Genomic DNA, 403,795 nt, shown 5'->3' on the forward strand with positions numbered 1-403,795 from the left:
GATGCACTGGGCGACGATCACCAAACAGCAGTTCGCAACTGGACCCGGCCTGCGCCCGGGAAGATGGGGGGCTCAGCTCACGCCGCCTCGAACAGCCCGTCCTCACCCAGCACCCGCAGCTTTCCGTCCGCGATCGCGAAGACCGCGCCATGGATGGTCAGCGTCCCGGCATCCACCCGCTCGCGCACGAACGGGAAGGTCAGCAGATTATCGATCGAGACCCGCACCGACTCCTGCTCCAGCATCCGCTGTCCGTCCTCGCCGACGCCGTATTCCGCCACCACCCGCTCGCGCGCGGCGTCGAGCAGCGAAATCCAGTTTGCGACGAACCCTCCTTCGCCGACCTCGGCATCGGCAAGGCTGCGGGTCAGTGCCGCATTGACGCCGCCGCATGCACCATGGCCCAGCACCACGATCTCCTCGACCCCCAGCTTGGTCACCGCGAACTCCAGCGCCGCAGAAACGCCATGGCGGCCCCCGCCGATCTCGTAGGGCGGAACCAGATTGGCCACGTTGCGCACCACGAACACCTCGCCTGGTCGGCTGCCGAAGATCGTCGCCGGATCGACGCGGCTGTCGGAGCAGGCGATCACCATCACCTTGGGCGCCTGGCCGCTCGCCAGCTCCTGCCAGCGTTCGCGCTCCTCCAGCCATTCATTGCCTCGGAATCGGTAATAGCCGTCGATCATGTCGCTGAAGAGCGTCACCCCTGTTACCCCTGCGTTGTTTAACCGCCCCATGCTCGCTATCTGCGCGGGCATGAGTGAGACCCTCCCGGTGGCGAACCCGGTCCGGCAGCGCAAGCCCGACTGGATCCGCGTCAAGGCGCCGACCAGCGTCGGCGTCGGCGAGACCCGCAAGCTGATGCGCCGGCTCGGCCTTGCCACCGTGTGCGAAGAGGCGGCGTGCCCCAACATCGGCGAGTGCTGGACCAAGAAGCATGCCACGGTGATGATCCTGGGGGACACTTGCACACGGGCGTGCGCCTTCTGCAACGTCAAGACCGGGATGCCGCGCGCGGTTGACCCGCTCGAGCCGGAGCATGTGGCGGTGGCCGCCGCCGAGCTCGGCCTCCAGCACATCGTCGTCACCTCGGTCGATCGCGACGACCTGCCCGACGGCGGTGCGTCGCAGTTCGTCAAGGTAATCCAGGCGCTGCGCCGGAACACGCCGTCGACTACGATCGAGATCCTGACGCCGGACTTCCGCAACAAGGCGCAGGCCGCGGTCGAGTCGATCGTCGAGGCGGGACCAGACGTCTACAACCACAATCTGGAGACGGTGCCGCGGCTCTACCCCACCATCCGTCCAGGTGCGCGCTACTATGCCTCGCTGCGGCTGCTGGAGAGCGTCAAGCGGCATGACCCGTCGATCTTTACCAAATCGGGCGTGATGACCGGGCTCGGCGAGCAGCGGCTGGAGGTCCATCAGGTGATGGACGACATGCGCTCCGCGGACATCGATTTTTTGACCATGGGGCAATACCTCCAACCCACCCCACGCCACGCCAAGGTCGCGGAGTTCGTAAGCCCCAAGGCGTTCGACGCCTATGCCGCGATCGCGCGGGCCAAGGGCTTCCTGCTCGTTGCCGCCTCGCCGCTGACGCGATCGAGCTACCACGCGGGCGACGACTTCGCGAAGATGCGGGCGGCGCGCGAGGCACAGCTCGCCCGTGCCTGAGCATCGCGAGACGCGGCATCTGCCGTATTCGGCGGAGCAGATGTTCGACCTGGTCGCCGACGTGAAGCGTTATCCCGAGTTCCTGCCCTGGGTCACCGCGATGCGCGTTCGGCGCGACACGGACACGGAAACGCTCGCCGACATGATCGTGGGGTTCAAGGGGCTGCGCGAGACCTTTACCAGCCGCGTCGAGAAGGAACGCGCGCGGCGCATCCATGTCGATTATGTCGACGGGCCGCTGAAATACCTCCGCAACGACTGGACCTTCCGGCCGGAAGGGCAGGGGTGCGCGGTCGATTTCGCGGTCGATTTCCAATTCAAGAACCGCGTGTTCGAGATGCTGGCCGGGCAGGTGTTCGGCGCTGCGCTGCGCAAGATGATCGGCGCGTTCGAAACCCGCGCCGCGCAGCTCTACGGCAAGGTGGACGGTGGCATCAGCAGCTCCAGCGCGCACAGCGCCGCCTGAAGCCTGACCCCGCCCCGACCGGTGTCGGGGAACGTCTTGCGTTCGGCGTGGACATCGGACGGATCGGCGTCGCGCTCCGCGCGCGCGAACACCACGGTTCCCACCGGCTTGCGCTCACTGCCGCCGCCGGGGCCGGCGACGCCGGTGATCGCCACCGCCACATCGGCCGCCGTCGCGTTCAGCACCGCCTGCGCCATGCTCCAGGCCGTCGCGACCGACACGGAACCAAAGGTTTCCAGCACATCACCGCTGACCTTGAGCACCGATCCCTTGGCTTCGTTCGAATAGGTGACGAAGCCTGCCTCGAATACGTCGGACGAGCCGGGCAGCTCGGTCAGCGCCGCCGACACCAGCCCGCCAGTGCAGCTCTCGGCCACCGCAACCCGCCGGCCGACGGCCCGATTGGCGTCCAGTACCCGGCGCGCGGCGTCGACCAACTCTGCGGGCAGCAGCGTGTCCGTCATGGACACAGCGGCAGCGCCCCGACCGGCCCCTTGGCGTTGGCGGGCTGCTTCTGCAGATGACGTACGGTCGCGACGACCACGCCGGCGGTGTTGCGGGGCGGCAGCGGCTCCAGCAGCGTCACCAGCCGGTCGATCGTGCCGCAATCCTTGACCGCGATCCGCCCGACGATCAGCGGCGTAACCATCGTCGTCAGCACCGGTCGCGCGAAGTCGGAGCCGAGCAGCGCCTGCGCCGCCGGATCGACCAGCTTGCCCAGCGCCGCCCGTGCCGCCGGCCAAGCGCGTTCGGCTTCGGCCTCGTAGCGCCCGAGCAGCGGGCTCTGCGGGCGTCGAAGCAGGCTGGTGGCCGGCAACCGCGCCGCGCAGGTCACGCCGGTCTGGCGCAGGATGTCGGGCAGCGCCACGGCCGCCAGCGCCTCCGCCTCGCTCGCGGTCAGGCACGGCCGCTGCGCCTGCAGGGGCGCCGCCAGTGCCGCGAACATCGCCAGCAGCTTCATCGCATTCCTCCCGGCAGCCGCACCGTCGCAGATGCCTGGCACGCTATCCCCTCACCACGCCCGGTAAAACCCAGCCGCTCCGTCGTCGTTGCCTTGATGCTGACCCGCTCCGCCGCCAGCCCGAGCAGCGCCGCGATCCGCGCCTGCATGGCCGCGCGGTGCGGCCCGATCTTGGGTTCCTCGCAGATCAGGGTCAGGTCGACGAAGCTGACCTCGCCACCCCTGGCTGCGATCAGTGCCGCCGCATGGGTGAGAAAGTGATGCGACGCTGCCCCTTTCCATTGCGGGTCACTCGGCGGGAAATGGGTGCCGATGTCGCCCGCCGCAATCGTGCCGAGCAGCGCGTCGGTCAGCGCGTGCAGCACCACGTCGGCGTCCGAATGCCCTGACAAGCCTTTGTCGTGCGGAACCAGCACGCCGCCCAGCCACAATTCCTCGCCCGTCTCGAGGCGATGCACGTCGAAGCCAGTGGCTGAGCGCCATTCCGATCGCAGCCGCGCCTCGGCCCCAGCGAAGTCCTCGGGATGCGTCACCTTGTCGAGCATCGGGTCACCCTGCACCATCGCCACGGCCTCGCCAAGCCGCCGGACCATCTGGGCATCGTCGGTCGCCTCCTCGCGCGGATCCCAGGCGGCATGGGCGCGGCGCAGCATGGCGGTATCGAAACCCTGCGGCGTCTGAACACGCCACAGTTCGTTCCGTCCCACCGTGTCGCCGAGTACCGCGTCGCCCCGCGCCAGAGTATCCGCCACCGCCAGCACCGGCGTCGCTCCCGGCGCTCCGTCCAGCGCCGCCAACACGCGGCCGATCACAGCGTCAGGGACGAAGGGTCGAGCCGCGTCGTGGACCAGCACCCGCGCCGAGCCGACCACCGCCAAGCCGTTCGCAACCGACTCGCGCCTAGTCGCTCCGCCGATCACCCATCGCACGTCACCGATAGCAGCCCGTGCCAGAGCCTCCTGACCCGGGGCGATTGCTACCACGACCTCGGAAATGCCGGGGTGCGCAGCAAACGCAGCGGCTGAATGCGCCAGCATCGGCTTGCCCGCGAGCGACTGGAACTGTTTGGGCAGGTCGCCCCCGGCACGGCTCCCGGTTCCGGCGGCGACAATCAGGGCGGCAGTCATCGCTTGTCGCTAGCCGGTCGACCTTGCCAGCACCAGCCTACGCGCCTAGTGCCCGTTTTTCAGGCACATGCGCATTCTAGCTCCTCTCCAGATCGGCCCCGTCCGCATCGACAGCCCGGTCATCCTGGCGCCGATGACCGGCGTCAGCGACCTGCCGTTCCGCAAACTCGTCCGCCGCTATGGCTCCGGCCTGAACGTCACGGAGATGATCGCCAGCCAGGCCGCGATCCGCGAAACGCGGCAGTCGCTCCAGAAGCTGGCCTGGGATCCATCGGAGGAACCCGTGTCTATGCAGCTGGTCGGCTGCACTCCGTACGAGATGGGAGAAGCGGCGCGGCTCGCCGAGGATCGCGGCGCCGCGATCATCGATATCAACATGGGATGCCCGGTGCGCAAGGTGACCAGCGGCGACGCCGGCTCCGCGCTGATGCGCGACCTGAAGCTGGCGGCCGCGATCGTCGGTGGCGTGGTGAAGGCGGTCTCCGTTCCGGTCACGCTGAAGATGCGGATGGGCTGGTGCCATGACAGTCTGAACGCGCCCGAGCTCGCGCGGATCGCGGTCGACCTTGGCTCGAAGATGATCACCGTCCACGGCCGCACCCGCAACCAGATGTACAAGGGCAAGGCCGACTGGGGCTTCGTCCGCCGAGTCAAGCAGGCGGTGACGGTGCCGGTGATCGTCAACGGGGATATCTGCGTGCTGGAGGATGCGGAGGCCGCGCTTGACCAGTCCGGCGCGGACGGCGTGATGATCGGCCGCGGCAGCTATGGTCGCCCCTGGCTGCTTGGTCAGGTTATGGAGGGTCTGCGCACCGGCCGCCGCGTGCCGGACCCGTCGATCGACGAACAATACCGCACCATCGCTGTCCATTACGAGGCGATGCTCGACCACTATGGCATCGTCACCGGCGTCAACATGGCGCGCAAGCATATCGGCTGGTACACCAAGGGCCTGCCGGGCTCGGCCGAGTTCCGCAACGCCGCCAACCAGGAACCTGATCCCAACCGCGTTCGAGCGATGTTGGCGGAGTTCTATGCGCCCTGGCTCGAGCGCGCCGCCGCGTGAATCGACCGCAGAGCCCACCTGCTCCTCCGCCGCGGGTCAGGGGAGGGGCAGGGCTGCGGATGAATGCGTTGCCTGGCCAGGGCGGAGATCGGGAGGTCGGGCTCGGATGACCCAGCCAGGCTTCGCCGACTTCTTCGCGGCTCTTCCGGTCGCGGCCATTGCAGTCGACCCGAGCGACCGAATCGCCCATGCCAACGCGTTGGCGGAGCAGCTTCTCAACACCTCCGAACGCCAGATGGTTGGCCAGCCCCTCGCCGCGATCATGCCGCCGCCCGATCAAGGCGCTCCTCGCGATGGTCACGCCTTTGCGGCTTATGACACCGAAATCACGACGCCCCGCGGGCGGCTGCGCGTCGACTTCCACGAGGCACGGCTCCCGGATCATCCCGGTTGGCGGCTGATCACGCTTCACGAGGCCGCCGCCCGCCGCCTCGGCCACTCCGCCAACCGCGCGGCGGGCGCCCGCGCCGCAATAGGTGCCGCGCAGATGCTCGCGCATGAGATAAAGAACCCTTTGTCGGGCATCCGTGGCGCCGCGCAGCTCATCGGCGCGGGCGAATTGCCCGAGCTGATCGTCAACGAGGTGGATCGGATCGCCGCGCTGATCGATCGGATGCAGGACTTCAGCGACACGCGCCCGTTGCCGGTGGAGTCGGCGAACATCTATCCTCTGCTCGACCACGCCCGCAGCCTCGCGTGCGCCGGCTTCGCACGCGCCGTGCCGATCGAAGAGCGGTTCGACCCCTCGCTGCCTGCCGCGCTCGTCAACCGTGACGCCATGACGCAGATCCTGCTCAACCTACTCAAGAACGCCTGCGAAGCGGCGCGCGACACGCCCCGGCCGCGGCTCGCGATCACCACCGCTTACCGCCATGGCATGGCGGTGAGCGCCGGCCTCGGCCGCCCGCGCCGGCCGCTACCGATCGAGATTTGCGTGCTCGACAACGGCCCCGGCGCCCCCGCCGACATCGCCGACCACCTGTTCGACCCGTTCGTGTCCGGCCGCCCGGAGGGACAGGGGCTTGGCCTCGCGCTGGTAGACAAGCTGATGCGCGATATGGGCGGCACGGTCCAATATGCGCGAGAGGGGTCGCCCGAGCAGACCGTATTGCGCCTGCTTCTTCCTCGGGCGCCCGCATGAGCGCGGGCAAGCGCAGCACAGTCCTCGTGGTGGATGACGACGCCGCGATCCGCACAGTGGTGGCGCAGGCGCTCCGCCGGGCCGGGCACGAGGTCGTCACCGCCGACAGCCTCGCCGCCGCCGATCGGGCGCTTGCCGCCGCAACGCCGGACGTGCTCGTCACCGACGTCGTGCTGCCAGACGGCAACGGCCTCGATCACCTCGCCATCGTCGCGGAGCGCCACCCAGCACTCCCCGTGATCGTCCTTTCCGCGCGGAACACGCTCATCACCGCGGTGCGGGCGACAGAAGCCGGCGCGTACGAATATCTGCCCAAGCCCTTCGACCTCGATGCCCTGACCCAGGCCGTGGCAGGCGCGCTTGCCCGCGGCGGCATCGCGGCGCCCAGCGGGGAAGGGGAGGAGGAGGCCGGTCACGACCGGGCGCTGCCGCTGATCGGCCGCTCGCCGGCTATGCAGGACGTTTATCGCATCATTGCCCGTGTGGTTGCCAACGACCTGACCGTGCTCGTCTCCGGCGAGTCCGGCACCGGCAAGGAGCTGGTCGCGCGCGCCATCCACGACCTCGGCCCCCGCCGCGCCGCGCCGTTCGTGGCGATCAACATGGCCGCGATCCCGCGCGAGCTGATCGAGGCGGAGCTGTTCGGCTATGAACGCGGCGCTTTTACTGGCGCTGCGCAGCGCACCGCCGGGCGCTTCGAACAGGCGGCTGGGGGGACGCTCTTCCTGGACGAGATCGGCGACATGCCGCTGGAGGCGCAGACCCGGCTGCTGCGTGTACTTCAGCAGGGCCAATTCAGCACCGTGGGCGGCACCCGCGCGATCCGCGCAGACGTCCGCATCGTCGCCGCCACCAACCGCGATCTCGCCGTGCAGGTCGCCAGCGGAGCATTTCGCGAGGATCTGTTCTACCGGCTGAACGTCGTCCCCATTCAGCTACCCTCGCTGCGCGAGCGCCGCCAGGACGTACCGCTACTCGCGCGTCATTTCCTGGACAACGCCGCGGCGCAAGGCCTGCCCCGTCGCCAGCTGTCCGCCGGGGCCGTCGACGCGCTCGCCGCCTATGACTGGCCTGGCAACGTCCGCGAGCTCGAAAACCTGATGCGCCGGCTCGCGGTGCTCTCGCGCGACGAGGTGATCGAAGGGGACGCCGTTCACGCGATCATCGGCGCCGGCAGGGATGCCGGTTTGCCCGACCCCGGCATGGCCGTCTCCGTCCGTGCCCTGATCGAGCGGATCGCCCGCGAACGAGCCGGCGCGCTCGACGACGGCACGCTCTACGAACGCGTCATCGCGGAAGTCGAACGTCCCTTGATCGAGGCGATGCTGGCGCGACACGCCGGCAACCAACTCCGCGCCGCGCGCGCGCTGGGCCTCAACCGAAATACTTTGAGAAAGCGCCTAGACGCGCTTCGTATTGCTGTGCGGTCGGATGCCAGCGGGACGTGACGCCCGCCTGCTCAGGGGAAAGAGGCTCTTCAGAGATCAGCCTATTCCCGCGCTGACCGGTTGACCCAGGTTCAATATGTGCTTTCCTTGCAACAGGTGACGCTGTAGCGCAGCGGTGATGGCGTCGTCCGTGCTCGCTGAAGTCGATCGAGAGGAGCCCACCGCGCGCTCGCCGCTGACGCCGGTATTCCGCGCGTTAGCAGTCGCGGTAATCATCGCGATCGCCACCGCCAGCTACATCCTCGTCGCGCGACAGGGCAGCGGTACGCAACCATATAACCCTATCTTCATCGCGCTACTGCTGGTCGGTAACCTGATCGCGGGGTCGGCACTGCTGGTGCTGGTGGGTCGAGGCGTTGCGCGCCGGCGCGCGGCGCGTTCACCTTCCGGTGGCAACGGCCAGCTGCATGTCCGTCTCGTGGCGCTGTTTTCCACCGCTGCGGCGGTGCCGCTCGTGCTCGTCACGATCACGGCGTCCTTGCTGTTTCAGTACGGGAGCCAGTTCTGGTCTTCGCCTACAGCCCAGGCGATGCTGGGGAATACCCGGGAGCTGGTGCGCGCCAATTACACGCGCGAAGTCACCAACGTCGCCGCTGAGATGAAGGCCATGACCGGCGATCTTGCCAGCGCGCTGCGTGCGGTGCCGATCGACGACAAGACCTTCGTCGCCTTCCTGTTCGAGCAGGCGTATCGGCGCGAGCTTTCCGAAGCTATGATCGTTCGTCGCGGGGAGAAGGACCCGCTCGCCGTGGTCAATCCCTACAATCGGCCGCTGGTAAACGTTGTGACCCCTGCGATGATGCGGACGCTGGAAGGTGGAGAGCCCTCCGTCACGGTCGAGGAGCGCGATCGCATCGGTGTTTTGGTGAAGTTGGATTATGGTCCGCAAACATATTTGTATGGATCGCGCATCTTCGAACAGCAGCTCGCGACGCAGATGCGGCGCAGTGACGCAATATCGCGTGACTTCCGCGCCCTACAGTCACGTTCGCGTTCGCTCCAGTTGAGCTTCAACGCCGCGCTCCTCGCGACGTCCCTCTTAATCGTGGGCATCGCCGTCTGGATCGCGTTGCGGGTGGCAGATCGCATGATCCGACCGGTGAGCGAATTAGTGGGTGCGGCGAGGAGGGTCGCGGATGGCGACTTGGCAGCGCGGGTCCCCGAAACCGCCGCGCGTGATGAGGTCGGCACGCTGGGCCGCGCGTTCAACACTATGACTGGCCGCATACAACAGCAGAACGCGGCGCTCGACAGCCGCCGCGCGCTGATCGAAGCGGTGATGGCGGGCGTCTCGGCCGGCGTTGTCGCTACCGACGGCGACCGGGTCATCACTATTGCAAATGCGTCCGCCATCCGCCTGCTCGACGGCGCCGCCCTGCCGGGGCAGCCGCTGATGACGGCGGCGCCCGAGCTCGACCTGTTGGTGCGCGAGGGGCAGCGCGAGGCGATCGTGCAGGTGGGCAGGGAGGGGGACGCCGAGCAGCGAACGCTCGCCGTCCGCATCGCCCGTGCAGATGCAACTACCATCCTGACTTTCGACGACATCACTCAGCAGCAGCTCGACCAGCGCCGGGCTGCGTGGGCCGATGTCGCACGCCGTATCGCCCATGAGATCAAGAACCCGCTCACGCCGATCCAGCTCGCCGCCGAGCGCCTCCAGCGGCGGTATGGCGGCAAGGTGGACGCGGGCGACGCCACCTTCCAGAAACTTACCGATACCATCGTGCGTCAGGTCGGCGACCTGCGCCGCATGGTTGACGAGTTCTCCTCCTTTGCGCGGATGCCCAAGCCGGTGTTCCGCGACGAGCCTTTGGCCGACATCGCGCAGCAGACGCTGTTTCTGCACGAGGTGGCGCATTCCGGTATCCGCTTCGAACTCGTCGTTGGCGATCCCGGTCCGCATCTGGTCTGCGATCGGCGGCAGATCGGGCAAGCGCTGACGAACCTCCTCAAGAACGCTGCCGAGGCGATCGAGGAGACCGGCGGTAGCGAAGGTGTCGTAACACTGGCCCTGAGCGAAGCCGCAGGCAAGGTGTGCATCGAGGTGTCCGATACCGGGATCGGATTGCCGCCCGATCGCGACAGCATCGTCGAGCCGTATGTCACCCATCGCGCTCGCGGCACGGGGCTAGGTCTCGCGATCGTTAAGAAGATTGTCGAGGAACATCTTGGAACCATGACCTTCTCCGATCGAGAGCAAGGTGGTGCGACAGTCACCTTGACCTTCGACGCCGCTGCCTTACGCGAACGCGATGGTGGGGCATCTTCGGGAACTTCCGGCGAGGAATTCGCCCAGCTCATGCCAATGCGGACCTGAACTCATGGCGCTCGATATCCTCGTGGTCGACGACGAACAGGACATCCGCGAACTCGTCGCGGGTGTCCTCGAAGACGAGGGCTACGACTCCCGCTGCGCCGCCAACAGCGACGACGCACTAGAAGCGATCGCGGCCCGCCGCCCGTCGCTCGTCCTCCTCGATGTCTGGCTGCACGGCTCGCGGCTCGGAGGTCTTGAGTTGCTCGACGAGATCAAGCGCCGCGATCCGTCATTGCCGGTGCTGGTCATCTCTGGTCACGGCAACCTCGACACTGCCGTGGCGGCCATCCGGCGCGGCGCCGCCGACTTTATCGAGAAGCCTTTCGAAGCGGAGCGCCTGCTCCTGATGGTTGCCCGCGCCACTGAAACAGAGCGATTGCGCCGAGAGGTCGCCTCACTGCGGGCATCCGCCGGCCGGGACGTCGATCTGACCGGCAGCTCGAGCGCGATCAACACAGTCCGCGCGACGCTGAAGCGCGTCGCCGCTACGGGTAGCCGCGTCCTGATCATGGGCCCGGCCGGCGTCGGCAAGGAGGTGGCGGCACGACTGCTCCACGGCTGGAGCCAGCGCGCGGACGCACCCTTTGTCGTCGTTTCTGCCGCCCGGATGACCCCTGAGCGCGTCGAGGAGGAACTGTTCGGCGCCGAGGAGGGGGGCGATATCGTCCGCCCCGGCCTGCTCGAACAAGCGCACACCGGAACGCTTTTTCTCGACGAGATCGCGGACATGCCGATCGCCACGCAGGGCCGAATCCTCCGCGTGCTCACCGATCAAAGCTTCACGCGGGTCGGCGGCACCCGGGTCGTGAAGGTAGACGTGCGGGTCGTGTCCGCGACCGGTCGCGACCTCACCCACGAGATCGCCGAAGGGCGGTTCCGCGAGGACCTTTATTACAGGCTCAATGTCGTCCCGGTCCCGATCCCCGCCCTTTCCGAGCGGCGCGAGGACATTCCTGCGCTGGTCCAATACTTCGGGGCACATTATGCCAACGAGCGGCGCGTACCGACTCCGGAAATCGCGCCGGACGCGATGGTGGCGCTGCAATCCTACGACTGGCCCGGAAATGTCCGCCAGCTTCGGAATGTGATTGAACGTACGATCATTATGGCGCCAGGTGATCGAGTCGGTCGCATCGACCTGGACCTGTTGCCGGCAGAAGTCCTCGGCGACGATGGCTCGTCCGCAGGGGCGGGAGCGATGATGGGTGCCCCACTGCGTGAAGCGCGCGAGACCTTTGAGCGCGAGTATCTTCGCGTTCAGATCCGCCGTTTCTCCGGCAACATCTCTCGCACCGCCAGCTTCATCGGCATGGAGCGGTCTGCCTTGCACCGCAAATTGAAGCTGTTGGGGATCACCGAAACGCGCGAGGATTGATGGACGCGGTGAAGCTCGTAGCTTAGGTTGTCCCTCCCGATCGCACGGGGACAATCCGTCGCCAGGAACCGGCGCAACGCGGGGAAGACCCGCCAAGAACGAAGGGCAGCGGCATGGCCGACAAGCAAGGCTCTCTCCAAGACCTATTCCTCAACGGTGTCCGCAAAACCAAGACGCCGGTGACGATGTTCCTCGTCAAGGGGGTCAAGCTGCAGGGCATCGTCACCTGGTTCGACAACTTCTCGGTCTTGCTGCGCAGGGACGGGCAGTCTCAGCTGATCTACAAGCACGCGATCTCGACGATCATGCCGGCGGGGCCCATGGATGTAGCCGCCATCGTTGACGGCACGGGCGAGGGCAGCCGCAAGCCGCTGTTGCAGGACGTTTTCCTGAATGCGGTGCGCCGGTCCGATGAAAGCGTCACCATGTTCCTCATCAACGGCGTCATGCTGCAGGGATACATCGCGGGCTTCGACTTGTTCTGCATGCTGCTCACCCGTGAAGGCATGGCGCAGCTCGTGTACAAGCACGCGGTCTCCACCATCCAGCCGGCGCGGCCGCTGAACCTAGCGGAGGAGTCGGACGAGGTGGAAGATTGAGCATTGTAGATCAGGGCGGATTCGAGCGCGATCGGGGTGAGTTCGCCCGAGGGGCGAGGGCGCTGGTGGTGCTGCCGGATCAAGGCGACGCGCGGCGCGACGCGGATGCCCGGATGGACGAGACGGCCGGTCTGGCAGCCGCCATCGGGCTCGTCGTCGTTGACAAGGTGGCTCTCCGCGTTCGTCAGCCGCGTGCGGCGACGCTGATCGGCAGCGGTCAGGCGGACGAGTTGGCGGTTCGATGTCGGCAGCACGACGCGCAGTTGGTCGTGTTCGATGCCAGCCTTTCAGCGATCCAGCAGCGCAACTTGGAGACCAAGCTGGAGGCGAAGGTCATCGACCGCACCGGGCTGATCCTGGAGATCTTCGGCGAGCGCGCCGCGACCGCCGAGGGGCGGCTGCAGGTCGAGCTGGCGCATCTCGACTATCAAGCCGGCCGGCTGGTGCGGAGCTGGACCCATCTGGAACGGCAGCGCGGTGGCTTCGGCTTCCTGGGCGGGCCGGGCGAGACGCAGATCGAGGCGGATCGCCGGCTGATCCGCGACCGCATGGCGCGGCTACGTCGGGAGCTGGATCAGGTCAGTCGTACGCGCGGGTTGCATCGTGACCGCCGGCAACGCGCGCCGTGGCCGGTGATCGCACTGGTGGGCTATACCAATGCGGGCAAGTCGACGCTCTTCAATCGGCTGACGGGCGCCGACGTCATGGCGGAGAACCTGCTCTTCGCCACGCTCGATCCGACGTTGCGGCAGCTATCGCTGCCTGGGCTGGACAAGGCGATCCTGTCGGACACCGTCGGCTTCGTGTCAGACCTGCCGACGCAGCTCGTCGCCGCCTTCAAGGCGACGTTGGAGGAGGTGGTGTCGGCCGACCTGCTCATTCATGTGCGTGACGTGGCGCATCCGGATACCGAGGCGCAGCGGGCCGACGTCGAGGCGGTGCTGGATGAGATCGGCGTCAGCTCTGAGACTGCCCGTATCGAGGCATGGAACAAGCTGGACCTGGTCGACGCGGAACGCCGGCAGGCGCTGTTGGCCGACGCGGAGAAGCGGCCGGATGTTGTCGTTCTCTCGGCTTTGAGCGGGGAAGGGGTTGAGGAGCTTACCCGGCGCGTCGCGACCGACCTGACCGCGAGCCATCGCCGCTATACGATCGCGGTGGAAAGCTCCGACGGCGCGGCCGCGGCCTGGCTGCACTCGCATGGCGAGGTGCTGGGCCGTGAAGAGGGCGAGAGTGAGACGAGCTACGATGTACGGCTGTCGCCCGCCGACTATGAACGGTTCAGCCGCCGCTCCGCTTGACTGCGTTCCACAGCGCCTCCTTGCCGTCCAGCGGCAGGGCGGCGAAGGCTGCGCCCGCCTCTGCTTCCATCGCCTGGAAGCGGCGCTCGAACTTGCGGTTGGCGACGCGTAGGGCGGCTTCGGCGTCGACGTTCAGGTGGCGGGCCCAGTTGACCACCGCGAACAGCAGGTCGCCGACTTCCTCGGCCACGGCGTCGCCGGATGCCTCGGCGACCTCCGCTAGTTCCTCGTCGATCTTGGCGCGCGGGCCGGCGGCGTCCGGCCAGTCGAAGCCGACACGAGCGGCGCGCTTCTGCAGCTTCTCGGCCCGGATAAGCGCGGGCAGGCCGAGGGCGACGCCGTCCAGTGGGCCGGTCGCGCCCTTGGCCAGGCGCTCGTCGGCCTTGCTGCGCTCCCAGTCGAGCGCGTCCGCTTCGCCGAAGATGTGCGGGTGGCGGCGCTCCATCTTGGCAGAGATCGCGTCGGCGACATCGGCTAGGGTGAAGGCGCCGGTCTCCTCGGCGATGCGGCTATGGAAGACGACCTGGAGCAGGAGGTCGCCGAGTTCCTCCTTGAGCTCGGCGGGATCGTCGCGGGCGATAGCGTCGGCGACCTCATAGGCTTCCTCGATCGTGTAGGGCGCGATGGTCGACCAGGTCTGGGCGCGGTCCCAGTCGCAGCCGTGGACGGGGTCGCGGAGGCGGGCCATGATAGCAACGAGGCGATCAATCTTCTTCATCTTCTCGCACATCGCCGCAATACCGAAGCTAGTCCGATAATATGCATTATGTTAAGTCTTGCGGGTGGTGCGGGGTGAGGATGAGGGTGCGGCCCTCTACCCGCCAGGATTTCAGGCGTGACAGGAAGTTCATGCCCAGTACGTCGGTGCCGCCGAAGGCCGGCGACACGACGACGGGCAGATCGCGCGCCACGACGTTGCCGAGGCGGAGTTCCACGATGGTCGCGGTCTGGGCGGAGACCTGGCCGTTGGCGGTCTGGATCACCATCGGGAAGATTGGCTTGGCGACCTTCAGGCCTGCCGCAGAGGCGGTACGCGTGGAGAGCGCCGTCACCGTCGCGCCGCTGTCGATCAACAACCGTCGCGACACACCCCCGAGCGTCGCCTTGGCCCAGAAGTGCCCGTCCGGGCTCATCGTGATGCGCACCTCCTTGCCGACCACCTGCTGGTCCGACAGGTTGAGCGCGCTGGCGATCCGCGACAGATAAGGGTCGAAGCGTTCACGCTGCACGAAGACATAGGTCAGCACCAGGAACAGCGCGACCCAAGTGGCGAGCATCGTCACGACCCGCAGGATCGGCACACGCCGCGCGATGAGAGCAGATACAGGCAAAACCAACAACAAAGCGTAAATCAGCGCGTTCGGACCGAGTTGTTCCATCACACCGTGAACTCCTGCCCGTCATAGCCGGGCTCCACGCCCGCGGGCAGCCGGGCCGCTTCGGTGGTGTAGTCCATCGTGTGGTCCATGTGAATGAACGCGGTCCGTCCCGGCCGCAGCTCGTCCACCCAGCCGAGCACCGCCGAGACCGTCGGGTGCGTGGGGTGTGGCGCATGCCGCAGCGCGTCGACGATCCACACGTCCAAGCCGGTGTAGAGTTCACGCATTCCCGATGTCAGGTCGTGGAAATCCGTGGCGTAGCCGATGCTGCTACCCGCCGCCTCAAACCGAAGCCCGGTCGAGACGATGTTGCCATGCGGCTGATCGACGCTGCGGATGGTGAGCCCCCCGATCGTCAGCGTCGCGGGCAACACCTCGCCCGTCACCGTCGCCGGATAACCGTGCCGACCCGCGAAAACATACGCGAAGCGGTCGCTTATCGCCGCCAGGGTGTCCGCCCGCGCGAGCCCGCGCAACGGCCGGCCCGTCGCATGATAGATCTGCCGCACGTCGTCGATGCCGTGACAATGATCGGCGTGATCGTGCGTCCAGATGATCGCATCGACCCTGTCGACATCGGCGGCGAGCAGTTGCTCGCGCATGTCGGGGCTGGTGTCGACCAACACGCGAACGTCGCCATGGTCGACCAGCAGCGAGGCCCGCGTGCGCCGGTTGCGGGGCTCACTAGGATCGCAGGCGCCCCAATCGTTGCCCAGCCGCGGCACGCCCGACGAGGTACCGGAACCGAGAATGCGCGCTTTCACGCCGCCCTCTTCACGCCGGCAGGGTCTTGGCGAACAAGGTGTGGAAGTTCTCGGCCGTGCGCCGGGTCAGTACCTCCACGTCCTCGCCGCGCAGCCCGGCGAGGAAGGCAGCGGTGTCGGCGACGAACGCGGGCTCACCTGGCCGGCCCCGATGCGGAACCGGCGCCAGGAAGGGAGCATCGGTCTCGATCAGCAGCCGCTCGATCGGCAGCCGCGCGGCCGTTTCCTGCAGATCGCGGGCATTCTTGAAGGTCACGATCCCTGAGATGGAGATGTAGAAGCCCAGTTCCAATGCCTTGTCGGCGAAAGCTCCGGTGCCGGTGAAACAATGGATGACCGCGGGATAAGCCCCCTTCCCCAGCTCGTCCGTCAGGATGGCAGCGGTATCGTCCTCCGCATCGCGGGTATGGACGACCAGCGGCAGGCCGGTTTCGCGGGCTGCGGCGATATGGGCGCGGAAGCTCGCTTGCTGGCGGGCGCGGTCGCTGTGATCGTAATAAAAATCGAGACCGCTCTCGCCCAGGCCGACGACGCGCGGGTGGCGGGCGCGTTCGACCAGCTTCGCGGTATCGACATGGCCATGCTGGTCGGCCTCGTGCGGGTGGATGCCGACCGTCGCCCAGACGTCGGGCTCGCGCTCGGCGGTGGCGATCACCGCGTCCCATTCGCTCTCGCGCGTAGCGATGTTGAGCATCGCCGTGACCCCGCGCGCCCGTGCCCGGGCGAGTATGTCCGCCTGCTGCTCGTAGACGCCCTTGTAGTTCAGATGGCAGTGGCTGTCGGCGAGCATCAGGCTTCGGCCGGGAGTTCGAGGCGCGGAAAGGCCCCCGTCGGGGCAGCGATCCGAAAGCCGCTCGCAGCGGTTCGCGCGTACCAGCCTTCGTCGTCCACTGCGGCGTGGTCGCGCGCGCCAGCGTCAGCTGAATCGCCGAGCTGATCCAGCACCTTGCCGGCACCGTCCGGCACCACCGGCAGGATGACGATCGCGAGCATCCGGATCGCGCGCACCAGGGTGCGAAGGACCGCGTGCATGCGTTGGGGATCGGCCTTGCGCAGCGCCCAGGGGGCAGCTGAGTCGATATAGGCGTTGCAGGCGAAGACGCCGCGCATCCACGCCTCGATGCCCTGCGACAGGAGCAGGTCATCGAACGCGGTGCGCAAGCCGGCGCAGGCGACCACCACCTCCTCGATCAACATCGCGTCCGCGTCGTCGGCCCTGCCGGTGTCCGGGAAGGCGCCGTCCAGGTTCTTGGCGATGAACGAGAGCGTCCGTTGCGCCAGATTGCCGAAGCTGTTGGCGAGTTCGGCGTTGACGCGGGTGACGATCGCCTCGGCGGAGTAGCTGCCGTCCTGGCCGAAGCTGACCTCGCGCAGGAAGAAATATCGCAGCGCGTCGACCCCGAACGCATCGGCGAGTGCCATCGGATCGACGACGTTGCCGACCGATTTCGACATCTTCTCGCCGCGGCTGAGCAGGAAGCCGTGGCCGAACACGGACTTGGGCAGCGGCACGCCGGCGGACATCAGGAACGCCGGCCAATAGACGGTATGGAAGCGGACGATGTCCTTGCCGATCAGGTGCAGGTCGGCGGGCCAGAATCGGTTATCCGACGCGGTGTCGGGCCAGCCGGTTCCGGACAGATAACTGGTGAGCGCGTCGACCCAGACGTACATGACATGACCGGGGCTATCGGGAACGGGTACCCCCCAGTCAAAGCTGGTGCGCGAAACCGACAGGTCCGACAGCCCGCCCTCGACGAAGCGCATCACCTCGTTGCGACGGCTGTCGGGGCGGATGAAGTCGGGATTGGCGGCGTAGAGGTCGAGCAGCGGCTGCTGATATTTGGACAGGCGGAAGAACCAGGTCTCCTCGGTGGTCCATTCGACGGGTGTGCCCTGCGGGGACAGGCGTTGATCGCCCTCCCCGGTCAGCTCGCCCTCGTCATAATAGGCCTCGTCGCGGACCGAATACCAACCCTCGTAGCGGTCTAGGTACAGGTCGCCCTTGTCCGCCATCCGCCGCCAGATTTCCTGGCTGGCGCGATGATGCTCCGGCTCGGTGGTGCGCAGGAAGCGGTCATAGCTGATGTTGAGCCGGTCGCACATGGCGCGGAACAGCGCCGACATCTCGGCGGCGAAGGCGGCGGTCTCCTGGCCGGCGGCACGGGCGGCCTGCGCCATCTTCAGGCCGTGCTCGTCGGTGCCGGTCTGGAACCGCACGTCCCTGCCCGCCTGACGCTGGAACCGCGCGATCGCATCGGCGGCGATGGCCTCATAGGCGTGGCCGATGTGCGGGCGGCCGTTGGGGTAGCTGATCGCGGTGGTGATGTAGAAGGGCTCGGCCATGCGGGGCGCGGTAGCAGAGGGTGGCGTGGGGCTGAACCCTTGTTGGCGACGGGCAGATCTGCCTTCCAACCCTCCCCGGCGAAAGCCGGGTCCCAGATGCGATCGTCCTACAGAGCTTAGGTCTTGTTCCCGGCGCGGCCGACTGGGCCCCGGCTTCCGCCGGGGAAGGTAGCTGCTCACTGGCGGCAGTCTTTCACAACTCCGGTTTCGCTCAGCTACGCGGAAGCTCCGCGAGTAGCCCTGCCATCTCCCACACCGTCGCTTGCGGGTCGAGCGACAGGCCAAGTGCGGCGCCGGCGGCGTCGCGGGCACGGGCGTGGGCGTCGAGGGTGCGGGCGAGCGCGGGACCGCTGCGGCGGCGGGCCTGGTGGGCGATATAGGCGGGGACGCGGTCCAGAAACGCCTCGTAGCGCGGCTGGGCGGCCTTGCCCGTTAGGGCGCGCGCCAGCGCGCTGCGGCGCGCATTGTCCGGGTCGCCATCGGCCGCGATCGCGGCGATCGCGGCGTCGAGGCCTTTTACGTCGAGGCCGGCGAGACGCAGCGCGCGGCCGGGGGAGCCCTCCCCTGCCGCGACCAGGGCGGCGAGCTCATCGGCGTCGAGGGTCGGGTCCGCCTGGCGCAACGCAATAGCCATCTCGGCATCGTCGAGCGCGCCGAAGCGGAGCAGGCGGCAGCGCGAGCGGATGGTGGGGAGCAGGCGGCCGGGAGCGTGGCTGACGAGCAGAAAGATCGTGCCGGGTGGCGGCTCCTCCAGGCTCTTGAGCAGCGCGTTGGCGCCGCCGGGCTCGAGATCGTCGACCGCGTCGATGATGACCGCGCGGCGCTCGCCCATCGAGGGGCGGACGGTGAGCGCCGTGCGGAGCCAGCGGATCTGGGCGACGCGGATGCTACGCGCGGGCGGCTCGCCCTCCTTGCGCTCGTCATAGGGAACAAGCTGGTCGGGCTTGGCCCAATGTTCGCGCTCGACGAGCTTGAAGTCGGGATGGGCGCGGGCGGCGATCATCTCGTCGCGGTGGAGACCGCCGCCCACCAGCTCCGCGCCGGCCTGGCGGGCGAAGCTGCCCTTGCCGACGCCTTCAGGGCCGGCGATCAGCCATGCATGGTGGAGGGTGCCGCCCGCCGCCGCGGCGGCGAAGGCTCCTTGCGCGGCGGTGTTGCCGACGAGGCTCAGCCGAACAGACCGGTCAGCCCGGCCCAGGCGCGGCCGAAGAAGCCCGCCTCCCCGACCGCTGCCTCTGCGACCAGCGGCAGGCGCTGTTCGGGCAGGCCGGAGCTGGTGACGACGAGGTCGGCGACGTGCGCGCCCTTGGCGATCGGCGCCTTGAGCGGGCCCTGATAAACGATCCGCGCCTGCATCTGTGGCACCGCGCCGGATGGCAGCGCCACCTTCAGCTCCTTGGGCGCCACCAAGCCGACCTCGCCCTCATCCCCGAGCTGCACCTCGGCCTCGCCGACCCGCTTGCCGGCGCCGACAATCGGCTTCGCCTGCCAGGCGCGGAAGCCCCAGTCCATGAACTTGACCGATTCCTCGATGCGGCCGTTGAAGCTGGTCAGCCCCGCGACGACCATCACCAGCCGGCGGCCATTCTGTTCGGCCGAGCCGGTGAAGCCGTAGCCGGCCTCTTCGGTGTGGCCGGTCTTGAGCCCATCCGCACCCGCGACACGGCCGAGCAGAGGGTCGCGATTGGCCTGGGTGATCGCCGCACCGGCGCCCAGCGTCTTGCCCCAGGTGAATTCCTTGAGCGAATAGAACCGCTTGTAGAGGTCCGGATGGTCGCGGATCGTCGCGGCGGCAAGCGTCGCGAGGTCGCGAGCGCTGACAAAGGTGACGCCGTTGTCGGGCCAGCCGTTGGAATTGCCGAAGTGGCTGTTGGTGAGGCCGAGCCGCTTGGCGGCGTCGTTCATGCGGTCGGTAAAGGTCTGCTCGGTGCCGGAGATGCCCTCCGCCAGCACGACGCAGGCGTCATTGCCCGACAGCGTGACGATGCCCTTCAACAGATTGTCGACGCTGACCTGCTCGTCGACCGACAAAAACATGGTCGATCCCGCCTCCGGCCCGTGCCACCGACGCCATGTTTCGGGGCGGACCGGAAAGGTCTGGTCGAGCTTGAGTTCGCCCTTCTTGAGCATCTCGAAGGCGACATAGACGGTCATCATCTTGGCCATCGATGCCGGCGGGATGCGGCGGTCGGCGTCGCGGGCATAGAGCACCGCGCCGCTCGACAGGTCCTGCATGAACGCGATCGGCGCGGTGCCGGGGAATTGCGGCGCGGCGGCGACCGAGGGCACTGCGAGGAGAAGGGCGGCGAACGGCAACATGCGGGTCATGGCGAGATCCTATGGGGCGACGGCGTCGGCGAGCAGGCCGACCGAGAGCGCGTAGAAGTTGGAGCAGTTATAGTCGAGGATCGCGCGATAGTTCGAGGTCAGGAGATAGGCGGTCGCGCCCTCCCCGTCCGGCTCGATCAGCGTCGCGAGCACGCGGTCGGCGGGCCAGCGGGCGCCCTGTGGCACGATGCCCGCCGCGCGCCACTCGGCCATGCTGCGCCAGCCGGAATGGCGGACGAACACGCGCGGGCAGCGCGGCGCGACGAGGCGGGTGCGCATGCTAATACGGTCGAAGCCGGCGGGAACGCTGACCGCCAGTCCCCAGGGCTCGCCGGCGCGCCAGCCAGCGTCCTGAAGGTAGGCGCCGATCGAAGTCAGCGTGTCGACCTCGCTGGTCCACAGATCAGCGAACCCGTCGCCGTCGCCGTCGCGGGCGAGACGGAGATAGACCGACGGCAGGAACTGCGGCCCGCCGAACGCGCCCGCCCAGCTGCCGCGCATCTTCTCGCGTGGGACGCCACGCTCGAGCATCTTGAGCGCGGCGATGAACTCGCCCGCGAACAGCGATCGGCGGCGGCCCTCATAGGCAAGCGTGGCGAGGCTGCGGAACAGGTCGTAGCGGCCGGTGACGGCACCATAGGCGCTCTCATGACCATAGATCGCGAGGGCAATGGCGGCGGGCACACCGGTGCGGCGCTCGATCTCGGCCAGACGCGACTGCTGGCGTGCGTACACGCGGCGGCCGCCGCCGATGCGGGCGGCATCGACATGGGCTGCCTTGTAGGGGGCGAACGGACTGAAGGTGGTGGTGCTGACCGGCGCCGGTTGCGCGCGGTCGTTGCGGATTGTCTGCGGGTCGAGCGTGAGCGTCGGCAGCACCGCGTCGACCGTCCCGAGCCTCACCCCCGCCGCGATCGCCTCGGCCCGCAAGGTCTGGAGGTACGCCTGGAAGCCGCTCTCGTCGTCCTGCGCCACCGCACCACCCGAGGCGAACAGCAACGCCGCCGCCAGACCGTTCTTCAACCACGCCAACATGGCCGACCTTGTCGCATGGCATGCGGGAGCCGGGAACCCGGTTTGTCGCGCCTCTTGCACGAAGTGGCGCGGTCGCCCTATCGGCAACGGCGCGCGGAGAGGTGGCCGAGTGGTTTAAGGCAGCGGTCTTGAAAACCGCCGTGGGTGCAAGCTCACCGTGGGTTCGAATCCCACCCTCTCCGCCACTATAGAGCCGCCGGCTCTTGCGTAGCCCCCGCTTCGCCAGTGCGACGGGCCACCCAGCGTGCGCGGGCGGCGTTGACCGGGCGGTCGAACCAGCGCCAGACGATGTACGATCCGCTCAGCACGAGCACCCAGCCCGCCAGCAGGTACGGCAGCCGGTTCGCGATGGAGCCGCCGACCGCGCTAAGCCACACGAAGACCGGCCAGTGGGCGAGATAGATGATATAGGACAAGTCGGCCTGCATCCGGTCCGTACGGCCGCTCGGCTGGGCGGTGGTGTAGATCGCGAATGGTATGGTGGCGACCGCCGCGACGATGTTCAGCAATGGGTTCCAGGCGAACAGCGGCGTCGGATTGGCACCGCCGAGCAAGGCTCCGGCCCAGGGGCTGAGCGCGAGCGCAATCAGGCCGAGTACGACCAGCCCGGCCGACACCGTCGCGAGCGCGCGGTTCGGTCGCCAGTCGGCGGCGGAGGCGAGCAGGCCGGCGCCGAAGAAGGCAAGGTAGCTGGGCAGCACCGGGCGGGTCATGGTGAGCGCACCGGCGAGCGAAACGACGGTCAGCCCGGCCGCGACGACCAGCCGGTTGCGCCGAACCAGCACCGCAAGCAGCGGCGCGAGCAGATAATATTGCACTTCGATGTCGAGCGACCAGGCCGGCGCGACAGGAAGATAGTCGAGCCAGCTATAGCCGAAGATGAAGAGACTGGAGAACGCGACGTGCACCAGACGACCCTGCGCAATCGTTCGCCATTCGACGCCGAGCAGCAGGCTGAGCGCGACGACCACCATGCCTACCAGCGCGAAGGTGGGCATCAGCCGCCATGCGCGGCTGAGCAGGTAGGTGAGGTACGGCCGGCGGGCGTGGCGGTAACGCGCCATCCACATGCGATCGACCCAGAAGCCGCTCAGCACGAAGAAGACGTAAACGGCGTACTTGCCGAGCCCCAGCCGCGAACAATGGTGCGCGAACACGAGCAGAGCCAGGAACAGCCTGAACGCGCCGGGACGGTCGGGCATGAACGCCCGTGCCCACGTCGCGCCGCCGAACCGCGCCGTCGCCTTTGCTGTCATCTGGTCGCACCCCTCGGGCGCGCATGGCATGGCCGTGAACGCGTCACAAGATCGGCAGCTGCCCTTTACGGGCAGACCGCCGACGCTCGGCGCGCCCTTAACGGCCCTTGAGCGTGATGCCGCCGCCGAAACGCTTGTTGAAGCGCGCGACCTGGCCGGCCTGGTCGAGCATGGTGCCGCGGCCGCCGGTCCAGGCCGGATGCGCGAGCGGATCGATCTCAAGCGTCATCGTGTCGCCCGCCTTGCCCCAGGTGGAGCGCGTCTCGTACACGGTGCCGTCGGTCATCTGCACCTTGATCAGGTGGTAGTCGGGGTGAATATCGGCCTTCATGGTCATGCTCCGAATATGGCTGGTTCCGACCAGCCTGGAAGAGGCGCGCGCCTAGCGGGCGCGGCCGGTGTTGTCAAAGTCGGCGCTACGCCGGTTTCGGCGGATCGGCGATCATGGCGGTGAAGTTCGCCTCCGCCGCCAACTGGCCGTCGATCGTCGCGCGCCCTGCGAACTTGCAGACGCTGGAACGCTTCTGGACGAACTCGACTTCCAGCCGGAGGAGGACGCCGGGCTCGACCGGCTTGCGGAACTTCGCGCCGTCGATCGCCATGAAGTAGACCAGCTTGCCCGAACCCGCGAGGCCCAGGCTCTCGACGGCGAGGATGCCGGCCGCCTGCGCCATTGCCTCGACGATGAGGACGCCGGGCATGATCGGACGGCCGGGAAAGTGGCCCTGGAAGAAGCCTTCGTTGATCGTCACCGCCTTGATCGCAGTGATCGAGCGGTCGGGAACCAGCGTCTCGACCCGGTCGACCAGCAACATGGGATAGCGGTGGGGCAGTGCGGCCATGATCCGCCCGATGTCGAGCGGACCGATCGCCTCCCTGCCCGCTTCCGCCATCAGCGGCCGCCGGTGCGTGCCGGGGTGGTCGCGGGCGCGGCCGCGGCCGGGCGCGCCGCCTGCTGCTGGCCCGGCTGCCAATTGGCGGGCACGGCGGTGCTCACCGACGGCACCAGCCGGTCGAGCTCGGTCGTGACCGCCGCGGTGATGTCGGCGGTCGGCTGCGTGAACAGCACCGCCTGCGGCGACACCAGCAGGCTGACGTTGCGCTGACGCACGACGGTCTGCACCGCCTCGCCCAGTCGGGCCTGGATCTGCTCGATGGCATAGGCCTGCGCGCGCTCGGCCGGGGCGGTCAGGCGGGCGAGCTCCTGCTGGCCGGCGGTCTGCTTGGCCTGAATCGCCTGCAGCTGCGGACGCAGCGACGCCTCGGTGGCGCCCGGCGCGCGCTGCGCGGTCTGGAACTGCGTCACCAGCGGCTGCAGCTCCGCTTGGATCGCGCGCGAGCGGGCGTCGGCCTGATCGATCTGCGCCTTGTAGGTGGTCTGGATCTGGGTGCGCGCGGCGGCCCAGGCGCGGGTGTTGCCGATCGCGCCCTGCGGATCGGCGACGGCGACGCCGTTCACCTGCGCGGCGGCGGGCGCGACGAGGGCGGCCGGCGCGACCAGTGCGGCGGCGAGAGCGAGCTTGGAAAGAGTGGACATCAGAACTGTGTTCCTACGTTGAAGGTGATGAGCTTCGTGTCGTCACCGGGTTGGGTAATCAGCGCCCTGGCGACGTCGATGCGCAAGGGGCCGAAGGGTGAATTCCAATTGACGCCGAAGCCGACGGAAAGGCGCGGCTTGGCAGAACTGCCGAGGAACCGCTCCAGAAAGGGCTGCGTCCCCGGCGCGACGGTGTTCAGCTCCGCCCCGACACAGGCCGCGCCGGCAGTCGCCGCGAAGCCCGCGGCGCAGGTGGTCAATCGCTGCTGCGGGCCGGTCGAGCCCTCGGGCGTGAAGACGTTGACGAACAGCGGGTTGCCCGCGGCGTCGACCGCCTGCAGCGGCTGCACCACGCCGTTGACGACCGGGAACACGGCGGTGGGCAATGGCCGGGTGATCCCGAACAGGCTGCCAGCCTGCAGGTACACGGACGGCCTTAGGCCGAGCTCGCGCGCGCCGGAGCCGAGCGGGATCTCAAGCTCCAGCCGGCCCAGATAATATGCGCGCCCGCCCAGTGCGTCATCGACGATCCGCGCCTGATCGGTCTGCAGCGTCTGCGCGCCGGTCGTCGGATCGGTGATGTACTCGATCCGCTGCACGCGCGGGCCGACGCCGCGGATGTCGAAGCCGCGGAACTGCGGCTCCCCCAGGTAGAAGCGATCGGTGATGCGAACCCGGTCGATGCCCGGTCCGCGGCTCTTCTCGAGCGAGCGGATGAAACCACCCTCCGCCACCGCCGACGCGATGAAGCCGCCGCCGACCGTCCAGTATTTAGAGAAGTTCGCGGTCGCCCGGACGTATTTCACGTCGCCACCCAGCCCCGCCAGATCGGCACCGAACGAGAAGCGCGAGCCGGCGCTCGGGCGCAGGCGGCTGTTAAGGCTATCGTTGATGATCGAGAAGCCGACCGACGATGTGTAGCGATTGCCGATCGAATCGCAGAGATATCGTCCGGCCTTCAGGGGGTCGCAAAGCCCGGCGGTGAAGTACGTCCCCTCATCCAGTCCGACCTCGTCGTAGGACAGGCCGTAACGCCCTGACAGCGACCAGAACTCGGTCAGCGGCACGCCGAGGCGGACCTGGAACCCTGTCGAGACCTGCGAATAGGTGGTGCGACGATCCTGGCCGGAAAAGCCGAAGGAATTATAATCGCGCCGGAACAGGTCGACGCCGACCGCGATGTTGCGGTCGAACAGATAGGGCTCGGTGAAGCCGAGCTCGAGCGACTTCGAGTAACTGGAATAGTTGACGCCGGCGCGCAGCTCCTGGCCCTTCCCGCGGAAGTTGCGCTGGGTGATGTTCGCCTGGATGATGAACCGCTCAAGGCTTGAGTAACCGGCCGACAGCTGCAGCTCGCCGGTCGACTTCTCCTCGACATTGGCCTCCAGCGCGACGCGGTCTGGCGCGGAGCCCGGGACCTGCTTGATCTCGAACTTATCCTGGAAGAAGCCCAGGCTGTTGATGCGGTCCTGCGAACGCTTGACCTGGAAGCTGTTGAACGCGTCGCCCTCCGCCAGCCGGATCTCGCGGCGGACGACCTTGTCTTGGGTCTGCGTGTTGCCGTTGATGTCGACCCGCTCGACATAGGTGCGCTGCGCCTGCGCGATGTTGAAGTTGAGCGACATCGTCAGCGCTTCGCGATCCGGCACGAACTCCGGCGCGACCTCGGTAAAGGCATAGCCGAACAGCCCGGCCGCCTCGCTCAGCTGGTCGACCGAGTCCTCGACCTGCTTGGCGTTGTACCATTCGCCCTTCTTGGCCGGGATCGCGGCCGCCAGCGCCTTGTTGTCGAAGTCACGGATCTGGCTGTCGACCGTAATGTCGCCGAACTTGTAGCGCTTACCCTCTTCGACGACATAGGTGATGATGAAGTCGCGCTTGTCCGGCGTCAGCTCGGCGACGGCGGAGATGACGCGGAAATCGGCATAACCCTCGGTGAGGTAGAACTGACGCAGCTTCTGCTGGTCGTAGTTGAGCCGATCCTGGTCATAGGAGGTGCCCGACGACAGGATGCGGAACAGGCGCGCCTGCTTGGTCGCCATCTGCCCGCGCAGCTTGTCGTCGGAGAAGACCTCGTTGCCGAGGATGTTGATCTGCCGCACCTTGGACTTGGCGCCCTCGGTGATCTCGAACACCACGTCCACGCGGTTCTGGTCGAGCGTCACCATCTTCGGCTCGACGACCGCGGCGAAGCGGCCCTGGCGACGATACAGCTCGACGATCCGCGCCACGTCCTGACGGACGGCGGTGCGGGTGAAGATCTGGCGCGGCTTGAGCTTGATCTCCTTGTCGAACTTGTCCTGCTTGAGCGCCTTGTTGCCCTCGAAGATTACGCGGTTGATGATCGGGTTCTCGCGCACCCGCAGGACGATATCGCCGCTCTCGACGCCGGAGATCGAGAAGTCCGCGAACAGGTCGGACGCCTGCAGATCCTTCAGCGCCTGGTCGAGCGTCTCGGCGGTATAGGGCGTGCCGACGCGCAGGCGGGTGTAGGACAGCACGGTGTCTGGCTCGATCCGCTGCGAACCCTCGACGCGCAGCGTCTTGATAGTGCGCGCGGCGGCGTCTGTGATCGGCGCGGCCGCGGCGGGCTGCGGCGCGGGCAGCTGCTCGGCGCGGGCATTGGCGGGAACGCCCGGCCGCGTTTGCGCCGGATTGGCAGGGGTCGGAGCGCTCTGCGCCGCCGCCATGCCGGGCACCCCCGCGACGGCGGTGCCGACGAGCAGCAGGGTCGCGAAAGAACGCGCGCCGTTAGGAACCTTGGAAACCGTCACTCGTTAACCCCAACCCGCGTAAAGAGAACCCTATTACGCCCCGAAGAACTTGACGCGCGCCCTGCCCTATCCGGGCTTGGCGATCAACCCGAAGGCCTAGCCGAACAGCCCGCCCAGCCGCTGCCACAAACCCAATGATCCAAGGTCGTTGACCGTCACCAGCAGCATCAGCGCGAGCAGCGCCATCAACCCGCCGCGATAGGCCCATTCCTGCACCTGCGCGCCCACCGGTTTCCGTTGCACCGCCTCGATTGCGTAGAACATCAGGTGACCACCATCCAGCATCGGGACTGGCAGCAGGTTGATGAACCCGAGATTGATGGACACCAGCGCGATCAGCGCGACGAAGGCGTCGAGGCCCAGCGACATCTGCTCGCCCGAGGTCTTGGCGATACGCAGCGGCCCGCCCATGTCCTTGAGCGAGCGGCGGCCGGTGATGATCTGGCCCAGCGTGTCGACCATCATCCGCACGATCTCACCGGTGCGGCGGACCGCGACGACGGGCGCCTCGAGCAGGCCGACCGGTTCGACCGTCGGCCTGACCGGGGCGATCCCGAGCAGGCCGACCTGGAAGCGATTGCCGAAGCGGTCGACCTGCTCGTCGGTGCCGATGGTGGCGGGGAGCGCGCGGGCCGCACCGTTGCGGATAAGGTCGATGCGGACCTGCTCGCCGGGGCGGATCTGGACGTAGCGGGCAAGGTCACCGAACACCGCCACCTCGCGGCCGTTGATCGCGACGATGCGGTCGCCCGGCTGCAGGCCCGCCGCCTGGGCGGCGCTGTTCGGCTGCAGCGCGCCTACGGTCGCCGGCGTGCGGCTGTCGCCATAGGCGAGCGCGAAACCGGCAAGGATCAGGATGGCGAGGACGAGATTCACGACCGGCCCGGCGGCGACGATGATCGCCCGCTGCCACACCGGCTTGGCCTGGAACGTCCGCTGCCGCTCGACGGCCGGGAGCGCCAGCCACTCGGCGCTGGGCTGGCTGACCGCATTCATGTCGCCGGCGAAGCGGACATAGCCGCCGATCGGCAGCCAGCCGAGCTTCCACCGCGTGCCGTGCCGGTCGCTCCAGCCTGCGACCTCGCGGCCCATGCCGATCGAGAAGGCGTCGATCTTCACACCGAACAGTCGGGCAGCCCAATAATGACCCATCTCATGCACAAACACGAGCGGCCCGATCACCGCCAGGAACGCGACGATGGTGAGGAGAAAGCCGGGAGACTCGATCAAGCCATGCAATCCTTGAGGCGTTCTTCCGCCAGTCTTCGCGCCTCCGCGTCGACCGCCAGCACGGCATCGAGCGTCCGGGGCGCCGGCGGATCGTAACGCTCCAGGATATCGGCGACGATTGCGGCGATATCAAGGAAGCCGATCCAGCCCGCCAGGAACGCCGCCACCGCGACCTCGTTGGCGGCGTTGAGGATCGCCGGGCGGGCGCCGCCGGCGTCGAGCGCCGCGCGCGCCAGCCTGAGTGCGGGGAAACGCCCCGGGTCGGGTGCTTCGAAGTCGAGACGGCGGAGCGCGATCAGGTCGAGCGGCGGCAGCGGCGTCGCCAGCCGGTCGGGCCAGGCGAGCGTGTGCGCAATCGGCACGCGCATGTCGGATGGCCCGAGCTGCGCCAGCATCGACCCGTCGACATATTCGACCATCGAATGGACGACCGACTGTTTGTGGATGACGATCTCGATGCGATCGGGTGCGATCGGGAACAGCCGCGCCGCCTCGATCAGCTCCAGCCCCTTATTGAACATGGTGGCGCTGTCGATCGAGATCTTGGCGCCCATGGTCCAATTGGGGTGGGCGAGCGCTTGAGCGGGCGTGACGGCGCGCATCGCCTCGGTCGACCAGTCGCGAAAGGGGCCGCCGCTGCCGGTCAGGACGATGCGGCGGACGCGCTCGGGGCGGTCGCGGTCGAGGCACTGGAAGATCGCGTTGTGTTCGCTGTCCGCCGGCAACAGCGTCGCGCCCGACGCGGCGGCGGCGGCGAGCACCAGTTCGCCGGCGGAGACCAGCGGCTCCTTGTTGGCGAGCACCACCGTGCCGCCGGCGGCGATCGCGGCCATCACCGGCTCTAGCCCGGCGCAGCCGACGATCGCCGCCATCGTCCATGCGGCGCCGGCTGCCGCGTCGATCACCGCCTGCCGCCCGCCCGCAGCACCGATGTTTGTCCCGCGTAGGGCCTCGCGCAGCGCGGGCAGGCAGCTCTCGTCGGCGACCACCGCGAGCTCGGCGCGGGTACGGATCGCCGCCGCAGCCAGACCCGCGACATCGCAGTTGGCCGTGAGCGCGCGGACGCGGAACTGGTCGGGCGCGCGTTCCACCAGGTCGAGCGTCGAGGTGCCGACCGAGCCGGTCGCGCCTAGAATGGTGACGCTTCTCATCCGAACTGGACGTGCAGGTATCGGATCGCCGTCGGCAGCACGACGAGCAGCGCGGCAATCGGGGCGACGGGTACGACCCCGTCGAGCCGGTCGAGCACGCCGCCATGGCCGGGTAGCAGCGTACCCGAATCCTTGACCCCTGCCCGCCGCTTCAACCAGCTCTCGTAAAGATCGCCGCCCTGCGCCAGCACCGCCAGCATCGGTGTCGCGAGCGTCAGGCGCAGCGGCAGCCCGGCGGCGGTGTGCAGGATCGCGGCGAGCACACTGGCGGCAATCACACCGCCGATCAGTCCTGCCCAGGTCTTGTTGGGGCTGATCGAGGGCCAAAGCTTGGGTCCGCCGATCGCGCGCCCGGCGAAATAGGCGCCGATGTCGGTCGCCCATACCAGCGCCAGCGCCCAGAAGGTCCAGATCAGGCCGTCGTCACCGATCTGGCGGCGGATCACGATCAGCCCGAGTACCGGAATGCCGACGTAGAGCACGCCCAGCGCCAGCTCGGGCCTGCGGGTGACGATCACGACGAAAAACGCGGCACCGGCGAGCAGGCCGAGCGTGAAGAAATCGCGAGTCTCGCCCAGGATCCAGGCCGGCGCCATCGTCACCAGCGGCACGAACAGCGCGAACTGCGCCAGCCGCTTGGCTTTGGGTGCCGCCTTGTGGAGGTCGCCCCATTCGGCGATCATCAGCAGGGCGGCGACGGTGACGACCAGCCAGAAAAAGAAGCCGCCAAGGTACAGCGCCGCCACCGCCACCGCCATCAGGCCCGCGCCGACTGCGGCGCGCACCGGCAGGTCCGACCGCGTGCTAGCGGTCACAGGCCGCCGTAGCGGCGCTGCCGCTGCCCAAACGCCGCGACCGCGTGCGCCAACTCGTCACCGCCGAAATCGGGCCACAGAGTGTCGACGAAGAGCAGCTCCGCATAGGCGGCCTGCCACAGGAGGAAGTTGCTGAGCCGCTGCTCACCCGACGAGCGGATCAGCAGGTCGAGCGGCGGCAGGTCGCGCGTCTCCAGCTCCGCCTCGATCGCCGCCTCGTCGATCTCTTCGGGCAAAAGCTTGGCCGCGAGACGTCGCGCCGCCGCCGCGAGCTCGGCCTGCGCGCCATAGTTGAGCGCGATGGCGAGGATTGGGCCAGTGTTGCCGGCGGTCCGCTGCACCGCATCGTCGATCATCGCGGTAAGGTCGGCTGCGAAGCGGCGATAATCGCCCAGCACCTTCAGCCGCACATTCTCCCGCACCATCTCGTCCAGGTCGGAACGGATGAAGAGGCGCAGCAGCCCCATCAGGTCGCTGATCTCGGCCTCAGGGCGCCGCCAGTTCTCCGACGAGAAAGCATACAGCGTCAGCGCCTCGATCCCCATCGTCCGCGCCGCGCGCGAGACGCGGCGCACCGCCTCCACCCCGGCCTTGTGTCCAGCCAGGCGCGGCAGGTGCCGCCGCTTCGCCCAGCGGCCATTGCCGTCCATGATGATGGCGACATGGCGCGGGATCGCGGCCGCCGCGGGCTGTGGCGCGATGGCGGTCGCCAAGCTACTCCCCTCCCGCTTGCGGGAGGGGTTGGGGCAGGGCATGTCTGCCGCAATGGGGACGAGACATCCCCTCCCCTAGCCGCTCCCGCAAGCGGGAGGGGGACAGCAGGGCGCACCCTCCCCTCACTTGCCCAGTATCTCTTTCTCTTTCGCGCTCGCCGCCGCGTCGATCTCGCCGATCGTCTTGTCGGTCAGCTTCTGCAGCTCCGCCTCATGGCGCTTGCGCTCGTCCTCGCCGAAGACGTTCTTCTTCTCGTCCACTTTGAGGCTGTCCATGCCGTCGCGCCGCACATTGCGCGCAGCGATCTTCGCCTTTTCCGCATAGGAACCCGCCAGCTTCGCCAGCTCCTTGCGGCGCTCTTCGGTCAAGTCGGGGATCGGCAGACGCAGGTTGTTGCCGTCGTTGATCGGATTGAGCCCGAGCCCTGCCGAGCGGATCGCCTTTTCGACTGGGCCGACGTTCGACTTGTCCCAGACCTGCACCGACAGCATGCGCGGCTCGGGCACCGACACGGTCGCGACCTGATTCAACGGCATGTGGCTGCCATAGACCTCGACCATCACCGGATCGAGCAAGGTGGTCGACGCGCGGCCGGTGCGCAGACCGCCAAGGTCGTGCTTCAGCGCCTCGACCGCGCCGGTCATGCGGCGCTCCAGATCCGATTTGTCATAGGCCGGCATCGTTATCGCTCCTGGCTTTGCACGACCGTCGATATGCCCTGCCCACTGAGCACGGCGGCGAAATTGCCGTGTTCGCGGATGTTGAAGACGACGATCGGGATGTTGTTGTCACGGCACAGCGCGACCGCGCTTGCGTCCATGACCTTGAGGTTGTTCGACAGCACCGTGTCGTAGCTGACGGTGTGGTAGCGCTTGGCGGACGGCACCTGCTTGGGATCGGCATCGTAGACGCCGTCGACGCTGGTGCCCTTGAACAGCGCGTCGCACTTCATCTCCGCCGCGCGCAGCGCAGCGCCGCTGTCGGTGGTGAAAAAGGGCGAGCCGACACCGGCGGCGAAGATCACCACCCTGCCCTTTTCCAGGTGCCGCTCGGCGCGCCGGCGGATAAAGGGTTCGCACACCGACTGCATCGGGATGGCGGACTGGACACGAGTGTCGACCCCGACCTGTTCGAGCGCGTTCTGTACCGCCAACGCGTTCATGACGGTGGCGAGCATGCCCATGTAATCGGCGGTCGCGCGCTCGATGCCCTTGGCCGCCGCGGACAGTCCGCGGAAGATGTTGCCGCCGCCGACGACGATGCAGAGCTGATAGCCTTGCGCGCGGACGTCGGCGATCTCCTGTGCCACCCGCGCGGTGACGTCGGGGTCGATCGCCAGCCTGCCGTCCCCCATCAGGACTTCGCCGGAGAGCTTCAGCAGGATGCGGCGGAAACGAGGGGCGGTCATCGGGGGAGCGGGTTACGCGGGGAAGGGAGCAGGGGCAACCGTCTGCACGGAAAGAAGATGGGATGAGGTGGCTGGTAGCAGAGTGCAGGTAGCCAGATGCCCAGCCTTAGCGCATCTTCCCCGGCGAAGGCCGGGGCCCAGTTGCCATGAGCTCAGTTGGAGAGGCCGACGCCCCTACTGAGCAGCCCGAAGCTGGACCCCGGCCTTCGCCGGGGAAGATGCTTGGGGCGGAGCTCCTGCTACCTGCTACCTGCTACCTGCTACCTGCTACCTGCTACCTGCTATCTGCTACGCACCCTCACGCCGTCGGCTTGTCGCCATCGGTGGGCTTCTGGGGAACGCCGCTCGCGGCGGCGACCTCGGCGGCGAAGTCACTGGTCTCGCGCTCGATGCCTTCGCCGAGCTGGAAGCGGACATAGTCCTTGAGCACGATGGTATGCCCCGCATCCTTGCCCGCCTTGGCGACCACGTCGGAGATCTTGGTCTTGCCGTCCATCACGAACAGCTGGGAGACCAGCGCATGCTCCTTGCGGTACTTGGCGATCCCGCCCTCGACCATCTTCGCGATGATGTCGGCCGGCTTGCCGCTATCGGCCGCCTTCTCGGTCGCGATCGCGCGCTCGCGCTCGATCTCGGCCTCGTCCAGGTCGGCCTCGTTCAGCGCCTTGGGGAAGGCCGCGGCGATGTGCATCGCCAGCTGCTTGCCCAGGTCCTGTAGCGCCGCCTCCGGCGCCTCGGACTCGAGAGCGACCAGCACACCGATCTTGCCCAAACCCGGCGACTGCTGGTTGTGGACATAGCTGACGACGGCGCCCTGCGACACCTCCAGCCGCCTGGCACGGCGGAGCGACTGGTTCTCGCCGATGGTGGCGATGTTGTTGGTCAGCACGTCCGCGACGCTGGTGCCCGACGGCATCGCAGCGGCCTTGATCGCCTCCAGCTCATCACCGGTCGCCAGCGCAATCTGGGTGACCTCGCGGACGAAATCCTGGAACTGCTGGTTCTTGGCGACAAAGTCGGTCTCGGAATTGACCTCGACCGCCGCACCCCGGGTGCCGGACACGGCGACGCCGACCAGCCCTTCCGCAGCGGTGCGCGACGACTTCTTCTGCGCGGCCGCCAGGCCCTTGGTGCGCAGCCAGTCCATCGCGGCGTCCATGTCGCCCGACGTCTCGCTCAGCGCCTTTTTGCAATCCATCATGCCCGCGCCGCTCTTTTCGCGCAGGTCCTTGACCATCGAAGCCGTGATGTCGGCCATCTCAATATTCCTCATGCAAAACGTCCGTTCGCCCAGAGCGAAGTCGAAGCCTGTCCTGAGCGCCTGCCTTGGAGGCAGACGAAGGGGGCATGTGCTTCGACTTCGCGCAGCACGAACGAGAGTTGGGTAGCTCAGTCCGACGACGGCCCGACGACGTCAGGCGTTGGCCCGCGCGCCCTCCTCGGCGGCCACCGCGGCCTCGACCGGAGTGGGGTCGGTGCCCAGCTCCGGCGCCGCTTCGGCCGCCGGCGCGCTCAGCGCCTCTTCCGCCGGGGGCTCGTCCATCGCGCCGATGTCGTGGCCGCGCGCAGCCTGACCCTGCTGGCCGCCGCGCGTCGCGGCGATGGCGATCGCCTCGCAATACAGGCGGATGGCACGGCTGGCGTCGTCATTGGCCGGCACCGGAAAGGCGATACCGTCGGGCGAGACGTTCGAATCGAGGATCGCGACGACCGGGATGCCGAGCGTGTTGGCCTCCTTGATCGCCAGCTCCTCCTTGTTCGCGTCGATCACGAACATCACCTCGGGTACGCCGCCCATGTCGCGAATGCCGCCCAGCGACATCTCCAGCTTGTCCTTCTCGCGGGTGAGCTGCAGCACTTCCTTCTTGGTCAGGCCGGCGGTGTCACCAGACAGCTGCTCCTCCAGCGTCTTCATCCGCCGGATCGAGTTGCTGATCGTCTTCCAGTTGGTGAGCATCCCGCCCAGCCAGCGGTGATTCACGAAATGCTGCCCGGAACGCTGCGCGGCGTCGCGCACCGCGTCCTGCGCCTGGCGCTTGGTGCCGACGAACAGCACCTTGCCGCCGCCGGCGACACTGGCGCTGACGAACTCGAGCGCGCGGGCGAACAGCGGCACGGTCTGCGAGAGGTCGAGGATGTGGACGCCGTTACGGTCGCCGAAGATGTAGGGCTTCATCTTCGGGTTCCAGCGATGTGTCTGGTGGCCGAAGTGCGCGCCCGTCTCGATGAGCTGCTGCATGGTGACGACTGGAGCCGCCATAGGGATAGATCCTTCCGGTTAAGCCTCTGGGAAGCGGATGACCCACGCGGACGCGGGCACCGGGCTATGTTGCTTCCCATGCGGGGTTGAGGGGCGCCGCTTAGTTGAAGCGGACGCGCAAATCAACCGCTTGACAGCGGGAACATTGCCGGAACATATAGTGTGTGTAGCAGGCACACAATGGTCGCTGCGGAACGACATTGGTATAGATGGCTCTAAACTGGTGCTTTTTCCACAGCTGGTCGGAACCTGTGGATAACTTGACGGTTAACGGACTTGACCGAGGTTCGTTCGCGACTGGGAGGCGGACATGTTTGCAGTGATCGGCACGATGATTTTCATGGGCGCGATGGCGCTGGCTGTGGCGGCGATCTGGCTGTCTGTGGCGCCGCAATGGCGCCGGATTGCCCGGCTCGCCGGTGGGCATGTCGAACAGCCCTTCCAGCCGCTAGAGCGACTGGCGTGTGCCGAGCGTCGCATTGCCGTTAGGCGGTGGGCGTCGGTTCCGACGGGCGTGGTGTCATCTCGGCTGCGCGCTGCCGCCTGATCCGGGCGTAGCCGGCCATGCTGAACGGGATGGCCAACAGATAAAGGACGCTGACGACCGTCAGCGTCTGCCACGGGGCGGTCACAAGTGCCGCTGCCAGCACCACCGCGCCGGCGATTGCCTCGAAACGCATGTGGCGGCGCAGGCGGAACGACTTCCAGCTATAGGTCGCAAGGCTCGACACCATCAGTGTCGCCACGAGCGCGACCCAGGGTGCGACCAGCCAGTGGTTACGCAAGATGGGTTCGCCGCTCCATAGCCATGCGATCAGCGGCAGCATGGCGAGGCCGGCGCCGGCGGGGGCAGGTACGCCGGTGAAATAGCCGGCGGCTTTGCGGGGTTGGTCGTTGGCTTCGATCTGCGCGTTGAACCGCGCGAGCCGGAGCGCACAGAACACCGCCAGCATCAGCGCCGCGATCCAGCCGAGCTGCGGAAAGGTCGTCAGCGACCACAGGTACAGGACCAGCGCCGGCGAGACGCCGAACGAGATCGCATCGGCCAACGAGTCGAGCTCGGCGCCGAATCGGCTCTCGCCCTTAAGCATCCGCGCGACGCGGCCGTCGAGCCCGTCGAGGACACCGGCCAGCACGATCATCGCCACCGCCCGCTCCCACTCGCCCGCGATGGCGAAGCGCACACCCGACAGCCCGGAGCACAGCGCCAGCGCGGTAATGGCGTTGGGAACGACGGCGCGCAGCGGAATGCCGCGCGGGCGGCGTTCGCGGACCGATACGCGAACGCTCAAAGCTTCCCTCCCGCTCGCGGGAGGGGCCACCTGATCTCTCCTCCCGCTTGCGGGAGGGGTTGTCCGATCGGCAGGGTAACACCCTCTCCCCTAGCCTCTCCCGCAAGCGGGAGGGGGACGGCTCCGAGGCTCCTCACTGCGCCACGCCCGTCACCGGCTGACCACCGACGCGGCCCAGCACCGTCTCGCCCGCGATACTGCGCTGGCCGAGCGCCACCTGACACACGCAATCGGGCGGCAGGAACACGTCGACCCGGCTGCCGAAGCGGATCAGCCCGATGCGCTGCCCGGCCGCGACGATGTCGCCGGCCTTGACGAAGCCGAGGATACGGCGCGCCACCAGCCCGGCGATCTGGGTGAAGCCGACGCGGGTGCCGTCATGGCCCTCGACGACGAAATACTGCCGCTCATTCTCCTCCGACGCCTTGTCGAGATCGGCGTTGAGGAACTTGCCCGCGACATAGACGACCTGGCGGACGGTGCCCGAGATCGGCGTCCGGTTGATGTGGACATCGAACACCGACATGAAGATGGACACCCGCACCCGCGGCCCCGCGCTCAGCCCGTTGGGACCGTCGAGCTCGCGCGGCACCGGCACGGTTTCGATCATGGTGATAAGCCCATCGGCCGGCGCGACGATCAGGCCCTGCCCCTGCGGCGTGGTCCGGATCGGATCGCGGAAGAAGGCGGCGACCCAGATCGTCAGCCCGACCATCGGCCAGAACAGCACGTTCCAGACGATCGTCAGCAGCAGCGTCAGCCCGGCGGAGATCGCGACGTATTTATATCCCTCCTGATGGACGGACGGGAAGCGCCACTTGACGGTCGTGGTCGGCAACGGGGTGTGGGGCGGCTTTTCGAGAGAGGCCATTCGGCCGTCGATACCCGCCGCCGCCCGCCAGCGCAAACGCGCTGTCCTACAGCCGCCCGTCCGTGCCAAGGGCTGGACATGGCTCCCACTCCGTCCTCCGCCGGCGCGCGAGCGCGAACTGTGGGGTGCAGATCGGAGGCGGGTGGTGTGACTTTAGTGTGACCTTTCGCCGCCCGCCCGAGCTTGATCGACCTCCCCCCTCCCCCTAGACGCCCCGCAACCCCCTTCTCCCAAGGAACCGGATATGGCCAAGATTCAGGTGAAGACGCCCGTTGTCGAGATCGACGGCGACGAGATGACGCGGATCATTTGGGAATGGATCCGCGAGCGCCTGATCAAGCCTTATCTGGCAATCGACCTCGACTATTACGATCTCGGCGTCGAGCATCGCGACGCCACCGACGACAAGGTGACGGTGGAGAGCGCGCGCGCCATCCAGAAATACGGCGTCGGCGTGAAGTGCGCGACCATCACTCCCGACGAACAGCGGGTCGAAGAGTTCAAGCTCAAGAAGATGTGGAAGTCGCCCAACGGCACCATCCGCAACATCCTGGGCGGGGTCGTCTTTCGCGAGCCGATCGTGATCCGCAACGTGCCGCGCCTGATCCCCGGCTGGACGCACCCCATCGTGGTGGGCCGCCACGCGTTCGGCGATCAGTACAAGGCGACCGACTTCCGGGTTCCGGGCCCCGGCAAGCTGACCATGAAGTGGGAAGGCGAGAATGGCGAGACGATCGAGGAGGAGGTGTTCCAGTTTCCGTCGTCCGGCGTCGCGATGGGGATGTACAATCTCGATGATTCGATCCGCGACTTCGCGCGCGCATCGCTCAACTATGGCCTGGGCCGCCGCTGGCCGGTGTACCTGTCGACCAAGAACACGATCCTCAAGGCTTATGACGGTCGCTTCAAGGACATCTTCGCCGAGGTGTTCGAGAGCGAGTTCGCGGCCGACTTCAAGGCCGCGAAGATCGTCTACGAACACCGCCTGATCGACGACATGGTCGCCAGCGCGCTCAAGTGGAGCGGCGAGTTCGTCTGGGCCTGCAAGAACTATGACGGCGACGTGCAGTCCGACCAGGTCGCGCAGGGCTTCGGCTCGCTCGGGCTGATGACCTCGGTGCTGATGACGCCCGACGGCAAGACGATCGAGGCGGAGGCCGCCCACGGCACCGTCACCCGCCATTATCGCCAGCACCAGCAAGGCAAGGCGACTTCGACGAACCCGATCGCGTCGATCTTCGCCTGGACCGGCGGGCTCAAATATCGCGGCAAGTTCGACGGCACGCCCGACGTGACGCGCTTTGCCGAGACGCTGGAGCGCGTCTGTGTCGAGACGGTCGAGCAGGGCGCGATGACCAAGGATCTCGCCATTCTGATCGGCCCCGACCAGCCATGGATGACCACCGAGCAGTTCTTCGAGGCGGTGCGCCTGAACCTGGAAAAGGAGATGAGCGGCTGGGCCTGAGCGGCGAAACGAGCCGTGGCGGGAACGCCTACGGCCGCTCCCGGTTGTTTCGGGTGAACAACCATGGAGTATGCACATGCGGTTCGTTTCCCTGCTGACCGGCGGCGCCCTTGCCCTTGCCGTCCCGGCACTTGGGCAGACCAACACGACGGCGCCCGCGCAAACCGTGCCGGCGCCACAAGCCACCCCAACGCCGGCTATCACCGCGACGCCGGTCGCACCTGCCGACGCCGCGACCCCCGCGGACACCGGGGCGCCGGCCACCACTGCGACACCGGTGCCCATCCCGCCGACCGTCGGCGCGACCGTCTACGGATCCGCCGGCACACCTGTCGGTACGATCAAGGCGATGGACCCTCAGTTCATCACGCTGACGACGACTCGGGGCGAGGTGCGCTTGCCCGCCGCGGGAGTTGGGCCGGGCCTGAAGGGACCGGTGATCGGTTTGACCGCCGAACAGCTCGACTCCGCGATTGCACAGGCTCAGGCGACGAGTCAGGCGGCTGCGACCAAGGCGACAACGAAGGCAACCAAGAAGCGCTGAGCTGACGCGGTCCGGCCCTGAGTTTCGTGAGCGGGGGTGACAGGTCACCCCCGCTCGCCCTAGCAGTCGAGGATGGCGGGGGAACTCAGCGGCGACGGCATCAGCGATGCTCTGGTGATCCTGGGCGCGGCGGGGCTCGTCATCCCCGCTTTCGCCCGCATCCGGATCAGTCCGGTCATCGGTTTCATCCTAGTCGGCATCCTGGTCGGTCCGGCGGGACTAGGCGGTCTCGTCGCCCGCTTCCCCTGGCTCTACCACATCACGATCACCAATCCCGCCGCGATCCAGCCGGTGGCGGAGATCGGCATCGTCCTATTGCTGTTCTCGATCGGGCTGGAGCTGTCGTTCCGCCGGTTGTGGGCGATGCGCACGCAGGTATTCGGCATCGGCGCCGCGCAATTGCTGCTCTCCGCCGCCGTGATCGTGCTGGCGTTAAGGATGGGCGGCACCGGTTGGCCCGGCGCGCTGGCCCTGGCGCTCGCGCTCGCGCTGTCGTCCACCGCGCTGGTGCTGCCGATCACCGGCACCACCAGCCCGCTCGGTCGGGCCGCTTTTCCCGTGCTGCTGTTCCAGGATCTGGCGCTGGTGCCGATCGTGTTCGTGCTTGGCGCGATCGGCGGCGGCGGCGGCGAGGGCAACCTGCTGCATACCGCGCTGATCGGGATCATCACCGTAGTCGTGATGTACCTGGGCGGCCGCGCCATCCTGCCCAAGCTGTTCGCGCAAGCCGCGCGGACCAAAAGCCCTGAGCTGTTCCTGGCCGCGTCGCTGCTCGTCGCCATCGTCGCGAGCCTGGCTACCGCGGCGGCAGGCCTGTCGCCGATCGTCGGCGCGCTGCTTGCCGGCCTGCTGATCGCCGAGACCGCCTATCACGATGAGGTGGAGGTCATCGTCCGCCCCTTTCAGGGGCTGGCGCTCGGCGTCTTCCTGATCACCGTCGGCATGAGCCTCGACATCAGGATGGTGCTCGCCAACTGGTCGGCGCTGTTGGCGGCGTTGGTGGCGATCGTGGCGGCGAAAGCGACGCTTACCGCAGGGCTGCTGCGCTGGAGCGGTACTCGGTGGAGCGCGGCGGCGGAGGCAGGGTCGCTGCTCGGCAGCCCCGGCGAGACGACACTGATCGTGCTAGGCGTGGCCGTTGGCGCGGCGCTGGTCAGCCCCGCGGACGCCGCTTTCTGGCAGACCGCGACCGCGCTGGGGATGACGGTCACCCCGCTGCTAGCGCGAATCGCGCAAGCCTTCGCGCGCCGTCTGGACGGTGATATCGTGCCCGAGCTGCACGTCGAGGAGCTGGGGCCGGGGACGGTCATCATCGGCTTCGGGCGAGTCGGGCGGCTGGTGGCGGAGATGCTGCAGGCGCATGACCAGCGTTTCGTCGCGATCGACGCCGACCCCGACTGCGTGGCGGCGGGGCGACGCGACGGGTTTCCCGTGCTGTTCGGCGACGTTGTCCGCGCGGAACTGGTGGAGCGGCTGGCGCTGACCCGCGCGGATGCGCTGGTGCTGACGATGGACGATCCAGCATTGAGCGTGAAGCTGGTGCAGCGGGTGCGCGCGGTCGATCCGGAACAGACCATCATTGCCCGTGCCCGCGATGGTCGCCACGCCGCCGAGCTCTACAAGGCGGGTGTGACCGACGCGGTACCGGAGACACTGGAAAGCTCGCTGCAGCTGTCGGAAGCGGTGCTGGTCGATCTCGGCATCGCCATGGGGCCGGTGATCGCGTCGATCCATGACAAGCGCGAGCAGCTGCGCAACCTCATCCGCCACGAGGCCGACCTGGACCGCGAGCCGCGGATCCGGCGGGTGCGCGGCCGCAGCGAGCAGGTGGGATGATGGCGGGCGAGCGGTTCTTCCGACCCTTTTTTGGACCGGGTGCAGGCACGGCCGGCGATGCGATCGTTCATCCTGGATGAGCTCGCATCGTCCAGTCGCCACTGGCACGGGCTGGTGCATCATGCGCTGATGCTCCGGGCGGTGAGCCGGAGCGGGCATAATGAGGCGGCCAAGCGTAGGCTGGTGCTGGCGACGCTGTTCCACGACATTGTCTATGACTCGACGCGCAGCGACAATGAGGAGGCCTCGGCACGGGTGGCGCACCAATGGTTGGCAGGCGAGGAGGCGGAGGTCGTGGCGGCGCTGATCCTCGCTACCAAGCGCCACGCGCTGGACACGGATCCGGTCACGCGGACGCTGCTGATGGCCGACCTCGCCGTGCTGTGGACGCCGAGTGCGCGGTTGTACGCCTTTTACGCCCGGGGCATCCGCGCCGAGTATGCGCATGTGCCGGATGCCGCTTACCGGCAGGGTCGGATGGCCGTGCTGCGGCAGTTGTGCGCCGCGATCGTCCCGGCGCTCACCATGGCGCAGGCGTCAGACCTTTCGCGCAATCTCGACGGCGAGATCGCGGCTCTGGCGGCGGGTCGCTCCGACCTGGAATTCTAGCCCTCCGCGATTGCTGCTCGGACCGCCGCGACCGCTTCCGCCGCCCTGCCGCCGTCGGGTCCGCCACCTTGCGCCATATCGGGACGGCCGCCGCCGCCCTGCCCGCCCAGCACGGCGACGGCGCGGCGAAGCAGGTCGACGGCGTTGTGGGTCGCGAGCAGATCCTCGCTGACGCCGATTGCGACCGAGGCGCGGCCGTCATTGACCGCGACCATCACCGCGACGCCGGAACCGAGCCGCTGCTTGGCATCGTCCACCGCGCCGCGCAGACCCTTGGCCTCGAAGCCGTCGAGCACCTGACCGATGAAGCCGACCCCGCCGACCTGCTCGAGGCCGGGTGCATCCGCCCTGGCGCCACCGCCGAGTGCGAGCGCCTTTTTCGCGTCGGCTAGTTCGCGTTCCAAGCGGCGGCGGTCCTCCAGCAGCGACACGACGCGGGCGGGCACCTCGTCGGGTGTCGCCTTGAGCGCGGCCGCAGCCTCGCGCAGCTTGTCGTCACGCGCGGTGAGGTAGGCGCGCGCCGCCTCGCCGGTGAGTGCCTCGACCCGGCGCACGCCGGAGGAGACGGCGCCCTCGCCCACCACCTTGAACAGGCCGATGTCGCCCAGCGCCTGCACATGGGTGCCGCCGCACAGCTCGACCGAGTAGCGGCCGCCATCCGTGCCCATCGAGACGACGCGGACCTCGTCGCCATATTTCTCGCCGAAGAGCGCCATCGCGCCCTCGGCGATCGCCTCGTCCGGGGTCATCAGCCGCGTACTCACGGGCGTGTTGGCGCGCACTTGCGCGTTCACGTCGGTTTCGACCTGGGCGAGATCGGCCGGGGTCATCGCGCTCGGGTGCGAGACGTCGAAGCGCAGCCGCTCGGGCGCGACCAGCGAGCCCTTCTGCGCGACATGCGTCCCCAGCCGCTCGCGTAGCGCCGCGTGCAGCAGATGGGTGGCGGAATGATTTGCCCGGATCGCGGCGCGGCGAGCATGATCGACATTCAGGTGGACCGCGTCGCCGACCGCGATTTCGCCCGCGGTGATCGACAGCTGGTGCGCCCAGACGCGGTTGAGGTGCTTGTGCGTGTCGGTGACGGTCGCGCGCAGGCCCTTGTCGGTGGTCGCCACGCCCGCGTCGCCGACCTGGCCGCCGCTCTCCGCATAGAAGGGAGTCTGGTTGACGATAAGCTCGACCGCCTCGCCCACGCCCGCGCGCTCGACCCGCTGGCCGTCCTTGAGCAGCGCGACCACGACTCCCTCACCTTCCTCCGCCGCATAGCCGGTGAACTCGGTCGCGCCGACCTCGTCGGCCAGGTCGAACCATAGCTCGTCGGACGCCTTCGCCCCCGAGCCCTTCCAGGCGGCGCGCGCGGCACGCTTCTGTTCGGTCATCGCGGTGTCGAAGCCGGCGCGGTCGACCGCGAACCCCTGCGCCCGCAACGCGTCCTCCGTCAGGTCGAGCGGGAAGCCGTAGGTGTCGTAGAGCTTGAACGCGGTCTCGCCCGCGAGCGTACCGCCCGCGGTAAGCCCAGTGGTCGCCTCGTCGAGCAGCTTCAGCCCGCGATCGAGCGTTTGGCGGAAGCGCGTTTCCTCCTGCCTGAGCGTGGCCTCGATCAACGGCTGCGCGCGGACCAGCTCGGGATAGGCAGCACCCATCTCGGCGATCAGCGAAGGCACCAGACGGTGCATCAGCGGCTCGGCCGCGCCCAGCAGGTGGGCATGGCGCATCGCCCGGCGCATGATGCGGCGGAGCACATAGCCGCGGCCCTCGTTCGCCGGCAGCACACCGTCGGCGACGAGGAAGCCCGAGGTGCGCAGATGGTCGGCGATGACGCGGTGCGACGCCTGCGTGTTGCCGGTGGTGGCGGTGCGGGTCAGCTCGCCGGACGCGGCGATCAGCGCCTTGAACGTGTCGGTGTCGTAATTGTCGTGGACGCCCTGCATCACGGCGGCGATCCGCTCCAGCCCCATGCCGGTGTCGATCGAGGGCTTGGGAAGGTCCGAGACGATCTCGTTGGCTTCCTGCTCATACTGCATGAAGACGAGGTTCCAGATCTCGACAAAGCGATCGCCATCCTCGTCGGGCGATCCCGGAGGGCCGCCCGCGATATGATCGCCATGATCGTAGAAGATTTCCGAACACGGCCCGCAGGGACCGCTGTCGCCCATCGCCCAGAAATTGTCCTTGGTCGGGATGCGGATGATGCGGTGCTCGGGCAGCCCTGCGATCTTGCGCCACAGGTCGAACGCCTCGTCGTCGGTGTGGTAGACCGTGGCGGTAAGCCTGTCCGCGGGGAGGCCCCAGTCGCGCGTCAGCAGCGTCCAGGCGTGGGTGATCGCCTGTTCCTTGAAATACTGGCCGAACGAGAAATTGCCCAGCATTTCAAAAAAGGTGTGATGGCGCGCGGTATAGCCGACATTGTCGAGGTCGTTGTGCTTGCCGCCCGCGCGGACGCACTTCTGGCTGCTCGTCGCGGTGGTGTAGGGGCGCGTCTCCAAGCCGGTGAAAACGTTCTTGAACGGCACCATGCCCGCGTTGACGAACATCAGCGTCGGATCGTTCTGCGGCACCAGCGGTGCGGACGGCACGATCTGGTGACCCTGCGACCCGAAATAATCGAGGAAGCCGCGGCGGATGTCGTTGGTGGAGGTCATGGTCGGCGGATAGGCGAGCGCGCCTCCCCCCTCAAGCTTCGCGAGTCGGCGACGCGGAAGTTCACGAAGTGCGCGATACGTCGCCTGCGAAAACGCGTCCGGTAGAGCGTATCGCTGCGGATGATGGACTGAGGGTAGTAGCGGATCATCCCGCCAGGCTAGCGGCGGGCAAGCGTGTAGGACAGTGCCGCCTTACACGGGCGCGTCCAAGGAGCGGGGCGGTTCGCTGAACCACTTCGGCCCGCTTGCCGTCATGTGGAAACAATCCTCCAGCCGGACCCCGAACTGACCGGGCAGGTAGATGCCCGGCTCGTCGGAGAAGCACATGCCCACCGCGAGCGGTGTCGTTTCGCCGCGAACGAGGTTGACTGGCTCGTGGCCGTCCATGCCGATGCCATGGCCGGTGCGGTGCGACAGGCCGGGGAGCGTGTAGTCGGGGCCGTAGCCGAGGCCGGTATAGTAGCGGCGTACCGTGTCATCGACCGCCCCGGCGGGGGTGCCGAGTTGCGCGGCTACAAACGCGATCTGCTGGCCGCGCGCGACATGGTCCCAGACGGCGCGTTGCTCCTTGCTGGCGCTGCCGAACACGAAGGTGCGCGAGACGTCGGACTGATAGCCGCCGACGGTGCAGCCGCAATCCATCAGCACCACCTGACCCGGCGCGACGCGGTGGGCCGCCCTGGTGCCATGTGGGTACGCGGACGCCTCGCCGATCAGCACCAGCGCGAACTCGGGGCTGCCGCCGAGCGCCCGGGTGGCGGCGTTCATCAGGGCGCCGATCTCGGTGCCGGTCATCCCGGCTTCGATGCGCGCGAAGGTCCAGCGATAGGCGGCGATCGTCGTCTCGGTCGCGGCCTGCATCAGCGTGATCTCGGCGGGTGACTTGATCATCCGGCAGCCGCGCACGATTGGGTTGGCCGACACGATCGGGCGCCCGGTCGCCTGCGCGAGGCCGTCGCTGATGAAATATCGGGTGGTCTCCTCGACGCCGATCGGGCGGCCGGTGAGGCGCCGGTCGCGCAGGAAGCCACCCATCACCGCGTACGGGCTCTGGTCCTCCTGCCAGACGCGGACCTCGGCCGGGACGGCGAGGCTTTCGCGGACCGAGGGCTCCTCGAAAAAGGGCGTGACGATGCAGGGCTCGCCTTCGACCGGGATGATGACGGCGGTCGGACGCTCGCTGCGCCCCCAGCGCACCCCGGTGAAATAGGCGAGCGACGTGCCCGATTCGACAAGAACGGCGCCGATGCCGTGTTGCCGCATCAGCGCCTGCGCGCGCGCGATCCGGCGGGCGTACTCGGCCGCGGTGATGGCCGGCCGCTTGGGCAATGGTCGCAGCGCCGACAGGTCCGGCTCGGCGGCGCGGAGCAGGCCCGAGGACGCGAGGAGGGGCGCGAACGCGCCTGCGGCGAGGAGCTGGCGGCGGTTCGGCGTCATATCAGGACGATACGGCGCTTGACCGCGCGGCCGCAATCCCCTTCCCTGCCCAGAACACGCACCGGAGTTTTCGATGGCCAAGCGGCTGACCCTCTACATCATGATCGGCCTGGTGCTCGGCATCGTCGTCGGCACGATCATGAACACGACCATGACGCCCGAGGCGATCGCCGAGGCGAACAAGTTCTTCAAGATGATCACCGACATCTTCCTGCGGCTGATCAAGATGATCGTGGCGCCGCTGGTGTTCGCGACGCTGGTGGCGGGCATCGTCCACATGGGCGACACCGCGTCGCTCGGCCGCGTCGGTGCCAAGACGATGGGGTGGTTCATCGGTGCGACCCTGGTGTCGCTGACGCTGGGCATGGTGCTGGTCAACGTGCTGCAACCGGGCGTCGGCGCCGGGCTCGACCTCGCCAGCGCGACGGGCAGCTCGGGCATCGAGACCAAGCATGTCGACATGTACACCACGCTCACCGAGATGGTGCCGAAGTCGATCTTCGAGGCGATGGCGAACACGACGATGCTGCAGATCGTCATCTTCTCCGTCTTCTTCGGCGTCGCGCTGACCGCGATCGGCGAGAAGGCGGCGCCGATCGTGCGCGGCATCGACTCGCTCGTCGAGGTGATGCTGGTCGTCACCAACTATGTCATGCGGGTGTCACCGCTGGCGGTGTTCGCGGCGATGACCAAGGCGATCGCGGCCAACGGGCTGGGCGTACTGGTCACCTTCGGCAAGTTCATCGGCAGCTTCTATCTGGGGCTTGGCATCCTGTGGCTGCTGCTGATCTTTGCCGGTTTCCTGGTGATCGGGCCGCGGATCGGCACCCTGATCCGCTACATCCGCGATCCCATCCTGCTGGCTTTCTCCACCGCCTCGTCGGAGGCCGCTTATCCGCGCACCCTGGAGGCGCTCGATCGGTTCGGGGTGCCGCCGCGGATCGCCAGCTTCGTGCTGCCGCTGGGCTATTCGTTCAATCTCGACGGCTCGATGATGTACATGACGTTCGCGTCGATCTTCATCGCGCAGCTCGCCGGCATCGACCTGACCTTCGGGCAGCAGGTGACGATGCTGCTGACGCTGATGCTGACGTCGAAGGGCATGGCCGCCGTGCCGCGCGCGTCGCTGGTGGTGATCGCTGGCACGATGGCGCAGTTCGGGCTGCCCGAGGCGGGGCTGGTGCTGATCCTGGCGGTGGATCAGTTCCTCGACATGGGGCGAACCGGCACCAACGTCGTCGGCAACGCCGTCGCGACGGCGGTGGTGGCGAAGTGGGAAGGGCAGCTCGACAAGCCCGAGCCACCCGATCAGGAACCACCGCGCGCACCGTCGGGGCACATGCCGCAGCCGCAGCCCGACAGCTTCCACGATTTCGGGCAGGCGTCGCCCAAGGGGCAGGCCTAGCCTTGCCCGTTCGTGCTGAGCGAAGTCGAAGCACCTTTTACAAAGGTTGGAGCTTGGCCCTTCGACTTCGCTCAGGGCAAACGGAGGTTGTACTGTTCACTTCTGGTCACGCGTAAGCGTAAGGTCCGCCCTTCGCGAGCGCGGCCTGGTACGCCGGGCGCGCGTGGACCTTGTCGAGCCAGGCGATCGTGGCCGGGCGGCTCTCGGCTAGTCCCGCGCGGCTGCGCGCGGCTTCGAGCGGGAAGCTCATCATCACGTCGGTGGCGGTGAGTGCGTCGCCGGCAAACCAGGGGCGCTGCGACAGTTCGGATTCTATGAAGTCGAGATGGACGTCGATCATCGGCTGGATCCGCTTCATTGCCAGCTTGCCGAAGATCGGCACGCGGGTCAGCACCAGCTTGACGAGCAGGGGCGGCATGAGCGAGCCCTCGGCATAGTGTAGCCAGAAGCGATAGCGCAGCGCCGCGTCCCGATGCGGCGGCGCGCCGAGGCGACCGTCGGCCTTTTCGACCAGATACTCGACGATGGCGCCGGTCTCCGCCACGACCCGGCCGTCATCCTCGATGACCGGCGACTTGCCCAGCGGATGGACGGCCTTCAGCTCGGGCGGGGCGAGCATCGTCTTCTTGTTCCGCTCGTAGCGGCGGATCTCATAAGGCAGCTCAAGCTCCTCGAGCATCCAAAGGATACGCTGCGACCGCGAGTTCTCGAGGTGGTGGACGGTAATCATCAGTGGTCCGTTCGTGATGGAGGTTCGGGAATCAGCGTCAAGGTAGAGGGCGCGTCCGCTCCGACCAGGCGGAGCTGCCACTGGGTCGAGGTGAGCGACGTGCGACCGCTGCGGTCGAGGGCGGCGAGCAGGTCTGTCCAGCCGGGGCTTTCCTCGTCGGTCCGCAACACCCTGCCGTCGTCGAGGGACGCTATCAGCGCCATGGTGTCGCCGACCAGTTGTTCCTGCCTGGTCGCGACCAGTTCCTCGATGTGCTCGACCACTCCCGCCAGTTCGGCGGCATCGTCCCCCACCCGCGCCGGGCGGATACGGCGCAGCACGGCGTCGTTGATCCGATCGACGATCCCCATCAGCCCCGCGTCCAGCGGAAGCTGGTCACGAAGTCATAGGTCGCGGTGCCCGCCTGTTGGCCGAGCAGCGCACCCAGCCAACCAGCGCCCGCCGCGCCGGCGATGCCGCCGATCAGGCACGCGCCGCCGGTGGTGATCTCGCCGACCACCGGCAGGACCAGCGAGGGCGAGACCAGCAGCGACAGCCCCGCGCAGCCGGCCCATGCGCCCCCTGCGCCCCCGAGCACACCGCCCGCCAACGCACCCGCCTGACCGGACGCGACGCGGTTGCGGTCCTCGGGCGCCGCGCGGGCGATGATGACTGCCGACAGGCCGATCTGGATGACGATCCCCGCCGGGCCCGCGACGCGCATGGTTGCGGCGAAGCCGTTGACCGAGCTCCTGCTGCGCCCGACGCTCGCCAGCACGGCTTCGATACTGCCCTTGCGGGCGACGAGCTGTTCGAGGGTCGGCAGGGTGGAAGTTGGCTTGAGCAGCTCCGAATAGAGCCGGCCCCATGGGCTGAGCCGGTTGCGCATCTGCATCACGAGCGCGTTGCGCTGACCCTCCACCAGCAGCCGGGCCTCGGCCGGGCTGACGTTGCCGCGTTGGATCAGCGCGCGCGCCTGCGCTTGGATGACGTCGTTAGCGTGTTCGTAGCTCTGCCGCATGAACGCGTCCCATGTCTGGGTCGCGCCGACCGCATAGGTTGCGCTGGACGTGGCACGAACCGCGGGACTGTAGAGATAGTCCGCGTCAGAGCGCGGAACGGCGCTGGCCATCGTCTTCTCCTTCGCGACGGGACTAACTCGAACGCTGGGAAACAACCAGCCCGGTGCCCTGTGACCTCAATCCGGTGAACGCCGACCCGTCGCAAACTGAGCCTGGGTCAACGGCCCGCCAGCGCCCAACGAAAAGGGCCCGCCATCCTTGGCGAGCCCTACGTCGTATCGTCGTGACCGGAAGGTCAGATATCGTCGTCCGCGTCCGGCCCAACCATCAGCTCGTCGGCGACCTTGTCGGTGCGCGCGCGGATCGCCTTTTCCAGGCGGTCGGCCATGTCCGGGTGCTCGCGCAGGAAGGTCTTTGAGTTCTCACGCCCCTGCCCGATGCGGACCGAGTCGTACGAGAACCAGGCGCCCGACTTCTCGACCAGTCCCGCCTTGACGCCGAGATCGAGGATCTCGCCGATCTTGGAGATGCCCTCGCCATACATGATGTCGAACTCGACCTGCTTGAATGGCGGCGCGACCTTGTTCTTGACCACCTTCACGCGCGTGGCGTTGCCGGTCACCTCCTCGCGGTCCTTGATCGCGCCGGTGCGGCGGATGTCGAGGCGCACGCTGGCATAGAATTTCAGCGCGTTGCCGCCCGTCGTCGTCTCCGGATTGCCGTACATGACGCCGATCTTCATGCGCAGCTGGTTGATGAAGATCACCATGCAACGCGAACGACTGATCGAGCCGGTGAGCTTCCGCAGCGACTGCGACATCAGCCGCGCCTGCAGGCCGACATGGCTGTCGCCCATCTCGCCCTCGATCTCCGCGCGCGGCACTAGTGCGGCGACCGAGTCGACCACCAGCACGTCGATCGCGTTGGAGCGGACCAGCGTGTCGACGATCTCGAGCGCCTGCTCGCCGGTATCGGGCTGCGACACGATCAGCTCGTCGATGTTGACGCCCAGCTTCTTGGCATAGACCGGATCGAGCGCGTGCTCGGCGTCGACGAAGGCGGCGGTGCCGCCACCCTTCTGCGCCTCCGCGATGACGTGCAGCGCCAGCGTCGTCTTGCCCGACGATTCAGGCCCATAGACCTCGATCACGCGCCCGCGCGGCAGTCCGCCGACGCCGAGCGCAATATCGAGTCCGAGCGAGCCGGTGGAGATCGTCTCGACCTCCATCGACTGCTTGGAGCCGAGCTTCATCGCCGAGCCCTTGCCGAAAGCGCGATCGATCTGCGCCAGCGCGGCGTCCAACGCCTTCTGCCGGTCCGAGCTTGCGGCCGCAGGAGCCTCTTTTGCAGTTGCCATGCCGGAGTCGATCACTTTCAGATTGGCGGCCATCGGGAGCTCCCGTTGCTAAAGCATGCGCGTGATGGGTTCAACGCGGGAACCACCATGTACTCCATCCGTTCCTACGGAACAAGAGCGGAACATCAGTTATTTTGCCGGGGTCGGTGGTTGCGATTAGACAAGAACGGTCGCCATGGTCCACCAGCCGCGTTGGCCTGCCGCCGTGGCCGCCTGGTCGCGAGACGCTTCGTCTTCGAAAAGGGCGAAGCAGGTCGCGCCGGAGCCCGACATCCGGACCAAGCTGCTACCCTGCGCCTCCGACAACATCGCCAGAACCTTTCCAACCGGCGGCGCGGCCCGGGTAGCGGAGGCGGTGAAGTCGTTGCCGGCCTGCCCTGCCCTCTCCAGCACGGTGCCTCCGGTCGAAATCGGCCCGCGATCGATGCCATCCCAGCCGGCGAACATCGGTGCGGTGGCGAGGCCGACACGCGGGTTGACGAGCAGCAGCGGCAGATCGCCGAACAGGGGCAGCGAATCGAGGCGATCACCCCTTCCGGTGCCGAGCGCGGGGCGGCCGAGGAGGCAGGCGGGGACGTCCGCGCCTAGCGCGGCGGCGATGGTGAAGAGATGCGGATGCTGTGGATCAACCGCGTTGAGCTTGGCCAACGCGCGCAGCGTCGCGGCGGCGTCGGCGGAACCGCCACCGATGCCGGACGCGACGGGAAGGCGCTTGTCGAGCTCGATGGCGTAGCGCTGGTCAATAGCAAAGGCAGCGCGGAAGGCGGAGGCCGCCCGGGTGACGAGATTGTCATCTTCCCCGGCGAAGGCCGTGGCCGGGTTTCGAGCACTCGGATGGGCGGGTTCAGCCCTCTCAAACCGGCTTGGCGGCTGCTGGGCCCCGGCCTCCGCCGGGGAAGAAATCACGGACAAGGCAGCTGCGAAAGGCCCGGTGACGGTGAACACGTCCCGCTCCGCCGCGTTTACCGTGACCACGTCGCCGTCCCGGGCAAAGGCGAACAGCGTTTCGAGGTCGTGGTAGCCATCCGTCCGTTTGCGGCGGATGTGCAGCGCCAGGTTGATCTTGGCGGGGGCCGGTTCGACGATCATCGCCGTCTCCTGCTCCGAGCTCAAGGGCGCGGCAAGCGGTCTATTCCTTCACCTCGTCGACGGTCTTGAACCAGACCATGTCCGCCTTCCAGCCATTGGCGGCGGCCTTGGACACGAACTTCTCGAGCCAGTCCGGCCCGCGCGCACCGAGCCCCGGCGCCACCAGAGATTTCTCGAAGGGGCCCTTGCCGGTCAGCAACAGGATACCGGACCAGCCGCTGTGATCCAGCTCCAGCTGCAGGCGATAGCGGTCGGAACCCTGATCGGTGAACATGCCGGTCTTGCGCGCGATGTCCTCCTTCACGGTCTGGCGGCTCGGCACGAGGTCGCTGATGATGCCCGACGGCTCCATCCCGAACAGTGCGAAATCCTGCTGCGGATCACCGATCGCCATGGATACGATCGCGGTCGCCGCGTCGCGACCGGCCCAGGGATGCGGCGCCTGCAGTGTCCGCATCTCGAACTTGGTCTGCGGCACGGTGAGGCGCCGGGCATCGGTGGAGCGGATCTGACGGAAGGCGTTCAACGCCGCGCATCCGGATGGCGTGATGGTCGATACCGCTTCGAAGTCGATATCGGTCTGCGCGACCTTGTTGGCGGTCAGCGCGCGGCTGATCTCGTTCTGCGCCGCGGCCGGGTTGCCGGCCACGCCGGTCAAGGCCACCGCGACCCGGTCCCCGGCCTTTTCGACCTTCGCCATCTCCAGCCAGGTGCACGCCACCGAGGGCAGCGTTGCATCCAAGGTGGAGCGCGCCACCTCCACCGGATCGGCGGAAGCCGCGACCACGCCTGGCGCCCCCGCGCCCCCGGCAGGCGCATCGCCGCCCCTACCGACGAGCAGGAACGCCGCAGCCGCGAGCGCCGCGACGCCGACGCCGGCGCCGACCAGCAATCCCGTCTTCGGCTTGGTGGCGGCAACCGCCTGCGCGACCTTGGGTTCGAGCTCGGCCAGCACCTCGTCCATCGAACGCAGGCGATCGGTGGGGTTGGGCGCCAGCATCTTGTGCAGGATCGGGCGGATGTCCTCGGGCGCGGCCGACAGATCGGGGCCGGCGCGGCGCTTGTCGACCGCGTCGACCAGGCTGCCGCCCATCTGCACATTCTTGCCGAGCGCCACCGCGAGGATCACGAGCGCCAAGCTGTACACGTCGGTCCACGGGCCGATCTCGCGTCCGAAATCGCCGAGCTGCTCGGGTGCGACATAGTTGAGCTTGCCCGCGAAGCCGTCGCCGACGATCGTCTTGGAGCCGGGATCGAGATCCTTGGCGATGCCGAAGTCGATGATCTTGGCCTGCGCCAGTTCGCCATTCTCCAGCAGCACGTTGTCGGGCGACATGTCGCGGTGGATGGCGCCGAGCTGATGCGCGACGCGCAGGCCCGAGGCGAGGCGACGCAGCAGCAGGATCAGGTCGGCGGCGGTCGGCTGCTGCTGGCCCAGTACATCCGCCAAATTGGCCCCGTCGACATATTCGGTGACGATGTAGAGGACGCCGAGCTGCGGCTCCTGCGCCAGCACGCGGTACTGAACCAGCGCCTCGTGCTGCAGCCGCGTCAGCGTACGCGCCTCCTTGCGGAACATGCCGATGACGTTGGGATCGGCGGCGAGCGCCGGCAGCATCACCTTGATCGCGACGCGCTCGTCGGTGTTGACGTTCACGCCCTCGAAGACTTCGCCCATGCCGCCGCGCGCGATGAAGCGGCGAACCTCGAAGATGTGGTTGAGGACATCGCCGACCTGGATGCCCTGCCCCACCTCGCGCGGCGCGAACTGGGTCTGAAAACCGCCCGTGGTCATATTCCGCATCGGCGGCTCGGTCTGCTGGGCGGAGCGGGGCTGCGCCTGCACCGCTGCCGGCGCTTGTTCTGCGCGCGACTCGCCACCGCCGGGGGTGGCGCTGGGCATGAACACCGTCCGGGGCTCGTCGTCGCCGGGGGCCGGGGGTTCGGCAGGGGGCCAGTCGCTCATGGCGTCACCAGATGAGTAGGTTGATTGAGTCGCAACGTGGTGGTCTGCGGGATGCCGACGGTCACTACCGTGACGTTGTCGGGCGCGCCACGCTCGAGCGTGAGCGCCACCAGCTTGGCGACGCGCGCCTCCGCGCCGGGCTGGCTCAGCACGCCTGCGATCTCCGCATCCTCCACCCGCGCCATCAGCCCGTCCGAGCAGAGGAGAAAGACATCGCCCGACTCGATCTCGTCGGTGATGACGTCGACTTCGACGACATCGCGGACGCCCATGGCTCGGGCCAGGATGTGGCCCATGGGGTGGCCTTCGGCGTCTTCGGGCTGGAGGAGGCCGCGGTCGATCATCTCCTGGACCTGCGTATGGTCGTGGCTGATCCGCACCAGTTCGCCGCCGCGCCACAGATAAGCCCGGCTGTCGCCGACCCACAGCACCGCGAAACGGCCGTCGCGGATCAGCAGCGCCACCGCCGTGGAGCCCATCTGCAGGCCGCGCGCCTCCGCCTCGGCGAAGATCACCGCGTTGGCGCGGTGCAGCGCGCCGGCGACGGCGTGGCTCGCCTCCTCGAAGCCGGCGGGCAGCACCACGTCGCGCAGCGCATCGGTGATGGCGGCGGACGCCCACTCGCCATTCTCGTGCCCGCCCATGCCGTCGGCGACCAGGAACAGGCCGTCCTGCGCGCGGACGCAGAAGCTGTCCTCGTTGTTGGTGCGGATTCGCCCCGCGTGCGTGAGCGCCGCGTATTCGAGCGTCCTCACGCCTGCTCCTCCACGGCGAGCGGGGTCAGCATCGTCGTCATCAGGCGGTCGGGACGTGCGCCCACCAGACCGGTCTCCGGGAAGCGTTCGCCCCCCAGCGTCCACCAGCCATCACCGCCCTGCCAGACCTCACCCCCTTTGACCGTGATGCCGGTCGCGGCGGCGTGGAGGCGGTCGGCGTCCCAGCCGCCCTCCAGCGCATCGTAGAGCAGGTTCTCGGCGGCATCGGCGGCGCCTTCAACGGCCTCGCCCGGCAGCCCGTCGAGCGCGACAAGGATCGGATAGCGCCGCCCCACCGCGTCGACGGACAGCGCCATCGCCCCTGCGGTCCAGCGCGCGCCTTCCGCCCAGGCGAAGCGCCATGGCGGTGCCTGTTCGTAATGCGCGTCAAAGGCGTCGCCGAACGCCGCCCGCGCATCGGCCAGCGAGGCGGCTAGCCACTGGTCAAGCGCCTCGCGTGCGTCGGGCGCGATCCCGCGCGCGATGAAGTCGCCATGCGCGGGGAGCTTGCCGAACACCTGCGCGCTCACAGCTTGAGCGGACAGCGGAACGACCATACGCCGCCGCGGCTGAACGGGTTCTGCTCGGTCGGCAGCTTGATCAGGAAGGTGGCGGATTTGGGGCCCTCGCCAAACGTGGCCTTGATCGCCAGCGGCCCGGCATTCTCCTTGGTCGCCAGATCGACCAGCTTGAACAGCGCCCATGGTCCTTCCGCGTCGAAGCGGCGCAGCTCCGCCCCCGCGGCGGCGGCGGCACCAGCGGGCGCGAACAGCACGACTTCAGCCGACGGCACGCCGCCGCTCGCCGACCACAGCAGCGGTTTCTCGGCCGTGTCGGTCTTTGCAAAGCGATAGGTCGCCCCGCCCGACGAGAACTGGACCGAGTCGACTTCGCTGCCGAAGCCCACCACCGCGATCTTGAGCGGCAGGCCGGCGGCGAGCAGGTCGCGGATTTGTGCCGCCTTGCTGAACTGCTCGGGCGATTGCGGATCGAGCGTCGCCGCGATCGGATCGTCCGCGCGCCACCGCCACACCGGACCGGCCACGTCCATCAGCGGCGCGAGTCGCATGCGCTGGAAGCTGTCGAGGGTGCCGCCCATGCCGAAGACCCGGAGCGCATCAGGCACCGCCGCATCCTGCGTTGCTCCACCAAAAAAAGGGTAACGATCCTGTGCCACCTCCTTGCACGCCGGCATGACGGACTGGGCATAGGCGTCGGTGACCGCGCCCTGGACGGCGGAGACCTGCGCCGACGAACCGCCCTTCGCGGCCGCGGCGACAAAGGGCTGGAGCTGCGCGGGCGCGGTCGCCGCGGCGGTGGCGACGGTCGCCATCGCGGTCGCCATCTGCGCCTGCGTCGTGTCCGAGCCGCCGCTGCCGCCGAGCGACTTGGCGGCGATCACCGCCTGCCCGGCGGACTTCAATGCGGCCACGAATTCGTCGATCGGCGCGGGCGACTTGGTGTCGCCGACATAGTCATGGATCGAGCTGAAATAATTGGTGATCTCGTCGCCCGCCGAGAGCCCCAGCGCGCGGCCCGCGTTCATGTCGCCGAGCAGCCTGCCTGCCCGGCTCGACTGGGTTCGTCGCCTCAGCTCCCCCTTCGCCACCGCGCCCGCGCCGCCGGAGAAGATCGTGTTCTTGCGCAGTTCCAGCAACACGCGCTTCAGCGGCGAGGGCGATTTGGTGAAGGCGCCGAACGCGGCGGGATCGTTGAAATAGGCGCCGGGTTGCATCGTCTTGATGACGTTTTCCCATGCCGCGATATAATCCTTGGCATACAACCCTGCGACGCCCGGGCGGACGTTCTGCATCTCCGATCGCACGCCTTCGGTGTCGGCATCGCCGCCGAGCACCCAGAGATCCTTTTTCAGATCCTCCTGCACCGTCGCCAGACCCAAGGTGTAGCTCTTCTCGAAGCCCGGGCGGGTAAAGAAGAACGGTACCTGCGTCGCCATCACAGCATCGGGATTGACGAAGGCGAGCGCATCGCCCTGGCTGAGGATGTTCGCCGCCAGCCAGGGCTCGCCGGCGGTCGCGGCCTTCTGGCGCATCACTGCATAGGCGCGGTCGGCGAGGCTGAGCGTGCCCACGGCCGCGCGGACGCTCGCCACCTGCGCGCCGTTGAGCGGCGCCTTGCGGTCCGGCCAGACGCTGGCCATGTCGCGGTCGGACAGCAGCGCCGTCAGATGCTGGGTCAGCTGCCCACGTTCGGCTTGCGCGTCGGAACCGGGCATCACCTCCGTCGCCCAGTCGGTGGTCACCCAGGCGCGCACCGAGGCAGCGTCCATCGGTCCCTGCGAGCCGAGCATCAGGTAGACCTTGAGCGGTTCGTACAGCTTGAGCGGATCGCCGCTGTTCGCCGCCATATACTGCTCCAGCCGGAGCAGCAGGCGCGGCAGCATCACCCGGCGCAGCGCCTCGCGATAGGTCTGCTCGGCGTCGGCGCTGAGGCCGGACTGGTAAAGCCCCAGCCGCATCAGCAGCGGCGGCCCGCCCGCCTGCACCTGCGCGAAGCCGCGCGGCAGGTTGCGCAAACGGTTGAGGGCGGGAAGTGCGGCCTGCAGGTCGGCGTCGCCGTCGCGCACCTCCTTCAGGTCGACGCCCGACGACTTCAGCGTCTCCTCGGCGCTGGTGGTCTCGGTGAGGAGATCGCCCTGGAAGGCGCGGTTCTTGGCGTAGCTGACGCCCCAGCCGGTGAACACCAGCAGGCACAGCGCGCCGATGCCGGCGAGGGCGCCGACCAGCTGCGACCGCTGCCGGGCGCGCGCGCGCGGGTCCATGGTGACGAGCCCGGCCTCGGGGAACATCACTTCGGTCAGCAAACGGTTGAGGAAATATGCCCTGCCTTGCGACCCGCCCTGCGCCCGCTGCGGGCGATCATAGACGTCGGCCATGCCCGACATGATGCGATCGAGCGGCGTCCCCTCCTGCACGCCCGAGGTCAGGTAGAAGCCGCGCAGCACGCCGCCGGGCTCGTCGCCGGCGACGAAGGCGCCATCGAGGAAGCGCATCAGCCGCGACCGCAGCGATCCAAGCTGCGCGGGAAAGCCGAGCAGCAGCGAGCGACGCGACGCGTCGACCTCGTCGAACAGTCGCTTCGCCTGGCGATCCGCCACCGCTTGCGCCATCTCGTCGAACGCGCGCGCAAGTGCGTCGGCGGTGGGTTTGCCGGCGGTGAAGGGCACGGTCGCGCCGAGCACCGACCTACGTCCCCCGACGTCGAGATCGTCGTAAAATTCAGTGAAGCCGGCGAGCAGGTCCGACTTGGTCAGCATGACGTAGACGGGTGCCGCGACTTCCAGCGTACGGCGAAGCTCGACCATGCGCCGGCGCACCGCGCGCGCGTGGGCGTCGATCTGTGCGCAGTCGGCGCGGATCAGCTCGTCGACCCCGATCGCGACGATGATGCCGTTGATCGGCTGCAGCGGCCGGTTCTTCTTGAGTAGCGACAGGAAGCTGGTCCAGCCGCGCGAATCGACCGCCTGATCGCTGTCCTGCGTCGTGTAGCGGCCGGCTGTGTCGACCAGCGCCGCCTCGTCGGCGAACCAGAAGTCGAGGTTGCGGGTGCCGCCGACGCCTTTCAGCGCCTGGTCACCGATCGGGAAGCGTAGGCCCGAATTGAGCAGCGCCGTGGTCTTGCCGGCGCCGGGCGGGCCGATAATGACGTACCAGGGTTTGGTGTAGAGGTAGTCGCGCTTCTTGGTCGCTGACGAACGCAACGTCGCCAGCGCCTCGGTCATGCGTTTGGCCAAGGCGGCGGACTCGCCGTCGGCGGCGCTCGGCTGCGCCAGCTCGGCCGCGATCGCGTCTGATGCCTTGCGCGCTTTTCGCATGCGCAGGAACACCAGCAATCCCCATAGGCTCGCGACCACGAGGCCGAGCGTTACGCGCACCCACAACGGGCGCAGCGCGGCCACGAACAGCGGCAGCCCCCAGGTGAGCACCAGCCCGAGGATCAGGGCGGCCGTGATCGTGAGCAGCCACCAGTTGCTGAAGAACCGGCCCAAGGCTCGAAAGAAGCGCATGATCAATACTGCCTCGGAACGATGACCTCAACGCGGCGATTGCGGGTCTTGCCCTGCGCCGTGTCGTTGGAGGCGATGGGCACGGTTTCGCCCATGCCCTTGGCGGTGACCCGGCCGGGATCGGCGACGATCCCCTTGATGATCTCCGCCACCGTGTTCGCCCGCGCCTGGCTCAACGCCTGGTTGTCGGGAAAGGCGAGCGAGTTGATCTTGTCGCTGTCGGCATGACCTTCGACCGTGATCGCACCCTTTTCGTTGCGCACCGCCTGGGCGACGCGCTCGAACAGCTGGCGCTGCCCGTCTTCGAGCTGGTCGGAGCCGGACTGGAACAGCTGACCGACCGTGGTGCGGACGCGCACGGTCTGCGCGTCCTCCTCGATCGTCACCTTGTTGCCGTCGATCTCGGGCTTGAGAAAGGTCTGGAGCTTGCCGGCCTGCGCGCTGGGGCCTACCGCGGGTGGGGTGCCGCCGTCGCGCGACAGCCGCAGCCGGTCGTCGGGCATCGCCCCGGCGAGCCGGTCCGCCGGCGCCTCGCCGGCCGACATCAGCAGCAGGCGCAGGACAATATAGACCAGCAGCAACAACGCCGCAGCCGCCGCCGCGGCGATGGCGACATAGGTCCACAGGCCGACCCTGCCGAGCGGCGCCTTTTCGCCACGCCAGGTCGGCGACATTTCCAGCATTGACAGGCCACGGACATGCTCCAGCGCCCCGTGCAGCCGCGCCATGATCTCGTGCAGACGCCGCTTGCCGTCGGGCATGACCCGGAACCGGCCCTCGAACCCCGCTGCCAGGCAGGCGTGGTACAACTCGATCAGATCGCGATTGTCGGACGGGGTACGCAGCATGTCGTCGACCAGCTGCCAGAAGCGGTCACCGCCGATATTCTCGCGGAAGAATTGTACCACCATCGACCGGCGCGCCCACTCGGCGCCGTCATTGCCCATGCCCGGCAGGTTCTGCGCCACGTCGTCGATCGTCGCGCACACCGCGTATTTCGCGCGTTGCCGCATCTCCTCGGGGTACTGCCCGAGCGCGCGTTCGAAGTTGGTGATCGCCTTGGTCGCCTCGCGATGGAACTGCGGCAGCGGCGTACGGATGCGACCGGCGCGCATGCCCGCCGCGAGCGCCAGTACCGGCCCGGCCTCTGCCAGCATGACGTTGCGGACCTCGCGGGCCGTCGAGGGCAGCGGTAGGTCGTCTTCGTTGAGCCGCGAGGGGGCCAGCGCGGCGCCCGATTGCGGCTGATCGCGCGACAACGTCGGCATTGCGTCATAGCCGGTCTGCGGCTGGTACTGCTGTGGTGATGGCGGGGCGCCCCAGCCCTGCTGTTGCTGTTGGGGCGGCGACGGCGCGCCCCACTGGTCGCCGCCCGGAGGGGACGGTGGCGCCCCCCAGCCCTGCTGCTGGGGAGGTGCCGGCGGCTGCGCGCCCGTCTTGCGGCCCTGCAAAGGCGAGGGCCGGAACACCGTCTTGTTGCCGCCGGGTCCGTCGCTCATCGGTTCGCCCTCTTCACGCACCAGAGTTCCATCTTGAGCTGCGGCCAGTCGCTGGCGACATGCAGACCCAGCGCCGGCGCGGTCTGGAAATCGCGCCAGTCGGGAACGCCACGGTCGAGCTCGAAATAGACGAAGCCGGGGAGCACGCGCAGCTGCGGCGGCGGCGTCGGGGTGTGGCGTAGCGGCACGCCGGGCAACGCCGATTCGACGATCTGGCGCATCTTGGTGACCGACCCGAGCTTGGCGACGAAGGGGAAGCGCTCGCGGATCTCCTCGACCGGATTGGCGGCCGAGACCGCGAGATAGAAATAGCCGGTCTTGAATAGATTGTGGTCGGTGATCCGGCTGACATAGGCGCCCGGGCCCGCCGGCTCGAGCGGCAGCTGTACGGCCGAGCGATCGAACACCGCCGACAGCATCGATTGCAGCAAGTCGAATACGGGATCGAAGCAGGTTTGCGGGTTCTCGTGGTCGTAGCGCGGCATCGCCGGCGGCTTGCGCTCGGCGCGGATCATCGTCGCGAGCTCGCCGGCGGCGGCGACCAGGTTCTCGTACAGTCGTTCTGGATGGATCGTCGGCAGGCCCTCCAGATGCTGCAGCACCGGGATCCACTTGTTGAGCGCCTGCAGCAGCAGGAAGCTGGCGAAGGTCTCCGAGCCGCCGTCGGTCGCCTCCACCGCGCGCAAGGCGAGCTCGTCGGCGCGCTGTTCGGCGCGGCCGATGATATCGGTGAGGCCGTGGCTCAGCCGCTCCGCCGCGTCGATGTCCAGCGTCGGGGGGATGTAACGGTCATCGAACATCAGGCGCTTGTTCTGCACCTCGCGCACCCGGACCGCGCCGAGCGTAACGCGGCCGTAGAGCTGGTCGCGGGTGATGCCGAAGCGCAGATTGGGGCGGCCGAATTCGACCGGCTCGGTGGTGCGGTCGTCGGAAAAGGCGTCAGCGATCTCGCTCTCGTCGACCAGGAAGCGGGCGTCGAGCGCCTTGGCATCCGACTCGCGGAATTCGACCGCGCCGATCTGGCTCGCCGGCAGCGTCAGCGCGATCAGCGCGTCGCGCGAGTCGGGGGGGACGTCGAGCGGCTCCGGGGGCGCGAGTTCGTCGGGGATCGAGAACGGCGTACCGTCGGGCATCACGCCGCGCGCGCTGACGATCCCGAATTTGCCAAGCCCGGCAAGGCTTTCGTCGACGGTAAGCTCGGTGAACCCCCAAGGCCAGGGCTGCGCGGTGTCGATCCGCGCGCGCAACTGCGCGTCGAACCAGCGATCCTGCGCCTGAAAGTGCTGCGGCCGAAGGAACATCCCCTCACGCCATGCAACACGGTTCTTGCCCGCCATCCGTTCCCCCAATCCCCGCCCGCGTTTAAGCACAGCTTCCGCTTCGGGCAAAGCCGGGTTATTCGCATCGGCCATGGGGATCGGGGGATGACGCGCGAGGTCGGCGGAAGCGAAGGCGACGTGTCGTTCGACCCGAAAAGCTGGGCTGCGCCGGCCGAAGGCGCGCGCGCGACGAAGCCGGCGGCCAGTGTGCAGCCGGCGGAGGCAACGTTTGACCCAAAATCCTGGGCCGCAGGGACGACGCCCCCTCTCCCGCCCGCCGCGGCGCCGAGCGTGGAGCCGGTGCGGCGATCAACCGCCGGCGCGCCGCCGCTGGTGTTCGCCGGCGTCGCTTCGGCGTTGCTGCTGCTCGGTGGCGGTCTCGCTGCGCACCTGACGCGCGTGCCGATCGCGGCTCCGGCTGCGGTGGACGCGGTTCGGCCTGCCGCCCTGCCGGTGTCGGCGCCGGCCGACGCGGTTACCGCCAGCCGCCGGACCCTCGTGGTGGCGGGGCCGGCGGAGGTCGCCACGACGCTGGCGAGCACCGGCATCGCCCCGGCGACGGCGGCGGCACTGGCCCGATCGGCGGTGTCGGCGCTGGGCGACGCGGCGGGTGAGATCCGCATGGTGCTGGACCTGGTCGGCGCGGAAGGGGCGCGGCGGCTGACCCGGCTCGAGGCGACGCGCGACGACGGCTCCGGCGTGGTGCTGACCGCCGCCGCCGACGGCAGCTTCGCCAGCGAGCCGCGGCAACCCAAGCTGGTCACGCAGGTCAAGGTGGTGCGCGGCGAGATGGATGCGACCAGCTTCTACAACGCCGCCGTGACCGCCGGCGTCACCGACACGCTGATCAGCGACATCGCGAAGGCGCTGTCCTACGACTTCAACTTCGCGACCGACATTAAGGCCGGCGACATCTTCGAGGTCGCCTTCGAGCAGAAGGTCAACCCAAGCGGCGAGGCGGTCGGGGCCCCTGCCCTGCTCTATGTATGGCTGCAGACCTCGACCAAGTCGAAGGCGCTGTATCGCTTTCTGGCGCCAGGCGAAGCTGAACCCGGCTGGTTCGACGGCAATGGGCGCTCCACCGTCACCGCGCTGATGCGCACGCCCGTCGACGGCGCGCGGATCACCTCCAATTTCGGGCCGCGCTTCCACCCGGTACTGCACTACAACCGGCTGCACGGCGGCACCGACTTCGCAGCGCCGGTGGGTACCCCGATCTACTCCGCCGCGGGCGGCACGGTGGTCAGCGCCTCGCCCAGCCGCTGCGCGGGCAACATGGCGATCATCAAACACGATAATGGCTGGGAAACGCGCTATTTCCATTTGTCGCGCTATGCGGATGGGATCGTCGCCGGCGCGCGGGTGACGCAGGGCTTCACGATCGGCCAGGTCGGCAACACCGGCACCTGCACCACCGGCCCGCACCTCCATTACGAGGTGCATATCGACGGCCAGAAGGTCGATCCGATGGGCATCGACACGGGCAGCGGCAAGGTGCTGGGCGGCGATGCGCTGGCGGCGTTCCGCAACGAGCGCGACCGGATCGATCAAAGCCGGGCGGGCGGTCCTATGCGGTAGCCAGAGCCGGTGGCGGTGACGGGGGCAGACGCCACCGACCGAGAACAGCCAGCGGTATGACGATGGCGAGCAGCGCGATCGTCATGCCGATGCTGCCGTTCAACCCCTGCTCCGAGCCGCCCCAAATCGCGGCGCCCGCCAGCTCCTGGTCCCATAGCGCGCCGAAGCTGCCGATGCCGGGGTTCGGGTCGAGGCCCCAGACCAGTTGCTCGGTCGCGTTCCAGGTGAGGTGCGCACCCACCGCCGCCGCCAGTCCGCCGCCGCGCATCGCCAACAGGCCGAACATCAACCCGCCCAGGAACAGGTTGAGGAGGCTGAGCGGTGCCCGCGCGCCGCCGGCGACGTGCAGCGCCGAGAACGCGAGCGCGCCGGCGACAATCGCCGCAGCCGCCCCCCAGCGCGCCGCCAGCGCCGGCTGCAGCCAGCCGCGGAAATACACCTCCTCCGCGGTCGTCTGCAGCGCGATCACGCCCAGTCCCCACAGCAGCATGGCCGGCGCGGCGGCGAGCACGGTGTCCGGCGCGGGTGAGAGGACGCCCGCCAGCCGTGCATAGAGGATGGCGGCGCTGAGCCCCGCGAATGCGACCACCATGCCGAGGCCGAACCCGGCGGCGGGCCGGGCGCCGGGCGCCAACGCGTTGCGACGTTCCAGCAGGCCGCCGCCCATGCCGACGATGATCAGCGGGGCGAAGATCAGTACGTTGAACAACGCCTCGACCGTGGGCGCATCGGTTGCCAGGCGCTCCTGACCGATGAGGCCGCCAATCAGGTCGGCACCCGTGGCCTGGCCGACCGCGACCACCGCCCAGGCGATCGCGATGGCGATGACAAGCAACGTCAGTCCGATCAGTCGTTGCCGCATCTGCCTCCCCGTTCTCCCTGGCCCAGCCGCAGGATGCCGGGCACAGGAATATGCCGCAATCGGCGCCACGACGGACGCCCGGCGAAGCGGTTCCGGCTCAGCGCGCCGCGATCGTCTTGGGCTGGTCCGGTGTCGCCCGCACCTGCCGAGCCGCGCTGCCGGACAGCATCATCTTGGTCGAATCGCCGACGACGAAGTAGGGTCCCCAGTAGAAGGGATGCGAATATTCCGGGTTGGTCATCAACGCTTGTTGCGCGGTCTGCAGCGACCCGCCGATCGTGCGCTCGCGGGCGACGCCGTAGAAGGACTTGATGAACTGGTCGGTCTCGCCACCGGCCGACACCGGCCAGAAGGTCGCCAGCACCGCCCGGCTGTTCGCGGTCAGGAACGCGCGTACCAGTCCCTCCAGTGTCGAGCCGGCCTCTTCCTGGCCCGATCGCCGCGCCAGTGCCTCGTCCTTGACGCCCGACGCGGTGTCGCATGCGGACAGCACGACGAGGTTGGCGTCGAGGCGAAGACGCGCGATCTCGGAGAAGCTGAGCAGCCCGTCCGAGTCGGCGCCGCCGAAGGAGGTGACCAGCGCCGGGGGCGACTTGTTGCAGCCCCACACGCCCTCTTCCAGGCCGTGGGTCGCGAAGTGCAGCACCTCGAAATCGGCGAGGTCGGTCCGTGCCTCCACGGCGGTATCGCTGAACGCCGCGCCGGTGATCTCCGGCGCATCCGGCACGCCGAGCGCCGTGGCGGCGATCACCAGCTCCTTGCGCTCGATCGGCGGAATCTGTCGCGACAGGTCGGCGAGCGTCGAATAGTTGACGGTGCAGCCGAAGCCGACATTGACCTGACGAGGCGCGCCGCCGTCCCCCACTGCGGCCGCATGTTCGCCGAGTCCTAGGAAGGGCTGCTTGGCGGCAGACGGCGGCAGGGCACGGGCGACCAGGAAGGAGCGCGGCGACACGGCCGTCGAGATCGTCGCCTTCGAGGCCAAGAAATTGACCTTGCTGAAGTCGAACGGCGCCGCCTTTGCGGTCGCGCGATAGCGGTCGACGCTGGCCCGGTCGGTGACCAGCACCGACGCCGGCAGGTTCTGCAACGGCCCCGCCGGATCGACGACGAGCGCCGTCGACTTCAGCACCGCGTCGGTCGCCGGGCCCGTCAGCAGCCCGAACAGCGCGTAGGACTCGGCGACCGCGAACGGCACCAGCGAAACCGGCAGCTTGCCGTCGATCGAAGCGCGGATGGATGCCGCGATCGCGTCGAGCGGCGCCTTGGGCAGCGCCACCGGGTAGATCCACGCGCGCTCGGCGTTGATGAAGACGCCATATGCCTTGCGGTTCAGCTGAACGATCTTGAGGAAGCCCTCACCCGGCCGCAGCGCCTGGCGCACGTCGGTGATGGTCGCCGGGCGATCGTCGATGCTGCGATACCGGCCGGAGCCCGCAAGCTCCGCGTCGAGGGCGAGCAGCTTGCCCTCGGCGACCTGGCGCTGCTGGTCGAGCGCGGCGGTCGCCTGCCCCGCCTGCGCGGCGGCGGCGATGTCGTAGCGCAGCCGGGTGATGGTCCGCTCCAGCTCGGACCGGTCGCGCACCTTGACGCCGATCGCCGGGTCGGCGGTGACCACCGCCTGAAGCTGGCTCAACTGTCGCGCGACGGCGGGCTCGCCCACCGCCTGCGCGGCGCGAAAGAATCGCTCATAGGTGTCGGGCGACGGTGCCGCCTCGGCCTCGGCCACGAGCAGATCGAGATACCGCTCGACGCCCGGAGGTAGCGCCCCCGCGCCCGATTCGTTGGCCTGGATCAGCGCGTCGATCGCCTGATTGAACTCGCGGCGCACACGGACGGGATCTCCGCCCTGATCGGCGATGATCGTCGCCCGCTCCAATGCGGTCTCGGCGATCACGGGCTCGTTGCCGGTGCCCGCAGTGTTGACGGCGCCACGCCGCAGCTCGACCAGGGCACGATCGAAACTGGCGATCGCGGCCGGATACTGCTTGCGCCGCGCCTCCAGCCGGCCCTGCTGGCGATTGATATGCGCGCCGAGCCACAGCACCAGCGTCGGGTCGATGCGGTCGGTGATGAGTGGACGATAGGCGGCGGTGGCACGGTCGAGCGCGACTTGCGATCCGGCCGCGTCGCCAAGCGCCAGCAGCGCGACCGAACGCGCCCAGCTGCCCTGTGCGTCGAGCACCAGCTGCTGCAATGCCGCGGTTTCGGGCACCGCGATCGAACTGCTCACGCCCGTTGCGTTGCGCGGCTGGTTGAGCAGGCGGATCACCGCGATGTCCTGCAGCGGTTGGCCGGTCGGGGTGGTGCTCACCAGCCGGTCGAGCGCGGTCAGCGCGGCACGGTACTGTCGCCGGTTGAGCAGGTCGAGCGAACGATACGCATCGCGCTTTCGGGTCAGGAACGGCGATGTACCGGCGGGCGTGTTGGCGAGCAACGCGTCTGCTTCGGCGAAATGCGCGGTGGCAGAGTCGTTGAAACGGATGTTCGAGTCGGCCAGCCCGGCCTCCAGGAACAACTCCGCCCGTGTCGCCGGCGGCGCGCTCGCGGGTAAGCGGCTCAGCGCGTCGTTGAGCACGCGCGACGCCTGCACCCACAGGCCCTTGTAGTTGAGGCTGATGCCGTCCGCGAGCGCCACGGCGGGATCGAAATCGCCGCTGTTCGCGGCCCGGTCGCCGCCGGGTGCCGTGCCGAGCTCGGCGACCTTGATCGCCGACGCCGTGGCGCGTCCGCCGTCATCGGACGGACCTTGGATGCCACCAATCAGCCGCACCGCTTCCTCCGCCGGTCCGAGCACCGTCTCCGCGGCGGACACGATCGTGATCTTGCCTTCGCGGCGGGTCTCGAACACCACGGTGGGCGCGTTCAGCAGGGCGTCGTAGCAGCGGCGCGCCTGGACCGCGCCGATCCGCGGCAGGGTGACGGGACGGGCCTCACCACAGTTGAGCGCCTGGTCGATCGCGGCGCGTCCCCCGGCGCGGCGCAGGACGCGCACCGTGCCCAGCGAACGGCTGGCGGTGACGTTGCGGCAACCGATCGACCAGCTCTGGTCGAACGGATCGGCCACCGCCTGGTCGCGCCAGTTGCGCGTCGCGGTGCACGGCTCGCCCGCGGCGTTGCGGCCGAGGCTATAGCTGTCCGGCTGCGCGATGATGCCGCTACCGGTGGTGGTGCACGCCGCCAGCGACAGGCCCAAGGCGGCGGTGGACACAAGACCGAGGTTGGGAGCAAGTCCGGCGAGGCGCTTCGTCACTTGGGTTGCTCCTTGGCTTGCACGCAGCCCGGATCGGTCGATTCCGGCGTGCACTCGACGTCGATGAGGCTACCGTCGATCAGTCCGACACCGGAGAAAAGCGCCTCGTTGTTGGTACCGACCACCGGATCGAACGGCACCGCCAGATCGTCGCCGGCACCAAACACCTTGGCCCGGCTGCTGTCGAAGATGGCCAGCAACGGCTGGCTCACGACGGCGGTGAGACAGCCGGCGCCCGAGCCGACCAGGCAGCCGTTGATGCGCGTGTTCGCCGGGTCCGTGTTGCTGACCGGCGTGACGGTCGCACCGAGCACGGCGGCGGCATTGCCCTCGATCCCGCCGATCGTCCCGAAATAGGCGAAACCGTTGTTGGCATTGCCTGGGCCCTGCACCACCAGCGTGCCGGGCTGCGGCCCGCCGGCGCTGCCGAGCGTCACGCCCGAGCTGATGCCCGGCACCCCGGTATTCTGGAACAAGGCATAGTCGGTGTAGCGGACGGTCAGACTGCGCGCGGTGACCAAGGCAGGAGCGGTGTAAGCCACCCCCCCGAACGTCGCATCGTACAGCGACGAGTTGGGGTTGCTGATGAAGGTGTCGCTGACCTGCGCCCCCGACTGACCCGTCGCGGTGCCGAAGCCGATCGGGTCGAGGAACCCGGCCGCCTGGCCAACTCCGATGCGGGCACCGCGCAGGTCGAGATCGGCGTCGGCGAACAGCAAGCGTCCGCCGGCGCTCGGTGTCGCGGTGACCCGGATGACGCTGGCCTTGGCGGCCGGGTTGGTCGACCCGCCTAGCCGGAAGGTGCGGCCGGCGCCGGCACCCGAGACCGCCCCGGTCACGTCGAGGCGGCCGGTCGTGAGCACGTCGACCCGCGTCCTGCCGGCGTCGGCATCGAAAGCGAGCGTACCGAGCTCGACATTGCCGCTCCCGGCGTCGATCGTCAGCTGTCCGGCCTCGACGAGGTTCACCTCGTCACTCGACAGGGCGAAGCCGCCGGTGGAGGTGCCGGTGCCGAGCTTGACCGCCGTAGTGGCGGGCGCACGGTTCGTGAAGGTGACGGTGTTCGCGCGCTGGATGCCCGTGATCGTCACGTCGAGCCCGCGCACCGAGATCGTGGATGCCGGTCCGGCGAGCACCTGACCCAGCGTCACGGCGCCCCCTGCGTCAAAGGTCGCATTGCCGCCGGCCTGCGCACCGGCGAGCGTGATGTTGCCCGCGCTCGTCAGGCTCAGCGTCGTGGCGGCATTGGTCTGGCCCGCCGTGATGCTCGCTGCGTTCACCGTCACCGAGGCGAGCGGCACGCCGGCGCCGATCGGGCCGGTGAACTGCGCCGCCCCGCCGGTGCTGACGGACAGCGCCTGCGCGCCGTCGAGCGTGCTGGCCATGGTGATCGCGCCCGGTCCCGCCCCAGCCGCACCGCTGCGCAGCGTGGTCGCGGCGGTCAGCGTCACCGCGTCGCCATAGCTCTGCCCGCCGGCGGTCTCGATCACGCCCGACAGCTCGGTGCGACCCCCTGCCCCAGTGACGAGGTTGTCGATCCCGATGAAGTTGCCGCCGACGCTGCTCGTGCCCGAGTAGTTGAGGGTCAGGTCGTTGCCATTGCCCAGCACGCCGCTCGCGAAAACGCCCGTGGCGCCGGTCAGCACCGTGTCGGCGCCGAGCCGCAGCTGGCCGGTGAAGCTTTGCCCGCCCGTGGTCCTGATTGCTCCGCCATTGGCGACGACCGCGCCGCTGCCGGTGCTGGCGAGACTGCCGAGCGCGGTGCCGCCGCCGACCGCGCCATCGAAAGTGGTCAGGCCGGCGGTGTTCACGCTCAGGGAGCTTGCGCCATTCACCGTGCCGCCGAACCGGATGGAGCCGGCGGCGGTGCTGGCCAACGTCAGGTTGCCGCCGAGGGTCACGGCGTCGCCATAGGTCTGGGCGCCGCTGGTCGATACGCCGGCGTTGAGGATCGTCGACCCGGGCGCGTCCGTGGTCAGCGATGTCAGTCCAGCCAGGGTGGTGTTGAATGTGGTGACCCCGCCGGTGTTGACGATCAACGTCTGCGCGCCCGTCACCGCGCCCAGACTAACCGCGCCGGCGCCGTTGCTGGTCAGCACAACCGGGGCGGCGAGCGCGACCGGCGAGACATAGGTCTGCGAACGCTCGGTCGCGACCGCGCCGTTCAGCGTCGTCGTGCCGGCGCCGTCGATCCGCAGGTCACCGACATTGACAAACGGATTGGCGGCGAGCGCATTGGCGCCGGAGAAGCGCAGCGTCAGGCTTCGCGCCGCGGCGGAGCCGTTGACGTCGCCGCCGAAGGTCGCGCCGCTGCCGATCAGCACCGCATCACGATTGAGGGAGAGCGCGCCGCCATAGCTCTGCTGGCCCGTCGTGGTAACTGTTCGCGTCGCCGCGCCGCCCATCGAAGTCGCGCCGGTGACCGCGAGCGACGTCAGCGGCGCCGTGCCGCCCACGTCTGCGTTGAAGTTGGTGACCTGCGCGCTGGTGCTCAGCGACTGCACACCGTCGACGGTGCCGTTGAAGGTGATCACACTGGTCGCGCCCGCGGTCAGCGTCACAGCGGACGCGAGCGTCACCGCTTCGCCATAGCTCTGCGAACCGGTCGTCGTGATCGCGCCGTTTAGCGTCAGCGTGCCGGCCGCATCCGTGGTCAGATCGCGCACCCCGGTGATCGTGCCGTCGAGCAGCTGCGCGCCGGAGCTGTTGATCGTCAGATCGTTGCCGTTGCCGGTCAGCCCGGCGTTGAACGACGCGGATGAGCCCGAGAGCGTGGTCGCGCCGGTCAGCGAGACCGGGTCGCCGAAAATCTGCGCGCCCACCGTCGTCAGCACGCCGGACACGCTGGTGGTGCCACCTGCGTTCGTCTGGACCGACGCGAGCGCGCTGCCGCCGCCCGGCAGCGCCGTGGTGCCCGTCGCGTTCGCGATCAGCCCACGTGGGCCGTTCAGCGCGGTGAAGCCGACGTTGCCGGCACCTGCGTTCAGCGTCACCGTTCCCGCGCTGGTCCCGTTCAGCGTCGTGGCGGAATAGGCTTGCGACCCCGTCGTCGTGACGCTTGCGCCCTGGATTTGCACGGCTCCGGCGCCGGTCGCAGCGATGCTGGTCAGCGGTGTTGCCCCGACGGTCCCGCCAAAGGTCAGCGTACCCGCGGTCGTCGCGACCAGCGCGCTCGCGCCGTCGAGCGGGCCTGCGAAGGTGATGTTGCCGCCCGTGCCGGTGCCGCTGCTCTGCACCGTCACGGTCGGGCCGCTCAGCGTCACCGCGTCATTGTAGGTCTGGGTGCCGCTGGTCGCGATCGTCCCCACCAGCGTCGTGCCGCCCGCAGGCGCGCCGACCGTATCGGTGGCCAGGTTGCGGACGCCGGTGAGGGCAGCGCCGGTCAGCGTCTGCGCCGTCGAAAAGTTGAGCGCCAGGTCGTTGCCACTCCCCGCGATACCGCCGGTGAAGGTGGCGCCGGTCCCGGTCAGCACGGTGTTCGCGCCCAGGATCAGCTGCTGGCCATAGGTCTGGGCACCGCTGGTGCTCACTGCGCCACCGTTCAGCCGCACCGCACCGGCACCGACCGAACTAAAGCTGGTGTAGCCCGTGATCGGGCCGCCGAGCGTCGTGTCGCCGTTTGTGTTGACGGTGAATGCGCCTGAACCGTTGCCCGCGACCGCACCACCGAAGCTCAGCGAACCGCCGAACATGCGGATATCCACGGTGTTGACCGATGTCGCGCCGTTCACCGTAAAGGCGCCCGGCGCAGCGTTGCTGCCGACGATCAACGTACCCGATGCGAGGGCGGTGGTGCCGCTACCGACGGTGCCGATCGTCACACCCGTGCCGCCATCGATCCTTAGCGAGGTAAGCGGGATTAAGGCTCCTACCGCGCCGGTGATGCTGATCGGGCTGGCGCCGACGGTCCGAAGCGACGCCCGACCGCCATCGATCGACGTGCCGCCGACGGCGCCCGCCGTCTCGATGATCTTGTCGCCAGCGGCACCGAGCGCGGTGAAGCTGATCCCGCCCGTACCACCTGCCAGGGTTAGCGCCCCTGCCAGTGTGCTGCCCTGCACGCTGACCGCAGCGCCAGCGCCGACCGCCGTGACGGTGACGTTGCCCGTGGCCGCGCCTATGTTCGCAATCGTGCCGCCGATCGTCACGCCGGCATTGCCGCGCAGCGTCAGCCCGTCGCCGGTCGCCACCGCGCCGGTTACCGCCAGGGTGCCCGTGGTCGTCACGCTGTTCGTGCCCGATAGCATCAGCGAGCCGGCGGCGACGTTACCTGAGCGATCGATGCCAGCGGTCACGGCACCGGCGGCGATCGTCTGCGACAGAGTGCCCGCGACCACATTGCCGAGATCGACGCCGGTCGTGTTCGTCGCGGTGCGCAGCCGGAACTCGCCCGTGCCCGCGCCGCCGGCGCGCAGCGTCGCTCCGGTTGCGGTCAACGCGGTCGTGGCGGCGCCGCCGACGGTCAGCAGATCGCCGCTGCCGTCGCCGTCCGCGGTCAGCGTCACACCCGACGCGATGGTCACCGCGCCGGCCGTGGCGGTCAGCGTCACCGCGCCGGCCGCAGTCTGCGCGGCGGCAACGGCACCCGCGCCCAGCGCCACCGTCGTGCCGGTGACGGCATAGGCCGCGCCGCTGCTCACCGCGCCGCTGACCGTCACCGCGCCAGTCGCCTCGAGCCTGACCGTGCCCGCGCTCGGCGGCGTCGGCCCGGCACCGACGGGCGTCGCGAAGGCGACGGAGGACACCACCGCGTCCGCGACGTCGCCGGCCATGTTCGCGCCGCCCGTGCCGAGCACATCTGTGCCCACCGCCGCGGTCAGGCCGCCACCCGATAGCACCACGACGCCAGCCGCGTTGACCGTGGCATTGGTCACCGGCGCGGTCACCGACAGCAGCGTGTCGAACGTGTCCTGCGGCTTGATGAGCGCGTACACCCGGTCGCCCACCACGGCGCCGCCAATGGTGCTGCTGGGGAGCTGCGTTCCCGCGTTCAACGTTACGGAGAGCGGGCCGCCCGGCGTCGTCGACAGGCTGACGTCGGTCGCGATCGCGAAAGCGGTAGCGCCGCTGCCTGAATTGAAGTTGATGTTGGTGTCGATCCGGGGCGCGATCAGCGCCAGCACGCCGTTGTTGGTGTTGATGAGCGCAGGCGCCCCCGCGGCGCTGGCGATCGCGGCGGACGAAGCCGCGGGACTGGTGAACTGTACATTGTACGCACCGCCCGACGCCGTGTTGCGAAAAGCGTCGGCGTTGTTGGCATCCATGCCCAGCGCGCTCAGCACCAGGCCGCCGGTGTTGAAGTTGGCGCCTGCTCCCACCAGGATGCCGTTGCCGTTGACGATCCACACCTGGATGTTGCCGGCGCCCTGCGTCACGGACAGATCCGCGTTGCGCGTTCCGGTGGTGACGATGCCGCTGATCTCGGTCGCCGTCGCCCCGGTCACACGGTTCAGCACGGCCTTGCCCGCACTACCGCTCGACAGCGCGTTGTTGAAGCTGACGGTCTTGACCTGCGCCGCGGAGGGGCCCGCCGGCACGTTGAACGACACCCAGTCAATGACCGTGTTGCGCGCGTTGAGGTCGACGTCGAGCCGTTCGCCCGCGGTAGGCGTCTGCGGCGTGACCTGGAAGGTCGGCTGTTGGCTGGGAAGGTTGAAGCCGTCCGCCGCGGTGCTGCCCACGTCGCCGAAGCTGCCCTGCACCTGCGCGGTCGCCCGTCCCGCGAGGACGCAGAGCGTCATTCCCAGCGCGGTGGAGAGCGCGAGCCTGCGGCGGAGCGCGGGAACGGTGGCGGTGCGGGTCATGCGGACTCTCCCGATATTCTTCGTATCAGCGCGCGCGCGGGTCGAACTTGGCGGTCAGCGAGACGAGCAGGCGGTTGGGCGGCGGGCCATCGTCGATGGTCAGCGCACGGTCGCGGGGATGCGCATAAATCACCTCGAGCTGGAGCTGGTTGGCCACCTGCAGGCGCAAGCCGGCACCATAGGAGCGCAGATGGCGGTCGACCTCCGTCGCGTTGCGGTCGAGGTTGGTCAGCCACACCGCATCGTAGAAGGCGAAGACCTGCGTGGTCACGACGGGCGAGTTGAGTGGCAGCTGCGCCGCCACCTCCCCGCGAATGCCGATCGCGCGGTCGCCGCTGTTCGCGCCCGGATCGTAGCCGCGACCGATGGTCAGGTTGCCGAGGCTGAACTCCTCGAAGTTGAGCAGCGGGCGATCCGCATATTGTCCCCGCACCGCGCCCGAGATCGAGAAGATGCGGTTGAGCGCGACGGTTCCGTCGACATCGAGCCGCACCACCGCTGCACGGCTGTCGCCATCGAAGCGCGACGGCAGCGGCCCGGCGCCGGTGAAGGCCCCGACCGGCGACGCGTCGAAGATGCCGAGCCCCTTGCGAACTTCCAGTCCGCCCCGCGCCTGGTAGAAGATCGAACCGTCGCCGCGCCGCCCCGTCGTGTCGCCGCTCAGCCGCGCGAACAGGACACGCAGCTTGTCTAGGTTAAGCGGGGACTTGCCGGCGCCCGTGGTCACCGTCGTCCGCTGATCGACATAGTCGAAGCCCAGCCCGGCGCGCAGATTGGTGGCGAGCGATCGCTTGACCGGCGCGACCAGATCGAAGCCCGCGATCAGCGTCTTGGTCTCGAGCTCGAGCACACCCAGGTCCGGGCGCGACCACGCATAGATGATGCGCGGGCCCAGCGACACGCCCTGCAGCCCCAGCCCGAAGGTATGGCCGGCCTGGACGATCCGCTGCTCTTCGAAGTCGGCGGTCGAGGACACGCCGAGATAGGTCACGTCCTGCAGCCCGGTCAGGCCATAGATCTCGCCGCGCAGATAGCCGACCTCGCGGCCGAGTGCCCGACTGTTGTAGTTTTGCACATTGCCGATGATCGAAAAGGGTCGATAGCTGATCAGCAGGTCGCCGATCACGTCGCCCGATTGCGTGCCCGCCGGCCGCAGCGAGAGTTGCACGTCGAGGCCCGGCACGTCGCCCGCCAGCAGCAGCGCGCGCTCGGCGTCGCGTTCATTGAGAGGATCCAGCGAACGCAATTCGTTGAGCCGGTCCTCCAACGCGGTGCGGTATGGCCCGGGCGTCCCCCGGACGCGGATTTCGGTGATGCGCGCGGTCACCACCTGCAGCGCCAATTCTCCGGTTTCGATGCTTTGCGGCGGGATCTGCACCGATGCGACCCAGCCGTCGCGCCGCAGCGCGTCATTGGCCTGGTCGCGGATGTCGCAGATTACCCGGATCGGCTGGTCGCCGCTGGGGGTGTCCAGCTCGGCCAGGGTCTCCGCGATCGGCGGCTGCAATGGGCTGCCGTCAGGACGGCTGAACCGCACCGCGTTGAGTGACAGGCGGATCGGCGAGTCCTCGAACGGGCAAGCCGCCTGCGTCAACGCCGCGCGCGCATCGACCGATGTCGTCGTGCCGGGGCGCGTGGTCGGCGCCGGCGGCGTGATCTCTTCGCGCGAGGGTACGGCCTGCGGCGGCAACTGAGCCGCCGCGACCGCCGGCCAGACCGACGCGATTGCCAGCGTCGAAGCGAAGCCCAGGCGTATCTGCCTGCTCATCTGTATCCCCCCGTCTCGAAGCGTCCGCGCGATCGGCCCGTCCCCCCGGCCTCTGTCCGCGTGGCTGCCTCTGCCTGCCCGGACGACTCCGCCGCCCTGCGATGGTGCTACCGCTTTTGCTTTTGCTTAGTCAAACGGCCGCACGCCGTTGCGCTGACTGTTACCGCGCGCGCCCGGGGCTATGTTGACGCTACGGCAAGGGCCGTTACCTCCGGCATCGGCCCCATGCCCGCACCTGGGGGCTGGTGGCCGGAAGTGGTGCATGGCAGGGCCGGCAAATGACTGATCTCGCCGTGCTTTACGAACATCCCGCGTGGTTCAAGCCGCTGTTCGCGGCACTCGACCGGCATGGCGTGGAATATATCGCGCTGCACCCCCACGGCGCATGGGATCCGTCGACCCCGACGCCGCCGGCTCCCGTGGTGCTGAACCGCATCGCCATGTCCAGCTTCCTGCGCGCGGACGAGCACCCGATCTTTCACACCATGGCGCTGCTCGATCATTGGCGGCGCGGCGGTGTGCGGGTGGTCAACGGCGCGGACGTGCTGGCGATCGACGCGTCCAAGGCACGACAGCTGTCGTTGATCGCCGGCCTCGGCCTGGCGATCCCCGAAACGCGCGTCGTGCATCGCGCCGCCGACGTGCCGGCGGCGGCCGAGCAGGTCGGCTTTCCGCTGGTGGTGAAGGCTAATATCGGTGGCTCGGGCGCGGGCATTACGCGCTTCGACAACATGGCGGAGCTGCGCTGGGCCGTCGCCGAGCGCCAGCTACCGACCAGCGTCGATGGCGTGCTGCTTGTTCAGGACTATGTACCCGTGCGCGGCGGTGCGATCACGCGGATCGAGACGCTCGACCGGCGCTTCCTGTACGCCATCGAGGTCGCGGGCGGCGGCGCGTTCGACCTTTGCCCGGCGGACGCCTGCGTCGAGGGCTCCGGCATCGCCATGCAGGCGGTGCAGCCGGCACCCGAGCTGATCGAGGCGGCGGAAGCGATCGCCCGCGCGGTCGATCTGGACGTCGGCGGGGTCGAGGTGATGGTCGACGACCGCGATGGCGTCGCCCGCTTCTACGACATCAATGCGCTGTCCAATTTCGTCGCCAAGCCGATGGACGTGCTCGGCTGGGACCCGCACGACCGGCTCGTCGATTATCTGGTCGCGAGAATCGAGGAGGCACGCGCCTGATGCGCTACGGTTACTGGATGCCCGTGTTCGGCGGCTGGCTGCGTAACGTACCCGACGAGGGTATGGAGGCGACCTGGGACTATGCCAAGCGGCTGGCACAGGCGTCGGAACGCTGGGGCTATGACCTCAGCCTGATCGCCGAACTCAACCTCAACGACATCAAGGGCGTCGAGCAGCCCGCGCTCGACGCCTGGAGCACCGCCGCCGCGATCGCCGCGGTGACGCAGACGCTGGAGCTGATGGTCGCCGTCCGCCCCAACTTCCACCACCCCGCCCTGTTCGCCAAGGCGGCGGCGAACATCGACCGCATCGCCGGCGGGCGGCTGGCGCTCAACGTCGTCAGCAGCTGGTGGGCGGACGAGGCCAAGCAATACGGGCTGCAGTTCGACCAGCATGACGACCGCTACGCCCGCACCGCCGAGTGGCTGGATGTCGTCGATGGGTTATGGACACAGGAGCGGTTCAGCTTCGCCGGGCAGTTCTATCGCACCGAGGACGCGATCTGCTCGCCCAAGCCCGTCAAGCGCCCCACCGTCTACGCCGGCGGCGAGAGCGAAAAGGCGAAGGCGCTGATCGCGAACCAGTGCGACGCCTATGTCATGCACGGTGATCCGGCGGACGCGATCGCGCCCAAGATCGCCGACATGGCCGCGCGGCGCGCGGCGACGGGCAAACCGCCGATGCAGTACGGCATGGCCGCCTATGCCATTGTCCGGGACTCCGAGGCGGAAGCCAAGCGCGAGCTGGAGCGTATCACCACCGTCTCCGAGCTACCGGCGGGCTATGCCAATTTCGACCAATGGTTGTCGGGTACGCAGCTGGAGCGCGAGCTCAAGATCCAGGAGTACAGCGTCTCCAATCGCGGGCTGCGGCCCAATCTGGTGGGTACGCCCGAGCAGCTGAAGGAGCGGATCGAAGAGTATGAAGCGGCCGGCCTCGACCTGCTGCTGCTCCAGATGAGCCCGCAGCTGGAGGAGATGGAGCGGTTTTCCCAGCAGGTCATGTACTGATAACGAGCAGCAACCCTCCCCGGCGGAAGCCGGGGTCCAATCGGCCGCGCCGACCCATTAGCAGACCGGTTCGTAGGATGGGCGCATCTGGGCCCCGGCTTTCGCCGGAGAGAGTCGGACAGGCGAGCTCGGCCTCCTCTCCGTCCGATTGCGCTTTACCCGGTGTAGCAATCCACTAAAACAGCACCAACGTTTACGGGAGCCGCCACATGGGTATCTTCGATTTCCTGTCGAAGCAGATGGTCGACGTCATCGACTGGACCGAACAGCCGGGCGACCTGGCGCTGCGCTATCCGATGGCGGATCGCGAGATCCAGAATGGTGCGCAGCTGACGGTGCGCGACGGGCAGCTGGCGCTGTTCTATGACGAGGGCCGCGTCGCCGACTCCTTCCGACCGGGGCTGCACACGCTCGACACCGCGAACATGCCGGTGCTGACCTCGCTCCGGAATTGGCAGACCGGCTTCAAGTCGCCGTACAAGGCTGACGTCTACTTCTTCACGACGAAGGAGCAGACCGGGCTGAAATGGGGCACGCCGCAGCCGATCACGCTGCGCGACAAGGAGTTCGGGGCGCTGCGCATCCGCGCGTTCGGCTCCTATTCCTTCCGCGTCGACGACGTGGCGGTGTTCGCGGCCAAGCTGATGGGCACGCTCGAGCGGCTGACCGTGCAGGACGTGGAGCCGCAGCTGCGCGGCGTCATCAACACCGCGATCGCTTCCGATCTCGGCAAGGGCGAGATCGCCTTTCTCGACCTCGCCGGCAACCAACAGCTGCTGTCCGAGCGCCTGCTTGAGGCGGTCGCCCCCGCCTTCGAGCAATGGGGGCTGAAGTGCACGACCTTCTATGTCGAGAGCGTGTCGCTGCCCGAGAATGTGCAGGAGTATCTCGACAAGGCGAGCTCGATGCGCGTCGTCGGTGACCTGAACCAATATACCCGCTTCCAGACCGCCGACTCGATCGACGAGGCGGCGGGCGCCAGCGGCGGCATGGCCGGCATGGGCGCGGGCATGGCGATCGGCCAGACCATGGGTCAGCAGATGGCGGGCGCGCAGATGGCAGGCGCGGGCGCGGCTCCGCCACCAGCTGCCCCAGTGTCGAGCGAGGATGCGTTCGCGCAGATCGAGAAGCTGCACAAGCTGCTCCAGATGGGCGCGATCACGCAAGGAGACTTCGACGCCAAGAAGGCGGCCTGGCTCGACAAGATGGGCTAAAGCGCCATGCTCGATACCAATTGTCCCAACTGCGGCGCCGCGCTCAGCTTCCGCTCCGCCAATCTGGCGGTGAAGGTCTGTGACTATTGCCGCACTGCGGTGACCCGGCATGGCGATGTGCTGGAGGCGGTCGGCAAGGTTGCCGAGGTGCCCGAGGACGTCAGCCCGCTCCAGCTCGGGGTCCGTGGCCGTGACGGCGCGCGGGCGTTCGAGATTGTCGGCCGGGTTCGCTGGCGCTGGGCGGACGGCGCCTGGAACGAGTGGTGCGTGGTTTATGGCGACGGCAGCTATGGCTGGCTGGGCGAGGCGTCGGGGCGCTTCATGCTGCTGCGCGAGGCCGAGGCGTCGGTGTTCGACGGCGAAGCGGTGGCGCGGCTCGCCGCCGGCCGGCCGGTCGAACCGGGAATGACTGCTACCATCGCAGCACTCGACTATGTCGTGAACGACGTCCAGGCCGTTGAGTGCGTCGGGGCGGAGGGCGAACTGCCGTTCCCCACGCCCATCGGCACCAGGGCGGTCAGCATCGACCTCCAGCGCCCAGACGGCGGCGCCGCGACGCTGCAGAACGATGGCGGCCCGGGGCGAGAGGGCGTGTCTGCCTATGCGGGCCGCTATGTGACGCTGGCGGAGATCGCGGCGACGGGGCTGCGGGACTTTGACGGTTGGCCGAAGCCGAGGTTCGCAGCGTGAAATTCGCGGCTCGGGTGAACGGGACATCTTCCCCGGCGAACGCCAGGGCCCAGCTTCGAGCTGCGGCGTTGTTCACGGTGAAGCCTCTCTACGAGCACCGTTGCGACTTGGCCCCGGCCTTCGCCGCGGAAGATGCAGAAGCAGGCGCGCGTGGCTGACACCATCATCGCGGAACGCGCCGCCTCCACCGTCCGCCCGCTCAACTGCACCAACTGCGGCGGTACCATCGCGCTGCGCGCGGCCGGCAACACCGTGTCGATCGTCTGCGAGCATTGCGGCTCGACGCTGGACGCGACCACCCCCGAACTCCGCCTCGTCGCCCGCGCCAGCGCGGCGATGCGGGTGCCCGAGATCGCGCTCGGCACACGCGGAACGCTCGACGGCAGCGCCTGGGAGGTGGTCGGCTATCAGGAGCGCACCGACGGCGAGGTCGCCTGGGCCGAATATCTGCTGTTCAACCCCTATGAGGGGTATGCCTTTCTGATCGACGATGGCCGCCGCTTCAGTCTCGGCCGGCTGCTCGCTGCCCTGCCGGAGATCGGTTTCGGGGGCGTCGAGCGTTCGGGGGAGGTCAACTGGCAGGGCAGACGCTTCAAGCGCTTCGGCTGGACCTATCCCGTCCACACCAAGTTCGTGGTCGGTGAATTCTACTGGCGCGCCCGGGTCGGCGAGCAGGTGCAGGAGACGGATTATGTCCGCCCCGGCACGATGCTGGTCTGCGAGGAGAATGGCAACGAGCGGACCTGGACGGCGGCAGAGATGCAGGATTGGGGCGTCGTCGAGGCAGCGTTCGGGATCGAGCCCCGCCGCCGCTCCTACAGCGGCACACCCGCGCCGCACGAGCCCTCCCCCTACCGCACCGCAATGCGCGACGCCTTCCTGGTCGCGGCGCTGGCGCTCGCCGCCTGTCTGGTGATCGCGATCGGCACCGCCGGGACGCGCCGCGTGCTCGAGCGTGAGCTCCAGGTTCGCACCGACGGCGCCGAGCAGACCGCCGTGCTCGGCCCGATCACCGTGCCCGGCCGCGAGAAGGTGCGCATCCAAGGTCGCGCGGGCCAGCTGGACAACCAGTGGATCGACCTCGACTACGCGCTGGTCAATCGCGCGACGCAGGCGAGCTACGGCGCCACCGCGACGGCCGAATATTACCGGGGCCGCGACTCCGACGGCAACTGGAGCGAAGGCGACCGCTCACCGACGACGGGCTTCGCCTCCATCCCCGCCGGCACCTATGACCTGGTGGTCGAGGCGAGCGCGCACAAATGGACCGACCCCAAGGCGCCGGCTGCGGTAACCGGCATCTTCGGTGCCGGGGCCCCGGTCGACAGCGGCCCCGCGACGGTTCCGGTCAGCGTTACGGTCGATCGCGGCGGGGGCTTTGCCGGACCCTTCTTCCTGGCGGTGCTGCTGATCGGTATCTGGCCGCTGATCGCGCTGATGCGCCATGCAGGCTTCGAGACGCGCCGCCTGGCGCCGGTGACCGTATCGAGCGACGATGACGAGGATGACGAGGAATGAGCCGTTCGGGTTTGCTGTTCGCGCTGTTCTGCCTCGGCGTCGTCGCGCTCTACTTCCTCGCCGCGCGCAACGGCTATTCGCCCTTCGCGCGTGGTGGCGGAGGCTTTTTCTACGCCGGCGGTGGCTACCGCGCCGGCGGTCCGCAGCACAAATAGGGGGTTCCACATGCTACTCACGCTTTCGGCCGCGGTCACCGGCGTCACCACCAGCGGGCTGCTCTCCGGCACCGTCATCCTCGCGACCTTCCTATATGCCGTGATCGGCATGGTCGTGCTCGCCGGCAGCTTTTGGCTCTGGGACAAGATCTCACCCGTCGATATCTGGGGGGAGATCTGCCGTGGCAATCAGGCGCTCGCGCGGCTCGCCTCGGCGGTCGCGCTCGGTTTGGCGATCATCATCGCCGCCGCGATCGTCGGGTAAATCGTCGAAGTGCACTCTTCTTCCACCCCGGCAAAGGCCGGGGTCCAGGATCGGCGAACGGCGAGGGGTGCATTGCACCATCTGACACCATGGCAATTGGGCCTTGGCCTTCGCCGGGGTGGGTTGCTGCCATGACCGCAATGATTCGAGACACCCGCACCGGCTGGGCGTTGCTGCTCTCCGCCTTCGTCGTCGCGACCTGCGGGCTGGTGTACGAGCTGCTCGCCGGCACGCTCGCCTCCTACCTGCTCGGCGATAGCGTGACGCAGTTCTCGACCGTGATCGGCACCTATCTGTTCGCGATGGGCGTCGGTTCGTGGTGCTCGCGCTACGTCAAGCGTGACGAGCTGCGCGTCTTCGTCCGGGTCGAGGTGCTGATCGCGGCGATCGGCGGCGGCTCGGCGGCGCTCTTGTTCCTGCTGTTCGACCGCGTCGACGATTTCCGCCTGCCGCTCTACGGCCTCGTCCTCGTGATCGGCGCGCTGGTCGGGCTCGAGATCCCGCTGCTGATGCGCATCCTCAAGGACCGGCTTGAGTTCGGCGACCTGGTCGCGAAGGTGCTGACCTTCGACTATATCGGCGCGCTCGCGGCGTCTTTGTTGTTCCCGCTGCTGCTTGTGCCGCATCTGGGACTGATCCGCACCGGCTTCCTGTTCGGCTTCTTCAACGTCGCGGTCGCGATCGCGCTGATCGCGATGCTGCCGAACAGCCGGCTGCGCGGCGAGATGACCGCGGCGCTGATCGTCGCCGCGGCACTGGTGGTGGGCTTCTTCGGCGCCGAACGCGTCGAGCGCGCGGCCGAGGTTGCCGCCTATGGCGACACCATTCTCTACGCCGAGTCCACGCCCTACCAGCGCATCGTCCTGACTAAGCGCGCCGACGACCTGCGCCTCTACCTCAACGGCAATCTGCAATTCTCCAGCCGCGACGAATACCGTTATCACGAGGCGCTGGTACACCCGGCGCTGAGCCGCGTGGCGAGCTTGCGCGACGTGCTGGTGCTCGGCGGCGGCGACGGTCTGGCAGTCCGCGAGATCCTCAAATATCCGCAGGTTCGCTCGGTGACGCTGGTCGATCTCGACCCGGCGATGACGGCGCTGTTCACCCGCTCGGGCCTGCTCAGCCAGCTCAACGGCGAGGCGTTGAGCTCGCCCAAGGTCCGCGTCGTCAACGCCGACGCGTTCGGTTGGATGCGGAGCAATCGCCGCCAGTTCGATGCCGTCGTGATCGACTTCCCTGATCCGAGCAGCTTCTCGATCGGCAAGCTCTACACCGTTACCTTCTACCGCGAGCTCGCCCGCGCGCTCGCGCCCGCCGCGATCGCCAGCATCCAGAGCACGTCTCCACTCGCGGCGCCCAACGCTTACTGGACGGTATCCTCCACCCTCGAGGCCGCGGGCCTGCGCGCGCGCGGGTATCACGCGCTGGTACCGAGCTTCGGCGAATGGGGCTTCGTCCTCGCCTCGCACGGCGACCTGCCCGCCCCTGCCCAGCTGCCGGCCGGGCTGCGCTTCCTGACGCCAGAGACGGATCGCTTCGCGTTTCACTTTCCGCCGGACATGGCGCGGCGGCCGACACCCGTGAATCGGCTCGACAACCAGGCGCTGGTACGAACCTTCGAGGCCGAGTGGGCGAAGGTGGAGGGGTGAGCCGCAGCCCGCACGAGCGCTGTGCAGCTGCGCACGAGACAGACAAGGCCGGCCGGCCCCGGCGTATGCCCCGGCCCGACGTCACGGGATTTACTCCCCTGACGGCCGATGGTGTTGGGCGAACATGACCCTCTCCCGTCGCACCCTGATCGCGGGTGGAGCATCCGCCGCCGCGGTGGCTGGAGCGGGTGCCTTTGCACTGGGGCGCGACGACCTCCCACCCGGCACCCTCGGCGGTGCCGATGCCGCGCGCGGGCACAAGCTGCGCACGGGCAAGTTCCCGCAGCCGACTTCAACGGAGCGCACCCGCGTCGCGATCGTCGGCGGCGGCGTCGCCGGGCTGTCGGCGGCCTGGGCACTGGCCGATGCCGGTGTCGACTTCCGGCTGCTCGAGCTGGAGTACCGCACCGGTGGCAATGCGCGATCGGGGCGCAACGGCGTCTCCGCCTTCCCGCTCGGAGCGCACTATCTTCCCGTCCCCAACCCCGAAGCGAAGGGCGTGCTCCGCCTGCTCGAGCGCCTCGGCATCGTCACCGGCTGGGACGGCGACAAGCCAGCGTTCGACCCCTATCAGGTCGTCGCCGACCCCGAGGAGCGCCTGCTCCATCTCGGCCGCTGGCAGGAGGGGCTGGTCCCCGGCATCGGCCTGACCGATCAGGACCACCGCGATCTCACCGCCTTCTTCGCCGCGATGACGGCCTATCGCGCCCGCATCGGCGAGGACGGCCGCCCCGCCTTCTCGATCCCAATGGCGGGCAGCAGCCGCGACGCCGATCTAGTCGCACTCGACCGGCTGAGCTTCACGGACTGGCTGCACGCGCAGGGCTGGCGCTCGCCGGTGCTGCACGCGCATGTCCGCTACGGCTGCCGTGACGATTACGGGACGGAGCCGCGCCACACCTCCGCCTGGGCCGGCATCCACTATTACGCCGCCCGGCGCGGCGCGGCCGCCAATGTCGATGGCGAGGCGGTGCTGACCTGGCCGGAGGGCAACGCCCACCTCACCGGCCGCATGGCGCAGCGCCTGCGCGCGCACATCATCCCCGACCGCCTTGCCTTCCGGGTCGCGCGGGATGGCGCGGGCGTCGTCGTCGACAGCCTCCGCAGCGATGGCACCGCCGTGCGCACCCAGGCGGACGCGGCGATCCTCGCCACGCCGCACTTCATCACCACACGTCTGCTGGGCCAAGGCGCCCCGCAAGGCTTCGGCTACGCCCCCTGGCTCGTCGCCAACATTACGGTCGACCGCCCGCCCGCCGGCCCTGGCGCCCAGCTCGCCTGGGACAATGTCAGCTGGACCAGCGCCTCGCTCGGCTATGTCGTCGCCACGCATCAGGGGCTGTCGGCGACGCCCGGCCCGACGGTGCTGACCTGGTACATGCCGTTATCGGATCAGGATCCCGCCGCCGCCCGGCGCGAGCTGCTGTCGCGGCCCGTGGAGCACTGGCAGCGGATCGTCCGCGACGACCTGCTCCAGACCAATCCAGACCTGGCCGGCGCGATCCGCTCCATCGACATCTGGCGCTGGGCGCACGCAATGATCCGACCGACGCCGGGCTACTTCTTCGGCGGCGCGCGCGAGGATGCCGCCCGGCCACAGCCGCCGCTGTTCTTCGCGCATTCCGATCTCAGCGGGCTCAGCATCTTCGAAGAAGCGCATTACCGCGGCACCCACGCGGCGGAGGACGCGATGGCCATGCTCGGCGTTCCCCATCGCTCCACACTGGTCTAGGGTCCGTCAGTGTATACGGGCACCCACCTCCTCGCCGATCTCTCCGGCTGTTCGGGCCTGGACGACGCCGCACGCGTCGAGCTGGCGCTGCGGGAGGCGGTCGCGGCCGCCAGTGCGACGCTCCTCGACGTGCGCCTCCATCATTTCGGACCCGGGCAGGGCGTGACCGGCGTCGCGTTGCTGGCGGAGTCGCACATCTCGATCCACACCTGGCCAGAGCATGGCTATGCGGCGGTCGACATCTTCCTGTGCGGCCAGAGCCACGACCTCGATGCGGCGCTGGCGGCGCTGTCTACCCGGCTGGAAGCCGGCCGCTGCGACGAGCGGCGCGTGGCGCGAGGCTATGGCCTGCCGGATTAGCTCTGTCCTACAGGATGCCGGACGTGCAACCTCTCGCAGGTGATCGATCGCCGCCATTACCCACCCGTCCGCGCCGCTCGGGTTGAGCCTCCCCGGATCGACGCCGCAGGTGTGAACTTAGTGTGACCTTTCGTCTGCACGCGATCTCCATGGCTCCGGTGACAGCGGCTGCACCCACCGGGAATAGAGCGCGCCCATGCTCGCCCTTGACCTCCCCGCGCATCCGCGCATCGTCTGCCCGATGCCCCGCACCGTGCTCGTCGTTGACGACGACCCCCATATTCGCCAGCTGCTGGTCTTCGCGCTCGGCAAGGCCGGGCTCGACACTGTCGAGGCGGCGGACGGCGAGGCCGCGCTCGCCGCTGTCGAGGAACACGAGCCGGACCTCGTCGTGCTCGACATCAATATGCCGCGCATGGACGGGCTTGAGGTGTGCCGCCGCATCCGTGCATCTGGCGACTTGCCTATCCTGTTTCTGTCAAGCCGCGACGACGAGATCGACCGCGTGGTCGGTATCGAGCTCGGCGCCGACGATTACGTCGTCAAACCTTTCTCCCCACGCGAGGTCGTGGCGCGCGTCCAGGCGGTGCTCCGCCGCACCGGCGGGCGAGCGCCCGCCGTCTCCGCTCCGGCGATCCGTCACGGCAGGCTGCTGCTCGATCTGGACGGCTGGCGCGCGGAATGGGGGGGAGAGCCCGTCGTGCTGACGCTGACTGAGTTCTCGATCCTGCGGACGCTCGCCGCCATGCCCGCCAAGGTGTTCAGCCGCGACGCCATCATCGACCGGCTGCACGGCCCCGGCTTTGCGATCACCGACCGCACGATCGACAGCCACATCCGCAACCTGCGCGGCAAATTTGCGGCACTGGGCGCGACCGACCTGATCGAGACGCGCGCCGGAATTGGGTATCGGCTCGGCGCCTGCACGGGGTGATCGAACCCGCCAAACAGTGGCTCAAGGCGCGCTGGCCGCGCCTGCGGCTGCGCTCGATCCTGTTTGCGACCTTGTTCTTCGTCGCCGCGCTGCCGGGCGTCGGCGCGGTGTTCCTGCGGGTCTACGAGAACACGCTGGTGCGCCAGACCGAGGCGGAGCTCGTGGCCCAGGCGACGGTCCTCGCCGCCACTGCGAGCCTGATCTGGCCCGGCGCGGCGCCCGACGCACTGCTCTCTCCCACCGACCTTCGCCCCGAGTGGCCACAGATCGACCTCAGCACCACGCCGATCATAGACGAACGCCCTGACCCGCGATTCGCCGGCGCGCCGGTGCCCGCGGCGGAGCGCGTCGCGCGGCGGCTCGGCCCGGTGCTGGCCCGCACCCGCCAGGTCACCCTCGCCTCCCCCTTCTTACTCGACGCAACTGGACGGATAGCTGGGGGGCCATGGATGGGCGGAAACTATGCCGGCCTGCCTGAAGTCCGCGCCTCGCTGGGCGGCCGGCCCGCCACCGTGCTGCGCCGGGCTGGCAGCTATCGGCCGGTCTACGCCTTCGAATGGCTCAGCCGCGCCGCGGCGATCCGCGTCCATCATGCCCGCCCGATCACGGTTAACGGCAGGGTCGTGGGCGTCATCCTGGTCTCGCGCTCCGCCCGTGCGCTGTTCCGCGGCATCTATGAGGATCGCGGCAAGATCGCGCTCGGCATCGTAGCAATCTTCACCACGCTGCTCGGCCTCACCGCTTTGCTGTCGCGCTCCATCGCGCGGCCGATGGAGGCGCTGAGCGCCGTCACCCGCACCGTCGCGGGCGGGCACGGCGTGGTGCCGCCGCCACCGCCAACCGCCGCCATCGAGATCCAGGATTTGTACAGGGACTTCGCGGTCATGGCCGCCGCGATCGACCGCCGCTCGCGCTATCTGCGCGACTTCGCGCACGCCGTCAGCCACGAGTTCAAGACGCCGCTGGCGGGCATCCGTGGCGCGGTGGAGCTGCTCGGCGAGCACGACATGACCGCGACGGAGCGGCGGCGCTTCCTCGCCAACGCCGATGCCGATGCCGAGCGCCTCCAGCGCCTCGTCACCCGCCTGCTCGAACTCGCCCGCGCCGACATGAGCGCCGCGCCGGCCGACGTCTTCACCGACTTGGCACCAGTCATCGCCGCCGTGGCGGACTCGGTGGGCGGCGAGGAATTCGCCGTCAACGTGGACCTTCCCGCCCTCCCCACCGTTGCCGTGCCCACCGCCTCGCTGGAGCGAATCCTGACGACCTTGTTCGACAACAGCCGGCAAGCAGGGGCATCGCGCGCTACGATCTCCGCCCAGGTCGATCACCGATGCGTCCGTCTGCGCATCGCAGATGACGGCGCGGGCATCGCCGCGGGTGACGCGCTGCGGGTATTCGAGCCCTTCTTCACGACCAAGCGTGCCGATGGCGGCAGCGGTCTCGGCCTCGCCATCGTGCGTTCACTGCTCGACCCGGCGGGCGGCGACATCGCGCTGCTGCCCTCCGCCAAAGGCGCAACCTTCGAGCTCAGCCTGCCAATCGCGCGCTAGCTACTGCCTCGCGCACCCGCGCCAGCGCAGCGGCTTCCAACTGTTCGTCCTTCAACGCCCCTGCCCCGCCGGCCAGCGCCAGGTGACAATGCCCGTGGATCGTCGCCAGTATCGACCAACCCAGGGCGCTTACCTCCGGCCCGGCCGGGCTCCCCCGCGCACGCGCAACCTCCTCGATGACGATCCGTGCCAGCATCCCCCGCGGCGCCGTATCGGTGGCAGCCATCGCGACCTCGGGGTGATGGTCATGAACCGCCGCCCAAAGCTGAGGGTGCAGCCGCGCAAAGGCGAAACAGCCGCCGACCAGCGCCGCAATCCTGTCATCGCCCGCCTGCGCCAGCCGCGCCCGCAGGTCCATCGCCCACAGCGTCAGCGTTCGCGCGTTGATCGCCAGCACCATTCGGTCCTGGCCGCCGGAGACGGTGTGCACCGTCCCGATCGAATAGCCGATCCGCTTCGCCACCTCGCGGCCCGAGAAGCGGGCGAGCCCGACCTCCGCCATTAGTGCGTGACCGTGGGTCAGGATGAGCTCCTCGAGCTCGGCACGAGTGTGATCGGATCGACGTCCCATGGCGCTTGGTAACCATAAATAATCGCCGTTCAATTGTTTATCGAACGATGTTCGTTTTGGAGGCAAGCGGAAAGCTTGAGGAGCGGAGCTTCAACTCAAGTGAGTCCGCGGGCGACGACCTCCAGCCGGTGCAGCATGGAAACGAACTGCCGCACCTCCGCAGGATCGAACTGAGCCAGGATGCGCTGCTCCAGCTCCAGCGCCTTCGGCGCCACCTGCGCGTAGAGATCCTGCCCGGCGGGGGTCAGCGTCAGCCGGTGCGAGCGTCGGTCGTCATGGGCGCCGCGCGTCAACAGCCCGCGCCCGACCAGCGCGACCGCGGTGCGGCTCACTGTCACCTTGTCCATGCGCGTGCGGACCCCAACTGCCGCCTGGTTCATCCCGCTCTCCTCCGCCACCACGGCGATGACGCGCCATTCCGGGATGGTGAGGCCGAACAGCGCCTCGTACGTTTGAGCAATGGCATCGCTGACGAGGTTGGACGTGACCGACAGACGATACGGGACGAAGTCGTCGAGCACGAGGCGGGTCATGACCGGGAAGTTGACGCGCAATCCGGTCACGCGCAAGGTGGTATCAACTGATACGATTGGAATGGGTGCGATGGAGCATATGGACGTCAACCCGATGGGGCTGAACGGCTTTGAGTTCGCCGAGTTCACCTCGCCCGAACCGGACAAGCTGGCGGGGCTGTTCGAGCAGATGGGCTTCGTCGCCGCCGCAACTCACCCAAGCCGGGCGATCACGCGCTACAAGCAGGGCCGGATTAACCTTCTGCTCAATCGTGAGGACAGCGGCCACGCCGCCGACTTCCGCGCCGCGCATGGCCCGTCCGCGAGCGCGATGGCGTTTCGGGTGCAGGACGCGCAGGCGGCGTATGACGCAGCGATCGAGCGCGGCGCGAAGCCCGGTACGGACGGCGCGCTGGACGCGCCGGTCTTGGAGGGGATCGGCGGCTCGCTGCTCTACCTGGTCGACCGGCACGGCGATGCCTTCTACGCCGATTGGGAAGCGGTGCCCGGCGCGGCCGAGGCGGAGCAGCAGAACGGCGTCGGCCTCGACCTGCTCGATCACTTGACCCACAATGTGCGTCGCGGGCAGATGCGCACCTGGTCGGCGTTTTATGCGCAGATCTTCGGCTTCGAGGAGCAGAAGTATTTCGACATCAAGGGCAAGGCGACCGGCCTGTTCAGCCAAGCGATGATCGCCCCCGACAAGGCGATTCGGATCCCCTTGAACGAGAGCCAGGACGACAAGAGTCAGATTGAGGAGTTCATCCGTGACTATAACGGCGAGGGCATCCAGCACCTCGCCTTCACCACGGACGACATCTTCGCGACGGTGGAGAAGCTGCGCGAACGTGGCGTCCGCCTGCAGGACACGATCGAGACCTATTACGAGCTCGTCGACAAGCGCGTGCCTGGCCATGGCGAGGATCTGGAACGGCTCCGCAAGAACCGCATCCTGATCGACGGCGATGTCGGCGACGAGGGCCTCCTCCTCCAGATTTTTACCGAGACGATGGTGGGGCCGATCTTCTTCGAGATCATCCAACGCAAGGGCAACGAGGGCTTCGGCAACGGCAACTTCCAGGCATTGTACGAGAGCATCGAGCTCGATCAGATCAGGCGCGGTGTCATCACGGTCGACGCCTAGTCGCTCGTCACCCCGGCCTTGAGCCGGGGTCCCGCTGCCTTGACCCGCACAAGAAGAAGCGGGATTCCGGCTCAAAGCCGGATGACGGAAGGACTTTCGATGGCTCGACCAGCCTACCTCACCGGCTTTGCCAATCATCACGCTACCGAAGCCGTTCCCGGCGCGCTGCCGGTGGGGCGCAACTCGCCGCAGCGAACGCCGTTCGGCCTCTATGCCGAGCAGCTCAGCGGCACCGCCTTCACCGCGCCGCGTGCCGAGAACCGCCGCTCGTGGCTCTACCGTCTGCGCCCGACCGCGCAGCACGCGGCCTTTCAGCCCTATGCCGGTGCCCGCCATCTCCGCTCCGCGCCGTTTACGGAAGTACCTCCCTCGCCCAACCGGATGCGCTGGGACCCGCTGCCGCTGCCGACCGAGCCGACCGATTGGGTCGACGGCCTCGTCACCTATGGCGGCAATGGCGACGCGGAGGCTCAGGTAGGCGTCGGCATCCATCTGTACGCCGCCAATCGAGACATGACGCGCGCCTTCTTCTCGGCCGATGGCGAGTTGTTGATCGTGCCCGAACAAGGCAGGCTGCTGATCGACACGGAGATGGGCCGCATCGAGGTGCCGCCACTCCACGTTGCGTTGATCCCGCGCGGGGTCCGCTTTCGCGTCGCCCTGCCGGACGGCGCATCGCGCGGGTATGTCTGCGAGAATTACGGGGCGCTGTTCCGGCTGCCGGACCTCGGTCCCATCGGCGCGAACGGGCTGGCCAACCCGCGCGACTTCGAAACCCCCGCCGCCTGGTTCGAGGATCGCGACGAGGCGTGCGAAGTCGTGCAGAAGTTCGGCGGCGGGCTGTGGACGACCATGCTCGACCATTCGCCCTTCGACGTCGTCGCGTGGCACGGCAACCTCGCGCCCTGCCGCTACGATCTGCAACGCTTCAACACGATCAACAGCGTCAGCTTCGACCATCCCGACCCATCGATCTTCACCGTCCTGACCGCACCGTCTGAGACTGCCGGCACGGCCAATTGCGACTTCGTTATCTTCCCGCCGCGGTGGATGGTGGCGGAGGACACGTTCCGCCCGCCCTGGTTCCACCGCAATGTGATGAGCGAGTTCATGGGGCTGATCCAAGGGCAGTACGATGCCAAGGAAGGCGGCTTCGCGCCGGGTGGCGCGTCGCTGCACAACCGGATGAACGGTCACGGTCCCGATCAGGCGTCTTACGAAAAGGCGGTGGCGGCTGAGTTGCACCCCCACCGGATCGAAGACACGATGGCGTTCATGTTCGAGACTCGGCTGCCCGTTCGCCCGACCCGCTGGGCAGTCGAGAGCCCGACCATGCAGCTTGACTATGACGATGTGTGGAGCGGTTTCGCGAAGGCGCGGCTGCCATGATCCTGCATGGTTACTGGCGATCGGGGACCAGCTATCGCACCCGCATCGCACTGAACCTGAAGGGGCTCGCCTATGAGCAGGTCGCCGTCGATCTGCGTGCGGGCGATCAGCGCGGGGAGCGGTTCCGCGCGCTCAATCCGCAAGGCATGGTGCCCGCGCTGGAGACTGCCGACGGTGTGTTGACGCAGAGTCCGGCGATCCTCGAGTGGTTGGAGGAACGTTACCCTGACCCGCCGCTGCTACCGCGCGGCGCGAACGACCGCGCCGTGGTCCGTGCAATGGCCGCGACGATCGCGTGCGACATCCACCCGCTCAACAACCTGCGGGTGCTCAAGGCGGTGCGGGCGCTCGACAGCGTGGAAGGCGCCGACAACCGCTGGGCCGGGCGGTGGATCGGGGACGGCTTCGCGGCGCTGGAGGTACAGATCGCGCGCCATGGTCGCGGCTTTGCGTTCGGCGACACGCCGACCTTCGCGGACTGCCATCTGGTGCCGCAGGTCTATTCGGCCGAACGGTTCGAGGTGGATCTGTCGCCCTACTCTCGCCTGACGGCCGCGGCCGAGCACGCCCGTGCCCACCCCGCCATCGCCGCCGCCCACCCGGATCGTCAGCCCGACGCCGACCGGTGACCGAGCGGGTGTATGCGACGCCCGCGGGCGTGACCCTGGGCCGTCTGGACGCGGTCGCCGATGGCGCGGCGCGCAACTTCGTGCTCCAGCTGCGCGCCGGCCGCTTTCATGGCTTCGTCGTCCGCCGTGGCGATGCGGTGCACGGCTATGTCGATCGCTGCCCACATGCCGGCGTGCCGCTGGCCCGGGTGCTCGACGACTATCTGACCCCCGATGGCGACTTCATCGCCTGTTCCTGGCACGGCGCACTGTTCCGGATCGAGGACGGCCTGTGTGTCGGCGGCCCGAGCGTGGGGCAGCGGCTGAGCGCGTGGCCGGTCGGTGTACAGGGCTCGGAGATCGTCACGCTTTGATCAAGCGGACCCCGGCGTACCGGGCTGCCGTTTGACCTCGGGCCCTCCGCGCGACGCTTTCCACGCCAGCGCGCCAAGCAGGATCACGGCTCCGCCCAGCACGGTCCAGAGCACCGTCCGCAGCCGCGCGGGTCCGTTCTCGTCAGCCGCGCTGAGCACCAGTGCCGTGGTAAGGCCGCCGCCTTCCACCCTCGCCGACGCCGCTGCGGCGGTTACTCCCAAGGTTCCTAGGTCGGTGAACACGTCTCTTGCACCGGCGCGGCCTGCCGCCATCGTGAACGGACCGATGCCGGATGCCGCAAACGCGATCGCCTGAGGCGCGAAGCCGATTTCCAGAGCGGGTGGCGCCGAGAAGCCGGAGCCGCGATCATCGGCTTCGATCCGGATGATGCGTCGGGTAGTCGCGCCGGTCGCAAAAGGCGTGCGGTCTGCCGCGGCGATGCCCTTGGCCAAGACAATCCAGGGCTGCTCAGCCTGGTCTCGGCCAAGGATCCGAACGGGTGTGGGTCCATCGCCACTCGCCGGTATCACCTTCAGCGAGGCTAGCGGGGCGGCGGGAGCAAGGAAGTCGAGCGTGTGACCCTCCTTCAGTGTCGGTGCGCGGGCGGGCACGGTGACCGCGCCATGGCTCGCGCCGGAGACGAGGATCGCGCCCTTGATGGTGACCGGTGCGATCAGCGGCGACGTCGCTCGCCAGGTGACGCGCAGGTAGTCGCCATCGAGCCCGGCTGAACCCAGGCCGATCCGCGCGTCGGCAAGGCGGGCTGCGGAACTCCGGTACAACACCCGCTCGCCGAGTGGTCGCCAGCTGTCGAGGTCGCGGCTCGCCTCGATGGTGAGGTGTACGGGCTGGCCGATCGGGAGTTCAGCGTCGAGGTCCAGTTGCTCCGCAGGGCCGACGACCGCGCGTGCATCGAGAAGCACACCGAGCATCGTCGTACCACCAGGTGTGGCTGGCCCGCTCTCGACCTCGGCTATGCGCGCTTGTCCGCGCTCGTCCAGTCGCACTGACACGCGTGCGCCCATGCGCGTTTGGGGAGAGCCGAGGAGCGGCAACGCCGACAGTTGATGCTGGCTTTCCCGCGCGACGGGCGAATGTCGGGCGATGGGTACGAGCCGGTTCCGCGCGTCGAACACGCGGATGTCCGTGCCGTCCCGATTACGCAGCGCGGCGAGGACGGCGGCCGGAAGCTCAAGCCGTTGGACGCCAGCGCCCGGCGCCGGCACGACGCGGAACCGGATCGCATAGCCGCTCGGCTCCCTATCCGACGCCGCCGGGTCGGCCGACGCGAGCAGCATCGCGCTCAGACCGACGGCGTAGACCCTGGTTCTCATCATCCCTCCTTCGCCGCCCGCCGCGGGGGCAACGGGGCCAGATAGCCCACGACCAGCATCAGCGCCCCCACTCCTATAAAGGCGACAATGCGCGCGCCGCCGCCCGAGTTTGTCATGTCCACAAGCAGAAGCTTGACCACCGTCAAGCCGAGAAGTCCCGCGCCGACCAGCCATGGCAGCCGCTGTCCCTTGCGGTGCGCCCAGACCATCAGCACCAGCGCGATCAGCGTCCATAGGATGGCGAGACCGGTCTGTACGGCAAAATCGGCGAGCAAGGCGTCCGCGGTCCAGGGTACGCCGAGCCACCGATGCGCAACGCGGAGCCACACGGTGGTAACGGCAACGAACATCAGCAACCCCATGGCTGCTCCGACCGTAGGCCCGCGCAGGGCCGCCGCGCCAACCGGCAAAGGATCGGCAGCGAGCACCGCGCGTCGCCAGATCAGCAGCGCCGCGATCGCGAGCGCCACGCAAAGATCGACCGGATTGAGGAGCGGCAGATACGGCAACGGCGCGGTCTCTCCCGAGGCGATCAGCGCCGTAAGCAGCGCTCCCACAAAGCCGAGCGCCGCGACCGGCGCCGCGGCGATCCAGCCATAGGCGACGGCGTGCCGATCGAGCGGCCAGTGCCGGCCTCCCCGCCGCAGCGCCGGGCCTGCCCAGAGTGTCAGCGCGATCAGCACGGCCGTGACGCTCGCCGAGAACACGACTCCTGCCCATGACGTATTCCACAGCCGCGCGCGGTCCACCGCCAGCCACAGGCAATCCGCCAGCATCGCGGTCGCCAGCCAGACACCTCCGACGTGGATACCGGTCAGCAGCACCCTGACGCCAGGGCTGTCGAAGTCACGATCATTGGCCCGCAACAGCCATAGGTGCACGGCGATTGCCGCCACCCACAGGATCCAATCGGGCGCGAGTGCGAGATGGCTGCCCTGCGCAAGGGCACCGACGAAGAAGGCCCCCAGCACCGACAGGGTCGTAAAGCTCGGCCAGCTGGCAACGGCCCAGTCCGTGCGACGCCCGAGCGTTCGCGCACCCCAAGCACTGAGCACGAAGGCGAGCATCGGCAGCAGCAGCGCCATGGCGGGATCGAAGACCGGCTTGGCCACGTCGTCGTTGGTGAACGGCGGTAGCCTACGCTGCGCCTCCATGATCCACGCCAGCCACCAGAACCCGAAGCCGGCGAGGAACAGCGGGGCGCCGAGCGCGCGCTCGATGCTGATGTAGCGTCGTGCCAGCCACGAACCGGTTTGGGGAGTTGGCTCGCGCAGCCACCATGCCGTCGCCAGCATGGCACCCGCGATCAACATCGCGCCCACGAACGTCGCGTTGGCAATCGGCAGCATCGCGACGTTCCCCTGCGTTTCGGAGAGGAAGATCAAGGCCGCGACGCCAATCAGCAGCAAACCGAACAAGCGCGGAGCCCAGCGTGCCTGCCGCATGCCGACCCAGAACGCACCCGCGCCTTCGAGCGCCCAAGCCGCGGATGTCCATCGCGCGCCGAGTGCCAGCGGCACGGCCAGCGTCACGAAGCCGACGCCGATCGCCAGCATGGCGTCGTGCAGGACGCGGAACCGTTCTGCGTCGCGCCGCGTCACCACTATGGCCACGGCCAAGTAAAGCGCGGCGAACGCCACGGCCGCGAATGCGGCGCCGAACGGCCTGTCGCCGACCAGCGCGACTTCCAGCCCGAAACCGGCCAGGGCTGGGCCGAACAGTAACGTCGTGTCCACCACCGCGCCGATGCGCCCGGGCGTACGTCGCGCGAACAGCACCGCTGCCGCGAGGTAAATCAGCACGGAGGCCGCGACGAACGCCTGCGTCACCCAGAAGTCGGTGGGCCGGTAACCACCCGCCATCCAGAGCGTGGCGACCCCGAACGTCGCGAAGAAGCCGAGCAGGTTGAGCAGCCGCCAGGCTCGCCGCGAGGCGATGTAGAGCACCGCCAGGTTGAGGATCGAGTAATAGGCGAACAAGCCCGCGACCTGCCCGGCGCCATCGCTCAGCAACATCGGCGTGGCGTATCCTCCCGCAAAGGCGGTGAGCGCCAGTGCCTGGCTCGACTGGCTCAGCGCGAGCGCGCAGCCGAGCGCGCAGACGAGGATCATCATCGCGAATGCGGCCAGCACCGGGAAGTCCGATACCAGCTTCACTGCGGCGAACAGGGTCAGGTACACCACCGCCACGCCAGCGCCCTGCAACGACAAGCCGAACATCGGGCGCGCGATCCGGGAACGAAAACCGAAGGCGAGCAGCGCGACACCCGTGAGCGCGACCGCTGCCAGCCTGAGTTCGATCGGGAAGAGGCCGGCCGCCGCGGCATAGCGGATGAGGAACGTCAGGCCCACGAATAGGATTGCCAGACCCAGCCGCACGACGGTGTTGCCGCCCATCAGCCAATCCTTCGCCGCACTGACGAGACGCTGGATGGGACTGGGTTCGGATGATGCTGGCGCGACGTCGCCGGCCTCAGGCGCTGGCGGCATCGCCGGCGCGGCCTGCCTTATGATCCTGGCGACGGCAGGCCGTGGGACGACCGGTGGATCGCTTGGGGGAAGGAATTCAGGGGCCTCGGCGAGCGGCCGCGGCGAGATGCTGGGCACCCCGGCGTGCCATGCCTCGATGGTACGGCTGACCTCGGCACGCACCGCCGTGCGCAGACCGAGGCCGGCGAGCGCGCCGCAGATGCCGCCGAGCAGAACGCCGTAGTCCTCGAAGTCCGACCAGAGCCAACCGATGAAAGCGCCCACCAAGGCGGCCCAGATCACCATGTCGTCCCGCCCCCGAACCTATCGCCGCGCTGTCAACCGACGGCCGGTTGGAGGTTCATGACGCAGCAAACCGCCGCATGCAATCAGGGGCTCACCTGACAAAGGATTGAGGCCAGCGATCTTGCAGCCGTGTGCTCACCCAGGGTTCCGGACCGAGCACCTTCCCAAGGCAAAGCAGACTGCCTCGTTCGGAGACAGTCTGCTTGTATGCTCCGGATGAAGGGAGGGACGTTCTTCTCCCGCGACGGTCTTAGGTCAGCATCGCTGCAACCTTCGGTGAAGCACCGCTCATCTCGACCGGCAGCCCGCTGCCACGCCGGCGTCCGAGCCAGTCGCGCAACATCTCCGCGACGGTGTGGTCCATCGTCGCCACGCGCGTGAGATCGAGGCGCACGGGTGTTGCGGTCGGCGCGCTCTCGATCGCGGCGGTCAGGCGCGGCAGGGTCAGGAAGGTCGCGGCACCATCCAGATGGATCGCCTGGCCTGCCTCGTCGTTGTGCGTGTCGATCTTGAGGCCGAGCCGCTTCAAATGCGGCAGAAGCTCCAATGCTGACAACGCGATGCCGACCAGCACGCCGGTCAACAAGTCGGTCGCGACCACCATCGTCAGGGTCGCCGCCCAGATTGCGACCGGCAGCAGGCCATAGCCGCGGAAAAGTCGACGGACATGGGAGAGGCTCACCAGCCGCCAGCCGGTGATGACCAGGACCGCGGCCAGCGACGCCATCGGGATCGCCTTCAGCACCCACGGTAGCAACGCCACGAAACCCAGGATCCAGACGCCGTGCAGCATCGCGGACGCCCGGGTCACCGCACCTGCCTGCACGTTGGCGGAACTGCGCACGATCACCCCCGTCATCGGCAACGCGCCGGCCACGCCGCACAGCATGTTGCCGACGCCCTGCGCGCGCAGTTCCTTGTTGTAGTCCGTCCGCACGCCATCATGCATCCGGTCGACCGCAGCGGCTGACAACAGCGTCTCCGCCGAGGCGATGAAGGCGAGCGCCAGCGCCCCAAGGACGATCGACGGGTCGAGCCAGGCTCCGAAGAAGCCAGATCCCGGCAGCACCACTGCGCTTGCGATCGATTCCGGCACGTCCACACGGGTCACGTTCAGGCCCAGCGCGACCGCGACCAGCGTGCTCGCCACCACCGCGACCAGGGCGCCGGGCACCAGCTTCAGCGCGGCGGGCCGGAAGCGCTCCCACCCCACCATCGTCAGGATCGTCAGCAGGCCAATCGCAAAGGCGAGTTCCGCCGCCTCGATGCTCGACATGGAGATCCCGAGCAGGCGGCCCGGCATCGCGACCAGGTTCTCGGGCCCGCTCGGCAGCGGACGCGCGTCGAACAGGACGTGGAACTGGCCCACGACGATCAACACGCCGATGCCCGCCAGCATGCCGTGCACCACCGCCGGCGAGATGGCGCGGAACCAGCCCCCGAGCTTGAGCACGCCGGCGGCGAGCTGGACCAGGCCGGCCAGCAGCAGGATGGGGCCCAGCGCGCTAAGCCCCTTGTCGCGCACCAGCTCGAACACGATCACGGCAAGGCCTGCCGCGGGACCGCTGACCTGCAGCGGCGAGCCGGCCAAGGCGCCGACCACGAGACCACCGATGATGCCGGTGATCAGACCCTTTTCCGGCGGCACACCGGACGCGACCGCGATGCCCATGCACAACGGCATCGCGACCAGGAACACGACGACGGACGCGATCGCGTCGCGCGAGAAGGTGGCCGGGATGAACCGGGTCATGCCGCCACCTCGTCCCCTTGAAGGTCAAAGGCCCGGCGTCGGCCGGCGGCGAGGGCGACGGGCATCGGGCTGCCCTCGCGGATCGGCATGAAACGCCCACTCTCGCCGTCCAGAGCAAGCACGCAACCCTGCTGGATGTCGAAGAACCAACCGTGCAGCGCGATCTCGCCGCGCGCGATGCCGGCGGCGACCGAGGGGTGCGTTCGCAGGTGCGAAAGCTGCACCACCACATTCTCCTGCGCCGCGGCCCGGACGGCGTCCGCACCCTCGAGATCGGGATAAGAGGCATCGACCACGCATTGCGCGGCGTGGCTGTGGCGCAGCCAGGCGGCGACGTTTGGCATGCCGGTCAGCATCGAAGGGTTCATCAACGCCTTCATCGCGCCGCAGTCGGAATGACCGCAGACGATGATGTCCCGTACACCCAAGGCGGCGACGGCATATTCGACGGTGGAGGACACGCCACCATTCTGGGTGGCGAAGGCCGGCACGATGTTACCGGCGTTGCGACAGACGAACAGGTCGCCGGGCGCGGCCTGAAGGATATCCTCGGGCACGACGCGGCTGTCTGCGCAAGAAATCATCAAGGCTTTGGGTGACTGGCCGTGCTGCGCAAGCTGCGCGTACAGCGCGCTCTGGTCCGGGAAGACACGCGACTGGAAATCGAAAACACGTCCGATCAGTTCGTTCACGGGACAAGCTCCTGTTGACGCGGCACGGGCGTGCCGACGGACAGCCAACTAGGAACTCTCTTTTGCTGCAACGCCGCAAAATTGTTATAAAGTGTTGCTGACTCCAACCGGCAGCTCGATCGCGGCCTCGAGGCCACCGCCCGCCCGGTTGGCCAGCGTCAGCCTGCCCCCCTCCAACTCGACCAGCCGGGCGACGATCGACAACCCCAAGCCGAACCCAGCGGTGTCGCGCCCGCGCTCGGGCGTTCCGCGAACGAACGGCTCCAAGACCTTGCCGAGCATCGCCTGCCCGATCCCCGGCCCGTTGTCGGCGACCGCTATGCGGACGCGGCCCGGGCTGCTGGTCAGCGTCACTGACACCTCCGATCCGAAACGCAGCGCATTGTTGACGAGGTTGCCCAAGCACCGCTTCATCGACGATCGCCTGATCCGGAGCGGCAGGTGCTCTGGTCCTTTATATGCGACCTTTCGCCCGTGATCGGCGGCATCGTCCACCAGCGTCGTGCAGATCACTGCCACATCGATAACGGTGGGCGCTTCCGCTTCCTCGCCACCGCCGAGGTAAACGAGCAGCGAATCGATCATGCCCTCCATCTCACCGATATCGGCCTCGATCGCATCGCGGCGGGCGGGATCCGTGATCCCCTCCGCACGTAGCCGTAACCGGGCGAGCGGAGTGCGGAAATCATGACCGACAGCGGCCAACGCATGCGTTCGATCGTCGATCAATGCGTGGATCCGGTCGTGCATGCGATTAAACGCGGCGATGACGCGCGACACCTCGCCGGGCCCGGCTTCGGGCACATGCGCTCCTTCGCCGCTGCCGTCACCGAGGCGGTCGGCGGCAGCAGCGAGATCGCGCAGAGGCATCAGCGCGCGACGCATCAGCAGTCCGCCGACGGCCATCAAGGCCAGCGCCGGAAACAGCGCCAGCAGCACCCGCTCGGTGGCGAGGTTGAGGCCGACCACCGGCTGCAACGTCTGAAAATGCAGCCAAGAGCGGTCCGGAAGGCGTAGCCCGCCGGCGACTCTCGAACGATGCCCCGGCGACACCACATGCAGCCGGAGGTCCGAGCCTCTGAGTGACGGTTCCCAATCGAGGATCTGACGGCGCATACCGTCCATCGACGGCGCCAAGGGAGCGGCGGCGGGGAGGCCCGGTCTCCAAACCAAGGCATAGCGATCCGTCGACAGTTCGGCAGCGGCCGCAGGGCGGCTCACGGACGGCTGTTCCGCGACGAGCCGCCGACTGATCGTCAGATGTTCGGCCAGCCGTCGCGCTTCGTCGTCGCGCACGGAGAACTGGCTTGCCCGTTCGTAGAGGAGGGTGCTGACCCCGAACTCGACCAGCACCGTCATCAGCAGGATCGCGACCAGTTGACCGACCAGCCCGAAACCGGGATGCAGCCCCTTCAAGATCGCTGCACCGGCGCCTTCAGCATATAGCCCACGCCCCGCACCGTGACGACCGGTGCCGGGTGGCCAGCACTGCTCAGCTTCCGCCGCAGCCGACTGATCAGCACGTCAACGCTGCGGTCGGAGCTGTCGCCTAGCCGCGTCCGCGACAGCTCGATCAGACGCTCGCGAGCGATCACCCGACCGTGATGGTCAACCAAGGCGACGAGAAGGTCGAATTCGGCGCCGGTCAGCTCCACATAAGCACCGTCCGGAGACGTGAGCTCCCGACGCGGCAGGTTAAGCGTCCAGCCGTCAAAGGTGACGACGCCCCGTTCGCGCGGACCTTCCTGTCGCTCAAGTGGGGGCCGGCGCAACACCGCCCGAACCCGCGCTACCAGTTCCCGCGTCCCGAACGGCTTGGGCAGGTAATCGTCGGCCCCCAGCTCCAGCCCAACCACGCGGTCCGTCTCGGTGCCGCGAGCGCTCATGAAGATGATCGGGACATCGCTGCCGCGGCGCAGTGCGCGACATAATGCCAGGCCGTCCGTGCCGGGCAGCATGATGTCGAGCAGCACCAGATCGACCGGGCCCTGTTCCAGCGCCAGCCACATCTCTGGCGCCGCGGACGCCGGACGAACGACGAAGCCGTTCTCCTGCAAGGCGCGGGTCGTGAGCGTGCGGAGAGCAGGATCGTCCTCCACCAACACGACGACGTGCGCGGTCGGTGAGGTGAGTTCTAAATGCTGTAGCTGCTGCACGATGCGCAGCGAGGTAGGTCCGTCGTCAGGAACGGTCAACATAGCGCAAGCGAGGCGTGCTGCAGCGGTGGGGTGCCATCATTTGCCGTCTTGTCCCTCCTGTTCAGGGCCGCTGCCGAGCGCTCTAGCTTTCAGGTTGGCGGTAGCGGTGGGACAGATGGCGATGTCGTACGGCCGGGTCGATCGCCCGACCGGCGTGGACTGGCTGGGGCGGCAGGATTCGAACCTGCGAATGGCGGCACCAAAAGCCGCTGCCTTACCACTTGGCGACGCCCCAACGACCGGCGGCGCTATAGCAGCGCCCGCGTGGGCGGGAACCCCTTTCAGCCCAGCGGGTGGCCCCAGCCATGCGGGTCGTCAGTGCGACCACGCTGGATCGCGGTCAGGCGTTCGAGCAGGCGGGCGGTGACCGGCCCGGTCTGACCGTCGCCGATCTGGAAGCCATAGTCCGGTCCCGCCACGCGCCCGATCGGGGTCACCACCGCCGCGGTGCCGCAGGCGAACGCCTCGACACAGGCGCCGCTTTCCGCGTCCGCGCGCCATTGTTCGATCGCATAGGGCTCCTCGCGCACGGTCATACCCTCGTCACGGGCGAGCCGGACCAGCGAATCCCGGGTGATGCCGGGCAGGATGGTACCGGTCAGCGGCGGCGTCAGCAGCGAGCCGTCGGCGCCGACGAAGAAGATGTTCATGCCGCCCAGTTCCTCGATCCAGCGTCGCTCCGCCGCGTCGAGGAACACCACCTGATCGCAGCCCCGCGCGGTCGCCTCCGCCTGCGCCACCAGGCTGGTCGCATAGTTGCCGCCGCATTTCGCAGCACCGGTGCCGCCCGGGGCTGCACGCGTATAGCTGTGCGACACCCAGAGCGAGATCGGCCGGGTGCCGCCCTTCCAGTAAGACCCGGCGGCGGACGCGATCACCATGTACAGGTACTCGCTCGCGGGCTTGACGCCCAGGAACGTCTCGCTCGCGATCATGAATGGCCGCAGGTACAAGGCGCCCTCCGGACCATCCGGCATCCAGTCCAGGTCGGCCGCGACCAGCGCCTCCAGCGAGGCCATGAACAGGTCTTCAGGCAGCTCCGGCATCGCCATCCGGCGGGCGGAATCGCGGAACCGGCGCGCATTCGCCTCGGGCCTGAACATCGCGAAGCCGCCATCGTGCAGGCGATAAGCCTTCAGCCCCTCGAAGATTTCCTGCGCGTAGTGAAGCACCGCGCAGGCCGGATCGACCGTCAGCGGCGCGCGGGCGACCACCCGCGCGTCGTGCCATCCCTGCGCCGTCGAATAGTTCACCACCGCCATGTGATCGGTGAAGACCCGGCCGAAACCAGGGTCCGCGATCAGCACCGCCCGCTCGTCAGCTGCGATCGGACCTGGATGCGCGTCGAGGCGGAATAGCGGCGGGGCGGGCGCGAGCATCGGCGGCGGACCTTGGCAGAAGAAGGGTTGCCGCCGACTAGGACCGGTCGCTAGACGGGTCAACGTGGCTGCCACGGCTCCTTCCGCGTCCCCCTTGTTCCTCCGGGAGCCCGAGTTGCGGCGCGGCATGGAGATGCTGTATTTCGCTTATGGGCATCTGACCCGATCGAGCGATGCCGACCTTGCCGCGCACGGGCTGGGACGCGCGCATCACCGCGCGCTGTATTTCATCGCGCGCAAGCCCGACTTGACCGTCAGCGAACTGCTGGCGCTGCTGGCGATCACCAAGCAGTCGCTGGGTCGAGTCCTGACCGAATTGACGGACCGCTCGCTGGTCGAGACCCGCGCGGGCGAACGCGACCGCCGCCAGCGGCTGCTGCGGTTGACGGCCGCCGGCGCGAAGCTGGAAAGCGAGTTGTTCGAAACAGCGAGGCAGCGCGTCGCCGCCGCCTATGCGCGGGCGGGGCAACAGGCCGTCAGTGGCTATTGGGCAGTGCTGGAAGGGATGATCCCCGAAGCGGAGCGCGCGCATCTGGAGGCGCTGGGGCGTTAGCGGCGGGCCGCTCAACGTCGGCCGAACAGCTTCTCGATATCCCCATGCGCCAGCTTGACCCAGGTCGGGCGGCCGTGGTTACATTGGCCCGACCGCGGCGTCACCTCCATCTCGCGGAGCAGCGCGTTCATCTCGGCGACCGCGAGCACCCTGCCCGCGCGCACCGATCCGTGACATGCCATCGTCGCCGCGACATGGTCGAGCCGCTCCCGCAAGGATAGCGCCTCGTCAAAGGCGGCCAGTTCATCGGCCAGGTCCGTGACCAACCCGGCCGGGTCGCCGCCGCCGAGCAGCGCCGGTGTGGCGCGGACCAGTACCGCGCGCGAGCCGAAACGCTCGATCTCCAGCCCGAACTGCGCCAGTTCGGCGGCGCGTGCCTCCAGTCGGTCGCAGGCGGGTTCGTCCAGCTCGATCACCTCGGGAATCAACAACGCCTGCGACGGCACGACTCCGCCTGCCATCGCCGCGCGCATCCGCTCCAGCACCAGGCGTTCGTGGGCGGCGTGCTGATCGATCAGGACGAGCCCGTCCTCCGCTTCCGCGACGATATAGGTCTTCGCCACCTGCCCACGCGCGACGCCGAGCGGGTGGGCGGCGCTGGAGGGCGGCGGCTCGACCGCCCGCTCCGCTCGCGCCTGTGGCGGCGGGGTGAAGAAGGTCGGGCGCGCCTCACGGACGAGCGTCCCGTAACGCGCCGCCTCCTGCTCCGAACGGCCCTCCTGGGAGTACGGCGCGGTTTCGCTCCGGAACAGGGCCGTCACATCGACCGTCGGCCGCTGGACGCTGCGATGGCCCGCCTCATCCAGTGCGCGGCGCAGGCCGGAGACCACCAGCCCGCGCACCAGCGGCGGATCGCGGAAGCGGACCTCGGTCTTGGCCGGATGGACGTTCACGTCGACGTCGCCCGGCGCCATGTCGAGGAACAACGCCACCACCGCGTGACGGTCGCGCGGCAGCATCTCCGCATAGGCACCGCGGATCGCGCCGAGCAGCAGCCGGTCCTTCACCGGACGGCCGTTGACGAACAGATACTGGTGATCCGCGACGCCCCGGTTGAAGGTCGGCAGGCTGGCGACGCCGCCGAGCAGCATGGTTTCGCGCGCCAAGTCGATGGGCACCGCGTTGTCGGCCAGCGCGCGGTCGGTGAGCGCCGCGACGCGCGCGGGGCGATCCTGCACGCCCGGAACGGTCAACACGCGGCGCCCGTCATGCTCGACCGAGAAGGCGACCTCCGACCGTGCCATCGCCAAGCGACGCACGGCGTCGAGGCAGGCGGCATATTCGGAGCGGCCGGAGCGCAGGAACTTGCGCCGTGCCGGGACGCGGGCGAACAGCGCCTCGACGACGATGCGGGTTCCAGGCGGAACGGCGGCGGGGCCGTCCGCGACCACATGGCCGTTGTCGACGACACGGCGCCAGCCCTCGCCCCCTAAGACGCGGCTTTCGACCGTCAGCCGCGCGACGCTGGCGATGGAGGGCAGCGCCTCGCCCCGGAACCCGAGGGTACAGACCGCCTCGATAGCCTCATCGGGCAGCTTTGAGGTCGCATGACGCTCCAGCGCCAGCGCCATGTCGGCGGCGGTCATGCCGCAACCGTCGTCGGCAACCTCCAGTCGGTCGATGCCTCCGTTCGCCAGCACAATGGCCACGCGAGTCGCGCCGGCATCGAGCGCGTTTTCCACCAGCTCCTTCAACGCGCTGGCGGGTCTTTCCACCACTTCGCCCGCCGCAATGCGATTGACCAGATGCTCGGGCAGGCGGCGTATTGACACAGGGCAAGCCCTAGCCCAATCGGCCTCATCCCGCGACCCCGTTGACGAGGCGCACACCCGAACCGGCGGTGGGCGGGGGATGCGAACGCCCGTTTCATCGGATCAGATCTTGGCCAATCCCTTTTCTCGATTCTTCAAGATCATGTCTCACGACATGGCCATCGACCTCGGCACCGCCAACACGGTGGTCTATGTGCGGGGGCGCGGCATCGTCCTCAACGAGCCATCGGTGGTGGCGGTCGAGACGATCAACGGCGTCAAGCGGGTCAAGGCGGTCGGCGACGACGCCAAGCTGATGATGGGCAAGACTCCGGGCTCGATCGAGGCGATCCGGCCGTTGCGCGACGGCGTCATCGCCGACATCGACATCGCCGAGGAGATGATCAAGCACTTCATCCGCAAGGTGCACGGCCCCCGCCGCTTCGCGCGCTGGCCGGAGATCGTGATCTGCGTACCGTCCGGCTCGACCAAGGTGGAACGCCGCGCGATCCGCGACGCGGCGTCCAACGCCGGCGCCAGCCAAGTCTTCCTGATCGAGGAGCCGATGGCCGCCGCGATCGGCGCCGACATGCCGGTAACTGAGCCGATCGGGTCTATGGTGGTCGACATCGGCGGGGGCACGACCGAGGTTGCGGTCCTCTCGCTGCGCGGGCTCGCCTACACCACGAGCGTACGCGTAGGCGGCGACAAGATGGACGAGGCGATCGTCTCCTATATTCGGCGCAACCACAATTTGCTGATCGGCGAAGCGACCGCCGAGCGGATCAAAATGGAGGTCGGGATAGCCCGGCCGCCTGCCGACGGGATCGGCCAGGTGATTCACATCAAGGGCCGCGACCTCGTCAACGGCGTGCCCAAGGAGATACAGATCAACCAGGGGCAGATCGCCGAAGCGCTGAGCGAGCCCGTGGCGACGATTGTCGAGGGCGTGCGTGTGGCGCTTGAGAACACCGCGCCGGAACTCGCGGCCGATATTGTCGACCAGGGCATCGTCCTGACCGGCGGCGGCGCGCTGCTGGAGGGGCTGGACGAGGTGCTGCGCGACGAGACTGGGCTGCCGGTTACCGTTGCGGAGGACCCGTTGACTTGCGTCGCGCTCGGCACCGGCCGTGCGCTGGAAGATCCGATGTTCCGAGGCGTGCTGTTGACCGGCTAACCTGGTGTCAGTAGTTTTCCGGTAAGCGCCGGAGCCCAGTTGCGAAACGGCCGACAGCGAATGCCCGCCCTCACCTCTTTCAGCCTCCCGAACATGGGCGCCCGCCCGCGTCCGGGTGCCTGCGAGGACGGCTGATGGTCGGCCGCGCCCCGGACCGGCGGATCGGCTTCTCGCGTCGCCGGCAATATGGCGTGTTCGCGGGCTATGTGCTGGCGATCGCGGGCGCGCTGACCGGCGCGGTGCTGCTGGTGCTGTCCACCTTCAACCCGCCCGCCTTCTCGGCGCTGCGTATGGCAACGGCGAGCGTCACCACGCCGGTGTCGTCGGGCCTGAACGCCGTGGTCGGCTTCTTCGCCGGTGTCCCCGGTTCGATCACAGACCATTTCGCGGTCCGGGCAGAGAACCGGGCGCTGAAGGCGGAGATCGCCCGCAACCGCCAACTGCTCAGCCGCGCACGCGTCATTCATTACGACAACCGCCGGTTTCGTGCACTGTTGCAGCTGCGCGATCGCTCGGCCGAGCCGGTGACCACGGCTCGATTGGTCAGCTCCACCGGCTCGTCCGGCAGGCGTTTCGCGCAGCTGAATGCCGGCCGTCTCGCGGGCGTCCTCCCCGGCATGCCGGTGCTCGGCCCCGAGGGCCTGGTCGGTCGCGTCGTGGAGACTGGGCCGGCGGTCGCCCGTGTCCTGCTCATCACCGACGCCGAGAGCCTGGTACCCGTCCGCCGCACTCGCGACGGCCTGCCGGCGATCGCGGCAGGGCGAGGCGACGGCGCGGTCGACATCCGATCGGTCACCACCAACGTCCGCTTCGGCGCGGGCGACGTGTTCGTGACGACCGGCACCGGGGGCATCTATGCGCCGGGAACCTATGTCGCGCGAGTGGAGACGGCGGGGGTTGATAGCGCCCTTGCTCGTCCCTTCGCGCATCCCGACGGGCTCGACTACGCGCTGGTCGAGAAGCCCTTCACGCCCATGCTGCCGCCGCGGCAATGAGCGATACCCGCTCCGCGCCGCTGGCGCCGCCGCCGCCGAGCCCGCCGGTCCGGGCGCTGCCGTGGCTGACCGTGATCACCGGGTCTCTCCTGACCGCTTTGCCGATCGTCGCGACGGTGCCGCTGCTGCCGCCGTTCGGGCTGCTGGTGCTGCTCGCTTGGCGGCTGCTCAACCAGCACGCGCTTCGCCGCTGGGCAGCCGCGCCGCTGGGTCTGTTTGACGACCTCGTCAGCGGCCAGCCTCTCGGCTCCGCGGTACTGCTGTGGAGCTTGGCATTCCTTCTGATCGAGCTGATCGAGCAGCGGCTGGCGTTTCGCGACTATTGGCAGGACTGGGTGATCGCGACCGGGCTGATCGCGTTCTGTGTGATCGGCGGCCGTGTGATCGCGGTGCCGCTCGGCGCGCATGTTGATACCACCATGCTGCTGCAAGGCATCGCCGCAGCGCTGCTGTTCCCGGTCGCGACGCGAGTGGTCGCCTGGGCCGACATCAAGCGGTCGGCGGCATGATGCGCAACGACCGCATCGTCACTGCCGCCACGCAGGCGTACAGCTTCTCGAGGCGCGCCTGGCTGCTCGGCACCGCGCAGGCGGGCATCGGCGCGTTGCTGGCGACGCGGATGGGCTGGCTCGCGATCGCGGAGAACCAGCGCTACAATGATTTGGCGGAAAGCAATCGCGTCAACACGACGCTGATCCCGCCGCGACGCGGATGGATCGTCGATCGCAACGGCGCCGCCATCGCCAACAACCGAACCGACTTTCGCGTCGACATCATTCCGGAGCGATTGGAAGATCCCGAGCGCGTGCTGCAGTCGCTGTCGCGACTGCTGGGACTGCTGCCCGAGGATGTCGACCAGATCAGAACCGATCTGAAACAGGCTACCGGCTTCCAGCCGGTGCAAGTGGCGGAGAATATCGGCTGGGAACGCTATGCGGCGGTGTCGCTGCGACAGCCCGAGCTGCCGGGCGTGGCGCCGTCGCGGGGCTTCTCCCGCGCCTATCCCGCCGGCGCGGCGGTCGCGCACCTCACCGGTTATGTCGGCGCCGCCAATGCCGAGCAGTACAAGGCAACCAAGGACCCCCTGTTCGTCACCCCCGGTTTCAAGCTCGGCAAAGACGGGCTGGAGAAAACGCTCGAAGCCAAGCTCCGCGGCCAGCCCGGAGCCAAGCGCGTGGAGGTGACCGCCCGCGGCAAGCTGGTCGCCGAGCTCGCGACCCGGCCCGATCGGCCGGGCGCCAGCCAGCGCCTGACCATCGACGCCGGCTTGCAGGAATATGCAGCACGACGGCTGGGCGAGGAGTCGGGTTCGGTCACTGTTTTCGACTGCCGCACCGGGCACATCCTGGCGATGGTCTCGATGCCGGCCTACGACCCCAACATGTTCTCGGACGGGATCAGCCGCGGCGAGTGGCGTATGCTGTCGGAGGACGACCATCTGCCGCTGATGAACAAGACGCTGCAGGGGCTGTATCCGCCGGGGTCGACCTTCAAGCCCGCGACCGCGTTGGCGGCGTTGGCGGGCGGGGTCGATCCGGCGCGCGTGATCTATTGCAGCGGCGGCTATCGCCTCGGTAACCGCCGTTTCGGCTGTCTTGCCAGCCACGGGCCGATGACGATGCACACGGCCATCGCGCGCAGCTGCAACACCTATTTCTACACCGTCGGGCGCGAGGTCGGGATCAACCGCATCGCAGTCGCCGCGCGCGCGCTCGGCTTCGGTGCCGAGCACGAGCTGCCCTTCCCGTCGCAACGTTATGGCACCATTCCCGACGAGGCGTGGAAGCTGCGCCGCTACAAGCAGGAATGGACGCAGGCCGATACGCTCAACGCCGCGATCGGTCAGGGGTATGTGCTCGTCAGTCCGTTTCAACTCGCGCTCTCGGCTGCACGGGTCGCGTCCGGGCTTAAGGTTGACCCGGTGCTGCTCTACGGCGCGCCCCGCACATTCCAGCCGCTGCCCTTCCCAACCGAACATCTCGCGATCGTCCGCGCTGGCATGGACGAGGTGGTCAACGGTCACGGCACCGCTGGCGCCTCGCGGCTGCTGCTCGACGGCATCCGCATGGGCGGCAAGACCGGCACCGCGCAGGTCCGCCGCATCAAGGACCGGTTTCGCGGCCAGGGCGGCGAGTGGAAGTACCGCGACCACGGCCTGTTCGTCTGTTTCGCGCCCGTCGAGAACCCCCGCTATGCCGCCTCGGTGGTCGTCGAACACGGCCTCGGCGGCGCACGCGCGGGCGCGCCTGTGGCCAAGGACGTGCTGACTTGGCTGTTCGACCGCGACCAGGCGACCAAGCGCCTCGCGGCGCTGGAGACCGGCTGGGGCGGCGACATCGCAACCCGGATGGCCGCGAAGTCGGAGGCGTGGCGGATCGCGCAGGCCGCCCCTGCCCCGCCGGTTCCGGTGGACCCCGCCGGAGCGGCCGAGAACGCGTCGACCGCCGCCGCCAGCAACCTGGTCGAGGCGACCGAGCGCAACGCATCCGCCCCCGGTGCGGCGGATGTGGCGCCATGAGGGGCGTGGGCCTCGTCCCGGAGCCATTGGCGCAGCTGCCTTGGAGGATCATCCTGCTGGTCCTTGCCATCGGCGGCTTCGGCCTGGTGGTGCTGTATTCGGCCGCCGGCGGGAGCCTGCGACCCTGGGCGCTGTCGCAAGGCATCAAGCTGGTCGTATTCCTCGGCGGCGCCATCGTCGCTTCGCGTGTGCCGGAGAGCTGGTGGAAAGCCGGCGCCTGGCCGGTTTATGCCGGCATCCTGATCGCGCTGATCGGCGTCGAGTTGCTGGGCGCCGTCAAGGGTGGCAGCCAGCGCTGGCTCGACCTAGGCTTCATCCGGATACAGCCATCGGAGCTGATGAAGCCCGCCATCGTGCTCGCGGTCGCGCGCTTCTACGACATGCTGCCGCCCAACGAGATCCGCCGCTGGGGGGCAATCTGGCCCTCGGCGGTGCTGATCGGCCTGCCCTTCGTGCTGGTGATGACCCAGCCCGACCTCGGCACCGCGCTGATGATCGGGGCGGGTGGTGCCACCGTGATGTTCCTGGCGGGCATTCCGTTACGGCTGTTCGCGGGCGGCGCGCTCTCGGTCGCGGTCGCCGCGCCGTTGGCGATCAACTTCCTGCTGCACGACTATCAGCGCAACCGCATCCTGATCTTCATGGACCCCGAGAGCGATCCGCTCGGGACGGGTTATCACATCAGCCAGTCCAAGATTGCGATCGGCTCGGGCGGCGTCTGGGGCAAGGGCTATCTCAACGGCACTCAGAGCCATCTCGACTATCTGCCGGAGGGCCATACCGACTTTGTCTTCGCGACCATGGCGGAGGAATGGGGACTGATCGGCGGCTGTCTGCTGATCCTCGCCTTTATTCTCGTTATCCGCTGGGGGCTGGATGTCGGCCAGCGCGCCGAAAGCCGTTTCGCCCGGCTGACGGCGGCCGGGCTGGCGACGACGATCTTCTTCTATGTGGCGATCAATCTCGCGATGGTGATGGGCTTGGCGCCGGTGGTCGGTATCCCACTGCCGCTGGTCAGCTTCGGCGGCTCGGCCTCGATGACGGTGATGCTGTGCCTCGGTATCCTGATGTCGATCGATCGCCAGAACCGGCGCGCGGGTCGGCGCGGCGGCTTGTAAAAAGAGTTTGCACACGGCGCGCCCGATGCTAACGGCCCGCTTCCGATCGCGGGAGCGGCGCTCCCGATCGATCATGGACGCATAGCTCAGTTGGTAGAGCAGCTGACTCTTAATCAGCGGGTCCTTGGTTCGAGCCCAAGTGCGTCCACCATTGTTCAGCCGGTGTAGAACACCCAGGCGCCGACGCCTCGGCCGAAGCTGGCCAGGGTGGCCCACAGATCCTGAACATGAACGCCTTCATAGGCGATCAGGTCGATCCCTAGGAGCACGATCAAAGCAAAGATCATGGCTTTCATCGCTTGATGTTAGCAGATGAAGGTCAAGCGATCCCCTCTGCTTCCCCCACCGCCTGCCAACCGTTACCCTCGCCGTCGTCATGATGCCCGAGGCTTTAGATGATTGATCAGACCTTTTCGGTCCCTGCCGCTTGGGCCGCCGACGCGCGGGTCGATGAGGCCGAGTATGCGCGGTTGTACGAGCGGTCGGTCAGCAATCCGGGCGCGTTCTGGCTGACGCAGGCGGAGCGGTTGCAATGGTTGCGGCCGCCGATCATCGCGGGCGACTGGTCGTTCGGCCGGCAGGACTTCCACATCCGATGGTTTGAGGATGGGGTGCTCAATGCCTCCGCCAACTGCCTTGACCGTCACCTCCTTGCGCGTGGCGATGCGGTCGCCCTGATCTGGGAGCCGGACGAGCCGACGGAGGAGCCTCGCCGCTTCACCTATCGGGAGCTCCACCGCGAGGTGTGCCGCTTTGCCAACGTCCTCAAAGGACAGGGCGTAGCCAAGGGCGATCGGGTGACGATCTACCTGCCCATGATCCCGGAGGCAGCCTTTGCGGTGCTCGCCTGCGCCAGGATCGGTGCGATCCACTCGGTTGTATTCGGGGGGTTCTCTCCGGAAGCGCTGGCCGGGCGGATGGAGGATTGCGGCTCGAGGATCGTCGTGACCGCCGACGAGGGCCGTCGCGGCGGCAAGCGCATTCCGCTCAAGGCGAATGTCGACGCGGCGGCGGAGCGGGTCGACATTGAGCGCGTGATCGTGGTCCGCGCGACCGGCGCAGCCGTGCCGATCCATCCGCGCGACCGCTGGTATCACGAGGCCGCCGCCGACGTGGCCGACGACTGCCCGCCCGAGCCGATGGCCGCCGAAGACCCTCTCTTCATCCTCTACACCAGTGGCTCCACCGGCAAGCCCAAGGGGGTGATGCACACCACCGCCGGCTATCTGCTCTGGGCCGCCTGCACGCACGAATGGTGCTTCGACTATCGACCTGGCGACGTCTGGTGGTGCGCCGCCGATATCGGTTGGGTGACCGGGCACAGCTACATCCTCTACGGCCCGCTCGCGAACGGTGCGACGACGCTGATGTACGAAGGCCTGCCGAATTGGCCGGACGCCAGCCGCATCTGGCAGATCGTCGATCGCCATCAGGTCCATACCGTCTTCACCGCGCCGACCGCGCTGCGCGCGCTGATGAAGGAAGGCGATGCGCCGGTTCAGGCGACCAGCCGTGCCTCGCTGAAACTGCTGGGCACGGTCGGGGAGCCGATCAACCCGGAGGCGTGGCGCTGGTATCATGCGGTGGTGGGCGAGGGACGTTGCCCCGTGATCGACACCTGGTGGCAGACCGAGACCGGTGCCGCGATGATCGCCCCGCTCCCAGGCGCGACCCCGCTCAAGCCAGGATCGGCGACCCGGCCGCTGCCCGGCGTGGTGCCCCAGATCGTCGACGAACAGGGCGACGTGCTGACCAAAGCGGCGATCGGCAACCTCGTCATCAGCCAGAGCTGGCCCGGTCAGATGCGCGGGGTCTGGGGTGACCCCGACCGGTTCTTCCAGACCTATTTTACCACCTACGAAGGCAAATACTTCACCGGCGACGGCTGCCGACGGGATGAGGACGGATATTACTGGATCACCGGTCGGGTCGACGACGTCATCAACGTCTCGGGGCACCGGATGGGCACGGCGGAGATCGAGTCGGCGCTGGTGCTGCATCGGCAGGTCGCCGAGGCCGCGGTGGTCGGCATGCCACACGACGTGAAAGGTCAGGGTATCTACGCCTATGTGACGCTCAACGCGGGCGTGGAAGCGAGCGAGGAGCTGCGCGGCGAACTGCGGTCCTGGGTGCGCGAGCAGATCGGGGCGATCGCGACCCCGGACGCGCTGCAGTTCGCACCCGCGTTGCCCAAGACGCGGTCGGGCAAGATCATGCGCCGCATCCTGCGCAAGATCGCCGAAGGCGAGATCGAGGGCTTGGGCGACACGTCGACGCTGGCCGACCCGGCGGTCGTGGACGAGCTGGTCGCCAGCCGCATCGGCTAGACAGACGGATCGGTTGCGTTACACAACGCGGTCATGCTTCCAGCCATTTTCGATCGCCTAGCGCTGCCCGTGATCGGGTCGCCCCTGTTCATCATCTCGGGCCCGGAGCTGGTGATCGCGCAATGCAAGGCGGGGATTGTCGGCTCCTTCCCCGCCCTCAATGCGCGGCCGCAAACGTTGCTCGACGAGTGGCTGCACCGCATCACCGAGGAGCTGGCCGCGCACAATCGCGATCATCCTGACCGCCCGGCTGCCCCGTTCGCGGTCAATCAGATCGTCCACAAATCCAATGATCGGCTCGAAGCCGACATGGAAACCTGCGCCAAATGGCAGGTGCCGATCGTCATCACGTCGCTAGGTGCGCGCGAGGACCTGAACACCGCCGTGCACGGCTGGGGCGGCATCACGCTGCACGACGTCATCGACGATCGTTTCTCCCGCAAGGCAATCGAAAAGGGCGCGGACGGACTCATCGCGGTCGCGGCCGGGGCTGGAGGTCATGCCGGTCGGCTTTCGCCCTTCGCGCTAATCCAGGAGATCCGCCAATGGTTCGACGGGCCGCTTGCGCTGTCCGGTTCGATCGCTACCGGCGACGCGGTGCTGGCCGCACAGGCGATGGGCGCGGATTTCGCCTATATCGGCTCGCCTTTCATCGCCACCGAAGAGGCCAATGCGGAGCCAGGCTATAAGCAGGGCATCGTCGAGGGTCGCGCGGCCGACATCGTCTATTCAAACCTGTTCACGGGCGTCCACGGCAATTACCTGCGGGGCTCGATCGAGGCTGCCGGGCTCGACCCCGACAATTTGCCAGAGGGCGACCTTAAGACGATGAACTTCGGCGGCGGTAACAGTTCAAAAGCCAAGGCCTGGCGCGACATCTGGGGTTCCGGCCAGGGCATCGGCGCGGTGGACCGCATCGAGGCGGTCGCGGTCCGCATTCAGCGCCTCAAGCGCGAGTACGACGCCGCGAAGGCGCGACTGCTCGCCCTTTAGAAGGCGAGCGCGAGCCGCTCCTGCATTGACCGCGCCGGGCTGTCGCCAACGATGCTAGGTACCTGCGCAAGGTCGAGCCGAGCCACGCGACGATGGAGGTCTGCGCTCGTCTCGATCAGCGTTTGGGCCCGAGCTGGCAGCACCGCCAACGCGCGACGATCGGACATGGGCGGGTCGCCGAGCCGGCGCGAGGGGTGCAGCGCGTCGCTTGGCAGCAATTCGCCCGCATCGACCGCGCGCTGGGTCAGCAGCCACGCGATGACGTGCATCAGTCGGGTCGTCACCTTCAGCGACTCGCAGGAAAAGCTCACACGGTCGAGCGGGTCGAGTGCTTCGCGCTCGATGCGACCGACCTCCTCGAAATAGCTTCGCGCCTCGTCCGCCAGCAGCATAGCCTCCACATGGAGCGAGTCGATCAGGCGCCGGTGAAGGCGGGTATCGCGGGCTTCGGCGTGCATGGTTGTTGTCTGCCACAAGCCCGAACCGCTCGCCAGCAGGGGACGTCGGGAACATCGTCCCACGGCGGGCCGTCAGGCGATGATGTCGGGGATCAACTGGTCTTCGAGCATAGAAATCTCATCCTTGAGACGGAGCTTGCGCTTCTTCACGCGCGCGATCTGGAGCTGGTCGAGCGCCCCGGCCTGCGCCAATGCCGCGATTGCGGCGTCGAGGTTGCGGTGCTCGGTCTTCGCCGCCTCCAACCGCTGTCTGATCTGTGCCTCGTCCACTCAACCCCCCCACCCCGCCGCCGCCATAGCGCCCCCGCCTGGCGGCGCAAACGGGTCGTCGCACTCAGCGACTCAGGTCGTCGCAAGCCGCGAAAAGGAACGCGACTTTAACCCCCGCTGGTGGTTTATTGGCTTCCCCTAACCGTCAAGCAGGAGACCCTTCCGCCATGCCGACGACCCACCAAGCAGCGCTGGAGACCAAGCACGCCGTTCTCGATCGGCGGATCGCGGAGGAGACGCACCGGCCGCTGCCCGATGGCGCGGTGCTGGCGAGCCTGAAGAAGCAGAAGTTGCGGTTGAAGGAAGAGCTGACCGGCCTGTGATCGATCCGGCCGCGGCGCGTCAGCGTCGCGTCCGCACCATCAACGGTTTTGCGAACGCGGGCGTGGTCTTGCCGACGCCCACCGGCTTGCGCGCGCGAGCCGGGTCGATCGGATGGTCCAGCGCGATGCCGAGCCGCCCCTCGGTCCACCACGCAACGCTGCCGGTCATCTCGCCCAAACCACGCATCTCCAGCGCGACCGGGGTGCCCGGCTCCACCACCTGCTCCAGTTCGGCCATGAGCCCCCCGGAGGACAGGTTACGCACCCGCACCTCGTGGACGACGTCGCTGCTACCGATCCTCAGCCGTGCGGAGAGGAACAGGCTGTCGCGCTTGCGGGCGCGTTTGCTGGTGGCGATATCGACCGCGGCGGCATCGTCCCTCATAAATCGCCGCTGCCGTCCATCGAATCCCGGTTCCGCTCTCGATTGTTCGCAGGAGCGGCATACACGCCGGAAGCTTAGCGAAACGCTAAGCCTGTCGGTGCTTAGTCCTCGCGACTGACCTTTTCGTGCCGTTCGTGACGCTCCTGCGCCTCCACGGTCATGGTGGCAATCGGCCGCGCCTCGAGTCGGCCGAGGCTGATCGGCTCGCCCGACACCTCGCAATAGCCATAGTCGCCCTCGTCGATCCGGCGCAGCGCGGCGTCGATCTTGCAGATCAGCTTTCGCTGGCGGTCGCGGGTACGGAGCTCGATAGACCAATCGGTTTCGCTCGACGCGCGGTCGGTCAAGTCGGACTCCCGCAGCGAGTCCACCTGCAGCTGGCTCAACGTGTCCTGCGACTCGCGCAGGATGCCTTCTTTCCATCGCAACAGCTTGGAGCGGAAATACGCCTGCTGACGCAGGCTCATGAACGGCTCGTCCGGTGACGGGCGATAACCCGGCTCGGCATCGTTGGCAGCGATGAGATCGGTCTTCGAATCAACGCAACTGAACATAGTAGCCATGTTCGCTCTCCCAACGGCCCGCTGGCGGTGATCACGCCACCGCCCGTCAGGCCGCCCCCTGGAGCGCGCCTATAGTCAGGCCTTTACCACCCGACAAGCGAGCTCACACAGATCAACAACTTGCTTTTCCACTGTCTCTACAATGCACCACCGGCGATCTCGACCGCCTGCCCCGCTCGCGAACCGTCCCAGCGTGGTACGTTAAGCCAGATACTGGGCGCGCGGAGGCGCAGAAAACGCGGTGACCCCACAGTATCGTGGTTAACGCGCTTGCACTTAACGGTTCGTTTTGGCCTTCCTTCCTAGCAGTCCCGCATTGCGATGGAGCCGAACCGGCGCAAATCGTCTCGCGGCAACAGGGAAGAGAAGATCATGTCGGTCCGGATGGCTTTGGCAAAACTTTGCGCCTGTGCATGTGGCGGCGCTGTTATCGGCGGCGGCGCGGTGCATGTGGCCGAGCGGCCCCGCGCGGCGGTGGTCAAGCAGAAGACCGTGAAGCACAAGGTCGCCAAGCGGATCGTCAAGCGCACCGAGGTCGCCTCGCGCGCGCCGCGGCGCCGGATCGTCACCACGACGACGACCACGACTTGCCCGCCCGCAATGGTGACGGTGGCGAGCGCGCCGCCCGTGCCGATCCCGGCCGCGATCGGCGAGGGCTTCATCGGCGGCGGCGGCGGCGCGGTCCCGGCGGTCATCGGCGGCGGTGGCTTCTTCGGCGGTGGTGGGTTCGGCGGCGGCTTCGGCGGCGGCTTCGGCGGCAGCGGCGGGTCCAGCGGCAGCATCGTGATCTCGTCGACCTCCAGCGGCGGCTCCACCAGTTCCTCGTCCTCGAGCGGCGGCGCGATCGTCGACGTGGACAACTCGAACTCGAATTCGAACACCAGCAACAATAACAATTCGTCGAACAACAGCTCGACGAACAACAACAACGCGACGAACAACAACACCAACAACAACTCGAACCAGCAGTCGCAGAATCAAAATCAGAACCAAAATCAAAATCAGAACCAGAACCAAAATCAGAACCAGAACCAGAACCAGAACGGGTCCAGCGGCGGCAAGGACGACCATGGTTCTTCGTCCAAGGGTTGGTCCTCGTCGGGTGGCTGGTCGTCGAACGGTTCGTCTTCGACCAGCAGCGGCTCGACCGGCGGCAGCAATGGCGGGAGCAACGGTTCGTCGGGCAGCTCGTCGTCGAGCTCCAGTTCCTCGTCGTCGTCGTCCAGCTCGTCCTCGGGAAGCTCGGGCAGCACCGGATCGAGCGGCGGCCCGCCGGCGCCGGTGCCCGCACCGCCGATGGTGCTGCTGTTCGGCGCCGCTGCCGCTGCCCTTGTGGCGCGCAAGCGGCTCGCGAAGTCCGCGCAGGTCTGATTTCAGGCCAAGCACGACGGAAGGCCCGCCGTTCGGGGGAACGGCGGGCCTTCTTGCTGTAGCGCGCCCCTGAGCAGCAACGCTGCGAGCGAGACGCGCGAAGCGGGCTGGGCTCCGCTTCAGCCGAACTTCGCCGTCACGGCACTCATTCCCGTGACCGCTTCGACGCTGATGACCTGCTTATCCCGCCGCCATCAGCGCCTTTTCGATGTCGGGGATGGTGTGCCCGGTCAGGTCTTTGGCCAGCTCACCGGTCAGCCGCGATTCCACCTCCTTGTGGTAATGCTTGCGTAGCTCGCCCAGCGTCTTGGGCGGGGCCACCACGATCAGCTTGCTGAACTTGCGCGCGAGCGCCCGTTTGCGCAGCATGTCGGCCGCCTCGGCGGCGAAGCGATCCTCTTCCAGCTGGTGGAAGTCGGTCTCCTCGAACGTGCCGCGCGATGGGGCGAAGGCGCCGCCCTGGCCGCCGCCGCCGGTGCTCGACCCATGGGCCGTCATGCCGCCGGTCTGCGCCGCAGCCGGCGCACTCGCACCCATCTGCGTCCCCATCGCACCGCCCGCAGCATCCGTCTTTTGGAACCGATCGGCGGGGTTCGGATGCTCCTCCGCCAATTCGACCTTGAGGTTCAGCGCCTGCGCGTCGCCGTCGTTGCGCAGGAACAGCATCTTGCGCCCGTCGGCGACCAGCACATAGGTGTCGTGCGGAACCTGCATTTTATGTTCTCCTTTGGTTGATGCTCCGACAGGGTAACGCCCCCGGCGCGCGGAGGGTTGCGGCGCCAGGCTTGCGTGGGGTTTGACCCGCCTCCATAGCCTGTGAGATGCACGACATCCGCCTGATCCGCGACGATCCCGCCGCCTTCGACGCCGCGCTGGCGCGACGGGGCGTGGCACCGCACTCGGCGCTGCTGGTCGACCTCGACGAGCAGCGGCGCGGGCGGATCGCGGAGGCGCAGACGGTGCAGGCGAGGCGTAACGAGCTGTCAAGGGCGATCGGCCGCGCCAAGGGGCAGAAGGATCACGCCACTGCCGAGCAGCTGATGGCCGACGTCGCGGACCTAAAGGAACGGCTACCGACCTTGGAGGCGGCGGAGCAGCGGCTCGGCGCCGAATTGGACGCCGCGCTGGCCGCGTTGCCCAATCTGCCCGCTGCGGACGTGCCGGATGGCGGCGGCGAGGACGATAACGTGCTGGTGCACGAGCGCGGTCGGCATCCCGTGTTCGACTTCCCGATCAAGGAGCACGACGCGCTCGGGCCCGCGCTGGGCCTCGATTTCGAGACCGGGGTCGCTATCGCCGGTACGCGATTCACGCTGGTGCGCGGGCATGCCGCGCGCTTGAACCGTGCGCTTGGTCAATTCGGGCTCGACACGCTGACCCGCACTCATGGTTACGAGGAAGTCGTCCCACCGCTGTTGGTCCGCGACGCGGCGATGTTCGGGACCGGACAGCTTCCGAAATTCGCCGAAGACTTGTTCCGCACGACAGATGGTCGCTGGCTGATCCCGACCGCGGAAGTGAGCCTTACCAACATCGTCGCCGGGCAGATCCTCAGCGAGCACCAACTTCCGCTTCGGTTCTCCGCGCTCACCCCGTGCTTCCGTTCCGAAGCGGGCGCGGCGGGCCGCGACACGCGTGGCTTTATCCGCCAGCATCAGTTCGAAAAGGCGGAGATGGTCTCCATTGTCACACCCGACCGGTCAGAGGCCGAACATGAGCGGACGACGGCGGCGGCCGAGGACATACTCACCCGGCTCGACCTGCCGTTCCGCCGGATGAAACTGTGTACCGGCGATATGGGCTTTTCCGCCGCGCGCACCTTTGACCTCGAGGTCTGGCTGCCGGGGCAAGGACGCTATCGAGAGATTTCAAGCTGCTCCACCTGCACCGACTTCCAGGCTCGTCGCATGAACGCGCGTTATCGAGCGGAGGGGGAGAAGGGCACACGCTTCGTGCACACGCTCAACGGCTCCGGACTGGTCGTCGGCCGCATAATGGTGGCGGTGATCGAGAACTATCAGCAGGCGGACGGCAGCGTCGCCGTGCCCACCGTGTTGCAACCCTATCTCGGCGGGCTGAACCGGCTTGAGCCGCGCGGGTCGGCGCCAGCCAAAGCTTGAGCGACTTCGTTCGATCCTTCGTTCAGCGCGCGGCAAGCGTGGATGTCGGCAAAGCTTCTGCTGAGCTATACCGAGGGGGCGGCATGACGGAGAGCGCGATGCGGCTGTTGGGTCTGGTAAGTCTCGCGACGCTGGCCGGGTGCATACCCAGCCTTGATGACCGCAGCGACGATCGCCCGCCGCTCCCGGTGCAGCGCAACGAGCGCGCCGACCGCTACCCCGCCCCCGGCGAGCGCGACTGGCAGCCGCAACGCGGCGACGAGGAGGTCACCGCCCTCCCCGCGCCCCGGCCAGCCTGGGAATCGCGCCCGGTGATCGCCGATGCTCAGGACGTGCCAAGCCTGACCTACACCGTCGCGGCGGGCGACACCCTCAACCGCATCGCGGCCCGCACCGGCGCGAGCGCCGACGCAATCGCGCGCGCCAACGACCTGCCGTCACCTTATGCCGTGCGCGAGGGCCAGCGGCTGTCGATCCCCGGCGGCCGCTATCACCTGGTTCGCACGGGCGAGAGCGGCATCGCCATCGCGCGCGCCTATGGTGTGCCGTGGAGCCGCGTGGTCGAGACGAACGGTCTGGTCGATCCCTTCATTCTGCGCACCGGCCAGCGCGTGCTGATCCCCGACCTTACGCCCGCAGCACCCGGGCTGAGCAGCGCCGCGCAACGAGCGGCGGCGTTCCGGCTCGACATCGACGATATCCTGACCGGCGGCGAACCCGCGCTGGCGAACAACGCGCGGCCGTCGCGGGCCGTCCCCGGCCCGTCACGGGTGCTTCCCGCGACGGCTGCGGTGGCACCGCCCGCCCGCTTTGCCGGCGGCGGCTTCGCATGGCCCGTGCAAGGCCGCCTCCTCAGCCGCTTCGGCCCCGGGCAGACGGGCGAGCGGCGCAACGGCGTGACGATCGCGGTGCCGCTGAACACGCCGATTCGCGCTGCCGCCGACGGCGTCGTCGCCTATGTCGGTACCGGCATCGTGTCACTGGGCGGGCTGGTGATCGTCAAGCACGGCAGCAATTGGACCAGCGTCTATGGCTACGCCTCCAAGCTGCTCGTCCAGCGCGGCCAGGCGGTGAAGAAAGGCCAGACGTTGGCGCTGTCGGGCGAGACCGGCGCGATCGAGCGCCCCGCGCTACTGTTCGAACTCCGTAAGGGCCGCACTCCGGTCAATCCGGAGGATCAGCTCCCGCGGCTCTGACGTCCCTTCCGCTTGCGGGAGCGGCGGGGGGAGGGCATGTCCAAACCCAACCCCGACCCGACATCCACTTCCTAGCCCCTCCCCGCAAGCGGGAGGAGGAGAGACTCGCAATGGCGTACCGGTCCGACCTCCTTCGCCTGCTCGACGAGCGCGGCTATCTTCATCAGCTGACCGATGCCGCCGGCCTCGACGCGCTCGCCAGCCGCGACGTCGTGCCCGCCTACATCGGTTTCGACCCCACCGCGCCGTCGCTTCACGTCGGCAGCATGGTGCAGATCATGCTGCTCCGCCGCCTGCAGCAGACCGGGCACAAGCCGATCGTGCTGATGGGCGGCGGCACCGGCAAGGTCGGCGACCCCAGCTTCAAGGACGAGGCGCGCAAGCTGGCCAATGACGACACGATTGCAGCCAACATCGCGTCCATGAAGACGGTGTTCGCCCAGTTCCTCACCTTTGGCGAGGGCCCTAGCGACGCCGTGATGCTCGACAACGCCGAGTGGCTCGACCGGCTCGAATACATCCCGTTTCTGCGCGATGTCGGCCAGCATTTCTCCGTCAACCGGATGCTCAGCTTCGACTCGGTCAAGCTGCGGCTCGACCGGGAGCAGTCGCTGAGCTTTCTCGAGTTCAATTACATGATCCTGCAGGCCTATGATTTTCTGGAGCTGTCCCGTCGCACGGGGTGCCGGCTGCAGTTGGGCGGCTCGGATCAGTGGGGCAACATCGTCAACGGCATAGAGTTGGCGCGACGGATGGACGCGACCGAAGTCTTTGGGGTTACCACCCCGCTGATTACCACCGCCGACGGCGGCAAGATGGGCAAGACGATGGCCGGCGCTGTCTGGCTCAACGAAGACCAGCTTTCCTCCTACGACTACTGGCAGTTCTGGCGGAACACCGACGATCGCGATGTCGGCCGCTTCCTCCGGCTCTTCACCGACGTGCCGCTCGACGAGATCGCGCGGCTGGAGGCGTTGGGCGGCGCGGAGATCAATGCCGCAAAGGTCGTGCTCGCCAACGAGGCGACCGCGATGTGCCGTGGTGAGGACGCCGCGCTGGCGGCAGCCGAGACCGCGCGGCGGACCTTCGAGGAAGGCGGCACGGGCGCCGCGCTGCCGACCCATACGGCCGACGTCGACAGTATCGCGATCGTCGATGCGCTGCTGCTGCTCGGCCTTGCCGCGTCCAAAGGCGAAGCGCGCCGCAAGCTGAGCGAGGGCGCGGTCAAGGTGAACGACGTGCCGGCTCACGACGGTCAAACTTTGTCGCTCGGGGACGGTGGCGCGCTGAAGGTGAGCCTCGGCAAGAAGCGCCACGCCCTGCTGAAGCGGGTGTAACCATCAGGTAACCTTCTACGTTCGCCATCCGGCAAAGCTTTGGCGGTTAGCCCGGTGGCGACCAAGGGGTAGGGGCAAGTGGCAGCCAGCGCGTTAGGGTGGGTGCAGGAGGAGCGGAGCGAAGCGCGCGACGCGGTACATCACCGCACGCGTGCGGCGCATACGGACGGCCGCCTGCTGCCGATCGTCATCGTCAACACGTCCGTCGGCGGATTGATGGCCCGGTGCGAGGCGTCCTGCGAGCAGGGCGACCGCCTTCGCATCGACTTGCCGATCGTCGGCGCCTTGCCGGTGGAGGTCCGCTGGTCTCTGGGCGGCCGGATAGGCTGCCGGTTCGTCCAGCCGATGCAGCCGGCCGATTACTACACGCTGCTCGGCGCGCTGCGGCGTTAGCCGCCCCTGAGCAGCTGCACCGCCGCGTCCCGCTCGAACAGGTACAACGCGATCCGCGCCGCGTCACCGCGCCGCCCCTCCAGGCCACCGTCGCGCTCGATCAGCAGCCGGGCGTCGTCATGCGCGCAGGCAATCAGATCGGCGAGTTGATCGGGCGGCGCCAGACGAAAGTTCGCTTCCCCGGATTGTCGTGTCCCCAACCACTCGCCGCCGCCGCGCAGGCGCAAGTCCTCTTCGGCGATGCGGAAGCCGTCGTTGGTCTCGCGCATCAACGCCAGCCGCGCGCGTGATGTCTCGCTGAGCGCGCTGCCTCGCAGCAGCAGGCAAATCGAGGTGCCCCCGCCCCGCCCCACCCGACCACGCAGCTGGTGGAGCTGTGCGAGACCGAAGCGGTCGGCATGTTCGATCACGATCAGCCGGGCGTTGGGCACGTCCACCCCGACCTCGATCACCGTCGTCGCCACCAGCACCGAAGTTCGGTTGGCCGAAAAGGCGGCCATCGCCGCGTCTTTCTCCTCGGGATTCATGCGGCCGTGGACGAGCCCGACGCGGTCTCCGAAACGCCGCCGCAGTGTCTCCGCACGAGCCTCGGCCGCCGCGAGGTCCGACTTTTCGCTCTCCTCCACCAGCGGGCAGACCCAATAGGCCTGCCCACCCTCGGACAGATGCCGGCCGAGCGCGTTGACCACTTCGTCCAGCCGCTCCTCGGACACGACGCGCGTCTCGATCGGCTCGCGCCCTGGTGGCATCTCGTCGAGACGACTGACGTCCATCTCGCCATATTGCGCCAGCGTCAGCGTGCGCGGGATCGGCGTCGCCGTCATCGCCAGCAGATGCGGCGCCTTCCCCTTGGCCTGCAGCAACAGCCGCTCGGCGACGCCGAAGCGGTGCTGCTCGTCCACCACCACCAGCCCCAGGTCGCGATACCCGACCGCCTCCTGGAAGATCGCGTGGGTACCGACCAGAATGTCGATCGAGCCGTCCGCGAGACCCATCAGCGTCGCCTCTCGCGCGCGTCCCTTGTCGCGGCCGGTCAACACCGCGATCTCGACCGGCAGCCCGCCGAGTGTACGCTTCAGCGTCTCGCCATGCTGGCGTGCGAGGATCTCGGTCGGCGCCAGCAGCGCGCCCTGCGCGCCTGCCTCGACCGCGATAAGCAGCGCCATTGCCGCGACCAGCGTCTTGCCGGAGCCGACATCGCCTTGCAGCAGTCGCAGCATCGGCGCGGTCTGCGCCAGGTCGCCCTCCACCTCGCGCACGGTCCGCGCCTGCGCGCCGGTCAGCGCATAGGGCAGTTTGAGCATGTCCCGCAGCCGTCCGTCGCCTGCCAGCGCGCGGCCCTTGCGCGCGCGGGTCGACTGCCGAACCAGCGCCATGGCAAGCTGATTGGCAAACACCTCGTCATAGCCGAGCCGCGCGCGCGCCACCGCGTCCGCCGGATCGGCATGGACCCGCGCCAGCGCCTCGCGCCAGTCGGGCCAGTCGCGTCGCTCCTTCAAACTCCGGTCGATCCATTCGGGCAAGATAGGCGCGCGGCCGACCGCCTGATCGGCCAACGTGGCGAGACGCCGGTGGGTCATGCCTTCCGTGAGCGGGTAGATCGCCTCGCGTGCGCGCAGCGACTCGCCCGTCTCCGCCAACTCGGGATGGATGATCTGTAATTCCTGGCCGTACTGATCCAGCCGCCCCGACACCTGCTTCGCGTCGCCCAGCGGCAGCAGCTTCTTCACATAGCCGGAACTGCCGCCGAAGTAGGTCAGGCTGACATAGTTGCCGAGCCGGTCGGTCGCCTGCACCCGCGTGGGCCCCTTGGGCGACCGACCGACCCGGTACTCGCGCGGCGTCAGCACGATCGCGATCGTGCGGCCGACATCGGTGTGCATCAGTTCCTCGCGCGGCAACCGGTCCACCCATCCGGTGGGCAGGTGGAAGGCGACATCCACCACGCGCGTCAGCCGCAACCGCTCGAGGGCCTTGGCGACTGCCGGCCCGACACCGGACAGGACGGTCGCCTCCGCGAACAATGGATTGAGGATATCGGGCCGCATGACTATCTGGCCTCTACCCCGTTCAGCCGACGCGCTCAAAGCCCGTCGGCCATTTGCCGTTGGAGCCTTATGGATCGAGAGACCCGCCTCAAGCGCCTGCGCTATCGCGCATGGCATCGCGGTACGCGCGAGGCCGACCTGATGATCGGCGGCTTCTTCGACGCGCACGCGACCGGCTGGGACGAAGCGGAGCTTGCCTGGTTCGAGACGCTGCTGGAGGAGCAGGACGTCGACATCATGGCCTGGGCATTGGGAACGCTGCCCTGTCCCGAGCGATGGGAGGGCGCCGCGATGCAGCGGATGCGCGCGATGGACTTCGTGCCCCTGCCCTGAACTTCCCCTCCCGCTTGCGCGAGGGGTCGGGAGAGGGCTTGTCGCCCTGCCCGACATTCGCTCGACATTCCCTCCCCCAGCCCCTCCCGCAAGCGGGAGGGGAGCGGAAGTGCCAAGATGCCCGACCTTCAGACCATTCTCGCCGCCAAGCAGCCTCTGACGCTGGCGGGCGCACCGACCGGGTTCCTGCCGTCGCTGCTCGCCGACCTCGCCCGGGCAGCGCCGACGCGCGCGGTCTTTATCGCGCCCGACGATGCCGCGATGCGCGCGATCGCCGCCACCGCGCCGTTCTTCGCGCCTGAACTGGAGGTGCTGACCTTCCCCGCCTGGGACTGCCTGCCCTACGACCGCGCCTCGCCTTCCCTGCGCGTCATGGCCGAGCGGATCGCGACGTTGCACCGGCTGCAGGGCAAGCGCGACAGGCCGCAGCTCGTCCTTACCACCGCCAACGCCGCCACCCAACGCGTGCTGACCCCGTTTCGCATCCGCCAGCTCGTCGCGACGCTGGCCCCGTGCGAGCGGATCAGCCGCGAGAGGCTGGCGACCCTGCTCCAGGCCAACGGCTATGTCCGCACCGACACTGTGCACGATCACGGCGAATATGCGGTCCGGGGCGGCATCGTCGATCTGTTCCCGTCGGGCGAGGAGCAGGCCTACCGCCTCGACTTCTTCGGTGACGAGATCGAGACGGTACGCACCTTCGACGCCTCCGACCAGCGCACCACCGGCCGGGTCGACCGCTTCACGCTGCTGCCCGCGTCGGAGGCGCTGCTCGATGAGGAGTCGGTGAAGCGCTTCCGTGGCCGCTACCGCGAGACCTTCGGCGCAACCGCGACCGGCGACCCGCTCTATCAGGCGGTCAGCGACGGCCGCCGCCTCGCCGGGATGGAGCACTGGCTGCCGCTGTTCGAGGAGAAGTTGGCCACCCTGTTCGATCACCTGGGCGAGGGCGTGATGGTCCGCGACGCCGGCGTCCCCGCCGCCGCGGAGGGCCGGTTCGAGGCGATCGCCGACTATTACGAGAACCGCAAGCGCGCAGAGGCGGCGCAACCCGGCAGCTATCGGCCGCTGCCCGGCAAGGCGCTTTATTTGCCCGCCGAGGAATGGGCCACGGCCCTGGAGACAGCGCGTACGCATCTGACCACACCGTTTCACGAGCCCGAAAGCACCACCGTCATCGACATGGGCGTCGACGGCCCGCGCGACTTCGCGCGGGAGCGCGGCAGCGGCGCCAACATCTACGAGGCGGTCGCCGGCCACGTCGCCAAGCTGCGCCGGGACGGCAAGAAGCCGATCCTCGCCAGCTACTCCGCAGGCGCTCGCGAGCGGCTCGCCGGGCTGCTCAAGGATCATGGCCTCACCGACGCGCGCGCGGTCGAGACCTGGCAGCAGGCGCTCGGCGCGCCGGGCACCGCGCTGGTCGTGCTCGGGCTGGAGCATGGCTACACCGGCGCGAGCGTCGCCGTGCTGACCGAGCAGGACATGCTGGGCGACCGGCTGATCCGGCGGCAGAAGCGTCGCAAGTCGGCCGACGCATTCCTCGCCGAGCTGGCGACGCTCTCGCCCGGCGACCTCGTCGTCCATGCCGACCACGGCATCGGCCGCTACGAGGGGCTGACCTCGATCCCCGTCGGCCAGAGTCCGCACGACTGCGTGGCGCTGTCCTATGCGGGCGGCGACAAGTTGTACGTCCCGGTCGAAAACCTGGAAGTGCTGTCCCGCTACGGCTCGGGCGAGGACAGCGCGGCACTCGACCGTCTCGGCGGCGAGGCCTGGCAGCGGCGCAAGTCGAAGATGAAGGAGCGCATCCGCGAGATCGCGGGCGAGCTGATCGCAGTCGCCGCCGAACGCGCGCTCCACCCCGGCGACGTGCTTGAGCCCGACGACAGCGGCTACAACAGCTTCGTCGATCGCTTCCCTTATGAGGAAACGGAGGACCAGGATCGCGCGATCGGCGACGTGCTGGCGGATCTGGGCGCGGGCAAGCCGATGGATCGCCTCGTCGTCGGCGATGTCGGCTTCGGCAAGACCGAGATCGCGCTCCGCGCCGCCTTCGTCGCTGCGATGGGCGGCAAGCAGGTCGCGGTGGTCTGTCCCACCACGCTGCTCGCGCGCCAGCATTACAACAACTTCAAGGCCCGGTTCGAAGGCTTCCCCATCGAGATCGGCCGTCTCTCCCGCCTCGTCACCGCTGGCGAGGCGAAGGCGACCAAGGAGCGCCTGGCGGAGGGCACCATTGACGTGGTGGTCGGCACCCACGCGATCCTCGCCAAGAACATCGACTTCAAACGCCTCGGCCTCGTCGTGGTCGACGAGGAGCAGCGGTTCGGCGTCACGCACAAGGAGCGGCTGAAGACCCTGCGCGCCGACGTCCACATGCTGACGCTCACTGCGACGCCGATCCCGCGCACGCTGCAGATGGCGATGAGCGGCATCCGCGAGCTGTCGGTGATCCAGACCCCGCCAGTCGATCGGCTGGCGGTGCGCACCTACATCATGCCTTGGGACCCGGTGGTGCTGCGCGAGGCGCTGCTGCGCGAGCATTATCGCGGCGGCCAGAGCTTCTTCGTCACCCCGCGCATCGCCGACCTGCCCGACATCGAGGAGTTCCTGCGCAGCGAAGTGCCCGAAATTCGCTACGTCATCGCGCACGGCCAGATGAGCCCGACCGAGGTCGAGGAGCGGATGAGCGCCTTCTACGACCGCAAGTTCGAGGTGCTGGTGTCCACCACCATCGTCGAGAGCGGGCTCGACATCCCGTCCGCCAATACGATGATCGTCCACCGCGCCGATCGCTTCGGCCTCGCCCAATTGTATCAGCTACGCGGTCGCGTCGGCCGCTCCAAGACCCGCGCGTATGCCTACATGGTCACGCCGCCCGAGCGGCACATGACCAGCACCGCGGAAAAGCGGCTGAAGGTCCTTTCCGATCTCGATTCGCTCGGCGCCGGCTTCCAACTCGCCAGCCACGATCTGGACATCCGCGGTGCCGGAAATCTGCTCGGCGACGAGCAGTCGGGGCATATCAAGGAGGTCGGCTTCGAACTCTACCAGTCGATGCTGGAGGAGGCGATCATGGACGCCAAGGCCGGCGGTATGGCCCGCCGTCCGACCGACTTCTCCCCGCAGATCACGGTCGATGCCCCCATCCTGATCCCGGAGGAGTATGTCCCTGATCTCGATCTGCGCATGGGCTTGTATCGCCGCCTCAACGATCTCGACCAGAGCCGCGACGTCGAGGCGTTCGCGGCCGAGCTGATCGACCGCTTCGGCCCCTTGCCTGACGCGACCGACAACCTGATTCGCATCATCGACATCAAGCTCCATGCCAAGCGGGCGCGGGTCAGCAAGATGGACGTGGGTGCGAAGGGCGTGGTCGTGACGTTCCACGACAACAAGCCCGCCAATATCGACGCGCTGCTCGCCTATACCGAACGGCTTGGGGCCATCGCAAAGATCAGGCCGGACGCGAAGTTCGTGCTGTCCCGCGCCTGGCCTGATGCGAAGGCCCGGCTGCACGGGGCGCTGCAATTGGCGAAGGGGCTGGCGAAGACGGCGGGGTGACCGAGGCCGCCTGGTGCGGCGTGCTTGCGGCCATGTTTCAAGCGCGCCCGACCAACCCCAGCAGGTGGGCGGTGTCCACCGGCGGCGCGCACAGATAGCCCTGGTACTGGGCACAGCCCGCATCGGCGAGCATCCGTAACTGCTCGTCGGTTTCCACCCCTTCGGCGATGACGGTCAGCGCCATCGCGCTACCCATTGCGGCGGTCGCGGCCAGCAACGCGGCGTCGCGCGAGCCTGCGTGCACTCCCTCAATCAGCGCCTTGTCGAGCTTGAGGTAGTCCAGCGGCAGCGCCTTGATGTAGGCGAGGCTGGAATAGCCCGCCCCGAAATCGTCGATCGCGATCCGGCATTCTGCGGCCCTGAGCGTCCCCAGCGCCTTCGCCGCCATCGCCGGGTTCGCGAGAGGCCCGGTTTCGGTGAGCTCGAGCGTCAGCCGCGTCGGCGCGAACCCGCTCGCGTCGATGCGCGCCAGCAAAGCCGATGCGAAACCCGGGCGCATCACATCGCCTGCCGTTATGTTGATCGACAGCCGCAGATGGGTCAGCGCGTGGGGCCACTTCGTCGCCTGTCCCAGGGCCAAGGTCTGAATGTGCTCGGACAGCGGCAGACCCAGATCGGCCCGCCTCGCGGCCGCGAACAGCGCCTCCGCCCCCAGCGGACCACGCCGGGGATGCCGCCATCGCGCCAGCGCCTCGACGCCGACGATCCGCGCCTCGGCGATATCGACCTGTGGCTGGAACAGGATGTCGATCTCCCCGCGTGCGATCGCGTGATGCAGGTCGATCGCCAGCGCATCGAGCGAGGAAGCCTCGCTTCGCCGCGCGAGCAGGGGCGCACCTTCCTGAGCCTCGGCCAGCGCCTCGCCCGCACGCACCAGCGCGGCGCTGGGCTCTTCGTCCGCTGCGTGGACCGCCAAGCCGATCCGCGCCCCGACCAGCACGCCCGGTGCAAGTGGCTGGGCAAGGATCTCCGCGATTTCACCGGCGAGTGCTAACGCTTCGTCCTCGGCCATCGCGCTGGCGATGGCGAAGCGCCCGCTGCCGAGCCGAGTGACCCCCACCGTACCGGCAAGGTCCGCAAGACGGCCATGCGCTACCTTGACCACGGCATCCCCGACCCCGCGGCCGTGGGCTGCGTTGAGCAGATCGAGCCGGCGCAAGCCGATCAGGATGATCGAAGCGGGCTGCCCGGCGCTGCGTTGCTCGCCCAGCCACTCGCGCACGGGTGCGGTCGCCGCTCCCAGCACCCAGCCCCCCGGCACCCGCCGACGCTCGCGCTTGCCCTCACCCACCATCGCGCAAGCGTAGCCGTCGCACCTGCCGCCGCCAATGGTGCATGGGGGTTGTCGCTGTGCCGCGCCGGGCCTACGTCTGATCGATGCTCGTTGCGCCCACAGAGCCGTCGCTGCTCGACGCGCACGGGCGCGCCATCCGCTATTTGCGCATCTCCGTGACCGATCGTTGCGATCTGCGCTGCCGCTATTGCATGGCGGAGGCGATGACCTTTCTGCCGCGTTCGGCGCTGCTGCAGCTGGAGGAGATCGCGGTCATCGCCGAACGCTTCATCGCGCGCGGCGTCACCAAGATCAGGCTGTCGGGCGGCGAGCCGCTGGTGCGTCGCGATGTCGGCGAGCTGGTCCGCCGGTTGGGCCGGCATGTCGGGGCCGGGCTCGACGAGCTGACGATGACGACCAACGGCACCCGGCTTGCCGACCATGCGCGGGCACTGGCCGCCGCCGGGATCAGGCGCGTCAATGTCAGCCTCGACACGCTCGATCCCGAGCGATTCCGCTACATTACCCGTCACGGTGACCTGGCCCAGGTGCTCGCCGGCGTCGTTGCCGCGAAGGCGGCCGGGCTGCGGGTCAAGATCAACACCGTCGCCTTGGCGGGGCTTAACGAGGACGAGCTGCCGGCGATCCTCGCCTGGTGCATTGACCAGGGTCACGACCTGTCGCTGATCGAAACGATGCCGCTCGGCGCGATCGACGAAGACCGGACCGATCGCTTCGTGCCGCTGACGCGAGTGTTCGAAACGCTTTCGGCCCGCTTCGATCTGATCCGCGACGGGCATCGAACCGGCGGCCCGGCGCGGTATTGGCGGGTGAAGGGGACGGACACGCTGCTCGGCCTGATCTCTCCCCTCACCGCGAACTTCTGCGACGGCTGCAACCGTGTGCGACTGACCACCGAGGGCAAGCTGTACGCGTGCCTGGGGCATGACGATCAGGTCGATCTGAAAACCGCGCTGAGGTCCGGCGGCATCGCGGCCTTGGACGCAGCGATCGACGAGGCGTTGCGGATCAAGCCAAAGCGCCACGCCTTCGACCTTTCCGTACCCGCGGTCGCGCGGCACATGAGCGTCACCGGCGGATGACCGAGTTCCTGCGGCGGGCGCTGGTCGCCTCGCCCACTCCGCCGGCCCGCGAGGCCGCGGCGGCGCTGGCGGACAGTGCCGATTGGGTGCCGGTGGGCGATGCCGACGTGGTGATCGCCTTGGGCGGCGACGGCTTCATGCTCCAGACGCTGCACCAGATGCTCGCACGCCGGCAGCTCGCGGTGCCGGTGTTCGGGATGAACCTGGGCACGGTCGGGTTCCTGATGAACGAATGGCGTCCACACGGGCTCGACGGGCGGCTCGCGCGCGCGAAATCATTCAAGGTCACGCCGCTAGAAATGACGGCGACGGGCGTGGACGGCCGCGTCCACACGCTCCCTGCGATCAACGAGGTATCGCTGCTGCGCGAGACCCGCCAGACCGCGAAGTTGGAGGTGACGGTCAACGACCGCATCGTCCTGCCCGAACTCGCCTGCGACGGCATCCTCGCCGCGACCCCTGCCGGCTCGACGGCGTACAACCTGTCGGCGCAGGGCCCGATCCTGCCGCTGGGATCCGCGCTGATCGCGCTGACCCCGATCAGCCCCTTCCGTCCGCGCCGCTGGCGGGGCGCGATCCTGCCCGACAAGACCCGCATCGGCCTGCGCGTGCTCGAGCCGGCCAAGCGGCCCGTCTCGGCCGTCGCCGACCAGCGCGAGGTCCGCGACGTGGCGAGCGTCGCCATCTCGATGGACCGAGCGCGGGAGCTGACCCTCCTGTTCGACCCCGAACATGCGTTGGACGACCGGATCACGATGGAGCAGTTCGCGGCCTGAGGGCTTGAATCCTTGCAGAGCCGGGGTATAGACGCCGCTTACGCGAACGGTCCCTGATAGCTCAGCGGTAGAGTAGGTGACTGTTAATCACTTGGTCGTTGGTTCGAATCCAACTCAGGGAGCCATTCGCGGAACAGCACCGGATCGCCGCTGAGGCAGGTGACCGGCACCCACGCTCCCGCTATTCCTCGCCCGGATTTCAGGTCGTGATTGGCGTGGAAGTTGAGGGGAAATTGAGGGCCGAATGCGCCCTATCCATGTAAGAGCTCCTGACCTGTTCCTGGTGACACGGACCTATTGTGTAGGACAGCGGCTTTTTTGCCCGACCTGCGAGGCGTGGGCCGTGGATCGCTCAGCCGACGCGGTCCGCGCTGCGACTGGTTCAGTTGTTTGAAGCACGGTGGCACCGCGTGGTCGCGCGAGTGGGATCATCGAAGCTGTTGTATTCACGATGGTTTTCCGTCGCGGATACAAAACCGTTCATCGCACGTTCCATATCCAGACGGTATTGCCGACAACATTCGCGGCATCCGGCCGCGACTTGGAGACCATCCCATGCACAAATCCTTCGGGCGCAAGCTTATGCTCGCCTCCGCCGCTAGCGCCGCGCTGCTGCTCGGTGCCTGTGTGTCCGAGACCACCTATCGCCCGGCGACGGGCCAGGGGTTCAGCCGTACCGGTTTCAGCGACCGTCAGGTGGAGCAGAACCGCTTCTTGGTGACCTTCGCCGGCAACAGCTCGACCCCGCGTGACACGGTTGAGCGGTACCTGCTGTTCCGCGCGGCCGAGCTGACGCTGCAGAATGGCGGCGATTATTTCGTCATGGTCAATCGCGATACTGATACGCAGTCGCGCACCTATGCCACGCCGGGCTTCAACTCGGGCTTCGGCTATGGCGGCTTCGGCGGCTATTGGGGTCCGTCCTGGCGCTATTATGGTGGCGGCTTCGGCTATGGTCGCGGCTTCGGCTGGAGCCCGTGGTATGGCGGCGGCTTCGGCGCCTTCAACGACTTCGATATTCAGACGGTGCAGCGTTACGAGGCGACCGCGGAGATCGTCGTCGGGCGCGGGCCGATCCCGCGCGACAACCTGCGCGCCTTCAACGCCCGCGAGGTCGTCGACCGGATCGGGCCGACGGTGGTGCTGCCCGGCCAGCGGCGCTAGGTCACCGGCATCCGCAAGAGAATGGGCGGGGGTAGCGCAAGCTACCTCCGCCTTTTCTTTGTCGACCCGCGCTCGGGCACCGGTCTGTCAAACATCCAACGTCGAGAGTGGTGCAAGTCGACCCCCGCCTTCGCGGAGGTGGATCGGAGAGCGGGGGTGGCTAGATCCAGCCGAGGCCGTGCGTCACTCCACCTGCGCGGTGACGCTGCCGTGGCAATGCTTGTACTTGCGCCCCGAGCCGCAAGGGCATGGCGCGTTGCGGCTGACTTGGCCTTCCCAATGCTCCGGGTTTTCACCCAGGTCGGGCATGTCAGGGCGAACCGACTGGAGCGGCGGCAGCTGCGTCTGGATCAGCCCGGCGGCACCTGCATCATAGTCGCGGCTGTCGTCCTCGCCCGTGAACGGGTCGAAGTGGGTGGTGATGAAGTCCGGGAGATCGGGGAGGCTCGGGGCCGCCTGCATCTGGAACTGCGCGTGCGCGACGGTCCGCGTCACATCCTCGCGGATGCTGTCCAGCATCCGCTGGAATAGCGCGAACGCCTCCTGCTTGTACTCGTTGATCGGCGTCTTCTGCGCATAGGCGCGCAGATGAACCACCTGGCGCAGCGCGTCGAGCGTCGCCAGATGCTCTTTCCAATGATGGTCGAGGTTTTGGAGCAGGATCGATTTCTCCACCTGCGTCCACGTCTCGGGATCGAGCGCGCTCGACTTGGCGTCGATCGCTTCGTCGGCGGCGGTGCGGATCCGCTCCTCGACCACTTCCGGATCGATCGCCTCTTCGGTCATCCAGTCGTCGATCGGCGGCTCGACCGCGAGCACGCTCGCGACCCGCTCCTTCATCCCCGCCACGTCCCATTGCTCTGGATAAGAATTGGGCGGGCACGCCTCGCCGACGATGACGTTGACCGTCTCGTGGCGCATGTCGACCACCACGTCGCCGACCGCTTCGGCATCCATGATGTCGCTGCGCTGTTCGTAGATGACCTTGCGCTGGTCGTTCATGACGTCGTCATATTCGACCACCTGTTTGCGGATGTCGTAGTTGCGCGCCTCGACCTTCTTCTGCGCGGTCTCGATCGCCTTGGACAGCCACTTGCTGCCGATCGCCTCGCCATCGTCGATGTTGTTGCGCATCATCTTGGCGAACAGCGTGTCGGGGCCGAAGATGCGCAGCAGGTCGTCGTCAAGCGACAGGTAAAAACGGCTCAGCCCGGGATCGCCCTGACGCCCCGAACGGCCCCGTAGCTGGTTGTCGATCCGCCGGCTTTCGTGGCGTTCCGTGCCGAGCACGAACAGGCCGCCGGCCGCGAGCACCGCCGCTTTCTCCTCGGCGATCTCCTCGCGCATCCGCTCGATCGCCGCGTCGCGCTCGGGTCCGTCGGCGAGGTGCGTCAGCTCGTCATTGATCCGGAACTCCAGGTTGCCGCCGAGCTGAATGTCGGTGCCGCGGCCCGCCATGTTGGTGGCGATCGTCACCACGCCCTTGCGCCCGGCTTGGGCGACGATGTGCGCCTCGCGCTCATGCTGGCGCGCGTTCAGGACCGAGTGGGGGACCGCCTCCTGCGTCAGGAACTCGCTCAATAGCTCGGATTTCTCGATCGAGACGGTGCCGACCAGCACCGGCTGACCCTGCTCGGCGTGGAGCTTGATCTTCTTGGCGATCGCCGCGAACTTGTCCTTGGTGTCCTTGAAGAACTCGTCTTCCTCGTCGACGCGCTGAACCGGCACATTGGTGGGGATCGAGACCACGTTCATCTTGTAGATGTCGAAGAACTCGGCCGCTTCGGTCGAGGCCGTTCCGGTCATCCCCGCCAGCTTAGGGTACATGCGGAAGTAATTCTGGAAGGTGATCGAGGCCATGGTCTGGTTCTCGGGCTCGATCTCGACGCCCTCCTTTGCCTCCACCGCCTGGTGCAGCCCGTCCGACCAGCGCCGGCCGTCCATCATCCGGCCGGTGAATTCGTCGATGATGATGACCTTGCCGTCCTTGACGATATAGTCGGTATCGAGCTTGAACATGACGTTGGCGCGCAGCGCCTGGTTGAGGTGGTGGACCACCTGCGTATTCTCGAAATCGTACAGATTCTCGCCCTGGAGCAGCCCCGCCGCCTCCAGCATCCGCTCGGTCTTCTCGGTCCCGTCCTCGGTCAGGATGATCGACTTCTGCTTCTCGTCCTTCTCATAGTCCGCCGGGTCGAGCTGCTTCACGACCGCGTCAACCTGCATGTACAATTCGGACTTGTCGTCGGTCGGGCCGGAGATGATCAGCGGCGTGCGCGCCTCGTCGATCAGCACCGAATCGACCTCGTCAACGATCGCCATCGCGAACGGGCGCTGCACCATCGACGCGCGGTCGTACTTCATGTTGTCGCGCAGATAGTCGAAGCCGAACTCGTTGTTCGTGCCATAGGTGATGTCCGAGTTGTACGCGTCGCGGCGCTGCTCGTCGGTCAAATTGGGGATGATGACCCCGACGCTCAGGCCCAGGAAGCGGTAGACCTGCCCCATCCAGTTGGCGTCGCGTTCCGCCAGATAGTCGTTGACGGTGATGACGTGGACGCCCTCGCCCGGCAGCGCGTTGAGATAGACCGCCAGCGTCGCCACCAGCGTCTTGCCCTCGCCGGTGCGCATCTCGGCGATCTCGCCACGGTGAAGGACGATGCCGCCCACCATCTGCACGTCGTAGTGACGCTGGCCGAGCACCCGGCTCGCCGCCTCGCGGACGGTGGCGAACGCCTCCGGCAGCAGCTCGTCGAGCTTGGCGCCGTCGGCCAGGCGATCACGGAAACGCTGCGTCTGGCCGGAGAGCTCCTCGTCCGACATCGCCTGCAGCGACGGCTCGAAGTTCGCGATCTTGGCGAGCAACGGATTGAGGGACTTGACGTACCGGTCGTTGGACGAACCGAACAGCGATTTGGCAAAGCCGCCGAGCATGGGCGTATTCCTGATATGACGAGAAGGCGCGGCGCGTGGGCGCGGCGCGGGAACTAGGGTGACGGGAGAAGCGCGCGGCCGCTATTCGCGGCGGCGGCTCAGATACAGCGCGACCGGCGCGGCCAGCCGCCAAACCGGCGCGCGCGCAAACTGCGCCGACGCGATCAGGCGAGGCAAGGCCGCCAGCGGGCGGGCGGCGACCCGTGCCGGCTCGGTCCGTGCCGCCACCGTTGCCTCCGCAACCCGGCTCACCGTGACCGACGGCAGCGTCGCGCGCGCGCCCCCGCCTGCGCCGGTCAGCGCGGACAGGAGAGCAGTCAGGAGCAACAGCAGGTTCACAGCCCCTCCAACATAGGCATCGGTGCCCGCAGCGTCCAGCGCGGACCGGTTGCACTGGCGGTGCGCACCGTGCCACGAAGCGGCCATGCGCTCTTTGCCCCTCATCCTCGCCCTGATGCTCGGCGGTACCGCCCTGGCCCAGTCGGCCGTCCCCGAGCGGGTCGACCGCTGGTGGCAGGATGTCACCATGCTGTCGGGCGACGAGATGGATGGCCGCGCCGCAGGCACCGCCGGGCATGAGCGGGCAGTCGTCTATGTCGAGGGGCGGCTGCGCGCGCTCGGCCTGACCCCGGCGGGCGACAAGGGCAGCTTTCGTCAGGAGGTCGCGATTGAGGAGCAGCGGATCGACGCCGCAATGTCATCCGCGTCGCTCGAGGCGGGCGGCCGCACGACGGCGCTCGCGATCGGTTCGGACCTACTGCTCGTCGCGGGGGGCGCCCCGCGCGCCGGCCGCACTGCCGCGCCGCTGGTGTTTGCAGGCTACGGACTGCACCTGCCGCGATTGGGGCATGACGACTTTGCCGGGCTGGACCTGAAGGGCAAGATCGTGGTGACGATCGCCGGCGGGCCCGCGACCCTGCCCGGCGCCGCCAAGGCGGCGAACCGACTCGAGCGCGTGCGGCTGCTCGGCGAGCGTGGTGCGCTCGGCCTCATCACCCTTACGCCCCCCAAGCAGGTCGAGATCCCGTGGGCGCGACAGAAGCTCGGCACTGGGTCGCCCGGCCGCTATCTGGCCGACAAGCGGCTGCGGACGATGCCGGACAATTTCTTTGGCGCCAGCTTCGACCCTTCACGCAGCGAATTGCTGTTCGAGGGTTCTGGCTACAGCTTCGCCGAGCTGGCAGCGCTTTCGGACGCATCTCGCCCCATCCCCCGCTTCGCGCTGTCGGCACGCCTCTCCGCGACCCTTGCCACCTCCCGCCGCCGCATCACCTCGCCCAATGTCATCGGTCGGATCGACGGATCAGACGCACGGCGGAAGGCCGAGCATGTAGTGCTGACCGCGCACCTCGATCATCTCGGCATGGGCGCGCCGATCAACGGCGACCGCATCTACAATGGTACGCTCGACAATGCCGCCGGTGTCGCCACGCTGCTCGACGTCGCGGCGCGACTGAAGGCGGGGGTCGCCCCTCGCCGCTCGGTGCTGATCGTGCTGGTCACCGGCGAGGAAGGCGGCCTGCTCGGCTCGGGTGCTTTCGCCAGCGCACCCACCGTCGCGAAACGATCGGTCGTCGCCAACCTGAACTTCGACATGGCGCTGCCGCTGTTTCCGCTGCGCTCGATTATCGCGCTGGGCGCAGAGGAGAGCAGTTTGGGTACGGTTGCGCGGCAGGTGGGCGAGCGGATGGGGCTGCCCCTCGTCCCCGATCCCTTTCCCGACCGCAACAGCTTCATCCGCTCCGACCAGTACAGCTTCGTCCGCAATGGCGTACCGGCGTTGGCCTTCAAGTTCGGCTTTGCCAAGGACACGCTAGAAGCGAAGATCGAGACCGGCTGGCGCGCGACCCGTTATCACGCGCCGAGCGATGACCTCGATCAACCCGGCATCCAAAAGGAGGACGCGATCCGCCTCGACGACTATGTGACGGCGCTGACCCGCGAGATCGCGAACGCACATGACCGGCCGCGTTGGCTGCCGGGCAGCGTCTTCGGCCGATGAACGTCAACCCCGTGTCGCCGCTGGCGCTGCCCTTCCCCGAGATGCCGCCGGTCGCGGGTGTAGCCCTCCGCGTCGCCCGCGCGCGGTACAAGACCTGGGATCGCTGCGACCTCACCTTCGCCGAGCTGGCGCCGGGCACGACGGTGGCCGGCGTGCTGACGCAGAGCCGCTGCCCCTCGCCCGAGGTGGAATGGTGTCGCAAGGCGCTGACCCTCGGCCACGCCCGCGCGCTGGTGGTCAATGCCGGAAACTCCAACGCCTTCACCGGCCATCGCGGACGCGCCGCCGTGGAAGCCATCGCCGCGCGGGCGGCGCAGCATCTCGGTTGCCAGCCCTCGGACGTGTTCGTCGCCTCCACCGGGGTGATCGGGGTGCCACTGCCGATCGACAAGGCGGAAGCCGGGCTGGACTCGGCGTTCAACGCCGCCCCGTGCGACTGGCGGGCTGCGACCGAGACGATCGGCACCACCGACACCTTCCCAAAGGGCGCGATCACGACCGCCGTTGTCGATGGCCGCACCGTCACCTTGGTCGGCATCATCAAGGGCTCGGGCATGATCGCGCCGGACATGGCGACGATGCTGGGCTTCATCTTCACCGATGCCGCAGTCGAACCCGGCTTCCTCCAGCGCGCGCTGACCGCCGCCAATGCGCCGAGCTTTTCGTGCATCACCGTCGACGGCGATACGTCGACCAGCGACACCGTGCTCGCCTTCGCGACCGGCGCGGCGGGTAATCAGCCCTTGGCCGACGACGACAGTCCCGGCGCCGATGCTTTCCGCAGCGCGCTCGCCGACCTGTGCCGGCAGCTGGCGCTGCTGGTGGCGCGCGACGGCGAAGGCGCGACCAAGCTGATCGAGGTGCAGGTCTCCGGCGCGGAGAGCGACCGCTCCGCGCACCGGATCGCGATGAGCATCGCCAACTCGCCGCTGGTCAAGACGGCGATCGCCGGCGAGGACGCCAACTGGGGCCGCGTCGTCATGGCGGTGGGCAAGGCCGGCGAGCCCGCCGAGCGCGACCAGCTCGCGATCCGCTTCGGCAACACCCAGGTGGCGCGCGACGGGTTGGCGGTGGAGAGCTATGACGAAGCCCCGGTCGCCGCCCACCTGAAGGGACAGGAGGTCGAGATCGGCGTCGATCTTGGGCTGGGCGAGGGGCGCGCGACGGTGTGGACCTGCGACCTGACGCACGGGTACATCAGCATCAATGCGGATTATCGGAGCTAAGCGTGGCTTGGTCTCAGGCGCTACAGGCCGAAAAGGAACGACTGCTCGCCTGCCTCATCGAGCAGTGCCGCCGCGAAGTTGGCAGCTCTAGGACTGTTAACGCCCAGACCGATCCATGCAGCCACTTAGGGATCTGTGAAGAAGACTTAGACGACATTCAAATCGAGTCGGCGGCCCATTTTGGCTTGCGCTTACCCTTCCCGGGCGAGGGACTCGTAGCGCCGTGGCATGGGCCGGGAATAAAAATGACGTTGGACGACTTGGCCGGCTGGCTCGCGGTGAACTGCCGGCCAAATTCCGATTAGGCGAGCGCGCCCTCCAGCCAGGCCTTGATCCGACCCTTGGGCTCCGCGCCGACCTTGGTTGCGGCGGGGGCGCCGGCCTTGAACAGGATCATCGTCGGGATACCGCGGACGCCATAGGTGCCGGGGGTGTCGGGATTGTCGTCGATGTTGAGCTTGGCGATCGTCACCTGCTCGCCCAATTCCTCGGACAGCTCCTCGAGCGATGGGCCGATCATCTTGCACGGCCCGCACCACTCCGCCCAGAAATCGACCAGCACCGGCTTGTCGGACTGCAGCACGTCGCTGGCGAAGCTGGCATCGGTGATCTGCTTGGTGGCCATGTCGAAAAACTCCTTCGTGAACCCATCTAGGTGCGCGCCTCGCCCCCTCCAACGGCTGGACGGCTAGCTTTGCTCCGCCTGGGCGAAGCCGGGCTTGTGCCGCGCCAGAAGTTCGTCCGGAAGTTCGAACAGCACCGGCGTCGCGGTGTACAGCAGCCCCGCCTCGACCAGCCGCCCCGGGAATATGACCCGCAGCGCGTGGGCATAGGCGCTCATCTGGCGCAGGTGATAGCTCGGCACGTCCGCCAGCGTGGCCGGCGCGCGGCGGCTGGTCTTGAAATCCACCACCCGCACCCGCGCGGCGGTGACGAGCAGCCGGTCCACCGTGCCCGACACCACCAGCCCCTCTTCCACCACCGCGGTGATCGGCGCCTCCGCGAGCGACTCCGGCCCGAACAGGTCGGCAAAGCGCGGATCGGCGATGATCCGACAGACGCTGCCGGCGATTTCGTCGCGCACCGCTGCGTCGGCGACGCCACCGGTATCGCGCAGCCAGCGGTCGGCGGCCCGTGCGCGACCCTCGGACGCGACGCCCGGCAGACGCTCGAACAGCGCATGGATCAGCCGCCCCCGCTCCGCCGCCGCGCGCATCGCCGGGGTGGGTGGCGGATCGGACACCGCATCCTCGCCGATCGAGGATGGAGCAAGCGGCCGCGACGGGCGCGCCTCCAGGGGAGCGGGCCGGCGCGCCCACGCCGGGATCGGCACCTCCTCGTCGACCGTCGCGGTTGCAAGCGCGCGACGCGGCACCGGCCGGGTCTGCTCCACACCGGTAAACACCCGCTCGCCCGGCCCCTCGGCAACGCCGAGCCCGCCCATCGCCTGCGCCGCCACCGCATACCAGCTAGCGGACGGCGGCACGCCCTTGGCGCGCGGGCCGAGCGAGCCGGCGATCACCAGCTGCTCCTCGGCGCGTGTCGCCGCAACATAGAACAGCCGCCAATGCTCCTCCAGCTCGCGCTTTTCGACCGCGTCGAGCGCGGCGCCCAGCACCTCGCCGCGTTCGTCCTTGCGCGGCCGGAACACGGGTATGGGCGGCTGTTCCGGATCATGGGTCCATTGCACGACCGAGCGCGGCGACTGGGTCGGATCGACGCACGCGTCCGCCAAGATCACCAGCGGCGCCTGCAACCCCTTCGCCCCGTGCGCGGTCATCACCCGCACGGCATCGAGCGGCGCAGACGGATCGCGCACGATCTCCACCTCGCCGCGATCGAACCAATCGAGGAAGCGCTGCAGCGACGGCGTGGTCGTGCTCTCGAATGTCAGCGCGGCGTTGAGCAGCTCCTCGATCGGATCGCGCGCCTCCGCACCCAGCCGCTCCAGCAGCTTGCGGCGACCGTCGAGCGGGCCGGACAGCAGTTCCTCCAGCAGCTGGTAAGGCGTCGCGAAATCCGCGCGGCCGAGCAGCGCGGCCAGCGGCGCGAGCGCGTCGGCCGGCTGCGTGTCGCGCAGATGCCGCCACAGGCTCACCCGGTCGGGACGCGGCGCGGCCGCCAACAGCGCCTCCTGGCTCCACCCCATCAGCGGTGACACCAGCAGCGACGCGAGGCTGAGATCGTCGTCCGGCTGCAAGGCAAAGCGCACCGCCGCCAACAGGTCCTGCACCGCCAGTGGCGTGTTGAGCCGCAGTCGATCGACGCCCGCGACCGGTACGCCCTCCGCATAAAGCCGCGCGACCAGCAAGGACGCGAGTTCGCCGCGCCGCTTAACCAGGATCATCACGTCCTCGGGGCGCAGCCGCGATCCGTCCCGCTTGGTGTGGCTCGGGTCGGCCAGCCAGCCCCTCACCGCCCGAGCGATCGTCTTCGCCAGCTCACGCACGGGTTCGTCGATCCAGCTCTCTTCGTCGTCCGCGTCGCCACCCGCGGCGACGGGCGGCCAAAGCGTAATCGTGCCGGGACCCGCCACCTCGCTGGCATGCGGCTCGGGTGGCGCGAAGGTGCCCAGACCAGGGTCGGGGATGGCGGCGACGGCCGCATCGACGAACTCCAGCACCGGTTTGGTCGAGCGGAACGAATGCACCAGCGCCAGCCGGTGCATCGGCAGCCCACGATCATGCGAGGCCCAATCGTCATCGCCGAGCGCATCCGCCGCCTTGCGCGCGAAGAACTTCTCGGCCGCGGCGAACTGCAACGGATCGGTGCCTTGAAAGCCGAAGATCGCCTGCTTGTAATCGCCGACCGTGAACAGCGTCCGCGTATCCGGCGCATGGATGCCGCGACCCACGAAGAACTCGTCGGCCAACGCGCGCACGATCGCCCATTGATGCGCGTTGGTGTCCTGCGCCTCGTCGATCAGCACATGCGCGGTGGTCTGGTCGAGCTTGTAGCGCACCCACTCGCCGATCCCCGGCTGCTGGAACAGCCGCACCGCCGTGCGGATCAGGTCGTCGAAATCGACTGCCCCCGCCCGCCGCTTCGCCTGAGCATAGGCGCGCGCATAGTCGCGCCCTACCTCCAGTCCATCGGCCAGCAGGTCGGCATAGGCGGCGCGATCCACCAGCGACAGCAGGTCGAGGCAGTGCTCGCCCAATTGCTGCGACAGCTCACCTAATTCAGGATCGACAGCGAGCAGGCCCTTGTCTCTGAACGGGGTGCCCTTCTGCGTGAGAAAGCTGCCCAGCAGCGCCCGGATCGACGTCGCGCGCGCGGCGGGTTCCGCCGCCAGCCACCGCTCCGCCGCTCCCGCCCGCTTGTCGCCGGTCGCGGTGCCCCAGGCGCGGTTGGCGGCGACGATCCGGTGTACCGCGTTCATGTCGATGGCGTCGCAGCCTTCCGCGAGTGCCTCCTCGATTGGTCCCGACGGCAGGTCGAGTGTGCGCCGCAGCCAGGGTTGAACCCCGCTCGGCAACGCCTCCAGCCCCGCCAGCGCACGGGCGCACGCCGTCAGGAAGCCCTCCGCCCCGCCCTCACCCAACCTCAGGCTCAGCGCGCCGATCACCGCGACCGGCCGGGTGCGCCCTTCGGCTTCGGCATCGGCCAGCATCGCCGCGAGCGCCTCGCGCTGCAGCACCGCCTCTTCGCGGGCTTCGAGCGGTCGGAAACCGGGCGACAGACCCGCTTCTACCGGAAAGGCGGCGAGCAATCCCTGGCAGAAGCCGTGGATGGTCTGGATGCGCAGCCCCCCGCCCGGCGCATCGAGCACCTTGGCGAACAGCGTGCGCGCGCGGGCGCGCTCCGCCGGAGTGCCCCGTTCGCCCAGCGCAACCAGATCGGCGGTCAGCTGCGTGTCCGGCATTCGCACCCAGCGGGCGAGCCGATCGCTGATCCGCCCCGCCATCTCCGCCGCGCCCGCCTTGGTAAACGTCAGGCACAGGATCGCAGCCGGATCGACCCCGCGCAGCAACAGCCGGAACACGCGCGCGGCGAGCACCTGCGTCTTGCCGGTGCCCGCCGACGCCGACAGCCAGACATGCGCGTCCGGGTCCGAAGCCGCGGCCTGCGCGCCCTTCAGCGGCGGGAGGGGTTTCGACGCGCCACTCATGCTGTCTCGTCGCCCCGGTCTTGCCCCGGCGCGACGGCGGGGACGAGTCTAATCCCGCCCATACCACTCGTCCCGGCGCATCAGCTGGTCGTATTCGGCATAGGGCGCATATTCCGGATGCAGCTTGGCGGTGAACGCCTCCTCGCCGGTCAGCCATCGGCCCACCACCTCCTGAAAGCGGCGCTCGGCGACGGCAGTGAACTCTTCGGTCAGAATCTTGTTGGCCTTGCCCGCCGGATCGCACGGCGAGGTCATGCTGCCGAACCCGTCCCGGCTCTTCGCCAGCGACCAATATTCGAATGCGGTCGCATATCCCTCCGCGTCCGCGAACCCGCCGCGCTCGGCGATGATGCCGAGCAAGCCGAGCTGTAGCGAATAGCCTTCGCGCACCGCGGTGGTGGAGGGCGCCTTCCCGGTCTTGTAGTCGATGATCGCCAGCCCGCCGTCGTTGCAGCGGTCGATCCGGTCATAGCGGCCGGTCAGCGTCACGCCGTGCAGCTCGATCGAACCCTTGCCCTCGGCCGACACCACTTCGCGCCCCTCTTCTGCATGGGTGGCGACGCGCCGTGCGATCCAGTCGATCGCCTCCATCAGCCGCGGCTGCCACAGCGCGCGCATCAGCGGGTGAGTGCTTTCGTCGCGGAGCATCTGCTCGGCGCGGGGCTTCAGCGCCGCGACGGCGCAGCGGTCCTGCACCCACCATTGCTCCAGGATGTCGTGGACCGCACTGCCCCGCCACGCGGCGCTGGGATCGGCGTCGACCGGATCGAGGCTCAGCAGCTTGAGCACCCGGCGCGCGTAAAAGGCATAGGGGTCGGCCTTCAGCCGATCGACCTCCGTGACGTTGATCGCCAGCGGCCGCAGGTGTTTGTGTGGCAGCGGCGCCGGCCGTCCGGCGGGCAGGTGATCCGCGGCCCGGTCGAGCGCACGGGTCCAGCCCTCCAGCTCGAACGCGCGCTCGAACCGCTCGCCCGCCATGGCTTGCAGGCGCAGCCACAGCCGCGACGCGAGCGCCGGCGATCCGGCATCGCGCCGCGCGCGGGTAATCAGCACATCGGGGGCACCCAGCCCTTGCGCGAAGTCGTGCGCGGCGATGCCCACCCGCCGCTCCAGGCCCGGCAACCCGAGCTTCGCGCGGATCGGCGGTGCCAGCCACGGGTCGGGCGCGGGCTTGCCCGGCCATGTCCCCTCGTTCAGCCCGGCCAGCACGAACAGGTCGGCCGACTGCAGCCGCGCCTCGATCAGGCCATAGATGGCGAGCCTCGGATGCCCGCCCTGTGGGGGCCGCACCGCCACCTCGTCGAGCAAGACGCGCAGCATCGGCGCGACCTCGTCCGGATCGACCAGCGCGGGCCCATGCGGCGCCTCGGTCTCCAGCGACGACAGGAACTCCGCCGCCGCCCGTCCCGCTGGCCCGGCCCACAGCGCGTCGCCGCACAACGCCTGCGCCGTCTCCCGCAGACAGGCGAGCAGCGTGCCGAGCGGCTGCGCGCCGTCACCATAGGTTCGCTCCAGCGGCGACAGGCAATCAGCCGCCTCGCTCCAGAAGCTCGCCGCGACCCCCCTCAACGCCGAACCGATCCCCTCCAACCCGGTGGCGGGACGCGGCCCACGCAGCTGCCGGTCCATCGCCCGCACACCGTCGAGCCAGGCGAGCCGCGCGTCCCCGCTCTGTACCAAGGGGTGCTTGAGCAAGGCCAGCAGCGGCAGGGGCGACCAGCGCTGCGCCGCCGCCTCGGCGAGCAGCAGCAGCAGCGTTCCCGGCGGCAGGATCGACAGCGGCCGGCCGGCCGTGTCGTCGGCCTGGATGCCCCACCGGCCAAGATGCGCCGCGACGCGCCGCGCCAGCGCCCGATCGGGCGTCACCAGCGCCGCCGTACGCCCGGGCGCCTCCAGTGCGCCGCGCAGGGCCAGCGCGACTGCCTGTGCTTCCTCGGCCGGGGTGGCGAGCTCGGCCGCCATGACCCCGGTCAGGCGCCGGTCGGCGGCGGGCAGATCGGTCCACCTGCCCGTAAAGGCGGCTGGCGCGAGCGCGTTGGCGATGGCGCGGGCGCGCGCGGGGTCGGCGTCACGGCCGCCCGCCTCGCGCCACGCCTTCACCTCGCCCCGCACGGCACCCATCCGCTCCAACAACAGCTTGAGATGGAATTGCGGGTGCGTCTCGATCGACGGGCGCGCGAGCCGCGTCTCCGGGTCCGGCTTGTGCGGCCCCAGTGCCGCCCACTCCTCCTCGTCCATCGCCAGGTCGAGCCCCGCGAAAACCACCAGTCCGCTTGGCAGCTCCGCGACCCGCCGCAGCAGCCGCGCCACTGCCGGGGCGGAGTCGCTCACCCCGGCGGCGCAGACCAGCCCACCGGGGGGCGCCTGCCGCCAGCGCCGCTCGGCCCGCTCGAGCAGGCGTCCACGCCGGTCGGCCGCGTCGATGCACCCGAGCCTCGCCAGTTCCTCCGGCCAGCGATCCAGCACCACAGAAAACGTCGCCAGCGCGCGCGCCCAGTGCTCGCTGAGGTTGTCATCCAGGTCGATGCCGCGCAGCTCGGCCGGCGACACTTCCTCGACCAGCAGCTGATCGAGCGTCCGCTGCAACTCGCCCGCCAGCCGCACCGCCTCGCCCGCGTTCACCGGCTGCCCCGCCGCCCGCCGCTCCTCGCCGACCAGTCGCGCCAGTGTCAGCCGGCGCCGATACGGATCGACCGCGGGCGGGATCGGCTCGCCGTCGGCCGGGTCGAGCGCGGCACCCAGCGTCTCGCCCGCTTCCGGATCGCCCAGCGCGACCAGCCGGGGCAGCAGCAGACCGCCGCCGCTCGCCCGGACGAACGCGTCCGTGACCGCCCGCACCGCGCGGTTGTTGGGCAACAGCACCGTCGCGCGCGCCAGCGCCAGCGGGTCGGCGTCCGTGCGTCGCCGCAACCCCGCGACCAGCGCGTCGGCAAAGGCGCGATGCGGCGGGATCGTGAAGAGGCGCAGGCCCCGCTCAGCCATCCAGCAGCATCGCCTCCGTCCGGCCGATCGCGGCAGGGGTGCCGATGTCGAACCACAGGCCCTGATGGACCTGGCCGTACAGCCTGCCCGCCGCGAGCGCGCGGTCCCAGAACAGATTGGTCGAAAACGGACCTTCCGGGCAGTCGGCGATCAGCCGTGGGTGGAGGATCTGGATGCCGGTATAGGTGAACGGCGCCACCCGCCCGGGCTCGCGGCGGCCGGTGATCTGGCCATCGGCGCCGAGGTGGAAGTCGCCCGACCCGCCATTGTTGTGCGCGCGCGCGAGCGGCACCAGCAGCAGCAGCGCATCCATCAGCGCCTCGTCCCAGCGGCCGGCGAGCAGGCGGATCGCGTCCACCGGCCCATCGACCCACAGGTTGTCGCTGTTGACGACCAGGATCGGCTCGTCGCCGAGCAGGTGCCGCGCCTGCACCAGCCCGCCGCCGGTTTCCATCAGCCGCCCGCGCTCGTCGGAAACGATCACCTCCAGCCCGTCGACACGGGCGAGGTGCTCCTCCATCTGGTCGGCCAGGTAATGGACGTTGACCACTGCGCGCCGGATTCCGGCCGCGCGGAGCCGGTCGAGAACATGGTCGATCAGCGGCTTGCCCGCGACATGAACCAGCGGCTTGGGGCGGGTCGCGGTCAGCGGCCGCATCCGCTGCCCCAGCCCCGCCGCCATCACCATCGCCGTCTCCGGCACGCTGCCGCCCGGGTCGGGCCGCAGCGCGAGCTGCTTGCTCATCGCGCCAGGGCTCTCGGATCGCCGCGCATCGCGCGCGGGATGTTCGCGTCGAACCACGCGGCGACCGGCGCCAGCACCGGCTGCGCCAGGTCGCGCTCCAGATACGTCCACACCCGCGGGCACAAGGCCGGATACCGCGGCTTGCCGTCCCGCTTCCACAGCCGCGTGAAGATGCCGATGATCTTCGCGTTCCGCTGCGCGCCCAGCACATGATAGGCGGCCATGAAGTCTTCGCCCGCACCCGTCGCGGCCTGGTAGCGCGCCAGCATCGCCTGCTCGACCGCAGGCTCGACGTCGCGGCGCGCGTCCTGCAGCAGCGAGACGAGGTCATACGCCGGGTGCCCGGCCACGGCATCTTGGAAGTCGAGCAGGCCCAGGCGCCGTTCCGGCCCGACCAGCATCAGGTTTTCGGCATGATAGTCGCGCAGCACCGTGACCGGGGTGTCGGTCAGCCCATGGGCGAACACCGCACTCCATGCAGCATCGTACCCTGCCAGGTCCACATCGAGCCCGACCGCCGGGCAATACCATTCGGTCAGCAGCGCGGTCTCGCGGTGCAAGGCCGCACGGTCATATGGCGAGAACGGCCCCGCCGGATGCTTCGCCAGCTCGGCCAGTAGGTCGACCGCCGCCGCATAGTGCGTCAATTCCTCGGCGGGCGCGGCATCCACCGCTTCGCGCATCCGGTCGTCGCCGAAATCCTCGAGCAGCACCAGGCCCGCTTCCGGTTCCGCGCCGTGGATGCACGGCGCCGCGAAGCCTCGCTCACTCAGCCAGCCGCCGACGGACAGGAAAGGCTTCGGGTCTTCATGCGGCGGCGGCGCATCCATCAGGATCGCGCGCCGCGCTCCTTCGGTGACCCGGAAATAGCGCCGGAACGAGGCATCGCCGGCCAGCGGCATGATCGTCGCCCCGGCCCAGCCATGTCGCGAAAGGAAGTCGGCGACGCGAGCTTCGAATGGAAGTTGGGGCGGGGTCATATCGGCCATCTGCCCTTCCATGCGGCCGGCACCTTCGCTGTCAAGCGACGCCCCTCGCCTTCGGGCGCCAGGGTGAGGCGAAGCGCCTCCGGCCAGCGACCCTCCGCGCGCTCCGGCCATTCGACCAGCAGCACCGAGTCCGCCAGCGCCTCGTCCAGTCCCAGCTCCTCCAGCTCGGCCACGTCCTCGACCCGGTAAAGATCGACATGCAGCACCGGCACCTGGACCTCTGGGGGCGCATAGGGTTGGACGATCGCAAACGAGGGCGACGGCGCCTCGCCCGCGAGCCCGAGAGCCGCCAGCAGTCCCCGCGCGATCGAGGTCTTGCCCGCACCCAGCGGCCCAGACAGCGCGATCACGTCACCAGGACGGACGGCGCGCGCCAGCGCGGCGCCGAATGCCTCCGTCGCGGCAGCATCGGCGACGAACATCACACCCTCGCCTTGCAGCGGACGATTGCGGCTTGCGCGCTCACCGCCGTGGTAGGTCCGCCGTGATCAGCGTCCCCTGGCCGGGCTCGCTGACCAGCTCGATCCGCCCGCCATGCGCTTCGACGAACTGCTTTGCCAACGGCAGCCCCAGCCCCAACGCCCGTTCCCCGCTCGGCTGAATTCCCGGCTCGGCGAAGCGGTCGAACGCATGCGCCTGCGCATCTCCCGACATGCCCGGGCCGTTGTCGGACACCACGACGCGGGCCGCCGTGGCGCTGCCATCGACGTGCAGCAGCACCCGGCCACCCTCCGGCACCGCCGCGATGGCGTGGCGCAGCAGATGCTCCACCGCTTCGCGCAGCCGTCGCGCATCCCCCGTCACCCGCCCTGCCGACCGCGCCACCTCCACCGCGAAATCCACCCGCCGCCGCTCGGCCGAGGCGCGTACCGTCGCCGCCGCCGTCCGTGCCACCACCGCGACGTCCACGTCCTCGCGTTCGGGTGCGGCATCGTCACCTTGCCCCTGCGTCAGATTGAGCACGTCGTCGATCAGCAACCCCAGCCGCTCCGCCGACTCCAGGATCGACGCGACATAGGCGATCGCCTGCTTCGGGAGCTTGCCGGCATAGCCGCCATGCAGCATCTCCGCGTACCCGCCGATCGAGGTCAGCGGCGTGCGCAGCTCGTAGCTCATATTGGCGACGAACTGCGTCTTGACCTTGTCCGCCTGTTCCAGCGCCCGGTTGCGATCGCGCAGCGCCTGTTCGGCACGACGGCTGTCGGTGATGTCGAGCATCGTCACCAGCGCATTGCCGTCGGGCAGCGGCACCGCCGCGAACTCGAAATGGCGTCCGTCGGCAAACGCGACGCGCCCGGCCCGCTGCTGCCGCTCGCTGGTCGCAGAGCGGACCAGCTCCGGGATCAGCACCGACCGGTTCGGCGTGGCCAGCCGGGGCGCGGTGATCTCCGCAAAGGCATCGACACGAGGATGCGAGGCCAGGAACTCCTCTTCCAGCCCCCATAGCACCCGGAAACGGTTGTTCCACAGCTGCAGCCGCCCATCGGCGGCGAACACGCCCAGCGCTTCGAACAAATTGTCGAAGGTCGCGGTACGCACCCGCAACAGCGTGTCGCGCGCACTCGCCAGCTGCACCTGCTCGGTCCGGTCTTCGAAGATCAGCAACAGCCCGCCATCGGGCAGCGGCTGCGCCACCACGCGCAGGTGGGTGCCGCCGCGCAGATGCCAATTCTCCTCGGCAGCACCTTCGGTCTGGAAGAACCACTCGCGCCGCTCAGCCTTCCAGCCCGGGAAGTCACGAACGTCGGGCAGCCGGTCAGCCTCGCGCATCCGGTCGAGCACGCGCTCGAACTCCGGCCGGTCCGCCAGCCACTCGCTGCGCATCGCGAACATGCGGCGAAAAGGCTGGTTGGAGAAGATCAGCGACCGGTCGGCGGAGAACTGCGCCACCCCCGCGCTCAGCCGGTCGAGCATCGCGCGCTGCGCTTCGGCGAACCGCTTCTGACCGGTGCGCGCCTGTTCCAGCTCCTCGATATCGACCGCGAACCCGGCCACTCCGCCGGTCGTGAGCGGGACGTCGTAGAGCCTGAGCGTCCGGCGCTCACCACCGATTGTCGCCGGCAATACCTGCTGATGCGGCCGCGTCGTGTTGCGAGCAGCCTCGGCGCCGAACAGCGGTCCCGCATGCCCGGAGCCTTCGACCAGTTCGAGGCCGCGCGCGATCACGTCGGCGGCATCCTTGCCCTCGACCGCCGCGACATAGGCGGAGTTGACCATCGCAAGCTTCAGGTCAGGCCCACGGTACCACATCGGCAGCGGTGCTACCTCGATCAGCGCGCTCAGCGACTCGAACGCCGCCGCCAGCCGCGACACCTCGCCGCCCAGTCGCGCGATCTCACCCTCGCGCTCGCTCGCATCGAAGAACCAGACGACCACGTCGGCGCCCTGGCGCAGGCCGCGCATGGTCAGGGTCCGGCCGGAGCCGACGGGCCGGACCGCCCGCTCGAAGGCCCTGCCGCCACGCTGCGCGGCGGTGATGTCGTCCGTGAGGGTTCTGGCATCGGCGGCGCTCAGCCCGCTGTCTTCGGCGGTGAGTTCAGGCAGGAACCGCGGCGGTTCGGCCAGCCCCAGCCAGTCGGCGAGCCGGCGCGGCATGTCCAATCGCCCGTCCTCCGCCACCCGCATCGGCAGCACCGGCGCCGCCAGCAGCAGCTCGCCGAGGCGATCCGCTTCGACAGTTGAGGCCGCCGCTGCCGCACGCGCGCGGAGTCCGGCGAACAGCATTGCCGCGCCACCGACCACCAGCAGGAACAGCACAGCGCCCGCGATGAACGCGGCACCCGGGCCGATCACGATCATCGCTGGTCCGCACCCCTGCCCATGGCGCTCCGCTTAGGCCGCGACACCGCGGCGGGGAAGCGACTTGCGCTCCTCGGCAGGCAATTCGCCGCAGTCAGGCCTCTGGTCAGTGTTGCAGAAGTGTCACAAACGTTCGAGAACAAGGTTTTAGGGCCGCTTCCGGGCTTTCCCAGCGTCTTCAAAATAGGGAAGAGCTTCCGCCATAAGAGTCGCTCGAAAGGAATATGATGATCAAGAGCCGTCTGCTCGTGGCAGTTGCGCCAGCTGCGCTGGTGCTTGGTCTGACCCCCGCCTCTGCGCTGGCCCAGGAACAGCCGGCGACGTCGTCGGCGGCGCAGGATCCAGGAGTGCCTCAGCAGCAGAGCGCCGACAGCGTGACCCCCGTCGCCGGGAACACCGATGTGCCGGCCGACGCGGGAACAGAGACCGGCTCCGACGTGGTCGTCACCGGCTCTCGCATCCGACGTCCGAACCTCGAATCGACGGTGCCGATCACCTCGATCACTGGAGAGGAGTTCTTTCAGACCGGCCGAACGTCGGTTGGCGATACGCTCAACGAGCTTCCGGCACTGCGCAGCACGTTCAGCCAGTCCAATTCGACCCGCTTCCTAGGTACGGCTGGCCTGAGCCTGCTTGATCTTCGCGGACTCGGCTCGCAGCGCACCTTGGTGCTCGTCAACGGTCGCCGTCATGTCGCCGGCGACATTCTGAACAATGCCGTGTCGCCTGATGTCAACACGATCCCGACCGATCTGATCGAGCGAGTCGATACGGTGACAGGGGGCAACTCCGCGATCTATGGATCGGACGCGCTTGCAGGTGTGGTCAACTTCATCCTCAAGGATAATTTCGACGGCGTTCAGATCCGGGGCCAGGGCGGCGCGTCTCAGTACGGCGACGCGGGCTCATACTATGTCAGCGCGCTGGCTGGTAAGAACTTCGCGGACGGACGCGGTAACATCGCGCTCAACCTCGAATATTCGCGGCAGAACGACTTCTACGGCTCCGGTCGGCCGAACCTCCGCAACACGCAGGGGTTCATCACTGTCGACACCGATCCGGCAACCGCGACCAACGGCAGCGATGGCGTGGTCGACACCCAGTTCGTTCCCGACATCCGCAGCGGCATCTACAGCAACGGGGGAACCTTCCTCTCCTATCTCGGCGGCGACAGCTACACGCCCTACCTGTTCACGCCCTCCGGCCAGTTGATCCTCCAGACGGGCACACCCGTCGGTCTTGCACCGCTGCCAAGCTATATCGGTGGCAACGGCAGCAGCTTCCGCGAAGGACGTCAGCTTGCGCTGTCGCCGGCGCTCGATCGTTACAGCGCGAACCTGATCGCAAAGTTCGAGGTCAGCCCCGCTTTCGTACCTTTCCTGGAAGCCAAATACGTTCGTACCGACTCGATCGGCAGCCAGAGTGGGCCCTTCTTCTTCTCGGGTGGCACCACCGGCTCGCCGCGTGAGCGGTTTTCAACCGCCAATCCCTTCCTCAGCGCACAGGCGCGTGGGGTGATCAACGACTATTACGGCTATGCGCCCAACGAGGTCGGCACCTTCACTTTCATTCGCAACGTGGTCGAACTCTCCAACCGCGACGAACAGGCGCGGCGCGAGACCTATCGCGCTGTCGGTGGTGTCCGCGGCACGTTCAACGACGATTGGAACTACGAGGTCAGCGCCAATTACGGCGAGTTCCGCGAGAAGACGCGCATCCTGGGCAACGTCAATCTGCAACGCTTCCTGCTCGCGATCGATGCGGTCGACGCGGGCGTCGCGGCAGGCGGTGCTGCTAACGGTCAGGTCGTGTGCCGGTCGCAGGTCAGCCCTGCGGCGCGTATCGCCTTCGAGGGAGCGGGCGATGCCGCTTTCGCGCAGAGCCAGCTTGCGGCCGATGTCGCGGCCTGCGTACCGATCAACCTATTCGGAGAGGGCAACATCTCCAATGCCGCGCGCGGCTATCTGCTCCAAGACTCGCGCGCGTCAGGCAAGATCACGCAGTTCGTCGCCAGCGGCTTCGTCAGTGGCGACTCCAGTCAGCTGTTCGAACTACCCGGCGGCCCAATCGGTTTCGCGATCGGCGCCGAGTACCGGCGCGAGACTACGACCTACACGCAGGATGCAGCCACCGCTGCCGGTCTCACCTTCTATAATGCCATCCCCCCCTTCAGCCCACCTTCATTCGAGGTGAAGGAGGCGTTTGGCGAGATCCGTCTGCCGATCATCCGCGACTCCTTCATCCATGAGCTGTCGCTGAGTGGCGCAGCGCGGGTCGCCGACTACAAGGGCGCTACCGGGACTGTCTATTCGTACAACGCTGGCATCGACTTCGCGCCGGTTCGCGACCTCAGGTTCCGTGGCAACTACTCACGCGCAGTACGCGCGCCCAATCTGACCGAGCTCTTCACCGTGCCGGGTCAGAATTTCGCAACGGTGGGCGATCCCTGCTCGGCGCGAAACATCGGTACCGGTTCGGCCACGCGCGCCGCAAACTGCGCCGCGGACGGTGTCCCTGCAGGATATGATTTCGTGTACCGTCAGTCACTGGGCTTCCTGTCGGGCGGCAACTCCGCCCTTCAGGCGGAGAAGTCGGACTCCTACACTGTCGGCGGTGTGTTCCAGCCGCGCTTCATTCCTGGCTTCTCGCTGTCGGCCGATTATTTCGACATCACCGTCAATGACGTCATCACCTCCCCGTCCGCGCAGGGGATCATCAACGCCTGCTACGATGCCGCGGACCTGAACAATCAGTTCTGCGCCCTGTTCGCCCGTGCCGGTGCCGGTGGCGGGCCGCGCGGGGAGATCCGGGGGCAGATCCTGGAGAACAACCTGCAGGTCATCCCGCTCAATTACGCGAAGCTGAAGGTCCGTGGCATCGACTTCGAAGCTGCGTATCAGAAACGGCTGAGTTTCGGCACCGTATCGCTGCGGGCGATCTACACCTTCGCCCTCCAGAACGACACGTTCCTCTCGCCGACCGATCCGAGCCGCGCCGATCAGGTGCTGTACGAGCTTGGTGACCCGAAGCACGCGTTCAACGTCAACTCTTCGGTCAAGCTCGGCGCCTTTACGATCGGGCACAAGCTGCGCTACATCGGCAAGATGACGCCGGGAGCGTATGAGAACACCTTCAGCAAGCAGGGGCGTCCGCCGCAGAATGCCGACGCGTTCCCGATCGTGTTCTATCCGGAGCGTTGGTACAACGACGTGCGGATCGACATCGAAGCCAACAACCGCTTCAACTTCTATCTGGGTGTCGACAATGTAGCGAACGAGCTTCCGCCCTTTGGCCTGACCGGGGTGGGCGGCGGTAGTGCCATCTACAACAACACCGGCCGCTTCTTCTATGCAGGTGCCGTGGCGAAGTTCTGATCCGGTCGACTCTAGGCTAATCGGGGGTCGGGGGCGCAAGCCTTCGGCCCCTTGTTTTTGCGGCTGACAACCGCGTCGGCTTGCTGGCAGGACTGAGCGATGACAGCACAGCACGACCGCTCGGCAGCCGCCGATGCCATTCTAGAGCAAGCCAGCCGCCGGCCCGAGTTCGTTCAAGCCGCTCAGGCCTTCATGCGCGGCCGGCTGCCGGAGGCTGAACGAGGCGCTCGTGCGATCCTGGCGCGCCACCCGCGTGACCCCGCCGCGACGCTTCTGCTGGTCGAGATCGCCGGAATCGCCGGCCTGCCTGCGGAGGCGATCGCGTTGTTGCGCAGCGTCAGCACAGTCCTCCCCGGTCACCGCGAGACTCTGACCCGCCTCGCCGAGCTGTTGTTTCGCCAGTCGATGTTCGATGAGGCGCGGACGCTGCTCGACCAACTGACAGAGCACCACCCCGACGACCTCCGCGCCGCCACGATCCGGCTCAGCCTCCTGACCCAGATCGGCGCCTATGACGAGGCCGACAAGATATTCCGGGAGTTGATCGCGCGCAGGCCCGCCGAACCGTCGATACGCCTGGGCCACGCGCACCTCCTGCGCACCTTGGGTCGTCTCGGCGAGAGTGCGGAAACCTATCGCGCGGTGCTTGCCCGGATGCCGGCGTCCGGCGAAGCATGGTGGGGACTCGCCGATCTCAAGTCGGGAGAGTTGGGCGCCCATGACATATCGGTGATGAGCTCGCTTCTGCAACGGCCCGGGATTGATCCGGGTCAGGAGCTGCACCTGCAATTCGCGCTGGGAAAGGCAGAGGAAGACGCCGGGCGGTACGAGGCTTCGTTTACCCACTATGCCGAGGCAAACCGGATTGCCCGCAAGTTGCGGCCCTACGATGCCGCCGAGGCTGCGGCCTCCATCGACCGATCCATCCAGTTCTTCGACGAGCCCTATTTCGATCGGCGTAGCGGCTGGGGTTCACCGTCAACGGCACCAATCTTCATCGTCGGCATGCCGCGCGCCGGCTCCACGCTTCTGGAGCAGATGCTCGCCAGCCACCCAGCAATCGAGGGCACCGCCGAGCTACCCTATATTCCGCAAATCGCGCACGAACTGCTGGCGGAACGGTGGAGCGAGGCACCGGTCCCCTACCCGAATGCGCTCGCCGCGATCGATGCCGAACGCGCGCGGGTTATGGGCGAACGATACCTGACCCGCGCGACCATTCACCGCATCACGGATAGACCATTCTTCATCGACAAGCTGAACGACAATTGGCCCCATATCGGCTTGATCCACACGATCCTGCCGCAGGCCATCATCATCGACGCCAGGCGAGAAGCCATGGCCTGCTGTTTCGCGAACTTTAAGCAGCATTTCACGCGCGGTCGGGACTTTGCTTATGACCAGACCGACATCGCTCGGCAGTATCGAGACTATGTCAGGTACATGGACCATGTCGCAACGGTCCTCCCCGGTCGCGTGCTGCGGGTTGAACATGAGCGGCTGCTGGCGGACCCGGAAGCGGAGCTACGCCGCGTCGTCGATCATATCGGTCTAGCGTTCGATCCGGCGTGCCTGCGCTTCTATGAGAACAAGCGCCCCGTGCGCACGGCCAGCGCGGCGCAGGTCCGCCGCCCGCTCGATCCTCACAGTGGCGAGTTGTGGCGACGCTATCGTCCTTGGCTTGGAGAGATGGAGCGGGCGCTTGGCCCGCTCGCACCCCCTAGCGGCGAGTTCCGCTAGGGGAAGCTCGCCTCGCCTCAATACCGGTAGTGATCCGGCTTGAACGGCCCCTCCACCGGCACACCGATATAATCGGCCTGCTTCTTGGTCAGCGTCGACAGCTTCACGCCGAGCTTCTCCAGGTGCAGCGCCGCGACCTTTTCGTCCAGGTGCTTGGGCAGCACATAGACCTGGTTCCCGTACTTCTCGCCCGCGGTCCACAGCTCGATCTGCGCCAACACCTGGTTGGTGAAAGACGAGGACATGACGAACGACGGATGCCCGGTGGCGCAGCCCAGGTTCACCAGCCGGCCCTTGGCCAGCACGATGATCTGCTTGCCGTCGGGGAACTCGACCAGATCGGTGCCGGGCTTTACCTCGGTCCACTTGTAGTTGGACAGGGCCGCGATCTGGATCTCGCTGTCGAAATGACCGATGTTGCTGACGATCGCCATCGGCTTCATCGCCTTCATGTGGTCAGCGGTGATGACGTCGGCATTGCCGGTCGCGGTGCAGAAGATGTCGGCGCGGGTCACCGCCTCCTCCATCGTCACCACCTCATAACCCTCCATCGCCGCCTGCAGCGCGCAGATCGGATCGACCTCGGTCACCAGCACGCGCGCGCCGCCGTTGCGCAGCGACGCGGCCGAGCCCTTGCCGACATCGCCGAAGCCCGCGACGCAGGCGACCTTGCCGGCGAGCATGACGTCGGTGGCGCGACGGATCGCATCGACCAGCGATTCCTTGCAGCCGTAGAGATTGTCGAACTTCGACTTGGTGACGCTGTCGTTGACGTTGATCGCGGGGAACGGCAGCTCGCCCTTCTTGGCGATCTCGTACAGGCGGTGGACGCCCGTGGTGGTCTCTTCCGATACGCCCTTCAGGTTCTTGACCGTGTCGGTCAGATAGCCGGGATACTTGGCGACGAACGCCTTCAGCGCGCGCTGGAACTCGACCTCCTCGTCATTCTCCGGCTCGCCCAGCGTGTGGCCGGCCTCCAGCTTCGCGCCCCACAGCGCGAACATGGTGGCGTCGCCGCCGTCGTCGAGGATGATGTTCGCGGTCTCGCCCGAGGTGCCCGCACCCCAGTTGAAGATGTCGCCGACATAATCCCAATAGTCCGCCAGGCTCTCGCCCTTGATCGCGAACACCGGCACGCCGGTCGCGGCGATCGCGGCGGCGGCATGGTCCTGCGTCGAGAAGATGTTGCACGTCGCCCAGCGCACGTCGGCGCCGAGCGCGGTCAGCGTCTCGATCAGCACCGCGGTCTGGATGGTCATGTGCAGCGAGCCGGTGATGCGCGCGCCCTTTAGCGGCTTGGACGCGCCGAACTCCTGGCGCAGCGCCATCAGGCCGGGCATCTCGGTCTCAGCGATGTCGATCTCGCGACGGCCGAACTCGGCCAGGCCGATGTCGGCGATGACGTAGTCGCCCTTGGTCGAGCGGGTATCTGCCTCGGGCGCGAAAGCGGTGGCCAAGACGTGTCTCCTAATGGTAGCGTGATTCGGCGAGCCCTGCGCCCGTGCCGGATGCAAGGCTCATAGCTCAGGATGGCATATAAAGAAAGCTTTATGTCTTATTGAAGGAGCAGTTCGTTAGCTCTTCCCCGGCGAAGGCCGGGGCCCAGGTGCGAAGGTCGAAGTTGGCGAGGTCTACTCGTCCTTCATGGAAGCTCGGAGCTGGACCCCGGCCGGCGCCGGGGAGGATGATTGTAGCGAGCCGCTACGCCCGCCCCACGCCGCCGACCAGAAACCGGGGGTCGACCCCCGCCCCCGCGAAGCCCCGCTGCCACCGCTCGGCGGCCGGCGTATCGAACAGCAGCGTCTCGTCACCCTTGACGTTGAGCCAGCCGGGCCGTGCCAGCTCGCCGTCGAGCTGCCCCTCGCCCCAGCCGGCATAGCCCAGCGCCACCACCCATCGCGACGGACCCGTGCCCTCGGCGATCGCGCGCAGCACATCGACCGTGCTCGACATCGCCCAGCGCCCGGCGACGTCGATCGAGTCCTGCCCACCCCAGTCGCGGCTGTGGACCACGAAGCCGCGGCGCGGTTCCACCGGCCCGCCGATATGGACCGGGGCATTGACCGACTCACCCGGGTCGATCGCGAATTGCTCCAGTAGGTCGTGGGACCCCAGCCCGTCATAGGTCTGCCCCAATCCGATGCCGAGCGCGCCTTGCTCGTCATGCGCGCACATCGCGATCACCGCGCGGTCGAAGCGCGGGTCGTGCATGCCCGGCATGGCGAGCAGAAACTGGCCGGAAAGAAACTGGGGCTTGTCCATGGCTTGCGACCATAACGCCGCCGCGCCGCTTTCGTCGCGCTTGAAATCGCCCGCCGCATGGTCGAACGGCGCGGGCGAAGGAGATTTTCACATGATCCAAGTCGGTGACCGCCTGCCCGAAGCGACCCTGATCAAGGTCGGCGAAAGCCCTGAACAGGTGACCACGCGCGACTTCTTCGCCGGCCGCCGCGTCGCGCTGTTCGCCGTGCCGGGCGCGTTCACGCCCACCTGTTCGGCCAAGCACCTGCCGGGCTTCATCGAGCATGGCACGGCGCTGAAGGCCAAGGGCGTGGACGAGGTCGCCTGCACCGCCGTCAACGATCCCTTCGTGCTGGGCGCGTGGGCTAAACAGAACGAGGCTTCCGGCATCACCATGCTCGCCGACGGCAACGGCACCTTCGCCGACGCGCTCGGCCTCAGCTTCGATGGTGGCAAGTTCGGCATGGGCAAGCGGTCGCAGCGCTACTCGATGATTGTCAATGACGGCGTGGTCGAGCAGCTCAACGTCGAGGGCCCGGGCGAGTTCAAGGTCAGCTCGGCGGACTATCTGCTGGAGCGGCTATAGGAGATGAAAGGTCGCAAGTAGCGGAGAGCAGCCTAATTGCTCACGCCCCGCAACCTTCCCCGGGGGACACCGGGGCCCAGTCGGCCGCGCCGGCACCAGCGCCCCCCCCCTCGTAGGAGGCCGGCATCTGGGCCCCGGCTTTCGCCGGGGAGGGTTGAAGGGCCAGCCGGCGACGACATCCTGCTCGCCATCTTGCCCTTGTCCCGCGACCCGCGTAGCGGCTCCGGATGACACCCGCTTCCGATATCGTCGCCGAACTTGACCGCCTCTATCGCGTCGCCGTCGAGCGCCTGCAGGCGGCGCTGACCGCCTATCTCACCGACGGCACTCGCCCCGATCCCGCCAGCCGGCGCGACGGCAGCTTTGCCTATCCCGAGATCCGGGTCCGATATCGCGGCAATGACGACCGCCCGCTCGCCGCGCAGAGTGTGCCGCTGCGCTCCTTCGGCCGGCTCGTCACGCCCGGCGACTATCGGATCAGCGTCACCAAGCCGGCGCTGTTCGCCGATTATCTGACCGAGCAACTCACGCTGTTGATCGAGGATTACGGCGTCGAGGTGGAGGCGGTCCCCGGCCGCCAGGAAATCCCGTTTCCGTACGTCCTCGATCCCGGCCACGCGCTCAGCCTCGACGAGGTCTCGGCGGCCGAACTCGCGCGCTTCTTCCCCGCGACCGAGCTGCAGCAGATCGGCGATGAGGTCGCGGACGGGCTGTGGATCCCGCAGGACGCGACCCGCCCGCTGGCGCTGTTCGACGCGCTGCGCACCGACTTCAGCCTGATGCGGCTGCGCCATTATACCGGCACCCCGTCGGAGCACACGCAGCGCTTCATCCTGTTCACCAACTATCATCGCTATGTCGACGAGTTCGTCCGTTGGGCGGTCGCGCAGCTCGGCGACGGAAGCCGCTTCACCGGCGTGTCAGGCGCCGGCGGCGTCGTGATCCGTGCCGGCGAGGATCCGGAGCGGCTGGTCACCGACAGCGCCTGGCGGCGGCATCAGATGCCGGCCTATCACCTGATGGCAGAGGACGGCACCGGCATCACGCTCGTCAACATCGGCGTCGGTCCGTCGAACGCGAAGACGATCTGCGACCACCTGGCGGTGATGCGGCCCGAGGCTTGGCTGATGATCGGCCATTGCGGTGGGCTGCGGCCGTCGCAGCGGATCGGCGACTATGTCCTGGCGCATGCCTATCTACGCGACGATCACATCATGGACGACGTGCTGCCGCCGGAGATCCCCGTGCCGGCAATCGCCGAGGTCCAGGTGGCGCTCGCCCGCGCCGCCGAGATCGTGTCCGGTCAGTCGGGCGAGGAGCTCAAGCGCCGGCTGCGCACCGGCACCATCGTTACCACCGACGACCGCAACTGGGAGCTGCGCTATTCGCGCTCGGCACTGCGCTTCTCGCTCAGCCGTGCGGTCGGGGTGGACATGGAGTCGGCCACTATCGCCGCGCAGGGCTATCGCTTCCGCGTTCCCTACGGGACGCTGCTGTGCGTCTCCGACAAGCCGCTCCACGGCGAGCTCAAGCTACCTGGCCAGGCCAACCGCTTCTACGAACGCGCGATCAGCGAGCATATGCGCATCGGCATCGAGGCGTGCGAGCAGCTCCGTCGCGAGGGCGAGCGGCTGCACAGCCGCAAGTTGCGCGCGTTCGACGAGCCGCCGTTCAGATGAATCGGAAACCATCGGACGGCCACGCGTTACGCTTCCGAACCGATCCGCAACAGGGAGCCAAATCATGGCTGACGACAATAACAACAACGGTGGCAACGACGGCGGCACACCGGAGGCGGCACCGCCCGCTCCCCGCCGCCGCGCCGCGCCGCGCAGCCCGACCGCCAAGAAGCCGGGGCCCAAGCCCAAAGGTGTCGTGACCCGGGTCGAAGAGGCCGGTTCGCGCGCCGTCACCGCGACCAAGGACGCGGTGACCGACGCCGGCGAAAGCGTCGTCCGCGCGGTCAAGCCGCGCTCGACCAAGCGGGCGGCACCGCGCGCCAAGGCGGCTCGCGGCAGCGGCCGGAGCGCGACGGCCAAGGAGGGCACGAGCACCCGCACCAAGGCGTCGGGCAACACCGGTGCGAAGCGCGCCACCGCCAAGGCTCCCGCGCGGCGCGCTCGGGCGGACCACAAGTCGACCTTGGAAAAGGCGACGGACCGCGTCGGCGGCAGGTGGGCGGCGGCCGCGATCGCGAGCGTCGCCGCAGCCGGCGCCACCGCCGCCGCGCTGCTCACCCTGCGCGGCAGCAGCGGACGCAATGTCGGCACGGAGAAAAAGCCGATCGACATCACCGGCAGCGGCGACAAGGGCGAGGGGCAAGGCACCGTGGTTCAGGCCAGCGCCCATCAGGTGGACGGCACCGACTCCAGCGCCTCGTTCCAGGCCGGCATCGCCGACGAGAACACCGTTCCCGAGACGATCTGAAAACAAGGGGCGCCGGTCACACCGGCGCCCCGCCGTGGGGATCACCAACCGCTGGGCTTGCCCTTGTTCTGTTGGTCCAGCCACGCCTTCAGCGGCGCGAAATACTCGACCAGCGCCTGCCCCGACATCTCGCGTGTGCCGGTGAACGCCTGCAGCGCGTCTGGCCAGGGCTTGGACTGGCCCATCGCCAGCATGGCATTCAGCTTCGCCCCGACCTCCTTGTTGCCATAGAAGGAGCAGCGGTGGAGCGGGCCGGTCCAGCCCGCCTGCTGGCACGCCGTCTTGTAGAACTGGAACTGGAGCACCCGCGCGAGGAAGTAGCGTGCGTACGGTGTCTGCCCCGGGATGTGGTATTTCGCGCCCGGATCGAACCGGGTCTCGTCGCGCGCGACCGGCGGCTTGATGCCCTGATATTGCAGCCGCAGCGCATCCCAGGCGGCCTGATATCCCGACGGCTTGATCTGGCCGGAGAACACGCCCCAACGCCACTTGTCGATCAGCAGCCCGAACGGCAGGAACGCCACCTTGTCCATGCCCTGGCGCAGCAACAGGCCAATGTCCTTGTCGGCGGACGGCACCTTGTTCTGCTCCAGCAGCCCGATCTGCACCAGGTAATTGGGCGTGATCGACAGCGCGACGAAGTCGCCGATCGCCTCGTGGAACCCGTCATTGGCCCCGTTCTGATACAGGAACGGCTGCTTGTTGTAGGCGCGCTGATAATAATTGTGGCCGAGCTCGTGATGGATGGTGACGAAGTCGTCGCCATTCACCTTGGTGCACATCTTGATCCTGATGTCGTCCTTGGCGTCCAGGTTCCAGGCCGACGCGTGACAGATCACCTCGCGGTCGGCGGGCTTCACGATTTGCGAACGCTGGTAGAAGGTCTCGGGCAACGGTGCGAACCCGAGCGACGAGTAGAAGGCCTCGCCCTGCTTTACCATGCGCACCGGATCGTAGCTCTTGGCCTTGAGCAGCGCCTCGACATCATAGCCGACGTCGCCCGCACCCTTGGGCGCGACCACGTCATAGATGTTGCCCCATTCCTGCGCCCACATGTTGCCGAGCAGGTCGGCGCGGATCGGCCCCGTCTTCGGTTGCACCGCGTCGCCGTATTTCTCGTTCAGCTTCCAACGCGTGTAGGTGTGCAGCGCCTTGTACAGCGGCTCCACCTCGCTCCAGATGCGGTCGACGGTCTTCGCGAATTCGGCCGGCGGCATGTCGTAGCCGGAACGCCACAGCGCGCCGACATCGGCATAGCCCAGCTCCTTGGCACCCTGGTTGCCGAGCTCGACGACGCGCGCATAGTCGGTGCGCATCGGTGCTCCGACATTGTCGTGCCAGCTGGTCCACATCTCCTGCAGCTTGGCGGGATCGCGGCTCGTCCCCATCGCCGCCTCGATGTCGGACCCGTTGATCGGCTTGCCGTCGAGCGTGCCCTTGCCCTTGCCATAGAAGGACGACTGCTTGGTGGTCAGCGTCGCCAGCTGCTCGGCCGCGCCCGGTCGAGTCGGCGCCGGCAGCGTCAGGCCGCTGCGCATCAGGTCTAGCTTGCGCCGCGTGTCGGGCGACAGGCCGGCGACATCGTTGAACCGCGCCGCGCCGATCGCATAGCGTACGCCCATCTCGGTCGACTCCGCGCCCGCCTTGGCAGCCAGCGCATCGGTGTCGTCGGTGATGTAGGTCGCGTTGACCCAGGCGACGCGCGACCAGTCGAGGGACTTCATCGCGGCGGTCTTCTCGGCCTCGGCGACGAATGCGTCGGCCTCGGCGGCGGTGGGCTTGGCGGTGGCGGCCCTGGTTTGGGCGAGCGCGGGCGCCGCCAAGGCGAGAGACAGGGCGGCGAACGAGATGGTGTGGCGAAGCATACTGGCCCTCAAGGGATTGAGATGCCAGCTAGATGCGACCGGGACTAACCTCCGTCAAGCCGCCAGGAAGCGCGCGATCGCCTGTCCAAGCTCCGGCTTGATAACCGAGCTCATATGCCCGCCCGGCACCTCGAAGAACTGCGCGTCGGGCAACGCCGCCGCGAGGTCGGGGCCTGAGCCATTATCCTGGTCCTCCGCGCCGCAAACGATGGCGGTCGGCCATGCGAAGCCTTTGATGCTTTCCAGCGGCGTATCGACGAACGTGTCGATGATGCCCAGCAGCGCCACCGGATCGCCCTTGGTGGTGCGCAGGAACTGCTCCGCCATCCATTTCGGGCTGCCCCGCTCATGCCGGCCGATATTGGTCAGGATGTCGCGAAAATGCCCTGCCCGCCGCCCCGTATCGGTGAGCCCCTCCAGCCCCATACCCGAGAACACGACCCGGCGCGGAGTCGATCCCGTCGTCAGCATCCGCGACACCGTCCGCGCGCCGAGCGAATAGCCGACCAGATCATAGTCGCCGAGCCCCAGATGCGCGATCAGCGCGTGCCCGTCCCGCGTCAGCGCGTCGGGCGGATAGGCGGCCGGATCGTGCGGCTTGTCGCTGTCCCCGTGCGCGCGGAGGTCGGGCACGATGACGCGGAACCCCTCGGCCGCCAATGCCGCGGCATGGCCGTAGCGGATCCAGTTGGTCTGTCCGTCAGAGAAGAAGCCGTGCAGCAGCACCGCTGGCCGCCCCTCGCCCAGCTCGCGCCAAGCGAGCCTGGTGCCGTCCCAGCTGGCGAAAAATTGCGGCGCGATCGCCGCCTCTTCAACCCGGCTTGGCATCGGCGGCCTTCCAGCGTTCGAGCAGCGGCGCATATTCGTCGGAGCGTTGGCGCGGCAGCGAGCGCGTATCGAGCCACGCCTCGTGCAGACTCTCCGTCCCGAAGTGCGCGGTCGGCCGAAACCGACCAGGCTCGTCGAAGCTCCCCACTGTCAGGTCCAACTTCTCCGACGCTTTCAGATATTCGAACGTCAGCGGCGTTCCGCAATCGCGGCAATAACCGCGCTCCGCAATCGCCGACGAGTGGAACCGATCCGGCTCCCGCGTCGTCCAGGTCACCGCCGACCGGCTTACATTCGTGAACGCGATCGACACGCCGCCGGTCGCCCGCTGGCACATGCGGCAGTGACAGAGATAGGCGTCATCATTGTCGAGCGCGACCGCGTAGCGCACGCGGCCGCACTGACAGCCGCCGGTGGCCAGCTCACCCATGCTCAAGCCGCCTTCTGCAGGTGTCGTCGCCCGAGCAGCTCGGCGATCTGCACAGCGTTCAGCGCCGCGCCTTTGCGTAGGTTGTCACTGACGCACCACAGCGACAGGCCGTTCTCCACCGTCGGATCCTCGCGTACGCGACTGACATAGGTGGCGAAGTCGCCGACGCATTCGACCGGCGTGATGTAGCCGCCGTCCTCGCGCTTATCGACCAGCATCACGCCCGGCGCCTCGCGCAGGATGCGCTGCGCCTGCTCGGCGCTGATCTCGTCGTGGAATTCGACGTTGATCGCCTCCGAATGGCCGACGAACACGGGTACTCGGACGCAGGTCGCCGTGACCTTGATTTTCGGGTCCATGATCTTCTTGGTCTCGACCACCATCTTCCACTCTTCCTTGGTGGAGCCGTCGTCGAGGAAGCTGTCGATGTGCGGGATGACGTTAAAGGCGATCTGCTTGGTGAACTTGTTCGGCGTGGCGGGATCGCCGACGAAGATGTTGCGCGACTGTTCGAACAGCTCGTCCATGCCCGCCTTGCCGGCGCCCGATACGGACTGATAGGTCGCCACGACGATCCGCTTGATCCGGGCGACATCATGCAGCGGCTTGAGAGCCACCACCATCTGCGCGGTCGAGCAATTCGGATTAGCGATGATATTGCGAGCGCGATAGCCGGCGATCGCCTCGGGGTTCACCTCCGGCACGATCAACGGCACGTCGGGGTCCATGCGATAGAGTGACGAATTGTCGATCACCGTGCAGCCGGCCTGCGCGAACCTCGGGCCATAGACCTTGGTCGCCTCCGAGCCGATCGCGAACAGCGCCATGTCCCAGCCGGTCGGATCGAAATGCTCGATGTTCTGCACCTTGAGCATGCGACCGGTGTCGCCATACTCGATCTCGTCGCCTTGCGAGCGCGCCGAGGCGAGGACGGCGATCTCGTCCGCCGGAAATTCCCGCTCGGCGAGGATGTTGACCATCTCCCGCCCGACGCTGCCCGTCGCGCCGGCGACGGCGATCCTGTAACCCATGACCAATCTCCAATGTGGCGCCGCCGTAGCCCGCAGCGCCTCGGCCCGCCAGAAAGCTCTACTTGGCGGGCGCGTTCTTCACATGCCGATCCAGGAACGACAGGATCGTGCTCCAAAGATGCTCGCTCACGCCGGCGCCGCCGACGCGGTGCGTCTGGCCGGGATAGAGCATCATCTCGAACGGCGTGTTCCGCTTCTGCATCTCGGCCGCGATCAGCGTCGAGTTGTTCAGGAACACGTTGTCGTCCGCCATGCCGTGGATCAGCAGCAGGGGATCGCGGATGCGGCCCGCGTCCTCGATCGCGCCCGATCCGGAATAGCTCTTACGGTCCTGGTTCGGATCGCCCAGATACCGTTCGGTATAGTGCGTGTCGTACAGCTTCCAGTCCGTCACCGGCGCACCCGCGACCGCTGCTGCATAGACCCCCGGATTGGCCTGCAGCATCTTGAGCGACATGTAGCCGCCATAGGACCAGCCATAAGTCGCGATCTTGCCGCCATCCACGAACGGCAGCGTCTTGAGGTAATTGGCGCCGGCCAGCTGGTCGACCACCTCGACAGATCCCATCGCGTGGTACAGCTGATCCTCGAATGCCTTGCCGCGGTTGATCGAGCCGCGATTGTCGATCTTGAAATAGATCCAGCCCTGATCGACCAGGAACTGCGGCAGCGCGCCCTGCCAGCCGCGCGTCACCTGCTGGCTGCCGGGGCCGCCATAATGCTCGAAGAACACGGGGTAGCGCTTGCCGGGCTCCAGCGCCGGGGTGATCATCTCCCAGTGCAGCGTCGAACCGTCCGTCGCTTTCAGCGTGCCGAACTGCGTCGGTCGATGGCTGGCGAGGAACGGGTGATAAGGATGGCCCGCGACCACCGCGTTCTCGCCGATCCAGCGCAGCCGCTTGCCGTCGGTATCCGCGAGATAGACCTGATGCGGCTGCGACGGGCCGGAGCGGACCACCATCAGGCGGGTCGCGGCTGAGTCCATCACACCCGCCTGGGTATGATAACCGCGTTCGGTCAGCCGCACCGGCTGGCCCGGCCGGTTGAGGTCGAGTCGATAGATGTGCTGCTCGAGCACATCGTCCTTGGTGCCCGCGAAATAGGCCAGGCCCTTGCGTTCGTCGACGCCGATCAGGTCGGTGACGACCCACGGCCCGCGCGTAAGCTGCGTCCACTTGCCCTTCGCGAAACGATAGAGATGCCGATATCCGTCGCGCTCCGACGACCAGAGCAGGCTGCCGTCGGGCATCGGATGATAGGCGTCCGACAGGTTGATCCAGCTGCGCGCGCCTGCCTTTTCGGTGAACAGCACGCGCGACTGGCCGGTGGCCGGATCGACGCTCAGCATGTCGAGCGTCTTCTGGTCGCGGCTCTGCCGCTGCACCAGCAGCGTGCGGCCGTCCGGCGTCCAGTCGACCCGCGCCAGGTAGATGTCCGGGTTGCGGCCAAGATCGACCTTCACCTGCCCGGACCCGTCCGGCCGCATGACGTACAGCTCGACCAGCACATTGGGTGTGCCTGCGGCCGGGTAGCGCTGCTCATAGGTCTGCGTGCCCGAAGCGCCGATCGACGCGCGCACCGCGACCTGCACGGACGCCTCGTCGAACCGCTCCACCGCGATCAGCCGATCGTCCGGCGACCACCAATAACCGGTGCGCCGATCCATCTCCTCCTGCGCGACGAACTCGGCCTCGCCCCAATGCACGGTGCCCGCACCACCTTGGGTGACCGCCCGCGCCTCGCCGCCGCCCAGCGGCTGCACATAGAGGTTCTGGTCGCGTACGAAGCTGACGAACCCGCCCTTGGGGCTGATCTTGGGGTTGAGCTCGCCGGCCGGGGTGTTGGTCAGCCGCCGCGGCCTGCCGTCGAGCGTCGCCAAATATAGATCGCCGTCGAGCGGTACCAGGATCGAGCGGCCGTCCGGCGCCCATTCATAGGCGACGATGCCGCGCGAGCCACCGATCCGCGCCCGCTCGCGCTGCATCTTCTCGGCTTCGGACAGTTCCGCCCCTGATCCGATCTTCTTCGAATCGACCAGCATCCGCTCCGCGCCGCTGCGGGTGTCGATCGCCCATAGGTCCAGCCGCTCGCGCTCGTCGGCGCGGTTGCGCAGCACCGTTAGCAGCGTGCCGTCGGGCGACAGCTTCAGCGATCGCGGCTGCTGCCCGGACAGATCGGGGCTGGCGAACACACGCTTCAGCGTCAGGTCGCCCGCACCGGTCTGGGCGTCAGCGCCCACCGCCACCGTCCCCATCAGCGCCATTCCCAACAGCCATGCGCGCATCCACTCTCTCCGTTTCACGGTTCTGCGAAGTGGGTTGCGCGAGGGTTAAGCGCCGGTCAACCGCGTCTTTACGCGCTTCGGTATAGATGGAGGTTCACACAGGGTTGCGGACCGAACGGTCGCGCAGCTTGAGCACTGGGGTATGATGACGCAACGCTTCGCCACGAGCGCCGAGACGGGCGCGGGAGCCACGCTCCGCCGTCTTCTGACCGCCGACGGCACCCGCGCGCACCCGTACCCGACCCGGATCGCGGCGAACCGTTCGGATGCCCGCGACCTGAGCGATGCCGTGCATGCGCTGTGCGCCGTCCATGGCCACCACCCTGACCTACTCGCGATCGCCGCCGATCTGACGAAGGCGCCGGTCGAGCGGGACTGGCTGCTGGAGGCCAGCGAAGGCTTCGCGGTGGAGCGCGCCGGGCTGGCGAAGCTCGTGGCGGCGGCAGGCCCCCTGCCCTCGACGCCCGGTCAGGCGGAGACTTCCGCCGCGCTGTCGGCCGAGCGTCACACGCTGGAGATGCTCGCTCGCTCCGAACGCGCCGGCGTAGCGCTGGGCGCAGCCGCGGCGCTGGTCGGTGACTGGCAGGCGATCCGGCTGGTGCTCGATCACGCCGCCGATCGGTTCGGCGTCCTGCTCCCGCCCGCGAGCGCGCTCGATGCCGAGGCACTGCTCGACCGCACCGCCGCGCTGGAACGGGCGGTCGGCTTCGGCGCGCAACAGCTGCTCGCCCAGCATCGCGGCTTGTGGAGCCTGCTCGAGGCGCGGGCCAGCGCCCGGGACCGCCACTAACGGTTGCACCGCCCCCCGCGATCCGCCAAGCGCATACCCGATCATCGAAACGGGATGCCGGCATGAAGCGCTTCGAGGGAACCCAGAATTACGTCGCCACCGACGACCTCAAGGTCGCGGTCAATGCCGCCGTCACGCTGCGCCGCCCATTGCTGGTCAAGGGCGAACCCGGCACCGGCAAGACGGTGCTCGCCTATGAGATCGCCAAGGCGGTCGATGCCGAGCTGATCGAGTGGAACGTCAAGTCCACCACTAAGGCACAGCAGGGACTGTACGAATATGATGCGGTTGCCCGCCTGCGCGACGGTCAGCTCGGCGACGAGCGCGTCCACGACATCTCCAACTACATCCGTCGCGGCAAGCTGTGGGAGGCGTTCACGCGCCCGACCGCGCCGGTGCTGCTGATCGACGAGATCGACAAGGCGGACATCGAGTTCCCGAACGACCTCCTCCAGGAGCTCGATCGCATGGAGTTCCATGTCTACGAGACCAAGGAGACGGTGCGCGCCGTCGAGCGGCCGATCGTCGTCATCACGTCCAACAACGAGAAGGAGCTGCCCGACGCCTTCCTGCGCCGCTGCTTCTTCCACTATATCAAATTCCCCGACCGCGAGACGATGCAGGCGATCGTCGACGTCCACTTCCCCGGCATCCAGCGGCTGCTCGTCGCCAAGGCGATGGATATCTTCTACGACGTCCGCGACGTGCCGGGGCTGAAGAAGAAGCCCTCCACCAGCGAGCTGCTCGACTGGCTCAAGCTGCTGCTCCACGAGGACATGCCGCTGGAGGTGCTGCAAAATCGCGATCCCACCAAGGCGATCCCGCCGCTCCACGGCGCGCTGCTCAAGAACGAGCAGGACGTGATGCTGTTCGAGCGGCTGGCATTCATGGCGAAGCGGCAGCAGAACCGCGGCTGATGATGACCGTTTTTACCAAGGAATAACCAAGGCCCTCAACCGGTTGCTCACCGCGTCATCCGTATGGATGAGGCATGGGGCGGACACTCACCGGTATAGCGGCCTGGCTGGCCATCGCACTCACGGCTGCCGCGGCCCCCGCCGCCTCGCTGCTCGACTACGTCGGCCAATGCGTACCCTTCGCGCGGCAGGCGTCGGGCGTACAGATCTATGGCGATGCCTGGACTTGGTGGGACCAGGCGGAGGGCCGTTACGATCGCGGCAACAGGCCAAAGGTCGGTGCCGTCATTGTCTTTCCGAAGTCGGATCGGCTGCGACTCGGCCACGTCGCGGTGGTCAGCCGCATCGTCGACAAGCGCGTGGCCATGCTCACCCATGCCAACTGGTCGCGGCTCAATGGCCAGCGCGGCCATGCCGAGCAGGACGTGACGATCTTTGACGTAAGCCCACGCAACGACTGGAGCCAGGTCAAGGTCTGGTTCCGTGACACCGACGGGCTGGGCGGCACCGTGTATCCCGTCGCCGGCTTCATCTATGGCGAGCGCCCGCCGGCGCGCGAGCTGACCGGTCGCGATCCCGACTACGTCGCCTCGCTGATCGACGCCTACGCGCGCTGACGCGGCCCGGTTGCGCGCTCGCCTCCGCGGGAGCATGACGCGGCCATGTTCCTCAACTTCCTCGACGAGCTCCGCGTCGCCGGCATCCCCGCGAGCCTGAAGGAGCACCTCATCCTCCTCGAGGCGCTGGAAAGCGACGTGATCGAACGGACGCCGGAGGACTTCTACTATCTCGCCCGCGCCACCTATGTGAAGGACGAGGGCCTGCTCGACCGCTTCGACCAGGTCTTCGCCAAGGTGTTCCGCGGCATCGCCACCACGTTCGGTCAGCAGACCGCCGAGATTCCCGCCGGCTGGCTGAAGGCCGTCGCCGAGAAGTTCCTGAGCGCGGAGGAGATGGAGCAGATCAAGTCGCTCGGTTCCTGGGACGAGATCATGGATACGCTGAAGAAGCGGCTGGAGGAGCAGCAGGGCAAGCACCAGGGCGGCAACAAGTGGATCGGCACCGGCGGCACCTCGCCGTTCGGCAATTCGGGCTACAATCCCGAGGGCGTCCGCATCGGCGGAGAGGGCAAGCACCAGCGCGCGATCAAGGTGTGGGACCAGCGCGAGTTCAGGAACCTCGACAACACCAAGGAGCTCGGCACCCGCAACATCAAGATAGCGCTGCGTCGCCTGCGCAAGTTCGCCCGCGAAGGTGCCGCCGACGAGCTCGACATGGGCGCGACGATCGAAGGCACGGCGCGGCAGGGCTGGCTCGACATCCATATGCGCGCGGAACGCCGCAACGCGGTCAAGCTGCTGCTCTTCCTCGATGTCGGGGGCTCGATGGATCCGTGGGTGAAGCTCTGCGAGGAGCTGTTCTCCGCCGCCACCACCGAGTTCAAGAACCTGGAGTTCTTCTACTTTCATAACTGTCCATACGAAGGCGTGTGGAAGGACAACCGCCGCCGCTTCCAGGAGCGCACGCCGATGTGGGACGTGCTCCACAAGTTCGGCCACGACTATAAGCTGGTGTTCGTCGGCGATGCGTCGATGAGCCCGTACGAAATCACCCATCCCGGCGGCTCGGTCGAGCATTTCAACGAGGAAGCGGGATCGGTGTGGCTGCATCGGATGACCACCACCTATCCTGCCGCGGTATGGCTCAATCCGGTTCCCGAGCAGCAATGGGGCTATTCGCAATCGGTGAAGATCATCCGCGAGCTGCTGACCGACCGCATGTACCCGCTGACGTTGGCCGGTCTCGATGCAGCGATGCGCGAGCTGACGCGCAAGCGTTGAGCGCGGGCAGCGGCAGGCGTATGAGCGGGCGCAGGAGAACCGCTATGCTTGTCGCCCTGCTCGCCCTTGTCGCCTCGCCCCTCCCCGCCGCGACCCTTCAGAAGACCTGCCCGACCCGCGCGGCTGACCGAGTCACCGCGCGCCAGCCCGCCCGCATCCGCCCCCTGGCCGACATGCCGCCTGCGCGGCTGATCAAGGGCGTGTTCCGCGAGGTCGACGGCTGCCCGCAGCCGATCGTCGTCCGCGAACAGGTCGGCGAACCCGGCCGCTAAACCAAGGAACCATTACGCCCCCGTCCCGGTTTTCACCTCGACAACCGGAGTAAGCGCATGTCCAGCATTCCCAACGCCAAGATGAAGCACGCCCACGTCCATCACGACGAGGACGAGCACAGCGATCACGTCGAGAAGAAGCCCGAGAGCACGTCCGCCCCCAAGACCGAGAAGAAGGCCGGCAAGGGCACCGGCACGAAGATCGCCGACGCCGCCAAGGATCTGGGCGAGCGCGCGCAGGATCTGGCCGAAGATGCCGTCGACGCCGTCAAGGCACGCCCCAAGACCGCCGCCGCGATCGGCGCCGCTATCGTCGCCGGCGCCGCTGCGATCATCGGCGGACCCGCCGCCGCGCGCGCGCTCAAGGCCGAAGGCGACAAGAAGCCGGCGGCGAACAAGGCCGGGGCGAAGAAGGCGCCCGCCAAAAAGGGTTGACCTAGCGGGCTATAACGCCGCCCCGTATCGCTTCCCCGGCGAACGCCGGGGCCTAGTATCGAACTGCTGCATGGCCGAGGTTCAAACGCTGCCACTAAGTTCGTAGCAACTGGGCTCCGGCGTTCGCCGGGGAGGCGTTTGGAGCTCCGCGGGTCAATACAGGAGATACGGTTGCCGCTCCTCGATCCACGCCGCCTCGTCCGGCCTGGCCAGTGCCTCCAGGTCACCCGCCACGGCTCCCGCATCATCCACCCACTCGCGCAACCCCGGCCCGCCGTTGATGACGTCGATCGCCAGCTTGTCGAACTCGTACTCATACGCGAAATCACGCCACAGCGGGTAATCGGGCGCCAGCTCCCGCACCGCCCTGAACGCGCAAGCCTGCAGCCGCCACGGCCGAAACGCGGCATGGTCGTACCCCGCGCCCTCGGCATGGATGAACAGCCCCGCGCATAGTTCGCCGACATGCTTGTGGAAGGTCGGCTGAAACCAGATCGGCCGCAGCGTACAGCCCTCCAGCCACCGCGGCGCGATCCGCCGCATCGCCGCCAGCACCTCGCCCGCGTCGAGATCAGGCGCGCCGAACAGCTCCAGCGCCCGCGTCGTCCCGCGCCCCTCAGACAGCGTCGTCCCCTCTAGCATCACCGTGCCGGCATAGGCGCGCGCCATGTTGACGTTGGCGGCGTTAGGACTGGGATTGATCCACACCCGCTCCGCCGGCCAGCCGAAGCCCGGCGCCGCGTCCGGCTGCCACCCCTCCATCTCGATCACGCGATAGTCCAGGTCGAGGCCGAAGTGGTCGATGAACCAACGCCCCATCTCGCCCAGCGTCATCCCGTGCCGCATCGGCATTGGCCCGGCGCCGACGAAGCTCTCCCACCCCGGCAGCAGCGTCGTCCCCTCCACCGGTCGCCCCGCCGGGTTGGGTCGATCGAGCACCCACACCGTCTTGCCGTGCGCCGCCGCCGCCTCGAGCACATAAAGCAGCGTCGTCACGAAGGTGTAGATGCGGCAGCCCACGTCCTGCAGGTCGACCAGCAGCACGTCGAAGGTCCCCATCCACTGCCCGCGTGGCCGCCGCACCTCGCCATACAGGCTGAACACCGGCATGCCGTAGGTTGGGTCGGTATAGTCAGGACTCTCCATCATGTTGTCCTGGAGATCGCCCCGCACGCCATGCTGCGGCCCGAACAAGGCAGTCACGTTCAACCCGGCCGCCACCAGCGCGTCGATCGAATGGGTCAGGTCCGCCGTCACCGAAGCCGGATGCGCGAGCAGCGCCACGCGCTTGCCCTCGAGCGGGCGGCGGAGCTCAGGGTCGGCGAGGAGCCGGTCGATACCGAATTTCATGCACCCCCGACTGCCGGGAGCCGGGCTGTGAAGCAAGCCGGGTGGTGGAAATCGGGCAGGCCGGGCGGATGCGCGAGGCTCCAATAGGATTTCACGCCGCCTTCTTCCTCGATGACGGCCGCGAGGGCCATCTGGAGCGCGCCGCGCGGCAGTCGGTCCAGGAGGCAGTTGGCCTCGACGCCGCCCGGAAAGGGCTCGATGTCGGGTGGCGTGTCCACCTCTAGCGGCACCATGTCCTTTCGATAGCTCGTGAAGGCATATGCCGCCCAGCGCTTCGACGGTGAGAAGTTAAATTCGAAATACTGCTCATGGTCATCAGGCCGAAGGAACAGCTCGAAACAGGTGGTGCGCCATAACCCATCGGCTCGCGTCGGATCGGCGGCCTGCGGCCAAATGAGCTTGCTGCGTCCACCGACATGATACCTCAGCATCAGGTCGGTTCGGCTTCCCCAAACTTCGACCTGAACGCTGTCGACCAGAGCGGGCGCATGATCCGGATGAGGCTTCAAGTGATACGTCGGCACCGACACCCTCCCCGGCGAAAGCCGGGGCCCTGTCCCGCACTCCCATCTGGGCCCCGGCTTTCGCCGGGGAAGACGGAATACGCAAGCGGTGGAAATCAGCCGCGATCCGGACTACATGCCCCCTCTCCCATGGCCACAGTACTTCCCTCCCCGCCGCGCGTCGGCATGGTGTCGCTCGGCTGTCCCAAGAACCTGGTCGACTCCGAACGCATCCTCACCCGCCTGCGCGCCGAGGGTTATCAGCTCTCGCCCGATTACGAAGGCGCCGACGTGGTGCTCGTCAACACCTGCGGCTTCCTCGACTCCGCCAAGGAGGAATCGCTGGAGGCGATCGGCGAGGCGATCGCGGAGAATGGCCGCGTCATCGTCACCGGCTGCATGGGCAAGGAAGCCGACGTCATCCGCGCCCGCTTTCCACAGGTGCTCGCCGTCACCGGAGCGCACCAGTATGAGCAGGTCGTCGGCGCGGTCCACGAAGCCGCCCCGGTCGGACGCTCGCCGTACCTGGACCTCATGCCCGGCGCCGCCGTCGAGGACACCGAGCTCAAGCTGACCCCGCGCCACTACAGCTATTTAAAGATTTCGGAGGGCTGCAACCACCGTTGCGCCTTTTGCATCATCCCGTCCCTGCGCGGCGATCTGGTCAGCCGCCGCCCCGACGCGATCCTGCGCGAGGCGGAGAAGCTGGTCGCCGCCGGGACCAAGGAACTGCTGGTCATCAGCCAGGACACCAGCGCCTACGGCATTGACATCCGCAACGAACCCCGCGCCTGGAAGGGCCGTGAGGTCGTGCCGCACATGACCGACCTTGCGCGCGAGCTCGGCCGCATCGCGCCGTGGGTGCGGCTCCACTACGTCTACCCTTATCCCCACGTCGATCAGGTCATCCCGCTGATGGCCAAGGGGCTGGTGCTGCCCTATCTCGATATTCCCTTCCAGCACGCCAGTCCGTCGGTGCTGCGCGCAATGCGCCGCCCGGCCAACGAGGCGAAGGTACTGCAACGCATCGCCAAGTGGCGGACGATCTGCCCCGACATCGCGATCCGCTCCTCCTTCGTCGTCGGCTTCCCGGGCGAGACCGAGGCGGACTTCCAGTATCTGCTCGACTGGCTGGACGAGGCGCAGCTCGACCGCGTCGGCGCCTTCCGTTTCGAGCCGGTCGAGGGCGCCGCCGCCAACCACCTGCCCGACCACGTTCCCGAGGCGGTGAAGGAAGAACGCTACGCCCGCGTCATGGAGCGCACTGCGGCGATTTCGGCCGCCAAGCTGCATGCCAAGATCGGCCGCACCCTGCCGGTCATCATCGACGAGGTCGGTGAAGAGGGCGCCACCGGCCGCAGCCAGGCGGACGCGCCGGAAATTGACGGCCAGGTCCTGCTCCGCGACGCCGCCCATCTCGCGGCCGGCGACATCGTGGACGTGCTGATCGAGGACGCCGACGAACACGACCTGTTTGGGGTGCCGTTTGAGGGTCTCTCACCCCGACCTTGAGCCGGGGGGTTTCGCAATTATGACCATGCCGCGCGCCGGGTCCGGATTGGGGCCGGGGGTATCGGAGTGATGGTCGGTCGCCATTGATCGACGTTATCGCGCGGACAATCGTTGCACGCTACGGCTGCGGCATCATGCCGAGCTATACCGTCACAATCGTCAACGAGCACTTCTCCCAGACGGGGGAGCAGCAAGCATCTGACAATGTGGGGGCGTGGAAGGCGGCGATTTCGAGTGCCATCACGATTGCTGCCGAGCAGGTCTCGCATGGCAATCCCTTCTTCGGCGCAGAGGTGACCGTCGCACAGGGCAAGCAGCAGATCGGCCGATATCTCGTTTCCGTGGGTGCTACCCCATTGAAGGAATAGGGTTCGCTACCGTGTCGTAGCCGCGACTGCAGTCATGACGCTCCTGACCGAGCGAGGGTGCGAGCGGCCGGTGCATTGGCTGCACAGTTCAGCTTCCACCGCGTCCCACCACATGATGCGGACGTCGAGCAGCTGACGGTGAAGCGTTACGTCATTGGACCCGCTATCGACCTAAAGAGGCCGTCCGGTCTATTCACCGCCGATGCTCCGTCCCGTCCTCGTCGCCCTGACCCTCTTCGCCACCCCTGCCCTCGCCCAGTCCATCACGGCGTCCGAACAGGCGCGTATCGACGCGGTGGTCACCACCACGCTGCGCGACACCGGCGTCCCGTCCGCCTCGATCGCGATCGTCCGCGACGGGCGGATCGTGCTGACCAAGGCCTATGGCAAGCAGTGCGAGCGGTGCTCCACGCCCGACCCGCGCCTCCCCTACCCGATCGCGTCGATTTCGAAACAGTTCACCGCCGCCGCGCTGCTGCTGCTCGAGGACGAGGGCAAGCTCAGCCTCGACGACACGGTCGCCAAACACCTTCCCGGCATCTCCGGCGGCGAGACGATCACGCTGCGCCAGCTGCTCAGTCACACCGCCGGGCTGCGGGATTACTGGCCGCAGGATTACAGCTTCAGGGCGATGGAGACCACGACCACCCCGCAGGGAATCGTCGATCGCTGGGCGAAGAAGCCGCTCGACTTTGCGCCCGGTACGCAGTGGCAGTATTCGAATACCGGCTATGTCGTCGCCGGGATGATCGCGGAGAAGGTCGCGGGCGAGCCGCTGCTCGCGTTCCTGCAGCGCCGAATCTTCGCGCCGCTCGGCATCCGCGCGATCAGCCAGGATCGTGTGGCCGGCCCGGGCTTCCCACAAGGCTATAATCGCCACGCGCTCGGCCCCGTCCACCTGTCGCGCCCGGCCGCGCCGGGCTGGGTCTATGCCACCGGCGAGCTCGCGATGTCGGCGGAGGACCTCGCCAAGTGGAACATCGCCCGGTTGGATCGCACGCTGCTGCCTCGCGAGGATTGGGAGGCCCAGGAGACGCCGGTGCGGCTGCGCGACGGCAGCACCAACGGCTATGGCCTCGGCGTGTTCACCGGCACATCGGAGGGTCGGCGGTTCGTCGAGCATGCCGGCGCGGCGGTCGGCTACCTCTCGCAGAACATCGTCCTGCCCGACGACCGCACCGCGATCGTCGTCCTCACCAACGCCGAGTTCTCCGACGCCTTTCAGCGCATCGCGCGCGGCATCGGCCAGGCCATCCTGCGGCCAAGCGCCCCGGTGACCGAGGATGCGGCGGCATTGACGCGCGCTAAACAAGTCTACGACCAACTCCGCCGTGGCACGCTCGACGCGAACCAGCTCACCGAAAACGCCGCCTACTATTTCACCCCCGCCGCGCGTGCCGACTACCGCACCAGCCTCGCCCCGCTCGGCGAGCCGACCGGCTTCGTCCAGCAGGGCCGTACCCGGCTGCGCGGCGGCTTCGTCAACCGCGTCTATCGGGTCACCTATCCGACCCGCGAGCTCGCGGTCAGCACCTATGCCGAACCGGGAGCCAACGGCCGGTTCGAACAGTTCCTGGTGGGCCAATGACCTTTTCAGACCTGCTCCAGCCCGATCGCGGCCAGCCAGCGCGGCTCATCCACATCGTCACGCCGGACGCCTGGGAGAGGTGGCTGTCGGCGCGACCACCCCGCGTCCGCGCCACGGTCGCTGCGCACGGCCTGACCGGCAAGCCCGGCAATCGCGCCATCCTTCCCGGCGACGCAGCCGACGACTGGTCGGCGCTGCTGGTGTGCGACGAGGCCGTGACCTCACCGTGGCGCTTCGCCTCGATGGGCGGGTTCCTGCCCGCCGGCACCTATCGGCTGGCGGACGACACGCCGGGCGACGGCGCACTCGGCTGGCTGCTCGGCCAGTACCGCTTCAGCCGCTACCGCAAGGCCGACGAGAGCGGCGCGCGCGTTCTCCTCACCCCCGATATCGCCAGCATCGCCGAGACGGTGCGCCTGGCCAACGCAACCGCGCTGGTCCGCGACCTGGTTAACACGCCCGCGTCTGATTGCGGTCCCGCCGAGCTCGAGGCCGCCGCCGACACCTTGGCAAAGCAACACGGCACGACGCTCACCGTCACGCGCGGCGACGCGCTGGAGACCGGCTATCCGATGATCCACACGGTGGGTATGGCCGCCGGCCGCGATCGTCACCCGCGACTGATTGAACTCGAATGGGGCGATCCCGCGCACCCGCGCATCGCGATCGTCGGCAAGGGCGTGACCTTCGACACCGGCGGCCTCGACATCAAGCCGGCGGCGGGCATGAAGCTGATGAAAAAGGACATGGGCGGCGCCGCGCACGCCCTCGCGCTGGGGAGCCTGGTGATGGCCGCCAAGCTCCCGGTCCGGCTGCACCTCCTGATCCCCGCGGTAGAGAACAGCATCGCCGGCAATGCCTTCCGTCCCGGCGACGTGCTCCGCACCCGCGCCGGGTTGACGGTGGAGAACACCAACACCGACGCCGAGGGCCGTCTCATCCTCGGCGATGCTCTGACCAAGGCGGGCGAGGGCAAGCCCGAGATGATCCTCGATTACGCCACCCTGACCGGCGCCGCGCGCGTGGCGCTCGGCCCCGACCTGCCGCCGCTGTTCGTCAATGACGACGCGCTCGCAGACGCGCTGCTCGCCGCCGGTGCTGCGCTCGGGGATCCGTTGTGGCGGATGCCGCTATGGGGCGGCTACGACGCCGACCTCAAGTCCGACATCGCCGACCTGCAGAACGCGCCCGACGGCGGCATGGCCGGCGCGATCACCGCCGCCCTCTTCCTCCGCCGCTTCGTGCCGAAGGACACACCCTGGGCGCACATGGATGTCTTCGCCTGGCGGCCGACGGCGAAGGCCGGGCGACCTAAAGGCGGCGATGCCTTTGGCGTCAGGGCGGCGTATCAGGTGCTGAAGGAGCGGTATTCGCCACGTTAACTCCTCCCCTACAAGGGGAGGTGGCGCGCGACGCAGTCGCGTGACGGAGGGGTGTTACCCTCTCGATAGTTGGACACGCCTCCGTAAGCGCGTGCCGCGCTGCCAGCTTCCCTGCAAGGGGAGGATTAACTTACCGGCAATCGAGCAGGCGCCTCGATGATCGGCACGAACTTAACCGCCGTCAGGCTCGCGCCGCCCACCAGCGCCCCATCCACATCGCCTGCGTCAAGCAGCTCGGCCGCATTCTCCCCCGTCACCGACCCCCCATATAACAATCGCATCGCCTCCGCCTCGGTGCCGACCAGCTCGCGTAGCTTCGCCCGGATCGCGCCATGCATCGCCGCCACATCCGCGACGGTGGGCGTCCGCCCGGTCCCGATCGCCCACACTGGCTCGTACGCGATCGACAGCCACTCCGCCGCCGCACCCTCGGGTAACGATCCTTCAAGCTGCCCCGTCACCACCGCCTCGGCCCGACCCGCATCCCGCTCTGCCAGCGTCTCGCCGACGCAAAGGATCACGGCCAGCCCATGCCGTCGTGCCGCCTCGGCCTTGGCCCTTACGTCGGCATCCGTCTCACCCTGATCCGCGCGGCGCTCGCTGTGACCGACCAGCGTGAAGCTGGCGCCGGCGTCTTTCAGCATCACCGCCGAGATACAGCCGGTATGCGCGCCCTTTTCGGCCGGGTGCACGTCCTGCGCGCCGATCGCGACGGAGGAACCGCCGACCCGCTCGACGGCGGAAAGGAGCAGCGTTGCCGGCAGTGCCAACGCCACGTCGCAGTTCGCGCCCTTTGCGGCGGCTGCTATACCGTCCACTTCGGCCAGCGCTTCGAGCGAGCCGTTCATCTTCCAATTGCCCGCCACCAGTTTCCGCCGCATCGCGCTCTCCTTCGTGCCGTCGGATAGCGCCCGCCCCGTCCGGCACAAGCTTGAAGCCGCCCCGCCCCTCGCCTAGAGCCGCGCGATGCTCGCATTCTTCCGCGGCCTGACCAAGTCTCGGGTCGGCCTGTTCATCGTCTTCATCTTTCTCGGGCTGATCGCGCTCGCCTTCGCGGCGGGCGACGTGTCGAACATCCGCTCGCAAGGAGTGGCCGCGGTCGGCGGCGGCGATAACGTGGTCGAGGTCGGCGGCACAGCGGTGACCGCGGCCGAGTTCAGCGCGCGCGTCGATCAGGAACTGCAGGTCTATCGCCAGCAGCAGCCGACGCTTGACATGGCGCAGTTCGTTGCCGGCGGTGGCTTCGAGGCCGCGCTCAACCGCCTGACCAGCGGCCTGGCGCTCGACCGGTTCGGCCGCGACCAGGGCATGACCATTTCCAAGCGCGCGATCGACGGACAGATCGCGTCCTTTCCCGGCCTGCAAGGTCCCAACGGTCAGTTCGACCCGGCGATGTTCCGCCAGCTGCTGCAGGATCGCAAGCTCACCGAGGGGGCCATCCGCGCCGATCTGTCGCGCGACATGATGGCGACGCTGCTCACCGCCCGCCTGCTGGAACGCCAGCCGGTGCCGCAGCAGCTGGCGCTACCCTATGCCAGCCTCTCGCTGGAGCGACGCGCCGGCACCATCGCCTTCGTGCCCACCGCCGCCATGCCCGCCGGCCCGGCGCCGACTGCGGCTGAGCTGCAGACCTTCTACGGCCGCAATCTCGCCCGCTACACCATTCCGGAGCGTCGCCAGATCCGCTATGCGCGCGTCGCGCCTGATCTGGTCAAGGCCGCCGCGACCCCGACCGAGACGGAGATCGCGCAGGCTTATGCGGGCGATCGCGCGAAGTACGCCGCTACCGAACGCCGCACGATCACCCAGGTCGTGGTGCTCGACAAGGCGGGCGCGGACCGCCTCGCCGCCACGGTCCGATCCGGCACCCCCCTCGCGGCTGCCGCGAGGGCCGCTGGGCTCGCCTCCTCCACCCGTGCGGACCGCACCAGGGAAGCGCTGACCGGCGAGACGTCGAAGACCGTTGCCGATGCCGTCTTCACCGCTGCCAAGGGCGCCGTAGTCGGCCCGGTGCGCGGCGGCATCGGCTTCACCGTCGCCACCGTCGATAAGGTCGAGCAGGTCGCCGGTCGCTCGCTGGCCCAAGTTCGCGACGAGATCGCCGCCGCGCTGACCACGAGCAAGACCACCGCCGCGATCAACGATCTACGCGACAAGGTGGACGACGCGCTCGGCGACAGCGCGACCTTTGACGAGATCGTCAAGGATCGTGGGCTTACGGGGCAGACCTCCGCGCCCTTGCTCGCCAATGGCGTCGATCCCGACCGGCCCGGTCCGGCCGACGCGACGCTCGCACCGCTGCTCCAAGCCGCGTTCCAGATGGGCGAGGGTGACGAGCCGCAATTGGTGGCGACCGGCCAGGACGGTAGCTTTGCGCTGGTCGCTCTCGGCCGCGTCATTCACGCGGCGCCGCGCCCGCTCGCCGCGATCCGTGATGTGGTGGCGCGGGACGTCGCCGCCGATCGCGCCCGCCAGGCCGCCCGCCGCGTCGCGCAGCAGGTGCTCGCCGCCGTCAACAAGGGGCAAACGCTGCAACAGGCGTTCGCCGCCACCGGTCTCCGCGCGGAAGCGCCCAAGCCGATCACGGCCAGTCGCGAGCAGGTCGATCAGGTCCAGGGCCCCGGCCGCGCCCCGCTCGCGCTGATGTTCGCGATGGCGCCGGGCACGGCCAAGCTGCTCGAGGCGCCCGGCAATGGCGGCTGGGCGATCATCAAGCTCGACCGCATCCAGCCCGGCGACGCCTCGCGCGACCTCGCCCGCGTCGCCGCCGTCCGCCAGGCGTTCGGTCAGGTGATTGGCCGCGAATATGCCGAACAGTTCGCCCGCGCCGCGCAGAAGGCGGTGGGTGTGACGACCAACGCGGCCGCCGTCGCCCGCGTTAAGAAACAGCTGACCGATCAGGCTGGTGCGTCCGGCCAGTGACGCGGCCGCCGCGCTGGCGGCGGGCCGCCCGGCACTGATTTGGCGGCGACAAGTCGCTGATACCGAGACGCCGGTCGCCGTCGCGCTGAAACTGATCGAACCGGGGCGCGGCGACTTCCTGCTGGAATCGGTGGAGGGGGGCTCCACCCGCGGCCGCCACAGCCTGATCGGCCTCGCCCCCGACCTGGTCTTCCGCGCCCATGGCGACTGCGCGGAGATCAACCGCCGATGGGGCACCACCCGCGATGCCTTCGTGCCCGCCGGCTCGACGCTTTCGGCCTTGCGCGCGCTGGTTGCCGAATGCCGCGCCGCGGTGCCCCCCGAACTCCCCCGCGCGCTCGCCTGCCTGGTGGGCTATTTCGGATACGAAACGATCGGCTTGGTGGAGACCTTGCCGCAGCCGTCGGCCGATCCGCTCGCGCTGCCGGACATGCTGTTCGTCCGACCGACGGTGGTGCTCGTCTTCGATCGCCTCGCCGACGCGCTTTACCTGATCGCCCCTGCCTGGCCCGATCCCGCGCGCGACCCCGCCGTGATCGCCGCCGAGGCGGAGGAGCGGCTGGACGCCACTGCCGCCCGGCTCGCCGGCACCACGCTGCCCCCTCCGCCACGCGCCGGCCTTGCGGAGCCGAGCTACACCCCCGCGATCACTCCCGAACGCTATGGCGAAATGGTCGCGGCCGCGAAGGACTACATCCTCGCCGGTGACATCTTCCAGGTCGTGCTCGCGCAACGCTTCTCCGCTCCCTTCGCGCTCCCGCCGTTCGAGCTCTACCGCTCGCTGCGCCGCATCAACCCGTCGCCCTTCCTCTACCATCTCGATCTGCCCGGCTTCGCGCTGATCGGCTCCAGTCCCGAGATCCTGGTCCGTGTCCGCGATGGTCAGATCACCGTCCGCCCGATCGCCGGCACCCGCCCGCGGGGACGCACCGCGACGGAGGACGAGGCGAACCGCGACAGCCTGCTCGCCGACCCCAAGGAACGCGCCGAGCATTTGATGCTGCTCGATCTCGGCCGCAACGACGCCGGCCGCGCGGCGGTAGCGGGCAGTGTCCGCGTCACCGACAGCTACACGGTCGAACTCTACAGCCACGTCATGCACATCGTCTCTAACGTGGTCGCCGATCTCGCCCCCGGTTACGACGCGCTCGACGCGCTGTTCGCCGGCTTCCCCGCCGGCACGGTAAGCGGCGCACCCAAGGTCCGCGCCTGCCAGATCATCGCCGAACTCGAACCCGAACGCCGCGGTGCCTATGCCGGCGGGGTCGGTTATTTCTCGCCCGACGGCTCGATGGACAGCTGCATCGTGCTGCGCACCGCGGTGGTCAAAGACGGCACCATCCACGCCCAGGCCGGCGCTGGTATCGTCGCCGACAGCGATCCCGCCTCCGAACAGCGCGAGTGCGAGGCCAAGGCCGGCGCGATCCTCGCCGCCGCTCGCGACGCCGTGGTAAGAGCGGGGGAGCCCAACTGGGGCCAGTAGGTTACCGTCCCTGGCTGCCGCTCCCGTCGCCGGTACGCGCCGCGCGCCGGTCAGCCGCCCATTGCCGCGCCTGCGCCTGAAAACAACCCGTCTGCCCGCCCGTGCCGACCGGCGAGCAGGTATCGGGCAGACCCGCCGCCACCCGGCTCGTCTGGTCGATATCGGCAGCGCGGTTGACCCAGCTGCCCGCCGCCCGCGCGATCGGCTGATCGTTGCGCAGCTCGCTCGGAATTCGGTACGGCTCCTCGAGTGTCGAGCAGACCACGACCTCATCGCCCACCGGCTTGGGACAAGCCTGTCCCTTGGCGATCTGAACGTTGCGGATCCGCTGCGGCGGCTCCTGCGCAGCGGTCGGCGCCGGCGAGGCGATCAGCGCGGCGAGCGCGAACAGGGAAAGCATGAGCGGACTCCTTCGGGCACCAACGCGGCCCTGGCACGAACGCTCCACCCTTATTGCGGCAGGAATGGGATGACGCAGCGATAATCCGCCGCCGGGCCGCCGGCTATGACCCGGCCGCCCGGCTTGCAAGCCACCCCCCGCCCGCTACAGCCGGGTCATGATCCTGGTCGTCGACAATTATGACAGCTTCACCTGGAACCTCGTCCATTATCTCCAGGAGCTGGGCGCCGCGGTCGAGGTGGTGCGCAACGATGCCATGTCGGCGGGTCAGGCGCTGACCTCTGGCGCGGACGCCTTCCTGATCTCTCCCGGGCCCAAGACCCCCGATCATGCCGGCGTCAGCCTCGATCTCGTCGCCGCCTGTGTCAATGCCGGCCGGCCGCTGCTCGGCGTCTGCCTGGGCCACCAGGCGATCGGGCAGCATTTCGGCGGCCGGGTGGAGCGCGGCCACCTGATGCACGGCAAGACCTCGCCCGTGCATCACGACGGCACCGGGCTGTTCGAGGGGCTGCCCTCGCCCTTCACCGCCACCCGCTATCATTCGCTGATCGTCAACGACGTGCCGGCGCCGCTGCTGGTCAACGCGCGCAGCGAGGACGGTGCGGTAATGGGCTTCCGCCATGCGACGCTGCCGATCCATGGCGTCCAGTTCCACCCCGAATCGATTGCCACCGAACACGGCCACGCCATGCTCGCCAATTTCCTGAGGCTGGCGGGCATGCCGGTGAAGGAGCTGGCGTGAGGACCGTGGACCTCCCCTCCCGCTTGCGGGTGGGGTCGGGGGAGGGCGTGTTCCGCTCCTGCGTGGCACCGACATTCCTTCCGCCAGCCCCTCCCGCAAGCGGAAGGGGAGCATGACGACCATCGCCCTCCTGCCCTCGCCCGCGACCCCACTCAGCCACGAGACCGCGCGCGCGGCGTTCGCCGACATCCTCGACGCGCGCGCGTCCGAGGACGACATCGCCGGCTTCCTGACTGAACTCTCCGACCGCGGCGAGACTTCGATCGAGATCGCCGAAGCCGCCAAAGCGTTACGCGAACGCCTCCTCCCGATCACCGCGCCCGCCGGCGCGATCGACGTCTGCGGCACCGGCGGCGACGGGCATCACACCTTGAACGTCTCCACCGCCGTCGCGCTGGTCGTCGCCGCCACCGGGGTGCCCGTCGCCAAGCACGGCAACCGCGCCGCCTCGTCCAAGGCGGGCGCCGCCGACACGCTGGAGGCGCTCGGCCTCGATATGGCGCGCGCCGGCGCGTCGGCGGAGGACACGCTCCATGCGCTCGGCATCTGCTTCCTCTTCGCCGCCAACCACCACCCCGCGATGAAGCGCATCACGCCCATCCGCCAGCGGCTCGGCCGCCGCACGATCTTCAACCTGATGGGCCCGCTCGCCAACCCGGCGCACGTCAGCCGTCAGCTGATCGGCATCGCCCGGCCCGACTATGCCCCCGTCTACGCCGAGGCGCTGCAACTGCTCGGCACCGAGGCGGCGCTGATCGTCTCGGGCGAGGAGGGGCTGGATGAGCTGTCCACCGCCGGCCCCAGCGTCGCCGTGTCGATCGGCGCGGTCGACCTGCCCGCCAGCATCACTCCAGAGGACGCCGACCTCCCCCGTCACCCGCTCGCGCGCATCCGCGGCGGCGATCCCGCACATAACGCGCTGGCGCTCCGCCGCCTGCTGACCGGCGAACCGGGCGCTTATCGCGACGCCGTCCTCCTCAACGCCGCCGCTGCGCTGGTCCTGGCCGGCACCGCAGACACGCTTCCCGCCGGCGCGGCCAGCGCGGCGGCGGTGATCGACTCGGGCGCCGCCAACGAGCTGCTCGACCGCTGGATCGCGTGGTGAGCGACCGCCTGCAACGCATCCTCGCCGTCACCTGGGAGGACGTGGCGCGTCGCAAACAGGCGGCCTCGCCCGACGTGCCGCCGCCCACCCCGCCGCGCGGCTTTCACCAGGCGTTGCAAGCCAAAGTCGCCACCGGCTTCGGCCTCGTCGCCGAGATCAAGAAGGCCAGCCCATCCAAGGGATTGATCCGCGCCGACTTCGACCCTGCCGCGCACGCGCGGGACTATGCTGCGGGCGGCGCTGCCTGTCTCTCGGTCCTCACCGACGAGCCCCACTTCCAGGGTCACCTCGACTATCTCCGCCTCGCCCGCGCCGCCTGCGACCTGCCCGTGCTGCGCAAGGATTTCATGGTCGACCCCTGGCAGATCGAGGAGGCCCGCGCGCATGGCGCCGACGCCATCCTGCTCATCGTCGCGGCGCTGAGCGATGCCGAACTCGCGGAACTCGAAGCCGCCGCGTTGGAACAAGGCATGGATGTGCTGGTCGAAGTTCATGACGAATCCGAACTCGACCGCGCGCTGCGCCTCCGCTCACGGCTGATCGGCGTCAATAACCGCGACTTGAAGACCTTCGACGTCGATCCCACCCGCGCCTGGCAGCTCGCAGGGCGCGTCCCGCCCGGCTACACGCTCGTGTCCGAAAGCGGCATCGCCGCCCACGCCGACCTGCTAGCCGCCGCCGAACACGGCATCCGCTGCTTCCTGGTCGGCGAATCGCTCATGCGCCAAGCCGATGTCGAGTTCGCGACGCGCACCCTGCTCGACGGCTGACCTCCGCGTCTCACCTTTACTCTTCCCCGGCGAAGGCCGGGGCCCAGTTGCGATGAGTGCAATGATGGCGAGCTGTCCTCACTAAGACAGCAGCCCGAAACTGGACCCGCCGTTCGCGCGGGGGAGGAGCGGAAGACAGAAGTTGGTGGCGTAGGCTATGAGCCGCGGATGACCCTCACCCACCTCGACCAGACCGGCGCCGCCCACATGGTCGACATCGCCGTCAAGGCGGTCACCACCCGAGAGGCCACCGCCTCTGGACGCATCATCCTCTCGGCGCCCGTGCTGCAAGCGATCCGCGACGGCAGCGCCAAGAAGGGCGACGTTATCGCCGTCGCGCGCATTGCCGGCATCATGGCAGCCAAGCGCACGGGCGACCTCATCCCGCTTTGCCATCCCATTCCACTTACCCGTGTCACCCTCGACCTGACGCTAGGTGACGGCGAGATCGTCGCCACCGCGACCTGCGCCACCGATGGCAAGACCGGGGTCGAGATGGAGGCGCTCACCGCGGTCTCCGTCGCGCTGCTGACGATCTACGACATGGCCAAGGCGCTGGATCGGGGCATGACGATCGAGGGCATACGCCTGCTCGCCAAGAGCGGCGGCCGATCGGGGGATTGGACCGCCGGGGACAATCCGGACAAGTGAGCGCCTAGCGCGCTTTCGCCTTGCGCGCTGCATACCGAGCATCGCGCGCGGCCTTCATCTCCGCGGCGCTGGCAGGCTTCAGCCGCGCCGCCTTCAGCTCGGCGGCCGCCTTCTCCTCGGCGAGCTTCGCCGCCTTGGCGGCTGCCTTCTCGGCCTTGGCCGCTGCAAGCGCAGCGGCCTTTTGCGCGCGCTCCTCGTTCAGGGCCTGCTGCTTCTCCTCGAACACGCGGCGCCGCTCGGCCATCACCGCCTCGTCGACCGGGGCCTTGGCCTTCAGCTTCTCGAGCGCCTTCTGCTTGGCGGTGCCGGCGGACGCGACGCGGTCCTGGAAGGTAGGGACTTTGAAGGCAGGCACAGATGATCCTCGGGGAAAGCGCTGAACGGGACGCGGACGCGACTTATGCGCCTCGGGCTCCGCTTACAAGCGTGGCGCCCGAACGAGCCCGCGTTGACCTTGCGCACGCGCCCCGACAGGACGGGGCCGTGACGCTGCTGCCGATCTCCGACGCGCAAGCGCGCCTGTTCGCGCTCGCGACGCCCGTAGCGCCGGAAACGGCGCCGCTGGCACAGGCCGCCGGTCGCTGGGCATCCGCCGACATCCATGCTCGCCGGACACAACCTGCCGCCGACCTCTCGGCTATGGACGGCTACGCCATCCGCTTCGCCGACCTGCCCGGCCCGTGGCGCGTCGTCGGCGAGAGTGCTGCGGGCCGACCCTTGCCGCGAGCCGTCGGCGCAGGCGAGGCAGCGCGCATCTTCACCGGCGCGGCCGTACCGGCTGGCGCGGACACCGTGCTGATCCAGGAGGAAGCGGGCCGCGAGGGCGACGCGCTGCACCTCGCCGGCGATGGCCCGGCCCATCTCGGCCGCAATACCCGCCGTCGCGGCCTCGATTTTAGCGAAGGCGACCGGCTGATCGAGGCCGGCCAGCGCATCACCCCCGCCCGCCTGGCGGTCGCCGCGACTGCGGGTCATGGCACCCTGCCCGTGCGCCGCCGCGTCCGCGTCGCGCTCGCCTCCACCGGCGACGAGCTGGTCGAGCCCGGCGAGCTCGCACCTGGCACCCTGCCGGAATCCAACCGCGCCATGCTCGCCGCCATGCTCGCCGACCTGCCGGTCGAGCTGATCGACCTCGGCATCCTCCCCGACCGCGTGGAGGCGCAGCGCGATGCCTTTGCGAACGTCCGCTGCGACCTGCTGGTCACCACCGGCGGCGCGTCTGTCGGCGACCACGATCTCGTCCGGCCCGCGCTCGCCGCAGCCGGTGCGACCATCCACTTCTGGCGGATCGCGCTGAGGCCGGGAAAGCCGATGATGGCCGGCAAGCTCGGCGGCGCCCTCGTGCTCGGGCTGCCCGGCAACCCCGTTTCCGTCTTCGTCACCGCGCTCCTGTTCGTGCGCCCGGCGATCGCGCATCTGTCGGGTGCCCGCGATCCCCTGCCCGTCACCCGCCGCGCCGTGCTGGGTGAAGACCTTCCCGCCAATAACGCGCGCACCGACTATCTGCGCGCGGTCGAGCGGGACGGGCGCCTCTACGCCGCGGCGGTGCAGGACAGTTCGATGCTCCTCACCCTCGCCCGTGCGACCTGTCTGATCGTCCGTCGGGCGCATGCGCCCGCCGCCCGCGCAGGCGACTCGGCGGAGATCCTGCCCTTCTTCTGAGGTCTGGCTTGACCTAGTCTTTTTTGTTCCATATGGGTTCCGCGTCTGTTCCCGGACGGAGGATCTGGCCATGCTCACCCGCAAGCAGCACGAACTCGTGTGCTTCATCAACGATCGCCTCGCATCGACCGGCGTGTCGCCGTCGTTCGAGGAGATGAAGGACGCGCTTGATCTGAAGTCGAAGTCTGGCGTCCACCGCCTGATCTCCGCGCTCGAGGAGCGTCAGTTCATCCGCCGCCTTCCCAACCGCGCCCGCGCGCTTGAGGTGCTGCGGATGCCCGAGCGGGCGGAGAAGAAGGTCGCGGCGAACAAGAGCGACTCGCGTGAACTTCGACAACTTCGCGATCTGCCCACCCCGGCGAACGACGTGATTGAGATCCCGCTGCACGGCCGCATCGCCGCAGGCGTGCCGATCGAGGCGTTCGAAGGGTCGACCATGCTGGCCGTCCCCGCCGCGCTGCTCGGTCAGGGCGAGCATTACGCGCTGGAGGTCGCTGGCGATTCGATGGTGGAGGCGGGCATCCTCGACGGCGACTATGCGTTGGTGAAGCGGCAGGAGGTCGCCCGCGACGGCGAGATCGTGGTGGCGCTGATCGACGAGGTCGAGGCGACGCTGAAATATTTCCGCCGCGAGGGCGCGATGGTCCGTCTCGATCCTGCCAATCGCGCATACGACCCGCAGCGCTACACCCCCAATCAGGTCCGCATCCAGGGCAAGCTGTCGGGCATCCTGCGCCGTTACGATTGACGCGCCAGTGCGCACATGGCCCAGCATAGCTGGCCGTGAGACGCGCCAGCGCGGCCGGCGACTCGGCTTAACGACCCGTTCGACGTCACGCGATTTACTCGCGTGACGCGCAGCCGCGGCACCGATCGCGTTTATGCCTCAACTTTCCCTCAATTTCCGGCGCGCCGAATAAAGCGGACCCGTTCGGGTCGGGAGAGTTTGGGGGGCACCCGCCAAGGGTGGCGATCTCCCGCCTGGAGGACCGTATCCACCTGCGGCGTGCTACCAAAGGTGATCGCAACACCGCCGGTCCGCGCCACCACCGGCCGGTCGAGCTTCAGCCAGCGCGGCAGGCAACGCCTGGGCAACCACCGCTCGCTGACCACGATGTCCGCCCGACCGCACGCCGCGATCAGCTCGCCGGCGGGCACCGGGTAACCGCTCCGGGTCGCCAGCACCCGCCAGGTCCGCCCGGCTCCGGCAACATCGACCATGCACAGATCATCGCTGCATCGCGCTCCCGGCTGATCCGGCAGCAACGCCAGCTCGCCGTCCACCCCGCCATTCTCGGCCAGCATCGCGCGCGTGTAATCCCCAGCCCGGTCGCGCAGCAGCGCCATCCCACCCGCCGTCCGCACCGCCAGGTGCCGTGCATCGCCCGTCACCAGCAGATCGGGCGCGGGCGTGGCCAACGCCCAGCCCGCTCCCGCGATCAGCGGCACCAGCCCCGCTCGCCGCCACCGCGTCCGCCACAAGGCGAGCCACAGGCCGCCCGCCACCATGAGCCCAAAAGCTCCCTCGGGCATCGCCGGCAGCGCCGCCACCGCGCCGGGGGCTCCGGCAACCAACCGCGCCAGCCCGAGCAAAGCTGCCAGCCCATGCCCGGCCAGCCACCACAGCGGCCCGCCCAGCCAGACCACATCGAGCAACAGCGCTGCCGCCTCCAGCGGCATGATGACGAAGGTCGTCAGCGGAATGGCCACGATATTGGCCAGCGCCCCGTACAGCCCGGCGCGATGGAAGTGGTAGGCTGCGATTGGCATCAGCGCGACCTCCACGACCAGCCCGGTGGCCAGCAGCGACAACAATCCCCGCCCCCATCGCCGCCACCGCGCTTCCTCATGCGGGCCGAAGAACGCCGCCACGACCGGCTGCTCGTGAAACGCGACGATCGCGGTGATCGCTGCGAACGACAGCTGGAAGCTCGCGCCTGCCAGCGACTCGGGCCGCACGATCAGCACGATCAGCGCCCCGCACGCGACCAAGCGCAGCGTCACCGCCTCCCGCCCCATCGCCAGCGCCGCCAGTACCAGCAGCGCCGCCACGCACGAGCGGATCGTCGGCACCTGCGACCCGGTCAGCAGGGTATAGCCGATCGCCACCACCGCGCCGGCCAACGCCGCCACCAGCGGCAGCCGCACCCGCAACGCCAGCCATGGGCTCAGCGCCAGCAGCTTGAGCACGACGAGGAAGGTCGCCGCCACCACGGCGGTGATGTGCAGGCCGCTGACCGACAGCAGATGCGCCAGCCCCGCACGGCGCATCGCGTCCGCATCCGCTTCTTCGATCGCGCCGACGTCGCCGGTCGCCAGCGCTGCGGCGATGCCGCCCTGGCTGCCCGGCAGCCGCTCGGTGATGTGGGCGGAGAGTCGCTGCCGCAGCCCGCCGCCACCCTCGCCCGCCCGCACCACGCTGATCGGCGCGAAGCCCCGACCGGTGGCACCGATGCCGGCGAACCAGGCGGTGCGCGAGAAATCATAGGCGCCCGGAACGGCCGCGGTCGGCGGCGGCATCAGCCGGGCACGCAAGGTCACCACCGCGCCCTCCCCCAACCCGGCCGGGGCATCCGCCTGCGCCAGGTTCACCCGCACCCGCGGCGGCAGCGCAACCGCTCGCCCGCGTCCGTCGCTGGCGCCGGCGAGGGTCAGCAGGGTCAACCGCACCAGCCCCCGCGCCGCGAGCGGTTCCACCCGCTCCACCTCCGCAGTAAAGCGCGCCACGGTCGGCCCGGCGAGCACCGGCGCCGACACTCGCTCGGCGCGCCACCACACCAGCGCGAGCCCCAGCGTAGCCGCCAGTGCGCCTACCCCGATCACGCGCGCCAGCCGCTCGGCCCGCCCCAGCGCCAGGGCCGCGAGCCCGGTCGCCGCGAGCGCCAGCCCGGCCGCCGTCCAGCTGCGCTCGTCGGCCAACACGAACCAAGCGGCGATCCCGGCGCCCATCGCGACCGGCAGCCACAGCGGCAACTGATCCCGCTCCGCCTCCAGCCACCGCTCGATGCCCGATCCGGGACGCGACCCCATTTGTCGCCACGGGAGGCGTATGCTAGCGGCCGCGGCGGCTGATGTGGCCATCCTTGCCAGCTTGGGAGCAGCGGCGCTTGGGCGCAACCGACAAGATCGAAGGTGTGGTGACGCGGTTCGCGCCGTCGCCGACCGGGTTCCTGCACCTGGGCGGCGCGAGGACGGCGCTGTTCAACTGGCTGTTCGCCCGCCGGCACGGCGGCCGGTTCCTGTTGCGGATCGAGGACACCGACCGCGCCCGCTCGACCCAGCCCGCGATCGACGCGATCCTCGACGGCATGCGCTGGCTCGGCCTCGACTGGGACGGCGACGCCGTGTTCCAGTTCGCCCGCGCGGCGCGCCATGCCGAGGTGGCGACGCAAATGATCGCGTCCGGCCACGCCTATCGCTGTTGGATGACGGCCGAAGAGATCGCTGCCCAGCGCGCCGAGGCGGAGGCCGCCAAGAAGCCCCTGCGCATCCGCTCGCCCTGGCGCGACCGCGCCGACGGCCCCGGCGATCAGCCCTTCGTCGTCCGGCTCAAGGCGCCGCGCGAAGGTGCGACCACCATCGACGACAAGGTGCAGGGGGTCGTCACCGTCCAGAATGCGGAGCTCGACGACCTGGTCCTGCTCCGCTCCGACGGTACGCCGACCTACATGCTCGCCGTCGTGGTCGACGATCAGGACATGGGCGTGACCCACGTCATCCGCGGCGACGACCACCTCAACAACGCCTTCCGCCAGCTGCCGATCATCCGTGCGATGGGCTGGCGCGAGCCGGTCTACGCGCATGTGCCGATGATCCACGGCGCAGACGGCGGCAAGCTCTCTAAACGCCACGGCGCGGTCGGGGTCGAGGCCTATCGCGACGAGCTCGGCATCCTGCCCGAGGCGCTCGACAATTACCTGCTTCGCCTCGGCTGGGGACATGGCGATGCGGAGATCATCACGCGCGAACAGGCGGTGCAATGGTTCGACCTTGCGCACGTCGGCAAGGCGCCGTCGCGGTTCGATTCCAAGAAGCTCCAGAACCTCAACGGCCACTATATTCGTGAGGCCGACGACAAGCGGCTGGCCGCGCTGGTAGCCGATCGGCTTGGCGACGCCGAGGTGGACCTCCTCGCCCGCGCCATGCCGGCGCTGAAGCCGCGCGCGGCCGAACTCAACGAACTCGCCGACGGCGCTCGCTTCCTGTTCGCCACACGACCGCTGCCGATCGCGACCGATGCGGAGCCGCTCCTGGCGGGCGATGCACGGCACACACTCGCCCTTGTCCATGCCGCGCTTGACGCGGTGGAGCACTGGGATACGGAAGCGCTCGAGGCCGCGGTGCGGCAGGTGGCGGAGACGACCGGCTTGAAGCTCGGTCAGGTCGCCCAGCCCTTGCGCGCCGCACTCACCGGACGGCGCACGTCGCCCGGCATCTTCGACGTCCTGGCGCTGCTCGGGCGCGAGGAAAGCCTGGGCCGGATCGCCGATCAGGCCGCACTCAAGGAAACAGCAGAATGACCGACGCCGCCGTCTCCATCGCCGACCACCAGTACAAACGCATGTCTGGCTCGGTCGGGCCGGACGTGGTCGATATCCGCAAATTTTATGCCGACACTGGCATGTTCACCTATGACCCCGGCTTCACCTCGACCGCCAGCTGCCAGTCGAACCTCACCTATATCGACGGCGACGAGGGCGTACTGCTCCATCGTGGCTATTCGATCGGCGAGCTCGCCGAACAGTCGAACTTCATGGAGGTGAGCTACCTCCTCCTCAACGGCGAACTGCCATCGGCGGCGGAGCTGAGCCGCTTCAGCACCACGATCACCCGGCACACGATGGTGAACGAGCAGCTCGCGCAGTTCTTCCGTGGCTTCCGCCGTGACGCGCATCCGATGGCGATCATGTGCGGTGTCGTCGGCGCGCTGTCGGCCTTTTATCATGACTCGACCGACATCCACGATCCCGTACAGCGCACCATCGCATCGCACCGGCTGATCGCAAAGATGCCGACGATCGCGGCGATGGCGTACAAGTACAGTGTCGGGCAACCGTTTCTCTATCCCGACAATTCGCTCAGCTATACGGGCAATTTCCTGCGCATGACTTTCGGCGTGCCTGCAGAGCCTTATGTCGTCGATCCGGTCGTCGAACGGGCGATGGACCGCATCTTCATCCTGCACGCCGATCATGAACAGAACGCGTCGACGTCGACCGTTCGCCTGGCGGGGTCGTCGGGCGCCAATCCATTCGCCTGCATCGCCGCTGGCATCGCCTGCCTGTGGGGTCCGGCGCATGGCGGCGCCAACGAGGCCGCGCTCAACATGCTGCGCGAGATCGGCCGGCCCGAGCGCATCCCGGAATTCATCGCGCGGGCGAAGGACAAGAACGATCCGTTCCGCCTGATGGGCTTCGGCCACCGCGTGTACAAGAACTACGATCCGCGCGCGACGGTGATGCAAAAGACCGTGCGCGAGGTGTTCAAGGCGATGGACGTCTCCGACCCCGTCTTCGACGTCGCATTGCAGCTCGAGGAACTGGCGCTCAAGGATCCGTATTTCGCGGAGAAGAAGCTGTTTCCGAACGTCGACTTCTATTCGGGCGTGATCCTGTCCGCGATCGGCTTCCCGACCTCGATGTTCACCGCGCTGTTCGCGCTTGCCCGCACCGTCGGGTGGGTGGCGCAGTGGAACGAGATGATCACCGATCCGGACCAGAAGATCGGCCGTCCGCGCCAGCTCTATACCGGTCCGACGGCGCGGCCCTACGTCCCCGTCGCACAGCGATGACGCCTGTCCGCCGTATCCTCGTCGGCGTCGGCGTCGCCATGACGCTGATGGGGCTGCTGTGGATTGGTCAGGGTCTGGGCTATGTCCGCTGGCCGGCGTCGAGCTTCATGCTCATGCAGCGGGTCTGGGCCGATTACGGCGCGGCCCTCGCCGTGGCCGGGCTGCTGGTGGTGCTAGCGGCGCGGCGCTGGCCCCGCAGGTAGCGTCAGCGTGAAGCGCGCGCCTTCGCCCGGCGTGCTCTCCACCGTCAGGTCGCCACTCATCGCGCGCGCCAGCCGCCGCGCGATGTAGAGGCCCAGCCCGTTGCCCCCGACTTCGCTCGGATCGATCCGCTCGAACTTGCCGAAGATGCGCGCCTGATCCGCCGGCGCGATGCCCTTGCCCCGATCGGTGACGACCAGCCGCGCCCAGTCACTGTCGCCCGTCACGCTCAACCCGATGCTTCCTCCTTCGGGCGAGTAGCGTATCGCATTGCCGACCAGGTTGACCGCGATCTGCAGCGCCCGCCGGAAATCGCCCAGCGCGGGCACCACCGCTTCCACCGGCGGTCTTTCCACGGTGACCTGCGCCGCCGCCGCGCGCACGCTCAACAGCCCGGCCGCGCGCCGCGCCACGTCGACCAGGTCGATCGGCTCAGGCGCGAGACGGAAACCCGGCCGCTCGACCGCTTGCAGGTCGGCCAGATCGTCCACCAGACCGAGCAGGTGCCGCCCCGCACTGGCGATATCCGCCGCATAGTCGGCGTAACCGGGCGCGATCGGCCCATCGGTCTGCGCGTTGATGCTGTCGGCATTGGCGACGATCCGCGCCAGCGGCCTCCGCAGCGCCTTGTCTAGGCCGCCGGTAAAGCTTTCCGGCAGCGCCTCTGGCTCGACAGGCTCGACCGTGGCGACCATCTCCGCCCCGCCGCTCAGCCCCGCGAACGCACCTGCGGCATCGTGACGGACCTCGGCGGAAAGCAGCACCTTGCGCCCGCTCGCCCGCACCCGCGCCGCCTGTGCGTCGAATGGCCGCCGCCGGGCAAGCGCGTCGAGGATCGGCAACGCGCCGTCATCGCCGTCGTCCAGCGCGAATAGCGCCGTCAGCGGCTGCCCGAGCAGCGCAAAGGCATCCAGCCCTGCCTGGGCCGCCGCCTCCAGCGACACGAAAGTCAGTCGCAGCGACGCGTCTGTCTCCCAATGCCAGTCCCCACCTGCCGCCAGGGTTGCGGCCGCGTCCGGGGCAGGCTGCCAAGCCGGCGCCTCCCGCCAGCCGCTGACTGCGAGTCGCACGTCCTCACCCTCGGGCTGCGCGCGTACCCACAGATGCAGGTCGCCGTCCTCGTCGGCCACCACCACGCCGCGCGAAACGATGACGCCCAGCCGTCGCGCCAGTCGCGCTGCCGTCGCCAGCTGCGGCACCGCCACCACCTCGCCGACCCGTCCGCCGGCACGCGCGTTCAGTCCGTCCAAGGCGAGATCGGCGGTCCGTAAGCGGCCTTGCGCATCCACCGTCGCGTGCGCCACGGCGCTTTCGCCACCAAGCCCGACCGCGATCATCGCCGCCCTGCCCGGTCCAGCGCCCTGATCGCCATGCGGAAGTCCGACGCCAGCGTTTCCGGCGCCAGCGCCAGCCGTGCCGCCGCCGGCGTGATCGCGGCGACGTGATCCAATTCGTCCGCGAACGCCTCGATGTCGCGGCGCGGGTCGGCATCGCTCAACGCCAGCGCGATGCGGGCGATGGTCGGCCGGTCGAGCTGCACCGCCCGCAGCGCCAGCCATAGTCGGTCACCCTCAGGCTCCAGCACGAGCGCCTGCGCCTGCGCGAAGTCGAGCCCGATCGCCTGCGCCAGCACCGCGACGAACAGCGACAATCGCCGATCGCCCAGACTCTCGAGCAGCAGCGCGGGGAGCTCTTCAGGCCGCGCGTCGATCGCCGCAGCCAGCCGCATCGCGATCGCGTCGGCACCGTCGCCCTCGTCGTGCGCGCTCAGCGACCGCACCGCCGCTTCCGCGATCGCGCGATCGACGTCCGGGTTCGAAGCTCCAGGGCGGATCGCCGCCGCCACCCACCACACCAGCCGGTGCTGCAGTTCCGCCGCGAGCGTCACCCCGCTACGGCTGTCCGCCACCAGCAGCGCCCGCGCCGCCGTCGCCACCACGCGGTCGGGCACCGCCGCGAGCCGGACCAGCAGGCTGCCGGCCTCGGCATCCTTGACCGCGACGGGCAGCGCGGCCGCGAGCAGTTCATGCCGAACCCGCGCGATCAGCGTCTCGACCAGGGCCTCGTCGCGCAGCAACCCCGCGCATGCCAGTCGCTCGGTAGCACTCGGTCCGATCAACAAGCTTTCGGCGACGGTCGTAGCCCCGCGGGCGGCCAGCAATCGCGCGGCCTGCCGGCGCAGCTCCACCTCGATGCTTCCGATGGTCTCGCTCAACAGCCGCGCGAATGACAGTCGCGTCCGCTCGTCGAGCCGTGCGTCGTCGGCCAGGAAGATGTCGTCGATCGCGCCGAACAGGCGCACGTCCGCCCGCAAGCGAGCTTGCGCGGCACGGGCGGCGGCGGAGAACGGAGCGGCGTCGGCAGGCATTCCCGCATCTGTACCGCCGCTGTGATTAAGACGCGACTAAGCTTGCGGCCGCAGCCGCTCGATGGCAGCCGCCACGGTCGCCGTTGCATAGGCGGCGGCGGCGGCGAGCCCGATCACCGGCCAGGCGAGCGCGGCACCGGCAAGTACGATCAGAAGATAGGCCGACGCACTGCCCCACCACCATTGCCGCAGCCGCTCTGGCCCGGCGCGTTCGGCCAGCGTCGCCAGCGTCACTGCGGCGATCGCCACGGCCAGCGCGGCGACATCGCCCGCCCGCCCGCCTTCGGCCGCACCCAGGAACAGGGCCGCCGCGGCCGGGATCAGCAATCCCGCGCCGCGTTGTGCGCGCTCGACACCCGCCTCGTCACGCAAGCCGCTGAGCGTGGCGCCGATCCCGAGCACCACGCAGGCCACGAAGGCGAGCGCCAGCCCCGCCACGCTCCAGCCCAATCCAATCGCCGCCAAACCCGCCATGCCCAACACACCGCCGGCGGCGCCGACCCCGGCACCCGGCCAACGCCGATCGATCATTGCCGGCAGCGCCACGCGCGCAAGGGGGGCCAACACCCACCTGTCGAACCATCCACGCCGGTCCGACACGATCGCGGCGAGCACCGCGCGGCCACGCTCGGCCAGCGCGCCGCCGTTGCGCTCGATCCCGTGCCCGTGCGCCAGCGCCTCGGGTGGAAGCATGACGTGCACCGCGCGCGCTTGCTCCGCCACACGCACCAACGTCGATTGCGCGTCATAGTCGGGTGGCAGCCGCGCGGCCTCGCCGATCCGTCGCGGGTCGAGGCGCGCGACGCCCGCCCAGGCCTGGCCGCCGCCCAGCCGCTCGAACACCGCGCCCGCTTCCGCCTGCGGGACCACGAGCAGGGCGTCGCCACCTTCTTCCGCCAGCGTCGCCACCACGCGTTCGGTGGTGATCAGCCCGTCGGCAAGCATCAACACCCGCGCCAACGGATGCAGCTTCGCCGCCGCCTCGCTCGCATGACGCACCGCGTCGACGGTCACGCCGCGCTTGCCGATCCGCGACACCGCGCCCAACAGCTCGGGCGTCAGCCGCGCGACCAGTATGATGATCTGCGACACGCCCGCCTCGACCAGCAGCCGCGCCTGATACTCGATCAACGTCACGCCGCCGAACGGCAGCGTCGCCGTCAGTCGCTCGGGCCGATCGTCGGATTCCGCGATCGCAAAAAGCAGCCCCGCCAGCATGGACGAGGCTGTTAGGGGCTAGTGGCGCGTCCGGCTAGAGCCGCGCGACCATCCGCTTGAGCTTCACCGTCAGTCCCGGATCAGGCGCGCCCGCCGCGATCGCCTCACCTGCAAGCGCCGCCAGGCGAACCGCACCGAAGCTTGCCGCAAGGCCCTTGAGCCGCCACGCGGCCGCGACCCATGCATCCGCGGCCGTTGCCTGTTCGAGCGACAGAACCGCCGCGCCGGCACTTTCCAGAAACGCATAGCGTAGCTCGGCGATCAGCGCCGGATCGTCGCCGACCGCCGCCGCCAGGGTCGCCTCGATCGCTCCGGGGTCATAGGCCATGCCGATCGATAGCGCGTCGATGCTTACCGAAGCGTTGCGCTTGGCGCTTTGCGCGCGGACGAAAGCTGGTAAATCAACATCCATGAGTGGGGGTAGCATGGTGGTCGAGATACGCGCGGATACGAGCCGCGCCGCGCAACCGGACTATGTCGAGCCGGTTCACGACGTGCCTGCCGCCGACGACTGGACGGATTTCGAGCTGGAGGAGACGATCGACCGCAGAGCGGGGATGCGGCGGATCTTGGCGCTCGCCGCTATCGCCTTCGCCGCGGCGTGGGTGCTGGGGATGCTTTGGCTCGCGCGTGCCTCGCTGGCGCAATTGTCGCCGCTCGGCTTTGCGCAGTTCGCGGCGGCGTTGGCGGTCGTGCCGGCTTTGATGGGCATCATGTGGCTGATCGGCCTACGCACCAGCCATGCCGAGGCCCGGCGGTGGAGCGGAACCGCCGCGGAGATGCGCGCGGAGGCACTCAGGCTCGAACGCAGTGTCGCTGCTCTGGGACAGGCGGTAGAGGCGAACCGCCGCCAGCTGGCGACACAGATCGATGATCTGGTCGCACGCGGCGGGGACGCGACCGAGCGGCTCGGTGCGCTCGGGCGTGACCTGTCGGCGAACATCGCGCTGGCGAACACCCACGCAGCGACGATCGCCGACGCCGCGGACAAGGCCGTGGCGGGTATCGGCACCTTCGTCGAGACACTGCCCGCCGCCCATGCCGAGACCGAGCGGGTGGCGCAGTTGCTTGATCGCACGGCGGCAAGCGCGACCGGCCACGCGGCCCGTCTGGAAGAGCAGATCACCGGTCTGGCGGAGCGTGGTGGCGAGGCCGAGCGCATCGCCGATACGGCCGCGCAGGCGCTCGCCGAGCATCTCGCGCGCATGGAGGGCACCAGCGAAGCCGCTGCCGCCCGCCTCGAAGGCGCGACGGCGGCGATGACCACCACGGTGGATGCCTTGCTCGACCGCACCGCCGACGCGGTCGACCGCTCTCGACAGGGCATCGCGTCGCAGGGTGACACGATGCTGGCGATGGTCGGCGCGCATCGGACCGCCTTGGACGACGCCGCCCGCACCTCGGCGGGCGCGCTGGCCGAGCGGATCGCGTCGGTGGAGGCGGCGATCGAGCGCCTCGCCGTACGCCTCCACGACCAACGCGCCAGCGGCGAGACCATGGTCGGGGAGCTCGAGACCGGGCTCCAGCGGGTCGAGACCCAGATGGCGGCGCTCCATCATCAGGGTGTCGATCGCTCCCAGCTGCTGGCGGCGTCGATCAGCGCGCTCGGCGGCTCGGCCGACGCGATGACGGAGGCGCTGCGCGCCGGCGAAGAGATGGCGACCCGCACCATCGGCACGACCGAATCGCTGCTGATCGCGCTCGATTCCGCCGCGCGTGAGATCGACGAGACGCTGCCCGATGCGCTTGGCCGGCTCGACCAGCGGGTGACCACCAGCAAGGCGGTGGTCGCCACCGCCAAGCCTGAACTGCTAGCACTCGTATCGGCGGCGGAGAGCAGCCACGACGCGATCGAGGCGATCGCCGGCGTCATCACCGAACAGCGCCGCGTCGTCGATCAGCTGTCCTCGCTACTCCTCCAGACCTTGACCGACGGCCAGACCAAGACCGAATCGCTGGGTCAGGTGATCGACGAGACGATCGGCCGCACTCACCGTCTCGCTGACGAGGCGGCGCCGCGGCTGCTGGAGGCACTGATGCGCGTCCGCGACACCGCGCAGAGTGCTGCCGACAAGGCGCGCGAGACGCTGGCAACGGTCATCCCCGAAGCCGCGAGCAGGCTGGAAGAGGCGAGCGCCTCGGCGCTGCGCCGCGCGACCAACGATACGGTGGAACGCCAGATCGCCGCCGTCGCCGACGCCACCGACCGCGCGGTCGACGCCTCGACCCGCGCCGCCCACCGGCTCGCCGAGCAGGTCCAGGCGATCGTCGATCAGACCGCGATCGTCGAGACCCGCATCGAGGACGCGCGCGCCGAGCGCGAGCAGCATGACAGCGACACCTTCTCGCGGCGCGTGTCGCTACTCATCGAATCCCTCAACTCCGCCTCGATCGACATCACGCGCAACCTGTCGACCGAGGTCTCGGATACCGCCTGGGCAGCCTATCTGAAGGGCGATCGTGGCGTCTTCACCCGCCGCGCGGTGCGCCTGCTCGACGCCGGCGAGGCACGCGCGATCGCGGCGCTCTATGACGAGGACGCCGGGTTCCGCGAGCGGGTCAACCGATACATCCACGACTTCGAATCCGTGCTGCGCTCCGTGCTCGCTCAGCGTGACGGCTCGCAGCTCGGCGTCACGCTGCTGTCGTCGGACATGGGCAAGCTCTACGTCGCGATGGCGCAGGCGATCGAACGCCTGCGCTGATCTAACGAAGCTGCGGCGCGTCCTCGACGTTGAAGAAGATCAGCATATCCGGCGTCACCCAGCCATTGACGTAATTGGCGTAGTACAGCCCGAACAACACCGTCGCGACCACCGTCACCCACAAAGCGACCCGTCCGGGGCGGAATTCGTGCGGGGCGCTTTCCGCCGTACCGGGGACATGCTCGGCACCCGCCTCGCGCCCGGTGCGGACGCCCCAGGGCAGCACGAGGAACACCGAGAACGCCCAGAACAGGCTGTAGATCGCCAAGATCGACGTCCACCGCACGGCCTTAGGCCTGGATCAGCAGCACATCGACGATCGGCTTCTTGCCCGTCCAGCGCGTCGCGATCTTGCGCACCGCCAACCGCACATCCTCTCGCACCCGATCGACCGCGCGCTTGCCGCCACGCGCAGCCTCGGCCGCGGCATCGCTCGCGTCCGCCACGAACGCCGCGCGATCCTCCTCGACGGGCAGCCCTTGCACCTTGACCTCGGGTCGTCCGAGCAGCCGCCCGTCCTTGCCAATCGCCACCGCGACCGACACCTGGCCGTTGACCGCGATCTTGCGCCGCTCGTTGATCGTCGCACCGTCCGCCGGCAGGATCACGTCGCCGTCGAGCACCAGGCGGCCGACTGCCGCGTTGCCGATCTTCTTCGCCGGTCCGGGTAGCAGCCGCACGATGTCGCCGTCGGTCTGCACCAGCGTCTGCGCGATGCCCTCGGCCGCCCCGAAGCGCGCCTGCTCCTGCATGTGCCGCATCTCGCCATGGACGGGGATCAGCACCTTTGGCCGGATCCAGCGGTACATGTCGGCGAGCTCCGGCCGCCCGGGATGGCCGGAGACGTGGACGTGAGCCTGGCGCTCGGTCACCATCTCCACGCCCTTACCGGCGAGGATGTTCTGAATGCGCCCGATCGCGACCTCGTTGCCCGGAATCTGCTTGGACGAGAAGATCACCGTATCGCCCTTGCCGAGGCTGATCGGGTGCGTGCCCTCCGCCACGCGGCCGAGCGCCGCGCGCGGCTCACCCTGGCCGCCGGTGGCGACGATCAGCACCTTGCCCGCAGGCAGCTTCATCGCCGTGTCGGGGTCGATCGTGTCGGGAAAGTCGAGCAGATAGCCAGTCGCCTTGGCGACGCGGAGGATGCGGTCCAGCGAGCGGCCGGTGACGCACAGCTGCCGCCCGGTGTCGCGTGCGACCTGGCCTAGCGTATGCAGCCGCGCGGCGTTGGACGCGAAGGTGGTGACGAGCACCCGCCCCTTGGAACGCGCGACGACCTCCGCCAGCCCCTCGCGAACGCTGCTCTCCGACCCTGATGCCTCCAGGTTGAAGACGTTAGTCGAATCGCACACCAGCACATCGACGCCGGTGTCGCCGATCGCTGTTAGTTGTTCCACGGTTGCCGGCTTGCCGATCACCGGTGCCGGATCAAGCTTCCAGTCGCCGGTATGAAAGACTCGGCCCGCCTCGGTCTCGATGGTGATCGCATTGGCTTCGGGAATGGAGTGCGACACGGGCACCCAGGTGCAGGCGAACGGCCCGAGCTGGAGCGGCTCGCCTTCCTTGACGATGCGCAGCTTGACGCGCCGTTCGATCCCTTCCTCTTCCAGCTTGCCGCGCACCAACCCGGCCGTGAACGCGGTCGCATAGAGCGGCACGCCCAGATCCTCGGCCAGATACGGCAGCGCGCCGATATGGTCCTCATGGCCATGGGTCAGCACGATGCCGACCAGGTCGGCGGCGCGCTCTTCGATGAACTGCAGATCGGGCAGGATCAGGTCGATGCCGGGATAGCCGGCGTCGGCAAAGGTCACGCCGCAATCGACCATCAGCCATTTTCCGGCCGTACCATACAGCACGACGTTCATGCCGATTTCACCCGAGCCGCCGAGAGCGCAGAAGATCAGTTCGTTGTTCTTGGGAGTCATGTAGTCCTGTTATTCTCTCGTCATGCCCGCGCGAGCGACCAGGCCGCTCCTGTGACGATAATGGTTGTGCGGGTTTACCGGTCAGCACCGGCGGGGAAAACTCTAGCCGGCTATATGGGAACGCTCGTACATCAGCGCCAGTCCCTGGATGGTCAGGTCGGGCTCATAGGCGTCGAACACGTCCGTATGGTCGTGCAGCAGCGCCGCCAGCCCGCCGGTGGCGATGACCTTGGTCGGCCGCCCGACCTCCTGCTTCAGCCGGGCGATCAGCCCTTCGACCAAAGCGATATAGCCCCAGAAGATGCCGATCTGCATCTGATCCACCGTGTTGGTGCCAATGACGGTGTCTCGCGTCGGCGCCTCGATCGCTACACGCGGCAGCTTGGCGGCGGCGGTGACCAGTGCGTCGAGCGACAGGTTGATCCCCGGCGCGATGATCCCGCCCTTGTAGGCGCCGCGATAGTCGCTGACGTCGAAGGTGGTGGCGGTACCGAAATCGACCACGATGAGGTCGCCGGGATGCAGCGCATGCGCTGCGATGGTGTTGACCGCCCGATCGGCGCCGAGCGACTGCGGCTCATCGACGTCGAGCGGAATGCCCCATTCGACCGGCGCGCGACCGGCGATCAGCGCCTCCGTCTTGAAGTATTTCTGGCTCAGCACCTGCAGGTTGTGGAGCGCGCGCGGCACCACCGTCGCCACTATCACGCCTTCGATGGCGTCACGTGACAAACCCTCCAGCTGGAGCAGCTGGCTCAGCCACACCGCATATTCGTCGGCCGTACGCCTGGGATCGGTCGCGATCCGCCACCGCGCGACGATCCGCCGGCCATCCAGAACGGCGAACACGACGTTGGTGTTGCCGGCGTCGACCGCGAGCAGCATCTAGGCTTCAGACCAGGAACACATCGCCGGCGTGAATGGCACGCCGCTCGCCCGACGCCAAGCGGAGGATGAGGGCGCCGTCCGGATCGAGATCCTCGAACAGACCCTCGACCCGTGCGCCATCGGGGAGGTGAGCCGCGAGCGCGTCGCCTCGCGGGTGGGCAACTTTTAGCCAGCACTGGCGAATGGGAGTGAAACCCTCGCTGCGCCAGCGTTGAAGCCAGCGGGCAAAACTGTCCGCCAGAATTCCAACAAAGGTCTCCGGCCCGACTATAACGCCGTGCGCGGCAAGGCTGGTCGCTGGGCGATCGGGCAAGTCCGGATGGTGCGCTAGGTTGACGCCAATGCCGACCACCACCGTATCATCGGCGCGCTCGAGGAGGATGCCCGCGAGCTTGGCGCCGACCAGCAGCAGATCATTTGGCCACTTCAGCCTGAGAGCTCCGTCTGGAAGGCTCGGCCGTGCAGCACCGGGAGCTGGGCGTCGCCCGCCACCATGGTGAACGAGAAGGGCAACGGCGTCCCAAACCGCGACGGCGGCCACGAAGCTGAGCGTCGCCGCCGCCGGATCGCCGGGTCGCAGCTGCACGACCGTACTGCCGTAGAAATTCCCGACCGGCGAAACCCACTCCCGCCCCTGTCGTCCCCGCCCCGCCGTCTGCCGTTCCGCGCGCAGCCAGAACCCCTCGGCCGCCACCCCGCTCCGTGCGAGCGCCAGCACATCGGCATTGGTCGATCCCGTTTCGGCGACGGTCCGGATCGTGCTCAGAACAGCGAGCCTAGAACAGGGATCGGGCCGCGATCAGCGTCCATCCGCCGAGCGGCGCCAGCAGCACCCAGCCGAGCGGCGACACGATCACCGCCGATGCCGCGATCAACCCGCCCTCGACGACGCTGCCGCCGCGCGCGAAGGCCGGTGCCGGCTCATCGAAATACATCACCTTGATGATGCGCAGATAATAATAGGCGCCGATCACCGACGCGACGAAGCCGACGACCGCGAGCGGATACAGGCCGGCGTTCACCGCCGCCATGAACACGGCCAGCTTGGCGTTGAAGCCAAGCAGCGGCGGGATGCCGGCGAGCGAGAACATAAAGATCGCCATCGCCGCGGCCAGCCCCGGCCGGGACCGCGACAGCCCGGAAAGGCTGTTGATACTCTCCAGCTGCTGCCCGTCGGCCCCGCGCATCTGCAACACGACGACGAACGCGCCGACCGTCATGGCGATATAGACCGCGAGGTAGAACAGCACCGCCGCCACCCCCTCGGCCGTGCCGGCGGCGAGGCCGACCAGAATGAAGCCGACATTGTTGATCGAGGAATAAGCGAGCAGCCGCTTGATGTTCGACTGGCCGATCGCCGCCACCGCGCCGAGGATGATCGAAGCCAGTGCGGCGAAGATCACGATCTGCTGCCAATGCTCATAGGCCGGGCCCATCGCCCCCATCGCCACCCGCACCGCCAGCGCCACGGCGGAGATCTTGGACGCGGTCGCGAAGAACGCCGTCACCGGCGTCGGCGCGCCCTCATAGACGTCGGGCGTCCACATGTGAAACGGCACCACCGCCATTTTGAACGCGATGCCCGCGAACACGAAGACCAGCCCGAAGATCAGGCCGTAAAAGCTTGCGGCACCCGGCGCCGTCGCCGCGTACGCCTCCGCCACACCGGTGAACAGCGTCGTGCCGGAGAAGCCATAGACCAGGCTGATGCCGTAGAGCAGGATTCCGCTCGCCAGCGCGCCGAGCACGAAATACTTCAGCCCCGCCTCTGCCGACCGCGCATCGCGGCGCATGAAGCTGGCCAGCACATAGGACGCGAGCGACTGCAGCTCGAGCCCGACATACAGCGTCAGCAGGTCGCCGGCCGACACCATCATCCCCATGCCAACCGCCGCGAGCAGCATCAGCACCGGATATTCCGGGCGCAGGTCGTCGCCGGCGGTGCGCTGGAAGAAGCCGGGCGCGATGACGATCGACACCGCCGTCGCGATGTAGATCAGCGCCTTGGCGAACGCGCCGAACGCATCGGCGCGGTACAGCCCCTCATAAGCGTCGTTCCCGGACGAGGCCGGTCCGAACAGTGCAACTCCGGCCCCGATCAGCACCGCCACCCCGGTCCAGCTCACCGCCCGCGTCGAATTCGGTCCGCCCCAGGCGGCGACCAGCATCAGCAGGATCGCGCCGACCGACAGCACCACCTCCGGCAGCGTCATCAACATGTTCGCGCCCATCAGTGCGCCTCCGCCGCTGGAGCGTGCGCCGCGGGCGCGGCATGTCCACTCGTGGCACCGTGCGCAGCGCCCGGCGCGGCCGGCCGCCCCGCCGTCGGGCGCGAGTCACTCTCCGGCGTCGCGCGATCCAACCGCTGCAACAACACCGCCACATCCTTGCGCATCGGCGCCATGAAACTTTCCGGGTAGACGCCCATCCACAGCACCACCGCCGCGATCGGCGCCAGCAGCCACAGCTCGCGCCGCGAAAGGTCTGGCATCGCGCGCACGTCGTCGGACTTGATCTCGCCGAACGCCACCCGGCGGTAAAGATAGAGCATGTAAGCCGCGCCCAGGATGATGCCGGTGGTGCAGATCAGCGCCGTCCAGGTCGACAGCTGGTACGCCCCCATCAGCGCCAGGAACTCCGCCACGAAGCCGCTGGTGCCCGGCAGCCCGATCGACGCCATGGTGAACAGCAGGAAGAACAGCGCGTAGCGCGGCATGTTGATCGACAAACCGCCATAGCGCGAAATCTCACGCGTATGCAGCCGGTCGTAGATCACGCCGACGCACAGGAACAACGCGCCCGACACCAGCCCGTGGCTGAGCATCATGATCATCGCGCCCTCGATGCCCTGCCGGTTGAAGGCAAACAGGCCAATGGTGACGATCGCCATGTGGGCGACCGAGGAATAGGCGATCAGCTTCTTCATGTCGGCCTGCACCAGCGCGACCAGCGAGGTATAGACCACCGCGATCGCCGACAGCAGGAACACCAGCCAGGCAAGCTCCGCCGACGCCTCCGGAAACATCGGCAGCGAGAAGCGCAGGAAGCCATAGCCGCCGAGCTTCAGCAGCACGCCCGCCAGGATCACCGAACCGGCGGTCGGTGCCTGGACGTGCGCATCGGGCAGCCAGGTATGGACCGGCCACATCGGCATCTTCACGGCGAAGCTCGCGAAGAACGCCAGCCACAGCCAGACCTGCACATGCGGATCGAAGTCGAAGCGCATCAGGTCGGGGATATTCGACGTGCCCGCCGCCTGGCGCATGTACAGCATCGCGATCAGCATCACGACGGAGCCGAGCAGCGTGTACAGGAAGAACTTGTAGCTGGCGTAGATGCGGTTCCCGCCGCCCCAGATGCCGATGATCAGGTACATCGGGATCAGGCCGGCCTCGAAGAAGATGTAGAACAGGAACAGGTCCTGCGCGGCGAAGGTGCCGATCATCAGCACCTCCACTAGCAGGAACGCCGCCATGTACTCGGGCACGCGCTTCTCGATCGCCGACCAGCTCGCGCCGATGCAGATCGGCATCAGGAAGACGCTGAGCATGATCAGCAGCAGCGCGAATCCGTCGATGCCGAGCGCCCAGGCGAACTGCCCGAACACCGGCGCGAACTCGACGAACTGCCACTGCGGACCGCCGACCTGATAGCCTGCCCACAGCACGATCCCGAGCACCAGATCGACCAGCGTCGCCGCCAGCGCGCACCAGCGCGCGTCGCGTGCCGGCATGAAGAGGCATGCGACCGCCGCCAGCGCCGGAACGCCGAGCATGAATGACAGCAAAGGAAAGCCGGTCACCGCGAAATCGCCCAGGTCACCGCCGCGGTCAGCCCGATCAGCATCACGAACGCATAGGTATAAAGATGTCCCGTCTGCAGCCGTCCCGCCATGCGGCTGCCGACCATCGCCAGGCTGGCCGCGCCGTTGGGTCCGAAGCGGTCGATCGTCTGCTCGTCACCGCGATGCCACAGCAGCCGGCCGATCGCGAACGCCGGCCGTACGAACAGGAGGTGGTAGAGCTCGTCGAAATACCATTTATGTGCCAGGAACCGATAGAAGATGCCGAACTGCTCCGCCGTCGCCGCAGGAACGCCGGGCGCGCGGATATAGGCATACCAGGCCCCCAGCAGCCCCAGCAGCATCGCGATGGTGGCCGACAATTTGATAATCAGCGGCACCTCATGCATCGCATGCATCAGGTGCTCGTTGAACGCGATCGTCCCGCGCCAGAAGCTCGCGCCTGACTCAGGCTCGATGAAGGCGCCGTGATACAGGAAACCCGCCGCGATCGCCCCGAGCGATAGCAGTGCCAACGGTACCAGCATCGACCAAGGGCTCTCATGTGGGTGATAGCCGCCGGTGCCCGCCGGCAGGTCGTGCTGGCCCGGCTCATGTTGCGCCGGCGCATGGCCGGCGTGTTCGTCCGCCGGATGATCGTCATGGCCGTGCGCATCGTGCAGCGCATGCTGGATGTGCTCGGACGCCGCCCAGCGTGGGGTGCCCCAAAAGGTCAGGAACATCAGCCGCCACGAATAGAAGCTGGTGATCATCGCCACCAACGTGCCCACGAACCAGGTACCGGTCCAACCCGAGGCCCAGCCCGCTTCGATGATCGCGTCCTTGGAATAGAAGCCCGCAAAGCCGCCGACGCCGTAGATGCCGACGCCCGTGATCGCCAGTGTCCCCAGCAGCATCGCCCAGAAGGTCAGCGGGATCGACTTCCGCAAGCCACCATAGAAACGCATGTCCTGCTCGTGGTGCATCGCGTGGATTACCGAACCCGCGCCAAGGAACAGCAGCGCCTTGAAAAAGGCATGCGTGAACAGGTGGAACATCGCCGCCCCGTACGCGCCCACGCCGGCCGCGAAGAACATGTAGCCGAGCTGGGAGCAGGTCGAATAGGCGATCACGCGCTTGATATCGGTCTGCACCAGCGCCACCGTCGCCGCGAACAGGCAGGTCGCTGCACCCACGAAGCGGACCACGGCCAGCGCGTCCGGCGACGCCTCGAACATCGGCGACAGTCGGCACACCATGAACACGCCCGCCGTCACCATCGTCGCGGCGTGGATCAGCGCGGATACCGGCGTCGGCCCCTCCATCGCGTCCGGCAGCCAGGTGTGCAGCCCGAGCTGCGCCGACTTGCCCATCGCGCCGACGAACAGCAGCAGGCACAGCACCGTCATCGTGTCGGCGCGGAACCACAGAAAGCCGATCGTCGAGCCCGCCATATCCGGCGCGGCGGCGAGAATGGCGGGTATTGAAACGGTGTCGAACACCAGGAAGGTGCCGAAGATGCCGAGCATGAAGCCCAGGTCACCGACGCGGTTGACCACGAACGCCTTGATCGCGGCGGCGTTGGCGCTCGGCTTCCTGAACCAGAAGCCGATCAGCAGATAGCTGGCGAGCCCGACGCCCTCCCAGCCGAAGAACATCTGGACCAGGTTGTCGGCCGTCACCAGCATCAGCATCGCGAAGGTGAACAGCGACAGATAGGCGAAGAAGCGCGGCTGATCCGGATCCTCGTCCATGTACCCCCAGCTGTAGAGGTGGACGAGTGCCGACACGCTGGTGATGACGACGAGCATCACCGCGGTCAGCGCATCGACCCGCAAGCCCCAGCTCGCATCCATGGCGCCCGACACGATCCAGCTCGCGACCGGCGTCACACCCGGCTCTAGCGACCCGCCCATGAAGCCCAGGAAGATCGGCCACGACAAGGCCGCCGACACGAACAGTGCGCCCGTGGTGACCAGCTTCGCCGGTACGTTGCCGATGACGCGATTGCCCAATCCGGCGACCAGCGCGGCCAGCAACGGCAGGAACACGATGAAGACGATCATCTCAGCCCTTCATCCGGTCGGCATCGTCGACCGCGATCGTGCCGCGGCCGCGGAAATAGATCACCAGGATCGCCAGCCCGATCGCCGCTTCGCCCGCCGCCACGGTCAGTACGAACATTGCGAACACTTGGCCCACGAGATCGCCCAGGAAGTTTGAAAAGGCGACGAGGTTGATGTTCACCGCCAGCAGGATCAGCTCGATCGCCATCAACATCACGATCAGGTTCTTGCGGTTGGCGACCAGCCCCAGCACCCCGAGCGCGAACAGGACCGCGCCCACGACGAGGTAATGCACCAGCCCGATCACAGCTCCACTCCGACGCCGACCGGCTGGTCGACGTTGCGCGTGGCGTCCTGCGGCCGGCGCTGGTTCTGGCCACTGATATTCTGATAGCGCGTGCCCTTGCGATCGCGATGGGTCAACACGATTGCGCCGATCATCGCCACCAGCAGCACCAGCCCGGCGCCCTCGAACAGGAACAGGTAGCGCGAATAGAGCAGCTCGCCGAGCGCCTCGATGTTCGGCTTGTCCAGCGCCGTCGTACCGGAACGCCGCGCGAGCTCGACCCCGCCCACCGACCAGGCCTGGACCGCGATCACGATCTCCGCCGCCAAAGCCAGCGCGATCGCGAAGCCGAGCGGCCAATAGCGCGTGATACCCGCCCGCATTTGCGCGACGTCGATGTCCAGCATCATGACGACGAACAGAAACAGCACCGCGACCGCGCCGACATAGACGATCACCAGCAGCATCGCGATGAACTCCGCGCCGCACAGCACCATCAGCCCGGCCGCGTTGAAGAACGCCAGGATCAGCCACATGACGGCGTTGACCGGGTTGCGCGACGACACCGTCATCGCACCGGCCACGATCACCACGGCGGCGAACAGGTAAAAGGCGATCGCCTGAATCATGCGGGCAACATCATGTTGGGCGCGCGCCTAGCGGTAGGGGGCATCGGCGGCAAGGTTGGCGGCGAGTACGCCTTCCCAACGGTCGCCATTGTCGAGCAGCTTGGCCTTGTCGTAGATCAGTTCCTCGCGCGTCTCGGTCGAGAACTCCAGGTTCGGACCCTCGACGATGGCATCTACGGGGCACGCCTCCTGGCACAGCCCGCAATAGATGCACTTGGTCATGTCGATGTCGTAGCGCGTGGTGCGGCGGCTGCCGTCATCGCGCGGCTCCGCCTCGATCGTGATCGCCTGCGCCGGGCACACCGCCTCGCACAGCTTGCACGCGATGCAGCGCTCTTCGCCATTGGGATAGCGGCGCAACGCATGTTCACCCCGGAAGCGCGGCGACATCGGCGTGCGCTCGTACGGATAGTTGATCGTCGCCTTGGGTCTGAAGAAATACCGCAGCGTCAGCACATGCGCCTTCAGGAACTCCCACAAGGTAAAGGACTTGATGAAATGCGCGGGGCTCATGACGGCAGACCTACTCGATGGATCATCAACACGCCCGATACCAGGAACACCCACAGCAGCGACACCGGCAGGAAGACCTTCCAGCCCAGCCGCATCAACTGGTCGTAACGATAGCGCGGCACGGTAGCCTTCACCCAGGAGTAGATGAAGAAGAAGAACGCCATTTTGAAGAACAGATTTAGGATGCCCGGCACCCAGGTGAACGGCGCAAAGTTGAAGATCGGCAGCCACCCACCGAAGAACAAGGTAGCGTTCAGCGCGCACATCAGGATGACGTTGGCGTATTCGCCGAGCCAGAACAGCGCGAAGCTCATCGACGAATACTCGGTCTGGTACCCCGCGACCAGTTCGGATTCAGCCTCGGTCAGATCGAACGGCGCCCGCTGGCACTCCGCCATCGAAGAGATCAGGAACATAACCCACATCGGGAACAGCAGCGGATTGAGCACGAAGCCGTTGATCGGCAGGCCATACATGTCCGCCTGGGCGAGAACGATCCGCGACAGGTTGAACGACCCGGCCCACAGCACGACCGTCACCAGCACGAAGCCGATCGCGACCTCATAGCTGACCATCTGCGCCGCCGCGCGCAACGCCGAGTAGAACGGGTATTTGGAGTTCGACGCCCAGCCGGACAGAATGATCCCGTACACACCAAGCGACGAAGCCGCGAGCACATACAACAGCCCGACGTTGATGTCCGCCAGCACCACGCCCGCGTCGAATGGTACCACCGCCCACACGATCAGCGCGACGGTGAAGGTGATGATCGGCGCCAGCAGGAACAGCACGCGGTTCGCGGCCGACGGAATGATGGTCTCCTGCAGGAACACCTTCAGCCCGTCGGCGAAGCTCTGCAGCAGCCCGAACGGCCCGACCACATTTGGCCCGCGCCGCAGCGCCATCGCCGCCCAGATCTTGCGGTCGGCATAGATGATCATCGCCACCGCCAGCATCAGCGGCAGCGCGATCAACAGGATGCCCGCGATCGTCGCGGTGAACCACGCCGCGCCATAAGGCATGCCGAGAGTAGTGTTGAAGAACTCGGTCACTCCGCCGCCTCCGCGAACGCTTCGCCATGGACCAGCTCTTGGCTGCACCGCTGCATGGTCGGGCTGGCGCGGCAGATCGCGTTGGTCAGGTAGAAGTCCTTGATCGGATACCCCTCGATCCGCCCCGACGCGGTCGCGTCGAGCACCGGCGGGCTCCAGTCGAAGCTCGCCAGCCCCGGCTCGCGCAGGCTCGGCACCTCGGTGAACATCGCCTCGCGCAGTCCGGCAAGACTGTCGAACGGCAGCGTCGTGCCCATCACCTCGGACAGGGCACGGAAGATCGTCCAGTCTTCGCGGGCGTCGCCGATCGGGAACACTGCCCGCTCGCCACGCTGTATGCGGCCTTCCAGATTGACCCAGGTTCCCGACTTCTCGGTATAGGTCGCACCGGGCAGCACCACGTCCGCCGCACCTGCACCGCGATCGCCATGATGGCCGACATAGACCTTGAACCCGCCGAAACGGCTATAATCCACCTCGTCCGCGCCCAGGAAGAAGGTCAGCTTGGCATCGTGCAGATCGGCGATCCCGCCGGCGCTGGCATAGCCGAGCATCAAGCCGCCCATCCGGCTCGCCGCCAGGTGCAACACGTTGAAGCCATTCCAGCCATCCCGCACCAGACCCAGCGTCTCGACCAGCTTCAGCGCCGCGCCATGACCGCCCTTCAGCGCCGCCGGCCCCAGAACCAGCATCGGCCGCTCCGCCTTGGCGAACGTCTCGATCACCGCGTCCGGCAGTTTGCCCAGCAGCGACAGCTCGTCACCCAGCCAATCGACCTTGTAGGTCAGGTCGGTCTCCGGCCCGATCGCGAACACCTTCGCCGCCCGCTTGCGCGCCTTGCGGACCCGCGTGTTCACCAGCGGCGCTTCCCAGCGCAGGTTGGTGCCGACGAGCAGGATCGCGTCCGCGCGCTCGACGCCGGCGATCGTGGTGTTGAAGTTGACCGCCGCCAGGCTGGACGTGTCATAATCCATCCCCGTCTGACGGCCTTCGAACCGCGTACCGCCCATCCCGCGCACCAGCGCCTTGGCCGCGTACATCGTCTCGCAATCGACCAGATCACCCGCCACCGCCGCGACCGAGCCGCCATGCGCGACCGCCGCGATCGCCGCGAACGCCTCGTCCCAACTCGCCGCGACCAGCTTGCCGCCACGCCGCACATAGGGCCGGTCAAGCCGCCGGCGGACGAGCCCGTCGATCGCGTAGCGCGTCTTGTCGTGCGCCCACTCCTCGTTCACGTCCTCGTTGATCCGCGGCAGGCAGCGCAGCACCTGGCGACCGCGGCTGTCGAGCCGGATGCTGGTGCCGACCGCGTCATGCACGTCGATCGACGGCGTCCGCCGCAGCTCCCACGGACGGTACTCATACTGATACGGCTTGTGCGTCAGCGCGCCGACCGGGCACAGATCGACGACGTTGCCGGACAGCTCGCTGGTCACCGCGCCTTCGAGGTACGAGGTGATCTGCATGTCCTCGCCGCGATACAGCGCGCCGATCTCCTCCACGCCCGCGACCTCTTCGGCGAAGCGGACGCAGCGCGTGCACTGGATGCACCGGGTCATGATCGTCTTGACGATCGGACCCATATACTTCTCGGTCACCGCGCGCTTGTTCTCGGTATAGCGGCTATGCCCCTTGCCATAGGCAACGGACTGATCCTGCAGGTCGCACTCACCGCCCTGATCGCAGATCGGGCAGTCGAGTGGATGGTTGATGAGCAGGAACTCCATCACGCCCTCGCGGGCATGCTTCACCATCGGCGTGGTGGTGAAGACCTCCTGATTGTCCGCCGCCGGCAGCGCGCACGACGCCTGCGGCTTGGGCGGCCCGGGCTTCACCTCGACCAGGCACATCCGGCAATTGCCCGCGATGGACAGCCGCTCGTGATAGCAGAAGCGCGGGATCTCCTTGCCCGCCGCCTCGCACGCCTGGAGCACGGTCGCCCCCTGCGGCACTTCCACGTCTATTCCGTCGACTTTGAGCTTGGGCATGGTTCAGCCTTTGGCCCGCGCTTGTGCGGCCGTGTAGTACAATGCGGACATCAGATACGGCCGCAGCTCCGAGGCGATGATCCGATAGGACACGCCCACGGGCATGCACTGCATGAGCGTTTCCCCGATCGCAACGATCGCCCCCCGCTCTTCGGCGCTCGCCGGTACGGTCGGGAGCAGGGCCGCCACGCCACGAGGATTGGCGCCCGCCACGCATCGCGCATAGACGGGCCGGAAATACTCGATGAACCGACCATCGCGCCGTTCAGCCGGCAATTTAGAGATCTGCTGTTCCAACGACCCGACATTTGGCTTGAGCGGCGGCGAGCCAGGCAAGGCTTCCGCCGCCTCGCGCATCTGCGGTTCGTCCCGCAGCGCCATCTCAGCGACCTGGCCTCGAAACATGCCGGTCTGCAGGCTGAGCGACCGGCGGCCCGTTATGCAGGCGTTATAAGCGCCCGCGATCACGCTCATGATCCGCTGCTCCTGCTCGCCGCCCGGTTCGGTAGCCAGCAATTCGCGCACCCGGTCCGGCGCGCGTCGGCGCACACAGGTGGCGAACTCCAGGACCGTCTCGCGCTTCGGCTGCGTCGCGGCCGCGGGATCCGCGAACAAAGCGCTCAGGAGAAAGGCGGCAAACATCACTCCGCCGCCTCCATCATCGGGGCGAGATCACCGCCCCGCTCCCTGATCCGCCGCTCAAGCTCCGGCCGGAAATGCTTGATCAGCCCCTGGATCGGCCACGCCGCCGCGTCGCCCAGCGCGCAGATGGTGTGGCCTTCGACCTGCTTGGTCACCTGGTGCAGCGTGTCGATCTCGGAAATGTCGGCGTCGCCCGTGCGCAGCCGCTCCATCACCCGCCACATCCAGCCGGTGCCCTCCCGGCACGGGGTACACTGGCCGCAGCTCTCATGCTTGTAGAAGTAGGACAGCCGACTGATCGCGCGAACGATGTCGGTCGACTTGTCCATGACGATAATGGCCGCCGTGCCGAGGCCGCTGCCGAGCGCCTTCAGCCCGTCGAAGTCCATCGGCGCGTCGATGATCTCGTGCGCGGGCACCAGAGGCACCGACGAACCGCCCGGGATCACCGCCAGCAGATTGTCCCAGCCGCCACGGATACCGCCGCAATGCTTCTCGATCAGTTCGCGGAAGGGGATGCTCATCGCCTCCTCCACCACGCAGGGCTTGTCGACATGGCCGCTGATCTGAAAGAGCTTGGTGCCCTCGTTCTTGGGCGTGCCGATGCCGGCGAACCACGCCCCGCCGCGCCGCAGGATGGTCGGCACCACCGCGATCGACTCGACGTTGTTGACCGTGGTCGGACAGCCATACAGCCCGGCGCCAGCCGGAAAGGGTGGCTTCAGCCGCGGCTGGCCCTTCTTGCCCTCCAGGCTCTCGAGCATCGCGGTCTCTTCGCCGCAGATATACGCGCCCGCGCCACGGTGAACGAAGACGTCGAAGTCATAGCCGGAACCCGCCGCGTTCTTGCCCACCAGCCCACGGTCATAGGCCTCGGCGACCGCCGCGAACAGCACCTCCGCCTCGCGAATATATTCGCCGCGGATGTAGATATACGCCGCCCGCGCCCGCATCGCGAAGCCGGCGATCAGCGCCCCTTCGATCAGCTTGTGCGGATCGTGGCGGATGATCTCCCGGTCCTTGCAAGAACCGGGCTCGGACTCGTCGGCGTTGATGACCAGGAAGTTCGGCCGGTCCGGCTTGGGCTCCTTGGGCATGAAGCTCCATTTGGTGCCCGTCGGGAACCCGGCGCCGCCCCGCCCGCGCAGGCCGCTCGCTTTGACGATGTCGATGATCGCGTCGGGCCCGCCCGCCAGCAGCGCCTTCGTATTGTCCCAATCCCCCCGCGCGATCGCCGCGTCGAGATTCCAAGGCTGGAACCCGTAAAGGTTGGTGAAGATGCGGTCCTTGTCAGCGAGCATGGTTCGTCCCTGCCCCAATCACACCGTCATGCTGAACTTGTTTCAGCATCCATGCGCATCCGCAGCCGCGCGCCCGACGTCGGCCGTCGCGCATGGACCCTGAAACGAGTTCAGGGTGACGGCGGGCGTTGGTCGAGCCGCTCACGCCCACTCACCCCGATAATCATGGTTCGCGTCGACCATCTCCTTGAGCGTGGTCGGCCCACCTGCCGGGCAGCTGTCCCGCCGTCCGGTCTGCGACCCGGCCTCGGGCATCTCACCACGCGCGAGCATCTCCAGCACCCGTGTTGTGCGGTCGTAGTCCAGGTCCTCGAAATTATTGTCATTGATCTGCACCATCGGCGCGTTGGCGCACGCACCCAGGCACTCGACCTCGGTCAGCGTGAACAGCCCGTCAGGCGTGGTCTTGCCCTTGCTCAGCCCGTGGTTCTTGCAGGCCGCGAGCACGTCGTCGGAGCCTGCCAGCAGGCACGGCGTCGTTCCGCACACCTGCACGTGATAGCGCCCGACCGGCGCCAGATTGTACATGGTGTAGAAAGTCGCGACCTCGAACACGCGCATGTACGATACGCCGATCTGCCGCGCGACGAACTCGATGACCGGCACCGGCAGCCACCCTTGCGTCTGCGTCTCCGCCCCCACCTGCCGCTGCGCAAGGTCGAGCAACGGCAGACACGCCGACTGCTCGCGCCCCGCCGGATAGCGACCGAGGATCTCGTTCGCCTTGCGCTGATTGTCCTCGCTCCAAGCGAAGCCGCCCCACCGCGCGCGGGTCTCGCCCTCGTCGGGGATGGTTGCTGCTTCAGCCATTGCTTGCACCGCGGGCTGACCCTCGCGCCGCCGCCATCATCTGAACCACAGCTACAATCCCAAAGACCACGAATGCGACAATGGCATAGGCAGGAGGTCTGCCATCACCACCCCCCGCTACGATCCAGTAACCCCATACAAGCCAAGCCGGCAGACCTACGAACCATGTCAGCCGCTTGACCGATTGCGGGAGCAAGTCCCAATAGAAGCTCCCAGTGCTGGACGGCCACCTCACCGGTCACACTCCCCAAACACGATGTCCATCGCCCCGAGGATCGCCGTCGTGTCCGCCAACATGTGCCCGCGGCTCATGAAGTCCATCGCCTGCAGATGGCTGAATGCGGTCGGCCTGATCTTGCACCGATACGGCTTGTTGCTGCCGTCGCTGACCAGATACACGCCGAACTCTCCCTTGGGGCTTTCGGTCGCGACATAGACCTCGCCCGCGGGGACGTGAAAGCCTTCGGTGAAAAGCTTGAAGTGGTGGATCAGCGACTCCATCGAACGCTTCATCTCGCCCCGTTTCGGCGGCGCTACCTTGTGGTCCAGCGTCATGACGGGCCCTTCAGGCATCTCCGCCAGGCACTGCTTCATGATCCTGGCCGACTGACGACATTCCTCCACCCGGATCATGAACCGGTCATAGCAGTCGCCGCGCGTACCCACCGGCACATCGAAATTCATACGCGCATAGACGTCATAGGGCTGCGACTTGCGCAGGTCCCACGGCAGTCCTGCCGCGCGGATCATCGGGCCGGAGAAACCCCAGGCGATTGCGTCCTCGCGGCTCACCGTCGCGATGTCGACGTTGCGCTGCTTGAAGATGCGGTTGTCCGCGACCAGGCTGATCGCGTCCTCGAAGAGTTGCGGAAAACGGGTCTCGAGCCAGTCCGCGATATCCGTCAGCAGCTTCAGCGGCACGTCGCCATGGACGCCGCCGGGACGGAAGTAGTTGGCGTGCATTCGCGCGCCGGACGCGCGTTCGTAGAACTGCATGATGTCCTCACGCAACTCGAACAGCCACAGGTTCGGCGTCATCGCACCGACGTCCATGACATGGCTGCCCAGATTGAGCATGTGGTTCTTGATCCGCGTCAGCTCCGCGAAGAACACACGCAGATACTGCGCCCGCAGGGGCACCTCCAGGTCGAGCAGCTTCTCGATCGCGAGCACGAAGGTGTGCTCCATGCACATCGGCGAGCAATAATCGAGCCTGTCGAAATACGGGATCGACTGAAGATAGGTCTTATGCTCGATAAACTTCTCGGTGCCGCGATGGAGCAGGCCGACATGCGGGTCGATCCGCTCGACGATCTCGCCGTCCAGCTCCATCACCAGCCGCAGTACCCCATGCGCCGCCGGATGCTGCGGTCCGAAGTTGATCGTGTAGTTGGTGATGGTGACGTCGCCCTCGGGCGAATTCGCCGCCGTCTTCTCGCCCAGCAGCTCGGCGAGGTAGGGATCAACCACGGTGGTCGCGGGCGCCGGCAGATCGGCGGGCGCGGTGATGGCTTCGGCGTTCACTGGTTCTGCCCCTGTCCCTTGGACGGGATTACGTCCGGATCGACCGGCTTTTCGCTCGGCTGATTGCCCGGGGTCGCGTCGTTGCCCGCAGGCGTCCGGCCGGCGGCGTAGCGTCCGTCAGTGCCGGCGGGCGCGATCGACGGCGTACGGGCAGCATCGGCCTTTGCCACCTGATCGGCGGTGGCGGGCGTATAGCCCCCCTTGGCCTCCGGCAGCGCCGCCTTCTCGTCACCCGGCAGCTGGTACGCCGGCCCTTCCCACGGTGACATGAAGTCGAAGCTGCGCAAGTCCTGCGAAAGTCTCACCGGCTCGTACACGACCCGCTTATGCTCTTCGCTGTAGCGCACTTCGGTGTAACCGGTCAGCGGGAAGTCCTTGCGCAGCGGATGTCCCGAAAACCCATAATCCGTGAGAATGCGCCTGAGGTCCCGGTTGCCCTCAAACAGCACACCGTAAAGGTCATAGATCTCTCGCTCCAGCCACCCCGCCACCGGCCACAGCGCTGTCACGGAGGGGACCGGCGTCGCCTCGTCCGTCGAGACATGCACCTGAACGCGATGGTTGCGGGTCAGCGACAGTAGGCAATACACGCACTCGAACCGCTCGGGCCGCTCGGGCCAGTCGACGCCAGCGATCTCCATCAGCTGCTGATAGGCCAGCCCCGGCGTGTCCCGCAGCGTCCGCAGCGTCTCGGTCAGAGAGTCGCGCGCGACGAACAACTGCACCTCGCCGACCCGCGCCCGCGCGTCGAGCAGCGCCGGCCCGAGCGCCGCCCGCGCCGCCTCGATCGTCGCGTCGTTCAGATCCACCGCATAAGCCGGCGCCGGCGATCTCACCGCTCGATGCTCCCGCTCCGCCGGATCTTCCGCTGCAGCTGCATGATACCGTACAAGAGCGCCTCGGCGGTCGGTGGGCAGCCGGGCACATAGATGTCGACCGGCACCACCCGATCGCACCCGCGCACCACCGAATAGCTGTAATGGTAATAGCCGCCGCCATTGGCGCAGCTGCCCATCGAGATGACGTACTTCGGCTCCGACATCTGATCGTAGACGCGGCGCAGCGCCGGGGCCATCTTGTTGCACAGCGTGCCCGCGACGATCATCACATCCGACTGGCGCGGGGATGCGCGCGGCGCGGCGCCGAACCGCTCCAGGTCATAACGCGGCATGTTGACATGGATCATCTCGACCGCGCAGCAGGCGAGGCCGAAGGTCATCCACCACAGGCTGCCGGTGCGCGCCCACTGGAACAGGTCCTCGGTCGAGGTGACCAGGAAGCCCTTGTCGTTCAGCTCGCCGTTAAGGCCATCGAAGAATGTCTGGTCGGGTGGAACTACCGATGCGTCCGACGCCGGACGCAGCAGCTCCACCGGACCGCTGTGCGGCGCTATTCCCAATCCAACGCTCCCTTCTTCCACGCATAGACGAGGCCCAGCGCCAGCTCGCCGATGAAGATCATCATCGCGATCCACGCGGTCCAGCCGAGCGAAAAAACGCTTACCGCCCAGGGATATAGGAACGCCGCTTCGAGATCGAAGATGATGAACAGGATCGCGACCAGATAAAATCGCACGTCGAACTGACTGCGCGGATCCTCGAACGCGGGGAAGCCGCACTCGTACTCGGACAGCTTCTCGGGCGTCGGCTTGTGTGCGCCGGTGAACCGCGCGGCGACCATCGGCAGGAACACGAACGCGCTCGACAGCACCAGGGCGACGCCCAGGAACAGGAGGATCGGCAAATATTGCGACAGGTCGACCAACAGGCTTCTCGCAGGTGCGAACGGAACGGGGTCGCCTTAGGCCCGCGGGGGTGGAGGGGCAAGGCAAAGGCGCGGCTTTTTCCCTCCGCCACCCGGCCTAAAGCCGGGAGGACAACCTACCGCAGCGCCCCCGCGACCAGCTTGTGCAGCTTGGAATGCAGCCCGTCATTGGCCGCCAGAAACTCGTTGCGCTCCATCGCCCGGTCGCCGCCACGAAAATCGGTGACATAACCGCCCGCTTCCCGGATCAGCAGCAACCCCGCCGCGACGTCCCACGGTTTGAGGTCCGATTCCCAGAACCCGTCATACCGCCCCGCCGCCACCCAGGCGAGATCGAGCGCCGCCGAGCCGAAGCGCCGGATGCCCGCCACCTGTGGCGCGACAGCACCGAAGATGCGGCTCCACTGCGCGAAGTCGCCATGCCCCATGAACGGGATGCCGGTCGCGATCAGCGCCTCCGACATCTCGCGACGCGACGATACCCGCAGCCGCTGGTCGGTCAGCCACGCGCCCCTGCCCTTCTCCGCCCAGAAGCTCTCGTCGGTCAGCGGCTGATAGATCAGCGCGCTGGTGATCTCGCGCTTGCCGTTGGGCAGCGTCTCCTCGACCGCGATCGAGATCGCGAAGTGCGGGATGCCGTGCAGGAAGTTGCTGGTGCCATCCAGCGGATCGACGATGAAGCGCGGCTTCGACGGGTCGCCCGCGACCTCGCCGCGCTCCTCCATCAGCATCCCCCAGTCGGGGCGGCCGTGCGACAGCTCCTCGAAGATCGTCTGCTCGGCGCGCTTGTCCGCCATGCTGACGAAGTCGGCGGGCCCCTTGCGGCTGACCTGCAGCTGCTGGACCTCGTTGAAGTCCCGCCGCAACCGGGGCCCCGCCTTGCGGCAGGCGCGCTCCATGACGGTGAGTAGGCCGGAATGACTGGGCATCTATCTACCTTGTGAAGCGAGTCTCATCGCCAGTCCGCGTAGTTCGGATCGGGCGGGCAGTTTAATCATACCCTGATCGCCGTGCCGCAGCATCAACTCCACCACGGCATCAATGACGTCTTGATACGCTGGGTCGCCTTCGTGGCGTGCGATCAGGTCATCTAGTTCATAGCCGTTGCCAGCGTTCGTCAGGTGTCGGAAGAGATAGGCCGACGGCGTTGGCGGCGCGGGGAACAGCCATTGCCACCAACGCCTGATCAATCCGCTCGCCTCACATAAGTCTGCTCGTAGACATCCACTACGATCCGCGTGCCAGCGCCGATATGCGGCGGCACCATCACGCGCACCCCGTTCTCCAGCAGCGCCGGCTTGTACGAAGACGACGCCGTCTGCCCTTTCACCACCGCATCCGCCTCCACGATCAGCGCCTCGATCGTACTCGGCAGCTCGACCGAGATCGGCCGCTCGTCATACAGCTCCAGCACCACGTCCATGCCGTCCTGCAGGAACGCCGCCGCGTCGCCCAGGATGCCCGCATCGAGCGTGATCTGCTCGTAATTGTCCTTGTCCATGAAGGTCAGCGCGTCGCCGTCCTTGAACAGGAACTGGAAATCCTTGGTGTCGAGCCGCACTCGCTCGACGCTCTCGGCGGAGCGAAAGCGGACGTTGTTCTTGCGTCCGTCGATCAGGTTCTTCAGCTCGACCTGCATGTACGCGCCACCCTTGCCGGGCTGGGTGTGCTGGATCTTCACCGCGCGCCAAATGCCGCCTTCATATTCGATGATGTTGCCCGGACGAATGTCCACGCCGCTGATCTTCATGGGGCCAAGCCTGTTTGGAAAGAGCCGGGAGCCGGAGCTCCGATGCCGGTGCGTTTAGCGAAACGGGTTCAATCTGCCAAGAAGGCGTCCACGTCGATCCCGGATGGACCGCAAACGTGCCCTCAAGTATGTCGCCGGAATGGCGAGGCACGATCGTCGTTCGCCGGGTGGCGTCGTTCGTCCAATCTTCGTGGCTGCCGCGCTGCCTCCCGCTCGGCACGAAGCCGACGGCGCGCAAGCGGCGGGTCACATCGCGATAGCTGAACCCAGCGAGGCGCCCCATTCATGCCGCTGCTTGTAGCGAAGACCGAAAGTTGAGGGTACACCGGCTTGCCGATCACGCCACCCCACCTGCGCTCTTCGCGAAGCTCATCAAGCATCTCGACAAGCTCAGGCACCAACTTGATCAGCTCGTCGAACGTGTCCGCCTCGCCCACAAGGCCCTGGACGTCACCGGACGTCGCAAGATAGACGCCCTCCGGCAGGTACTCGACGTCCATATTCAGGACCCGGTTCAAGCATGGCACAGATTGCCTGCCCTGTCACCGCCTCACCAGCAGCGGGTAAGGGTTCACGTCCGCCCCCTGATACCATTTCTGCTCCGGCGCCAGCCGGGCGACACTGAAGTGGAGGTGGAACTTGCCGCCGCTGCCTTCCCCCGTGTCGCCGACATAGCCGAGCACGTCGCCCGCCTCGACTTTCATCCCTTCGCGCACGCCGGGCGCATATTGCTGCAGGTGCGCATAGTAGAAGGTCCAGCCGCCATCGGGCGATCGCTGGTACAGCGTCGTCCCGCCCAAACGGCTCTGGAACAGCTTCTCGATCGTGCCGGACGCGGTAGCGATCACCGCGGTTCCCGGCGGTGCCATGATGTCGATGCCCTTGTGCCCGCGTCCACCGCCGCGCGGGTCGCCCCAGCTGTCGGACAGCTGGATCCCCGTCACCTCCGCGACCGGAATGATGAGCCGGGGCACCTCGCCGCCCCGCCAGGGCTCGGCGGGCGGCAAGGCGTTGGGCGCGACAACGACCCGCGCGGCCGGCGGCTTACCGCGTCCAAACGACAGCATGGAGGCGAACAGGCCCGCCACCAGCAGGATCGCTCCCAGCACCACCCAGCCGACCTTGGTCATCCCACCTACGCGCTAAGCCACAACATGGATCAGCATCGCGCGCAGGCGGGGAAAGTCAACCGGAGGTCACGCCTGGAACACCACCGGGATGCCGTTCTTGACCATCAGCGCCACCCGCGCGGCGTCCCAATTGGTCAGCCGGACGCAGCCGTTCGACTGCGCGCGCCCGATCTGGCGCGGCTCGGCGGTGCCATGGATGCCGTAATGCTCTTTCGACAGGTCGATCCAGACCACGCCGACCGGGCTGTTGGGCCCGGGCGGGATCACCTGTGCCTGCTTGGTGTCGGGCACCTTCTTCAGGATCAGCGGGTTGAACTTCCAGTCGGGCAGCGGCGAGATGTGCAGCACCTTCCAATTGCCCAGCGGCAACGGGTCGCGCGCCGATCCCATCGTCGCCTGGAACTGCCCGACCAGCTTGTCGTTCGCGTCGAGCACCCGCAGCACGGCGTCGGACTTGTCGACGACGATCTTCGCGCCCTTGGGCTGGCGTGCATCGACGTTGAGATTGGTCAGCGTCTGGCGCCACTCCGGCTTCATCTCGCCTTGATAGTCGCGGCTGGTCGGCAGCGCGTTGGGGAAGGTCACGAGCTGACCGGGTGCGAGGCGGGTCTGCGGCGAGTTGAGCGCGATCAGTACCTCGGGCGTGGTGTGGAACATCTCAGCCAGCTTCTCCAGCGGCGAGCGATAGGCCATCGCCGGCAGCTTCGCCTGCTCCGCCTCGTCCTTGGGGATGGGGTTGATGAACGGCCCCGCCAGCGCTGCCTGGGTGAGGCGCAGCTGCTTGGTCGGCCGCCAGCCGGCGTACTGCTTCAACGCTCCCAGCGTGCGGGGGTCCATCTTCCCTGTCTCCGGCAGGCCACGGCTCTCCTGGAAGCCCTTCAGCGCCGCCGTCAGCGACATGCCCGGACGCCCGTCGAGGATCCCGGGCCCGAAGCCGAGATGGTCGAGAATGACCTGGACGTGCAGTATGTTGCGATCGATCGCCTCGCCTGTGTTGGCAGCCGCCTTCGCCGCGGGCTGGGGGGGCTGCTGCGCGGTCACGGCCACGCCGCCTGCCATCGCCAGACCTGCCGCCAGGTTCGCGAGCAACAATTTCGCCATGTCGAATACCCTTATCTACCGTTACGCTGCGAGGCAGAACGGACAGGCGGCGACTTCTATCCCTTGAGCGACATCAACCTTTCAAAGGCCGCCACCGCCCGCGCTTCGCCGTCGGAATGCGCCCAAACCCCTGCGCTCACCGCCAGGAAGTCCGCACCCGCGGCGATCAGCGGCGCTGCATTTGCGGGTGTGATCCCGCCGATCGCCACCGACGGCAGCTCGAACATCGTCGCCCACCAGGCGAGGATCGCCGGCTCCGCCAGGTGCTTCACCGCCTTGGTCGTGGTCGGATGGAAGCTCCCGAACGCGACATAGTCCGCGCCCGCCTCTCCCGCCTCCATAGCCAGGTGGCGGCTGGCATGGCAGGTCACCCCGATCTGCACCGCCGGGCCGAGCACCGCCCGCGCGTCCCTGGGATCGCCGTCATCTTGCCCCAGATGCACCCCGTCCGCGCCCAGCCGCTTGGCCAGGCTGACCGAGTCGTTGACGATGAACGCCACCTCCCGCTCGGCGCAGATTGCCTGCAGCGGCTCAGCGAGCCGCGCTGCCTCATGCTGATCGATATCCTTCACTCGGAACTGGAACGCCGCCACCGGCCCGGCATCGAGCGCGCGCGCGAGCCGATCGGGGAAGTCGCCGCCGACGTTGAGCGGCGAGATCAGGTACAGCTGACACGCCGGCCGCCGCTGATCGCGCACGAAGCGGTCCGCGAAACCCTCCAGCGCGTTGAGACCCAGATCGTCCTCGGAATCGTCCATGTCACCCATCTCTGCTTCCATCCGTATCGGCTGCTCCGGCTGGGTCTATCGTCACTGGCGCGAGGCCTTGTATCCCGCGAAGCTGCCGGTCAACCGCTGGTTCGCCTACTATGCCGACGAGTTCGACACGGTAGAGATCAACAACAGCTTCTACAGCCTCCCCACCGCGCAGGCATTCGCCGGCTGGCGCGAGCAGGCGCCGCCCGGCTTCCGCTACGCCGTCAAGGCTAACCGCTTCCTGACCCAGGCCAAGAAGCTGCTCGACTGCGAGGAGCCGCTGCAACGGATGCTGGCGCCGATGCGTGAACTCGGCACAGCACTCGGCCCCGTGCTGTTCCAGCTACCGCCCCGCTTCCGCCTCAACCGCGACCGGCTCGAAACCTTCCTGCGCCTTTTACCCGGGGACATCGTGCCCGTGTTCGAGTTCCGCGAACCCAGCTGGCACGAGCCAGCTGTCCTCGATCTGCTGGCCGCGCACGGCGCCAGCTATTGCGTCCACGACCTGCCGGGCCTCGCCACGCCGCGCTGGGCGACAGGGCCGGTCACCTATGTCCGCTTTCACGGCGGCGAGGGCAAATATTGGGGCCGTTACCCCGACGAGGCGCTACTCGACTGGGCGGGGTGGCTGGTCGAGCAAGCCCGCGAAGGCCGGCAGGTCTGGGCCTATTTCAACAACGACATCCACGCTGATGCAATCCATGACGCGCGGACGCTGAAAGCGATGGTGCGACAGCTCGCGCAATAGGGTTCATCGCGCGCTCAGCCCCCGGGTCGGATGGGGAGCCATGCGTATTCTCCTCCTCCCGCTAGCGCTCGCCGCCTGCGCCACCCTCCCGCCGGCGACCGGCCCGGTGCACCTCGACCAGCCGCAGCGTGTCGGCCGTTTCGTGGTCACGCCGCTGGCGGTGGAGGAGGACAGCCGCTGCCCGATGAACGCCCGCTGCGTCCGGGCGGGCCGCACGGTCGTGCGCGTCGCGATCACCGATGGCCGGGAGCGTTTGGAGCGCAAGCTGGTGCTGGGCGAACCGGCGTCACCGGGCCTGGTTCTCGACAGCGTCACACCGGAGAGGATGGCGGGTGCCGACGCCCCGCCCGTGGACTATCGCTTCCACTTCTCGCCGGCAGAGCTGCCCGTTAGCCGGTAACCACCGCCAGCACGAACCCGTCCCACTTCTTCGCGCCCACCGTCTGCACCGCCGTCGCAGTCAGCCGCGGCTCGGCGGCGATTGCGTCGAACAGCGCGCGTGTTCCCTGGATGCGCTCATCCGCGCTGTCGGCGTCGAGTACCCCGCCCTCACGCACCACATTGTCGACGACAATCGTTGCGCCGGGCCGGCTCAGCCGCAGCGCCTCGCGCAAATAGGTGACGTTGGAAGGCTTGTCGGCATCGATGAAGACGAGGTCGAACTGGCCGGAAAGCGTGGCGAGCGTCTCGGCCGCCGGGCCAACGACCACCTCCACCTTGTCGGCCAGCCCGGCCCGCGCGAGGTTCGCCCGCGCCACCGCGGCATGATGGGGCTCCAACTCTAGCGTCACCAGCCTGCCCTCGTCCGGCAGCGCCCGCGCGAGCTCGATCGTCGAATAGCCGCCGAGCGTTCCCACCTCCAGGATCCGCCTTGCGCCCGCCATCCGCGCCAACAGGTGCAGCATCCGTCCCTGCGCCGGCGACACGTCGATGTCCGGCAGCCCGGCAGCCGCGTTGGCCGCCAACGTCGCCGCCAGCACCGCGTCCGCGCCGAGCAACCGATCGGCGATGTAATCGTCCACCGCCGCCCAGTCCGGATCGAGGATCATCGTCCGCTCGACCATCAGCCGCGCGGGTCCCGCAGCGTCACGAGCGTGGCGCCCGCCAGCAGCGAACGGCGGTCGATCACCCCTCGCCCCTATTCTTCATTCTTGTAGATCGCCACCAGCTTGTCGAGCATCGCCAGCGCCTCGCCACGCTCGCGCTGGAAGGTGTTGCGGCCGATGATCGAGCCGTTGCCGCCGCCGTCGCGGATATCGCGCGCGTCCTGGTACACCGCGTCCGCACCCTTGGCCGCGCCGCCCGAGAACACCACGATCCGACGACCCGCGAAGCTCGACTGGACAACATGACGGACACGGTCCGCCTGCTTCGACCAGTCCGACCCTTCGTAGGACTTCTTGGCGTCGCCCTGCTCGATATGGTTCGACGGCAGCTTGACCTTGATGATGTGCGCGCCGAGCAGCGCCGCCATGTGCGCGGCATAGGCCCCGACATCCAGCGCCAGCTCGCCTTCCTTCGACAGCTTGCCCCCGCGCGGATAGCTCCAGATCACAGTTGCCAGCCCGTAAGCCTTGGCCTCGGCCGACAACTCCGCGATCTGCTGCATCGATTCAAAGATCGTGTCCGAACCGGGATAGATGGTGAAGCCGATCGCGGCGCAGCCCAGCCGCACCGCGTCGTCGACGCTAGCGGTCAGCGCCTGGTGCACCGTCGTTGCCCAACTGTTCGAGCTGTTGACCTTGAGGATCGTCGGGATCTGCCCCGCGAAGGTGTCGGCGCCCGCCTCCAGCATACCAAGCGGCGCGGCATAGGCGCTCAACCCGGCGTCGATCGCCATCTGGTAGTGGTAGTGCGGATCATAGGCCGGCGGGTTGATCGCGAACGACCGCGCCGGGCCATGCTCGAAGCCCTGGTCGACCGGCAGGATGATGAGCTTGCCCGTTCCGCCCAGCCGCCCCTGCATCAGGATGCGCGCGAGGTTCGCCTTCACCGCCGGCGAGGTCGCTTCATACTTGTCGAGAATGGCTTTGACGGCGGGGGTCATGGTTGCTCCTGAAGTCGCAATGATGCGCGCTGATACCCACGGGGGCGGTGTGCAACAAGGCGCTTGACCCGCTTCCGGTCGCGCCGCAGCCTGTTCAAAAAGGGACGCTTCTTCAAACACGCTCTGCTCAGGCTCACCAGCCTGCCGATCGCGCTGCTGCTGCTCGGCGCGGCGAGCGAACCGAAGGTCGGTCAGATGGCGCCGGACGCGGAGATCACCGTGGTCGACGGCACCAAGCTGAAGCTCTCGGAGCTGAAGGGCGAGGTCGTGGTGCTCAACTTCTGGGCGACTTGGTGTGCGCCGTGCAAGAAGGAGCTGCCGCTGCTCGACACCTATTACAAGATTCAGAAGAAGCGCGGCCTGCGCGTCTTCGCCGTCACCACGGAGGGCTCGATCCCGCTGTTCCGGCTGAAGAAGGTGCTGGCGATGCTGACCATCGACTCGGCAAAGAAGATCTCGGGTCCCTATGGCAGGGTCACCGCGGTGCCGACCAACTACATCATCGATCGCTCGGGGCGGCTGCGTTACGGCAAGGCATCGGCGCTCGATCTCGACGATCTCAACCCCGAGCTGGTGCCGCTGCGCTGGAGCCTCGGCCGACGACTTAGCGCGTCAACGCCGCCACGCCGGGCAGGTCCTTGCCTTCCATCCACTCGAGAAACGCGCCGCCGGCGGTGCTCACGAACGAGAAGCTGTCCGCCACCCCCGCCTGGTTGAGCGCCGCCACCGTGTCGCCGCCGCCTGCGACCGACACCAGCGACCCGTCCTGCGTCAGCGCCGCCGCCGTTCGCGCCAGCGCCACCGTCGCGGTATCGAAGGGCGGCGTCTCGAACGCGCCGAGCGGGCCGTTCCAGACCAGCGTACGGCAGTTCTTGAGCACGTCGCCCAGCGCCTCGGTCGCGGCCGGACCGATGTCGAGGATCATCTCGTCGGCGGCGACCTCATGGACGTTGACCGTGCGGGTCGCAGGGTTCGCGCGGAACTCGGTCGCGACCACCACGTCATAGGGCAGGTGGACGGTGCAGCCCGCGCGGTCCGCCGCCGCGAGGATCGCCTCGGCGGTGCCTGCCAGATCATGCTCGCACAGCGACTGGCCGACATTCACCCCGCGCGCGGCGAGGAAGGTGTTGGCCATGCCGCCGCCAATAATCAGGTGATCGACGCGCGCGACCAGATGCTGAAGCACGTCGAGCTTGGTCGACACCTTGGCGCCGCCCACCACCGCGGCGACCGGGTGCTCGGGGTTGCCCAGCGCCTTGTCGAGGGCATCCAACTCCGCCTCCATCTGCCGCCCGGCGAACGCCGGCAGCACATGCGCCAGCCCCTCCGTCGAGGCATGCGCCCGGTGCGCGGCGGAGAAGGCGTCGTTGACGTACAGTTCGCCCAGCGCCGCGAACCGCGCCACCGTGGCGGGGTCGTTGCGCTCCTCGCCGCCGAAGAAGCGCGTATTCTCCAGCAGCGCGATGTCGCCAGGCTGCAGCGTCGCGACGTTCGCCGCGTCACCTTCCCAGTCGATGTACCGTACCGGCCGGCCCAGCACCTGCTCGTACGGCTTGGTCAGCAGCGCGGTGGACAGGTCTGGCGTCGGCACCTTGGGCCGGCCGAAATGCGCCAGGATCAGCACGATCGCGCCACGATCGGCGAGCTCCGTCACCGTCGGCAGCGTCGCGCGCAGGCGGGTGTCGTCGGTGGGCCGCCCCTCGGCCATCGGCACGTTCATGTCCTCGCGCACCAGCACACGCTTGCCATGGACCTCACCGATGTCGTCGAGCGTCTTGAAGGATCGGGTCATGCAAAAGCATCCTGCGCAAGAACTCCCCTCCCGCTTGCGGGAGGGGTTGGGGAAGGGGATGTCGCCATACGCCACGCGGGGGCGCCACGCGGGCGAACAAGCCCTCCCCTAGCCCCTCCCGCAAGCGGGAGGGGAACTCAGATGAACTTCGCCATCGCCGTCGCGGTGTCGACCATGCGGTTCGAGAAGCCCCACTCATTGTCGTACCAGCTGACCACGCGCACCAGCTTGCCGTCCAGCACCGCGGTCTCCAGGCTGTCGACCGTGGACGACGCCGCGGTGTGCATCAGGTCGATCGAGACCAGCGGCTCGTCGGTATAGTCGAGCACCCCCTTCATCTGCCCCTCGGCGGCTGCCTTGAGCAGCGCGTTGATCTCGTCGCGCGTGGTGTCGCGCTTGGGGGTGAAGGTCAGGTCCACCAGGCTGACGTCGGGCACCGGCACGCGGATCGCGGAGCCGTCGAGCTTGCCCTTCAGCTCGGGCAGCACCTCGCCCACCGCGCGCGCGGCGCCTGTGGTGGTCGGGATCATGCTCATCCCCGCGGCGCGCGCGCGGCGCAGGTCGGGGTGAATCTGGTCGAGGATCTTCTGGTCGTTAGTATAGGCGTGGATCGTGGTCATCAGCCCGCGCTCGATGCCGACCGAATCGTTCAAGACCTTGGCGACGGGCGCCAGGCAGTTGGTGGTGCAGCTCGCATTGGAGACGATGCGGTGATCGGCGGTCAGCTTGTCGTGGTTGACGCCGTACACGACCGTCAGGTCGACACCCTTGGCCGGGGCCGACACCAGCACCCGGCTCGCGCCCGCCTCGATATGCTTGCCGGCACTCTCGCGGTCGGTGAAGAAGCCGGTGCATTCCAGCACCATGTCGATGCCCAGCTCCTTGTGCGGCAGCTTGCCCGGATCACGCTCGGCGGTGACGCGAATGTGCTTGCCGTCGACCACCAGGTCCTGCCCCTCGGCATGGACCTTGCCCGGATAGCGGCCATGGACGCTGTCACGGCTGAACAGCCAGGCGTTGGACTTGGCGTCGGCGAGGTCGTTGATCGCGACCAGTTCCAGGTCGCTTCCACCATTCTCCAGCATCGCCCGCGCGACCAGGCGGCCGATGCGCCCGAAGCCGTTGATCGCAACCTTGACCGCCATCGCAATAGTCTCCCGTAACCCGCTGAAGTGTCCGGACCGCTGCTCGGAGCAAGCGCGCGCCGAGGGTAAGGGCGCGTCCGAAGGTGGAAATCGGGGCTGCCTTTGCGGTCGCGACCCGCGCTGTCAACCTTGCCAGCCGGTTCGGTCGATCCTATCGCGGGTCCATGCCCGAAGCACCCGCAGCAGACCGGATCGACGCAGCACTGGCCCGCATCGAGGCGGCGATCGCCGCGCGCGCGGCCGACGGCGACGCGCTCGCCAGGCGCCATGCCGCGTTGAAGGCGCGCATGGCCGAAGCGGTCGCCGCGCTGGACGACGTCATCGCCCGCGGATCGGCCGCCTGATGGCCGAAGTCCTGCTGTCGATCGGCGGCCGCAACCACGCCGTCGCCTGCCGTGACGGCGAGGAGGGCCGCGTCGAGCAACTGGGCCGGATGCTGGCGGAACGCTGGCCGGCCGCCCAACGTGCCGCCGGCGCAAGCACCGAGCGCGCGATGTTCTTCGTGGCACTGATGCTCGCCGACGATCTCGACGAGGCACGCGCCAAGCCGCCGGCGGGCGCCGCCATGAGTGAGGGCTCGCTGGTTCGTGTTGCGGAGCGGCTGGAAAGCCTGGCCGAGACGCTTGAGAAAGCGCCGCCGAGCGCCTAAATGGGGATTGGCGGGTCTGCCCGGTACGAGCCTTTATTATCCCTGAGGCTATTCATCATCCATCGGGGGCTGTCCCTGCCCGGACCCTGGTCCGAAGCACATGGTCCCCACCTGACGTACCGTGCGTCAGTGGATAACCCGGCAAACGGTCTATGGTGGACCCGTCACGCAGTGCGCACGCGCGCAGCGGAGCAGCGCGCGAGACGCGCAAGTGCGGCCGGCGGGAAGCGAAGCGCTCCCGTTCGACGTCCCGGCGCGGCTTTGCCGCGACGTCCCTTCTTGTGACCGACAAACCCGCCGTCCGCGCCCGCCTCCGCGCCCTGCGCGATCAGGCTGCGGGTGACCCCATCCCCGCCTGGCCGCAATTCACCGCCCGCCTCGCACCCGGCCTAGTCGTCGCCAGCTACATCCCCGTGGGTGGCGAAGCCGACCCCGCCCCCTTGGTTGCCGCCGCACTAGCCGCCGACTGCCGTCTCGCCCTCCCCCATGTCACCGGCCGCGAGCATCCGATCCGCTTCCTCTGCTGGGCCGGCGACGCAGCGCTGGTCGCCGGCCCGTTCGGCCTGCGCCAGCCCGCCGCCGACCTGCCCGAGCTCGCCCCCGACATCGTCCTCACCCCCCTGGTCGGCTTCGACCGCCGCGGCCATCGCCTGGGCCAGGGCGCCGGCCACTATGACCGCGCGTTCGCCGCGCATCCTGATGCCTGGCGGATCGGCGTCGCCTGGTCCGTTCAGGAAGTCGAAGCGTTGATCCCCGATCCGTGGGACATGCCGCTGCACGCGATCGCAACCGAGAAGGAGTGGATCACGCCATGATGGATCACGAAGCTCCCACCTGGCGCAAGCCTGCGGGCGCGCTGCTGATCATTGCGCTGATCGTCGTCTGGTGCGTCCTCGTTGCCAGCCTGTCGGGCACGGTCGGCGGCTGGGCCTGGCCGCTGCAAGCGGCGTTCTACCTGGTGACCGGCATCATCTGGATCGCGCCGCTGAAACCGCTGCTTCGGTGGATGGAATTGGGGCGCTGGCGGTAGGTGGACGCGCGCGCCCTCTTGAACGCTTCCCCGGCGAACGCCGGGCCCAGTTGCGGTGAGCCAGGTTTTGGCGTTCGGACTTTGCCACTTTCAAGCCGAATGAAGGGGCGTCGCGGCAGAGCCGCGCCGTGGCGTCGAACGGGACAGCTGCGCTTCCCGCCGGCCGTGCTTGCGCGTCTTGTCGGCTGCTTCGCTGCCGCCATGCGCGCCGCGCAATGGCGCGAGTGACGGGGCTCGAACCCGCGACCTCCGGCGTGACAGGCCGGCGCTCTAACCAACTGAGCTACACCCGCTTGAAGCGTGAGGCGCGGCGTTAGGCAGGCGTCCCTTGTGTGTCAACCGCCGCGGTCGCCGGATCGGGCTCCCCGTCCGCATTCCGGCCCAGTCGCCACCGTCGCCGCCCCTTCTCGCCCTGCACCAGCGCGCCATGTTCGAACAGGAAGCCCGCGATATCCGGCTTGCCCGCCGCGCCCAGCACGGTCTGCAGAATGATCAACAGCGGCACCGCCAGTAAGGCCCCCGCCGTCCCCCACACCCAGCCCCAGAAGCTCAGCGACACCAGGATCATCAACGGGCTGATCGTCAGCCGGTGTCCCACGATATAGGGCGTGACGACATTCGCCTCGATCAGGTGCAGGCCGTACATCACCGCCGGCGCGATCATCGCCACCCAGACGTCGGAAAATGTCATCAGCCCGCCGACCGCGAGCAGCAGCGCCGCGATCACCGCCCCGAAATAGGGGATGTAGTTGAGCAGCGCGACGATACCTCCCCACATCAGCGGCGACGGCATGCCGATCATCCACAGCGCGAACGCCACCGCCCCACCCAGCGCCAGGTTGATGACCGTGATCGTGCCCAGATAGGCGGACACATCGTCGACCACATCCTGGATCACCCGCGCCGTCGCCATCGCGCCGTCGAAGCTGGTCCGGTCGGTGATCGTCTGGCGCCGCATTCCCGTCCAGCCGGAAAGGAAGAAGAACACCACGAGTATCGCGAAGAACACCTGCACGATCACCGTCGGCGCGCTGGTGGCGGCGAACTCCAGCACCGATCGCGGCGGCGCCACCGGCGCGGCGCCGGGCTGTCGCACCGGCGACGACGCGACCTGCCGCAACAGCCGGTTGATCGACTTCTCGAGGCTGGAATACAGGTCGAGCAGCGGCTCCAGATTGCTCTGGATCCGCGTCAGCCGGCTCGGCAGCATCTGGAAAAAGTCGGTCGCGGGCACCACGATCGCCGCGATCGCGATGTTCGCGATTGCAAGGAACAGCAGCACGCACAACAACGCCGCCAAGCCCGACGGCACCCGATGACGCTCCAGCCACTCCAATACCGGCACCAGGGCGACCGCGATCACCAGCGCGGCGGTCAGCGGCATGAAGAACTCGGCGCCGAGCTTGAGCGCGAACGGCATCCCCAAAGCAAGCCCGAGCCCGGCGATCAGCGTCAGCGACGCGAGCAGGCGGTCGCGCCGTTCCGACGTCGCCGCGCCCTCTTCGGCGGGTGGGACGATTGGATACTCTGGCGCGGGTTCGATCACCGCACCACCCTAGCGCGCTTGCGGCCGCTTGCCACCCACCCATGTCGGCTTACTGTTCGCGCCCCAGCCGCAACGACGCGACCGACAGGAGAGGATGCCGTGGCCGACCACCTGCTCGTCATCGACGAGGGCACCACCTCCACCCGCGCCATGCTCTTCACCCCCGACGGACGCTGCATCGCCAGCGAATCGGCGGAGCTGACGCAGAGCTATCCCTGCCCCGGCTGGGTCGAGCACGACGCCGCCGAGATCTGGCGCAAGACGCTGCGGGTCACCGCCGCGATGGTCGCGCAGGCCGGCGGTGCCCAGCGGATCGTCGGAATCGGCATCACCAATCAACGCGAGACCGTGGTGTTCTGGGACAAGCACACCGGTGAGCCGCTCGCCCCCGCCATCGTCTGGCAGGACCGCCGCACCGCCGACCGCTGTCAGACCCTGCGCAATGCGGGGCACGAGCCGCTGGTCCAACGCCGCACCGGCCTCCTCCTCGACCCCTATTTCTCCGGCTCCAAGATCGGCTGGGCATTGGCGGAGTGGCCACAGCTCGCCGAAGCGGGTGACCGGCTCGCGATCGGCACGGTCGACAGTTGGCTGCTCTGGAAACTCACGGGCCGTCACGCCACCGATGCCACCAACGCCAGTCGCACCGCGCTGATGGCGCTCGATGGCGGCTGGGACGACGAACTGATCGACCTGTTCGGCGCCCCGCGCGCTGCCTTGCCAGAGATCGTCGATTGTGCCGGTCCGATCGGCGACACCACCCGCTTCGGTGGCTGCATTCCAATCACCGGCATGGCGGGCGATCAACAGGCCGCAGCGATCGGCCAGGCCTGCCTCGCGCCCGGTGAGACCAAGGCGACCTTCGGCACCGGCGCCTTCATCCTCACCCATACCGGCGACGCCGCGCCGATCTCAACCAACCGCCTGCTCGCAACCGTTGCATGGCAGCTCGGCGGCGCCCGCGCCTATGCGCTGGAAGGGTCGGTGTTCGTCGCCGGCAGCCTGGTGAAGTGGCTACGCGACTCGCTCGGCCTCATCGCCGACGCCCGCGAGACCGCCGCACTCGCCGCCAGCGTCCCCGACAGCGGCGGCGTCTATCTGGTCCCCGCTTTGTCCGGGCTCGGCGCGCCATGGTGGCGGCCCGATGCCCGCGCGGCGCTCACCGGCATGAGCTTCTCGACCGTCAAGGCACACGTCGTCCGCGCCGCGCTGGAGGCGATGGCACATCAGGCGCACGACCTGAAGGACGCCTTCGCCGCCGACGGCGCCGCCTGGGCGATGTTGCGCATCGACGGCGGCATGGTCGCCAACGACTGGCTGGCACAGGATCTGGCGGACATCCTCGCCCTCCCCGTCGAACGCCCTCGCTTCGCCGAAACCACCGCGCTGGGTGCCGCGATGCTGGCCGGCGTCGGCGCCGGCCTGTTCCGAGACCTGCACGAAGCGAGCGCGATGCGCGGCGAGGTGGAGCGGTTCGAAGCGAAGCTGGACGATGGCGCGCGCAAGCAACGGCTGTCGGGCTGGCGAAGCGCCGTGCAGAAGGTCATCGCCTGACGCTTCTTTCACCCCGGTCGAAAGTTGACCCATGCTGCTAATCGTCGGAACCGTTCGCCTCCCGCCGCACAACGTATCGGCCGCCCTGCCGATCATGCGGACCATGGTCGAGGCAAGTCGAGCCGAGGACGGATGCCTCGAATACGCCTATTCCGAAGATCTTTGGGACGCCGGCCTCATCCACATCAAGGAGTTGTGGGACGACGGCGCAGCACTGGAGCGGCACTTCGCTTCGCCACATATCTCGCAATGGCGCGCCGCCTGGCCTGCGTTGGCGATCGGCGATCGCGATCTCCGCGTGTACGAGGTCGGCGCGCCCCGACCCACATGAGACTGTAAGCCTCACGCAATAGTGAGGCCGGCGACGTCTTGCCTACCGCGCTACGCCCCGCCGCATCGCCTCGATTGTCGGATAGGCGAGCAGTCCGTGATTGGCGGCATAGATCGGCCGGGCGCTGCGCAGCGCGGCTTCGGCGGCGTCCAGCGCGCGTTTGGCCTTTTCATGTCGTTCGAACAGCTTGGCGATAGTTGCGTCGGTCATGCTTCTAGCTCCGGGACGAAACCACTGGTTGGTGTGGTGCGATGATGAAGACTAACGCCGTATTCATCACCTTCGCTAGAGCAGAAGATAGTTAAAGAAATCCTGTCCAGGATTGAAGCACCTTGGCACGACGTACATAAACATGAACTAGTCTGATTAACGCCCGCGGCACCGCCCGTGTGGCAAGCTCAGGCTGCGCCGTTGCGAAGCTCCACCACCCGCCCGATCCGCGCCGCCTCCCGCGCGTCGTGAGTGACCATCAGCACGGGCACCGTCGCCGCGTCGCGCACCCGCTCCACTGCGCGCAGCACCTCCTCGCGCCGGTCCGCATCGAGCGACACCGTCGGCTCGTCGAGCAGCAGGAAGCGTGGTTGCATCAACAGCGCCCGCCCGATCGCCACCCGCCGCGCCTCGCCCCCGGACAGGCTCGCCGGTCGCCGCGACAACAAGTCGCCGATATCGAGCATCGCCACCGTCTCCGCCAGCATCTCGTCGGTTGCTGCGGCGTACAGCAGGTTGCGCCGTACGCTCAGGTGCGGGAACAGCCGGGTGTCCTGAAAGACATAGCCCGCGCGCCGCCGCGCGACCGACACGTCCACGCCTGCGGCGGCGTCGAACAGCGTCTCGCCCGCGATCCGCACATGCCCGCAGTCTGGCGTCAGCAGCCCCGCGAGCGCGTGCAGCACGCTGGTCTTGCCCACCCCCGAAGGCCCGACCAGCACCGTTGCGCCCCGCCCCGCGAATGCGCATGCGATCACCCGCTCGCCCCGGCGCAAGCGGATGTCGACGTCAAAGGACATGGCTGCCCCGCCCGATCCGCCGCGCCAGCAACTCCGACACCAGCAGGGCGGCGAGGCTGAGCAGCACGGAGATCGCCGCCAGCTTCCACACCGTCGCCTCGCCGCCCGGCCGCTGCAGCGCCGCATAGATCGCCAGCGGCAGCGTCTCGGTCTCGCCCGGCACGCTGGAGACGAAGGTGATTGTCGCCCCGAACTCGCCGATGCCGCGCGCGAAGCCCAACACCGCGCCCGCCAGCACCCCCGGCATCGCAAGCGGCAGCGTGATCGTCCGGAACACGCGCGTGCGCGACGCCCCCAGCGTCCGCGCCGCCTCCTCCAGCCGCCGGTCCACCGCCTCGATCGACAGCCGCATCGCCCGCACCATCAGCGGCAACCCCATGACCGCTGCCGCGATCGCAGCACCAGTCCAGCGGAACAGCACGCTGACTCCCAACCAGGCCTCCAGCCACCGCCCCACCGGTCCCGCCGGCGCGAACAGCATCAACAGCACCCATCCCGTCACCACCGGCGGCACCACCAACGGCAGGTGGACGACGCCGTCGAGCAGCAGCTTGCCCACGAACCGTCCCCGCGCCAGCGCCCAGGCGAGCGCGAACGCGACCGGCAGCGTCGCGGCGGTGGCGACCCCGCCGACGAGCAGCGTCAGCCGCACGATTTCCCATTCGGCCGCAGACAGCATCTACGGCCGCGTGAATCCGAACCGCGCGAACACCGCCAGCCCCTCGCGCGACAGCAGGAACCGCCGAAAACCCTCCGCATCCCGATGCGTCGACGCCGTCAGCCGCGCCACCGGATAGCGGATCGGCGGATGCGAATCGGCCGGGAACAGTCCCGCCACCCGCACCCGCGCCGAACTGCGCACGTCGGTCAGATAGACGATCCCGAACGGCGCCGCCCCGCGCTCGACCAGCGCCAGCGCCGCGCGCACATTCTCCGCCCGCACGACGCGCGGCGCCACCGCACCCCAAGCGCCGAGCCGCTCCAGTGCCGCTCTGCCGTATCGCCCTGCCGGCACCGCCGCCGGGTCCGCCATCGCCACCGGCCCGCGCGCCAGCACCCGCCCCAGCGTCGCGCGCGTCAGCCGCCCCCGGAACGTCAACGGCGCCACCACCACCAGCCGGTTGCCGACCAGGTCCGCCCGCGTCCCCGCGACGATCAGCCCGCCGCGCGCGAGCACGTCCATCCACTCCTCGTCGGCGCTGACGAACAGGTCGGCCGCACCCCCTGCCTGCACCTGCCGCGCCAGCGCCGACGATGCCGCGAACGACAGCACCGGCCGCGCGTGCCCCCTCGCCGCCCACCGATCCGCCGCCGCGCCCAGTGCGTCCTGCATACTCGCCGCCGCCAGCACCAGCGGCCCCCGCGTCGAGGCCGCCGCCGGAGTGGCGAGAAGGGCGAGGATCATCAGCAGCCAGCGCATCCCCCCATCCTACCCCGCCCCACCGCCCGGCACCAAGCCCGCAGTCGCGCGTAAAAACCGCTGTCCTACAACGAACCAGCCAGGTTAGCGGCCCGCGCCATGAAAGACCGTACCCCCATGCCGCGCGACCAGCGCGCAGCCCTTCCCGCCTTCTCCCCCGTGCCGCGCCTGAAGGTGCGCCATGACGGCTGGACCCCCGAACGCCAGCGCGCCTTCATCGAAGGGCTCGCCGACACGGGTTCGGTCGAGACCGCCTGCCGCATGGTCAACATGTCGACCGAGGGCGCCTATGGATTGCGCCGCCACCCGCAGGCCGGCGAGTTCCGCGCCGCCTGGGACGCCGCACTCGCCTGCGGCTGGCAGCGGCTCAAGGACGAGGCGTTCGAGCGCGCACTGAACGGCCAGCTCGTCCCCGTCTTCGTCGGCGGCAAGCTGATCGGCTATCGGCGCAAGAAGAACGACCGCCTCCTCATGTTCATCCTGCGGCACTACGGCCCGCAAGGTCCGACCGCCGGCGTCCGCCCGCTGACCGTGAACGTCATCAACGCTACCGCGAACGCCACCGTTCAGTCCTCCCCTGCCCCGGAGGGGAGCGGGACCGCTGCGCCCCTTGGCGCAGTGGTGGAGGGGCATCCGCCCCAAGCGATCACCGCGCCCGACGATCCGCAACTCCCCACCCCCGACGCCGCCGAAACCGTGGCGCGGTTCGAAGGCGTTCCCCTCGACGCCCAGGCCCAGGCCGAGCTCGCCGCCATCCTCGAAGCCGCCGCCGCCCGGCACCGGGCCCGCCTCCCCGAGGACGATCCGTCCGAACCCTATATCCCGCTCGGCGACGCCGCCCACCATTTCCACGGCGAGTTCGAAATCGGCGCCACCAGCGAGGACGCTCCCCTCCTTCCGCCCGGCGAAGTCGACTGGACCCTCCTCGGCGACGAGGAACGCCTTGCACAGATCGACCAGGCCTTGGAACGGATGGCGGCATCGCCCCCTCCCGCCCCCGCCAAGCCGCCCCGCAAGCGCAAGTCGAAGCCTGCGCTCCCTCCGCCGGCGGTGCGCCCGGAGGGCGAACGCTATTCCGAGTCCATGCCCTGGCTCTCGGATGCCAACCGCGAGGGCGTCGACCAAATCGACGCGATGATCGAAGCGGCAAAGGCCAAGGCGGTCGGCAAGTGAGCACGGAGCTGCTCACCACGCGCTACGGCGACTGCCTGAACGTCCGGCCTTAGGCCGTGCGCGCCAGCAGACGGGGTTGCTCGACCGCGCCTGCGCTCGCGCCCTGCTCCAGCCGCGCCAGGTACAGGTTCGCCAACTCGTAATGCGCGTCGGCTGCGGCCGGCACGAGGGCGGCGCGCGCCATCTTCAGCTCCGCCTCCGCCCGAGTGCGATAATAGCCGGCGGGCTCCGGCAGCCTTGTATCGAAATCTCGCACGATCAGAACCCCATGGCTACGCGTTGGGGGAGGGCCGGCGCTTCCGTCTCCGCCGGCTGAAGATATTGTTCGTCGAAGCCGGCCATCTTGGTCAGCGCTGCCCAGTCCTGAATGCCGATCTGCCCGCGATGCCGCTCGATCAGCCCTGCCTCGCTCAGCAACCGCAGCACGCGATTGACATGGACCGCGGTCAGGCCGGCGCAATCGGCGATGTGCGACTGCGTCAACGGCAGCGCGAAATCGGTACGCCGGCCCAGCCCCTGCTGCTCATGGCGGACGCCCAGCTCGCAGAACAGATGCGCCAGCCGCGCGGCCGCGTCGCGGCGCCCGAGGTTGACGATCCACTCGCTCTGGATGCCGGCGTCGAACAGCGTCTCGCTCCAGATCGCGTGTGCGAGGTTCGGATAGGCCGATAGGATCTCGTGCATCTCGGCTGCGGCGATCGTCGCGACGGTGCCCTGCGTCAGCATCTCGACATCATGGTCTGCGCGGCGGAACAGGCATCGTTGCGTTCCGACCATGTCGCCGCGCATCAGCACGTTCAGGATCTGCCGGCTGCCGTTGCGCAGCAGCTTGTAGCGGGCGGCATAGCCGTCGAGCAGAACATAGCAGTGACTCGCGGGTCCGGCTCCCCGGAACAGCTGCTCATGCGAGCGGACCGGCCGGCGATCGAACCGGATCGACAACAGCGCGTCGCGCTCCTCGCGAGAGATGTCGGTATGGATGGCCAGCTTGCGCGCAAGCGGCTCGAGCGTGGAAGTGGACAAACTATAATCCCTATGGCGACCTGCGACCGCAACGAAGCGATGCAGAATGTATGACGCAGGTTGCGCGGGACTCGATGCGAACAGAACCTGTGCAAATGATTTAGGTAAAAGCATGTCTGCGGCGCAACGCTCTGTGCGCTGTCGAACAAACGATAAGTTGCTGCGAGGCAATGGTTATTTGCGGCAAACCTCCCGTGACCCACGAGAACGGTAAGTTTTGAGTACGCGAGGGTGCGCTAACGCACAGAGGGAAGCCGTATCCGTCGCGGGTGCCTAGGTCGACATTACTGCTTGCCATGTCTGGGGCACAAGCGGCTGAGAGATTTTGCGTGCTCCCGCCCTTTGACGGAAGCACGCCCATGTCCCCGATCCCGCAGGCGTCCGTCGCCAATCGTCTGCTACGGCTGTTGTCGGTCGAGGATTACGGCCTGCTGGAACCCGCGCTCGACCGCGTCCACATGCCGCTGCGCACGGCATTATTCGAACCTCATGTTCCGGTCGAACACGTCTATTTTCCGGAAGGCGGCGTGTCGTCGATCGTGACCGATCAAGAGGGCGGCGATCCCGTCGAATACGGCCTGTTCGGGGGGGAGGGCATGTCGGGCACGCCCGTACTGCTGGGCGCCGGACAGTCGCCGCACCACTGTTTCGTCCAGATGGACGGCGCCACCATGCTGCGCATCGGGTCCGACGCGTTGCTCGACGCCTGCCGGCAGAGCTTTAGCCTCCACGGGTTGCTGCTGCGCTTCGTCCATGTCCTCGCCGTGCAGAGTGCCGCCACCGCCAGCGCCAACGCCCATTACGCGCTGCCGGAGCGCCTCGCCCGCTGGCTGTTGATGTGCCACGATCGCACCGAACACGATCGCCTCGAGCTGACCCACGAATTCATGGCACAGATGCTGGCGGTGCGCCGCTCGGGCGTGACGGTGACGCTACACACGCTGGAGGCGACCGGCGCCATCCGCAGCACCCGCGGCCTCGTGACCATCCTCGATCGTCAGAAGCTCAAGGACTTTGCCGGGGAAAGCTACGGCACGCCCGAACGCGAATACAACCGACTCATCGCGCCCTTCGGACTGGGCTAGGCCGTTCTCGCGGGTCCGCGAGGAAGCGGACCGCAGGACCTCGCCGCTTCGGCGTACTCGGTCCGCTGCAAGCAAGATGCGAGGCGCCGCACGGCCGGGAAGAACTTGGGGTTGTCAATAACTTGTGTTAAAGATGCGCATCGCTCGCCGACTCCAGGGCGCGAACGCCTGAGAGATGCCGCGCGCTCCCGCCCCAAACGGAAGCACCGCCATGACCGGGATCTCACAGGCATCCACCGCCAATCTCCTGCTGCGCGCGCTGTCGTGCGAAGACTATTCCCTGCTGGAGCCGGCGCTGGAGCGAAACACTCTGCCGGTTCGGACCGTCCTGTTCGAACCCGGAATGCCCATGGAGCGCGTTCACTTCCCCGAGGGCGGGGTCGCGTCGATCGTCACCGAGGACCAAAGCAGCGACACAGTCGAGCTCGGCCTGTTCGGCTCAGACGGCATGTCGGGTGGCGCGATGCTGCTGGGCGCCGGGCAGTCGCCGCACCGATGCTTCATCCAGATCGGCGACGGTACATCGCTCCACCTCCCCACCGGCGCGCTGATCACCGCCTGCGAACGCAGCCCCACCTTGCGACGGCTGTTGCTACAGTTCGTTCATACGCTCGAGATCCAAACCGCGACGACCGCCAGCGCCAACGCGCACTACGAGCTGCCGCAGCGTCTCGCGCGCTGGCTGTTGATGTGCCACGATCGCGTCGACGGCGACCGGCTGGAGCTGACCCATGAGTTCATGTCGCAGATGCTCGCCGTCCGCCGCTCCGGCGTAACCGTAACACTGCACACGCTCGAGAGCACCGGCGCGATCCGCAGCACCCGCGGCCTGGTGATGATCCTCAACCGCGCCCGCCTACGGGAGTTCGCGGGCGACAGCTACGGCACCCCCGAACGCGAATATTCCCGCCTCATCGCGCCGTTCGGCAGGGGATGACCGCTCGCTAGGCGGCGATCGCGTCGCCGACGGTGCGTTCACAACCGGTGATCCGTACCGCATCGCGGAACGCCAGGCTGTGCACGATCCGCCCCGCTTCATTCTCGACATCGATTCGCACCGAAAGGTCGATCTCGCCATTGCGCGCGCCGCCGGCGATGATGTCGCGCGCGCCGTTCAGCGCAGTCGCGATGACTGCCTTGAGGTCGCTGCACTCGAACCCGTCGGGGTCGAGCACTTCGTCGTTGGCATCGCGCGAATGGAAATAATAGCGGGCCATACCCGACTCCTCGAACACGGGCGGAAGCCCGAATGGCGTCTCCCAGCCGGCAGACCCCAGGAACCCCTCTGCCGATGCCGCGTTGATAAATCCGTCCTACGGTCCAGTCGCCTACCTATGTTGTGAGAAGCTGGAGCGCGTGAGACGGCGAAGTGCCGAGTTGAAGTTCTGCAACGTTCGCCGACTTGGGACGCTACTCCTCGCCCATCCGCAACGCCGCGATGAACGCCTCCTGCGGGATGCTGACACTGCCATATTCCCGCATCCGCGCCTTGCCCTTCTTCTGCTTGTCGAGCAGCTTGCGCTTGCGCGTCGCGTCGCCGCCATAGCATTTGGCGGTCACGTCCTTTCTCATCGCGCTGATCGTCTCGCGCGCGATCACCTTGCCGCCGATCGCCGCTTGGATCGGGATCTTGAACATGTGGCGCGGGATCAGTTCCTTCAGCCGCTCGACCATGCCGCGGCCGCGCGTCTCGGCGGTGGCGCGATGGACGATCATCGACAGCGCGTCGACCGGCTCCTCGTTGACCAGGATGCCCAACTTGACCAGGTCGCCCTCGCGATAGCCGATCTGTTGATAGTCGAAGCTCGCATAGCCCTTCGACAGCGACTTCAGCCGGTCATAGAAGTCGAACACCACTTCGTTGAGCGGCAGCTCGTACGTCGCCTGCGCGCGCCCACCGACATAGGTCAGGTTCTTCTGGATGCCGCGCCGGTCCTGGCACAGCTTCAGGACCGATCCGAGATACTCGTCCGGCACATAGATCGTCGCCGCGATCCAGGGTTCGGCGATGCTCTCGATCCGGTTGGGCTCGGGCATGTCGGCCGGGTTGTGCAGCTCCAGATGCCCGCCGCCATGCGTCAGCTCGATCTGATAGACGACGCTCGGCGCGGTGGTGATGAGGTCCAGGTCATATTCGCGCGTCAGCCGCTCCTGGATGATCTCCAGGTGCAGCAGCCCCAGGAACCCGGCGCGATAACCGAAGCCGAGGGCGGCGCTCGTCTCCATCTCGAACGAGAAGCTGGCGTCGTTGAGCCGCAGCTTGGAGATCGACTCGCGCAGCTTCTCAAAGTCGTTGGCGTCGACGGGGAACAGGCCGCAGAACACGACCGGCTGCACCTCCTTGAACCCTGGTAGCGCCTGCTCCGCCGGCCGCTTGGCGTCGGTCAGCGTGTCGCCGACGCGCGCCTGCGCCACGTCCTTGATCTGCGCGGTGATGAAGCCGATCTCGCCCGGCCCCAGCTCCGCCAGCTGCTCGATCTTGGGGCGGAAGCACCCCACCCGGTCCACGAGGTGGGTGGTGCCGGCCTGCATGAACTTGATCTGCGCCCCCTTGCGCATCACCCCGTCGATCACGCGCACCAGGATGACCACGCCCAGATACGGGTCGTACCAGCTGTCGACCAGCATCGCCTTCAGCGGCGCGCCGATGTCCCCTTTGGGCGGCGGAATCTTGGCGACGATCGCGTCCAGGATCTCGGTAATGCCGATGCCTGCCTTGGCGCTGGCCAGCACTGCCTCGGACGCGTCGATGCCGATCACGTCCTCGATCTCGCGCCGGACCTTTTCGGGCTCCGCGGCGGGCAGGTCGATCTTGTTGATGACCGGCACGATCTCGTGGTCGTGCTCAATCGACTGATAGACGTTGGCGAGCGTCTGCGCCTCCACCCCCTGCGCCGCGTCGACCACCAGCAGCGCGCCCTCGCACGCCGCCAGGCTGCGGCTGACCTCATAGGCGAAGTCGACATGACCAGGCGTGTCCATCAGGTTCAGCTGGTGGCCCTTATACTCTAGCCGCACCGTCTGCGCCTTGATCGTGATCCCGCGCTCGCGCTCGATGTCCATGTTATCAAGGACTTGCTCGGACATCTCCCGGTCGGTCAGCCCGCCCGTCGCCTGGATCAGCCGATCGGCCAGCGTCGACTTGCCATGGTCGATATGCGCGATGATGGAGAAATTGCGGATGCGGTCGAGAGCGGTGGTCATATGCTGCGCGCCGTTAGCACCCGCACCCGCCAAAGCCAAAGCGGCGCGCGGGTTACAGGATTTGTAAGTAACCCCCGCCCTCGCCCGCTGATACTTTCCCGGCACTCATCGGGGGATAGGTTCATGCGTTCGATCGTCTTCGCCGCCGCGCTGCTCGCCGGCTCCGCTTCCTTCGCCGCGGAGCGCGCGCCGATCAAGGTCACCGCCGCCAAGACGATGAAGGGGACGCAGTCGGTTCAGGTCGCCGCCTTCAACGTCGGCTTCGTCTTCCAGTCGGTGGATCGCGCGAAGGACAAGACCGGTGGCCTGATCGGCGCGTTCGGCGGCGCGACCGACGCCAAGAGCGTTTTGACCGGCGTCGACGCGGCCACCATGCAGGCGATCACCGACGCCGCCTATGCCGACTTCAAGGCGCAGCTCGCCGCGAAGGGCTTCACCGTGGTCGACGCGGGGCCGCTGTTTGGCGACCCGTCCTACGCCAAGATGAAGCCGACCCCGGCCCCATTCGACGCCAGCGTCGCACTCGATCCAAAGGGAAAAGCCAAGGGCAAGGCGACCTATTTCAAGCCTTCCGTGCTGCCCGGCCAGCTCTTCACCCCGGGCGACGTGACCGCGACGGGCATGTTCGCCGGCTTCGGCCAGATGGCCTACATGCACAACACGACTGGCTTCATGGCCGCCGCGCAGCGCACCGGCGCGGCGGTGATCGCGGTCACCTATCTGATCGACTTCAGCCAGGTGAAGCGGCCCGGCGCGTGGAGCTTCAAGGGCGTCAACGTCAACTCGGGCATCGCCGTGGTCGACGACTATTCCCGCCTGTCGCTGTTTGCGCCCAAGGGCCAGACGACGCTCGTCGTCGACGAAGCCGTGGCGGTCGAAGGCGATTTCGCCGACAAGGCGGACACGACCAAGGGCGCCGGCCTGCAAAAGGCCGCCAACATCGCCGGCGGCGTGGCCGCGGTCTTCGGCATGGGCGGGCTCAGGTTCGGCAAGAGCAAGACCTTCACCTTCACCGCCAAGCCCGCGTTCCAGGAGGGCGCGATCAAGGCGGCGAGCCTCACCAATACGCGCATGGCCGACCAGCTCGCCGCGCTGCGCTGAACCGAGATGATCAGCCGGTCGCTTGCGCTCGCTCGATGGCCGCAAGCGCATTGAGGTAGCGGCGGGAGTCGGTGCCGCTGACCAGCGCCCATGGCACCCCGCGTCGTTTTAGTTCGGCGCGGGAAAGTTCGAAGAAGCGCCGCCGCGCCGCGTCGCTGCCGAACATGCGGGTGCCGTCATCCTCCCAGGGCAGGTCGATGTCGAACAGCAGGTACAGGTCGGCGGTGTTGCTCCACGCATCGAACCAGGTGTCGCGCCGCCCGAACATCATGTCAGCCCATACCGCTGTCATCAGCGGATCGGTGTCGAGGATCACCGGCAGGCGCCCGGTCGCGACCGCCGCGGTCGTCTTGGCATCATGCGCGCTGGCGATCATGACCAGGTCCGCCATCGTCAGGTCGGTCCCGAACGCTTCGCAATAGGTGCGCCCGAACTCCGCGATGCACTGGCCGTCGAAGTGCCTGGCAAGCCGTGGCGCCATCGTCGACTTGCCGGTGCTCTCCGGCCCGTGCAGGCAGACGGTGCGCAGCCTCACGCCCCTGCTCCGCGCTCGGCGCGCCCCCAGCCGATCAATCCGATGACCGCGAGGAGGAGGTACAAAAGGTAGAGGAAGGCGAAGATAGTCAGCCCTTTCGCGAGGTAGAGCGGGATCAGCGCCATGTCGACGGCGATCCAGACGACCCAGTTCTCCAGCTTGCGTTGCGCCATCAGCAGCTGCGCCGCGACGCTCGCCACCGCGGTCGCCGCATCCCACCACGCATAGTCCGCATCGGTCAGCGTCGCCATCGCGCCACCCCAGGCGAGCGTAGCGGCGACGCACCCCATCCCCCAGGCGCGCCGCGACGCCGGCGACAAGCGCTCGACCACGATCGCACCGGCCAGCTCCTGCGATCGCCGCCAGCCGACCCAGCCATACAGGTTCGCCGCCACGAAGAAGCCCTGCAGCAACGCGTCGCTGTACAGCCGCTGCTGCCATACCACCCAGCCGACCAGGATCGCCGAGCCGATCGCGGTCGGGAAGGTCCAGACGCTCCGCCCGGCCGCCAGCGCGACGCAAAGCACGCCCAGCACCGTCGCAGCCAGCTCGATCCAAGTCATGGATGCGGCGCCTAGCCGCGCTTGCCCTGCCCCACCAGTCCGCTACGCTCGACGTCGGACAAGAAGAGGGCGAGCCATGCGCCACGTCGCGGTGATCGGGTCGGGGCCTGCGGGCTACTACACCGCGGAAGGCTGCGCGAAGCTGTTCGGCGACCAGGTCCTAGTCGACATCCTCGACCGCCTGCCTGTTCCCTACGGCCTGATCCGCACCGGGGTCGCGCCAGACCATCAGTCGATCAAGGCCGTGTCGCGCCGCTATGAGGCGACCGCGCTCGCCGAGAATATCCGGTTCGTCGGCAACGTCACCGTCGGGCGCGACGTGACCATAGCCGAGCTGCTCGACCTCTACGACGCCGTCGTGCTCGCGACCGGGGCCCCTGCCGACCGGTCGCTGGGAATACCGGGCGACGACCTCCTCGGCGTGATCGGCTCGGCGGCGTTCGTGGGCTGGTACAACGGTCATCCCGACTTTGCGGGACTGAAGCCGTCGCTGCACGGCGACGCGGTGATCGTCGGCGCGGGCAACGTCGCGCTCGACGTCGCGCGCATCCTTGCTAAGACGGCCGACGAGTTCGCCGGCTCCGACATAGTCGGACACGCGCTCGACCATCTCGGCGACGCCGCGGTCGGGCGCGTCACGATCCTCGCGCGACGCGGCCCCCACCAGATCGCCATGACCCCCAAAGAGCTCGGCGAGCTCGGCCATCTCGCCCGTGCCGCACCCCGCGTCGACCCTGCCGATCTTCCGCCCCTCGATGAAGACGCTGCGCTCGATCCCGGCACGCGCAAGTCGGTCGCGCAACTGCGCGCGTTCGCCGGCTCGGACGAGACCAAGCCGGTCACGATCGACTTCGACTTTTACGCGATGCCGCTCCGCATCGAAGGCAAAGGCCGGGTGGAGCGCGTCATCGTCGAACGGGCTACGACCGATGCCACCGGCCAGGCGAGCGGCACCGGCGAGACCTACGCCATCCCGGCTTCCCTGGTGGTCAGCTGCATCGGCTATCGCACTCCGCCGATCGACGGAGTCCCCTATGACGGGAAGCTCGGCCGCTTCGCCAATGTGGATGGACGCGTCGGGCCTGGCCTCTACGCGGTCGGCTGGGCGCGGCGCGGGCCGACGGGCACGATCGGCACCAACCGCCCCGACGGCTTCCTGATCGCCGATCACATCGCCGCGGACACGTCCGACGACACGGGCAAGAGCGGCGGCGCCGGGCTGGACCGACTGCTGGCGAGCCGCGGGGTGGAGGTGGTCACCTTCGGCGACTGGCAGAAGATCGAGGCAGCGGAGATCGCGGCCGCGCGGGCCGGATCGCCGCGCGAGAAGTTCGTCGCGGTGGAGGCGATGCTCGCCGCGCGGGGCTGAGCTGCTTCGGGCAGACCATTTGCGGCTTGAACGGGTCGCAGCCGGGCGCTAGGCGCAGCCGCAGCAATGTGTCGGGGCGTGGCGCAGTCTGGTAGCGCACTGGTCTCGGGGTCCAGGGGTCGTAGGTTCGAATCCTATCGCCCCGACCATTGCTCGGCGCAGCGCACACGAGCGTAGCAAAGCTACGCACGAGTTGCGCTAGCCCGGACCGCGGGAAGCGAAGCGCTCCCGTCCGACGTCCCGGCGCGGCTTCGCCGCGACGCCCCTTCTTCTACCCCATCAGTTGGCCTTGCCCCCCGCCTTCTTCGCCCGCTTAGCCGCCACCTTGGCCCCAATCCGCTTGCCCTTGCGCACCCCCAGCTTGCGCCCAAGCCACAAACCCAGCAGCCCCGACGCCGCCAACAACCCCTTGCCCGAACCGGATTTCGGCGGCTGCCACGCCGCTTTACCCGCCGCGCGGCCAGACCGCCCTTCAACGATCCCACCCGATTCGCCCGCGTCACCCCCGCCTGCCGGCTCGCTCCCACTCGCCACATGATCGGCGGACCACGCCCCCCGTTCGCCCAACGGGCGGTCCGCACCCACCGTCGTATCCGCCGTCGTCTGATGTTCCAGCTCCGAATTGAGCTCCGCCCCGAACAGCAGGATGTACGCCGACAGGTACAGCCAGGTCAGCAGCACGACGACCGTCGCCAGCGAACCATAGGTCGCATTGTAGTTGCCGAACTTCGACACATAGACCCCGAAGCCCAGCGTCAGCAGCAGCCACAACACTGCGGTCAGTACCGATCCGGGCGTCAGCCATGTCCACTTCGCCGCGTCGCGCGACGGCCCCCAGCGGTACATCGACGCAGCGCCAGCTGCCGCCGCAGCCGCCAGCGCCGCGTAGCTGACGATCTTGCCGAGCACCTGCCCCCATCCCGGCAGCTCCGGGAACAGAGTCTCCAGATGCCCCAGCGCGCCGATCGCCACCGTCGCCAGGATCGCGACCACCACCGCCGCCGCCGTCATCGCCAGGGCGAGCAGGTTTAGCTTGATGAAGCCGCGCTTCTCCTTCTCCTCATAGGCGATGTTGAGCGCGGTGATGATCGCCCCCGCACCCTGTCGTGCGCCGAAAAGGGCGATAGCGAGCGCCAGCAACAGCCCGAGTCCTTTCTTGCCGCCGGAGGTCTGAGCAACGTTGAGCAGCTGCTCGCCGACCAGCTTGGCGGCGTCGGCCGGCATGACGGTGGTGAGCTGCTTCATGTGGCTCATCACGGTCGTCGGTTCCGCGACCAGCCCGTAACTCAACACGATCGCGCCGAGCAGCGGCACCATCGCCAGAAAGGCATAGAAGGCGACGCCGGCCGCGATTAGGCCGACATTGTCGTCGCTGGCCTCCTTCCAGCTGCGCACCAGCACCTCCTTCCAGTCGGAAAAGGTCATCTGCCATGGGGTGGTGGCGCGGCGGGCGGAAGCGGTATCGGTCATGGCGCGCTCAACGCGCGCCTGCCGGTTGCGCTCCCTCGCCATGCCAGCCAAGTGACGCCATGACTGAGGTAATTGCACCAGCCGTGGTGATCGGCGCATCGGGCGGCATCGGCGCGGCCTTGATGGAAGCCCTCGCGGAAGAAGGCGTCGACGTGCGCGGCTTCGCGCGATCCTTCCCCGGGCGCGACCATCTCGACCTGACCGACGAGGCGAGCATCGCCACCGCCGCGGCATCGTTGTCCGGGCCACCGGTACTCGTGGTGGTTGCGACCGGCCTCCTCCACGACCGCGAGGCCGCGCCGGAAAAGAGCATGGCGGCGCTCGACCCCGCCTGGCTGGCGAGGCAGTTTCAGGTCAACGCCATCGGCCCGGCGCTCGTCGCCAAGCACTTCCTGCCTATCCAGCCCCGCGCCGGTCGCACGATCTTCGCCGCTCTTTCCGCACGCGTCGGCAGCATTGGCGACAATCGGCTGGGCGGCTGGTACGGCTACCGCGCCAGCAAGGCCGCGCTCAACCAGCTGATCCGAACGCTCGCCGTCGAGCAGCGCCGCCGCAACGATCGCTCCATCGTCGTCGGCCTGCACCCCGGCACCGTTGCCACCGCCTTGTCCAAGCCCTTCCAGACCAACGTCGTCGCCGACCAACTGTTCGCCCCCGACCGCGCCGCCGTGCAGCTGCTCGACGTCCTCGACGGCCTGCGTCCCGCCGATAGCGGCAAGCTGTGGGCCTGGGACGGCGCGGAGATCACGCCCTAGCGCAGCGTCGCCTACGCGTGCGCGCGTGACTTTGCGGTCGCCAACGCCTACATCGGATACAACCCGTAACGATCCGAAAGCTTGCAAATTGGCCGACGAGACTATCCTCGCCGAACCCCCCACCGACGACGGTATGTCCGATATCTCCATCGTCGACGAGATGCGGTCGAGCTACCTCGACTACGCCATGTCCGTCATCGTCGCCCGCGCGCTGCCCGACGTGCGCGACGGACTGAAGCCGGTCCACCGCCGCATCCTCTATTCCGCGCAGGAGTCCGGCTTTGTCGCCGGCCGGCCGTATCGCAAGTCCGCCCGTCTCGTCGGCGACGTGATGGGTAAATACCACCCGCATGGCGATAGCTCGATCTACGAAGCACTGGTCCGCATGTCGCAGGACTGGTCGATGCGCGTGCCGCTGATCGACGGCCAGGGCAATTTCGGGTCGATGGATCCCGACAAGGCCGCGGCGATGCGCTACACCGAGGCGCGGCTCGCCAAGGTCGCCAACTCGCTGCTCGCCGACCTCGACAAGGACACGGTCGACTTCCAGCCCAACTATGACGGTTCGGAGCGCGAGCCGTCTGTCCTGCCGGCGCGCTTCCCCAACCTGCTCGTGAACGGCGCCGGCGGCATCGCGGTCGGCATGGCGACCAACATCCCGCCGCACAATCTGGGCGAGGTGATCGACGCCTGCCTGGCGCTGATCGACAATGGCGCGATCACCACCGAAGAGCTGATGCAGATCGTTCCCGGTCCAGATTTCCCCACCGGCGCGCAGATCCTCGGCCGCGCCGGAACGCGCTCGGCCTACGAGACCGGGCGCGGCTCGATCATCGTCCGCTCGCGCTACGAGATCGAGGAAGGGCGCAACGAGAAGCGCTCGATCGTGCTGACTGAGATCCCGTTCCAGCAGGGCAAGAACATGCTGGTCGAGCGCATCGCCGAGGCCGCCAAGGAAAAGCGGTTGGAGGGCGTCACCGACGTCCGCGACCTGTCGAACCGCGAAGGCGTGCGCATCGTGATCGACCTGCGCCGCGACGCCACGCCCGAAGTGGTGCTCAACCAGCTGTGGCGGCACACGCCGGCGCAGGGCTCCTTCCCGGCCAACATGCTGGCGATCCGCGGCGGCCGGCCGGAGCTGCTCAACCTCCGCGACATTCTCACCGCCTTCATCAAGTTCCGCGAAGAGGTCATCACGCGGCGCTCGAAGTTCGAACTCGCCCGTGCCCGCGAGCGCGCCCACATCTTGCTCGGGCTGGTGATCGCCGTCACCAACCTCGACGAGGTGGTGCGGATGATCCGCAGTTCGTCCTCACCCGCCGAGGCGCGCGACAAGCTGCTCGCGCGCGAGTGGCCGATCGAGGAGATCAGGTCTTACATCGCGCTGGTCGAGGCGATCGAGCCGCAGGCCGATGCCGACACCTATCGCCTGTCCGACGCGCAGGTTAAGGCGATCCTGGAGCTGCGCCTAAATCGCCTGACCGCGCTCGGCCGCGAGGAGATCGGCGAGGAGCTGGCGAAGCTCGCCGCCTCGATCGCCGAACTGCTCCACATCCTCGCGGATCGTGGCCGCCTCTACGAGGTGCTGCGCGAGGAGCTGGTCGCCGTGCGCGCCGAGTTCGCGACCCCGCGCCGCACCGAGATTCTCGCGGCCGCGGAAGGCATCGACGACGAGGACCTGATCGAGCGCGAGGACATGGTCGTCACCGTCACGGTCGAGGGCTATATCAAGCGCACCCCGCTAGACACCTTCCGCGCCCAGAAGCGCGGCGGCAAGGGCCGCGCGGGCATGGCGACCAAGGAAGAGGACGCGATCACCTCGCTGTTCGTCACCTCGACGCACACGCCGGTCTTGTTCTTCTCGACGGCGGGCAAGGTCTATCGCCTCAAGGTCTGGCGCCTGCCCGAGGGTGGCCCTGCGACCAAGGGCCGGCCGATGGTCAACCTGCTGCCGCTCGAGGCCGGCGAGACCATCTCCACCGTCCTGCCGCTGCCGGAGGACGAGGCGAAATGGGCCGACCTCCACGTCATGTTCGCCACCGCCAACGGCACCGTTCGCCGCAACTCGATGGACGCGTTCAGCAACATCCCGCGCGCCGGCAAGCTGGCGATGCGCTTCGCGGATGAAGACGGCAATGGCGAGCCCGACGACCGGCTGATCGGCGTGTCGCTGCTCAGCGCCGGTGACGACGTGCTGCTCGCCACCCGCTATGGCCGCGCGATCCGCTTCGCCGCCACCGACGTGCGCGAGTTCCAGAGCCGCACTGCCACCGGCGTACGCGGCATCAGCCTGGCCAAGGGTGACGAAGTGATCTCGCTGTCTGTGCTGCGTGGCTTTTCTGCAACGACTGAAGACCGCGACGCCTACCTCAAGGCCGCGCCCTGGAAGGAAGGCGAGCGCGAGGTCACGCTAGACCCTGAGCGCATGGCGGCGTTTGAAGCGGCGGAGGAGTTCATCCTCACCGTCTGCGCCAACGGCTATGGTAAACGTACCAGCGCCTTCGAATACCGCCGCACCGGTCGCGGCGGCCAGGGCATCACCAACATCTCCAACCTGGACCGCAACGGCCCGGTCGTGGCGAGCTTCCCCGCCCATGGCGGCGAGCAGCTGATGCTGGTCACCGATCAGGCCAAGCTGATCCGCATGTCGGTCGGCGATACGCGCGTGATCGGCCGCGGCGGCTCGGGCGTGCGCCTGTTCAATGTCGCGGAGAACGAGCATGTCGTCTCCGCCGCGCGCATCGACGAGGAGGACGAGACGCCGTCGAACGAGGCCGAGGCGTTGATCGCGCAGGAGCTGCCCGACGCGGAACCGCTGACCGATCCGGACGCGTTGACGATGGATGACGGCACCGGCCCGCAGACGATGGCGGAACGGGTCGAGGAAGAGGATCCGGACGGAGACGACACATGAGGGACAATGCCGCCTTCAAGGTGCTGACCACGGACGAGAAGGACGCGCTGGAGCGCGACGGCCGCTTCGCGGGCTCCAACGACGACCGCCGCGACGGGTACATCCACCTGTCGACCGCGGACCAGCTCACGGCCACCGTCGACAAGCATTTCGCGGGCGCCACCGACCTGTGGGTGGCGGAGGTGGACCTCGATGCGGTGGGCGAGGCAGTCCGCTGGGAGGCCTCGCGGGGCGGCGAGGACTTCCCGCACCTCTACCGCGACCTGCCGCTCGACGCCGTCGTCGCCTACTCGCCGCTGGAACGGGACGAGGCCGGAACAGTGCGGCTGCCCGTCACGGGGTAACGGGGCGTCCGGTTCATCTTCCCCGGCGAAGGCCGGGGCCCAGTCTCGGGCTGCTGAATTGCACAGGACAGGCTCTGCCACAAAGTGCATGCCCCGGCCTTCGCCGGGGACGATGAACAAGGGCGGGTTAGGGCTCCAAGTCCACCACCTTCGCTCCCTCCGCCATCGCCGCCAGCAACAGCGTCCGGTGACAATGGGACGGGTTCCGCTCGAAACACAGCAGCGCGCTAGGCATTTCCGCTGCCAGCTCCAGCATCCGTGCCGCCTGCACCTGCGCCTCCGGCAACGCCAGTTGCTCGGCATAGACAGCCCGCAGCGTCGCCACGTCGCCCCTCTTGGCGGCATCCCGCCCCGGCTTGGGCGTGCCCAGCGCCTTCAGGTGGACATAGCCGATGCCCGCTTCCGCCAACCCGGCGGCGAGCGACGACTTGGAGAACCCCGGCCGCCGCGACAGCGGCAGCGCGCGCACATCGATGATCCGACGCACGCCGGCCGTATGCAGCGCCGCGATGAGCTCGGGGATAGTGGCACCTTCATAGCCGATGGTGTGGACGATCATGGCTGGACCCTGACCTACGTCGCCCGCATGAACAAGCCAGTTGACCATACTCATACTACCTGCCATTTCTGTTCTTACAGAAGAGAGTGAGTCGATGACGCTGTTCGATCATCCTGATGCCAAGGCCTTCATCCTCCATTGGGGAGAGATGGGCACGCAATGGGGGGTCAATCGCTCGGTCGCGCAGATCCATGCGCTGCTCTACCTTTCCGACCGTCCGCTACACGCAGAACAGATCACCGATACACTGGGGCTCGCCCGCTCAAACGTCTCGACCGCGATGAAGGAGCTGCAGGGCTACCAGATCGTCCGCCGCGTCCATGTCGAGGGCGATCGTCGCGATCATTTCGTCGCCGAGATCGACCTGTGGGAGATGCTGCTCCGCATCGCAGCCGAGCGAAAACGGCGGGAGATCGATCCTACCATCCAGCTGCTTGGCGAGTTGGCGGAGCGCCTCAAGCAGGACACGGCGCCACCGCAACTCCGCGAACGCATCGGTCGCATGCACGAGTTCATTGGCACGCTGGGGGGCTGGTACGACCAGGTCCGCCTACTGCCGAAGCCAACGCTAGTCGCGCTGATGAAGCTCGGCGGCAAGGTCGCCCGCCTCATTCCCGGCGGCAAGAAGAAGTAGGAGGGCCACCATGCCATGACCCAACCGCACGCCTGATAAGCTCTCTTGTTGCAGAATATACTGAAGGAGCAGCACCGTGGTCGAAACCGCCTACGCCCTCTATCTCGCGATCACCATCGGCACCACGATCTGGGTCGCGCACACCCTGTCGCGCAACGGCATCGTCTTTCTCGAACAATGCTTCGGCCAGGATGCCGAGCTGGCCCGCTCGACCAACCACCTGCTGGTGGTCGGCTTCTACCTCGTCAACATCGGCTTCATCACTCTGACGCTGAGCCTCGGCGACGAGCCGGTCACCATGACCGGCGCGATCCGTTTCCTGTCGAGCAAGGTCGGCCTGGCCGTCTTGGTGCTCGGCGCGATGCACTTCTTCAACATGGGTGCGATCGCGCACTTCGGCCGCAAGGTGAACGGCTGGCTCGCCGAGCAGGGCGCGCCCCGCGCCGCCCGCGGCTGAGCCCTCAAGCGGACGTAAACCGCCGGGCGGTAAGCTGCCGTCCGGCCGCACAGGATCACCGCCATGGAAGAGACTTCGCAAGCCCGCTGGAATGCCGCCGTCCTTCGCATCGGTGGCGCGATCGTCGCAGCACTCGCCTTTTGCTGGGCCGTGTACGCGCTGCTGGCGGCGATCCGTCCGTCCAGTGGCACGGTCGGCTTTGCCTTCCTGCTCGTTCTGCCCGCCGCGGTTTGCGCCTTCGTCGCCTATGTCGCGGACCCATGGAAGACGCGCTCGCACACCGCCTATTTGCTGATGCCGGTGTGGATCCTCGCCGCGGTGGTAGTGCTCTCCCTCTTCGTTCTGGGCGAAGGCACGATCTGTGTGCTCCTCCTCAGCCCCCTCTGGCTGATCAGCGGCATCGCCGGCGCGGAGATCACCTATCGGCTGCGTCGCCGGGTACGCGACGGGCGCACCTATTGCCTGTCGCTGCTCGCGCTGCCGCTGATCGCCATCCAGGTCGAGCCCTACATCCCCTTGCCGCAGGCGACCGCCAGCGTCAGCCGCTCGATCCTCGTCCGCGCCACGCCCGAACAGCTCTGGCCCATGCTGCGCGGCATACCCGACGTGCGGCCCGGCGAAGGCCGCTGGAACCTGACCCAGGACATGATCGGCGTGCCCCGTCCGATCGGCGCGCGGCTCGAGCGCGACGGCCTGGGCGCCGACCGCCATGCGGTCTGGCAGCATGGCATCCGCTTCCGCGAACGGATCACCCAATGGGAGCCGGGCCGCCGCATCGGCTGGCGCTTCCTGTTCGACGACATCGCCGGCTGGGGCTACACCGACCGCCATCTGATGCCCGACAGCCCGTATTTCACCGTGACGAGCGGCGGCTATCGCGCCGATCCGGTCGCGCCCGGGCTCACCCGCCTGACACTGCACACCCAGTACCGGCTCCGCACACCTGTGAACGGCTATGCGAAGCTCTGGGGCGAGCTGTTCCTCGGCGACCTGGAGAACAACCTGCTCGCGCTGATCAAGGACCGCGCGGAAACCGCCGCGCGCCGGCGCCGACAGGTTTAGGGGCTGTCCTACACGCGCGCCCGGCGCTAGCGCCTTTTCCGCGTCCAAACGCCGTCAGCCCTGCCGGGCGGACTGCGGGGCGCCAGGTGCAGCAGATGGTGTGAACTTAGTGTGACCTTTCGCAACGACATCCACATCATCGGCGGTGGCCTCGCCGGCTCCGAAGCCGCCTGGCAGTTGGCCGAAGCCGGCTTCCGCGTCCGCCTGTCCGAAATGCGTGGCTCGGGCGAAACCACGCCCGCCCACCACACCGACAGCCTGGCGGAGCTGGTCTGCTCCAACTCGTTCCGCTCCGATGACGCCGACAGCAACGCGGTCGGCCTGATCCATCAGGAGATGCGGAGCCTCGGCTCGCTGATCCTGCGCGAGGCCGATCGCCACCGCGTTCCTGCCGGCTCCGCGCTCGCCGTCGACCGCGAAGGCTTCGCCGCCGCCGTCACCGCAGCACTCTCCGCCCATCCGAACGTCGATCTGGTCCGCGAGCGCGTCGACACCCTGCCCGACGGCCCGGCCATCATCGCCACCGGCCCCCTCACCGCTCCAGCACTTGCCGACACCATCGCGCGGACCACCGGCAAGGACGCGCTCGCCTTCTTCGACGCGATCGCGCCCGTCATCCACCGTGATTCGATCGATATGGACATAGCGTGGAAGGCGGCGCGGTGGGACAAGGGCGGCGCCGACTACATCAACTGCCCGCTCGACAAGGACCAGTATCTCGCCTTCCACGCCGCCCTGCTCGCGGGCGAGAAGACCGAATATCGCGAGTGGGAGAACGTGCCCTATTTCGAGGGCTGCATGCCGATCGAGGTGATGGCCGAACGCGGCGTCGACACACCCCGCTACGGGCCGATGAAGCCGGTTGGCCTCGACAATCCCCGCACCGGCCGCTGGCCCTATGCGGTCGTCCAGCTCCGCCAGGACAATGCGCTGGGCACGCTGTGGAACATCGTCGGCTTCCAGACCAAGCTGAAGCATGCCGAGCAGGTGCGCCTGTTCCGCACCATCCCCGGGCTGAAGAATGCCGAGTTCGCGCGGCTGGGCGGGCTGCACCGCAACACCTTCATCCGCTCGCCCGAGCTTCTCGATTCGACGCTGCGACTGCGCTCGCGCCCCAACATCCGCTTCGCCGGTCAGATCACCGGCTGCGAAGGCTATGTCGAGAGCGCCGCAATTGGCCTGCTCGCCGGCCGGTTCGCCGCGGCCGAGCTCGCCGGCCGCAGCTTGACGCCACCACCGCCGGAGACTGCGCTGGGCGCGCTGCTGCATCACATCACCGGCGCGGCGGTCGCCGAGACCTATCAGCCGATGAACGTCAATTTTGGCCTGTTTCCGCCGCTCGGCGAAGGTGCGAAAGGGGGCCGCGCCAGAAAGGCCGATCGCAAGCGCCTCTATACCGACCGTGCCCGCGCGGCGCTGGCCGGCTGGCTCAGCCCTCCTCCTGCGGCGCCGCCGGCGGACAGTTCACCCGAGCCCGCGGCTTACGCTTGACGGCGGTGGTCGCGAACTCGGTCGCGTTCATCGCGCCGGAGCGGTCGCGGTCGGCACCTGCGAACTTGGTCGTCGCCTTCACCGCCCATTCGTCGAACGACAGCTGCCCGTCGCCGTTACGGTCGAGTTTCGCATACGCCTTTCGCCGCGACACCAGATACTCGTCGCGCGTTATCGCGCCGTCCTTGTCCTTGTCATAGCGCCCGAACCGCTTCTCCTCCCGCGTCTTCGGCGTCGCGGCCGGCACCGCATCGGGTAGCGCACGCGCCTCCGCTCCGCCTTCCTGCGGGGCGACATAGGCCGGCGCAGGCGGCAGCAGCGCCGGGGGGGTTGCCCGGCCGCTGAACAGCGCCAGTCCCGCTCCCGTCAGCGCCAGCGCCGCCCCTGCCCCCGCCAGATACCGCCACATGCCACCGCTCCCTTGTTCCCGATCGCAGGCTAGCAAGCGGTCCCATGGAGGCAACCACCTATCGCCCGGTCAACCGGTGCAGCATCAACCGGGCCACTCGCCGCGGACTGCCGGGCGCGCTCTTCCCTTCCAGATCGAAGCGCGCGCTCAATCCCAAGGCGCCCAAAGGCCGCGCCGCCGGCCGCCAGGGTCGCCCGAACGCCCCCGCCAGCACCCGATCCGCTTGCGCGCGGATCGACTCCAACACACCGGGTCGCTCGCGCGCAAGCTCGGCCAACGACCAGGCCCGACCGACCTCGACGATGCGTTCGTCCGCAGCACCGAGCACCGTGGCGGCCGCGATGAACACCGTCTCGCCCACCTCGGCCGCGAACAGCCCGAGGTCGATCGCGTCCGGCTCCAACAGTCGCGCCCAACCGTCCGCAATCCTCTCGAGTTGTGTGCCGGTGACGCCATGCGGCAGCACGTCCCGCGCCACCGCCGCCAGCACCGGCTCCGGCGGCGGCGGCGCGCTATCGAGCCGGACCAGCGCGTCGCCCCACCAGGTCAGCCGCATCAGCCCGATGGTGGGATCCCGCGCTGCCCGCACGATCCCGCGCAGCCGGTCGTCGAGCGCGAACAGCGCCGCCAGCCCTTCCCGCCTGTCCGGCGGCGCATAAGTCAGCGCCAGCGCGCGCTCGGGTCTTTCCGCCGCGTTAACCACAAGCCCTTACCTCCGCTTATCGCCGACTGACGCATGGCGTCACGTCGCGACCGGTTCCTCCGGGGTGAACAGGCGATGTTGGGGCCACGATGAACGTCCGAAGTTCCTTTCTCACGCGGCTTGCCCGCGATCGTCGCGGTAACACGATCGCGATCATGGCGGCGATGCTGGTGCCGATGATGGCAATGGCGGGCTCCGCGATCGACGCCGCCCGCCTGTACGTCGTCAAGGTGCGGCTGCAACAGGCGTGCGATGCCGGGGTGCTCGCGGGCCGCAAGTTCATGACGGGCACTGGCGCGACCATCGACGACACGGCCGCCGGCCATGCGCGGACCTTCTTCAGGAACAACTTCGCCACCGGCTGGCTGGGCACGTCGGATACTACCTTCACCCCGACCAAGACGAGCAACAGCCAGGTCAGCGGCACCGCCGTCACCACCGTGCCGATGACGCTGATGAAGATCTTCGGCATCACCAGCAACACCATGACGGTGGCCTGTCAGGCGCGGTTCGACGTCGCGGACACCGACGTCCTGTTCGTGCTCGATACCACCGGTTCGATGGCCTGCCTGCCCGCGCACACCAGCAGCGAGTGCAACAACTATGTCGGCGACGCGGGCAACAGCAGCTACACCCGCCCGAGCAACAGCAACGGCGTCGCCGGCTACACGGGCACCGCCTTTTCGGTACCGGAGTCCGACAACTCGCGCATCGACGCGCTGCGCGCGGCCGTGCTCAACTTCTACGATACTTTCGACTCGGTGAAGGATCCGACCACCAAGGTCCGTTACGGGTTCGTCACCTACGCCTCGTCGGTGAATGTCGGCAAGGCGATCAAGGACGTCGTACCGAGCGCGCTGGTCGGCTCCAACAGCGGCGACACCGCCGCGTATCAGTCGCGCAAGGTTACCGGCGAATACGAGATTTCCTTGACCGTCACCTCGCAGAACAACAGCAAGTCGCAGCAGGGCTGCACGTCGAGCACGAAGTACACCCGTACGCCGGCGGCTACCCAGACCAACGCCTATCCGTTCAGCACCTCGACGGGCACGGCCACGATCGAGACGCAGCAGTGGAACTCGACTACCAGCAAGTGCGAGGACGTCACCAAGGTGATGGGCCCGGTATACACCTATGCGCAGTATAGCTGGCCGGTAGACGGCGTGGTCGCCGGTAACACTGTGACCAACCCGACCAAGGTGCGCGGCCAGACCATGAAGTGGCTGGGCTGCATCGAGACGATCACCGACACGCCGGGCCAGACCAGCTTCAGCGTCACCAGCCCGCCGTCGGAGATCAATCCGAACGCCTCGCCGACCGGCGCCGCGCGCTGGGTGCCGCAGATGCAGGACCTCGCTTATATTCGAAACGGCAGCTTCACCAACAATGCGACCGACTACACCGACGGCGACAACTGGTATGTTGCACCGGGCTATGGCTCGGACGCTTACGCGACGGCCGTGAACGGCGGCGTTCGTTTCTCGGTGGACGGGGACAGCTATCAAAAGAGCGGCGCGATCGCCTGCGGCAAGCCCGTCAAGCGGCTGGGCGTGATGACGCGCAGCGAGGTCAGCAACTGGGTGAACGCCGCCGATTTCGCGCCGATGGGCGGCACCTATCACGATATCGGCATGATTTGGGGCGCGCGGCTGATCGCGCCCGACGGACCCTGGGGCACCGACACTGCGGCGTGGCCCGGCCGCAACGCGCCCAATCGGGTCATCGTCTTCCTGACCGACGGCGACATGGCGCCGACCACCAGCTCCTATTCGATGTACGGCCAAGAAGGCTATGATCGCCTGGTCACCAACGGCAACTTCGGCAGCATCGTCGACTATCACAACAAGCGCTTCCTCGCGGCGTGCGCCGCCGCCAAGGCGCAGAGGATCGACATCTGGACGGTCGCGATCGCACCGTCGGCTTCAACGACGCTGGAAAGCTGCGCCAGCGCCAAGCAGCAGGCACAGTTCACCACCAGTGGCACCGACCTCGGCGACATCTTCGAAACCATCGCCGAGAAGCTCGCCATGCTGCGGCTGTCGCAATGATCGCCCGGCTCAACCGCCTCCGGCGCGACCTCAGCGGCGCGACCATCGTCGAGTTCGGCTTCGTCGCACCGGTCATGTGCGTGCTGATCATGGGCCTCGGCGACCTGCTGCATCAGGTCTATGCCCAGTCGGTCCTCAATGGCGAGGTGCAGAAGGCCGCGCGTGACTCCGGTATCGAAGGCGGCGCCACGAGCACCGCGACGATCGACGCGAAGGTCGTCCGGCGCATGTTGCCGGTGGTCAAGAACCTGTCGAACTCGTGCGCCGCCGATTCCACCGGCGCGGTGTGGTGCTCGACGCGGCGCAGCTACGACAATTTCACGGAGATCCGGCCGGAACCCTTCACCGACGCGGACGATGACGACATCCGCGATCCGGGCGAGTGTTTCACCGATCAGAACGGCAACCGCTTGTGGGACGAGGATCCCGGCATCGTCGGGCAGGGCGGCGCCGGCGCGGCCACCTCTTACACGATGAACATCACCTACCCCCACATCTTCCCGGTCATGGGCCTGCTCGGCTGGTCGAGCCGCCAGACGATCACCGCCACCACCGTGCTCAAGAACCAGCCCTACGCCACGCAGACAGAAATCGCGGATGTGAAGGTATGCACATGACGTCCCGCATCGGCGGTGTCGCCCGCCGCCTCAAACAGGACCACAGCGGCCTTGCGCTGATGGAGTTCGCCTTCACCCTGCCGATCATGCTCGGCCTGGGCGGCTATGGCATCGAGGTGTCGAACCTGGCGCTCGTGAACCTGAAGCTTAGTCAGGTCGCGCTGGCGCTGGCCGACAACGCCTCGCGCGTCGGCGCGACCAGCACGCTGTCGACGCAGCAGCTGCGCGAGGTCGATATCAACGACGTGCTACAGGCCGTACGGGTACAGGGCGAAGGGATCGAGCTCACGACGCGCGGGCGCATCACGCTGTCGAGTTTGGAAAGGGTGCGGCAGAGTTATGACGCCGCGTCACCCGCTGCACTCGTGCAACGCATTCACTGGCAGCGCTGCATCGGCCTGAAGAGTGGCACCGGCTACGATTCCACCTATGGCACGGCATCTGCCAACGCGGGCAGCACGGCAGCGGAGTCGAACAAGGGCACGGACCTTGCGGCGGGCATGGGGCCGACGGGGTCGAAGGTGAATGCACCCGATAATTCAGGCGTCATGTTCGTCGAGATCAACTACCTGACCAAGCCCCTGTTCGGGACGCTGCTGATGGAGCCGGCGCGCGTTCACTACATCGCGTCGTTCATCGTCCGCGACAACCGCGACTTCTCGCGCATCTTCAACCCCTCGCCGGCCGCGACGGGGTCGAAGTGCAACGCTTACGCTGCGTGACGCACTACTTCCGGTAGCAGACCTTCTTGACCGCCTCGACCACCTTGGGCGCGCTGACCAGCGCCAGCTTCTCCAGATTGGCCGCATAGGGCAACGGCACATCCTCGTCGCATACCCTCAGCACGGGCGCGTCGAGATCGTCGAACCCTTCCTCCATCACCAGCGCCGCGATTTCGCTGGCGATCGAACAGGTCGGCCAGCCTTCCTCAACCACGACGATGCGGTTGGTCTTCGCCAGCGACGTCAGCACAGCCTGCTTGTCGAGCGGCCGCAGCGTGCGCAGGTCGATCACCTCCGCCTCGATCCCCTCGCCCGCCAACGTCTCCGCCGCCTCCAGGGCCAGCCCGACACCGATCGAATAGCTCACGATCGTCACGTCGGTGCCCTCGCGCATGATCCGCGCCTTGCCGATCGGCAGCACCCAATCGTCGAGCTTGGGCACGTCGAAGCTGCGGCCGTAGAGCAGCTCGTTCTCCAGGAACACGACCGGATCCTCGGTCCGGATCGCAGCCTTGAGCAGCCCCTTGGCGTCCGCCGCGTCATAGGGCGCGATCACGATCAGCCCGGGTACGCTGGCGTACCAGGGCGCAAAATTCTGCGAGTGCTGCGCGCCGACCCGGCTCGCGGCGCCGTTGGGCCCGCGGAAGACGATCGGGCAGCGCATCTGGCCGCCCGACATGTAGTTCGTCTTCGCGGCGGAGTTGATGATGTGGTCGATCGCCTGCAACGCGAAATTGAAGGTCATGAACTCGACGATCGGCCGCAAGCCTCCCATCGCCGCGCCCGCGCCGATGCCCGCAAAACCGTATTCGGTGATCGGCGTGTCGATCACCCGCCGCTCGCCGAACTCGTCGAGCAGGCCCTGGGTGACCTTGTACGCGCCCTGATACTGCGCGACCTCCTCGCCCATCACGAAGACGCGGTCGTCGGCGCGCATCTCTTCAGCCATGGCGTCACGCAGCGCCTCGCGCAGCGTGGTCTTGACCATCTCGGTGCCCGCCGGGATCGCCGGATCGCCCACCTCCGCGTCGTGCTTCGCCGCCTCGAACATCTGCCGCGCGCCGGTCTCCACCTTTTTCGGCTCGGGCGTCGGCTCCGCCTGCTGGTCGGCCGGCGTGTCGGGGGCGGGCGCGGGTGCGGGAGCGGGCTCGCTCTCGCCGGCCATTTCCATGATGACCGTGCCGACCTTCACATTGTCCGTGCCCTCCGCGACCAGCAGCTTGCCGACGGTCCCCTCGTCGACCGCCTCGAACTCCATGGTCGCCTTGTCGGTCTCGATCTCGGCGAGGATGTCGCCCGACTCCACCTGGTCGCCTTCCTTGACCAGCCACTTGGCGAGCGTACCCTCTTCCATCGTCGGGGAGAGCGCCGGCATCTTGATCTGAACGGGCATCAATACTGCTCCACCAGCACGTCGGTGTAGAGCTCGGACGGCTCCGGCTCGGGCGTGCTCTCGGCGAAATCGGCGGACTCGTTGACCTGTCGCCTGATCTCCTGCTCGATCGGCTTCAGCACGTCGTCGGTGACGCCCTGCTCGCCGAGCAGCTTCTTCACGAACTCGATCGGGTCCGACTTCTTGCGCACCGCCTGCACCTCCTCGCGGCTGCGATACTTGGCCGGATCGCTCATCGAATGGCCGCGATAGCGATAGGTCTTCATCTCCAGGATGATCGGCCCCTTGCCGCCGCGCACCCACGCCAGCGCCGTCTCCGCTGCACCCCGGCAGGCGAGCACGTCCATGCCGTCGACCTGAATGCCCGGGATGCGGAAGCTTTCGCCGCGGCGATACAGCTGGTCCTCGGCCGAAGCACGGTTCACCGAAGTACCCATCGCATACTGGTTGTTTTCGATCACGAAGATCACCGGCAGCTTCCACAGCTCCGCCATGTTGAAGCTTTCGTACACCTGCCCCTGGTTCGACGCCCCATCGCCGAAATAGGCCATGCACACGCCGCCGTCGCCCCGGTACTTGTGCGCGAAGCCCAGGCCAGCGCCCAGCGACACCTGCGCGCCGACGATGCCATGGCCGCCGTAGAATTTCCGTTCAGTCGAGAACATGTGCATCGACCCGCCCTTGCCCTTGGAGATGCCGGCGCCGCGCCCGGTCAGCTCCGACATGATCGCCTTGGGGTCGATGCCATAGGCGAGCATGTGGCCATGGTCGCGATAGCCGGTGATGACCGAGTCCTTCTCGCCATCGAGCGCCGACTGCAGTCCGACCGCGACCGCCTCCTGGCCGATATACAGGTGGCAGAAGCCGCCGATCAGACCCAAGCCATAGAGCTGCCCCGCCTTCTCCTCGAAGCGCCGGATCAGCAGCATCTGGCGATAGAAGGCGATCAGCTCCTCCTTCGAGGCGGCATAGGGCATCGGCTCGTCCGGCCGCTCGCGGTTCGTCGCGGGCGGCCCGGCGCTCGGCGGCGCGGTGCTGATCGATGCTTTGGCCATAAGGGAGCCTTGGTCCTGGGGAGGGTCGCGCCCGCTATAGGCGCGGCGTCCGTCCCGGGGCAATCGGCAGAGGTTGCCCTGCCCGCCTCGACCCGTCACAGCGCGCGCCATGGCTCGGCCACGGCACCCGCTCACGATCCCGTACTTCCGCGCCTATTTCCTGTCGCGCCTCGCCGGCACCATCGCGACCACGTCGTTCGGCATCCTGATCGGCTGGCAGGTCTATTCGATCGCGCGTGGGCCGGAGGGGATGGGCATCCGCGAGGCCGCCTTCCTGCTCGGCATGATCGGCCTGGCGCAGTTCGTCCCGCTGTTCCTGCTCACCCCCGTCGTCGGGTTGGTCGCGGACACGGTGGACCGCCGCCTGATCGTGCGCGCCACCACCGCGCTGCTGCTCGCCACCGTCGCGACGCTCGGCCTACTGACCTGGTACGGCGCGCTCACCATCCCCGCCCTGTTCGCCGGCGCGGTGCTGATCGGGGTCGCGCGCGCGTTCGGCGGGCCCGCCTATTCTGCGCTCGCGCCCAACCTGGTGTCGACCGAAAGCCTGCCGACCGCGATCGCGGTCAGCTCGATCGCGTGGCAGTTCGGCTCGATCATCGGCCCCAGCCTCGGCGGCCTGCTGTTCGGCTTCAGCCCGTTGCTCGCCTATGGCGTCTCGACCGCGCTGCTCGGGGTGGCGCTGTTCTCGGTCATGCTGATCGGGCCGGTGCCGCAGCCGCCGGTCGAGCCCGACCAGCGCCCCCTCGCACGCGTCGTCGAGGGGTTCGCCTATGTCCGCGCCAACCGGCTGGTCCTGGCGACCATCACGCTGGACCTGTTCGCCGTGCTGCTCGCCGGCGCCACCGCGCTGCTTCCCATCTATGCGCGCGACATCCTCCAGGTCGGCCCGCACGGGCTCGGCCTCCTCGCAGCCGGTATGGGCATCGGCGCGTCGGCGGTGGCGTTCTTCTTCTCGGTGCGGCCGATGAGGACCAATGTCGGCGTCAAAATGCTGTGGTCGGTGATCGTGTTCGGCCTGGCGACGCTGGTGTTCGGGCTCGCCACCCCGATCACGGCGCTGCTCGGCCTGCCCAGCCCAACCGTTGGGCTACCGGGCTGGGCCGGTGGCGGTCCGCTGCTGCTGTCGCCTGCCTTCATCCTCAGCCTGGTGGCGCTGATCGTGGCCGGCGCCGCCGACATGGTGTCGGTCTATGTCCGCTCTTCGCTGATTCAGCTCCACACCCCCGACGCGATGCGTGGCCGCGTCGGCGCCGTGTCGCAGCTCACCGTCTCTGCCTCCAACGAGCTCGGCGAGGCGGAGAGCGGCCTCCTCGCAGCACTGGTCGGGCCGGTCGGCGCGGTGGTGGTCGGAGGCGTCGGCGCGATCGTCGTGACGCTCGTCTGGGCGGGGCTGTTTCCCGAGTTGAGGCTTGCCAAGACGTTCGCGCCCCCCGACATGCCCGAGCGAGATCACGCAACCGGAGCCGTCCCATGAAGGCCAACACCGTCCTCGAAACGATCGGCCGCACGCCGCACATCCGCCTGCAGCGGCTGTTTCCCGGCTCCGAAGTGTGGATCAAGTCCGAGCGTTCGAACCCGGGCGGTTCGATCAAGGATCGCGTCGCGCTGGCGATGATCGAAGCGGCGGAAGTTTCGGGCGCGCTCCAGCCCGGCGGCACGATCGTCGAGCCGACCAGTGGCAACACCGGCGTCGGCCTGGCGATGGTCGCGGCGGTCAAGGGCTACAAGCTCGTCCTCGTCATGCCCGAATCGATGTCGCTGGAGCGGCGTCGCCTGATGCTCGCCTATGGCGCGACCTTTGAGCTCACGCCCCGCGAAAAGGGGATGAAGGGCGCGATCGAGCGCGCGGGCGAGATCGTCGCCGCGACCCCCGGGGGTTGGCTGGCCCAGCAATTCGACAACCCCGCGAATATCGACGTTCACGTCCGCACCACCGCGCAGGAAATCCTGGAGGACTTCCGCGACACACCGATCGACGTCATCATCACCGGGGTCGGCACCGGCGGTCACATCACCGGCATAGCGCAGGTGCTCAAGAAGGAGTGGCCGAACCTGAAGGTATTCGCGGTCGAGCCAGCGCTGTCGCCGGTCATCGCCGGCGGCCAGCCCGGTCCGCACCCGATCCAGGGCATCGGCGCCGGCTTCATCCCGGCCAACCTCCACGCCGACCTGCTCGACGGCGTGATCGACGTCGACGCCTCGGTCGCCAAGGACATGGCCCGCCGCTCCGCGCGCGAGGAAGGACTGCTGGTCGGCATCTCCTCCGGCGCGACGCTGGCCGCGATCCTGCAAAAGCTGCCCGACCTGCCCGACGACGTGCGCGTGCTCGGATTCAACTACGACACCGGCGAGCGGTACCTCTCGGTCCCCGACTTCCTGCCCGAATCTTGAACCTGAAACCGAGCTGACGGAGTTTGCCCCCTTCGTTCGTGCTGAGCGAAGCCGAAGTACTTGGCTTGGCCCTTCGACTTCGCTCAGGGCGAACGGATTGAATAGTCGATGCGACCTCTTCAGCTTGTCCTTGCCGCCATCGCCGCGCCTGCGGTCCTCGTCCCGGCGCTGTTGGTCCTAAACGCGCCGACGATGCCGCCCGCACCGCGCCACCGTCCCGCCGCGCTCCCCCCGCAGCGGATCGTACCGCAGGCCGAAGTCCCACCCGTCGAACCTGTCGCCTATGTCGCGCTCAGCCTCGATGCGGCGCGCGCCTACAATGCAGAGGTGCCCTACGTCTCCGGGCCGGTGCCGCCTGCCCGTGCGTATCGCTTCGCCGGCAGCGACACCGATCGCGCGCGGGCTACCGACTGCCTGGCCGCCGCGCTGATCTACGAGGCCGGGGACGATACCGAAGGCCAGCGCCCGGTCGCGCAGGTCATCCTCAATCGACTCCGCCATCCCGCCTTTCCCAAGACGGTCTGCGGCGTCGTATTCGAAGGGTCGGAGCGGCGCACCGGCTGTCAGTTCACCTTCACCTGCGACGGCGCGATCACCCGTTGGAAGCCGACCGAAGCCGGCTGGGCGCGGGCGCGAACGGTCGCTGCGGCGGCGCTCAACGGATTCGTGTCGAGTCCGGTGGGCTGGGCGACCCACTATCACACCGACTGGGTCGTCCCGTATTGGCAGTCGAGCCTCGACAAGATCGCCAAGGTGGGGACGCACCTGTTCTTTCGCTGGACGGGCTGGTGGGGCACGGGCGGTGCTTTCCGCATGCCCGCGGGTCAGGCCGAGCCGGCGATCCCAAAGATGGCGTTGCTCTCGGGCGCGCACGGCGACGCGACGGGCATCACCGACGAGATGATCGCGGCAGCGATCGCCGGGGCACCGGAGGAGGTCGCCGATGGCGAAACCGCCACCGTCGCGACGGGCGACCCGGACAGCTTTCTCGTCACGCTGCGCCCGACCACCTCGCCGTCGCTTTATCCCACGCTGGCGCAGAATGCCTGTGGCGCGCGGGCGCGCTGCTCGTTCCATGCCTGGCTCAACCCTCGGGAGACGGCCACGGCGTTGCCGCTTGGACCCGAGCAGATCGCCTCGATGACCTTTGCCTACCTCCGAGACAAACCGGCGGGTGTCGAGCGTACGCTGTGGAACTGCCAGCAGTTGGCCCGCCCCGACAAACGCCAGTGCATGAAGGTGCAGGTCTTCATGCGCGCATCTGGGCCTGCCCCCGCCCCAACCCCAGTACCGACGCCCGCGCCCGCAGCGAAGGGGCCGGTCGAGCTCGATGGCGTCCGCCGCCGAACTCCGACGCCCGCGCCGACGCCGGCACCTGCCCCAGCTGCAAAGGTGCCGACCACGCCCGCCCCCAAGACGCCCGGCACGGCGCCCGGCACGACACCCACGGCGACCTTGCCCTGAGGCTTTTCCGCTGTCCTACAGCAAACGACCGGGCCTAAGCTGTCGCCGCTCTTTGAACCGTCGACTTCCGCACCTAAGTGCTCCCGCGCAGGCGGAAGCCCAGGGCCGCGCGCCGGTCGTTTCGCGGTCGAGCATCTAACCTCTTGCCGGCAGCGCAACGCGTTCGACCCTAAACTTTCCCTCAACTTCCGCGAGCCTGCCGGCGTACGAAAAAGCGTTTGACCCTAAACTTTGCCTAAACTTCCGAGCACCTGAAGCTTCAGCCAACCCTCGTCACGGCAGCGTTTGACCCTAAACTTTCCCTCAACTTCCGCGCTCAGGCCGCCAGGAACATTTCCGGCGGCAGCGCCATAACCGCTTCGGCCCCGCCCTCGATCTGCCAGCGCAGCGACCCGGTTTGCGGCAGCAGACGCTCGGCATAGAAGCGCGCGGTCACCAGCTTGGCCTCCATGAACGGATCGCCCGGCCGCTGCGCCGCCGCGACCGCCATGCGCAGCCACATCAGTCCGACCGCGACCAGCCCGGTCAGGTGCATGTACGGCACCGCGCCGGCGCCGACATGATCGGGGTTCTTCATGCCGTTGGCCATGAACCACATCGTCGCCGCCTGCAGGTCGCCCGCCGCCTTCTCCAGCCGCCCTGCGAAGTCCGCCGTCGCCTCCACTCGCTTGGCGGCCGCGACCTCCTCGGTGACGATCCGGAACAGCGCCTGCACCGCCCGGCCGCCATTCTGCGCCAGCTTGCGCCCTACCAGGTCCATCGCCTGAACGCCGTTCGTGCCCTCATAGATCATCGCGATCCGGGCATCGCGGACATACTGCTCCATCCCCCATTCGGCGATGTAGCCATGGCCGCCATAGACCTGCTGCGCATCGGTCGCGATCTTGTACCCCATGTCGGTGCCGAAGCCCTTGATGACCGGCGTCAGCAGCCCGATCAGGTCGCCCGCGAGCTGCCGATCCGCCTCGGCTTCGGCGATATGCTCCAGATCGACCTGCAGGGCACCCCACAGGCATAGCGCGCGCAGGCCCTCCGTCAGCGCCTTGGCTTCCATCAGCATCCGGCGGATGTCGGCATGCACGAACAGTGGGTCGGCCTTCTCGGCGGGCTCCTTGGCCCCGGTCAGCGCCCGCCCCTGCCGCCGGTCGGCCGCATAGGCGACGGCGTTCTGATAGGCGACCTCGGCGATGCCCAGCCCCTGCAGCCCGACGCCGAGCCGTGCGGCGTTCATCATGATGAACATGGCGGCGAGCCCCTTCATCTCCTCGCCCACCAGCCAGCCGGTCGCGCCGTCATAGTTCATCACGCAGGTCGAGTTGGCGTGGATGCCCATCTTGTGCTCGATAGACCCGCAGCTCACCGCGTTGCGCGCGCCCAGCGATCCGTCCTCGTTCACCAGCACCTTGGGCACCACGAACAGCGATATGCCCTTGGACGACTCCGGCGCACCCGGCGTCTTGGCAAGCACCAGATGGATGATGTTCTCGGTCAGGTCGTGCTCGCCCGACGAGATGAAGATCTTGGTGCCGGTGATCGCATAGGAGCCGTCCGCCTGCGGCTCGGCACGGGTGCGGATCAGGCCGAGGTCGGTGCCGCACTGCGGCTCCGTCAGGTTCATGGTCCCACCCCACTCGCCCGATACAAGCTTGGGCACGTACATCGCCTTCTGGGCATCCGACCCCTTCGCGATCAGCGCCGCGATCGCGCCGTGCGTCAGGCCCGGGTACATCGCAAAGGCCATGTTGGCCGAAATCATGTACTCCTGGAACGCGGTCGAGACGACATGCGGCATCCCCTGCCCGCCATATTCCGGCTGGTTGCCCAGCGTCGCCCAGCCGCTCTCGACGAACTGCTTGTACGCGTCCTTGAACCCCGCCGGCGTCGTCACCGAGCCGTCCGGATGCCGCGTACACCCCTCCTGGTCGCCCGGCAGATTGAGCGGGAACAGCACCTCGGCGACGAACCGCCCGCCCTCCTCCAGCACCGCGTCGACCACGTCCGGCGTCGCCGCCTCGAAGCCGGGCTGGTTCAAATAGCGGTCGAGCCCGACGACGTGATCGAGAACGAAACGGGTGTCGCGGACGGGGGGCGTATACTGGGGCATGGTCTAGTGGTCCTGCGCTTCGCCGGCTTCGAGCACGGCAATGAATTCCTGGAGTTCGGCGACGGCGGCGTCGATGTCGTGCTTCTGCCGCTCGAGCAGCGCTACGCGGTCGCGGCAGTTCTGCAACGCGACGGCGCGCTGGTGCCGCCGCCCGTCGCCAACATCGTACAGGTCGATCATCTCGCGGATCGCCGCCAGGCTGAAGCCAACCCGCTTGCCGCGCAGGATCCAGGCGAGCCGCGCCCGGTCCCGCTGCGAATAGATGCGCTGCGTCCCCCGCCGCTCCGGCGCGATCAGCCCCTCGTCCTCATAAAAGCGCAGGGCGCGGGCGGTCACCTCGAACTCCTCGCAGAGATCCGCGATGGAGAAGCGCTCCCGGTCGAGACGCGGTGGCACCACGGCATAAGCTGCTTGAGCCTGCATGTCGGGCAGGTAGGTCGACTTGACGTTTACGTCAATTGCCGCAGAGCAGCTCTCCCCTGGCCGAGCGCAACGTCGACGCCTCCGACGCCGACTCGCTCAGCCGCTCCACTGTCAGGGCGGAAAGCGACGCTCGACCGGTGCAGACGCGGTCACATGCAGCTGGCAGTGCGGCCGGGAACACGATCCTCTCGCCGTCGAAGGTCGCTTGGACCCGGCACTCACCAAACGCGATGGCGAGGCTCTCGCCGTCGCGCTCGACCGAGCCCTTGGCGGCGCAGCCTTGCCCGTCGCCATAGTCGATGCTCACACCGATCCGCGTCGAACCACCGGCCGGCACGACGCACAGCCGGTCCGCCTCGCTCGCCCAGCTTCCCGTCAGCGACCCCGCCTTGGGATCGCTGACCAACCCGCGCGCGATCGCCGCCCGTTCAAGCGCCGCGCCGGGTGTGTCGGCCGCGCGCTCGCCCGGCCGGCAAGCCGCGAGCAGCAGCAGGATCGCGAGCGGTCTCACGTCAACCGATCACCCTCGACCCGGCGGTAGAAGCAGGACGCCGCCCCCGTATGACACGCCGGCCCAGCCGGCTCGCAGATCAGCCACAGCGCGTCCTGGTCGCAGTCGATCCGCATCTCGACCACCCGCAGGATGTTGCCGGAACTCTCGCCCTTCTTCCACAGCCGCCGCCGCGACCGCGACCAGAAGTGCGCCTCTCGCGACGCCTGCGTCATGGCCAACGCCTCCCGGTCCATATGCGCGACCATCAGCAGGGCGCCCGCACGGTCAGTGACGACGGCCGTGATCAGCCCCGCCGCATCCCACCGCGGGTTCAGCGCGGTGCCCGTTTCGCGATCTTCATCCATGAGCGTGATGTACGGTGCGACGAATGGCATGACAAACAGGCGACAATGCTAACCCATGTTCCTATATCGCCCCTGCCCCACGCGAGCCCCCGCATCATGCTGACCACCCACCCATTCGACGACGACAAGCTCCGCGAGGAGTGCGGCATTTTTGGCGTATCAGGCAGCGACTCGGCCGCAGCCCTGGTCGCGCTAGGGCTCCACGCGCTTCAGCACCGAGGTCAGGAGGCGGCCGGGATCACCTCGTTCGACGGTCGCGCCTTCCACACCCACCGTGCGATGGGACACGTCGCCGGCAATTTCGACCGCGACGACGTGATCCGCGCGCTGCCGGGCACGGTAGCCGCCGGTCACGTCCGCTATTCGACCACCGGCGAGGCGGTGCTCCGTAACGTGCAGCCGCTTTATGCCGAGCTGCAATCCGGCGGCTTCGCGATCGCGCACAACGGCAACATCTCCAACGCGCAGCGGCTGCGCAAGGAGCTGGTGCGGCGCGGGTCGATCTTCCAGTCGACGTCGGACACGGAGACGATTATCCACCTCGTCGCGACCTCCAGCTACCGAACGCTGCTCGACCGCTTCATCGACGCATTGAAGCAGGTGGAGGGCGCTTACTCGCTGATCGTGATGACTCCGGAGGGCCTGATCGCTTGCCGCGATCCGCTCGGCATCAGGCCCCTGGTCATGGGGCGCCTGAATGGCGCGGTGGTTTTCGCCAGCGAGACCGTGGCGCTCGACGTCGTGGGCGCGACCTTCGAACGCGCGGTGCAACCGGGTGAGTTGGTGATCGTCCAGGGCACCGAGATGCGCTCGATCCGCCCCTTCGCGCCGATGAGCCCGCGGCCCTGCATCTTCGAATGGGTGTATTTCTCTCGCCCGGATTCGATCGTGGACGAGCGGTCAATCTATGACGTCCGCAAGAAGATTGGCGTCGAACTCGCACGCGAGGCGCCGGTCGACGCCGATCTCGTCATTCCCGTGCCCGACTCTGGGGTGCCGGCGGCGATCGGTTATGCGCAGGAGTCCGGCATCCCGTTCGAGCTCGGGATCATCCGATCGCACTATGTCGGCCGCACGTTCATCCAGCCCGGCGACGGCGTCCGCCACCTTGGCGTCAAGCTCAAGCACAACGCGAACCGAGCGCTGATCAAGGGCAAGCGCGTCATCCTGATCGATGACTCGATCGTGCGCGGCACCACCAGCCTCAAGATCGTCCAGATGATGCGCGAGGCCGGCGCGGCGGAGGTTCATCTCCGCATCGCCTCCCCGCCGACGCGGCACAGCTGCTTCTACGGGGTGGACACGCCGGAGCGGACCAAGCTGCTCGCGGCCAAGCTCGACCTCGGCGGGATGACTGATTTCATCCATGCCGACAGCCTCGCCTTCGTCTCGATCGACGGCCTCTACAAGGCGCTGGGCGAGACCGAGCGCGCGGCGATCCGGCCCAAGCATTGCGACGCGTGCTTCACCGGCGACTATCCGACCACGCTGACCGATCAGGACGAAGCGGCCGATGTCGATCAGTTCGCGTTACTGGCCGAGCGCGTCAACTAAGCTCAGGGATGCAATGACCGATCGCCCACTCGACGGCCAACTCGCGCTGGTCACCGGCGCCAGTCGTGGCATCGGCGCCGCCACGGCCGAGGGGCTTGCGGCGCTCGGCGCGCATGTCGTCCTCACCGCCCGCACCGCCAAGGCGCTGGACGAGGTGGAGGAGCGCATCTTCCAGGCGGGCGGCTCCGCGACGATTGCACCGCTCGACCTTACGCAGACCGACGCGATCGCCAAGCTGGCAACGGCGATCGGCGAACGCTGGCAGGCACTGGACGTGCTCGTCCTTAACGCCGCCACGCTTGGTTCGCTCGGCGCGGTGCCTGCGATCGATCCGGCGGAGATGGCGCGGGTGCTGACCCTCAACGTCAGTGCGCAGGCGGCGTTGATCGCAGCTTTCGACCCGATGCTGCGGCGATCGCAGGCGGCAAAGGTGATCGGCGTCACCTCGTCGGTCGGACGTGAGCCGCGCGCGTATTGGGGTCTGTACGGCGCATCGAAGGCGGCGTTCGAGACGCTGTTGGCCGCTTATGGCGACGAAATGGCGGCGATCAGCCGTGTGCGCACCGCCATCGTCGATCCCGGGGCGACCCGCACCGCGATGCGCGCGCGTGCCTATCCGGGCGAAGACCCGCTGTCCGTCAAGGCTCCAGCCGTGGTGGCACAGCGGATCGCATCGCTGGCGGTGAGCGGGTTTGAAGACGGGCACCGCGAGCGGGTCATCGCTTCACCAGCGTGACCTGCTGGACTTCGATACCGCCGCCGCGGAAGCCGCCCTCGCAGTACATCAGATAGTAGCGCCATAGCGCGACAAAGCGGGCGTCGAGCCGCTTCGGCAAGCGGCCTTCGGCTACCGCGAGATCGAACCGCTCGCGCCAATGGTGCAGCGTCTCGGCGTAATGGATCCCGAAGGCGTGAACGTCGGTCCAGACCAGCCCGCGCTCCTCGGCCAGCGCCTGGAAGCGAGTCGTTGATAGCAGCATTCCGCCTGGAAAAATGTAGCGCTGGATGAAGTCAACACTGGCCGCGTAGCGCGGGAAAACGTCGTCGGCGATGCTGATGTATTGGAGCGCGGCGCGGCCACCGGATCTCAGCACCCGCGCGATCGTGTCGAGATAGGCCGGCCAATACTCCTGCCCCACCGCCTCCACCATCTCGATCGAGGCGACGGCATCATATTGCCCCTGCTCTTCGCGATAGTCGGTGAGCGAGACGGTGACCCCGGGCAGCTCCAGCGAGTCGACTACCGCCTTCTGCTCGCTCGACAGCGTGATACCGTGCACCCTGATCCCGCCGTTCGCGGCGACCGAGGCGAACGAGCCCCAACCGCAACCGATCTCTAACACCTGGTTGCCAGGCGTCGCCCCAGTGCGGGACAGGATCGAGTGGAGCTTGCGCTTCTGGGCGACCTCGAGCGGCTCCGCGTCCTCGAACATCGCCGCCGAATAGGTCAGGCTGTCGTCGAGCCACTCGCGGTAAAAATCGTTGCCGAGGTCGTAGTGCGCCTCGATGTTCTCGCGCGCCCTAGTGGGGGTATTGCGACGGAACGCATGCCAGACACGGGCGGCAAGCCGTCTCGGCCCGCCCGATCGCGCGACCCTGCCCAGGGACACCCGATTGCGCATGAACAGGTCGAACAGCGGCACCGGATCGGGGCTCGACCAGTCGCCATCCGCCCATGCCTGGTACCAGCCGATCGAGCCGCCGGTCACCAGCCGCACTAGCGCGCGCCAGCGGTGGACGGCGACGATCGGCGTCGGGCCGGGCCTGCGGCCACCGAGCAGGCGGTGCGTGCCGTCGGGCAGGCTGGCCTCGATTCCACCCTCCGCCAGGCCGGAGTCGATCCGGTCGAGTATCCGGTGGAAGGCCGGTGCGAGGAGGTGGGCGACGACCGTGCCGTCGCCCAGGGCTCGACCCGCGGCCTCGCTGCCTTGCCCGTCGCCGAAAGAGCGGGACCCCGGCTCAAGGCCGGGGTGACGGCGGAACATCAGAGAGCGTGCGGCTGCTTGTCGACCTGCCAGGTCTGGCCCTTGGCGAGCAGCGCCTGCATGTCCGGCCTCCGGCCCGCCGCGGCGGCGGTGTTCTGCTCGACGACGGCGCTGTCGAAGGTCGGGGCTGGATCGTCGTAGAGCACGCCGAGCGCCATCGGGAACGGGCCGAACGGCATTTCCACCAGCATGTGCGCAAGCCCGCGATTGGTCTGGTCGTGCACCACGACCTGACCGACATCGCCGTCGGTCACGTCCACCACCTTGAGCGTCAGCCGCTCGGCGTCCATCGCCAGCCCCTTGGTGCCGGCCGCGAACAGCAGCGGCTTGCCATGCTCGACCCAAAGCTGGCCGGTGCCGGCGTTGGCCTTTTCGGTGAAGGGCGCGAACACATCGTCATTGTAGACGATGCAGTTCTGGAAGATTTCCACGAACGCCGCGCCCTGGTGGGCGTAGGCAGCCTTGAGAACGCCGACGAGGTTCTTGTTGACGTCGATGGCGCGCGCCACGAACCGGGCGCCGCTGCCGAGTGCGAAGGCACAAGGATTGGCCGGTCGATCGACCGAGCCGAGCGGCGACGTCGGCGAGCGGGTGCCGACGCGGGAGGTGGGCGAATACTGCCCCTTGGTGAGGCCGTAGATCTCGTTGTTGAACAGCAGGAATTGGCAGTTCAGGTTGCGCCTGAGCAGGTGCATCGTGTGGTTGCCGCCGATCGACAATGCATCGCCGTCGCCGGTGATGACCCACACGTCGAGCTCCGGATTGGCGAGCTTCACCCCCGTGGCAATGGTTGGCGCGCGGCCGTGGATGGTGTGGAAGCCGTAGGTCTCCATGTAATAGGGGAAGCGCGACGAGCAGCCGATGCCGGACACGAACACCGTGTTCTCCGGCCGCGCCCCGATCTCCGGCATGGTGCGCTGCACCGCCTTCAGGATCGCATAGTCCCCGCAGCCGGGGCACCAGCGGACCTCCTGATCGGTCTCCCAGTCCTTGGGCTTGGTGAGGAAGGGGGTCATGTCGTTCATCGGGTGGTCCCGCAGGATTGAAAGGTCACACTAAGTTCACACTGTTGCGGAGGTCACGCCGATTGCGGCGAGAGATGGTCGGACAAGGTGCCGTCGTCGTGCCCGGAGTGCGGCTCTGGTAGCTGCTGACGGTCGGGCGCGAGCCGAGGCGTGGCGCCGCCGAGCGCCGCGTCGATCGCGGCCTCGATCTCCGAGATCCGAAATGGTTGTCCGGACACCTTGTTCAAGGGCTTGGCATCGACCAGGAATTGGTCGCGCAGCACGGTCTTGAGCTGGCCGGTATTCATCTCGGGCACGAGTATGGACTCGTAGCTGCGCAGTAGGACAGCCAAATTCTTCGGCATCGGCCAAATATGGCGGATGTGGATGTGGCTGACGTCCTGACCGCGCTTGCGAGCACGGCGCACCGCCTGGTGGATGGGGCCGAAGGTCGAGCCCCAGCCGACCACCACCAGCTTGCCGCCCGCCTCGCCGAGCTCGATCTCTTGGTCCGGCACGACAATATTCGCGACCTTTGCAGTGCGGGTGTCGGTCATCTCCTGGTGGTTGCCGGGCGAATAGTCGATATTGCCGGTGCCCTGCTTCTTCTCGATGCCGCCGATGCGGTGGAGCAGGCCGGGCGTACCCGGCTTCGCCCAAGGCCGCGCCAGCTTCGTGTCGCGCGAATAGGGCTGGAAGCCTTCGCCCGTGTCCTGCGCAAAGGTGACAGGGAAAGGCTGGTAGCTGCTGAAATCAGGCACCTTCCAAGGCTCCGCGGCATTGGCGATATAGCCGTCGGTCAGCACCATGACCGGCGTCATATACTGGGTCGCGATCCGCACCGCCTCGATTGCCACGTCGAAGCAATCGGCGGCGGAGCGCGCCGCGATCACCGGCATCGGCGCGTCGCCGTTGCGGCCGTACACCGCCTGGTAGAGGTCGGACTGCTCGGTCTTGGTCGGCAAGCCGGTCGACGGCCCGCCGCGTTGCGAGTTGACGATGACCAGCGGCAGCTCGGTCATGATCGCCAGCCCCATTGCCTCGCCCTTGAGGGCGATGCCGGGGCCGGACGAGGAGGTGACGCCGAGTTGCCCCGCATAGCTGGCGCCGATCGCGGAGCCGATGGCGGCGATCTCGTCCTCCGCCTGGAAGGTGGTGACGCCGAACTCCTTCAGCCGCGACAGCGAGTGCAGGATCGCCGATGCCGGCGTGATCGGATAGCCGCCGAAGAACATGCGCAGACCCGCGAGCTGCGCACCCGCCACCAGCCCGAGGCTGATCGAGTCCGCCCCCGTCACGGTCCGCCACAGCCCCGCCTCCGCTGGGGCGACGCCGATCTGGTGCTGTTTCAGCGGCCCCGCCAACTCGGCTGTCTCGCCATACGCGTGACCGGCGTTGAGCGCGGCGATGTTCGCCTCCGCCAGCGTCGGCATCTTGGCGAACTTGGTCTTGAGCCAGTCGACGATCGGCGCGCGGTCGCGGTCGAACATCCACAGCGCCAGGCCCAGCGTCCACATGTTCTTGCAGCGCAGCGCCTCCTTGTTGCCGAGGCCGAAGGGCTTCACCGCATCGAGCGTCAGCTGCGAGATGTTGAGGCTGATCAGCTGCCACTTGCCCAAGCTGTCGTCGAGCAGCGGGTTGCTGTCGTACTTGGCCTTGGCGAGGTTGCGCGCGTTGAACTCGCCCTCGTCGGCGATGATGAGGCCACCGGGGCGCAGCGCGTCGACGTTCACCTTCAGCCCGGCCGGGTTCATCGCGATCAGCACGTCGGGCTCGTCGCCCGCGGTCTCGATATCAGTCGACCCGAAGTTGATCTGGAACGCGGAGACACCGAACAGCGTCCCCTGCGGCGCGCGAATCTCGGCCGGGAAGTCGGGAAAGGTCGCGAGATCGTTGCCGGCGAGCGCGGTCGACAGCGTGAACTGCCCGCCGGTCAGCTGCATGCCGTCGCCGGAATCGCCCGCGAAGCGGACGACCACGGATTCCGGGTTCGGGTGGGCGGACGCCTCCGCGGGCGTCACTTCGTGGGCGGCGGTCGCCATGTGGGTGGTCCTCTTTCTTGGCGACCCTCTAGGCCGGTCCGGGCGGCGGGGCCAAGAAGAATGAGCGTGGTAGGGCGTAGCTGGGCTTACCTCTTATCTCCTCGGCAGAGGCCCGGGCCCGGTTGCAAGACGTTCCGTGATACGTCGTCGTTCTCCAACCTGGATCATGGCAACTGGGCCCCGGCCTCCGCCGGGGAAGAAGTTAAAAAGGAAGCGAACGTCTCTCCCAAGGTCAGAATCGCTGTAACATGTCGCCGCGCGATAGCCGGCTTGTCCGCGCCATAGCCACCGCCGACCGTGCTCGCGAGCGGGATGGCGCGTTCGACCGCCAGCCGCGCGACCAGCCGCTCGCGGTGGGCCAGCCCCGCCTCCGTCAGCGCCAGCCGCCCCAGCTGGTCGCCCGCTAACGGGTCGACGCCGGCCTGATAGAGGATCAGCTGCGGCCGCAATTCCTCGAGCAGCGGCGTCAGCGTTTCCTCCAGTGTGGCGAGATAATCGTCGTCCCCCACCCCGTCCGCCAGCGCCACGTCCAAGGTCGAGCGAGCCTTGCGGACCGGGAAGTTCTTCGCGGCATGGATCGAATAGGTTGCGATCTCCGGCCGTCCTGCCGTCAGCGCCGCAGTGCCGTCGCCCTGGTGAACATCGACATCAACCACCAGCAGCCGCGCCACCGTCGCCTCCTCGATCAGCCGCACCGCCGCCAGAGCAAGGTCGTTGAACACGCAATAGCCCGCGCCGGTGTCCGCCAGCGCGTGGTGGCTGCCGCCGGCGCTGTTCGCCGCGAAGCCGTGTTCCAATGCCAGCCGTGCCGCGAGCCAGGTGCCGCCGGGCACCGCCTGTGCCCGCCTTGCCACCTGCGGGGTGACGGCAAAGCCGATCCGCCGCTCCTTGTCGCGCGGCACCGCGGCGGCGAGCACTTGCGCGACATAATCGGGGTCGTGCACCACCTCCAGCCACGCGCGCGGCATCGGCTCGGGCGTGTGCCAGGCGACAGGCACGCCGCTGTCCCGGAGCATGTCTCGGATCAGCCCGTTCTTGCTCGATTGCGCCATCTTCGACCCACGCTGCGCACTCGGGTCGGGGGCTGCGACATAGTTGGGGTGGTGGACGACGTGGATCACGCCGCATAGTGACGTGGATCACGCCGCATAGTTAGGCGCAAATTCGAGACGACCAACTCACCCGTTCGCCCTGAGCGAAGTCGAAGGGCATGGCCCCGAGGTGCTTCGACTACGCTCAGCACGAACGGAGACAGGAGAGCCCCTATGAACGACCTGTCCTCAATCGCGCCGCGGGAGGTCTCCGCACAGCCCTTTGTCCGCGCCGACGTGCGTGGCTTCCTCGACTATCTCAACGCCCTGCCCGGCCCCAAGACGCACGAGGTCGGCGCGCCCGCCGCGCGTGCGATGTACCGGACGATGAAGGATGTGGCTGACCTGCCGCTCGGGGAGCTGGCGACGGTCGTCGACCTGTCGATCCCCGGTCCCGCCGGGCCGATCGCGGCGCGGCTGTTCGACGTGCGACCCTCACGCCCACCCGGGCCGGCGGTGGTGTTCTTCCACGGGGGCGGCTTCGTCATCGGCGATCTCGACACTCATGCGAGCTTCTGCGCGGAGGCATCGCGGCTGCTCGATTTACCGCTGGTCGCGGTGGATTACCGGCTCGCGCCCGAGGCGAAGTGGCCGGCCGCGCCCGACGATGCCGAGGCGGCGGCGCGCTGGGTGGCGGACACTCCGGCGGCACTGGGGCGCAAGGTGACAGGCCTGGTGCTGATGGGCGACAGCGCCGGCGGCAATCTCGCGATCGTCGCGGCGCTGGACCTGCGCGACCGACCCGCCACGGTGCCGGTGCTGGTACAGGCGCCGATCTATCCCGCCACCGACATGGGCCGAGCCTACCCCTCGTTCGAGCAGTTCGCACAAGGCCATCTGTTGACGGCCGACTCGATGAACTGGTTCGCCGACTGCTACGCCGCCGACCTGCAGCACCAGCGCGGCTCTCCCCTTGGCTCAGACCTTGCCGGCCTGCCGCCTGCCGTCATCATCACCGCCAACCTCGATCCGATCCGCGACCAGGGCCGCGCCTATGCCGCCAAGCTGGCGCAGGCGGGCGTGCCGGTGGTGTTCCGCGAGGCGGTGGGCAACGTTCACGGCTTCATCACCCTGCGCCAGGCGATCCCGTCCGCCGTCGGCGACGTGGCGGGGTATCTGGCCGCGGTGCGCGCGATGGTGACCGAGGTCGAGGGCCAGCGTGTGATGGCGCAGGCGGCCGGCGCATGACCCTGCCCACCCAACACGGCAGGGAGGACACTGGAACGTCCGAGCCGGCGTCCCTGCCCTACCGCCCCTGCGCGGGCGCGATGATCGTCAACCGCGACGACAAGGTGTTCGTCGGCCAGCGCATCGACACCGATCTTGATGCCTGGCAGATGCCGCAGGGGGGCATCGACCCCGGCGAGGACGCGGCCGCCGCCGCGCTGCGCGAGGTGGGCGAGGAGACAGGCATCGCGCCAGCGCACCTGGAGCTCATCGCGGAGGCACCCGATGAGCTGTTCTACGACCTCCCGCCCGAGCTTGTCGGCAAGATGTGGCGCGGTAAGTGGCGCGGCCAGCGGCAGCGGTGGTTCCTGTTCCGCTTCACCGGCCCGGACAGCGACGTTAACATCGCCACGCAGCACCCTGAATTCCGCGCCTGGCGCTGGGTCGATCCCGCCGACCTGCCGGCGCTGATCGTGCCGTTCAAGCAGCAGCTCTATCGCGACGTGCTCGCCGCATTCCGGAAGCACCTGTGACCTTCGTCGTCCGCGCCGCGATCGATGGCGACCTGCAGCCGCTGTATGAGATGGCGAAGCTGACCGGCGGCGGCTTCACCAATTTGCCGCCCGACCGCAAGGCGCTGCGCGCGAAGTTGGAGCGCAGCGCCGCCGCGTTCGCGCGGGCTGAAGACACGCTCGGCGACGAGCTGTTCGTGCTGGTGCTGGAGAATACCGCGACCGGCGAGGTGCGCGGCACCTGCCAGCTGTTCACCGAGGTCGGTCGCAGCCAGCCCTTCTACTCGTACCGCCTGGGCACCCTCACGCAGCATTCGACCAAGCTCGCGCGCACCTTCCGCGCCGAGATGCTGTCCCTGACTACCGACCTGGAGGGCTCGGCCGAGGTCGGCGGGCTGTTCCTCCACCCGGGCGAGCGCGCCGGCGGGCTGGGGCTGCTGCTGGCGCGGTCGCGCTATCTGTTCATCGCCATGCATCGCCCGCGCTTCGCCGATCGCATCCTGGCCGAGCTGCGCGGGGTGATCGACGAGGCGGGGGGCTCGCCCGTCTGGGACGGGCTGGCGGGCCGCTTCTTCGGGATGAATTTCCAGGACGCGGATGAGTTCAACGGCGTCAACGGCCATCAGTTCATCGCCGACCTGATGCCCAAGCATCCGATCTATACCGCGATGCTGAGCGAGACCGCGCGCGCCGCAATCGGCCTGCCGCACCCTTCCGGCCGTGCGGCGATGCGGATGCTGGAGAACGAGGGCTTCGCGTATGAGCGATATGTCGACATCTTCGACGGCGGCCCGACCATGACCGCGCGGACCGATCGGGTGCGCTCGGTCGCGGAGGCACAGGTCGCCACCGTGGCGGCGACCGATGCGGCCGGGGGCGAGGAGTCGCTGATCGCCACCGGCCGCCTGAGCGACTTCCGCTGCGCCTTCGGCACGGTCCACGCCTTTCCCGGCGGCGTGGCGGTGCAGGATGCCTGTGCGAGCGCCTTACGACTGACCGCCGGCGACAGCATCCACCACGTCCCGCGCCTGCTGTGAGCCTGGTCGAGATCAACTTCGACGGCATCGTCGGGCCGACTCACAATTATGCCGGGCTCAGCCTCGGCAACCTGGCGGCGACCGCGAACGCCGGGCGCACTTCGTACCCGCGCGCGGCGGCATTGCAGGGGTTAGCCAAGATGCGCGCCAACCTGCGGCTGGGGCTGGCTCAGGGCATCCTCCTCCCCCACCCGCGCCCGAACTCGCGCTGGCTGGCTGCGATGGCAACCCACGCCGGGCATGCCGGGCCGCTATGGCCAGCGGCGAGCTCCGCCTCGGCGATGTGGGCGGCCAATGCCGCCACCGTCTCGCCGGCGCCCGATACGGCGGACGGGCGTTGCCATCTCAGCGTCGCCAACCTAATCACCATGCCGCATCGCAGTCATGAGTGGCCGGAGACGCTGCGTCAGCTGCGCCTCGCCTTCGCGAACTCGGCGTTCGCCGTCCACGACCCGGTGCCGCCGCCGTTCGGAGACGAGGGCGCGGCCAATCATATGCGGCTGTGCGAGCATCACGGCACGCCTGGCGTCGAAGTGTTCGTTCATGGCGAACCGGGCGGACCCTTCCCGGCTCGCCAGCATCGCCAGGCGAGCGCGGCCATCGCGCGACGCCATGACGTCGATGCGCTGTTCGTCCAGCAGTCGCCCGAGGCGATCGCGGCCGGCGCGTTCCACAACGACGTGGTTGCGGTAGCCAACGAACGCGTGCTGTTCGCGCACGAACACGCCTTTGCCGACAAGGCGCGCTTCTTCGACTCGCTGCGGACGCGGCTGCCTTCGGTCGAGATCATCGAGGTTCCGGCTAGCGCCGTCAGCCTGGCGGAGGCGGTCGCCAGCTACCTGTTCAACGCCCAGCTGGTGACCCTGCCCGCCGGTGGCATGGCGCTGATCCTGCCGGACGAAGCGCAGGCGAAGCCGCGGGTCTGGACCTGGCTGGAGGCGCTGGTGGCGGGTAATGGCCCGATCCGGCGGCTGGTGCCGGTCGACGTGCGCGAATCGATGGCGAACGGCGGCGGCCCGGCCTGCCTGCGGTTGCGCGTCGTTTGTGATCCCGCGACGGTCGACGCGCGGTTCCTGATGGATGAAGCCAAGCTCGACCGTATCGGCGAGATCGTCGAGGCGCATTGGCCGGAGCAGGTGACCGCCGCCGAGCACGATACGCTTGGTGCGTGGCCGGCGGCGGAGGCCGCCCGCCTGACCCTGCTGCGCGCGCTCGACCTTGTCGAATTAACTTACAGCTAACCATCTTTGCAGATCGCTGATCGGCGGAAAACCGCGCTTGGCCCGGACTTTGCTACGCTACCCGCATGTTCGCTCGCATCGCACGCCTGTTCACCATCAAGACCAAGTTCGAGGCGTTCCTCATCATCTATGGGCTGTCGCTCGGCGCGGTGGAACGCGGCGTTCACTATATGGCGCAATATCCTGGTGTCGGCGGCTGGCTCCTCTTCGCATGCTGCCCGGCGGCGGTGTTCATGGCGGGCTCCCGTATTCTGCATTCGGTGGAGGTCACGAGCGAGAGTTAGCGGCGGCTTTGCCGTGCCACAGGATAAGTTCTTCGCGCGTTCCGCTGCGCGGCTTATGTGACCAGCGCAGATGAGCGGACTGACGCACCTTCAACGCCTCGAAGCCGAGAGCATCCATATTCTGCGCGAGGTGGTGGCCGAGGCGGAGCGGCCGGTGATGCTGTACTCGGTCGGCAAGGACTCCGCGGTCATGCTGCACCTGGCGCGCAAGGCATTCTGGCCGGCGCGGCCGCCCTTCCCCCTGCTCCATGTCGATACGACCTGGAAATTCCGCGCGATGTACGAGCTGCGCGACCGGGCCGCCGCCGCCGCTGGCATGGAACTGATCGTCCACCGCAACCCGGACGCAGAGCGAGACGGCATCAACCCCTTCGACCACGGCCCCCGCCACACCGACCTGTGGAAGACGCAAGGGCTGAAGCAGGCGCTGACCGCCGGCCGCTACGACGCGGCGTTCGGCGGCGCGAGGCGCGACGAGGAGGCATCCCGTGCCAAGGAGCGCATCTTCTCCTTTCGCTCCGCCAGCCACGCCTGGGATCCCAAGGCGCAGCGGCCCGAGCTGTGGCGGCTGTACAATGCCCGCATCAATCCGGGCGAGAGCATGCGCGTGTTCCCACTGTCCAACTGGACGGAGCTGGACGTGTGGCAGTACATCCTCGCCGAGAATATCGAGATCGTTCCGCTGTATTTCTCGGCACCGCGCCCTACTGTGGAGCGCGACGGGCTGATCCTGATGGTCGACGACCACCGCTTCCGCTTCTCTCCCGGCGAGACTCCGGTCGAACGCTCCATCCGCTTCCGCACGCTCGGTTGCTATCCGCTGACCGGCGCGGTGGAGAGCGAGGCGGCGGACCTGCCCGGCATCATCGCGGAGATGCAGGCTGCGACCACGTCGGAACGCCAGGGCCGCGCCATCGACCGCGACCAGTCCGCGAGCATGGAGAAGAAGAAGCGGGAGGGGTATTTCTGATGTCGCCCCCCCTGGCCACCTCCCTTCTCCGCTTCATCACCTGCGGCTCGGTAGACGACGGCAAATCGACGCTGATCGGCCGGCTGCTGCACGATACCAAAGCGATCTTCTCCGACCAGCTCACGCAATTGGAGGCGGATTCGCGCCGCGTCGGCACCCAGGGCGAGGGCCTAGATTTCGCGCTGCTGGTCGACGGCCTCGCCGCTGAGCGCGAGCAGGGCATCACCATCGACGTCGCCTATCGCTTCTTCGCGACCGAGCAGCGCAAGTTCATCGTCGCCGACACGCCGGGTCACGAGCAGTATATGCGCAACATGGTCACCGGCGCGTCCACCGCCGACCTGGCCATAATCCTGATCGACGCGCGCAAGGGTGTGCTGACGCAAACGCGGCGGCACAGCTGGCTCGCGCACCTGATTGGCGTCCGGCAGCTGGTGCTCGCGGTCAACAAGATGGACTTGGTCGGGCACAAGCAGGATCGGTTCGACGCGATCGTCACCGATTATCGCATGTTCGCGGACTCGATCGGCATCAAGGCGTTCACACCCATCCCCGTGTCCGGGCTGACCGGCGCCAACGTCCTCGCCCGGTCGCCCGACATGCCGTGGTACGAGGGGCCGACACTGCTCGACCATCTCGAGGACGTGCCGGTGGATGCGGAGCGCGCGGCGGCGGGGCCGTTCCGGATGCCGGTGCAATGGGTCAACCGTCCGGACCAGGACTTCCGAGGCTTCACCGGCCTGATCGCGAGCGGGACGATACGCCCCGGCGACGCCGTACGGGTGGTACCGTCCGGGCGCACCAGTCGCGTCGCGCGGATCGCGGCGTTCGGCGGCGACCGCCGGTTGGCGCAGGCGGGCGAGTCGGTGACGCTGCTGCTGGAGGACGAGGTCGATTGTTCGCGCGGCGACGTGATCGCCGCCGCGGAGGCGCCGCCCGAGATCGCCGACCATTTCTCCACCACGCTCGTGTGGCTGGACCACACGCCGTTGACGCCGTCGCGCGGCTATCTGCTCAAGCTCGGCACCCAAACCGTCGGCGCCAGCGTCGCCGCGCCTCGCCACGTCATCGACGTCAATACGCAGGCCGAGCTGCCGGCGATGACGTTGCAGCTCAACGACATCGGCGTCGCCGACCTCCGCACCGACAGCTCCATCGCGTTCACTCCGTACTCCGACGGTTCGGAGCTGGGCGGCTTCATCTTGATCGATCGCGCCACCAACGCGACGGCGGCGGCGGGGCTGATCCGCCATGCGCACCGCCGCGCCACCAACGTCCATTGGGAGTCGGCGCAGGTCACGCGCGAGGCGCATGCGCTGCAAAAGGGTCAACAGCCGCGTGTGCTTTGGTTCACCGGCCTGTCGGGCGCAGGCAAATCGACCATCGCCAATCTGGTCGAACAGCGGCTGAAGGCGTTGGGCAAGCACAGCTTTCTACTCGACGGCGACAATCTGCGCCATGGCCTCACCCGGGATCTCGGCTTCTCCGCCGCCGATCGTGCCGAGAACATCCGCCGCACCGGCGAGGTCGCGAAGCTGATGACCGACGCCGGGCTGATCGTGCTGACCGCGCTGATCTCGCCCTTTCGCGCCGAGCGCGATGCGGTGCGCGCGCGCCTGAACCCAGGCGAGTTCGTCGAGGTGTTCGTGGATGCGCCGCTCGACGTGGCGGAAGCGCGCGACGCGAAGGGTCTGTACGCCAAGGCGCGCGCGGGAGAGATCGCGGAGTTCACCGGCATCTCCAGCCCCTATGAACCCCCGCTCTCACCGGAAATCCGGATCGACACGACGCGCGAGAGCGCGGAGGCCGCCGCCGCGCGGATCGTCGAGCATGTCACCGGCGTCTGGAGCCATGACCTGTGACCGACGCCGAGCTCGCGCGCGCGGTGGCGCGGGAGGCGGGGGCGCTGCTGCTCGCCATCCGCGCCAGGGGCGACTGTGCGGGCGCGGAGATGGGCGATCGCGGCGACCGGCAGGCGGATGACCTGATCCAGGCGCGGCTGCGCGCGGCGCGGCCCGACGACTTCATCCTGTCCGAAGAGTCCGCGGACGATCGTCGGCGCTGCGCGGCGCGGCGCGTGTGGGTGGTCGATCCGCTCGACGGCACCCGCGACTATGCGGACGGGCTCGACGATTGGGCGGTCCATGTCGGGCTGGCGATCGACGGGGTTCCGGCGGTCGGTGCCGTGGCGCTGCCGATGCGTGGACAGGTATTCGCAAGCGACGATCCGCGCGTGGCACTGGCCCCTGCCCCCGCCCGCCCGCGGCTGGTCGCGAGCCGGACTCGGTGCCCGGCTCTGGTCGAGCGCGTCGCAGGGGCGCTCGCGGCGGACTTGATCGGCATGGGATCGGCCGGCGCGAAGGCGATGGCGGTGCTGGATGGGCGCGCGGACATCTATCTGCACACCGGCGGGCAGTATGAATGGGACAACTGCGCCCCCGCCGCGGTCGCGCTCGCGGGCGGGCTGCACGCGTCGCGGATCGACGGCGCGCCGCTGCGCTACAATTGCGAAGACCCGCTGTTGCCCGACTTGCTGATCTGCCGGCCGGAGCTGGCCGCACCCGTGTTAGCGTTGGTCGCGGCGCTCGCCTGACCGACGCGGCTCAGGCGGCGGCCATCTTCGGGCGGGCGAGTTCCTCCGCAAACCAGGCACAGGTCTTCTCCAGCCCCTCCGCCAAGCCGACGCGCGGCTCCCAACCAAGCAGCGCCTTGGCGCGGCTGATGTCAGGGCGGCGACGGCGCGGGTCGTCGACGGGGAGCGGCAGGTAGACGACCTTGTTGCGCGTGCCGGTCAGTGCGACGACATGGTCGGCCAGCTCCTTGACCGTCAGCTCGACCGGATTGCCGACATTGACCGGCTCCATCCCCACATTGCTCTCCATCAAGGCCGTCAGCGCGTCCACCATGTCGGAGACGTAGCAGAAGGATCGCGTCTGGCTGCCGTCGCCGTAAAGCGTGATGTCGCGGTCGGAGAGCGCCTGACAGATCAGGTTGGAGACGACGCGGCCGTCTTCGGGATGCATGTGCGGGCCATAGGTGTTGAACAGCCGCGCGACCCGCACCTCGGCCCGCCCCATCCGCGCATAATCGAACGCCAGCGCCTCGGCCGCACGCTTGCCTTCGTCATAACAGGCGCGCGGGCCGGTGCAGTTGACCGAGCCGCGATAATCCTCCTGCTGCGGATGCACCTCCGGATCGCCGTAGACCTCGCTGGTCGAGGTCAGCAGCAGCCGCGCGCCGGCGCTCTCCGCCAGCCGGAGCAGCCGGTTGGTGCCGACCACGTTGGTCATCATCGTGTGCTCGGGATCGAGCTGATACAGCGGCGGCGACGCGGCGCAGGCGAGATTGTAGATACGCGTGATCCGGCCTGCCTCCGCTGTCACGGCCTGCGGCAAGGGATCGACGATGTCGGCCTTGATGAAGCGAAAGCCTGGCCTGCCCTCCAACAGACGGAGGTTGGAAGCGCGCGCGGTCTGCAGGTTGTCGAGACACAGCACCTCGTCGCCCTGATCCAGCAGGCGCGCGATCAGGTGCGAGCCGACGAAGCCCGCTCCCCCGGCGACCAGCGTGAGTGGATTGGTCAAGGACATTCCCTTCTTCTACCCGCCCACTATGCCGCGCCCGCAACCGTGTTGCGGCGCGGCATCGGGGTGGCCGAGGCGAGGTGTTGTTCGAGCTCGACCGCCCGATGTGCGGCGGTATGTTCGGCAAGAATGCGCGCGCGACCGGCGGCGCCGATCGCCTCGGCGTCGAGCCGGTCAAGGGCGGCGAGCACGTCGGCGGTGCCGTCGGCCAAGACGATTTCGCGATCGGGCGCGAGCAGCTGGTCGAGACCGTCCCAGCGGTCGGACACAATCGCCGTGGCGCAGGCCGCCGCCTCGAACACCCGTACCGAGGGTGACCAGCCGCGCGCGATCATGTCCGCCCGCGTGACGTTCAGCGTCCAGCGCGAGGCCGAGTAGAAGGCGGCATGTTCCGACGGCGGCAGATGCTCGATCCGTTCGACATTGGCCGGCCAGTCGATACCGGCAGGATATTGAGGACCAGCGACCACGAACTTCTTGTGCGGTGCAGCACGAGCCACGTCAACCAATAGCCGCGTCAGCGTCGGCTGGCGATCATCGCTATAGGTGCCGAGGTAGGACAGATCCCAGCGCTTGGCCTCGCCCGTCGCGCGATACACGCCCGCATCAACCGAACAATACAGCGCGCGCGCCGCCGGCGAGCCATAATGCTCCTCCAGGTACGCCAGCGTCGGTCCGCCGGTGAAGGACAGGTACATGTCATAGCCGGCGATCAGGTCGGGCGTCAGATACTCGAAATCGCCTCGCTCCAGCTTGGCCAGCGTCACGGGCGTGTCGATATCGTAGAAGGCAACGACGCCGGTGGCGGTCCGTTGCGCGAAGCGGCCCACGGCCACGCCATCGGGCACATAGGAGCCGACGATCACCGCATCCGCGCGCGCGATCTCTCCAGCCCAGCGATGCAGTTCATCCAGGTCGCGATAGAGCTCCAGCCGGCACCAGTCCGGATCCGCCAGATCACGCTGGCCAGCGTACCACGGCACGTCGCGTTCGAGGAACAGCACCTCGTGCCCCCGCGCCGCGAACGCCCGCAGCAGCGCGCGAAAGGTGGTGGCGTGACCGTTACCCCAGGACGAGCTGAGCGACAGACCGAGGACGACGAGCTTCATGCAGCTTCCCGCGCCCGGGCGACATTCTGGCGGAACAGCGCATCGACCTGATGGCCGCGCAGTTCATAGGTGTGTTCGGCGAGGACGCGGGCAAGCGCCGCCTGCCCGATCGTTCCCGCGCGCTCGGGCGTGAGGCTGCGGAGGTGCTCGGCGACATCCTGCCCGTCGCGCGCCACCAGCACTTCTGTGTCGGGGGCGAGGAACTGCTCGATTCCTTCCCACGCGTCGGTGATCAGGCACGCGGCGGCGCCGGCGGCCTCGAACACGCGGGTCGCGGGCGAGAAGCCGATATGCGCCATCGAGTCGCGCGCGACGTTCAGCACCGCGGCCGGAGTGCAGTTGAAGGCGTTGTGCTCGGCCGTATAGACATGGCCGCGGTGGCGGACGTTGGCCGGCATTGCCTTGGTCTCCCAGCCGTTGCCGCCGATCAGGAAGCGTCGGTCGGGGAGCGACGCGGCGGCGCGGAGGAAGAATTCCTCCACCCGCGCCTCGCGGTCGGGCAGCCGGTTGCCGAGGAAGGCGAGGTCGCAGGCGAACCGCTCGTCAGGCGCGACCGGATGGTGGGTCTGCGGGTCGAGCGCGTTGTAGACGGGGATGCATTGCCTGGCGCCAAAGCCGAGATAGGCGTCGACCACGGGCGGGCCGCCGCCATAAGTCAGCACCATGTCGAGCTCGTCGAGCGCGCCGAGCACCGGGTGGCCGGGGTCGGCGCGCATCTCGTCGAGCGTCGCGGCGGCGTCGACGTCCCAGAAAATCTTCAGCGCATGATCGTGGCCGGCGTCGAGGATGCCCTCGAGCAGCTCGCGGTCAAACACCCCGACGCCGCTCGCCTTGACGACGATGTCCGCCTCGCCTGCCCGCGCCAGGACGGAGCGCAGCCCCTCGGTTGTAGCAGGATAGACGACGCTTTCCGCATAGGCGGGCGGGTCGATGTCGCGGTGCTGCTGGCGGTCGAAGGCGTCGGGCTCGTAAAAGGTGATGTCATAGCCGTGACCAGCGAGCGCGCGCAGGATGCCGCGGTAGTAGGTCGCGGCGCCGTTCCAATAGGAGGAGACAAGGCTGGAACCGTAAAAGGCGATCCGGCGTCCTGAGCTTGACGAAGTGTTCACGCGGCGTTCCTTATGGGGAGGCCCATCTGGCCGGCGATCGCGAGCAGCTCGGCGGCGCGGTGGGCGCAGGTATGGCGGGCACGGACCGTCTCCAACCCGGAATTCACCACCTCGGACCGGAGGACAGGATCGTCGCGCAAGCGGCGGAGATGGTCGACAACCTCCCCGCCGTTTCGCGCCACCATGAAGTCCTGGCCCGGGCGGAACAGCCCCTCGCTATCATCCCAGGGCGCGGAGACCAGCGGGATGCCACAGGCCAACGCCTCGAAGACGCGGATGGTGGGGATGCCGGGCAGGATGGTCGCATAATAGCGGCGGGGGACGTGCACGGTCGCCAGCGCGCGCGCGAAGAGTTCGGGCGCGCGGGCATTGGGGGTCCAGCCATGGTAGCGGGCGCCGTAGCTTGCGAGCATCGCCCTGGCTTCGCCGGGGTAACGAACGCCGTAGACGTCCAGCGGCAGTCCGGCGGCTCGCGCTGGATCGAACAGGAACTCCGCCAACTCTGCGGTGCGCTCGCCGTCACCCCAATTGCCGATCCAGACAATGCCGTCGCGCGGCCGCTCGATCGCCGGCGGGTGGAACAGGCGGGTGTCGGCGGCTTCGTGCCAGGTCCAGACCCGATCCTGCCAGCCCCAGCCTCGATATACCTCCGACAGCGTTTCGCCGAACGCGAGCACGCCGTCGTAACCGCTGAGGTCGAACGCGCGCATCTCTTGCGGAGCGCTGACAGCGCGGTGGTGCGTGTCGTGGAACAGCAGGCGGAAGCCGCCGCCATGTTTGCGCAAGGCGCCGATCGCCGCGACGACCGCGGGCTCGTTCCACTCGTGGACGATGACCAGATCGGCGCCGTCGATCAGCGCAAGCGGGTCGGCATCGGCGGCATAGGTTTGCGGTCGGAGGTCGGGATAGGCGGTACGAAACGCCTCCAGACCCGCTTCGCCGGCATCGGCGAGGAGGTTGTCGAGGCTCCAGCCGGTGTCGGGCTCCAGCGCACATACGTCATGGCCGAGTGTCTGCAGCTCGCGCAGCACACCGCGCAGGAAATGGGCGTTGCCGTGGTTCCAGCAGGATCGCAGCGAATGGGTGAAATAAACGATCCTCACGCCGCCACCCGCTCGGGCGCGCTGACCAGCCCGCGGTAGATCGCGAGCATCCCCGCCGCCATTGCCGCCGGCGTGTAGCGCGCGGCGCGAGCGCGGGCGGCTTGGGACAGGTGCGCGCGCAACCCCGGCTCGGACCGAATGCGGGCGATCGCGGCGACATAGGCCGCAGGTTCTTCGTCGGGTACCAGCAGCGCGGCGCCCGCCCAGAGCTCGCGGAATGTGTCGATCGAGGATAGCACCAGCGGGCAGCCGGCTTGCGCGGCCTCCAGCACGGCAAGCCCGAATGGCTCGAAGCGGGTCGCAGAGACGAAGATCGGCGTCCGCACATATTGGGCGGCGAGTGCTTCCTCGCCCAGTGTGCCGAGCAGGTGGAGATGCGCGGGTGCGACGGTCTCCCCATGCGGGCCGACCACGGGACCGGCGGCCCGAAATGGAACCGACAGCCGCGCCGCCACGGCGTCGAGCAGGGCGACATTCTTCGCGCGGTCCCACAGCCGCCCTGCGGTGAGCACGTAATCTGCGGACTCCGCGCGACGTGCCTCGGCAGGCGCGCGGCCATTATGAACGACCAATGGCGTGAACGGCAGCGCATAGTGACGCTGCACCTCGGCCGCATAGCTGGCGCTGGGTGCGACCACCACGTCGGCGGCGAGCAAACCGGCGCGCATCGCCTCGCCATGCCAGGCATATTCGGACGACGGGGCGGAATGGTCGGCCGCCGCAAACCAGGTGCCGATACAGCCATGCGTCACCGCAACGACGGGCACGGGGAAATCGCCAGCCGTCGCGAGCGCAGGCGAGTTGAGGTGGATGAGGTCCACGTCGTGCGCCGCGGCGAGGCCGGCGATGGCGCGGCCCGCCTGACGAACCGCTTCGGTGTCCGGGGCCAGCCAGTCCAGCGGCAGATTGGTGGGAATGGTCCGTACGCATCCGTGCCGGTCGGCAGGTCGTGCCACCATCGGGGCGACTCTCGCCGACTTCCCCTCTTTCGCCGGCGCCACTGCCGGGCCGGAGCGCGAAGACGGGCCCAGCACGGCCAGGACGACCTCCACGCCGCTGTCGCCCAGCGCCGCCGAGAGGTCGTGGGCATATTGCCAGACACCGCCCACCGCGTCGCAGGTCATCAGGATCTTCATGACGCCATGCGCGCCAGCGGGCCCGCGAGTTCGGGTTCGATCGGCAGGTTGAGGCGGCGTTCGGCCGCGAGCCACCGCGCCAGTCTGGCGACGCCTTCTTGCCATGGCAGTTTCGCACCCAAGCCCAAGGCGTCTTCCGCCGCGCGGGTGTCCGCGACAAAGTACCTTTGGTCGCCCGCGCGCCAATCGCTCCATTCGACCGCGACGTCGTGGCCGACGAGGTCGCCCATATGTTCGAGCAGCTGCCGCAGCGACACCGCGTTAGCCGGCCCGCCGCCCAGGTTGAAGGCGCGCCCGGCGACGCGGTCGATCCGCCGCCATGCCTGGATATACGCTTCCACCGCGTCGGACACGTCGAGGATGTCGCGGACCTGATAGCCGTCGCCATAGAGCGTGATCGGCTTGCCCTCGAGCGCGCGGATCAGGAAGTGCGCGACCCACCCCTGATCCTCGGTGCCCATCTGGCGCTGGCCATAGATGCAGCTCATCCGCAACACGCAGGTCGGCACGCCAAAGCTGCGGGCGTAGTCGAGCACATACTGGTCCGCCGCGCCCTTCGACACGCCATAGGGCGTGTGGAAATCCAGCGGCCGCCCCTCGCCGATGCCGTGGTCGCGGACCTGCGGATCGACCGGGACATAGGCCTGGTCCGCCAGCTCGAAATCGAGATCGCCGAGGTCGCCATAGACCTTGTTGGTCGAGGCGAAGATCAGCGGCGTTTGCGCCCGCGCCATCCGCAAGGCTTCGAGCAGCGCGAAAGTGCCGCCGATGTTGATCGCGAAGTCCTCGGCCGGATCGGTCATCGAGGTGGTGACCGCAACCTGTGCGGCGAGGTGAAACACCGCCTGCACGCCGGTCGCCGCCGCGCCGAGGCGCGCATGGTCGCGGACATCGGCGTGGATGAAGTCGATTCGCTCGCCGTGGCGCGATTGCAGCCAGTCCAGGTTGCGCTCGGTGCCGGCGCGGCTGAGCGAGTCATAGATGCGGACGGTGTGGCCGTCCGCGGCGAGGCGATCGGCGAGGTTGGAGCCGATGAACCCGGCGCCGCCCGTGACGAGGATGGGTGCCATCTAGATCCTCCCCGCTTGCGGGGAGGGGGACCGCTCGCGCAGCGAGGGGTGGAGGGGCGTTGCGGCGAAGCGAGACGTCCGTGACGACCGCCCCTCCACCATCGCGCGAAGCGGCGCAACGGTCGCCCTCCCCGTGCCGGGGAGGATCGAAAAAGCAGAAACCCTCACGCCACCAGCCCCCGCCGATCGAGCTCGGCGCGCGCGGCGGCGACGTTGTCGGTCGCGGTCTGCTGCGCTACCCAGCCGGCGAGTTCGGCGAGACCCTCGCCAAAGTCCTGACGCGCGCGGAAGCCCAGCCGCTGCTCGCTCAGCGCGGTGTCGCAGAAGCAGTGACGGATGTCGCCGATCCGCGCTTTGCCGACGATCTCCGGCTCCAGATCGTTCTTGCCCATCGCGCGCGCGAGTTCGACGCCGACCTCGCGCACCGAGCGGTGATGCCCCGAACCGATGTTGAAGGTGCCGCCGACCGCTTCGGGCAGCACCAGCGCGTCGGCGAAGGCGCGCGCCACGTCGGTGACGTGAACGAAATCACGCCGCTGCTCGCCATCCTCGAAGATCATCGGCTGCTGGCCGTTGAGCAGCCGCGACGCGAAGATCGCCAGCACCCCGGTATATGGGTTGGAGAGTGCCTGCCCCGGACCATAGACGTTGAACAGCCGCAGGCAGACGCTCTCGATGCCATATGGCGCGCCCATGATGTGGGTGATGCGCTCCTGGACATATTTGTTGAGCGCGTAGATCGACGACAGCGCCGGGCGCTTCCACTCCGGCGTCGCCATCGGCGTCAGCAGCCGCCCTTGCGCGTCGGTCGGATCCCATTGCGTCAGGCCGTCACGCAGATTCGGCCGGTCGGCATCTTCGACGGTGTCGCCGTCGGCGTCGGTGTACAGCCCCTCGCCATAGATCGACATCGACGAGGCGGTGACGACGCGGCGCACCCGGTGATCGATCAGCTTCTCGAACAGCACCGCCGTGCCGACATCGTTGGTGGAGGTGTAGCGTTCGACCTCGTACATCGACTGGCCGACACCGACCTCGGCGGCGAGGTGAATGACGCTGTCAACCCCGTCGAGCGCGCGCGACACGGCGTCGTCATCGCGGACGTCGCCGCGGACCAGCTCCGCTTCCTTGTTGAGCATCTTCGAGCCATTGACGGCGCCGTGCACCTGCGGGATCAGGCTGTCGAACACGCGCACGCTGTTGCCGCGCCGCAGCAGTTCCTCGACCACGAAGCGGCCGATGAAGCCGGCCCCGCCGGTCACCAGGATCCGCTCACTCACGCCGCGCGCTCGCGGCCAACTACTCGTGATTGCATTCCAGGCTTAAACCCCTCTATACAACTCGCAACGCCCCCGGAACGAAGCTTCATCTTCTTTGTTCCTGTTTGCCGACACAGCAACGGCTTGGGCGGCCATTCGTTACAACCTATGTTAAGTACTTGAGGCGATCCGCTGAGATGTCGGCGACTATTCTGCTCGTCCGTCATGCGGCGCATGTCGACCTCGGCCGGCGGCTCTCGGGCCGTGCCGGGGGCGTGCCGCTGACCGAAAGGGGGCGGCATCAGGCCGCCGCGCTCGGCGCGCGCTTGGCGCCGCTTGGCGTCACACGGGTCGAGTGCAGCCCGCTGGAGCGCACCCGCGACACGGCGGCGGCGATCGCGCTGGCCTGTGGACTTCCCGCTCCCACCGAGGCCGAGGATCTGCTCGAGATCGACATGGGCAAATGGACGGGCCGTGCCTTCGACGACTTCGGCGACGATCCCGTATGGCGGGCGTGGAACACGCGGCGCAGCTCCGTCCGTATTCCAGGCGGCGAGACGATGGCGGAGGCGCAGGACCGCATCGTCGCGCACATGACGTGGGTCGCGGCCCACCACGACGCCGGCACGGTGGTGATGGTCAGCCATTCGGACATAATCCGTGCCGCGGTCGCGCATGTCCTGGACCTCCCGCTCGACCATCTGCTGCGATTCGACATCGACCCGGCTTCGGTTACAGGCGTCGCGGTCGCCAACTGGGGCGCCAGACTATTGTGGCTGAACGAGACGGGGGGTTGATGTCGGAACGCTTGCGCGAACAGGTGGCGGAGCTGGCGCCATGGTTCCACAACATCGATCTGGGTGGTGGTATCCACACCGCGCCTGATCATTTCCTGGGCGACTATCCGCGCTTCAAGTTCGCCCGGTTCGCCGATGCGCTCCCCGCCGACCTGACCGGCAAGACGGTGCTCGACATCGGCTGCAACGCCGGTTTCTATTCGGTGGAGATGGCGCGGCGCGGGGCCGCGCGGGTTGTCGGGATCGACTCCGACGACCGCTACCTCGAACAGGCGCGCCTCGCCTCGGCGACGCTGGGCTTCGGCGAGGTCGAGTTCCGCAAGCTATCGGTCTATGACGTGGCTGCGCTCGGCGAGCGGTTCGATCTCGTGATCTTCATGGGGGTGCTCTATCACCTCCGCCATCCGCTGCTGGCGCTCGACCTCATCCGCGAGCACGTCGCCGGCGATATGCTGCTGTTCCAGACGATGCAACAAGGGTCGAAAACGGGGTGGACCCCGGTCGAGGACCATCCCTTCCACATGCCGGGTACCTATGACCCGCCCGCCTTCTTCGACGATCCCGCCTATCCCAAGCTGCACTTCATCGAGCGCAAGTTCGCCGACGACTGGACCAACTGGTGGGCGCCGAACCGGGCGTGCTCGGAAGCGATGCTGCGCGCGTCGGGCTTCACGATCGAGGCGCATCCCGAGGACGAGGTCTATCTCTGCCGCACCGCGCCCGTCCCATACGGCGACTGGGGCGCAGCGGCGGTCTATCCAGCAGGAGCAAGCGAGTGACCGTCGAAGCGGCGATGATCTGGAACGAGCCCAACAACAAGTCGCATTGGGATCCGAACCTCGACCCCGATTGGAGCATTCTGGCCGATACCGTGACGCGCGCAGGCACCGCCATCGCACGCGCGAACCCGCAGGTGACGCGCGTGCTCGGCGGCATGTCGCCGATCGACCCTGCCTGGGTGCAGCGGATGGAGGCGCTCGGCGCGCTCGACGCGGTGGACGTGGTCGCGGTGCATGGCTTCCCGCTCGACTGGAATTTGTGGTCGATTCACGATTGGCCCGCCAAGGTCGCCGAGATCGAGGCGGTCACGGATAAACCGGTGTGGGTGACCGAGGTCGGCGTCGGCTCGTTCGGCGCGGAGGAGGTGCAGGTGTTCGGGGTCAAGCGCACCGCCGAGCTGCTAGTCGGCCGGGTCCCGCGCATCTTCTGGTACTCGCTATTCGACCTGCCGATGGAATGGGGCGCCACCACCCGTCATCGCGAGGCGGAGGGCTCCAGCTACTACCGTCACTTCTACATGGGCCTGATCCGCCCGGACGGCACGCCGAAGCCCTCGCTGGACGAATATGCCAAGGTCGCGGGCGAGATGGGGCTGATGCAGTGGTTCCACTATCGCGACCCCCGGCTCGACGATGCGGTCGCCTGGATGAAGCGGCTCGGGACCAGGCACCTGCGCACCGGGCTGAGCTGGGCGGATTCGTTCCAGGAGGACGCGCTCGGCTGGTTCGACCGGCAGATGGAGGCGGTGCAGGACTTCGACGTCACCGTCACCTTCTGCTTCACGCCCGAGCATCTCGGCGTCGAGCCGCACCACACCAGCCCGGCGCGCGAGCCGCAGGCGTTTGCCGACTTCTGCCAGCAGATGATCGAACGCTATGCGCCGGCGCGGGCGACCGTCGCAGCGGGGTGAGTTACTCGACCTCCTTCTGCCCGAGCGCGTCCAGCACGACTTCGGCGTCGACGCTTCGCTCGATCTCCTTCACGTCGGCGGTCCGGGCCGGAACCCCGACCCGCTCGGCGATCGCAGCGACCACTCCGGCCAGCTTCGACAGCTCGTGCTCGGCCAGAAGGTTGATGTGGAGGTCGAGATCGGCGCGACGGTCGGCGGCGGCGGCCATGCGATTCTGGCTGATGAGCACGAAGGTGGACAGGAAGATCGCCTCCACCGACGCCGCCATCGCCAGCACCACGAAGCTGGGATCGAATGGCGCGACGATCGGCAGCCAGCCGAGATTGATGAGGATCCATCCCCCGAACAGGACCAGGTGGATCACCACGAACAGCATCGAGCCGGTGAAGCGGGTGATGCGATCGGCGACCTTGTGGCTCAGCCGCTCCGCCTGTGCCTCCTCTCGCCGTCGGCGGGTCAGTCGCTCGATATTGTCGGCCAGCGTCGCGGTCATACCCGGCGAGGCACGGTCGAGTTCGGACATCATGCGTTCCCCTATTGTGGCGGTGAGAACGCGGGCGCGGTCGAAAGGTTGTTGAGTGGCGCAGACGATGAACGCGGCGGTGCTGACCGCCCCGGGAACCATGACGATGGCGCGGGCGCCGATGCCGGAGCCTGGACCCGGCGAGGTGCGCGTGCGGCTGGAGGGGTGCGGTGTCTGCGCCTCCAACGTCGAGCCGTGGGAGGGGCAGCCCTGGTCGACCTATCCCGGCGAACCCGGCGGCATGGGACATGAAGGCTGGGGGGTGATCGACGCCTTAGGTTCCGGCGTCACCGAGACGTCGGTAGGCGACCGGGTGACGACGCTCGCCGGGCGCAGCTTCGGCCAGTTCGACGTGGTGGCTTCCGACCGGCTCGTGGTGCTGCCCCCTGCCCTGTCCGGCCCATTCCCCGGCGAGCCGCTGGGGTGCGCGATGAACATCTTCCGCCGCGCCGACATTGCGACGGGCCAGTGGGTGGCGATCGTCGGCATCGGCTTCCTCGGCGCGATCCTGTGCCGGCTGGCCAGGGAGGCCGGCGCGAGGGTGATCGCGATCTCCCGGCGCGAGGAGTCGCTGGACCTCGCGCGACGCTATGGCGCAGCCGAGACGATCCCGATGCACGATCATCATGCGATCGTTTCGCGGGTGCAGGCCCTCACCGGCGGCTGCGGTGCGGAGCGCGTGATCGAGGCGGTGGGCAAGCAATGGCCCCTCGACCTGGCGGGCGAGCTGGTCGCCGAGGGCGGCAAGCTGATCGTCGCGGGCTATCACCAGGACGGTCCACGGCAGGTGTCGATGCAGATGTGGAACTGGAAGGGAATCGACGTGATCAACGCCCATGAGCGCGATCCGGCGGTGCAGATGCGCGGACTGCGCGAAGGGGTGGAGGCGGTTGCGTCCGGTCGCGTCGACCTGGCGCCGCTGCTGACCCACCGCTACCCACTGGAGCGGATCGGCGAGGCGCTGGCAGCGACGCGCGACAAGCCGAAAGGGTTCGTGAAGGCAGTGATTGAGTACGGATCGTGACCCGGCCCCGTATCGGTTTTCTCGGCACCGGCTGGATCGGCAGGCATCGCATGGCGGCGATGCTGGACACTGGTCTGGTCGAAGCGGTCGGTATTGCCGATCCCTCGCCCGAGATGGTGGCTGAGGCGCAGAAGCTCGCGCCCGATGCGCAGGTGGTGGACAGACTCGACGGGCTGCTGGCACTCGGTGTCGACGGCATCGCCATCGCGACGCCTTCGGCGCTGCATGCCGAACAGTCGATCCAGGCGCTGGACGCGGGCGTCGCGGTGTTCTGCCAGAAGCCGCTCGGGCGTGACTCGGCGGAGGCGGCGCGCGTGGTCGAGGCGGCGCGACGGGCGGACCGGCTATTGTCGGTCGATTTCTCCTATCGGTACACCACCGGAATGCAGGCGATTGCGCCGCTGGTCCGCGACGGCGCGTTGGGCCAGGTGTTCGCGGTCGATCTGACCTTCCACAACGCCTACGGCCCCGACAAGCCTTGGTTCTACGATCGCGCGCAATCCGGCGGCGGCTGCGTGATGGATCTGGGCGTCCACCTGGTCGATCTCGCCTTGTGGGTGCTGGGTTTTTCGGCCGTGGACGGCGAAGTGGCAGCCCAATTGCTCTCAGGCGCGCAGCTGCTGTCGCGTTCGTCGGACGAGGTGGAGGACTATGCGACGGCGCAGTTCCGGCTGGCGAACGGCACGAGTGTACGGCTCGCCTGTTCGTGGCGGCTGCAGGCGGGTCGCGAGGCGGTGATCGAAGCGGCCTTCTACGGTACGCAGGGCGGCGCCGCGCTGCGCAACGTCGGCGGCAGCTTCTACGATTTCACCGCCGAGCGGTTCACGGGCACCGGGAGCGAGACGCTGACAGCGGGCGCGGACGATTGGGGCGGTCGTGCCGGTGCGGACTGGGCGCGGCGGCTGGCGCAGGGTGCACGGTTCGATCCGGCGGCCGACGAGCTGGTACAGGTGGCCCGGGTGCTGGACGCGATCTATTCGGCTCGAACGTAGGTTGCCGGTGCGCCCTTCCGGGAGGCACTGAGCACTGCGTCAGCCCTCCAGCTTGGTCAGCACGAAGGCGATCAGGAAGCCGAAAACCGCAATCAGCCCGGAATAGTCGTGGGTCGCAGCCGTCGCTTCCGGGATCATGGTGTCGACCAGCATTGCCAGGATCGCGCCCGCCGCCACCGCGATGACGCCCGCGATCACCGCCGGCGCCGCACCTGCAAGCAGCAGGTTACCGAGCGCCGCCGACACGCCCGACGCGAGCGCGATACCGCCCCAGACGCCGAAGATGTACCGTGCCGACCGGCCCGCCTTCTTCATCCCGGCCGCGCTCGACAGCCCCTCGGGTACATTGGACAGGAACACCGCCGCCACCATGACCAGGCTGACGCCGCCGCCCGCCGCCAGGCTGACGCCGATGACCACCGACTCTGGTACGCCGTCGAGCAGCGCGCCCGCCGCGATCGCCAGGCCCGCGCCCCCTTCCGGCGTCCCTGGGCCGGGCTGTTGCTCATGCGCCGCGCCGCCGCCCGATCGCTTGCGATGCCGCGCACCGCGACGCGATATGAGGACATTGGCGGCGGTATAGGCTAGCCCCCCGGCCAGGAACCCACCCGCCGTCGCGGCGAACCCGCCCTGTCGGAACGCCTCGTCCATCAGGTCAAAGGCGACCGCCGAGATCAGCACGCCCGCACCGACTGCCATCACCGCCGCGATCACCCGCTGCGGCAAGGTGATAACGAAGGCGATCAGCGCACCCAGCACCAACGCCGATCCGCCAAGCAGACCCCACAGGCCGGCCTCAAGCCAGCTGCTCATGCCCCGTCCTCAGGCACAGAGGGCCGCGCCTTTGCCAGCATCGACGCGCCGGTCACGTTCATACGCGCATCCACCCGATCGGGATAAACGAGCAGACCGACGGGGCAATGAAGAAATGGCGCGCCCGGAACGATTCGAACGTCCGACCCTCAGATTCGTAGTCTGATGCTCTATCCAGCTGAGCTACGGGCGCGCATTGGGAGGGGGGCTCATAGAAGCGCCTGACCCAGGGCGCAAGTGCGTTGCGCGGGTTGGACGCGAGGCATAGGGCGACACCATGAAGACCTTCGTCCCGCTGATCGCCATGCTCCTGTCCGGCTGCGCGACCGCGGACGCTGGCTACCCTTCGCTTGCGCCACGCGCGGTGGAAAAGACCGGCTTCGACGAACCGGCAGCGAGCGCGGCGCCTGCAGTGGTCGCTGCGGACCCCGCGCTCGACGCGCGGCTGGCGGAGATTGCCACCAAGCTTGCAGCGGTGATCGCCGGCTATGACGCGGATGCCGCCCACGCGGAACGCGCGTCGCGGGTCGCCGGAGCACGCACCGTCGGCAGCGATGCCTGGCTGAACGCCCAGACCGCACTGGCGGCGCTCGACGACTGGCGGGCGCAGGCGACCGCGCTGACGACGGACGCCGAAGTGCTGGCCAGCGACCGCATCGCGACGATCGGCACACCCTACCCCGCGCTCGAGGCGCTGCAGGCCCGCGCCGCGGCGGAGACACAGCGGCAGACGACTGGGATCGCCGCGCTCAGCGCCCGACTGCCGATGCCTTAGCTGCGCGGCCGGTCGATCGCATAGACGATCATCGCCCCGATCGGGTCGTCGGCAGCATAGAGCGGGTGCTGGTAGTCGAGCTCGGGCCGGTGGGTCATGCCGAGCCGCCGCATCAGCCCCCAGGAGCGCGTGTTGGCAGCACCGGTCCACGCGGCGATTCTCGGCTCGGGCCGGTTGGCCCAGCCCCAGGCGAGGCTCGCCGCCGCCGCTTCCTTCGCCACCCCCTGCCCCCACCAGCGTTCGCCGATCCGCCAGCCGATCTCGAGTTCGTCGTCGACCGGGGTGCCCTTGTAAGGCCGCGCCGCGCGCAGGCCGCAGATGCCGGCCAGCGTTCCACCCGCGCGGAACTCGACCGCCCACATCGAGCAGCCGTCCGCAGCCTGGCTCGCCATCTGGCCGTCGAGCAGCGCGTCGATTCTGTCGCGCGAGGTCACGCCGCCGAAGTGCGCCATCATCGCGGGCGTATTGACGAGATCGTGGAAGGCGGGCTTGTCCGGCTCGCGCCATGGGCGGAGAAGAAGGCGCGCGGTCTCGATCATCGCGTCAGGAGCCGGGCCGCATGGGCAGCGTGATAGGTCAGCACGCCCGAGCAGCCGGCGCGCTTGAACGCCATCAGCGTCTCCAGCACCAGCCCGTCGCGCTCGCCCGCGCCGGCGGCTGCCGAAGCCTCGATCATCGCGTATTCGCCGGACACCTGATAGGCGAACACCGGGACGCCGAACCGCTCCTTTACCCGCACGACGATGTCGAGATACGGCAGGCCAGGCTTGACCATCACGCTGTCGGCCCCCTCGGCAAGGTCGAGCGCGACCTCGCGCAAGGCTTCCTCGGCGTTGGCCGGATCCATCTGATAGGTCTTCTTGTCGCCCTTCAGCAGCCCACGGCTGCCGACCGCGTCGCGGAACGGACCATAGAAGCCGCTGGCATATTTGGCGGCGTAGCTCATGATCTGGACGTTCGGGTGCCCATCGCTCTCAAGCGCGCTGCGGATCAGGCCGATGCGGCCGTCCATCATGTCGGAGGGCGCGATGATGTCCGCCCCCGCCGCCGCCTGGTTGCGCGCCTGGCGCACCAGCATGTCGGCGGTAGTGTCGTTGACGACATAACCCGCCATGTCGACCAGCCCGTCATGACCATGCGTCGTATAGGGATCGAGCGCGACATCGGTCAGCACGCCGACCTCGGGCACCCCATCCTTCAACGCGCGGATCGCCCGGCACATCAGATTGTCGGGGTTCAGCGCCTCCTGCCCGTCGTCCGACTTCAGCTCGGGTGGCGTGTTGGGGAACAGAGCGACACAGGGAATGCCGAGGTCGCGCGCCTCGCGGGCCCGTTCGACGATGCCCGCGATCGACCACCGCGATACGCCCGGCAGGCTGGCGATCGGCTCCTCCGCCTCGCCCGCGGTGATGAACAGCGGCCAGATCAGGTCCGCAGGCGTCAGCACCGTTTCGGCATGGAGGCGGCGGCTCCACGCACTCGCGCGGGTACGACGCAGGCGGACGGCGGGATAGGACGACATGCCACCTCTTTCGCCCTCGCCGCGTCGAAGGGCAAGCGGGGCTAAACCGTTCCACATGCGTTACGCTGCAGAATGACTCGCCCGATCCGCTCTGCCGCCCTCGTCGTCAACGCGCGCTCCCGCTCGGGACAAGCGCAGTTCGAGGAAGTCTGCGGACTGCTCGACCGCCTGCCCTTCCCGGTCGATGCGCATGCGGTGGAGGATCCGGATCAGCTCGACGACGTCCTCGCGGGCGTCCTGGCCAAGGATCCGGACCTGGTGATCCTAGGCGGTGGCGACGGCACGATCAGTGGGCTGGTCGACCAGCTGGTCGGCAAGGACCTGGTGCTGGGTGTGCTGCCTTTCGGCACCGCCAACAGCTTCGCGCGCTCGCTCGGCATCCCGCTCGATCTGCCGGGCGCCGTCGACGTGCTCGCGACCGGCGCCCCGCGGCGGATCGATCTGGGCATGATCGACGACGATTACTATGCCAATTGCGCGGCGATGGGACTGTCGCCGCAGATCGCGCAGACGGTGCCGCATGGTCTGAAACGCTATTTCGGCCGCGCCGGCTATCTTGCCTGGGCGGCGGTGCAGTTCGCGCGCTTCCGCCCGTTCACGCTGATCGTCGAGGACGAAGGCAAGCGCTACGAGATGAAGGTGGTGGAGGTGCGCATCTCGAACGGACCGTACCATGGCGGCACCGAGTTGGTGGACGCGGCCGAGATCGATTCGGGCCAGATCGTGGTGCAGGCGGTGAAGGGGCATGTGAAGCGCCGCCTGGTCCGGAACTGGGCCGCGAGCATCCTGCGGCTGGATGCCAGGCACGACGATGTGGTCGACTTCACCGGCAAGCGGCTGCGCATCGAGACCCGGCCACCGCTGCCGATCTCGATCGACGGCGAGGTGCTGGCGAGGACGCCGGTGACCGCGCGCATCGCCGCCGGGGTGATCGAGGTGATGGCGCCCATCCAGCCCGCCCAGACCTAACCGGCGGGGTGAAGCGAGCCGCTGGTATCGACATCGGCGTGGCTGCGCTGCTCGCCATCGGGTGGTGGCACCGCCAGTGTGCTGCGGCGCCAGGAACCGAACCGGTAATATAGCGCTGCCATTATCACGGTAGTGGCCGACCCGGCCGGAAAGCTCCACCACAACGCGTCGGTCCCCAGCCAGGGTTGCAGCAGGACGGCAAGGCCGAGACGCACCGGGAACATGGCCGCGAACAGGATCAGCAGCGGTCCCCAAACGGCGCCGTTCGCCCGCACGACGCCGAACAGCACCATGGTACCGCCGAACAGGATGAAGCCCCAGCTGGCGATCAGGCTGATATGCTGTGCGATCGGCAAGGCGGGGCTGTTCGCGCCCACGAAAAGCCCGAGGATCGGTCGGTCGAAAAGCAGCACGACGGCGACCATGGTGCCCGTGATCGCGGCGTTCAGCAGCAGTCCCGCTCCGGTGATCCGGGCGACGCGGTTCCACTGTCCCGCGCCGATGTTCTGCGCCGCCATTGCGCTGACCGCCGCGCCGATCGCCATCGCCGGCATCTGGATATAGGCCCACAGCTGCAGCGTGATGCCGAACCCTGCGGTGGTATGGACGCCGTTGCGGTTGACCAGCCCCATCATGGCGAGGCCGGCGGTGGAGATCACCAGCATCTGCGCCCCGATCGGCAGCCCCTTGGCGATGATCGCACGCGTCAGCGCCCCGCTCGGCAGGAGGTAGCGCCATTCGCGCCCGCGCAGCCGTAAGGGGAGGTCGCGCCAGCGGATCCAGACGACCAGCGACCCGACCGCAACCAAATTGGCGATCAGCGTCGCGGTCGCAGACCCTGCGATCCCCATGCGCGGGAACGGGCCGAGGCCCAGGATCAGCACGGGATTGAGCCCGCTGTCGACCACGACGCTGAGCCCCATGAACCACAAGGGCGTCATCGAATCGCCCGTCCCGCGCAGCCCCATGAAGCACAGCACCAGCAGCATCGACGCGGGCAGGCCGAGGAAAATCACCCGCAAATAGGCCTGGGCGAGCGCCTGCGCCTCCGCCGGCGTCGCCAGCAGCCGCAGGATCTGCGGCGTGAAGAGCCAACCGAGCGTGGCGACCACGATCGCGGCGGCGAGCACCAGCCCGATGGCGGCACCGAACGCACGGCGCGCGCTGTCGACATCGCGCCGGCCCCAGCTCTGTCCGACCAGGATCGTCGCTGCCATGCCGAAACCGAACACCGCGCTGAACATCAGGAACATAATGTTGTTGGCGTTCGAGGTGGCGGCCAGCGCCGACTCGCCGAGGAAGCGCCCGACCCAGATCGCGTTGATCGACCCGTTCAGCGACTGGAGGATGTTAGACCCGAGCGTCGGCAGAGCGAAGGCGAGCAACGTCGCGCCGATGGGTCCGGTAGTAAGGTCGCGGCGCCCCGACCTTGAGGCGGCGGGCGGCGTTTCGCCTTCTCCCCTCCCGTTTGCGGGAGAGGCCATAGCTTCTCTCCTCCCGCTTGCGGGAGAGGCTACACCTTCTCCCCTCCCGCTTGCGGGAGGGGTTGGGGGAGGGGATGTCAGGTCAGATCCGTTCACAACCCCTCCCCTAGCCCCTCCCGCAAGCGGGAGGGGAACAATCAGCCCAAGCGCGCGAGTGCCGCCGCGAGCCGCTCGGCGTCCGCGACCTTGTCCGCGTGATCGGCGCGGGCTTTCTCCACCGCCTCCGGCTTGGCGCGCTCGACGAAGCTGGCATTGCTAAGTCGCGCGGCCAACCCGTCGCGTTCCTTCTCGGCCGCGACTACTGCCTTGGTCAGCCGCGCGCGCTCGGCATCCAGGTCGATCACGCCTTCCAGCGCGAGGACGAAGGTCGCGTCACCGACCACCACCTGCGCGGCACCGCCCGTAGCCTCGCCGTCGGTCGGCGTCACCCGTGCCAGTCGGGCAAGCGCGGGGCCCTGCCGATCAAGCCGCGCGATAGTCTGTTCGTCGCCACCACGCACATGCAGCGGCAGCCGGGCGCCAGGCGGCACGTTGAGCTCGGTGCGCGCCGCGCGGATGCCGCTGACCAGCTCGATCAGCCACTCGACCTCCGCCGCCGCCGCCGGGTCGAGCGCGCGCGCGTCCGCCCTCGGCCACTGTGCGACAATCAGCTCCGACCGGCCGGGCAGCAGCGCGTGCCACAGCTCTTCGGTGATGAACGGCATGAACGGGTGCAGCACGACCAGGATCTGGTCGAGTACCCAGCCTGCCACCGCGCGGGTCTCGTCGTCGATCGCGCCCTTGATGAGCTCGACATACCAGTCGCAGAAGCGGCTCCAGGTGAACTGGTAGATCGCGTTCGCGGCCGCGTCGAAACGGTACTCGGCGAGGCTTAGGTCGACCTCCTGGATCATCGCCACGCACTCGGCGATCACCCATTGGTTGACCGCCAGCGTGGCGACAGGCGGCTCCAGCGTCGCCGATCCGCCGATGCCGTTCGCCTGGCAGAAGCGCGCGGCGTTCCACAGCTTGGTCGCGAAGTTGCGATAGCCCTCGACGCGACGCTCATCCATCTTGATGTCGCGGCCCTGGCTCTCCATCGCCGCCATGAAGAAGCGCAGCGCGTCGGCGCCGTAGCGGTCGATCAGGCCGAGCGGATCAACGGTGTTGCCCTTCGACTTCGACATCTTCGCGCCGTCGGCGGCACGCACCAGCCCGTGCAGATAGAGCGTGCGGAACGGCACGTCCTTCAGGAAGTGCAGCCCCTGCATCATCATGCGCGCATCCCAGAAGAACAGGATGTCGAAACCGGAGACGAGCACGTCATTGGGGTAGCGGCGGAGCCACTCCCCTCGCGAAAGCTCCCCTCCCGCTTGCGGGAGGGGTTGGGGGAGGGCTTGTCCAGAGAGCGCCTCGGTATCGGACATCCCCTCCCCTAGCCCCTCCCGCAAGCGGGAGGGGAGATCAGGTGACCCCTCCCGCACGCGGGAGGGGGATCCGGGCCACCCCATCGTCGCGAACGGCCACAGCGCGCTGGAGAACCAGGTGTCGAGCACATCCTCGTCGCGGGTCAGCGGCACGCCCTCGCCCGCCTCGGCTTGCGCATCGGCCTCGCTCTCGGCGACGAACACGCGGCCGTCCTCGGCATACCAGGCCGGGATGCGATGCCCCCACCACAGCTGCCGCGACACGCACCAGGGCTGGATGTTGTCCATCCAGTGAAAGAAGGTCTTCTCCCACGTCTTCGGCACCACTTTGATCGCGCCCGATTGCACCGCCTCGATCGCCGGCTTGGCGAGCGTGCCTGCGTCGACATACCATTGGTCGGTCAGCATCGGCTCGATGACCACCCCGCCACGGTCCCCGAAGGGCTGCATGATGACCTTGTCCTCGACGCGGATCATCAGACCGTCGGCGTCGATATCGGCGACCACCCGCGCGCGCGCCTCATAGCGGTCGAGCCCGCGATAGGCGTCGGGCACCAGGTTCAGCGCATCGACCTCCGCCGGCGTCGCAGTCGCGCCCGCCGCGATCGCCTTCGCCCGCTCGGCGGCCTGCGCGTAGGGCGCGCCGTCGCAGCGCATCGCCGCGACCTCGTCCATCAGCCGGTACATCGGGATGCCGTTGCGCTGCGCGACGCCATAGTCGTTCTCGTCGTGCGCGCCGGTGATCTTCACCGCGCCCGAGCCGAAGGCGGGATCGGGATAGTCGTCGGTGATGATCGGAATCAGCCGGCGGTGCTCCTTGGGACCGACCGGGATCTCGCACAGCTTGCCGACGATCGGCCGATAGCGTTCGTCGTCGGGATGCACCGCGACCGCGCCGTCGCCCAGCATCGTCTCGGGTCGGGTGGTGGCGATCGCGATATAGTCGCGCTCCTCCTCCAGCACGACCGCGCCATCGGCGTCTCGCTCGACATAGGTGTAGGTCTCACCGCCCGCGAGCGGGTATTTGAAGTGCCACATGTGGCCCTGCACTTCGCGGGTCTCGACCTCCAGGTCGCTGATAGCGGTTTTGAGCTTCGGGTCCCAATTCACCAGCCGCTTGGCGCGATACAGCAGCCCCTCGCGGTACAGCTGCACGAAGACGTGGAGCACCGCGGCCGAGAAGCCCTCGTCCATCGTGAACCGCTCATTCGCCCAGTCCATCGAGCAGCCGAGCCGCCGCAGCTGGCGGGTGATCGCGCCGCCCGACTGCTCCTTCCACGCCCACACCCGCTCGACGAACTGCTCGCGGGTGAAGTCGGTGCGCTTCTTCTGCTCCAGCGCCAGGTCGCGTTCGACCACCATCTGGGTCGCGATGCCGGCATGGTCGGTGCCGACCACCCACAGCGCATCCTTGCCCTTCAGCCGCGCATGCCGCGTCAGGATGTCCTGCAGCGTGTTGTCCAGCGCATGGCCGATGTGCAGCGAGCCGGTGACGTTCGGCGGCGGATTGACGATCGTCCAGGGCTCGGCATGCGGGCGCTCGGGCCGGAACAGGCCGTTCTGTTCCCAATGCGCGTACCAGCGAGCTTCAATCGCTGCGGGGTCGAAGGTTTTGGGGAGTTCGGCCATGCGGGTGGCCTTAGCGAGGCGCCTTTGCGATTGCCAAACCCTATCGCGCGTCGACCAGCGTCAAGCTGGCATCCGCCAGTGTCGCTGCTAGATCGAGGGATTACTCACCATATTGCATCAGCTGGCCGTGCGCGAGGCTGGCGACCAAGTCCGGCTCACCGACCGAGTTCTCGAAGATCGAGCATTGGTCGACGTGTTGCGCAAACCACGCAAGCTCGCGAAAAGATCGCTGCCGCCGATCGCGCACCTTCTCGGCCGGAACATCGTGCCCGCCATGCGCGACCCGCACTGCGATACGCCGGAGCTGCAGCTCTGCCGACGCGAGCGTGACGTAGATCATCTTGACCAGAAAGCCGCGCTGCTGCGCCCGCACGGTCAATCTGCGAAATTTGGGCGAGGACAGGACCGTCTCGACGCCGATCGACTGGTAGGTATCGATCGCCGCATCCAGCCACTGCTCGATGCGCTGTACCGACACCAGATTGGCCTCGGCGAGCGCCAGGCCTTCACGCTCCACGACCGTCTGGGTCAATAGGTCGGGGTTGATGATCCAGATGGACCCGCCCCAGCCCCTGATATCGATACGATCGTAGAAGGTGCTCTTGCCGCTGCCGTTCGGCCCGGCGACGATCCACAGGACCGGCCGGTCGGGCTTACACGGGGTCGGTGGGGACGGCACGGAGGCGCTTGCGCTGCCCTTCCTTGACGCGACGGACGTTGGCGCGGAACGCAGCAAGCAGATCCTGATCCAGCGTGGGGCTGCTCGCCTGTACCAGCTTCATCCGTATGACGGTGCCGTCAGCGGCACGGACCGTCTCGGTCGGAAGATCGCCAACCCTCGTCGCCGGTGCCGGAACGCTCTTGCTCGCCATACTCCGGATACGCTCCCCAGGCAGAGCCGGCACAAGGCCGAACGTCTTGGTTGCATCCGGTTTGGCGCGATCACTTCACCATCGTCGTATCCCGCGCGATGTGCATATCCGCTCCAGGCGCCTTGCCAGTCCAGCGGTCCATCCAGCCCAGCACCTCGCCATACCATTGGCGGCTCTCCTTTGGCCGCAGCACCCAATGATTCTCGTTCGGATTGATCAGCAGCCGTGACGGGATGCCGCGCCGTTGCAGCGCCGTGAAGCTGGCGATCCCTTGCGTATAGGGGATGCGGAAGTCCTTCTCGCCGGTGATGACCAGCATCGGCGTCTTCCACTTGGCGACATGGTGGACCGGGTTCCAGCGTTCATAGGCGGCGGGATCTTCATAGTAGGTCTTGCCGCCATGCTCCCACTCGTCGAACCACAGCTCCTCGGTTTCGTAGGCCATCGCGCGCGCGTCGAAGACGCCGTTGTGCTGGACCAGGCACTTGAAGCGGTCGGGCCACTGGCCGGCGATCCAGTTGACCATATAGCCGCCGTACGACGCCCCCATCGCGCAGGCATTGTCGCCGTCGAGCCAGCCGAACTTCGCCGTCGCGGCAGCGAGCCCCTTCTGCAGATCCTCGAGCGGCCAGCCGCCCCAGTTATTGCGGATCGCGTCGGTGAAGCCCTGACCGTAGCCCGTGCTGCCGTGGAAATCGACCGCGACCAGCCCGTAACCGGCGCCGGCGAACACCGCCGGATTCCAGCGATAGGACCAGCTGTTGTTGCTCGACCCCTGCGGCCCACCATGGATCATGAAGGCGATCGGCACCTTGCCGGTGGTGCCATAGGGCCGGACCGCATAGCCGTGCACGGTGTCGCCATTGGCGCCAGCGAAGGTGAAGCGGCTGACGCTCGGCATGTCGATGTCTGCCAGCTTGACGGCGTTGACGCTGGTCAGCCGCGCCGGTCGACTGCGTCCCGCCAGGCTGAAGAAGTCGGCGGGCGCGACGAGGGTATCGATCGTGAACACCGCGCCCTTCGGCGTCGCGACGACGTTGGCGACATGACCCTCGGTGGTCAGGCGCGTGACCTTGCCGCTGGCGGCGTCGACGCGGAACAGCGGCACTTCCTGGCGATCGTCGGCGGTGACGAACAGCGAGCGGCCGTCCACCGCCCATGCGAGCGATCCGATCGAACGGTCCCAGCCTTCCGTCACCGCACGCGTCGCACCGGTCGCGAGGTCGCGCAGCATTAGCACCTGCCGGTCGGCTTCATAGCCGGGCCGCTTCATCGCGACATAGGCAAGTGTGCGGCCATCGGGCGACACCGCGGGCAGCGTGTCGGTAGCGTCATTGGTGTCCGTCAGGTTGCGCGGGGCGGCCGAGCCGTCCGCCGGCACCGCGAAGATGTCGAGGTTGGTCGAGGTCGCCTCGATCCGCCCCGCCTCGCGCAAGGCGAAATAGAGCGTCCGCCCGTCCGGACTCCAGGCGAGCTCCTCGGCGCCGCCGAACGGCTTCGACGGCGTGTCCCCCACCAGCCCGCGCTCCACCGCGACGCCGTCGCCCGGCGCGCCGTCGGGGCCGAGCGGTAGCACGAACAGCTGCGAGCGGTCACCCGTCGTCCATGTATCCCAATGCCGCACGAACAGCTGGTCATAGGTGCGGCCGGCGCCCGCGTTCGCGTCTTTCTTCTCCATCGCCGGGGCCAGGCTCGGCGCGCCCGGCTTGCGGTCGGCCCAGACGACGATCCTGTTGCCGGTCGGCGCGACCTTAAAACCGCCGAAGCCGCCTTGGAAGCCGGTCAGCTTCCGCGGCGTTCCTCCGGCGACGGGGATGGCCCAGATCGCATCGTCGCCGCCCTTGTCCGACTGGAAGAACACGGTGCCCCCGACCACCTGCGGGCTGGTCTCGTTGACCTCCGCCTCTGCCGCCAGCTTCTCCGGTCGCGCCCCGCGCCGCGACAGGTCGAGCCGCCACAGGTCGAACCGCCCGCGATTGGCGGCGAGATCGGTCTCGCGTTGCTGCCAGACCAGCCAGCGCCCGTCCGCCGATACCGCCGGCGCCGACACGCGGCTGAGTGTCGTCACATCGGCGATGGTGAGCTGACGCGCGGGGGCGGGTGCTGCGGCGACGAGTGCGAGCAGGCTGGTGGCGAGGAGGTGCTTCATGGCGCCAGGATAGAGCAGAGCGGCTGAACGGGGGCAAGATGGACCCCGCGCGATCGCCTCTCCTCCACGGCGACGCGGGGGAGCCGCTCAGGTCAGCCCGGTTGGCCCGTGATCCGCTTGATCTCGCGAGACACCATGTCCTCGACCAGCTCGGGCAGATGGGCGTCGAGCCACTCCCGTAGCATCGGCCGCAGCATCTCGCGGACCAGCCCTTCCAGCGAACCGTCGCTGCCGGGCTCGGGCTTGACCATCAGCCGGCTGAGCGAATCGAGCGCGCCGCGGCTGGCGGCCACCGCCTCCGGCGACACGATCGGCTCCCTCGCCTTGGCAGGATCGGCGGCGGGGCGCGGGCTTTTGGGTTCGGGATCGGGCCGAGCGGCGGGCATCGGGTCGCTTAACTCCAGAACCTCATCTTCGTCCAGTTCATCAGCCGCAGCCGCCGGCGAACCCAGCGCGGGGGCGCCGGCCGGCGCACGCGACGGCCGCCGCGTACGCGAGCCGCTGCCCTCGCCTTCCTCGGCGATGATGCGTTTGATCGAGGACAGGATTTCTTCCATCGACGGCTCGGCGCTCAGGTCACCCATTGTCGTTCGCAGCCCCTGTTCGCCCACCCGGTTGGCCCATCCGCGTCAGCGGCGAACGGGCGTCACCGAACCTGTGCTCAAGCCCGGGTTCCTGTCAACCGGCGTGTCTAGCAACGGGTCGAGCGGGCGGGTGACGGTGGCGTCCTGCGCCGGTGTCGTCGCGGTCGGGGTCGCGACCGGGGCCGGTTCCCCGTCGCTGTCCCAGTCGTTGATCTTGCGACGGACGCGATTGTAGTTGACCAGCGGATCATAGAGCGGACCGCCCTCCAGGCCCAGGTCGCGTGCCTCGGCCCGGCCCATCGCCGCGAGCAGGTTGAAGCCCGCGACATAGGCATTGCGCCGCGCGCTCACCAGATTGACCTGACTGTTCAACAGCTCCTGCTCCGCGTTCAGGATGTCCAGGATGGTGCGTGTCCCGACGCTGTTCTCGGCGCGCACGCCCTCCAGGCTCAGCCGGTTGGCGCGGACCGCTGTCTCGGAAGAGGCGATCACCTCCAGCGACGAGCGATACAGCGCGAAGGCGGAGCGGGTCTGCGCGACGACACCGCGTTCGGTCTCGGTCACCGCTTCGATCGCCTGACCACGGCGCGCCTCGGCCTGGCGGATCTGCGCGGCGGGGCGCCCGCCCTGGAACAGCGGCAGGTTGAGCGACAGCCCCAGGCTGCCCGCCGTGCCGCTCTGCCCGACATTGGTGCTGGTCCCCGCGCCTAGCGAGCCGAGGAAATTCTGGTAGCTGCCGCCGACGACGCCGTTCACCTGCGGCAGCCGCGCGGCGCGGGCGACGCCGACGTCGAAGCGGGTCGCGTCGCGCTGCCGGGCCGCGGCGATCAGGAACGGGTTGTCCGCCAGCGCGGTCGCCACCGCGGCGTCGGTGCTGGCGGGCAGGTTCGGGAGAGTCGGCGGGGGCGCCAGCTCGCCGGGCGGGTCGCCGACGAGCCGGATATAGGTCTCGCGGCTGGCGATCAGCTGTGCCGCCGCCGACTGCAGCTGCGCGCGCGCGATCGACAGCCGCGCCTCGGATTGCGCGACATCGGTGCGGGTCAGGTCGCCGACCTGGAACCGGTCGCGGCTGGCGCGCAGATTGACCTCGAGCACACGCACATTCTGCTGGTTGAGGCCGACGATCGCCTCGTCGCGGATCACGTCGTTATAGGCGGCGACCACGTCGGTGAAGAGGCTCGCCTCCGTGCCGCGCAGGTTGGCGCGTCCGGCTTCCGACCGCGTCTCCGCCGCGCGCACCGAGTTGCGCACGGCGCCGCCACGATACAGCGGCACCACCAGATTGGTGCTCGCCGATGCCGAGCGAGCGGGCGAGCTGAAACTGTTGCCGCCACGCAGCAGATTCTCGTTGAAGTCGGTGCCCGCGTTGACGGACGGCAGGCCCGCGGCGCGTGCGATCGGCACATCCTCGTCAGACGCGCGCTGCGCCGCCCTGGCGCCGGTGATGGTCGGATTGGTCTGATATGCCCGCAGCAGCGCCTCGCGCAGCGTATCTGCATAGGCCGGCGCTGCCGAGATCAGGGCGCCGCCGAGCAGCAGGCGCGTTGCGGAACGGAGCATAGTTTTCTCTTAGAACCGGAAGCCGCGCGCGCGCGCGAAGCCGGGCAGCATGACACAGTCGGTGTCGACGAACGTGGCCAGACCGAAGCCGCCGGCGGTCTTGCGGCCGGCGGCGAGCCGCGAAACCCCGCCCTCGATCAGTCCGGTGACAGCGCGTCCGCCGACGCGGAGCTGGTTCACCAGCCCGGCTGGCAGCTCCTCGACGGCACCGTCGACGATCAACAGGTCATAAGGCGCATTCGCCTCCCAACCCTGGTTCAAAGGCCCCTCGACCACCGACACGTTCGAGACATCCGCCAGCGCCGCGCGCGCGATCGCCAGCAGGCCGGGGTCGCTTTCCAGCGCCGTCACATGCGCCACCGCACTCGCCAGCACGGCTGCGGCATAGCCGCCAGCGGCGCCGACCAGCAGCACCCGGTCGCCCGCGTCGAGCTCCGCCTGGTTCAACAAACGGCCGGTGGCGAGCGGCGGGTTGAGCTCGCGCGCATGGCCGAGCGGGATAGGTCGGTCGCGATAGGCCAGCAGCGCGGCAGCCGGCGGCAGAAAGTCCTCGCGCGGAACGCTCGCCATCGCCGCGACGATGCGCTCGTCGGTAACGGCGTTGGGGCGCAGCTGGCTCGCCACCATGGCATGGCGCTCGGCGCGGGTCGCCATGGGATCGGAACGTATCATCATGCTCCCCGCTTGTCGCATGGCTGTCTTACCCATGCAACACAGTTCTGATGCGCGGCTTGTATCGCGGCCAGCCCCTCGGGCCAAGCGGCGCGGCGATGGATGGACACGAATTTGGAGGCCCGACCGGGAATCGAACCCGGGTGCAAGGATTTGCAGTCCTCTGCGTCACCACTCCGCCATCGGGCCCCGATGCGGCAAGGTGGGCGCGAATGGCGGGTTATGACCGCGCGGTCAACCTGCCAGCGCCGCCGCCAGCGCCGCCAGCAACGGCCGGTCCGGACCCGGCATGGGCAGGGACGAGAGTTCCGCCGGATCGCTCCAGCGCAACGCCGCGGCCTCGATCACGCGCGGCTGTCCCTTCCAACGGCGTGCGGTGAACAGCAGCAACAGCAGGTGCCGGTCACCCAGCGGCTCGCTCGCGAACGCCACCGGCCGCAGGTCCGCGCCGTCCACCGAAATGCCGAGTTCCTCCTTCAGTTCCCGGACCAGCGCGGCTTCGGGCGTCTCGCCGGCTTCGACCTTGCCGCCGGGAAACTCCCACAGCCCGGCCATCGGCTTGCCCGACGGACGCTGCTGTACCAGCACACGACCCGAAGGATCGATCAGCGCCGCGGCGACGACCGGCAGCAGGGACATCATAGTCATTCGTTAACCTCGGACCCAGTATCGAAGGGGCCATGCGACGGTGGTCCCGCTCCCTATGGCGTCTCGCCGCCGAACAGAAGGCGGCGACCGCCGTCGAATACGGGTTGATTGTCGCCATGATTGTGATCGCGATGATCGCCGGTCTGCAGGCGGTCGGGTCGCAAACCACCGGCATGTGGAACAACGTCAGCAGCAAGATCGTCAACGTGCGCTGAGCTCTTGGCTTCATCCATTGGGATGAGCCGCCGCTTTAAGACTTTCTCAAGGACCACCCACTAATTCCGATGTTGCTGGTCCGGTCCATCCGGTTCAGCCGGGTAACTGAAGCTTTGGCACTAATCGGAGATCGACCATGCAGACCATTCGCAAGTTCATCAAGAACAACAAGGGCGCGACCGCCATCGAGTACGGCCTCATCGCCGCACTGATCGCCGTTGCCGCCATCGCCGCCATGCAGGGCCTGGGCAACAACCTGAAGAACACGTTCAACAACGTTTCGTCGAACCTGAAGTCCGCGTAAGACTTTCTTTACCAACTTCATGGTATGGGGCGGCGAGGATCATACTTCGCCGCCCCTTTTCGTTCAAGAGAATACCATGTTGGTTCATCTGTTGACACTGCTGCGCAATACGCGCGGCGCCACGGCCATCGAGTACGGGCTGATCGCGGCGCTGATCGCAGTGGCGGCGATCTCGGCCATGCAGGGCCTCGGCAACAATATGAAGCGGACGTTCAACAACGTCTCCTCCAACTTGAAGACCACCTGACGCGCCGCGGCCGGCTTCCCAAAAGTCGGCCGATCGCGTCTTCGGCGAGGCTCTAGTCCAGCCGCCCCATCGCCAGGAACTTCTCGCGCCGCTGCCGACGCAGCTCGTCACGGCTCAGCCCGGCGAGCGCGTCCAGCGCTTCGCCGATCGCACGGCCCAATCCGGTGATGGCCGCCGTCCGGTCGCGATGCGCGCCGCCCAAGGGCTCGGGCACGATCGCGTCGATGACGCCAAAGCCCTTGAGGTCCTGCGCCGTGATCTTCATCGCCTCCGCCGCTTCGGCCGCCTTGTCGGCCGTCCGCCACAGGATCGACGCGCAGCCCTCGGGCGAGATCACCGAATAGATCGCGTGCTCGAACATCAGCACACGGTTGCCCGCCGCCAGCGCGACCGCGCCGCCCGACCCGCCCTCGCCGACGATCGCGGCGACGATCGGCACGCCCGCGCGCAGGCAAGCCTCGGTTGAGCGGGCGATCGCCTCCGCCTGGCCGCGCTCCTCTGCCTGGATACCCGGAAAGGCGCCGGACGTGTCGACCAGCGTCACCACCGGCAGTCCAAAGCGATCCGCCAGCTCGACCAGCCGGATCGCCTTGCGATAGCCCTCGGGCTTGCCCATACCGAAATTGTGCCGGATGCGGCTGGCGGTGTCGTCGCCCTTTTCGTGGCCGATCACCATCACCTTGCGGCCGCGAAAGGTCGCAAAGCCGCCCAGTATCGCCTGGTCGTCGCCGAACGCGCGATCGCCCGCCAGCGGCATCCAATCGTCGAACAGCCCGGCGACGTAGTGGTTGAAGTGCGGCCGCTCCGGATGGCGCGCGACCTGCGTCTTCTGCCAGGGCGTCAAGCGGGCGAAGGTGTCGCGGAGCAGCTTGTCGGACTTCGCCTGCAGGCGAGCGACCTCCGGCCCGATATCGACCGCGCCGGCACTTTCGCGCAGCTGGTCGATTCGGCCCTGGAGCTCGGCGATGGGTTTCTCGAAGTCGAGGAAGCTCGGCATCGCGCCCGGCTATGACCGGGACAAGTCCGCGTCAACCAGCGGCCCGTCCTCGCGAGACGCGAGGGCCTCCGCCAATGCTTCCTCGCGGGACGAGAGAACCTCTCCCAGAGGGTGCCGGGTGTTTACCAGCTCCACCAGGCGGCTGGCGTCGACATGGGTATAGATTTCGGTGGTGGCGATGTCGGCATGGCCGAGCATGGTCTGAAGTGCGCGCAGGTCCGCCCCGCCCTCCAGCAGGTGGGTGGCAAAGGCGTGACGCAGGACGTGCGGGCTGACGCGGTCGGGCGGCACCCCCGCCGCCGCCGCCAGCGCCTTGATCAGCTGATACAAGCGGATACGCGACAGATGGCTCTTGCCCGACGGGAACAGCCATGCGCGGTCCGCGCCGACATGCTCGCGCCACGCGGCGACGGCGGCGCGGGCGCGATCCGACAGCGGTACCAGCCGCTCGCGCCCGCCCTTGCCCTTCAAGATCAGGAATGGCCGGTCGGGGTGGATCGCCTGACGCGGCAGCGACACCAGTTCGCTGGCGCGCAGGCCGGAGCCGTAGAGCAGCTCCACCAGCGCCACGAGCCTCAGGTCGAGCGGCGCGACCGGCGTTCGCGTCAGCCGCTCGGCCAGCGTCGCGAACAACCGGTCGATATCGGCATGGCTGAGCGTCTTCGGCAGCGTTCGGCCGGCACCGGGTCGCGGCAGGGCGGCAGCCGGATCATCCGCGCGATGCCCCTCGTCGGCCAAGAACGCGAAGAAGCGGCGCAGCGCCGCCGACTTGCGCGCAACCGTCGCCCGCGACAGCTCGGCCCAGCCATCGCCCAGTCGCCGGAGGGCGTCTGGGTCGGCGTCGGAGAGCCTGCCGTTCAGCGTTGCCGAGGCAAGCCGCAGGTCGCTGCGATAGGCCGCTAGCGTATTGCGCGCGGCGCCTGCCTCCGCGCCAAGCATCTCCAGAAAGCGTTCGATCAGCGCCCCATCCTGCCACGGCGCGTCGGCCAAGCCGCTCACGCCCGCGCGAGCGCCTCGGCCGCGATCATCCGCGCCTCGCCGGCAAGGCCGACCGCGCGCAGCGCGGCGACCACCCGGTACAACGCCGCCGGGGGCACCCCCTGCCAGTCCGCCGTCTGCATGCCGGCGGCGCAGAGCAGCACGACCGTGCCCGCCTGCCCCGCCGCCGCGGCGCGGCCCAGCGCCTGGGTCCAGCTGTTCTCCGCGCCGATCCGTACGTCCAGTGCCTGTGCCGCCCGCTCGATATCCTCCGCGCTCAGCCGCCCCAGCCCGGCCAAACCGGCAAACAGCAAACGCTGCTTGCGCGCGGCGTCACCGGTCCCGGCATAGCTCGCCAACGCCGAGTAGGTCAGCTGCCCCGTCATGTCCGGGTCAGCCAGCGTCAGCATTGCCCAGGCGTCGCCGCCGCTCGGCACCTGCGCCCGCCAGCGCAGCGCGGTGCGATCGAGCCCTGCGCTCAGCATCGACGCGACCAGCTTGTCGGCCTCGGCCTGCTCGGGCCGCACCGGCAGCCGCGACGCCGCGCGCGCGGTGAGGACGAGGCGGGCATAAGGCACGCGCGCCTCCTCCCCCCACAGCCGCCGCATCGCCGCCAGCCGCCCATCGGCAGTACGGTCCACATACGCCGTACGCAGCGTCTCGGCGCTGGCGTCGAGCGCCGCGGGCGTGTCGTCGCCACCGCGCAAGGAGGCATAAAGATCGACCAGCGCCGCGCTCGACAACACGCCCTGCGCCGCCGCCGATTCGGCCGAAGCGAGCCGCAGATGCGGCGCCACCGCCGGCGACAAGGCCTGCCAGTAGCGGACCTGCGGGCCGACCCCGGCCATCAGCTCCTCCGGAAGGGTCACGCCGGTCGCGGTGGCGAGGCCGAACCGCCACGGCGTCAGCGTGTCCACGCCCGTCCACTCGACCGTGATCGACTCGCGCCCGCCAGCGCCGGCGCCGATGACCTTTTGCGCCAGCAACAGATCGACGCCACGCGCGGTGCCGCGATTGCGCGCCTGCCGCACCAGCGTCTGCGCGCGAGACTGCTCGCCATCCAACCCGGCGCAGATCGCCTGTGCCGCCGTCCAGCCGCGCTCGCGCGTCATCGCCGCGCCGCGCTCGGCGAGCGGACACATGCCCGCCGGATCACCGCTCGCCAGCAGCGCGTTGAGCGTCACCTGATAAAGCTTGGGCGTCAGGTCGGCGGTATCGACCCCTTGCGTCACCGCGCGCGCCGCGGTCGCCTCGCCCATCCGCAGCAGCAGCCATGCTCGCTCAGCGGCGAAGTCCGCGCCGTTCACGCGCCCCGGCGTGTCGAGTTCCGACACCAGCAGCCGCCGCAGCGTGATCGACAGCCAGCGCGACGGCACCGGCGCCGCCACCCGCCGCATGAGCGTCTGCAGGAATCGGCCGTCCGCCTGCCCGAACGAGTCGGCGGGGAAGCCCCCGTCCGCACCGCGCAGCGGCCCCAGCGTCGCCGTGCCGCGCCGGGCAAAGGGGGGTAGCTCGTAATAGGCGAGCGTCGCCGGATCGAGCTGCGCGGGCGTCGGCGTGCCGCTGGGAGTGGGCGTCGGCGAGGGCGCGACCGTGGTCGCCGGCGTTGCGCTCGAGGGCGGCAAGGGCTGCACCACCGCGCCGCTCGGGGGTGCCGGCCGGGGCGCCGCCGTGGCGGTCGGCGTCGGCGCCGGCTGCGGCTCGCCGAAGCCGGGCGGCAGGATCGATTCCGGCCGGTCCTGGCCGAGGGCAGGCAGCGCTACGCCCGCGATCGCGAGCGCCAGCGCGACCTTACGAGAGGTTCGCAAGGTCGACCGCCTTCTCGACCTGCGTCCGCGGCCGCTCGGTGGCCTGGCCGGCGAGCAGGAACATCCCCCCGATCAGCACGACGAGGACAGCGACGATGATGACGAGGAGGCGGGACATGCGTAAACCTTGAACAGCGTTGCCCCGCTCTATAGCCCCCAATCCATGTTGCAAACCCGGCAGCCAGAGTGGGACGGACCCCCGATCGTGCTCGTCGGGCTGATGGGCGTGGGAAAGTCCACCGTCGGGCGACGGCTGGGGCAGAGGCTGAAGCTTCCCTTCGTCGACGCCGACCACGAGATCGAGGCGGCGGCGGGGATGACCATCGCCGAGATCTTCGAACGGTATGGCGAGGACTATTTCCGCGACGGCGAGCGCCGCGTCATCGCCAGGCTGATCGACGGCACCCCGAAGGTGATCGCGACGGGTGGCGGCGCCTTCATGAACGCCGAGACGCGCGCACTGATCCTGGGCACGGCGACGGCGGTCTGGCTCGACGCCAACCCCGCCGTGCTCGCCGAGCGCGTCAAGCGGCGTGACACCCGCCCGCTGCTGCGCGGCAAGAACCCGCACGAGGTGCTGAGCGAACTCGCCCGCGTCCGTAACCCGGTCTACGCGCTCGCGCCAATCCACATCGCCAGCCACAAGGCGCCGCACGAGAACACCGTTGCGGCGATATTGCGGGCGATCGGGCGGTGAGTTCGCCGGCGGCTCTCTTGTTCTTCCCCGGCGAAGGCCGGGGCCCAGTCGCCACGCATTCAGTTGGAGAGTGCGGTCTTCTCCAACGTAAATGCCCGAAACTGGACCCCGGCCTTCGCCGGGGAAGATGTTGGGGTATGGCGTGCCTATGAAGCAGATCGACGTCGCGTTGGGCGACCGCTCCTACCCCGTCCTCATCGAGTCGGGTCTGCTCGCGCGCGCTGCCGAGCATCTCGCGCCGCTCGCCGCCGGCCACCCGCTGGCGATCGTCGCGGACCAAGATGTCGCTCAACACCTCGCCACCTTCACCACCTCGCTCGACAGTGCCGGCGTGAAATGGCGTGCCATGACCGTGCCCGCCGGGGAGGCGAGCAAGAGCTGGACCACCCTCGCCCAGGTCTGCGACCAGCTCCTCGCCTGGGGCGTCGAGCGCCGCGACCTGGTCATCGCCCTCGGCGGCGGCGTCATTGGCGACCTCGTCGGCTTCGCCAGCGCGATCCTCAAGCGCGGCGCCCGCTTCGTCCAGATCCCCACCACGCTGCTGGCGCAGGTCGACAGCTCGGTGGGCGGCAAGACCGGGATCAACACCGCCGCCGGCAAGAACCTGGTCGGCGCCTTCCATCAGCCGGAGCTGGTGCTGATCGACCCGCGCGTGCTCGACACTCTGCCCGACCGCGAGTTGCGCGCCGGCTATGCCGAGGTGGTGAAGTACGGGCTGATCGACGACTTCGCCTTTTTCGAATGGTGCGAGCGCAACGGGGCGGCGCTGCTGACCGGCGACACCGCCGCGCGCGAGGCCGCGATCGCTCATTCCGTCGCCGCGAAGGCGCGGATCGTCGCCGCCGACGAGTTCGAGACCAACGGCACGCGCGCCCTCCTCAACTTGGGCCACACCTTTGGCCATGCCTTGGAGGCGGAGGCCGGGTTCGACGGCTCGCTGCTCCACGGCGAGGCGGTCGCAGCAGGCTGCGCGCTGGCGTTCGACTTCTCCGCCGCGCAAGGGCTGTGTCCGGCGCAGGACGCCGAGCGGGTCAAGGCGCATTGGCGCTCGGTCGGCCTCCCCGACGGCCTTGCCCCCACCGGGCTGCGCGCGAGCGGCGCGCGGCTGGTCGAGCACATGCGTCACGACAAGAAGGCGAGCGGCGGCAACCTCCCCTTCCTGCTCGCGCGCGGGATCGGGCGGACCTGTCTCGACCGGACGGTCGATCTCGGCGCGGTCGAGGCGTTCCTCGACCGGCAAGGCTGATGCCCAACGGCGTTGCCAAGCGCGACCTGTCGACCAAGATGTGCCCTGCCTGCGACCGCCCGTTCACCTGGCGTAAGAAGTGGGCGCGGGATTGGGAGAGCGTCGTCTATTGTTCCGATGCGTGTCGAAAGAAGCGTCAGTAGAGAACGCAGCCATTGAACAGGTTATGGGCCAGGAGGTCGCTTAGGAACATCGCCGGAACGAACAAAATGACTGGCAACAATACTGCACCCGAAATCCGGCTGCGCCAGCCATACAGTAGCAGCGCGGGCACGATCGCACCAAAGGCAAGCGTCGTCACGCTGGCGTCGCGCGTTCGCATCGGCGAGAGAAAGCCGATCCAGGACGCGAGGACGAGCACAACCAGCGTCAGCGCAAAGGTCAAGCTTGCGTGTTGGGATGGGCGGTATGTCACCGCCGCCCCAACTCCCAAGCCAGCCACACCCATCCCCCGATCATCGCCACGCCCCCGACCGGCGTGACCGCGCCCAGCCACCGCGGCGCACCCTCCGCCAGCGCATAGAGCGAGCCGGCGAACACCGCCGCGCCGGCGACCATCAACCACCCCGGTCCACGCGCGCCCATCTGCAGCGCCACCAGCGCCGCCACCGCGTGGATCAACTGATACTGCCCGCCAGTGCGCAACAGCTCCGCCGCGCGCTCGCTGGCGCCGTGCGCGCCGAACGCACCCGCCGCGATCGCCAGCGCGCCCGACAGCGCCGCAAAGATGCCCAGCCAGTTCACGTTACCCTCTCCTCGCGTTGATCCTGCCGCAGCATCACCTCGCGCGCGGCGCGGATGTCGCCCGCGTCGATCTGCGCGCGCAGCCGCTCGCGGTCGTTCTTGCGATACAGATCCTCGGCGCGGTCGATGTCCGGCCCGTCGACGCCCACCGACAACAGCGCGCGCCGCGCCATTGCCACCGCCGATTCCAGCACCTCGCGCACCGCATACTCCATCGGCGCGCCCGCCAGCTTGATCACCGCGCGCCGGTCATACGCCCGCACGAACACGCTTGCCTTGGGGAATGCCTCGGCGACGGACGTGAGCAGCTCGGGCGTGATCTGATCGCCGTCGATGCAGAACAGGATCAGCTCCGCTTCCGCCGCGCCGGCCTGACGCAGCATATCCAGCCGGGTGCCGTCGCCATAATAGACCTTGGCGCCAAACTCGCCGGCGACGTCGATCATCTCGATATCGGTGTCGATCAGCGTCACCGGGATATTCTGCGCGATCAGCATCTGCCCGACCGTCTGGCCGAAGCGGCCATAGCCGACGATCAGCGCGTTGGCGCCGTCCGACGTCGGCCCGTCGCGCTCTTGGCTGTCGGCGATCGGCTGCTGCCGGATGCGCCGCGTGGCGCTCATCAGGAACGGCGTCGTCGCCATCGACACGGTAATGATCGCGCCGAACAGGCTCGCCGCCTCCGGCGCAATCAGCAGCCCCTGCTGGGCTTGGGCGAACAGCACGAAGCCGAACTCGCCGCCCTGGCTGAGCAGTAGTCCCAGGGCCAGCGCCTGGCGCCACGGCATTCGCATCGCCGCGCCGATCGCGGTGATGATCGCCGCCTTGGTCGCGATCAGGGCCAGCGCCATGCCGACCACGAAGAACGGCCGCTCGGCGATCGCGCTGAGGTCGAGCAACATGCCGACCGACAGGAAGAACAGCCCGAGCAGGATCGAGCGGAACGGCTCCACGTCCGCCTCCAGCTCATGCCGATACGGCGTGTCGGCGAGCATCACGCCGGCGATGAAGGCGCCCAGCGCCGTCGACAGGCCGAGCAGCTCCATCACCGCCGCGCTTGCCGCGACGGTGAACAGCGCGGCGAAAACGAACATCTCGCGCTCGCCGAGATTGCCGATCAGCCGGAACAACGGCCGCAACAGGAACCGGCCCGCCAGGATCAGCCCAACAATCGCGGCGACGGTGTACAGCCCCAGCTGCCAACCCGGCGGCCCGCCCGCGTCGGCGGGGTTGCGCGACATCGCCGCGATGACGGTGATCAGCGGCACGATGCTGAGGTCCTGGAACAGCAGGATCGAAAACGCCCGCTCGCCGAACGGCGTCCGCATCCGCCCCGAGGACTGCAGCATCGGCAGCACCTGCGCCGTGGAGCTCAGCGCCAACGGCAGCCCCAGCGCCACCGCCGCCTGCCAGCTGAACCCGGCCGCCAACGCGACGATGCCGGTAATGGCCAGCCCGCACAGCATCACCTGCGCAAGACCCAGGCCGAAGATCTCCGTTTTCATCCGCCATAGCCGCGACGGGTTCAGCTCCAGCCCGACGATGAACAGCAGCAGCGTGATGCCGAGTTCCGCCGCGACGATCTTCGACTCCGCGCCGGAGACCAGCCCCAGCAACTGCGGCCCCACCACCGCGCCCGCGACGAGATAGCCGAGCGTCGCACCGAGCCCCAGCCGCCGGAAGAACAGCACGAAGACGAGACCGAAGCCGAGCAGCACCGCGCCTTCGAGTACGGGGGACTCGTGGATATGGTGGACTAGCGCCTGATAGACGCTCATCAGCGGTGCCAGCGGCCCGACCAGCGGACTACCCATGCGCGCGTTCCACGCCGCGGGTTGCGCATGCGGTCTGCGCGGCCTCAGCCGCCGCCTCGAACGCCAGCCGGATCGAGGCATGCCGCGCCGGATAGTCGCGCGCCGGCATCAGCACCTCTATCCCTGGCCAATCCGGCCGCTCGGGTTCGCCCGCCAGCCACGCCGACAGCGCATCGCTCGTCGCCGCAAGCTCCGCGGGTGTTCGGCCCAGGATCGCCGCCGCCAGCAGCGAAGCCGACGCCTGGCCCAGCGCGCAGGCGCGGACCAGCAGCCCGACCTCCGCGACGCGGTCGTCCGGCCCGAGCGTCACGTCCACCGTCACCCGGCTGCCGCAGACCGGCGAGCGCCGCTCCGCGGTGCCCTGCGGTTCAGCGAGGCGGGCGTGGTGCGGAATGCCGGCGGCGAGGCGCAGGATATCGGTGTTGTAGAGCGGCGCGCTCACGCCTCGGCGCCTTGCGGGTCGCTGGTGTTGCCGGTGCGCGGACCCCAGATCGGCTCGCCCTTGCGACGCCGGTCGAGGATATCGGCGATGCCGGCGCTGGTCGCGTTGAGCAGCGGATAGGTGCGCGACGTCGTCATCCATGCCGGCCGGTTGACGCGCCCACCACGCGCCGTGTCCACTACCAGAGCCGCGAGCAGAAAGGCGAGGCTCGCCAGGATCACGCCTTTGAGCGCGCCGAAGCCGAAGCCCAGCGCCCGGTCCACCGGCCCCAGGACGGACGTGCGCGTGCGCTTACCAATGCCGTTCGCGACCATCCGGCCGAGGATGAAGGTGCCGCCGGTCAGCAGCGCGAAGGCCAGCACCGCCGCGCCGGAGACGGTGCCGATCGTCCCGGTCAGCGCCTGCGTCAGCGGCGCGTGGAACAGCTTCAGCGCCACCACCGTGACGATCAACGCGCCCAGCGACAGCACCTCCGCCACGAACCCGCGCTTGAGTCCCAGCAACGCCGCGATGGCGATGCAGATCAGGACGAGCATGTCGAGTGCGGTGAGGCCCATCGGGCGGTAGGTAGAGAGGCCCGGGCCGAACGGCTAGCCCTCGACGCTGCCCCTTTGCCAGCACGATCAGCGACCCAGCAGGTGATCCACGAACCGGGCCAGCGTGCGGAACTCCGTCAGCCGCATCGCGCCGCCCTCGTTCTTGGCGCCCGCCACGCCGGTCGGCAGCATCGCGCGTTCGAACCCCAGCTTGCCCGCTTCCTTGAGCCGCAGCGCGGCATGCGCTACCGGCCGGATCTCGCCCGACAGCGCGATCTCGCCGAACGCCACCGCGTCCGCCGGCACCGGTCGTTCGCTCAGCCCCGATACGAGCGCCGCCGCCACCGCCAGGTCCGCCGCCGGATCCTGCACGCGGTAGCCGCCGGCGACGTTCAGATAGACCTCGCACGACGAGAAGGAGAGCCCGCACCGCGCTTCGAGCACCGCCAGCACCATCGCCAGCCGCCCCGAATCCCACCCGACCACCGACCGCCTGGGCGTGGCACCACTGGCGAGCCGCACAACCAACGCCTGGATCTCGACCAGCACCGGCCGCGTCCCCTCCAGCGCGGGGAACACCGTCGCGCCCGTGACCCCCTCCTCGCGGTTGGTGAGGAACAGCGCCGAGGGATTGGCGACCTCGGTCAGCCCGCCCGTCTCCATCGCGAACACGCCAATCTCGTCGGTGCCGCCGAAGCGGTTCTTGTTGGCGCGCAGGATGCGGTATTGGTGCGACCGCTCGCCCTCGAACGCCAGCACCGTGTCGACCATATGCTCCAGCACGCGCGGGCCCGCGATCGTCCCGTCCTTGGTGACGTGCCCGACCAGCACCACCGCCGACCCGCGCTCCTTGGCGAAGCGGATCAGCTCCTGCGCCGACGCGCGCACCTGGCTGACCGTGCCGGGCGCGCCCTCGATCAGGTCGGAGTGCATGGTCTGGATCGAATCGATCACCACCAGCTCGGGCGGCGGCCCGGACGACAGCGTCGTCAGGATGTCGCGCACCGATGTCGCCGCCGCCAGCTGCACCGGCGCATGGCCGAGCCCCAGCCGCTGCGCCCGCAGCCGCACCTGGTCCGCTGCCTCCTCGCCCGAGATATAGGCGACCGACGACCCTGCCAGCGCCATCCGCGCCGCCGCCTGCAACAGCAGCGTCGACTTGCCGATCCCCGGATCGCCGCCGATCAGCGTCGCCGAGCCCTCGACGAAGCCGCCGCCGAGGGCGCGGTCGAGCTCGGCGATGCCCGAGGTTCGCCGCTCCGGCAGCACCGCTGGCGCATCGAGCTGCGTCAACATCACCAGCTGCCCGCCACCCTGCAAATTGTGCCTGGCCTGGAACGGCGTCGCCACCGCGCCCGCCTCCTGCACCAGCGTGTTCCACTCCGCGCAGTCGCCGCACTGTCCCGACCAGCGCGACGCGACCGAGCCGCACGCCTGACAGACATAGCGTTTCTGGGGTTTGGCCATGCTACACCCTACCGCCACCCGAACACAAAGGGAACACCAGATGGCACATCCGCTCGACCGCCCGATCTGGTCAGCACTCACCGGCCCGCAAGCGCAACTTGCCCGAGGTGACGCGCGCGCCTGGCGGATCGAGCCAAGCGTCGGCCATTTCGCGGCGGCCGCCTCGCCGTCGAGTGCCGACCTAGACGCATTGCATGGGTTGGTCACACCTGGCGCGCCCCTGATCCTGTTCGAGGATGCCGCCGCGCAACCGACACCGGGGCTGACCGTAGCGAGCGACACGATGGTGCAGATGGTCGCGGAAGGCCTGGCTCCACCCGCACCCGGCGCGCCCATGCAACCGCTCGGCGACGACGACGCGGCCGAGATGCTGGCGCTTGCCACCCTCACCAGGCCGGGGCCGTTTCTCACCAACACCCACAGCCTCGGCGGCTTCGTCGGCATCCGCGAAGGCTACCGACTGGTCGCGATGGCTGGAACCCGGCTGCGCGTGCCCAACCATGTCGAGATCAGCGCGGTCTGCACCCACCCCGATCATCGCGGTCGCGGTCATGCGGCGCGGTTGATGCAGGCCGTTTCCCAAGTTATCATCGCGGGTGGGGATCGCCCCTTCCTGCACTCGTACGCCAGCAACACGGCCGCGATCGCGATGTACGAGCGGCTCGGCTTCCGATTGCGCCGCGAACTGACGGTGTCGTTCCTGACTGTTGAGCAATCGTAACCCTACCGGCCGGGCGCGCTAAATTGGCGTTTACCCCACGCACCGCTAAGGCCCACCGCCATGCTTCCTTCGGACCTCCGTGTCGCGCTGTTCAGCGGCAATTATAACTACACGCGGGACGGGCCGACCCAGGCGCTCAATCTGCTTGTCGGGCATCTGCTCGCACAGGGCACTGCGGTACGCGTCTATGCGCCGACCGCCGCCACGCCCGCGTTCCGGCATAACGGCGACCTCGTCAGCGTCCCGTCCTTCGCGCTGCCCGGCGAACGCGGCGAATACCGGCTCGCGCTGGGCCTGCCCGGCGCCATCCGGCGCGACCTCGCGGCGTTTGCCCCGAATATCGTCCACCTCTCCGCCCCCGACCCGCTCGGCCATCGCGCGCTCAGCTGGGCGCGGCGGCGCGGGCTCCCGGCCGTAGCCTCGCTGCACACGCGCTTCGAGACCTATCTTCGCTATTATCGCGCGGGCATGCTCGAGCCGCTCCTCGTCGCCGTCCAGAAGCGCTTCTATAATCGCGTCGACCGGGTGATGCCGCCAGCGGAGTCGATGGCGGCGGTGATCCGCGGCTGGGGCGTGACGACGCCCGTCACCATCTGGTCGCGCGGGATCGACCATGACCGCTTCACCCCCGCGCGCCGCGATCTCGCCTGGCGGCGCGGCCTGGGGATCGGCGATGACGAGGTCGCGGTCGGCTTTCTCGGCCGCGTGGTAAAGGAAAAGGGCCTGGACGTCTTCGCGCAGGTCATGGCCGCACTGCGCGACGGTGGCGTACCCGCCCGTACCCTCGTCGTCGGCGAGGGCCCCGCCCGCGATTGGTTCGCAGGCCAGGTGCCCGACGCAGTCTTCGCGGGCTTCCAGTCGGGCGACGATCTCGGCCGCGCGGTCGCATCGATGGACCTGTTCTTCAACCCCAGCGTCACGGAGACCTTCGGCAACGTCACGCTGGAGGCGATGGCCGCCGGCGTTCCCGTCGTCGCGGCGCGCGCGACCGGCGCGGTCGACCTGGTCGAGCCCGGCGTCACCGGCTTCCTTGTACCGCCGCGCGATTGCGACGCCTATGCCGATGCGATCGCGCGGATCGTTGCCGAGCCGGACCTGCGCCGGAGCATGGGCCAGGCCGGCCACCGCAAGGCGGCCGCGTTCCGGTGGGACACGGCCAACCAGGCGGTGCTGGACACCTATCTGGAGGTCGCTAGGCCGGCCGCCAGTCGAAGCTGAGCGGCGCCTCGCGAAAGGCGAAGCGGTCCAGGTGCCGCGCGACCGCGCCCTGCAGCCCGGCGAGCTGCTCGGGAGACGTAGCTTCGAGGCGCACCGTCAGCGCGTCCTCGCCTGCCCCGAACAGCGCGACCCCGTCACCCGGATGATCGGCCCCGCGCGCGTTCCTCGGGAACTCCACCCGGCCCTGTTCGGGCGTGAACTCGACCTGCAGATTGTGGCTCCAATGCTTGCAGAGCTGTTGGAGATAGCGGCTCGCCGACCCGGTCGGCACCTGGGCGACAGCGACGTTCATCGCAGCCGCTCGATCTTCTGCGCGACCTCGTCGATCAGCGCCGCGATATCGTGCAGCGTCTCGTCGGAGAAATCGCCGCGCGCCACCCGATTGCCGACCGCCTGGCCGAGATTGCCCATTGCGCGCCGCACCGGACCGCGGTCCGACCGCTCGCGGTGCGCGCCCAAGGCCGTCAGCCGCGCGATCAGCGCGTCGACCTCGGGCCGCTTCGCCGCCAGCTCCTCGCGCCCCGCCTCGGTCACCGCGAAGCGCTTCTTCGCGCCCTCGGACTGCTGCTCTCCGATCTGACCCATTTCGTCGAGCAGTGTCAGCGTCGGATAAACGACGCCGGGCGAAGGCGCATAGGCGCCGCCGGTCAGCTCCTCGATCTCGCGGATCAGATCATAGCCGTGACGCGGCTGATCGGCGATCAGCTTGAGCAGCACGAGGCGCAGCTCGCCGCCGTCGAACATGCGCCGTTGCCGCCCGCCCGGGCGACCATCGACCCGCTCGAAGCCGCTCCATTCGACGCTGACCGGCCCACGCTGCCAGCGTCCGCCGCGAGGGCCGCAATTTCCCTTGTTGAAACTGAAATGCATCTTCGTTCCTTTGTGTAGCATGATGCAACTAAGATATATCGTCGAATGGATTTGTAAAGAGCGTTCGAGATATATTTTCGATTAGCGGTGCGCCCGCCTCGTCCCTCACGCTGAACGCGTTTCAGCATCTACGCGCGACGCTCTGTCCACGCGGAGGGCCTGGTATGGAAGCCATCGCGCGTGGACCCTGAAACAAGTTCCGGGTGACGGTGGCCGCGCGCGCACCTACAGGGCCATGATGGCCGACCTGTTCGCCGCCTTCGACCCACCCGTGCCGCCGGTCGCTTCAACTGAAGACGCGCCGCTGGCCGAACGCCTGCGTCCACGGACGCTGGGCGCGGTCGTCGGCCAGGAGCACCTGACCGGCCCGGATGGGGCGATTGGGCGAATGGTCGCCGCCGGCCGCCTGTCGTCGCTGATCCTGTGGGGGCCGCCTGGAACTGGCAAGACCACCATCGCCCGGCTGCTCGCCGACGCGGTGGGCCTGCGCTTCGTTGCCATCTCCGCCGTCTTCTCCGGAGTCGCGGACCTCAAGAAGGTGTTCGCCGAAGCGCGCGACCATGGCCGGCTCGGTCACCGCACCTTGTTGTTCGTGGACGAGATCCATCGCTTCAACCGCGCGCAGCAGGACGGCTTCCTGCCCTTCGTCGAGGACGGCACGGTGACGCTGGTCGGCGCCACCACCGAGAACCCGTCCTTCGAACTCAACGCCGCGCTGCTCAGCCGCGCGCAGGTCCTGGTGCTCCGCCGCCTCGACCACGCCGCGCTCGAACGCCTGCTCGCCCGCGCCGAGGCGATCGCGAGCCCGCTACCGCTCGACCCACAGGCGCGCGACGCGCTGCTCGCAAGCGCCGACGGCGACGGCCGCTTCCTGCTCAACCAGGCCGAGACGCTGTTCGCTGCCGATCTGAAGGAACCACTCGATCCCGCAGCTTTGGGCCAGTTTCTCCAGCGCCGCGTCGCCGTGTACGACAAGGATCGCGAGGGCCATTACGGGATCATCTCCGCGCTCCACAAATCCATCCGCGGCTCCGACCCGCAGGCCGCCCTCTACTATCTCGCGCGCATGCTGACCGCGGGCGAGGAGCCGCTCTATGTCCTCCGTCGCCTCACCCGCGCCGCCGTCGAGGACATCGGCCTCGCCGACCCGCAGGCGCTGGTCCAATGCATCGCCGCCAAGGACACCTACGACTTCCTGGGCTCTCCCGAAGGCGAACTCGCCATCGTCCAGGCGTGCCTCTATCTGGCGACGGCCCCCAAATCGAACGCGGTGTACACCGCGCAGAAGGCGGCGTGGGCGAGCGCCAAGGCGAACGGCTCGCTCAGCCCGCCCAAGCACATCCTCGGCGCGCCCACCAAGCTGATGCGCGATCTCGGCTATGGCAAAGGCTATGCCTACGACCATGATGCCGAGGGCGCGTTCTCCGGCGCGGACTATTGGCCCGAGGAGATGACGCCGGAACGCTACTACGAACCCACCGACCGTGGCTTCGAAAAGCGCGTGGCGGACCGCATGGCGTGGTGGGACGAACAGCGGCCAGCGCGCAGCGAGGACTGATCCCGCTCATCTTCCCCGGCGGGAGGCCGGGGCCCAGTCGCAAGGAATGCGGTGGGGACGGTTCACCCCCACCCCACAAAAGCCCGAGACTGGGCCCCGGCCTTCGCGGGGGAAGTGGCGATAGCGAGCCCCCACTTGCAATGTAGGACTCCGTCTGCCTCACTCTCCGCATGATCGCCCGACCTTACCCGCTTCGCCTCACCCGCCACATCCTCGCTCCTGCCCGGGATCCGATTCCGGCCAAGACGTGTCGTGCATTTCGTGAAGTTCCAGCCCGCCGCGCCTACCGAATCACCCCCGCCGCAATAGCCCTCGCCTGCGCCCTCGCCGTCCCATCCGCCGCCCAGCGCCCATCCGAACCGACCCCGTACCAACGCGCGATCGCCGCCGGCTACAAAGCCGCGATGTACTGCTCCGGCATCTTCTCCGCCGGCCGCACCTCCGCCCAGATCGACCGCGACGAGCTCGCCGGCATCTATGCCGAATATGAGGCGATCGTGCCGACGCTGACCGCCACGGTCGACCGCAAGACGGCGTCGGTCACCGTCGCCTACGACCCGGTCATGCCGCCACGCCGCGCCGCTTGGCAGCCGGGCACCGGCTGTGTCACCGAGCGGATCGGTCTCGCCGCGCCCGCCGCGCCGGCCACCTTCCGGCGACCGCCTGCGCCCGTCAAAGCGGACCCCCGCCCCTGGCCGCAAGGCGACCGGGGCATCGCGCCACGTCCTGCCCCTCCGCTTGCAGCCGCCGTCGGCCGCGCCTTCGACGGCAGTCATGGCGCGGGCGCGAAAACCACGGGCGTCATCGTCCTGCGTGACGGCGCCGTCATGGCAGAACGCTATGCCGCCGGCTGGGGCCCGTTCGTGTCGAACCGCACCTGGTCGGCGGGCAAGAGCCTGGCCGGCACGCTGATCGGCTGGGCGGCGGGCAGTGCCAACGGCCCCGTACCGCTGCGCCCGAACACCGGCTATCTTTGGCCCCGCGCGGGCGATCCGCGCGGCGCGATCACGCTCGACCACCTGCTGCGCATGGCATCCGGGCTGCACAGCGACACCGCCGGCAACCGCACCGACGCGATCTATTTCGGCGGCACCGCCGTCGACGAACAGGCGCTCGGCTGGCCGCTGGCGGCGCGGCCCGGCACCCGCTTCCGCTATGCCAACAACGATACGCTGCTCGCAGTCTATATGATGCGGCTGGCGATCGGCGAGGATCGCTATCGCGCCATCCCGACCGATTTCCTCGCCACGCTTGGCATGACCCATACCCAACCGGGCACAGACTGGCGCGGCAACTACATCCTCTCCTCTCAGGTCTGGTCCACCGCCCGCGACCTCGCCCGGCTCGGCCAGTTCTGGCTGCAGGACGGCGTCTGGCAGGGCAAGCGCCTGCTGCCGGCGGGCTGGATCCGCTACATGAGCAGCCCGTCGGGCCCACAGCCCGCCAGCGGCCCCGGCTATGGCGCGACCCTATGGCTGTTCGGCCCCAAACAGGGGCTGCCGGAGGGCAGCTACGCCGCCCAGGGCAACCGCGGCCAGTACATCATGGTGATTCCGTCCGCGCAGCTGGTGATCGTCCGCCGCGGCGAGGATCCCGGCAGCGCGCGCTTCGACATCGCCAAGTTCGCCGCCGACGTGCTGGCAGCGGCCCCATGAAGGACTGGGCCGCGGTGGTCGCGGCCGGACTTCGGCTCCCGGGCGTCGAGCAGGCCACGACCTATGGCAAGCCCGCGCTCAAGATGCGGGGCAAGATGATCGCTGCCGCCACCGCCCCTGACTCGGGCAGTTTCGTCCTCGCCGTCAGCCACGAGGAAAAGGAGGTGTTGCTCGACACCGAGCCCGGCGTTTTCTGGCAGACGGCCCATTATGACGGCTGGCCGGCGATCCTCGTTCTCTACGGCAGCGACGCCGACGCGCGGATCGCCTTGCTTCTCGCGCGCGCCTGGTGGGACCGCGCCACGGTCGCGCAACGCTGGACCGTCGGCGAACGGCCGTAGCCGTTTCCACCGAACCGCCGAGCTGCCGGAATGCCACACCCGTTCTTCACGCAGGCTGCATCACCCCCTGCTAGCGGTCAGGCATGGGCCTGCTCCTGCTGCTTCTCCTTGCGTCCGTCGCACCCGCTTTCCTGACCGGACGCTGGATCGGGCTCGGCTATGGCCTCCTCTTCCTGCTCCTCGGACTGTTGGCGCTGCAGCAGCACGTCCTTCCATTCGGAGAGGATCGCTGGGGGCTGGGCGGCATGGTTCTCGCGGTGATGGGCCTGCTCACCGGCCTCGGCATCGCGGCCCGGACGATCTGGGACGTCGGCCATGACCGCTTCTTCGCCAGCCGACCGCCATCCCCCTGGCTGTCCTGGGCGATGCCGACGGGAGCGCTCGTGGCCGTGCTCGCCTTTCATTGGCTCGCCAACCGACTGGCGGGGGCCACACCGGCGTGGCTGGTGCACCTCGGCGTCGCCGGGCCGGCAATGGGGGTGGCGGCGCTGGTCGGGCTCATGCCCGTAAGAGCCGGCCTCGGTCAGACGCGTGTTCTGCTGCTGGCGAGCTGCCTCGGCCTTACCCTCCTAGTCGTGCACGCTGGGGCGCGCGCCATCATTTACGCGAACCTCGCCTCGACGGAAGCGGATGGCGCGCCCTATTGCCTGCTGACCTTCGCCGGACGCGAGCACCCGCGCCTCGCCACTCAAGTGCTGGAGCTCTCGCCGCTGGTGTCGCGCAGCGGCGGCCGCAGCTTCGCGGAAGATGCGGCATGGCTCGTTGTCGGGGAGCCAAGGGACCCTCGTCGCTTACGGCTGCGGGGGTCAGCCTTTCAGGAAGACCGCAACGCACGGGGCGCGTCCTGCGTACCCGCGCCGCTCCCATGAGCGGCTGACGAGCAATCAGCGAGGCGTTGCGGCTCCAGCCACCGTAGCCTACAAAGTCGATGGGCCGGTTTAGCTCAGTTGGTAGAGCGCCAGTTTTGTAAACTGGATGTCGCGGGTTCGATTCCTGCAACCGGCACCGCCATTATCGGACACGTTCCGATTGAGAACGGAATAAGAACATACTAGAGCGGCTGGGCGACTCGCTTGGAGCCCTGACGATGCACACAGATCAAGATCGGTACGCACCCGCTGCACCTTCGTTCGGCTCTTGGCTGCTCAATCAGAAGGGTCGAGGCGGCTTCGTTGGACAGCTTGCCGACAGCGCCGCCGCCGACCGGAGCTTCCCGCGCGACGGTGACATGGATGCCGCCCGCAAGTGGCTCCAGGCCAGTCGGGCGAGCGGGGACGACTGGGAGGCTTTGGAAGATGCGGAAAGCGCTTGGATGGCGGCTGTCGATGGGTAAGCCTGCCGATCGCCACCTGCCCCCCTGCCCGCGCCAGATGCTGCAAGCGGCCGTCGCGCGCTGGAACAAACCCGACGTGAACTATGCCAGCCTCTCGCGCATGCTCGGCCGGCGCGACGGGTACCTCGCCTGCTTCGTGCGTGAAGGCCACCCTATGGCGCTGAATGAGCGCGACCACCGCATCCTTGCCGACTTCTTCGGGCTGACCGAACGGGAGCTCGGGGTCCGCGAGCTGTGGGCGCCGCTCGACTGAGTGACCCGAATATCAATCCAGCGGGTGGTCACGCTCGCGCTCCAGGTGCTCGACCGCGCCGCGTATCGCTCCCGGACCCACACGATTGATACCGAGGAGGTCCGCCTCGCGCTGGCGGTGCTGTGGTGCATCATGCGCCAGCGTGATGCACTCAACGCTTATTGGTATCGCGCGAACAACGTGTCGGGTCATCCTTGGGATAGCTGCCGCAAGAGCTATTACGCGATCGCTGCGACGCTGCGGGGCGAGGGATGGGACGCGCCGGTGTAGATTGCGGCGGGCGCGCGGCGGGCGTAGCCTTGCTTGATGGTCGGCAAGCTCCTTCGCCACGCGATGCTGCCCATGGAGTTCACGGCTGCAATCGGGCTGCAGCTCTACGCGCTGGCGATGATGATCGGCTGGATGTTCTAAAGCTCGTCGTCACCAGCGGTGTGGCTTGATGCCGAGCGCCGCAAGTTTCTCCTGTACCCGCCGCCACTGTCGCTCGCTGACGATCGCCGCATGTCGCCCAGGCATGAATCCGCCGTCGTGCGGGATCTCGCCGCGATAGGTGCGACTGGACAGGATCGCCTTCACCAGCCGGCCATTGAACGACCCACCCTTGCGGTTGCGGAAGCCACGCGCGTTCATCTCGCGCGCCAGGGGCGTGAACACCGTGTCGGCCTGGATGCGACGGTAAAGCCAGCGCACCACCTCGGCCTGTTCGGCATCGATCACCAGTCGCCCGGCCTCCAGCCGGTAGCCGAACGGAGGCGGGCCGCTGGTCCACATGCCCCGCGCCCGCGCACCCGCCTTCCAATCGCGTGCGCGCTCGCCGGTGAGGTCGCGCTCGAACTGTGCGAAAGACAGCAGGATGTTGAGCATCAGCCGACCCGCGCTGTCAGCGGTGGAGATCGGCTGGGTGACCGACGCGAACGAAACTCCGGCGCGATCGAGCCGCTGCAACACCCCGACGAAATCGGCGAGCGAGCGCGACATGCGGTCGTATTTGTAGACCACGATCGCGTCGACCATCCCTGCGTCGACCGCCTCGAGCAGCCGCTGCAACGCCGGGCGCTCAAGCGAGCCGCCCGACCGGCCGGGATCGTCAAAGCGATCCGGCAGCGCGGCCCACCCGCCGCCGGCCTGGCTGGCGACATAGGCCTCGCACAGTTCACGCTGGCGCTCGATCGATCCGAGCTGCGCGTCGGCGCGCTCGTCATGGCTCTTGCGTGTGTAGATCGCGCAGCGGACCGGGGGGACCACGACGGGCTACTCCGGCCCGCCCTCCTCGCGTCGCTTCAGCTCGCGCGCGACGGCGGTGCGGACGAAATCAGACCGGTTCTCACCTTCGTCACAGACCGCGTCGATCCTCGCGAGCGTACCCGATCCGGTGCAGGTCGCGGCGCTAGTGTAGCTCTCCACCAACTCGGAGAGTGTGTCCATCGGCGCCTCTGCCAAAACAGGCCGCCCTCCTCGCTCGCCTGCACTGGAACGACGGCGAGCGCCGGCTGTGGATCGGCCAACTCACCCGGCGCGAGGCGTCGATCATGATCGGCGCGGCGGGATAAGTCCGGTTATGCCCGTCGCTTTTTCTTCCCATGCGGCCGTCATCGCCTTATCTCGCGAGCATGACCCCGGCCAGCTTCAACGCAGCTTTCTCTATCGCCATAGCGGTGTCACTGGTCATCGTCGCCATCGTCACCGCAGTGTTCCTGTCGGACCTCAAGGACAAACGCCGGATGCGGACGGGAAAACGTAGGGCGGAGCAGGATGCGGAGAAGCATAGAGTTTGGAACGAAAGGTACGGCTCAACGAAGCTAGACCTTAGGCCGAGCGCACACGACGAAGAAGCTGTCGAGAAGGGGCAATGAGCGCCGGCGTGATCGTTGTCTTGGCCGCGGGGTTCGTCGCTGCGGCCTACCTGTACCAAGTGGCGACGACGAGGCGATCGGTCGAGCCCGGCCGCTGCTCTGACTGTGGCGCCGAGGTGTTCGCGGACGGATTTTGCGAGACGCACTTCGACGCGCGGGTGTGGTGATCGGGGCGCAGCAGCCGGTTCCTCTCGTCACAGGCTGGCAGCAATGATGCGCGCAAGACGCCCATAGCCCTCGACGGTCGGATGAATGTCATCACGGTAGTAGTCGGAACGCCAGCCTTTCGCTGTGTTGATGCACAAAAGGCGGACACTCTGGTGTCGAAGTGGCGCAGGTGGCTGGAAGGCGCAGCTACTGCGCGTCACGGCCTCGCGCAGCGTGGGATAAACCACGACGATCAGCGGACGACGAAGACGCCTCAACACTAGCTGGGTCTGCTTAGACGGGTCTGCCAAGGGTACCTGCAGGTGGAGCGAGGCCTTCGGAGTCTCGGGGCGGAAGACGTAGCGCTGCAACGCCTGCCACGCTGCAGACCAGTGGCGGCTCTTCGGGTGAGTAATTTCGTTCGCCCACGAGGAGGGGCCCGCGAAATCTTCAGAATTGGCCACAAGTACGACCTGATCCACCCCGCTTGTCACGCGGGGGTTGTCGATTAGGTATTGAAGCTCGTTCTGCAACGACCAACTGCCAGCGCCGATAGGCCAAACGTCGCGTCCTGTGACTGCCGCGAGCTGCGGCCCAAGACGCTCATTTGCGGTGTAAGGATTGCCGCCGAAAACGATGCTGTCACCGATCAGCAGGATGCTCGAAGGGGCGGGCCGGAATGGGCGCGAGGTGCCCATGCTCAGCTCGTTGAACGACCAGTCGTGCGTCCACAGAAAGCGGCCGGATTGGTTCGGGCGCGGGATGTATCCGATGCGGTTGTCAGCGAGGTAGAGCGGAGTGTCCGCGATTCGCGTGGCACGGGTACCCAACTCGAGAAGGGCCATCGCCAGCAACAGCACCAGCAAAGCGCGACGGGGAGACACCGCACTTTACCTGCCATACCTTGCGGCCTTAGAACAGGCCCAGCACCTTCGGCCGCGCCCGCTTCAACGCCGCACGGTCGCGCGCCTCGCACCGCCCAACAATCGCCAGCGCGTCGCCGGTCCGGCCGTTGGCCTTGTCCAGCTGCGCGGTCTGCGCGTCGCCGAACATGATCCAGTCGCCGACCGTCTCACCGTCCGGCAGCGGTGCGCCGGCGACCGGCTCACGCCAGGCGTCAGGGACGAGCGTGCTGCACGCACTTGGGGTCGCGACGATAACTGGCGCGCCGGCACAGGCTTGCAAGGCCAGCATCGCGCACAGGAGCGGCAACAGGCGCGCTCGCGCCCTCGGCTGATCTGATCGCATCGGCGTTCTCCCTGGTGATGGTGTCGGTTGCGGCGTCGACCTGCGCGCGGGTGCCGACCGTCTCGACCGCGTCCTTGCCGCTGGCGGTGGCGGCGTCGGCTTGACCTCGCGCGAGGCTCGTCTCCGTCGTAGCGGTTCGCTCGCGCTGGCAGGATCGGGCCGTCAGCGCCGCGGCGATGAGCAGCGCCACCAGCAGGAGGGTGACTACGCGGGCGAGGTTCGTTCGCAGCCAGGTCATCGCGCACCCTTCAGCCGATTGACGACGCTGCTGCTGGTCCACACCGCTGCGGCTGCCACCGCGAGGTTGTTCCAGGTCTGGATCACCGCGCCCTTGGTCGCCGGGTCAATGCCTCGGGTGGTCGCCTCCGTCGCGACGTCCGCGCTAAGCACCGCGTAGGTGACCCAGCCGAAGCCGCCGAGCACGCCGACCGTCACCAACGCCACCAGCCAGATCACCGCCGGGTGTGCGAGGATGTCGCCGGGCACGTTGATGTTCTCCGCGTTGTCGACGCGGACCTGCGGCTCGGCCGCTGTCATATCTTCGCTCACAGTGGTTCCTATCGTGAGTGCCGCCCGAGCCGCTGGATGGCGAAGTCGAGCGGAAGCCCGTCGAGGTCGTGTCGGGTCGGCTCCGGCACCTCAAGTTCACCGCGAAAACGCGGCAGCGGGTGAGGAGCGGCCGTGAGAGGCCGCTCCTCCTTCGACTTACTCGGCGGGCGAGAAATCGACATAGAACCGTTGGCCGGGCTCGAACTGCCCCACTAAAGCTGGGTTGGTGATGGTGATGTCGAGCGACACAGACGGCGAGAACTTGGCAAAGGTGTTGTCCTCGTCCAAGCCGTCCTCACCATAGTTTTTCGCCGCGACACCGTGGAACTTCAGCTGCTCGGCGCCGCCGGCATGCTTGGTCACGCTGGCGATCTGCAGCTTTGCGCGCATCTTCGTCATAGTCTTCTCCTTGGTTGACCTTCGTTTCCGCAACAGGGCTCAGAGTGGCGCCCACCCCCCGGCGACCAGCGCTTCCTGGAACTCGACCGCCTCGGCCGCGATCTTTTCGGCCTTGTCGCTCCCGTTGATGATGTCGCGCGACAGCACGAACTGGCGCAGCGTGGCAGGCCCGGCGCGCGGCAGATCATCGTCGAGGTCTCGGCTGGTGAACCAGCCCTCCTGCATCCCGCTGACCATGATCTTGGCCGCGATCGGCGCTTCCATCGCGCGGTCGGGAGCGGCGACCAGGTCGACCTCGACCACCCGCGACGCCTTCTCGTAGTTGGTCCGGCCGGTCAGCTGGACATAGCCACGGCCACAGTATCGCGAGCCGTCGCCCGGCTGGAGGTTGCCCAGCTCACGCGCCTTCGCGGGCCGCGCGCCGGTGATGTCGTACATCCGGGTGAGATAGGCGAGCCCGCCATGCTCCTTGATCGGCTGCATCGTGCCGGCCGTTTCGTGGAACGCGGTCGCGAGCGCATAGGCCGTGTCCGCGATCGGCCAGCCTGCCACGCCGCACGCCGCCACGATCGCGTTGCACCCGTCGACCTCGTGCTGAGCCAGGGGCCCGAGCACGTCCTTGGCGAGCGTGAAGAACTTGACCGGATCGGTGAGGCCCGTCGTGTGGTTGGCGACCTCGCGCGGCAGGCCGAGCGCGTCGGCAACTCCGTCGATCTGTGCCACGATAACGGGCGTGAACCGTTGGTCGGGTGCGAACGGGCGCACCGCCTCGAACAAGGCCGAGCGTGTCATGTCGGTTCTCCGATGTTGGACCGCCTAACCCGGCGACTAGGGTGCGCAGGTGATGCGGGTTACCGCCGTCAGGTCAGGCGGGCGGCAGGCCGACGATGAAGGCGGTCCACACCGCGACAGCGACCGCGTAGATCAGGACGGGCCAACGCCGCCCGCCGAGGCGAGCAGCATGGAGGTACGCGACCTCGGCCAGCGCGAGCCCGGCGACAAAGACGATCGTGTAGGCGTCGGCGACCAGCGGCGCGGTGCCGAGCAGCGCGTCCACCACCCGCCGCACGAACAGGGCGCATAGCGAGAGCGAGCCGAGCGCCAGCCCAACTCGCACGGCGATGTAGAGGTCGCGTCCGAACCGCGGACGATCCTGCACCTTCAGACGGTCGCTCAGCAGGTGAGCCCAGGCCCAGACGTTGATGAACGTGCCGATACCCGCCAGCCCATAGATATACGTCGCGATCACAGGCCACGCTCCCGTGCCAAGGCGTCCAGTGCGTCCGAAAGGGTCGCCTTTCGAGGCATCGCGTCGGTCGCGTCGTTCAGTTTGTCGATCGCCGCGCGCATCATGCGGTCTGGCTTGCGGCAAGCCAGCTTGGCGAAGGCCGCTCGCAGCAGGCTCCCCGTTGGCTCGACAGGCGTCACGACAACTTCGTCCGAATGTTGGCGATGTCGTGCCTGATCATCTCCAAATTGACGTTGGTGTCCGTCGTCTTGAAGGTGACCGCCTCCGCCAGCTTTTCGATAGCCGACGCGAGCTGCCCGAAGGTCGCGCGGTTCTGCCATGCCGTGACCGCCCGATCCGTCAGCAGCAGTGCGATCACCCCCATCAGAAAGAACGCCATGGTCTGCCAGTCGGACAGCCCAGCCGCCGTGCGCCCCATGTCGTTGACGCTCAGCGCCTGTGGCGGGGATGCTGCGGTGAGCAGAAACATCAGCGGTAAGGGAGAGAGCGTTCGCCACATTGTCAGCCTCCGAAAGCGAGAAGCGCACGGCCTGGGAGCGCGGATCATCTTGTCCACATCACGCGAGCAGCAGCGGCATTTTCCAGGCGAACTCAGCCGCCACCATCGCGTCGATCGCCGCTGCCGCATCCGCAGTCGAAAGCCCCGCCAGCCAGGGAGTCGTGTAGACCCGGCGCACCCGCGCGATCTCGCCGTTGAAAGTGTTGCCGTTGGTCTGCGCGCCGATGCTCGCACGGCAAGCGAAATAGTCGACGATCGCGAAGTTGGCCGAAATGCTCGCGGTTGCGGTCCCGGCAAGAAGCCCGTCCATGTAGCCACGGATGGTGGCCGTATTGGCACCCGTGTCGAATGCGATGTGCGTCGCTGCGCAGTGCCAAGCACCGCTGCCGCTGCCGCCCAGTGCGATGGCACCGGGATTGAAGGTGAGATCGCCACCCCCGTTCTGAGTGAAACGCCCGAATTGGCCGGTACTGTTGGTGATCCCGAACCCTAGGGGCGCGCTACCGTTCACGATCGTGGCCGTCTTGTAGAAGACGAGCATCAGGTGCGAGGCATAGCCCTCGAGCGTCGGCTCGCAGACCCGCTGGAGCGTCACATTGCCCTTGCTAACCAGCAGCGCGTCGTTGCTGCCTGGGACAATCCGCAGGCCTTTGCCGGTGAACAGTGGCAGCTGCGCAGGTGTGCGCGGGATCGCGGTCACGGCCCCGGCGGCAGTTCGCGGGATGCCGAGCGCCGCGTCGGGCGCCAGGTTGACCAGCCCCGCCGCCGGGATCGCCGCGTTCACCGCCGGCAACGCCCCGCCGGCATAGCCGTTCGGGTCCATCGCGTCGAAGATGAAGTCGTCGCTGATCGTCACCAGGCGCGACCGGTCGTTCGCCGCGACCGGCATGTCGCGCTGCGCGTTGACGAAGGCGGGGAGCGTCTCGACCAGGGTTTGTGGGAGGGGCATGTCGGTGTCCTCTAGAAAGCGGCGATGATGGGGCTGATGGCGGCGGCGGCGAGTTGGCCGTAAGCCGCATGGCCCACATCAATCGGATGGGGGCCGTTGGCGCCGCCATTGAACCAGGTCGACCGGTCGCTGCGCGCGTACCAGCCGGAGACGTCGACGGTCGCCACACGCTTCACCTGCGCGGCGGCCGCGAAGATCGCGTCGCGGATCGCGAGCAGGCTCGCCGGATACGCTGCGTCGCCCCAGAACGGTCCCAAAACAACGATCGCCATGTCGGGCGCGGCCGCGCGCAGCGCCTTGAAGTAGAGCAGGGCCTCCGCACCCACGGCGGCCGGATCGAGTGCGCTGTCGTTGATGCCGCCAGCCACGACCAGCAGATCGGGCGGGCCGCCGCTAATCGCGGTAAGCACGTCATTAATGCGCTCACGAAAACGATAATCGGGGAAGCCGGCCGCCCTCGGATTGTTGCCATTGTAGCCGAGCGCGTTGAGATAGCCGGACCCGCCGACGCCCGATACGTCGACGTTGTCGATGCCGAGCTGGTAGGCGAGCTGGTTCGCCCAGCGCCTCCACATGGCCGTGGCGACCGAGCCTTCGGTGATGCTATCGCCGATGACCACCATCGAAGAAGTGCGCGCCGGCGTCGAGTCGAGCAGGGTGGCGCCCGCCGGGACGTTGATGCCTCCGAAGGGCCGGCCAGGCGTCGTTATCCGGATTCGGCGCGCGATACCGCCGCCGACGGGGAGGGTCACGAGGTGGTAGTAACCGCCGCCCGTGTTGTTCGGCGCGGACGGATATCCGGCATCGTTGGTGGCGACGCCATCGATCTCGAGCGACCAGTTGCCCGGCCCGCCGGTGCCGAGCGTATAATACTCGAAGCTGTCGCCGATGAGCAGGAACTCAAACACCGTGTTGCCGGCCGACACCCCGCCGGTCGAACCGTTGTAGGTTACGCTGCGCTGGTACATCATCGTGGCACCGGGAAACCCCGTCCCTGCCACCCAGGGACCACCCAGCAGCCGAATGCGGGGGCTGTTCTTCGCATAGCCTACACCGCCGGAGATGCTCGTGGCGGTTGTGAACGCACTCACCGTGACCGGATCGGCAGCCATGATCTGACGGGCCTGCGCATCGTAGAGCGCGCGCTTCAGCCTCAGCCGCTGGACCGGCGCCTGGTACAGCGCCTGCGTCTGGAGGGCGGCGATCGCGGCCGTGTTCGCGTCGATGCGGGGCGTGACGAGCCGCCCTTTGCCGTCTCGAAGCGCCCCGATGATGACGGACCCGTCATCCTCTACCGCCAAGGCCAGTCGGCCGTACGGATCGAGGATGCGCTTGAGGTCCTTGCTCGGCGCCGCTCGTGCGGTCACCGCGCCGATGATCGTCCCGACCAGCGATACCGGGTTGAGCACGGTCAGATAGCGCACCCGTCCGGAGAAGATTTCGAACGTGCCATCGGTCGTGATGCCGGCGGACTGGCGACCGTAGGCGTCGGTCCACTGCCGGAGATAGCCGTCCGTCGGCTTCACCGAGAAAGTCGCTGCCAGCGGGCCGAGCGCGGCGGCCGCTTGGCCGGCCGCAACAGCGGCTGCTTGCGCCTGCGTCGCGAGCGGGGATACCAGATCGGCCCCGTCGATCGTCACGGTAGCCCCGCCATCGGCCGCCACCGTCAGGGTTGCGCCTCCGTCCGGCGCGGCGCTGCTGACAGTGGAGAGGCCGAGCGGACGGGTCAGCGGTGCGCCGTCTGATCCATAGGCATGCGCCAGGACGTGGAAGTCGCCGTACAGCCGGGTACGGCCACCGATCAGCAGTGCGTAGGAGAAGGGCGCGGGGTCGCCGACCTCACCCGCATAGGCGAGGCTTTGCAACGTCGACTTGTTGATCCGGACGCGCAGGTCGCTCTCAACCACCTCCGCGACTGTGGTGATGCCCGCCACCCGCAGGCCCTGCTGATTGCCGTTGGTGACCTTCGCCAGGTCGATCAGCGCTGTTCCCGGCGTATCCGGCCGCAGGCGCACCTGCATCGCCAGCGCGACACTCGTCAGGTCGACGCCGCGCACCCGGATCGGGATCTCGTACACGTCATCGTTGCGCCACGCGGCGAGCGCGAGGCGGGCGGCAGTCTGCATGTCTGGTGCTCCGGAAGGGAGGGCTAGTTCTCGAGGACTGCGACGCGATCGTTCAGTTCGCCGATGGCGGTCTGCTGCTCGCCGATCAGGGTCTGCTGGCTATCGAGCGCGGCCTGCTGATCAGTGATCAACGCCGCCTGCTCGTCGACCAAAGCCTGCGTCGTTTCGAGCAGCTCGATCAGGGTCGTTCCATCGGTCGGTAGTGATCCCACCGCCAAGGCTAGAGCCGCCACGTCCGCGCCCGCCGAATTGGCCGTGAACGAAATATCGAGGTCTGCGGCAGTGGGCGCCAGGTGCACGGGTGGGATGATCGTCGTGCGCCCCAGCGCGCGGGCATGCTTGGCCGGATCGTCCGTGCGCAGCGTCAGCGTGACGATGCCGGTCGCCGGATCGACGCCGCGCTGCACCAGCACGCAGCGCCGCTGCGCGACGGCCAGTTCGGCCGCGACCGCCTCCGACAGATCGAGCTTGTCGCCCGCTCGGTACTCGATCATCCGCGTTTTGCACGGCAGCACGAACGGCCCTGCCTCCCGCGCATTCTCGACGATGTAGCCCGCCAGCTCGGTCGCCTGGTCGCCGTCTGTGACCAGATCGAACTGGCGCTCGTCGGCCTTCTCCTCGCCGTCCGCCGCCAAGCCGGCCGTGCTCGCCACTGCCGCCACCGCGATGAAGTCCCAGCGGTGCGCCGGCGAACGGAACTTCGGCACGATCGTGTTCAGCCGGTCCTTCCACGGCCGCATCGCTGGCGCCGACAGCTCGCCGTCCGCCAAGTCGTCCAGATCGATCGTGTCGAGTGCTACGCCTGGCGCATCCCAGCAGAAGCTCAGCAGCCCGCCCATGAACAGCGGCTCGCCACCGCCGCACTCGGCGATGCGCTTCAGGTTGTTCCACTTGTCCCCGGGCTCGAAGATGCTGCCGTTGACCGTCCAGCCGTTCGCGTCGCAGACATTCGCCCAGGCAGCGACCGCGGTGAAGTCCACCCCGTCTTCGCCCAGATCGGCCCCGAACACGCGCCGCCCGTTGACGTGCCGCCCGAACGCGTAAGTCCCCGCGTGCAGTGCTGCATTGCGCGTGTAGGGCCAGGTCGCCTCGTCATCGATCCGCTGCGGACCGGAGCCGCCGGGGAAGGTCGAGTCCGCCCGAGGATCATAGGCAGACACCCCGCGCCAGATCGCGCCGAGGGCGGGAACACCGCCCGAGAAACGCTTCGCGTCCTTGTCGAACTTCAGCCCCCAGCCGATCGCCGCATGTCCGGACAACTTGTAGTCCGGCCCCCAGCCGGGCGGCGACGCGCCTGCGCCCGCGAATTGCGGCTTGATTTGATCGAGTTCGGGACGGGCGCCGAGCTGCGCGTCGACCGTCAGCCAACCGCTATAATAGGCGCCGATCGGTGTGAAGTCCGCCAGCTGCTGCACCAGCCCGTCGATCGGCCCGCAGCACGAATGCACGGTCGCGATGAAGCGCCACGGATTGCTGACCTTGTTGACCGTCCCGCCATATCCGACGTCGTGAACCTGGATGCCGGCCGAGTAGCAGAAGCCCATCAAATAAGGCTGCGGCAGGTTCGACCCGATCAGCAGCTGCGTGATCGCGCCCTTCGCCGCCGGCTTCTTGGCGGTCACCTGCGCACCGATGCTCGCCACCGCCGCCGCTAAACTTGCATAGGTGGCAATGCTGCCGACCGTGGTCCCGGCAACCGCCAGGCCGACACCCGCAACCGCGCCCACACCCGTAGCCACCAGCGCCACTGCGCCGGCGATGACGCCGATCGTGCGCAGGGTCTTGCTCACAGCCGCCACGCTCCGACGATTTCGCCCATCGCTCGCGCGACCGGCTTGATGCCGCTCGGGTCGGCGCCGTGCCAGCCAAGCAGCTTCGCCCCGCCGTCGAAGATCATGATCGCCGGGAACGGCCCTTCGCCCGGCAGCGCGGCCAGGTCGCCGAGCAGCATCGCCGCCGGTGCGATGCGCGGGAACAGGCTGTCGAGTAGCGCCTCCAACGTGCCATGTCCCTGCGCCGCAAGCGCCGTCCGCGCGCCCACCGCCGAGCGGAAGCGCGGAATGGCGGGTGGACGATGACCCAGGTTGCGCGCCTGCGACCGCGCAAGGTGGATGCACGTCGCCGCGCTCGCCCAGTCGAACGGCCGCAACCGGTACTTCGCCAGCGTCGCTTCGGTGCCCACGCGCCTGCGTTCGAGATCCTTCACTGTGCTGCCAGCCGAGCGAAATTCGCGAGGCCGCCGGAGAAGCCGGAGCCCGCGGAGAGAGCATTCGCGGGCGCCCCCTCCGTCCCCCACGCGACCGCAGTCGGGACGCCTGTGCAGTTGTCGAACCCGCGCTCGCCCGGCCACACCGATTGGTGGAACCGCGGGCTGAGCGTGTTGCCCTGGTTGGTCAGGAACAGCCGTTCGGCGCGCGAGACGAAGCTCACATCCACCATCCGCGAGCCCCGCGCCAGCCGCACCGTCGTCGTGTCGATCGACCCGTCGAACAGCGGACGTGCTGAGGTCACGGTCTTACCATCGCTCCCCATCTCTCCCAACCACCCACGCAGCCGCGCGTTCTGAAAGGCTGGCGAGGATACGGCAGCAGCTAGCGCATCGGCTGCGGGCATGAAGGTCAGCTTGCCGCCCGGCGCCAGATCGCCCACGCCCTCCTCGACCGGCTCGATCGCCGCCAGCGTGCCCCAGACAGGATGCTCCGCCTCGTACCGCTCGCCGTTCCAGTCGCAGAAACCACCGTCGCACAGCCGCACCGTGGCGCCGGGCAGCTCCAGCTTGAGCAGCCCGACCAGCGTCAGAAACGGTGTGTCGAAGGCCATCAGCGCGCCTCCGCGATCGTGAACGAGAGGCCATAATGGCGAGCGAGCGAGATGCTCCACGGCAGCCCGTCACCCTCGAGCAACCCTTCGATCATCGGTGCCGCCACCTCCACCGCGCCCGCAGGCTCGGCGCGCAGCGCTGCGGTCAGGGGCAACAGCGCCTTGCCGTTCGCTGCCACGACGATCCCGCCCGCGAGCATCGCCAGCCGACCGCCGACTGCGACGATCTGGCCGACGCGGAACGCGTAGCCCGGCTGCGCACCGGTGATCGCCAGCGTCGCGCCAGCTTGGCCAGCGCCGTCGACGGTCGGCGCGCCGGGCGCGCCGATGATCATGTCCGGTTGCCGCACTCGCCACCGCACTCCTTGCGTCAGCGCCTGGGTGAGCGCTGATACCCACAGTCGCCCGGTCGCAGACTGCATCGGCGGCAGCGCCACCGCCACCGCCAGCCGGTTGCCCAGCCGATTGACCCGCGTCACCGGCCCGCCCAGCGCGGGCGTCTGGCGCCCGCCATAGTCGATCACCTGCCAGCCCATCGAGACCGGACCAGGCGTCAGCGGCAGGTCGATCATGCGAGCCTGCGATCCTGCATGAAAGCCTCCCGGCTGCGCGCATCGGCCGAGCCGCCCGCGGCGATCACAGGTGCGGCGCGCTGCACGACCTTGCCAGCGCGCCCGTCGACTACCGCGCTGAAGTAGGGTGAGGGCACGATCCGCACGGTCGAGCGATTGTCGTTTGCGCCCGGCGTCACGAAGCCTTTTGCGCGCGGCGTGAACCACTCCGGCCCGTTCTCGCCGACGACATAAGATTTGCCCGGCACGGCCGGCCCGCCCGCCGCGCGGAAGCCGCCGAAATTGGTGTTGGCCTGCACCCGAGTCTGCAGCTTCGACCCGAACGCGCCCATGCCTGCAAGCTGCGTGAACGCATCCAGCAGCGATCCCATGATGTCGAGCAGCCCGCCGCCCTTGATCGCATCCACCACGTTGCGGGCGCCGTCCAGAGCTGACCGGGCGATGTCGGTGAAGGCTGTTGCGGCACGATCGGCCGCCGTCTCGATCGGCTTGGACACCGCCTCCTCGACCTGCTGCCAGACGTGCGCCAAGCCGGCAAAATCGGGGATCGCCACTGCCTCCAGGTTGGTGCCGGTGAACAGGCGTGACCGCGCGGCATCTGCAGCATCCGGTGTCAGCTGGCCCGATGCGCGGCCGGCCTCGATCATGGCGGCGTCGCGTTTCAGATCGAGCGCCGCACGGGCCTCGGGAAACAGGCGATCCATCAGCGGGCGCAGCTCTTCGGCGAGCGCCTTGAACTTTGCCGACACGGCCGCGGCTGCCTTCGCGGCCGGCGCCACCATGACCGAGTCCAGCCGGGCCATGTGGTCCGCAATTCCGTCCACCATGTCTGGCACATAGCTGTGACCGACCACGCGATCGTAGAGATTATAGAACGCGTCGCCGACCGCCTTGGCCTTGTCCTGCACCCACTGAAGAGACTGACGCAGGCCACCGTTGATCGAGTCGCGGATGCCGCCGACCATGCGGTTGAACGCCGCCTGCACCCGCGCGTGCATCGTCTCGAAGGACTTCCACACCTGCACGGCGCCCGCATCGAACCGATCGGCCCAGTCCTGCACGGCCTTGCCGTAGCGCTCCAACCGCTCCCACCCAGTCTGCAGTTCCTTGCCGATCGCGCTGAAGAACTCGGTCGGCGCCGGGATCCCCATCTGCTTGTCGAAAGCCGTGGCCTCCGCCTGTATTTCGGCGAGCCGGGCATTGATGTCGCGAGCCGCAGCCGACGTGCGTTCGATGACGCCATCGATCCAGGGCCCGATCTTGTCCCAGTGCTGATACGCCACGTACACGGCCAGCGCCCCGGCCGCGACCAGCGCCAGGGGTCCGGCTGCGCCCGTCAGGCCGAGCAGGCCCGACGCGCCGCCCAGCCGCGAGAGCAGGGGCAACAGGGTTCCTACGCTGGCGGTGATCGAGCCGAATGCGAAGGCCAGCGGTCCGGCTGCCGCGGCGATGCTTGCGATGGTGAGAGCGGTCATCTTGGTTCGCTCCGACAGTCCGCCAAACCAATTCAGCATCTCGGCGATCTTCTTCACCAGCGGGGTCAGCACCGGGATCAGCTTGGTGCCGATCGTCACCTGCAGTTCCTCGAACGCCGCCTTGGACGCACGCACCTGGTTGGCAAAGCTGCCGGACGTGCGCTGGACATCGCCCTGCGCCTTGCCGGTCGCCTCCAGGATCAACTGGTATCGCGCGACGATCTTCTCCTGCTCGGTCAGCTCGTTGCCGACGCCGGTCAGGCCGAGCTCCAGCGCCTTCGCCTTCACCGATGCCTCGGTCAGGAAGACGCCGAAGTCGCGCAACGGCTCGCTTTCGCCGGAAAGGCCCGAACGCAGCTTCTCGATGGCCGTCTGCGTGTCGACGTTGAAGAAGCTGCCCAAGTCCTGCGCCAGCTTGGAGAACGTCTTCGACATCTCCGCCGCCTTCGCGGCCGGGACGGCGGTATTGAAGAAGATGCCGAACGTGTTCGCGGCTTTCTGCATCTCCGTGGTCGAGCGGCCCATCGCATCGCCGGTCACCCGAGCCCACTCATTCATGTCCTTCGACATCGCGCCGAAGGTGGTATCGAAGGCCGACTGTAGCTCTCCAGCGTCAGATGCGACGTTCAGGGCGGCGCCAGCGAAGGCGACAACCGGCAGGGTGACTGCGAGCGAAAGCGCCTGGCCAGCGCCTTTCATCCTGTCCCCGATCTTGGCGAGCTTCTTCTGGCTAGCCTTGAGCTGCTTCTCCGCGAGCCCCAGTCCCTCTTCGAAGGCGAGGCCATCCAGGCCCAGCACATATTTCATGAACCCTAAAGTGATGCCCGAGCCTCCAGCCATGCGTCACTTTCCTTTCCGATCGAGACCGCGCAGGATGCGCCGCCATGTGGGATGCATTCGTCCGGTGGTACTCAGGCCTGTCGCGCAACGGCCGTGTGTGGCTGCCTGCGATCGGCTTCCTTCTCGGCATCGGTGTGATCAGCAACCTCGTCTCGCCACCACCGTCGCCGACCCCGACGCCGCTCCCGCGCCCATCTGTCACCCCGACCGGGAACCCGCCGCGGGCGGAACCCACCTTCTCCTCCGCAGCGCGGAGAGCTTGCCTTGAAGGTCTTACCCAGCTGGCAAACTCCGGGCTTATCCGCGACGTGGCACCCGACCGCATCGACGTGGAGGACGCCGCCTGGGCGGCTACACCCGCCCGGGATAAGGAGCTGATCCTGCGCAGCATGGCCTGCGCCTCACGGGGCCGGCCGCTGCGCGCCGGCGAGCGGAGCGAAGCTTACGGCTTCCGATCGGGCAAGCTATTGGCCCATGACGGCGTGTTCGGAGTCGTCTTCGACTAGTCCATCGTCACCAGCCCGCGCGCGGCGAGTCTGTCGAACATCGCAATCACTGCAGCATCGCTGTCGATCGCTGTCTCACGCTGAAGCACCTTGCCGAGGTCCGGCAGGCGCTTGGTCCGCGCGAACGCCTCGACATGCCAGGCCGCCGCGATCATCTCCTCGAACCGCCGCCGCCCCGCCGCGGCCCGCCCGCGCATCACGGCCTCGAACAGGCGCGGCGTCTGCCGCCAGAAGGTCTCCGGCGTCAGGCCTTCTTCGCACCACGCGGCGAGGAGGGCGAGCCAGTCGCCTTCCCCGCCTGCGGAGGGCGGGCCTCTCCCGAGGCCTCCGGCATCGCGGCGCCGAACGCCACCGTCAGCGCGTCAGCCGCGGCCTGTGGTCCGCCGATGTCGTCGATGATGTTGCCGGCGACCTGCTCCGACGTGCCTTCATGGTGCGCCTGCAGGCCGGCCCACACGAGGGTGCGGAACGTCCGAAGCGACACGTTGCCGTCGCCCATGCCGCCCAGGACATCGGCGAGCGAGCGTCCGCCGAACGCCTCCTCGACCGCACAAAGGGCGTTGAAGTCGAACAGCAGGGTGTGGTTCCCCAGCTTGACCTCGCCCTTGATCGGGTTCGCGGGCGCCGTCACGAAACCGCCGCTTCGGTCGTGGCGCCGGTGAGACGCACGGTCATAGTGGCTTCCATCTTGCCGTCCGCCTCGATGGTACCGCGATCGAGGCCGGTGACGATGCAGGTGCCCTGGAAGTTCCGGCCGACCGTGGCGTTTGGCACCACCGCCTTGAAGGCGCGCGCCGTGCCGGCTTCCAGCGCCGTGTTGATGAGCAGATCGGTCGCAGAGCCGGGGACGTAATTCATCACCACCTCCAGCTCGCCGTCCTCGATCATGCCGGTGATATACTCGCGGCGACGGCCCGGGCTCTCCAGGTGCGTCGCCTCGATCGTCTCGACCTCCGGCGTGGGGAGGCCGAAACTGGTCACCTCCAGCAGCTTGGTCAGGGCGGTGCCGTTGTGGAGCCAGAATTGGCCGCCCCACCCGACGCGTGCTTCGGTCATGTCGTCCTCCTCAATCGTGCCAAAAGTTCAGATCGGCGCTCGCGCGGAACAGCGCTGTGCCGTCCGACGCCGTGTCCGGGAGCGTGCGAGGGGCGCCGTGGCCGGCGCTGGCGAACCGGACTTCGCCGCGGGTGAATGGCGCTGCCACGGCGGCGAGCACCTCCTCGATCAGCAGCCACGCCTCGTCGTGCCGGACGGCATACGCGTCGGCCTGCACGGTCGAGCGCCGCAGGTCCGCGTTTCCGTCCGTCAGCCTGCCGACACTGCCGCCGATCGCGGTCAGCACCAGCGCGGGCAGCGACGCCTTCTCAGGCCGCAACCCCCAGCTGATGCGACCGCCCGCCAGCCCTGCTGCGATCAGTTGCGCGCGCAGCGCCGCGGGCCAGTCAGCCACGCGACCGCCGCGCGGCGCGCTGCGCCGTTTTGGTAGTTTCCGTCCGCAGGGCGTCCGCCACAGCTGCGAACATCGCCGCCTTCTCCGCCTCGATGGCGGGTCGGAAGAACGGTTGAATGGGCGTGTCCGACGTGCCGAACTCCGTGGGCACCGCAGCCGCGTCGTCGGCAATCACCGTCACGTCCACGGCACCCCTTCGCCGACGTTTCACCTGCGACTTGCGATCCACCCTGACCGAGCGCTTGAGGTTGCCGGTCAGCTCGGGTGCCCGCGCCGCTACCCCGGCCCGCAGGATCTCCGCTGCCGGCAGCAGGGCGCGCCGCGCAACACCGATGACTGTGCCCTTCTTCATGGCCGACAGCGTGGCGAGGCAGTCGCCAACGCCGATGAGCTTACCGCTCACGCTGCGCGCACCGCGGCGACAACGACACCCGTGTTGCCCGGCGAGACATTGACGCCCTGGATGTTCCACACCGCATCGTCGAACTGCAGCCGGTCGGCCGGCGTGATGGAGCGCGTGGCAGTGTTCCACAGAAACCCGAACGTCGCCGCCTGGTTCGCGCCGGTCTGCGCCGCCTGCCGCCGCTCGGCCGACGAACCGAAGCGGACACTCACCCACTCGATCGCGAGCACGGTCCAGCCAGGCGTCTCGTCTCCGTGAGGACCGACGACAGGCGCCCCTGCCCTCTCCACCGTCGCCTTGCGGTCGCGCTGACCTGCGCCGAGCGCGGGCATCAGCCTATCACCGGCGCGCGGTGGGTCGAGATTAGCGCGTCCACCGCCAGCGGCAGCGCCGTCGCGATCGTGCCGGTCACCACCGCCTCACGGTTCTGGTACCAGTGCGCGACCAGCATCAGCGCTGCCGTCACCAGCTCCGGCGCCTCCGCTTTCGCGTCGAGCCACCCGGCTGTAACGGTGACGGTCACCTCACCACGCGCGAACGGCCACACGCTTGCCGCGCGCAGCACGTCACCGGACAGCCGCCAGTCCGCCGACAGCACGGCCTGCGCTGCGCCAGCGGCGTCGAGGTAACTCACTCCGGTAACGCTTGACACCGGCCCGATCGGCAACCGCGCCGTATCGGCGAACCGGTCGAAGGTCACGGTCCAAGCCCGCCGCTGTAACGACCGCCCGCACACCCGCTCGATCTGCGACAGCGCAGTCAGCCGCAGCTGCTCGAGCAGCACGTCGTCATCCGACGACGTGACCCGCACCTGCTGCTTTACCAGCGCAAGCGGCAACACAGCCTCCGCATCAAGCGGAGCGGCCGGGCGGACCGTCATGGCCATCTGTGCAGCGTCAGCCCTTGCGCGCGGGGCTGCGACGCCCCTCGACACGGCTGTCGGAAACGTCGGTCTCCGCGATCAGCGAGGTCGGCTGGTTGTGCGTCTCCGCCTTGCTCACCACCACGTCCTTGCCGGTCGCGGCCGAGACGTACGTGCTCGCCCCGACGTCGGTGCCGAAGGTGTGGCGGACGGCCGGGCCATGTTTGACCGGCACCTCGCCCTTCAACGCCACCGCACCCGTCGCGACCAGCGGCGCGGCATCGGCTTCCGCCATCTCGCGGGTGTCGCCGCGTGCCCAATCGCGGCCGTCGCCGTGCATCGCGCGATGCACCGTGTAGCTCTTCTTTGCGGACATGCTGCCCTCCTCAGATTGGCCGGGGCGGACACGCGGCCCGCCCCGCCCCGTGTCATCACGCGTTGGCAAACGCCCCGTCGACGAACGCCTCCGGTCGATAGACCGTCAGCGCCAGCCGCTCCTCGGCGAGGATCGTCACCATGTTGCGGCGGAAGTTGTCGCCGTCCTCGGTCGACACCAGCACGCCCGACTGTTCGCGATCGAACAGCTGCGCGCCCATCCGCCAGGCGCCGACCGTGAACTCACCGACGGTCTGCGCCATGCTCGGCACCACCGGCAGCCCCCACAGCGTGGGCGACAGCGTGCCCTGCGGGTTGCCGATCAGGTACCGGCCCTCGCCGTCCTTCGCCATTTCGATCAGCGCCCAGTCAATCGGATGCAGCACCTGGCCATCGGCCGGGTACAGTGCCAGCGCGACCTGCAACTGCGCGATGCGCAGCTTGTCGATCATGCTCGGGGTAGCGAAGCCGGTCAGACCGGTGGGGACCGCGTAGTCGGACGCCTGCGGCTTGATGCCCGCCAGGTTCTGGCCAGTGCCGTCGCCCTTCAGTAACTGCACGTCCTCGACGAAGGCGAGACCGTACTTCAGCCGGTTGTCGATCATCGACCGCAGGCCGGGCGCATCCGCCAGGATCTCGGCCGAGGCGAGGAACCAGTGGGCGATCTTGCGCACCGGCGCGTTCTTCAGGTCGAGCTTGAGCGTCGACTCGGGCTTCAGCGTACCCTCCGCGACCATCCCGGCATTGTTGGTGAAGCCAGTCTCCTGAACATACTCGATCGAGCTCGACGCGGTCTGCCCCGGCGCGATCAGGTTGCGGATGGTGAGCTGCCGGTTAGGCAACTCCTGCATCGGCGACTGGACACGCTCGGTGCGCACCAGGTCGCCGGCCGAGCCGTTCGCGTCGGTTGTCAGCGACGTGATCGCCTTCACCTCGATGCCGACATTCTGGCCCTGCCGCGCGCCGTTCGCGAACGCCTGCTTGAACTGGTCGCTCTCGACATACTGAGCGCCGATCGACTTCTCGCCCCCGGGCTGGCCGGAGCCGCGCTTGGCGAGCTTCTGCTCGGCCTCGTCCATCCGACCCTTGGTCTCGTTCATGACGAGCAGCGCGGCGTCGATCTTCGATTTATACTCCGGCGTCAGCAGCTCGCCTTTGTCGAGCCGCCCGATCGCCTCCTCGGCGAGACCCTTCACGTCGTTCCACTTGGTGTCGAAGTGGGCCTTGGCTTCGTCGGCGAGCTGTTGCGCCGTCTTGTTCTGCAGCTGCGGATGACCTTCGCCATCGCGCATGTAGCGGCCGCGCTTGCGCTCGGCAGCCGTCATTGGGCCGAGCAGCGCCGCAGCGCCGCCCAGCAGGCGGTTCTTTCGCATGTTGTAGTCCTTCAGATCAGGGGGAGATCAGCCGACCATCTGTCGCCAGAACTCGGCAGCTTCATCCGCCTCGACCTCGGGCTCCCCCCGAAGATGCGGCGTCGCCTTGCCCGCGATCGCCGCGGCCAGGCTTTTCGAGAAGCCGCCTGCATCCCGCAGGAACTCCTCGAATTGGCGGACCGACGGCAGATTACCGTTGGCCAGAATGTCTTTGACGCGCGTGACCTGCGCCCGCTCGTTCATCGGGATCGCGACCAGCGAGGTCTCGTGCAGCGACACCTCGCTCAGCTCGCGGGCGGTGTCGGTGTAGCGTTCCTTGAGCGCGCGATAGCCGATCGACAGCCCGCCGAGCGCCCCGTCGCGAGCAAGCGCCAGCGCTTCCGCACCGGTCGCCGTCACTGTCGTGATCCGGCCCTTGAGCTTCAGACCTTTGGGCGTGTCCTCGAATGCGCTCCACACGCCGATCGGCAGCCGCTGATCGTGGTAGAGCAGCATCGGCAGCGTCTTGCGGCCTTTCAGCGTCTTCGTGAACGCACCCGGCAGGAGGATGTCACCGCCGTGATCGACGTTCCCGTACGCCGCCGCCAAGCCCTCGATCGCGCCGTCTTCGCCGACGTCCTTCACGTCGAGCGGGAAGTCGAGCGTCTTCACAGCCCATGCTCCGCGCGCACGGCTGCGTCGAACGCAGCCTCGGCTTCGGCGAGAGCAGCCCGCGCACCGCGTACGCGCTCGGCAAGTCCCGCCAGCGACGGCTTTTCCGCCGCAGGCGGCGCGAGGTCATCGTCGGTGAAGAAGCCGGACGGCGCCGCGACGCCGCCCTGCGTCTGCCCGCCAAGCACCTCATCGGCGCTCGGCAGCGGCGTCACCGCATACCTCCGCTCCAGATCGTCGCTCATGCTCTCACCTCTTCGACTCGACCCGCCTGCGTGATCGGCACATTCTGCATCTGCATGCGCGGCACATCGCCGCCGGTGACCGGCAGCATGTTCTCCAGCGCCCGCACCTCGTTGATCGTCATCCACCCGTTGGTCAGTGCCGACTGGTAGAATGCCGACCGCGCCGCGCTGTCGCCGCGCAGCAGACCCTCGAGATTATACTCGATCGTGATCCCCGCCGCGCGGTCCGCCGGGGTCAGCAGCTGCTTCTCCATGGCCTGCTCGGCGCGCTTCAGCCGCCGCCGCAGCGCGAACTTCTGGAAGGTCAGCACCTGCTGTTCCAGGCTGGTCGGGTACCCGCTCGACTTCTCATTGTGCCCGATCATGAAAGGCGGCACCCCGAAGAACCGGCACTGTTCCTCGATCGAGAACCCGCGCGACTGCAACATCTGCGCGTCCTCGGGATTGATCGTCAGCTGCTGCCAGGTCACCCCGCCCTCCAGTACCATCGGCTTGCCGGCGTTCATCGACCCGACGAAGTTCTCCTTCATCCGCGTCTCTGCGATGCTCGCCTGTTCCGGCGTCAGCCACTTGTCGAACTTGAGCAGGCCGGAGGGTCGCACCCCGTTGCCGAACATCTGCCCGGCCGCCTTGTCGATCGCGGTTGCTAGGCCGAACGCATGCCGCGCGTAGCTCAGCGTCGACAACCCGCCCTCGGGCGCCCCACCAAAACCGCGGATGTGAAGCACGTCCGCCTGGCGGCGCGTCTGATCTGCCCACCGGTAGATCAGCTCGCCGTCCCGATCGCGGGCAACGCTCAGCGCGTCCCACGCGATCGGCGTCAGCGCCAGCACTCGCCGGCGATCGTCCGACCAGGTGAGGTCCGCAACCGCGTTGCCCTTCAACTCCAGGCTCGCGAACGCACCCTCCCAGAAATCGACGGCTGTCTGGTCCGCATTCGGGCTGTCGTGCAGCAGCCGGTACGCCCAGTGATCCTTCGCCACCGCCCGGTTGCCACGCTCGTCCGTGCGATACACCACGATCGGCAGGCTCGCCATCGTACCCGCCAGCAGGTTCACGCACGCCCACACCGCCGACAGCGACAGTGCCGACCCGGCGTTGACCTGCTCGCCCGAATGGCTGGCGCCCGCCTCGCGCGTCCAACCGGCCGGCCCGGTCAGCCCGATGGCCCGACTCAGATAGCCGACCATCTTCTGCCACAACGTCACGCCGCCAGGCGCGAGAAGAACGCGTCCATTCCGCCTCCCGCCCCTTCAGGGTTCCTGGTCATCAGCATGAAGGCGTTGAAGAGCGCGACCAGTGGGTCGATCTTCGCCTTGCCTGCCGTCTCTTTCGTGATCAGCACCGCATTGCCGCGCTGCTCCGCCTTCGCGTTTCCCACGCACCAGTCCATCAGCGGCTGGTCGGCATGGACGAACCGCCCGTCCTTCAGCATGCGCTCCAACCCCCAGGTCGCCGGGGATAACCGGAAACCCTGGGCAATGGGTCTGAGCTGGTCGTCGGCGAAACCACGCGATGAAAGCTCGTCGATCAGCGCTGACACGCCCGCAGGGTCGAGCCCCACCGCATCCTGTTCGGGGAACAACCCCGCCTGCAGCACCCGCTCTAACACATCCGCCACCCCGAGGATGTCGTCGGTTGGGGTCGCGCAGCGCATCAGGTCGCCCTGCGTCACGAAGTCCTCAAGCCGCGCCGCGTTTTGCTGGCGTCGCGCGAACACCTCGTCCTGCGCCCACGCCCGGCACCAACCAAGCCAGCGGCGCGTCTCGCGACACCGGCCAATCAACGCCAGCCCGAGCAGATCGTCTAGCCCGCCCCCGTCGATCCCGGCGACGATCACTTCGGATCGCGCGATCAGCGTGTCGAGCGTAAGGTCCGGCTCGCCCGCTGCCTCCCAATAATCCGCGCCGCGCCACCTGTCGGTGTGCAGCGCCAGCCCGATCTCGACGTTCAGATGCTGCGACGCCCAGCGCCGCACCTCCTCCTCGCCTTTCTCGCGGGCCTGCGCGAAGTCCGCGCGCAGCCGGTCGAGCGACACGGACAGCCCGAGGTTCGGCGTCACCATGTGCCAGGCGTCGGGGTCGGCCCAAGGCTTAGCCGGGTCGATCTGCATCGCCTCCGGAAACTCGTAAAGCACCGGCAGCATCGACGCAGCCTCGCCCGTGACCCGCCCGTCGCGGATCCCCCGCGCCAGCCCCAGTTCGGCCCGGAACACGCCGGCTGGCGGCTGGTCCGACTGCGTCGTGATGATCAGAAAAAAGCTGTCGGGCTTCTGCATCAGCCCGCCCCTGATCTGCCCGATCACCCGCGCCGCATAGGACAGCGACGACATGACATGCAGCTCATCGACCAGCACGCCCTTCGGCTTCGCGCCCGTCATCACCTTCATGTCGAAAGTCTTGATCTTCAGCGTCGATCCCGTCGCCAGATCGACGATCGTCTTGACGTGATCCTTCACGTCAAAGCGCGTCGGCAGGTAACCCTCGCCGCCATTCTCGCGCCGGTCGGCCTCGATCATCCCCGCCGCCTGGGTGAAGGCGAGGTCCGCGATCTCCTGCGTCGGCCCAACCAGCAGATATTCCTGCCGCGGATCGCCGTTTTCGATCAGCGCCGTCATCATGATCCCGGCGCCGCCGGTCGTCTTCGAGTTCTTCTTCGGCACTAGGCCGAACACCTCGCGCACATGCCGCTCCCCGGCCGCGTCGACCGAGCCGAAGAGCGCCGCGACGATGTCGCGGAACCAGTCGCCCGCCGCCTCGGCCATCGCCGGTTGCCGCGCCACGTCGGGGAGCCGCAGCTTGTTGAAGATGCCGACCGCGCGCGCCGCCGCCTTTTCGTCGAGCGGCAGGTCCGGGACCAGCGAGCGTCCCTCGCGCAACCGAGCTTCCCAGTCCGGACACGCGAAGTTCCACATCTCAGTTCAAGTGCTTGCCGTCGACCAGGTCGCCCCAGCTGCCGGCCGCCACCGCGCGCCGAGCGTCGGCCTTACGCTGCTCCTTCTTACCGAGCGGCGTGGGCTTCGGCTTCTTCGCGGCCGGCGCCAGCTCCCGCAGCTCGGCCCGATCGAGCCGCTTGAACAATTCCTTGGTCGCGCCGGTGTCGCCGTCGCCCGACTTGCGAGCCAACGCCATCAGCAGCTCGCCCTCGACGCGCAGCCTCGCCGCGTCGAGAATGCGCAGCTCGCGGGAATAATGTTTCCGCAGCGTCTTCTGGTCGATGCCGAGCGCCTGCGCGATCTCCGGCCGCTTCCGGCCCATCGCCGCGAGAAGCACGCATTTCTGCCGCTTCGCATCGGTCGCCTCATGCGCGGGTCGCCCCGGACCCTCATGCCCGGGAGGGATCGGGTCCCCCAGAAGGTCGAAATCCACAACAGCCAAGGAAAAAATCTCCGCGTACGGGGGTATGCGGTCTAGAAGCCGACGACCTTCCAGACTTTCGACCCCCCCCCCCCCACCCGTGCGGCAAGGGCCGTGCCAGATCGGGGCCTCACCCCTCGGCTCGGCCCGTTCAGGCTCAGCCCGCAGCCCGCGCCTCAGCCCGCGCCTTCGGTCCGTCGTGGCAGGCCTTGCAGAGGCACTGGAGGTTGCCCGCGTCCCAGAACAGCGCCGGGTCGCCCCGATGGGGCACGACATGATCAGCGACCAACTCGCTCGTGTCCGCGATCACCCGCCCGCAGCCCGGCCACCGACAGGTGAACAGGTCGCGCACCAGCACGGCCCAACGCAGCCGCTGCCAGCGCGCGGTCTTGTACCATCGCCGCCACGGCTGCCGGTCCCGGTCGCGGTCGAACGCCTGCCGATCACCAGGCGGGAGCGAGGCGAGCCGCGGCGCCAGCCCGCGCAGTCGCGGGGTCAACGCCTTCAACTTGCCCATTAGTTCGGCCCGGAAACGACGCGGGCGGCGAAGCCGAAGCCGCGCCGCCCGTAAGGTTGGGAGAGTACCGATGCCGCGACCCGCAGGTCCGCCTCAGTGTGGCGTGAGATACGCTCAAATCGCCCATCTCGCGAACAAGAGAATTTGCGCGCCCCGCACTTAATCAGTTTGACATGCTCAACCGCTCGGAAGTCCTAGCGTTCGCGCGCTGGCACACCCGCGCCATCGCCCGCCCGTACCGCATCCGCAGCCCATCGCGACCCCGCGACAGGCCCATCTGTCGCATGACGAGCGCCCATCGCACCTGCCGCTGCCCGCGCGCCAGCTCGCTCACCGCAAGCCCGACCAGCTTGCGGTCGATCGGCGCCAGCACCTCGACCCAGCCGAACGCCTCCTCCATCTCGCCCACCTCGCGCCGGGTCAGCGACGCCGGCCGCAGCACCGCGCTAGCCATGTCGCCGCCGCGATCGTCATAGTCGCCCGCCAGCACGTCGCGCGTGATCTCCGGCCAGGCCGAGCGCAGCCGCTGCCACCCGCGCTCGCGGTCCGCGTGACGCCAGCAGGTCAGCATAGCTTCGACCAACCGCTCTTCCACCTCCGCCAGCGTGAAGCTTCCGGCGATGGAAGCTTGCAGATCAATCCTTCCGCTCATCATCGAACCTCAACCCACTGACTAACAATGATAACTTTCTTCCTCATGGAAGGATTGGAAGGGTGGAAGGATGAAACGGATATTGTGATCGTGCGCGCATGCGCCTGCGCACATGATACGGGCAACATCGCGAAAACCCTTCCAACCCTTCCACAGGCGCAGAAATCCTGCGCTTTTCCCTTCCGCGATCCATCCGCCACCCTTCCGACCCGGAAGGATTGCAGTCCGATCGCCTCATGGCGGCATGTCGTCGTCGAAGTCGGACGAGGGGCGAGAGCCCATCGCGTCCAGCACCCGGTCATCGCCATCTTCCTCGATCAGCGTGCGCGGCCTGCCCTCGTCATCCACGAAGTCGCCGACCTCGCGGGTCATGGCGATGTCCAGCCACCACACGCCATTCGACGTTTTCTTCTCATATCCCTTCTCGGCGAGCGCAGTGGAGAAGCCCTTGTTCTTCCACTCGCTCTCGCCCGCGACCCGGCACCAGGCGACAAAGACCGCGTGCAGGGCAGAGGACTGCACGCGCGATCCGGCCTCGGGAACGGTACACGCCCGCATGAACCGCGCGATCGGATCGCTGGCATCGCGATACGCTTCGGTCGCGGCGGTCACGCCCTGGGGCTCGACCAGCCCATGCGACAGATAATCCAACAGCCCCTCGACCAGCCGGTTGAGCACGCCCGACGCCTCCTCGGCGATGATCTTCGCGGGCAGCTTCGGGTCCTTTTCGGGCCAGTCCGCGACACCGGCCTCGGGCTTCTCGATGTTGCGCAGCCACGGGACCAGCTTCATCCGACTCCAGATACCGTCGTCAGTGTCCGGGATATCGAACCGCGTGTTGCCCATGATGATGAGCTTGAAGAGGGGCTGGAGGTTGAAGAACCCGCGATGCAGCATCCTGACCGGCAGCGGGTCGCCACCCGTCACCAGCTTGATCAGCGCACTGTCCAGCTTCTCGTTGCGGCCCGGCTCTGACGAGCGCAGCAGCCGCACACCGCCCAGCTTGGCCAGATCGGGTGAGGCCTGATCGCCGCGCTTCTTGATCCCCTGGTCGAGGAAGCTGCCGATCGGGATCGTGTCGGCGTAATCGCCCGCGACGTGCTGCCACACGTCCAGCGTCGTGCCCTTGCCGTTGCGCCCGCGTCCGTACCAGAACCACAGCTTCTGCTCGCCCGCGTCACCGGTCAGCGCATAGCCGCCGAGCTGGTGCAGGTAGCGCCGCATCGGTGCGTCGGGTTGCGCCCAGGCGAACATCTTGTCGTACCGCGGCGCGGGGGCAGCCGGGTCGTACACCACCGGCGACAGCTTCGTCTGCAGGTCTTCGCGGCAATGGTCGGCGAGCTCCACCGTGCCCCGGCGCGCGCCGTCAGGCGCTTCTTCGCACCGGAAGCGCAGCGTGCCGTTCATCACGTTGACGGCGAAGGGATCGCGATCGAACTGCTCGATCGGCACCGTCAGCCAGCGACGCGCCAGCGCCGCGACCGCCGCGGGCATTCCCGTCGTTTCCGACGCGCGACCGAATGCGCGCACGGTGTCCGAGAACAGCACGAAGCCCTTGCCCTTCATGATCCATCGATCGAGCCCGTGCGGGTTCTGATCGTCGTAGAGGTCCAGCTCCTGCTGCTCACCGCCACGTGGCCCGATCCGGTCGATAAGCCGCCAGCGCACGCCGGTGTCGCCGATCAGCCGCGCCTCATCCTGCAGGCTGCGGATCGTGTCGAACACCGCCGCGATCACCTCCGCCGGCGGTGTCTTTTCGTCCTGGTCGAGCACCTTCCACCGCCGTGTGTCCCAACCGACCCAGCCCTTCGCGGTGGTGAAGCGGAAATCGTGCCCAAACCGATCGCGAAACCGCTCCGCGATCCCGAACGGTGTGAGGGGATGACCGGCGCAGCGCATCGCGAGCAGCAGCGGCTCCAGGTCGAACCCGCGCGCGTATCCATCGTCCAGCGCCCGGTCGAGGTCGGCCGGCGTCAGATCGGCGACGGTCTCGGCAGGAGCCGCCAGCAACACCCGCGCAGACTCTTCGTCCAGCAGCCCGGCCGCGATGCGCCGACCCACCCCGAACGCCAGCTTCGACAGCGTGTCGCGCGACGGCTCCAGATGCTCCAGACGCCGCACCAGCCACGCCCGCGCCACGCGTTTGAGCCGGTCCGCCTCGGCCTCCCCTAGATCAGTCAGCGGATGCCCTCCATTGTGGAAGGGTTGACTGAAATCCCCGCCACGCGAGGGCTGCGCGGTGGCGGCGGGCGTGCCGCGAGAGGGCGCGCGCTCCTGACGGGCGCGCGACGATGCCGCGACCTCTGCGAGGTCGCGAGGATTTTCCTGACCTCGAGAGAGGCCGTTCTCCAGCGTCCGGTGCGCTCCATCGGGATCTTGGTTGCCCGGCATCCGGTCGATGACGTCGAGCAGCGCCGCGCGGACGACGCCGAGCGAGATCGCCCCTGCGGCGACCAGTCCGCCCATTTTTAGCCCGGCCGCAAAGATGCCGTTGTTGCGCCCGCCGTGGCGGCCGCCGCCGATCGGCGTCGCCGCCAGCTCGCTGCATTCATGGTCCAGAGCCCGCATCGCATAACGGCGCACCGCTTCGTCGTCGCCGGCCGGCAGGCTCGCGCGACGCACAGGCCGTTCATCCGCGATCTCCTCGCCGGCGCCGGCAGACCGATCCCGCGCCTTCGCCTTGCTCGCCCGCAGGATGTCGACCAGCTGCGCCGGCGCATCAGCGATCGCCGCGTCATCGCGCCAGTCGCCCCCCCGATCGAACCAGCGATACCGAGCACCCGTTTCCGGCAGCACCGAGGGCGGCGCGATGACGTATCCGCCCAGTCCGCGCACATCGACATGCTCGGGCAGGTTGCCGCGGTTGCGGATCGGCTCACCGGCAGGCTGGCGGAAGTAGACGTGCACCCCGCCCGACTGGGTGACCGCGGTCACCGATCGCGGCAGCGCGCAGCCCATCTGCGCCTCCAGGTCGGTCTTCAGCTGCTCGAGCGTCCACTCCCGCCGGCCGGTGACCTCGCCGGTGTCTGGGTCGACCTCCTCTTCGACCCGCGGATCGAAATCGAGCACGAAGCACCCGTTCGCGCCCGTCGGCAGGCCAATCAGCGCCTCGGGATGCTCGCGCCACCAGGCGAGGATCCGCTGCTCGTCGGTGGTCGCGTCCTTCAGCCCGTTGCCGGTGTACGGCGCCTTCGCCTTGAAGGTGCGCGTCTTGCCGCCCGCGCCGCCGATGACGCGCGTCTCGTCGCGCTCCCGGCACGGGAACACGGGCCACCCTCGACGCGCATATTGCAGCGCCGCCGAGCACATGGCGGACGGCAGGGTGGACGCGGACACTGGCGGCTATTCTCCAAAAAGGGTGGCGGGATGCTCGCGAGCACCGTCCCGCCGGCGGTGGAATCTCGCGTCGGGGGCCGCGCTCGCGAACCTCAGACGGGCGGTTCTTCCAGGGCGGCGCGCAGCCGTGCGAGCCGATCCTCGGCAGCATCGGCGCGAAGGGTCGCGGCCAGCTCGGCCGAGCGATCGCCGGCATGCTCGAAGCGACGCCGAACCTCGCCGAGCAGCGCATCGATGTGAATATCGGCGATCGCAGGCACCGACGGCTGCGGCTCAAACGCCGGCGACGCCAGCTGTACCAGGCCGAGCTCGACCAGCTCCACCGCAGCGCGGCCAACCACACCGTCGCCAGCTTTTGCGCGAGCCTCAATCGCTTTCAGGATCTCGCCCGAAGCCGCAAAGGTGATCGTCCGTTTCGTCGCGGGCGCAGGGTTAGCTGGCATGTCAGGCTCCTCGTGAATGGTTTTGACAGATGGCACGGGCCGTCCGAGTGCCCCTCCGAGACGCTGGCGCCCGTCGCGGCATGGAGCGCAGCGACCATCGACCAGGCGAGGACAATCCTCACCACAGCTGTCGCACTCGCCCGGTTTGCCGGGCGGTATCGGTATCCGAGCCTGTGCGATGCTGCGCGCCAGGTGCTCGGCCTCCAGCTCGACGGCCATGTCCACTTCGTCCGCCATCACGCCGCCACCTGGTCGAGCAGATCGAACAGGCTCCCGGTCGCCCTGCCAGCATCTTGCTCGCGCAGCAGCCGCACCCCGTCCGCGAAATAGCCCGGGTTGAGCTCGCTTGCCGCGCCGCGCCGGCCGAGCTTCACCGCCCGCATCGGCACCGTCATCAGCCCACCGAACGGATCGTAGACCAGCTCGCCCGGCTCGCTCCACAGCCCGATCGCGCGGTCGACGATGTCGAACGGCAGCGGGCACAGATGCTGCTCGCGGCCCTTCGCCGCCTGCAGCGTGTTCGCGCCCAGCATCCGCGCCACGTCCGTCCACACCTCCGGATGCCAGCTCTGCGCCGGCAGCAGCGCGAAGTCGGTGGGGAGCGCCTGACGACGCTCCATCGACTCGGTCAGCGCGACGTGATGCTCGTGCTCGTGAACGTTCGCGAACGACCAGCCGCGAAACAGCTGATAGATGCCGTCATGCGGCAGCCCCTCCAGATCGGCGGGCGTCAGCACCCGGTTCCCCGACGATCGCCAGAACCCGCTGGCGTCGTTCTGCCAGCGCGACGGCGAATAGCCGCTGTTCGCCACCAGCCGTGCCTTGTAGTTGCGCACCCGCGCATCGTCCCAGTCGACGATCCGGCCGTCCTCCAGATCAACCAGCGGCTTCGGCTTGACGACCGGGCGGTCGGCATAGCCGCGCGCGCGGTCCGTCTGCGGCTTCCTGAACACCAGCAGATATTCGGGCATCCCGCCGCCCTGGCGGCTCCCATCCTTGCAATGCTCGGTCCAGCCGAGGCGATAGGTCTGCGCGTTCTCCCGCACCACGTCGGTGACGATCGTACGCCGCGACAGGAAGGCGAAACCGTGGCGGCGATAATGCGCCACGCACTCGTCGGAGAACGGGTCCACCGTCTGGAAGCCCAGCCCGTCCATCCCGCCCGGCCGGATGCGATCCTTGACATGCACCGCCAGGATGCGCCCCGGCTCCAGCACCCGCAGCAGCTCCGGCGTAGCGCGCACCCCGACCGGGTCCGCAGCCTCGCGGTACAATCCGGTCGCGATCATGTCGGCAAAGGCGCGCAGCTCGTTCTTCACCGCCGAAGCCTCTTCGATCGTCAGCCTGCCGCGCGCCGCGATCCGATCGATCTGCCGCTCGCGTTCGCGGCGCAGGCCGAGGATGCCGCCGCGCTCCGCCACGATCTCCTCGCGCCGCACCTGTTCGAAGGTCCGCCGCTTCATGCCGCAAGCCCCGTGCGCGCGGCGGTCGCGACGATCGTCACCAGCCGGTACGTGGGCGGGGAGACATGAGCGATCGAGATGATGTGCAGCGACTTCAGCGCGCCGATCGACGCCTCGACCGTCGCCACGTCCAGCTCCGCCAACTCGGCCAGCCGATGGTTGGTCGGACACGGCCGGCGAAACTGGGCCGCCCGCGACAGGATCGGCAGCACCCGGTCCACGGCCGTCCACTCCAGTGCCTCGTCCACCTCTCCCACGAGGCGCGGCGCCGACAGCACCGACCGCGGCGGCCGTGCGACGGCGGCGGGAGCATCCGACCAGGGGCGGCTGGTCCGCTCGGCGAAGTACGAGAACACGCCCGTGTCGCCGAACTCTTCGGGACACACGCGGTATCGCGCCAGGTTCACCAGCTCGCGCGCCGCCAGCATGCGCGCGCATGCCGCCCCGGCCGAGCCGGGGGGCAGCGAGCAGCGCGTCGCATACACGAACCGGTCGCCTGCCCGCGCGGTCCGCGCCCACGCCTCCAGGCGCGCAGGACTGGCGACGACGCCGGGCGCCTCGTCGATGATGCGCTCGTCGCTCACGCCGCCTGCAGCGCCTGCTCGGGGTTCTCGAACCAGCCGCCGGCGGGCGGCTTCTGCCACAGCCGCCAGCCGATCCCGGCGCGCTGCATCAGTACCTGGGTCAGCACCGCGCCGGGGACGACCTCGCCCGCCAGCATCCGCTCGACCGTGGTCTCGCCGCAGCCGGGCAGATCGCGCGCTGCGACCCGCACGTCGCCGCGATGCTCGCGTCCGATCCACCACGCCAGCCGGCGCGCGCCTTCGTTCGGGACCTTCGCCCCGAGGTGCATCTTCACCATCATCGTTTCCCTTCGATCGCGGCCAGCGCCGCATCCATCGCCACCGCCACGTCGATCAGGTCGGCGACCTGCTTTCGCGCAGCCCGCGCTTCGTCAGCATCGACCTTGCCGTCCGCCAGCGCCGCGCAGATCGCCGAGGCGATCGCGCCGCCCTCCCGTGCCTGCCGCGCCACCAGGTGGAGCAGGTCGCCCGCCTCCGGCAGCGCGTCGGGCAGCTTGACGAGCGCGAAGCCCTGCTGCGCCGCCAGCGCACGGGTGACGTGCGGCCAGCCTTCGCGACCACGGGCGAGCGGCTCGAGGTCCGCCAGCACGTCAAGCGCGACGAAGCTGTCCGGTTCGTTGGGCGACTGGTTGCAGCCGAGCACGGACTTGCCGACCCGGCAGAACCCCGCCGCTGCCTCGAGCCCTCCGACACCGCGGATCATCTCCCCGGTGGCGCGCTTGAGCGCGAGCTTCTCGGGCGTCGTCGCCCTCACGCTGCGATCTCCGCCGGCGTGGCGGAAAGATCGTCCGCGTTTCCGGGTGACCCATCCCCCTCCGCGCGCGCATGCTCGCGCACATGATCAGCCTCGCCCCCCTCGCTCGCCACCGCCTCCGGCAAGGCCACCCCGTGCCGATCGGCGAGCTCGCCCAGGTCGAGCTCCGGGCGCTCCATGCGAGCGGTTCGGACGAGGTGGTTGAGGCGGGAGCCGCTCAGGTCTTTCCGCCACCGCGAGACGGACGAAGGCGGCGCATTGGTGAGCTCGGCTACCGCGACGGTGCCGCCCATCGCGTCGATGAGTGCGTTGGCGAACTGTTCCATTCCGGCAATGTTGCCGATACGGAAACCTCAAATCAAGCTAAATCTTTCCGCATCGGTAATTGCCATATTGGCAAGCGACCGTTTGAAGTCCCAAATATGGACAAGGAAGAGATCAGGGCACGGATGAAGGCACGCGGGCTGCAGCAGGTCGACCTCGCGAATGCCCTCGGCGTAACCCCAGTGACCATTTCGAAATCGCTCGGGCCCGGTGGCACGCGCCCCTTCAAGTACCACGAGATGAAGAAGCTGGAAGCATTGCTCGCCGACCCGGCGGGGGAGGTCGAGGGCACGGCAACGGTCATGATCCCGGTTATCGGCCAAGTCGTCGCTGGCACTTGGCGCGAGGAGGTGCAGCGCCCGTTAGGTCACATGGCGATGGACCGCACCTCGACTCCGCCCCGCTCATTTGCGCTGGAAGTTGACGGAGACTCGATGGATCTGGAGATCGCCTCAGGCGGCAGGGTCGTCGTCGATCCCGACGACAAGGCGCTGTTTCCTGGCCGGCTCTACGTCGTGATCAATCAGGCAGGCGAGACCACCTTCAAGCAGTACGCCGAACACCCGGCTCGCTTGGAGCCGAGGTCCACCAACCCGGTGCACCAGCCGATCGCGATTGGAGAAGAGCCGTTCACGCTCATCGGTCGGGTAACCGCGCTCTACAGAACCCGCTGAGCGTCACGCAGCTCGTCGCCCGTTCGCTTCCCACTCCTCGAAGTTCATTGGAACCGACAGGCGCTCGATGTCGCCGGGGACGGTCACATAGAACCGGCCCCGCTCGTCAACGGAGCCGAGCCCCTCGGCCCTTAGATCGTCCTGCACCTGCTTCGAGCAGCTCCGCCACGGCCCGACAGGACGCCCGAAACACAGCGCCCGATACCAATATGCCACTATGGTGTCGCCCACGACTCACTCCATCCCGTCGGTCAAAGGTGGAACGAGGCAGGAACAGAAATCAAGCGACAGCTTCTACTTGCCGATATGGCAACAAATATACTTGACGGGTAACTTTCCGATATGGAAATAAGCGGCGTGGGCATACCGCCCAACGGAACGCCGCGATGCAGCACCTCGACCCGATCAATCCGGAACCGAGCGGCTTTCCCGTTCCCGTGCCGTCGCTCCGGTGCAAGGGAGAGCCCCATGCTGACGCTGTTGCTTTTGCTCGTTTCGACATCGCCCACGATTGGAGCGACACCAGCACGGCAAGCGGCCGCTTCTACGATCCAATGCCGCCCGACGGACGGCGACACGATCCGCTGCGGTTCGGAGCGCATCCGTTTGCTGGCGATCGATTCGCCGGAGATGCCGGGGCACTGCCGACGCGGTCGGACCTGCGCTCGGGGCAACCCGCAGGCGGCAAAGGCGAGCCTCTCCGCGCTGCTGCGCTCGGGCTCCCCGCTGATCCGCAGGGTCGGGACCGACCAATACGGGAGGACGCTGGCCATGGTGAGCGTGAACGGCACGGACCTGTCTTGCCACCAGCTTCGGGCGGGACACGCGATCTACAAGCCACGCTGGGACGATGGCGCGCGCGTGAGGAGAACCTGCCGCTTCGGCCGGAGCCCGACGACGAAGGGCTAGACGCCTACCTCGACGGTCTGCTCGCGGTAATCTGCACCGCAGCGATCGTTCTCGTCGTCGTGGTCGGTCTGGGCGGCGCCTGGTGGGGCGGACGGCCATGAGCGGCCCCGCTTACCCGCTTCCGCCCATGGCCGGGCAGCGTGACGATCCACGCGTGAAGACGGCCGTGGGTCCGACGATCCTGCTCCAGTCAGGGGTCGTACTTCGACCTGCTCGATCCGTTCAACAGCGAGTTCTCGATCGAGGACATCGCTCACGGGCTATCCAACACCTGCCGCTTCGCTGGTCAGTGCCGCGAGTTCTACTCGGTGGCCGAGCACAGTTGGCACGCAAGCTTCCTTGTCCCGCAGCACCTGAGCCTGTCGGCTCTCATGCACGATGCGGCGGAGGCGTTCATCGGCGACGTCACCCGGCCGCTCAAGTCGCTGCTCGGCACCTACAAGATCGTCGAGAGCAACATCGAACAAGCCATCGCGTACCGCTTCAGGGTCGCGGGCACCGACGCTGCCGAGATCAAGAACGCGGACCTGCAGATGCTGCAGGCCGAACGCTTCGCGCTGATGCCCCCGAGCCCCGAAGGCGAATGGCCGCTGTTCGCGGGCGTCGAGCCTGTGCACGTCGATCTGCGCTGCTGGGGGCCGGGAGAGGCGAAGGAGCAGTTCCTCCGCCGGTTCTCGGAGCTGCAACAGTGACCCCCCTCGTCATCGACAACTTCGCCGGCGGTGGTGGCGCGTCGACCGGGATCGAGGCGGCGCTCGGCCGCGCGGTCGACGTGGCGATCAACCACGATCCGGAGGCCGTCGCGATGCACCTCGCGAACCACCCCGCCAGCCGCCACTTCTGCCAGTCGATCATGGCGGTCGACCCGCTGGAGGCGACGGGCGGCGCGCCGGTCGCGCTCGCCTGGTTCTCCCCCGACTGCAAGCACCACAGCAAGGCGAAGGGCGGCAAGCCGGTCGAGAAGAACATCCGCGACCTCGCCTGGATCGTCGTCCACTGGGCGGAGCGGCTGCGCAAGGCGACGCCGGACGGCCGCGGCGCACCCGCGATCATCATGCTCGAGAACGTCGAGGAGTTTCGCCAGTGGGGGCCGCTGGTCCAGGACGCGGAGGGCAAGCACCGCCCCTGCCCCGACCGTCGCGGCGAGACCTTCGACCTGTGGGTCCGCGCGCTCAAGCGCCAGGGCTATCGCGTCCAGTGGCGCGAGCTGCGCGCCTGCGACTTCGGCGCGCCCACCAGCCGCAAACGCCTGTTCCTGATCGCCAGGCGCGACGGCCTGCCGATCGTCTGGCCGACGCCCACGCACGGGAAGCGAGACTCTGCCGAGGTCGAGCGCGGCGAGCGCCTGCCGTGGCGCACCGCCGCCGAGATCATCGACTGGTCGCTCCCCTGCCCGTCGATCTTCTCCCGCACCCGCGAGCTGAAGGACACCACCAAGCGCCGCATCGCGCACGGGGTGATGCGATACGTCGTCAACGCCGCGCGGCCGTTCGTCGTCGGCGTCGGCGGCAGGCGCGGTCAGAGCCCGGAACGATCGATCGACGTGCCGTGGCCGACGCAGACCGCAAAGGCCGACGCCGCGATCGTCAACGCCGCGATCGTACCCATCACCCACGCGGGCGGCGAGCGAACACACAGCCCGGACGAGCCGCTCCGCACCGTCACCACCGCCAGCCGTGGCGAACTGGCGGCAACCAGCGCGACACTGATCATGATGGGTTATGGCGAGCGGCCGGGGCAAGAGCCCCGCGTCCCTGGCCTCGACCAGCCCGCCCGCACCGTCGTATCGGGCGGCGGCAAGCACGGCCTCGTCACCGCCCACTTGGAGAAGTTCAAGACGCGTTCTGCCGGCGCCTCCGCTGCGGAGCCAGCCCCCACGGTGCTAGCCAGCGGGGGGCCAGCTGCGGTCGTCACCAGCTTCCTGTCGCACTTCTACACCTCGAACACGAACGGCGGACAGGGCGACCCGCTCCAGCCGGTCAAGACAGTCACCAGCGAGGGTCAGCATCACGCCGTCGTCTGCGCGCACATGGAGCAGGCGAACACCGGCATGGTCGGCCACCCCGCCACGCGCCCGCTGTCGACGATCGTCGGGCGCGGCACGACGCAGCGGCTGGTCGAGACGACGATGGTCCCCGCCGACGCGCTCCCGCCCGAACTGATGGAGCGCGCCACCCGCACCGCCGCCTTCCTGATCAAGTATTATGGAACGGGCGCAGTCGGGCAGGCTCTTGACGCACCGATCCACACGCTTTCGAGCAAGGACACGTTTGCCGTCGTCACCGTGACGATCGAGGCCGCGACCTACGTGCTGGTCGACATCGGCATGCGGATGCTCACCCCGCGCGAGCTCGCCCGCGCCCAAGGCTTCCCCGACAGCTACATCCTCGACGCGCCCGGCCCGAACGGCGAGCCGCTGACCAAAACCGCGCAGATCAGGATGATCGGCAACAGCGTCTGTCCGCAAATGGCCGAAGCCCTCGTCCGCGCCAACGTCGCGATCGCGGCCGAGCAGGTGGCGGCATGACTGCCGTCGACAACCTATTCGCGCGTGGCGTGCGCATGCTCCACGAGGAGATGGTCGAGATGACCCTCGCCTCGCTGCGTGCCTACTGGCCAGCGCATCAGCACGTCGCCCTCGCGTGGTCGGGAGGCAAGGACAGCACTGCGCTGGTGACGCTGCTCGTCCACCTTATCGACGCGGGCGAGCTGCCGCAGCCCGAAGTGCTCTATGTTTTCTACGCGGACACGCGGCTCGAGCTGCCGCCGCTCCAGCGCGCGGCCGATTTGATGATGAACATGCTGCGCGCGCGCAACTGGATCCGCGTGGTTGTCGTCACCGCTCCGCTCGACAAGCGGTTCATGGTCTACATCCTCGGTCGCGGCGTACCGCCGCCCAATAACAACACGCTCCGCTGGTGTACCCGCCAGATCAAGGTCGAGCCCATGGCCGCGGCGCTGGGCGAAGCGATCGCGGCATTGCCCGGCAGCGCCCTGATGCTGACCGGCGTGCGAGAGGGCGAGAGCGCGGTCCGCGACGGACGGATCGCCATGTCTTGTTCGAAGGACGGCGCCGAATGCGGTCAGGGCTGGTACCAACAGGTCCTGCCGGACGCCAAGGGCATCCGCGGCCGCATCGCCACCCTCGCACCGCTGCTCCACTGGCGGGTCTGCACGGTCTGGGACTGGCTGAAGGTCTACGCGCCGCAGCCGGAGTTCGGCGGCTGGCCGACAGCCATCCTCGCGGATGCGTACGGCGGTGACGACGCTACCGAGATTAACGCGCGCACCGGTTGCATCGGCTGTCCACTCGCAGCTCGGGACACTGCGCTCGAAGTCATCTGCGCCATGCCGGCATGGACGCACCTCACGCCGCTGCTGGAGCTGAAGCCGCTCTACCGCTGGATGCGCGAGCCCGCCCAGCGGCTGCGCAAGTCTGGCGTTGAGCGGCTGAAGGATGGCTCCATCGCTAAGAACCCGCAGCGAATGGGCCCGCTGACGCTAGAAGCGCGCGCGATCGCGCTGGTACAGGTCCTCGACATCCAGCGTCGCGCGCGCGTCGACCTGATTAACGGGGAGGAAGAGGCGCGCATCCGCGAGCTGATCGCCGCGCACACCTTCCCGAATAAGTGGGATGGCGACGAGCCGAGCGCCGCAGCTTGGCTCGACCAGGTCAATCAGGACGGCACGGTGCAGCCCATCCTCTTTCGCGACCTCGTGGGCGCATGACCCCGCCCCGCTTCGCCGCACGGCCGGAGGTGTTCGACTACCTGCTCGACGCCGCGCGCCGCCTGCTCGCCGAACGCGAAGCGCGATACCCGGCGATGATCGAGGCGGGCAAGCTGGCCGTCGCCGACGCCACCCGCAAGCTTGAACTGGCCCGCTGTCTGGTCGCGCAGTGGCGCTGGGCTGCCGACCCGGCGCGCGCGACGCTAGGCGAGTGGCGGGAGCCTGGCCATTTCAATGCGTGGGCGCACGAACTCGCGGCCGAGATCGCCGACGCCGCCACCCGCGCCCGCGCCCTCGCCGATCGTGACCCGACCCCGCTGCGCCGCGAGGTCGCCGACATGTACGAGGCGCTCGCCTGGTGGCAGCAGCCCGTCTCCCCCGGCCGCGCGCGCATCGTCGCCCATGCCGACTTCACCGCCGGCGTCCGCGACCCAGGCGCTCGCCGCCTGATCCCCGTGTTACACGCGACCCCGCAGAACGCCGCAGGAGCGCCACCCCGCCCGGTCGCCACCTGCCCCGAGTGTAGGTCCCCGGTCACGCCGGGAAAGCTGTTCTGCTCGACAGAGCATCGCACCGCCTGGAACAACCGCCAGACCGTGCGCGGCCGCGTCCTCACCAGCCTGGCCATCGTCATGCGCGTCACCCGCAACGGCACCCGCGGCGATCGCGCGACCGGCAAGCAGGCGACGCACGAGTTCAACACGCTCGTCAGCCGCTGGATCGACGAGGACGCCCGTGCTGGTCGCCAGCCGTGGCCGGAGTACCAAGCCCGCCGGTACCGCCTCGGGTTCGACCCGCTGTGAGCCCGAAGCCGTCGCCTGAAGTGCTCGCTTTCGTGAGAGCCCTTGCGCGCGCCAACGTGGCGAGGGACATTGCCGCCGCCCGCCAGCAGGACAGGTCCGCTGAAAACCCTCGTTTACGCCCGCTATTCTAGCCAGCTCCAGAACGCCCGGTCGATCGAGGACCAGGTCTCGGACTGCCGCGCCCGCGCCACGCGCGAGGGCTGGGACGTGGTGGAGGTGTTCACCGATTACGCGATCAGCGGCGCCGCCGGCATCGACGAAGCCGGCCGGCCAGGTCTGGCCGCGTTGTTAGCGCGCGTCGATCGCGGGGGCGTCGACCAGCTGCTGACCGAATCGACCGACCGGCTCGCCCGTCACCAGGGCGATGACTTCGCCTTGCGGGAACGGCTGCAGTTCGCAGGTGTCCGCCTCTTCACCCTCATGGAGGGCGAGGTCGACGACATTACCGGCACCATCAAGGGGCTGATGAACGCGCGTTTCCGCAAGGATCTGGGTGACCGGACCCGACGCGGGCAGCGTGGCGCGGTCAGCGAGGGCCGGGCACCCGGCGGGCTCGCCTACGGGTACCGTCGCGCCAACCGCCTGGACGAGCGCGGCGACATCGTGCGGGGCCTGCGCGAGATCGATTCGGACGAGGCCGAGGTGGTCGTCCGCATCTTCACCGAATACGCGGCCGGCCGCAGCCCGCGCGCGATCGCGAGCGGGCTGAACGCGGACGGGATCAAGGCGCCCCGCAGCGCCGCCTCCTGGCGCACCACCACCATCCTCGGCGATCGCCAACGCCACACCGGCATGCTCAACAACCGGACCTATGCTGGCGTCATGGTCTACAACCGCACGCGCAAGGTCACCGACCCGCGCACCCGCCGCAAGCTGATCAGGCCGAACCCCCAGGCCGACTGGGTGGAGCACGCGGTGCCGGATCTCCGGATCGTCAGCGACGCTCAGTGGCAGGCCGCACAGGATCGCCGGGGTGAGCAGGCCGACCGGCCAATCCACCAGCAGCGGCGCCCGAAGCACCTCCTCTCCGGGCTCGGCCGGTGCGGAAACTGCGGCGGTGGCTGGGTCCGCCAGAGCCACCAATATTGGGGCTGCGCGCGCCGCAAGGATGGTCGCGGCTGCGACAATCGTCTCCACATCCGGTCGGACAGGTTCGAGCGCGCGGTCATCGATCAGCTGAAGGAGCTGTTCCTCAGCCGCGAGGCCATCAGCGAGTATCTGCGCGAGTACCATCGCGAACACGCCCGCCGCGCCGGAGAGTCGACCCGCGAGCGCGCAACACTCGAGCGGAAATTCGGCGAGGCCACCCGCAAGGTCGATCGCCTGATCGGCGCGGTGGCCGATGGCGGCGCGGAGTTCTCCGAGATCAGGGACGTGCTCGCGGTCGCCAGGCGCGATCGCGACGAGCTGGCCGGCCGCCTCGCATCGATCGACGCCCTACCGGTCTTGGCTCTGCACCCAGGGCTGGCCGAAGAATACCGCCGCCAAATCGATCAGCTCGACAAGGTGCTCACCGAGAACGATGCCGCCCAGCTGGAGGCGATCCCCCGCCTGCGCGCGCTGATCGAGCACATCACACTCACGCCCGACGAAGCTGGGGAAACGCTAATCGTGGAGGTGCACGGCCGTCTCGATCGTGTGGTCGAGCTTGCCACCGGGGCGCCCGTCCCGAAGTCGGCAGCGAAGCGCCGCGCTGCCGTCCGATAACGGGTGTTTCCTGCAACCGGCACCGCACAGCGCGCACGGACGCAGCTGCATCCGAGACGCTGCAGCGCGACCGGGCCGGGCTTCAGCCCGGCTTCGACGTCACGGATTTACTCGGTGACGGCGCTCGCCCGAAGCAACCCGCTCGTTGCCTCAGCGTTACAAAGCCCGGGCATGATAAAAGTCGCCAGCTACAACATGCGCAAGGGCGTGGGTCTCGACCGCAAACGCTCGCCCGAGCGCATTCTCGAGGTGCTGAACGAGATCGACGCCGACGTGGTCGCGCTCCAGGAGGCCGACCGCCGCTTCGGCGCCCGCGCCTGCGTCATCTCGCCACAGCTGCTCGAGGCAGAGTCGGACTGGAAGGCCGTCGATTTCGGCATGCGCGCCGCCTCGATGGGCTGGCATGGCAACGCCCTGCTCGTCCGCAAGGCCGCCACCGTCGAGAGCGGCGGCCCCATCCACCTGCCGGCGCTGGAGCCGCGCGGCGCGGTCACCGCCGACGTGACGCTGCCCGTCGGGCCGGCGCTGCGCATCGTCGGCATGCATCTTGATCTGTCAGGGCTGTGGCGGCGGCGCCAGGCGGCGGCGGTCATGACCCACGTCGATAAGGCGGCCGAGCCGCGCGAGACGGTGTTGATGGGCGACCTCAATGAATGGACCGGGGCCGCCGGCTGTCTGCGCGACTTCGCTCGCCGGTATCAGTTCGCGGAGACTGGCCCGTCATTTCACGCCCGCCGCCCGGTCGGCCGCCTCGATCGCATCATGGTCTCTCCCGGCCTGCGGGTCGCCGATTGCGGTGTCCACGCCAGTCCCAGCGCGCGCAAGGCCTCCGATCACCTGCCGATCTGGGCGATACTGGAGCCCAGCTGATGCGCGAAAAGGAGCTACGTCTCGCGCTCGTCTGCTATGGCGGCATCAGCCTCGCCGTCTACATGCACGGCATTACCAAGGAGGTGTGGCGCCTCGCCTGCGCCAGCCGCGCGGTGCACGACGGCGCTCCGCCCGGCAGCGGCAGTCAGGGCGTGTACCAGGAGTTGCTGGCGGAACTGGAGCAGCACGCCGGGGTCCGCATCCGCGTCCTGCCCGACATCATCGCCGGCGCCAGCGCGGGCGGGATCAACGGCATCTTCCTGGCCCAGGCGATCGCGACCGGGCAAAGCCTCGACCCGCTCACCGACCTGTGGCTGACCAGCGCGGACGTGGAGGCGCTGATCGACGGCGAGGCGGCACCCAAATCGCGCTTTTCCAAGCTATGGGCGAAGCCGATCGCCTGGCTGGCGGCGGGGCGCGGCGGCGACAAGCTCGACGAGCTGGACGAGCCCACCCGCGACGAGGTCCGCGGCAAGCTCTCGCACCTGATCCGCTCGCGCTGGTTCGAGCCTCCGTTCGGGGGTGCCGCGTTCACCGGCCTGCTGCTCGACGCGCTCGACGCGATGGCGTCGTCGCCGCGCGGACCCCGGCTGCTCCCCGCCGGTCAGCCGCTCGACCTGTTCGTCACCGTTACCGACTTCACCGGCCACCCCGAGCGCCTCCAGCTCAACTCGCCGCCCGAAGTGATCGAGACCGAACACCGCGTCGTCATCGACTTCAGCGATCATGGGCAGGCGGTGGACACGCTCGCGGCCCTGCCCGAACTCGCCTTTGCCGCGCGCGCGACCTCCAGCTTCCCGGGTGCCTTTCCGCCGTTCAGCGCCGTGGAAATCGACGCGGTTCTCAAGCTGCGGCGTAAGGCCTGGCCGGGTCGCCGCGCCTTCCTCGCCCGTATCCTGCCCCGACAAGCGGCCACCAACACGGCCGACAAGGCGGTGCTGATCGACGGCTCCGTGCTCGCCAACGCGCCGTTCCGCCCGGCCATCGAGGCGTTGCAGCGGCGACCCGCCAAGCGCCAGGTCGACCGCCGTTTCGTCTATATCGACCCTTCTCCCGGCAACAAACTCCGCCTCGGCACACCCGGCGAGGCACCCGGCTGGTTCCAGACGATCCTCGGCGCGCTCTCCGATCTGCCGCGCCAGCAGCCGATCCGCGACAATCTGGAGGCGATCGCTGCCCGTTCCGCGCGCACCGAACGGCTGCGCGGCATCGTCGAGACGATCCGGCCAAGCGTGGAGGCGGAGGTGAGCGCGCTGTTCGGCGGGCAACTCGACGCCGAGCGCCCCACGCCCACTCGACTGATCGCCTGGCGGCGACGCGCGCATGGCGCCGCGGTCGAGACGGCGGGCTACGCCCACGCGGCCTATGCTCACCTCAAGGTCGCGGGCGTTCTCGACACGCTGGCGGCGCTTCTGATCCAGCTCAGCGACCGCCGTACGCCCGAGGCGCTTACCGCCGGTCTGCGCGAAGTACTGCCCGCGCTCGGCACCAATGCGGATGCCACCGTCGCGTTCCTGCGGGGCTTCGACATCGGCTATCGCATTCGCCGCCTGCGCCTGCTCGCCCGCCGCCTCGCCGACCTCGAGCACGGCGCCGACGAGACCAGCCTCGCGCCCGTCCGGGATGCGATATACGCTTCGCTGGCGCTCTACCTCGACCGGCAACGCCCCGAAGCGCATGGCGACCTCCGCCCGCTGATCCGTCGGGCGCGCTGCGACTGGCAGGTGGTAGCAGAAACGCTGTCCGCCTCGCTCGACCTTACCGCGTTGGACGCGGAGACGGACAAGCGCCTCGCCGGGGCTTTCGCTTCGCTGCCGTCGGCGGAGCGCCGTTCGCTGCTGCTCAGCTATCTGGGCTTCCCCTGGTTCGACGTCGCCACTCTGCCCTTGCTGCAGGGCGAGGGACTGGACGAGTTCGACCCGATCAGGATCGATCGCATCGCGCCCGACGACGCCCGCTCGATCCGTTCAGGCGGCGCGGAGGCCACCTTGAAGGGCATCCAGTTCAATAACTTCGGCGGATTCTTTAGCAGGACGTATCGGGAAAACGATTATCTGTGGGGACGTCTGCACGGTGCCGAGCGGCTGATCGACATCACCGTCTCCACCAGCCCCACCCGCCTCAAGCCCGGGCGGGTCGCCGACTTGAAGCGCCGCATCTTCCGCGCCATCCTCGATGCCGAAGCGCCGCGCCTCACCGCCATCGCGCCGCTGATCGCCAGCCTGCGGCAGGAGATCGGCTAGCATCCCGGGGCCAACCGCGTTACCCTCCCCGTTGATGCAGTTCCTCAAATACCTCTTCTGGTGCCTGCTCGCCTTTCTCGCCGCGGTGTTCACCTTCGGCAACTGGACCCGCGTCGAAATCCATCTGTGGGGCGGACTGATCGCGCTGGTGAACCTGCCTTTCCTGCTGCTCTGCACGTTCCTGCTCGGGTTGGTGCCGATGCTGATCTACCATCTCACCGCGCGCTGGCGGCTTCGCCAACGACTGCAGACCACCGAGCGCACGGTCGAGGCGTTGCGGGTCAGCATGCCGATCGAGGCTCCGCCGGCAGAGCCGGTGCCGGCGATCACCGCCCAGCCATGACCAGCCGCATCCCATGACTTCCCGTATATACGTCGCGCTCGACACGCCCGATCTCGCCCGGGCGCAGGCGATCGCAACGCGGGTCCGTCACCATGTCGGCGGCCTGAAGCTGGGGCTGGAGTTCTTCGCCGCCCACGGCCAGCATGGGGTCCGCGAGCTGGCGCATCTCGGCCTGCCCATCTTCCTCGATCTCAAGCTGCACGACATCCCCAACACCGTCGCCAAGGCGGTGCAGGCGCTGAGCGCGCTGGAGCCCGCCATCCTGACCATCCACGCCGCCGGCGGGCGGGCGATGCTGGAGGACGCCAAGGCCGCCGCGCCGCCGGCGACCAAGGTCGTCGCGGTGACGATGCTGACCAGCCTCGACGCGGAGGACCTGCTTGCCACCGGCGTCGTCGGCAGCGCCCACGATCAGGTCGTCCGGCTCACCGATCTGGCGCAGGAGGCCGGCCTCGACGGCATCGTCTGCTCGGGCGCGGAGGTCGCCGCCGCCAAGGCGCGCTGGTCCAGGGGCTTCTTCGTCGTTCCCGGCGTCCGCCCCGCCAACGGCGTGGCGGGCGACCAGAAGCGGGTCGTCACCCCGCGCCAGGCGCTCGACTCGGGCGCGTCGATCCTCGTCGTCGGCCGCCCGATCACCCAGGCCGACGATCCCGACGCAGCCGCCCGGGCGATCGGCGCGACGCTTTAGGCCACCCCAGCCGCCAGCTCGCCGTGCGTGAGCGCCGCCGTGAATCGCGCGCGGTCCCGTGTCGAGGTGAGCCGGATGACCCTGACATCGCTCCCCGCCAGCAGTCGCTCGACCAGCGGCCTGATCCGCCGGCGAAAGGTCAGGATGTACGCCACGAACTCGGCGTCGAGCTTCTCCGGGCAGCCCTCCGTCATGTCGGGTCGCGACCGTCCACGCCAGCGCCGCACCCGCTTCATCGCGCCCCACAAACAGGTGGCGGTCGGCAGATCCAGATAGACCACCAGCGTTGGGCGCCGCAGCCGCGCCGGCAGCGTGCTGTTGTACATGCCGTCGATCACCCAGTGCGGCCCGTCCGCAAGCGCCGCCGCCCGTGCCAGCCACGCCTCGCGCTCCGGCTCCACCCAGCCCGGCTGCCAATGCTCCGCGTCCAGGTGGATCAGCGGCAGGTCTGTGGCGCGAGCGATCAGCGTCGCCAGCGTGGACTTGCCCGCACCGGGACAGCCGATCACGGCGATGCGCTGTTCGGGTTGCTCGATCACCGCCCGTCCCTATAGCCGTGCCATGCCTGCGACAGCGAAAATCTGCGGCCTGACCACGCCCGAGACGATCGATGCTGCGATCAAGGGCGGAGCCAGCCATATCGGCCTGAACTTCTTCCCCCCCTCGCCACGCCACGTCGAGATCGACCAGGTGCGCGCGCTTGCCGCACGGATGCCCTCGCACGTCCAGGCGGTTGGAGTCTTCGTCGACCCTGACGAGCGGCTGGTGGCGGACGCGATGCAGGCGGCGGGGCTGTCCGTCATCCAGCTCCACGGCTCCGAGTCTCCCGACCGAGTCGCGGAGCTGAAGCGGCTGACCGGGCTGGAGACGTGGAAGGTCCTCTCCATCCGCACCCGCGCCGACCTTGAGCGCGCGCGAGACTATCGCGGCGCCGTGGACCTCCTCCTTTATGACGCCAAGACGCCGCCGGGTTCGGCGCTGCCGGGCGGGATGGGGCTGCGCTTCGACTGGACGCTGCTCGACGGCTTCGATCACCCGCTGCCGTGGGGGCTCTCGGGCGGGCTGGAGCCGGGCAACGTCGCCGACGCGATCCACCGCACGGCCACGCGGATGGTGGATGTCTCCTCCGGCGTGGAGACCGCCCCGGGGGTCAAGGACCCAGAGCTAATCCGGGCTTTCCTTAGGGCGGTGGAGGCTGCCTAGCGACGGGTGACAGGACGGCGCGGCGCGCCTAAACGCCGACGCGATGAACGCCCCCAACTCCTTCCGCCTGCAGCCCGACGAACGCGGCCATTTCGGTCAGTTCGGCGGCCGCTATGTCGCGGAAACGCTGATGCCGCTCGTACTGGAGCTGGACGCCGCCTACCGCGCCGCCAAGGTGGACCCGGCGTTCAAGGCGCAGTTCGACGACCTGCTCGAACATTATGTCGGCCGCCCCTCGCCGCTTTACTATGCCGAGCGCCTGACCGACGCGCTGCGCGCTTCCGCGCCGGAGGGCATGGGCGCGCAGGTCTGGTTCAAGCGCGACGAGCTGAACCACACGGGCGCGCACAAGATCAACAACTGCATCGGCCAGATCCTGCTCGCGATCCGTATGGGCAAGACCCGGATCATCGCGGAGACCGGCGCCGGCCAGCACGGCGTCGCCACCGCGACCGTCTGCGCGCGGTTCGGCCTGCCTTGCGTCATCTACATGGGCGCGCGTGACATCGAGCGACAGCAGCCCAATGTGTTCCGGATGAAGCTGTTGGGTGCCGAAGTTCGTGCGGTAACTTCGGGCGCGCAGACGCTCAAGGACGCGATGAACGAGGGCCTGCGCGATTGGGTCGCGAACGTTCAAGACACCTTCTACATCATCGGCACCGCCGCGGGCCCGCACCCCTATCCGGAGCTGGTCCGCGACTTCCAGAGCGTGATCGGCACCGAAGCGCGCGCGCAGATGCTCGCCCGCACCGGCCGCCTGCCCGACCTGCTCGTCGCGGCGATCGGCGGCGGCTCCAATGCGATCGGCCTGTTCCACCCGTTCCTCGATGACCCCGACGTGGCGATGCTGGGCGTCGAGGCGGCGGGCCACGGCCTCGACAAGCAGCACGCCGCCTCGCTTGCCGGCGGCTTTCCCGGCGTGCTCCACGGCAACAAGACCTTCCTGCTTCAGGACGAGGACGGCCAGATCGCCGAGGCGCACTCGATCAGCGCCGGCCTCGACTATCCCGGCATCGGCCCCGAACACGCCTGGCTGCACGAGATCGGCCGCGTGACCTATGAGAGCGCGACGGACACGGAGGCGCTCGATGCCTTCCAGCTGCTGTGCCGCACCGAGGGCATCATCCCCGCGCTCGAACCCTCCCATGCTATCGCAGCCGTCACCCGCAAGGCACGAGAGATGCGGCAGGATCAGGTCATCCTCGCCAACCTCTGCGGCCGCGGCGACAAGGACATCTTCACCGTCGCCGAAGCGCTCGGGGTTGCGATATGAACCTCCCCTCCAGCTTGCGGGAGGGGCACTCTCGTCTCCCCTCCCGCTTGCGGGAGGGGCTGGGGGAGGGCTTGTCCGGTCCTTGCAACAGCCCCTCCCCTAACCCCTCCCGCGAGCGGGAGGGGAATGCATGACCCGCCTCTCCGCCGCATTCTTCCGCGGCCCTGCCCTGGTTACCTTCGTCACCGCCGGCGATGGTCCGACGCTTGCCATCCTCGACGCCCTCGTCGCAGGCGGGGCGGACATAATTGAGCTTGGCATGCCCTTCACGGACCCGATGGCGGACGGCCCGGCGATCCAGGCGGCGAACATCCGCAGCTTGGGCGCGGGCACAACAACGGCCGATATCCTGCTGCTCGCCAAGCAGTTCCGTCAGCGCCACCCCGACACCCCGCTGGTCCTGATGGGCTATGCCAACCCGATGCTCCGCCGCGGCCCGGAGTGGTTCGCGGACGCCTGCGCCGATGCGGGCGTCGACGGGGTAATCTGTGTCGACCTGCCGCCGGAGGAAGACGATCAGCTCGGCCCCGCACTCCGCGCCAAGGGCATCGACCCGATCCGCCTCGCCACCCCCACCACCGACGCCGCCCGCCTGCCCACCGTCCTCAACGGCGCGTCCGGCTTCCTCTACTATGTCTCGGTCGCCGGCATCACCGGCCTCCAACAGGCCCAGGCAAGCTCCATCGCCGACGCGGTCGCCCGCCTCAAGGCCGCGACCGACCTCCCCGTCGCGGTCGGCTTCGGCATCCGCACCCCAGATCAAGCCGCCGCCGTCGCGAGGATCGCCGACGGCGTCGTCGTCGGCTCCGCCATCGTCGAGTTGGTGGAGCGGCACGGCCTCAATGCACCAGCCGCCGTCCAGACCTATGTCCGCACACTTAGGACCGCCATCGACCTGGCCGTCAAGGAACCCGCATGAGCTGGCTCAACTCCGTTCGCAACGCCCTCCCCTTCGCCGCGAAACCAAAGACTTCGCCCGACAACCTGTGGCATAGTTGCAAGGGCTGCGAGCAGATGGTCTTCTCCAAGGAATGGGAGGAGAACGCCTTCGTCTGCCCCAAATGCGATCATCACGATCGGATCGGCCCTGCCGCCCGTTTCGAGCAGGTGTTCGACCAGGGCAGTTGGCAGTCCCTTCCCTCCCCAAGGGTGCCGGAGGATCCGCTCAAATTCCGCGATTCCAAACGCTACCTCGATCGCCTCAAGGCCGCCCGCACTGACCATCAGGAGACCGACGCGTTCGTCAACGCCTTTGGCCGCATCGGTGGGAATCCCGCCATCGTCGGCGTCCAGGATTTCGCCTTCATGGGTGGCTCGATGGGGCTGGCGGTCGGCGAGGCATTCGTGCGCGGCGTCGAGAACGCGGTGCGCGAGCATGTGCCCTACGTCGTCTTCACGGCGTCCGGGGGCGCGCGGATGCAGGAGGGCATCCTGTCGCTGATGCAGATGCCGCGCAGCACCGTCGCGATCGACATGCTCCGAGACGCCGGTCTGCCCTATATCGTCGTGCTCACCGACCCGACCAGCGGCGGCGTCATGGCGGCCTATGCGATGCTCGGCGACGTCCAGATCGCCGAACCCAAGGCGACGCTCGCCTTTACCGGTCGCCGCGTGATCGAAAGCACGATCCGCGAGAAGCTCCCCGACGATTTCCAGACGTCCGAATATTATCTGGAGCACGGCCTGATCGACATGGTCGTCCACCGCCACCAGCTGAAGGACCGGCTGGCGACGGTGATCGGCTATCTGACAACAGCAAAGGCGGCATGAAGGAGCTCCCCTCCCGCAAGCGGGAGGCAAACTGATGCCCGACGGCGCCATTTCCACCGACCCTGCCGTCCAGGCGCAGCTCGACCGGCTGTTCGCGCACGGCCCCGGCACCGACACGCTCGGCCTGGACCGCATCTCCCGCCTGCTCGCGCGCCTCGGCGACCCGCACCGCCACCTGCCGCCGGTGTTCCACGTCGCGGGCACCAACGGCAAGGGCTCGACCTGCGCCTTCCTGCGCGCCGCACTCGAGGCCGCGGGGCACCGCGTCCACGTCTACACCAGCCCGCACCTCGTCCGCTTCAACGAGCGCATCCGCCTCGCCGGCCGCCTGATCGAGGATGCTGCCCTCGCGCCGCTGCTGGCGGAGGTGCTCGATGCCGCAGAGGACCTGCGCGCCAGCTTCTTCGAGGTCACCACCGCCGCCGCCTTCCTCGCCTTCGCGCGAACCCCGGCGGATGCCTGCGTCGTCGAGGTCGGCTTGGGTGGTCGCCTCGACGCGACGAACGTAATCCCCTCCCCTGCGGTGTGCGGCATCGCGGGTCTGGGCATCGACCACCAGGCGTTTCTCGGCGACACATTGACCGAGATCGCTGCCGAGAAAGCTGGCATCGCCAAGCCAGGCGTTCCTATCGTGACGATGGCCTATCCCGCCGACATCGCCGGGGTGATCGAAGCGATCGCTGTCGGTGCCCGTGCACCGGTCTTTGCAGCGGGTGCGGCGTGGTCCTTCTCGATCACGGGTGCGGGCGTTCTCGTCAGCGATGCTTCCGGCGAGATCGAGCTGCCCCGCCCCACGCTTCCCGGCGCGCATCAGGCGGCGAACCTTGCGCTCGCGGCCGCGATGCTGCGTCGGCAACGGGCGCTCGCCGTGCCCGACCGGTCCCTCCAGGCCGCGGCAACCACCGCACGCTGGCCCGCGCGTCTTCAGCGGCTCGGCAGCGGCCCACTCACCCGCAAGCTAAATCACCGCTCCCTGTGGCTCGATGGTGCGCACAACGCCGCCGCGGCGGCCGAACTCGCCCGATCGATGCCGCCGTTCGTGAGCGCCCTCGTGATCGGCATCCTCGCCAACAAGGACGCGGACGAGGTGCTGAGCGCGTTGGCGGGAATGGACGCCGTGGTGGCGGTTCCGGTACCCGGCCATGCTCACCACGCTCCCGCCGCGCTCGCCAGCCGCGCCGCCCTGCACAACGTGCGGTGGACGGCCAGGGCCGAGACGCTGCCGGAGGCGCTGGATCTACTCGCCGACCGTACGGACGACATCCTCATCGCCGGCTCGCTCTACCTCGCCGGGGAGGCGTTGCGCCTCAACGAAGAACTCCCCGACTAAACTGCCGCCTCCACCGGCCCACGCGCCGCCCCCCGCCACCACTCCACCAGCACAAGCGCCACCGCGATCAGCCCCAGCAATGCGGTAAAGTGGAACACCGGCGCATAGCCGACCAGCTTGATCTGCTCGCCCACCGCCGCCCGCCCGAGCGCGCCGACCAGGAAGGTCAGCGACGACAGCAGCGCATACTGCACGGCAGAATACTGCCGAGCGACGATCGACGAAATGTACCCCACGAACGCCGCGCCCGCGAGCCCGCCCGCGATATTCTCCCCCGCGATCGCGACGCACAGCCGCACCATCCGCTGGTCCGCGCCCAGCCGGTCGAGCCCGAACAGCGACGCGAAGCGGTCGATGCCGCCGCCGCCCAACGCCAGGTCCGCATAGAGCAGGTTGGTCGCCGCCGCCGCCACCGCGCCGATCAACAGCGTCGGCATCCGCCCCAGCGTCGCGAACAACAGCCCGCCCAGCGCCACCCCGGCGATCGTCATCAGCACCCCGAACAGCTTGGACGCGAACGCCACCTCGTCGTTCGAATAGCCCAGGAAATCGAGGTAGAAAGGAAAGGCGAACGGCGCCCACACGCCGTCGCAAATGCGATAGCTGAGGATCAGCGCGACCACGACGATCACGCCCCAACCCAGTCGCCCGACCAGCTCCGACAGCGGCAGCACCAGCGCGCGATAGCAATGATCCGCCGCTCGCCGCGCCGTGCCGCCGCCAGCGTCCTGCGCTCCGCCCACCGGCGCGATATACCCATTGGCCCAGGCAGCGACGATCGCCGGCACCACCACCGTCGCGACCACGATCCACGGCCCCCAGAAGCGCGTGAAGTCGCTCGCCGACGCCGCCGTTCCGCCCTCGGGCACGGGCGAAAGCGCGCGCACCATGAAGCTGCCCAGCATCCAGATCGCCCAGCCCCAGCCAACGGCCACGACACCCAGCGCAATCGCGCGCCGCCGCCGGTCGGGCACGACATGCCCCGCCAGCGGCGCGGTTGTTTCGGCTTCGGGATCTGGCGCCTCGGGCGCGGTCAGCGTCACCAGCGCCAGCACGACCATCGCCACGCCCATCCCCGCATAGACCGCCGGCCAGCCGGTCCGCGCCGCCAGCACCAGCGCGCCCGCGCCGCCCGCCAGCGCCGCGGTGCGGTTGCCGAGCTGATAGATCGCCGACAACAGCTCCACCGTCGCGGTCTCATCCGCGATCTCGATGCGCCAGGCGTCGATCACCACATCCTGCGTCGCGGAAAAGAACGCGGCGATCACCGCCAGCAGCGCAAAGGCGCCGATCGCGGTGACCGGGTCGGTCGCCGCCAGCGCCCACAGCAGCACCGCGAGCACGACCTGGCACAGCACCAGCCACGACTTGCGCCGTCCCAGCCGCGCCAGCAGCGGCGGCCGGGTGCGGTCGACCACCGGCGACCACAGGAACTTGAACGCGTAGGCCAGCCCGATCCATGACAGCACGCCGATCGTCGCCAGGCTGACCTTGGCCTCGCCCAGCCAGGCGTTGAGCGTCCCGATCAGCAGCACGAACGGCAGCCCCGACGCGAAACCCAGCGCCAGCATCGTCGCGGTCTTGCGGCTCGCCAGCGCGGCCCGCACCAGGCCCCAGCCCTTTACCGGCTTGCGCTCGTGCGTCTCAATCGTTGCCGCCACGCCTTACTCCCCATCGCGATCAGGGTAGCTCTAGCGCAAATCAAGCAGCCGGGAATCTCTTTCCCGTTCGCGCGCGGACGCCGCACGGGGACATGAACTGGTTCAGACCTGCACCCGCCCGAACAACTCCAGCCCGAGCGGCAGCCGCCGCTGCGACTTGCCCTCGATCCGCGCCTCGACCGCCTGGATCGCGCCGACCAGATCCTTTGGGGCATAGGGTTTCGCCAGCCAACCCTCCGCCAGCATCTCCGCGCCGTCCGGACGCGATCCGGTCACGAACAGCACCGGCACATTTACCGCATGCGCCGCGCGGGCGACCTCGACGCCCGACCCGTCCGCGAGGCGCACGTCGGCGACGACCAGATCTATCCCATCGCCATTACCCAGGGTGACCAGCGCCGCCGCGACCCGATCGACCGTACCGACGATCTCGAACCCCGCATCGGACAGGCAATGTTCGTTGTCGAACGCCACCAGCGGCTCGTCCTCGACGAGCAGCAATCGCACGATATGCCGCTTCTTGCGCCCGAACACGGTGCTGCCCCTTTGCTCTTCGCGGAACATAACGCGTATCTGCCCCGCGAGTCGCAAAGATTTCTGCACGCGTACGACAGTTCGCCTGTATCAGGCGCGGCGATGCCACGTTCCACCGACTCCGCCCCCTCCGAGGAACGTCTGCCCGCCGGCGGCGACCGCATTGCCAAGCTGCTCGCCCGCGCCGGCATCGCGTCGCGCCGCGAGATCGAACGCATGATCGCCGACGGCCGCGTCGCGCGCGACGGCACCGTCGTCGACACGCCGGCGACCGTGCTGACCTCGCTGAACGGCGTCACCGTGGACGGCAACCCGGTCGCGCAGCCGGAACCGGCGCGGCTGTTCATCTACCACAAGCCCCCCGGCCTGCTCGTCACCGAGCGCGATCCGCGCGGCCGCCCGACCATCTACGACCGCCTGCCCAACGACCTGCCCCGCGTCGTGCCCGTCGGCCGTCTCGACCTCGCCACCGAGGGGCTGTTGCTGCTAACCACCGACGGCGGCCTGAAACGTCAGCTCGAGCTCCCCGCCACCGGCGTCGAGCGCACCTACCGCGCCCGCGCCTATGGCCCGATCAGCCAGGCGCGGCTCGAGGATTTGATGGAAGGCATCGAGATCGAGGGCGTCCGCTATGGCCCGATCAACGCCAATCTGGAACGCCGCACGGGTGCCAACACCTGGATCGAGCTGACGCTCACCGAGGGCAAGAACCGCGAAGTCCGCCGCGTGCTCGAACATCTAGGCCTGCAGGTCAGCCGGCTGATGCGCATCCGCTACGGCCCGTTTATCCTTGCCGACCTGCCGCCCGGCGAGGTGGGAGAGGTCCGCCAGCACGACCTGATCGCCTTCCGCCAGACCCTCGACGGCAAGCGCGCCAAGAGTGCCGAGCGCATCTCGATCCCCTCGCCGGTGGCACGCGGGACGGAGCGCCCGCCTAGGGTACGCGCTGGCGCCGCCCCGCCCAGTCGTACGACGCGTTCTCCCGACGCCGGCCGCTTCCCCGCTGAAAGCCGGGGCCCAGCTGCGACGAAAGGAAGATCGGAGCGAAGCGCGCACACCTCCCCCGTCAGGCAGAAAGCAACGCTACGAGGGGAGACCAAGCGCCCTGCCCCCGCCAAATTAGCGGGCCCGCAACCGGACCCCGGCGTTCGCCGGGGAAGCGAGAAGAAGGGCGCAGCACCAATGGCTGCCGAACCCCGCCCCGGCTTCCGCACCGCCCCTACCACCGACCGAGCCGCCCGATCGGCCGCCCGCCGCAAGCCTGAACGGCCGGCAGCGCCTGCCGTCGCGCGTCCAGGAAAAGCGGCGAGTGGGCGTACTGCCAGCGACGGTGCACCGCCTCGCAACGACAGGTCGGCACCCGGGCGCGGTCCGACCAAGGGGCGAGGCAGCAAGCCACCCGGTCAACGGCCGACCGGTCCGGGCAAACCCCGCAAACGCTAACCCGCCCGACCTCACACGAGCTTGGCCGCCTCCCGCTCGCCGCGCTAAGGCGCACAAGTGAACAAGTCTCTCCGCGTCATTGCCGGCACCCTGCGCGGCCGCGCCCTCCTCGCTCCGAAGGGTGAGGCGACCCGTCCCACCGCCGACCGGGTGCGCGAGGCGTTGTTCTCGATGCTGACGAGCCGCTTGGGCAGCTTCGAAGGCCTTGCCGTCGCCGATCTCTTCGCCGGCTCCGGCGCGCTCGGCATCGAGGCGCTGTCGCGCGGCGCCGGCTCGTGCCTGTTCGTGGAACAGGACGGCGCCGCGCTCGACGCGCTGCGCGCCAACCTGGTCAAGCTGGGCCTGCGCGGGGACGTCCGGCCCGCCAGCGTCCTCGCGCTCGGCCCGGCGCCGGTGCCACTCGACCTGATCCTGATGGACCCGCCCTATGGCACCGGCGCAGGCGTGGTCGCGCTCGACCGCCTGGCGCGGCTCGGCTGGACCGGCCCCGCCACCTGGATCAGCATCGAAACCGCGCGCGACGAGAGCGTCGCGGTGGCGGGCTTCACCCCCGACGCCGAGCGCATCCACGGCAAGGCCAAGCTGACGCTGCTGCGCGCGACCTGATCGGCGCGACAGGATCGCCGCCGCGAACGGTCGCGACCCGGCCGATCGTCCGGCTCTACTCAGGCACTCCCGGGTAGCGTGCGAACTTCGGCAGCTCCGCCACGCCCGCCATCCACACCGGCGCGTCCGCCACCTGGATGTGAGCCTGCGGCGCGAATGCGTCCGCCTCGTCGAAGGTCGCGCCCTGGACGTCGACCTGGCCGGGAAAGATCGTCTCGTTGACGTAGAACAGCCCCGTGCCGCACGTTCCGCAGAACTGTCGGACCGTACCCGGCGACGACTCATACGAGCGCGGCTCGCCGGTGATCGTCACGTTTTCTTGCGCGAACAGCGTCCACAGCACCGCCGGCGCGCCTGCGGACGCCCGACACTCCGCGCACCAGCACAAGGTGGCGTGGGTCGGCTCGCCCGACGCTTCGTACCGCACCGCCCCGCACCGGCATCCGCCTGCCTTCGCCATCACCGACTCTCCCCTTGTTGCCACGATGTTCTCACGTCGACGCGCGCCGCGCAACCCGCAAAAGCTTGCCCCCGTCGCGCGCGTTCCCTAGCTGTTCACGCGTGACCGATACCGCGCAAGCCCTGCAAGACCCGCCCTACCTCCGTGGCCTCAACCCGCCGCAGCGCGAGGCGGTGCTGACCACCGAGGGCCCGGTGCTGATGCTCGCGGGCGCCGGCACCGGCAAGACCGCGGCACTCACCGCCCGCCTCGCCCACCTGCTCTATACCCGCAAGGCGTGGCCGTCGGAGATCCTGTCGGTCACCTTCACCAACAAGGCCGCGCGCGAGATGCGCGAGCGGGTCGGCCGGCTGGTCGGCGAGGCGGTCGAGGGCATGCCCTGGCTCGGCACCTTCCACGCGATCGGCGCCAAGATGCTGCGCCGCCATGCCGAGCTGGTCGGGCTGCAGTCGAACTTCACCATCCTCGACACCGACGACCAGCTCCGCCTGTTGAAGCAACTGATCGTCGCCGCCGACTTGGACGAGAAGCGCTTTCCCGCCCGCGCACTCGCCGGGCTGATCGACGAATGGAAGAACAAGGGCCTCGTACCCGCCGACATCGATGCCGGCGAGAGCGAACGCTACGCCAATGGCCGTGGCGGCGAGCTGTACCAGCGCTATCAGGAGCGGCTGAAGGCGGTGAACGCCTGCGACTTCGGCGACCTCCTGCTCCACGTCCTCACCATCCTGCGACGCCATCGCGACGTACTGGAGACCTATCAGCAGCGCTTCCGCTACATCATGGTCGACGAGTACCAGGACACCAACTCCGTCCAATATCTGTGGCTGCGCCTGCTCGCGCAGGAGCGCAAGAACATCGCCTGCGTCGGCGACGACGACCAGTCGATCTACTCCTGGCGCGGCGCGCAGGTGGAGAACATCCTCAAGTTCGAACACGACTTCCCCGGCGCCAAGGTGATCCGGTTGGAGCAGAACTACCGCTCCACGCCGCACATCTTGGGCGCGGCGGGCGGCGTCATCGCCAACAATTCCGGGCGACTCGGCAAGCAGCTCTGGACCGAGCTCGACGCGGGCGAGAAGGTCCGTGTGCTCGGCGTCTGGGACGGCCCCGAAGAGGCGCGCCGCGTCGGCGATGAGATCGAGGCCTGCCGGCGCGACGGCAAGTCGCTCGACGAAGTCGCCATCCTCGTCCGCGCGCAGCACCAGACCCGCGAGTTCGAGGACCGCTTCATCGCCATCGGCATGCCCTATCGCATCGTCGGCGGCGCGCGCTTCTATGAGCGGATGGAGATCAGGGACGCGATCGCCTACCTCCGCATCGTCAACCAGCCCGCCGACGACCTCGCCTTCGAACGCATCGTCAACGTTCCCAAGCGCGGGCTCGGCGACAAGGCTTTGGCCAAGCTCCACATGCTCGCCCGCCGCGCGAACGAGCCGCTGACCACCGCCGCCGCGCGCATCCTCGACACCGACGAGTTGACCCCGCAGGCGCGCAAGTCGCTCGGCCGGCTGATCGGCGACATCGCGCGCTGGCGCGACATGGCGACCGAGCTGCCTCACCCCGAGCTCGCCCGCCAGCTGCTCGACGAGAGCGGCTACACCGCCATGTGGCAGGCGGAGAAGTCGGCGGAGGCGGCCGGCCGGCTGGAGAACCTGTCCGAGCTGGTCCGCGCGATGGAGGAATATGAATCGCTCGGCGCCTTTCTCGAGCATGTCAGCCTGGTCATGGACAATGAGGGCGGCCGCAACGACCCGCAGGTCACGATCATGACCATCCACGCCGCCAAGGGGCTGGAGTTCGACACCGTATTCCTGGCGGGCTGGGAGGAAGGCCTGTTCCCCTCGCAGCGTGCATTGGACGAGGGCGGCACGCGCAGCCTCGAGGAGGAGCGTCGCCTCGCCTATGTCGCCATCACCCGCGCGCGCCGCCGCGCGATCATCCTCCATGCCGCCAATCGCCGCATATACGGCCAGTGGACTTCGTCGCTGCCCTCGCGCTTCGTCGCCGAGCTGCCGCCCGAGCACACCAATACCGAGACCACCATGTCCGGCGGCGAGTCGCTATGGCGCGCCAACTGGAGCGAACACGCCGACCCCTTCGCCAACGTCGCGCGCGGCTCGGGCCGCGGCCCCGGCTGGCAGCGCGCGGCGGGCACACTCGACCAGAAACAGCCCGGCGGCGCCTGGTCGCAACGCACCTTCACCAGCGAACCCCAGCGCATCGTCGAAAGCCGTGGCCCGAGCGTCAGCCTAGGCAACAAGGGCCGCAGCGACCTGGCGGTGGGCATGCGCGTCTTCCACCAGAAGTTCGGCCACGGCGACATCGCCGAGATCGAAGGCAACAAGCTGGAGATCGACTTCGACGCGGCGGGGCGCAAGCGGGTGATGGATAGTTTCGTGACGATCGGCGGGTGAAGACCACACGTTATTTCGACGAGCAGATCCGCCGCAAGCGACCGGAACTGCGCCGCGATTGGATCGAGCAAGCGCTGGCAAGTCCAGAACGCCGGACAGAGCAGGACGACGGCCGGGTCCGCTTCTGACGGCGCGTTGAGTCGGACGCAGGCAAGGTAAATATGCTGCGGGTCGTGACGCTGGCGGATGGCGAAACGTCCATGACGCCTTCTTCGACCGCAGCTACAAGGAGCCGGCGCCGTGAAGCTGCACTATTATCCGGAAACAGACAGCCTCTACATCGAGCTGTCGACCGCTCCAAGCATTGCGACGCAGGCGATCTCCGACAGTGTCAACGTCGATTTCGACCAACAGGGCGGCATCGTTGGCATTGATATTGGCCATGCTTCGAAGCAGCTTGATCTCACCACGCTCGAGACATCAGCGCTGCCAATCCAAGCTTTGAGAGCCGCGTAGATTGGCGGGAACGCCCGGCGGCAAGGTCGGCTTTGCGAGCGGCATCGTAGCCGTATTCGCTTCGGCGATACTGTCTTGGCGCGTGTCGTTGACGGCCCTGTTCATGGTTGCTGTCACGGTAGGGCTGTTGGTTCGCGCGCTCGCCAATCATCTTTTTAGATGGGCGCGATCTGAGGCGGCAGCTGGCTGGCGCATTCTCTAAGCCGCCACCCGCTCCACCTCGATCGTCGTCTCCCGCGCCCGCGCCTGCGCCAGATCATACGCCGCCTGCATGCGGATCAGCGGATAAGCGTATCGGCACTCAGCCCAAATGCCCTTTCGAACCGCAGCGCCATCTCCGCCGACAGCCCCGCGCGGCCGCCGAGCAGATTGCTCATCGCCTGCCGCGTGACATGCAACTTCGCAGCCGCCTCGGCAACAGACAGTCCATATGGCTCGACGATCTCCGTCCGGAGCCACGGGCCGGGGTGAACAGCGAAGCTCGGGTGCAGCTTGACAGGCATCGGTGGTAATCCTCGAACGCGAAGCGCGGCTCGCGATCCGCCTCCCCGGCGGAAGCCGGGGCCCAGTCGGCCGCGCCGCGGACTAGGGCCCGGCTTCCGCCGGGAAGGTGCGTCGGACAAACTATATCGACCTTAGCTCGCGGCCCAATCGACAGGCCTGTCCTACAAGCCACCTCCTCCGCATACACTCGCCGATGACCGAGTCGCCCCGCCCCGATCCCATCCCCTTCACCCCCGTGCCCACCGCGTCGACCCGCCACGACGGCTGGACGCCGCAGCGGCAGCGGCAGTTCATCCGCGCGCTCGCCGCGATGGGCGTGGTCGCCGCCGCGGCGCGCGCGGTCGGCAAAAGCGCGACCGCCGCGTACAATCTCCGCGCACGGCCCGGCGCTGAAGAGTTCGCAGGCGCTTGGGACATCGCGCTCAACATGGGCCAGGATCGCGCCTTTGAGCTCGCCGTCGATCGAGCGATCAACGGCTACCACGCGCCGCGATATTATCGAGGGCGCGAGGTCGGGACCGTCCACCGGTTCGACATGCGGCTGGCGATGGCCGCCCTTCGCGGGCGACAGGAGCCTGCGGCGGAGCCGCTCTCGGCCGAGCAGCAGGCACAGGTCGCATGGCTGCTTGGCGACGTGCCTGGACCGCCCCCGCCAGGGCTTGATTGACGTGCGATCGCGGCAAGTTCGACAAGTTCCGCGTCGCTAACATATGCGACTGCCGCAAAGTTCGACAACTTCGCGGCCTCGACCCTACCCACCGACGCCCCACCCGGCCCGATCCGGAACGATACGCTCCCGAAACCGTATAACCCCGTTGTCCGGCCACACCGCCAGACCAGTAACCTTGAGAGGATTCCTCCATGCTCACCAAGATCATGATTGCCGCCGCCGCCATTGCGACGCTCGGCACCGGCGCCGCCGTTGCGCAGACCGCACAGCAGGATCAGCGTTTCCGTCAGGCACAGGAGCGGTTCGACCGCGAATACCAGCTTTTCCGTCAGGAATCGGATCGCTACGCCCAGTCGCGCAGCCGCACGGGCTACAACGACAACCGCTACAACACTTATCAGGACGACCCGAACTACGAGCCGTCGCGCTACTATCGCTCGGGCAACCAGTATCAGGAGCGTGTGCTGTCGAGCGACGACCGCGTCTACACCGGCGCCGACGGCCGCTATTACTGCCGCCGCTCGGACGGCACGACGGGCCTGATCGTCGGCGCGGCCGGCGGCGGCATCCTCGGCAACGTCATCGACGGCGGGCGCTCGCGCACGGTCGGCACGCTGCTCGGCGCGGCGGTCGGCGCGGTCGCGGGTCGCGCGGTGGAGCGCAACCAGCAGGAAATCCGCTGTAGGTGAACAGCGGACGGCCTCGGCTTGCGCAGGCAAGCCGAGGACTCGTCACGGCGGCCAGCAAAACCTGTTCGCCGGCTTCGTTTGACGTCGTGACGACCTGAGGTTGATGGTAAGGACGAGCATGCGCCTGCTGATCGCCCTCCCCCTCCTCCTCGCGGCCGCGTCACCCGCCGGCTTCACTCCCGGCCTGTGGCAGGTCACCAGTGCGCCGGGCACTGCGACGCTGGGCGGCCGATCGCTGGGCGACCTCCCCTACGACGCCCCTGCGACGCCCGGCGAGGTCTGCCTGTCCGCCGCCGACGCCGCGAACGGCGCCTGGCTCGCCCGCGATCTCGGACCGGGCTGTACGCTCACCAGCCGCAAGCTCGTCAAGGGCCGGATCGACCTCGCCGGCACCTGCGCGCCACAAGCACCGGGGCTGGCAAGAGGCACCGTCCGCATCACCGGCCGCTGGACGACGACAAGCTACGACCTGCGCTTCACCACCCGCAATCCGTCCGAGAACGGCGTGATGGGCTTCACCGGCACCATGTCGGGCAAGCGCATCGGCGCCTGCCCGGTTTAGACGGTCATCACCGTCTCGCCGCCATAACGCTCCGCCCGCGGATCGAACAGCGGGCTGACGTTGAAGCGCCGCGGCGTGATCCGCACCGCGCTCAGCCCCGCCAGCTTGAAGGTGCCGAGCTTCTCTTCCTTTGGCGGCTTGCCGTCACGCTCCAGCGTCACCGCGTCGATGTGCAGGTCGCCATGCCGGGTATAAAGCACATGCGGCGCCAGCGTCATCTCCGTGCGGTTGTACACCGCGGCGATGCATTGGCGCTTCACGATCGCTTCCAGATAGACGGGCGTGGCGGGATCGGGGGTGGTCATGCATCACTCCTAGCCCGTTCTGCTGCGCCGCAACAACCGCCCCCGTTCAGCCCGGTTCCGCCCGCCTGCGCAGGCCCGCCGCTATTTGGACGCGACCGCCGCCGGCCCCATCAGCTTCTGCGCGAAATAGACCATCTGCAGCGCCTGCAACCGCGCGCCCTGCGCGATGTCCGCATCACCCGAGTGCCCGCCGGCGGTGTCCTCGTAGAACAGATACGGCAGGCCATATTCCTTCATCCGCGCCGCGAACTTGCGCGCATGCTGCGGACCCACCCGATCGTCCTTGGTCGTCGTCCAGATATACGGCTCCGGATACGCCGCGCCGCGCTTCAGGTTCTGGTAGGGCGAGGTCTTCTCCAGGAACGCGCGCTCCTCGGGCACGCTGACCGAGCCGTACTCGTCGACCCACGACGCGCCGGCCGCGATCTGCTCGTACCGGATCATGTCGAGCAAGGGCACCTGGATGGCGACGGCCCTCCACAGCTGCGGCTGCTGCGTCATCTGCACACCCATCAACAGCCCGCCGTTAGAGCCGCCATAGATGCCGAGCTTCTGTGCACTGGTCACTCGCCGCGTGAACAGGTCGCGCGCGACGCTGGCGAAGTCGTCGAAGATCACCTGTCGCTTGGTCTTGCGGCCCGCATCGTGCCAGGCCGGACCGAACTCGCCGCCGCCGCGGATGTTGGCGAGCACGAACGCCCCGCCCCGCTCCAGCCACACCTTGCCGGTCGAGCCCAGATAGGTCGGCAACCGGGCGAGCTGGAACCCGCCATAGGCGGTCATCAGCGTCGGCGTGGTGCCGTCCAGCTTGGCGCCCTTGGGCAGCACCACGAAGTACGGCACCTTGGTGCCGTCGCTCGACGTAGCCTCGAACTGCTCTACCCGCATGCCGGCCGCATCGAACCGCGCGGGCAGCGTCTTGACGACCTTCGGCGCCGCCGGGCTCGCCACGTCCAGCGTCGCCAGCGTCGTCGGAGTCGCGAAGCCGTTGACGCTCAGGAACGCGAGGTTCGACCGATCGGTGGTGCTCGCGACCCCGACGCTCATGTTCTCCGGCAACGGCACCGCCTGGCGGCTCCACCCCGTCGCGGTCGGCGCAAGCACATCGGCGCGGCCCCGGACATTGTCGATATAGGCGACGATCACCCGGTCGCGCGTCGTCGCCACCTGCTGCACCGACTGGCGTGGCGTCGGCGCCCACAGCAGCCTGGGGTTGAGCTCCCCACGCTCGACCTCGGCCAGCGGCAGCCACGCCACCGACCCCGCCTTGATCGCGCCCCAGTCGTCGCTGGTGCTGACGATCACGCGCCCGTCGACCAGCCCGTCGATGAACGCGCGCGCCGGCATGTCCAGCTTGCGCGTCCCCGCCGGCGTCCAGACGAACTTCTCGCCGCCGAAGAAGGTGGTACGCCGCTCCACCGTCACCAGCCGGTTGCCCTTGGCATCGCGCAATGACGAGGCATAGGTACCCAGCTGGTCGCCCGGCTGCCCACGGAACACCTCGGTCGCCGCCTCGATCGGCTGACCGCGCTTCACCAGCTTGACCACGAACGGATAGGAGGACGCGGTCAGCGTCCCGTCGCCCCAGTCGCGGCTGACCAGCAGTGTGTCCTTGTCCACCCACGCCGCGCCCTGCTTCGACTTGGGAAGCGCGAAGCCGCCCGCGACGAACTGCCCGGCCACCATGTCGAACTCGCGATAGGAGATCGCGTCCTCGCCACCCTCCGACAGGGCGACGAGGCACAGCCGCTCCTCAGGCTGGAGGCACTGGGCGCCCTTGAACACCCACTTCTTGCCTTCCGCGCGGCTCAGCGCATCGACGTCGATCAGCGTCTTCCACTGCGGCGTGGCCGTCAGATAGTCGGCTTCCGTCGTCCAGCGCAGCAGACCTTGGGGATGCTCCTTGTCGCGCCAGAAATTGACGATCCGCCCTGCTTCTTGCGACGGCATCGGGATGCGGTCGGTCGCCGATGCGATCGCCAGGGCCTCGGCATAGAAGGCGGCGTAGCGCGGGTCGCTTTCCAGCCGCGGCAGGGTGCGCGCGTTCTCCGCCTCCACCCACGCGAGCGCCTTGGCGCCGTCCTTGTCCTCCAGCCAGATATAAGGGTCGTTGTCAGTCATGGCGGCCGTCTGCGCGAGCGCGGGGGCAATGGCAAACGGGGCGGCCAGCAGGGTGCTGGCGAACAGAAGCTTAAGATGGCGCAACGGGCGTCCCTTTCATCGTTGCAACGCTTGTGCCGCGCCCATGCGTTTTCGCCAAGGGAGGAACGCGCTCCCCCAAGGCTCGTTACCCAACAAACATCAATCGGAGCACAGCCATGCCCTTCATCAAAACCCGCGACGGCACCGACCTCTACGTCAAGGATTGGGGCCAAGGCCGGCCGGTGATCCTCACCCATGGCTGGCCGCTGAACGCCGACATGTGGGACGCGCAGGCCATGGCGCTGGCGGAGGCAGGCTTCCGGGCGATCGCCTATGACCGGCGCGGCTTCGGGCGTTCGGGCCAGCCCTGGAGCGGCTACGAATACGACACGCTCGCCGACGATCTCGCCGACGTCATGGCGGCGACCGGCGCTACCTCGGACGCGACGATCGTCGGCTTCTCGATGGGCGGCGGCGAGGTCGCGCGCTACATGAGCCGCCACGGTGGGCGCGGCGTCATCGCCGCCGGACTGATCTCGTCGGTCGTGGCCTATCTGCTCAAGGACGACAGCAACCCCGACGGCGTGCCCGCCGCGCAGTTCGAGCAGATCAAGGCCGGCATCAAGGAAGACCGCGCGCGTTTCTTTCACCATACCTTCGTGCCCGGCTTCTTCGGGGTCGGCTGGGTCAGCAGCCCGGTCAGCCAGGAGGTGGTCGACTACTCCACCTCGCTGGCGCTGATGTCGGGGTTGAAGGGCACACTCGACTGCGTCGACGCGTTCGGCAAGACCGATTTCCGCCCCGACCTGCCGGCGTTCAACGTGCCGACGCTGATCATCCACGGTACCGCCGACAAGACGGTTCCGATCGACCCCAGCGCCCGCGCCGCCCATCGCGGTATCGCGGGCTCGCAGCTGGTCGAATATGACGGCGCCCCGCACGGGCTGAACGTCACGCACAGCGATCAGCTGACGCGCGACCTGCTCACGTTCCTGGGGCGGTAGTTGAGAGAGCACTGGAATTGGCATCTTCCCCGGCGAAGGCCGGGGTCCAGTTTCGAGCTGCAGTGAGGCAGTCGACTGCCCTCTCCAATGATCGGCTAACAAACTGGACCCCGGCCTTCGCCGGGGAAGAGTATCAGAGCAGGCGAACTCAGCCTACTTCCTGAGGGGAACAACCACCTCGTCCGGGTGGATCACGTTCAGCTCCTTGCGCGTCATCTCGTCGACCATGTCCGGGTTGGCGTGGTCAGGATCGAGGAGCGCCACCCGGTTCTTCAGCACCGTGCGCTTCTGGTCGAGCGCCGCATAGTCCTTCTCGCGCTTGGCCAGTTGCCGCTGATAGTCGCCATAGGCGAGGATGCCGTTCTGCCCCAGCACCGCATAGGCGCCGAAGAACGCGATCAAGACCAGCCCTGTCGCCGGCAACGCGGCACGGCGCAAGGTACGGAGGAACGGCGTGGTTTTTCGGCTCACCCCCGCGTCATCGCAGTCCCCGACTCGGCGATCAAGCCCGAACGACCGACCGTCCGGCAAATCGTGCCGCCCCGCCCAATTCCTCCTCGATGCGGATCAGCTGGTTGTACTTCGCCAGCCGGTCGGACCGCGCCAGGGAGCCCGTCTTGATCTGCCCGCAATTGGTCGCGACCGCGAGGTCGGCGATGGTCGAATCCTCGGTCTCTCCCGAACGGTGCGACATGACCGCGGTGTATCCCGCCCGGTGTGCGGTCGACACGGCTTCCAGCGTCTCGGTCAGCGTCCCGATCTGGTTGACCTTGACCAGCAGCGAGTTCGCGAGCCCCTGCCCGATGCCCCAGCGCAGCCGCTCCGGGTTGGTCACGAACAGGTCGTCGCCGACCAATTGCACCTTCGTCCCGATCGCCTGCGTCAGCGCGGCCCAGCCCTCGACGTCGTCCTCGGCCATGCCGTCCTCGATCGAGATGATCGGATAGCGCCCGACCAGATCCTGGTAATAGCGCGCCATCTCCTGCGGTCCGAGCTTCAGGCCCTCGCCCGACAGATCGTACTGGCCATCGCGGAAGAACTCGGTCGCCGCCGGATCGAGTGCCAGCATCACGTCGTCGCCCGGCTTGTACCCCGCCGCCTCGATCGCCTCCATGATGAAATCGAGCGTCTCCGCATTGTTGGCGAGGTGCGGTGCGAAGCCGCCCTCGTCGCCGACGCCGGTCGCCAGCCCCTTCGCATGCAGCGCCTTCTTCAACGCGTGGAAGATCTCCGACCCGCAGCGCACCGCCTCGAACAGGCTCGACGCGCCGACCGGCATCACCATGAACTCCTGGAAGTTCAGCGGATTGTCGGCATGCTCGCCGCCGTTGATGATGTTCATCATCGGCACCGGCAGCAGGTGCGCCGAAACACCGCCGACATAGCGATACAGCGGCAGCCCGCGCGCGTCCGCCGCCGCCTTCGCCGCCGCCAGGCTGACGCCGAGGATCGCGTTGGCGCCCAGTCGCCCCTTGTTGGGCGTACCGTCCAGCTCGATCATCTTGGCGTCCAGATTGGCCTGATCCTCGGCGTCCTCCCCGACCAGCGCCTCCGCGATCTCGCCGTTGACCGCCTCGACCGCCTGTTCGACGCCCTTGCCGCCCCACCGGGCCCGGTCGCCGTCGCGCTTCTCGACCGCCTCATGCGCCCCGGTCGACGCGCCCGAGGGCACCGCGGCGCGCCCGGAACTGCCGTCCTCCAGCAGCATGTCGACCTCCACCGTGGGATTGCCCCGGCTGTCGAGGATGGTGCGCGCGTGGATGTCGATGATCGCGGTCAAGGTCCGGCAACTCCCGTGATTGGTGCAGCCGTCCCTACCGCTCGGATATGCTAGGGGCAATCGGCGGACCGGCGTGGAACAAGCGCATTCCCGCCGGTGTTACGCAGGAAGACACGGCTCGAAAGGGAACAAGATCATGGCCGAGAACGACTTCGCACGTCCGATGAACGATGCGGACATCACCCCGCCGACCGACACCGGTTTCACGCCCGCCGTCCCGCTGAAGGGCGCAGGCGTCGAGTTCGAAGCCGATGGCGCGGGCGGAACGACCGCGGCGGCGCGCCAGACGCTCAAGGATGCCGGCGGCAAGCTGACCGCGCAGGCGGGCGACAAGGCGCGCGGCTTTGCCGAGATGGGCAAGGAGCGGGCCGGCGGCGCGTTGGAGCAGCTGGCGGCGATGCTGACCGATGCCGCGGGCCAGGTCGACGGCAAGCTTGGCGCGCAATACGGCCAATATGCCCGCTCGGCGGCCGAGCAGGTCCAGGGCCTTTCCTCGGCGGTCAAGGAGAAGGATGTCGACGAGCTGCTGGACGACGCGCGCGCGCTGGTGCGTAAAAGCCCCGCCGCGGCGATCGGCGCGGCGGCGGCGGTCGGTTTCGTGGTCGCGCGGCTGATCCAATCGGGGCTGGACGACAATGCTGCAAACCGCGCCTAGTTCGCGGCCGATCATCACGGTCGAGCCGGCGGACGAGGGCATCTCCACCCTCGTCCACCGGACGATCGACGATGCCCGCGAGTTCGCCCATGCCGAGGTCGCGCTCTACAAGGCGAAGGCCGCGGAGCGGGCCAACGCCTACAAGAACGCTGCCATATTCTTCGGCGCCGCCGCGACGCTCGCGCTGTCGGCGATCACCGCGCTGCTTGTCGGCCTGATCCTGACGCTAGCGACGCTGCTGGGCCCGGGATGGGCGACCCTGATCGTCGTGGTCGGGACGTTCATCATCGCGGGCATCCTGGCGATGATCGGCAAGGGCAAGCTCACGCCAGCAGGAGCCAAGAAGTGACCGGACCATCGCCCGATCCCGTCGCGGACGTGCAGGCGGCGGAGCGCCGCGCGGCGCTCGCCAAGGAGAGGCTGGCGGAGTCGGCCCATCGCCTCCAGGCAAAGCTCAACCCGAAGACCCTCGCGCGCGAGGCCGCGCGCAGCGCGACCGACAAGGGTCGGACCTATGCTCGCGCTGGGGTCGACGCGGCCAGGCAGAATCCGGCGCCCGTCGCCGGCGCGGTCGCGGCGACCGGGCTGTTCCTGCTTCGCCACCGCATCGCGGGCCTGTTCCGCCGCAAGCAGAAGCTCACCGTTCCGGCCCAAGCCAGGGCGCCGGACCCCACCTACACCATCCAAGGGGATTCCATATGACCGACACCCGCTCCACTCAGGATCAGTCCGGTACGCTCGAGCGTGCCCGTGATACCGCCGCCGACGCCGCGCGTCGCACCGCCCAGAGCATCGAGACCAATCCGCTCGGCATCGTCGTCGGCGGCCTTGCGGTCGGTGTGCTGGCCGGCGCGCTGCTGCCACGCTCGCAAAAGGAGAAGGAGCTGCTCGCTCCCGTCGGCAAGCGGCTGGGCGACACCGCCCGCGCCGCGATCGACACCGCCCGCGAGCAGGGCCGCAGCGAGCTCGAAACCCGCGGCTTCACCAAGGACGCGGCGCAGGAGCAGGTCAAGAACCTGCTCGGCGGCCTCGGCAAGGCGCTGTCCGCCGGCGGTGCGGTCGCCGCCAAGTCGGCGACCGGCAAGACCGGCCAGGACCAGGGCGGGCAGGATCAGACCAGCCCGGCGTGAAATCGGGGGCTTCCTTCCCCAGAAGGGAGGGAGCCCCTTCACCCCCGCGGCTCGCTCGGCTAGAGGGCGCGGCTATGAGCAAGCTTCACCTCGTCTTCGGCGGCCGCGTCCGCGACCCTCGCGGGCTCGATTTTGCTGATCCGAATGATCTCGAGGTCGTCGGTATCTTCCCGGATTATGCGAGCGCGCAAAAGGCGTGGCGTGGCGCTGCGCAGCGCACCGTCGATGACGCGGAAATGAAGTTTGTCGTCGTCCACCTTCACCGGTTGCTGGAGCCGACGCTCGAGGGCTGATACGACTTAAGCAGGGTCTGAATGCTTCTCGACAGGGCCGTCTCGTTCCGCTGAAACCTTAGGCCCCCCGCCACCGCCACAACAGCAGCGGCCGCGCCAGCGCCAGCCCCGCCAGGAACCCGCCAATGTGCGCCGCGATCGCCACCGGCTGGTCGCCGTCGGTCGCCCCGATCAGCAGCTGGACGACGATCCAGCCGGCCGCCAGCCAGGCCACATGCACGACCCCTGCGGGCACCGGCCCCAGGGCCTTCGCGCGTCGCTCCCCGAACAGCAGCGCGTAGGCCCCTATGACGGCAGAGATCGCGCCGCTCGCACCAATCATCGGTACCGTGGACTCAGGCGACGCCAGCCACTGCCCCGCGACGGAGGCATACGCGCCCGCCAGGTACAGCATGAGCATCCCCGGCGTCCCCAGCGCGTGCTCGGCCTGCCGACCGGCATAGACAAGCATCAAGAGGTTGAAGCCTAGATGCAGTAGCCCGCCATGCACCAACGTCGTCGACAGCGGCGTCAACCACACCGGGAGCAGCGCCACCGGCGCGACCACGCCCTCCGCCCCGATCCGCGCCGGGATGAAGCCGCCGGCCAGCGCCGCCTGCGGCAACCAGCCCAACAGCAACACCACCGCCGACGCGATCAGCGTCAGCGCGGCCACCCCATAGGTCGCCGGCGCATCCCGCCAGTTCATGCCGCTCAGATGAACTCGATCTTTGACACCAGATAATAGCGGTCACCCGACGGCACCGTGACCTCGACCTCGTCGTCCAGCCGCCGCCCGATCAGCGCGCGGCCGATCGGCGAGTTGTAGCTGATCCGACCCCGGCTCGCATCCGCCTCGGTCTCGCTGACGATCTGATAGCGCAGCGGCTTGTCGTCCTCGTCGAGTAGCGTCACGGTCGCGCCGAACACCACCTTGTCGCCGGACAGATCCTTGGGATCGATGATCTGCGCGCGGCTGAGCTTGCCCTCGATATCGGAGATGGTCGCCTCGTTCTGGCCCTGCTGCTCCTTCGCCGCATGGTATTCGGCGTTCTCGGAGAGGTCGCCGTGCGCGCGCGCTTCCTCGATCGCGTCGACGATCAGCGGTCGTTCGATTTTCAGGCGCTTCAGCTCGGCGGTGAGCTTCTCATAGCCTTCCTGGAGCATCGGCATCTTGTCGACGGTCGCCATCACATTCCCCAATTTCTCTACCCCGCGCGACCCGGCAGGCCGCCCGCACCAGTGTTCAGTCTGTGTCGGGGTCACTCGTGCAAGCGGGAATGATAGGATTGCAGCGGCCGTACTTCAAGGTCGCGCGCCCCGGCCGCGATGGCGCGGGCCGCCTGCACCGCCGCCGGCGCGGTGGTGAAATAGGGCACCCGGTTGGTCATCGCCGCCGCGCGGATGGGCGCGGAGTCCTTCAGGCTCTGCCATCCCTCGGTCGTATTGATGATGAGGGCGACATCGCCATCGGTGATGCGGTCGACGATGTGTGGCCGCCCCTGCGCCACCTTGTTGACCGGCGTCACCGGCAGGCCCGCGCGCGCGAGGAAGTCCGCCGTTCCGGTCGTCGCCAGGATGCCGAAGCCGTTGTCGACCAGCGCCTGCACGGCCGCCACGATCGCCGCCTTGTCGCCGTCCTTGACGCTGACGAACACCGTCCCGCCATCCGGCAGGATCGTGCCGGCGCCCAGCTGCGACTTGGCGAAGGCGGTGGTGAAGTCGCGGTCGATGCCCATCACCTCGCCGGTCGACTTCATCTCCGGGCTCAGCACCGGATCGACGCCGGGGAAGCGCCCGAACGGGAATACCGCCTCCTTCACCGCGAAATAGTCGATGTGCCGGTCGACCGGCGGCAGGTCCGCCAGCTTCTCGCCCGCCATCACCCGCGCCGCGATCTTGGCGATGGGGGCGCCGATCGCCTTGGCGACGAACGGCACGGTGCGCGACGCACGCGGATTGACCTCGATAAGGTAGACCTGGTCGCTGACGGGCTTGGCCTCGCGGCCGCTGGCCTTGACCGCGAACTGGATGTTCATCAGCCCCTTCACCGACAGCGCCTGCGCCAACAGTACCGTCTGGCGCTCGATTTCCGCGACGATCTCGGGCGTGAGCGAATAGGGCGGGATCGAGCAGGCGCTGTCGCCCGAATGGACGCCGGCCTCCTCGATATGCTGCAACACGCCCGCGACCACCACATCGATGCCGTCGCTGATCGCGTCGACATCGACCTCGATCGCGTCGCGCAGATACTGGTCGATCAGCACCGGACTGTCGCCCGACACCTGCACCGCGGTGGCGATATAGTCGTCGAGCTGCGCCGGCCCGTCGACGATCTCCATCGCTCGGCCGCCCAGTACATAGCTTGGGCGCATCAGCACCGGATAGCCGATCCTCGCCGCCGCCGCGATCGCTTCGTCGCGGCTCCGCGCGAGCCCGTTCTGCGGCTGCCGCAGCCCCAGCTTCGACACCAAGGCCGCGAACCGTTCGCGGTCCTCCGCCAGGTCGATCGCGTCGGGCGAAGTGCCCAGGATCGGGATTCCCGCCTTCTCCAGCGCCCGCGCGAGGTTGAGCGGCGTCTGCCCGCCGAACTGGACGATCACGCCGACCAGCTCACCCTTCTGCTGCTCGACATGCAGGATCTCCAGCACGTCCTCCGCCGTCAGCGGCTCGAAATACAGCCGGTCGGACGTGTCATAGTCGGTGCTCACCGTCTCCGGATTGCAATTGACCATGATCGTCTCATAGCCCGCCTCCGCGAGCGCGAAGCTGGCATGGCAGCAGCAGTAATCGAATTCGATCCCTTGCCCGATCCGATTCGGCCCGCCACCCAGGATCACGATCTTGCGCCGCTCGCTCGGTACGCTCTCGTCCTCGGGCTCACCGAAGCTCGGCGCCTCATAGGTCGAGTACATGTACGGCGTCTTCGCATCGAACTCCGCCGCGCAGGTGTCGATCCGCTTGAAGACGGGGCGCACACCCAGCCGGTGGCGCAGCGCGCGCACCTCCTCCTCGGTAACGCCGCCGGTCATCGCCACCACCGCCTCGTGGATCAGCCCGGAGCCGCGCGCGATCCCCCGGCTCATGCCGCGCAGATGCGCCGACTGCAGCGCCAGCCAGGCGAGCCGTTTGTCGGAAAAGCCCATCGCCTTCAGGCGCCGCATTCCGGCCGCGTCGATCGGCAGGCCGTTCTCCATCACCTCGGCCTCGGCGACGATAATCTCCGCGATCCGCTCCAAGAACCACGGATCGTACTTGGCGATCGCGTGCACCTCCGCGACCGTGAACCCCTCGCGCAACGCCTGGGCCGCGACCAGCAGCCGGTCGGGCGTAGGCACCGCCAGCGCCGCCTCGATCTCCGCGCGCGGCGCGCCCGCCAGCCGATCGACGATGTTGAAGCCGGATAACCCCGTCTCCAGCCCGCGCAGCGCCTTCTGCAGCGACTCATGGATCGACCGCCCGATCGCCATCACTTCGCCGACAGACTTCATCGCGGTGCCCAGCACCGCCTCCGCGCCCTTGAACTTCTCGAACGCGAAGCGCGGGATCTTGGTGACGACATAGTCGATGGTCGGCTCGAACGCCGCCGGGGTCGCGCCCGTGATGTCGTTCTCGATCTCGTCGAGCGTGTACCCCACCGCCAGCTTCGCCGCGACCTTGGCGATCGGGAACCCCGTCGCCTTTGAGGCGAGCGCCGACGAGCGCGACACGCGCGGGTTCATCTCGATCACCACCAGCCGCCCGTCCGCCGGATTGACCGCGAACTGGACGTTGGAGCCGCCCGTCTCGACGCCGATCTCGCGCAGCACCGCAATGCTGGCGTTGCGCATGATCTGATATTCCTTGTCCGTCAGCGTCAGCGCCGGCGCGACGGTGATCGAGTCGCCGGTATGGACGCCCATCGGATCGACATTCTCGATCGAGCAGACGATGATGCAGTTGTCGTTGCGATCCCGCACGACCTCCATCTCATATTCTTTCCAGCCGAGCAGCGATTCCTCGATCAGCACCTCGGTGGTCGGGCTCGCGTCCAGTCCCTTGCGCACCAGCTCGACGAACTCGGACCGGTTATAGACGATGCCGCCGCCCGTGCCGCCGAGCGTGAAGCTCGGCCGGATAACGGCGGGCAGCCCGGTGATCTCCAGCCCCGCCAGCGCCTCCTCGACGGTATGCGCGATCGCCGACCGGGCGCTTTCCAGCCCGATCCTGGTCATCGCGTCCTTGAACTTCAGCCGGTCCTCCGCCTTGTCGATCGCCTCCGCGTCCGCGCCGATCATCTGCACGCCGAACTTGTCGAGCGTGCCGTCGCGGAACAGCGCCAGCGCGGTGTTGAGCGCCGTCTGCCCCCCCATCGTCGGCAGCACCGCGTCCGGGCGCTCCTTCTCGATGATCTTGGCGACGATTTCGGGCGTGATCGGCTCGACATAGGTCGCGTCCGCCAGCTCCGGATCGGTCATGATCGTCGCCGGGTTGGAGTTGACCAGGACGATCCGATACCCCTCCTCGCGCAGCGCCTTGGCGGCCTGCGTCCCCGAATAGTCGAACTCCGCCGCCTGCCCGATGACGATCGGCCCGGCGCCGATGATGAGGATGGAGGAAATGTCGGTGCGTTTGGGCATCAGCCTTCGAAGCTCATGTTGACGAACACCGCCTTGAGGTGATTGCGCCGCGCCCAGCGCGTTACGCAGGTGCGCTGCTCCGCGCTAACTTGCTGCCGGATGAGCAGCAGCAGCTTCTTCTCGCTCTCGTCCTGGATCA

At 68.2% G+C, this 403,795-nt stretch carries 398 protein-coding genes, 9 tRNA genes and 2 pseudogenes; 175 read left to right on the plus strand and 234 right to left on the minus strand.

Annotated elements, in window-relative coordinates; all coding sequences use genetic code 11:
• Positions 1 to 77 precede the first annotated feature (77 nt).
• Positions 78 to 707, minus strand: coding sequence for a carbonic anhydrase (locus VFQ64_RS09335; RefSeq protein WP_325103015.1), 630 nt, complete (start codon positions 705 to 707; stop codon positions 78 to 80).
• 52 nt (positions 708 to 759) lie between these two features.
• Here VFQ64_RS09335 and lipA point away from each other — a divergent pair, with 52 nt between their 5' ends.
• The gene (gene lipA / locus VFQ64_RS09340) at positions 760 to 1,680 is read left to right on the plus strand and encodes a lipoyl synthase (protein ID WP_325103016.1); all 921 of its coding nucleotides are present in this window, start codon (positions 760 to 762) and stop codon (positions 1,678 to 1,680) included.
• A complete protein-coding gene (locus VFQ64_RS09345; RefSeq protein ID WP_325103017.1) occupies positions 1,673 to 2,146 on the plus strand; it encodes a type II toxin-antitoxin system RatA family toxin in 474 nt (157 codons plus the stop codon). Before lipA ends, VFQ64_RS09345 begins: the two co-directional genes overlap by 8 nt.
• On the opposite strand, the gene VFQ64_RS09350 is transcribed toward VFQ64_RS09345, so the two are convergent.
• From VFQ64_RS09350 to VFQ64_RS09360, 3 genes are read right to left on the minus strand one after another with little or no spacing between them, the layout of a single operon-like run.
• Positions 2,092 to 2,610, minus strand: a complete 519-nt coding sequence (locus tag VFQ64_RS09350; RefSeq protein ID WP_325103018.1) for a CinA family protein — start codon at positions 2,608 to 2,610, stop codon at positions 2,092 to 2,094. The two genes, VFQ64_RS09345 and VFQ64_RS09350, sit on opposite strands and share 55 nt — an antisense overlap.
• Positions 2,607 to 3,107 carry a hypothetical protein gene (locus VFQ64_RS09355; RefSeq protein WP_325103019.1) on the minus strand — a complete coding sequence of 167 codons (501 nt, stop codon included), beginning with the start codon at positions 3,105 to 3,107 and terminating at the stop codon, positions 2,607 to 2,609. The genes VFQ64_RS09350 and VFQ64_RS09355 overlap by 4 nt, the downstream gene beginning before the upstream one ends.
• Entirely contained in the window at positions 3,104 to 4,234 is a 1,131-nt protein-coding gene (locus tag VFQ64_RS09360) for a bifunctional 2-C-methyl-D-erythritol 4-phosphate cytidylyltransferase/2-C-methyl-D-erythritol 2,4-cyclodiphosphate synthase (RefSeq protein WP_325103020.1), read from the minus strand. Before VFQ64_RS09360 ends, VFQ64_RS09355 begins: the two co-directional genes overlap by 4 nt.
• Before the next feature lie 67 nt (positions 4,235 to 4,301).
• Between VFQ64_RS09360 and dusB the strand changes: the two genes are divergently transcribed.
• From dusB to hflX, 8 genes and pseudogenes are all read left to right on the plus strand, one after another.
• Positions 4,302 to 5,300 (plus strand): tRNA dihydrouridine synthase DusB, encoded by a 999-nt coding sequence (gene dusB, locus VFQ64_RS09365; protein WP_325103021.1) that lies wholly within the window; start codon positions 4,302 to 4,304, stop codon positions 5,298 to 5,300.
• A gap of 106 nt (positions 5,301 to 5,406) precedes the next feature.
• Complete coding sequence (locus VFQ64_RS09370; RefSeq protein WP_325103022.1) at positions 5,407 to 6,441, plus strand: two-component system sensor histidine kinase NtrB; 1,035 nt, start codon at positions 5,407 to 5,409, stop codon at positions 6,439 to 6,441.
• Entirely contained in the window at positions 6,438 to 7,889 is a 1,452-nt protein-coding gene (ntrC, locus tag VFQ64_RS09375; RefSeq protein WP_325103023.1) for a nitrogen regulation protein NR(I), read from the plus strand. Before VFQ64_RS09370 ends, ntrC begins: the two co-directional genes overlap by 4 nt.
• A 118-nt stretch (positions 7,890 to 8,007) precedes the next feature.
• Positions 8,008 to 9,660: pseudogene (locus VFQ64_RS09380) on the plus strand (HAMP domain-containing protein); the annotation flags it as partial.
• A 153-nt stretch (positions 9,661 to 9,813) separates the two neighbouring features.
• Positions 9,814 to 10,206, plus strand: a pseudogene (locus VFQ64_RS15615) (sensor histidine kinase); the annotation flags it as partial.
• Positions 10,207 to 10,210: 4 nt separating this feature from the next.
• Positions 10,211 to 11,581: a sigma-54 dependent transcriptional regulator gene (locus tag VFQ64_RS09385; RefSeq protein ID WP_325103025.1), complete on the plus strand. Its 1,371-nt coding sequence runs from the start codon at positions 10,211 to 10,213 to the stop codon at positions 11,579 to 11,581.
• A 53-nt stretch (positions 11,582 to 11,634) separates the two neighbouring features.
• On the plus strand, positions 11,635 to 12,180 hold the full coding sequence (gene hfq, locus VFQ64_RS09390; RefSeq protein ID WP_325103431.1) for an RNA chaperone Hfq: 546 nt from the start codon (positions 11,635 to 11,637) through the stop codon (positions 12,178 to 12,180).
• Positions 12,177 to 13,481, plus strand: coding sequence for a GTPase HflX (gene hflX / locus VFQ64_RS09395; protein WP_325103026.1), 1,305 nt, complete (start codon positions 12,177 to 12,179; stop codon positions 13,479 to 13,481). Before hfq ends, hflX begins: the two co-directional genes overlap by 4 nt.
• Here hflX and mazG read toward each other — a convergent pair.
• From mazG to VFQ64_RS09435, 8 genes are all read right to left on the minus strand, one after another.
• Positions 13,462 to 14,169 (minus strand): nucleoside triphosphate pyrophosphohydrolase, encoded by a 708-nt coding sequence (mazG, locus tag VFQ64_RS09400; RefSeq protein WP_325103027.1) that lies wholly within the window; start codon positions 14,167 to 14,169, stop codon positions 13,462 to 13,464. The two genes, hflX and mazG, sit on opposite strands and share 20 nt — an antisense overlap.
• Positions 14,170 to 14,245: 76 nt before the next feature.
• The gene (locus VFQ64_RS09405) at positions 14,246 to 14,812 is read right to left on the minus strand and encodes a retropepsin-like aspartic protease family protein (protein ID WP_325103028.1); all 567 of its coding nucleotides are present in this window, start codon (positions 14,810 to 14,812) and stop codon (positions 14,246 to 14,248) included.
• Positions 14,813 to 14,859: 47 nt separating this feature from the next.
• A complete protein-coding gene (locus VFQ64_RS09410) occupies positions 14,860 to 15,624 on the minus strand; it encodes an MBL fold metallo-hydrolase (RefSeq protein ID WP_325103029.1) in 765 nt (254 codons plus the stop codon).
• A gap of 10 nt (positions 15,625 to 15,634) precedes the next feature.
• The gene (locus VFQ64_RS09415; RefSeq protein ID WP_325103030.1) at positions 15,635 to 16,414 is read right to left on the minus strand and encodes a TatD family hydrolase; all 780 of its coding nucleotides are present in this window, start codon (positions 16,412 to 16,414) and stop codon (positions 15,635 to 15,637) included.
• Entirely contained in the window at positions 16,414 to 17,970 is a 1,557-nt protein-coding gene (gene metG, locus VFQ64_RS09420; RefSeq protein WP_325103031.1) for a methionine--tRNA ligase, read from the minus strand. The genes VFQ64_RS09415 and metG overlap by 1 nt, the downstream gene beginning before the upstream one ends.
• Before the next feature lie 211 nt (positions 17,971 to 18,181).
• Positions 18,182 to 19,141 carry a DNA polymerase III subunit delta' gene (locus tag VFQ64_RS09425; RefSeq protein ID WP_325103432.1) on the minus strand — a complete coding sequence of 320 codons (960 nt, stop codon included), beginning with the start codon at positions 19,139 to 19,141 and terminating at the stop codon, positions 18,182 to 18,184.
• Positions 19,138 to 20,298: a D-alanyl-D-alanine carboxypeptidase family protein gene (locus VFQ64_RS09430; protein WP_325103032.1), complete on the minus strand. Its 1,161-nt coding sequence runs from the start codon at positions 20,296 to 20,298 to the stop codon at positions 19,138 to 19,140. The genes VFQ64_RS09425 and VFQ64_RS09430 overlap by 4 nt, the downstream gene beginning before the upstream one ends.
• 9 nt (positions 20,299 to 20,307) lie before the next feature.
• Positions 20,308 to 21,333 carry a lytic murein transglycosylase gene (locus tag VFQ64_RS09435; RefSeq protein WP_325103033.1) on the minus strand — a complete coding sequence of 342 codons (1,026 nt, stop codon included), beginning with the start codon at positions 21,331 to 21,333 and terminating at the stop codon, positions 20,308 to 20,310.
• Between the two features lie 95 nt (positions 21,334 to 21,428).
• Here VFQ64_RS09435 and VFQ64_RS09440 point away from each other — a divergent pair.
• Positions 21,429 to 21,518 (plus strand) — tRNA-Ser (locus VFQ64_RS09440).
• On the opposite strand, the gene VFQ64_RS09445 is transcribed toward VFQ64_RS09440, so the two are convergent.
• From VFQ64_RS09445 to VFQ64_RS09515, 15 genes are all read right to left on the minus strand, one after another.
• Positions 21,519 to 22,589 carry an acyltransferase gene (locus VFQ64_RS09445; RefSeq protein WP_325103034.1) on the minus strand — a complete coding sequence of 357 codons (1,071 nt, stop codon included), beginning with the start codon at positions 22,587 to 22,589 and terminating at the stop codon, positions 21,519 to 21,521. It lies immediately after the preceding tRNA gene.
• Between the two features lie 97 nt (positions 22,590 to 22,686).
• Entirely contained in the window at positions 22,687 to 22,920 is a 234-nt protein-coding gene (gene rpmE, locus VFQ64_RS09450; RefSeq protein ID WP_325103433.1) for a 50S ribosomal protein L31, read from the minus strand.
• A gap of 85 nt (positions 22,921 to 23,005) precedes the next feature.
• Complete coding sequence (gene fabZ, locus VFQ64_RS09455) at positions 23,006 to 23,482, minus strand: 3-hydroxyacyl-ACP dehydratase FabZ (RefSeq protein ID WP_325103035.1); 477 nt, start codon at positions 23,480 to 23,482, stop codon at positions 23,006 to 23,008.
• Positions 23,482 to 24,126, minus strand: a complete 645-nt coding sequence (locus tag VFQ64_RS09460) for an OmpH family outer membrane protein (RefSeq protein WP_325103036.1) — start codon at positions 24,124 to 24,126, stop codon at positions 23,482 to 23,484. The genes fabZ and VFQ64_RS09460 overlap by 1 nt, the downstream gene beginning before the upstream one ends.
• On the minus strand, positions 24,126 to 26,816 hold the full coding sequence (gene bamA / locus VFQ64_RS09465; RefSeq protein WP_325103434.1) for an outer membrane protein assembly factor BamA: 2,691 nt from the start codon (positions 26,814 to 26,816) through the stop codon (positions 24,126 to 24,128). The genes VFQ64_RS09460 and bamA overlap by 1 nt, the downstream gene beginning before the upstream one ends.
• A 180-nt stretch (positions 26,817 to 26,996) precedes the next feature.
• The gene (gene rseP, locus VFQ64_RS09470; protein WP_325103037.1) at positions 26,997 to 28,130 is read right to left on the minus strand and encodes an RIP metalloprotease RseP; all 1,134 of its coding nucleotides are present in this window, start codon (positions 28,128 to 28,130) and stop codon (positions 26,997 to 26,999) included.
• On the minus strand, positions 28,127 to 29,281 hold the full coding sequence (gene dxr, locus VFQ64_RS09475; protein WP_325103038.1) for a 1-deoxy-D-xylulose-5-phosphate reductoisomerase: 1,155 nt from the start codon (positions 29,279 to 29,281) through the stop codon (positions 28,127 to 28,129). Before dxr ends, rseP begins: the two co-directional genes overlap by 4 nt.
• Positions 29,278 to 30,096, minus strand: coding sequence for a phosphatidate cytidylyltransferase (locus VFQ64_RS09480; protein ID WP_325103039.1), 819 nt, complete (start codon positions 30,094 to 30,096; stop codon positions 29,278 to 29,280). The genes dxr and VFQ64_RS09480 overlap by 4 nt, the downstream gene beginning before the upstream one ends.
• Positions 30,093 to 30,746, minus strand: coding sequence for a polyprenyl diphosphate synthase (gene uppS / locus VFQ64_RS09485; RefSeq protein ID WP_325103435.1), 654 nt, complete (start codon positions 30,744 to 30,746; stop codon positions 30,093 to 30,095). The genes VFQ64_RS09480 and uppS overlap by 4 nt, the downstream gene beginning before the upstream one ends.
• A gap of 186 nt (positions 30,747 to 30,932) precedes the next feature.
• A complete protein-coding gene (gene frr, locus VFQ64_RS09490) occupies positions 30,933 to 31,490 on the minus strand; it encodes a ribosome recycling factor (protein WP_325103040.1) in 558 nt (185 codons plus the stop codon).
• A gap of 2 nt (positions 31,491 to 31,492) precedes the next feature.
• Entirely contained in the window at positions 31,493 to 32,218 is a 726-nt protein-coding gene (pyrH, locus tag VFQ64_RS09495; protein WP_325103041.1) for a UMP kinase, read from the minus strand.
• 298 nt (positions 32,219 to 32,516) lie between these two features.
• Positions 32,517 to 33,476, minus strand: a complete 960-nt coding sequence (gene tsf / locus VFQ64_RS09500) for a translation elongation factor Ts (RefSeq protein WP_325103042.1) — start codon at positions 33,474 to 33,476, stop codon at positions 32,517 to 32,519.
• A gap of 156 nt (positions 33,477 to 33,632) precedes the next feature.
• Entirely contained in the window at positions 33,633 to 34,478 is an 846-nt protein-coding gene (gene rpsB, locus VFQ64_RS09505) for a 30S ribosomal protein S2 (RefSeq protein ID WP_325103043.1), read from the minus strand.
• 485 nt (positions 34,479 to 34,963) lie between these two features.
• On the minus strand, positions 34,964 to 35,770 hold the full coding sequence (pssA, locus tag VFQ64_RS09510; protein ID WP_325103044.1) for a CDP-diacylglycerol--serine O-phosphatidyltransferase: 807 nt from the start codon (positions 35,768 to 35,770) through the stop codon (positions 34,964 to 34,966).
• 133 nt (positions 35,771 to 35,903) lie between these two features.
• Entirely contained in the window at positions 35,904 to 36,641 is a 738-nt protein-coding gene (locus tag VFQ64_RS09515) for a phosphatidylserine decarboxylase (protein WP_325103045.1), read from the minus strand.
• Between the two features lie 244 nt (positions 36,642 to 36,885).
• Here VFQ64_RS09515 and VFQ64_RS09520 point away from each other — a divergent pair, with 244 nt between their 5' ends.
• The 4 genes from VFQ64_RS09520 (at position 36,886) to VFQ64_RS09535 (ending at position 41,095) form a co-directional block, all read left to right on the plus strand.
• Positions 36,886 to 38,106 carry an NADP-dependent isocitrate dehydrogenase gene (locus VFQ64_RS09520; RefSeq protein ID WP_325103046.1) on the plus strand — a complete coding sequence of 407 codons (1,221 nt, stop codon included), beginning with the start codon at positions 36,886 to 36,888 and terminating at the stop codon, positions 38,104 to 38,106.
• Positions 38,107 to 38,182: 76 nt separating this feature from the next.
• Positions 38,183 to 38,650, plus strand: coding sequence for a hypothetical protein (locus VFQ64_RS09525; protein WP_325103047.1), 468 nt, complete (start codon positions 38,183 to 38,185; stop codon positions 38,648 to 38,650).
• A 72-nt stretch (positions 38,651 to 38,722) separates the two neighbouring features.
• The gene (locus tag VFQ64_RS09530; RefSeq protein ID WP_325103048.1) at positions 38,723 to 40,486 is read left to right on the plus strand and encodes a cation:proton antiporter; all 1,764 of its coding nucleotides are present in this window, start codon (positions 38,723 to 38,725) and stop codon (positions 40,484 to 40,486) included.
• Positions 40,487 to 40,543: 57 nt separating this feature from the next.
• Positions 40,544 to 41,095: a hypothetical protein gene (locus VFQ64_RS09535; protein ID WP_325103049.1), complete on the plus strand. Its 552-nt coding sequence runs from the start codon at positions 40,544 to 40,546 to the stop codon at positions 41,093 to 41,095.
• Here the strand turns inward: VFQ64_RS09535 and alaS are convergent.
• The gene (gene alaS, locus VFQ64_RS09540; RefSeq protein WP_325103050.1) at positions 41,092 to 43,737 is read right to left on the minus strand and encodes an alanine--tRNA ligase; all 2,646 of its coding nucleotides are present in this window, start codon (positions 43,735 to 43,737) and stop codon (positions 41,092 to 41,094) included. The genes VFQ64_RS09535 and alaS overlap by 4 nt on opposite strands.
• Positions 43,738 to 43,929: 192 nt before the next feature.
• Positions 43,930 to 45,174 carry a Xaa-Pro peptidase family protein gene (locus VFQ64_RS09545; protein WP_325103051.1) on the minus strand — a complete coding sequence of 415 codons (1,245 nt, stop codon included), beginning with the start codon at positions 45,172 to 45,174 and terminating at the stop codon, positions 43,930 to 43,932.
• A 73-nt stretch (positions 45,175 to 45,247) separates the two neighbouring features.
• Between VFQ64_RS09545 and VFQ64_RS09550 the strand changes: the two genes are divergently transcribed.
• Complete coding sequence (locus tag VFQ64_RS09550) at positions 45,248 to 46,579, plus strand: dicarboxylate/amino acid:cation symporter (protein ID WP_325103052.1); 1,332 nt, start codon at positions 45,248 to 45,250, stop codon at positions 46,577 to 46,579.
• Positions 46,580 to 46,685: 106 nt separating this feature from the next.
• On the opposite strand, the gene VFQ64_RS09555 is transcribed toward VFQ64_RS09550, so the two are convergent.
• The 11 genes from VFQ64_RS09555 to tssK form a co-directional block, all read right to left on the minus strand.
• A complete protein-coding gene (locus VFQ64_RS09555) occupies positions 46,686 to 47,309 on the minus strand; it encodes a glutathione S-transferase (protein WP_325103053.1) in 624 nt (207 codons plus the stop codon).
• A complete protein-coding gene (locus tag VFQ64_RS09560) occupies positions 47,309 to 47,659 on the minus strand; it encodes a hypothetical protein (protein ID WP_325103054.1) in 351 nt (116 codons plus the stop codon). Before VFQ64_RS09560 ends, VFQ64_RS09555 begins: the two co-directional genes overlap by 1 nt.
• Positions 47,659 to 48,420 (minus strand): hypothetical protein, encoded by a 762-nt coding sequence (locus tag VFQ64_RS09565; RefSeq protein ID WP_325103055.1) that lies wholly within the window; start codon positions 48,418 to 48,420, stop codon positions 47,659 to 47,661. Before VFQ64_RS09565 ends, VFQ64_RS09560 begins: the two co-directional genes overlap by 1 nt.
• Positions 48,421 to 48,605: 185 nt before the next feature.
• Positions 48,606 to 49,700 carry a recombinase RecA gene (gene recA / locus VFQ64_RS09570; RefSeq protein ID WP_325103056.1) on the minus strand — a complete coding sequence of 365 codons (1,095 nt, stop codon included), beginning with the start codon at positions 49,698 to 49,700 and terminating at the stop codon, positions 48,606 to 48,608.
• Positions 49,701 to 49,823: 123 nt separating this feature from the next.
• Entirely contained in the window at positions 49,824 to 50,756 is a 933-nt protein-coding gene (locus tag VFQ64_RS09575) for a 4-(cytidine 5'-diphospho)-2-C-methyl-D-erythritol kinase (protein ID WP_325103057.1), read from the minus strand.
• A gap of 40 nt (positions 50,757 to 50,796) precedes the next feature.
• On the minus strand, positions 50,797 to 52,722 hold the full coding sequence (locus tag VFQ64_RS09580; RefSeq protein ID WP_325103058.1) for a serine/threonine-protein kinase: 1,926 nt from the start codon (positions 52,720 to 52,722) through the stop codon (positions 50,797 to 50,799).
• A complete protein-coding gene (locus VFQ64_RS09585) occupies positions 52,719 to 53,477 on the minus strand; it encodes a PP2C family protein-serine/threonine phosphatase (protein WP_325103059.1) in 759 nt (252 codons plus the stop codon). The genes VFQ64_RS09580 and VFQ64_RS09585 overlap by 4 nt, the downstream gene beginning before the upstream one ends.
• Entirely contained in the window at positions 53,474 to 54,007 is a 534-nt protein-coding gene (gene tagF, locus VFQ64_RS09590; protein ID WP_325103060.1) for a type VI secretion system-associated protein TagF, read from the minus strand. The genes VFQ64_RS09585 and tagF overlap by 4 nt, the downstream gene beginning before the upstream one ends.
• Positions 54,004 to 57,504 carry a type VI secretion system membrane subunit TssM gene (gene tssM / locus VFQ64_RS09595; RefSeq protein ID WP_325103061.1) on the minus strand — a complete coding sequence of 1,167 codons (3,501 nt, stop codon included), beginning with the start codon at positions 57,502 to 57,504 and terminating at the stop codon, positions 54,004 to 54,006. Before tssM ends, tagF begins: the two co-directional genes overlap by 4 nt.
• A gap of 2 nt (positions 57,505 to 57,506) precedes the next feature.
• On the minus strand, positions 57,507 to 59,003 hold the full coding sequence (icmH, locus tag VFQ64_RS09600; RefSeq protein WP_325103062.1) for a type IVB secretion system protein IcmH/DotU: 1,497 nt from the start codon (positions 59,001 to 59,003) through the stop codon (positions 57,507 to 57,509).
• Entirely contained in the window at positions 59,000 to 60,304 is a 1,305-nt protein-coding gene (gene tssK / locus VFQ64_RS09605; RefSeq protein ID WP_414712885.1) for a type VI secretion system baseplate subunit TssK, read from the minus strand. The genes icmH and tssK overlap by 4 nt, the downstream gene beginning before the upstream one ends.
• Before the next feature lie 123 nt (positions 60,305 to 60,427).
• Here tssK and VFQ64_RS09610 point away from each other — a divergent pair, with 123 nt between their 5' ends.
• On the plus strand, positions 60,428 to 61,900 hold the full coding sequence (locus VFQ64_RS09610) for a M23 family metallopeptidase (protein WP_325103064.1): 1,473 nt from the start codon (positions 60,428 to 60,430) through the stop codon (positions 61,898 to 61,900).
• Here VFQ64_RS09610 and VFQ64_RS09615 read toward each other — a convergent pair.
• From VFQ64_RS09615 to VFQ64_RS09630, 4 genes are all read right to left on the minus strand, one after another.
• Positions 61,890 to 62,762 carry a CPBP family intramembrane glutamic endopeptidase gene (locus tag VFQ64_RS09615; protein WP_325103065.1) on the minus strand — a complete coding sequence of 291 codons (873 nt, stop codon included), beginning with the start codon at positions 62,760 to 62,762 and terminating at the stop codon, positions 61,890 to 61,892. The two genes, VFQ64_RS09610 and VFQ64_RS09615, sit on opposite strands and share 11 nt — an antisense overlap.
• 97 nt (positions 62,763 to 62,859) lie before the next feature.
• Positions 62,860 to 66,015 carry a CHAT domain-containing protein gene (locus VFQ64_RS09620; protein ID WP_325103066.1) on the minus strand — a complete coding sequence of 1,052 codons (3,156 nt, stop codon included), beginning with the start codon at positions 66,013 to 66,015 and terminating at the stop codon, positions 62,860 to 62,862.
• The gene (locus tag VFQ64_RS09625) at positions 66,012 to 71,819 is read right to left on the minus strand and encodes a filamentous hemagglutinin N-terminal domain-containing protein (RefSeq protein ID WP_325103067.1); all 5,808 of its coding nucleotides are present in this window, start codon (positions 71,817 to 71,819) and stop codon (positions 66,012 to 66,014) included. Before VFQ64_RS09625 ends, VFQ64_RS09620 begins: the two co-directional genes overlap by 4 nt.
• A 25-nt stretch (positions 71,820 to 71,844) precedes the next feature.
• On the minus strand, positions 71,845 to 73,587 hold the full coding sequence (locus VFQ64_RS09630; RefSeq protein ID WP_325103068.1) for a ShlB/FhaC/HecB family hemolysin secretion/activation protein: 1,743 nt from the start codon (positions 73,585 to 73,587) through the stop codon (positions 71,845 to 71,847).
• Between the two features lie 278 nt (positions 73,588 to 73,865).
• Here VFQ64_RS09630 and VFQ64_RS09635 point away from each other — a divergent pair, with 278 nt between their 5' ends.
• The 12 genes from VFQ64_RS09635 to VFQ64_RS09690 all read left to right on the plus strand — a co-directional run bounded on the left by VFQ64_RS09635 (position 73,866) and on the right by VFQ64_RS09690 (position 85,851).
• Positions 73,866 to 74,771, plus strand: coding sequence for an alpha-L-glutamate ligase (locus tag VFQ64_RS09635; protein ID WP_325103069.1), 906 nt, complete (start codon positions 73,866 to 73,868; stop codon positions 74,769 to 74,771).
• Complete coding sequence (locus tag VFQ64_RS09640; protein WP_325103070.1) at positions 74,771 to 75,781, plus strand: LLM class flavin-dependent oxidoreductase; 1,011 nt, start codon at positions 74,771 to 74,773, stop codon at positions 75,779 to 75,781. The genes VFQ64_RS09635 and VFQ64_RS09640 overlap by 1 nt, the downstream gene beginning before the upstream one ends.
• Before the next feature lie 209 nt (positions 75,782 to 75,990).
• Positions 75,991 to 76,995: an SPFH domain-containing protein gene (locus VFQ64_RS09645; protein WP_325103071.1), complete on the plus strand. Its 1,005-nt coding sequence runs from the start codon at positions 75,991 to 75,993 to the stop codon at positions 76,993 to 76,995.
• 6 nt (positions 76,996 to 77,001) lie between these two features.
• Positions 77,002 to 77,685 carry a DUF4178 domain-containing protein gene (locus VFQ64_RS09650; RefSeq protein WP_325103072.1) on the plus strand — a complete coding sequence of 228 codons (684 nt, stop codon included), beginning with the start codon at positions 77,002 to 77,004 and terminating at the stop codon, positions 77,683 to 77,685.
• A 150-nt stretch (positions 77,686 to 77,835) separates the two neighbouring features.
• Positions 77,836 to 79,203: a DUF4178 domain-containing protein gene (locus VFQ64_RS09655; RefSeq protein ID WP_325103073.1), complete on the plus strand. Its 1,368-nt coding sequence runs from the start codon at positions 77,836 to 77,838 to the stop codon at positions 79,201 to 79,203.
• Positions 79,200 to 79,358, plus strand: a complete 159-nt coding sequence (locus tag VFQ64_RS09660) for a hypothetical protein (protein WP_325103074.1) — start codon at positions 79,200 to 79,202, stop codon at positions 79,356 to 79,358. The genes VFQ64_RS09655 and VFQ64_RS09660 overlap by 4 nt, the downstream gene beginning before the upstream one ends.
• Before the next feature lie 10 nt (positions 79,359 to 79,368).
• On the plus strand, positions 79,369 to 79,623 hold the full coding sequence (locus VFQ64_RS09665; RefSeq protein ID WP_325103075.1) for a DUF350 domain-containing protein: 255 nt from the start codon (positions 79,369 to 79,371) through the stop codon (positions 79,621 to 79,623).
• 131 nt (positions 79,624 to 79,754) lie between these two features.
• The gene (locus VFQ64_RS09670) at positions 79,755 to 81,272 is read left to right on the plus strand and encodes a polyamine aminopropyltransferase (protein ID WP_325103076.1); all 1,518 of its coding nucleotides are present in this window, start codon (positions 79,755 to 79,757) and stop codon (positions 81,270 to 81,272) included.
• A 124-nt stretch (positions 81,273 to 81,396) separates the two neighbouring features.
• Positions 81,397 to 83,004, plus strand: a complete 1,608-nt coding sequence (locus VFQ64_RS09675; RefSeq protein ID WP_325103077.1) for a flavin monoamine oxidase family protein — start codon at positions 81,397 to 81,399, stop codon at positions 83,002 to 83,004.
• 9 nt (positions 83,005 to 83,013) lie between these two features.
• Positions 83,014 to 83,364 (plus strand): adenosylmethionine decarboxylase, encoded by a 351-nt coding sequence (gene speD, locus VFQ64_RS09680; RefSeq protein ID WP_325103078.1) that lies wholly within the window; start codon positions 83,014 to 83,016, stop codon positions 83,362 to 83,364.
• A 196-nt stretch (positions 83,365 to 83,560) separates the two neighbouring features.
• A complete protein-coding gene (locus VFQ64_RS09685) occupies positions 83,561 to 84,298 on the plus strand; it encodes a response regulator transcription factor (RefSeq protein WP_325103079.1) in 738 nt (245 codons plus the stop codon).
• Positions 84,295 to 85,851 (plus strand): HAMP domain-containing sensor histidine kinase, encoded by a 1,557-nt coding sequence (locus VFQ64_RS09690; RefSeq protein WP_325103080.1) that lies wholly within the window; start codon positions 84,295 to 84,297, stop codon positions 85,849 to 85,851. The genes VFQ64_RS09685 and VFQ64_RS09690 overlap by 4 nt, the downstream gene beginning before the upstream one ends.
• On the opposite strand, the gene VFQ64_RS09695 is transcribed toward VFQ64_RS09690, so the two are convergent.
• Positions 85,829 to 86,422, minus strand: a complete 594-nt coding sequence (locus tag VFQ64_RS09695) for a TetR/AcrR family transcriptional regulator (RefSeq protein WP_325103081.1) — start codon at positions 86,420 to 86,422, stop codon at positions 85,829 to 85,831. The two genes, VFQ64_RS09690 and VFQ64_RS09695, sit on opposite strands and share 23 nt — an antisense overlap.
• Before the next feature lie 95 nt (positions 86,423 to 86,517).
• Positions 86,518 to 86,955, minus strand: a complete 438-nt coding sequence (locus VFQ64_RS09700) for a MarR family winged helix-turn-helix transcriptional regulator (protein ID WP_325103082.1) — start codon at positions 86,953 to 86,955, stop codon at positions 86,518 to 86,520.
• Positions 86,956 to 87,025: 70 nt separating this feature from the next.
• Here VFQ64_RS09700 and hppD point away from each other — a divergent pair, with 70 nt between their 5' ends.
• The 4 genes from hppD (at position 87,026) to VFQ64_RS09720 (ending at position 90,449) form a co-directional block, all read left to right on the plus strand.
• Positions 87,026 to 88,078 carry a 4-hydroxyphenylpyruvate dioxygenase gene (hppD, locus tag VFQ64_RS09705; RefSeq protein ID WP_325103436.1) on the plus strand — a complete coding sequence of 351 codons (1,053 nt, stop codon included), beginning with the start codon at positions 87,026 to 87,028 and terminating at the stop codon, positions 88,076 to 88,078.
• A gap of 99 nt (positions 88,079 to 88,177) precedes the next feature.
• The gene (hmgA, locus tag VFQ64_RS09710; RefSeq protein WP_325103083.1) at positions 88,178 to 89,467 is read left to right on the plus strand and encodes a homogentisate 1,2-dioxygenase; all 1,290 of its coding nucleotides are present in this window, start codon (positions 88,178 to 88,180) and stop codon (positions 89,465 to 89,467) included.
• Positions 89,464 to 90,096 (plus strand): maleylacetoacetate isomerase, encoded by a 633-nt coding sequence (gene maiA / locus VFQ64_RS09715; RefSeq protein WP_325103084.1) that lies wholly within the window; start codon positions 89,464 to 89,466, stop codon positions 90,094 to 90,096. The genes hmgA and maiA overlap by 4 nt, the downstream gene beginning before the upstream one ends.
• The gene (locus tag VFQ64_RS09720) at positions 90,093 to 90,449 is read left to right on the plus strand and encodes a Rieske (2Fe-2S) protein (protein WP_325103085.1); all 357 of its coding nucleotides are present in this window, start codon (positions 90,093 to 90,095) and stop codon (positions 90,447 to 90,449) included. The genes maiA and VFQ64_RS09720 overlap by 4 nt, the downstream gene beginning before the upstream one ends.
• Here the strand turns inward: VFQ64_RS09720 and VFQ64_RS09725 are convergent, their stop codons facing one another.
• From VFQ64_RS09725 to VFQ64_RS09760, 8 genes are all read right to left on the minus strand, one after another.
• Positions 90,450 to 91,748 carry a DUF3999 family protein gene (locus tag VFQ64_RS09725; RefSeq protein WP_325103086.1) on the minus strand — a complete coding sequence of 433 codons (1,299 nt, stop codon included), beginning with the start codon at positions 91,746 to 91,748 and terminating at the stop codon, positions 90,450 to 90,452.
• 35 nt (positions 91,749 to 91,783) lie between these two features.
• The gene (locus VFQ64_RS09730) at positions 91,784 to 94,558 is read right to left on the minus strand and encodes a DUF2339 domain-containing protein (protein ID WP_325103087.1); all 2,775 of its coding nucleotides are present in this window, start codon (positions 94,556 to 94,558) and stop codon (positions 91,784 to 91,786) included.
• 250 nt (positions 94,559 to 94,808) lie between these two features.
• Positions 94,809 to 96,311, minus strand: a complete 1,503-nt coding sequence (locus tag VFQ64_RS09735; RefSeq protein ID WP_325103088.1) for a SulP family inorganic anion transporter — start codon at positions 96,309 to 96,311, stop codon at positions 94,809 to 94,811.
• On the minus strand, positions 96,308 to 97,003 hold the full coding sequence (locus VFQ64_RS09740; protein ID WP_325103089.1) for a carbonic anhydrase: 696 nt from the start codon (positions 97,001 to 97,003) through the stop codon (positions 96,308 to 96,310). The genes VFQ64_RS09735 and VFQ64_RS09740 overlap by 4 nt, the downstream gene beginning before the upstream one ends.
• 84 nt (positions 97,004 to 97,087) lie before the next feature.
• Positions 97,088 to 98,419, minus strand: coding sequence for an ATP-binding protein (locus VFQ64_RS09745; protein ID WP_325103090.1), 1,332 nt, complete (start codon positions 98,417 to 98,419; stop codon positions 97,088 to 97,090).
• Positions 98,416 to 99,198, minus strand: coding sequence for a response regulator (locus VFQ64_RS09750; RefSeq protein ID WP_414712891.1), 783 nt, complete (start codon positions 99,196 to 99,198; stop codon positions 98,416 to 98,418). The genes VFQ64_RS09745 and VFQ64_RS09750 overlap by 4 nt, the downstream gene beginning before the upstream one ends.
• Positions 99,199 to 99,361: 163 nt before the next feature.
• A tRNA-Gln gene (locus tag VFQ64_RS09755) sits at positions 99,362 to 99,436 on the minus strand.
• A 46-nt stretch (positions 99,437 to 99,482) separates the two neighbouring features.
• On the minus strand, positions 99,483 to 100,580 hold the full coding sequence (locus tag VFQ64_RS09760) for a branched-chain amino acid aminotransferase (RefSeq protein WP_325103092.1): 1,098 nt from the start codon (positions 100,578 to 100,580) through the stop codon (positions 99,483 to 99,485).
• 64 nt (positions 100,581 to 100,644) lie between these two features.
• On the opposite strand from VFQ64_RS09760, the gene VFQ64_RS09765 reads away from it, so the two are divergent.
• Complete coding sequence (locus VFQ64_RS09765) at positions 100,645 to 101,133, plus strand: MarR family transcriptional regulator (protein ID WP_414712886.1); 489 nt, start codon at positions 100,645 to 100,647, stop codon at positions 101,131 to 101,133.
• A gap of 11 nt (positions 101,134 to 101,144) precedes the next feature.
• Here VFQ64_RS09765 and mutL read toward each other — a convergent pair whose 3' ends face one another.
• Positions 101,145 to 102,905, minus strand: a complete 1,761-nt coding sequence (mutL, locus tag VFQ64_RS09770) for a DNA mismatch repair endonuclease MutL (RefSeq protein WP_325103093.1) — start codon at positions 102,903 to 102,905, stop codon at positions 101,145 to 101,147.
• A 79-nt stretch (positions 102,906 to 102,984) separates the two neighbouring features.
• Between mutL and VFQ64_RS09775 the strand changes: the two genes are divergently transcribed.
• The 6 genes from VFQ64_RS09775 (at position 102,985) to VFQ64_RS09800 (ending at position 108,843) form a co-directional block, all read left to right on the plus strand.
• Positions 102,985 to 104,061, plus strand: a complete 1,077-nt coding sequence (locus VFQ64_RS09775) for a rod shape-determining protein (RefSeq protein WP_414712887.1) — start codon at positions 102,985 to 102,987, stop codon at positions 104,059 to 104,061.
• A 134-nt stretch (positions 104,062 to 104,195) separates the two neighbouring features.
• Positions 104,196 to 105,056, plus strand: coding sequence for a rod shape-determining protein MreC (gene mreC / locus VFQ64_RS09780; RefSeq protein ID WP_325103095.1), 861 nt, complete (start codon positions 104,196 to 104,198; stop codon positions 105,054 to 105,056).
• Positions 105,053 to 105,565: a rod shape-determining protein MreD gene (gene mreD, locus VFQ64_RS09785; protein ID WP_325103096.1), complete on the plus strand. Its 513-nt coding sequence runs from the start codon at positions 105,053 to 105,055 to the stop codon at positions 105,563 to 105,565. The genes mreC and mreD overlap by 4 nt, the downstream gene beginning before the upstream one ends.
• On the plus strand, positions 105,562 to 107,574 hold the full coding sequence (gene mrdA, locus VFQ64_RS09790; RefSeq protein WP_325103097.1) for a penicillin-binding protein 2: 2,013 nt from the start codon (positions 105,562 to 105,564) through the stop codon (positions 107,572 to 107,574). Before mreD ends, mrdA begins: the two co-directional genes overlap by 4 nt.
• The gene (rodA, locus tag VFQ64_RS09795; RefSeq protein WP_325103098.1) at positions 107,571 to 108,692 is read left to right on the plus strand and encodes a rod shape-determining protein RodA; all 1,122 of its coding nucleotides are present in this window, start codon (positions 107,571 to 107,573) and stop codon (positions 108,690 to 108,692) included. Before mrdA ends, rodA begins: the two co-directional genes overlap by 4 nt.
• Positions 108,693 to 108,767: 75 nt before the next feature.
• Positions 108,768 to 108,843, plus strand: a tRNA-Lys gene (locus tag VFQ64_RS09800).
• 4 nt (positions 108,844 to 108,847) lie between these two features.
• Here the strand turns inward: VFQ64_RS09800 and VFQ64_RS09805 are convergent.
• Positions 108,848 to 108,988, minus strand: a complete 141-nt coding sequence (locus tag VFQ64_RS09805) for a hypothetical protein (protein WP_325103099.1) — start codon at positions 108,986 to 108,988, stop codon at positions 108,848 to 108,850.
• 99 nt (positions 108,989 to 109,087) lie between these two features.
• On the opposite strand from VFQ64_RS09805, the gene acs reads away from it, so the two are divergent.
• Together acs and VFQ64_RS09815 are read left to right on the plus strand one after the other, a co-directional pair.
• Positions 109,088 to 111,019, plus strand: coding sequence for an acetate--CoA ligase (gene acs / locus VFQ64_RS09810; RefSeq protein WP_325103100.1), 1,932 nt, complete (start codon positions 109,088 to 109,090; stop codon positions 111,017 to 111,019).
• A gap of 33 nt (positions 111,020 to 111,052) precedes the next feature.
• Complete coding sequence (locus VFQ64_RS09815; protein ID WP_325103101.1) at positions 111,053 to 112,012, plus strand: nitronate monooxygenase family protein; 960 nt, start codon at positions 111,053 to 111,055, stop codon at positions 112,010 to 112,012.
• Here the strand turns inward: VFQ64_RS09815 and VFQ64_RS09820 are convergent.
• Together VFQ64_RS09820 and VFQ64_RS09825 are read right to left on the minus strand one after the other, a co-directional pair.
• Positions 112,009 to 112,470, minus strand: coding sequence for a DUF1465 family protein (locus tag VFQ64_RS09820; RefSeq protein WP_325103102.1), 462 nt, complete (start codon positions 112,468 to 112,470; stop codon positions 112,009 to 112,011). The two genes, VFQ64_RS09815 and VFQ64_RS09820, sit on opposite strands and share 4 nt — an antisense overlap.
• Positions 112,471 to 112,542: 72 nt before the next feature.
• The gene (locus tag VFQ64_RS09825; RefSeq protein ID WP_325103103.1) at positions 112,543 to 112,740 is read right to left on the minus strand and encodes a YdcH family protein; all 198 of its coding nucleotides are present in this window, start codon (positions 112,738 to 112,740) and stop codon (positions 112,543 to 112,545) included.
• Between the two features lie 167 nt (positions 112,741 to 112,907).
• Between VFQ64_RS09825 and VFQ64_RS09830 the strand changes: the two genes are divergently transcribed.
• Positions 112,908 to 113,063 carry a YdcH family protein gene (locus VFQ64_RS09830; RefSeq protein WP_325103104.1) on the plus strand — a complete coding sequence of 52 codons (156 nt, stop codon included), beginning with the start codon at positions 112,908 to 112,910 and terminating at the stop codon, positions 113,061 to 113,063.
• A 19-nt stretch (positions 113,064 to 113,082) separates the two neighbouring features.
• Here the strand turns inward: VFQ64_RS09830 and VFQ64_RS09835 are convergent, their stop codons facing one another.
• The 5 genes from VFQ64_RS09835 to VFQ64_RS09855 all read right to left on the minus strand — a co-directional run bounded on the left by VFQ64_RS09835 (position 113,083) and on the right by VFQ64_RS09855 (position 116,096).
• Complete coding sequence (locus tag VFQ64_RS09835; RefSeq protein ID WP_325103105.1) at positions 113,083 to 113,448, minus strand: PilZ domain-containing protein; 366 nt, start codon at positions 113,446 to 113,448, stop codon at positions 113,083 to 113,085.
• A 101-nt stretch (positions 113,449 to 113,549) separates the two neighbouring features.
• Positions 113,550 to 114,002 carry an RNA polymerase-binding protein DksA gene (gene dksA / locus VFQ64_RS09840; protein WP_414712892.1) on the minus strand — a complete coding sequence of 151 codons (453 nt, stop codon included), beginning with the start codon at positions 114,000 to 114,002 and terminating at the stop codon, positions 113,550 to 113,552.
• Positions 114,003 to 114,313: 311 nt separating this feature from the next.
• Positions 114,314 to 114,961 (minus strand): hypothetical protein, encoded by a 648-nt coding sequence (locus VFQ64_RS09845; RefSeq protein WP_325103107.1) that lies wholly within the window; start codon positions 114,959 to 114,961, stop codon positions 114,314 to 114,316.
• A 69-nt stretch (positions 114,962 to 115,030) separates the two neighbouring features.
• Positions 115,031 to 115,354: a hypothetical protein gene (locus VFQ64_RS09850; protein ID WP_325103108.1), complete on the minus strand. Its 324-nt coding sequence runs from the start codon at positions 115,352 to 115,354 to the stop codon at positions 115,031 to 115,033.
• A 208-nt stretch (positions 115,355 to 115,562) separates the two neighbouring features.
• Positions 115,563 to 116,096, minus strand: coding sequence for a host attachment family protein (locus VFQ64_RS09855; protein WP_325103109.1), 534 nt, complete (start codon positions 116,094 to 116,096; stop codon positions 115,563 to 115,565).
• 107 nt (positions 116,097 to 116,203) lie between these two features.
• On the opposite strand from VFQ64_RS09855, the gene serS reads away from it, so the two are divergent.
• The 4 genes from serS to VFQ64_RS09875 all read left to right on the plus strand — a co-directional run bounded on the left by serS (position 116,204) and on the right by VFQ64_RS09875 (position 120,428).
• Positions 116,204 to 117,502, plus strand: a complete 1,299-nt coding sequence (gene serS, locus VFQ64_RS09860) for a serine--tRNA ligase (RefSeq protein ID WP_325103110.1) — start codon at positions 116,204 to 116,206, stop codon at positions 117,500 to 117,502.
• Between the two features lie 83 nt (positions 117,503 to 117,585).
• Complete coding sequence (locus VFQ64_RS09865) at positions 117,586 to 118,698, plus strand: M23 family metallopeptidase (protein WP_325103111.1); 1,113 nt, start codon at positions 117,586 to 117,588, stop codon at positions 118,696 to 118,698.
• Positions 118,699 to 118,808: 110 nt separating this feature from the next.
• Complete coding sequence (gene tyrS, locus VFQ64_RS09870) at positions 118,809 to 120,035, plus strand: tyrosine--tRNA ligase (RefSeq protein ID WP_325103112.1); 1,227 nt, start codon at positions 118,809 to 118,811, stop codon at positions 120,033 to 120,035.
• A gap of 78 nt (positions 120,036 to 120,113) precedes the next feature.
• On the plus strand, positions 120,114 to 120,428 hold the full coding sequence (locus VFQ64_RS09875) for a PilZ domain-containing protein (protein WP_325103113.1): 315 nt from the start codon (positions 120,114 to 120,116) through the stop codon (positions 120,426 to 120,428).
• On the opposite strand, the gene recG is transcribed toward VFQ64_RS09875, so the two are convergent.
• A complete protein-coding gene (recG, locus tag VFQ64_RS09880) occupies positions 120,425 to 122,476 on the minus strand; it encodes an ATP-dependent DNA helicase RecG (protein ID WP_325103114.1) in 2,052 nt (683 codons plus the stop codon). The genes VFQ64_RS09875 and recG overlap by 4 nt on opposite strands.
• A gap of 69 nt (positions 122,477 to 122,545) precedes the next feature.
• Between recG and VFQ64_RS09885 the strand changes: the two genes are divergently transcribed.
• Complete coding sequence (locus VFQ64_RS09885) at positions 122,546 to 122,809, plus strand: succinate dehydrogenase assembly factor 2 (protein ID WP_325103115.1); 264 nt, start codon at positions 122,546 to 122,548, stop codon at positions 122,807 to 122,809.
• A gap of 117 nt (positions 122,810 to 122,926) precedes the next feature.
• Positions 122,927 to 126,373 carry a transcription-repair coupling factor gene (gene mfd / locus VFQ64_RS09890; protein WP_325103116.1) on the plus strand — a complete coding sequence of 1,149 codons (3,447 nt, stop codon included), beginning with the start codon at positions 122,927 to 122,929 and terminating at the stop codon, positions 126,371 to 126,373.
• Positions 126,374 to 126,410: 37 nt separating this feature from the next.
• On the opposite strand, the gene VFQ64_RS09895 is transcribed toward mfd, so the two are convergent.
• Entirely contained in the window at positions 126,411 to 127,667 is a 1,257-nt protein-coding gene (locus tag VFQ64_RS09895) for a GGDEF domain-containing phosphodiesterase (protein ID WP_325103117.1), read from the minus strand.
• Between the two features lie 83 nt (positions 127,668 to 127,750).
• On the opposite strand from VFQ64_RS09895, the gene moaA reads away from it, so the two are divergent.
• The 4 genes from moaA (at position 127,751) to VFQ64_RS09915 (ending at position 130,689) form a co-directional block, all read left to right on the plus strand.
• The gene (gene moaA / locus VFQ64_RS09900; protein WP_325103118.1) at positions 127,751 to 128,749 is read left to right on the plus strand and encodes a GTP 3',8-cyclase MoaA; all 999 of its coding nucleotides are present in this window, start codon (positions 127,751 to 127,753) and stop codon (positions 128,747 to 128,749) included.
• Positions 128,746 to 129,525, plus strand: coding sequence for an NAD kinase (locus VFQ64_RS09905; protein WP_325103119.1), 780 nt, complete (start codon positions 128,746 to 128,748; stop codon positions 129,523 to 129,525). The genes moaA and VFQ64_RS09905 overlap by 4 nt, the downstream gene beginning before the upstream one ends.
• A 50-nt stretch (positions 129,526 to 129,575) precedes the next feature.
• A tRNA-Asn gene (locus VFQ64_RS09910) sits at positions 129,576 to 129,650 on the plus strand.
• A gap of 430 nt (positions 129,651 to 130,080) precedes the next feature.
• A complete protein-coding gene (locus tag VFQ64_RS09915) occupies positions 130,081 to 130,689 on the plus strand; it encodes a CC0125/CC1285 family lipoprotein (protein ID WP_325103120.1) in 609 nt (202 codons plus the stop codon).
• Positions 130,690 to 130,872: 183 nt separating this feature from the next.
• On the opposite strand, the gene secA is transcribed toward VFQ64_RS09915, so the two are convergent.
• Positions 130,873 to 133,623: a preprotein translocase subunit SecA gene (gene secA, locus VFQ64_RS09920; RefSeq protein ID WP_325103121.1), complete on the minus strand. Its 2,751-nt coding sequence runs from the start codon at positions 133,621 to 133,623 to the stop codon at positions 130,873 to 130,875.
• Positions 133,624 to 133,704: 81 nt separating this feature from the next.
• Positions 133,705 to 134,049, minus strand: a complete 345-nt coding sequence (locus VFQ64_RS09925) for a hypothetical protein (protein ID WP_325103122.1) — start codon at positions 134,047 to 134,049, stop codon at positions 133,705 to 133,707.
• On the opposite strand from VFQ64_RS09925, the gene VFQ64_RS09930 reads away from it, so the two are divergent.
• On the plus strand, positions 134,048 to 135,625 hold the full coding sequence (locus tag VFQ64_RS09930; protein ID WP_325103123.1) for a M28 family metallopeptidase: 1,578 nt from the start codon (positions 134,048 to 134,050) through the stop codon (positions 135,623 to 135,625). The genes VFQ64_RS09925 and VFQ64_RS09930 overlap by 2 nt on opposite strands.
• Positions 135,622 to 136,851: a bifunctional glutamate N-acetyltransferase/amino-acid acetyltransferase ArgJ gene (gene argJ / locus VFQ64_RS09935; RefSeq protein WP_325103124.1), complete on the plus strand. Its 1,230-nt coding sequence runs from the start codon at positions 135,622 to 135,624 to the stop codon at positions 136,849 to 136,851. Before VFQ64_RS09930 ends, argJ begins: the two co-directional genes overlap by 4 nt.
• A 301-nt stretch (positions 136,852 to 137,152) precedes the next feature.
• Here argJ and trxA read toward each other — a convergent pair whose 3' ends face one another.
• From trxA to VFQ64_RS09970, 7 genes are all read right to left on the minus strand, one after another.
• The gene (gene trxA, locus VFQ64_RS09940; RefSeq protein ID WP_325103125.1) at positions 137,153 to 137,476 is read right to left on the minus strand and encodes a thioredoxin; all 324 of its coding nucleotides are present in this window, start codon (positions 137,474 to 137,476) and stop codon (positions 137,153 to 137,155) included.
• Positions 137,477 to 137,539: 63 nt separating this feature from the next.
• Positions 137,540 to 140,962: a double-strand break repair helicase AddA gene (gene addA / locus VFQ64_RS09945; protein ID WP_325103126.1), complete on the minus strand. Its 3,423-nt coding sequence runs from the start codon at positions 140,960 to 140,962 to the stop codon at positions 137,540 to 137,542.
• Positions 140,963 to 141,010: 48 nt separating this feature from the next.
• On the minus strand, positions 141,011 to 143,944 hold the full coding sequence (locus VFQ64_RS09950; protein WP_325103127.1) for a PD-(D/E)XK nuclease family protein: 2,934 nt from the start codon (positions 143,942 to 143,944) through the stop codon (positions 141,011 to 141,013).
• Entirely contained in the window at positions 143,937 to 144,689 is a 753-nt protein-coding gene (locus tag VFQ64_RS09955; RefSeq protein WP_325103128.1) for a nucleotidyltransferase family protein, read from the minus strand. The genes VFQ64_RS09950 and VFQ64_RS09955 overlap by 8 nt, the downstream gene beginning before the upstream one ends.
• Complete coding sequence (locus VFQ64_RS09960; protein ID WP_414712893.1) at positions 144,686 to 145,669, minus strand: aminoglycoside phosphotransferase family protein; 984 nt, start codon at positions 145,667 to 145,669, stop codon at positions 144,686 to 144,688. Before VFQ64_RS09960 ends, VFQ64_RS09955 begins: the two co-directional genes overlap by 4 nt.
• On the minus strand, positions 145,666 to 146,100 hold the full coding sequence (tsaE, locus tag VFQ64_RS09965) for a tRNA (adenosine(37)-N6)-threonylcarbamoyltransferase complex ATPase subunit type 1 TsaE (RefSeq protein ID WP_325103130.1): 435 nt from the start codon (positions 146,098 to 146,100) through the stop codon (positions 145,666 to 145,668). Before tsaE ends, VFQ64_RS09960 begins: the two co-directional genes overlap by 4 nt.
• Before the next feature lie 40 nt (positions 146,101 to 146,140).
• The gene (locus VFQ64_RS09970; protein ID WP_325103131.1) at positions 146,141 to 148,477 is read right to left on the minus strand and encodes a PAS-domain containing protein; all 2,337 of its coding nucleotides are present in this window, start codon (positions 148,475 to 148,477) and stop codon (positions 146,141 to 146,143) included.
• Positions 148,478 to 148,704: 227 nt separating this feature from the next.
• Here VFQ64_RS09970 and VFQ64_RS09975 point away from each other — a divergent pair, with 227 nt between their 5' ends.
• Both VFQ64_RS09975 and VFQ64_RS09980 read left to right on the plus strand, forming a co-directional pair.
• Positions 148,705 to 151,851, plus strand: a complete 3,147-nt coding sequence (locus VFQ64_RS09975; protein ID WP_325103132.1) for a TonB-dependent receptor domain-containing protein — start codon at positions 148,705 to 148,707, stop codon at positions 151,849 to 151,851.
• A 99-nt stretch (positions 151,852 to 151,950) separates the two neighbouring features.
• Positions 151,951 to 153,591: a tetratricopeptide repeat-containing sulfotransferase family protein gene (locus tag VFQ64_RS09980; protein WP_325103133.1), complete on the plus strand. Its 1,641-nt coding sequence runs from the start codon at positions 151,951 to 151,953 to the stop codon at positions 153,589 to 153,591.
• Between the two features lie 17 nt (positions 153,592 to 153,608).
• On the opposite strand, the gene ahcY is transcribed toward VFQ64_RS09980, so the two are convergent.
• The gene (gene ahcY, locus VFQ64_RS09985) at positions 153,609 to 155,048 is read right to left on the minus strand and encodes an adenosylhomocysteinase (protein ID WP_325103134.1); all 1,440 of its coding nucleotides are present in this window, start codon (positions 155,046 to 155,048) and stop codon (positions 153,609 to 153,611) included.
• A gap of 244 nt (positions 155,049 to 155,292) precedes the next feature.
• Positions 155,293 to 155,853 (minus strand): YqgE/AlgH family protein, encoded by a 561-nt coding sequence (locus VFQ64_RS09990; protein ID WP_325103135.1) that lies wholly within the window; start codon positions 155,851 to 155,853, stop codon positions 155,293 to 155,295.
• Between the two features lie 91 nt (positions 155,854 to 155,944).
• Here VFQ64_RS09990 and VFQ64_RS09995 point away from each other — a divergent pair, with 91 nt between their 5' ends.
• The 3 genes from VFQ64_RS09995 (at position 155,945) to VFQ64_RS10005 (ending at position 158,845) form a co-directional block, all read left to right on the plus strand.
• Entirely contained in the window at positions 155,945 to 156,418 is a 474-nt protein-coding gene (locus tag VFQ64_RS09995; RefSeq protein WP_325103136.1) for a peroxiredoxin, read from the plus strand.
• Between the two features lie 227 nt (positions 156,419 to 156,645).
• Complete coding sequence (locus tag VFQ64_RS10000) at positions 156,646 to 158,097, plus strand: AMP nucleosidase (protein WP_325103137.1); 1,452 nt, start codon at positions 156,646 to 156,648, stop codon at positions 158,095 to 158,097.
• A 64-nt stretch (positions 158,098 to 158,161) separates the two neighbouring features.
• On the plus strand, positions 158,162 to 158,845 hold the full coding sequence (locus VFQ64_RS10005) for a hypothetical protein (RefSeq protein ID WP_325103138.1): 684 nt from the start codon (positions 158,162 to 158,164) through the stop codon (positions 158,843 to 158,845).
• Between the two features lie 41 nt (positions 158,846 to 158,886).
• Here VFQ64_RS10005 and VFQ64_RS10010 read toward each other — a convergent pair whose 3' ends face one another.
• The 5 genes from VFQ64_RS10010 to VFQ64_RS10030 are packed head-to-tail and all read right to left on the minus strand — an operon-like array spanning position 158,887 to position 165,283.
• Positions 158,887 to 160,710, minus strand: a complete 1,824-nt coding sequence (locus VFQ64_RS10010; protein WP_325103139.1) for a M2 family metallopeptidase — start codon at positions 160,708 to 160,710, stop codon at positions 158,887 to 158,889.
• Between the two features lie 54 nt (positions 160,711 to 160,764).
• A complete protein-coding gene (locus VFQ64_RS10015) occupies positions 160,765 to 161,538 on the minus strand; it encodes an alpha/beta fold hydrolase (protein WP_325103140.1) in 774 nt (257 codons plus the stop codon).
• Complete coding sequence (locus VFQ64_RS10020; RefSeq protein WP_325103141.1) at positions 161,522 to 161,968, minus strand: GFA family protein; 447 nt, start codon at positions 161,966 to 161,968, stop codon at positions 161,522 to 161,524. The genes VFQ64_RS10015 and VFQ64_RS10020 overlap by 17 nt, the downstream gene beginning before the upstream one ends.
• Before the next feature lie 2 nt (positions 161,969 to 161,970).
• On the minus strand, positions 161,971 to 162,999 hold the full coding sequence (locus tag VFQ64_RS10025; protein ID WP_325103142.1) for an aspartate-semialdehyde dehydrogenase: 1,029 nt from the start codon (positions 162,997 to 162,999) through the stop codon (positions 161,971 to 161,973).
• A 58-nt stretch (positions 163,000 to 163,057) separates the two neighbouring features.
• On the minus strand, positions 163,058 to 165,283 hold the full coding sequence (locus VFQ64_RS10030; RefSeq protein ID WP_414712888.1) for a S9 family peptidase: 2,226 nt from the start codon (positions 165,281 to 165,283) through the stop codon (positions 163,058 to 163,060).
• A 142-nt stretch (positions 165,284 to 165,425) separates the two neighbouring features.
• Between VFQ64_RS10030 and VFQ64_RS10035 the strand changes: the two genes are divergently transcribed.
• The 6 genes from VFQ64_RS10035 (at position 165,426) to VFQ64_RS10060 (ending at position 169,538) form a co-directional block, all read left to right on the plus strand.
• Positions 165,426 to 166,073: a DUF6975 family protein gene (locus VFQ64_RS10035; protein ID WP_325103143.1), complete on the plus strand. Its 648-nt coding sequence runs from the start codon at positions 165,426 to 165,428 to the stop codon at positions 166,071 to 166,073.
• A 62-nt stretch (positions 166,074 to 166,135) separates the two neighbouring features.
• Positions 166,136 to 166,990: a MoxR family ATPase gene (locus VFQ64_RS10040; RefSeq protein ID WP_325103144.1), complete on the plus strand. Its 855-nt coding sequence runs from the start codon at positions 166,136 to 166,138 to the stop codon at positions 166,988 to 166,990.
• A 74-nt stretch (positions 166,991 to 167,064) separates the two neighbouring features.
• A complete protein-coding gene (locus VFQ64_RS10045) occupies positions 167,065 to 167,607 on the plus strand; it encodes a CHAP domain-containing protein (protein ID WP_325103145.1) in 543 nt (180 codons plus the stop codon).
• Positions 167,608 to 167,652: 45 nt separating this feature from the next.
• Entirely contained in the window at positions 167,653 to 168,831 is a 1,179-nt protein-coding gene (locus VFQ64_RS10050) for a vWA domain-containing protein (protein WP_325103146.1), read from the plus strand.
• Positions 168,832 to 168,875: 44 nt separating this feature from the next.
• Positions 168,876 to 169,103, plus strand: a complete 228-nt coding sequence (locus tag VFQ64_RS10055) for a hypothetical protein (protein ID WP_325103147.1) — start codon at positions 168,876 to 168,878, stop codon at positions 169,101 to 169,103.
• Between the two features lie 57 nt (positions 169,104 to 169,160).
• Positions 169,161 to 169,538, plus strand: coding sequence for a hypothetical protein (locus tag VFQ64_RS10060; RefSeq protein ID WP_325103148.1), 378 nt, complete (start codon positions 169,161 to 169,163; stop codon positions 169,536 to 169,538).
• A 153-nt stretch (positions 169,539 to 169,691) separates the two neighbouring features.
• On the opposite strand, the gene VFQ64_RS10065 is transcribed toward VFQ64_RS10060, so the two are convergent.
• Together VFQ64_RS10065 and VFQ64_RS10070 are read right to left on the minus strand one after the other, a co-directional pair.
• Complete coding sequence (locus VFQ64_RS10065; RefSeq protein ID WP_325103149.1) at positions 169,692 to 170,888, minus strand: DUF1343 domain-containing protein; 1,197 nt, start codon at positions 170,886 to 170,888, stop codon at positions 169,692 to 169,694.
• The gene (locus VFQ64_RS10070) at positions 170,885 to 171,418 is read right to left on the minus strand and encodes a DOMON-like domain-containing protein (protein WP_325103150.1); all 534 of its coding nucleotides are present in this window, start codon (positions 171,416 to 171,418) and stop codon (positions 170,885 to 170,887) included. The genes VFQ64_RS10065 and VFQ64_RS10070 overlap by 4 nt, the downstream gene beginning before the upstream one ends.
• A gap of 123 nt (positions 171,419 to 171,541) precedes the next feature.
• On the opposite strand from VFQ64_RS10070, the gene rimO reads away from it, so the two are divergent.
• The 4 genes from rimO (at position 171,542) to VFQ64_RS10090 (ending at position 176,241) form a co-directional block, all read left to right on the plus strand.
• Positions 171,542 to 172,903, plus strand: a complete 1,362-nt coding sequence (rimO, locus tag VFQ64_RS10075) for a 30S ribosomal protein S12 methylthiotransferase RimO (protein ID WP_325103151.1) — start codon at positions 171,542 to 171,544, stop codon at positions 172,901 to 172,903.
• A gap of 83 nt (positions 172,904 to 172,986) precedes the next feature.
• Positions 172,987 to 173,271, plus strand: coding sequence for a hypothetical protein (locus tag VFQ64_RS10080; RefSeq protein ID WP_325103152.1), 285 nt, complete (start codon positions 172,987 to 172,989; stop codon positions 173,269 to 173,271).
• A gap of 202 nt (positions 173,272 to 173,473) precedes the next feature.
• Positions 173,474 to 174,859, plus strand: coding sequence for a serine hydrolase domain-containing protein (locus VFQ64_RS10085; RefSeq protein ID WP_325103153.1), 1,386 nt, complete (start codon positions 173,474 to 173,476; stop codon positions 174,857 to 174,859).
• The gene (locus tag VFQ64_RS10090) at positions 174,856 to 176,241 is read left to right on the plus strand and encodes a leucyl aminopeptidase family protein (RefSeq protein WP_325103154.1); all 1,386 of its coding nucleotides are present in this window, start codon (positions 174,856 to 174,858) and stop codon (positions 176,239 to 176,241) included. The genes VFQ64_RS10085 and VFQ64_RS10090 overlap by 4 nt, the downstream gene beginning before the upstream one ends.
• 125 nt (positions 176,242 to 176,366) lie before the next feature.
• Here VFQ64_RS10090 and tpiA read toward each other — a convergent pair whose 3' ends face one another.
• Positions 176,367 to 177,122: a triose-phosphate isomerase gene (tpiA, locus tag VFQ64_RS10095; protein WP_325103155.1), complete on the minus strand. Its 756-nt coding sequence runs from the start codon at positions 177,120 to 177,122 to the stop codon at positions 176,367 to 176,369.
• Positions 177,123 to 177,207: 85 nt separating this feature from the next.
• Here tpiA and VFQ64_RS10100 point away from each other — a divergent pair, with 85 nt between their 5' ends.
• Positions 177,208 to 179,163: a peptidylprolyl isomerase gene (locus VFQ64_RS10100; RefSeq protein ID WP_325103156.1), complete on the plus strand. Its 1,956-nt coding sequence runs from the start codon at positions 177,208 to 177,210 to the stop codon at positions 179,161 to 179,163.
• On the plus strand, positions 179,147 to 180,646 hold the full coding sequence (gene trpE / locus VFQ64_RS10105; protein ID WP_325103157.1) for an anthranilate synthase component I: 1,500 nt from the start codon (positions 179,147 to 179,149) through the stop codon (positions 180,644 to 180,646). The genes VFQ64_RS10100 and trpE overlap by 17 nt, the downstream gene beginning before the upstream one ends.
• Before the next feature lies 1 nt (position 180,647).
• On the opposite strand, the gene VFQ64_RS10110 is transcribed toward trpE, so the two are convergent.
• On the minus strand, positions 180,648 to 181,046 hold the full coding sequence (locus VFQ64_RS10110; RefSeq protein ID WP_325103158.1) for a hypothetical protein: 399 nt from the start codon (positions 181,044 to 181,046) through the stop codon (positions 180,648 to 180,650).
• A 157-nt stretch (positions 181,047 to 181,203) separates the two neighbouring features.
• On the opposite strand from VFQ64_RS10110, the gene VFQ64_RS10115 reads away from it, so the two are divergent.
• From VFQ64_RS10115 to moaC, 4 genes are all read left to right on the plus strand, one after another.
• The gene (locus tag VFQ64_RS10115) at positions 181,204 to 181,788 is read left to right on the plus strand and encodes an aminodeoxychorismate/anthranilate synthase component II (protein WP_325103159.1); all 585 of its coding nucleotides are present in this window, start codon (positions 181,204 to 181,206) and stop codon (positions 181,786 to 181,788) included.
• A gap of 112 nt (positions 181,789 to 181,900) precedes the next feature.
• The gene (gene trpD, locus VFQ64_RS10120; RefSeq protein ID WP_325103160.1) at positions 181,901 to 182,893 is read left to right on the plus strand and encodes an anthranilate phosphoribosyltransferase; all 993 of its coding nucleotides are present in this window, start codon (positions 181,901 to 181,903) and stop codon (positions 182,891 to 182,893) included.
• Positions 182,890 to 183,663, plus strand: a complete 774-nt coding sequence (trpC, locus tag VFQ64_RS10125; RefSeq protein WP_325103161.1) for an indole-3-glycerol phosphate synthase TrpC — start codon at positions 182,890 to 182,892, stop codon at positions 183,661 to 183,663. Before trpD ends, trpC begins: the two co-directional genes overlap by 4 nt.
• A 168-nt stretch (positions 183,664 to 183,831) precedes the next feature.
• Positions 183,832 to 184,314: a cyclic pyranopterin monophosphate synthase MoaC gene (moaC, locus tag VFQ64_RS10130; protein ID WP_325103162.1), complete on the plus strand. Its 483-nt coding sequence runs from the start codon at positions 183,832 to 183,834 to the stop codon at positions 184,312 to 184,314.
• Positions 184,315 to 184,318: 4 nt separating this feature from the next.
• Here the strand turns inward: moaC and VFQ64_RS10135 are convergent, their stop codons facing one another.
• Positions 184,319 to 184,669: a DUF6481 family protein gene (locus VFQ64_RS10135; protein WP_325103163.1), complete on the minus strand. Its 351-nt coding sequence runs from the start codon at positions 184,667 to 184,669 to the stop codon at positions 184,319 to 184,321.
• Positions 184,670 to 184,797: 128 nt separating this feature from the next.
• Here VFQ64_RS10135 and VFQ64_RS10140 point away from each other — a divergent pair, with 128 nt between their 5' ends.
• Positions 184,798 to 185,976, plus strand: coding sequence for a molybdopterin molybdotransferase MoeA (locus VFQ64_RS10140; RefSeq protein WP_325103164.1), 1,179 nt, complete (start codon positions 184,798 to 184,800; stop codon positions 185,974 to 185,976).
• Between the two features lie 70 nt (positions 185,977 to 186,046).
• Positions 186,047 to 186,724 (plus strand): transcriptional repressor LexA, encoded by a 678-nt coding sequence (gene lexA / locus VFQ64_RS10145; protein WP_325103165.1) that lies wholly within the window; start codon positions 186,047 to 186,049, stop codon positions 186,722 to 186,724.
• 149 nt (positions 186,725 to 186,873) lie between these two features.
• Here the strand turns inward: lexA and VFQ64_RS10150 are convergent, their stop codons facing one another.
• On the minus strand, positions 186,874 to 189,006 hold the full coding sequence (locus VFQ64_RS10150) for a ComEC/Rec2 family competence protein (protein ID WP_325103166.1): 2,133 nt from the start codon (positions 189,004 to 189,006) through the stop codon (positions 186,874 to 186,876).
• Between the two features lie 41 nt (positions 189,007 to 189,047).
• Between VFQ64_RS10150 and gltX the strand changes: the two genes are divergently transcribed.
• Genes gltX through VFQ64_RS10165 form a run of 3 tightly spaced genes read left to right on the plus strand, consistent with a single transcriptional unit; the run spans position 189,048 to position 191,970 of the window.
• Positions 189,048 to 190,496 (plus strand): glutamate--tRNA ligase, encoded by a 1,449-nt coding sequence (gene gltX, locus VFQ64_RS10155; protein WP_325103167.1) that lies wholly within the window; start codon positions 189,048 to 189,050, stop codon positions 190,494 to 190,496.
• On the plus strand, positions 190,493 to 191,767 hold the full coding sequence (locus tag VFQ64_RS10160) for a citrate synthase (RefSeq protein ID WP_325103168.1): 1,275 nt from the start codon (positions 190,493 to 190,495) through the stop codon (positions 191,765 to 191,767). Before gltX ends, VFQ64_RS10160 begins: the two co-directional genes overlap by 4 nt.
• Positions 191,764 to 191,970: a hypothetical protein gene (locus VFQ64_RS10165; RefSeq protein WP_325103169.1), complete on the plus strand. Its 207-nt coding sequence runs from the start codon at positions 191,764 to 191,766 to the stop codon at positions 191,968 to 191,970. Before VFQ64_RS10160 ends, VFQ64_RS10165 begins: the two co-directional genes overlap by 4 nt.
• On the opposite strand, the gene VFQ64_RS10170 is transcribed toward VFQ64_RS10165, so the two are convergent.
• From VFQ64_RS10170 to VFQ64_RS10185, 4 genes are read right to left on the minus strand one after another with little or no spacing between them, the layout of a single operon-like run.
• Positions 191,941 to 193,305 carry a HAMP domain-containing sensor histidine kinase gene (locus tag VFQ64_RS10170; protein ID WP_325103170.1) on the minus strand — a complete coding sequence of 455 codons (1,365 nt, stop codon included), beginning with the start codon at positions 193,303 to 193,305 and terminating at the stop codon, positions 191,941 to 191,943. The genes VFQ64_RS10165 and VFQ64_RS10170 overlap by 30 nt on opposite strands.
• The gene (locus VFQ64_RS10175) at positions 193,302 to 194,336 is read right to left on the minus strand and encodes a DUF2336 domain-containing protein (RefSeq protein WP_325103171.1); all 1,035 of its coding nucleotides are present in this window, start codon (positions 194,334 to 194,336) and stop codon (positions 193,302 to 193,304) included. The genes VFQ64_RS10170 and VFQ64_RS10175 overlap by 4 nt, the downstream gene beginning before the upstream one ends.
• Before the next feature lie 36 nt (positions 194,337 to 194,372).
• The gene (locus tag VFQ64_RS10180) at positions 194,373 to 195,554 is read right to left on the minus strand and encodes a hypothetical protein (protein WP_325103172.1); all 1,182 of its coding nucleotides are present in this window, start codon (positions 195,552 to 195,554) and stop codon (positions 194,373 to 194,375) included.
• A gap of 34 nt (positions 195,555 to 195,588) precedes the next feature.
• The gene (locus VFQ64_RS10185) at positions 195,589 to 195,882 is read right to left on the minus strand and encodes an Hpt domain-containing protein (protein WP_325103173.1); all 294 of its coding nucleotides are present in this window, start codon (positions 195,880 to 195,882) and stop codon (positions 195,589 to 195,591) included.
• Between the two features lie 82 nt (positions 195,883 to 195,964).
• On the opposite strand from VFQ64_RS10185, the gene VFQ64_RS10190 reads away from it, so the two are divergent.
• Positions 195,965 to 198,259 carry a hypothetical protein gene (locus VFQ64_RS10190; RefSeq protein ID WP_325103174.1) on the plus strand — a complete coding sequence of 765 codons (2,295 nt, stop codon included), beginning with the start codon at positions 195,965 to 195,967 and terminating at the stop codon, positions 198,257 to 198,259.
• Between the two features lies 1 nt (position 198,260).
• Here the strand turns inward: VFQ64_RS10190 and VFQ64_RS10195 are convergent, their stop codons facing one another.
• The 26 genes from VFQ64_RS10195 to thiE all read right to left on the minus strand — a co-directional run bounded on the left by VFQ64_RS10195 (position 198,261) and on the right by thiE (position 222,176).
• Positions 198,261 to 198,545 (minus strand): DUF1467 family protein, encoded by a 285-nt coding sequence (locus VFQ64_RS10195; RefSeq protein ID WP_325103175.1) that lies wholly within the window; start codon positions 198,543 to 198,545, stop codon positions 198,261 to 198,263.
• A 4-nt stretch (positions 198,546 to 198,549) separates the two neighbouring features.
• On the minus strand, positions 198,550 to 200,190 hold the full coding sequence (locus VFQ64_RS10200) for a ribonuclease J (RefSeq protein WP_325103176.1): 1,641 nt from the start codon (positions 200,188 to 200,190) through the stop codon (positions 198,550 to 198,552).
• Positions 200,191 to 200,292: 102 nt separating this feature from the next.
• Positions 200,293 to 201,075, minus strand: a complete 783-nt coding sequence (locus tag VFQ64_RS10205; protein ID WP_325103177.1) for a type III pantothenate kinase — start codon at positions 201,073 to 201,075, stop codon at positions 200,293 to 200,295.
• Between the two features lie 7 nt (positions 201,076 to 201,082).
• The gene (locus VFQ64_RS10210; RefSeq protein WP_325103178.1) at positions 201,083 to 201,796 is read right to left on the minus strand and encodes a biotin--[acetyl-CoA-carboxylase] ligase; all 714 of its coding nucleotides are present in this window, start codon (positions 201,794 to 201,796) and stop codon (positions 201,083 to 201,085) included.
• Positions 201,797 to 201,854: 58 nt separating this feature from the next.
• On the minus strand, positions 201,855 to 203,309 hold the full coding sequence (nuoN, locus tag VFQ64_RS10215; protein ID WP_325103179.1) for an NADH-quinone oxidoreductase subunit NuoN: 1,455 nt from the start codon (positions 203,307 to 203,309) through the stop codon (positions 201,855 to 201,857).
• Complete coding sequence (locus tag VFQ64_RS10220) at positions 203,309 to 204,880, minus strand: NADH-quinone oxidoreductase subunit M (RefSeq protein WP_325103180.1); 1,572 nt, start codon at positions 204,878 to 204,880, stop codon at positions 203,309 to 203,311. Before VFQ64_RS10220 ends, nuoN begins: the two co-directional genes overlap by 1 nt.
• Complete coding sequence (gene nuoL / locus VFQ64_RS10225; RefSeq protein WP_325103181.1) at positions 204,877 to 206,925, minus strand: NADH-quinone oxidoreductase subunit L; 2,049 nt, start codon at positions 206,923 to 206,925, stop codon at positions 204,877 to 204,879. The genes VFQ64_RS10220 and nuoL overlap by 4 nt, the downstream gene beginning before the upstream one ends.
• Before the next feature lies 1 nt (position 206,926).
• The gene (gene nuoK / locus VFQ64_RS10230; protein ID WP_325103182.1) at positions 206,927 to 207,232 is read right to left on the minus strand and encodes an NADH-quinone oxidoreductase subunit NuoK; all 306 of its coding nucleotides are present in this window, start codon (positions 207,230 to 207,232) and stop codon (positions 206,927 to 206,929) included.
• Complete coding sequence (locus VFQ64_RS10235) at positions 207,229 to 207,840, minus strand: NADH-quinone oxidoreductase subunit J (protein ID WP_325103183.1); 612 nt, start codon at positions 207,838 to 207,840, stop codon at positions 207,229 to 207,231. Before VFQ64_RS10235 ends, nuoK begins: the two co-directional genes overlap by 4 nt.
• Positions 207,841 to 207,867: 27 nt before the next feature.
• On the minus strand, positions 207,868 to 208,353 hold the full coding sequence (nuoI, locus tag VFQ64_RS10240) for an NADH-quinone oxidoreductase subunit NuoI (RefSeq protein WP_325103184.1): 486 nt from the start codon (positions 208,351 to 208,353) through the stop codon (positions 207,868 to 207,870).
• Positions 208,350 to 209,375 (minus strand): NADH-quinone oxidoreductase subunit NuoH, encoded by a 1,026-nt coding sequence (gene nuoH / locus VFQ64_RS10245; RefSeq protein WP_325103439.1) that lies wholly within the window; start codon positions 209,373 to 209,375, stop codon positions 208,350 to 208,352. Before nuoH ends, nuoI begins: the two co-directional genes overlap by 4 nt.
• A 26-nt stretch (positions 209,376 to 209,401) precedes the next feature.
• The gene (gene nuoG / locus VFQ64_RS10250; protein ID WP_325103185.1) at positions 209,402 to 211,396 is read right to left on the minus strand and encodes an NADH-quinone oxidoreductase subunit NuoG; all 1,995 of its coding nucleotides are present in this window, start codon (positions 211,394 to 211,396) and stop codon (positions 209,402 to 209,404) included.
• A gap of 3 nt (positions 211,397 to 211,399) precedes the next feature.
• Positions 211,400 to 212,041, minus strand: coding sequence for a hypothetical protein (locus VFQ64_RS10255; protein ID WP_325103186.1), 642 nt, complete (start codon positions 212,039 to 212,041; stop codon positions 211,400 to 211,402).
• Positions 212,038 to 213,339: an NADH-quinone oxidoreductase subunit NuoF gene (gene nuoF / locus VFQ64_RS10260; protein ID WP_325103187.1), complete on the minus strand. Its 1,302-nt coding sequence runs from the start codon at positions 213,337 to 213,339 to the stop codon at positions 212,038 to 212,040. Before nuoF ends, VFQ64_RS10255 begins: the two co-directional genes overlap by 4 nt.
• Before the next feature lie 141 nt (positions 213,340 to 213,480).
• The gene (locus VFQ64_RS10265) at positions 213,481 to 214,149 is read right to left on the minus strand and encodes an NAD(P)H-dependent oxidoreductase subunit E (RefSeq protein WP_325103188.1); all 669 of its coding nucleotides are present in this window, start codon (positions 214,147 to 214,149) and stop codon (positions 213,481 to 213,483) included.
• 231 nt (positions 214,150 to 214,380) lie between these two features.
• On the minus strand, positions 214,381 to 215,595 hold the full coding sequence (locus VFQ64_RS10270; protein ID WP_325103440.1) for an NADH-quinone oxidoreductase subunit D: 1,215 nt from the start codon (positions 215,593 to 215,595) through the stop codon (positions 214,381 to 214,383).
• 74 nt (positions 215,596 to 215,669) lie between these two features.
• Positions 215,670 to 216,509, minus strand: a complete 840-nt coding sequence (locus tag VFQ64_RS10275) for an NADH-quinone oxidoreductase subunit C (protein ID WP_325103189.1) — start codon at positions 216,507 to 216,509, stop codon at positions 215,670 to 215,672.
• Entirely contained in the window at positions 216,506 to 217,045 is a 540-nt protein-coding gene (locus tag VFQ64_RS10280; RefSeq protein WP_325103190.1) for an NADH-quinone oxidoreductase subunit B family protein, read from the minus strand. The genes VFQ64_RS10275 and VFQ64_RS10280 overlap by 4 nt, the downstream gene beginning before the upstream one ends.
• Before the next feature lie 17 nt (positions 217,046 to 217,062).
• Complete coding sequence (locus VFQ64_RS10285; protein ID WP_325103191.1) at positions 217,063 to 217,437, minus strand: NADH-quinone oxidoreductase subunit A; 375 nt, start codon at positions 217,435 to 217,437, stop codon at positions 217,063 to 217,065.
• A 116-nt stretch (positions 217,438 to 217,553) separates the two neighbouring features.
• Positions 217,554 to 218,366, minus strand: a complete 813-nt coding sequence (locus tag VFQ64_RS10290; protein ID WP_325103192.1) for an inositol monophosphatase family protein — start codon at positions 218,364 to 218,366, stop codon at positions 217,554 to 217,556.
• A 257-nt stretch (positions 218,367 to 218,623) separates the two neighbouring features.
• Positions 218,624 to 219,187 carry an elongation factor P gene (gene efp, locus VFQ64_RS10295; RefSeq protein WP_325103193.1) on the minus strand — a complete coding sequence of 188 codons (564 nt, stop codon included), beginning with the start codon at positions 219,185 to 219,187 and terminating at the stop codon, positions 218,624 to 218,626.
• Positions 219,138 to 219,407 (minus strand): type II toxin-antitoxin system HicA family toxin, encoded by a 270-nt coding sequence (locus VFQ64_RS15560; RefSeq protein ID WP_349256031.1) that lies wholly within the window; start codon positions 219,405 to 219,407, stop codon positions 219,138 to 219,140. The genes efp and VFQ64_RS15560 overlap by 50 nt, the downstream gene beginning before the upstream one ends.
• The gene (locus VFQ64_RS10300; protein WP_325103194.1) at positions 219,310 to 219,705 is read right to left on the minus strand and encodes a DUF1902 domain-containing protein; all 396 of its coding nucleotides are present in this window, start codon (positions 219,703 to 219,705) and stop codon (positions 219,310 to 219,312) included. The genes VFQ64_RS15560 and VFQ64_RS10300 overlap by 98 nt, the downstream gene beginning before the upstream one ends.
• 24 nt (positions 219,706 to 219,729) lie before the next feature.
• A complete protein-coding gene (locus tag VFQ64_RS10305) occupies positions 219,730 to 220,317 on the minus strand; it encodes a M23 family metallopeptidase (protein WP_325103195.1) in 588 nt (195 codons plus the stop codon).
• Between the two features lie 66 nt (positions 220,318 to 220,383).
• Positions 220,384 to 221,418: a L,D-transpeptidase family protein gene (locus VFQ64_RS10310; RefSeq protein ID WP_325103196.1), complete on the minus strand. Its 1,035-nt coding sequence runs from the start codon at positions 221,416 to 221,418 to the stop codon at positions 220,384 to 220,386.
• Positions 221,419 to 221,474: 56 nt separating this feature from the next.
• A complete protein-coding gene (gene thiE, locus VFQ64_RS10315; protein ID WP_325103197.1) occupies positions 221,475 to 222,176 on the minus strand; it encodes a thiamine phosphate synthase in 702 nt (233 codons plus the stop codon).
• Here thiE and VFQ64_RS10320 point away from each other — a divergent pair.
• Both VFQ64_RS10320 and VFQ64_RS10325 read left to right on the plus strand, forming a co-directional pair.
• On the plus strand, positions 222,175 to 222,921 hold the full coding sequence (locus VFQ64_RS10320; protein ID WP_325103198.1) for a DUF72 domain-containing protein: 747 nt from the start codon (positions 222,175 to 222,177) through the stop codon (positions 222,919 to 222,921). The two genes, thiE and VFQ64_RS10320, sit on opposite strands and share 2 nt — an antisense overlap.
• A gap of 40 nt (positions 222,922 to 222,961) precedes the next feature.
• Positions 222,962 to 223,321 (plus strand): hypothetical protein, encoded by a 360-nt coding sequence (locus tag VFQ64_RS10325; protein ID WP_325103199.1) that lies wholly within the window; start codon positions 222,962 to 222,964, stop codon positions 223,319 to 223,321.
• On the opposite strand, the gene VFQ64_RS10330 is transcribed toward VFQ64_RS10325, so the two are convergent.
• Together VFQ64_RS10330 and VFQ64_RS10335 are read right to left on the minus strand one after the other, a co-directional pair.
• Positions 223,311 to 223,970, minus strand: coding sequence for an O-methyltransferase (locus tag VFQ64_RS10330; RefSeq protein WP_325103200.1), 660 nt, complete (start codon positions 223,968 to 223,970; stop codon positions 223,311 to 223,313). The two genes, VFQ64_RS10325 and VFQ64_RS10330, sit on opposite strands and share 11 nt — an antisense overlap.
• A gap of 89 nt (positions 223,971 to 224,059) precedes the next feature.
• Complete coding sequence (locus tag VFQ64_RS10335) at positions 224,060 to 224,968, minus strand: class I fructose-bisphosphate aldolase (RefSeq protein ID WP_325103201.1); 909 nt, start codon at positions 224,966 to 224,968, stop codon at positions 224,060 to 224,062.
• A 63-nt stretch (positions 224,969 to 225,031) separates the two neighbouring features.
• Here VFQ64_RS10335 and VFQ64_RS10340 point away from each other — a divergent pair, with 63 nt between their 5' ends.
• Entirely contained in the window at positions 225,032 to 225,685 is a 654-nt protein-coding gene (locus VFQ64_RS10340; protein WP_325103202.1) for a TlpA disulfide reductase family protein, read from the plus strand.
• Here VFQ64_RS10340 and VFQ64_RS10345 read toward each other — a convergent pair.
• Entirely contained in the window at positions 225,573 to 226,760 is a 1,188-nt protein-coding gene (locus VFQ64_RS10345; RefSeq protein WP_325103203.1) for a phosphoglycerate kinase, read from the minus strand. The genes VFQ64_RS10340 and VFQ64_RS10345 overlap by 113 nt on opposite strands.
• A gap of 137 nt (positions 226,761 to 226,897) precedes the next feature.
• Positions 226,898 to 227,905, minus strand: coding sequence for a type I glyceraldehyde-3-phosphate dehydrogenase (gene gap, locus VFQ64_RS10350; protein WP_325103204.1), 1,008 nt, complete (start codon positions 227,903 to 227,905; stop codon positions 226,898 to 226,900).
• 164 nt (positions 227,906 to 228,069) lie between these two features.
• On the opposite strand from gap, the gene VFQ64_RS10355 reads away from it, so the two are divergent.
• The 4 genes from VFQ64_RS10355 to VFQ64_RS10375 all read left to right on the plus strand — a co-directional run bounded on the left by VFQ64_RS10355 (position 228,070) and on the right by VFQ64_RS10375 (position 229,584).
• The gene (locus tag VFQ64_RS10355; RefSeq protein ID WP_325103205.1) at positions 228,070 to 228,249 is read left to right on the plus strand and encodes a hypothetical protein; all 180 of its coding nucleotides are present in this window, start codon (positions 228,070 to 228,072) and stop codon (positions 228,247 to 228,249) included.
• On the plus strand, positions 228,249 to 228,554 hold the full coding sequence (locus tag VFQ64_RS10360; RefSeq protein WP_325103206.1) for a cell division protein ZapA: 306 nt from the start codon (positions 228,249 to 228,251) through the stop codon (positions 228,552 to 228,554). Before VFQ64_RS10355 ends, VFQ64_RS10360 begins: the two co-directional genes overlap by 1 nt.
• A 281-nt stretch (positions 228,555 to 228,835) precedes the next feature.
• A complete protein-coding gene (locus tag VFQ64_RS10370; protein ID WP_325103207.1) occupies positions 228,836 to 229,369 on the plus strand; it encodes a 5-formyltetrahydrofolate cyclo-ligase in 534 nt (177 codons plus the stop codon).
• The gene (locus VFQ64_RS10375; RefSeq protein WP_325103208.1) at positions 229,366 to 229,584 is read left to right on the plus strand and encodes a DUF2842 domain-containing protein; all 219 of its coding nucleotides are present in this window, start codon (positions 229,366 to 229,368) and stop codon (positions 229,582 to 229,584) included. The genes VFQ64_RS10370 and VFQ64_RS10375 overlap by 4 nt, the downstream gene beginning before the upstream one ends.
• Before the next feature lie 216 nt (positions 229,585 to 229,800).
• Here the strand turns inward: VFQ64_RS10375 and VFQ64_RS10380 are convergent.
• Together VFQ64_RS10380 and VFQ64_RS10385 are read right to left on the minus strand one after the other, a co-directional pair.
• A tRNA-Asp gene (locus VFQ64_RS10380) sits at positions 229,801 to 229,877 on the minus strand.
• 20 nt (positions 229,878 to 229,897) lie between these two features.
• Entirely contained in the window at positions 229,898 to 231,127 is a 1,230-nt protein-coding gene (locus VFQ64_RS10385) for an AI-2E family transporter (RefSeq protein WP_414712894.1), read from the minus strand.
• A 102-nt stretch (positions 231,128 to 231,229) separates the two neighbouring features.
• Between VFQ64_RS10385 and VFQ64_RS10390 the strand changes: the two genes are divergently transcribed.
• Together VFQ64_RS10390 and VFQ64_RS10395 are read left to right on the plus strand one after the other, a co-directional pair.
• The gene (locus tag VFQ64_RS10390; RefSeq protein WP_325103209.1) at positions 231,230 to 232,684 is read left to right on the plus strand and encodes a glycerol kinase; all 1,455 of its coding nucleotides are present in this window, start codon (positions 231,230 to 231,232) and stop codon (positions 232,682 to 232,684) included.
• A gap of 31 nt (positions 232,685 to 232,715) precedes the next feature.
• Positions 232,716 to 233,015, plus strand: coding sequence for a putative quinol monooxygenase (locus VFQ64_RS10395; RefSeq protein WP_325103210.1), 300 nt, complete (start codon positions 232,716 to 232,718; stop codon positions 233,013 to 233,015).
• Positions 233,016 to 233,057: 42 nt separating this feature from the next.
• On the opposite strand, the gene VFQ64_RS10400 is transcribed toward VFQ64_RS10395, so the two are convergent.
• The 4 genes from VFQ64_RS10400 to modA all read right to left on the minus strand — a co-directional run bounded on the left by VFQ64_RS10400 (position 233,058) and on the right by modA (position 235,445).
• The gene (locus VFQ64_RS10400) at positions 233,058 to 233,225 is read right to left on the minus strand and encodes a hypothetical protein (RefSeq protein ID WP_325103211.1); all 168 of its coding nucleotides are present in this window, start codon (positions 233,223 to 233,225) and stop codon (positions 233,058 to 233,060) included.
• A gap of 188 nt (positions 233,226 to 233,413) precedes the next feature.
• Complete coding sequence (locus VFQ64_RS10405; RefSeq protein WP_325103212.1) at positions 233,414 to 234,025, minus strand: ATP-binding cassette domain-containing protein; 612 nt, start codon at positions 234,023 to 234,025, stop codon at positions 233,414 to 233,416.
• Positions 234,015 to 234,704: a molybdate ABC transporter permease subunit gene (gene modB / locus VFQ64_RS10410; protein WP_325103213.1), complete on the minus strand. Its 690-nt coding sequence runs from the start codon at positions 234,702 to 234,704 to the stop codon at positions 234,015 to 234,017. Before modB ends, VFQ64_RS10405 begins: the two co-directional genes overlap by 11 nt.
• The gene (gene modA / locus VFQ64_RS10415; protein WP_325103214.1) at positions 234,705 to 235,445 is read right to left on the minus strand and encodes a molybdate ABC transporter substrate-binding protein; all 741 of its coding nucleotides are present in this window, start codon (positions 235,443 to 235,445) and stop codon (positions 234,705 to 234,707) included.
• Between the two features lie 99 nt (positions 235,446 to 235,544).
• Between modA and VFQ64_RS10420 the strand changes: the two genes are divergently transcribed.
• Positions 235,545 to 236,618, plus strand: a complete 1,074-nt coding sequence (locus tag VFQ64_RS10420) for a hypothetical protein (RefSeq protein WP_325103215.1) — start codon at positions 235,545 to 235,547, stop codon at positions 236,616 to 236,618.
• Between the two features lie 49 nt (positions 236,619 to 236,667).
• Here VFQ64_RS10420 and VFQ64_RS10425 read toward each other — a convergent pair whose 3' ends face one another.
• Both VFQ64_RS10425 and VFQ64_RS10430 read right to left on the minus strand, forming a co-directional pair.
• Positions 236,668 to 236,874 (minus strand): hypothetical protein, encoded by a 207-nt coding sequence (locus tag VFQ64_RS10425; protein WP_325103216.1) that lies wholly within the window; start codon positions 236,872 to 236,874, stop codon positions 236,668 to 236,670.
• A gap of 2 nt (positions 236,875 to 236,876) precedes the next feature.
• The gene (locus VFQ64_RS10430; RefSeq protein WP_325103217.1) at positions 236,877 to 237,641 is read right to left on the minus strand and encodes a Crp/Fnr family transcriptional regulator; all 765 of its coding nucleotides are present in this window, start codon (positions 237,639 to 237,641) and stop codon (positions 236,877 to 236,879) included.
• A gap of 359 nt (positions 237,642 to 238,000) precedes the next feature.
• Here VFQ64_RS10430 and VFQ64_RS10435 point away from each other — a divergent pair, with 359 nt between their 5' ends.
• Positions 238,001 to 238,726 carry a Crp/Fnr family transcriptional regulator gene (locus tag VFQ64_RS10435; protein WP_325103218.1) on the plus strand — a complete coding sequence of 242 codons (726 nt, stop codon included), beginning with the start codon at positions 238,001 to 238,003 and terminating at the stop codon, positions 238,724 to 238,726.
• 211 nt (positions 238,727 to 238,937) lie between these two features.
• Positions 238,938 to 239,663: a Crp/Fnr family transcriptional regulator gene (locus tag VFQ64_RS10440; RefSeq protein WP_325103219.1), complete on the plus strand. Its 726-nt coding sequence runs from the start codon at positions 238,938 to 238,940 to the stop codon at positions 239,661 to 239,663.
• Positions 239,664 to 239,670: 7 nt separating this feature from the next.
• Here VFQ64_RS10440 and VFQ64_RS10445 read toward each other — a convergent pair whose 3' ends face one another.
• Together VFQ64_RS10445 and lepA are read right to left on the minus strand one after the other, a co-directional pair.
• Positions 239,671 to 239,943 carry a DUF6894 family protein gene (locus tag VFQ64_RS10445; protein ID WP_325103220.1) on the minus strand — a complete coding sequence of 91 codons (273 nt, stop codon included), beginning with the start codon at positions 239,941 to 239,943 and terminating at the stop codon, positions 239,671 to 239,673.
• Between the two features lie 193 nt (positions 239,944 to 240,136).
• The gene (gene lepA, locus VFQ64_RS10450; RefSeq protein ID WP_325103221.1) at positions 240,137 to 241,930 is read right to left on the minus strand and encodes a translation elongation factor 4; all 1,794 of its coding nucleotides are present in this window, start codon (positions 241,928 to 241,930) and stop codon (positions 240,137 to 240,139) included.
• A 123-nt stretch (positions 241,931 to 242,053) separates the two neighbouring features.
• Between lepA and VFQ64_RS10455 the strand changes: the two genes are divergently transcribed.
• Positions 242,054 to 243,031 carry a hypothetical protein gene (locus VFQ64_RS10455; protein WP_325103222.1) on the plus strand — a complete coding sequence of 326 codons (978 nt, stop codon included), beginning with the start codon at positions 242,054 to 242,056 and terminating at the stop codon, positions 243,029 to 243,031.
• 10 nt (positions 243,032 to 243,041) lie between these two features.
• On the opposite strand, the gene VFQ64_RS10460 is transcribed toward VFQ64_RS10455, so the two are convergent.
• Together VFQ64_RS10460 and pnuC are read right to left on the minus strand one after the other, a co-directional pair.
• Positions 243,042 to 243,560, minus strand: a complete 519-nt coding sequence (locus tag VFQ64_RS10460; RefSeq protein ID WP_414712895.1) for an AAA family ATPase — start codon at positions 243,558 to 243,560, stop codon at positions 243,042 to 243,044.
• Between the two features lie 2 nt (positions 243,561 to 243,562).
• Complete coding sequence (gene pnuC, locus VFQ64_RS10465) at positions 243,563 to 244,129, minus strand: nicotinamide riboside transporter PnuC (RefSeq protein WP_325103224.1); 567 nt, start codon at positions 244,127 to 244,129, stop codon at positions 243,563 to 243,565.
• Positions 244,130 to 244,205: 76 nt separating this feature from the next.
• On the opposite strand from pnuC, the gene VFQ64_RS10470 reads away from it, so the two are divergent.
• Both VFQ64_RS10470 and VFQ64_RS10475 read left to right on the plus strand, forming a co-directional pair.
• Complete coding sequence (locus tag VFQ64_RS10470; protein ID WP_325103225.1) at positions 244,206 to 245,498, plus strand: FAD-dependent oxidoreductase; 1,293 nt, start codon at positions 244,206 to 244,208, stop codon at positions 245,496 to 245,498.
• Between the two features lie 72 nt (positions 245,499 to 245,570).
• Positions 245,571 to 245,647 (plus strand) — tRNA-Pro (locus tag VFQ64_RS10475).
• Positions 245,648 to 245,777: 130 nt separating this feature from the next.
• Here VFQ64_RS10475 and VFQ64_RS10480 read toward each other — a convergent pair.
• Positions 245,778 to 246,968 carry a YihY/virulence factor BrkB family protein gene (locus VFQ64_RS10480; protein ID WP_325103226.1) on the minus strand — a complete coding sequence of 397 codons (1,191 nt, stop codon included), beginning with the start codon at positions 246,966 to 246,968 and terminating at the stop codon, positions 245,778 to 245,780.
• A gap of 59 nt (positions 246,969 to 247,027) precedes the next feature.
• Between VFQ64_RS10480 and VFQ64_RS10485 the strand changes: the two genes are divergently transcribed.
• The 3 genes from VFQ64_RS10485 (at position 247,028) to VFQ64_RS10495 (ending at position 250,981) form a co-directional block, all read left to right on the plus strand.
• Positions 247,028 to 247,723 (plus strand): SDR family NAD(P)-dependent oxidoreductase, encoded by a 696-nt coding sequence (locus VFQ64_RS10485; protein ID WP_325103227.1) that lies wholly within the window; start codon positions 247,028 to 247,030, stop codon positions 247,721 to 247,723.
• Between the two features lie 88 nt (positions 247,724 to 247,811).
• Positions 247,812 to 250,637, plus strand: coding sequence for a DNA gyrase subunit A (gene gyrA, locus VFQ64_RS10490; RefSeq protein ID WP_325103228.1), 2,826 nt, complete (start codon positions 247,812 to 247,814; stop codon positions 250,635 to 250,637).
• Positions 250,634 to 250,981, plus strand: a complete 348-nt coding sequence (locus tag VFQ64_RS10495) for a DUF952 domain-containing protein (RefSeq protein ID WP_325103229.1) — start codon at positions 250,634 to 250,636, stop codon at positions 250,979 to 250,981. Before gyrA ends, VFQ64_RS10495 begins: the two co-directional genes overlap by 4 nt.
• Positions 250,982 to 251,108: 127 nt before the next feature.
• On the opposite strand, the gene VFQ64_RS10500 is transcribed toward VFQ64_RS10495, so the two are convergent.
• A complete protein-coding gene (locus VFQ64_RS10500) occupies positions 251,109 to 251,540 on the minus strand; it encodes a DUF488 domain-containing protein (RefSeq protein WP_325103230.1) in 432 nt (143 codons plus the stop codon).
• Positions 251,541 to 251,634: 94 nt separating this feature from the next.
• Between VFQ64_RS10500 and VFQ64_RS10505 the strand changes: the two genes are divergently transcribed.
• From VFQ64_RS10505 to trmFO, 4 genes are all read left to right on the plus strand, one after another.
• The gene (locus tag VFQ64_RS10505; protein WP_325103231.1) at positions 251,635 to 252,174 is read left to right on the plus strand and encodes a GbsR/MarR family transcriptional regulator; all 540 of its coding nucleotides are present in this window, start codon (positions 251,635 to 251,637) and stop codon (positions 252,172 to 252,174) included.
• A gap of 76 nt (positions 252,175 to 252,250) precedes the next feature.
• Complete coding sequence (locus tag VFQ64_RS10510; protein WP_325103232.1) at positions 252,251 to 252,631, plus strand: hypothetical protein; 381 nt, start codon at positions 252,251 to 252,253, stop codon at positions 252,629 to 252,631.
• 63 nt (positions 252,632 to 252,694) lie between these two features.
• Positions 252,695 to 253,693 carry an SRPBCC family protein gene (locus tag VFQ64_RS10515; protein ID WP_325103233.1) on the plus strand — a complete coding sequence of 333 codons (999 nt, stop codon included), beginning with the start codon at positions 252,695 to 252,697 and terminating at the stop codon, positions 253,691 to 253,693.
• Between the two features lie 111 nt (positions 253,694 to 253,804).
• Positions 253,805 to 255,184 carry a methylenetetrahydrofolate--tRNA-(uracil(54)-C(5))-methyltransferase (FADH(2)-oxidizing) TrmFO gene (gene trmFO / locus VFQ64_RS10520; protein WP_325103234.1) on the plus strand — a complete coding sequence of 460 codons (1,380 nt, stop codon included), beginning with the start codon at positions 253,805 to 253,807 and terminating at the stop codon, positions 255,182 to 255,184.
• On the opposite strand, the gene VFQ64_RS10525 is transcribed toward trmFO, so the two are convergent.
• On the minus strand, positions 255,123 to 255,593 hold the full coding sequence (locus VFQ64_RS10525) for an EF-hand domain-containing protein (protein ID WP_325103235.1): 471 nt from the start codon (positions 255,591 to 255,593) through the stop codon (positions 255,123 to 255,125). The two genes, trmFO and VFQ64_RS10525, sit on opposite strands and share 62 nt — an antisense overlap.
• Positions 255,594 to 255,651: 58 nt before the next feature.
• Positions 255,652 to 256,296: a squalene/phytoene synthase family protein gene (locus VFQ64_RS10530; protein ID WP_325103236.1), complete on the minus strand. Its 645-nt coding sequence runs from the start codon at positions 256,294 to 256,296 to the stop codon at positions 255,652 to 255,654.
• Positions 256,297 to 256,385: 89 nt separating this feature from the next.
• Here VFQ64_RS10530 and VFQ64_RS10535 point away from each other — a divergent pair, with 89 nt between their 5' ends.
• Genes VFQ64_RS10535 through VFQ64_RS10545 form a run of 3 tightly spaced genes read left to right on the plus strand, consistent with a single transcriptional unit; the run spans position 256,386 to position 259,683 of the window.
• Positions 256,386 to 258,344, plus strand: a complete 1,959-nt coding sequence (locus tag VFQ64_RS10535; RefSeq protein WP_325103237.1) for a TadE/TadG family type IV pilus assembly protein — start codon at positions 256,386 to 256,388, stop codon at positions 258,342 to 258,344.
• The gene (locus tag VFQ64_RS10540; RefSeq protein ID WP_325103238.1) at positions 258,341 to 258,961 is read left to right on the plus strand and encodes a TadE/TadG family type IV pilus assembly protein; all 621 of its coding nucleotides are present in this window, start codon (positions 258,341 to 258,343) and stop codon (positions 258,959 to 258,961) included. The genes VFQ64_RS10535 and VFQ64_RS10540 overlap by 4 nt, the downstream gene beginning before the upstream one ends.
• Positions 258,958 to 259,683 carry a hypothetical protein gene (locus VFQ64_RS10545; protein ID WP_325103239.1) on the plus strand — a complete coding sequence of 242 codons (726 nt, stop codon included), beginning with the start codon at positions 258,958 to 258,960 and terminating at the stop codon, positions 259,681 to 259,683. The genes VFQ64_RS10540 and VFQ64_RS10545 overlap by 4 nt, the downstream gene beginning before the upstream one ends.
• Before the next feature lie 4 nt (positions 259,684 to 259,687).
• On the opposite strand, the gene VFQ64_RS10550 is transcribed toward VFQ64_RS10545, so the two are convergent.
• Together VFQ64_RS10550 and pdhA are read right to left on the minus strand one after the other, a co-directional pair.
• The gene (locus VFQ64_RS10550) at positions 259,688 to 261,076 is read right to left on the minus strand and encodes a pyruvate dehydrogenase complex E1 component subunit beta (protein ID WP_325103240.1); all 1,389 of its coding nucleotides are present in this window, start codon (positions 261,074 to 261,076) and stop codon (positions 259,688 to 259,690) included.
• Positions 261,076 to 262,131 (minus strand): pyruvate dehydrogenase (acetyl-transferring) E1 component subunit alpha, encoded by a 1,056-nt coding sequence (pdhA, locus tag VFQ64_RS10555; RefSeq protein ID WP_325103241.1) that lies wholly within the window; start codon positions 262,129 to 262,131, stop codon positions 261,076 to 261,078. The genes VFQ64_RS10550 and pdhA overlap by 1 nt, the downstream gene beginning before the upstream one ends.
• 109 nt (positions 262,132 to 262,240) lie before the next feature.
• Between pdhA and VFQ64_RS10560 the strand changes: the two genes are divergently transcribed.
• The 3 genes from VFQ64_RS10560 (at position 262,241) to VFQ64_RS10570 (ending at position 265,989) form a co-directional block, all read left to right on the plus strand.
• A complete protein-coding gene (locus VFQ64_RS10560; protein WP_325103242.1) occupies positions 262,241 to 263,608 on the plus strand; it encodes an MFS transporter in 1,368 nt (455 codons plus the stop codon).
• Entirely contained in the window at positions 263,605 to 264,525 is a 921-nt protein-coding gene (gene cysK / locus VFQ64_RS10565) for a cysteine synthase A (RefSeq protein ID WP_325103243.1), read from the plus strand. Before VFQ64_RS10560 ends, cysK begins: the two co-directional genes overlap by 4 nt.
• A gap of 108 nt (positions 264,526 to 264,633) precedes the next feature.
• On the plus strand, positions 264,634 to 265,989 hold the full coding sequence (locus tag VFQ64_RS10570; protein ID WP_325103244.1) for a cell wall hydrolase: 1,356 nt from the start codon (positions 264,634 to 264,636) through the stop codon (positions 265,987 to 265,989).
• 316 nt (positions 265,990 to 266,305) lie between these two features.
• Here VFQ64_RS10570 and VFQ64_RS10575 read toward each other — a convergent pair whose 3' ends face one another.
• From VFQ64_RS10575 to hisI, 4 genes are read right to left on the minus strand one after another with little or no spacing between them, the layout of a single operon-like run.
• A complete protein-coding gene (locus VFQ64_RS10575) occupies positions 266,306 to 268,093 on the minus strand; it encodes an acyl-CoA dehydrogenase C-terminal domain-containing protein (protein WP_325103245.1) in 1,788 nt (595 codons plus the stop codon).
• A gap of 3 nt (positions 268,094 to 268,096) precedes the next feature.
• Positions 268,097 to 268,516, minus strand: coding sequence for a MerR family DNA-binding transcriptional regulator (locus VFQ64_RS10580; RefSeq protein ID WP_325103246.1), 420 nt, complete (start codon positions 268,514 to 268,516; stop codon positions 268,097 to 268,099).
• A gap of 31 nt (positions 268,517 to 268,547) precedes the next feature.
• On the minus strand, positions 268,548 to 269,027 hold the full coding sequence (locus VFQ64_RS10585) for a hypothetical protein (RefSeq protein ID WP_325103247.1): 480 nt from the start codon (positions 269,025 to 269,027) through the stop codon (positions 268,548 to 268,550).
• On the minus strand, positions 269,024 to 269,374 hold the full coding sequence (hisI, locus tag VFQ64_RS10590) for a phosphoribosyl-AMP cyclohydrolase (RefSeq protein WP_325103248.1): 351 nt from the start codon (positions 269,372 to 269,374) through the stop codon (positions 269,024 to 269,026). The genes VFQ64_RS10585 and hisI overlap by 4 nt, the downstream gene beginning before the upstream one ends.
• 96 nt (positions 269,375 to 269,470) lie before the next feature.
• Here hisI and purF point away from each other — a divergent pair, with 96 nt between their 5' ends.
• Both purF and VFQ64_RS10600 read left to right on the plus strand, forming a co-directional pair.
• Positions 269,471 to 270,928: an amidophosphoribosyltransferase gene (purF, locus tag VFQ64_RS10595; protein WP_325103249.1), complete on the plus strand. Its 1,458-nt coding sequence runs from the start codon at positions 269,471 to 269,473 to the stop codon at positions 270,926 to 270,928.
• Positions 270,929 to 270,941: 13 nt separating this feature from the next.
• A complete protein-coding gene (locus tag VFQ64_RS10600; RefSeq protein WP_325103250.1) occupies positions 270,942 to 271,664 on the plus strand; it encodes an SDR family NAD(P)-dependent oxidoreductase in 723 nt (240 codons plus the stop codon).
• Here the strand turns inward: VFQ64_RS10600 and VFQ64_RS10605 are convergent.
• The 4 genes from VFQ64_RS10605 to VFQ64_RS10620 all read right to left on the minus strand — a co-directional run bounded on the left by VFQ64_RS10605 (position 271,645) and on the right by VFQ64_RS10620 (position 277,080).
• Positions 271,645 to 272,913: a cyclopropane-fatty-acyl-phospholipid synthase family protein gene (locus VFQ64_RS10605; RefSeq protein WP_325103251.1), complete on the minus strand. Its 1,269-nt coding sequence runs from the start codon at positions 272,911 to 272,913 to the stop codon at positions 271,645 to 271,647. The two genes, VFQ64_RS10600 and VFQ64_RS10605, sit on opposite strands and share 20 nt — an antisense overlap.
• Entirely contained in the window at positions 272,913 to 273,938 is a 1,026-nt protein-coding gene (locus tag VFQ64_RS10610) for a 2-oxoacid:ferredoxin oxidoreductase subunit beta (protein ID WP_325103252.1), read from the minus strand. Before VFQ64_RS10610 ends, VFQ64_RS10605 begins: the two co-directional genes overlap by 1 nt.
• 53 nt (positions 273,939 to 273,991) lie before the next feature.
• Positions 273,992 to 275,959, minus strand: a complete 1,968-nt coding sequence (locus VFQ64_RS10615; protein WP_325103253.1) for a 2-oxoacid:acceptor oxidoreductase subunit alpha — start codon at positions 275,957 to 275,959, stop codon at positions 273,992 to 273,994.
• 164 nt (positions 275,960 to 276,123) lie between these two features.
• Complete coding sequence (locus VFQ64_RS10620) at positions 276,124 to 277,080, minus strand: histone deacetylase (RefSeq protein ID WP_325103254.1); 957 nt, start codon at positions 277,078 to 277,080, stop codon at positions 276,124 to 276,126.
• A gap of 144 nt (positions 277,081 to 277,224) precedes the next feature.
• On the opposite strand from VFQ64_RS10620, the gene VFQ64_RS10625 reads away from it, so the two are divergent.
• The 8 genes from VFQ64_RS10625 (at position 277,225) to VFQ64_RS10660 (ending at position 284,854) form a co-directional block, all read left to right on the plus strand.
• Positions 277,225 to 278,238: an alpha/beta hydrolase gene (locus tag VFQ64_RS10625; protein WP_325103255.1), complete on the plus strand. Its 1,014-nt coding sequence runs from the start codon at positions 277,225 to 277,227 to the stop codon at positions 278,236 to 278,238.
• Complete coding sequence (locus VFQ64_RS10630) at positions 278,235 to 278,750, plus strand: RNA pyrophosphohydrolase (RefSeq protein ID WP_325103256.1); 516 nt, start codon at positions 278,235 to 278,237, stop codon at positions 278,748 to 278,750. Before VFQ64_RS10625 ends, VFQ64_RS10630 begins: the two co-directional genes overlap by 4 nt.
• Positions 278,747 to 279,766, plus strand: coding sequence for an arginine N-succinyltransferase (locus VFQ64_RS10635; protein ID WP_325103257.1), 1,020 nt, complete (start codon positions 278,747 to 278,749; stop codon positions 279,764 to 279,766). The genes VFQ64_RS10630 and VFQ64_RS10635 overlap by 4 nt, the downstream gene beginning before the upstream one ends.
• Positions 279,763 to 281,007 (plus strand): N-succinylarginine dihydrolase, encoded by a 1,245-nt coding sequence (locus tag VFQ64_RS10640; protein WP_325103258.1) that lies wholly within the window; start codon positions 279,763 to 279,765, stop codon positions 281,005 to 281,007. The genes VFQ64_RS10635 and VFQ64_RS10640 overlap by 4 nt, the downstream gene beginning before the upstream one ends.
• 65 nt (positions 281,008 to 281,072) lie before the next feature.
• On the plus strand, positions 281,073 to 281,291 hold the full coding sequence (locus tag VFQ64_RS10645; protein WP_325103259.1) for a hypothetical protein: 219 nt from the start codon (positions 281,073 to 281,075) through the stop codon (positions 281,289 to 281,291).
• A 70-nt stretch (positions 281,292 to 281,361) separates the two neighbouring features.
• Positions 281,362 to 282,261 carry a sulfate adenylyltransferase subunit CysD gene (cysD, locus tag VFQ64_RS10650; RefSeq protein WP_325103260.1) on the plus strand — a complete coding sequence of 300 codons (900 nt, stop codon included), beginning with the start codon at positions 281,362 to 281,364 and terminating at the stop codon, positions 282,259 to 282,261.
• Positions 282,261 to 284,123: a sulfate adenylyltransferase subunit CysN gene (gene cysN, locus VFQ64_RS10655; RefSeq protein WP_325103261.1), complete on the plus strand. Its 1,863-nt coding sequence runs from the start codon at positions 282,261 to 282,263 to the stop codon at positions 284,121 to 284,123. Before cysD ends, cysN begins: the two co-directional genes overlap by 1 nt.
• Complete coding sequence (locus VFQ64_RS10660) at positions 284,120 to 284,854, plus strand: 3'(2'),5'-bisphosphate nucleotidase CysQ (protein WP_325103262.1); 735 nt, start codon at positions 284,120 to 284,122, stop codon at positions 284,852 to 284,854. The genes cysN and VFQ64_RS10660 overlap by 4 nt, the downstream gene beginning before the upstream one ends.
• 10 nt (positions 284,855 to 284,864) lie before the next feature.
• Here the strand turns inward: VFQ64_RS10660 and VFQ64_RS10665 are convergent, their stop codons facing one another.
• From VFQ64_RS10665 to VFQ64_RS10695, 7 genes are all read right to left on the minus strand, one after another.
• Entirely contained in the window at positions 284,865 to 285,845 is a 981-nt protein-coding gene (locus VFQ64_RS10665) for a UDP-glucuronic acid decarboxylase family protein (RefSeq protein WP_325103263.1), read from the minus strand.
• A gap of 26 nt (positions 285,846 to 285,871) precedes the next feature.
• On the minus strand, positions 285,872 to 286,954 hold the full coding sequence (locus tag VFQ64_RS10670) for a CgeB family protein (RefSeq protein ID WP_325103264.1): 1,083 nt from the start codon (positions 286,952 to 286,954) through the stop codon (positions 285,872 to 285,874).
• Positions 286,951 to 288,063: a CgeB family protein gene (locus VFQ64_RS10675; RefSeq protein ID WP_325103265.1), complete on the minus strand. Its 1,113-nt coding sequence runs from the start codon at positions 288,061 to 288,063 to the stop codon at positions 286,951 to 286,953. Before VFQ64_RS10675 ends, VFQ64_RS10670 begins: the two co-directional genes overlap by 4 nt.
• Positions 288,060 to 289,166 (minus strand): CgeB family protein, encoded by a 1,107-nt coding sequence (locus VFQ64_RS10680; protein ID WP_325103266.1) that lies wholly within the window; start codon positions 289,164 to 289,166, stop codon positions 288,060 to 288,062. The genes VFQ64_RS10675 and VFQ64_RS10680 overlap by 4 nt, the downstream gene beginning before the upstream one ends.
• Positions 289,163 to 290,302 carry a glycosyltransferase family 4 protein gene (locus VFQ64_RS10685; RefSeq protein ID WP_325103267.1) on the minus strand — a complete coding sequence of 380 codons (1,140 nt, stop codon included), beginning with the start codon at positions 290,300 to 290,302 and terminating at the stop codon, positions 289,163 to 289,165. Before VFQ64_RS10685 ends, VFQ64_RS10680 begins: the two co-directional genes overlap by 4 nt.
• Complete coding sequence (locus VFQ64_RS10690) at positions 290,299 to 291,372, minus strand: SDR family NAD(P)-dependent oxidoreductase (protein ID WP_325103268.1); 1,074 nt, start codon at positions 291,370 to 291,372, stop codon at positions 290,299 to 290,301. Before VFQ64_RS10690 ends, VFQ64_RS10685 begins: the two co-directional genes overlap by 4 nt.
• A 164-nt stretch (positions 291,373 to 291,536) precedes the next feature.
• Positions 291,537 to 292,652, minus strand: a complete 1,116-nt coding sequence (locus tag VFQ64_RS10695) for an SDR family NAD(P)-dependent oxidoreductase (protein WP_325103269.1) — start codon at positions 292,650 to 292,652, stop codon at positions 291,537 to 291,539.
• A 176-nt stretch (positions 292,653 to 292,828) separates the two neighbouring features.
• On the opposite strand from VFQ64_RS10695, the gene VFQ64_RS10700 reads away from it, so the two are divergent.
• From VFQ64_RS10700 to VFQ64_RS10710, 3 genes are read left to right on the plus strand one after another with little or no spacing between them, the layout of a single operon-like run.
• Positions 292,829 to 293,428 carry a histidine phosphatase family protein gene (locus VFQ64_RS10700; RefSeq protein WP_325103270.1) on the plus strand — a complete coding sequence of 200 codons (600 nt, stop codon included), beginning with the start codon at positions 292,829 to 292,831 and terminating at the stop codon, positions 293,426 to 293,428.
• Positions 293,428 to 294,207 (plus strand): TIGR04290 family methyltransferase, encoded by a 780-nt coding sequence (locus VFQ64_RS10705; RefSeq protein ID WP_325103271.1) that lies wholly within the window; start codon positions 293,428 to 293,430, stop codon positions 294,205 to 294,207. Before VFQ64_RS10700 ends, VFQ64_RS10705 begins: the two co-directional genes overlap by 1 nt.
• Positions 294,204 to 295,118: a glycosyl hydrolase gene (locus VFQ64_RS10710; RefSeq protein WP_325103272.1), complete on the plus strand. Its 915-nt coding sequence runs from the start codon at positions 294,204 to 294,206 to the stop codon at positions 295,116 to 295,118. The genes VFQ64_RS10705 and VFQ64_RS10710 overlap by 4 nt, the downstream gene beginning before the upstream one ends.
• 1 nt (position 295,119) lies before the next feature.
• Here the strand turns inward: VFQ64_RS10710 and VFQ64_RS10715 are convergent, their stop codons facing one another.
• Positions 295,120 to 295,644, minus strand: coding sequence for a DUF1003 domain-containing protein (locus tag VFQ64_RS10715; protein WP_325103273.1), 525 nt, complete (start codon positions 295,642 to 295,644; stop codon positions 295,120 to 295,122).
• Positions 295,645 to 295,696: 52 nt separating this feature from the next.
• Here VFQ64_RS10715 and VFQ64_RS10720 point away from each other — a divergent pair, with 52 nt between their 5' ends.
• Together VFQ64_RS10720 and VFQ64_RS10725 are read left to right on the plus strand one after the other, a co-directional pair.
• Positions 295,697 to 296,665 (plus strand): MDR/zinc-dependent alcohol dehydrogenase-like family protein, encoded by a 969-nt coding sequence (locus tag VFQ64_RS10720; protein ID WP_325103274.1) that lies wholly within the window; start codon positions 295,697 to 295,699, stop codon positions 296,663 to 296,665.
• Positions 296,662 to 297,657: a Gfo/Idh/MocA family oxidoreductase gene (locus VFQ64_RS10725; protein ID WP_325103275.1), complete on the plus strand. Its 996-nt coding sequence runs from the start codon at positions 296,662 to 296,664 to the stop codon at positions 297,655 to 297,657. The genes VFQ64_RS10720 and VFQ64_RS10725 overlap by 4 nt, the downstream gene beginning before the upstream one ends.
• A 39-nt stretch (positions 297,658 to 297,696) precedes the next feature.
• On the opposite strand, the gene VFQ64_RS10730 is transcribed toward VFQ64_RS10725, so the two are convergent.
• Together VFQ64_RS10730 and VFQ64_RS10735 are read right to left on the minus strand one after the other, a co-directional pair.
• Positions 297,697 to 298,470 carry a ZIP family zinc transporter gene (locus VFQ64_RS10730; protein ID WP_325103276.1) on the minus strand — a complete coding sequence of 258 codons (774 nt, stop codon included), beginning with the start codon at positions 298,468 to 298,470 and terminating at the stop codon, positions 297,697 to 297,699.
• Positions 298,471 to 298,586: 116 nt separating this feature from the next.
• Positions 298,587 to 298,663 (minus strand) — tRNA-Arg (locus VFQ64_RS10735).
• 84 nt (positions 298,664 to 298,747) lie between these two features.
• On the opposite strand from VFQ64_RS10735, the gene VFQ64_RS10740 reads away from it, so the two are divergent.
• Entirely contained in the window at positions 298,748 to 299,245 is a 498-nt protein-coding gene (locus tag VFQ64_RS10740) for a hypothetical protein (RefSeq protein ID WP_325103277.1), read from the plus strand.
• Here VFQ64_RS10740 and VFQ64_RS10745 read toward each other — a convergent pair.
• Both VFQ64_RS10745 and hemB read right to left on the minus strand, forming a co-directional pair.
• Positions 299,242 to 299,784, minus strand: a complete 543-nt coding sequence (locus VFQ64_RS10745) for a GNAT family N-acetyltransferase (protein ID WP_325103278.1) — start codon at positions 299,782 to 299,784, stop codon at positions 299,242 to 299,244. The two genes, VFQ64_RS10740 and VFQ64_RS10745, sit on opposite strands and share 4 nt — an antisense overlap.
• Entirely contained in the window at positions 299,781 to 300,767 is a 987-nt protein-coding gene (gene hemB / locus VFQ64_RS10750; RefSeq protein WP_325103279.1) for a porphobilinogen synthase, read from the minus strand. The genes VFQ64_RS10745 and hemB overlap by 4 nt, the downstream gene beginning before the upstream one ends.
• 72 nt (positions 300,768 to 300,839) lie before the next feature.
• Between hemB and VFQ64_RS10755 the strand changes: the two genes are divergently transcribed.
• A complete protein-coding gene (locus VFQ64_RS10755) occupies positions 300,840 to 301,736 on the plus strand; it encodes a diacylglycerol/lipid kinase family protein (RefSeq protein ID WP_325103280.1) in 897 nt (298 codons plus the stop codon).
• On the opposite strand, the gene VFQ64_RS10760 is transcribed toward VFQ64_RS10755, so the two are convergent.
• The 10 genes from VFQ64_RS10760 to VFQ64_RS10805 form a co-directional block, all read right to left on the minus strand.
• On the minus strand, positions 301,733 to 303,220 hold the full coding sequence (locus VFQ64_RS10760) for an MATE family efflux transporter (RefSeq protein WP_325103281.1): 1,488 nt from the start codon (positions 303,218 to 303,220) through the stop codon (positions 301,733 to 301,735). The genes VFQ64_RS10755 and VFQ64_RS10760 overlap by 4 nt on opposite strands.
• A gap of 137 nt (positions 303,221 to 303,357) precedes the next feature.
• Complete coding sequence (locus VFQ64_RS10765) at positions 303,358 to 306,255, minus strand: valine--tRNA ligase (RefSeq protein WP_325103282.1); 2,898 nt, start codon at positions 306,253 to 306,255, stop codon at positions 303,358 to 303,360.
• Positions 306,256 to 306,355: 100 nt separating this feature from the next.
• Positions 306,356 to 306,934, minus strand: a complete 579-nt coding sequence (locus VFQ64_RS10770) for an AAA family ATPase (RefSeq protein ID WP_325103283.1) — start codon at positions 306,932 to 306,934, stop codon at positions 306,356 to 306,358.
• Entirely contained in the window at positions 306,909 to 307,037 is a 129-nt protein-coding gene (locus VFQ64_RS10775) for a hypothetical protein (protein WP_325103284.1), read from the minus strand. Before VFQ64_RS10775 ends, VFQ64_RS10770 begins: the two co-directional genes overlap by 26 nt.
• A gap of 160 nt (positions 307,038 to 307,197) precedes the next feature.
• Positions 307,198 to 309,276 carry a S9 family peptidase gene (locus VFQ64_RS10780; protein ID WP_325103285.1) on the minus strand — a complete coding sequence of 693 codons (2,079 nt, stop codon included), beginning with the start codon at positions 309,274 to 309,276 and terminating at the stop codon, positions 307,198 to 307,200.
• Between the two features lie 92 nt (positions 309,277 to 309,368).
• Positions 309,369 to 309,860 carry a DUF2497 domain-containing protein gene (locus VFQ64_RS10785; RefSeq protein ID WP_325103286.1) on the minus strand — a complete coding sequence of 164 codons (492 nt, stop codon included), beginning with the start codon at positions 309,858 to 309,860 and terminating at the stop codon, positions 309,369 to 309,371.
• 45 nt (positions 309,861 to 309,905) lie between these two features.
• Positions 309,906 to 311,420, minus strand: coding sequence for a TolC family outer membrane protein (locus VFQ64_RS10790; protein WP_325103287.1), 1,515 nt, complete (start codon positions 311,418 to 311,420; stop codon positions 309,906 to 309,908).
• A gap of 9 nt (positions 311,421 to 311,429) precedes the next feature.
• Complete coding sequence (locus tag VFQ64_RS10795) at positions 311,430 to 312,095, minus strand: protein-L-isoaspartate O-methyltransferase (RefSeq protein ID WP_325103288.1); 666 nt, start codon at positions 312,093 to 312,095, stop codon at positions 311,430 to 311,432.
• 112 nt (positions 312,096 to 312,207) lie between these two features.
• A tRNA-Cys gene (locus tag VFQ64_RS10800) sits at positions 312,208 to 312,281 on the minus strand.
• Positions 312,282 to 312,326: 45 nt separating this feature from the next.
• Entirely contained in the window at positions 312,327 to 312,740 is a 414-nt protein-coding gene (locus VFQ64_RS10805) for a (deoxy)nucleoside triphosphate pyrophosphohydrolase (protein ID WP_325103289.1), read from the minus strand.
• Positions 312,741 to 312,772: 32 nt separating this feature from the next.
• On the opposite strand from VFQ64_RS10805, the gene VFQ64_RS10810 reads away from it, so the two are divergent.
• From VFQ64_RS10810 to VFQ64_RS10820, 3 genes are all read left to right on the plus strand, one after another.
• On the plus strand, positions 312,773 to 312,955 hold the full coding sequence (locus tag VFQ64_RS10810; protein ID WP_325103290.1) for a Flp family type IVb pilin: 183 nt from the start codon (positions 312,773 to 312,775) through the stop codon (positions 312,953 to 312,955).
• A gap of 137 nt (positions 312,956 to 313,092) precedes the next feature.
• Complete coding sequence (locus tag VFQ64_RS10815) at positions 313,093 to 313,260, plus strand: Flp family type IVb pilin (RefSeq protein WP_325103291.1); 168 nt, start codon at positions 313,093 to 313,095, stop codon at positions 313,258 to 313,260.
• Between the two features lie 76 nt (positions 313,261 to 313,336).
• Positions 313,337 to 313,507: a Flp family type IVb pilin gene (locus tag VFQ64_RS10820; RefSeq protein WP_325103292.1), complete on the plus strand. Its 171-nt coding sequence runs from the start codon at positions 313,337 to 313,339 to the stop codon at positions 313,505 to 313,507.
• A 52-nt stretch (positions 313,508 to 313,559) separates the two neighbouring features.
• Here the strand turns inward: VFQ64_RS10820 and VFQ64_RS10825 are convergent, their stop codons facing one another.
• The 4 genes from VFQ64_RS10825 to VFQ64_RS10840 are packed head-to-tail and all read right to left on the minus strand — an operon-like array spanning position 313,560 to position 317,408.
• On the minus strand, positions 313,560 to 314,504 hold the full coding sequence (locus VFQ64_RS10825; protein WP_325103293.1) for an acetyl-CoA carboxylase carboxyltransferase subunit alpha: 945 nt from the start codon (positions 314,502 to 314,504) through the stop codon (positions 313,560 to 313,562).
• Positions 314,505 to 314,513: 9 nt separating this feature from the next.
• The gene (locus VFQ64_RS10830) at positions 314,514 to 315,494 is read right to left on the minus strand and encodes a tyrosine recombinase (protein WP_414712896.1); all 981 of its coding nucleotides are present in this window, start codon (positions 315,492 to 315,494) and stop codon (positions 314,514 to 314,516) included.
• 5 nt (positions 315,495 to 315,499) lie between these two features.
• Positions 315,500 to 317,290 carry a hypothetical protein gene (locus VFQ64_RS10835; protein ID WP_325103295.1) on the minus strand — a complete coding sequence of 597 codons (1,791 nt, stop codon included), beginning with the start codon at positions 317,288 to 317,290 and terminating at the stop codon, positions 315,500 to 315,502.
• Positions 317,274 to 317,408: a hypothetical protein gene (locus VFQ64_RS10840; protein ID WP_325103296.1), complete on the minus strand. Its 135-nt coding sequence runs from the start codon at positions 317,406 to 317,408 to the stop codon at positions 317,274 to 317,276. The genes VFQ64_RS10835 and VFQ64_RS10840 overlap by 17 nt, the downstream gene beginning before the upstream one ends.
• 45 nt (positions 317,409 to 317,453) lie before the next feature.
• On the opposite strand from VFQ64_RS10840, the gene VFQ64_RS10845 reads away from it, so the two are divergent.
• The 3 genes from VFQ64_RS10845 (at position 317,454) to VFQ64_RS10855 (ending at position 319,376) form a co-directional block, all read left to right on the plus strand.
• Positions 317,454 to 317,987: a shikimate kinase gene (locus tag VFQ64_RS10845; RefSeq protein WP_325103297.1), complete on the plus strand. Its 534-nt coding sequence runs from the start codon at positions 317,454 to 317,456 to the stop codon at positions 317,985 to 317,987.
• Positions 317,988 to 318,135: 148 nt separating this feature from the next.
• On the plus strand, positions 318,136 to 319,233 hold the full coding sequence (aroB, locus tag VFQ64_RS10850) for a 3-dehydroquinate synthase (protein WP_325103298.1): 1,098 nt from the start codon (positions 318,136 to 318,138) through the stop codon (positions 319,231 to 319,233).
• Entirely contained in the window at positions 319,233 to 319,376 is a 144-nt protein-coding gene (locus VFQ64_RS10855; protein WP_325103299.1) for a DUF2256 domain-containing protein, read from the plus strand. Before aroB ends, VFQ64_RS10855 begins: the two co-directional genes overlap by 1 nt.
• On the opposite strand, the gene VFQ64_RS10860 is transcribed toward VFQ64_RS10855, so the two are convergent.
• From VFQ64_RS10860 to radA, 6 genes are all read right to left on the minus strand, one after another.
• Positions 319,370 to 319,618 (minus strand): hypothetical protein, encoded by a 249-nt coding sequence (locus VFQ64_RS10860; RefSeq protein WP_325103300.1) that lies wholly within the window; start codon positions 319,616 to 319,618, stop codon positions 319,370 to 319,372. The two genes, VFQ64_RS10855 and VFQ64_RS10860, sit on opposite strands and share 7 nt — an antisense overlap.
• 26 nt (positions 319,619 to 319,644) lie before the next feature.
• Positions 319,645 to 319,977, minus strand: coding sequence for a DUF423 domain-containing protein (locus tag VFQ64_RS10865; RefSeq protein ID WP_325103301.1), 333 nt, complete (start codon positions 319,975 to 319,977; stop codon positions 319,645 to 319,647).
• Positions 319,974 to 321,755 (minus strand): cation:proton antiporter, encoded by a 1,782-nt coding sequence (locus VFQ64_RS10870; protein WP_325103442.1) that lies wholly within the window; start codon positions 321,753 to 321,755, stop codon positions 319,974 to 319,976. Before VFQ64_RS10870 ends, VFQ64_RS10865 begins: the two co-directional genes overlap by 4 nt.
• Positions 321,756 to 321,783: 28 nt before the next feature.
• On the minus strand, positions 321,784 to 322,233 hold the full coding sequence (locus tag VFQ64_RS10875; protein WP_325103302.1) for an iron-sulfur cluster assembly scaffold protein: 450 nt from the start codon (positions 322,231 to 322,233) through the stop codon (positions 321,784 to 321,786).
• Positions 322,230 to 322,790: a CvpA family protein gene (locus tag VFQ64_RS10880; RefSeq protein WP_325103303.1), complete on the minus strand. Its 561-nt coding sequence runs from the start codon at positions 322,788 to 322,790 to the stop codon at positions 322,230 to 322,232. Before VFQ64_RS10880 ends, VFQ64_RS10875 begins: the two co-directional genes overlap by 4 nt.
• 66 nt (positions 322,791 to 322,856) lie before the next feature.
• Positions 322,857 to 324,236 (minus strand): DNA repair protein RadA, encoded by a 1,380-nt coding sequence (gene radA, locus VFQ64_RS10885; RefSeq protein WP_325103304.1) that lies wholly within the window; start codon positions 324,234 to 324,236, stop codon positions 322,857 to 322,859.
• A 40-nt stretch (positions 324,237 to 324,276) separates the two neighbouring features.
• Between radA and VFQ64_RS10890 the strand changes: the two genes are divergently transcribed.
• Positions 324,277 to 324,957: a GNAT family N-acetyltransferase gene (locus VFQ64_RS10890; protein ID WP_325103305.1), complete on the plus strand. Its 681-nt coding sequence runs from the start codon at positions 324,277 to 324,279 to the stop codon at positions 324,955 to 324,957.
• Positions 324,958 to 325,017: 60 nt separating this feature from the next.
• Positions 325,018 to 326,175 carry a glycosyltransferase family 1 protein gene (locus VFQ64_RS10895; RefSeq protein WP_325103306.1) on the plus strand — a complete coding sequence of 386 codons (1,158 nt, stop codon included), beginning with the start codon at positions 325,018 to 325,020 and terminating at the stop codon, positions 326,173 to 326,175.
• On the opposite strand, the gene VFQ64_RS10900 is transcribed toward VFQ64_RS10895, so the two are convergent.
• Both VFQ64_RS10900 and VFQ64_RS10905 read right to left on the minus strand, forming a co-directional pair.
• The gene (locus VFQ64_RS10900; RefSeq protein ID WP_325103307.1) at positions 326,150 to 326,467 is read right to left on the minus strand and encodes a DUF2218 domain-containing protein; all 318 of its coding nucleotides are present in this window, start codon (positions 326,465 to 326,467) and stop codon (positions 326,150 to 326,152) included. The two genes, VFQ64_RS10895 and VFQ64_RS10900, sit on opposite strands and share 26 nt — an antisense overlap.
• Positions 326,464 to 327,045, minus strand: a complete 582-nt coding sequence (locus VFQ64_RS10905; RefSeq protein ID WP_325103308.1) for a PadR family transcriptional regulator — start codon at positions 327,043 to 327,045, stop codon at positions 326,464 to 326,466. The genes VFQ64_RS10900 and VFQ64_RS10905 overlap by 4 nt, the downstream gene beginning before the upstream one ends.
• A gap of 238 nt (positions 327,046 to 327,283) precedes the next feature.
• Between VFQ64_RS10905 and VFQ64_RS10910 the strand changes: the two genes are divergently transcribed.
• The 7 genes from VFQ64_RS10910 to VFQ64_RS10940 all read left to right on the plus strand — a co-directional run bounded on the left by VFQ64_RS10910 (position 327,284) and on the right by VFQ64_RS10940 (position 332,455).
• On the plus strand, positions 327,284 to 328,603 hold the full coding sequence (locus tag VFQ64_RS10910) for a replication-associated recombination protein A (protein ID WP_325103309.1): 1,320 nt from the start codon (positions 327,284 to 327,286) through the stop codon (positions 328,601 to 328,603).
• A gap of 404 nt (positions 328,604 to 329,007) precedes the next feature.
• Entirely contained in the window at positions 329,008 to 330,258 is a 1,251-nt protein-coding gene (locus tag VFQ64_RS10915; protein ID WP_325103310.1) for a serine hydrolase, read from the plus strand.
• Positions 330,255 to 330,599: an MmcQ/YjbR family DNA-binding protein gene (locus VFQ64_RS10920; RefSeq protein ID WP_325103311.1), complete on the plus strand. Its 345-nt coding sequence runs from the start codon at positions 330,255 to 330,257 to the stop codon at positions 330,597 to 330,599. The genes VFQ64_RS10915 and VFQ64_RS10920 overlap by 4 nt, the downstream gene beginning before the upstream one ends.
• An 83-nt stretch (positions 330,600 to 330,682) precedes the next feature.
• Complete coding sequence (locus VFQ64_RS10925; RefSeq protein ID WP_325103312.1) at positions 330,683 to 331,468, plus strand: hypothetical protein; 786 nt, start codon at positions 330,683 to 330,685, stop codon at positions 331,466 to 331,468.
• A 63-nt stretch (positions 331,469 to 331,531) separates the two neighbouring features.
• Positions 331,532 to 331,604 (plus strand) — tRNA-Thr (locus VFQ64_RS10930).
• A gap of 320 nt (positions 331,605 to 331,924) precedes the next feature.
• Positions 331,925 to 332,185 carry a hypothetical protein gene (locus VFQ64_RS10935; RefSeq protein ID WP_325103313.1) on the plus strand — a complete coding sequence of 87 codons (261 nt, stop codon included), beginning with the start codon at positions 331,925 to 331,927 and terminating at the stop codon, positions 332,183 to 332,185.
• 24 nt (positions 332,186 to 332,209) lie between these two features.
• On the plus strand, positions 332,210 to 332,455 hold the full coding sequence (locus tag VFQ64_RS10940) for a hypothetical protein (protein WP_325103314.1): 246 nt from the start codon (positions 332,210 to 332,212) through the stop codon (positions 332,453 to 332,455).
• Between the two features lie 150 nt (positions 332,456 to 332,605).
• Here VFQ64_RS10940 and VFQ64_RS10945 read toward each other — a convergent pair whose 3' ends face one another.
• Positions 332,606 to 333,430 (minus strand): recombinase family protein, encoded by an 825-nt coding sequence (locus tag VFQ64_RS10945; RefSeq protein WP_325103315.1) that lies wholly within the window; start codon positions 333,428 to 333,430, stop codon positions 332,606 to 332,608.
• Positions 333,431 to 333,436: 6 nt separating this feature from the next.
• Positions 333,437 to 333,610: a YlcI/YnfO family protein gene (locus VFQ64_RS10950; RefSeq protein ID WP_325103316.1), complete on the minus strand. Its 174-nt coding sequence runs from the start codon at positions 333,608 to 333,610 to the stop codon at positions 333,437 to 333,439.
• 185 nt (positions 333,611 to 333,795) lie between these two features.
• Here VFQ64_RS10950 and VFQ64_RS10955 point away from each other — a divergent pair, with 185 nt between their 5' ends.
• Together VFQ64_RS10955 and VFQ64_RS10960 are read left to right on the plus strand one after the other, a co-directional pair.
• On the plus strand, positions 333,796 to 334,038 hold the full coding sequence (locus VFQ64_RS10955) for a hypothetical protein (RefSeq protein WP_325103317.1): 243 nt from the start codon (positions 333,796 to 333,798) through the stop codon (positions 334,036 to 334,038).
• Between the two features lie 8 nt (positions 334,039 to 334,046).
• Positions 334,047 to 334,205, plus strand: a complete 159-nt coding sequence (locus VFQ64_RS10960) for a hypothetical protein (RefSeq protein ID WP_325103318.1) — start codon at positions 334,047 to 334,049, stop codon at positions 334,203 to 334,205.
• Between the two features lie 27 nt (positions 334,206 to 334,232).
• Here the strand turns inward: VFQ64_RS10960 and VFQ64_RS10965 are convergent, their stop codons facing one another.
• From VFQ64_RS10965 to VFQ64_RS11040, 16 genes are all read right to left on the minus strand, one after another.
• Positions 334,233 to 335,051, minus strand: a complete 819-nt coding sequence (locus VFQ64_RS10965) for an SGNH/GDSL hydrolase family protein (RefSeq protein ID WP_325103319.1) — start codon at positions 335,049 to 335,051, stop codon at positions 334,233 to 334,235.
• Between the two features lie 46 nt (positions 335,052 to 335,097).
• Positions 335,098 to 335,238: a hypothetical protein gene (locus tag VFQ64_RS10970; protein ID WP_325103320.1), complete on the minus strand. Its 141-nt coding sequence runs from the start codon at positions 335,236 to 335,238 to the stop codon at positions 335,098 to 335,100.
• A 64-nt stretch (positions 335,239 to 335,302) separates the two neighbouring features.
• The gene (locus VFQ64_RS10975) at positions 335,303 to 335,671 is read right to left on the minus strand and encodes a hypothetical protein (protein WP_325103321.1); all 369 of its coding nucleotides are present in this window, start codon (positions 335,669 to 335,671) and stop codon (positions 335,303 to 335,305) included.
• Positions 335,668 to 335,982, minus strand: coding sequence for a hypothetical protein (locus VFQ64_RS10980; protein WP_325103322.1), 315 nt, complete (start codon positions 335,980 to 335,982; stop codon positions 335,668 to 335,670). Before VFQ64_RS10980 ends, VFQ64_RS10975 begins: the two co-directional genes overlap by 4 nt.
• Positions 335,983 to 336,138: 156 nt before the next feature.
• Positions 336,139 to 336,381, minus strand: coding sequence for a hypothetical protein (locus VFQ64_RS10985; RefSeq protein ID WP_325103323.1), 243 nt, complete (start codon positions 336,379 to 336,381; stop codon positions 336,139 to 336,141).
• 39 nt (positions 336,382 to 336,420) lie between these two features.
• A complete protein-coding gene (locus VFQ64_RS10990; protein ID WP_325103324.1) occupies positions 336,421 to 337,173 on the minus strand; it encodes a glycoside hydrolase family 19 protein in 753 nt (250 codons plus the stop codon).
• Positions 337,174 to 337,246: 73 nt separating this feature from the next.
• Complete coding sequence (locus VFQ64_RS10995; protein ID WP_325103325.1) at positions 337,247 to 337,630, minus strand: hypothetical protein; 384 nt, start codon at positions 337,628 to 337,630, stop codon at positions 337,247 to 337,249.
• Positions 337,627 to 337,809: a hypothetical protein gene (locus VFQ64_RS11000; RefSeq protein WP_325103326.1), complete on the minus strand. Its 183-nt coding sequence runs from the start codon at positions 337,807 to 337,809 to the stop codon at positions 337,627 to 337,629. The genes VFQ64_RS10995 and VFQ64_RS11000 overlap by 4 nt, the downstream gene beginning before the upstream one ends.
• Entirely contained in the window at positions 337,806 to 338,099 is a 294-nt protein-coding gene (locus VFQ64_RS11005; RefSeq protein ID WP_325103327.1) for a hypothetical protein, read from the minus strand. Before VFQ64_RS11005 ends, VFQ64_RS11000 begins: the two co-directional genes overlap by 4 nt.
• An 88-nt stretch (positions 338,100 to 338,187) precedes the next feature.
• Positions 338,188 to 339,078, minus strand: a complete 891-nt coding sequence (locus VFQ64_RS11010; RefSeq protein WP_325103328.1) for a hypothetical protein — start codon at positions 339,076 to 339,078, stop codon at positions 338,188 to 338,190.
• A gap of 11 nt (positions 339,079 to 339,089) precedes the next feature.
• Positions 339,090 to 341,204, minus strand: a complete 2,115-nt coding sequence (locus VFQ64_RS11015) for an SGNH/GDSL hydrolase family protein (RefSeq protein ID WP_325103329.1) — start codon at positions 341,202 to 341,204, stop codon at positions 339,090 to 339,092.
• Between the two features lie 23 nt (positions 341,205 to 341,227).
• Positions 341,228 to 342,994 carry a hypothetical protein gene (locus tag VFQ64_RS11020; RefSeq protein WP_325103331.1) on the minus strand — a complete coding sequence of 589 codons (1,767 nt, stop codon included), beginning with the start codon at positions 342,992 to 342,994 and terminating at the stop codon, positions 341,228 to 341,230.
• Positions 342,991 to 343,386 carry a DUF6950 family protein gene (locus tag VFQ64_RS11025; RefSeq protein WP_325103333.1) on the minus strand — a complete coding sequence of 132 codons (396 nt, stop codon included), beginning with the start codon at positions 343,384 to 343,386 and terminating at the stop codon, positions 342,991 to 342,993. The genes VFQ64_RS11020 and VFQ64_RS11025 overlap by 4 nt, the downstream gene beginning before the upstream one ends.
• A 20-nt stretch (positions 343,387 to 343,406) precedes the next feature.
• Entirely contained in the window at positions 343,407 to 344,024 is a 618-nt protein-coding gene (locus VFQ64_RS11030) for a hypothetical protein (protein WP_325103334.1), read from the minus strand.
• Positions 344,024 to 344,596, minus strand: coding sequence for a hypothetical protein (locus VFQ64_RS11035; protein WP_325103335.1), 573 nt, complete (start codon positions 344,594 to 344,596; stop codon positions 344,024 to 344,026). The genes VFQ64_RS11030 and VFQ64_RS11035 overlap by 1 nt, the downstream gene beginning before the upstream one ends.
• Positions 344,593 to 346,911: a phage tail tape measure protein gene (locus VFQ64_RS11040; RefSeq protein WP_325103336.1), complete on the minus strand. Its 2,319-nt coding sequence runs from the start codon at positions 346,909 to 346,911 to the stop codon at positions 344,593 to 344,595. The genes VFQ64_RS11035 and VFQ64_RS11040 overlap by 4 nt, the downstream gene beginning before the upstream one ends.
• A gap of 44 nt (positions 346,912 to 346,955) precedes the next feature.
• Between VFQ64_RS11040 and VFQ64_RS11045 the strand changes: the two genes are divergently transcribed.
• On the plus strand, positions 346,956 to 347,417 hold the full coding sequence (locus tag VFQ64_RS11045) for a hypothetical protein (RefSeq protein ID WP_325103337.1): 462 nt from the start codon (positions 346,956 to 346,958) through the stop codon (positions 347,415 to 347,417).
• On the opposite strand, the gene VFQ64_RS11050 is transcribed toward VFQ64_RS11045, so the two are convergent.
• From VFQ64_RS11050 to VFQ64_RS11155, 22 genes are all read right to left on the minus strand, one after another.
• A complete protein-coding gene (locus VFQ64_RS11050; protein ID WP_325103338.1) occupies positions 347,414 to 347,614 on the minus strand; it encodes a hypothetical protein in 201 nt (66 codons plus the stop codon). The genes VFQ64_RS11045 and VFQ64_RS11050 overlap by 4 nt on opposite strands.
• Positions 347,615 to 347,661: 47 nt before the next feature.
• Complete coding sequence (locus VFQ64_RS11055; protein WP_325103339.1) at positions 347,662 to 348,048, minus strand: hypothetical protein; 387 nt, start codon at positions 348,046 to 348,048, stop codon at positions 347,662 to 347,664.
• Entirely contained in the window at positions 348,045 to 348,473 is a 429-nt protein-coding gene (locus VFQ64_RS11060; protein WP_325103340.1) for a phage tail tube protein, read from the minus strand. Before VFQ64_RS11060 ends, VFQ64_RS11055 begins: the two co-directional genes overlap by 4 nt.
• Before the next feature lie 10 nt (positions 348,474 to 348,483).
• Positions 348,484 to 348,867, minus strand: a complete 384-nt coding sequence (gp17, locus tag VFQ64_RS11065) for a tail completion protein gp17 (protein ID WP_325103341.1) — start codon at positions 348,865 to 348,867, stop codon at positions 348,484 to 348,486.
• Positions 348,860 to 349,270: an HK97-gp10 family putative phage morphogenesis protein gene (locus VFQ64_RS11070; protein WP_325103342.1), complete on the minus strand. Its 411-nt coding sequence runs from the start codon at positions 349,268 to 349,270 to the stop codon at positions 348,860 to 348,862. Before VFQ64_RS11070 ends, gp17 begins: the two co-directional genes overlap by 8 nt.
• Positions 349,267 to 349,602 (minus strand): head-tail adaptor protein, encoded by a 336-nt coding sequence (locus tag VFQ64_RS11075; RefSeq protein WP_325103343.1) that lies wholly within the window; start codon positions 349,600 to 349,602, stop codon positions 349,267 to 349,269. The genes VFQ64_RS11070 and VFQ64_RS11075 overlap by 4 nt, the downstream gene beginning before the upstream one ends.
• Positions 349,602 to 350,150 carry a head-tail connector protein gene (locus VFQ64_RS11080; protein ID WP_325103344.1) on the minus strand — a complete coding sequence of 183 codons (549 nt, stop codon included), beginning with the start codon at positions 350,148 to 350,150 and terminating at the stop codon, positions 349,602 to 349,604. The genes VFQ64_RS11075 and VFQ64_RS11080 overlap by 1 nt, the downstream gene beginning before the upstream one ends.
• A gap of 16 nt (positions 350,151 to 350,166) precedes the next feature.
• Positions 350,167 to 350,508 carry a hypothetical protein gene (locus VFQ64_RS11085; RefSeq protein WP_325103345.1) on the minus strand — a complete coding sequence of 114 codons (342 nt, stop codon included), beginning with the start codon at positions 350,506 to 350,508 and terminating at the stop codon, positions 350,167 to 350,169.
• Positions 350,509 to 350,563: 55 nt separating this feature from the next.
• A complete protein-coding gene (locus VFQ64_RS11090; protein ID WP_325103346.1) occupies positions 350,564 to 351,880 on the minus strand; it encodes a phage major capsid protein in 1,317 nt (438 codons plus the stop codon).
• A gap of 27 nt (positions 351,881 to 351,907) precedes the next feature.
• Entirely contained in the window at positions 351,908 to 352,531 is a 624-nt protein-coding gene (locus tag VFQ64_RS11095) for an HK97 family phage prohead protease (RefSeq protein ID WP_325103347.1), read from the minus strand.
• Positions 352,528 to 352,776, minus strand: a complete 249-nt coding sequence (locus tag VFQ64_RS11100) for a hypothetical protein (protein WP_325103348.1) — start codon at positions 352,774 to 352,776, stop codon at positions 352,528 to 352,530. Before VFQ64_RS11100 ends, VFQ64_RS11095 begins: the two co-directional genes overlap by 4 nt.
• Complete coding sequence (locus tag VFQ64_RS11105) at positions 352,773 to 353,984, minus strand: phage portal protein (RefSeq protein ID WP_325103349.1); 1,212 nt, start codon at positions 353,982 to 353,984, stop codon at positions 352,773 to 352,775. Before VFQ64_RS11105 ends, VFQ64_RS11100 begins: the two co-directional genes overlap by 4 nt.
• Positions 353,981 to 355,654 (minus strand): terminase large subunit, encoded by a 1,674-nt coding sequence (locus tag VFQ64_RS11110; RefSeq protein WP_325103350.1) that lies wholly within the window; start codon positions 355,652 to 355,654, stop codon positions 353,981 to 353,983. Before VFQ64_RS11110 ends, VFQ64_RS11105 begins: the two co-directional genes overlap by 4 nt.
• 37 nt (positions 355,655 to 355,691) lie before the next feature.
• Positions 355,692 to 356,144, minus strand: coding sequence for a hypothetical protein (locus tag VFQ64_RS11115; RefSeq protein ID WP_325103351.1), 453 nt, complete (start codon positions 356,142 to 356,144; stop codon positions 355,692 to 355,694).
• 145 nt (positions 356,145 to 356,289) lie between these two features.
• A complete protein-coding gene (locus VFQ64_RS11120; RefSeq protein ID WP_325103352.1) occupies positions 356,290 to 356,649 on the minus strand; it encodes an HNH endonuclease signature motif containing protein in 360 nt (119 codons plus the stop codon).
• A gap of 163 nt (positions 356,650 to 356,812) precedes the next feature.
• Positions 356,813 to 357,301 (minus strand): hypothetical protein, encoded by a 489-nt coding sequence (locus VFQ64_RS11125; RefSeq protein WP_325103353.1) that lies wholly within the window; start codon positions 357,299 to 357,301, stop codon positions 356,813 to 356,815.
• 234 nt (positions 357,302 to 357,535) lie between these two features.
• Entirely contained in the window at positions 357,536 to 360,637 is a 3,102-nt protein-coding gene (locus VFQ64_RS11130) for a phage/plasmid primase, P4 family (protein ID WP_325103354.1), read from the minus strand.
• 92 nt (positions 360,638 to 360,729) lie between these two features.
• Positions 360,730 to 361,317: a hypothetical protein gene (locus VFQ64_RS11135; protein WP_325103355.1), complete on the minus strand. Its 588-nt coding sequence runs from the start codon at positions 361,315 to 361,317 to the stop codon at positions 360,730 to 360,732.
• Entirely contained in the window at positions 361,317 to 362,543 is a 1,227-nt protein-coding gene (locus VFQ64_RS11140) for a DNA methyltransferase (protein WP_325103356.1), read from the minus strand. Before VFQ64_RS11140 ends, VFQ64_RS11135 begins: the two co-directional genes overlap by 1 nt.
• Positions 362,540 to 363,127 carry a hypothetical protein gene (locus VFQ64_RS11145; protein ID WP_325103357.1) on the minus strand — a complete coding sequence of 196 codons (588 nt, stop codon included), beginning with the start codon at positions 363,125 to 363,127 and terminating at the stop codon, positions 362,540 to 362,542. The genes VFQ64_RS11140 and VFQ64_RS11145 overlap by 4 nt, the downstream gene beginning before the upstream one ends.
• Complete coding sequence (locus VFQ64_RS11150) at positions 363,124 to 363,405, minus strand: hypothetical protein (protein WP_325103358.1); 282 nt, start codon at positions 363,403 to 363,405, stop codon at positions 363,124 to 363,126. Before VFQ64_RS11150 ends, VFQ64_RS11145 begins: the two co-directional genes overlap by 4 nt.
• Complete coding sequence (locus VFQ64_RS11155; RefSeq protein ID WP_325103359.1) at positions 363,405 to 363,881, minus strand: phage regulatory CII family protein; 477 nt, start codon at positions 363,879 to 363,881, stop codon at positions 363,405 to 363,407. Before VFQ64_RS11155 ends, VFQ64_RS11150 begins: the two co-directional genes overlap by 1 nt.
• A gap of 83 nt (positions 363,882 to 363,964) precedes the next feature.
• Between VFQ64_RS11155 and VFQ64_RS11160 the strand changes: the two genes are divergently transcribed.
• Complete coding sequence (locus VFQ64_RS11160; protein WP_325103360.1) at positions 363,965 to 364,879, plus strand: LexA family protein; 915 nt, start codon at positions 363,965 to 363,967, stop codon at positions 364,877 to 364,879.
• Between the two features lie 3 nt (positions 364,880 to 364,882).
• Here the strand turns inward: VFQ64_RS11160 and VFQ64_RS11165 are convergent, their stop codons facing one another.
• The gene (locus VFQ64_RS11165; RefSeq protein ID WP_325103361.1) at positions 364,883 to 365,110 is read right to left on the minus strand and encodes a hypothetical protein; all 228 of its coding nucleotides are present in this window, start codon (positions 365,108 to 365,110) and stop codon (positions 364,883 to 364,885) included.
• Between the two features lie 237 nt (positions 365,111 to 365,347).
• Here VFQ64_RS11165 and VFQ64_RS11170 point away from each other — a divergent pair, with 237 nt between their 5' ends.
• The 10 genes from VFQ64_RS11170 to pyrF all read left to right on the plus strand — a co-directional run bounded on the left by VFQ64_RS11170 (position 365,348) and on the right by pyrF (position 376,171).
• Positions 365,348 to 365,788 (plus strand): thermonuclease family protein, encoded by a 441-nt coding sequence (locus VFQ64_RS11170; protein ID WP_325103362.1) that lies wholly within the window; start codon positions 365,348 to 365,350, stop codon positions 365,786 to 365,788.
• A 371-nt stretch (positions 365,789 to 366,159) separates the two neighbouring features.
• Complete coding sequence (locus VFQ64_RS11175) at positions 366,160 to 366,480, plus strand: hypothetical protein (protein ID WP_325103363.1); 321 nt, start codon at positions 366,160 to 366,162, stop codon at positions 366,478 to 366,480.
• Entirely contained in the window at positions 366,477 to 368,315 is a 1,839-nt protein-coding gene (locus VFQ64_RS11180) for a DNA cytosine methyltransferase (RefSeq protein ID WP_325103364.1), read from the plus strand. Before VFQ64_RS11175 ends, VFQ64_RS11180 begins: the two co-directional genes overlap by 4 nt.
• 35 nt (positions 368,316 to 368,350) lie before the next feature.
• Positions 368,351 to 369,517 (plus strand): phosphoadenosine phosphosulfate reductase family protein, encoded by a 1,167-nt coding sequence (locus VFQ64_RS11185; RefSeq protein WP_325103365.1) that lies wholly within the window; start codon positions 368,351 to 368,353, stop codon positions 369,515 to 369,517.
• Entirely contained in the window at positions 369,514 to 370,320 is an 807-nt protein-coding gene (locus tag VFQ64_RS11190) for a hypothetical protein (protein ID WP_325103366.1), read from the plus strand. Before VFQ64_RS11185 ends, VFQ64_RS11190 begins: the two co-directional genes overlap by 4 nt.
• Positions 370,321 to 370,389: 69 nt before the next feature.
• Positions 370,390 to 372,027 carry a recombinase family protein gene (locus VFQ64_RS11195; protein ID WP_325103367.1) on the plus strand — a complete coding sequence of 546 codons (1,638 nt, stop codon included), beginning with the start codon at positions 370,390 to 370,392 and terminating at the stop codon, positions 372,025 to 372,027.
• Positions 372,028 to 372,198: 171 nt separating this feature from the next.
• Positions 372,199 to 372,897, plus strand: coding sequence for an endonuclease/exonuclease/phosphatase family protein (locus VFQ64_RS11200; protein WP_325103368.1), 699 nt, complete (start codon positions 372,199 to 372,201; stop codon positions 372,895 to 372,897).
• On the plus strand, positions 372,897 to 375,140 hold the full coding sequence (locus VFQ64_RS11205) for a patatin-like protein (protein ID WP_325103369.1): 2,244 nt from the start codon (positions 372,897 to 372,899) through the stop codon (positions 375,138 to 375,140). Before VFQ64_RS11200 ends, VFQ64_RS11205 begins: the two co-directional genes overlap by 1 nt.
• A 34-nt stretch (positions 375,141 to 375,174) precedes the next feature.
• On the plus strand, positions 375,175 to 375,483 hold the full coding sequence (locus VFQ64_RS11210; protein ID WP_325103370.1) for a hypothetical protein: 309 nt from the start codon (positions 375,175 to 375,177) through the stop codon (positions 375,481 to 375,483).
• A gap of 13 nt (positions 375,484 to 375,496) precedes the next feature.
• Positions 375,497 to 376,171 (plus strand): orotidine-5'-phosphate decarboxylase, encoded by a 675-nt coding sequence (gene pyrF, locus VFQ64_RS11215; RefSeq protein ID WP_325103371.1) that lies wholly within the window; start codon positions 375,497 to 375,499, stop codon positions 376,169 to 376,171.
• Here the strand turns inward: pyrF and VFQ64_RS11220 are convergent.
• Positions 376,168 to 376,710 carry a topology modulation protein gene (locus VFQ64_RS11220; protein WP_325103372.1) on the minus strand — a complete coding sequence of 181 codons (543 nt, stop codon included), beginning with the start codon at positions 376,708 to 376,710 and terminating at the stop codon, positions 376,168 to 376,170. The genes pyrF and VFQ64_RS11220 overlap by 4 nt on opposite strands.
• Positions 376,711 to 376,732: 22 nt before the next feature.
• On the opposite strand from VFQ64_RS11220, the gene VFQ64_RS11225 reads away from it, so the two are divergent.
• The 5 genes from VFQ64_RS11225 to VFQ64_RS11245 all read left to right on the plus strand — a co-directional run bounded on the left by VFQ64_RS11225 (position 376,733) and on the right by VFQ64_RS11245 (position 381,747).
• On the plus strand, positions 376,733 to 377,374 hold the full coding sequence (locus VFQ64_RS11225) for a phosphoribosylanthranilate isomerase (RefSeq protein WP_325103373.1): 642 nt from the start codon (positions 376,733 to 376,735) through the stop codon (positions 377,372 to 377,374).
• Positions 377,375 to 377,417: 43 nt separating this feature from the next.
• A complete protein-coding gene (gene trpB / locus VFQ64_RS11230) occupies positions 377,418 to 378,647 on the plus strand; it encodes a tryptophan synthase subunit beta (protein ID WP_325103374.1) in 1,230 nt (409 codons plus the stop codon).
• Between the two features lie 130 nt (positions 378,648 to 378,777).
• Entirely contained in the window at positions 378,778 to 379,566 is a 789-nt protein-coding gene (gene trpA, locus VFQ64_RS11235) for a tryptophan synthase subunit alpha (protein ID WP_325103375.1), read from the plus strand.
• Positions 379,563 to 380,417 (plus strand): acetyl-CoA carboxylase, carboxyltransferase subunit beta, encoded by an 855-nt coding sequence (accD, locus tag VFQ64_RS11240; RefSeq protein ID WP_325103376.1) that lies wholly within the window; start codon positions 379,563 to 379,565, stop codon positions 380,415 to 380,417. The genes trpA and accD overlap by 4 nt, the downstream gene beginning before the upstream one ends.
• 34 nt (positions 380,418 to 380,451) lie before the next feature.
• Positions 380,452 to 381,747, plus strand: a complete 1,296-nt coding sequence (locus VFQ64_RS11245; protein ID WP_325103377.1) for a bifunctional folylpolyglutamate synthase/dihydrofolate synthase — start codon at positions 380,452 to 380,454, stop codon at positions 381,745 to 381,747.
• Here the strand turns inward: VFQ64_RS11245 and VFQ64_RS11250 are convergent.
• Positions 381,744 to 383,408, minus strand: coding sequence for an AmpG family muropeptide MFS transporter (locus VFQ64_RS11250; protein ID WP_325103378.1), 1,665 nt, complete (start codon positions 383,406 to 383,408; stop codon positions 381,744 to 381,746). The two genes, VFQ64_RS11245 and VFQ64_RS11250, sit on opposite strands and share 4 nt — an antisense overlap.
• Before the next feature lie 102 nt (positions 383,409 to 383,510).
• Positions 383,511 to 383,972, minus strand: a complete 462-nt coding sequence (locus tag VFQ64_RS11255; protein WP_325103379.1) for a response regulator transcription factor — start codon at positions 383,970 to 383,972, stop codon at positions 383,511 to 383,513.
• A gap of 72 nt (positions 383,973 to 384,044) precedes the next feature.
• On the opposite strand from VFQ64_RS11255, the gene VFQ64_RS15620 reads away from it, so the two are divergent.
• Positions 384,045 to 385,385 (plus strand): pseudouridine synthase, encoded by a 1,341-nt coding sequence (locus VFQ64_RS15620; RefSeq protein WP_414712889.1) that lies wholly within the window; start codon positions 384,045 to 384,047, stop codon positions 385,383 to 385,385.
• A 57-nt stretch (positions 385,386 to 385,442) separates the two neighbouring features.
• Positions 385,443 to 385,991: a 16S rRNA (guanine(966)-N(2))-methyltransferase RsmD gene (gene rsmD / locus VFQ64_RS11265; RefSeq protein ID WP_325103380.1), complete on the plus strand. Its 549-nt coding sequence runs from the start codon at positions 385,443 to 385,445 to the stop codon at positions 385,989 to 385,991.
• A gap of 55 nt (positions 385,992 to 386,046) precedes the next feature.
• On the opposite strand, the gene VFQ64_RS11270 is transcribed toward rsmD, so the two are convergent.
• The gene (locus tag VFQ64_RS11270; protein ID WP_325103381.1) at positions 386,047 to 386,451 is read right to left on the minus strand and encodes a GFA family protein; all 405 of its coding nucleotides are present in this window, start codon (positions 386,449 to 386,451) and stop codon (positions 386,047 to 386,049) included.
• 101 nt (positions 386,452 to 386,552) lie between these two features.
• Here VFQ64_RS11270 and VFQ64_RS11275 point away from each other — a divergent pair, with 101 nt between their 5' ends.
• The 3 genes from VFQ64_RS11275 (at position 386,553) to VFQ64_RS11285 (ending at position 389,324) form a co-directional block, all read left to right on the plus strand.
• Positions 386,553 to 388,868, plus strand: a complete 2,316-nt coding sequence (locus VFQ64_RS11275; protein ID WP_325103382.1) for an ATP-dependent helicase — start codon at positions 386,553 to 386,555, stop codon at positions 388,866 to 388,868.
• A complete protein-coding gene (locus VFQ64_RS11280; RefSeq protein ID WP_325103383.1) occupies positions 388,865 to 388,996 on the plus strand; it encodes a hypothetical protein in 132 nt (43 codons plus the stop codon). Before VFQ64_RS11275 ends, VFQ64_RS11280 begins: the two co-directional genes overlap by 4 nt.
• A 112-nt stretch (positions 388,997 to 389,108) precedes the next feature.
• On the plus strand, positions 389,109 to 389,324 hold the full coding sequence (locus VFQ64_RS11285) for a DUF2283 domain-containing protein (protein WP_325103384.1): 216 nt from the start codon (positions 389,109 to 389,111) through the stop codon (positions 389,322 to 389,324).
• A 278-nt stretch (positions 389,325 to 389,602) separates the two neighbouring features.
• Here the strand turns inward: VFQ64_RS11285 and VFQ64_RS11290 are convergent, their stop codons facing one another.
• On the minus strand, positions 389,603 to 389,827 hold the full coding sequence (locus tag VFQ64_RS11290) for a HigA family addiction module antitoxin (RefSeq protein WP_325103385.1): 225 nt from the start codon (positions 389,825 to 389,827) through the stop codon (positions 389,603 to 389,605).
• A gap of 194 nt (positions 389,828 to 390,021) precedes the next feature.
• On the opposite strand from VFQ64_RS11290, the gene VFQ64_RS11295 reads away from it, so the two are divergent.
• The 3 genes from VFQ64_RS11295 to VFQ64_RS11305 all read left to right on the plus strand — a co-directional run bounded on the left by VFQ64_RS11295 (position 390,022) and on the right by VFQ64_RS11305 (position 391,749).
• Positions 390,022 to 390,495 carry a hypothetical protein gene (locus tag VFQ64_RS11295; RefSeq protein WP_325103386.1) on the plus strand — a complete coding sequence of 158 codons (474 nt, stop codon included), beginning with the start codon at positions 390,022 to 390,024 and terminating at the stop codon, positions 390,493 to 390,495.
• A 194-nt stretch (positions 390,496 to 390,689) separates the two neighbouring features.
• Complete coding sequence (locus VFQ64_RS11300) at positions 390,690 to 391,187, plus strand: glycine zipper 2TM domain-containing protein (protein WP_325103387.1); 498 nt, start codon at positions 390,690 to 390,692, stop codon at positions 391,185 to 391,187.
• Positions 391,188 to 391,305: 118 nt separating this feature from the next.
• Positions 391,306 to 391,749 carry a DUF3617 domain-containing protein gene (locus tag VFQ64_RS11305; RefSeq protein ID WP_325103388.1) on the plus strand — a complete coding sequence of 148 codons (444 nt, stop codon included), beginning with the start codon at positions 391,306 to 391,308 and terminating at the stop codon, positions 391,747 to 391,749.
• Here the strand turns inward: VFQ64_RS11305 and VFQ64_RS11310 are convergent.
• Both VFQ64_RS11310 and VFQ64_RS11315 read right to left on the minus strand, forming a co-directional pair.
• Positions 391,746 to 392,054: a hypothetical protein gene (locus tag VFQ64_RS11310; RefSeq protein WP_325103389.1), complete on the minus strand. Its 309-nt coding sequence runs from the start codon at positions 392,052 to 392,054 to the stop codon at positions 391,746 to 391,748. The genes VFQ64_RS11305 and VFQ64_RS11310 overlap by 4 nt on opposite strands.
• Positions 392,055 to 392,135: 81 nt before the next feature.
• Positions 392,136 to 394,175 (minus strand): prolyl oligopeptidase family serine peptidase, encoded by a 2,040-nt coding sequence (locus VFQ64_RS11315; RefSeq protein WP_325103390.1) that lies wholly within the window; start codon positions 394,173 to 394,175, stop codon positions 392,136 to 392,138.
• Between the two features lie 197 nt (positions 394,176 to 394,372).
• On the opposite strand from VFQ64_RS11315, the gene VFQ64_RS11320 reads away from it, so the two are divergent.
• On the plus strand, positions 394,373 to 395,200 hold the full coding sequence (locus VFQ64_RS11320; protein WP_325103391.1) for an alpha/beta hydrolase: 828 nt from the start codon (positions 394,373 to 394,375) through the stop codon (positions 395,198 to 395,200).
• A 153-nt stretch (positions 395,201 to 395,353) separates the two neighbouring features.
• Here VFQ64_RS11320 and VFQ64_RS11325 read toward each other — a convergent pair whose 3' ends face one another.
• Together VFQ64_RS11325 and eno are read right to left on the minus strand one after the other, a co-directional pair.
• Positions 395,354 to 395,671, minus strand: coding sequence for an FtsB family cell division protein (locus VFQ64_RS11325; RefSeq protein WP_325103392.1), 318 nt, complete (start codon positions 395,669 to 395,671; stop codon positions 395,354 to 395,356).
• A 31-nt stretch (positions 395,672 to 395,702) separates the two neighbouring features.
• Entirely contained in the window at positions 395,703 to 396,980 is a 1,278-nt protein-coding gene (eno, locus tag VFQ64_RS11330) for a phosphopyruvate hydratase (RefSeq protein ID WP_325103393.1), read from the minus strand.
• A 136-nt stretch (positions 396,981 to 397,116) separates the two neighbouring features.
• Between eno and VFQ64_RS11335 the strand changes: the two genes are divergently transcribed.
• The 5 genes from VFQ64_RS11335 to VFQ64_RS11355 all read left to right on the plus strand — a co-directional run bounded on the left by VFQ64_RS11335 (position 397,117) and on the right by VFQ64_RS11355 (position 399,058).
• Positions 397,117 to 397,635, plus strand: coding sequence for a hypothetical protein (locus VFQ64_RS11335; RefSeq protein WP_325103394.1), 519 nt, complete (start codon positions 397,117 to 397,119; stop codon positions 397,633 to 397,635).
• Positions 397,616 to 397,984, plus strand: coding sequence for a phage holin family protein (locus VFQ64_RS11340; RefSeq protein ID WP_325103395.1), 369 nt, complete (start codon positions 397,616 to 397,618; stop codon positions 397,982 to 397,984). The genes VFQ64_RS11335 and VFQ64_RS11340 overlap by 20 nt, the downstream gene beginning before the upstream one ends.
• A complete protein-coding gene (locus VFQ64_RS11345; RefSeq protein ID WP_325103396.1) occupies positions 397,981 to 398,337 on the plus strand; it encodes a phosphatase in 357 nt (118 codons plus the stop codon). The genes VFQ64_RS11340 and VFQ64_RS11345 overlap by 4 nt, the downstream gene beginning before the upstream one ends.
• Positions 398,334 to 398,765, plus strand: coding sequence for a hypothetical protein (locus tag VFQ64_RS11350; RefSeq protein ID WP_325103397.1), 432 nt, complete (start codon positions 398,334 to 398,336; stop codon positions 398,763 to 398,765). The genes VFQ64_RS11345 and VFQ64_RS11350 overlap by 4 nt, the downstream gene beginning before the upstream one ends.
• A gap of 74 nt (positions 398,766 to 398,839) precedes the next feature.
• The gene (locus VFQ64_RS11355) at positions 398,840 to 399,058 is read left to right on the plus strand and encodes a DUF4170 domain-containing protein (protein WP_325103398.1); all 219 of its coding nucleotides are present in this window, start codon (positions 398,840 to 398,842) and stop codon (positions 399,056 to 399,058) included.
• Positions 399,059 to 399,116: 58 nt separating this feature from the next.
• Here VFQ64_RS11355 and VFQ64_RS11360 read toward each other — a convergent pair whose 3' ends face one another.
• From VFQ64_RS11360 to carB, 3 genes are all read right to left on the minus strand, one after another.
• Positions 399,117 to 399,746 carry a rhomboid family intramembrane serine protease gene (locus VFQ64_RS11360; protein ID WP_325103399.1) on the minus strand — a complete coding sequence of 210 codons (630 nt, stop codon included), beginning with the start codon at positions 399,744 to 399,746 and terminating at the stop codon, positions 399,117 to 399,119.
• A 5-nt stretch (positions 399,747 to 399,751) separates the two neighbouring features.
• The gene (gene greA / locus VFQ64_RS11365; protein ID WP_325103400.1) at positions 399,752 to 400,228 is read right to left on the minus strand and encodes a transcription elongation factor GreA; all 477 of its coding nucleotides are present in this window, start codon (positions 400,226 to 400,228) and stop codon (positions 399,752 to 399,754) included.
• 71 nt (positions 400,229 to 400,299) lie between these two features.
• Positions 400,300 to 403,656, minus strand: a complete 3,357-nt coding sequence (carB, locus tag VFQ64_RS11370) for a carbamoyl-phosphate synthase large subunit (protein ID WP_325103401.1) — start codon at positions 403,654 to 403,656, stop codon at positions 400,300 to 400,302.
• Positions 403,657 to 403,795 lie beyond the last annotated feature (139 nt).

The sequence above is a fragment of the Sphingomonas sp. genome (genome assembly GCF_035714405.1).
Taxonomy (GTDB): Bacteria; Pseudomonadota; Alphaproteobacteria; order Sphingomonadales; family Sphingomonadaceae; genus Sphingomonas.

Coding starts and splice junctions, on each gene's coding strand:
- VFQ64_RS10775 (WP_325103284.1), bottom strand. CDS start 307,037: ATGAAGCTGGTACAGGCGAGCAGCCCCACGCTGGATCAGGATCTGCTT.
- dksA (WP_414712892.1), bottom strand. CDS start 114,002: ATGTTCAGTTGCGTTGATTCGAAGACCGATCTCATCGCTGCCAACGAT.
- radA (WP_325103304.1), bottom strand. CDS start 324,236: ATGGCCAAACCCCAGAAACGCTATGTCTGTCAGGCGTGCGGCTCGGTC.
- nuoF (WP_325103187.1), bottom strand. CDS start 213,339: ATGCTCGCTGACAAGGACCGCATCTTCACCAACCTTTACGGGTTCCAG.
- VFQ64_RS09675 (WP_325103077.1), top strand. CDS start 81,397: ATGACCCTCTCCCGTCGCACCCTGATCGCGGGTGGAGCATCCGCCGCC.
- VFQ64_RS09635 (WP_325103069.1), top strand. CDS start 73,866: ATGACTGATCTCGCCGTGCTTTACGAACATCCCGCGTGGTTCAAGCCG.
- VFQ64_RS10645 (WP_325103259.1), top strand. CDS start 281,073: ATGTTCGCTCGCATCGCACGCCTGTTCACCATCAAGACCAAGTTCGAG.
- moaA (WP_325103118.1), top strand. CDS start 127,751: ATGCTCGTTGCGCCCACAGAGCCGTCGCTGCTCGACGCGCACGGGCGC.
- VFQ64_RS10545 (WP_325103239.1), top strand. CDS start 258,958: ATGACGTCCCGCATCGGCGGTGTCGCCCGCCGCCTCAAACAGGACCAC.
- lipA (WP_325103016.1), top strand. CDS start 760: ATGAGTGAGACCCTCCCGGTGGCGAACCCGGTCCGGCAGCGCAAGCCC.
- VFQ64_RS09915 (WP_325103120.1), top strand. CDS start 130,081: ATGCACAAATCCTTCGGGCGCAAGCTTATGCTCGCCTCCGCCGCTAGC.
- serS (WP_325103110.1), top strand. CDS start 116,204: ATGCACGACATCCGCCTGATCCGCGACGATCCCGCCGCCTTCGACGCC.
- VFQ64_RS10600 (WP_325103250.1), top strand. CDS start 270,942: ATGACCGATCGCCCACTCGACGGCCAACTCGCGCTGGTCACCGGCGCC.
- VFQ64_RS10030 (WP_414712888.1), bottom strand. CDS start 165,283: ATGCGCGCATGGCTGTTGGGAATGGCGCTGATGGGGACGGTGGCGGTG.
- VFQ64_RS09820 (WP_325103102.1), bottom strand. CDS start 112,470: ATGCACGCCGAAGCCCGCGATACCCGCCTTCACCGGCGCCTGATCGAC.
- VFQ64_RS10320 (WP_325103198.1), top strand. CDS start 222,175: ATGTCACCCATCTCTGCTTCCATCCGTATCGGCTGCTCCGGCTGGGTC.
- VFQ64_RS09905 (WP_325103119.1), top strand. CDS start 128,746: ATGACCGAGTTCCTGCGGCGGGCGCTGGTCGCCTCGCCCACTCCGCCG.
- VFQ64_RS11335 (WP_325103394.1), top strand. CDS start 397,117: ATGGCCGAGAACGACTTCGCACGTCCGATGAACGATGCGGACATCACC.
- acs (WP_325103100.1), top strand. CDS start 109,088: ATGATTGATCAGACCTTTTCGGTCCCTGCCGCTTGGGCCGCCGACGCG.
- VFQ64_RS11315 (WP_325103390.1), bottom strand. CDS start 394,175: ATGACTGACAACGACCCTTATATCTGGCTGGAGGACAAGGACGGCGCC.
- VFQ64_RS09615 (WP_325103065.1), bottom strand. CDS start 62,762: ATGCGGCAACGACTGATCGGACTGACGTTGCTTGTCATCGCCATCGCG.
- tssK (WP_414712885.1), bottom strand. CDS start 60,304: ATGTTCCTTCGGCCGCAGCACTTTCAGGCGCAGGATCGCTGGTTCGAC.
- VFQ64_RS09650 (WP_325103072.1), top strand. CDS start 77,002: ATGCTCGATACCAATTGTCCCAACTGCGGCGCCGCGCTCAGCTTCCGC.
- VFQ64_RS09435 (WP_325103033.1), bottom strand. CDS start 21,333: ATGTTGGCGTGGTTGAAGAACGGTCTGGCGGCGGCGTTGCTGTTCGCC.
- VFQ64_RS10010 (WP_325103139.1), bottom strand. CDS start 160,710: ATGCTTCGCCACACCATCTCGTTCGCCGCCCTGTCTCTCGCCTTGGCG.
- gap (WP_325103204.1), bottom strand. CDS start 227,905: ATGGCGGTCAAGGTTGCGATCAACGGCTTCGGGCGCATCGGCCGCCTG.
- rimO (WP_325103151.1), top strand. CDS start 171,542: ATGGCCACAGTACTTCCCTCCCCGCCGCGCGTCGGCATGGTGTCGCTC.
- VFQ64_RS10025 (WP_325103142.1), bottom strand. CDS start 162,999: ATGGGTTACAGGATCGCCGTCGCCGGCGCGACGGGCAGCGTCGGGCGG.
- VFQ64_RS10085 (WP_325103153.1), top strand. CDS start 173,474: ATGCTCCGTCCCGTCCTCGTCGCCCTGACCCTCTTCGCCACCCCTGCC.
- VFQ64_RS09815 (WP_325103101.1), top strand. CDS start 111,053: ATGCTTCCAGCCATTTTCGATCGCCTAGCGCTGCCCGTGATCGGGTCG.
- nuoN (WP_325103179.1), bottom strand. CDS start 203,309: ATGGGCGCGAACATGTTGATGACGCTGCCGGAGGTGGTGCTGTCGGTC.
- VFQ64_RS09865 (WP_325103111.1), top strand. CDS start 117,586: ATGACGGAGAGCGCGATGCGGCTGTTGGGTCTGGTAAGTCTCGCGACG.
- VFQ64_RS11010 (WP_325103328.1), bottom strand. CDS start 339,078: ATGCCCCTCCCACAAACCCTGGTCGAGACGCTCCCCGCCTTCGTCAAC.
- cysD (WP_325103260.1), top strand. CDS start 281,362: ATGAGCGGACTGACGCACCTTCAACGCCTCGAAGCCGAGAGCATCCAT.
- VFQ64_RS09415 (WP_325103030.1), bottom strand. CDS start 16,414: ATGCTCGCCGACAGCCACTGCCATCTGAACTACAAGGGCGTCTACGAG.
- VFQ64_RS10480 (WP_325103226.1), bottom strand. CDS start 246,968: ATGACCGATACCGCTTCCGCCCGCCGCGCCACCACCCCATGGCAGATG.
- nuoL (WP_325103181.1), bottom strand. CDS start 206,925: ATGATCGTCTTCATCGTGTTCCTGCCGTTGCTGGCCGCGCTGGTCGCC.
- VFQ64_RS11200 (WP_325103368.1), top strand. CDS start 372,199: ATGATAAAAGTCGCCAGCTACAACATGCGCAAGGGCGTGGGTCTCGAC.
- VFQ64_RS10825 (WP_325103293.1), bottom strand. CDS start 314,504: ATGCCGAGCTTCCTCGACTTCGAGAAACCCATCGCCGAGCTCCAGGGC.
- VFQ64_RS11300 (WP_325103387.1), top strand. CDS start 390,690: ATGCTCACCAAGATCATGATTGCCGCCGCCGCCATTGCGACGCTCGGC.
- VFQ64_RS09350 (WP_325103018.1), bottom strand. CDS start 2,610: ATGACGGACACGCTGCTGCCCGCAGAGTTGGTCGACGCCGCGCGCCGG.
- VFQ64_RS09580 (WP_325103058.1), bottom strand. CDS start 52,722: ATGAGCGACTGGCCCCCTGCCGAACCCCCGGCCCCCGGCGACGACGAG.
- VFQ64_RS10375 (WP_325103208.1), top strand. CDS start 229,366: ATGATGGATCACGAAGCTCCCACCTGGCGCAAGCCTGCGGGCGCGCTG.
- VFQ64_RS10880 (WP_325103303.1), bottom strand. CDS start 322,790: ATGGGCCTCACCGCACTCGACATGCTCGTCCTGATCTGCATCGCCATC.
- VFQ64_RS11175 (WP_325103363.1), top strand. CDS start 366,160: ATGCACGATGCGGCGGAGGCGTTCATCGGCGACGTCACCCGGCCGCTC.
- VFQ64_RS09660 (WP_325103074.1), top strand. CDS start 79,200: ATGAGCCGTTCGGGTTTGCTGTTCGCGCTGTTCTGCCTCGGCGTCGTC.
- moaC (WP_325103162.1), top strand. CDS start 183,832: ATGACCCTCACCCACCTCGACCAGACCGGCGCCGCCCACATGGTCGAC.
- mreD (WP_325103096.1), top strand. CDS start 105,053: ATGAGCGATACCCGCTCCGCGCCGCTGGCGCCGCCGCCGCCGAGCCCG.
- cysN (WP_325103261.1), top strand. CDS start 282,261: ATGTCGCCCCCCCTGGCCACCTCCCTTCTCCGCTTCATCACCTGCGGC.
- VFQ64_RS10790 (WP_325103287.1), bottom strand. CDS start 311,420: ATGCTCCGTTCCGCAACGCGCCTGCTGCTCGGCGGCGCCCTGATCTCG.
- VFQ64_RS09960 (WP_414712893.1), bottom strand. CDS start 145,669: ATGACCCCGCCCCAACTTCCATTCGAAGCTCGCGTCGCCGACTTCCTT.
- VFQ64_RS10035 (WP_325103143.1), top strand. CDS start 165,426: ATGATGACGCAACGCTTCGCCACGAGCGCCGAGACGGGCGCGGGAGCC.
- VFQ64_RS10005 (WP_325103138.1), top strand. CDS start 158,162: ATGGCTGACGACAATAACAACAACGGTGGCAACGACGGCGGCACACCG.
- VFQ64_RS09535 (WP_325103049.1), top strand. CDS start 40,544: ATGCGATCGTTCATCCTGGATGAGCTCGCATCGTCCAGTCGCCACTGG.
- VFQ64_RS10815 (WP_325103291.1), top strand. CDS start 313,093: ATGCAGACCATTCGCAAGTTCATCAAGAACAACAAGGGCGCGACCGCC.
- VFQ64_RS09525 (WP_325103047.1), top strand. CDS start 38,183: ATGCGGTTCGTTTCCCTGCTGACCGGCGGCGCCCTTGCCCTTGCCGTC.
- VFQ64_RS10535 (WP_325103237.1), top strand. CDS start 256,386: ATGAACGTCCGAAGTTCCTTTCTCACGCGGCTTGCCCGCGATCGTCGC.
- VFQ64_RS10015 (WP_325103140.1), bottom strand. CDS start 161,538: ATGCCAAGCCGGGTTGAAGAGGCGGCGATCGCGCCGCAATTTTTCGCC.
- VFQ64_RS10020 (WP_325103141.1), bottom strand. CDS start 161,968: ATGGGTGAGCTGGCCACCGGCGGCTGTCAGTGCGGCCGCGTGCGCTAC.
- hemB (WP_325103279.1), bottom strand. CDS start 300,767: ATGTCGTCCTATCCCGCCGTCCGCCTGCGTCGTACCCGCGCGAGTGCG.
- VFQ64_RS10515 (WP_325103233.1), top strand. CDS start 252,695: ATGGAAGAGACTTCGCAAGCCCGCTGGAATGCCGCCGTCCTTCGCATC.
- lexA (WP_325103165.1), top strand. CDS start 186,047: ATGCTCACCCGCAAGCAGCACGAACTCGTGTGCTTCATCAACGATCGC.
- VFQ64_RS10175 (WP_325103171.1), bottom strand. CDS start 194,336: ATGCCTGCCGACGCCGCTCCGTTCTCCGCCGCCGCCCGTGCCGCGCAA.
- VFQ64_RS10955 (WP_325103317.1), top strand. CDS start 333,796: ATGACCCCGGCCAGCTTCAACGCAGCTTTCTCTATCGCCATAGCGGTG.
- VFQ64_RS11320 (WP_325103391.1), top strand. CDS start 394,373: ATGCCCTTCATCAAAACCCGCGACGGCACCGACCTCTACGTCAAGGAT.
- VFQ64_RS09550 (WP_325103052.1), top strand. CDS start 45,248: ATGGCCAAGCGGCTGACCCTCTACATCATGATCGGCCTGGTGCTCGGC.
- VFQ64_RS10575 (WP_325103245.1), bottom strand. CDS start 268,093: ATGCCCCAGTATACGCCCCCCGTCCGCGACACCCGTTTCGTTCTCGAT.
- VFQ64_RS11050 (WP_325103338.1), bottom strand. CDS start 347,614: ATGCGCGGGCGGGCCGCGGCGGGGCGGCGGCGGTTCGAGGAGATGATC.
- VFQ64_RS10150 (WP_325103166.1), bottom strand. CDS start 189,006: ATGGGGTCGCGTCCCGGATCGGGCATCGAGCGGTGGCTGGAGGCGGAG.
- VFQ64_RS09995 (WP_325103136.1), top strand. CDS start 155,945: ATGATCCAAGTCGGTGACCGCCTGCCCGAAGCGACCCTGATCAAGGTC.
- VFQ64_RS09385 (WP_325103025.1), top strand. CDS start 10,211: ATGGCGCTCGATATCCTCGTGGTCGACGACGAACAGGACATCCGCGAA.
- VFQ64_RS15620 (WP_414712889.1), top strand. CDS start 384,045: ATGCCACGTTCCACCGACTCCGCCCCCTCCGAGGAACGTCTGCCCGCC.
- argJ (WP_325103124.1), top strand. CDS start 135,622: ATGAACGTCAACCCCGTGTCGCCGCTGGCGCTGCCCTTCCCCGAGATG.
- nuoG (WP_325103185.1), bottom strand. CDS start 211,396: ATGCCCAAGCTCAAAGTCGACGGAATAGACGTGGAAGTGCCGCAGGGG.
- VFQ64_RS11085 (WP_325103345.1), bottom strand. CDS start 350,508: ATGTCCGCAAAGAAGAGCTACACGGTGCATCGCGCGATGCACGGCGAC.
- VFQ64_RS10630 (WP_325103256.1), top strand. CDS start 278,235: ATGACCCTGCCCACCCAACACGGCAGGGAGGACACTGGAACGTCCGAG.
- VFQ64_RS10205 (WP_325103177.1), bottom strand. CDS start 201,075: ATGCTGCTCGCGGTCGACGCCGGCAACACCAACGTCGTGTTCGCCGTT.
- VFQ64_RS10760 (WP_325103281.1), bottom strand. CDS start 303,220: ATGGCCTCTCCCGCAAACGGGAGGGGAGAAGGCGAAACGCCGCCCGCC.
- VFQ64_RS09560 (WP_325103054.1), bottom strand. CDS start 47,659: ATGGGGATCGTCGATCGGATCAACGACGCCGTGCTGCGCCGTATCCGC.
- VFQ64_RS09760 (WP_325103092.1), bottom strand. CDS start 100,580: ATGCTCGCGCCCGCCCCGCCGCTATTCCGCCTCGACGCGCATCCAGGT.
- efp (WP_325103193.1), bottom strand. CDS start 219,187: ATGAAGATCAGCGGCGTGGACATTCGTCCGGGCAACATCATCGAATAT.
- VFQ64_RS10580 (WP_325103246.1), bottom strand. CDS start 268,516: ATGCAGGCTCAAGCAGCTTATGCCGTGGTGCCACCGCGTCTCGACCGG.
- VFQ64_RS10185 (WP_325103173.1), bottom strand. CDS start 195,882: ATGGCCTATGACCCCGGAGCGATCGAGGCGACCCTGGCGGCGGCGGTC.
- accD (WP_325103376.1), top strand. CDS start 379,563: ATGAGCTGGCTCAACTCCGTTCGCAACGCCCTCCCCTTCGCCGCGAAA.
- VFQ64_RS10730 (WP_325103276.1), bottom strand. CDS start 298,470: ATGAGCAGCTGGCTTGAGGCCGGCCTGTGGGGTCTGCTTGGCGGATCG.
- VFQ64_RS11360 (WP_325103399.1), bottom strand. CDS start 399,746: ATGAACTGGCGGGATGCGCCGGCGACCTATGGGGTGGCCGCGCTGACG.
- VFQ64_RS09370 (WP_325103022.1), top strand. CDS start 5,407: ATGACCCAGCCAGGCTTCGCCGACTTCTTCGCGGCTCTTCCGGTCGCG.
- carB (WP_325103401.1), bottom strand. CDS start 403,656: ATGCCCAAACGCACCGACATTTCCTCCATCCTCATCATCGGCGCCGGG.
- VFQ64_RS10570 (WP_325103244.1), top strand. CDS start 264,634: ATGCGACCTCTTCAGCTTGTCCTTGCCGCCATCGCCGCGCCTGCGGTC.
- VFQ64_RS09430 (WP_325103032.1), bottom strand. CDS start 20,298: ATGACCCGCATGTTGCCGTTCGCCGCCCTTCTCCTCGCAGTGCCCTCG.
- VFQ64_RS10795 (WP_325103288.1), bottom strand. CDS start 312,095: ATGATGATACGTTCCGATCCCATGGCGACCCGCGCCGAGCGCCATGCC.
- recG (WP_325103114.1), bottom strand. CDS start 122,476: ATGCGGCCCGATATCCTCAATCCATTGTTCGCGGAGGCGACCGTCCTG.
- purF (WP_325103249.1), top strand. CDS start 269,471: ATGCTGACCACCCACCCATTCGACGACGACAAGCTCCGCGAGGAGTGC.
- VFQ64_RS10440 (WP_325103219.1), top strand. CDS start 238,938: ATGACCGGGATCTCACAGGCATCCACCGCCAATCTCCTGCTGCGCGCG.
- rodA (WP_325103098.1), top strand. CDS start 107,571: ATGAGGGGCGTGGGCCTCGTCCCGGAGCCATTGGCGCAGCTGCCTTGG.
- VFQ64_RS11190 (WP_325103366.1), top strand. CDS start 369,514: ATGACCCCGCCCCGCTTCGCCGCACGGCCGGAGGTGTTCGACTACCTG.
- VFQ64_RS10235 (WP_325103183.1), bottom strand. CDS start 207,840: ATGATTCAGGCGATCGCCTTTTACCTGTTCGCCGCCGTGGTGATCGTG.
- VFQ64_RS09360 (WP_325103020.1), bottom strand. CDS start 4,234: ATGACTGCCGCCCTGATTGTCGCCGCCGGAACCGGGAGCCGTGCCGGG.
- pyrH (WP_325103041.1), bottom strand. CDS start 32,218: ATGACCGCCCCTCGTTTCCGCCGCATCCTGCTGAAGCTCTCCGGCGAA.
- VFQ64_RS09545 (WP_325103051.1), bottom strand. CDS start 45,174: ATGACGCCGAACCGCCGCCAGCTCCTCGCCGCAGGCGCGTTCGCGCCC.
- bamA (WP_325103434.1), bottom strand. CDS start 26,816: ATGGCGGCGGCGCAGAGCGCTCCGACCCCTGCCAATCCGGCGCAAACG.
- uppS (WP_325103435.1), bottom strand. CDS start 30,746: ATGGACGGCAATGGCCGCTGGGCGAAGCGGCGGCACCTGCCGCGCCTG.
- VFQ64_RS11045 (WP_325103337.1), top strand. CDS start 346,956: ATGTGGGATGCATTCGTCCGGTGGTACTCAGGCCTGTCGCGCAACGGC.
- VFQ64_RS10165 (WP_325103169.1), top strand. CDS start 191,764: ATGACGCCTGTCCGCCGTATCCTCGTCGGCGTCGGCGTCGCCATGACG.
- VFQ64_RS10605 (WP_325103251.1), bottom strand. CDS start 272,913: ATGTTCCGCCGTCACCCCGGCCTTGAGCCGGGGTCCCGCTCTTTCGGC.
- VFQ64_RS11100 (WP_325103348.1), bottom strand. CDS start 352,776: ATGAGCGACGATCTGGAGCGGAGGTATGCGGTGACGCCGCTGCCGAGC.
- VFQ64_RS10000 (WP_325103137.1), top strand. CDS start 156,646: ATGACACCCGCTTCCGATATCGTCGCCGAACTTGACCGCCTCTATCGC.
- VFQ64_RS10560 (WP_325103242.1), top strand. CDS start 262,241: ATGGCTCGGCCACGGCACCCGCTCACGATCCCGTACTTCCGCGCCTAT.
- modB (WP_325103213.1), bottom strand. CDS start 234,704: ATGCTGTCTGCGGCCGAATGGGAAATCGTGCGGCTGACGCTGCTCGTC.
- VFQ64_RS09990 (WP_325103135.1), bottom strand. CDS start 155,853: ATGGACAAGCCCCAGTTTCTTTCCGGCCAGTTTCTGCTCGCCATGCCG.
- VFQ64_RS10975 (WP_325103321.1), bottom strand. CDS start 335,671: ATGACCTGGCTGCGAACGAACCTCGCCCGCGTAGTCACCCTCCTGCTG.
- rpmE (WP_325103433.1), bottom strand. CDS start 22,920: ATGAAGGCCGATATTCACCCCGACTACCACCTGATCAAGGTGCAGATG.
- pdhA (WP_325103241.1), bottom strand. CDS start 262,131: ATGGCCAAAGCATCGATCAGCACCGCGCCGCCGAGCGCCGGGCCGCCC.
- hppD (WP_325103436.1), top strand. CDS start 87,026: ATGGAGCATATGGACGTCAACCCGATGGGGCTGAACGGCTTTGAGTTC.
- VFQ64_RS09630 (WP_325103068.1), bottom strand. CDS start 73,587: ATGAGCAGGCAGATACGCCTGGGCTTCGCTTCGACGCTGGCAATCGCG.
- VFQ64_RS10895 (WP_325103306.1), top strand. CDS start 325,018: ATGCTTCCTTCGGACCTCCGTGTCGCGCTGTTCAGCGGCAATTATAAC.
- VFQ64_RS11075 (WP_325103343.1), bottom strand. CDS start 349,602: ATGCCCGCGCTCGGCGCAGGTCAGCGCGACCGCAAGGCGACGGTGGAG.
- VFQ64_RS09355 (WP_325103019.1), bottom strand. CDS start 3,107: ATGAAGCTGCTGGCGATGTTCGCGGCACTGGCGGCGCCCCTGCAGGCG.
- mazG (WP_325103027.1), bottom strand. CDS start 14,169: ATGGCCCGCCTCCGCGACCCCGTCCACGGCTGCGACTGGGACCGCGCC.
- trpB (WP_325103374.1), top strand. CDS start 377,418: ATGAACGCCCCCAACTCCTTCCGCCTGCAGCCCGACGAACGCGGCCAT.
- VFQ64_RS10845 (WP_325103297.1), top strand. CDS start 317,454: ATGTTGCAAACCCGGCAGCCAGAGTGGGACGGACCCCCGATCGTGCTC.
- VFQ64_RS10840 (WP_325103296.1), bottom strand. CDS start 317,408: ATGTCCCGCCTCCTCGTCATCATCGTCGCTGTCCTCGTCGTGCTGATC.
- VFQ64_RS09515 (WP_325103045.1), bottom strand. CDS start 36,641: ATGGCCTCTCTCGAAAAGCCGCCCCACACCCCGTTGCCGACCACGACC.
- VFQ64_RS10990 (WP_325103324.1), bottom strand. CDS start 337,173: ATGACACGCTCGGCCTTGTTCGAGGCGGTGCGCCCGTTCGCACCCGAC.
- VFQ64_RS10355 (WP_325103205.1), top strand. CDS start 228,070: ATGCCCGAAGCACCCGCAGCAGACCGGATCGACGCAGCACTGGCCCGC.
- VFQ64_RS10920 (WP_325103311.1), top strand. CDS start 330,255: ATGAAGGACTGGGCCGCGGTGGTCGCGGCCGGACTTCGGCTCCCGGGC.
- VFQ64_RS11135 (WP_325103355.1), bottom strand. CDS start 361,317: ATGGCGGACGAAGTGGACATGGCCGTCGAGCTGGAGGCCGAGCACCTG.
- secA (WP_325103121.1), bottom strand. CDS start 133,623: ATGCTCGGCGGCTTTGCCAAATCGCTGTTCGGTTCGTCCAACGACCGG.
- VFQ64_RS10050 (WP_325103146.1), top strand. CDS start 167,653: ATGTTCCTCAACTTCCTCGACGAGCTCCGCGTCGCCGGCATCCCCGCG.
- VFQ64_RS10435 (WP_325103218.1), top strand. CDS start 238,001: ATGTCCCCGATCCCGCAGGCGTCCGTCGCCAATCGTCTGCTACGGCTG.
- mreC (WP_325103095.1), top strand. CDS start 104,196: ATGGTCGGCCGCGCCCCGGACCGGCGGATCGGCTTCTCGCGTCGCCGG.
- VFQ64_RS10495 (WP_325103229.1), top strand. CDS start 250,634: ATGAGGGACAATGCCGCCTTCAAGGTGCTGACCACGGACGAGAAGGAC.
- VFQ64_RS11295 (WP_325103386.1), top strand. CDS start 390,022: ATGACCGAGTCGCCCCGCCCCGATCCCATCCCCTTCACCCCCGTGCCC.
- VFQ64_RS10455 (WP_325103222.1), top strand. CDS start 242,054: ATGCGTTCGATCGTCTTCGCCGCCGCGCTGCTCGCCGGCTCCGCTTCC.
- VFQ64_RS09445 (WP_325103034.1), bottom strand. CDS start 22,589: ATGACAGCAAAGGCGACGGCGCGGTTCGGCGGCGCGACGTGGGCACGG.
- VFQ64_RS11245 (WP_325103377.1), top strand. CDS start 380,452: ATGCCCGACGGCGCCATTTCCACCGACCCTGCCGTCCAGGCGCAGCTC.
- VFQ64_RS10550 (WP_325103240.1), bottom strand. CDS start 261,076: ATGCCCGTTCAGATCAAGATGCCGGCGCTCTCCCCGACGATGGAAGAG.
- VFQ64_RS09895 (WP_325103117.1), bottom strand. CDS start 127,667: ATGGTGGGTGAGGGCAAGCGCGAGCGTCGGCGGGTGCCGGGGGGCTGG.
- VFQ64_RS10040 (WP_325103144.1), top strand. CDS start 166,136: ATGAAGCGCTTCGAGGGAACCCAGAATTACGTCGCCACCGACGACCTC.
- VFQ64_RS10045 (WP_325103145.1), top strand. CDS start 167,065: ATGGGGCGGACACTCACCGGTATAGCGGCCTGGCTGGCCATCGCACTC.
- VFQ64_RS09610 (WP_325103064.1), top strand. CDS start 60,428: ATGACGCGCGAGGTCGGCGGAAGCGAAGGCGACGTGTCGTTCGACCCG.
- thiE (WP_325103197.1), bottom strand. CDS start 222,176: ATGGACGATTCCGAGGACGATCTGGGTCTCAACGCGCTGGAGGGTTTC.
- VFQ64_RS10715 (WP_325103273.1), bottom strand. CDS start 295,644: ATGATGTCCGAACTCGACCGTGCCTCGCCGGGTATGACCGCGACGCTG.
- hisI (WP_325103248.1), bottom strand. CDS start 269,374: ATGGATGAAGATCGCGAAACGGGCACCGCGCTGAACCCGCGGTGGGAT.
- fabZ (WP_325103035.1), bottom strand. CDS start 23,482: ATGGCGGAAGCGGGCAGGGAGGCGATCGGTCCGCTCGACATCGGGCGG.
- lepA (WP_325103221.1), bottom strand. CDS start 241,930: ATGACCACCGCTCTCGACCGCATCCGCAATTTCTCCATCATCGCGCAT.
- VFQ64_RS10705 (WP_325103271.1), top strand. CDS start 293,428: ATGTCGGAACGCTTGCGCGAACAGGTGGCGGAGCTGGCGCCATGGTTC.
- VFQ64_RS10970 (WP_325103320.1), bottom strand. CDS start 335,238: ATGTTCGGCGACGCGCAGACCGCGCAGCTGGACAAGGCCAACGGCCGG.
- VFQ64_RS11160 (WP_325103360.1), top strand. CDS start 363,965: ATGATCAGCCTCGCCCCCCTCGCTCGCCACCGCCTCCGGCAAGGCCAC.
- VFQ64_RS09640 (WP_325103070.1), top strand. CDS start 74,771: ATGCGCTACGGTTACTGGATGCCCGTGTTCGGCGGCTGGCTGCGTAAC.
- VFQ64_RS11005 (WP_325103327.1), bottom strand. CDS start 338,099: ATGTTTCTGCTCACCGCAGCATCCCCGCCACAGGCGCTGAGCGTCAAC.
- VFQ64_RS10625 (WP_325103255.1), top strand. CDS start 277,225: ATGAACGACCTGTCCTCAATCGCGCCGCGGGAGGTCTCCGCACAGCCC.
- VFQ64_RS10065 (WP_325103149.1), bottom strand. CDS start 170,888: ATGAAATTCGGTATCGACCGGCTCCTCGCCGACCCTGAGCTCCGCCGC.
- VFQ64_RS10060 (WP_325103148.1), top strand. CDS start 169,161: ATGTCCAGCATTCCCAACGCCAAGATGAAGCACGCCCACGTCCATCAC.
- VFQ64_RS10190 (WP_325103174.1), top strand. CDS start 195,965: ATGAGTGGGGGTAGCATGGTGGTCGAGATACGCGCGGATACGAGCCGC.
- VFQ64_RS10405 (WP_325103212.1), bottom strand. CDS start 234,025: ATGTCCTTTGACGTCGACATCCGCTTGCGCCGGGGCGAGCGGGTGATC.
- VFQ64_RS10785 (WP_325103286.1), bottom strand. CDS start 309,860: ATGGGTGACCTGAGCGCCGAGCCGTCGATGGAAGAAATCCTGTCCTCG.
- VFQ64_RS10485 (WP_325103227.1), top strand. CDS start 247,028: ATGACTGAGGTAATTGCACCAGCCGTGGTGATCGGCGCATCGGGCGGC.
- VFQ64_RS10670 (WP_325103264.1), bottom strand. CDS start 286,954: ATGAAGCTCGTCGTCCTCGGTCTGTCGCTCAGCTCGTCCTGGGGTAAC.
- gltX (WP_325103167.1), top strand. CDS start 189,048: ATGTGGCCATCCTTGCCAGCTTGGGAGCAGCGGCGCTTGGGCGCAACC.
- recA (WP_325103056.1), bottom strand. CDS start 49,700: ATGGCCGCCAATCTGAAAGTGATCGACTCCGGCATGGCAACTGCAAAA.
- aroB (WP_325103298.1), top strand. CDS start 318,136: ATGAAGCAGATCGACGTCGCGTTGGGCGACCGCTCCTACCCCGTCCTC.
- tssM (WP_325103061.1), bottom strand. CDS start 57,504: ATGCGCTTCTTTCGAGCCTTGGGCCGGTTCTTCAGCAACTGGTGGCTG.
- VFQ64_RS11030 (WP_325103334.1), bottom strand. CDS start 344,024: ATGGCCTTCGACACACCGTTTCTGACGCTGGTCGGGCTGCTCAAGCTG.
- VFQ64_RS10700 (WP_325103270.1), top strand. CDS start 292,829: ATGTCGGCGACTATTCTGCTCGTCCGTCATGCGGCGCATGTCGACCTC.
- VFQ64_RS11305 (WP_325103388.1), top strand. CDS start 391,306: ATGCGCCTGCTGATCGCCCTCCCCCTCCTCCTCGCGGCCGCGTCACCC.
- VFQ64_RS11205 (WP_325103369.1), top strand. CDS start 372,897: ATGCGCGAAAAGGAGCTACGTCTCGCGCTCGTCTGCTATGGCGGCATC.
- VFQ64_RS10325 (WP_325103199.1), top strand. CDS start 222,962: ATGCGTATTCTCCTCCTCCCGCTAGCGCTCGCCGCCTGCGCCACCCTC.
- VFQ64_RS11040 (WP_325103336.1), bottom strand. CDS start 346,911: ATGGCTGGAGGCTCGGGCATCACTTTAGGGTTCATGAAATATGTGCTG.
- VFQ64_RS09625 (WP_325103067.1), bottom strand. CDS start 71,819: ATGACCCGCACCGCCACCGTTCCCGCGCTCCGCCGCAGGCTCGCGCTC.
- VFQ64_RS10470 (WP_325103225.1), top strand. CDS start 244,206: ATGCGCCACGTCGCGGTGATCGGGTCGGGGCCTGCGGGCTACTACACC.
- VFQ64_RS10780 (WP_325103285.1), bottom strand. CDS start 309,276: ATGAAGCACCTCCTCGCCACCAGCCTGCTCGCACTCGTCGCCGCAGCA.
- VFQ64_RS09520 (WP_325103046.1), top strand. CDS start 36,886: ATGGCCAAGATTCAGGTGAAGACGCCCGTTGTCGAGATCGACGGCGAC.
- VFQ64_RS10820 (WP_325103292.1), top strand. CDS start 313,337: ATGTTGGTTCATCTGTTGACACTGCTGCGCAATACGCGCGGCGCCACG.
- VFQ64_RS09855 (WP_325103109.1), bottom strand. CDS start 116,096: ATGCAGGTTCCGCACGACACCTATGTGCTGGTCGCCGACGGGCGCAAG.
- tyrS (WP_325103112.1), top strand. CDS start 118,809: ATGGCGTACCGGTCCGACCTCCTTCGCCTGCTCGACGAGCGCGGCTAT.
- nuoH (WP_325103439.1), bottom strand. CDS start 209,375: ATGCCTTATGGCGCGGCGTGGTTCACCGCGACGATCGCGGGCATCCTG.
- VFQ64_RS11140 (WP_325103356.1), bottom strand. CDS start 362,543: ATGAAGCGGCGGACCTTCGAACAGGTGCGGCGCGAGGAGATCGTGGCG.
- VFQ64_RS09805 (WP_325103099.1), bottom strand. CDS start 108,988: ATGAAAGCCATGATCTTTGCTTTGATCGTGCTCCTAGGGATCGACCTG.
- VFQ64_RS10310 (WP_325103196.1), bottom strand. CDS start 221,418: ATGGCGAAATTGTTGCTCGCGAACCTGGCGGCAGGTCTGGCGATGGCA.
- VFQ64_RS09980 (WP_325103133.1), top strand. CDS start 151,951: ATGACAGCACAGCACGACCGCTCGGCAGCCGCCGATGCCATTCTAGAG.
- VFQ64_RS09685 (WP_325103079.1), top strand. CDS start 83,561: ATGCTCGCCCTTGACCTCCCCGCGCATCCGCGCATCGTCTGCCCGATG.
- hmgA (WP_325103083.1), top strand. CDS start 88,178: ATGGCTCGACCAGCCTACCTCACCGGCTTTGCCAATCATCACGCTACC.
- VFQ64_RS10330 (WP_325103200.1), bottom strand. CDS start 223,970: ATGATCCTCGATCCGGACTGGGCGGCGGTGGACGATTACATCGCCGAT.
- VFQ64_RS10055 (WP_325103147.1), top strand. CDS start 168,876: ATGCTTGTCGCCCTGCTCGCCCTTGTCGCCTCGCCCCTCCCCGCCGCG.
- VFQ64_RS11060 (WP_325103340.1), bottom strand. CDS start 348,473: ATGACCGAAGCACGCGTCGGGTGGGGCGGCCAATTCTGGCTCCACAAC.
- VFQ64_RS11120 (WP_325103352.1), bottom strand. CDS start 356,649: ATGGGCAAGTTGAAGGCGTTGACCCCGCGACTGCGCGGGCTGGCGCCG.
- VFQ64_RS10905 (WP_325103308.1), bottom strand. CDS start 327,045: ATGCATTTCAGTTTCAACAAGGGAAATTGCGGCCCTCGCGGCGGACGC.
- addA (WP_325103126.1), bottom strand. CDS start 140,962: ATGAGTGGCGCGTCGAAACCCCTCCCGCCGCTGAAGGGCGCGCAGGCC.
- VFQ64_RS10100 (WP_325103156.1), top strand. CDS start 177,208: ATGCTCGCATTCTTCCGCGGCCTGACCAAGTCTCGGGTCGGCCTGTTC.
- VFQ64_RS10765 (WP_325103282.1), bottom strand. CDS start 306,255: ATGGCCGAACTCCCCAAAACCTTCGACCCCGCAGCGATTGAAGCTCGC.
- frr (WP_325103040.1), bottom strand. CDS start 31,490: ATGCCGGCCTATGACAAATCGGATCTGGAGCGCCGCATGACCGGCGCG.
- VFQ64_RS11150 (WP_325103358.1), bottom strand. CDS start 363,405: ATGGTGAAGATGCACCTCGGGGCGAAGGTCCCGAACGAAGGCGCGCGC.
- VFQ64_RS11310 (WP_325103389.1), bottom strand. CDS start 392,054: ATGACCACCCCCGATCCCGCCACGCCCGTCTATCTGGAAGCGATCGTG.
- VFQ64_RS09555 (WP_325103053.1), bottom strand. CDS start 47,309: ATGATTACCGTCCACCACCTCGAGAACTCGCGGTCGCAGCGTATCCTT.
- VFQ64_RS10110 (WP_325103158.1), bottom strand. CDS start 181,046: ATGCTTTCCCTGTTCGCGCTCGCCGCGCTGATCGCCTCGCCGGCGCCG.
- VFQ64_RS10445 (WP_325103220.1), bottom strand. CDS start 239,943: ATGGCCCGCTATTATTTCCATTCGCGCGATGCCAACGACGAAGTGCTC.
- tsaE (WP_325103130.1), bottom strand. CDS start 146,100: ATGTTCGTCGCCGATGCTGCCGCGACGGAGGCATTCGGCGCCGCGCTG.
- VFQ64_RS10870 (WP_325103442.1), bottom strand. CDS start 321,755: ATGAGCGTCTATCAGGCGCTAGTCCACCATATCCACGAGTCCCCCGTA.
- pnuC (WP_325103224.1), bottom strand. CDS start 244,129: ATGACTTGGATCGAGCTGGCTGCGACGGTGCTGGGCGTGCTTTGCGTC.
- VFQ64_RS10610 (WP_325103252.1), bottom strand. CDS start 273,938: ATGAACGACATGACCCCCTTCCTCACCAAGCCCAAGGACTGGGAGACC.
- rpsB (WP_325103043.1), bottom strand. CDS start 34,478: ATGGCGGCTCCAGTCGTCACCATGCAGCAGCTCATCGAGACGGGCGCG.
- VFQ64_RS09695 (WP_325103081.1), bottom strand. CDS start 86,422: ATGGGACGTCGATCCGATCACACTCGTGCCGAGCTCGAGGAGCTCATC.
- VFQ64_RS10160 (WP_325103168.1), top strand. CDS start 190,493: ATGACCGACGCCGCCGTCTCCATCGCCGACCACCAGTACAAACGCATG.
- VFQ64_RS11355 (WP_325103398.1), top strand. CDS start 398,840: ATGAGCAAGCTTCACCTCGTCTTCGGCGGCCGCGTCCGCGACCCTCGC.
- VFQ64_RS09975 (WP_325103132.1), top strand. CDS start 148,705: ATGATCAAGAGCCGTCTGCTCGTGGCAGTTGCGCCAGCTGCGCTGGTG.
- VFQ64_RS09885 (WP_325103115.1), top strand. CDS start 122,546: ATGGATCGAGAGACCCGCCTCAAGCGCCTGCGCTATCGCGCATGGCAT.
- VFQ64_RS09530 (WP_325103048.1), top strand. CDS start 38,723: ATGGCGGGGGAACTCAGCGGCGACGGCATCAGCGATGCTCTGGTGATC.
- VFQ64_RS10400 (WP_325103211.1), bottom strand. CDS start 233,225: ATGACCGACGCAACTATCGCCAAGCTGTTCGAACGACATGAAAAGGCC.
- VFQ64_RS10360 (WP_325103206.1), top strand. CDS start 228,249: ATGGCCGAAGTCCTGCTGTCGATCGGCGGCCGCAACCACGCCGTCGCC.
- VFQ64_RS10935 (WP_325103313.1), top strand. CDS start 331,925: ATGGGTAAGCCTGCCGATCGCCACCTGCCCCCCTGCCCGCGCCAGATG.
- VFQ64_RS11015 (WP_325103329.1), bottom strand. CDS start 341,204: ATGCAGACTGCCGCCCGCCTCGCGCTCGCCGCGTGGCGCAACGATGAC.
- VFQ64_RS10890 (WP_325103305.1), top strand. CDS start 324,277: ATGGCACATCCGCTCGACCGCCCGATCTGGTCAGCACTCACCGGCCCG.
- mrdA (WP_325103097.1), top strand. CDS start 105,562: ATGATGCGCAACGACCGCATCGTCACTGCCGCCACGCAGGCGTACAGC.
- VFQ64_RS10755 (WP_325103280.1), top strand. CDS start 300,840: ATGACTCGCCCGATCCGCTCTGCCGCCCTCGTCGTCAACGCGCGCTCC.
- VFQ64_RS09460 (WP_325103036.1), bottom strand. CDS start 24,126: ATGTCCACTCTTTCCAAGCTCGCTCTCGCCGCCGCACTGGTCGCGCCG.
- VFQ64_RS11340 (WP_325103395.1), top strand. CDS start 397,616: ATGCTGCAAACCGCGCCTAGTTCGCGGCCGATCATCACGGTCGAGCCG.
- VFQ64_RS11350 (WP_325103397.1), top strand. CDS start 398,334: ATGACCGACACCCGCTCCACTCAGGATCAGTCCGGTACGCTCGAGCGT.
- VFQ64_RS11090 (WP_325103346.1), bottom strand. CDS start 351,880: ATGCGAAAGAACCGCCTGCTGGGCGGCGCTGCGGCGCTGCTCGGCCCA.
- VFQ64_RS10200 (WP_325103176.1), bottom strand. CDS start 200,190: ATGACTCCCAAGAACAACGAACTGATCTTCTGCGCTCTCGGCGGCTCG.
- VFQ64_RS10420 (WP_325103215.1), top strand. CDS start 235,545: ATGAAAGACCGTACCCCCATGCCGCGCGACCAGCGCGCAGCCCTTCCC.
- VFQ64_RS10690 (WP_325103268.1), bottom strand. CDS start 291,372: ATGGCACCCATCCTCGTCACGGGCGGCGCCGGGTTCATCGGCTCCAAC.
- VFQ64_RS09830 (WP_325103104.1), top strand. CDS start 112,908: ATGCCGACGACCCACCAAGCAGCGCTGGAGACCAAGCACGCCGTTCTC.
- VFQ64_RS10615 (WP_325103253.1), bottom strand. CDS start 275,959: ATGGCGACCGCCGCCCACGAAGTGACGCCCGCGGAGGCGTCCGCCCAC.
- VFQ64_RS09950 (WP_325103127.1), bottom strand. CDS start 143,944: ATGGCTGAGCGGGGCCTGCGCCTCTTCACGATCCCGCCGCATCGCGCC.
- VFQ64_RS10525 (WP_325103235.1), bottom strand. CDS start 255,593: ATGTGGCGGTATCTGGCGGGGGCAGGGGCGGCGCTGGCGCTGACGGGA.
- VFQ64_RS11125 (WP_325103353.1), bottom strand. CDS start 357,301: ATGAGCGGAAGGATTGATCTGCAAGCTTCCATCGCCGGAAGCTTCACG.
- VFQ64_RS10855 (WP_325103299.1), top strand. CDS start 319,233: ATGCCCAACGGCGTTGCCAAGCGCGACCTGTCGACCAAGATGTGCCCT.
- VFQ64_RS10810 (WP_325103290.1), top strand. CDS start 312,773: ATGCGACGGTGGTCCCGCTCCCTATGGCGTCTCGCCGCCGAACAGAAG.
- VFQ64_RS11270 (WP_325103381.1), bottom strand. CDS start 386,451: ATGGCGAAGGCAGGCGGATGCCGGTGCGGGGCGGTGCGGTACGAAGCG.
- VFQ64_RS10745 (WP_325103278.1), bottom strand. CDS start 299,784: ATGATCGAGACCGCGCGCCTTCTTCTCCGCCCATGGCGCGAGCCGGAC.
- tsf (WP_325103042.1), bottom strand. CDS start 33,476: ATGGCCGACATCACGGCTTCGATGGTCAAGGACCTGCGCGAAAAGAGC.
- VFQ64_RS09925 (WP_325103122.1), bottom strand. CDS start 134,049: ATGGCCGCTTCGTGGCACGGTGCGCACCGCCAGTGCAACCGGTCCGCG.
- VFQ64_RS10335 (WP_325103201.1), bottom strand. CDS start 224,968: ATGACCCCCGCCGTCAAAGCCATTCTCGACAAGTATGAAGCGACCTCG.
- mfd (WP_325103116.1), top strand. CDS start 122,927: ATGCCCGACCTTCAGACCATTCTCGCCGCCAAGCAGCCTCTGACGCTG.
- VFQ64_RS09565 (WP_325103055.1), bottom strand. CDS start 48,420: ATGGCCAGCGCCGTTCCGCGCTCTGACGCGGACTATCTCTACAGTCCC.
- dxr (WP_325103038.1), bottom strand. CDS start 29,281: ATGAGAAGCGTCACCATTCTAGGCGCGACCGGCTCGGTCGGCACCTCG.
- icmH (WP_325103062.1), bottom strand. CDS start 59,003: ATGAGCGACGGACCCGGCGGCAACAAGACGGTGTTCCGGCCCTCGCCT.
- VFQ64_RS10505 (WP_325103231.1), top strand. CDS start 251,635: ATGACGCTGTTCGATCATCCTGATGCCAAGGCCTTCATCCTCCATTGG.
- VFQ64_RS10910 (WP_325103309.1), top strand. CDS start 327,284: ATGGCCGACCTGTTCGCCGCCTTCGACCCACCCGTGCCGCCGGTCGCT.
- VFQ64_RS11185 (WP_325103365.1), top strand. CDS start 368,351: ATGCTCCACGAGGAGATGGTCGAGATGACCCTCGCCTCGCTGCGTGCC.
- VFQ64_RS10900 (WP_325103307.1), bottom strand. CDS start 326,467: ATGAACGTCGCTGTCGCCCAGGTGCCGACCGGGTCGGCGAGCCGCTAT.
- VFQ64_RS10540 (WP_325103238.1), top strand. CDS start 258,341: ATGATCGCCCGGCTCAACCGCCTCCGGCGCGACCTCAGCGGCGCGACC.
- VFQ64_RS09775 (WP_414712887.1), top strand. CDS start 102,985: ATGCGAACGCCCGTTTCATCGGATCAGATCTTGGCCAATCCCTTTTCT.
- trpA (WP_325103375.1), top strand. CDS start 378,778: ATGACCCGCCTCTCCGCCGCATTCTTCCGCGGCCCTGCCCTGGTTACC.
- VFQ64_RS10740 (WP_325103277.1), top strand. CDS start 298,748: ATGAAGACCTTCGTCCCGCTGATCGCCATGCTCCTGTCCGGCTGCGCG.
- VFQ64_RS10115 (WP_325103159.1), top strand. CDS start 181,204: ATGATCCTGGTCGTCGACAATTATGACAGCTTCACCTGGAACCTCGTC.
- cysK (WP_325103243.1), top strand. CDS start 263,605: ATGAAGGCCAACACCGTCCTCGAAACGATCGGCCGCACGCCGCACATC.
- VFQ64_RS10500 (WP_325103230.1), bottom strand. CDS start 251,540: ATGATCGTCCACACCATCGGCTATGAAGGTGCCACTATCCCCGAGCTC.
- VFQ64_RS09725 (WP_325103086.1), bottom strand. CDS start 91,748: ATGCTGCTCGCGTCGGCCGACCCGGCGGCGTCGGATAGGGAGCCGAGC.
- VFQ64_RS09955 (WP_325103128.1), bottom strand. CDS start 144,689: ATGAGCAAGCAGCTCGCGCTGCGGCCCGACCCGGGCGGCAGCGTGCCG.
- ntrC (WP_325103023.1), top strand. CDS start 6,438: ATGAGCGCGGGCAAGCGCAGCACAGTCCTCGTGGTGGATGACGACGCC.
- VFQ64_RS09575 (WP_325103057.1), bottom strand. CDS start 50,756: ATGATCGTCGAACCGGCCCCCGCCAAGATCAACCTGGCGCTGCACATC.
- VFQ64_RS10090 (WP_325103154.1), top strand. CDS start 174,856: ATGACCTTTTCAGACCTGCTCCAGCCCGATCGCGGCCAGCCAGCGCGG.
- VFQ64_RS11255 (WP_325103379.1), bottom strand. CDS start 383,972: ATGTTCCGCGAAGAGCAAAGGGGCAGCACCGTGTTCGGGCGCAAGAAG.
- VFQ64_RS10345 (WP_325103203.1), bottom strand. CDS start 226,760: ATGACCCGATCCTTCAAGACGCTCGACGACATCGGTGAGGTCCATGGC.
- VFQ64_RS10305 (WP_325103195.1), bottom strand. CDS start 220,317: ATGACCAAGGTCGGCTGGGTGGTGCTGGGAGCGATCCTGCTGGTGGCG.
- VFQ64_RS09730 (WP_325103087.1), bottom strand. CDS start 94,558: ATGGTGATCTGGGCCGCCTTGGTGGGCGCTTTCATCGGTTGGCTCTGG.
- pyrF (WP_325103371.1), top strand. CDS start 375,497: ATGACTTCCCGTATATACGTCGCGCTCGACACGCCCGATCTCGCCCGG.
- tpiA (WP_325103155.1), bottom strand. CDS start 177,122: ATGCGGCGGAAACTGGTGGCGGGCAATTGGAAGATGAACGGCTCGCTC.
- VFQ64_RS09930 (WP_325103123.1), top strand. CDS start 134,048: ATGCGCTCTTTGCCCCTCATCCTCGCCCTGATGCTCGGCGGTACCGCC.
- VFQ64_RS09645 (WP_325103071.1), top strand. CDS start 75,991: ATGGGTATCTTCGATTTCCTGTCGAAGCAGATGGTCGACGTCATCGAC.
- VFQ64_RS10395 (WP_325103210.1), top strand. CDS start 232,716: ATGCTGCTAATCGTCGGAACCGTTCGCCTCCCGCCGCACAACGTATCG.
- VFQ64_RS11170 (WP_325103362.1), top strand. CDS start 365,348: ATGCTGACGCTGTTGCTTTTGCTCGTTTCGACATCGCCCACGATTGGA.
- VFQ64_RS09670 (WP_325103076.1), top strand. CDS start 79,755: ATGACCGCAATGATTCGAGACACCCGCACCGGCTGGGCGTTGCTGCTC.
- VFQ64_RS10265 (WP_325103188.1), bottom strand. CDS start 214,149: ATGGCTGAAGCAGCAACCATCCCCGACGAGGGCGAGACCCGCGCGCGG.
- VFQ64_RS10950 (WP_325103316.1), bottom strand. CDS start 333,610: ATGGACACACTCTCCGAGTTGGTGGAGAGCTACACTAGCGCCGCGACC.
- VFQ64_RS10180 (WP_325103172.1), bottom strand. CDS start 195,554: ATGCTGGCGGGGCTGCTTTTTGCGATCGCGGAATCCGACGATCGGCCC.
- metG (WP_325103031.1), bottom strand. CDS start 17,970: ATGGCCGAGCCCTTCTACATCACCACCGCGATCAGCTACCCCAACGGC.
- VFQ64_RS09700 (WP_325103082.1), bottom strand. CDS start 86,955: ATGACCCGCCTCGTGCTCGACGACTTCGTCCCGTATCGTCTGTCGGTC.
- VFQ64_RS10685 (WP_325103267.1), bottom strand. CDS start 290,302: ATGAAGATCCTGATGACCTGCGACGCGGTGGGCGGTGTCTGGCAATAT.
- VFQ64_RS10915 (WP_325103310.1), top strand. CDS start 329,008: ATGTACTGCTCCGGCATCTTCTCCGCCGGCCGCACCTCCGCCCAGATC.
- modA (WP_325103214.1), bottom strand. CDS start 235,445: ATGCGCTGGCTGCTGATGATCCTCGCCCTTCTCGCCACTCCGGCGGCG.
- VFQ64_RS10805 (WP_325103289.1), bottom strand. CDS start 312,740: ATGACTATGATGTCCCTGCTGCCGGTCGTCGCCGCGGCGCTGATCGAT.
- nuoI (WP_325103184.1), bottom strand. CDS start 208,353: ATGAGCCCCGCGCATTTCATCAAGTCCTTTACCTTGTGGGAGTTCCTG.
- VFQ64_RS10985 (WP_325103323.1), bottom strand. CDS start 336,381: ATGACGAAGATGCGCGCAAAGCTGCAGATCGCCAGCGTGACCAAGCAT.
- maiA (WP_325103084.1), top strand. CDS start 89,464: ATGATCCTGCATGGTTACTGGCGATCGGGGACCAGCTATCGCACCCGC.
- VFQ64_RS10290 (WP_325103192.1), bottom strand. CDS start 218,366: ATGCCCAGTCATTCCGGCCTACTCACCGTCATGGAGCGCGCCTGCCGC.
- VFQ64_RS11080 (WP_325103344.1), bottom strand. CDS start 350,150: ATGACGGTCCGCCCGGCCGCTCCGCTTGATGCGGAGGCTGTGTTGCCG.
- VFQ64_RS11210 (WP_325103370.1), top strand. CDS start 375,175: ATGCAGTTCCTCAAATACCTCTTCTGGTGCCTGCTCGCCTTTCTCGCC.
- VFQ64_RS10170 (WP_325103170.1), bottom strand. CDS start 193,305: ATGATCGCGGTCGGGCTTGGTGGCGAAAGCGCCGTGGCGCACGCGACG.
- VFQ64_RS10925 (WP_325103312.1), top strand. CDS start 330,683: ATGGGCCTGCTCCTGCTGCTTCTCCTTGCGTCCGTCGCACCCGCTTTC.
- trpD (WP_325103160.1), top strand. CDS start 181,901: ATGACGACCATCGCCCTCCTGCCCTCGCCCGCGACCCCACTCAGCCAC.
- VFQ64_RS09735 (WP_325103088.1), bottom strand. CDS start 96,311: ATGACCCGGTTCATCCCGGCCACCTTCTCGCGCGACGCGATCGCGTCC.
- alaS (WP_325103050.1), bottom strand. CDS start 43,737: ATGACCTCCACCAACGACATCCGCCGCGGCTTCCTCGATTATTTCGGG.
- dusB (WP_325103021.1), top strand. CDS start 4,302: ATGCGCATTCTAGCTCCTCTCCAGATCGGCCCCGTCCGCATCGACAGC.
- VFQ64_RS09665 (WP_325103075.1), top strand. CDS start 79,369: ATGCTACTCACGCTTTCGGCCGCGGTCACCGGCGTCACCACCAGCGGG.
- VFQ64_RS09970 (WP_325103131.1), bottom strand. CDS start 148,477: ATGATCGTGATCGGCCCGGGTGCCGCGTTCATCGCGGGCGCTGTGCTG.
- VFQ64_RS09835 (WP_325103105.1), bottom strand. CDS start 113,448: ATGAGGGACGATGCCGCCGCGGTCGATATCGCCACCAGCAAACGCGCC.
- VFQ64_RS11290 (WP_325103385.1), bottom strand. CDS start 389,827: ATGCCTGTCAAGCTGCACCCGAGCTTCGCTGTTCACCCCGGCCCGTGG.
- VFQ64_RS11225 (WP_325103373.1), top strand. CDS start 376,733: ATGCCTGCGACAGCGAAAATCTGCGGCCTGACCACGCCCGAGACGATC.
- trxA (WP_325103125.1), bottom strand. CDS start 137,476: ATGGCCACCAAGCAGATCACCGATGCCAGCTTCGCCAGCGACGTGCTG.
- VFQ64_RS11035 (WP_325103335.1), bottom strand. CDS start 344,596: ATGATCGACCTGCCGCTGACGCCTGGTCCGGTCTCGATGGGCTGGCAG.
- greA (WP_325103400.1), bottom strand. CDS start 400,228: ATGGCGACCGTCGACAAGATGCCGATGCTCCAGGAAGGCTATGAGAAG.